Genomic DNA, 370,784 nt, shown 5'->3' with positions numbered 1-370,784 from the left:
GGACTCCATTGAGGGTCGTCATAGACGATGACGTTGATAGGGTGCAGGTGTAAAGACGGTGACGTCAAAGCCGAGCACTACTAATTGCCCGAAATCTTTCGTTTCATGCTGATATTATCAGATGTAATCTAGTATCTGAAACAAACTTCTACGGAGGTTTCTTGTGTCGACAATGTCAATAACCTATATCAGGTGGTTATTGCAGTGGGGTCCCACCTCTTCCCATTCCGAACAGAGAAGTTAAGCCCACCTGCGCCGATGGTACTGCAATGCAATGCGGGAGAGTAGGAAGCCGCCGTCTTTTTATAACGAAGTAGGAATCACTTTCGAGTGGTTCCTATTTTTTTTGTTTTTTTTATTTGGTATTTTACTCGATTTGCACTATCTTTGCACTAATGAATCAAGTGAAAGGCTGTTTGGTTTGGTTTGGGCGTATTCATCGGTGCCGAGGGTTTGGTATCCAGTCGCCTACCGATTACTCGTTTGTTCGCTATGTGATAAACGAGCATTGGCCTTATTATGCCTATAAGCAACTGGTGGGCGATGATTGGCTTACCAGTAAACTGGGGCGCCTGTATTTCCGTCTGGCCAATTGGCGTCGGCCTTCTACGATGATGCCCGACTGTTACCAGCGTTATTGGCAGGCTGGTTGTCATCAAACGGTATTCGTACCTAATATTAATAAGGTAGAACTAGCCAGAATTACGATTGAGGACCAAGATGGATGGGAGGCTTTGCTATCTAAATGCAATCAGGATTCCGTGGTGGTTGTTGAAGGTATCTGGCGTGATTGGGCGCGCTGGCATGAGATAGAGTCAGATACAAGAACATCGGTAACCTTTGATCTCTATTACTGCGGTATTGTTTTCTTTGATAAAACAAGATATAAGCAAAACTATAAAATTAACTTCTAACTGTTTATGAGAATAACTAAAGTCTATACCCGAGGTGGCGATATGGGTAAAACATCGCTTGTAGGCGGTCAGCGTGTTTCAAAGGCCAGCGCACGGCTTGAGGCTTATGGAACCGTGGATGAACTGAGTAGTCATTTAGGTTTGTTGACTTCAATGCTATCCGATGGTGAAGATAAGGAGATGATTATCCGCATCCAGAACTGTTTGTTTAATGTATGTACTAACTTAGCAACCGATCAGGAGCAGACACCCCTATCCACCTCTGCACATCTTCCTGACGGAGAGATTGAAATGGTTGAGCATAAGATAGATGATATTATGAAGTTGCTGCCCGAGAAACAGGGATTTGTTTTGCCTGGAGGAACACAGAAGGCAGCTCAGGCTCATGTGTGTCGTACGGTGTGTCGTCGAGCCGAACGTCGTATCGTTGCGCTGTCAGAAGTGGCAAAAATCAGCCCCGAAATATTGCAATATGTGAACAGATTGAGTGATTATCTCTTCGTTTTGGCAAAAAAAATAAATTTTAACGCAAATCAGAGTGAAATAGTATGGCAAAATGTTGGTAGATAGGAAATAATTGATTACTTTTGCGACCAAAATTAAAAGAATCAGTTAAACTAACAACTTGAATTATGTATTGGACACTTGAATTAGCTTCAAAATTAGAAGATGCGCCTTGGCCAGCAACCAAGGATGAGCTTATAGATTACGCTATCCGTTCTGGAGCTCCACTCGAAGTGTTGGAGAACCTGCAGGAGATTGAGGATGAAGGTGAGATGTACGAAAGCATCGAGGACATCTGGCCCGATTATCCTACCAAGGAAGATTTCCTGTTCAACGAAGATGAATATTAATCTATAGCGATTAGTACTAACCATTTTAAAAAAAACAACAGCGAGATCAGGTTTTGGCCTATCTCGCTGTTTATTTTTTATTTGGTGCGCTCGTTGAAGTATTCCCAGATGAATACCATCGACATGGTGTCGAGTTCGCAGTAGCGCAGCAGGGCTCGTCGTAGAGCGTTGTTCATGCTTTCGCCCTCGCAGAACATCAGTTTGTTGTAGGCTGTCAATGCAGCGCCGCCATTGGCCACTTCAAAGTCTCGCTCGTCAGTGGATAGCTGCTCCATCTGGTCCATATCTTCTTCGCTCATACCAATCAGTTCGCCTACTGAGGGCAACTGGTGGTAGGGGCTGTCTACGTGTCCGTCGGCTTCCAGCTTTATCCATGCCAGGGGTTCTGTCTCTTTGATGTTACAGCTTTTAATCTCTGAGCCATAGATGGGCTGGCTGTACTTGTCTTTCAGATACTGGCTGCTGTTCAGTACTGCTGGCAATACCTGCTTGATACTGTTGCTGCCGTGCATCTCGTCGAGCTGGTAGAAGTAGCGCTTCACAACTTGCAACAGGTCTACCATATCGCGTGGACCATCGTAGAGTTCGCCTTTCTTTTCCTCGTGGTTGTGGGTGATGCTACGGATGAAGGCGATCAGTTCGTCCTTGTCTGGCTCGTTGCTGTCAGCCAACTGAGTGGCTATAGCACGCAGGATACTGTTCTCGTGGGTGGCGTAGCGGAAGATGGTGCCATCGTCATCCTTCAGCTGGTGATACAGTTCGCGAACAAATTCGAAGTTGGGGAACTTCGTCACGGCTTCGTTCAGATACTGACCAGCATGCTTGATATGCCCGTTCTGATCGATGGTGTGATGCGAGAACTGGAAAGCCACCTGTTCGTAGGGCTTCATACCTATATAATATGGTAGGGCGACGGCTGTGGTCTCGAAGTCAATCATGTGGAGCGGATACTTCCATTTGGTCATCTCTTGGCGAAGACCATCTATGTCCAGATAGATGTTGCCGTTCAGATGTTCTTTGAATCGGCTCAGGATGCCTTCGTTCTTTGTTTCCAGACCTATCTGCAGCCATTTGCGCTGGTAATCATCCAAGCCTGGCGCATCAGGTGTCTTCTCGTTATAGGGCTTCAGTTCCGTTTCGGTCAACTGGTCCATGAAGTATTTCCCCTCGCTTACCCATTTGGAGCGATTGGTGCTCAGACTACTACCGTTCAGGGTGGCGATGAGTGGGCGATGATTATAGTCGTCTTCTGTTACCTGCGTCAGCCAGCATTCGCGCTTGCCATCCTTCTTATCGCTATCGGGGGAGCAGTGGAATTCGCACTTCAAGCATTTGCCTGCCAGTTCTATTGGCGCAGGACAACGATGACCATTACAATAGAAATCGGCAGCCCAATGAACGAACGGCACAAAGCCCATCCCCATGCAAGTAGGATTTTTCTCTGTCGTCTGCTCAGTGGTCTCGCCTGCAATGATGGTGTCGCAGAGTTCATCTACGTCGAAAGGCGTTACCACCTGCTGATGGCTCTGGGCTATCCGTTGGCGGGCGTCGGTGGCCATCACGGCTTCTGTGCGACCTTGCTGGTTCTTCTCGATTTTGAATAGTTGGTTCAGACCGTCGATGTCGGCTCGCTTACTCTTGTCGGCCATCATCAGATAGGCCTTCACCTGATAGGCCTTACCAAGGACTTGGCATACCACATATTTTTGGAATGCTACATCATAGACATAGGGACGGATACCGCTGGTAACGGCCCCTTTAGGCCTGGAACTGATAAACTTATCCGTATCGGGGTTCCACGACTTGGCCTTTACCTCTATCAGTTCGATGTCGTTGCCGTTTTTCCTCAGGATATCCACACGCACAAAGAGATTCTCGAAGCAGAAGGCCGCCTCGGCGATGTTCACCTGGTCGCGCTGCATCAATTCCTGCGTACGTTTTAATGACTCCTCATGCCCCAAGATGTCCTTCAGATCGCAATCGTCAGGCACATCGCAGTAGATCTTCGCCAGTTCACCTACCTGAAAACCACCCTCGGCCAGCGACTCTAAGAACTCGTCGTTGGCATTGGCGTTCTCATACTCGTCAGGCCGTCCGTAGTAATACAGCTTATGCGGACAACTCAGCGCAATCTTAAACGCTGATTTGGTCAGAAATCTAAAGTTGGTAGTAGCCATGATAAGGGTCTTTTAGCATTATGAATACGGTCGGGCAGATTACCTATCAGATATCTGATATCGTTATCGCCTAATTCGAACCAGTCATCTTCATTGGTTGGCTCCTCATAGTTGATATGATTGCGATATTTTCCATCTACATCATCTTCAATTCTTTCAATTAGCAGACCTTCTGTAGCTTCCATAATTGCGCCAGCAAGACGTGGATGGTTTCTTTCCAACCAAGGGAAGAAACGAAATTCAAGAGATTCATCGTCTAAATTCCTCAAAAGACCATCTAATGCACAACTATAAGCGTACATGAGGAGTGGAAATATTTCCTGAGGCAGTTCAATGGTTTCATCGTAGTTCACACCATTGATGATGAGACTAACGTCAAGCACTTTGATTTCCTGATAGCCATCATTGATATCCTCACTAACAAAAAACTCCTTCTCGTCGTCTTGCAGCGTGAATTTCAGCATATCCGTTGTGGGCTCTGCAGGTTCTTGATATCCTTTTTCCTCCAGCTCTTTAGCGAAAGGGGCAAAGAAGTTGGTTTTGAGTACACAACTGATGCGATACAGCAGTCCTGTATCCATTCTTTCGCGTTCTTCGATGTTATTCACATTGCTTCTAGTAGTATGGATGAGCCTGCCCATCTTTGTATGGTTTATACCCTGGCGCCTCCTCTCTTCTGCAATGAGTCTTCCAATATTAATTTCAGTATTAATATCCATAAGCGTTGTAATATTTATGAATGCAAAGTTACGCAATTTAAGTCGGAGGTGCAAATTTATTTCCCATTTTTAGGCGCAATTTCTCGCATAATGTCCAGTACACGGTGGATATCTTCGCCATAACTCTCACAATACTTATCATAAAGTATGGCTATTCTTTCTATGCTGGCCAGCAGGTCTTCGGGGTCCTTTATCATCGATTTTATTATTGGTGGTATCGAATCGGGATGACATGAGCGGACAAACTCATCCAGGAAGTAGTAGTAGAACAATAGCCCCCAGTCATTTTTCTCAAGAGCGGGCTTACGTTCTTTCTTTATTTCCTCTCGAAGTAATTCGCGTTGATAATTCTGGGCAAGTTTCTTTGTTTTGTCTTGGGGGGCGTTTTTTACTGATTTAAAATCGAATGCCATAATCTTAATTGTTTTAGAGGTTCAACTTTTATTTTCCGCAGGCAAAGATACAACATTATTTAATACAATCCAAGCAAAAAGTGTCAATCTTTTAGACAGGTATTGAATAGTTTCTCAATGCATAAACCCTCTATACACCATTGCTGTCAGAAAAATAGACACCAAAACCTTTGGCTATTAAAAAATAGTTTGTACATTTGCAGCCGATAACAGAAACGTTTAACTCAAAAACATTATAATTATGGCAAAGAAAAGAATCAATGAGGCAGATATCAAAGAAGCACAAAATGAGCTCATAAAAATGTTTGTCGATTCTCTCAACATAAAAAGCAAAAAAGAGTACAAGCAAGTAGTAAATGCCTTAAATACAGAAGAAATTTATGGACCCAACAAAGGGCGACTTTTTTTGGAGTTATTAGTAAGAATGATACCTTCAAACAATGACAGTATTAAGGTTAACAGACAAAAATGGTCAGAAATTGAGAAAATTGTAGATGCTATGGATAAGCACCTCAGTGAGTTTAGGAACAAAACTCCTGCGGAATATAAAAAAAGTTATAAATCATACTTAAATCGTTTCTTTAAATTTCTGAGGGACAATAAAAATCATAACATCTTGTCAGAATTACAAAAGGGTTTGAAAATGAATGCTGCTGCCACTGCTGCAAAAAATGCTCTCATACAAGGCTTTGATGGTGAAATCTACCTCTATAGCGCTTTGCGGACTAAATTCAAATCTAGACTTAGATGCCAGGACAGGACTTCTGGTGACAAGATATGGCTCCCTTTGCGTTTTATCGCTAAATTATATAGTATAGACAAAAAAAATAAAAAAAAGAAAAACAATCCGTTCTCCCAATGGCTTGACTCATTAGTTAATGGAATCAGTGTTCATTACGATGACACCAACACAGGAAAAGTATCTCATTTGACATTTAATGAGAATTTGTCGTTAGTTTTTACAAACAAAGACAAAGAAGGTTATGATGTGTTTGTTTGGCAGATAAACAATGGCCATAAAGATGAATTCAGGGTACTCACTCCAACAGGCAAAGGCAATCAAAAAACGCCTATGAAGGTTAAAAGCATATCAGAAATTGACATAGACCATGTAAAGTCTATCGATGCTACGTTGAGAGAGAAGGAACAATACTTGACAGAGCTAAAAAAAGTTTCTGATTTCTACAAGGATATGGTGGAAGAGGAAGAGTATGATGAAAACGCCAAAGCAGAAGAACTGTATAAGAAACTCAACTTACCACTTTTACAAAAAGAGCTTATAACTATAGGAAATGATGGACTCTTGCGTCTTATGGATTCAAAATACAATTCTCAAAAAAGTAATGGAGAGACATTTAAAGAAATTCGTAAAATAGCCGACAATAAGTATATTGGCATTATTGAAGAGGGTATTAAAATGGATAATTATCCAAACGGAAATAGCATGACTTTATATCAAGAACTGACAGACGTTCTTAGTCAAACGGGCAACCTCTCTATTGCTTATAGTAATAGTGCAAGTCTTAATGGTCAGGATGTTAATCAGGACCCCAACTTCACATTAAAGGATATTATCGATAAAATATAATATGAAACTCCTCCTTGCAGCACTCACGCTCCTGCTGGTAATAGCGCTGGTATGTAGCCCGTTGTATTTGGTTTACATCGGGTTCGTGGGCTCTGATGTCAGCTTTTGGGCGAGGGTGGGGCTCGTGGTGATAGGGCTGGTGCTTTGTCGGGTGATAAAGCCCATCTCTATCATCACGGGCAAGGATTGGAAGATATTCTAAAATGAGGATGTTGTTAAAATAAAAACCATAAACCTTTTGGCTATTTAAAGAATAGTTTGTATATTTGCAGCAGATTTTTGTGTTTAAGAACGATGAAACGATTACTGGTAATTGTTAATATGCTCATTAGTGTCCTTATTCTGGAGGCTCAAAATATTTCTGTAAGTAGTTTCCGATTACTTGAAACGGACCTGACAGCTAATACCTATGGCACTATTGAGCGTGATCAGAACGGAGAGGTGGCAGCACTTATTAAGGTGGTGACCACGCAGACTGGCTTCACATTTGATGGTGGCGCTTTAGGTATCGTGAAAACGATACAAAAGCCCGCAGAGATATGGGTCTATGTGCCGCGTGGCTTGAAGAAGATGACCATTTCTCATCCCCAGTTAGGCATCCTTCGAAACTATTATCTGCCTGTGACTATAGCTTCTGCCAAGACCTATGAGATGATTTTGGTAACAGGGGCGGTAGAGACTTCTTCCGTCAGAAAGGCGCGCACTTCGCAGTATGTTGTCTTTCAAATGACACCACCTAATGCCTTTGTGGAACTTGACGGCGAAGTTCTTGCAACGAATGATGGCGTAGCTACTAAGCTGATGAAGTTTGGTACCTATAACTATCGTGTACAAGCTCCTAATTATCAGGCTGAAGCAGGCAATGTCACCGTTAATGACCCAAAGAATAATCATGTGGTTAATGTCGCCTTGAAACCTAATTTCTCGAGTGTTACCCTGAACGTGGATGGCAATGCGGAGATATGGGTGAATGGTGAGCTCAAGGGAAATGGTTCATGGACGGGTAATCTTACTGCAGGAACCTACGTCTTTGAGACCAAGAAAGAGAATCATCATGATTCTTATACCACGCGTGATATCACTGTCACTCCAGAGCCACAGACGATCTTCCTGCAAGCTCCAAGCCCCATCCTCGGTGAGGCTGATATCAACAGCTCGCCTATCATGGCTGATATCTACATTGATGGTAAGAAGGTGGGACATACGCCGCAGATGGTATCCGACTTATTTGTCGGTCAGCATCAGGTACGTATCAGCAAGCAAGGTTATAATGACTATAATATGACCTTTACTGTCAGGGAGGACGAGACCTCTAGGATTACTGCCAAGCTCGAAAAGTCGAAAACAGAACAAACAGTAGTGGGCTCTAATTCAGGAACCGCTTCGGTGGGCGACAATCAAGTGTTTACTATTGGCAATGTCTCATTCACCATGGTACGTGTAGATGGTGGAACATTCAAAATGGGATCTGACAACGGGCAGGGAGATGATACAGGCAATAATGAGAAACCAGTGCACCAGGTGACACTTTCGTCTTATTATCTTGGAGAAACAGAGGTGACGCAGGTACTATGGGAAGCCGTAATGGGCAAAAATCCTTCATATTCTAAAGGTAGCAACAGGCCTGTTGAACAAGTCAGTTGGGATGACTGTCAGGTGTTTATCCAAAAACTGAACCTGCTGACTGGGCGAAAGTTCCGACTGCCAACAGAGGCGGAATGGGAGTTTGCTGCTCGTGGTGGAAACAAGGCACATGGATACCCATATAGTGGCAGTTTTCTAGTGAAAGACGTAGCCTGGATTGACGAAAATAGCGGTAGTAAGACGCATGATGTCAAGAAAAAACTGGCTAATGAACTGGGCCTTTATGATATGAGCGGTAATGTATGGGAATGGTGCCAGGATTGGTTCGGAAATTATAACAGCGGTAGACAGTTGAATCCTATGGGGCCAACATCGGGTACTGTTCGTGTGATTCGTGGTGGCAGTTGGTGCAGTAATGCGGAGAGTAGCAGCGTATCGTATAGGAGCAACTCTTCGCCCGTATTCCGATACCATTTCCTCGGATTGCGCCTTGCCCTCCAGTGATTCCCTGCACGTAGAAAGCATTTAAGAATATGATACGCAAGATATTGACAATAGTACTTCTTGCTGTGGGACTTCAGATACAGGCTCAGAGCGTCAGCCAAATCAAGGCAGACGAAAGCTATATCTATGGAGAAGGCTGGGGCACCACGCTGAAGCAGGCCGACCAGTCGGCTTTGCAGGATTTGACCAGTAAGATTTCTGTTACCGTCAATGCTTCCAGCTTTATGGATATGGAAGAGATCTCAAAGGGCGGCAAAATCGATGCTAAGCGGAAATTTGAGAATCTGATCAACACCTATTCTCAGGCGACATTGACCAATACCCAGCGTATTCTGATTAAAAATGAGCCTGATGCCCAAGTTCTTCGATATATCAAGGTGTCAGAGGTGGATCGTATCTTTGATGGGCGTAAGGCCAAAGTGCTCGACATGGTGGAAAGTGCAATCCGAGCAGAGAAGAAAGCCAAGATTGACGATGCCCTGCGCTATTACTATTGGTCGTTTGAACTACTGAAGAGTCTGCAGCATGCCAACGAAGTGCAATTGGTGTGTCCTGACGGAAAAAGACGACTGCTCATCACTTGGATTCCAGAACAGATCAATGAGATATTTTCAAATATTCGCGTGGCAACACTCAGTCAGACCGGCGATGAGGTGGAAATCCAAGTGACATATAAAGACCGTCCAGTGAATAGTTTCGACTATACCTATTTCGACGGAATGGACTGGAGCAATATCTATAGTGCCAAAGACGGGCATGGGGTGATCGACTTACGTCCTGGTCAGATTGCGGAGAATCTGCGCATCAAATGTGAATACCAGTTCGCAGGCGAAGCACATATCGATCGTGAGATTGAGGGTGTCATGAACATCGTGGATGATACACCCTTCCGTGGTGCCTATATCAATGTGAAAGGCCATCCTCGACATGTGCAGCATGAAACATTTACAATAACTCAACAGAATGCTGCTACTGCGATTGCCTCTACTGACAATTATGATGATTATCTCTCCATTCTTAATGTCATTTCGAAAGGAATCCAGCAGAAGAATTACGCCTCTATTCTGAAATATTTTACCATACGTGGTGATGAGCAGTTTCAGAAGCTTATCAATTACGGAAGGGCACAGTTTATTGGAAACACAGATGTACAATTCTCAAGGTTAGGCGATAAAGTAATCTGTCGAGGTTTAACCATGTCGTTCAGATTCCGGAATAATAACCGTAAGTTTGTTGAAAACATTGTATTGATATTCGACAAACAGAAAAGAATCGACGAGGTGAAATTTGGTCTTGGCAAGGAGGCATACAATGATATCATGCTCAAAGGAGCTTGGAGCCAGGATGCTCGTATCATCCTCGCTAATTTCATGGAGGACTATCAGACGGCATATGCTTTGAAAGATATCGATTTCGTTCGCAATGTCTTTGATGATAATGCTGTCATCATTACCGGTCGTGTGACAAACAGACCAAGAAATGCGATGGAGCGTTCTCAGTATATCGACTCTAAAATCATCAAGTACAATCGACAGACTAAGAATGAATATCTGCGTAATCTGGCCCATTGCTTTGCTGGTAACGAATACATTAACATACGCTTTGCCGACAACGATATTATTAAGGCAGGAAAGGGAGGCGAGACCTATGGTATTCAAATCAGACAGGATTATTACTCCAGTACATACGGTGATACAGGCTATCTTTTCTTGATGGTGGATGTGAACAATCCTGATAATCCTGTTATCAAGGTACGAACATGGCAGCCAGAAAAGGATCCTGACTTTGGTGTTTATGGACTCTCGGATTTTTTCTAAGATCGTTCAGAAGATTGGCTTTTAGCAAAAACCAATCTTCCGTATTTTCTTCTCCAAACGCTCTTGGTCACAATGGATGATGAGGGATTGCAGGTTGTCGGCTTCTGTGCCATGAAGGATGCTGTCGATGGCGTGGTGACGGGCGATGTTTTCTATTTGACCTCCGCTGAAGTCGTAACGGGCGGCTAATTGGCTGGCGGCATCCACAGAGAGCGAAGGAATCATGCTCTGCCAGATGTGCTGGCGGGCCTCGACGGAGGGCTTGTTGAACTTGATCTTATACAGAAAGCGGCGCTCGAAGGCCTTATCCATGTTCTGCTCCAGATTGGTGGTGGCGATGAGGATGCCATCAAAGGTCTCCATCTCCTGCAGGATGATGTTCTGGATGCTGTTCTCCATTTTATCCACACCCCGCTCTGCCATCTCCTGACGACGGTTGATGATGGCATCGGCCTCGTTGAACAGCAGGATAGGTGTGCGCTTACAGTCCTTTACCTTCTGACGATAGTCGTCAAACAGCGCCTTGATATTCTTCTCAGAATCGCCCACCCACTTGCTTTTAATCTCGCTGACGTTTACCTGCATGATATCACGACCGGTCTGACGAGCCAGCTGCAGCACAGTCTCTGTCTTACCTGTGCCTGGCGAGCCATAAAACAGACAGGTGAACCCACAGCGGAAGCCCTTGTCCTTCAAGCGCTGACGAATCTGCTGATAATGTTCCTCGTTCAGGAGTGAGGCCAGCTCTTCAACCTGATTCTCCACCTTTTCGTCGTAGAAGAGTTGACGGCAGGTGATATCCTCGTGATGAGTCAATCCCTTGCGCAACACTTCCTCATCGTTGTTCTTGATGTTAAACTCGCTGAAGAGTGTCCGCTTGGCCTGCATCGTCAGGCTATAGGCCTCGCGATTGCCAAAGCCTCCGTCATGGGAAAACTCAATGAGCCCTTTTTCCTGCAGAGGATGCTTGTTGCCAGCCAACTGTTGACGGATGCACGACCATTGCTGACGATTGTTTATCAGCAGAAACATTTGGCGGTTTGAGATGTAATATTCGTTTTCATTGATTAGCTGGTCAGCAAAATACATCAGTAGCATCTGACTCACCTCGTCAAGGTTGTAGGTCTTCAGTTGCTTCACAAGGTGTAGATGGGGATTGCTGGAAAGAAGCGTGTTGAGGCGTCGCATCAAGGCTTCTGTTGACAGCTCATGCTCATCGTACTGGTCGAAAATTGTATTCACCTCGTTCATCAGATCTTCACTCGAAAGGTCTGTTAGTTTGGCTTCTTCGAGAGGTTCGTTTCTGTTGATGGCTTCCAGAACCTCGTAGGGCACACGATATGTGGGACGTCTGCCACTGCGATTGCATATCACATAGCCTCGCTCCTCAAGGGTATCGATATGTTTGAGGTAGGGCAACAGCTGGAGCGACGTACATCGGAGATGCTCTATAAAGTCCGTCATGTCGATGTGTAAATCAGCATAGTGGCCTACCAACAGCGCCAGCATCAATACGGCAGGTTCTTCGAGTTCCAGTCGCTTGCCAAGATATTCAAAAGGCTTCTCCAGATAGTAGAAGATACTATTGTCCAGGTTAGAGTTCCTTGTTTCCTGAATAATGGCTTCAATGGCTTTGAGTAGGGTGGGTTCCTCATTGCCAAAGGAGAACTGGTCTTCCAGTTCCTCGTCATCTTCGTCTGTAGCCGTCAGTTTTTCTACTAGTTCAGTTTCGCCAATCTTCTCAAAGGCTTCAATAATACTGGGGTGAATGTCGAATTTCTTATCCATAAGCATCCTTTCTTTAATTTAACATCTTTGTTTTCGGATGCAAAGGTAATGGAAAAGATTTAGATGGAATCGAAAAAAGTGTCAATCATTTAGACAGTGCTCGAAACTCTCTATTGACCAGACATTTGCCGCATTTCAGTGCCCACTCGGCGATGATAGGAGACGCTTGCCAAAGCTAGAAATTACTGGCACAATAATGGCACAGAGTAGCGTAATTCGCTGATACTTAGTATGTACTTTAATTTTCAATGAGGATGAATATTGATCATTTAATTCGGCTAAGAAACCGCGTAACTAACTTAAAAAAAGCAGCATGGAAAAATCGTCAAGATTTTCCATGCTGCTTTTTCGGTTATTTAAGTTCAAATATGGACTTGCGACAGGAATCAGGGAGGGGGAATTGGTCATGAAAATGTACCTATATAGCAACAAATATGCAAAAAAATACAAAAAAGTTTGGATGAAAATAAAATATGTTGTATGTTTGCAAAATCAATGTTATAAGAATGACATTTAGCGTCAGTGAAAAATAACTGTAATAATTAGGCCTATGAAAAAGAAAAGTATTATTATCTTGTGTTCGGTGGTAGCAATATGCGCCATTGGGTTGATTACCTCTCACTTTGTTGATTGGTCTGTCAATCATGACGAGGCAGATGGCAACATCGGCAAGGCTGCCCGATTCTCTCGTGAGGAAGTTTCCGAGAAACTTACTAATATGGAAGAACTCCTTCAGACCGACTCCGCTTTCAAGGATGGTATTGTGGCAGCCCAGGTGGTGATGCAGACACGTGCCGCCCAGTTCGGCACGCTGGCTGACATGTCAAATGAGGCAGCCGGCAACATCCCTGCATTTGCCGAGGTGCTCAAGGAGATGAATGCCAACCGTGAGTTGGTGAACAACGTTGCCAATTCACTGGCAGAGTCAGCCGCTAACCTGAATGCCGCCCTTAGTGGTGAGGAGTGCCCCGACTTGGCCCAGTCAACCATCAACGCCTCACTGGCTTACACCACGCTGCAGAAGCAGAACAATTTGGCCACCCGTTTCATCGAGACCACCGACAAGTATTTAGAGACTGCTCAGGGCGATGACAAACTGAAGCTTGTCCGCGACCAATGGTTGGAGTACCAGCAGATGACTGCTGCCCTCGAGGGTGACAAGGCAAGTGCTGAGGCATTGGCCAAGAAGGGCAACCTGCTTAGTGCTGAAAAGGCTCTTGCAGCCGTGGAAAATCTTGATCTTAATGCTAAGATTGTCGTGCTGCAAAGCTGCGAGCTGGCCCAGAACATGAATGTTGAAACCAAACTGAGTAATGCTATTCCTCAGCAGACACTCGAGAGAATATGCTCAGTATTCCGTAATGCTGCAGAAGTTACTGTTAAGAGCGTAAACGACGGCCTGGCCCTGAATAATCAGGAGGTTGAGAAGATCTTCAGCAACGCCCTCGATGAGGCCATGAAGAACGCTTCAACTGAAGTTGTTGCCAGCATGCAGAAGTTCGGCTTAAACAATGTCCAGAAAATGGCTAATGCCCGGATAGTGGCTAATGCCCAAACATTGGCTAATGCCCAGATTATGAAGATTGGTAGTGCCAGCAATGTGATGTCTGCTTTCAACGCCGCATTAAATAATGCTGGAAAAATTCAAAACCTGAATCAGAACCAGAACTTCAGCCTCAACCAAACGATTGGTAACGTCATCAGTCAGACAGCAGCTGCAAGTAACAGTGAAAAGCTGAACGGCAAAAAGAAGAAAAGAAAAATTGATTCATGATATCGACGACGTACATGCGTAACAGGATTGCTGTTGTTCTGCTGTCATTGATTCCCTGCATATCCTGGGGGCAGACTCAGACTTATTTCCAATATAAGACGGACGAAGCCACGCTGGTGTTCTTTGACAAGAACCTATCGCGCTACATCCCTCACATGATACGCATGTACCAGAACGGCAAAGCGCTCCATCAGCAGATATGGACCAGTGATTCCATCTATCAGCCAGAAGCGCCCTTGCTGTTATTGACAGACTGGGAAGACGACGGTAACGGCGGAGCAACGCCGTTACCGCGTTCTCTTATACAAATCGGCATGGCTCCATTGAACATGTCGTATTACATCAACCCGTCAAGTGAGCGATACCGTCAGCTGTTCAAGCACGAATATACGCACATCGTCATGACAGACAAGTACAATCGTCGTGACCTCAACTGGCGCCGCTTCTTCGGAACGAAGGTGGGCACCGACAACTCTCAACCCGTCTCTGCCCTATGGAGCTACCTGAGCGTACCCCGTTGGTATGCGCCCCGTTGGTATCACGAGGGTATCGCCTGTTTCATGGAGACCTGGCTCGGTGGTGGCGTCGGACGTGCTTTAGGCGGCTACGACGAGATGTACTTCCGCAGTATCATCGACGGGGGCGACAAGCTCTACTCTGTGGTGGGTCTGGAAACGGAAGGTTCCACGATGGATTTTCAGGTGGGCGCCAACGCCTATCTCTATGGCACCCGCTTCGTGAACTACCTCACCAAGACCTACGGCTACGAGAAGATGATCCAGTTCTATAACAGAACGGCCGACAGTCGCACCTTTTTCGGAAAACAGTTTAAGAAAGTCTATGGACAATCCCTCAGAAAAGTATGGAACGACTGGAAGGAGGACGAGAAGAAACATCAGGAAGAGAACCTTGCCGCCATCCGCCAATATCCTATCACAGAGACCAAGCCGCTAACCCAAGAGCCGCTGGGATCTGTGTCACCATTCGTCTATGACCCTGCTACCCAAAAGGCATACGCCGCCATGAATGCACCTGGCGACTTTGCACACATGACGGAGATCGACCTGCAGACAGGCGAGCAGAAGCGGCTGAACGACATCTACGGCATCCAGCTCTATGACCCTGCTTACGTAGCCCTCGACTGCAAAGGACAGCGACTCATCTATACGTCGAACAACGCGGGGATGCGTGGCTTGGAGATCTATGACATCCAGCAGGAGAAGGTGGTGAAGAAAAAGAAGTTCCAGCGCATCAACAGTATTGTTTATGACAATACCCACGACTGCCTTTACGGCCTTTTCTCCAATGGCGGTACACAGTCGATTGTGCGCATGGACCGCGACTTGGAGAATCCTGAAGTGATCTATGCCTTCCCGTTTGGTGTCAGCGTGTTCGACACGGATCTCAGTCACGACGGCAAATGGCTGTCGTTCACTAGTCAGGGCGACAACGGCGAGCACACACTTCTGCTGTTCAATACCGAAGAACTGGCAAAGGCGATCTTCAAGCCCGTGAAACTGATTACCTGGAAAGACAGCAACTTAGGACAGTTCCGCTTTTCGCTCGATGACAAATACCTGATCGGTAGCTCCTACTATACGGGTGTCTCCAACCTCTGGCAGATCAACATAGAGACACGCGAGATGGAGATGCTTTCCAATACCGACATCGGCCTTTTTGCACCATTGGAGATTACGCCCGGTCAGCTGTTGGCGCTCCAGTTCAAGCGCGACGGACTGCAACCCGTCCTGCTTTCCCGTGAGGTGGTGAAGGATGCCAATGCCGTGAAACTCTACGGTCAACTGGCATACGAGAACAACAAGGAGGCGATGGAACAGGTGGGTCTGCTCAGAGACTCACTGCCCAGGAAGAGCTTCGGCGATGTCTATAACAACATCACGTCCTACAATGTTTTTAAAGAGATGAAGTTCGCAGGGGCCTATCCTATCATCAGCGGTTTTACCGATTCCAAGGCGTGGAATCACATGACCCCCGTGTTGGGCTATCGCTTTAACGTGAACGACCCCGTGGGACTGAGCAGCATGAAACTGTCGGTCGGTCTATCCCCTTGGAGCAACAACGCCTGGAAGAACAGATTTCATGTTGACTTCGACTGGAAATACTATTTCTGGAACCTCAAGGCAGCCTGGAACCATACAGACTTCTACGACCTCTTCGGTCCGATGCGAAAAAGCCGTAAGGGCTATGTGGTGCAACTGGCCTACGACTATTCCAACACGCTGATTTCGCCGTACGACAAATCATGGGGCTTCTCGGTGGCTGCCTACGGCGACATGGATGCACTGCCCTTGTATCAGGAGATTGAGGTGCAGGATGTCAGGTCGATGCAGACGGCATCGGTTTACGGGAAGTGGTCAAAGACCCGCACCACATTGGGCGGTGTGATGAAAGAGCAGGGCTACGAGCTGGGCGTTGAAGGCTACGGCTATCTGGCTGGCGGACGAGTCTATCCCTCTGTAGAGGCTACAGGCAACTTTGGCACACTGGTGCCCTTTGACAGAAACACCTCGTTCTGGCTCCGTACGGCAGCAGGTCATAACTTCGGCGATGAAGAGTCGGTGTTTGGCAATACCTATTTCGGTGGTTTCCGCAATAACTATGTTGATAATAGGAACGCCTTCCAATATCGTACATCCTTGGCGATGCCTGGTGCTGCCATCGATGCTATCTCAGCACACTCCTATGCCAAGGCAACGGCAGAGCTCAACCTGCGCCCGCTCCGCCTCAACAACTTCGGTGCCCTGTTCTGCTATCCGACGTGGATCCAGTGTTCATTCTTCGGGACGGGGCTCTCCGTTTGGAATCCCAACTCATCTCACAAGATGTATTACAGCACAGGTATCCAACTGACTACTGAACTGGTGTTCCTGAATTATCTCAAGACGACGTTATCCATCGGCTACGGTCATTTGTTTGCACCATCGGGATTCGATGGTGGAAGGCATGGAAACAATGAATTCATGATTTCACTCAAATTGTTGTAATGTTATTTGTTGCTGCCATCCTCCCGGTTGTCATCTACATCTTTATAGTCTATAAGATTGACAATTTCTCACTCATCAGCGTAAAGAATCTCTTCATGCAGGTGCTGTGCGGGATGGTGGCGGCATTGGTCTGCTTCGGCCTGTTCCAATTGACAGGGTCGATTCTCTCTGAGAATAAGTCTGAATTCTTCAATCCTGTTCTGGAAGAGATCATCAAGGCCTTCCCACTCCTTTGGTTAGCCACCCGAAAGAAAATCGTATTCTTCATCGACAGTGTCATCTGCGGTGCTGCCGTAGGTGGTGGGTTCTCCATCCTTGAGAACCTGTTCTATCTGTTGTTGGGCGATGGGATGAGCATCGGCACCATACTGTTCAGAGGGTTGGAGGTGGCATTGATTCACATGGGTTGCAGTGCCGTCATTGCTGCCGGACTTATGCTGGCGGTTCGTATCATTGAACGTTCCCATTCTCGATTAAGCATCAAAAAGAGCGATATAGGAATGTCTATATTTCTGTTATTGGAAGCACCTGTGCTGCACGTGTTCCACAATACATTCCTTCTCAATCCCTTCTTACAGTTCATTTTCGTATTCGGCACCATGGGCGGTCTTCTGGTGTGGACTTATTACTACGATGTAGATATGATCCACCGTTGGATTGACAAAGGTCTCGACAAACAGCTCGCTTTGCTTGACTCCATCAAGAGCGGCCAGTTGGACAACACTCAAACAGGCATCTTCTTAGAGTCTATTAAAGAGATATTTCCTCCTGAGGACTTTTTCGATATTATCTGTTATGTGCAATTGCATGTGGAGTTGTCGGTAGCAGCTAAGAGCAGGGTAATGATTAGGGAATCAGGTCTGGTGAAAGATCTTCCTTTGACGAAGGAAAACAAGGCATTAATTCTTTCTCAATACGAAGAATATAAACTTCTTGAGCAGAGGTTAGGTAAGGCTGCTAGAATGACCGTCGCCCCTATTGTGAAATATTATCCTGCTGATTTCAAAGCCCTCGAAGACCTTCGGACAGAATGCCAAATGTCATCAGATTATCCCGAATTGGGATAATCTCTCAACGAGTGCTCTCTGAGTGGCATCTGACCTTTATTTGCGCTGCAAAGTCAGGAATAAGTGGACATAGATGGGCGAAAAATGTGTCAATCTTACTGAAATTATTGTTTTATAACGTTTGAATTGTATAATACAAACGAGGCTTTAACAAGAGTATAAGTGCTTGATTATCAGTGCTTGCTGAAATGTATAAGTGTTAGGTGGCTTATACATTTTATATGTATTATACGTGTGCGGAAGAAATACCCTAACTTTGCACCTGCATTCAGCTAATAAACAAAACAATTTATGACTAAAGATAAATGAAACGGATTTTATGCTTTTTTATGGCGGCTATGTCAGCCATCAACATGCAGGCTGCAATAGAGCCTGGAAAAACGTATCGCATTGTGTCAGCTAATAGAGAGGGTGCATCACTTTTCGTGAAGAATGCCTCCTTGGTCGACAAAGCAGAAGTGGTGATATGGACAAATACGGATGTGCCAGCCCAGCAGTGGACTGTATTGGATGCTGGTAATGGTGAGATGTTGTTTCGTAATGTCTATACAGGCAAGTATCTGGATGCCAGTAATATGTCGCTAACACAGCGTACAGAACCTTGCTCTTGGATGTTGGTGCCTATTGATGAGGCACAGAAGACCTATCAGCTGAAATTGCAGAAGAAATATCTGCGTGTGTTGACTACTACTGATGGCGCACAGCCCCTGACAGGAACTACTGCTCAGGGATGGCGCTTTGAGGAAGTCGAGCCTCAGAATACTTTCGATGTAGCGGCTCGACGCCGAATGATTGATGGATTTCTGGAGCAGTATGTGCAGTTTAAGGGGCAGAACTATCGCACCTTCATGAATGGAAGCTGGGGCGAGGCAGAGACGATGGAAGCTATACTGGACTGTTACGAAGCTACTAAGGAAGCGGAACTGCTGACACTGTATGAACAGTGTTACCGCTATATGCGCTATCATGTGGGAGCGAGCTGGAACGGTGGTACTGTGGTGAGTGGTTACGATTGGTTCGGCTATGATTTTAACGACGATGTGATGTGGCTCATCATTGCTGCTATCCGTGGCTACCAGAATACGGGCAAACAGATGTATCTCGACGATGCAAAACGAAATTTCGACCTGATTTACAGGCGTGCTTACTTAGGTTATGTAGGCATGTTGCGTTGGGCAGAGAACTCTGGCGACCGTAATGGCTCTAACTCTTGTATCAATGGTCCTGCAGAGGTGGCTGCTTGTTATATTGCAGCGGCTTCGGGTGATGAGAGTTATTATGAAAAAGCGCGTGAGTTGTATGAGAACCAGCGACAGTATCTGTTTAATACTGTCACAGGTCATGTTGATGATAGTGTGGTGTTCAATCCTGATAATAGTAAGGTGGTAAGCCGCAATACCTGGGCTTCGACCTACAACCAAGGTACGATGCTGGGGGCTGCAGTTCTGTTGTATCGCCATTATCAGGATAGTCGCTATAAACAGGATGCCGATCGTATTCTGGCTTTTGCAAAGCGTGAGTTATGTAATGAGTTTGGGGTGGTTCATGTATGTCAGAACGCTGATGGTGATTTCCAGGGTTTTAAAGGAATCCTGATGCGCTATGCAGGACTCTACGCCCGTGAGTTTCAGGATATCGATACTCAGAAATGGCTTATTGGCAATGCATTCCATGCTTATAATAACCTGAACTCCCTCTCGTTTGGTCATTCTGCCTGGCAGACAAAAGCTGCCGAGAACCATCAGTATAATGGGGTAGATTATAGTTCGTCGGCCTGTGCCTTTGGTGCATCTACGGCTCTTTCGGCTGCTTGCGCGGTGCCACTCGACCATTATTATGGCGAAGATACAGCGATGCGTGAGTTACCAACTATGGCTGGTAGCAATCAAGTTGGTTGCGATGCGCGATGGTACACGCTACAGGGAACGTCAGTAGAACATCCACAGTCGGGCAGACTTTATATTCATGGTGGGAAGAAACACCTCGTCAGACAATAATAACTAATATTATAGATTCAAATGAAAAGAATAGTTTTCAAACAATCAATCTTAGCAGTCATGTTATTGGCTGCATCGCAGGTTCACGCTTTTGATGCGAACACCTTGAGTTATAAATTATCCTTGAAACAGCCTGGTAACAAAGCTGTTGCATACCAGCTGACAAGAGATGGTAATCGCTTGTCAGCATCTGCTGAACTGCCTGTGACCATTACAGAAATGCAGGTGCCAGAAGGTAAGGATATGCGGCTTGTAGTAACGTTGAAGGCTAAGGGACGTGTATACTTTAACTTGGGTATCAGTGCTTCGACTGATTATCAGACGGATGACTGTGAGTTTTATCTGCCAGGCTTCTGGTATCATAAGAACCTGCGTTCGCCTCGTGAGGCACCTTCATTCCACACTTCGAAGAGTTGGAATTTTCGCGAGGACCGTCTGTCATCGCCTCTTACAGGTGTCTTTGACAGTCGCTCAGGTCGTTCGCTCACTGTACTGCGTCAACTGGAAGATTGTGCAGAAGTACTGACCACTCATCAGGAGGGTGAAATTATCTTAGGTGGACGTACCTCGATAGGCTATCTGGGTTTTGATAATGAGAGTGGACATGCCTCATTGACTTTTGGCTATCCTTGGGTTGAAACCCCAAAACGCTATATCCGCAAGCTTACATTGGTGAATCCTGCTACTACTTTTGCTTGTCTTGAAGCTGGCGAGCAACTGTCGTTAACATGGCTCATCCACGAGCATGAGGCCAAGGACTATGGACAGTTCGTGGCTGACACATGGAGCTATTGTATGGAGCGTATCAATCCGCAGCCTATTGATTCACCCTATTCGTCAGAACAGATGAAGGCGCAGTTGGCTAACTACTTCCGTCAGGCCTATGTGGATAAGTATGCCCTCAAATATCACTCTGGTTCCAATCTGCGTTGCGATGATTGCAAACCTGCCGATCATGTCACTCTGGGGTTCGTTGGCCGTGTCTTATTGAATGCCTTCAATTCATTGGAGTATGGTGAACAGACAGGGGAGAAAGTCTTGGTAGATATGGGGCAGGCCATCTTTGATAGTTGGCTGCAGCATGGAATCACTGCTAAAGGCTATTTTAAGGATGATATGCGCATCAGTCACGGAATTCCTCAGGATCAGGATTTTATTCATAGCATCCGTCAGCAGTCAGAGGCAGTCTATGCCGTACTACACTATCTGACTTATGAGAAGAAACACGGACGTCAGCATAAGGACTGGGAACAAAAGATGCGTACGCTGCTCAATCAAATGCTACTGTTGCAGAAGGCTGATGGCAGTTTCTCTCGCAAATATCGTGATGACCATAGTGACGTTGATGCCTCGGGTGGTTCAACTCCCAGTGCCACTTCGACACTGGTGATGGGTTATAAGTATTTCGGCGATAAGCGTTATCTGAAGGCTGCTAAGCAGACTGTTGACTATTTGGAGAAGAATATCATCTCGAAGAGCGACTATTTTTCTTCTACCCTGGATGCTAATTGTGAGGATAAGGAAGCCGCTATCAGTGCTGTGACTGCCACCTATTATCTGGCCATGGTCACAAAGAAGCAGGAGCGTCAGCATTATATAGAACTCTGTCGCCAGGCTACCTACTTTGCGCTTTCATGGTATTATACGTGGGATGTGCCTTTTGCTAAAGGACAGATGTTGGGCGATCTCGGTTTCAAAAGTCGTGGGTGGAGTAATGTGTCGGTAGAGAATAACCATATCGATGTGTTCGTGTTTGAGTTGCCGCATATTGTCAAGTGGCTTGCTACCGAGACTGGTGAGAAGCGCTTCGCGCAGATGTGTGGTGTTATTGAATCTTCGCTCTGCCAGTTGCTGCCAACTGAAGACCGTTTGTGTGGTATCGCTGTGCCAGGATTCTATCCAGAGGTGGTTCAACATACACATTGGGATTATGGACGGAACGGTAAAGGATTCTATAACGACATTTTTGCTGCAGGATGGACGGTAGCATCTCTCTGGGAGCTATATTCACCCCAGCGAACGGTTAATTTCCTCAAGTAATAGTCCTATATTTCCGTTATACAACCCTATCAAGAGTAAAACTTATAACTATTTGATAATCAATATGTATTATCTGAAAGAGAGTAGATTGTGGGTTATACAAATCGTATTAATTGATGGATAATGAATATAACGAGCTAATTTTGCACCCGAAATCAATCTCAACTAACAAATAAAACAAAAGATGAACAAACAACTATCCAAATTCTGTCACTCCTGGCTACCTGCCGGTTCTGTGATGCTTTGCAGTCTGACAATGTTGATGGCTGCTCCGTTGTTGCCTCAGGCTCCTGTCATGATGGCACAAGGCGTACAGACTAATCAGGTGACTGGTCTTGTTACCGATAAGCAGAAAGAACCGCTTATTGGTGTTACCGTAACATTGGTAGGTACTGAAACCCGTGCCATCACAGATGCTGATGGTATGTTCCGAATCACGGTACCTTTAAAAAACAGCGCTACGCTGGAATTCAATTATATTGGATTTGCCAGTAAGCAAGTCAAGGTGAATGGCTCTCGTCTTATCAATGTGATGTTGGAAGAGGAGACCAATGAGTTTACTGAAGTGGTGGTTACTGGTTATTCCAGTCAGAAGAAAGCATCTATCATCGGTGCTATCGAGACCATCCGTCCCTCTGAATTACAGTTTGGTTCTACGCGCACATTATCTAATAACCTGGCCGGTAAGTTGAGTGGTGTCATCGGTATCCAGCGCTCTGGTGAGCCTGGCTATGACGACTCTAACTTCTGGATCCGTGGTATCTCTACTTTCTCAGGCAGCAACAACCCTCTGATCCTGATTGATGGTGTGGAGCGCGACTTGAACAATGTGGATGTGGCAGAAATCGAATCGTTCTCCATCCTGAAGGATGCTTCGGCCTCAGCCATGTATGGTGTGCGTGGTGCTAATGGTGTGATTGTTATCACCACCAAGCGTGGTAAGATTGGCGCGCCACAGGTGAACTTCCATGTAGAGCATTCTATCAGCGAACCCACAAAGATGCCTAAGTTCATGAACGCGCCAGACTATATGACCTTGCTCAACGGCTTGGCTCAGCAGGATGGCGTGGCTTTGCCTTTCACACAGCTGCAGATCGACCGTACCCGTTCAGGCTACGATCCCGACCTCTATCCTAATGTGAACTGGATCGATGCTATCACAAAGGACTATTCATATGCTACACGTGGTAATCTGGATATCAGTGGTGGTTCTGACTTCTTGCGCTACTCTATTGTCGCTTCTTATTTCAAGGAGTCGGGTATCCTGGAGCAGGATAAGAGTCTGATCTTCGATAACTCAACCAACAACCAGCAGTTTAACCTGCGCACCAACATCGATATGGATGTGACTAAGACAACCATGCTCCGTGTGAACATCGGTGGCTATCTGAACCGTTTCAGAAAGCAGCGTTGTGATACTGATGGCGCTTTTGGTGAGGCTTTCCGCACCCTGCCTTTCGTACATCCAGCACGCTATAGCGATGGCGCTATCCCTGTTATCTCTTATCGTGCCAACCCATGGCGTACAGTAACACAGCAGGGTTACGACTTTATCACCTCAAGTAAGATCCAGACCTTGTTCAGCGTAGAACAGGACCTGAAGATGATCCTGCCTGGACTGAAGGCGAAGGCTTTGTTCAGCTTCGACCGTTGGAACCGTAGCCGTCGTAGCCGTACTGCTAAGCCTGCTACCGTGTTCCCTGCTACAGGTCGTGATGAGGAGGGTAACCTGATCTACTCTCAGCACGAGGCTGGTGACGAGTCTTTAGGCAACGAGCAGGGTAACGAATATGGTAATACACGTGTATACTTTGAGACCGACCTGATGTATAGCCAGCGTTTTGGTAAGACCGACATCGATGCCATGGTGCTCTATAACCAGCAGGCCTACGACGATGGCAGCATTCAGGACTATCGTAAGCAGGGTATTGCTGGACGTCTGTCGGCAACCTATGATAACCGTTATGTGGCTGAGTTCAACTTCGGTTACAATGGCTCAGAGAACTTTGCCAAGGGTAAGCGCTTTGGTTTCTTCCCTTCTGTAGCTATTGGTTGGCTGCTGAGTGAGGAGCACTTCATGGAGAAACTGAAGCCCATCTTCCATAAGATTAAGTTCCGTGCCAGCATTGGACAGGCCGGTGATGATAATATCGGTGGTCGTCGTTTTGCTTATCTGGGTACACTGCTCACTAATGAGCAAGGTTATATCTGGGGAACGAATGGTCAGCGCAACTATAACAGAGATGGTGCCAAAGGTATTACAGAGGGTGAGATTGGTGTTGACAACCTGACTTGGGAAACAGTCACCAAGAAGAACCTAGGTATTGAACTTGGTTTGTGGAACATGCTCGACCTGAACTTCGATATCTTTGGTGAGAAACGTAAGAATATCTTCATGCAGCGTAGCATCATCCCAACACAGACCGGTTTCGTGAGAGCGCCTTGGGCGAACTTCGGTCAGGTGTCTAACCATGGCTTCGAGGCTACCCTCAACTTCCACAAGCAGTGGAATAAGAATCTGTTTACCTCGGCCTATGGTAACTTCACCTATGCCAAGAACCGCGTGGATGAGAAGGATGAGCCCGAGGCACTGAAGGGCACCCACCGTTCTGCTACAGGACGTTCAATGAACGAGCTCTGGGGCTTGAGAGCGGAGCGTCTGTTCACCTACGATGACTTCAACGCCGATGGTACCCTGAAGGAAGGTATTCCTTCACAGGAGGGTGTAGGCGCTGCTGTACTCCATCCTGGTGATATCAAATATGTGGATGTGGATAAAGATGGTGTTATCACTGAGGCTGATGAGGGCTTCATCGGTGGTACAGAGGATCCACGTATCGTCTTCGGTTTTGGTGGTGTGATCAGCTACAAGAATGTGGACTTCAACTTCTTCTTCCAGGGAACAGGTGATATGTATCGTGTCATCGGTAACCAGCCTTACTTCCTGCCTGGTGGTGGTACCACAACCGAGGGTAATGCATACAGCTATAACATCAATGACCGCTGGACAGAGGATAATCAGGATGCTTATGCTTTCTGGCCACGCCTCACCTATGGTCCTAATGTGAACAACTACCGTCGCTCTACATGGTGGAAGAAAGATATGAGCTTCCTGCGTTGTAAGACGATTGAGGTGGGCTATACCTTCCCCAAGTCTTGGCTGCAGAATTTCTATGTGAAGAGTTGCCGTGTGTTTGTCAGCGGTAATAACCTGTTCTGTCTGTCGTCATTCAAACTGTGGGATCCTGAGTTGGGTACCAACGATGGTTTGAAATATCCAATGAACCGTTCTGTAATGTTCGGTCTTGACATTAACTTTTAGTTTATAGTTTATCGTTATGAAGAAGAAACTTCTATATATTTTCTGTGCCATCAGTGCACTTAGTGGCTCGTTAGTGTCATGTTCCGATTATCTTGACAAAGAGCCAGATACCGAGCTCACCACCGATATGGTGTTTGAGAACCGTGAAAAGGTCTATTCTTGGTTGGCCTATGTGTATAATGTAATCCATACGCCTGATAAATGGGCACTGACGACTGACGGTTACGAGGTGTTTGCCGATGACCTCACACCCTCTAAGCGCTGGCAGCAGTGGGACTGGAGTAAGGTCATCCCCAAGATTTTCGGTCAGTGGACGATCAACTCGCAATGGGATGCGAACTACTGGCAGATGATGCCCCGTTATATCCGTCATGGTTATATCTTCAATAATATGGTAAAGGCTATGCCTGACCACGATCTGCCCCAGCAGGAGGTGGACAACATGAAGAATGAGGTAAAATTCCTCACCGCCTATGGTTGGTGGCAGTTGGCTGAGACTTATGGTGGTATCCCCTTTAAGCCCGATTATATCGCACCAACCGATTTCAACCTCTCTGATCTGATGGTTGGTCAGTCTAAGTTTGATGATGTGGTTGACTATTGCGACAAGCAGATGCTGGAGGCAGCAATGGCATTGCCTGCAGTCTATGATGATCCTTCAAAGTATGGTCGTATCAACCGTATTATGGCACTCACTGTACGTTCACGAATGCTGCTCTTCGCTGCCAGTCCGCTGGTTAATGGTAACCCTTGGTATAAGGAGTATGTAAACGATAAGGGCGAGCAGATCTTTAATCCTGATTACGATCCACAGAAGTGGGTACGTGCCGTCGATGCATTGAAACTCTGTATCGGTGAGGCTGAGAAAGCCGGTTATGAGCTCTATACGGAGAAAGGTCCTAATGGTGACGTCGACCCCTTTATGAGTACCTATAATGTGCACATCAAACGTTGGAGTGAGGGTAACCACGAGATTACCTTCCCTGTCACCAAGGATAACAACTATAATTTCTTCCTCACGAAGGTGAGCGTGCGTGAGTACGGTGGCGGTAATGGTCTGGGTGTTTATCAGGGGCTTGTTGATGCCTTCTTCACCAAGAACGGTCTGCCTATCACCGATCCTAACTCTGGTTATGTAGAGGAGGGTATGTCAACGGCTGTTGATGACCGTTCGGATGTGACCAGTTGGGAGTTCGGAACAGGAAAACCTGGTGAGGTGACAGCTCGTGGTACTTATAACATGTACTGTAACCGTGAACCACGTTTCTACAATGCCGTATCCTTCCATGGTGCTTGGCTGGCTGTTGGTAACCGTAAGTACAATTTCTTCTATAATGGTCGTGACAATGTACAGACCTCTTCACCTCATGATGCCCCACAGAATGGTTATCTGGCTCGTAAGAGTTTGAATGTACTCGATAATAATCTGACAGGTGCTATTACCCCACGTCAGGGCTTTACTTATCGTCTGGCTTTCACTTATCTGGACTATGCTGAGGCTGTTAACGAGTGCTATGACAATAGTGCTTCGCGTCAGGAAGCTTTGGAATACTTGAACCGTATTCGTGTACGTGCCGGTGTGCGTCAGTATACCACTGATGATGTGACCGAGATGGATGAGAATTACATCCATGTCGATGATACCCAGGATGAGCTGCGTCGTGTGATCCGTGCTGAGCGTCGTGTAGAGCTCTGCTGTGAGAACAACCGCTGGTATGATATCCGTCGTTGGAAAGAGGCTGAGAACCTGCCTGAGATGTGTGGTGACTGCTATGGTATGAACTTCCAGGGCAGCAATGCCAACGAGTTCTTCAAGCGTACGGTCTTCCAGACACGTATCTGGAAGAAGCAGTACTACTGGATGCCAATCTATATCGACGAGTACGAGAAGAACCCCAACCTTCGTGAGGCACCGTTCTGGCTTAATAATTAATGATTAATAGTTTAAAGGAAAATATTATGAAGAAGTATATATGGACCTTCAGTGCCTTGTGCATGGGCTTGCTGCTGGGGTCATGTAATAAGGATCCAGAGTATTTTAGCCTGGAGACCTATCCCGATGAAATGCATATCAAGAGCTCTGTGGAGGAAATCGTGCTCAATAAGGGCATCGCTGATCAGGCGGCCGTAACCTTTACGTGGGATGCTGCGTCAAGTCCTCTCTCTGCTACAGATGAGGTGACCTATAAGATGTGTCTTTATCCCTCTACTCAGAAGGATAGCAAATCAGACTATATCGATCTGGGTACCAATCTCACGTACTCGATCACACACGACGAGCTGAATACGATGCTCTCTAAGTGGACGCTGCCTGGACAGGCACTGAAGGTGACGGCTCAGCTGCTGTCTGTTGTGCACAATGAGCAGCATTATGTAAAGCCAGAGGTTTCAACTGTAGAGTTCACCGTGACTGGTTATGAGAAATATCCACCCTATATCTATATGCATATGACCACTGATGGCGGACAGAAGGTGTCACAGCGTCTGGAACAGCGTCAGTTAGGTACAGGTATCTATGAGGCTACGCTTGATATGTCGCCTTGTAATTTCCACTTTGCTACAACCATCGATGCGGATTATCCTGCTTATGGTATGGCTGATGGCGGTGATGCAGAACAGATGGAGTACTTCACTGATGGTACGATCCGTGATTTCCGTTTCGATGGCATTGGTAAGCGTACGGTCATCGTGGACACCAATACAGGCTTCAACGACTGCCGTGTATTAGACATCGTACAGTTGCCCACACCAGGTCAAATATGGATCTGCGGTAATGGCTGCTCTGTAGGTTGGAATACCAATACCACCAACGGACGACTGGAGATGGTTGGTACGGCACGTGAGCCCTATTACTACGCATGGACAGGTGACTTCATCGCTGGCGGTGAGCTCAAAATCGGTGTCGGTGGAGGCTGGGGCGACCCCTTCTTCTTCGCACCGGAGATGAATGCCGATCCTTTGACTGATCACCGTTTGTCAACATTCCGTTATCAGGATAATGGCGGTGATGTGAAGTGGGTACCATCTGTGAGTGGTCGATACACTTTCACACTTTGCCTGCTTGCCACAGATATGTGGACCAAGTTTGAACCAGCAAATTAAGTTAATTGCAAATATAGTATGATAATTAAACCGTTTCTTTGCTTGATCCTGGCTGTATGCGCCTTTTCTGGCGCATACGCCGGTGATGGCTCAAAGACTTATCAGAATCCTGTAATCAATTACAGCTTGCCTGATCCTACAGTTATCAAGGCTGCTGATGGTTTCTTCTACCTGTATGCTACCGAGGATACGCATAATGTACCTATCTATCGTTCGAAGGACCTTGTGAATTGGCGTTTTGTCGGCACAGCTTTCAACGATAGGACTCGTCCGATGGACTACTGTCCTGGAGGAGGTATCTGGGCACCGGATATCAATTATGTTGGTGGTCAATACGTGCTCTACTACTCAAAATCGGAATGGGGGAAAACTTGGGAGTGTGGTATTGGTGTGGCAGTCAGTGATCGCCCTAATGGCGGATTTCATGATGCTCATAAACTGTTTATTTCAAGTGAGGTTGGTATAGAAAACTGTATCGATCCTTTCTTTATTCAGGATGATGGTCATAATTACCTCTTCTGGGGATCATTCCACGATATCTATGGCGTGGAATTGACTGAGGACGGACTGGCTGTAAAAGAAGGATGTGTTCCAAAAAAGATTGCAGGCGGTCTGATAGAGGCCACCATGATTGTCAAGCATAATGGTTATTATTATCTGATTGGCTCTGCTGGTTCTTGTTGCGAAGGCGCTAACAGTACCTATCGTATGGTTGTCGCTCGTTCGCGTAACCTCTTTGGACCTTATGTTGACCGTAACGGACGTTCAGCTATCGGTGACAACTTCTCTATGTTGCTTGGCAAGAGTCCAGAAGTATATGGCCCGGGGCATTGCTCTGAGTTTGTGCAGGATGATGCTGGACAGACTTGGGTCCTCTATCATGGTTTTCAAGCCAGTGATGTGGATGCAGGTCGTGTTACTTATCTGGATCGTGTGGAGTGGGGATCTGATGGCTGGCCGTATATTCAGAATCAGGAACCATCTACCGAAGCAGATGTCCCACTCTTTGGTGAAGCTGCTGGCGTAGAGAGTGTTACGGTAGATAATAACTATATCTTTATGCCAACAGAAAATCGTCAGCTGATCCGTGTCGATGCTCCTTTTGATGAAGCATTTAGCTGGCAGCTTATACAAATGAATGGTATGACAATGGGAAGAGGTAGTGCAAGTCGCACTGCTATCATAGATACAAGTCATATTGCAAGTGGTCCTTATTTCGTGAGACTCAGTGGAAAAACTGGTGTCAAGGTTGAGAAACTGATGAAGTTGTGACTCGTGCTGTTAGCATGTCAATAGGCACTTAGTGACTTTGAACAAGTCATTAATTGCCTATTGGTTTATTTCAGAGTTAATAATTGTTATAATTTGAATTGACATAGTGCTTTGTTAGTTTTTTATCTTTAACTTTGGCTGCAATTAACGAAAGTACTGACTAAATGAAAATTAAAAATCGTATACTAATATGTGTATTGGTATTGTTTGTTTTGCCTGTCCATGCCTCATTAGATAAAACGACTGCTGACTGGCTTGATAAACTTGATGCCAGTCTTGCCAAGCGCAGTTATTTTGAAAAACAGCGTATTGATCGTATTCAGAACCTAAAGGATGGTATGGCGAAAGCCCAAGCAGAGGGGCGTGAGTTTGCGCAGACATATGCCTTATTCGATGAATATAAAAGTTATCGCTATGATTCGGCAAGGCACTACGCCTATGTTTGTTTAGACATTGCTACCCGTCAACATCAGGACCAAGAAATAGCCCAGGCAAAGTTAGCTATTGCATTCTCCCTGATTTCGGCCGGAATATTGAGTGAGTCGCTTGATATTATCAAGACCATTGATAAAACACAGTTAAGTAGTGGTTTATTGAAGGACTACTACGAAATTAATAGTCAGTTATGGCGTAGCATGGCTGATTATGTGAAGGAAGATCCCTTCTATACAAAGTATATCACGTGGAGCAATGCCTATCTGGACTCTGTGAAACAGGTGGTCCCTTCAAATTCCTGCATATGGTGGTCTGTTACCGGTTCCCGGCAGATGCGTGACCATGAGTATCAAAAAGCACTCGCATCTTTTGAGAATGTGTTGAATGGTTGTGGCAATGATCTGCATCTGCGTGCTAAGACCATGGCAGAGATGGCATGGGCACATATTTGGCTTGAACATGAGGATAAGGCGATTGTTTATTTTGCTCAGTCTGCTATTGCCGATAATGAAACGGCTACCCGCGAAATTACTGCCCTTTATCATTTGTCGCGTTTGATATTCAAGAAGGGGGAACATGAACGAGCCAGTATCTATGTACATCAGGCCTTGGAAGATGTGAACTTCTATGGTACGAGACTAAGAAAGGTGGAAATCAACGATATCCTTCCCATTATTGAGCAAGATCGTTATGATATGATGCGTGGTCAGCGTAACTGGCTTTTTGTGGTATCGGGCCTGTTTATCATTTTGTTATTGGCTTGTTTGTGGAGTTACAGGACAATTCGTAGGAAGAATCAGAAACTGACTGAAGCCAGAGAGACGATTGCCGGACAGTTGGAACAGTTGAAACGTAGTAATCTGCAACTACAGGAAGACGCAAAAATTAAGAACGCCTATATAGGCCGTTCATTCTATACAAATGCTGAGTTTATCACCAAATTGGAGAAACTCTATATGGCAATTGATCGTAAGATTGCTGCCCGACAGTATGAAGATCTGCGTTCGATGATGAAGTTATCGAATCTCAATAGTGAACGTGAGAATATGTATGAAGCATTTGATCAGACATTCTTAAAGCTATTCCCCGATTTTGTGGAACGCTACAATGCTTTGTTTGAGGAAAGCGAACGCAAAATGCCCCCTAATAAGCATTCTTTGACTTCTGAGATGCGTATTTTTGCACTTATACGTTTGGGTATCAATGAAAGTGAAAGAATTGCCAAGTTCTTGGATTACTCCGTTCATACAGTTAATACTTATAAAACAAGAATAAAAAACCGTTCGTTGATTGATAATGAGCAGTTTGAGAGTGTGATTATGGAAATATAGCGGGTTGTCTGATATATATTTCTATTATACAAACAGACAATCTGGCAAAAAGGAAGTGGTTGATTATCAGCTACTTCCTTTTTGTATAAGATGATATTGATTATACTTTTACTTACTTTCTTCGTTAAATGCGTGATTAACCGTACCTTTGTCCGAGAAAATTTAAGAATAACTATTTTAATATGAAACGTATTTTTGCTTTTTTACTTGTTCTGTTTGGTCTGAACCCGGTGTGGGCTCAGAATCTGAATCCAATGGCGCACCCAGATGCCGTTGTTAGGTCAGGCAAGGCACGCTTTACAGTGTTAACTCCAGAGATGATTCGTATTCAGTATAGCGATCGTGCTCTTTTTGAAGATCGGGCTACCTTCGCAGTTGTTAATCGTCGTCTGCCAGTTCCTGAGTTTACAACTGAAAAGAAGGATGGTTATCTGGAGATTAAAACATCAGCTCTTACTCTTAAATATAAGATAGGTGGTGTCATTGATGGTCGTCATCCTTCTGCTGACGTGCTGAATATTAGTTTCAATCTAAATGGACGTCAGGTGTTGTGGTATCCTGGTAAGGATGACGCACTTAACCTGAAGGGAACAACCCGTACCCTTGACGGACAAATAGGTGACAATAAACGTCAGGAATTGGAGAACGGATTGTTGTCGCGAGCAGGTTGGAGTATCATTGACGAGTCACCATTGACCCGTCGTGGTGATGGATCAACCACTTTCGTTTTTGATAAACAGGTAGATGGTATTGACTGGGTGGCTGAACCTGTGGATAAGCAGGCTATCGATTGGTACTTCTTAGGTTATGGTCATCAGTACAAGAAAGCTTTGGGCGATTATGTGAAGGTGGCTGGACGCCAGCCAATGCCTCCTCTCTTTGTACTTGGTTATTGGTATAGCAAATATCAGCGTTATACTTCTGACGAATTCATGGAGATTGTCAATGATGTAAAACGATTCCATATCCCCATGGATGTGATGATCTTTGATATGGATTGGCATACAGAGGGGTGGACTGGTTGGACTTGGGACCGTACAGCCATACCCGATCCAGAGGGATTGATAGACTGGATGCATCAGAATGGTTTAAAGGTGTCACTGAATCTCCACCCTGCTGATGGTGTGGATGATGATGAGGATTACTTCGATAGTCTTCGTGTAGATATGGGACTGGACAAGCAGACCAAGGTAGTTCCTTGGAATCTAAGTGACGGACGATTCTACCACCATATGTTTAAAAACATCATCCGTGCTCGTGAGCGCCAAGGTGTTGACTTCTGGTGGCTTGACTGGCAACAGAACCTTACTAGCAAGTATGTAGATGGTTTGGGCGAGACTTTCTGGTGCAATCATGTATTCTATAATGATATGCGTTTGAATCGTCCTGATCGTCGTCCACTGATTTTCCATCGCTGGGGTGGATTAGGTAGCCATCGTTATCCTATAGGTTTCTCTGGTGACTCTTTCACAACCTATGGCACACTGGCTTGGCAACCATATTTTACCGCTACTGCATCAAATGTCGGCTTCGGCTATTGGGGGCATGACTTAGGCGGACACCAGCAGACGGGCGGTAATGATCCGGAAATTTATCTGCGTTGGATGCAGTTTGGTGTGTTCACACCAGTTTTCCGTACACATGCCACTAACTGGGAAGGTATTGAGCGCCGTATCTGGAAGTACGAGAATTTTCCTTCACTGCTTGAGACCGTGAAGTTGCGCTATGCATTAATGCCTTATATCTATACTGCAGCCCGTCAGGCTTACGATACTGGTGTCAGCTTGTGTCGTCCTCTGTACTATGAGTGGCCAGAAGCAAACAATGCCTATCTGTTTGAGGATGAGTATATGTTTGGTGACGATATCCTGGTTGCTCCTGTGGTAACTAAGCCAGAGAACGACGGCATGACTCCTCGTCGTATTTGGTTACCTGAGGGACGCTGGTTCGATGTTTGTAGAAATAAGGTGGTGACTGGTAATCGTATTTTTACCGATCGCTATGCTATGGAAGAGATTCCTTACTTCTTCCGTGCAGGTAGCGTCATCGTGAATAATCCTCCTATGATGAATCTAAATACTCGTCCTGACCGTTTGATATTGAAGGTGATTCCTGGTGGTAACGGCCAGACTTCACTTTACGAGGATGAGGGCGATACCGAAGGGTACAAGATGGGGGCTTATACAACTACCACCATCAGCCATGAGGGGAACTCGTTGATTATCCATCCACGTGTAGGCAATTTCCCAGGTATGCCAGAGGCTCGTTCCTATACGGTAGAGTTCCTTTCTGTCAATCGTCCTTCTGCTGTGAGCATTGACGGACGCCAGATAGATAGCGCTTCTTGGAACTATCAGGAGAAGAGTCGTGTGCTGACGGTGAATATACCTCGCACATTGTGCCAGAAGAAAACAACGGTGACAATTAAATAATGATAGCAGTATGAAAAAGATATGCATGATGATTGTGGGTCTGATTACATGTATGAACATGTTTGCCCAGCAGTATCAGGAACTATGGATTACAGGTTCTGCTGTTCCTGGTGGTACTCAGAAGTTAATAAAAGTAAGTGATAACGATTTTAAATATGCTGGACGACTGCAAGCTGGTGAACTACGTATTTCGACTGCAAAGAAGATGCGTAAGGGAGCCTGTTATCTGGCTCCGAATCAGCTTGATGCCAATATCGTTAACAAAGGAATAGGATACAGCGAATCAGTTGATGTGAAGAATGCAACTTGGCAGGTTGTTGTGAGTGAAGATCGTTACCGTTTCCATATTGATACGGAAAAAAAGCAGTTGCGTGGTGAATTGTTCCAACCATGGGGTGAGTTGTTCTTAGCAGGCGGTGCTACTGAGGTGGGCTGGAAGGCTGAAGGACATATGCTGCTGATGAAGCAGAGCATGGACAATCCTTGTGTATGGACCTGGGAGGGAGATTTGAAACAACATCCTGAGGTAGAGGAACCTGGTAGTTTCAAGTTCCAAGGGCAGGATCGTTGGCATCCCAAATCGATTCATCCTTATGTGCAGGGAACCGATATCTTAAAGGATGCGCGTTTCCGTACAGGAGGTCCTGATACGAAATGGACGCTTTCGCATGATGGACGTTATCGTATCAAGGTCGATCTGTTCAATGAAACTATAGAAGCTAAACTGGTGAAATAAAGTATTTGAAACATTATTCGTATTTAGTTAATTATTAGGAAGTATGACTGAAAGAATCAGTTTGTTCTTTGGATGTCTGGCCATTGTATCCACAGCAATGGCTCAGACAGCCTTCATGACCAATGATAGTGTGGCCGTTTTTTACCCGTCTCATTATGATGCCAAGCAGCACCAACCTTCTCCCATCTTCGAGCGTGAACCGGCCACTGTAAATCCACTGACTACCAATTGGCCATTACATGTTGAGTTCAGTGAAAAAGGCGGTCGTAGTCAGGCGACAATCTCTGTGCCTGATGATGTGGATTTCTATGGAACAGGTGAAGTAACAGGTCCATTGCGTCGAAACGGTCGTACTATTGAATTATGGAATATCGATACTCCAGCCTATGGTACCGATGGCGGTTCTCATCTTTATCAGAGTCATCCTTGGGTTATGGGACTCCGAAAGGATGGTACTGCCTTTGGTATTATTGCCGATAATACCTGGCGACAGAAAATAACAACAGCAGACCATTTAGTGACTTTTGATAGCGAAGGCCCTGCTTTTCGTGTATTTGTCATTGAACGTGAAAGTCCGCAGGCGTTGATGCAGGCTTTGGTTAATTTGACTGGCAACATGTCGTTACCTCCTCTTTGGTCACTTGGCTATCATCAGTGTCGACATACTTATTATCCAGATAATAAGGTGATGGAGATAGCCGACCAGCTTCGTCGTCATCGTATCCCCTCAGATGTGATATGGATGGATATAGATTATATGGATGGTTATCGTATCTTTACCTTCGATCCCAATGGTTTTGCCAACCCCAACAGACTGAACGACTATCTTCATCAGAACAACTTCAAGACGGTTTACATGATTGATCCGGGTGTCAAGGTGGAGAAAGGCTATTTCGTGGATGACCAGGGGACTGCCAGTGACTATTGGGTGAAAGACCGTAACGGCAAACCTTTTGAGGGTAATGTGTGGCCTGGTGCTTGTCACTTTCCCGATTTTACCCGTCCGGAAGTCCGTACATGGTGGGCTACACTTTATAAAGACTTTATGGCTAAAGGTGTTGATGGTGTTTGGAACGATATGAACGAACCTGCCGTATTCGATATGCCAGAGAATACGATGCCACGTGATAATCAGCACGACGGGGGCGAGGGGGTGACCGCAGGGGCACATCTGCGTTTCCATAACGTGTTCGGATTGAACATGGTACGTGCCAGTCGTCAGGGGCTGCTGTTGGCTAATCCGCAGAAGCGTCCTTTCATCCTGTCACGTTCAAACTTCTTAGGTGGACATCGTTATGCAGCCACTTGGACAGGAGACAACCTGTCTGCTCCCGACCACATGAAACTAAGCATCCCTATGTCGCTGACGCTTGGCCTTAGTGGACAACCTTTTAATGGACCAGATATTGGTGGATTCTGTGAAAATTCTAATGCAGAGTTAGTGGCACAGTGGACAGCTATAGGCGCCTATTTCCCCTTTGTTCGTAATCATAACACAAAGGGGACGATACCTCAAGAGCCATGGGCCTTTTCCCCAAAAGTACTGGATGTATGTCGCACAGCGATTAACCGTCGCTATATGTTGATGCCCTATATCTATACCTGTTTCCGTGAGGCTAGTATCAATGGTATGCCAGTCATGCGTCCGTTGTTTATGAATGATCCCAAGGATCTGAGTCTTCGCAGGGAGGATCGTGCATTCCTGTTGGGCGCTGACCTGATGGTTCGTCCACAGTGGGCAACAGAGGTGGCACAGCCCGATGGAGGTAGCTGGCAAAAGCTGACGCTTGAGGCAAATACGGATAGCTATCAGGCAGAATTACGTCAGCGTCCGGGGTCAATTATTCCTTTGGCAAATCTGGCTCAGAGCACGGCAGAAATACGTACTGATTCGTTGACTCTCTTGGTATGTGTTGACCGCAATGGCTTTGCAAAAGGACAGCTGTATGAGGATGAAGGCGATGGATTTGGCTATCAGAAAGGACAATATCGCCTTACTGAGATGAAAGCTGTGAAGGAAAAGAATGTCCTGAAGGTTACGCTCCGTCAAAAGGATGGCTTGATGTCACCAATTGATCGAAAAATCAGAATCGGTTATGTGTATGGTGGCAAGGTGAAGTATAGTCCTTGGAAAACAGGTCGTGATATAACTATTTCCCTTTAATATTAACTTAATCTGTTTCTTATGAATAGAATTACTACTTCTTTATTGTTTACAATGCTTTTTTGCCTGACAAGTATCAGTGCATTTGCATTGGGATCTGTTGATGGCGTCTACCAGATTGGTAATGCCGATGAACTCTTGGCGTTTGCCCAAATAGTAAATACTGGGGGAAACGATGCTAAGGCTGTACTTACTGCTGATATTGATATGAGCGGTAAGACATGGACTCCTATAGGTGATGATGATCATCGTTTTGTTGGCACATTCGATGGCCAGTATCATATGATTGATCATCTTGTATTCGAGGGTACTGATAAGGTTGGTATCTTCGGTGTTGTCAGTGGTGGATGTGTTATCAAGAATCTGACAGCTGGTCCAAACAACGTGATTAAAGGTAATAGCATGGTTGGCGGTATTGTAGGATGCTCTGCAGGTAGCGAATGGGTGACACTTGAGAATGTGGGTCATGAAGGCTATGTAGAGGGTACTGGCAATAACTGTTGTGCTTTCTTTGGCGTTGTAATGAATGGCGGCCCTGCTACCAGAATAATTAATTGCTATAATACGGGCAATATTAAGGCTGGAGGTGAAAGCGCTATCATTACCGGCTGGTTTGGTGGACATGGTAGTGTAGAGGTAAAGGGGTTCTGGAATACTGGTGAGATCCTTGCTGGAGGCGACAATGACAATAAGGCTTTGTGGCGAAACAATTCAGGAATCACCAAGGAGCGTATTTTCAATATTAACAACGATAATGGTGCAACCGTTATTGCTGATGGTGACTTGGCTTCTGGTAAGCTGGCTTTCCAGCTGAATGGTAATGCTGATGCCGGTGCATGGCGTCAGAATCTGGAAGGAAGCAACAAGGATGGGCAGCCAACCTTTAATCCAGCTCATGCCTTAGTATATGCCAATGGTGCTCTGCTGTGTGATGCGATTACTCCTAAGGAAGGGACAGAGGTGACATTCTCCAATCATGAAGGAAGTACTATTGATGATCACAACTATGTAGGTGGATTCTGCTCAGTATGTCGTAAGATGCAGGACAATTTCTGCGAAGTGGTTGATGGTTTCTATATCATTAATGATGGTGATCAGCTGAACTGGTTTGCCTATAAAGTGAACCAAGGTGAAGGTGAGGCTAATGGTAAACTCACAGCCGATATTGACATGACAGATAAGGCATGGACACCTATTGGACAGGACGGAAAGGACTTTAAGGGACATTTCGATGGTCAAGGACATCGTATCATGAATCTGGTGACTAATGGCGATAAAAATAATCAGGCCCTTTTTGGTCAGGCTGTAGGTGGTGCTATCATTGAGAATGTGATTATCGACCAATCATGTATCATTCAAGGTAATGCTTTTACTGCAGGTATTTTAGGACATGTTTGGGGCGATGGCGTTATTATACGTAATTGCGGTAACGAGGCAGAAATCAATGGTACGGCACAGAATGCAGCAGGTATCTTGGGCTGCTCAGAGAAGATTGTACACATCTCCAACTGTTATAATACTGGTAATATTAATGGTTTACGAGAGAATGCAGGTATCTGCGCTTGGATGGGTTCGAATAATTCAACCATCAAGAACTGTTACAGCACCGGTATCATTGCTGATGGTCCTGGACTTTGGCGTAATGATGGAGTCAAAGGTGAAAACATGTATCAGATGGATGGTGACCAAGGTACTGCCTTCAGTTCCGAGCAGATGCAGAATGGCGAATTGGCTTACTTGCTCAATGGAAAACAGAGTGCTGAGGTTACATGGTATCAGGCAATCGGAACAGATGATCATCCACTACCTTTTGGAACTGCAGTTGTCTATGCTAATGGTGATTTGAAGTGCGATGGTATCACACCTGTAGCAGGTAGTAGTCTTACCTATAGCAATGCTGAAGGAGGTAATGTTGCAGCGCACTCATGGAATGGTAAAGGTTTCTGTTTAGAATGTCATACTGTTCAACCCGATTACCTGTCGCCGGTAGATGGCTGGTATGAATTGGGGCATGCTGACCATCTGAACTGGTTCGCATATTATGTAACCAAGTATGATCAGCATGTAGATGCTTGTCTGACAGCTGATATCGATATGAACCTCATCGAAGATTTTCCAGGTATTGGTGATGCAACTCATCCTTATGGTGGTACTTTCGATGGACAAGGACATGTTGTAAAGAATCTGATTATTGATATGCCTGACGAGGCGAGCGTGGGATTCTTCCGTGTCATCACTGCTGGAGCTGATATTGCCAACTTTACCATAGATAATAGTTGCTCTATCAGAGGTAAGAACTTTGTTGGTGCCTTTGTTGGTCAGTGTGTTGGTAATGGTGGTGTTATTCTGGAACAGCTGGGTAACGAGGCTGTTGTAACATCAACTGCACAGAATGCAGGTGCACTTATAGGCTGCAATACCTCAGGCGATATTTTACTTAATGTAGTAAACTGTTATAATGCAGGAGATATCACATCTGGCTGGGAAGCTGGCGGATTGTCAGGATGGTTGGGTAACGATGCCGTTGTAACAAATTGCTATAATATGGGAATGGTTACCAATGGTGAGTCGTTTGCGCGTGGTAACAATATACAGATTTCCAACTGTTTTGATCCTGTGACAGACTGGCCAGCTCTGCCAGTAAGTCCTATCGAGGATTTTACGAATGGCGTAATCTATCAGAAGTTGGCTGATGCTGCTCCTGGTATATGGTTCCTGAGCGCTGAAACAGAAGGTCATCCTGTACTATATAATACTGGTATATCTACTGGTATCGAAGCAATTCCTACGATTGATTTGTTGCAGAATGATGCTCCAATCTACGATTTGCAGGGTCATAAGGTATCATCAAAGACCATGCGTAAAGGAATCTATGTAAAGAATGGCAAGAAGTTTGTCGTGAAATAACAACTAATGAAGACATTACTCATTTCTCTGCTTCTGTTTGTCGGCATTCTAAATGGTGCGGCAGCAGAAGCAGATTCAAACCCACAAGCTAATCCCGAGGCAATAGTGACCTCGGGAAAAGCTCGTTTTACGGTGCTAACGCCGCGCATGATTCGAATTCAGTATAGTTCTTCGTCTAAATTCGAAGATCGTGCAACGTTTGCAGTGATTAATCGTAACCTTCCTGTGCCTGTTTTCTCAACCCGGGAGGAAGGTGGCTATCTGTATATTGAGACCGAAGCTCTGATATTGCGTTACAAGAAAAACACCATGATATCTTCTGTTCTTAAATCGCCCAATAACCTTTGTGTTACATTTAAACTCAACGGACGTGAGGTGGTTTGGTATCCGGGTAAGGAAGATGCGTTGAACTTGAAGGGTACACGCCGTACGCTGGATGGTGGCAGTGGCGATAATTATCGTGCTGATATGGAAGATGGTATTATCTCTCGTGCTGGTTGGGCTATCATTGATGAGTCGCCAGCCACAAAACGAGGTGATGGTTCTACTACATTTGCTTTCGACAAACAGGTCGACGGCATCGACTGGTTGGCTCAACCTGTTGATGCAAATGCCCTTGACTGGTATTTCATGGGTTATGGACATGATTATAAGGACGCCATAGGCGACTATATAAAGATAGCGGGGCGTCAACCGCTTCCTCCACTTTATGCGTTAGGTTACTGGTATAGTAAGTATCAGGCGTACACACAACAGGACTTTACCAGTCTGGTGTACGATATGAAAAAGAATGAGATCCCGCTCGATGTGATGATATTCGACATGGACTGGCATCTGAGCGGATGGACAGGCTGGACTTGGAACAAAAGTCTGATACCTAATCCACAAGGGTTGATCTCTTGGATGCATAATCAGGGAGTAAAAGTGAGTTTGAACTTGCATCCAGCCGATGGTGTGGCCAGCTATGAGGAGTATTTTAGTGAGATACAGTCGGATATGAAGATGACGGGCGACCGAGTACCATGGATGCTGGAGGATTCTACGTTTTATCGTTCTATGTTCAAGCACATCATTCGCAAGCGTGAACAACAGGGTGTTGACTTTTGGTGGCTTGACTGGCAGCAGAACCTGACAAGTGAATATACACAAGGTCTGAGTGAGACATTCTGGTGCAATCACGTGTTCTTTAATGATATGCGTGTGAACCGTCCGGAGCGTCGTCCTTTCATCTTCCATCGTTGGGGCGGTCTCGGAAGTCATCGTTACCCGTTAGGCTTTTCGGGTGATACCTATTCTACGTTTGGCTCACTGGCCTTCCAACCTTATTTCACCGCGACAGCATCGAATGTGTGTTTTGGCTATTGGGGGCACGATTTGGGTGGACATATCCAGATTGCTCCAACCAATCCGGAACTAATGCTGCGCTGGGTGCAGTATGGCGTATTCTCGCCCATCTTCCGTACCCATGGCTCCAGTCAGGCAGGTAACGAACGCAGAATATGGAAATATGAGAACTTCCCGTTGATGCTGGATTGTGTGAACCTGCGCTATCAACTCATGCCTTATATCTATACCGCCGCTCGCCAGGCTTATGATACTGGCATAAGTATATGCAGACCGCTCTATTATGAGTGGCCTGAGGAGAACGAAGCTTATCGTCAGGAAGGTGAATATATGTTTGGCGATGATATTCTGGTGTCGCCTGTTGTGACTCCTGTAGATGAGAGCGGAAAGGCTTTCCATAAGACGTGGTTGCCCGCAGGACAATGGTATGATGTATGCCGTCGGAAATTGGTACAAGGCCAGCAGATGGTGAGCGATAATTATACGGAGAGTGAGATACCTTATTTTATCAAAGCAGGTAGTATCATTGTTTGTAATCCGCTGATAGAAAACCTGAAGAAGCCAGTTCAACAGTTGTTGTTAAAGGTGGTTCCTGGTGCTAATGGCGAGACGACACTCTATGAGGATGCTGGTGATACACAGGACTATATCAACGGTGGATTTACCACTACGCATATCATCCAACATCGAACAGATGAGGCTATTGAGCTGACACTGGATCCTCGTCAGGGACAGTATGAAGGCATGCTTGCCGAGCGTGCTTATGAGATAGAACTGCTGCAGGAGGGAGCTCCTCAATCGGTGACAATCAATGGCGTGATGACATCCGATTGGCATGTGGATGAAACCACAGGTAGTCTGATTATCAGTGTTCCAGTAACAGCCTGCGATCAAAAACTCGTTATCAACATTGAGCGTGCCTCTACAGGTATTCACGAGCATAATGGTAAGTCTATTGCAAAGAAGATTTATTATGATCTGCGTGGAAACCAGTTATTGCGTGAACCTCATGGACCATATATCCTGCGTTGTATTTGGAGTGATGGCACGACAACCACACATAAACATATCAAATAAAGAATGATCATGCGTAATTTAGTTATACTATTCAGTCTATTAAGCATATTACTGCCGCAGGTGGCTTCTGCGCAGAACTTTGAAAGTTTGTGGGCCACAGGCAGTGCTGTGCCTGATGGACAGACCATCGAGTTGACCAAACGCCCAGATGGTCAGTACCGTTTTGCTGGTGCGTTGGTGAGTGGTGAACTGAAAGTGATGACCACTGAAACATTCGAGAAGGGAGTTACTCAGTTCCTGAAGCCGCAGCTTGTCGACTCTTATCTGATTAACAAGGGTATTACCTATCAATATACGAAAGATGAGACGCAGCCTGGGTGGGTAGTCTCGTTCTCGGAAGATGCGTATAGTTTTCTGGTTGATCCTGCTAACCGTAAGTTGACGGGCGAGTTGGTGTTCCCTTGGAACGAGATGCTGATAGCAGGTAGTGCCTTTGAAGGAGGCGCTAATGATGTGGAATGGAGTCGTGATGCCATGCTGTCGTTCGAACAGGATCGTGATAATCCTTATGTATTCACTTGGACTGGAGAGCTGGGTGTTTATAATGACGTGATAGAACCTGGTCGTTTTAAACTGGAAGGTCAGATGACGTGGGGACCACGCGAGTTTCATCCCTATCAGCAAGATGAGGACATCTTGCAATCTACGCAGATGCGAAAAGGTGGGGCCGATACCAAGTGGCGTGTCTCTCAGCATGGTGTTTATCGTATTGTGGTCGATGTGTTTCAGGAAACTTTCCATGCAGAACTCCTTTCGGGCACTCGTTCTGTTAATGATGGCTCGACCGAAATAGAGTCTGTAGATGCATTGGACAATACGGTGCCTTCTGTCATATACGATTTGAACGGTCAGATTCATCGCTCGTTAAGAAAGGGATTGAATCTGGTGCGTATGCCAGATGGGCAGGTCCGTAAAGTGATTGTCAGATAATAAATGACATGAATAAACGTTATAAATAAAAACATTCTATGATAAAAAGATTCTTTTTAGGGTTCTTTTTGTTGCAGGTCTGTATTCTGATTCAGGCCTCAACAGAAAGAATATCTTCTCCTGATGGGCATATCCGTCTGGAGGTCTGTACTGACGACACATTGCGTATGAGTGTGTTTTATGGCGAAGAACAAGTTATTGATAATAGTCCGTTGTGCTTGCTGGTACAGCAGGAGTGGTTAGGTGTTCGTCCGAAACTGAAGGGTGTTCGACGTCAGATAATAAACCGTCAGCTGCCGAACGTCATTCCTGTCAAGAATGCTGTAACCCATGATGAGGCTCAGGAGATGACGCTCCGTTTTGCTGGTCAGTATAGTGTGGCGTTCCGTGTCTATAATCATGGCATAGCTTACCGCTTTGTTCTTGATAAGAAAGGAAAGGTGGATGTTATTAGCGAACAGATGACGCTCCGTTTCCCTGCATCAACTATAGCACACCTCTCTAAGACGCGCAGTTTCTGGACTTCGTATGAGGAACCTTATACTCATGTGGCATTAGCTGACTATCAGGCACAGGATCAGATGAGCTATCTGCCGGTATTGCTGGAAACACAGCATGGTACTAAACTGTTATTATCAGAGAGTGATGTGCGCGACTATCCAGCTATGTTTGTCAAGAGTACGGGTAACAATGGATTGACATCTGTATTTCCCAAGGCGCCTGCAACATGGGAGCCCATAGGCGACCGTGGATTCAATGTTACTAAAGAGTCTCCTTTTATAGCTCGTATCGATGGTAAACGCACTCTTCCATGGCGATTCCTGGTGATTGGCGACGATGCCGCCGTTGCTTCCAACGAGATGGAGCGCGTGTTGGGTGGTCAGTGTGAGTTAGCTGATGCCTCTTGGATTAAGCCGGGCAAGGTGAGCTGGGACTGGTGGAATCACTGGACTATCTGGAATGTGGATTTCGAGACAGGCATCAACAATCGTACCTACAAGTATTTTATAGATTTTGCTGCCCAATATGGTATTGAATATATTCTACTGGATGAAGGTTGGAACAAGGATGTCCGAGATCCGTTTACCACTCGCGATGAGATTGATGTCAAGGAGTTGGTTGACTATGGGCGCCAGCGGGGTGTGGGTGTTATCCTTTGGCTGGCCTGGCTCACTGTCGAGAACCACATGGATTTGATTAAGTACTATGCCGACATGGGTGTTCGTGGTTTGAAGATCGACTTCATGGATCATAGCGACCAGTGGATGGTGAACTTCTATGAGCGTGTGGCTCGTGAATGTGCCATAAATCAGCTGATTGTTGACTTCCACGGTTCGTTTAAGCCTGCAGGACTTGAAATACGTTATCCAAACGTTATCTCGTACGAAGGTGTGCGTGGTTTGGAGAATGGCGCAGGGTGTCATCCTGATAATACTATCTGGTTACCGTTCATCCGTAATGCTGTGGGAGCAATGGACTTTACACCTGGTTCAATGGCTTCGGCCCAGCCAGAGGATAACCATGGCAGTGGTTCTCTGCCCATGGGCTCAGGTACGCGCGCTAATCAGATGGCTATGTATGTCTGCTTCGAGAGTGGACTCCAGATGTTGGCTGATAGCCCAACCCGTTATATGCGTGAGGATGAATGTACCCGATATATTGCCTCTGTTCCTACGACATGGGACGAGAGTCGTGTACTTTCTGCCAAGGCTGGCGACCATTACGTGGTGGCCCGTCGCAAAGGCAATAAGTGGTATGTTGGTGCTATGACAGGTGGAAAATCCCAACAGTTCTCTATCAGTCTTGACTTCCTGACTGGAGAAGGAAAACTGACTGGTTTCCGTGATGGACGCAATGCACACCGTATTGCTGTTGATTACCAGCGGTTCCAACAGCAGGTTTCATCTACTGATGTGTTAACGCTCCGTTTGGCTCGAAACGGAGGCTGGTGTTGTGTGATAGAACAATAACTAACTTAATAAACTTATGACAAGGAAATTCTTATCCATGGCTATGGCTGCATTGCTTTCATCAGGTGCAATGGCTCAGCCGGAGAAAAAAGCCTACATGGTAGCCGATGCCCATCTGGATACGCAGTGGAACTGGGATGTGCAGACTACCATCCGTGAGTATGTGAAGCATACCCTCGACCAGAACCTGATGCTGTTGAAGAAGTATCCTCATTACATCTTCAATTTCGAAGGTGCCGTCAAGTACAACTGGATGAAGGAGTACTATCCGCTGCAGTATGCAGAGTTGAAACATTATGTGGCCAATGGTCGTTGGCATCTTACTGGAAGTAGTTGGGATGCTAATGAAACCATCATTTGTTCGCCTGAGTCATGGCTGCGCAACATCCTGCTGGGACAGACCTTCTATCGTCAGGAGTTTAACACTGAGAGCACTGACGTGTTCCTGCCCGACTGCTTCGGCTTCGGTTACACCTTACCTACATTAGCGGCACATTGCGGCTTGATTGGTTTCTCTTCGCAGAAGTTAGTGTGGCGCACTAATCCTTTCTATGAAGGAGGCAAACGTTATCCTTATTCCATAGGCTTGTGGCAGGGTATCGATGGCAGTCGTATCATGATGGCCCATGGTTTTGGTTATGCTGAACGCTATCGTGATGAAGACCTGTCGCACAACCAGCAACTGCTTCGTGAGATAGGTGAAAGTCCGTTGAATCAGGCTTATCGTTATTATGGCACTGGTGATATTGGTGGCTCGCCCACCATCGCTTCTGTTCGTGGTGTCGAAAAGGGAATAGCAGGCAATGGCCCTATCAAGATTGTCAGTGCTACCAGTGATCAGCTTTATAAGGATTATCTGCCATTCGAAAAGCACCCGGAACTGCCGGTGTTCGATGGCGAGCTGCCTATGGATGTGCATGGAAATGGCTGTTATACCTCGCAGGCTGCTATGAAGCTGTATAACCGTCAGAATGAGCACTTAGGCGATGCTGCTGAGCGTTCGGCAGTCATGGCCGACTGGTTAGGTGTTGCCCACTATCCCTCAGTAACGATGACAGAGACATGGCAGCGTTTCATCTGGCACCAGTTCCATGATGACCTGACGGGTACCAGCATTCCACGTGCCTACGAGTTCTCTTGGAACGATGAACTCTTGTCGCTCAAGAAGTTCTCGGATGTGCTGACACATAGTGTATCTGGAGTAGCCCGTCAGTTGGATACCCGTGTAGCAGGACAGCCTGTGGTGGTGTATAATAATGAGACCACACCTGTTCGTTCTGTGGCTCAGGTGATACTGTCTGATGACCGCGATTATCGCGTGACTGATGCCAATGGCCGTCGTGTGGCTTCTCAGGTTGTGGAGCGTGATGGCCAGCGTGTGCTGCTGTTTGATGCTGATGTGCCAGCTACAGGTATGGCTGTCTATGGTATCAAGGCTGCGGGAAAGAAGAAAATGGCTACTGTTACTACAGGTCGTACCATCGAATCGTCGCGTTACAAGCTGACTGTTGATGCATATGGTGATGTGGTGTCGCTGATAGATAAGAACTGCAACCGTGAGATTGTGGCTTCGGGCAAGAGCCTCCGTTTGGTGGTGTTTGATGACTGCCGTTCTGAGGCATGGCCTGCCTGGGAGATTCAGAAGGCAACGCTCGATAAGGCACCTCTGCCCGTACACGAAGGTGTTGAGATATCAGTTGAGCCAGGAACACTGCGCCAGACATTAGTGATAAGAAAGAAATATGGTGAGTCGGATATCGTTCAGCGTATCCATCTTTATGAAGGCGCACTTGCTGACCGTATCGACTTCGAGAATGAGGTGGATTGGCGTTCGCTTAATGCCCTGCTGAAGGCAGAGTTCCCGCTGAGCGTCTCAAATAAGGAGGCTACCTACGATATCGGACTGGGTAGTGTGCGTCGTGGTAACAACCGCGATAACAGCTTTGAGGTGTATGCCCATGAATGGACAGACTTGACAAACCGTATGGGCAATTATGGCGTAACACTATTAAACGATTCGCGTTATGGCTGGGATAAACCCAATGACAATACTCTGCGTCTCTCGCTGTTGTATTCGCCCAAACCTGGTCGTAGCTATACTTATCAGGCCCGTCAGGACTTCGGACACCATGTGTTCACCTATAGCCTCGTTGGACATGAAGGTCCGCTTGATGCTGCCAATGCCGTTCGTCAGGCCGACCGTCTGAACAGTCCGTTGCGTACATTCTTTACCGATCGTCATGCTGGTTCATTGGGACGTCAGTTCTCGTTTGTGACTTCTGACAATGATTGTGTTGTGGTACGTGCCTTGAAACGTGCTGAGGTGAGTGATGAGTATGTGGTACGTGTTTACGAGATGGGTGGTCAGGGTGCCCAGAAGGCACGCCTCACCTTTGCTGCCGACATTGTGAAGGCTGTTGAGGCCGATGGAACAGAGCGCACACTGAAGCAGGCTGCGACTGACGGACGTTCGTTACTGGTCGACATTAAGCCTTATAGTGTTAAGACCTACAAGGTGGTGCTTGCCAAGCAGAAGCAGTCAGAACCAGATGTACTGCCTTTGGCGCTGGATTACGACCGTCATTGCTTCAGCTATAACGGCTTCCGTTCTTCTGGTAATTTCGAAGGGGGCTATAGCTATGCAGCAGAACTGCTGCCTGACGAAGGTATCACCGTGGGCGATATTCCCTTCCGCTTTGGCGAAAAGGATGCTGCCAGTGGCGTGACCTGTAAGGGCCAGACTATCCAGCTGCCTGCTGGTAAGGATTATCGTCATCTGTATCTGTTGGTGGCTTCTGATCGCGACGACCGTCAGGCTGCCTTTACTGTAAATGGAAAACAGCAGACCGTCAGTGTACCTTATTATACTGGTTTTATTGGCCAGTGGGGGCACGATGGACAGACCACAGGCTATTTGAAGGATGCCGAGGTGGCATGGGTGGGTAGTCATCGCCATTCGGCCGAGGCTGACGAGCCCTATGAATTTACCTATATGTTCCGTGCATGTCTGGATATTCCAAAGGGTGTGTGTGAGATTACGCTGCCTGACGATGAGCATGTGGTAGTCTTTGCAGCTACCCTGGCTAACGATGCGGCTGAGGCTGTTGCTGCTGCACCGCTGTTCATGACTTCTATTCTGCCTACAAAGCAGAATGTGGCTTCATCGGTCCAGCCTCAGGTTAATCTGCTACGTGATGCTAAGATCATCGCTATGTCGGGTGAAGTGAACGAAGGCGAGCGTGCGGCTTTGCTGGTTGATGGCAATCCTAATACTAAGTGGTGCGACGCACAGGCTGCGCCAAACTTCGTAACTTTCGACTTTGGTCAGCCAACCACCATCAGCCGTTGGCGCCTGTTGAGTGCTGCTTGCGAGCAGTCGGCTTACATCACACGTACCTGTCTGCTTCAGGGCCGGAACAGCGAGACTGAAGAGTGGCAGACCTTGGATATGTTTGATGGTAATCGCAATAACTATACTGACCGCAACTTCGCACCTGCAACTGTGCGCTATCTGCGCCTTTTTGTCGTAGCACCTACACAGGGTCAGGATGCTGCAGCCCGCATCTATGAGATGGAGGTTTATTAATGATCTAACTGTTAAATAGTTATAATTCCTTGCAAAAACTTGGTACTTTGTAATACAAGGTACTAAGTTTTTGCTTATCTTTGCCGCAGAAATCTTTTAATTAGGCAAAGATATGAACATAGAAAATGCTAAATCACAGATGCGTAAGGGCATGCTTGAGTACTGCGTACTGCTGTTGCTTAAGCATCGTCCTTCGTATGCCAGTGACATCATCCAGCAGCTCAAGAATGCGGAACTGCTGGTGGTAGAGGGGACGCTTTATCCGCTGCTGACCCGATTGAAGAACGACGGCCTGTTGCAATACGAGTGGCAAGAGTCAACCCAGGGGCCTCCCCGAAAGTATTACGCCTTGAGTAAAGAAGGCGAAAAGTTTCTCGAAGGACTTGATACAGCCTGGATGGAACTCTCGAACACCATTAATTATCTGAAGAATGTAACCCCCAAATTATTGGAAGTAAAGGATTGAAGAATTGAAAAATTAAAGTTATGAAAAAGAATATTACCATCAACCTGTGTGGGCGTCTGTTCCAGATAGACGAGGATGCCTACGAACTCTTGCAGCAGTACATCAACTCACTCCGTTCATCGTTTGGTAAGCAGGAGGGCGGCGATGAAATCGTAGACGATATCGAGGCCCGTATTGCTGAACTTTTCGATGAACTGCGCCAGCAGGGCATCGAGGCTATCACCATCGAACATGTGAAGGAAATCATCACCCGTATCGGCAAACCCGAAGAGTTGACTGGCGAGGATGGCGAGAAGCAACAAGAAAGCAACGGCACCAACTGGGAGGAGCAGGCCCGTTCGGCTGGTCAGAAGATTTATGAGGATGTACGCGCACGTACAGCTGGAAAAAAACTGTATCGCAACCCCAAGGATAAGATGTTGGCAGGTGTCATGTCGGGTATTGCCGTATATACCAATACCGACCCTGTTATCTGGCGATTCCTGATGATATTGTTTACCTTCTGCTATGGCGTGGGTATCTTTATCTATCTTGTCTTGGCGCTTGTGATTCCTGAGGCCAGAACACCCGAGCAGCTGTTGCAGATGGAGGGCAAGGATGTTACGCCGCAGAATCTGGCAGATGTAGTAGTTGAAGGCGAAAAGCAGCACGTGCAGCGCCCCGGCTTTCTACGCCTGTTGTTCATCATCTTTATGAAGATGGTTATCGCCTTTGCAGTTATCATCTCAATCGTTGTGTGCATTGCCTTGACGTTCGGATTCTTCGGCGTGCTCATTGCCACGGTTAGTGCGATGTTACTGCCACTAAACAGTACCCTACCGTTCAGCCTCGGAGCTATGGGGCTGGAAGGCGCATGGGTTAGCAATCCCAAGATACTCATCATCTTTGTAATCGCTCTGCTCCTGGTATTGCTCATACCCATCTATGCCATTATCCACATGGTACTCTCACTCACTGGGAAAATCCGTCCTATGGGTGTTGTCCAGCGTATCGTAAACATCGTGCTTTGGGTTATCGCCGTGTGCATCGCAGTGCCCTTAGGTATCAGCATTGCCAATTATCATTATGACTATTACCAGGAGCGTTACCAAATCGATTATACTACCACCTATCAGGGTGTAAAAATGAACGAGGATGATGCCGATTTCCTGCGTCGTGGCAGCTGGAATCTGATAAAGGCTGAGAACTGCGATCATTATACGTATTATGGTATGGATGGCCAAGGGTATGATAACGCGCGTTTTATGGATGTGTTTAACGATAATTGCGAGGAGGTTTTCCAAGCCGAGCGTAAGGAAAAGGTTGAACCAGGCATTTACCAGCTTACATGCTATGCACGCGCCGAGGGTCCTGGCACCTTTATCTATGCCATGGGGAAGGAGAAACACCTACAGTCCATCCCCGTAAACGAAAACTCAGAAGACGAAATGGGATGGAAGCCCATCACCATCGATAGCATAGTAGTTGCTGGCGATTCGGTTGCCTATGGTATGTCATCGGATAAAGCGTTCACTGGCGAACCCTGCCGTGCTAAGTGGTTCTCGGCTATGGACTTTGAACTCACCCGTACAGGCGACCTGCCAAAGGGTAAGAAATAGCTGGATGAGGGTCAAATCTGCAGTTTTTTCGGCTGTGTGTAATAATGTGTAATGGATTTCTTGCAACTTTTGGGGATTTCTTCTACTTTTGCACCGTCCGGACAGACAAACAGATTGTTGAACCATTAACAGAAAACGAAAATGAAGAAAGTATTAGTAATGGCACTGATGGCACTCTTCGGACTCACCACGGTGAGCGCACAGAAGACCGTTGTAGCCAAGAAAAACCAGCAAGTATTCGATGTAGTAGAGCAGATGCCTGAGTATCCAGGCGGTATGGCTGCCATGGTCGAATATCTGAGTAAGAATGTGAAGTATCCAGCCGATGCTGAGAAGAAGAAGGTTGAAGGAAAGGTATTTGTAACCTTCGTGGTTGATACCGATGGCTCGATTACTGATGTGACCTTAATGAAAAAGGTGTTCCCATCGCTCGATGCCGAAGCTATGAGAGTCATCTCGGCTATGCCTAAATGGGTTCCTGGCAAGCAGAGAGGACAGGTAGTCAGAGTCAGATTCACCGTTCCTATTATGTTCCGCTTGAAATGATAACGATAGTTTATCTGATATTCTCTCTCTTTGTTGTGAGCTGCTCGCACGAGCAGTCTCACAACAAGCTACTCACCGAGGCAGAGCAGATAGTGGTGGAACAGCCTGATTCGGTGGTCAGAATGCTGGAGCCGTGTTGGGACGACACGACGCTTTCTGCCCCCGATCGTGCACTCTTTGGTCTGCTCTATACCGAGGCGCTGCATCGCAGCGGATTGTCGACCGAGTCGGACTCGCTGATTCTGACCAGTCGGCGCTATTACGAGCGAGAGAACGATAAACCGCGATTGGCGCGCGCCTTGCTGCACCACGCCATCGTGCTCTATAAACAGCAGCAAACCCACGAGGCGGTGCTCACCATGAAGCGTGCCGAGCAGTTGGCCGAGAAAGTTGACGACCCTATGTACAATTGCTATCTTTACTTTGTGCTGGGCGATATCAACGATAATGTGGGCAACTATCCCCAAACGCTCAAGTACTACAAGCAGGCTCTGAATGCCGCCCGCCAGTGCCATAAGGATGAGTGGATAGTGAGGGCGCTGAACAACATTGCCCAGACCTTCGATATGACAGGACGGATGGATAGTCTGCAATATTATACAGAGCAGGCCGAGCCCTATGCGCCGCATACCGATGGCGAGATACGTGCCACCTATCTCACTAATCAGGCCAGCTACCTGTTGCACATGGACAAGCGCCAGGAAGCCAAACAACTTCTGCTGAGGGCCCAGCAGACATCGCCTACCGACAGAGGTGCGAAACTGCTGGCCGATGTGTATCTGGCTGAAAAGGACACAGCCAGTGCCGCCCAGCAATGGTACTCGTTGCTCAACTCCTTCTCGCCCGATGTTGCCATCAGTTCGTATCGCAAACTGATTGGTTATATGACTATGCGTGGTGAAAACAACCAAGCCGCCTTTTATAGCCTTCGACTCAACGAGGTGTATCACGACCTCTACAGCCGCGACGATACTGCCAGCATCATCGATCTGCAGGCCCAGTTCGACGAGCAGCAGAAGGAGCGCCAGCAGTATCGTATCACCATCATGCTGCTATCGGCCATCCTGTTGCTGATACTTGCTGCCATAGCAGCCATCTGGTACAGCAGGCGAAGGATTGACCGACTGAATGCGCGATTCCTGGAAAGCCAGAAGAAGTATGATCTGACCCGTAGCGAGCTGACCAGGATGCGCAAACAGAAAGAGCGCGAAGAGCGTGAAAACTCGGAAGAACTGAAGGCTGTTGTGGCGCGTATCCATGCTTCGGCCAACAAGGGGCGTGCCATATCCGACGACGATATGAATGAATTGGCACAGCGTGCCTACGCCCTCAATCCCAACCTACAGCTGTTGTTATCTGCGTTGAATGCCAAGGAGCAAGCCGTCTGTCTGCTCATTCGTCATAACTTCCTGCCCACGGAGATAGCCACGTTGACTATCTCAACGCCACAGACCATCACCAATACCCGTGTGAGATTGTTGAAGAAACTCTTTGGCGAGACAGGCGGCGCCAAGGATTTTGATACGAGGCTCAAGGAGTTTGAATAATTATCCTTAAGGACTGCAGGTACAAAAGCCCTACTCTACAGGGGAAAAAGTTACGCTTTTGAAGGGCAAAAGTTACGGTTTTGAAGGGCAAAAGGTACGCTTTTGCTGATTGTTGGCGCCCGCGCGTAATAATAAGCACGCCCGTGCTTATTATTGTGCACGGCCGTGCTTATTGATGTTGGCGGTCGGTCGCAACCGCTTTTTCAACGTTGGTTAGTCTTTGATGCTGTTCAGCAGGTCGAGCTTGCCATCGTTGACCAACTTAATAATCAGTTCACCGAAGAGCGTGTTCTGCCAGGCAAACCAGTCGCGGGTATAGTCGGTGGCATCGTCTTTATTGAAACTCTCGTGGATGAATCCCTTGCCGGCATCGGTCTTCATCAGCATCTCGATGCAGGCTTTAATCTCTGCGTCGTTCTGACTGGTGAAGGCTTTCATCATAATCGACATAGGCCAAGGCATATCGTAGCCGATGTGCGGACCGCCAATGCCCTCGCCAGCCTTGCCGCGGAAGAAGTAGGGATTATCCTCGCTCCATACAAATCGGCGGGTGTTCTGATAGATGGGGTCGTTGATATCGACATCGCCCAGATAAGGCATAGCCAGCAGGCTGGGCACGTTGGCATCGTCCATCAGCACGCGATTGCCAAAACCATCCACCTCGTAGGCATAGATAGGACCATACTTGGGGTGCTGGTAGATGGCGTACTTCTGTAATGCCTCGCTCACCTCAGCAGCCAGCTGACTGCACTGCTTGGCCAGATCGCTACGGTGGTTCACCTTCTCAAGCATCTCTGCTGCCTTGTTGAGAGAGGTGACAGCCATGAAGTTTGATGGAATCAGGAAGAGTAGGGTGGTGGCATCGTCAGACGGACGGAAGGTTGAGGCAATCAGTCCTACGGGTTTCACAGGTGCGCCCCATCCGCCATTGTTCACTGTGTCGAGGGCGCGATCGGTCTTGCGCAGGAACTGGTACGAGCCGCGTCCGTCCTTGCGCTGCTGATCGTGGAAGGTGCGCAGGATGTTCTGGATGGCCTTGATCCACTCATCACCCAGTACGCTGTTGTCGCCTGTGGTCAGCCAGTATTCGTACAGCAGGCGCAGTACGTAGCAGAGTGAGTCGATCTCCCACTTGCGCTCGTGCAGTTCTGGTTTCATGCCAGTGTCGCCCATCCACTCACCATCAGGACGAGGCTCTTTGTTGAAGGCGTTGGCATAAGGGTCGATGTTGATGCACTTGAGTTGGCGCAGAATGACGCCTGCCAGCATCTTCTTAAGTTTAAGATCCTGGTTGGCTAGTTTGACGTATGGCCAAACCTGGGCACCAGAGTCGCGCAGCCACATGGCATGGATATCACCTGTATAGACGAATGTGTCAGGATTCCCCTCTGCATCCTCCTCATAGTGTACGGTTGTATCGAGTGTGTTGGGGAAGCAATTGGTGAACATCCAAGCCAATCGGGCGTTGGTAAGCAGACTGGCTATACGCCTGATCTCATCCTCTACTGCCTCAGAACGGAACAAACGCTCGGCCTCAGCCGGTCGGTTCGAGGGGCGTACGATGGCATCGGTCTTGCAAACCTCCTTCTTGGCTTTTACGGCCTTTATGGCAGGCTTGACCACTTCTGTTGAGAACGAGTAGGGCAGGCTTGATGCCTGAGTGCCTCGCTGGAGATTAGGCTTAGCAGCCATGCGGTAGTCGATACTGCCGCCAGCCAGCAGGTCACTATGTTTGATGTAGTTCTTATCGTAGGGCGCACCGTTTAGGAGCATCTCGCTGACGTAGCAGTTCTCTGCACTGTTGCCATCGGCACGGATCACTAATGTTTTGCCTTCAGGCAGATGCAGGGTTACACGCTTGAAGTATGGCGTACCAAGTGCATACTGACCAGAGCCAGGACATACAGGATAGAAACCAAGTGCCGAGAATACATACCAGGCTGATGTCTGTCCGTTGTCCTCATCGCCGCAATAGCCATCGGGCGTGGCCTGATACAGATGGTCCATCACCTGACGGACCCAATACTGAGCCTTCCAGGGTTCGCCTGCCCAGTCGTATAGGTATATCATGTGTTGGATGGGCTGGTTGCCGTGGGCATAGTTGCCCATGTTCATAATCTGCATCTCGCGTATCTCATGGATGACCGCACCATAATAGCTCTCGTCAAAAACGGGAGGTACGCTGAACACCGAGTCGAGCATAGCCACGAAGTTGTCCTTGCCACCCATCAGGCTCATCAATCCTGCAGGGTCGTGGAATACCGACCAGGTGTAGTGCCAGGCATTACCCTCGGTAAAGGCATCGCCCCACTTCAGCGGGTTGAAGGGACTCTGGAAGGTGCCGTCCTCGTTGCGGCCACGCATCAAACGGGTTTCTTTGTCGAATACCTTCTGGTAGTTCATGGCACGGTCCTTATAGGGCTTGAGCTCCTTCTTGGATTTACCGAGTGCCAATCCCAACTGATAGATACACCAGTCGTCGTAAGCATACTCTAAGGTACGTGCCACGCTCTCGTTGATGCCTACATTATAAGGCACATAGCCCAGGCGGTTATAGTATTCAAACCCCAGTCGGCCAGTGCTCGACACCTGTGGGTGAACGGCATTGGCGCCATGCTTTACAGCCTGCCAGAGCGCCTCTACATCATAGCCGCGCATGCCTTTCAGATAGGCATCGGCCACGATGGATGCAGAGTTGTTGCCCACCATGCAGCCACGATGACCAGGACTGGCCCACTCGGGCAGGAATCCACTTTCCTTGTAGGTGTTTACCAGTCCTTCCTGCATCTGCTGGCTCATCTCCGGATAAACCAGATTGAGCAGTGGGAAGAGCGAACGGAAGGTATCCCAGAAGCCTGTGTCGGTAAACAGTCGGCCTGCGTGTACTTTACCATCGAATGGGCTATAGTGTACAATCTCGCCAGCCTGGTTCACCTCGTGGAACGTGCGTGGGAAAAGTACCGAACGGTAAAGGCAAGAGTAAAAGGTGCGCAAATGATCTGTATTGGCGTCCTCAACCTCTAATCGTCCCAGGATGTTGTTCCAGCGTGTACGTGCCTCGCGGCATACGGTATCGAACGAACGACCAGCTACCTCTTTCAGGTTCTGTCGTGCCTGCTCTGCGCTGATGAATGATGAGGCCACACGCAGGGTTACCATCTCGCCACGTGCTGTCTGGAATCCGATTACGGCGCCGGCATGATTGCCTTCGAACTGGTGCTCGCCTACCTGAATCTTGCCATTGGCAACAGTAGAGATGAAAGTAAAAGGCTTGTCGCTCTCAATCACAAAGTAGTTTTTGAATCCCTCGGGTACGCCGCCGCTGTTCTTGGTGGTGTATCCCTCGATATGGCGATCGTCAATGATGCGAATTCTTGAACCCTTGTCGAAGGCATCTACTACGATACGTGATTTCTTCGAGTCAGGATAGGTGAATCGCATTACAGCTGCACGCTCTGTAGGCGTTACTTCAGCCGTGATATCATAATCGGCCAGATATACCTTATAATAATAGGGACGTGCCGTCTCTGCTTTGTGCGAAAACCAGGAGGCGCGCTTGTTCTCATCAAATACGGTGCCAATGGTGGGCATGATGGCAAACTGGCCGTAGTCATTGATCCAGGGCGAAGGCTGGTGTGTCTGCTTCAGACCACGTATCTTGCCTGCATCGTAAGTGTAGGACCATCCGTCGCCCATCTTGCCTGTCTGTGGCATCCAGAAGTTCATGCCCCAAGGCAGTGCGATAGCTGGGTAGGTGTTGCCAGTTGAGAGAGCGTGGTTGGACTGAGTGCCTACCAGCGTGTTGACGTAATCAACGGGGCTGGTAGCAGCCACAGCACTGCCCCCAAGGAGCAGTGCCACAGCCAAAAGACTCTTTCTGAGATTCTTTTTCATAACAAATTCATTACATCTTTACTTAACTAACAATCTCATCCAATAGCCACCAATGACCGAACGGGCTTTGAATCCTACCATCAGTCCGGTCTTGGTGTCGTGCCAGTCGCTGGTAGGAACACGCGAGCCAGTCTCGTCCATGTATTTGTAGATAGGCTCTACAAACTTCAGGAAGGTATCCTTGTCATTGGCCATAGCTGCACTCCACATAATCCAGTCGGTCTTGGTGTAGTCCTTACGGATGTCGAGTGGCAGACCATAGGTGTTCTGCTGCTTCAGGTAGTAGCTCACCTCGCGCTGCATCACCTCATTGCCAAACAGGTTGGTGTTCCACAGTTTGTCCCATATCATATTGTACTTCTGACTCCAGGTGTTATCGCGGTCGAAGGCCAACTTATAGTGGTCGCCCTCGCGAGCATCGGCCTCCCATTTCTTGGCCATCTGGCGGGCACGGTTCATATAGCGGTCGGCTGTAGCTGCATCGCCCTTCATGCGAGCCATAATAGCATAGCCTGCCACACCCATGATAGCCTTTACAGACAGGTTACAGTTGTGAGGCCAGTGACCGGCAAAGTCGTCGGTACACAATTGGTTCGAGGGATCCTGTCCGTTCTCTACCAGATAATCGGTCCACTGTGTCAGGATGTCCCAGTAGGGTTTTACATAATCGATGTTGCCATCCTGAATACACAGCTGGGCTGCCAGAGTCAGCATGTTTCCTGCCTCCTCGATAGGCATGTCGCCACCATAAACCTGACCGTTTGCGATGGGGTAGGTGCCCAGATCGTGTGCTGCAAAGGGCTTGGTCCAACGACCAGAACGACTATACTCGAAGATACTGGTCATCATGGCCTTCTGTAGTTCAGGATTGTAAGCCAGGAAAAGTGGTGCTGATGGATAGGTCAGGTCAACGGTGTTCACACAGCCGTTAGAGTTGTTCTCTTTTGAGAAGTACAGCAGATGACCCTCGTTGTCCTCGAACAGCTTATGTGCTGCCAATACATGACGATAGGCACCAGAGAGGATTTCTGCATAATGGGCATTACCCACACGGAAGGCATCGTCATAAATCTGCTTGTCCAGGGCACGACAACGCTCCATGATGCTTCGGTAATTGCGGTTCAGCTTGTTGAAAGCATCGAAGATATCAACCTTTCCCCCATGTGCCCAGTAGGCCTTATAGCGGTGGTACATATACTCAATGTCCTCTATCTCATCGTAGCCGATCAGTGAGAATGATGATTGAGGCTGCTGGTCCACCTTGCCGAAATCGTGCACATAAGCCAGTACGGGTATGTCGTTCTGCTTGTAGGCACGGATCAGGTTCTGACCGCAACTGAGCTGTCCCTTGTTGAGGAATCCGTCAATGATGTTATTGTAGGTGTCGAGCGAAACCTTTCCGTTGTAGTCGGCCACATACAGATATCCCCAGTCGATGCCGATGCCATCGCCCTTCTTGGCGAGAATGGGCTGGTCGATAGTACCTGTCTTGAGGTACTTTACGCCATCAACAGAGATTGCTGATGACTCTGTAGGCTGATGAGGCTTGTTGGTTGCGATAAGCGGGCTGGCCAGGAGAGCAAACTGTACATCGTGCTTCTTGCGGTCGAGACTCTTCACCTGATACGACACGTAGGATACGGGTGTAGAGAGCAGATCGAGGTCATCAATCAGCATGGGCGAAGTGAACACTACATCCAGTGCTACAGGACCACAGGTGAAAGCGTAGTAGGTCGAAGTGGCCATCACGTCAACGCTCTTCTGGATAGCTGTCTTCACAGAGTTGGTTTCAACACCCACGTTGGCATAGAGTCCAAAGTCGGCATAGGCACCGCCTGCGTTATTATAAACGTGGAATGTCATCACGTTGCGACCTTCGTGAAGCAGTTGCTTCTGCTGGGCGTTCAGGTGAACAGACTCTCCGAAAATAGCGTCCATGCGTCCCTTGCCGATCAAGGTACCGTTGATATATAGCTCGCAGGCATCATCATGAGAGAACAGGGCATAGAGGTCGCCACGCAGGTCTTCGGCTGTCAGGTTGATTTCGCGACGGATATAGATATCACTGTGCTCTTTCGACCAACCGGTCTTGATGTTGTCGCCGGCATTACCAAAGGCTGCCTGACCAGTGCGCCAGTTGTTGGCGGCAAAGTCGGGTGCCTGCCAACCATCGGCCTGTGGCTCTTCTGTGTATTTTGCCTCCCAGTTGATCTCGTCGCTCATAGGAGCCAATGCCTTAAGCAGTTTGTGCTCCTTGTCGCCCATAAAGCGATAGGTTGTACCATCGACTCTGAGCAGGCCCTCCAATGGCTTCTCGTCGCCTGTCCAGAGACGGGTGCTGCCTTCGGTTAGCTTATCGTAAGGCGACCAAATAGAGAAGTAGGGGTCGTTAACTACGATAGGTACTGCTGGGAGTCGGAGTGATGTGGATTTGTAAGGTGAGAAGAACTCTGACTGGGCAATGGCGCTGGTTACAGCCAGCGCCATGCCTAATAAGGGAATTAATCTTTTATTCATATTTGTTTAATTATGTGTTATGGAATAATCACTTCCATGGGCTCACTATAGTTCCAACGGCGTGTGCCACTGCCTCGTGGAGTATCGTAGTTGATACGAGCGGCTGCACGCACAAACACATGATAGCCTGAGGGGATGGCTTGTCCGCTGGCAGAGCGGATAGTGATAGGCTTGCCCTCGAACTCGTCGAAGCTTTCGCCTGCATAGTTTATCTGATTTGACCAGCGCTGGTCGCGAGCGCGATAGCCTACGCTTGATGATGTTGAAACGAACAACTGGATATCGGTGACGTTGGTAAAGTCATCGCTATACCCGCCCATTGGCTCAACCATACTACGGAACTCGTCCTTGCTGATGGCGCGGGTCACCTTGACCTTGGCGGTAATCTGACCGTTGGATACCGATGGCGTCTCAACGAACTCCACCTTCAGGAAAGGATGGACTTCGAACTTCACTTGAGTGGTGCCAGAGATCTTGCCGTACCAGGTGTCGTCAGAAATGACTGTACCATCGTCGGTATCACGGTACACTGGTATAAACGGACCATCAATGCGAATATTGTACTCGCCGGCAAAAATCTTGGTATTGCGGAAGGTACCGTCAGGACGACAGTAGAAATCAGGGTTGTGATCTACATTGTCGCCATAGCTTAATTCGGTCAGGCGTACACGGATGCCTTCTGAACCCTGATCGGTTAGCACAGGGTCGCCGGTCTTGGCATCAACTACCACGCCTTCGATAGTCTCGCCAGGCTCTTTGTAGTTGTCTATCTCAAAGGCATCGCAGGCAGTCAGTGCGAAAGCCGCAAACAACAGGTAGGAATAATATCTGAATGTTTTCATTGTTTTTCTGTTTTTTATCATGATTAAATGTTATCTGTTAGGCTGCTGATCAATGACAGGACTCTTTGAAACCTCGCCACCAGGGATGGCAAAGTAGTAATCGATGGCATTGAACTCGCACTCGTTCTGTCCCAGATACTGGTAGTGATAGTCGAAGAAGTACTTACCCGACTGGGCCGACATGTAAGGATAAAGACCATGGAAACGATAGCGGCTGTTGTCGCTATATACATCTTTGTCGCGTGTGATACCCCAGAATCCGTCGCGGTTGTCGTAATCCTGTACACGCCAGCGACGCAGGTCGTACTTGGTCTTCTGTTCAAATGCTAACTCCTTACGGCGCTCCTTGCGTACGATGTTACGGCTCTTCTCATTAGAGGTTAAATCGGTAGCCAGAATATTGGCACCTGCACGTTCCTGAATGGCACGGATAACCTCTGTGGCTTCTGCCAGCATGTCAGCACCATCAGGTGAGTTCACACCTTGTAAGGAGAGCTCAACGGCAGCCTCGGCAAAGTTGAGCAGTACCTCGGCATAGCGCATCAGAATGAAATGCTGGTCGCACACTCCTTCGCCGCTACGGGCATCGCTGCCCTGATAGAGCCATTTACGAGAGTACATACCGCTGACGCCACCTTCAGCCCAGCTGTAGAAAGGACCATCGGCACCTGTAGCCTGAGTCTTGACACCTTTTACGTCGACCGTCTCGATGGTACCTTGGTTAGGACACATAAAGAGAGTCTTTGGCTTGTCTGTGTAAGCCTTGAGAGTCTGTGGACCTTTGCTGGCATTGCCGTATGAATAGTCGGCACCAGGGTCGTTAGAGAATAAGGGTTTGATAGGTTCTGAGCCTGTGTAGATACCCTGGCGGATCTCGATAACCTTGCCACGGAATACGTCACCAGGTACGATGACCTGGGCACGCAGACGTGGCTCGGCATTCTTGAAGAAGTCGAATGGACTGTCATAGAGTACGTAGTTACCCTGTGCATCGGTGGTCTTGATGGAACCGTCAGCATTCACAGGGATGCCGTCGAATAATGAGATGAAATCGGCTGTAGGACAGGTGCCACCCGATAGTGGTGCATGGATAGTGCATGGTGTGTTGTATGAGTCGTAAGAGTGTACATAGGTAGGATAGCTGTACTCGCGGGTCTGGATGTTCTCTGGACTGTCTGAGTCGGAGAGCATGTTGACCATCGACTGCATGATAGCATCTTTGTTGCCGGCCTCCCAACCTTTCTTATAAAGTGAGTAGCGCCCACTATTGATAACCTCTTTGGCGGCTAAGTAGGCTTCCTTAAACCACTGGTTAGCCAGTTTGTTAGCCTGACTATCCTCGAAACCCATCACACGGATTCCAGTCTTTTGGCCAACACCAGTGAGATGACCTGTTACGGTCTGGTTGTACTTGGCCACACAAGCAGCATAGAGGGCTGCTTCCGACTTCCACGACAGGGCCACATATTTGTTGGCATAACCATCTTTCAGGCTGATTGGACCCATCAATTCGGCTGCTTTGTCGTAATCTGCCAGGATCTGCTTCCAAGTATCTTCCTCGCTCGAACGTGGCACCTCCAACTCGTCATTATCCGCATCGTAGTCGATAACCTTGGTAACCAGCGGTACACCTCCATAACGACGGGCCAAGGCATAGAATATTGTTGCACGGCAGTAATAAGCATCGCCCAAATACTGGTTGAGTGTAGGCTCAGGCAGACTGCTGGCTGTTGAAGGCAGGTCGCGGATAAGCTGATTGATTTCACGCAATGTTCTGAAGGCCTGACTCCAGTAGGGGTTACTCTCACTACGCCATGCGTTCATAAAACCTTCACGACCTACGCCCTCACCGATACCCTCGGTACCAAAACTGACGAGCCAGCCGTTGTGGGTGAAGCCTTCGCTGAAACGGTATTTGAAGTCCTCGAAGGGCATTTGACTATAAATGTTGGCAAAGTATATGTCGAGACCAGATTCATCGCCGAGTAACTGGTCCTTGGTTACCACATTGTTGGGGGGAACATCAAGGCCTACACATGAGTTAAACAGAAAGGCGATGCCGGCTGCCATGATGAATATTATCTTTTTCATATCTTATTCTTAACTAAATATGTACAACTTAGAATGACAATTGCAGACCAACGGTATAGGTCTTGTTCAGAGGATACAAACGGCCGAGGTCGCTGTCGGGATGCTCTGGATCAACGAACTTCACGCCTGTGAATGTGAGTAGGTTGTAAGCGTTGGCATATACGCGAAGCGACATGCCGTTCAGCGCTTTCAATTTAGGCAGCGTATAGCCCAACTCAACACTCTTCAAACGCAGATAGGCTGTGCTAACGCGATTGAACTCTGAATTGCCGATAGGATTGTGGTTGGTATAGGCATAGTAGCCGGATACCCATTCCTGTGTAGGATCCCATGGGTCGGCTGTTGGATCAACAGGATGCCAGCGATCCCAGAACTGTTCCAAGGTACCACCTGCTGCTGGTTCGTAACCCCAGATGCGATAGAGGGGCTCCTCGTAGCGCATGCTACCCATAGCTGATCCTTGGAAGAGGATGTTGATATCGAAATTACGCCAGTTAGCATCGATGTTGAATGAATAGTTCATCCATGGCGTCTGGTCGTATGCGAAAGGATGTTCATCAAGACCGTTGATTTCGCCGTCACCATTCCAGTCTTCATATTTGTAGTCACCAGGCAGTACGTCGCGTTCGTGATAGATATCATAGTTCCAGATATCCTCCCAACTGGTGAAACGACCTGCTGAAGTATAACCGAACTGTACACCCTGATAACGATTATTCAGGTTATCATGACGCCACTTATCGTAGCTGTTGGCATAAGTTGCATTCTGTACTGCTGTGAGGTATTTGTTACGTGTCAGACTAAAGATGCCCTTCAAGCCATAGCTAACTTCGCCGATATGGTTGCGATGAGTAATCTCAAGTTCAACACCAGCGTGCTGGTCACTATTGGCATTCAGCTGGGGGGCATCTGCACCAATTACTGTTGGGAAATCGCCTGGACGCATGTAAAGTCCTGTTCGCTTACGAATGAAGTAGTCGAAGGTGATACCCAGTTTGCCGTCCCATGCGGTGAAATCGAAACCGATATTAAAGCTCTTTGACTTGTACCAAGAGATAGCTTCGTTTGGCATGGCCTTGGGGGAGGCACCATAGATAAACTGGCCGCCGAACATCCAGCCTGGGGCGTAGCCGTTGTACCAACCTTTATTGCCATCGCCACTGCCACCTGAAGGATAAGAGTAGCCTGCTACCCAGTCGTATGAGGCGCCTGAGTCATCACCCATCTCACCATAGCTGGCACGAACCTTTAAGTTCTGGATGAAGTGTAGGAAGTTGAGGTTCTTGAAGAAAGGCTCCTCGCTGATGCGCCAACCGGCACTGGCTGATGGAAAGAATCCCCAGCGATGACCTGGTGCGAACTGCGAACTGCCGTCGTAACGGAACTGGCCTTCCAAGAGGTAACGATCGGCAAAGTTATAGTTCAGGCGACCGATGAATGAGTTGTAGTTGGCGCTGTGGATATCACCAGCATTGGCATTACCTACTTGGCCCTCATCGATACCATTGAACAGATACGGGCTGTTGAAGGCTAAGTTGCGACGTGCATAAAAACCATCGTACACCTTCTGTTGTGTCTCGAGGCCAATCATGGCGCCTATGGTGTGTGAAGATATGGTGCGATGATAATTCAATGTAAACTGTGACAGTTTCTGTGTGTTATCATAATGCTCTTTACGAAGCTGTGCAGGTGAGCTGCCTGAGTAAACTTGCTGAATGTAACTATCTGTTACAGGGTCATAAGCGTACTGATTGTACTGGCGGCGATAGATGTCATTCTTGTCTATATGCAGATCGTATGAGTACATAGCTCTGGCGGTCAGACCTTTCAGAATGCTTACATACTGACCAAAATCGAAAGTCAAAGAACCTTGAGTGAGCATTTGGTAGCGCTTGTACTTCCTGTATCCGCTGATGTCGCTGGTCATCTCGGCAACGGCATTCTCGCCCAAATCCAGATTCTGATAGTTCAGCATGGTATGTTCTGGATCGGCATAAGCAGCTGCGAGTGGGCCCTGACGCCAGTAGTTACGGATGATGTCGGTGGTCGATGTATAAGGCGTGTTGCGGTTGTCTAACATACCGTTCATCTGGAGTTCAAAACTCAGACCCTTCACTATCTCAGCATTGATCTTAGAGGTGATATTGAACTTGTCGTAGTTCAGGTCGCCGCTCTTCAGGAAACCTTCCTGATAGAGGTATCCCATACTTACGAAATACTGCATCTTTTCAGATCCGCCACTGATGGTCATGTTGTGATTGGTTTCAGGGGCAGTCTCAGCAAAGATGAGCTTGTTCCAGTCTGTGCCCTGCTTGGTGCCGTTGCGATACTCGTCGATGGCTTCCTCGGTAAACATTGGAGAGCCGCCATCGATGTTGTTCTTCTTTAGCTCGTTCATCAAGGTCATGGCACGTACGGGGTCGAGCAGTTTGGGCATGCTCTTGGGCGCTTGGATGGTGAACGAACCATTGTAGCTTACCTGAGTCTTGCCTGCGCCACCTCTCTTGGTGGTTACCAGCAGTACGCCATTGGCTGCACGCAGACCATAGATGGCTGCTGAGGCATCTTTCAGTACAGAGATGTCTTCGATGTCGTTGGCGTTCATGCGTTGGAAATCCTCTACGGTGCGGGGAACACCATCGATAACAATCAGGGGAGCGCCGAGACCACGTACATCAAAGTTGTTTTTGTACGTTCCTGGCTCTGAACTCTGCTGCCAGACACGGACACCTGCGATACGGCCTGTTAACATATTCTGGGTGTTCTCGTTGTTGGTTTTCAGCATGTCCTTACCACGCAGTGCGCTCACGGAACCAGTGATAGATCCACGCTTCTGGGTTCCATAACCTACTACGATGACATCGTTCAGTTCTGAAACGTCTTCTGTCATCTTGATGTTGATGGTTTTACGACCTTGTACATTCTGGCTGACTGCCTTCATACCGATATAGGCAAAATCGAGAGTGCCATTGTCGGCCACAGAAATCGAGTATTTACCATCGAAATCTGTTACTACTGCAGTCTTTGTGCCACGAAGGGTGACGGTTGCACCAATGACGGGTTCACTGTTCTGGTCGGTAACAGTACCCTTGACGGTGATGATACTCTGTGCTTGCAAACCCAACCCAAAGGCTGTCGAGAGCATCAGAAGCACGCATTTTTTAGTTAGGATATTCATATTGTTTTTGTTATATTAGTTATTACTGCAAATTTGATGCCACAAGCATGCCGTATTCCGAAGCGTATGCAAATGCTACGAGTGCGCGTACGTCATTCTGTGCCTGATTACTGCTCCAACCGCCAGTGAGACCACGGGGCAGTGCGTTATTCTTAAGATAGTTGTCCCATGCGTAGTCGAGGTTTGTCTGAAAAGTTCCGACTCCCTCTTTTGCATCAACACCAATCTTTACTGCGTCCATCCAGCCACGCATTAATACATCGTCGAACCAACGGCTAAAGTTGCTGTAGGCATAATCCCAAGTGCCTTTGGAGTTCTTCTGTGGGAAATAGTTGAAAGTTGCTGTGTATAACTGACGTGTGTCGTTCAGATAACGTGCATCCTTGGTAATCCGGTAGAGGTCGGCGCCACCGCTAACCATAGTGCCGCTGTTATAGGTGAACTTTGTTCCACTTGCCCCTGTGCTGGGGTTTGAAATACGGTACTGTACACCGTCAAATTCGTCGTAGCGGATATTGTTATTGGCGCCTACCATATCCAGATATACGCCATCGGAGGCACGAAGATTGTACTGTTGCCATTCGTAGATCTTCTTGGCCATCATCAGATAGTATTCGGATTTGTTGGCTGTGACATCCAACCGTTTTCCTTCGCCGTTAATGGTACGGTATGTCACCTTGTCAGCCTTGTCCTGATAGTATTCTGCCAACCATACGAGAGGTGAGATGAATGGCGCGTTACTGCAGGCGTGTTTTGTGCAATATGAAGGCCCCCATGTAATACCGCCTACCTCGGCACCCCATGTATTCTGCTTGCTATCAAGACACCAGTCCCAACCATCGAGTACATAGGCAGTCAGATATTCGGCCTTATCCAGATATTTTTGGTCGCCAGTGGCTTTCCACGAACGTAGAAGTTCGCGGATAATCCACTGTTGATCATCGTACACATTCTGGTCACCATCAACCTTTGCGCCTCCTTTCATGCCGCCGCGATGTACACCATATACAGTCCATTCGTGGTTGTTGCGGGTAAAAGAGGTGAGTTTGAAGGTACCTGCGTAGTATTCTAACCCGTCATAGAGTTTCTCAAGTTGCGTTTTGTAGGTGCTTGCTGACCCTTGCTCGGCGTTCTTTCCTGCTTTGCTCAGGGCGACATAGCCTTCCAGAATGCTATTGCAAGCTTCGATGGCCGCAGTGTAAGGCCATACGTCGGCTTCACCCGATGCTTTGTCTGTTGATGGGTTGTACATGTCTGCCATTTTCATGTCACCACTGATGTAGTGCTGCATGGCTGCATCGAAGAGGGTCGTAGCCCTGGTGAGATTACGTACACTTACATCGTTAGTGCCGATGGGCAGTGGTCTAACAGGGGGGGTAGGATCGTCAGACTGGAAATCATTGTTGCTGCCGCAACTTGCTGTGGTTGAAAGGGCAATGACCAGACTGACCATAGTTAGAATTTCTTTCTTCATTTTCTTATTCATATCATTTTTTAGTTCAAGTCGATACTATAGATAGTTACCTTATTCTCGTCGCCGTTTTCTTCGCCTTTGTATACAGCCAGAACCAGTGTGACGTTCTTTCCTTTATACTGTGAGAGGTCAAATACGAATTTTCCATAGTTCTCAGGATGACCTGTATCGCCGTTGAAATGACGGAACTTGATGGTGCCGTCAGGGCCTTCGCTCAGTTCTGATACCTGTGATTCGCTGTTGGGTTGCAAATATTTTACGTTCATATCATCGGTGATGGCGATGAGCTTGAAATAGGTAGGATGACTGCCAAAGTTACGGGCTCGTAGGGTCAGCTTCTGGTTATTGTCATTGATGGCAAATTTGCTGTAAAGATAGCTCTCGGCTTTCGAGGTACTTACAATACCGTTGCCGCCTCGTGTCTTGATGGTGTAACCTTCATTTGTGAATACATCACAATCCTTGGTGATTGATGTGAGCCCCCAGAAAGCAGCCACGTGACCGGTCTTATTCCAGTCGCGGTAAGCCCATACGTACTCATCGCGGTCTTTACGTCCGTCGTAGGTGGTGATACCAGTGAACGACTGGCGTTCGTTTGGCATGGTGGCTCGTACCATCTCTTGGGTCATGTGCAACTCTTCGAGTGCATCGTTGATAGGTGAACCAGGCAGCCAAGCTAAACCATTGACGGCTTCAGGAGCAAAGCTGATGCGACGCAATACAAGCTGAACCCATTCGCCAGAATAGTAGGTGCCAATGGCGATGACTACATCTTTGCCGATGTAGGCACTCAGGTCGAATGTGAAGTTCTTATAGCTACCATCTTGGAAAGATATGTTGTCGCCCAGCTTTTTAGCTTGTGGCTTGGCTTCACTCAGGTCCACTACAACTACGTTCCAGATGGCTGGTCCCTGATGAGTGCGCGCGAAAACGGTCAGGATTTTGTTATCCTCGGTGATGTGCTTTCTACCATATATAAAGGTGTTGAGATTGTCGTAATCCACACCATTACTCTTGCTTTCGTCCACGCGCATAGTGGTTCCTTCATTCTGTTCCTCCCAGTTACCCATCATGTCGAGTGTACACATATAGTCCACACTCCAGTCAAATTGTGGATAATTGTCGGCATTACGTCCGCCACGATATTCATTATACATCCATGGGGTACAGGTTTTCAAATCGCCTAGAGTCAGACCTGGCAGAATTTCCTCACCACCTAGATTTATGTCTGGTAGTTGGGCAATACCATCGATGAAATCGTCGATTTTTACTTCCTTGCTCACAGGATTATAGTCGCCATAAGAGATGGTTACTGTATAATTGTCGAGTGGAAGTTGGGTAATGGTGTAGATACCTTCGCTGTTGGTGAGTACTGGATCTCCACCGATGGAAACACTGGCGCCTTCAAGTGGTTGCTTCCCATTCTGCGCATCAAGTACTCTACCGGTAATCTTGGCTGCTGCATAGCGCATACTGGTGCTGACGTTGGCTACACCGTCGTTCCATTGGTTGGGGGCTACCGTGCAACTCACGGTTTGGTAGTCTGTCTTACTGAATGTAATAATGTGTTTACCAATGGGTAAATCTTTCAGCAGATAACTACCTGAAGCATCGGTTGTGCTGCTGATGTCTACATCGTTTACACTGACGGTTACGCCTGATAGTGGGGCGTTTTGATCGTCAGTGATGATGCCACTTACGTCGCCATTGCCCAGGTTTGCACCATTGTTGTTCTCGTCGTTGCTGCAACTGATGTTGCTGAATGCCAAAAAACATACTCCTAAGAGATACGCAGTTAGTTGTTTGGCTTTGGTCTTCTGTTTCATTAATTCTTTAATTTAAATTTTAGTTATTAATAGGAAAAATTCGATGGCAAAAGTAATGGTGAGTAGATTAAATTACCGGTTAATTTGGGGTTAAACGGAGATTAAAAGTGTTAATCACTGGTATTTTTGTTGGTTTTCATATTAAAAATACTAATTTTGCAGTCACAATTTAAATAAGAAGATGTATAAGTTCTATCGATCCCTATTTTGGCTGTTAGCCATCATCCAATTTTCTGCATTGCAAGCTCAAGGCTTGCGATTCCTGAATCCGATTGATTCCATCAACGGTCGAACTTCATATTCGGTGTTTGGCGACGATGAGAAATTGTTTGTTCATCAGCTGACGATCAGATTTGATATGCAGATACCTCGTGTGCCCGAGGTTGGTTATATCCTGCATGTAGTGGATGAGAATCAGGGAGCGAATTATAACTTGTTTTACGATGGTCGCGGTAATGATTGGTTTGAGCTGAACGAAGAAGGTAAAACCACACTTATACGAAGTAATATCAATCGTCAGGCTCTTCTTGATAAAGGATGGGTGCCTTTTATGTTGACGTTCAATTTTGATAAGAAGGAGCTGAAGATGGTCATTGATGGTCATGTGACGCAGGCTAAGATTAATTCTATGCCAGCTTTCTTGTCACCCAAAATTGTGTTTGGAAGGTTTGATTATTTGATTGAAGTACCATCTGTTACCATTAAAAACCTGCAGGTGTTAGGAGCCGAAACGGATTATTTCTTTCCTTTGTCTCAGAGCCGTAGCAATGATGTCTACGATCAGAACCAGCATAAAATAGGTTTTGTGGCTAATCCTTATTGGAGTATCAATGATTGTTATCACTGGAAAAAACTCAACGTGATGCATTTTCAGCATAATGCCGGTGCTACATATGACCCTCAGCGTCATCTGTTCTATGGCTATACTCGTGATACCTTATTAATATATAATAGCGATAGTCAAGCGACCAACTATCATGTATTTCAGACGCCTTGTCCAGTAGATATTAATCTGGGAATGAACTTTCTTGATAAGCGTACGAATAAGCTATATACTTATGAGGTGTTTAAATATGATAATCCTGCTGATCGACCACAGGATGAGGCTTCGATGGCCAGTCTTGATTTGAATACGCTTGAGTGGACGTCAGAATGTTTTACTCAGTTGCCTACACAGATGCACCATCATGGTTGCTTTCTCGATACATTGCGCAATCGGTTTTGTATCTTTGGTGGATTTGGAAGCATGCAGTATTTCCGCAATCTGCATAGCTATGATATAGCTGCTCATGAGTGGCAACCTGGCAAGCCTCTTTATGCATGTACGCCGCGCTATTTTACATCAATGGGTATCGATGCCCGTTCACGCTATGCTTATATCTTTGGTGGTATGGGTAATGAATCTGGAAATCAATCTATCGGGCGCCATTATCTGTATGATCTGTATCGCATCGATCTGCGTAACGACTCGGCACAGAAGTTGTGGACCATTGATTGGGGAAAGCGTCAACATTTGGTTCCTGTACGCAATTTGCTTATCATGGGGGATTATTTCTACACGTTGTGTTATCCAGAGGCGCTCTCTGAGTCTTATCTGCGCCTCTGCCGTTTTTCGTTGAAAGATGGTTGCATGGAGATGCTGGGCGACTCAATTCCTATTCACTCTGATAAGATTGCCACGAATGCCAACCTGTACTATGACCCTGTCGTCGATAAGTTCTTTGTGTGTGTACAAGAGTTTACTGATGATATCTCCTCAACGATATCGCTCTATTCTATCCAATTGCCAGTGCTGTCGGATGCTGAATTTGCTGAGATTTCAGAACTGCCTACTGATGCCCGCTGGTATCTGCTGGGGGGTATTATTATATTGTTAGTGCTGGTTGTGGCGTGGTTGTCCTATCGCCGTCATCGTTTATACCGCAAGCAGATAGAGAATAACGAGATGCACGACGTGGAGATACCGGAACATGTGCCTAACTCCATTTATCTTTTCGGAGCTTTTAGTGCTTTCGACCGTAAGAACCGCGATATTTCTTATCTGTTTACTGATAAGTTGCGTGAACTTACTTGTTTATTGTTGTGGTATCATAAGCAGGGCGGTTTGTCGTCAAAACGTATTGGTACCATTTTGTGGGGTGACAAACCTGCCGATAAGATCAAGAATTCACGGAGTGTTATTATGAATCATCTACGGAAAGTGCTTGAGGAACTGGATGGTATAGAATTAGAATACACAGATGGACTCTACCATTTTGTCATCAAGCAGTCTTTCTATTGCGATTATCTGACATGTTCGCATCTGGTGTTTACAGAGTCGTATACCGAACAGAGTCTATTAGGAATCCTGCGTCGTGGCAAGTTCTTGCAGACGCAGAGCCAACCTTCGCTCGATCAGTTTAAGTCGGAGACCGAGCGCATTCTGACACCTGTTATTCAGCGTATGATGCAACGTACTTACGAGAATAGCGAGTTGAAGCTGACGCTTTATCTGGCTGATGCGATGTTCCATATAGATCCCTATCATATCGAGTCATTCTCCTATAAAATAAAAGCCTTGAATCGATTGGGTAAGGTATATGAAGCGCAGGAAGTCTCTCGTGCGTTCCATGAGGAGTATATCAAAGCCTTCGGTGAAGACTTTACGATATAATAATTTGGAATGTTTTGCGTTATTAGTAATGTGAAACATTTCGGTATACTGATAACATCGCTTTTGTTCGTAGCGACAAGAACTTTTGCGCAATACGATGTGTCCTTCGCTCATTATTGGGCGATGGAACCGTCGTTTAATCCAGCAACGGTGGGTAAGGAGGCTAAACTGAATGTGACTGGCGCCTATGCCTTACAATTGGCTGGTTTTGAACATAATCCCAAGAGCATGTATGCTGCAGCAGACATGCCGTTCTATGCACTGGGGGCATATCACGGCGTAGGTTTGCAATTACTGAACGATGAGCTGGGTTTGTTTTCGCACAAACGTCTGAGTTTGCAGTATGCCTATCAGCGTCGGGTGCTGGGCGGAAAACTGAGTCTGGGCGTGCAGGCTGGCATGTTGAGCGAAACATTTGATGGCAGCAAACTGGAAGTGGAAGATCCTAATGATCCGGCATTCTCTTCTTCGTCGGTTAATGGTACGGGCTTTGATATCTCGGCAGGAGTATATTATCAGGCACGTAACTGGTATGTGGGTATGTCGGCTCTGCATCTCAATTCGCCGGTGGTGGAACTGGGAGAAACCAACGAATTAAGTATCGACGCAACGTATTATTTTACTGCCGGATACAATATTCAGCTGAATCATCCGTTTTTTAAAATACAGACATCCGTATTGGGGCGTACTGATGGCGTGGCTTGGCGTGCCGACATAACAGGTCGACTGAAGTACGAGCACGATAAGAAAATGTTGTATGCGGGTTTAGCGTATAGTCCCACGAATTCGGTGACGGTACTGCTTGGTGGCCGATTTCATGGCATTCATTTGGGATATAGCTATGAGGTGTACACTTCACATATCAGTATCGGAAACGGCAGTCACGAGCTGTTTGTGGGATATCAGACAGAGTTGAATCTGTATAAAAAGGGCAGAAATCTGCATAAGAGTGTGAGATTACTATAGTAAGATAAAAAGGTAGATATGAAGAAATTGATAGGATTATGTACCGTAGCGGCCTTTATGCTGACCAGTTGCTTTGGTAGCAAGATGATGACGGCAAATGGTGGAGAGGTGACAGGTACAGGCGGCAAAGCCTTTACTGAACCGACTCCTTACGGTATGGTATTGGTAAAGCGTGGGCATCTGAAGATGGGTATCGAGCATCAGGATTCTCTATGGGGCAAGAAAACACCTCTTAGAGATATCTCTGTTGATGGATTCTGGATGGATGAGACGGAGGTGACCAATTCGAAGTATCGCCAGTTCGTAAACTATGTACGTGATTCGATTCTGCGAGAGCGTCTTTCAGAAATCGACGAGACCTATAAGACGGTGAAAACGGATAGGGAGGGAAATGAGATCTCGACTGTTCTAAACTGGAAGAAGCCTCTACCGCGTCGTCCCAATGAAGACGAGCAGGAGATTATCGATGGTATGTATGTGACTAATCCCGTGACTGGTGATAAGATGTTGGACTATCGTCAGTTGAACTATCGCTACGAGGTGTATGACTATACTGCTGCAGCTCTACGCCGTAACCGTCTGAATCCTCAGGAACGTAATCTGAATACAGATATCACCATCGACCCTGAGGAACAGGTGATGATATCGAAAGATACAGCCTATGTGGATGATGAGGGGCGTATTGTCCGTGAGAGCATCAACCGTCCGCTGACAGGTCCTTGGGATTTTCTGAATACTTATATTGTGAATGTGTTCCCTGATACCACTTGTTGGGTAAACGATTTCCCCAATGCCGACAACGAGATGTATCTGCGTTACTATTTCTCGAATCCTGCCTATAACGACTATCCCGTGGTGGGTGTTACCTGGGAACAGGCCAATGCCTATTGCGCTTGGCGTACCGATTACTTGCTGAAAGGGTTAGGGGCAGCAGCTCGATATGTGCAACGGTATCGTCTGCCAACAGAGGCTGAGTGGGAGTTCGCTGCACGTGGTAAAGATCAGAACGAGTTTCCTTGGGACAATGAGGCTGTGGCCAGCGGTAAGGGCTGTTTCTATGCTAATTTTAAACCTGACAATGGTAACTACACGAAGGATGGTAATCTGATAACCAGTCGGGTAGGAATCTATTCTGCCAATTCAAACGGACTTTATGATATGGCAGGTAACGTAGCCGAATGGACTAGCACTATCTATACTGAGGCTGGTGTTGAGGCTATGAACGATATCAACCCCACGTTGAAATACAATGCCGCCCAAGAGGACCCCTATCGCTTGAAACGTAAGAGCGTACGTGGCGGTTCGTGGAAGGATCCTGAGTCGTATATCCGTTCGGCATGGCGTACGGCGGAGTACCAGAATCAGCCACGTTCGTATATCGGATTCCGATGCGTGCGTAGTTTGGCCAACTCAACCAGCGAGCGTGCCAAGGCTGCTAAGGTGAAAGGTAAGAGGAAATAAACTAAAAATCAAGATAGTTATGACGATATACAGCAAATATAATATGATCTACCGCTTGCAGAAGTGGATGGACAGTGTGCCAGGTCAGACCTTTCTGAACTATGCCTATAGCTGGGGTGCATCGATTGTAATCTTAGGTACACTCTTTAAGTTGACCCATCTCGATGGTGCCGACTTCTTCCTGTTCCTCGGTATGGGTACAGAGGTGGTGGTGTTCTTCCTTTCTGCCTTTGATCGGCCTTTCGATAAGTCGACCGATGGCATGGAGCTGGATACACATGTTAATGTTAATGGTGAAGTGCCCGTAGTGAGCAAGGGAGGCAGTGCAACTGTTGTTGGCGGTAATGGTGGTACCATCATTATCAATGGAAATGGCGGAAGTTACGGATCATCGACGGATAACCGTAATATATCTGCCTCAAAAGTTACGGATTCCTCATCGATGTCGCCAACTGCGGCTCAGCCCGTTGCTATGTCGGCTCACCCAGAACTCGATGCGGCTACTTCGAGCTATGTTGAAGAGTTAAAGCATCTGACAGAAACGCTGTCAAAAGTGTCTGCCCAGAATGAGAAGCTGGCGCACGATTCAGAGGAGATGGAGAATCTGAACCGTACGCTGACAGGTATCTGCAAGGTTTACGAGATGCAGTTGAAGAGTGCCAGTTCGCAGATTGGTACTATCGATGATATCAACGAGCAGACCAAGAAGATGGCCGGGCAGATACAGGAGTTGAACCGCATTTATGCGCGTATGATCGAAGCCTTGCAGGTTCGCGCCTCAGTGGCCCCCTAAATAAATGGTAAATTGTAAATTGTCAAATTGTAAATAAAAACATGGCAATAAAGAAAAGACCTGTCTCTCCACGCCAGCGGATGATAAATCTGATGTACGTCGTCTTGATGGCTATGTTGGCGCTGAACGTCTCTAACGAGGTGCTCAACGGCTTTTCGATTGTGGAAGAAAGTCTGAACCGCACCACCAGCAACTCGTCGAAGGAGAATCTGGCTATCTATGAGACCTTTGAACAACAGATGAAGGCCAATCCGCAGAAGACCAAGGAGTGGTACGATAAAGCTCAGCTAGTGAAGCAGATGAGCGATTCTCTTTACAACTTTGCTGCCAGCCTGAAGCAGGCCATCGTGGTTGAGGCAGATGGAGAGGATGGCGATGTGAACAATATCCGTAATAAGGAAGATCAGGAGCCTGCCAGCAATGTAATGCTCTCGCCCACTAATGGTCAGGGACAGAAGCTATATCATGCCATAAACTCCTTCCGAGAGCGGATGCTGACAATGGTTACTGATGAAAAGCAGAAGAAGATAATTGCCAGCAACCTTACTACCGAAGTACCTAAGCGCGCTATGGGTAAGAACTGGCAGGAATATATGTTCGAATCAATGCCTGCCGCAGCTGCTGTCACCTTGTTGTCGAAACTGCAGAGTGATGTTCGTTATGCAGAAGGCGAGGTATTACATAAATTGGTGCAGAATATCGATGTGAAAGATATCCGTGTGAACTTGCTCGATGCTTTTGTCATCCCCACTTCGAAGACCATCGTTAGAGGCGATCGTTTCTCGGCTCGTATCGTGATGGCGGCTGTTGACACTACTCAGGTTCCTGATATCTTTATCGGTGGACAGAAGGTAAACTTGCAGAATGGACTCTACGAAACCGTTTGTGGTAAAACAGGCGACTTTACTTTGAAGGGGTATATGGAGATGGTGAATGGTAATGGAGACCGTATCCGTCGTGAGTTTTCACAGGATTATACAGTTGTGGAACCTGGTGCTACAGTTTCGGCCGACCTGATGAATATGCTTTATGCCGGTTATGCCAATCCCATCAGCATCAGTGTACCAGGTGTGCCTTCAAATAAAGTTCAGGCTACTATGAGTAATGGAACATTGCAGGCTGTAGGTCCAGGTAAGTACATTGCCAAACCAACCAAAATAGGTCAGAACGCTGTTATCACAGTGACTTCAACCAATACAGGTCGCCCTCAGCAAATGGGACAGTACACCTTCCGTGTGCGTAAGTTGCCCGATCCAACACCTTATATCTCTATGAGCGATGAGCATGGTAATCCTACTCGCTATAAGGGTGGTGGTTTGGCTAAGGGACAACTTGTGGGTGTTGACCGTCTGGGAGCTGCTATCGATGATGGTATTCTTGATATCGCCTTCCGTGTGCAAAGCTTTGAGACCGTGTTCTTCGACAATATGGGTAACGCTGTGCCGTTGGCATCCGATGGTGCCCAGTTCTCGGCCCGTCAGAAGGATACCTTCCGCAAACTGGCCCGTAATCGCCGCTTCTATGTCTCAAGAGTTACTGTGGTTGGGCCTGATGGAATCACCCGTACGTTGACAAATCCTATGGAAGTGATTGTTAAGTAAGGGTAAAAAAGTAAAAGAGTAAAAAGGTAAATAAATATGTAATATGAAACAGAGTATGTTTAAGAATATCAGTTTAAAGGTTGTGGTAAAAGGTATTTTACTTTTTTACCTTTTTACCCTTTTACCTTTAACAGCTACTGCTCAGCCACCCCAGCGGCGTGCAGAACAGCAGGCTCAACAGCAGAAACAGCAGCGAAACGCTTCGAACGCCATGTCAATGCGCGCTCAGATATCTTTTCCTACAGCTGTTGAAATGCCCGAAGAGGTGGTTTGGCGACGTGATATCTATCGTGAGATATCGCTTGAGGATGATGCTAACGCAGGCCTTTATCATCCAGTAGAACCACAAGGACGTCAACTCAATCTGTTTACTTATATCTTCAAATTGGCGTTGAATGGCTATATTCCAGTTTTCGAGTATCCCACTGATGGCAGCGATGTGTTCTCAGCGACTACCAGAGCAGATATGAAGACTATTCTCGACAACTATCACATCTTCTACGAGGAACAGGATGGTCGTATCAAGGTTGATAACAGCGATATTCCTTCGGCGATGGTCAAGAAATACTATCTGAAGGAGAGCGCCTATTATGATCAAGCAAACTCGTCGTTACATATCAAGGTGCAGGCTTTATGTCCAATCATGATGGATGAGTTTGGCGGTGAAGCAACACAGTATCCGCTCTTCTGGGTTCGTTATAGTGATTTGGAACCTTATCTGAATCGTCAGACAGTGATGGCGAGTAATCTGAACAATGCAGCTCAGGTATCGATGGACGATTTCTTTACCATGAATATGTATCGTGGCAAGATATATAAGACCAACAATGCACAAGGTAAGACATTATTGCAGCTCTGTGATGGTGATACCACGAAGATGAGTGCAGAACAGAAACGTATCGAAGCAGAACTCGCAGCATTTAAAAAGACCGTCTTTGGTGATGCTGCCAAGCGCGACTCATTGGATAGCATTGCTGCCCAGAATGTTAAAGCTGCAGATAAGAAGATGAAGGCTGCTAAGAATAAGCCTGCATCGAACAAAGGTGTGAAAGAGGTTAAACAGAAAACGTCGAAATCAGAAAAAACCAGCAGTAGTAACAGCGGTGCCCGCGTTTCAGTACGACGCCAGAGGCATTAATGGCAGGAAATAGGAAATAATCATCGAAAAAATACGGCTATTTCCTTCTCTATTCCGACTTTTTTCGTAACTTTGCACCCATCGAGAGATTCATTAACAATTTAATCCGAATAAGTTATGAAGAAAATTTTTACTTTGGTAGTGCTGCTGGCAACGATGACCGTTGCTGCCAATGCACAGTTGAAGTTTGGTGTTAAGGGTGGTCTTAACCTGACAACCATGAAGTTTGATAATTCTGTAGCCGATAAGTCAAATCAGGCAGGTTTCTTTATCGGTCCGACTGTTAACTTTACCCTTCCCATCGTAGGTCTTGGTATCGATGCCTCTGCTTTGTATGATCAGCGTTCTGCCAAGTTGGAGAATGAGACCATGAAGCAGCAGTCTATTCAGGTTCCTGTTAATCTCCGTTATGGTTTTGGTTTAGGTAATACTGCCAGCATCTATCTCTTTGCTGGTCCTCAGTTCGGTTTTAATCTCGGCGATAAGAGTAATTCTGTTGAAGCTGTTAATAAGCAAGCCGCAGGCTGGACACTGAGAAGTTCTAACCTGAGTGCTAATGTAGGTCTTGGATTGATGCTGCTGAATCATTTGCAGGTATCAGCTAACTACAATATCGCTCTTGGTAAAACTGGTGATTTTGAAGTCGTAGAGGCTGTTGGCACTACTACATGGAATACTGTTACAGGCAAGACTAAGGCTAATGCTTGGCAGTTGTCTGTAGCTTATTTCTTCTAAGAATAGGATTTATAGCGGGTCTACGTCGAAGTAGATCTGTAATGACGTATAGCGCTTGTCTTGTAGCATCTGTTGCTGGGCAAGCGCTAAATATTTCCGTACATCAGCCATGTTGATGCCCAGTTCCAACTTCAATACAAGCTTTCGTATGGAGAGTGATTTTACTTTGGCAATGGCTGGCTTGTCGGGTCCAAGCACACGGGTAGAGAACCACTTGCGCAATCTACTCCCCATTTCGATGCTTGCAGTCTCGACTACTGCATCAGACCGATGCTTCAGGTAGACGTAGACCAAACGGTAATAAGGCGGATAGTGGAATTGTTGGCGTTCCGCTATCAGTGAGTTATACAAACTTGTATAGTCATTTTGTACTACCTGTTGGATAACTGGGAGTGCTGGTGATTTAGTTTGCAAAATTACCAGACCGCGCTTCCCCTTTCTGCCAGCTCGTCCACTTACTTGTGCCATCATCATATAGGCTTGTTCGTAGGCACGGAAATCAGGATAGTTTAGCAGATTGTCGGCATTGAGAATCCCCACCACCGACACTTTATCGAAGTCGAGTCCTTTAGAAATCATCTGTGTGCCAATCAACAGATTGGTACGCCCTGACGAGAAATCGCTGATAATACGTTCGTAGGCATTACGGGTTCTGGTGGTATCGAGGTCCATGCGAGCGATGCGGGCCTCAGGGAAGATGTCGCGCAACTGATCCTCTATCTTCTCTGTGCCATAGCCTTTTGTCAGGAGTTCCTTGCTGCCACAGGCTGGACACTCGGTGGGAACCTGATAGGTATATCCGCAGTAGTGACAAGTCAACTGGTTCATGTTACGATGTAATGTAAGCGATACATCGCAATGCTGGCAATGAGGAACCCAACCACACTGCTTACACTCTATCATTGGCGCATAGCCACGACGGTTCTGGAAGAGGATGACCTGCTCACCACGTTCCAATGCTTCACGTGTCTTTGTCAATAACAAGGGGGAGAAGGGACCATTCATCATTTTGCGGTGCTGTAGATCCTTGATGTCAACCACCTGAATTTCTGGTAACTCTATACCTTTATATCTTTGGAAGAGTTCTACTAATCCATATTTCCCGCTTTTGGCATTATGATAGGTCTCGAGTGAGGGCGTGGCTGTTCCTAACAACGTCTTGGCACCATACATCTGTGCCAGCATGATAGCAGCTGAACGGGCATGATAACGGGGGGCTGGATCCTGTTGCTTATAAGACGAAACATGCTCCTCATCGATAATCACCAGTCCCAGATTCTGGAAAGGTAACAGTACGGCACTTCGGGCTCCCAGTATCACGTCGTAGGGATGCTGCGATAGCTGTTTCTGCCATATTTCCACGCGCTCGGCATCAGAGTATTTGCTGTGATAGATACCTAAACGATTGCCAAACACCCGTTGCAGTCGTTGCATCATCTGTACGGTGAGGGCAATCTCCGGCAACAGATAGAGCACTTGCTGATGCTTGTTCAAAGCCTGTTGTATCAGATGGATATAGATCTCAGTCTTTCCGCTTGAGGTGACGCCATGTAATAGTGTAACATTCTTCTGCAAAAACGAGAACTGAATCTGGTTATACGCCTCCTGTTGGACTTCGCTTAATGGTTTGATTAGCTCGGGATGTGGTTCGCCGCCGTAATTCAATCTTCCAACCTCTTTGTCGTATGTCTCAAGCAAGCCACGTTGTACCAGCGCATTCACTGATTGAAGTGTATGTCCCTGATTGATTAGCTCTTCGCGTGTAATCTCAAACTGTTCTTCGCCTGCACCTAACTGGTCCCATGCTGATAGTTCGAGATAATTCAGAAACGCCTTCAGTTGCTTGGGAGCTCGTTGTAACATATCAATGGCAACATGCAAGGCTTGTTCATTGCGGAACTTGGACGACAGTTGGATATAGAGTTCTGTCTTGGGGCGGTAGCCGTCTTCGGCTTTCAATCCTGAAGGGAGAGCTGCTTTGTACACCTCGCCAATGGGCGACATGTAGTAGTCGGCAATCCATTGCCAAAGTTTCAGTTGATGGTCGGTGATGATGGGCTCGGCATCCATTACCTGACTGATGACCTTGACTTGATAGTCTTGTGGTTTATCATTGTGCAGACGTGCCACTATGCCAAGGTAGGTCTTGCTGCGTCCGAAAGTAACAAGCACGCGAACGCCCACCTTCAGCACCATGCCCTCTGGCACTGCATAGGTGAACAATCCCGTCAGGGGAACTGGCAATATCACATCTGCATATTTCATCAGTCGGCAAAGGTACACAAAAAAGCCGAATGCTCCAAACATTCGGCTCTATTTTCTTTAGTCTCTTCTGATTCTTAGAAATTCAGTTCGCAGCCAATACCGAGTACGCGGTTGGTACGGGTGAATGAATCACTAACCAATGGCTCGGTAGAGGTAACACGATCGTAGTGACCGTAGTTGGTCTGGAAGTAGGCAGCCTTCAGGGTTACCTTGTCGCTGGCCTTGTAGTTGAAACCAAAACCAATGCTGTAGCTGTTTACCACGAACGACATGTCGTTCATATACTCATCGGTGAGTTGGTAGCGTGTGAGCTGTGTACCACCGCTGATGGTGAGCTTGTTGGTCAGATCCCACTCGGCACCTGCCAGATACTCGTTGGTACCGCCGCCCAGCAGATCCTGCGTGTTGTTATACCATTTTACATCTTTATCATAGAAGTGGTGATAACCTAAGTTCAGACGGAAATCTTTTGAGATGTTCCACATTGCACCCAAAGCTAACTGGGCAGGCGAGTCTTCGTCAATCTTTTCTGCGTCCTTGAATTTATTCACAGCGGGAATCTCGCTGGCTTTGTTAACGGTCGACTCGTTTTTCATGTGGATCTCGGTCTTGGCCTCGTATTTGGCGGCAAAGTTGAACTTGCCTACCCGCCAGTCGATACCAATCACAGGAGCCACACCTACACTCGACTGGTTACAAAGCAGGTTTACACCCTCAGAATACTTCTGCAACTGATTGAGCGACTTGTTGGTGTTGTCGAGTGTCTGGCTGGTAGCCTCTAATTGTGTCTTTTTGGCTGTCAGCTCTGCAGGAACAGGAGCACCCGCTGCCTCATATTGGGCTATACCCGCATTCACAGTTGCAATGCCATTGTTTACAGTTGTGATACCGCCTTCAACCATAGCTGTAGCTGTCTGAAGGAAACTACCGAAGTCAACATACTGATTACCGGTCTTTACCATAATATTACTGATCTTGGCCTTGTAGGTAGCTGTGCCATAGAGCACACGCAGACCTCCATATACAGAGAGGTTAGGGGTAATCTTATAGGCTGCGCCCAGTTGGAAACCAAAATAGTATTGACGTCCTTGCATGTAGCCATCCATGTCATAACCAGAAACTCCAGGAGCAGTCTGACCTAAGGCTGTGGCCAATTGGTCGAGTCCACTGAGTTGCTGTGCAATACCGCCTACTACGCTTTCGAACGAGCCGAGTCCGTCGGCAAACTCACATGCGCCGCCACCGGCAGGTACTGAGAAGTTGAATTGCAAACTCCAGTTGCCTTTGTTGTAAGCGGCTTGGATAGAAGGAATGAATGGCGCGTCAGCGATACCCTCGAAAGTTTTGGTACTCTTACCATCGTTCTTCTTTCCCAAAGCAAAGAGTGGGTTGTTACACTCGATAGTACGAGTCTGGTGGGCATACTGCCAGTTGATACCGAAATAGAATCCTTCGGGCAGAAACGCTACACCAGCAGGGTTGCTATACACACCATCAAGACCAATGGCTGCATCTCGTGCAGGATTGCGCAAGAAATCGATACTCTGGTTGGTGTTGGTTAAGATGCCACCTGCTGTGGCTGTTGTTGTGGCTGCTGTCAGCATCAGGCTGGCAAGCAAGACATTAATCTTTTTCATCTTTTTAAAAAATTTTTTCAAAATCGGCTGCAAAGGTATATGGATTGTTTTAAAATCTTATGTTCCCGCACACAATGTTAACGTAGTTTAACGAAAATTGCACACAAACCTGCACAAATGTGCAAAAGTGTGCATGTTTTTGCACACTTTTGGGTGTAATTGTGCAAGTTTGCCTACTTCTTCAGCTCGGGATAGCTTACGCGGGTATGATAGATGGTCTTCAGTTTCTCTATCAGTACGGTCTTGGCATAGGCAATATCACGGAATGTGATAGGACATTCTTTGAAGTATCCTTCGGCAACTTGGGCGTCAATCAGTCTGTTTACCAGGTCGCGGATTGATTTCTCGGTGTAGTCGGGCAGTGAGCGTGATGCTGCTTCTACAGTATCAGCCATCATCAGGATGGCCTGTTCTTTAGTAAACGGATTGGGACCAGGATAAGTGAACAGTAAGTCGTCGACCTCCTCGTCAGGATGTTCGTTCTTGTATTGTACGTAGAAATACTTCGTTTTGCCTTGTCCATGATGGGTGGTGATAAACTCCTTAATCATGTTGGGCAGGTTGTACTTGTCGGCCAGTTTTGTGCCCTCTGTCACGTGGCTGATAATCATCTGTGCACTATCGATGTAGCTCATCTTCTCATGCGGATTTACACCTGATTGGTTCTCGGTAAAGTAGATAGGATTGCTGATCTTACCGATGTCGTGATAAAGCGCACCCGTACGTACCAATTGGCTTTTTGCACCAATCTTGTTAGCTATCTCGGCGGCGAGGTTACCTACCTGTATAGAGTGCTGGAAGGTGCCTGGGGCTACTTCACTCATCTTCCGGAGCAGCTCCTTGTTCATATCCGACAATTCAATCAGGGTGATGTTTGAAGTAAAGCCGAAAGCCTTCTCAATGACATAAAGCAAGGGGTAGGAGCAGAATAACAGTACGCCGTTGATGATCAGGTAGTTGTACTCGCTATAACTGATCTTGGAGAGGTCGTTGATGTGTATCCAGTCGAGTGCCAGATTTGTGAGTATGCCTGCTGCGGTGACAGAGACTGCAGTCCAGAACAGTTGAGAACGACTGGACAACTCACGCAAAGAGAAAATGGCCACCAGTCCTGATACCATTTCTACTGCAACAAACTCCAGCGGATACTGTAAGAAGCAGGCGCACGTCATAATCATCGTTGTATGTGCCATGAATGCTGTTCTTGAATCCATGAACACACGAATAAAGATAGGTACCATTGCAAAGGGCACGATGTAGACGTGAAGCACACTATGCTTGACCATCATCGATGCGATAATGGTGAAAAGTACAATCTCTGTGTACAGCATAGTGGTGGATCTGACCTTTTCGAAATAGTCTTTTCTGAACAGTGTCAGGAATATCGTGAAGCAGGTGATGAAGATGGTTGTAAACAGAATTTGTCCCATGATATTGAGACGTGTCTTTTCCTGATCTACATTCTGCCGCTCCATCTCTTTTTGGAATGACAATAGTTTGTTGTAGGTTTTCTCATCTACGATATCACCGCGGTCAATGATCTTCTCGCCTCGCTGAACCAGTCCGCTGGCCAGAGGAATGCTGTTGAGAATGTCGTTCAGACTAGCCTCGCTTCGTTCTTTGTCGTAGAGCAGATTGGGAGTTATATAATCGTTGAGATTGCATTTCTGTAGGATGTCTCGGTGCTTAGCCAGAGTCTGATCCTGGAAAATCTGCTCATAGGCCGCTACCACCGAGTATACTCTGCTAATCTGTATGCTGGTGGCATGCTTGCCGTTGACAATACGTACAAACTTCGAGGTGTCTTTACTGATCTTGGCATATTCCGAATTGCTCATGATGCCCTGTTCGTAAAGTCTGCGTAAACGGTTGGAAATGATGCTGATGTAATCGTTGTGCAATCCGGGGATGCCGTTTGAGTAGTCTTTAGAGAATTGGCGTAGTTGTCTGACAACAGTTTCTGGGTTCATGATGTAATACGGTTCGTATTGTTTCATCATGCTGTCGCGTTCAAGCTTTACAGCCTCGTCACTTTTATAGATGGGGAAGTCGAATGGGGCTTTCAGGTCCGTATATATCCAAGGTCGGCCTTTTTCAATCTTGAAATTATTCTGACTGCTATGTGGCATCATCCATACGATGATGACAACGGTTACGAAGATTAGACCCAAACGAATCAAAAAATCGCGCCAAGTAAGGTCGTTTTTGATGTTAAAACTACTCATTTCTACGTATTTTATGCAATTATGGTGCAAAAATACGAAAAAACTCTCAAAATTTTTGTAACTTTGCACACAAATTTTAATTGATTATGTCAGAAAGAAGAGTTAGAGTACGTTTTGCGCCCAGTCCAACGGGTGCTTTGCACATTGGTGGTGTGCGCACAGCATTGTATAACTACCTGTTTGCCAAGCAGCATGGTGGTGATCTGGTTTTCCGTATCGAGGATACCGATAGTAACCGTTTCGTGCCTGGTGCTGAGGAGTATATCATCGAGTCGTTCAAGTGGCTCGGTATCAAGTTTGATGAGGGTGTTAGCTTTGGTGGCGACAAAGGTCCGTATCGCCAGAGCGAACGTCGTGATATTTACAAGAAATACGTTCAGCAGCTGCTGGATGCCGATAAGGCTTATATTGCCTTCGATACCCCAGAGGAATTGGAGGCTAAGCGTGCTGAGATTCAGAACTTCCAGTACGACTGTCATACCCGCGGACAGATGCGTAACTCGCTGACCATGCCTAAGGAAGAGGTTGAGAAACTGATTGCCGAGGGTAAGCAGTATGTGGTTCGCTTCAAGGTTGAGGCAGGTCAGGAGATTCTGGTTAATGACCTGATTCGTGGCGAGGTCCGTGTGAAGAGTGATATCTGTGATGACAAGGTACTTTATAAGAGTGCCGACGAGTTGCCTACTTATCACCTGGCTAACATCGTTGACGACCATCTGATGGAAATCTCGCATGTGATCCGTGGTGAGGAGTGGTTACCTTCAGCTCCATTGCACGTCATGTTGTATCGTGCTTTCGGTTGGGAGGATACCATGCCTCAGTTTGCTCACCTGCCATTGCTGCTGAAGCCCGATGGTAAGGGTAAGTTGTCGAAGCGTGATGGCGACCGTCTGGGATTCCCTGTATTCCCACTGCTGTGGAAGGATCCTAAGAGTGGTGAGACCTCTCGCGGTTATCGTGAGGATGGCTATTTCCCCGAGGCTGTTATCAACTTCCTGGCTCTGCTTGGATGGAATCCTGGTACCGAGCAGGAAATCTTCTCACTCGATGAGCTGGTTCCTCTGTTCGATATCTCTAAGTGTTCAAAGGCTGGTGCCAAGTTCGCCTTCGAGAAGGCTGTTTGGTTCAACCACGAGTATATCCTCAAGAAGAGCAATGAGGAGATTGCTGCGCTCTTCGAGCCTATCGTGAAGGAGCACTGTCCTAACGAGACTTCAGAGCGTATCCTCAAGGTAACTGAGATGATGAAGGATCGTGTGTCGTTTGTTCACGAGATGTGGCCACTCTGCTCGTTCTTCTTCGAGGCTCCTACAGCCTACGATGAGAAGACTGCCAAGAAGCGTTGGAAGGAAGACTCTGCTCAGGTGATGACCGAACTGATCGGCGTACTTGAGGGTATCGACGACTTCTCGCTCGAGAATCAGGAGCAGATTGTTCATGCCTGGGTTGAACAGAAGGAGTATAAGTTGGGTAATGTAATGAACGCATGGCGACTCACGCTCGTTGGCGAGGGTAAGGGTCCTGGCATGTTCGATATCTCTGCCTTCTTAGGTAAGGAAGAGACCATTGCCAGAATGAAACGTGCGATTGAAGTACTGGGCTAATGATTTATAACCTTGTAATATATCTGTATCTTCTTGGAGTGGCTATTTATAGCCGCTTCAATGCGAAGGTACGAAAAATGTGGCGTGGCGAGCGCGAGGCTTTCAAGATTCTACGCGAAAAGGTAGATCCGAATGCCAAGTACGTGTGGTTCCATGCTGCCTCGCTGGGTGAGTTTGAGCAGGGACGCCCCTTGATGGAGCAGTTGCGCAAGGATCATCCTGAGTACAAGATTCTGCTCACGTTCTTCTCGCCCTCAGGCTATGAGGTGCGCAAGAACTACGAGGGTGCTGATATTATCACCTATCTGCCACTCGACACCATCACCAATGCGCGTCGCTTTCTGCGTACTATTCGTCCTGTGATGGCTTTCTTCATCAAGTACGAGTTCTGGTATAACTACCTGCACATTCTGAAGCATCGTGGTGTGCCTGTGTATAGTGTGTCGAGTATCTTCCGTCCTGAGCAGGTGTTCTTTAAGTGGTACGGTCGTCAGTACGGGCGTGTGCTTAATTGCTTCACGCATTTCTTCGTACAGAACGAGATCAGTAAGGAGTTGCTGGCCAAGATTGGTATCACCAACACCTCGGTGGTAGGCGACACCCGTTTCGACCGCGTGTTGCAGATTAAAGAGGCTGCCAAGCAACTGCCTATTGTTGAGGCATTTGTGAAAGATGCGCCACAGGTGTTCGTGGCTGGTTCGTCGTGGCCTCCCGATGAGGAAATCTTCATTAAGTATTTTAATGACCACAAGAACTGGAAACTGATTATCGCCCCTCATGTGATAGGTGAGGAACATCTCAAGCAGATTGAAAAACTTCTCGAAGGTCGCAAGGTCATCCGCTATACCGAGGCAGAGAAAATGGCCAATGGTCAATTGTCAATGGTCAATGATTACGAAGTACTTATTATTAACTGCTTCGGCTTGCTGTCGAGCATCTATCACTATGGCCATGTGGCTTATGTCGGTGGAGGCTTTGGTGTTGGTATTCACAATTTGTTGGAGGCGGCAGTATGGGATGTGCCCGTATTCTTCGGCCCCAACAACCAGAAGTTCCAGGAGGCGCAGGGATTGAAGACCAACGGTGGCTTTGAGATTAGCAGCTACGAGGAGTTTGCGGCCCAGATGGACCGTTTTGCTACCGATGCTGCTTACCTGCAGGAGCAGGGTCAGAAGGCTGGACATTTTGTAAAAGGCCAGTCGGGTGCTACGCAGAAGGTGCTTTCGGCTGTGGCGCTGTAGTTACTTTTTAGCAAAACATGAAAACTATGTGGATGATACTGTTCCTCTTGTTGCCTTTCTTGGCCATTGGTTATCTGGCATGGCACATCTGGGTGATGTTGCCTGTGCATGCATGGCTCAAAGGGCTTGTTATCGCTGTTGGCGTATTGAGTTTTGTGATGTTATTCCTGAATTTCCGTCGCGCCTTTGATAGCATGCCTTTGTCTGTGGCTCGTTGGGCTTACGAGATTGGTACATCCTCATTGTTTGTGTTGCTTTATCTGGTGATGATTTTTCTGGTGCTCGATTTGGGCCGATTGGCCCGTCTGGTACCCAAGTCATGGCTTTATCAAAACGGTTATACCGCTATCGGCATCCTGGTGCTGATGGTGGGCGTGTTTGTGTATGGCAGTCTGAATTATAATAATAAGGTACGCGTAGCCCTCGATTTGAAGTCGGAGAAAGCGCTCGCAAAAGCGTATAAGATTGTGATGGCGAGCGATCTGCATATCGGCTATCACAATCCTCGTAAGGAACTGGCTCGCTGGGTGGATATGATGAATGCTGAGAATCCCGACTTTATCCTGATAGCAGGTGATATCATCGATGGTAGCATGCGCCCTGTGTTAGAGGAGCGTATGGCCCAGGAGTTCCGTCGGCTCAAGGCGCCTGTCTATGCCTGCTTGGGCAATCATGAGTTTTATGCTGGAGTGCCCGAGGCACAGCAGTTTTATAAGGATGCTGGCATCCACTTGTTGGTAGATGAGGCAACCGTCATCGATAGTAGTATTGTGATTATTGGTCGTGATGATCGCACCAATATGCGTCGCAAACCCATCAAGGAATTGGTTAAAGTTCAAAGTCCATACACCATCGTGCTCGACCACCAGCCCTACAATCTCGATAGGGCAGAGGCGGCAGGTGTCGACTTCCAACTGAGTGGCCACACCCATCGTGGACAGGTATGGCCCATTTCTTGGATAACGGATCGTATCTACGAATGTTCGTGGGGTAGTCATCAGCGTGGCAAAACCCAGTATTATGTCTCATCGGGCATCGGTATCTGGGGCGGCAAGTTCCGTATTGGTACCCAGAGTGAATATGTGGTTGCTACATTACAGCAGGAAAAATGACAGCCAGGGAGATCATAGCCTATATGGAGTCGCTTCATGATGAGGCGCAGCGCAAGGTCCTGATGGGATTCTTCAAGACCGCTCCTGGTGAGTATGGCTATGGCGATGAGTTCCTGGGCCTGAAGGTGCCGCAGACCAGAGAGGTGGTGAAGGCTGTTGCGAAGGAGGTCACACTGGATGTGATACCGGAGCTGTTGATGTCTAAGTGGCATGAAGTGCGCCTCTGCGGGCTGTTGATCTTAGTGACAAAGTTCGAGCGATATGCCACCAGGCGACTCGAGACTGATGCAGAGGCTGTTCGTTGTCGTGATGAGATACTCTCCCTGTATCTGCGTTATGCGGAGCAGGCAAACAACTGGGACCTGGTGGACCTGTCAGCGCCTAAGATCCTGGGACATTGGCTGATGTTGCCAACCTTTCTCGGTGGTCAGGAAATGGCTGCTCATCAAACATACAAACGTAAGGTCTTGGATGAGTTGGCTGCAAGCTCTTGCTTATGGGAACAGCGCATGAGTATCGTCTGTTCGTGGAAGACCTCTCAGTTAGGCGATCCGTCATGGTGCTTGCGCTATGCGGAGGTTCATCTGCATCATCCGCACGATCTGATGCATAAGGCAGTAGGCTGGATGCTGCGTGAGATGGGTAAACGGGTGTCGATGGATCTGCTTCGCGATTTCCTCCGACAGCACGTTCATGAGATGCCGCGTACCATGCTTCGCTATGCGATAGAGAAGATGTCTGATCAGGAGCGTAAGTACTGGATTACACTTGAATGAACAATAAAACCTCGCAAATCTGCGGGGTTTTTATTGTTTTATTTGTTGTTTTGTTCCTCTAGGTAGAACTTGGCATATTCAACGTAGTGCTTGGCGTTGTCTGTCTGCCCTGGACGGACGGGCTTGATATACTTGGCAGGTATGCCGCCCCAAATCTCGCCGGCAGGTATCTTGGTGTTCTGCAGCACCAGGGCACCAGCAGCTACGATGGCGCCTTCGCCTATCTCACAACCATCCAGCAGGGTGCTGCCCATACCAATCAAGGCGTTATCATGAATGGTGCAGGCATGCACGGTGACGTTATGCCCAATGGTAACATAGTTGCCGATATGCGTAGGACCAGTCTCATGGGTCACATGCACACAACTGCCATCCTGGATATTGGTGCTGTTGCCAATGGTGATAGGGGCCACATCGCCACGAACCACCGCATTGAACCATACAGAGCAGTTGTCACCCAGCGTGACATCACCCACGATGGTGGCGTTCTCGCTAAAATAGCAATCTCGCCCCCATTTGGGAGCGAGACCGCGATATGTTTTGATAAGAGCCATACCGATTACAGGTTAGCATTGTCCTTTGCCCAATCCTCAACAGCGGGGATGATACCAAGGCTGATGATCTCGTCGCGCATCTTCTGCAGGTGCTCGTAAGAAGCCTGGAGTGAAGCCATCTCCTCAGCTGTGCCCTCAGGCTCAGTGAAGTGAACACCGTCCTTGTCGATAACGGTAGGCATAGCCATCATTACATTCTTGAAACCGAATGCGTTTACATAGCAACCAGCAGGCCACTTGAAAGGCTCACCACCCATAGCACCCTCGATCATCTTAACAGCCTGATATGCGGGGCTCTGGAATGAAGAACGGCCACGGAGCTTAATGATGTTGCTACCACCCTGAGTAGTCATGTGCTTGATCTCAGCCCAACGCTCGTCAGAGAGAGGAAGCTCAGAGAGAGGCTTGCCATCGATGAGAGCTTTGCTGGCGAATACTGCCATCTGCTCACCGTGACCACCGTAGGTGTAAGCGTTTGTAACCTTATCCTGCTGTACACCGAACTCCTGAGCCAGCTGCTGCTGCAGACGGGTTGAGTCGAGAGCTGCCAGAGAGGTCAGCTGGTTAGGCTTCAAACCTGAGTGAATCAGAGCTGTAAGAGCTGTTACGTCAGCGGGGTTGAAGATAACTACCACGTGCTTAACGTCTGGGCAGTACTTCTTGATGTTCTCACCGAAGTCGGCTGCGATCTGGCAGTTGCCCTTCAGCAGGTCCTCACGGGTCATACCCTCCTTACGTGGAGCGCCACCTGAAGAGATGATGTACTTAGCACCTGTGAAAGCCTCCTTAGGATCTACAGTGTAAGAAATGTTTGCACCTGGGAAAGCGCAGTGGCACATCTCATCATATACACCATGAACACCTGGCTCATAGATATCATACAAACAAATGTTGGGAGTCAAGCCCAGCATCAACACACTCTGTACCATGTTAGAGCCAATCATACCACCGGCACCAACAATCACCAATTTCTCGTTAGTTAAAAAAGCCATAATTGTATTTTTATTATTGTTATTTTTAAAGTGCTGCAAAGTTACGAAAAAAGACTCATATATAGTGGATTTTTATTATTAATCTGTGTTAATCGTATGATTTTCTGCCAGTTATTTTGTACCTTTGTAATCTCGAAATTACAAAACACGATGATGATGACTGTAAATGAAAGAATTGAAGCTCTTCGCGAGGTGATGAAACGTGAACACCTTGCTGCGTTTATATTCCCCAGTACCGATCCGCATCAGGGCGAATATGTGCCCGATCATTGGAAGGGGCGCGAGTTTATCAGTGGCTTTAACGGCTCGACTGGTACAGCTGTGGTCACGATGGCTTCAGCAGCCTTGTGGACCGATTCGCGTTATTTCATAGCTGCCGAGGAACAGTTGCATGGCACTGAGTTCCAGCTGATGAAACTCAAGATGCCAGGCACGCCCACCATTGCTGATTGGATAGGTGAGGAGTGTGGTGCTGGTGCTGAGGTGGCTCTGGATGGTATGGTCAACTCGGCTAATGCCGTCAAAGAGCTGATTACCGATCTTCGTCAGCAGGGAGGTATCACGCTGCGTACTAATCTCGATCCTTTGGCGAAGATCTGGACTGATCGTCCTGCTATCCCAGAGAATGCTGTGGAGATTTTTCCTATGCGGTATGCAGGTGAGAGCTGTCATGACAAGATTGTCCGTATCCGCATGGCCTTGCGCGAAAAACATGCCGATGGTATGCTGATGTCGGCGCTCGATGATATTGCCTGGACGCTGAACCTGCGTGGCACCGATGTGCATTGCAATCCCGTGTTCGTAAGTTACTTGCTTATTTCGTCAAAAGAAGTTACCCTATATATAAATAAGGTGAAGCTTACACCTCAGGTTGAGGCTTATCTGCAAGCCGAAGGGGTAGGGGTGGCGCCTTACGAGGATGTGGCCAAAGGCTTGAAGGCATATTTCGAGTATAACATCCTGCTCGATCCTGATGAGGTGAACTATACGCTTTACAAACAGGTTACCCGCGAGATAGTTGAGGCAGAATCGCCTGTCAAGCGGATGAAGACCGTAAAGAATGCTACTGAAATAGCAGGATTTAAATCGGCAATGCTGAAAGATGGCATTGCGATGGTAAAGTTCTTGTGCTGGCTGAAACCTGCTGTTGAGGCTGGCGGACAAACGGAGATTTCGATTGACCAGAAACTCACCTCGCTCCGTGCCGAACAGCCTCTTTATCGCGACATCTCTTTCGATACTATCGCTGGCTATCAGGCACATGGAGCCATTGTACATTATGAGGCTACGCCTGAGACCGATATTCCCTTGAAGCCCGAAGGCTTCCTGCTGTTGGATAGCGGTGCGCAGTATCTGGATGGCACTACCGATATCACCCGCACCATTGCCCTCGGCCCTCTGACTGAGGAGCAGAAGCGTGTTTACACCTTGGTGCTCAAAGGCCATATTCAGATTGAACTCTGTAAATTCCCCAGCGGTGCCAGTGGTACCCAGTTGGATGTGCTGGCTCGCGAGGCCATGTGGCGCGAAGGCTTGAACTATCTTCACGGCACAGGCCACGGTGTGGGCACCTATTTGAATGTACACGAGGGGCCTCACCAATTCCGTATGGAGTGGAAGCCTGCCCCATTAGTAGCAGGTATGACCATCACCGATGAGCCAGGCATTTATCTCGAGAGCAAGTTCGGCGTTCGTGTAGAGAATACCCTGCTTATTACTCCTTATATGGAAACTCAGTTCGGTCAGTTCCTGCAGTTCGAGAGTCTTACCCTCTGCCCCATCGATACCACGCCGATTGTGAAGGAGATGTTGTTAGACGAAGAAATCGCTTGGCTCAACCAGTATCACCAGCGTGTTTACGATACCCTGTCGCCCCATCTGACAGCCGAAGAAGCCGCCTGGCTGAAATCCGCTTGTGCCGCGATATAGTAGATATTGCTTTGTCTGAAAATGGATACGATTCGCCTATACGCGAATGATTGTTTGCGTATAGGCGCACAGTCGTTTGGGTATAGGCGAATAATCGTTTGCGTATAGGCAAACGATAGATGAGTAGGCTTATTGTACCTGTTTAACTTACTGTTTGTACTTGTTAACCTTACTGCTTGTACCTTAAAACCTTAGGTGTGGTAGTATCAAAACATATGTTTTTGACTATCAGGAGGGTACGAAAACGCAAGAAATTACGTTTTATTTGATAAAAAACGTATAAAAACTTGGTAGTTTTGTAAAAAAGCTGTAACTTTGCACCCGCTTTTCGAGGCACTGGGCCCGGAAGCATTAAGTTTAATATAAATAATTTAAAGTAAAACAAATGATTATTGTACCAGTAAAAGAAGGCGAGAACATTGAGAAGGCTCTCAAGAAGTTCAAGAGAAAGTTCGAGAAGACAGGTGTTGTAAAGGAGCTGCGTCGTCGTCAGCAGTTTGACAAACCATCTGTACTGAAGCGCCTTAAGATGGAGCACGCTGTATACGTTCAGCAGCTTCGTACAAACGAGGAATAAAAAAGTTCCCCGAAAATTTGGTAGTTTCGAGAAATTTCCGTAAATTCGTACCCAAATACTAAAGGTTGCGATTTTATGATGATTAACCGGTTTCTGGACTACCTGCGCTACGAGCGGAATGCATCTCCGCAAACAGTGCAGACATACGAGGAAAGCCTGAGGGCATTTGAATCGTATCTGACTTTTAGGGATAATGATCTCTCTCTGGATTCGGCTGATACCGATCTGATCCGTGACTGGATGGAGAGTCTGATGGATAAAGGAAACTCTGCCTCAACGATTAACAAGAACTTGAGTGCACTGCGTTCCTTTTACCGCTTTGCCCTAAAGAGAAATCTGGTTAAGAAGGATCCGGCACATGCTGTGACGGGGCCAAAGAAATCAAAACCACTACCGCAATTCCTTCGCGAAGGAGAGATGGATCGTCTGCTCGACGGTATGGAGTGGGGTAGCTCATTTAATAATGTACGTGCGCGTACCATATTAATTCTATTCTACGAAGCCGGTTTGAGACGTTCTGAACTTGTAGGTCTGGATGATAAAGACGTGGATTTCGATGCGGCGCAATTGAAAGTAACGGGAAAAAGAAACAAGCAGCGTATCGTGCCTTTCGGGGCTGAGCTGGCCTCAGAGCTGCAGCGTTATCAGGCTGCGCGCCAGGAGGTGTTCGGTGAAACTGATGGTGCTTTGTTTCTGAGTGACAAAGGAGAGCGGATCTCGGGCGAACAGGTTTACCAGATTGTGCGCAAGTATCTGTCGATGGTTACCTCGCTGAAGAAGCGTTCGCCACATGTGCTGAGGCACACCTTTGCCACTGCCATGCTGAACAACGGTGCTGGGTTGGAGACGATCAAGAGTCTGCTGGGTCATGCCAGTGTTAGTACGACTGAGATTTATACCCACACTACGTTTGAGCAACTGAAACGAATTTATAAAGAGGCTCATCCGAGAGCCTGAACCCTTTTTATTAACTCTTTAAAAAATAGGAGGTAACTATGGAGATTTTGATTAAGTCGATTCACTTCGACGCTACCGAGAAGTTAGAGGCGTTCATCGAGAAGAAGGTCGCCAAGTTAGAAAAATCGTTTGAGGATATACAGAAAGTTGAGGTGCAGCTTAAAGTAGTCAAGCCCGCCACTGCTCAAAATAAGGAAGCAAGTCTTGAGGTTTTCGTTCCCGGAAACACGCTCTTTGTAGAGAAGACCTGCGACACTTTTGAGGAAGGAATCGACCTTTGTGTGGATTCGATGCGTGCTCAATTGACGAAATTCAAGGAAAAATTGAGAAATAGATAAAAAAAACTCGAAAAAGTTTTGGTAATTCAAAAATAAGTCGTAACTTTGCAGCCGTTTTCCGACAGGTCGTAAATCTGAAACAGAGAACGGCTGCTTAGAAAAGCCTCTTTAGCTCAGTTGGCCAGAGCACGTGATTTGTAATCTCGGGGTCGTTGGTTCGAATCCGACAAGAGGCTCAAAGTGATGAAATCGGGAGGATGGACGTTAGTCAATCCGCGTTCGCTCGGAAGAGCAACGGAACATGGGTGTTTTCCAGAGTGGCCAAATGGGGCAGACTGTAAATCTGCTGTCTTTCGACTTCGGTGGTTCGAATCCATCAGCACCCACTCAAGAGATGTTTGCGGAAATAGCTCAGTTGATAGAGCACTAGCCTTCCAAGCTGGGGGTCGCGGGTTTGAGCCCCGTTTTCCGCTCAAAGAACATGCTGTAATAGCTCAGTGGTAGAGCACTTCCTTGGTAAGGAAGAGGTCCTGAGTTCAACTCTCAGTTACAGCTCTCTTGGTCTAGAAGGAGGAAACTGAAAATTCAGAATTAATAAACATTTAATAGACAAGTAAAATGGCAAAAGAGAATTTTGTGCGCACCAAACCGCACGTAAACATCGGTACTATCGGTCACGTTGACCACGGTAAGACAACTCTGACAGCTGCTATCACAACTGTGCTGGCTAAGGCTGGTCTCTCTGAGGTTAAGTCATTCGATCAGATTGACAACGCTCCCGAGGAGAAGGAGCGTGGTATCACTATTAACACCGCTCACGTTGAGTACGAGACAAAGACTCGTCACTACGCTCACGTTGACTGCCCAGGACACGCTGACTATGTAAAGAACATGGTAACTGGTGCTGCTCAGATGGACGGTGCTATTCTCGTAGTAGCTGCAACTGATGGTCCTATGCCTCAGACTCGTGAGCACGTTCTGCTCGCTCGTCAGGTAAACGTTCCACGTCTGGTTGTATTCCTGAACAAGTGTGATATGGTTGAGGACGAGGAGATGCTGGAGCTCGTTGAGATGGAGGTTCAGGAGATTCTTGCTCAGTATGAGTTCGAGGATGATACTCCAATTATCCGTGGTTCTGCTCTTGGTGCACTGAACGGTGTTGCTAAGTGGGAGGAGAAGGTAATGGAGTTGATGGATACCTGTGACACATGGATCCAGGAGCCACCACGCGCTACTGACAAGCCATTCCTGATGCCTGTTGAGGACGTATTCTCAATCACAGGTCGTGGTACTGTAGCTACTGGTCGTATCGAGACTGGTGTTATCCACGTAGGTGATGAGGTTGAACTGCTCGGTCTTGGTGAGGACAAGAAGTCAGTTGTTACTGGCGTTGAGATGTTCCGCAAGATTCTTGATGAGGGTCAGGCTGGTGATAACGTAGGTCTGCTGCTCCGCGGTATCGACAAGAACGAGATCAAGCGTGGTATGGTACTCTGCCACCCAGGTCAGATCAAGCCATTCAAGAAGTTCAAGGCTTCTATCTACGTTCTGAAGAAGGAAGAGGGTGGTCGTCACACTCCATTCGGAAACAAGTATCGTCCTCAGTTCTACCTCCGCACCATGGACTGCACAGGTGAGATTTCACTGCCCGCAGGTGTTGAGATGGTAATGCCTGGTGATAACGTAGAGATCACTGTAGAGCTGATCTACGCTGTAGCTCTGAACCCAGGTCTGCGTTTCGCTATCCGTGAGGGTGGTCGCACAGTAGGTTCTGGTCAGATCACAGAGGTTTACGAGGACTAATCCTCTGAACCTTCCAGATAACTGGAGTTCTAGTCACACTAGATAAAACCAAGCCCCCGTTTTCGGGCGGGGGCTTACTTACGGGAATAGCTCAGTTGGTAGAGCATCGGTCTCCAAAACCGAGGGTCGTGGGTTCGAGTCCTCCTTCCCGTGCTAAATAAGAAATAATATGTTTAAGAAGTTTATCGATTATTGCAAAGCTTGTTATGACGAGCTCGCACATAAGACAACATGGCCTTCTCGCAAAGAGTTGACTCATAGTGCAGTAGTGGTGCTTTCAGCATCGCTTATTATTGCTTTGGTAGTATGGGCTATGGACTTTGTGTTCAAGTCGGTAATGAGTATGGTTTATCCCGGTTAATATAACGCAAGAGAAATGGCTCAGTCAGGAATGAAATGGTACGTACTTCGCGCTGTTAGCGGTAAAGAGGCTAAGGTAAAAGAATACCTTGAGGCTCTGATGAAGCGTGACTCTTTCCTCCAGTCAAATGTAGGTCAGGTGTTACTGCCTACCGAGAAATATGCTCAGTTGCGTAACGGTAAACGTGTGGTAAAGGAAAAATTGTTCTTGCCTGGTTATGTGTTGGTAGAGGCTAACCTTCAGGGTGAGATGGCACACACGCTGCGCTTTATGCCTAATGTGTTAGGCTTCCTGGGTGGTCTGGATAATCCTACCCCCGTAAAGCAGAGTGATATTAACAGAATCCTTGGTAATGCCGAGGAGACGGAGATTAAGAGTGAAGAGATTGCTGTTCCTTACGCTGTGGATGAGGCAGTGAAGGTAACAGATGGACCTTTCAGCGGATTCAGTGGAATTATCGAAGAGGTGAATGCCGAGAAGCACAAGCTGAAAGTGATGGTTAAGATTTTCGGCCGCAAGACTCCCTTGGAGCTTGGGTATAATCAAGTGGAAAAGGAATAGGGTGGAATGTTACGGTTCGCCCGTTCTTATATACTGTCGATGGAGGCTTCCACTCCTGAGGCTTATATAACAAAATTCAATTAATAACAAACAGAAATGGCTAAAGAAGTTGCTGGATTAATCAAATTACAGATTAAAGGTGGCGCTGCGAATCCCTCACCTCCAGTAGGACCTGCACTGGGTTCTAAGGGAATCAATATTATGGGATTCTGCAAAGAGTTCAACGCCAGAACCCAGGATAAGGCAGGAAAGATTATTCCTGTTGTTATCACCTACTACACTGACAAGTCATTCTCTTTCGAGCTGAAGACTCCTCCCGCAGCTGTACAGCTGAAGGAAGCTGCTAAGCTGAAGAGCGGTTCTGCCGAGCCCAACCGTAAGAAGGTTGCCAAGGTAACTTGGGATCAGGTTCGCGCTATTGCCGAAGACAAGATGAAGGACTTGAACTGCTTTACCATCGAGTCGGCTATGAAGCTGATTGCAGGTACAGCGCGTAGTATGGGTATCACTGTAGAAGGGGAGTTCCCTGGTAAATAATTAATAACTTCAATTAAGACAATGAGTAAACTGACAAAAAATCAAAAGTTGGTCGCTGAGAAGGTTGAAGCAGGGAAAGCATACTCTTTGAAGGAAGCCGCCGCTCTGGTGAAGGAAATTACCACCACCAAGTTCGACGCTTCAGTAGATATCGATGTACGCTTGGGTGTTGATCCACGTAAGGCTAACCAGATGGTTCGTGGCGTTGTTTCGCTGCCTAACGGAACTGGTAAGGTGACACGTGTGCTCGCTCTCTGTACTCCTGATCAGGAGGCTGCTGCTAAGGAAGCAGGTGCCGACTATGTTGGTCTCGATGAATATATCGAAAAGATCAAGGGCGGTTGGACAGATGTTGATGTTATCATCACAATGCCTTCTTGTATGGGTAAGCTCGGTCCTCTCGGCCGTGTGCTCGGTCCTCGTGGCCTGATGCCAAACCCCAAGAGTGGTACTGTTACTATGGATGTTGCTAAGGCAGTTAAGGAAGTTAAGCAGGGTAAGATTGACTTTAAGGTTGATAAGGCCGGTATCGTGCACACATCAATCGGTAAGATCAACTTCAACGCTGATCAGATCTTTGAGAATGCTAAGGAGTTCATCTCTACCATTATCAAGCTGAAGCCCGCCGCTGCTAAGGGTACATACATTAAGAGTATCTTCCTCTCAAGTACAATGAGCATGGGTATCAAGGTAGATCCTAAATCAGTTGAATAACTCGTTAAAAGATTAGACAAATGAAAAAGGAAGTAAAAGATACTATCATTGCAGAACTTGGTGAGAAGCTGAAGGCATATCCTCATTTCTATCTTGTTGACCTTGCCGGTCTCGATGCCGCTAAGACAAGCGAGCTCCGTGAGAAGTGCTTCAAGAATGAGATTAAGTTGCTGATGGTGAAGAATACTCTTCTCCAGAAGGCATTCGAGGCTTCAGAAATCGACTTCTCTCCACTTTATGAGTGCTTGAAGGGTAACACAGCTGTTATGTTCGCACAGACAGCTAACGTTCCTGCTAAGCTGATCAAGGAGTACAAGAAGGAAGGTATCCCCGCCCTGAAGGGTGCATATGCTGAGGAGAGCTTCTTCGTAGGTGCTGACAAGCTTGATGAGCTCGTAGCAATCAAGAGCAAGAACGAACTGATCGCCGAGGTTGTAGCTCTGCTGCAGTCTCCTATCAAGAATGTTGTTTCTGGCTTGAACGCCGGTGGCAAGGTTCACGGTCTGCTTGACGCTATCGCTGAGCGTAACAAATAAGCGAAATAAGTAACATTAACATTAAAAACAATTAAAATTTTAAATAAAATGGCAGATATTAAAGCTATTGCAGAAGAGTTGGTAAATCTTACTGTAAAAGAAGTTAATGAGTTGGCAACTGTCCTGAAGGACGAGTATGGAATTGAGCCCGCCGCTGCAGCTGTTGCTGTTGCTGCTGGTCCTGCTGCAGCTGGTGCTGCTGATGCAGCTGAGGAGAAGACTTCATTCGACGTAGTTCTGAAGTCAGCCGGTGCTGCTAAACTGCAGGTTGTAAAGGCCGTTAAGGAGGCTTGTGGTCTTGGTCTGAAAGAGGCTAAGGATCTCGTAGACGGTGCTCCTGCTACCGTTAAGGAGGGTCTGAGCAAGGAAGAGGCTGAGAACCTGAAGAAGACCATCGAGGCCGCTGGTGCCGAGGTTGAGCTGAAGTAATCAGTTACAAACAAATAGCAATCGGTTAGGGACTCCCCAGTAGGGGGTTCCTAGCCTTTTTATTTAAATTATAATTTATGGCTTCAAAAATAATAGATAACAGAGTAAACTTTGGCAGCGTCAAAAATCCGATGCCATTCCCGGATTTCCTTGATGTGCAATTAAAGTCGTTCAAAGACTTCCTGCAGTTGGATACTCCGCCTGAGGAACGCAAGAATGACGGCTTGTATAAGGTGTTCGCTGAGAACTTCCCTATCACCGACACACGTAATAATTTCGTTCTTGAGTTCTTGGATTACTATATCGACCCGCCCCGTTACAGCATCGATGAGTGTTTGGAGCGCGGTCTGACATATAGCGTGCCCCTGAAGGCTAAGCTGAAACTGTATTGTACTGATCCGGATCATGAGGATTTCGGTACGGTGATTCAGGACGTGTTCCTGGGTCCCATCCCTTACATGACCGCTAATGGTACTTTCGTTATCAATGGAGCCGAGCGCGTAGTCGTTTCACAGTTGCACCGTTCACCTGGCGTGTTCTTCGGACAGAGCGTACATGCTAACGGTACCCTGCTGTATTCGGCACGTGTTATCCCATTCAAGGGTTCATGGATCGAGTTTGCTACCGACATCAATAATGTGATGTATGCATATATCGACCGTAAGAAGAAGTTGCCCGTAACAACACTGCTGCGTGCTATCGGTTTCGAGGCCGATAAGGACATCCTGCAGATCTTCAACCTGGCCGAGGAGGTTAAGGTTAACAAGAAGAGCCTGAAGGCTGTGATTGGCTGCAAGCTGGCTGCCCGCGTACTGAAGAGCTGGAACGAGGACTTCGTTGATGAGGATACTGGCGAGGTAGTTTCAATCGAGCGTAACCAGATGATCATGGAGCGTGAGACTGAGATTACCGAGGAGAACATGATGGAGATTCTTGAGAGTGGCGCACAGACAATTCTGGTGCACAAGGATGCCTCTGTTGCTTCTGACTACAGCATCATCTTCAACACACTGGCCAAAGACCCATCAAACTCTGAGAAGGAGGCTGTGCTCTACATCTATCGTCAGTTGCGTAATGCTGACCCTGCCGATGATGCAAGTGCACGTGAGGTTATCCAGAACCTGTTCTTCTCTGACAAGCGTTACGATCTGGGTGATGTTGGTCGTTATCGTATCAACAAGAAGCTTGGTCTGAACACCGACATGGATGTTCGCGTACTGACCAAGGAGGATATTATTGAGATTATCAAGTATCTGATTCAGCTGGTTAACTCGAAGGCTACCGTCGATGATATCGACCACCTGTCAAACCGTCGCGTACGTACCGTTGGTGAGCAGCTGGCTAATCAGTTCTCTATAGGTCTGGCTCGTATGAGTCGTACCATCCGTGAGCGCATGAACGTTCGTGATAACGAGGTGTTTACACCAACCGATCTGATTAACGCCAAGACTATCTCGAGCGTTATCAACTCGTTCTTCGGTACTAACCCACTGTCGCAGTTCATGGACCAGACCAACCCTCTGGCCGAGGTTACTCACAAGCGTCGTCTCTCTGCCCTGGGTCCTGGTGGTCTGTCTCGTGAGCGTGCCGGATTCGAGGTTCGTGACGTACACTATACACACTATGGTCGTCTGTGTCCTATTGAGAGCCCTGAGGGACCAAACATCGGTCTGATCTCGTCTCTGTGTGTATATGCTAAGATTAATGAGCTCGGATTCATCCAGACTCCTTACCGTAAGGTAGAGAATGGTGTGGCCGATCTGAGCGACAATGGTATTGTTTACCTGACAGCCGAAGAGGAGGCTGAGCACATCATCGGTCAGGGTAATGCACCTCTGAATGATGATGGTACATTTATCCGCTCGGTAGTTAAGTGTCGTCAGGATGCTGACTTCCCTGTTGTTCCACCTTCACAGGTTGACCTGATGGATGTATCGCCACAGCAGATTGCCTCTATCGCCGCTTCGTTGATTCCTTTCTTGGAGCACGACGATGCTCACCGTGCACTGATGGGATCAAACATGATGCGCCAGGCTGTACCTCTGCTTCACAACGAGGCTCCTATCGTAGGAACTGGTATTGAGAAGCAGGTTTGTGAAGATTCACGTACGATGGTTACCGCTGAGGGTGACGGTGTGATTGAGTATGTTGACGCAACCACTATCCGTATCCTCTACGATCGCACCGACGATGAGGAGTTCGTAAGCTTCGAGCCCGCTCTGAAGGAGTATCGTATTGCTAAGTTCCGTCGTACCAACCAGAATATGACCATCGACCTGCGTCCTATCTGTGAGAAGGGACAGCGTGTAAAGGCCGGTGATATCCTGACTGAGGGTTATGCTACTGAGGATGGTGAGTTGGCTCTGGGCCGCAACCTGCTGGTAGCCTATATGCCTTGGAAGGGTTACAACTATGAGGATGCTATCGTACTTAACGAGCGTATTGTTCGTGAGGACGTGCTTACCTCTGTACACGTGGATGAGTACTCACTCGATGTACGCGAGACCAAGCGTGGTGTTGAAGAGTTCACAGCTGATATTCCTAATGTCAGCGAGGAGGCAACCAAGGATCTGGACGACAACGGTGTAATCCGTGTTGGTGCCCGTGTTGAGCCAGGCGATATCCTGATTGGTAAGATTTCACCTAAGGGAGAGAGTGATCCTTCACCTGAGGAGAAGCTGCTCCGTGCTATCTTCGGTGACAAGGCCGGCGATGTGAAGGATTCTTCACTCAAGGCAAATCCATCACTGAGTGGTGTGATTATCGATAAGAAGATGTTCCAGCGCGCCATCAAGGACCGTAAGTCTAAGCAGCAGGATAAGATCGTGCTCGCTAAGATCGACGAGGAGTATGAGGCAAAGGTTGAGGACCTGAAGGATATCCTGATCGACAAGCTCCTCGAGCTGACTAAGGGTAAGACTTCACAGGGTGTGAAGGACTATACCGGTGCTGAGATCATCACCAAGGGTAGCAAGTTCACTGCTACTGCTCTGCGTAATCTGGAGTATGGTGATATCCAGATCAGCAACTGGACCAGCGATGAGCACAAGAATGGCTTGATTGCCAAGCTGATCATCAACTTCATGAAGAAGTACAAGGTGCTCGATGCTGAGATGAAGCGTAAGAAGTTTGCCATCACCATCGGTGACGAGCTGCCCAATGGCGTTCTCCAGATGGCTAAGGTATATGTTGCTAAGAAGCGTAAGATCGGCGTAGGTGATAAGCTTGCCGGACGTCACGGTAACAAGGGTATCGTTTCTAAGGTTGTTCGTCAGGAGGATATGCCATTCCTCGAGGATGGTCGTCCTGTAGACTTGGTACTGAACCCTCTGGGTGTGCCTTCTCGAATGAACCTCGGTCAGATCTTCGAGGCTATTCTGGGTGCTGCCGGTAAGCGTCTGGGTGTTAAGTTTGCTACACCTATCTTCGATGGTGCTAAGCTTGACGACCTGGCAGAGTGGACTGACAAGGCAGGTCTGCCACGTCTCTGCTCTACCCACCTTTATGACGGTGAGACCGGTGAGCGTTTCGACCAGCCTGCTACAGTAGGTATCACCTACTTCCTGAAGCTCGGTCACATGGTTGAGGATAAGATGCACGCCCGTTCAATCGGTCCGTACAGCTTGATTACCCAGCAGCCTCTTGGTGGTAAAGCCCAGTTCGGTGGACAGCGTTTCGGAGAGATGGAGGTTTGGGCCCTTGAGGCCTTCGGTGCTAGCCATGTGCTCCAGGAAATCCTGACTATCAAGTCTGATGATACCGTAGGACGTTCTAAGGCCTACGAAGCAATTGTGAAGGGTGAGCCGATGCCAACACCTGGTATCCCTGAATCTCTGAATGTGCTCTTGCACGAGTTGCGTGGTCTTGGTTTGAGTATCACACTTGATTAAAGGTAAATAAGTACAAACGAAAAAAGTAAAATTGACATATGGCTTTCAAGAAAGATTCAAAAATAAAGAATAATTTCACGAAGATTACCATCGGACTTGCTTCGCCCGAAGAGATCTTGGAGAGCAGCTTCGGTGAGGTTACCAAGCCTGAGACCATCAACTATCGTACCTATAAGCCTGAGCGCGATGGTTTGTTCTGCGAGCGCATCTTCGGTCCTACTAAGGACTATGAGTGTGCCTGCGGTAAGTACAAGCGCATCCGTTATAAAGGTATTGTCTGCGACCGTTGTGGTGTCGAGGTAACTGAGAAGAAGGTTCGTCGTGAGCGTTCTGGTCACATCGAGCTCGTTGTGCCCGTTGCTCATATCTGGTATTTCCGTAGTCTTCCTAATAAGATCGGTTATCTGCTTGGTCTGCCCACTAAGAAGCTCGATGCAGTTATCTACTACGAGCGCTACGTGGTTATCCAGCCAGGTGCGATGGCAGGTAGAAAGGACGCAGAGGGCAACGATGCCCTGGGTGCCAACCAGTACGACCTGCTGTCAGAAGATGAGTACACCGAAATCATTGAGAATCAGCTTTCGCCCGATAACGAATATCTGGATGATAGCGATCCTAATAAGTTCATCGCTAAGATGGGTGCTGAGGCCATCTACGATCTGCTGACTCGTATCGACCTCGATTCACTGTCGTACGAACTGCGTGACCGTGCCAACAGCGATTCATCAGTACAGCGTAAGAACGAGGCTCTGAAGCGTCTGCAGGTTGTTGAGGCCTTCCGCAGCAGTGTGGAGAAGGGTATCAACCGCCCAGAGTGGATGATCATGAAGATTATCCCTGTGACTCCTCCTGAGCTCCGTCCTCTGGTACCACTGGATGGTGGACGTTTCGCTACTTCTGACTTGAACGACCTCTATCGTCGCGTTATCATTCGTAACAACCGTTTGAAGCGTCTGATGGAGATCAAGGCTCCTGAGGTGATTCTCCGCAACGAGAAGCGTATGCTGCAGGAGGCTGTCGACTCACTCTTCGACAACTCTCGTAAGTCGAGCGCTGTGAAGAGCGATAGTAACCGCCCTCTGAAGTCACTCTCAGACTCGCTGAAAGGTAAGCAGGGACGTTTCCGTCAGAACCTGTTGGGTAAGCGTGTTGACTACTCTGCCCGTTCGGTTATCGTTGTAGGTCCTGAGCTGAAGATGGGTGAGTGCGGTCTGCCTAAGTTGATGGCTGCCGAGCTTTACAAGCCATTCATCATCCGTAAGCTCATCGAGCGCGGTATCGTGAAGACCGTAAAGAGCGCTAAGAAGATTGTTGACCGTCGTGAGCCGGTTATCTTTGATATCCTGGAGAATGTGATGAAGGGTCACCCCGTTCTGCTGAACCGTGCACCAACACTGCACCGTCTGGGTATCCAGGCTTTCCAGCCTAAGATGATTGAGGGTAAGGCTATCCAGCTCCACCCACTGGCTTGTACCGCGTTCAACGCCGACTTCGATGGTGACCAGATGGCTGTTCACCTTCCACTGAGTAATGAGGCTATCCTTGAGGCTCAGCTGCTCATGCTGCAGAGCCATAACATCCTGAACCCTGCCAACGGTGCTCCTATCACTGTGCCTTCACAGGATATGGTGCTTGGTCTGTACTACATTACCAAGATTCGTCCAGGTGCTAAGGGTGAGGGTCTGACTTTCTACGGTCCTGAGGAGGCTATCATTGCTTACAACGAAGGTAAGTGTGAGCTGCATGCTCAGGTGAAGGTGGTTGTCGACGATATCGTTGACGGTAAGCCCGAGCGTCATATGGTAGAGACTTCTGTTGGTCGTGTCATTGTAAATGGCATCGTTCCAAAGGAGGTTGGCTATGTTAATAAGATTATCTCTAAGAAGAGTCTGCGCGACATCATCGCTGCTGTTATTAAGAATGTAGGTTTCGCTGAGGCTTGTGAGTTCCTTGATGGTATCAAGAACCTCGGTTACCGCATGGCTTATCTGGCAGGTCTGTCGTTCAACCTCGATGATATCATTATTCCTAAGGAGAAGGCAGAGCTGATTGCCAAGGGTAATGAGGAGGTTCAGCAGATTACTGACAACTATAACATGGGATTCATCACCGACAACGAGCGTTATAACCAGGTTATCGATACCTGGACCCACGTCAATAACGATATCGGTAACATCCTGCTGAAGCAGATGACCGAGGCCGACCAGGGATTCAACGCTGTATTCATGATGCTTGACTCTGGTGCCCGTGGTAGTAAGGACCAGATCAAACAGCTCTCTGGTATCCGTGGTCTGATGGCTAAGCCTCAGAAGGCAGGTGCCGAGGGACACCAGATTATTGAGAACCCAATCCTTTCTAACTTTAAGGAGGGTATGTCAGTGCTCGAGTACTTTATCTCTACTCACGGTGCTCGTAAGGGTCTGGCTGATACGGCCATGAAGACTGCCGACGCCGGATATCTGACACGTCGTCTGGTTGACGTATCTCACGATGTGATTATCACCGAGGAGGACTGTGGAACACTCCGTGGTCTGCAGTGCACCGCTCTGAAGAATGGCGATGAGGTTATCTCAAGTCTGTCTGAGCGTATCCTGGGTCGTGTATCTGTTCACGATGTCATCAATCCTAAGACTGGTGAGGTGATTGTAGAGGCCGGTGAGGAGATCACCGAGAGCATCGCCGACGCTATCGAGGCTTCTGATATCGAGACCGTTGAGATCCGTTCAGTGCTGACCTGTGAGTCGAAGAAGGGTGTCTGCATGAAGTGTTACGGACGTAACCTTGCTACCCGTCGCATGGTTCAGAAGGGTGAGGCTGTTGGTGTGATTGCTGCTCAGGCTATCGGTGAGCCAGGTACACAGCTGACACTTCGTACGTTCCACGCCGGTGGTGTGGCTGCCAACGCCGCTGCCAATGCCAGCATCGTATCTAAATATGAGCGCGCCATGATCGAGTTCGAGGAGGTACGTACCGTACCATTCGACGAGGATGGTCGTGAGTGTCAGATGGTTGTCAGCCGTCTGGGTGAGATGCGCTTTGTTGATCCCAATACCAAGATCGTGCTCTCTACCGTTAACGTTCCTTACGGTTCTTCACTCTACTTCAGTCATGGCGACGAGGTTGCCAAGGGCGACAAGATCGCTCAGTGGGACCCATTCAACGCCGTTATCGTTACCGAGTATGCTGGTACCCTGAAGTTCAATGATGTGATCGAGGGTGTTACCTTCCGTGCTGAGACCGACGAAACAACTGGTCTGACCGAGAAGATCGTTACCGAGTCGCGTGATAAGCTGAAGGTGCCTACCTGTGATGTCATCGGTGCTGACGGTGAGGTCATCGGAACATATAACTTCCCTGTGGGTGGTCACGTAGTTGTTGAGGACGGTCAGACTGTTAAGACTGGTGAGACCCTCGTTAAGATTCCACGTGCAGCTGCTAAGGGTGGTGATATCACCGGAGGTCTGCCTCGTGTAACCGAGCTCTTCGAGGCTCGTAACCCATCTAACCCCGCAGTTGTATCTGAAATCGACGGTGAGGTCACCATGGGTAAGGTTAAGCGTGGTAACCGTGAGATCATTGTCACCTCTAAGACAGGTGAACAGCGTAAGTATCTCGTATCACTGTCTAAGCAGATCCTGGTACAGGAACACGACGCCGTTCGTGCCGGTACTCCTCTGTCTGATGGTGTGATCACTCCTGGCGATATCCTCGCCATCAAGGGCCCCACCGCTGTTCAGGAGTATATCGTGAACGAGGTTCAGGACGTTTATCGTCTGCAGGGTGTAAAGATCAACGACAAGCACTTTGAGATCATCGTTCGTCAGATGATGCGTAAGGTACAGATTAACGAGCCTGGTGATACCTCATTCCTCGAGCAGGAGATTGTTGATAAGCTCGACTTCGCTGAGGAGAACGATCGTATCTGGGGTAAGAAGGTTGTTACCGATGCTGGTGACTCAGAGAACTTGCAGAAGGGTCAGATCGTTACCGCTCGTAAGCTGCGTGACGAGAACTCTATGCTGAAGCGTCGTGACCTCCGTCTGGTTCAGGTTCGTGATGCCGTTCCCGCTACATCTACCCAGATTCTGCAGGGTATCACCCGTGCTGCCCTCCAGACCAAGTCGTTCATGTCGGCTGCATCGTTCCAGGAGACCACTAAGGTGCTCAACGAGGCTGCTATCCGCGGTAAGGTCGACCACTTGGTAGGTATGAAGGAGAACGTAATCTGCGGTCACCTGATTCCTGCTGGTACTGGTCTGCGTGAGTTCGAGAAGATTGTTGTAGGCTCAAAGGAGGAATATGAGCGCATTCAGGCTAACCGCAAGAATGTTCTCGACTTCGCTGAGGAGACAATTCTCGAGGAGAAATAAGGACTTCCTTGTTCAGATATAATGCAAGAGTGCTGTAATCTGTTTACAGCACTCTTTTTTCTGTTTAATGGAAAGTTTTAATCTTAATAATTTCAAAAATAGTTATACTTTGTTAAATAGTGGCGTCTGGTCGACTTTTTAACGATATAAGTTAGGTGGAATCGGAAAATAGTTGTACCTTTGCAGCCCGAAACGCCTATATTGAGCGAGATAGGGCGTATAAAGCGCTGATTATAAACAAAATAACATATATAAATTAAAAAAGTTAAGTATTATGCCTACAATTTCACAATTGGTAAGAAAAGGCAGAAAGGTAATTGTTGACAAGTCGAAGTCACCTGCTTTGGATAACTGTCCTCAGCGTCGTGGCGTCTGCGTACGTGTGTACACAACAACTCCTAAGAAGCCTAATTCGGCTATGCGTAAGGTAGCCCGTGTTCGTCTGACAAATCAGAAGGAAGTTAACTCTTACATCCCTGGAGAGGGACACAACCTGCAGGAGCACTCAATCGTGCTTGTTCGCGGTGGTCGTGTAAAGGACCTGCCAGGTGTACGTTATCACATCGTTCGTGGTACTCTTGATACCGCTGGTGTTGCTAACCGTACACAGCGTCGTTCAAAGTATGGTGCTAAGCGTCCTAAGGCTAAGAAGTAAATGACCGGAGATGGTCAGTCAGGCCAAAAAAGAAAAGAAATTTAATCCGTTTTGCTGGAGACTATGTTATAAGGTTGAGTAAATGTCCGAGCGAAGGACGTTGAAGAACAAGTAAGAACAGCCCTCAAGCAGAATTTTAATTCAAAAACAAAATGAGAAAAGCAAAACCCAAGAAGCGTGTGATCCTTCCCGATCCCGTATTCAACGACCAGAAGGTGTCTAAGTTTGTAAATCACCTGATGTTTGATGGTAAGAAGACCAAGTCGTACGAAATCTTCTACAATGCACTGGAGACAGTGAAGACCAAGATGAGCAATGAGGAGAAGTCTGCCCTTGATATCTGGAAGCAGGCTCTTGATAACATCACTCCACAGGTAGAGGTAAAGAGCCGCCGTATCGGTGGTGCTACTTTCCAGGTACCTACAGAAATCCGTCCTGACCGTAAGGAGAGCATTTCAATGAAGAACATGATTCAGTTCGCTCGCAAGCGTAGCGGTAAGTCAATGGCTGACAAGCTGGCTGCTGAGATTATGGATGCTTTCAACAACCAGGGTGGTGCCTACAAGCGTAAGGAGGATATGCACCGTATGGCTGAGGCTAACCGCGCATTTGCTCACTTCCGTTTCTAATTAATAAGGTAAGAAGTTAAAAGGATACAAAACAATGGCAAACCGCGATTTACATTTAACAAGAAATATCGGTATTATGGCTCACATCGATGCCGGTAAGACAACCACTTCTGAGCGTATCCTGTTCTACACAGGTAAGACTCATAAGATTGGTGAGGTACACGATGGAGCTGCTACCATGGACTGGATGGCTCAGGAGCAGGAGCGTGGTATTACTATCACATCTGCTGCTACCACCTGTAACTGGAACTACAACGGTAAGCAGTATAAGATCAACCTGATCGATACTCCGGGACACGTTGACTTTACCGCTGAGGTAGAGCGTTCACTGCGTGTGCTCGATGGAGCTGTTGCTACTTACTCTGCTGCCGACGGTGTTCAGCCTCAGTCTGAGACTGTATGGCGCCAGGCCGACAAGTACAACGTACCCCGTATCGGTTACGTTAACAAGATGGACCGCTCAGGTGCTGACTTCTTCGAGACTGTTCAGCAGATGAAGGACATTCTGGGTGCTAACCCTGTTGTTATCCAGGTGCCCATCGGTGCTGAGGAGAACTTCAAGGGTCTGGTTGACCTGATCAAGATGAAGGCTATCCTGTGGCACGATGAGACCATGGGTGCTGAGTACGATGTTGAGGATATCCCTGCCGACCTTGAGGCAGAGTGCGACGAGTGGCGTAACAAGCTGCTCGAGGCTGCCGCAGAGTACGACGAGGCTCTGATGGAGAAGTACTTCGACGATCCTAACTCAATCACTGAGGAGGAGATCATCGCAGCTATCCGTAAGGGTACTATCTCAATGGCTTGTACTCCTATGTTGCTCGGTTCTTCATATAAGAACAAGGGTGTACAGCCTCTGCTCGACTACGTATGTGCATTCCTGCCCGCACCTGTTGACGTAGAGGTTATTAAGGGTACTAACCCCGATACCGATGAGGAGGAAGATCGTAAGCCTTCTGAGGACGAGCCTACTTCGGCTCTGGCCTTTAAGATTGCTACCGACCCATACATGGGCCGTCTGGTATTCTTCCGTGTTTACTCTGGTAAGATCACTGCCGGATCATACGTTTACAACCCACGTTCGGGTAAGAAGGAGCGTATCAGCCGTCTGTTCCAGATGAACTCAAACAAGGAAATTCCTATGGAGAGCATCGACGCTGGTGATATCGGCGCAGGTGTAGGTTTCAAGGATATCCGTACTGGTGATACCCTCTGCTCTGAGGATGCACCTATCGTTCTGGAGTCAATGAGCTTCCCAGATACTGTGATCTCTATCGCAGTTGAGCCTAAGTCTCAGGCCGACGTTGCTAAGCTCGACAACGGTCTTGCTAAGCTGGCCGAAGAGGACCCAACATTCACCGTACGTACCGACGAGCAGAGTGGTCAGACCATTATCTCTGGTATGGGTGAGCTTCACCTCGATATCATTATCGACCGTCTGAAGCGTGAGTTCAAGGTTGAGTGTAACCAGGGTAAGCCTCAGGTTAACTACAAGGAGGCCATCACCAAGACTGTTAACCTCCGTGAGGTTTACAAGAAGCAGTCGGGTGGTCGCGGTAAGTTCGCTGATATCATCGTAAACGTTGGTCCTGTTGACGACGATTGGGATATCGCTAAGGACGGCGGTCTGCAGTTCGTTAACGAGGTTAAGGGTGGTAACATTCCTAAGGAGTTCATCCCATCTATCCAGAAGGGATTCGAGAACGCTATGAAGAATGGTATCCTCGGTGGTTACCCAATGGATTCACTGAAGGTTACTGTACTCGACGGTTCGTTCCACCCCGTTGACTCTGACCAGCTCTCATTCGAGATCGCTGCTCTGCAGGCATACAAGAACGCATGTGCTCAGGCTAAGCCCGTACTGATGGAGCCTATCATGAAACTCGAGGTTGTAACACCTGAGGAGAACATGGGTGACGTTATCGGTGACCTGAACAAGCGTCGTGGCCAGGTAGAGGGTATGGAAGAGGCTCGTAGCGGTGCCCGTGTCGTTAAGGCTCAGGTGCCCCTGTCAGAGATGTTCGGTTATGTAACCGCTCTGCGTACCATCACCTCTGGTCGTGCTACCAGCTCAATGGAGTACGATCACCACGCTCCTCTGTCAAGCTCTATCGCTAAGACAGTTCTGGAGGAGGTTAAGGGCCGTGCCGACCTCGTATAAAGAAAACAAATGGGTGCTGCTGAGCAAATGACTCTTTAGCAGCACCTCCTTTTAAATAACAATTAAACAATTAAAACGACAATGAGTCAGAAAATTCGTATCAAGCTGAAGAGCTACGACCACAAACTCGTAGACAAGTCAGCCGAGAAGATTGTGAAGGCTGTTAAGGCCACAGGTGCTATCATCAGCGGTCCTATTCCCCTTCCTACACACAAGCGTATCTACACCGTTAACCGCTCTACCTTCGTTAACAAGAAGGCTCGTGAGCAGTTCCAGCTCTCAGACTACAAGCGTCTGATCGACATCTACAGCTCAACTGCTAAGACTGTTGATGCTCTGATGAAGCTCGAGCTCCCCAGCGGTGTTGAGGTTGAGATCAAGGTATAGTTTTTACTTTATCTGATTATAAAGCAGCGTATCTCTCAAGGATACGCTGCTTTTTTGTTCCTATGCCTGAATAATCGTTAAAACGATAGAGAACTAATTAATTTAGTTTAAAAACTATAGCTTTTAGTTGTATATAACGAAAACTTTTAGTTACTTTGCGCTCAAATTGTGATATCAACGAGTAGATTTATTGTTGAAACTTAAGGTAAACTATAGTGAATATGAAAAAGTTGACTAATAAGGAAAAGGAGATTATGGATCTGTATTGGCAGCATGGTCCGATGTTCGTCAAGGAACTCTTGGAGTACTACGACGAGCCGCGCCCGCATTTCAATACACTATCTACTATGGTTCGCATCCTGGAGAAAGAAGGTTATCTGGATCATAAACAGTTTGGTAATACCTATCAGTACTATCCCCTCATTACCGAGGCTGAGTACGGTCGTAAATCCATTGCCGGTGTGATCAAGAACTATTTCAATAACTCTTACCTGTCGGCTGTCTCAGCTTTCGTTAAGGAAGAGAAGATTTCCGTTGATGAACTTAAAGAACTTATCGATCAAATAGAAAGTAACAATGATTGAATTCCTGACCTACGACCTGAAGGTGGCTGCCCTCTTGGCGGTATTCTATATGTTCTACCGCCTGATGTTGGCTCGTGAAACCTTTCACCGCGTCAACCGCATCGTGCTCTTAGCAACGGCCGTGGCATCGTTTGTACTGCCCGTTTGTGTCATCACGATGCACGAAACAGTGGTTTTACAGTCTAAGCCTACTATCGCGTTCGGCGCTCTCTCCGCTGTTGCGGATGACTTGCCATCCGAGATGCATGGATATACAACTTTACAGTCGGTTGTCGTAACCCTGTTCTTCATAGGCATGGCTGCCACACTTGCCCATACCCTTTGGTCGTTGTTCAGGATTGTTTCTTTGATACGTAAAAGCGAAAAGCATCCGCAGGATGATGGTACTATCATATGTGTGACTGATGCTCCCGATTTGGCACCATTCAGTTGGATGCAGTTTATCGTGATGAACCGTGGTGACTATGAGGAACAGAATGTGGCGATACTTACCCATGAGCGGGGGCATATCCGTCTTCATCACTCGTGGGACCTGCTCTTTGTCGATACCCTCACCGCTCTCCAATGGTTTAATCCTGCCATCTGGATGTTGCGCAGTGATCTGCGTGCCATCCACGAATACGAGGCCGACGGGGCCGTACTCTCTCAAGGGATCAATGCCCGCCAATATCAATACCTGTTAATCGCCAAGGCGGCAAACATCGGTGGCTACTCTCTTGCTAATGGTATCTCGCATAGTACCCTTAAAAACCGCATTAGCATGATGTTGCACACGCAATCTCCCCGTCGTAGTCTGTTGAAGTTGCTCGCTCTCTTGCCAATCATTGGTGCCGTGCTTGCAGTGAATGCGGAGACCGTAACCGATTATGTATATGCCCAGCCGCAGAAGCAGATGCCTATCAAAAAAGGCAGGAAGAATACGGTCATTAATATAGGTGGTAAGAAAGTGCTACAGATAGTGGAGACTGACGAGAAGAAATCAGAGATTGCCGAGCCACCAGCTATAGAGGAAATGGTTGAGCCAACATCTGACAAGACTTACGATGTTGCAGAACAGATGCCGCAATTCCCTGGTGGCGCTTCAAAGCTTTTTGAGTATCTGGCAAGCAACATCCAGTATCCTGCTGAGGCTGAGAATGCTAATATCCAGGGGCGTGTCATCGTTTCCTTTGTAGTAGAGAAGGATGGCAGAGTAACAGAGCCGCAGGTTAAAAAGTCTGTCGCACCCTCTCTCGATGCTGAAGCCCTCCGTGTTGTAGGTTCTATGCCCAAGTGGATACCTGGCAGACAGGATGGTGAAGCGGTTCGTGTGAAATACACCGTTCCCTTGAACTTCCGTCTTGAGTATGGTCCTTCTAAAGATGCTCTCGCAGAGAAGTCGGTTGCCTATGCGGCAGGTTATGAGGCTGGCAGGAAAGGACTCCATGAGCAGCGTTCTGAAAGGCCCTTAATCTATGTCGATGGTAAGGAGATGACGCTTGAGGAAGTGGGTAAGTTGGATCCTAAGTCTATCGACCACATGAATGTGCTGAAGGAGAAAACGGCCATTGAGAAATATGGTGAAAAGGCCAAAAACGGTGTAATCCTTATCAGTATAAAGAAAAAACAATAAAACTCTCTCTTAATCATGAAAATAGTGTTAACTATGATTGCCCTCGCCCTTATGGCGGTAACCCCTGTCAGGGGCGAGGGTTTAGACTCGCTTGCCATTCATTTGCAGGCTGGCGACAGTTGTATGCAGCAGTTCAATACCTTCGAGGCGCTGAAGCATTATCAGAAAGCTTATGATTTGGCAAAGAAAAGAAGTCAGGAGAAGGCAGTAGAACATCTTGATCTTCCCCTGAAACATCTCGAGAAATTGCCTCAGGAAAGGCAGCATGAAATCATCGAGCGGCTTAAACAATCTGCCGAACAGAGCGCGATAGTTGATTGTGCAGTTCAGATGAAGCTGGCCGACTGCTATTACAAGAGAGCAAACTATCGTGAGAGTGCTGAGCTCCTGAAAAAAATACCTGAGGATTCGCTTTCGCATGATTCTTTCCGCCAACTGGCTCTCAGCTATCAGAAGCAGGGCGATGTTGATTCGTATATCTATTGGACATCGGAGTTGGTGAGGCGTTTCCCCATGGATGGTGAGATGGTTGCAGGATTGACCTTGGCTTTCGCGCAGAATGAACAGCCCCAAGTGGGTTTGGAATACGGTTTGGAGTACTTTGCCAAGGACTCTACGAATATCCTGGTGAACCGTGCTGTGGCTGATGCCTATTTCCTCGACCGCCAATTCCCTCAGGCAGCTGCGACTTACGACCGATTGCTGCAGCAAGGCGACTCTACCTTCAATACCCTTTACTCGGCAGGCATGAGCTATTCGCGTATCGACAGTCTTGAACTGGCCTATAAGTACCTCCAGCTGGCTTTTATTGCCAGTGGCATGAAGCATCATGGCTGTGCCTACCGTCTTGGTGTGGTGTGTGTCGACACCCAGCGTTATCCTGAAGGACTGAACTATCTGTCTTTAGCTAAGGAGCTGATGCTTCCCGACACCACCGTTATGAAGGCAATCACCTTGTCGGAGGGCGAGGGGTATTATCTGACGCATAAGTATCCTGAGGCAGTAGCTGCCTGGAAAGAGCATCTGTTGTATAATCCCTCATCGGTAGCCACCTACTATAACATCGCCAATGCATATGCCTATCTGTTGAAGGATGAGGAGCAGGGCAAAGCCTACTATCAGCTGTTTGTTGAGAAAGCCGCCCAAGTTGACAAACCCACCGAAAAGCTAACGGAGATGATAGAGAAAGCCAAGGAGATGCTCCGCATCTATGAACTGCGCGAGAAATTTAAGGCAAAAAGAAAAAAATAACTTAAAAAACGATTTACATATGAGAACTTTTATGATTTCCGCCCTGTTGGCTGTCAGTGTGATGGTGCAGGCACAACAAGTGAGTGGCATGGTGATTGACAAAAGCGTGATGACTGCCGCCAAGAAAATGAGTGGGAAAAGCGATACGTTGACCATAGCTAAGGTGGCTTATCGTATCACTTATCAGTCGAAAGCTATCAATGATACGCTAACTAAGCCCTACAAGTATCGCGACGACGAGATGCGCTTGGACATCAGTGCCGATGGCGTGTCGAAGTTCTACAGCTATTCGGCTGCGGTTCGCATGAAGTTGATGCGTGAGAAGATAGAAAAGGGGGATTTTGACCTGAGAGACCTGCCCAAGGCTGGTATCCTCTCGATGGAGTTCTATAAGAACTATCCAGAGAAAGGTAAGACGTTGATGCTTGATGCGGCGGGTGAGGCTAAGTGCCAGATAGAGGAGAAGATGGAAACACCCGAATGGACCATACTGCCCGATTCAACGGCCGACATCATGGGTTATCCCTGCCAGTTGGCTACCACCCATTTCAAAGGCCGCCAGTGGTATGCCTGGTACACCGAGGATATCCCTTTCGACGAGGGACCATGGAAACTGCGCGGTCTGCCTGGTCTCATTCTCAAGGCCTACGACAGCAGTCGTCAGTTCATCTTCGACGGACAGGGAATGGAACAGCCCGATGGCGAACCGATTACCTTCATCAAGATGAAACGTGAGAAAGTGAGTCAGAAGGACTTCCGTCGTTTGAAGGAGAGCTACGATCCGAATGATGTGCTCAAGCAGATGGCGGGCACTGGGGCTAAGATTGTGATCATGAACTCCGACGGCTCGAAACTCGATAAGATTGATCGACCCAAGTTTAATCTCATTGAGCTGCAGTGAAAAACGGTGTCATTCTGTTGATGCTGTTGCTTATGCAGGCGCTTGGTGCCTCTGCTCAGGTAACGGTGCATGGCGTAGTCGAGGATTCTGCCACCCACGAGCGGTTGGCCAGTGCCAGTGTGATGTATCTGCGTAAGGGTAAGACCGTGAAGTTCACGCGTACCAACGTGAATGGTGAGTTTGCTATTACTGTTGATCAGGTGTTGATGGGCGACCAGCTCCAGGCTACCATGCTCGGCTATGGCAAGCGCCGGCGTGGTGTGCCGATGAAGGCCGACAAGACTGTCACACTTTCGCTTCCCTCGCAGTCGTTTGCTCTGAAGGAGGTGAAGGTGCAGGGTAGTCGTGTTACCGGACGTGACACCATCACCTTCGACTTGACACGCTTCACCAATGAGCGCGACAACTCGCTGAAGGATGTGTTGAAGAAACTGCCTGGTGTGGATGTGGCATCCAATGGTAGGATCTATTATAACAATCAGGTGGTGAAACGCTTTACCGTTGAAGGCCTCGACCTTTCGGGCGGACGCTACAATCAGCTGACGGAGAATATCCGTGCCAAGGATGTGAAGAAAGCCGAGATAGTGGAGCACGACCAGCCTGTGAAGGCCCTGCGCGACAAGGTGTACTCCGATGACGTAGGCATGAACATCACACTGAAGGATGAGGCGCGCGACCGATTGATGGCCACACTTACGCCCTACCTGCTGGTGGGCGATCCAATGCATGTGGGTGGTACGGCTAATGTCCGACAGATAGGTAAGAAAAAGCAGTTGATGTACGACATGGCCTACGACCGTAAGGGTGTCGACCTCAGTGAGTCGTACCTTATCCTGGGCTCAAACTATAACCGTCTTGATGCTGCCGATATCCCTTCATGGTATAGTGTGCCATCCCTTTCTTCACCGCTCGACGAGGATCGTCTGCGCTTTAATACCTCGCAGCGCTATGGGCTGAACAGTATCCGTAAGACCAAGGCCGACAATGAGTTGCGTGTGGCGGCGGCATACGACCGTAGCGTGATTCGCCAGACTACCGCTAACCGAACGGCTTATGATCTCGATGGCGATATGCCTACCGTGACCACCGAGCAGCAGCAGAAAACCATCATCACCGATCATTTCGCCGCAGAGGTGGAGCATAAGGTGAACACCGATAAGTCCTATGGTAACGAACTTCTCCGCATTGGTGCCAGTCAGGATGATGGCTTGTCGGTATTGGGCGGTGATGCGCCTGTGCAGCGCATTCGTGTGCCCCAGCTTAATCTGGAGGGCTCGCTGTATCGTATGTATCCGATGAAGAGTGGGGCACAGCTCACCTGGAAATCTATCCTCGACTACCATCATAGCGTTAGCGATCTCTATCTCGATGCGGAGCGTAACCGGCTGCGTACCAACCTCTGGCATACTGCCCACCTGTTAGGGTGGCAACGTAAGATTGGCTGCATTACGCAGAGCTACAATCTGAGTGTAGAAGGTGAGGATGTACACGTGAATGAGACCGACAACCTCCACCTGACAGTGGATCTCCGTCCCAGCTGGCAGTATCGTACCCAAAAAGTCAATATCTCGTTTACGCCAGTGATGACTTTTGAACGTTTTGTCCGTCAACAGGAGTCGATGCTCTATCTGCATCCTTCGTTTTCGGCCTATTGGGATCCTGATGCCCGTTCTGAGTTCCGCTTCTTTAGCTATTATAGCCAGAGTGCGGCCGGTATGCAGAACTATGCGATTGACACCTACCGTCGCAACTACCGCACGTGGTATAAGGCCAGCGATCTGATACCAGTCAGTCGTCAGCTGGCTGCCACGTTAGGTTATCGGTACAAGCGTCCCATTCGTGAGTTCTTTGCTACAGTCAACCTGTCGGCGCAGCGTAGCTGGAACAATGCTACCAACGACATGCAGATTATCGATGGCTGTTATTATTACACACTCAAGGAACTGCACAGTCAGAGCGACCGCCTGAGCGGAAGTGCTACTGTGTCGAAGGGCTTCTATACCATCAAGACCAAACTGAGCCTTGGTGTGAATGGCTCACTCAGTAAGGGCCGTCAGCTGTCGGCAGATGAGTGGTACGACTATACCACTCAGTCGCTCACGTTCACGCCTGGCATCATCGTGTCGCCCGAGTGGTGTGAGTTCGACTATGAGGGCAACTTCTCGTTGTATGCCAATAAGGCGTCTGGTAGTCAGCGTACTTCGCTCTTCAACTGGCGTCAGCGTCTGTCGCTCACTTCTACCATCGGCAAGGTTGATCTCTCATGGAAGTTCGTCCATCATCGCAACGAGTTGCAGGCGGGCCATACCCTGAATGCCCTGCTCAGCGACGCCTCGGTTGCCTGGCGCCTGAAGAAGGTGCGACTGAAGGTCCTGTTGCGGAATATCTTCAATAAGCAGGCCTACGAGGAGACTACTTACACTGGCATCGCCACCTCAACCACGAGCTATGTTCTCCGCCCCCGTGAACTAGTCCTCTCAGCTCAGTTCTCGCTATAGCCAATACTGATTTTACCCTGACACTAGATACGTGATGGTATGACACTAACCCCGCGATAGTATGACACTAAAGCGGGGTTAGTGTTAGGGTAGAGGGGGCTTGGCCCTCCTGTTGTCGTAGCTACACCCGGTAGAACTTTCTTTGAGTTTTTGAGTGAGGTTTTGAATCGTGTAACTGCTTGGTTAACAGGTGTATAACTGATATGTATTGAGTTTCTGGGTATCTAACTCTATAAAATTAATTTTTTATATATAATAAAATAGAGGTTTTATAGTAAAAAACCTCCAAAAACTCAAAATCAACTCATCGAAACCTAAAAAGTGTTTGATAGTTTGTGGCTGCCCAGTTGCAGGCACAGCAGCGCATAGGTAGTAACAACTATCTTAGTTCGCAGACGGATTTTAAGGGCAGAAAATGAAGATTCGGCTCCTTGATAGTATAAAAAATCTTAAAAGTTACTATTAACAATTAACAAAGTTTGCGTATGTTATATATTATTTGTACCTTTGCACCCGCAAAAGTGAGTATTGCGCTGGCCGTGGAGCTAACAATGCCCTGATAAATAGCGACTTAGCCTTCGAAGACGAAGTAGTTGAAGTTCCTTTTTAAGTGGGTGTTTTATGCGCGCGGAAGATGCGGGAGCCACTTAAAAAGGAACATTTATTATATATTTTATAAACATTATTAATTTTTAAACTGAAATGCCAGGATTAATTGGAAGAAAAATCGGAATGACATCCGTTTTCAGTGCCGACGGTAAGAATGTACCGTGCACTGTTATCGAAGCTGGTCCTTGTGTTGTAACTCAGGTTAAGTCTGTTGAGAAGGATGGCTACAAGGCTGTTCAGCTCGCCTTCGGTGAGAAGAAGGAGAAGAATACCACCAAAGCAATGATGGGTATCTTCAAGAAGGCTAACACTACACCAAAGGCCCACTTGGCCGAGTTCAAGTTTGATGCCGAGTTGAATCTCGGTGACACCGTTACAGTCGACATCTTCGAGGGTGCCGAGTTTGTTGACGTTGTAGGAACTTCAAAAGGTAAAGGTTTTCAGGGCGTTGTGAAGCGTCATGGTTTTGGTGGCGTAGGCCAGGCTACTCACGGTCAGGACGACCGTCTGCGTAAGCCAGGTTCTATCGGTGCCTGTTCTTATCCCGCCAAGGTATTCAAGGGAATGCGCATGGGCGGCCAGATGGGTGGCGACAGAGTTACTACTCAGAACCTCAAAGTGTTAAAGGTGATTCCAGAGCACAACCTGATTCTTGTAAAGGGTAGCTGCGCTGGTTATAATGGTTCAACTGTTTTAATTAACAAGTAAGATGGAAGTTAGCGTATTGAATATCAAAGGTCAGGAGACCGGACGTAAGGTAACTCTGAACGAGGCTATCTTCGGAATTGAACCTAATGATCACGTTATTTATCTGGATGTAAAGCAGTATCTCGCTAACCAGCGTCAGGGTACAGCTAAGTCTAAGGAGAGAAGCGAAATCTCTGGTTCTACTCGTAAGCTTGGACGTCAGAAGGGTGGCGGCGGTGCCCGTCACGGAGATATCAACTCACCTCTGCTGCGTGGTGGTGGTCGTGTATTCGGTCCTACACCTCGTGACTACAGCTTCAAGCTGAATAAGAAGGTGAAGGCTCTTGCTCGTAAGTCAGCTCTGTCATACAAGGCTCAGGAGAATGCAATCGTAGTTGTTGAGGACTTCACTATGGAGGCTCCAAAGACTAAGGAGTTCATCAACATTGCAAAGAACCTGAAGGTTGACGGCAAGAAGACTCTCTTCGTAATGTCAGGTACTAATAACAATGTATATCTGTCGGCTCGCAATCTGCAGGGTGCAGAGGTAATGGAGGCTTCACTCGTTAACACCTACAAGGTGCTGAACGCTGATGTGCTCGTTATCACTGAGAAGTCTCTCCAGACAATCGACGGTATCTTAAACAAGTAAAAGGAGGACTAAGGATATGGCATTTATCATTAAACCCCTGGTCACTGAGAAGATGACCAAGATTACAGACAAGTCTTCTGTAGAGAAAACTTATAAGGTAAAGGGCGAGGAGCGTACCAAGAAGGCTGAGGCCAAGTATGGTTTCATTGTTCGTCCTGAGGCTAATAAGCTCGAGATTAAGAATGAGGTTGAGGCTCTGTACGATGTTACAGTAATCGACGTGAACACTGTTCGTTACGCCGGCAAGCGTAGCTCACGCTACACTAAGGCTGGTCTGATCAAGGGTCAGAAGAACGCGTTCAAGAAGGCAATCGTTACTCTGAAAGAGGGCGATGTAATTGATTTTTATAGCAATATTCAGTAATAAAAATGGCAGTACGTAAATTAAAGCCCGTAACTCCGGGTCAAAGACACAAGATTATTGGCACGTTCGAGGATATTACTGCATCCGTGCCAGAGAAGTCTCTCGTTTACGGTAAGCGTTCAACCGGTGGTCGAAACAACACCGGTAAGATGACTGTTCGCTACATGGGCGGTGGTCACAAGAAGAAGTATCGTCTGATCGACTTCAAGCGAGAGAAAGATGGTGTTCCAGCTGTAGTAAAGACAATCGAGTACGATCCTAACCGTTCAGCTCGCATTGCACTCCTTTTCTACGCTGATGGTGAAAAACGTTATATCATTGCTCCTAATGGACTGCAGGTTGGTGCAACTCTGATGTCAGGTGCAGACGCGGTACCCGAAGTAGGTAATGCGCTTCCATTGGCCAACATCCCTGTTGGTACAGTGATCCACAACATCGAGATGCGTCCCGGTCAGGGTGCCAAGCTCGTTCGTTCGGCAGGTAATTTCGCTCAGTTGACTTCTCGTGAGGGTAGCTATTGTGTTATCAAGCTTCCTTCAGGCGAGACTCGTCAGATTCTCTCAGCTTGTAAGGCTACTGTAGGTAGTGTAGGTAACTCAGACCACGCTCTGGAGGCATCAGGTAAGGCTGGTCGCTCTCGCTGGTTGGGTCAGCGTCCTCACAACCGTGGTGTAGTTATGAACCCACATGATCACCCAATGGGTGGTGGTGAAGGACGTCAGTCTGGAGGTCACCCACGTTCACGTAAGGGCTTGTACGCTAAGGGTCTTAAGACTCGTGCACCTAAGAAGCTTTCAAACAAGTACATTATTGAAAGAGCTAACAAGAAGTAAACAAGTTAATTAGAGTAAATTATGAGTCGTTCATTAAAGAAGGGTCCATACATCAACGTATCACTCGAGAAGAAGATTCTCGCTATGAATGAGAGTGGTAAGAAGAATGTCGTTAAGACATGGGCCAGAGCATCAATGATCTCACCCGATTTCGTGGGACACACTGTTGCAGTTCATAACGGTAACAAATTTATCCCTGTTTACGTTACAGAAAACATGGTTGGTCACAAGCTCGGAGAGTTTGCACCTACCCGTCGTTTCGGTGGTCACGCCGGTAACAAGAAGTAATCCCAGGGAAATTTAGGAATTAAGAATTAAGAATTAAGAATTAAAATGGGAGCAAGAAAACATATTAAGGCTGAAGAAAGAAAAGCAGCACTTAAGACACAGTATTTTGCCAAGCTGAATGGCTGCCCCTCTTCACCCCGCAAGATGCGCTATGTAGTGGACATGATCCGCGGCATGGAGGTGAATCGCGCACTGGGTGTTCTGAGATTCTCAAAGAAGGCAGCTGCAGCAAATGTAGAGAAACTCCTCCGTTCGGCCATCGCCAACTGGGAAGCCAAGAATGAGCGTAAGGCAGAGGACGGTGAGCTTTATGTAACTCGCGTATTCGTTGACGAGGGTGTTACAATGAAGAGAATGAGACCTGCACCACAGGGTCGCGGCTATCGTATCCGCAAGCGTTCTAACCACGTGACTCTGTTTGTTGATGCTAAAACTAATGATGTAAAAGAATAAGTATGGGACAGAAAGTTAATCCAATTAGCAACCGTCTTGGAATCGTAAGAGGTTGGGATTCAAATTGGTTCGGAGGCAAGGACTTCGGAGATAACCTGGTAGAGGATCAGAAAATCCGTAAGTACCTGAACGAGCGCTTGGCTAAGGCTAGCGTTTCAAAGATTGTCATCGAGCGCACATTGAAGCTGGTTACCATTACTATTTGCACAGCCCGTCCAGGTCTCGTCATTGGTAAAGGTGGACAAGATGTCGACAAACTGAAGGAAGAACTGAAGAAGCTCTATGACAAGGAGATTCAGATTAATATCTTCGAGGTAAAGCGCCCTGAGCTCGATGCCACGATTGTTGCCAACAACATCGCTCGCCAGGTAGAGGGCAAGATCGCTTACCGTCGTGCCATCAAGATGGCTATCCAGAACACGATGCGTGCTGGTGCCGAGGGTATCAAGGTTCAGATCTCAGGTCGTCTTAATGGAGCTGAAATCGCACGTAGCGAGATGCTGAAGGAGGGTCGTACTCCTCTGCATACTTATCGTGCTGACATTGACTACTGCCACGCTGAGGCTCTGACCAAGGTTGGTATTCTGGGTATTAAGGTATGGATTTGCCGTGGTGAGATCTATGGTAATGTTGATCTCGCACCTAACTTCACTCAGGAGAAATCAAATGGTCGCTCTAACGGCGGTAATGGTCGTGACAGAAAGTTCCGTAATAAGAAGAAGTAATAACGATTTAAAGTAGAAACTTATTATGTTACAGCCCAAAAGAGTAAGATATAGAAGACCTCAGGATGGACGCGGCAACAAAGGCAACGCCCACAGAGGAACAACACTGGCTTTCGGATCTTTCGGTATCAAGACTATGGATGCCAAGTGGATCGACAGCCGTCAGATTGAGGCAGCTCGTGTTGCTATCAATCGTTACATGAACCGTGAAGGTCAGGTATGGATTCGCATCTTCCCTGATAAGCCAATCACCCGCAAGCCTGCTGATGTGCGAATGGGTAAAGGTAAGGGAGATCCCGCAGGATGGGTTGCACCTGTTACACCAGGCCGTATTCTCTTTGAAGTAGAGGGCGTTCCTTTCGACATCGCTAAAGAGGCTCTGCGCCTCGGTGCTCAGAAGCTGCCCGTAAAGACTAAGTTTGTTGTAAGACGTGATTTCGATAAAAACGCTTAATTGAGTATGAAGATTAAAGAAGTAAGAGAGCTCGAGACCAAGGATCTGGCAGAGCGCATTGAGGCTGAGGTTGCAAAGTACAACCAGATGAAGTTGAACCACGCAATCACCCCACTTGAGAATCCATCTCAGATTAAGGCAGCTCGTCGCGACATCGCACGTATGAAATCAGAACTTCATCAGAGAGAACTTAATAAATAACAATGGTCCAGATGGAAACAAGAAATTTAAGAAAGACAAGACAGGGTGTCGTTATCAGCAACAAGATGGATAAAACCATTGTTATTGCAGCCAAGTTCAAGGAGAAGCACCCTATGTATGGTAAGTTTGTCCAGAAGACAAAGAAGTATCACGCACACGATGAGAATAACGAGTGCAATGTAGGTGATACCGTACTCATTATGGAAACCCGTCCTCTGTCAAAGACAAAGAGATGGAGATTAGTTAACATCGTAGAAAAAGCTAAGTAATTATGATACAGACAGAATCAAGACTTACAGTAGCTGACAACAGCGGTGCACGCGAGGCTCTCTGCATCCGTGTACTGGGCGGCACCAAGCGCCGTTATGCCAGCGTAGGTGATATCATCGTTGTGTCTATCAAGAACGCGATCCCTACAAGTGATGTAAAGAAGGGTGCAGTATCTAAGGCTTTGGTTGTTCGCACTAAGAAGGAAATCCGTCGTGCCGATGGTTCTTACATCCGTTTCGACGACAATGCCTGCGTACTGCTGAACAATGCCGGTGAGCTCCGTGGTAGCCGTATCTTCGGTCCCGTTGCCCGTGAGCTCCGTGCCGTGAATATGAAGGTCGTTTCTTTGGCACCTGAGGTACTTTAATATTTAAATGATTAGAAGAAATGGCAAAGTTCAATATTAAGAAAAACGATACAGTCATCGTTCTGGCCGGTGAGGACAAGGGCAAGACTGGTAAGGTGCTGAAGGTTTTGACCGACAAGCAGCGTGCACTCGTTGAGGGCATCAACATGGTCAACAAGAGTGCTAAGCCAAGTGCCAAGAATCCTCAGGGAGGCTTTGTGAAGATGGAGGCTCCTATTCACATTTCGAATATTAGTTTGATTGACCCAAAGAGTGGCAAGGCTACCCGTGTTGCTATCAAGCGCGAAGGTAAGAATGTCGTTCGTGTCGCTAAAAAGTCAGGAGAGGAGATTAAGTAATGGCAAATACAGCACAGTTAAAGAAAGAGTACAAGGAGAAGATCGCTCCAGCTCTTCAGAAGCAGTTCAACTACACTTCTGCAATGCAGATTCCTGTCCTGAAGAAGATTGTAGTAAACCAGGGTCTTGGTGACGCTACTCAGGATAAGAAGATCATCGAGGTTGCTATCAACGAGATTACCGCTATCTGTGGTCAGAAGGCAGTTGCTACATATTCTAAGAAGGATATCGCTAACTTCAAGCTTCGTAAGAAGATGCCTATCGGTGTGATGGTAACTCTGCGCCGTGAGCGCATGTATGAGTTCCTCGAGAAGCTCGTTCGCATCGCTCTGCCCCGTATCCGTGACTTCAAGGGTATCGAGAGCAAGTTCGATGGCCGTGGTAACTACACACTGGGTATTCAGGAGCAGATTATCTTCCCAGAGATCAATATCGATTCAGTAGACCGTATTCAGGGTATGAACATCACCTTCGTAACTTCAGCTCAGACTGACGAGGAAGGTTTCGCACTGCTGAAGGCTTTCGGTCTCCCATTCAAGAACGCTAAAGATTAAGAGATATGGCAAAAGAATCAATGAAGGCCCGCGAGGTAAAGCGCGCTAAGCTCGTGGCTCGTTTCGCTGAGAAGCGTGCTGCCCTGAAGAAGGTGATCGCAACTACTGAGGATCCCGCAGAGGCTTATGAGGCAGCTCGCAAGCTGCAGAGCATCCCCAAGAACGCTAACCCCATCCGTCTGCACAACCGTTGCAAGATCACTGGTCGTCCAAAGGGATATATGCGTCAGTTCGGTCTCTCTCGTATCCAGTTCCGTGAGATGGCATCAAACGGTCTGATCCCTGGAGTTAAGAAGGCCAGCTGGTAAGCCCAGATTTAAGCAAAAGAGATTTATTAATTTAATATTGTCGGGGTAGTCCCGATTAATTAAAACATTTATTTTATGACAGATCCAATAGCAGATTATCTGACAAGACTCAGAAACGCCATCATGGCACATCACCGTGTCGTTGAGGTTCCTGCGTCAAACTTGAAGAAAGAGATCACTAAGATCCTCTTCGAGAAGGGTTACATCCTGAACTACAAGTTCATCGAGGATGGTCCTCAGGGGACTATCAAGGTTGCCTTGAAGTATGACCCTGCAACTCGTGAAAACGCCATCAAGTGCCTCAAGCGAGTTTCAACACCAGGTCTTCGCCAGTACACTGGTTACAAAGACATGCCGAGAGTAATTAACGGACTTGGAATCGCAATCCTTTCCACGTCTAAAGGTGTAATGACAGACAAAGAGGCTGCTGCCCTGAAAATCGGTGGTGAGGTTCTTTGCTATGTATATTAATTGGAGGATAGAATATGTCAAGAATAGGAAAATTGCCAATTAGTATCCCTGCAGGCGTTACTGTTGCTCAGGACAAGGACGGTGTTGTTACCGTAAAGGGTCCAAAGGGAGAGCTGACACAGAAGGTTGACCCCTCTATCAAGATGACTATCGAGGACGGTCAGATTAAGTTTGAGATCGATGAGAACAGCCCTGTAAACATTAAGCAGAAGCAGGCATTCCATGGTCTTTATCGTGCGCTTGTTAACAATATGGTAGTAGGCGTAAGCGAAGGTTATAAGAAGGAGATGGAGCTCGTAGGTGTTGGTTACCGTGTTTCTAACCAGGGTAACATCATCGAGTTCGCACTCGGTTATACTCACCCCATCTTCATCCAGCTTCCACAGGAGGTTAAGGTTGAGACCAAGTCTGAGCGTAACCAGAACCCTCAGATTATCCTCGAGTCATGCGACAAGGCGCTGCTCGGTCTGATTTGTGCTAAGATTCGTTCTTTCCGTATGCCTGAGCCTTATAAAGGAAAGGGTATTTTGTTCAAGGGTGAGGTTATCCGTCGTAAGTCGGGTAAGTCAGCATCTGCGAAGTAATCTTGAAAATTAAACATTAAAGATTAAAAATTAAAGATTATGACAACAAAGAAAGTAGAAAGACGAATTAAGATCAAATATAGAATTCGTAAGAGCGTGTTCGGCACAGCCGAGCGTCCTCGTCTGAGCGTTTTCCGCAGCAACAAGCAGATCTATGCTCAGGTAATCAATGATTTGGAAGGTAAAACACTTGCTTCTGCATCTTCACTGGGTCTCGAGGCTATGCCTAAGATCCAGCAGGCTGAGAAGGTTGGTGAGCTCGTAGCCCAGAAGGCTCAGGAGGCCGGCGTAACAGCTGTAGTCTTCGACCGTAACGGTTATCTGTATCACGGCCGTGTTAAGTCGCTTGCAGACGCAGCACGTAAAGGTGGACTTAAATTCTAAACGATTATGGCAATGAACAAAGTTAAAGTAAATAGTGACGTAGAGTTGAAAGACAGACTGGTTGCCATCAACCGTGTTACCAAGGTAACAAAGGGAGGTCGCACCTTTACATTCGCAGCTATTGTGGTTGTCGGCGACGGCAACGGTATCATTGGCTGGGGTCTTGGTAAGGCTGGTGAAGTAACAGCAGCTATTGCTAAGGGTGTTGAGGCAGCTAAGAAGAATCTTGTTAAAGTTCCTGTACTCAAGGGCACCATCCCTCATGAGATGGAGGCTCGCTTCGGCGGTGCTCAGGTATTCCTGAAGCCGGCTGCTGCCGGTACCGGTCTTGTGGCCGGTGGTGCTATGCGTGCCGTTCTGGAGAGCGTAGGTATCAAGGATGTGCTCGCTAAGTCAAAGGGCTCATCTAACCCTCACAACCTGGTTAAGGCTACTATCGTAGCTCTGAGCCAGATGCGTGACGCCTACACTGTAGCTGGTACACGTGGAATCAGTATGGATAAAGTATTTAGAGGATAAGGAGAAGTAACTATGGCAACAATTAAGGTAAAGCAGATTAAGAGTAAGATCGGTTATCCTGTTGATCAGAAGCGCACTCTCGAGGCTCTCGGCCTGCGTAAGATCTCTCAGGTTGTTGAGGTAGAGGATACTCCTTCTATCCGTGGTATGATCCGTAAGGTACACCACTTGGTAACCGTCGTTGAGTAATTAACATTTTAAAAGTAGATTAGATTATGAAACTGAATAATTTAAAGCCGGCTGAGGGTTCTACCCACTCAAGTCGTCGTATCGGTCGCGGACCTGGTTCAGGTCTGGGTGGTACTTCTACTCGTGGTCACAAGGGTGCCAAGGCTCGTTCTGGTTATAAGAGAAAGATTGGTTTCGAAGGTGGTCAGATGCCTCTCCAGCGTCGTGTTCCGAAGGCTGGTTTCAAGAACATCAACCACAAGGAGTACTTTGCAGTAAACCTCTCTACACTTCAGAAGCTTGCTGAGGAGAAGAACCTCACCAAGATCGGAATTGCAGAGCTGATCGCTGCCGGTCTTACCAATGGCAAGGAGCTGGTTAAGGTTCTTGGCAACGGTGAACTGAAGGCTAAGGTTGACGTAGAGGCTAACGCTTTCTCAAAGACTGCTGAAGAGGCTATCAAGGCAGTAGGTGGTAACGCAACAAAAATCTGATTTTTAAAATGAAGAAGTTAATAGAGACACTGAAGAACATTTGGAAGATCGAGGATCTGCGTCAGCGCATCCTGATTACTCTCCTGTTTGTAGCGATTTATCGTTTCGGCTCGTTTGTGGTACTTCCCGGTATCAATCCAGCCATGTTAAGCCAATTGCAGTCACAGACTGCCGGTGGTCTTATGTCGCTGCTTGACATGTTCTCCGGTGGTGCATTCTCCAATGCGTCAATCTTCGCACTTGGAATCATGCCTTACATCTCTGCTTCTATCGTAATGCAGCTTCTTGCTGTCGCTGTTCCCTACGTGCAGAAAATGCAGCGTGAGGGAGAGAGCGGCCGCAAGAAGATCAGCATGTATACCCGTTGGCTCACTGTAGCCATCCTGTGCTTCCAGGCTCCGGGTTACTTGATGAATCTGAAGATGACCTCAGGAGCTGCTCTGGCAACAGGCATCTCTTGGTCATACTTCATGATTCCTGCTGTCATCATTCTTGCCGCAGGTAGTATGTTCATCCTGTGGTTGGGTGAGCGCATTACGGATAAGGGTATAGGTAATGGTATCTCACTGATTATTATGATCGGTATCATCGCTCGTCTGCCTCAGGCATTCATCCAGGAGGTCAGCTCGCGTTTCACTGCCATCACCAGTGGTGGACTGGTTATGTTCTTGGTCGAGATCATCATTCTCTATGCAGTTGTTTGCGCATCTATCGTTCTGGTTCAGGGCGTTCGCAAGGTGCCCGTGCAGTATGCAAAGCGCCTCGTAGGTAATAAGCAGGTAGGTGGTGCTCGTCAGTACATCCCACTGAAGCTGTTCGCAGCCAATGTGATGCCTATCATTTTTGCTCAGGCTCTCATGTTCATTCCTCTGAGTATTGCTCAGTGGATGAATCCTGAAAATACCTCATGGATTCTGCGCACTCTGATGGATCACCATAGTTGGGCTTACAACGTGATTTTCGCGTTCCTGATCATCGCATTCACCTATTTCTATACAGCCATTACTCTGAATCCTACTCAGATGGCTGAGGATATGAAGCGTAACAATGGTTTCATTCCTGGCGTTAAGCCTGGCAAGGAAACTGCCGAGTATATCGATACTGTTATGTCACGTATCACACTGCCCGGTTCATTGTTTATTGCTTTCATCGCTGTGATGCCTGCATTTGCAAGCTTGCTGAATGTACAGGATGCGTTCTCTCAGTTCTTCGGTGGAACATCTCTGCTGATTCTTGTCGGTGTTGTTCTCGACACACTGGCACAGATTGAGAGTCACCTGCTGATGCGTCACTATGATGGCCTGCTCAGCTCAGGTCGTATTCATGGACGTGGAATGGCTGCTTATTAATCTTCTATGAAGATATTTCTAAAGACAGAAGATGAAATAGAGCTGATGCGCCAGGCCAACCAACTTGTTGGACGTACGCTTGGTGAATTGGCTAAACATATTAAGCCTGGTATAACGACCCTCCAGTTGGATCAGATAGCGGACGAGTTCATTAGAGATAATGGAGCTATTCCAACATTCAAGGGTTACCCCAATCCATATGGAGGGCCGTTTCCTGCCAGCATCTGTACCTCGGTGAATGACGTAGTGGTTCATGGTGTCCCCAATGCCGAGACTGTTCTCAAAGAGGGTGATATCATTTCCATTGACTGCGGAACACTGTTAAACGGCTTTAATGGCGACTCTTGTTACACATTCTGTGTAGGCGAGGTCTCCGAAGAAGTCAAACAACTGTTGAAGACTACCAAGGAGTCTCTTTACAAAGGCATTGAGAATGCCGTTGCAGGTAAACATCTTGGCGATATCAGCAGTGCGGTACAGGAGCATTGTGAGGCTCAGAAGTACGGCGTCGTTCGTGAACTGGCCGGACATGGTATCGGTCGTGAGATGCACGAGGACCCACAGGTGCCTAACTATGGCCGTCGTGGCAACGGTATTATGCTGAAAGCCGGTATGTGTATTGCGATTGAGCCGATGATTACTATGGGCAAGCGCGACATCTGGATGGATGCTGATCGTTGGACTATCCGCACACGTGACGGAAAACCAGCTGCTCACTTTGAGCATACCATCGCCATCAGAAAGGGCCAGGCCGATATCCTTTCTTCTTTCGAAGAGGTTGAATTATTAGAAGGTAAGTTATATTAAATATTAAGTATGGCAAAGCAATCCGCTATTGAGCAGGACGGAACAATCGTCGAGTCACTGTCGAATGCGATGTTCCGAGTAGAACTTGAAAATGGAGTTCAGATTATTGCGCATATCTCTGGTAAGATGAGAATGCACTATATCAAAATCCTCCCCGGAGATAAGGTAAAGGTGGAAATGAGCCCCTATGACCTGACCAAAGGACGAATTGTATTCAGATACAAATAAACAATTTGAATTAATATGAAGACAAGAGCATCATTGAAGAAGCGTACCCCAGACTGCAAAATCGTACGTCGTAAGGGCCGCCTGTTCGTTATCAACAAGAAGAACCCTAAGTACAAAATGCGTCAGGGTTAATGTTAAATAAGCATAAAATGGCGGAGAATTGAAAAATTCTTCGTAACTTTGCATGCTTTTTAGCAAGAAATGTATTTTTAAAGTAATTTATTTTTATCTTTTAATTAACAATGGCAATAAGAATTGTTGGAGTAGATTTGCCCCAGAATAAGCGTGGCGAAATCGCATTGACCTATATCTATGGTATTGGTCGAAGTAGTTCAGCAAAGATATTGGACAAGGCAGGTGTCAGCCGCGACCTGAAGGTTAGCGAGTGGAATGACGACCAGGCAGCCAAAATCCGTGAAATTATCGGCGCTGAATTCAAAGTTGAAGGTGATCTCCGTTCTGAGATCCAGTTGAATATCAAGCGACTGATGGATATTGGTTGCTATCGTGGCGTCCGTCATCGTAATGGTCTTCCCGTTCGTGGTCAGAGCACCAAGAATAATGCTCGTACTCGTAAGGGTAAGAAGAAGACTGTTGCTAATAAGAAGAAGGCTACGAAGTAATTCCTAAATTAAACATTAAACATTACAGAATTAAAGTTTAAGAATTATGGCAAAGAAAACAGTCACTTCAAAGAAGAGAAACGTGAGAGTAAATGCTATCGGCCAGCTCCACGTACACAGTTCTTTTAATAATATTATTGTATCACTGGCTAACGACGAGGGTCAGATTATTTCTTGGTCTTCAGCTGGTAAGATGGGCTTCCGTGGCTCTAAGAAGAATACTCCTTATGCTGCCCAGATGGCTGCTGAGGATTGCGCTAAGGTTGCTTACGACCTGGGTCTTCGCAAGGTTAAGGCTTATGTTAAGGGTCCTGGTAATGGCCGTGAGTCAGCTATCCGTGCCATCCATGGTGCTGGTATCGAGGTAATGGAGATCATCGATGTTACTCCACTGCCACATAACGGATGTCGTCCTCCAAAGCGTCGTCGCGTATAATTATTAGAAGGATTTTTAAAGAAGAAACATTTTTATTATTATGGCAAGATATTTAGGACCGAAATCAAAAATTGCGCGTCGTTTTGGTGAGCCCATTTTCGGCGCAGACAAAGTTTTGTCTAGGAGAAACTTCCCTCCTGGACAGCATGGCAACAACCGTCGTCGTAAGATGTCTGAGTATGCCGTCATGCTGGCAGAGAAGCAGAAGGCCAAGTATACTTATGGAGTACTTGAGCGCCAGTTCCGTAATATGTTTGAAAAGGCTGCTAAGGCTGAGGGTATTACTGGTGAGGTTCTGCTCCAGAACCTTGAGAGTCGTCTCGACAACGTAGTGTTCCGTCTCGGTATCGCTCCTACCCGCGCTGCTGCTCGTCAGCTCGTTGGTCACAAGCACATTACTGTTGATGGTCAGGTAGTTAATATTCCTTCTTATGCTGTTAAGCCTGGTCAGGTAGTTGCTGTTCGCGAGAAGTCTAAGTCTCTTGAGGTGATTGAGGCTGCTCTGGCAGGTTTCAACCACAGCAAGTATCCTTGGATTGAGTGGGATGAGAATGTGAAGGGCGGTAAGTTCCTGCACAAGCCTGAGCGCGCTGACATCCCCGAGAATATTAAGGAGCAGTTAATCGTTGAGTTGTACTCTAAGAACTAAAATCATTTAAATTAATGGCGATATTAGCATTTCAAAAACCCGATAAAGTCGTAATGTTGGAGGCCAACGACAAGTTCGGCAAGTTCGAATTTCGTCCTTTGGAGCCCGGCTTTGGTGTGACCATTGGTAACGCCCTGCGCCGCATTCTACTTTCATCACTTGAGGGTTATGCTATCAACACTATCCGTATTGCTGGTGTTGAGCATGAGTTCTCTTCAGTTCCCGGTGTAAAGGAAGATGTAACCAACATTATCTTGAATCTGAAGCAAGTTCGATTCAAGCAAGTAGTAGAAGAATTCGAGAACGAGAAAGTCAGTATCACGGTCGAGAATTCTACCGAATTCAAAGCCGCTGACATCGGCAAGTATCTGACTGGATTTGAAGTGTTAAATCCCGATTTGGTGATTTGTCATTTAGATTCCAAAGCATCGATGCAGATTGATCTTACAATCAACAAAGGTCGCGGATATGTACCCGCTGATGAGAATCGCGAGTTCTGCACCGACGTGAATGTAATTGCAATCGATTCTATTTACACTCCGATTCGTAACGTAAAGTTCTCAGTTGAGCCATATCGTGTTGAACAGAAGACCGACTATGACAAGCTGATTCTTGAAGTTACTACGGACGGTTCTATTCACCCAAAGGACGCTCTGAAAGAGGCCGCCAAGATTCTGATTTATCACTTCATGCTGTTTTCTGACGAGAAGATCTCTCTCGAGGCTTCAGAGACTGAGAGCAACCAGGAGTTCGATGAGGAGATTCTGCACATGCGCCAATTGCTCAAGACCCGTCTCATCGACATGAACCTCTCTGTTCGTGCGCTTAACTGTCTGAAGGCAGCTGATGTTGAGACACTTGGTGATTTGGTACAGTACAATAAGACTGACCTCCTGAAGTTCCGTAACTTTGGTAAGAAATCGCTCACTGAGCTTGATGATTTGCTCGAGAGTCTGAATCTGTCGTTTGGAACCGATATTTCAAAATACAAACTGGACAGAGATTAATCTCTTGCCCAATAAAAGAACAAAAGTAAAATGAGACATAATAAGAAATTCAATCATCTCGGTCGTACTGCATCTCACCGCAGTGCCATGCTTGCTAACATGGCTATCTCTCTGATCATGCACAAAAGAATCACTACGACCGTTGCAAAGGCTAAGGCCCTGAAGAAGTATGTAGAGCCCCTGATCACTAAGGCTAAGGAGGATTCTACTAATTCTCGTCGTGTTGTATTCAGCTACCTCCAGAACAAGGAGGCTATCAAGGAACTTTTCTCTACAGTTAGTGAGAAAGTTGGTGATCGTCCCGGTGGTTACACTCGTATCATCAAGTTGGGTACCCGTCAGGGTGACGCCGCTCAGGTTTGCTTCATCGAGTTGGTAGACTTTGATCCTGAAATGGCAAAGGAGACCAAGAAGAAGTCAACACGTCGTTCACGCAAGGCTGCTCCTAAGGCCGAGGCTGCTGTTGAGGCACCTGCTGCTGAGGAGGCAAAGGCTGAGGCTCCTGCTGAAGAGGCTAAGGCTGAGTAATCGTCAGAATTTTAAATTCTTATTATACAGGCAGAGCTCGTATCTTTTAAGGTACGGGCTCTATTTTTCTTAGAATAGGGATTCCCCTACGTGATAGTGGGGGAATTCCTTTGTCCTTTTGTCAGGATATATGTATCTTTGCTGCGTGTATCTTTAAGATTGATGGTTATGAAGAAGTTGTTTGTTTTATCGCTCGGTACTTTACTGCTGTTGAGCAGTTGTGGTACTTATACAGAAGCCGGTGCTACCACTGGTGGTTGGTTCGGCTCTATCATTGGTTCGGCCATCGGTGGTATTGCTGGCGGTCCACGTGGTAGTGATATCGGCACGCTGATTGGGATGGCTGGTGGTGCTGTGGTGGGTGCAGCTGTTGGGCAAGCAGCTGAAGAGGCACACCAAAAGAAGATGGGCGAGTACCAGCAGCGTCGTATGGAGCGTGGTGGTTCTCAACGCCAGGAGGGATATGATTATCCAGATGATCGTATCTATATGGAATGTACATCCGCCCCTTTAGAGATTCGTCGACCAATGCTGATTGATAATAGTCGCGACCAGGTGCTGACGCGTGGTGAAGAGGCTAGAATCGTGTTCGAGGTTTATAATACTACCAATGAGACCATCTACCGTATATGTCCTAACGTAAAAGAAATAACCGGAAATAAGCATTTAGAGGTGTCTGACAACGTTATGATAGAGAGTATAGCTCCAGGTAAGGGCATCAGATATACAGCGCTCGTACGGGCTGATAATGGCTTAAGAGATGGCGAGGCTGTTTTCCGTATAGGAGTTTTTCAAGGTGATAAAGAGATTGCTTCTCAGACTCGGGATTTCAGGATTCAAACAAGTAAGCGATAGGTTGGTTCCTATCGCTTCTTTTTTTCTTTTTGCTCTTGCTGTTTTTTCTTCTTCATCTGCTCGTTCAACTCTACCCAGATAGGGGTGGCAGCATCACCGTCGCTGGTACTTAAGTCCAACTCGGGTTTGCTGAATACCTCGGCAGGTTTGAACGGGATAATAGACTCATTTAACTCCTCGACTATTACGGGGGCTATACCTTGGGCGATAATTCCTAACTCTTTGGCTGCCCTATGGGATAGGTCGATGACACGTCCCTTTACATAAGGGCCACGGTCGATTACCTTTACAATGACATGGTTGCCATTGGCAGGGTTGGTAACTAACAGCAGTGTACCAAAAGGGTAGGTGCGGTGAGCGCATGTCAGACTGTCGTGATGCAGGCGCTCGCCACTGGCCGTACGACGTCCGCTGGAGCTTTTAGAATAAAATGAAGCTTTACCGCTCTCGGTCTGAGCCTGAGCGGTAAAGCATATTATTAGTGTTAGTGTCGTTGCGACTATTCTTTTTATATAGGTCATACAATACCTTGAGCAAGCATAGCTTTCGCTACTTTCATGAAGCCGGCTACGTTGGCACCCTTCACATAGTTGATGTAGTTGCCTTCCTTACCGTACTTCACGCACTGCTCATGAATGCCACTCATAATCTGGTGCAGACGCTGGTCTACCTCTTCTGCGGTCCAGCTCATGCGCATAGAGTTCTGAGTCATCTCCAAGCCCGATGTGGCAACACCACCAGCATTAACAGCCTTGCCAGGAGCGAACAGCTGACCTGCAGCAATGAACTTGTTCACAGCCTCAGCCGTGCAACCCATGTTCGATACCTCGGCTACGCAGAGTGGCTTGTTGGCCAGGATCATGTCGGCGTCGGCACCATTCAACTCGTTCTGGGTAGCGCATGGCAGATAGATGTCGGCCTTCTGCTCCCATGGTTTCTTACCGGCGTAGAACTTCGAACCCTCGAATTCCTCTTCATAAGGCTGACATACGTCATTGCCACTGGCGCGGAGCTCCAGCATGTACTCAATCTTTTCATCATCGAGACCTGCAGGATCGTAGATGTATCCATCAGGACCAGAGATGGTGATAACCTTTGCACCCAGCTCGGTGGCTTTCTTGGCAGCACCCCATGCTACGTTACCGAAACCAGACAGGGCAACGGTCTTTCCTTTGATGTCGAGTCCGTGAGTTTCCATCATGTGGTGTACAAAATAGAGTGCACCATAACCAGTTGCCTCAGGACGCAGGATAGAGCCACCCCATTCCATACCCTTACCAGTGAGGGTGGCGCCATGGAACTGACTGGTGAGCTTCTTGTACATACCAAACAGATAGCCGATCTCGCGACCACCAACGCCGATATCACCTGCAGGTACGTCCATATCGGGACCAATCACCTTGTACAGCTCGGTCATAAAGGCCTGGCAGAAACGCATAATCTCGGCATCGCTCTTGCCACGGGGAGCAAAGTCTGATCCGCCCTTACCTCCACCCATGGGCAGAGTGGTAAGTGCATTCTTGAAGGTCTGCTCGAATCCGAGGAATTTCAGGATGCTGAGGTTTACTGATGGGTGGAAACGCAAACCGCCTTTGTAAGGGCCGATGGCGCTGTTAAACTGCACGCGGTAGCCGATGTTTACCTGTACCTCGCCCTTGTCGTCGACCCAGGGCACACGGAAGGTAGTGATACGCTCAGGTTCTACAATGCGCTCTATGATCTTGGCTTTCTCAAACTCGGGGTGCTGGTTGTATACATCTTTAATACTATCCAACACCTCTCTTACTGCCTGTAAGTACTCCATTTCGCCTGGATGCTTCTGCTCCAAGGCCTGCATAATTTTCTCAACTTCCATTGTCGTTAAAACGTTTTAAGTTTACATTTTGTTACTAATTATGATGCAAAAGTAGGAAAAATATCAATACCTTCCAAGGAAAAACGAGAAAAATTTTGTTGTAAAGTTACATTTTGTTAATTGTGCGCGTTTCCAGGAATTGATGGAAGGCCTCTTGATAGCCATCGGGTACATGAATAATCTCATTGCCGATATAGATGCAGTCGTTGCGGTCTACTTTTCTGATTTTGTCGACTGCTATAATATAGGAACGGTGTACTCGCAGAAATTTCTCGGGGGGTAGCATCTCTTCTACGGCTTTCATGGTCAGGTGTGTAATCAAGGGCTTGGTCTCGCCATCGAGATAGAACATCACGTAATCCTTCATGCCGTTTACATAGACGATGCTTTCGATTGTGATATTGCGTAGTTCGCCTTCGACGCGTACGAAGATGGAGGTCGGGTGCTGGGAGTTGGGCGATGGGCATTTTGTGATAGGTGAAGCTTTGGACGATTCGCTTTTGGCAAACCACTCCTTAGCCTTATCCACTGCTACCATGAACTTATTATAGCGGATGGGCTTCAATAGGAAGTCAAGTGCACTCACTTCGTAACTCTCGAAGGCATATTCCTTGAAGGCCGTCGTAAATATGACACGGGTATCGCTGGAAATCATGTGAGCCAGTTCCATACCATTCAAGTCGGGCATCTGGATGTCGAGAAACAACAGATTGGGTTTTAGCTCTTTGATGGCATTAATGGCTGCTACCGAGTCGGTGAAACTGCCTAACAATTCCAAATCGGGGGTCTTTGCTACATACGATTCCATGAGCTTAACAGCCAGTGGCTCGTCGTCTACGATGATACAAGTTAATGGCATTTCTTTTGTTTAATCTTTAATCCTTAATGTAATTCTCACGTGATAGATATCGTCTTCGATCGACTGCTCCCATTTATATCGGCCGGCGTACATCAGGTCCAGTCGACGACGGGTATTCTCTAGTCCGATACCAGAGCCGCTCCGGTCGGTATCATCTTTAGGAAAATTGGTATTTTCACAGTTGAATATCAGTTCGTTGGCGTTCTGTAACAGGCGGATATCAATCTTCGAAGGACGGTTGCTGCTCACTCCATGCTTGAAGGCGTTCTCTACCAGCGATATGAATAGTAGTGGTGCAATCTCCATGTTCTGCTTAACGTCGAAGGTGGTTGTTATTTTGGTTTTTTCATTGCAACGCAGTTTCATCAGTGAGATATAGTTGCGCATAAACTCCACTTCGCCTTCGATGGGTACCATCTTCTTATTGGTCTCGTACATGGCGTAACGCAATAAGTCGCTCAGTTGGGCGATAGCATCTTGAGCCCCATCGGCATCAATCTGACAGAGACTCGAGATGTTGTTGAGGGTGTTGAATAAGAAATGTGGGTTTATCTGATTCTTCAGCCATGCTAATTCTGCCTCGGTGTTCTTGGCTTTCTCGTCTTTCAGTTGCTGTTTAATCTGTCGGATGCGCATGAAATGTCGGATGCCAATGGCGATGGCTGCCACGAAGCAGTTAATCAGCAGGAACATGAAAAAGCCTATGAAGAAACCTATCCACATGGTCGGTGTCATCTCTGGCAGTTCGGGTATGCGGTCGCGTGCAATCCAGACGTATAGAAACTGATAGTTCAAAGCTAAAGTGAGTAGCAGGTTACATACGGCGAACAGTAAGAATTTGCGCCGGAAGAACAGGTATGGCCCGAAGATGTAGAAGTTGACAAAATACATCGCTAATGGCGAATGCAGAATGGCCCATGTGGCCATGAATGTGGTTTTGGTAGCTTGGAAATCATGTGTACTCACAAGTGTGGCCAGCAGCGGCAATAGCATGATAAATGCCCATACAGCTACTTGTACCAAAAGTATCCAGATATCTTTTCTCTCAATCTTCTTCATAACGCTTGCAAATATAGGAAATATTTTAGAATAAAGCGTTCTTTTTCTGAAAAAGAACGCTTTATGCCATGGATTTGTTAGATATTGCTGCCGATACTATTTAACATTTCACCTTGTGACTGCTGCTCAATGAAGTCATCCTGTACGCGATTGGCACGCTGTTTCTGACTCATCTTTGAATTGCCGAAGGTATAGCTGATGTTGAAAGTCACACTGTAGATAGGTACTTTGATACAGGTGTTGCTGATGAAGTCTTTGCCGCGACTCGAGGTCTCGATGTTCAGGTTGCCGCCCTTGTTCAGACCTACCAGACCGTTGATGCTCAGGTTTAGCTTGTCTTTTAACAGACTCTTCGATACGCTGGCGGTCAACAGGTTGAATCCACCGGTATAACCCTGCAGGGTGTAGCTCTTGGTTGAAGTGATGGCGAAGGCGCTCAACTTAAGATTCCAAGGCAGTGTCTGCTGTACACCGGCCATCACGTTGGCTGTCCAGCCATTGTTTTTCTGGTCGAGGGCTGTGCTGCGCAGGTCGGTATAGTTCAGCCCTCCGTTGAAGAACAGGCGTGTATCCTTGGTCAGCAAGTAGCTAACGTATCCGCTTAGTCCAGTTTGATGACTCTTTACCACGTTGCCGTAAGTGGTATTCAACAGGTTGTCGGTATCGTAGAAACTGTACTGCGAGATGGCGTTATCCACAAAATTGTGATGCAGGTTCAGGTTCACCATCAACTTTGATGTAAAGGCATTGTAAACCAGTGATACGTTATGTGCCTTCTCAACATCCAGGTCGGGATTACCGTAGCTCAGGGCAATGGGGTTGGTCTTATCTACGTATGGATTAAGATATGAGATACCAGGACGACTGATTCGCATATTGTAGGTAAGACCGAGATTTGAACCTTGCGAGATGGTGTACTGCATGCTGGCTGTAGGAACCAGACTACCGTAACTGGTGCTGAAGTCCTGACCGTTACCCAAATGGTACTCTACATCCTGCCATGTGTACTCGTAACGCAAGCCTGCCTTCATACCGAACTTGCCAAAGTTGCCTACATACTCGCCATAGCCAGCCAAGATAGAGTTCTTATACTCGTATTCTGAACTTGAATTCTGATCGTACACACCTTTTAGATAGTACTTGGAGTCAGAAGTAGCATCGTGCAGCTGGAACTTACCACCCAAATTCAGTGTCTGTCCTTTGGCCAATGGCATGGTGTAGTCCAGTTGGAAGATATGGCTGGTGGTCTTGTCTTGATTATCTGAGTAGCGGTTGGTCAGGTCGATGACGGTCGAAGTCGTGGTGAAGTTGTTAGTTATCTTCGTACTGGCTGGACTGTAATCCAATTGGTAGGTCAGGGACAGACTCTTAGTATGGTCTGCATTGAAGAATCGTTGGTAGTCCAGACTTCCGCTGAATGAGGTGCGTGAGTTTTTCATGTCGGTGGTACTACCGTAGCTGAAAGTATTACCTAATGCGGCACCGCTCATAGTGGTGAGGGCGGTACCTGTACTCTTCATATTCATCGAGTTGATGGATGCAGTGGCGTTGATCACGCTCATTGAGTCGAGTTGATAACCCAGTGTCAGGCTTCCCATGGTGAATGGTGTCTTTACATCGTTGTCCGAGGTCATTGTCTGACTCGTACCATTGGCTTGTATCTGTTCCATTTCGGTAGTGGTGTTACCAGGTTTGTTGTAGCTTGTAAACACATTGGCACTGTAACTTAACTTCCCTTGCTGTCCGCTCATGAATACGCTGGCACCCATTTGCTTGTTACCTGCCCCCAGACGGATAGTTCCGTTATAGCCGTTCATACTTTCTGAGGCTTGTGCGCTCTGTTTGTTCAGTACGATGTTCAGTACACCAGCAGCCCCCTCTGCATCGTACTTGGCGCCAGGGTTAGTAATGACCTCTATACTCTTTACTGCTGTGGCAGGCATGCTCTTGAAAACCATCGACGGGTTGCTCGATAACATGGCGTTTGGCATACCATCTACATAGACCTTAAACGATGAACTACCGTTTACGGTGATATTATCCTGTCCGTCAACCGTTACCATGGGCACTTTGCGCAGCATGTCAAGCACGGTGTTCGACTTTGAGTCCTCGTCCTCGGCTACGTTGTAGCTCATCTTGTCAACCTCCATTTTTACCAATGGCTTCTGAGCAACAATCTCCACACCTTTCAGCATGGTTTCATTCTCTTTCATAAAGATCGTACCCAGATCGAGTGGTGTTTCTTTTCCCAGTTCGATGCTCTGTCGCAACTCTTCCTTACCTACGCTGCTAAACACGATGTCGAACTTGCCCTTACCTTTCACCTCCTGCTGGAAGTGACCGTTCTCGTCGGTGATAAACATGGCGATAGGCTTATCGCTTTTGCCAGCCTTAAACACACGAACGGTGGCAAATGGTTCGCCCTCATTCAAGGTTTTGTCCATCAGTACGCCACTAACAGTGGTTTTCTGTGCCATTACTACTGCTGAGAGAGTCAGCATCATTGTTACCAGGAAAAATTTAATCTGTTTCATACCTTTATTATATTTATGTTCTTTTTATCAAAATTGACGTTGCAAAGGTATGAAAAAAGGGGGCAAGCGTGAAATCTCTTTCGACGTTTACCCCCATGTGTTTCGACGTTTCGACGAATCATTCTGTTTTCAGGTGCTAACCACCGCACTTCGGGTTTAAAATTTCTACTATTTGTGATTTTTTGCATTCAAATCAGAAAAAAAAGCGGATAAAACTTGTGCGTATTAAATATTTTTTTGTATTTTTGCAGTAGATAATCTATTGACCGCTATATTTTGAATATTAATCTAATGACAATTTTACGAGAGCTAAAAGATACTAAAATTATAAAAATAATGGCCGATATTCTTGGTCATTCCAATAATTTTGCTACTCTCTCTCTCTCTCTCTCATATATGCGTTAACCGCCAGTCCACCACATTTAATAACATACGCGCCCGCGCGTGTAAATATACGGCTTTGCCTTTGGCGAAGCTGCTCATGCTCGGCAATGTTCAAGCGAGCTTGCATTGCGCTCGCTTACTCGCAGCTTTCCATGCTTTCTGCCATGGGAAGCCTCATTGTTTTTTGTCTATATCTAATCCAATTTTTATTATGATGAAGAAAACAACTTCTATCCTCATGCTGCTGGCGATGCTGGCCGCAGGGGTGCAGACAGCGTTTGCCCAAACCGACAGCCGCGACTACGAGCGTGGCTGGTTCGCAGGGCTCAGCGGCGGCACCTCCTTCGGTCAGGCCACCTTCCGCAGCATCACCGAGAGCAAAACCCATGTCGGTGCTCAGGTCGGTATCTTCGGTGGCTATCAGCTGAGCCGCCTAATTTCCGTAGAGGCCCTCGCCACGATGGGCGGGCAGAAACAGACGTCGCTCGACTGCGACCCGTTCTGGCTCGCTACCGACGGGGCGTTTACCTTCGCCCCCGTCTTGGGCAAGCAGGGCAACTACTATCGTGACCTCGAAGCCAAGACGCGGTGGATGCGCTTCGGGCTGCAGGCCAACTTCGACGTACTGTCGCTTATCACCAAACCGACATGCAAGTGGTCTGTCACGCTGTCGCCGCAACTATCAGCCGTCACCACGCGCACCAAACATCTTGCCACGGGCTACGAACAGGAGTTCGACCGCCAGTGGCACCTCGGTCTGGGCGGTCAGGCTGCCGTGGGCTATCGCGTGGCCCAGTACGTAGGTCTGCAACTCTATGGCGGCATCACCTGCCTGACGGGCGACCGCTTCGACAACATCCCCAAGTACTGCCACAAGAGCAATTTCATCTATGAGGCAGGCCTGAAACTGTCGTATCACTTCGGGAAGAAGGGCAAGGCCGCTCCCATAGTTGAGGAGTCTGCCGCCATCACCGAGCCGAAGCCGCAGCCTGTCGTTGAGCAGAAACCTGTGGTGGAGGAGATGCCCGCTCCTGTTGTGGAGAAGGCACAGCCTGTGGTCGAGACCGCTGCCGTAGAGGAGAAGAAGCCCGAAGTGGTGGAAACCGCTCCTGCTGACCTCCCCGCCATCTCCTTCGCCAACAACAACAGCCGCCTGACACAGAAAGAGGCTGACAAGCTCGATACTGTGTCAGAAATGATGAAGGCACAACCCGATGTAACGCTGAGCATCGTCGGCCACGCCTCCAACACTGGTAGCGAGGACTACAATCTCCGACTGACCCAGCGTCGCGCCAACACGGTGAAGATGCTGCTTGTGCGCCGTGGCATTGACGGCAGCCGTCTGAAGCCTGTCGTTGGCCGTGGCATCGACCGCGATGCTGCCGACAGCAAGCAGGCCCGCCGCGTGGAACTGATTATTAACGACAAGAAATAAGTGATGCGTATGAATAAGAAGATATTTCCCCTGATGGCGGCAGCTGCCATGATGCTGCTCTCCGCCTGCTATCACGACAAGCATGAGCTTATTCCCAATGAGAATGAGGGGCAGCCTGTGGGCTATGTGGCTCCGCAGCTCCTCTGGGAAGACGAGGCCGATGAGCCTGCTATCACATCCATCGATGCACTCTCTTTCTGGATACAAGGCTCAGACGGAGGCAACCGCACCCGTGAGTTTGGCTCTGTTGAGGAGAGTGCCGACTGGCTGCAGCAGTTGCCCGCCGGCGAGTACGACATCCTCGTCACTGCCGATATGGACGATCCCTCCGGTTATGCTACCGCATCCAACCTTACTCGCTCTAGCAGCCTCCTCGCGCCCACTGTCGTTTCGCTGAAAGATGCAGCCTCGTCGCCCCGTCAGTCATGGTATGCCGTGACCCACGTCACCATTCGCGAGGACGAGATTACCGTGGCTGACTTCAAACTCCAGCGCCTGCTGCCCACGCTCACCGTCAACGTGACAGGTGTGCCTGCGGGTACCAAGGTCGCTGTTGCCGTAGAGCAGGTGGCCGAGAGCGTCCTGCTCACCGAACAGGATGCCAACGGCCGCTATGGTGTGCCCATGTCTAAGCAGACCATAGCCGACTTCGGCACCCTCACGCCTACAGCTGAAGACGCCTCTACGCACTGCCTTGACGGCAAGCACCTCATGCCTACCGCCGCCGGCGAGGGCCGCGCCCTGCTGCGCATCACGACCACTGCCCCCGACGGCACCGTGCTGACCAGTATTGCCGACTGCCCCCGCATGGAACTTGGCATGTACTACACGATGGACTTTGAGTATGATGCCCTCGCTCCCTACATGCGTTTCGAGGCCATGACCATCAACGACTGGACGGAGGGCTGGACCATCAGTGGCGAGATTATCAATCCCGACAAATAATTTTTTAAATTCACCCTAATATTAATTTCTAAAACAATCAGTAAGATGAAAGCATTCAGATTCATCCCCTTGGCTGCCCTCGGCCTGCTGGCCGCAGCATGCAGCAGCGATGAGACGACTTCTGCCGATCAGCAAGCCGCAAAGAACATCACCATCGAGGCGAGCATCGGTTCGGTCGGTGCCCTGACCCGTGCCACGACAACGGGCAACACCACAGTGTTCGAGGCTGGTGATGGTGTCAGCATCTACGCCTGGACGGGCTCGGCCACGACGGTTCCCGCCGACAAGGTGGTCAACGGCGTTGTCAACAGCCTCGGTACCGACGGCAAGTGGGCACCCGCCACGCCCATGCTCTGGGCCGACATGGTGACAGCCCACTACTTCCTCGGCATCTACCCGGCACGCACCGTCAGCGACTTCACCGCCGACCCCTACACGCTCGACCCTGCCGACTATGAGGCCAGCGACCTGCTCGTGGCACGCCAGCTGAGCGGACTCATCGCCACGCAGAACCCCGTCTCGCTGACCTTCGACCACGCCATGGCGAAACTCTACGTCAACATGAACTTCCGCAACCAGTGGAGTGAGACGCCCGCCATCGCCTCGTGCGTAGCCACCGCCGCCTCTACGGCCACCATCGACTACCTGGCGCAGACCGTCACCGCCGGCACGCAGGCCAGCGTATCGCTACCTGCCATTGCTGCCCAGACAGGCTATGCCGTCACCCACAGCAGCATCATGGTGCCCCAGTCAGGCTTCCGCACCGTCACTATCACCATCGACGGCCAGCCCTTCACCTACACCCACGACGCTGACATCCCCCTGGAGGCCGGCAAGTACACCACGCTGAACCTCATCGTGGGACGCAACAAGATCGAGCTCGGCGAGGTGAGCATCAACGACTGGACCGAAGGCACCACTATCAGCGGCGGACAGGCCATGTAACAACCTTTTTTACAAACATTATTAATTAAAGAATATTATGAACATCAAGAATATTTTCTTCGCAGCCGCAGCAGCCATGGCGCTGACGGCATGCTCCAGCGACGACGAGCAGACGTTCGTCTCGCAGTTCCCCGAGGACGGCGTGATGCGCTTCACCACCAACCTCGTTGCCCCCACGACCGTAACCACCCGCGCCAGCATCACTGGCAGCGACGTGAACCAGAACGGTCAGCAGTTCCAGGTGAAGATTGTCAACCCCGCATCGGCCACCTACAGCTACTTCAATACCGTACAGTACGACGGCACTGAGTGGACACCCATAAACCGTATGCTCTGGCAGAACGACCAGCAGAGCATCACCGTGACCGCTGCCTACAAGCAGGGTAAGACATTCAGCGACAATGAGTTCGTCAACGGCGTCGGCCTCACCGTGGCTGCCGACCAGAGCACCGAGGCCAAGCTGAAACAGCAGGATCTGCTGACCATGCCGACTAAGACCATCGCCAACCCCTCTATCGAGGAGACGCTGATGCAGAACGGCAAGCTGGTCATCAACTTCTACCACGCCCTGACCAAGCTCGACGTGACGCTCGACCTGGCCAACGAGTTCTACAAGGTTGACCCGAAGCTGAACAATGCCTCAGACATTACCGAGTTCACCATCAAGGGCAGCAATGCCGGCTATAACTTCCAGCCGATGCAGACCGCCAACGAGAACTACGGCACCGTGACCCCCGCTACCACACCTGTTGCTGCTGACATCCTCGCCTCGCAGGCTTCGTTCACTGCAGCCACCGATGCCGACATGCACAGCCATGCCACCTACGAGGCCATCGTAGTGCCACAGCAGATTGCTGCAGGCGCACTGACCGTCAGCTTCAAGATCGGAACCCGCTCGTTCTCATGGACCAACACCGAGGCCATCACCCTGGAGCAGGGCAAGCACTACACGCTGCCCCTCACCGTTGGCTATGACACCGTGACCGCAGGCTCACGCGCCTTCAGCGTCAGCTCATGGGAAGACCAGCCCGGCGACAACCTCGGCACAGAGTAATTAATTACCTTTATTAATACTAAAATAGCATAAGAATATGAAAGCAAAATATCTTTCCTTGGCAGCCCTCGCCCTCATGGGCGCCCTCGCCAGCTGCCAGAGCGACGACGACTTCACCGTCGCCCGTCCCGACAACGCCGTGAGCGTCAACTTCTCCGTAGGCTCGCTCCAGGCCACCACGCGTAGCAATGCCGCTGCCACCGACGACACGCAGCGCCAGTTCAACCAAGGCGACCAAATCAGCGTCAGCACCAACGATCAGGAGGCCGTCATCTTCCAGTGTACGTCAACCGAGAACCAGACTTGGACAGAGACCGTGGCAGGCAAGTTCCTCCTCTGGACACAGCCCATGCTCACCTTCTCGGCTTACTATCCCGTGACCACCGGCACGTCGATGACCGCCTTCACCATGCCCACCGACCAGAGTAGCGTGGAGAAAATCGCCCTCGCCGACTACATGACCCGCCAGCAGGTGATTTCCCGTCCCGAGGGCGGCAGCGACATCCAGATGCAGCTGGAGCGCAAGATGGCCCGCGTCATCGTACGCATCAGCGGCTTCGGCAGTCAGTACAACAATAACCAGAAGACCGTCAGCAACGTCCGCATCTACAGCGAAAGCAGCGGCATCTCCAGCGGCAATCCCACGGGCAGCAGCACCGAAATCCAGCCATACGCACAGGGCACCGGTGGTCAAGGCTCTACCTACACCGCCCTCGTAGTGCCTGGCTATGGTGACAGCGGTGCCGACTTCATCCAGCTGAGCGACGGCGAAAGCAACACCCTCCGCGTGAAGGGCATCCCCGAACTGAATGCAGGCAACAGCTACACCTTCAACCTCAAAGTAGGTAAGGACAGGATTGAGGTGGCAAGCGTCACCGTACAGGACTGGACCACCGGCGAGACACTCACAGGAGGACAGGCAACGGAAGCTCCTTCTTTTACAGAGGTTACAACCTTTAGTGAGTTGAATACCGCACTGAGCGCCGGAAACAATGTAAAACTCATGAACGACATCGATTGCACTGCAGAGATTGAAATTACCAGCAATGTGGTATTGACCATCGACGGCAACGGAAAGAAGCTCAGTACCACTTCAGAAATCAGGGCTTTCAAGGTTAAGTCCTCTGCAACCGTTGCCTTTAAGGATCTCACCCTTACAGGGTTTGTCAGTGGTGGCGGCCCTGCCATCAATAATTTCGGTACAATAGTGCTTGACGGATGTACGATAAGCAACTGCCACGTAAACAACAGCAACGGTGGCGGTGCGATAGAGAACAAAGGTAAACTGTATGCCATCAACACGACATTCAGCGGCAACTATTCCGGTGAAATAGGCGGAGCCATCAATAACTACATGGGCAGTCTCTACATGAGCGGCTGTACGTTCACCGATAATTATACGACCAAGAGCGACGCATACTATGGCGGTGCGATTGGTATCAATCGCGGAAGCGAGGTACGCCTGATAAACTGCTCTTTCTCCGGGAATAAGTATGGCACGACTACCGGGACCAGCGACATTGGTGTATATTATAAAGCCACAAACTATACAATTGCCGGCTGCACAGGGGCGACCATTGCGTCTAATGATGGTGATATTACCACTAATACCACCGGAACCGCAACGCTTAACTACTCAGACCTGAGCAACATCTCATTCACATATACTGCAGAATAAGACGTAAACACTAACAGGAGGGCGGCCCTGAAAGCCACGGCGCGGACGGCGCCGCCCTTTTCATTTACAGAAGGAAAAGTCAGCTTTATTCGAATTGAAAGTAAATTCACTGAATTTACTGTATCATGTGAGTGATAAAAAAGCTCACACGGGGCTGTCCCCCCTGTGAGCTTGAGTTTTAGATTTTGTCAAGTGCCTGCTTGATGTCATCCAGGATATCTTCAACGTCCTCGATACCTACCGAAAGGCGGATCAAATCGGGAGCTACACCAGCCTCGCGCAACTGCTCATCGCTCAGCTGACGGTGAGTGTGACTGGCTGGATGCAACACACAGGTGCGGGCATCGGCTACATGGGTCACGATGTTAATCATCTCTAATGAGTCCATCCACTTAATGGCTGTCTCGCGGTCGCCTTTCAGTCCGAATGCGATGACACCGCAGCTACCATTGGGCAGATACTTCTGTCCCAGATCGTAGTACTTATCTGTAGGCAGTCCGCAGTAGTGTACCCATGCCACCTTATCGTTGGCATTCAGGAATTCGGCCACCTTCTGAGCATTCTTGCAGTGCTGTGCCATACGCAGGTGCAGAGTCTGCAAGCCCATGTTCAGCAGGAACGAATTCTGTGGTGCGGGGATAGAGCCCAGGTCGCGCATCAGCTGAGCCACCAACTTGGTTATGTAGCCCATCTTGCCAAAGGCCTTTACGTAGGTCAGACCGTGGTAGCTTTCATCGGGTGTACACAGACCCGGGAACTTCTCGGCATTAGCCAGCCAGTCAAAGTTGCCGCTATCTACGACACAACCGCCAACCTGTGTGGCCAGTCCGTCCATATACTTGGTAGTGCTGTGGGTTACGATATCAGCCCCCCACTCAAATGGGCGGCAGTTGACAGGTGTGGCAAAGGTGTTATCCACAATCAAGGGGACGCCATTCTTGTGAGCAATCTTAGCGAAACGCTCAATGTCGAACACGGCACAACCAGGATTCGAGATGGTCTCGCCAAACACCGCCTTCGTGTTAGGACGGAAAGCTGCCTGAATCTCTTCGTCGCTGGCCTCGGGCGATACGAAGGTACATTCGATGCCCAGCTTTTTCATGGTGACGCCGAAGAGGTTGTATGTACCACCATAAATCTCATTCGATGTGATGAAGTGGTCGCCAGCCTGACATATATTGAACATAGCATAGAAGTTGGCAGCCTGACCGCTCGATGTGAGCATAGCACCAACACCGCCTTCGAGTGTGCAGATTTTAGCAGCCACGGCATCGTTGGTTGGGTTCTGTAGTCGGGTATAGAAGTAACCCTCTTTCTCCAGATCAAACAACTTTGCCATTTCATCAGAGTCATCGTACTTGAACGTTGTACTCTGAATGATAGGCAGTTCTATTGGTTCTCCGTTTTTGGCCTTGTAGCCAGCCTGTACACAAAGCGTACCTTGTCTCAGTTTCTTATCCATTTGTCTTCCTATTTTAGCATTTTGGGCGCAAAGATACAAAAATATGACTTAATTGCTATCAATTTGCGTAACTTTTTGTGATTTGAACCTCTTTTTTTGAAATCTTTTTCTTATATTTGCACCAGATATGTATATCTATTAACTTTTGCTTTTTAATTATGTCACGACTAACTACTTACATCAAACGCGATCTGCCATTGCGTATCAGCCTGATGATTGTGTTAGCGATGTCACTTCTGCTCACAATCACACTACTCGTCATGCTGTTCTTTTCACGCAAGGCCATGAAGGAGGATGCGTTGAATCGGGCGACAGTTACACTGAACCGAGCGATGACCAATATCGACAATATCATGTTGAGTGTCGAAGAGACGGCGGGTAATACCTATATTAATATGAAGTACGACAATCCAGAGATGATGTACACCTATGCTCGACGGATTGTTGAAGCAAATCCTTATGTGAGCGGGTGCGCCATTGCGTTCAAGCCCGATTATTTCAAAGGACACCAGCTGTACATGGCCTATGTCCATCATGGTGATAGTCTTAAACCTGAGACTGCGGCGCCTCTAATCAGTGAGTCCAGCTTTGGTAACAAACCTTATACTGAACAGGCGTGGTTCACCAAGCCTATGTCAACAGGGATGGCTACCTGGCTCAATCCGTTGGCAGACTTTGATTCAACAGGCATTCAGCCCGTCACCTCGTTCTGTATGCCCATAGCCGGCAGAGACAAGCAGCCGATAGGTGTCATCAGTGTTAACGTCTCGCTCAGTTTGTTATCGGGCGTCATGGCTGCAGCCAAGCCATCACCCAATTCGTATTGCGCATTGTTGGATCGCGATGGCTCGTTTATCGTTCATCCCGTGGGTGAGAATCTGTTCAATTTTTCTGCTTTAAACATGCCTGGCGAATCGGTACATCAGGCTGTTGAGACGATGATGAACGGCGGTTCTGGCTATTTACCATTCAATATCGATGGGCGTAAGTTTTATTTGTTTTATCAACCCTTTGAACTGGTCGATTTTCCTTATCGTGACGTTGGTGATTTAGGGTGGAGTTTAGGTGTGGTTTTTTCTGAAGAGGATATATTCGGCGATTATAATCGTTTGTTTAACTACGTCTTGATCATAGCTGTTGTTGGTATGGTGCTACTGTATTTGCATATTCGCTTGATTATTCGTCATCGCTTGCGACCACTTAGCATGCTGAAGGAACGTACCGAGCGTATTGCTCAGGGACATTATGATGAGCCCATTCCTACTAGTCCGAATATCGACGAGATCGGTAAGTTGCAGTACAACTTCCAGCGTATGCAGCGGTCGGTAGCTGCTAATATCAGTGAACTTAACGAGATTACCTCTTCTATTCAGAAACATAGTACAGAGCTGCAAGAAGCTTATCAACAAGCTCGTAAGGCCGATAATATGAAGACGGTGTTCATGCATAATATGACCAATCAAATGGTGGCACCTGCATGGGCTATCGATGAAGATGTGACGGCCCTGTGTCAATACGATGAGGACAGTCAAAAGAATGAGGTAGGAACGTTAGTCGAGCATATCCAGCAAAACGGTGTAGCCATTACCCGTGTACTTAATAGTCTGATTAATAGTTCAGAGGAGGAACAAATACAGGAGAAAGGAGGTGAGTCATGATTAACATTCGTCAATCGTTCCCAGCCAAAGTTGTTCTGTGGGTATTAGGCTTGGCAATCCCTATCTTCATGGCCTCTGTCGGTGTTCTGTTTTGGCAATCGCGTAAGATGGTACGCGATGAGGCTGTTGATCTTGCAAATGGCGTACTTAATCATGCCATGCACCGTATTCGTCGTTATTTGATTACTGTCGAGACTGCAACCAATACACATGCTCGGGTGGCAGAGCAATCGTTGGTCGCCGATTCGCTGCTTCATTTGTCGAATCGCATTACACAGATGAATCCCTTTGTCGACGGCTGTGCAATCAGCACAGAACCGCATGTGGTCTCGGGCTATCCTGATCGATTCATGGCTTATTCTATCCGTGAAAAGGGTGGTGTCACCACTACGCTCGAGACTGATTACAATTATTTCGGGCGCCGATGGTATAGTGTGCCGCGCGCTCAGCAGAAACCTGGCTGGGTGGTGTATTACGACGAGGATAATACCCTCGACCTTAAAGAGGATGGTATGATGGCTGCCTATAGCCATCCGCTCTACGATGCAAAAAAGCGATTCTTGGGACTTATTACCATCGAGATGTCGCTACTGCATATTTCGCAAGTGCTCGCAGAGGAGAAACCTTATCCTCACTCTTATTTCATCATGATTGATGAGCAGGGACGCTATGTGGGACATCCTGATTCGACACGCTTGTTTAGCAAGACCATTTTTTCCGGTGCCGATCCTCAGCGCCAGTCCGATCTGTTAGCTTTGGGCTACGAGATGACCAAGGGCAATACGGGATGTATGCAGGTGCGACTACAGGACAAACTCTCGTTAGTGAGCTATATGCCAGTCGCTGGTACCAACTGGAGTCTGGCCATCGTGTGTCCCGACAGCGATATTCTCAGTGGCTATTATCGGCTCACCTATATTGTGCTTGTGTTGCTTTTCATTGGATTGGTTATCATTGTTGTCAACTGCTATGAGGCAGTCACTGTGTCGCTTCGTCCACTTGGTGAATTGCTTACTCAAGCAAGGGCTGTTTCTCAAGGGCACCTGGATGTGGATATACCTCATACGAATCGAATAGACGTGATCGGTGGCCTGCAGAATAGTTTTTCAACCATGCTCAAGTCGTTGAATTACTACATCGATAGTGTGCGGGCTGCTACCGATCAGAACAAGCGTTACAACCGTGAACTGGAGCATACCACCCAGTTAGTGGTTGAGGCTGAACGGCGTAAGACTATTTTCATTCAGAATGTTACGCATCAGATACGTACACCGCTCAACATCATCATGGGATTTGCTCAGGTATTGAATAGTCCGGTGGGCAATGGCTCTCTTAACGAGGAGTTGGGTGAGGAGGAGATCAGAGGCATTGCCCTTACCATGGACCACAACTCCAAGTTGCTGGTGCGTATGGTGATGATGCTTTTTGATAGTTCAGATACAGGTAAAGCTGAGACAGAGGGACGTGATACTTGTGAACTGATAGCATGTAATGAGGCGGCACGCGAAGCGGTTGACTTCATCAATGCACATACTCCCGAGGTTACCATCGGTTTCCAGACCGATGTGCCCGATGATTTGTGCTTGTCTACCAATCGCCAGTTGCTTGTATTCAGTCTGCAGGAGCTGTTAAACAATTCTGTGCGCTATTCCGATGGACAGCACATCCTGTTGCAGGTGGTCGGTACAGATACCTCTGTTCGTTTTATAGTGCAGGATACAGGTAAAGGCATTGCTGAGGCCGATCGCGAACATCTCTTTGAGTTCTTTACGAAGGTCGATGATTTCAGTGAAGGCTTAGGATTGGGTTTGCCGCTTACTAAGCGTCATGCGCAGACTCTTGGTGGAAACTTCTATCTCGACACCACCTATCATGAGGGATGCCGATTCGTCTTTGAACTCTACCACAGCCAATCATCTTCATCAGCATCGTAGTTGATGGGCCCTTGCCAACCGTTTCTGCGGCAAACGCTCTCAATCTGCTTTTGCTGATCGGGTGTAATCTGGCGTATACCTTTGCGCATCTCGAAATACTGTTTGCGGCCAAATACCTCAATCAGCTGGTCGCGGATGCGTTTTTCCATGTATCCCGGCATGTCGTGGTACATGTTGGTAAAGCCACGTTTCATCACCACGCGTACGTTTTGACGAAACTCCGGGCAATTATCACTTCCCATTAACGGGTTGTGCGGATTGATAGCAAGGTAGACATTACGACTTGGGTCGGCGTATTGGCCAACCAACCATCGTAGGCAGCACCTGTGGAGTGGGCACTGGTCGATAAAACAGATGGTATAGTGATCTACTTTATCTTTCATGGCGATAAAGGTAATTACTTTTTTCGACATTTTATGTATAATGTGTAATTAATTAAGATTTTTTTGTACCTTTGCCCCATGATGATGAAAAAGATAGCTATAAGTCTCATAAGTATGCTGTTGTTGACAGGTGTGGCAATGGCACAAGAATGTCATGTACCAGTAGTCAGTACTACATGTGGAAAAGTGAGTGGTATTATACAGGAAGGCACGATGGCGTGGTTGGGTATCCCCTATGCAAAGGTGGAGCGACTGATGCCACCTTTGCCTGTGGATAAGTGGAAAGGCGTACGTAAGTGCGACCACTGGGGACCGCAGGTGATGCAGCAGACGTGGGGGCAGCAGCTCTCTGAGGATGAGATGTCGGAGAAGAACTCGTGTGTACTGAATGTGTGGAGTACCGACCTGAAAGCCCGTAAGCCAGTGATGCTGTGGCTGCATGGTGGTGGTTTCGATTCGGGCACGTCTGCCTGGAATCCTGGCATGCAGTTGGCTAAGAAGGATGTGGTAGTGGTAAGCATCAACCACCGTCTGAACATCCTGGGGTTCCTCGACCTCTCGGCAGTATCTAAGAAATACGAATACTCGGGTAATGTAGGTATGCTCGATGTGGTGCAGGCCTTGAAGTGGATTCGCGATAATATCGCTAACTTTGGTGGCGACCCTAAGAACGTAACTGTGTTCGGCGAGTCGGGTGGTGGCGGTAAGGTAGGCACGCTGATGTGTATGCCTCAGGCCAAAGGTTTGTTCCATAAAGCCATTATTATGAGTGGCACCATCCTGAACGTGAACAGCTACGAGATGACACAGACACTCGGTAAAGCTGTGCTGAAGGAGCTTGGCATAGCTGAGGCCGATGTGGATAAGATAAAAGATGTGCCTTACCAGCAGTTGTATGATGCGGGTCAGCGTGCGATGGCTGCCAGTATCGGTACCCGCAAGCCTGGAACGCCCATGATGTGGGGTTTCGGACCTACGCCCGATGGCAAGGTGCTATTACAGCAGCCCTTCCAACCTTCATTCGCCTCGATATCTGATGATATCCCTGTAATGATTGGTACCACTTTCAACGAGTTGCAGCGCCTGCGTTATGATCAGCCTATGACCGAGGATGAGGCTCGTGAGCAGCTGAAGGCCACCTTTGGCGATGATACCGATGCTTATATCGCAGCCTTTGCCAAGGCACATCCCGACTATGTGCCACAGGATTTGCTGTGTATCGACTGGCTGTTCCGTCCTAAAACACTGATCACCGCCGATGCCATGACCAAGAGTCGTAAGGCGCCTACCTATATGTATATGTTCACCTGGCGATCGCCTGTAAACAAGGGCTCGGTACATGGACATGAGTTGAAGTTCTGCTTCAACACTCTGCACCAATCACCTAATGAGTTGCCACAGCCATCGGCTCAGGATCTGCAGTTGGCTGATAAGATGAGCAGTGCTTGGGCGCAGTTTGCCCATACCGGTAACCCCAATATCAAAGACTTACCAGGCTGGCATCCTTATTCGGCAGTAAATGGCGAACTGATGGTGTTCGATCATCGTTGCTATATCCGCAACAATCCCGACCGCCAGTTGCAGCAAATCATCAACCGCCACTGCTTTAAGTAGCTTGATGCGTTTCTACATAATAAAAACAATATAACACAGAAAAACAATGATGAATAACCGACATCTTATTATGAATGCCAACCCCATTGTTGTGGCACTCCAGAAGCCCGCAGCAGAATTTGCAAAGGACGATATTATTGATTATATCGTTAAAAACGACATCCGTATGGTGAACTTTATGTATCCAGGTGGCGATGGTAAGTTGAAAACACTTAACTTCGTAATTAACGATCTGGCTTATCTCGATACCATACTGACATGTGGTGAGCGGGTGGATGGCAGCAGCCTGTTCTCATTTGTCCAGGCTGATTCGAGCGATCTGTATGTACTGCCTCGGTTCCGTACGGCTTTCGTTGATCCGTTTGCAGAGATCCCTACGGTTTCAATGCTCTGTTCGTTCTTCGATAAGGATGGCAATCCGTTGGAGTCGTCGCCCGAGCATACTTTGCACAAAGCAGCAGAAGCATTCCGACAGGTAACAGGGATGGAGTTTCAGGCCATGGGCGAACTAGAGTATTATGTGATTAGCGACAATGAGGGTATGTTTCCTGCCCAGGATCAGCGCGGCTATCATGAGTCGGCCCCATATGCTAAGGCCAATGAGTTCCGTACCCGTTGTATGCAGTATATTGCGCAGGCAGGCGGACAGATTAAGTACGGTCACTCAGAGGTGGGCAACTTCTGTTTGGATGGTAAGAACTACGAGCAGAACGAGATAGAGTTTCTGCCAGTAGATGTGGAGCTGGCTGCTGATCAACTGATGATTGCAAAGTGGGTGATTCGCAACCTTGGCTACCAGCTAGGCTATGATGTGACTTTCGCACCAAAGATTACAACAGGGAAAGCTGGCTCTGGCCTGCATATCCACATGCGTATGATGAAGGATGGCAAGAACCAGATGCTGGAGAATGGTGTGTTGAGTCAGGCAGCCCGCAAGATGATAGCAGGCATGATGGTGCTCGCACCTTCTATTACGGCTTTTGGTAACAAGAATCCTACCAGTTACTTCCGTCTGGTTCCTCACCAGGAAGCGCCTACCAATGTGTGCTGGGGCGACAGAAACCGTTCGGTGCTGGTACGTGTGCCGTTAGGTTGGGCTGCAGATGTGGATATGTGTTATGCCGCAAATCCGTTAGAGTCACAGCATAGTTATGATACAAGTATCAAGCAGACTGTTGAGATGCGCTCGCCAGATGGTTCGGCCGACATCTATCAGTTGTTAGCCGGTCTCTGTGTGGCATGTCGTTATGGCTTCGAGATGGACGGCGCGTTGAAGTTGGCCGAGAAGACCTACGTCAATGTCAACATCCATGCAAGTGAGAATGCTGACCGATTGGCTAATCTGGCACAGTTGCCTGATTCGTGTGTAGCTTCTGCCGATTATCTCAATCGTCAGCGAAGGGTATTCGAGGATTACGGGGTTTTTTCACCAGCAATGATCGATGGTATCATCGCTCAATTGCGAGCCTTCGATGATAGGAACCTTCGTCAGACGATTGAGAATTATCCGGAGGAAATCCAAAAATTAGTAACGCAATACTTCCATTGCGGCTAAAGACATTCGTTTATTGCTTTAATAACTGCTGGGCGGCGAGGACTAGGAACATGTAATGTGACGATCCGCCGCCCAGTACGTATTCTGTCTGTTGCCATAGGAATGGGAACTCCAGAAGTTCTGGGAAGTCAGGACGTATCAGGGCTGTACCTGATACTACACCTCCTGGGATATACGACCAGTCGGCACGGTTCAGTCCATAGGCTACGGTAGCCGATTTCGCACCCACTCCCGATGCGAACGAGGCTCCATTGCTGCCAGGATGACAACCCAATATAAAGTTAAGTGCATTGTAGACTGTAGAGGCTGGGAATATGTCGGGATAAGCCGATGTGAGGAAATAATATTCGAAGCCGAAACGCTGGATATCCCATCCTGCTCCCCAGATATTGGGGCGGTAGGGTACACCATATGGTGTTTCTGCCGACTGCTTATCAAGCAAACCCTTATAGTCAGTCAGGGCAGTACGGAAATTTGCTACGAACTTACGGATGCGCTTGTCCTTGCTGCCAGTAATCTTCTGAACCAGTCGGGCTGTGAACCAGCCTGTGCGTCCGATTCCTTTTATAATCATATCCTGATGGTTGAGTACAAAGTCGAGGTATGGCTTCTCGCCTGTTGTAAGATATAGCTCAACAGCCGCTTGCAGTTTGACGGCCTCCATCCAACCAGTCACGTTGGTCTGGCTGTAAACGTCTGTGGCTATCTGTAAGCACTCCTTGCTTAGTGCATCGTTGAATCCCTTTAAGACACGTGAGGCACCTGCCAATTGGGCTACAGTTGAAAGGGCTCGCATGGGATTGTCTTCAGTGAAAATCCAGCGATCGTCGTCATTACCACTGATACCGTCGGTCATAGCCGAAGCATCGCCCAGAAGTACATATTGGCGTACATTATTGCAGATGATACCCCGATAGAGTCTGCCTAAGGCCTGATAAGAACGGACAACGGTTAGTGCGCCGTTTTCAATCTGTTGTAGCATGTCGTTACGGCCATCAGGCTCGTGAATCTCTACACGGTGTTGTGCCTGATTGATGGCAGTAACATCTATCTCCGGATGGAATGCCTCGTAGGCAAGAGCTAAGATATAAGCTTCACCTGCTTGTGATTCTATGCGCAGGTCAAAGTCGCCAGCATCGTGCCAGCCGCCTACATTCACACCTGGTACAGGTTGCAATGCTTCAAACTTGGAAAGCCCTGGTTTTTGGTCGTAGCCGTCAATATGATTTCCTGCAGGTGCCATCAGCGCATCGTCCATGTGACAAGCATCGTGCCATACACGGTATTTCTCGGCCACGCGCATGTGGCACATCTGGACAGGTAGAAAATACTCAATAACAGGCTGCCAAACTCCCCGGTCGTACACATCGTTGGCAATACGAAATACCGATGAACGACTGTTGCCATAGCTAACCTGATAGAGGCCTGGTTGGGTGATATCGCTGAAGTCGGCTGTGAGATACTGATAGCGTAAGAACTTGCCCCAGCGTTGCGGGGTAATGGTCTTGGCTACATGTTCGCCATCGGCATCTATCAGCAGAAGTCGGGCTTCATTGATGGTCTGCTCTCTGGCATCGGTCTCAATGATAGCGCGTTTGGGCTGGTTGGGATGATAACCTATCTGTGATGTCTGTACGACAGGCGTATAACGCCAATCGGGTACTACTGTCGGGGTAATCAGCCATTTTACAGCGCCTTTGGTGGCATCTTTCGCAATCTCACTTCGCAATACAAACCAACCATTGTTGTGGTTCATACGACCATCGTACAGCTTTAGGTCGCCTGTTAACGATTCGATAGTCAGTCGGCACAGCGGGTCGTCAGGTCTTGATGTGAACTTACGACCTACGGCATAAGGTGAGGCGATGATGTCATCGGCAATCATCGGGCTATACCCTTTCCCGTTCAACTGCTTCAGATTGGTTAGAGGCTTGCCGGCAGGATGGAAGTTGCCTTGATGCCCTTGGTTGGGATGGGTGGTTGTCAGCGGGCCGTTAGGCTGTTGCGGATAGATACCTGTCTGTGTGTCCATCATCCAAGGTTTGCCAAACAAATCGCCAGGGAAGAATTCAAGGTTGAATCCCACCTTTCCTATTAAGAAATCGGGTACGGGACGATCTAAGTCGACGGTTACCAGAATACTACGTCCTTGCGGTTCTACACGAACCTGATAGACTACCTGGTAGTCGGGATAGACCATCGGGTTGAATCCCGTCAGATGTCGCGAAGAGTCAGGATAGCAGAGTGTGGTTATGATATTGCCGTTGGCTACTTCGCGTTTCAGTTGTTTCGGTACGGGTTGCCATTGGCCAGGAGTGGCTTCCATGCGGATATCGCCATTGGTTGCCACTCGGTGTCCGTTCATCAGCACACTGACTCCTCCCTGATGTCCTTCTGGATAGAAGTCGCTGAATGCCATAACGTCCACACCCCCTGATGTGAAGTAACTGTCACTGTTGAGTTTGAATTGTTGGGCAGCCATGGTAGTGGCTGCCAGCAGGCATGTAAATAAGGCTTTTGTTCTCATGTTGATATTGTTAGTTGGTGAATAATAATAGCTATAGAAGTACGACGCCCGATTGTTTTTTGCCGTCCATCATGATTTTCAGCGGGTGGTCGAAGCGCACGTGGCGTACAAACTGCGTCTCTTCAACGGCGGGCATCTGGTCGAGAACCTCTTTTTGGAAAACACCATCCCCGGTAAAGGTGTTGATAGTGAAGTAGCCCACGCCGAAGGAAGTGAGATTCTGGAAGAAATGAGTACCCTGCGAGGGGTCCACACGATAGTTCTTCAGTCCAACTTCTACAATGACACGGGCAGCAGAGATGTGAGGCCACTTCACGGGAATTCCCAGCCAGTAGTCGCTCGACCCCCAGCGTCCCGGACCTATCAGCACGTAGTTCTTGTCACTTTGCAGGAACTTGCGGTTGATCTCCTCGATTTCACAGGCGATGGTAGGATTGTTCACTGCGGTGAAGTCATCATCGGTCTTCACATAAACCACATCCACTACATCTTCTGATATACCATGCCCTAATGAGTTGTTCGATCTGAGCAGGCAATCGCTGTCGGCAATCTGTTGCAAGTCTTCATCGAGCACCTGCTTGGCATCCACAATAGGACGTATCTGTAGCAGGTAGAACTCCCCCGTGCGGTCATCGTTGATATTGCAGGCAAACTCAATCTCTACGGGGCGCTTCATCTCTTCGGCGCCTAACTTCTGCGACATCTGCAATAGTTCGGGCAGCGGGAATACATCGTGCTGTAACACACCACAGAAAGATATAACCTTGCGGCCACCTTCGTAGATACCGTCGCGAATCACCTGATCGATGGGGTCATAGGTCGATGCTAAATAGGTCAGTGCACCGTCTTCGGCAGCCTGTTTTACACGTACCTTTTTGATGTTGAAACCATCGTCTACCTTGAAATCATCGCCCACATGTGCCATGTCGAGAGCGTAGAATCGGGTTTGTGTCTCGCTCAGAGCGGTTTCCATCTCCGATGTCTGGAGTACCTGTTTGGGATGGTATGGAGATACACGAAGTGTCTGTCCGCCATCTACAATGTATTTTCCTAATCCTACAGCCAACGAGGCTATACCCTCTTCGGCAGTCTCGTCGCCGATGGGGTAGTAGTTCAGTGAGCGCAGTACGCCGCTGAAGTTGGGGTAGTACAGATCACCATACTGCTTACCTACTACCTCCTGCAGAATCACTGCCATCTTCTCCTGGTCGATGACGTTCTGTGTGGCCAGCATATAGGCTTTGGAATCCTTATAGTAAACTGATGCATACACGCCCTTGATGGCGCAGGCCAGCATGCGTAGCATCTCGTACTTATCATTCAGATATGGTATCATATAGGTAGAATAGATACCTGCGAAGGGCTGGTAGTGCGAGTCCTCAAGCAGCGAACTGGAGCGTATCGCGATAGGTGACTTCACGGCATCGAAGAACGTGAAGAAGTCGGCTATCAGCGAGTCGGGCAACTGGGCACGCATAAAGTGCTGCAGAATCTCCTCGTCGCTGGCGTCGCTCAGGGCGATGGGGTAGAGGTTATTTTTCTCCATGAATTCGTCGAAGAAGTCGGTACATAGTACAACTGTCTTCGGTATCGATACTTGTGCCTGCTCAAACTGATTCAGTTCGGGATGACGCTTGATAACCTGATCGAGGAATGCCAGACCACGTCCTTTTCCACCTAACGAACCTTCACCAATACGGGCGAAGTGGGCGTAGCGGTCGAACTTCAGTCGGTCGAATACAGCTACCACGCCGATGTTCTTCATTCTGCGGTACTGTACGATGGCATCGAAGATGATCTGTCGGTGGGCATCCACATCCTGTAGCTTGTGCCATGTGACCTGCTTCAGAAAGGCCGATACGGGGAAAATGGCACGGGCTGTCAGCCAGCGACTCATGTGGTTACGACTCACGTGATAAAGCATAGAGTCGTAGGGTATCTTAAAAATGTTGTCCTGCAGCTCTTTCAAAGACGAGACACGGAACACCTCTTCTTTCGTCTTCGGATCACGGAAGATAAAATCGCCGAATCCCATATGTTCCTCCATCAGGTGGTGAAGGTCGACATTCATCTTGGTCGAGTTCTTATCAATGAAGTGGAATCCCTCGGCTTCGGCTTTGGCCTTGTTGCCAATTTCTGATGAATCGAGAATCAAGGGGACATATTCGTCGCGGCGACGAATCTCACGAAGCAGTTTTAATCCTGCCTCTGGGTCGCCTTCCTCTACGTGGCTCAATCTCCCCTCATGTACTTGCATGGGGAATCGGGTATCACTAATCACGCCTAAGGTGTTCTCGTGATACTTCTCGTACAATTGCATGGCCTCCTCATAAGTGGTGGCGAGCACAACCTTGGGTCGCCCGCGCTTACGCTGGGCAGCCGCATGTGGGTTCAGCGCCTCGGTCGAGAATCGCTTACTCTGAGCCAGGATATAGTTGTAAAGGTTAGGAAGCACGCTCGAATAGAATCGGATGTTATCCTCTACCAGCATAATCATCTGTACGCCGGCCTCCTTGATGTCGTGTTCGATGTTCATCTTATCCTCAATCAGCTTGATGATGCTCATAATGAGGTTGGTGTTACCCAACCAGCAGAACACATAGTCGAACACCGACATGTCCTCGTCCTGAATACGTTTAGTGATACCATGTGAGAATGGAGTTAGTACCACACAAGGGATGCTGGGGTGTACGGCCTTGATTTCTCGGGCCACAGTGAAGGCATCGTTGTCGGCATTACCAGGCATACATATCACCAGATCGATGTCGGTGGTATGTAGTACCTTATTGGCCTCTTCGGTAGTCGATACCTGCGTGAACGTGGGTGGGTATCGCAACCCCAGTTCCATATACTCGTCGAAGATCTTTTCGTCCACACGGCCGTCGTCCTCCAGCATGAATGCGTCGTAGGGATTGGCCACAATCAGTACGTTAAAGATGCGTCGTGTCATCAGGTTCACGAACGACACATCTTTCAGATAGAATTTATTCCACTCCTGTGGTATTTTGCTAACTTCTTCCATAATCGAGGGCAAAGATATAAAAAAAATGCAAAGATTGATGCGGTTTCTGAGAAAATTTGTATTTTTGCAGCCAGTATCAACTATAAGAGATAAAATTATGAATACAATGAATTCGACAATGAAACCTTATTTCCGCCCGTTGGCATACGCTGTCAGCGCATTTGTGTTGGTTATGATTCTGTTTGCCACCTGTTGCACGGTGGTCGACTCTGGTGAGGTGGGTATCCGTTTCCACAAATGGTCGCTCAATGAGCAGGACTACGGAGGCGTTGAAGGCACCTGTAAAGGTTGGGTCTTCTATAATCCCATCACCACAAATGTGTTTACCTATCCAACGTTTACCCAGCGTAAGCAGTACGAGACCTTCTCTGTGAATGCCAAGGATGCCTCACTTTTCGAAATGGATCCTACTATTGCCTATCGCATCAACCCTGATAAGGCTTGTGACATCTTTACGAAATATCGTGTAGGTGTGAAAGAACTGGAGGAGGGCTACATTCGTACTTGCATTTATGAAGCCTATCGTACCTGTGCTAATCAGTACACCTCTGATTCACTGATGTCTAACCGTGCCAACTTTGAGCGTGATGTACGTGCCCGCTTGGAGAAGTCGTTGATGTCAGAGGGATTCCTGGTTGAGGAGTTTACCTCGAAGATCACTCCACCATCATCACTGCTTTCAATGATCGATGCCAAGAATACTGCTATCCAGAGTGCCCTGAAGGCCGAAAACGAGGTGAAGGAAGCCGAGGCTAACGCCAAGATAGCTGTAGCCAAAGCCGAGGGAAATGCGCGTGCTATGAAGATTAAGGCCGATGCCGAGGCTTACTACAATCGTACTATCGCAGCATCACTCTCGCCCATGATTGTACAGGAGGATATGATCGAGAAGTGGGATGGCAAGATGCCTCAGATCATGACTGGCAATGGCGGCATGATGATGGATATCTCGAAAGTGATTGGTGGCGCTAAGAAGTAATATGTAGGTCTACTTCATGTGGACGAATCGGTAAGGTGATGAGAAAATAGACGAAAAACTTGTTTTATTCGTCGAAATGTCTTATCTTTGCCCCCAGACAAAGTAAAACTATTAATATTATGAATAAGAATGAGAAGTTTGTCATCACGATTAATCGTGAGTTGGGCAGTGGCGGTCGTACCGTTGGCCGTAAGTTAGCCGAGAAGTTAGGGGTAGAGTATTATGATAAGGCTGTCATTCAGACCTTAACGGATAAATACAATCTCAGCGTCGAAGAGATAGAGCGCTTAAAGGGGCGCAACCATAGTTGGTGGGCCGAGTTAAGACGTGCACTCTTCGAGAGTAATGGTAAGGCAGCCACTGCTAATTATACACTGGCTGTACCTGGCGACAAGCCTTTCGAACCCACCAGTCAGGAAATGTACCAGGTAGAGCGTCAGATTCTGAATGGCATTGCCGAGAATGAGTCGTGTGTTGTAGCTGGTAGGTTAGGCTTCTTTGTGTTCCACACTCATCCCAACCACCTGAACGTTCTCATTCAGGCCTCAATGCCTTTCCGTGTTGAGCGTGTGATGCGCAAGCAGAATGTGACTGAAGAAGAGGCTCGCAAGACAATTGAGAAGGTCGACCAGATGCGTGAGAACTATGTGAAGGAATATGCTAAGACCTCGCGCTACGACACCCGCAACTACGACCTCGTTATCTCTGCCGACGGCAATACAGAGGATCAGATTGTGGATATCATTCTGCAGTATATCAACAACTCAAGCAAGTAGTTATTCGAAATCGATGAGGAAGGAAGCTAAGTCGTCGCCTTCTTTTAGGCCAAGCTTCTTTCTTAGTCGATAACGAGCTCCTTCTACGCCACGGATGGAGATGCCTGTTAGGTTTACAATCTCCTTGGAACTGAGATTGAGTCTCAGATAGGCACAGAACTTCAGGTCGTTGGCAGTTAGATTGGGGAATGCGTCGCGTAGATGGCGGAAGAACTGCTTATGTATTAAGTCGAAATTCTCACGGAATACTTTCCAATACTCGTCATCTCCCATGGCGTCCTTGCTTTTCAGGGCCTCCATGGAGATGGTAGCCAGTTCTCGCCCTTTGTCTTGTAGTTGTTTTTCCAGCAGTAGTTTCTGCTGTTGTTCGATGATTTGTTGCTGTTTGGTCAACTCGAGTTCCTGTCGAATGCGTTCTTCTTCGGCTTTCTTGTGTTGCTTCTCTAATGCTCGGCTGGTCTCCCAACGTGCATAGAGATAGCCGAACAATCCTAATAGTAGGATATAAATCGTAATCATCGGCCATGATAGTAACACGGGCTTGGCATGATTGAAACTGTATTGTGTTTCGGCGTAAACCTTTCCTTCAGAATCCTTTACTTGGCAGGTTACCTCATAATCGCCATACGCCAGGTTGTTGAGATGGATTTCCGGATCGTTACTGGTAATAGTTATCTCTGAGGTGCCATGCTTTAAATGACATACAAAAACCAGTGGCTGGTTATTGTAGTTGGGATAGCTGAAACATAGGGTGACATTCGATTCTGACAGGATGTTATTTCCACTGACAGGCATGGGGTGACGGTTGTTTGCCCAGTCTGTATAGTAGGCTGCTTGCAGTATCAGCTGGTGTTGATGTTTGCTTTGGTAGGTTTCCTGTTTCATGTCGTAGCGTCCCACACCGCCATTCAGACAGAAATAGGCCATACCGTCAAAACAGCGTACCCGATTGTGCCGACCTCCATATTCCAACCCGAAAAGGCTGGTGGGGATATGACGTACCACGTGATAGACCTCGTCCTCGTAGGCAATCAGTGAATACCCCCTCTCTGACGAGAGCCAGAAGTGGTTGTTGTCAACCATGGTTGCCGACATAATAGCCTGTCCCGCCACATGGTTGAGTGCATCGAAAGGTGTGATTTCTCCGTGATCATCTACTGTGTAAAGCTTTTGAAGGTCGGATAATACTATCTTGCCACGTATTTTCATGACGAAGATACGCGATTGGTCTGCATCTTTATGTAGGCGTAGGATATAGTTCTCCTTCTTGACTTGTCTCAGATCGTCTGTCAGCTCCAAGCGGTAGCAGCCCTGATTCATGTTCGACAGCCACAAAGCGCCTGTGGCATCTACTTCCAGTTGGCTCACTGGTGCACTAAAACCTTTGATGACATGACTGAACTCCCAGTGTTCTCCTCGTTTCTTGTAGAGGCTCAGACAGGTATAGCCTGCTTCTATCAGATAGTCCTGTTCGCTGTTTATGTTATAATGTACCAGTGCTGTACTACCAGCCGATGGGGCGTTAGGGATGAGCGAACTGCTGCCGCCTTTCACCAGTCGTAATCCTTGGTTATTACCAACCACCAGATTGTCGTCAATACGCGACAGGTGCCAGTTCTGTCCTTGTGTGCCGGCTATGCTGTTTAATTGTTGGTCTTGTAGGTAATGTGCGCTCTGATTGGTGGCTATATAGAGTTGCTGCCCTGTCATATAGACATCGTGTACGCTACCCAGTTGTCCTGATAATAATGAATAGGGTGATCCCGTATGAACGAGTGCTATGCCGGCATCTAATGCTGCCCATATATTATTGTCATCATCACAATAGAGCCCTAATATGGTATTCTGATGTAACATCGATGCCGTGTTGAAGTGCCATGTCTTCTTGCCTTCGTGCGATAATTCGTATATACCGTTGTGTATCGTTCCTATCACGATATGTCCCTGATGAGTCATGACGGCTCTGTTGAGCTGGTCGGTACGCAGTTGCTCATCGATGTCAGTATGAAAGGTGGTAACCTTTTTGCCGTCATAAAGATACAGACCGTTATACTCTGTAACCAGAAGCAGATGATGCTTATCGTATGCTAATGCTGCCACCACATTGCTTCCGCCAACGTCTGAACGCAGGATGACCGATTTGAAATCGTTTCCACGAAGCAGACTGAAGTCGCCTCCAATGAGTTGCGCATACACGTTCTGTCCTATTCTGAAGATGTTGAGCGGGTTGGCGTTGGCTGCTGCATGTGCCTTTATGTTCTTCCCATCGTATTCAAACCAGGAGTAGAAGGCCTGAAACAGGATACGGCCATCCGGCATCTTGATGATGCTCCATATTTCATCGTTTTGAGGTTTATAGTTCTTCAGCTGATTCCATAGTGAGGTATAATGATATTGTCCGTCCTGCTTACGTTCGAAGTAACCGAACTGCTGATAAGAACCTACATAGATGCGACTGCTATCGGCCATCAGCGATCGGGCCACCAATTGTCCTGGCAACTGCGATAAAGTCCAGTGATACCCGTCAAAGGATAGCATCCCCGAGTTGTTGCCCACATGGATTATGCCGTTTTCGTCTTGTGTTATCGACCAGTTCTGTAATCCGGCATTATAGTCGAATGAGGTGTAGTTGGACAGGATGGGGACGAAGCTTTCTGCACGTACCGTTTGGAACGATGCGACCACAATGGTAATCAGTAGCAGTATGTACGTCACTCGTATGCGATGATTTGAATTCATGAGTTAGAAACTTGGTTTTATGGACTGCAAAATTAACGCTTTTCATCCAATCTTCCAAACAAATAAGTAGAAATCTTGTGAGCATCTTAAAAAAGTCCTTAATTTTGTTGCTGTCTGTAACTGCTTTATTATAAGTGTGTTAAATGAGCCTGTCGTAGTAAAATCGTAGTAGGCTTACTCGCTATCGTAATTGAGTAGTACCATGTAGAGAACGAGGTTTGGAAAAAGTTAGTATCTTTGCAGCCGAAAAAATCATTATCCAATCAAATTATTAACTCATATGAAAAAATTCTTATTTTCAATTCTGCTAACTATTGTAGCTCAGTTTGCCTGGGCTCAATCTAACTCCATCAAAGGAACGGTGCTTGATGCTGTTGGCGAACCTGTAATAGGTGCCACTGTGAAGATAGCTGGCACAACAGTTGCTACAGTGACCGACCTGGATGGCAAATTCTCTCTTAACAATGTACCTAAAGGTGCCAAGCTTGATATCTCATTTATTGGCATGAAGACAAAGACACTGACTGCCAGCGATAATCTGTTGGTTAATATGGAAGACGACTCAACCATGCTTGAAGAGGTGGTGGCTATCGGTTACGGTTCGGCCAAGGCTAAGGACCTGACATCTCCGATTGTTGTTGTACGTGCAGAGGATATCGCTAACATTCCGGCTACGTCGCCCATGGCTGCTATGCAGGGTAAGGTGGCTGGTGTCAATGTGGTGAGCAGTGGTATTCCTGGTGCCGGTCCTACGGTGCGCATTCGTGGTAATGGTTCGTTTAGTAACAGCGATCCTCTCTATGTGGTCGATGGTATGTTCTATGATAATATCAATTTCCTGAATCCCAGTGATATCAAGGACCTGAGTGTGCTGAAGGATGCCTCGGCTGCTGCAATCTATGGTGTACGTGCTGCCAATGGTGTGGTTATAGTCACCACCAAAAAGGGAACACGCAACCAGCAGGCGCAGATCAGATATGAGAGCTATCTGGGTGTTCAGCATGCCACTAATGTTCTGAAGATGGCCAATTCAAGTCAGTATGGACAGATGCTGATGGAGGCTGATTACGATGCATACAGTCCTTATCTCAAGGCCAGCATCGATCGTTATGGTGGCAGCTATGCCAGTGATGATTTCCATAACTGGACTTATGGTAGCGATACCGACTGGTACAGCGAACTGCTTCGCAATGCTATCATGACCAACCATGCAGTATCAGTGAGTGGTGGTAGCGAGAAGGTCAGCTATTCTGTTGGTGCTAACTACCTGTATCAGAATGGTATCATGGATACGGAAAACAGCTATTCACGCATGAACCTGCGTGGCGCCCTCGACTTTGATGCCGCTAACTGGCTAAAGGTTGGCTTCAATGGCGTTTATTCAAAGTCCAATCAGGTTAACCCCAATAATGATGCCTGGCAGCAGGCCTTCAATGCTCCTGGCATCTATCCGGTGTACGACAGTCAGAACACAGTCGCCACTCCCGAAGCGTTCGCAGCTCCATCTTCAGTAGGTTTTACTAACAACTTCTATAATCCTATCGCTACTGCTACCTATTATCATAGTAAGAACAACACAGAGCAGATGCTGAGCAATTTCTATGCTGACTTCACCTTGATTCCCAGCAAACTGCATGTCAAGACATCTGTCAATTACGATCACTCTACTATCGAGGGCTATGTCTTTATTCCTAAGTATTATATCAGCGAGCAACTGCATACCGACAACAGTAGTCTCACTAAGAGCATCACTACTTTCAATAATTATATCTGGGATAACACTTTGAACTATAATGATAGCTGGGGCAATCATAACTTTGGTGCCATGCTGGGTTACTCTATGCGCCAGGAAAAGTATCATCTGCTTTCAGGTACAGCCAAGAATGTGCCAGAAGGTAAGGAAGAATACTGGTATGTAGGTCAGGGCGACGAAGAGAGCCGTAAGTCGAGCGAGGGTGGCTATCGCTATCGTGGACAGAGCTATTTCGGTCGTCTCAGTTATAACTATGCCGAGAAGTACTATCTCATGCTCACATTCCGTGCCGATGGCTCGTCGAAGTATCAGGAACACTGGGGCTATTTCCCATCAGTAGGTGCCTCGTGGGTAATCAGTGAGGAACCATTCTTCAAGAACAACATAAAGACAATTGATTATATGAAGCTGCGTGCCAGCTGGGGTAAGTTGGGTAACGACCATGTAGCTGCCAGCGATGGCTTCGCCTCTATTGCTACTGGCAACTGGAATTCAGGCGTGTTTGGTAATGCCACCTATCCAGGTTTCCAGAATACCACTTATTTCAGTTGGTTGAGTTGGGAAATGGTTGAGGAAACTAATGTAGGTCTGAACTTAGGCGCTTTCCGTAGTCGCCTGAATCTCGATATCGACTATTTCCATCGTATGACCAAGGATGCTGTGCTCAGCACACGCCTGCCTTTCCAGAATGATACACTTGCTGGCAACAATGGTAAGATCCTGAATCAGGGTATTGACGTGAGTGCCAACTGGAACGACCGCATCGGTCACGACTTCAAGTACAATGTAGGTATGAATCTCAGCTTCCTCTGGAACGAGGTGAAGAGCCTGAATGGTGCCAATATGGTGAACAACGGTAAGGTGTATAACATCGTTGGCGAGGAGATGAACTCATTCTATGGTTACAAGGTGGTGGGCGTTTATCAGAATGCCCAGGAGGTGGCCAACGATCCTATCGCTGTAGCTAATGGACTCGAACCGGGCGATTTCAAGTACGAGGACACCAATCACGATGGTGTGCTGACTGGTGACGACCGTCAGGTGTTAGGCTCTTATCTGCCCAACTTTACTTATGGCATCAATCTGGGCTTCGAATGGAAGAACCTTGATTTCTCGCTCTCTACTTACGGACAGATGGGCGCACAGATCTTCAATCGTAAGCGTGCACTGCGCTATGCTCAGAGTAACTATAACTTCGATGAGGCTCAGTTCACCAACCGTTGGACTGGCGAGGGCTCTACTAATACCGATCCTTCGGCCAAGGCTCTCACCAAGGGCTGGAACGTCAGCGACCAGCGCCTGAATTCCTACTTCATCGAGGATGCCGACTTCTTCCGCATTCAGAATATCACGTTAGGCTATTCGCTCAAGAAGTTGAAGATTGGTAACTATACTCTGCCCAGCCTGCGCCTGAGTGTCACTGCCGACCGTCCCTTGACGCTCTTCTCTGCTAACACCTTCACCCCGGAAATCAGCGATCCCGATGGTTGGGATACCAACGTATATCCGCTTACATCTACCTATACTTTTGGTGTTCAAGTCAATTTCTAATCTATCATAATTCGATTATAACATGAAACTTTTATCATATATTTCAGCTTTTACATTGACTGCGCTCACGCTCTGCAGCTGCAGTGATTATCTCGATATCGATCCCGAGAATAAAGTGCCTGAGACTCAGGTTGACTATACTAACGTGGCCGATATGTATGCACCCGTATCAGGTGTCTATGCCAAGGTGCGTACGGGTGGAATGCACTGGGTCATCTGGCCTCTCTCTATCGTGCGCGATGATGATATGTGGTCGGGTCGTACCGACGACCAGCAGCTGTTGGTCGACTTTGGTAATTTCAATTACGATAATGCTTTCTGGGGCTTGAACGAGATGTGGAACCAGTATTATGGCATCATCAAGGTGGCCAATTCCGCGCTCGAGAGTCTTGACCAGTATGCTGCTAATGCCAAGAGCGATGCCGATATGAACAATTATCGTGCCTATTGTGGCGAAGTACGCATTCTGCGTAGTTATGCTTATTACCGACTGATGCAGGCTTTTGGTGATATTACCATCCTGCGTACTACTACTCAGGGCGACTTGACACGCTCTACCAAACAGGCTGTAGAGGCTTATGTGCTCAATGACCTCCAGTATGCTATCGACAATTGCCCCAAACTGCGTCCCAACGAGATGGAGCATGTGGGAGCAGTTACTGCCTATACGGCAGAGTTGCTGGCTGCCAAGATCCGATTGAACCGTGGTGAATACGATAAGGTGGAACAACTCACCGATGATATTATCAACAGCCAGCGTTTCCAGCTCTATGATGATTTCTATCAGCTGTTCAAGATTCCCGGAAAACTGTGCAACGAGTCGCTTTTCGAGGTACAGTGTACCGATTTCGGTCAGAGCTCGGGCGACGTGGTGGATGCCGATCAGTGGTTTGTATTCCAGGGCCCTGGAAGCCTGGGCGGTTGGAACTTTGTGCGCTTCTATCCCGAATTCCAGCAGTGGGCAGCCGATCGTGGCGAAACTGTGCGTAGCACCACCACCTTCATGCAGGGCGATACCACTACGCCAAGTGGTGACTACGTAGGTGGAACAAAGACGGAATTCTATAATGGTAAAACCTATACCCCCACAAGTCAACTGACACCAGGTCGTTCAAAATATGGAGAAAACAATAATATCCGCATATTCCGCTATGCCGATGTGCTGCTGATGAATGCTGAGGCCAAAGTACGTCAGGGAAAGAATGGCGATACGCCTTTCAATCTGGTGCGTAGCCGTGCGCAGATGCCTACATTGACAGGTGTTACTGTCGATCAGATTCTCGACGAGCGTCGTATGGAGTTGGCTGGCGAGTGGGGCGAGCGTTATAACGATCTGGTTCGTACAGGTAAGGCTGCTCAGGTGCTTGGTGCCAAGTGGAGTACAGAGAAGACTTATTATCCTCTTCCGCTCGATCAGTTGAACAATGTGCCTGCACTGAAGAATGAACCCTATAATGAATAACTGCATGAGAAGAAAACGTAGAATCATGATGTTCTGGGTGGTTGCCTTGTTGTTGTCCACCAGTTGTAGTGCAGCTTCAACCGAGAAAAATGGCGATACTCCTCCCTCTCAAGAGGAGTTCGCCAATGACAATCAGCTACTCGACCACATCCAGAAGATTCATCTCAACTATATGTGGGATGGGGCAGAACCCACCTCTGGCCTGGCTTGCGAGCGTATCCATACCGATGGCGACTATCCTGAGAACGATCAGGATGTGGTCACCACAGGCGGTAGTGGCTTTGGTATTGCCGGACTCATTGTGGGTATTGAGCGGGGCTTTATCCCTCGTGCCGAAGGACTGAAGCGATTCCACCAGATCGTGGATTGGCTGTCTCAGGCCGACCGGTTCCATGGTGTATGGCCACATTGGCTCTACGGCAAGACCGGCCGTGTGAAGCCTTTCGGTCAGAAGGACGATGGTGGCGATCTGGTGGAGAGTAGCTTCCTGATGACAGGTCTGCTCTGTGCCCGCCAGTATTTCAGTGGTGACAGCGATGATGAGAAATCGCTGGTTGAGAAGATCAATCAGCTGTGGCATGAAGTGGAGTTCGACTGGTACACCCGTGGTGGGCAGGATGTCATCTACTGGCATTGGTCGCCCAACTACGGATGGGACATGAACTTCCCGCTTGAGGGTTATAACGAAACGTTGATAGTCTATATTCTGGCAGCAGCATCGCCTACCCACAGCGTGTCGGCCGATGCCTACCATAAAGGATGGGCACGTAGTGGCGGGATTAAATCCACTGCAGCTCCTTATAACTATCCTTTGGAGCTGAAACATAACGGTGCTGAGGCTACAGGCGGTCCGCTGTTCTGGGCGCATTATTCCTATATCGGCCTCGATCCACGGAATCTTAAGGACCAGTATGCCAACTACTGGAACGTGGTCAGGAACCATGCTTTAAGCAACTATGCTTACTGTGTGGCTAATCCCAAACAATTCAAAGGCTATGGCAAGGACTGTTGGGGACTCACTGCCAGCTATTCTGTTGATGGCTATAGCGCCCATTCACCAGGCAACGACCTGGGGGTTATCACGCCTACGGCAGCGCTCTCTTCGTTCCCCTATACCCCAGAGCAGTCGATGGCTGCGTTGAAAGGCTTCTGGAAAAAGGGTGGTTGGATTCGTGGGAAATACGGTTTCTACGATGCCTTCAGCGAACAGAAAAGCTGGACGAAGCCTCACTATCTGGCCATCGACCAGTGTACGATTGCCCCGATGATAGAGAATTATCGCAGCGGACTTCTTTGGAAACTCTTTATGAGCTGTCCGGAGGTGAAACAGGGCTTGGATAAACTGGGCTTTACATATTGAGCGTAATAATAACTATATGAAAATGACAATGATGAAATTTAAAAGAATGATGGCTCCTCTGGCGCTTGCACTGATGGCATGGCCTGTGGCTGCTCAAACCGTCGACAACACAAAGATGAATCAGTATATCGACCGCCTGATGAGCCAGATGACGCTTAAGGAGAAAATCGGTCAGCTCAATCTTCCAGTGACGGGCGACATTGTTACTGGCGAGGCTAAGAGCAGCGATCTGGCAGGCAAGATCCGTAAGGGCGAAGTGGGAGGCCTGTTCAACCTCAAAGGTGTCGACAAGATCCGTGAGGTACAGAAGCTGGCCGTCGAGCAGAGTCGCCTGCACATCCCCTTGATATTTGGTATGGATGTTATCCATGGTTATGAGACCGTGTTTCCCATTCCTCTTGCCATCTCGTGCAGTTGGGATATGGCGGCTGTTGAGCGTTCGGCTCGTGTGGCTGCTCAGGAGGCCAGTGCCGATGGCATCTGCTGGACTTTCTCACCGATGGTCGATATCGCCCGCGATCCTCGTTGGGGACGTATGTCGGAGGGTAATGGCGAGGATCCCTATCTGGGTTCTGCCATCGCTCGTGCGATGGTGCATGGCTACCAGGGCGACGACCTGGCACTCAACAATACGGTGATGGCCTGTGTGAAGCATTTCGCCCTTTATGGTGCAGCCGAGGCTGGTCGCGATTACAACACGGTGGATATGAGCCGCTGGCGCATGTTCAATTACTATTTCCCTCCCTACGAGGCTGCTGCCAAGGCGGGGGCGGGTTCGTTCATGACCTCATTCAATGTGGTGGATGGTATTCCAGCTACCGGTAATAAGTGGTTGCTCACCGATGTGCTACGCAAGCTGTGGGGATGGGATGGATTCGTAGTGACCGATTATACGGCCATCGCCGAGATGACTGCTCATGGCATGGGCGACTTGCAGACCGTTTCAGCATTGGCACTCAATGCCGGTACGGATATGGACATGGTGGCCGATGGTTTCATCGGTACCTTGGAGAAGTCGTTGCGCGAGGGTAAGGTGAGCGAGCAGACCATCAATCAGGCCTGTCGTCGCATCCTTGAGGCTAAATACAAGCTCGGTCTCTTCGACGATCCTTATCGTTATCTCAATGCCAAGCGTGCCAAGAAGGAGATTTATACCGCAGCCAATCGTGCTGATGCACGTCGCTTGGCCACAGAGTCGTTTGTGCTGCTTAAGAACGATGCACGCTTGTTGCCGCTCAAGAAGCAGGGGCGGGTGGCTGTCATTGGTCCGCTTGGTCATACACGTGCCAATATGCCCGGCACCTGGAGCGTGGCTGCAGCCTTCGATAAGTATAAGAGTCTCTATGAGGCCATGCAGCAGAAACTTTCCGGTGTGGCTACCGTGACTTATGCCAAGGGCAGCAATGTGTTTGATGATACACAGTTGGAGGCTAATGGCTCTATGTTTGGTCGTGAGATCCGTGACAACCGTAGTGCCGAGGAGATGCTGGACGAGGCTATGAATGTAGCGCGCCATGCTGATGTCATCATCGCAGCTGTTGGTGAAACCAGCGAGATGAGCGGTGAGTGCAGCAGTCGCTCAGATCTCACTATCCCTGAAGCTCAGAAGCGTCTGCTCACTGCGCTAAAATCCTTAGGCAAGCCCGTGGTGCTGGTCAACTTCTCTGGTCGTGCCACTGTCATGAATTGGGAGACGGCGCATTTCAGCACCATTCTGAATGTATGGTTTGGTGGTTCCGAGGCTGCCGATGCCATCTGTGATGTGCTGTTCGGCGATGCTGTGCCCAGTGGTAAACTGTCGTTCTCAATGCCTAAGAGTGTAGGTCAGATTCCTCTGTTCTACAATCATCTTAACACAGGTCGCCCGCTGGAGCAGGGAAAATGGTTCCAGAAGTTCCGTAGCAACTATCTCGATATCGATAATGAGCCACTTTATCCCTTTGGCTATGGTTTGAGCTATACCACCTTCAGCTATGACCATCTGCGCTTGAGTGCCAACAAGATGGATCGCCGTGGTAAGCTTGTAGCCAGTGTAGATGTTACGAACACAGGCGAATACGATGCTGATGAGATAGTGCAGCTCTATATTCGCGATATGGTGGGCAGTGTATCACGTCCGGTGAAGGAGCTGAAGGGCTTCGAGCGTATTCACCTGCAGAAAGGTGAAACCAAGACAGTACACTTTACCATCGACGAAGAGAAACTCAAGTTCTATAATTCTGATTTGCAATATGTCAGTGAGCCTGGTGAGTTCCAATTGATGGTCGGCCCCAACAGTCGTGACGTACAGACCTTATCGTTCGTCCTTGAATAACAACAAGAGGCTTGTTTCAATTTTACCCTAACACTAACCCTGCTTTAGTATGATACTATCGCAGGGTTAGTGTTAGGGTATCGTGTGGTTAGTGTAAACCTATCGTGGAGGTGCCTGAAAACATGCCAGACAGATTCACCTGACCATAGACCGACATCGCTCCAGATAGCAATAATGGTAGTAATAATTTCTGTTTTATATAAAACAGTCATGGTGAAAATGTTGGATCAAAATCTTCACAACTGCCTGATATTCAGGAACAAAAGCTTCCTTTTTGAAACTCGTTGAGGTGACGAAGGTGACGTGATTTACAAAATTTTTTTTTATAATAAAAATCTACCACTTTTTTCTCGCGCGTATGTAGGTTGTGTTTATACGTCACCATCGTCACCTGTAAAACAGTGTAAATCTCTATGAATCAATAAGTTAAATGACATTATTTAAAAACGTCATTTTTCTAAAAAAGAAAAAAATGGAGGAATTTGAAATCAGATTATATTATAAGAGTGAGTTGATTTGTACTTGTTAAGGCAAGCGAGCCGCAGATAGGTCAGTTTAGGGTTGTCCAAGCGTCATCTTCCACTCGTTCCGCAGTCATCTTCGCATCGTTCCTCAGTCAGCTTGGAGGGGGAAAGTGACTGGACTACGACCGCAAGTTGACTTGCCTTCGAGCCATAGTTGCGTCATGCACGACCCATAGTTGCCCCTATCAGCGAGCAAGCCCCAGAAAGAAACCCAGATCAGGGGCCGGTCTCCTGATCATTCTTTGAGAAAGCCTATACTCTATTCATCCCGCCTCTGCTGGGAGAGAAGTAGCGGATTTTGCATTTCTGCAAACTGTCGGTCGATTCTGGCACCATGCCAGACAGATTAATCTGACCATAGACCGATATCGCTCCAGATAGCAATAATGGAAGCAATAATTTCAGTTTCATTGTAATACAAAAAAATCATTCAATCAAGAAACTAACATCTTCCACATATCTCATACCAAATACACCTCTCCTTACAGTAACAATACATTTACTTCCGTTTGGTTGTAACGCCTTTTTCTGGTTGCACCAAAAAGATGTATTTAAGTTTTCTAATCTTATCTTGACATAGTTATTCCATGATGCCGTCCTTGTCATCGCCCATGTTGTTTTATCAACAACAATCCCTTCATATTTGATCTCAGATCCAATGCATATATATCTATTGGGCAAGAATATTAAAGCAGGTACGATAATTAACAGCCAAATACTCTTATATAAAAATCTAAATGATTTAAATTCTCTTTTATGGACTTTATCTGTAAAACTACGGTTTCTTTCGCTAATTAGCTCATAAACCACATATATTATAATTAATAAAAACTGTAAATACATCCAAGGAATGCAAATCGGCAGTAATGTATTCAAACAGGTTTTCTCAACCCATTTAGTTATAGTAACTACGGCGAAAAGAAACAGAATGTTGGGTAAAATGTCCATCAAAAATGAAACATCCTTTTTTTGTTTATTGTTTTTTTTGTACTCTTTTCTCATTTCGAAATTTTTATTTAGAAAAACGTTCAATAAAACTATTTATTATGTTTGCACTATTCTTCCAATAATTATCCACCTTTTCATTATAGTTATCTTTCTGCTTCTGCAATTTCTTGTTCGCTCTCTGCTGTGCAGACCTAGAATAACGTTTCTGACCAGCTCTTTTATGTTTGATTGCGTTTGGTGGGGTTGCTTTTGTATTTTTGAATTTAAAGTCAGTCATTTGCTTCGATTTTAAACCAGCTCCACCACTAATAGCTGCACTAGTAATTGCTTTCTTGCCCACTTCTTTATAGTCAATATCCTTATAAGACTTTGCTCCACCCTTAACCTGATCAGAAACTTCTTTTACTGCAGAAGAAACCGCTGAAACTGCAACTTTTGCACCTATTCCTTTAAGCGCTGATGCTCCACTTGTAAGTGCACCTTCACCTGCAGCAATAGCAACATTTGTCCAGTTAACATTCTGTGATAAATTATCCATTATAGATAAGTCCATATCATAGTTTTCTATGAACTGAGTCCCCAATTCAACTGTTGCACCAATAATAGCGCCAAGTATCGGACCTTTTCCATCAGGATCTGTTGTATTGCAAGGATTGTCCATACAATAATTATATGGCGTAATTTTATAGAAATTCTCTGCCAATGGATCAATTCTACCCCATCTCGCAAGGATGGGATCATATTGTCTTGCGCCATAGTCGTAAGTATTCAGGCCGTGCATCTTATCGAGTTCCTTGCCATTGTATTTGTAGGGTTGGAAGTCGGGATTGATGGCGGCTGAGGTGTCTGCGTATGGGGCGCCGAAGGGGTAGTAGTTCGTTACCTGTTTCACTGCGCCGCTGGCATTCACTACTTCGCGGATATTTCCTAAATGATCCTGGTTGTAATAGTAGAATGCAAAACTATCTGTCGTTGAGCTTGTGGGCGTTTCCTGAGCGTATCCACCCTCGAACAAGTACTTATCGACCTTCCCGTTCTTGAGGGTAAGGCTGCCGCCAAGCAGATAGTCCGTAGAGTCTGCTTGCAATATCTGCGAAGATGTCAGCTCGGCAGGCTTCACACCCCAGGTTCTGGTGATATTCGGCTTGGCGGTATAGTGAACAGCACGTAGTTTCTTGCCTGATGCGCTATATACATACTTCGTCACGCTGCCGTTGGTGAAGTATATCTGCTTCGGATTGTTGTTCCAGTCGTAGGTGATATAAGCAATACCACGGCTCTTATCAGCCACCAGCGAGCCGTTAGCGTTGTAGATGTAGCCTGAGCCGTTGGCTTTCTTGTACTCAAACGTACCGTTGGTGTTGTTATCAGCTACGCTCTCGGAGACGCTCGCCAGCTGGTTGCCGTCGTACGTGATGGTGAGATTATCCATCGCACCATAGCCGGAAACGGTCTTGCCATTACGGATTATCGAGGTGATGTTCCCGTTATCGTCATAATTTACCTGCTCGCTGTACCTGCCGAAATTTGATGTCAGGGCATTGCCCTCGCTATAGGTACCGCTTGTCAGTCTGTTGGCAGCATCAAGCATCGTCTCGGTCTTAACGTAGTTCGCTGTGTAATTTTGGGCCATGCATATCGCTGGCACAAACAGAAACATAATATGTCTTACCTTTTGTCTCATTGACTGCTTGTTAGAAAGTTACATCATTATATAAGAATCACTCCCTATTAGAGCCTAATAACCTTGGTTTTATTACTTTTGTTTTTCCTTCATTCAAATAATTGAATATACAATAGTAACCATGTTTGTCAAAGCAATAAGCCAAAGTAGTATCATTTTTATATAACATTGTATCTTTGCCTTCTATTACCCAGTATTTCTTTTTAAAATAATCAAAAAGCATACAATTATAGTCGTTTAAGATATCTTTATCTATTTTTATATGGTATGACCAATATAATCGCTCTGAAAGATAATTAGAGCTGTTCAAGAAATCGCTTTCGAATTCTTGATAGTTCACATATAACTTATTATATGATTCTAGCGGTGATTCATAAAGATTTGCAAGCACCCAATTCGGAATCATTAATAAAGAGTCTTTTCCATATAAAATAAAAAAATTCTTCAATTCTGAATCATCCGATATTATTGAATCGCTTTCCATATTCTTTTTCTCCTCATAATAACAAGTCAACCTCTTGCTTGAATTGTTGCATGATAATATACAAGAAAATAGTATCACTGATAGTATAAACTTTCCACTCTTCATTTTTACTTATTTTTATAAAAATCTGCTATTGTTTTGAGGGTCGTTGCATGTCAGAGGACAGTCCCGTGCCAGAGATGTCTGTCGATTCTGGCATAATGCCAGACAGATTCACCTGACCATAGACCGGCATCGCTCCAGATAGCAATAATGGTAATAATAATTTCAGTTTCATATGTAATATATCACTAATGAATATAATAATCACTTCCTTCGCCCCTTCAATCCTGCGCTTCCTCTTCCTGATGAATCACCCAAAAGGTATTATCATCTATCTTCCGAATAAGGAAATTTGCCTTCTCACGAGGTATAGCAACAATTGGTAGTCTGTTTCTAAACACGAATACTGACCCCTCTATTTTTTGCCCATAGTTTGGAAAGTACTCTTTATAACAGACTACTTCATTAAGATGCGAATTGTCTTTTACCTTTTGATTTCTATTTAATATTAGAATTCTGCTGCCAACATCTCCGTACAGCTTTCTAATAACGGGTCCTACCCGTTTCTCCATCTCATCTAAATTACAAGCATTGGTGAAATAGTAAACCGTATCCCATTCTTCTGGATACAAATCCGACAGATTTATTATCGTATCGTTAGCGTAATAACACTCCTTTATCCTTTCATCTATGTCCTTACTACAAGATGAGAACAAGATGAGAGTCGCTGCAATCAACATAGCGCTTAGAAACAAACTGATTCTAATGCAAGGAATTTTGTAATGCTTCATATCTGCGTATTTTATCATTCTCTGGTACAGGACGTTCTGATGGATACATTCCATTATTATCCAATTGATTTAATATATTCATTAATTGTTTGCCCTTGGAAGGGTTAAGCTTTACACGCTTAACTTTATATCCTCCTTTTACCTTTTGGGCTTGATACAATCCTTCGTTCATGTAAACACTAAGAACATCTTTAGCATTCTCGTTCATTTTGGCACCCTTGTTGTTTTCCCCAATAGCTCTACCAATAATGTTATTGTGTAAGTCTACAGACTTGTCTGCATCACCTAAGTTTGGGAAAAAAGTCTGGTTCAAGTCAATATTGGGATTATCTTCGTGAGCATCCCCAACCTGTTTTGCAATATCAGAGCCAAATTCGGATGATATTTGAGCTTGCCATAATGTATGTCTGAAAGCTCCGTTTTCACTACCTCGCTCTTCTTGTTCACCAGGTATAGAACCATAAAGGATATCACCTCTTGTTGCGAAACGAGTAGCATTTGTGCTGATATTAGTAACATTATGACCTGTAATCACAGTCCCTATTCTAATAGCAGCAATAGGATGGCATAATCCAAATAAGAATTTTTCAGGCGTCCCTGTCTCTCTCCCGTCAGGGTCAATAAACTTCACTGGACCATTGTGACAATAATGATAAGGTGTTATATCAGGATTCCTTTCTGCTAGTGGATCCATCCTATCCCATCTGGCAAGTATGGGATCATATTGTCTTGCGCCGTAGTCGTAGGTGATATAGGCGATACCGCGGCTCTTATCTGCCACCAGCGAGCCGTTAGCGTTGTAGATATAACCCGAGCCGTTGGCTTTCTTGCACATGCTAGGGGACAGTCTCGTGACAGGCATTGGTAATGTATTCATTTTATAAACAATTCCTTTATTGAAGAAATAGGGGCAGAAAAAGTGATAGGATTCTCCGTCCCTTGATTCATTCTTTTCGAGATTCTTCATCAATATATTCTAAAATTTTCATTACAGCAATACTGTCCTTTGGCGTTTTTAGTCTTCTTTTCTGAATAAGATCCATAAAAGTCAAAGTATCTCTCGTATCTATAGTAACCACATAAGAATTCCTGTAATCTGCCTTACATTCAAAAATAAGATATTCAACGACATCAAGATTTGTTCTCCGCTCAGCAGATAACAATGGAGTATCATAAAAATCATTATTTGCAGAGAAATTTACATCAGCCCCGGCTTTTACCAAAATTTTAGTTTTCTCCAAACTGGTGAATGCTGCCCGTATTAAAGGAGTTTCATTTGTAGGCGCATATGAAAGCGTCTCATCTTTTTTGACATAGTCGTTAGGATTTCCTCCATGTTCCAACAAATAAATGAGGATATCTGAGCGTATAAAATAGTCAGATGCTATTGCAATAGGCGAAGTTCCATCATAAGTATCGTGAGCGTTTGGGTCAGCGCCGTGGCTTACCAGAAATTTGACAGCATCGAGGTTTGCATTCAATACCGCCCAAGATAAGAGTGTCTCTCCGAATTTTTGCTCTCTAAAATCTATATCTATTTTGTTCTTCTTCATGATCGCTTCTGCCTCTTTAAAGTTGTTCTTGGATATATTCTGTGCAAATTCCCAAGCTTCTATTCCTTTCCATAGTCTGATATCATCCCCAAGGTAGTTATTCTTTTCAGAACAACTAAAGGTTGACAACAATACTAATCCAATAATATATTTAATCCGTTTCATTTTCTCTCCTCCTCCAATTTGCTAATTATATTCATTTTTTTGTAATCAATTTCTCCACCCCTTGAATCCCCAAGGTAAGAACCATCTCTGTAAATTCCTCTTATGGTACCAACCTTTTATTACGAAGATTAAACAAAGGAATAATACGATAAGGCCAAGTACATCAATATACATTGTCTCTTTTTTATAGTATTCCATCGGGCTTAAAAGACTATATGCTGAATATTGCGACATTGGACCTGCACTGTAAGTAACTTCTCTATTTGAGAGAGTCATCAGAAAATAGCCTTTTCCACAAATTCCATATATCACATCATCGTCAACAATCATAGAATCGATATCGCATATAATTACTTCATCTTCTTTCAAGTCTAAAATTCCTTTTGCTGTACCACATATTTCCAAAGCAATATCTGGTCTTATATTTACACGATAATATGAGCCAATAAAATCCTCATTTTTTATAAATGTCATTGATACCGAATAAACAACGATTATAAGAAAAGTCGTAAATATACAGAGAATCGCAGGGGTTCTCCTGATCATATTCAGGAGGCCATTTTCTTTGTTATTACTCGATATTTGTTTCATTTGAATTATCGAATTATCATTTACATGTCACATGTCAGGGGACAGTCCCGTGCCAGAGATGTCAGTCGATTCTGGCACCATGCCAGACAGATTCACCTGACCATAGACCGGCATCGCTCCAGATAGCAATAATGGTAGGAATAATTTCAGTTTCATTTGTAATATATTGTTTGTAATAATCACTTTCTCCGCCCCTTGATTTCTCCTCCCTATTCCAGCCATTTTCTATATAATTCATAGGGGACGGAAGAGGACAGCTTGTTTAAGACAATATGAGTAGAATCATTGGAAAGTAATACCCATAACGTGTCTGGATGATGACTTCCTGGGAAAGCTTTTGCTATACCAAATTCAACGCCATATCTCCCGCTAAAGAAAGCTTTGCAATCTTCTATCTGAATGGAATCAGGTCTTCTGCTAATGATTTTCCAATTACCATATTCTTTCACTTCCCGATTAAGACTTTGAATCTTGCTCTTTTTAAAATCGTATACCGAATATGGAAGTTTAACTTTTCTATTTTGGAATTTGAAGTTCCCCAACAAAGCATAAGATATGCTATTTCGCTCAGCTATCGAAAAACTATTATCAACTGTCGACCAACCTATGATTTTAAATTCTATAGATGATTTGAATTGAATACTATTACTCACAATATAAATTGTGAAAACAAGTATTACTGCTATTGCAATAATAATTGTTCTTTTTACGTCTCTTCTGTTTAGAAGTTTAATTGCCGTTTTAATAATAGGCTTAATCATCAGTTATCTCCTTGTTGATACCATAAATTCATGATAGAAGGGCTCACAAAAACAATCTAAACAAGCCTCAATATCGTTTTAATGCTTTTAAATTATTGTGGCTTTTGAGCTGCAAATACTTTATTTAACTCTTTCTCCAATTTACCTTTCTTCTGTAATTTCAGATAGTTCTCCAGTAAATCAACCTTGCCAGTCAACTCACTATTTGGCACATAGAACTGAAGCAGAATGTCGATAGCATAGTTGAAATGCTTCTCGTCAAGTTCCTTCATGTTATCTTCCAGACAATAATAGCTATACGAGGCAAGATAAGCCACAAAGTAAGCCAAGGTCTTTTCTGAGGTGGCTAACGAAGCTGTCTCTTCTCCTACAGGGATGTTCACATCGGCACTGGCTTCTGTCCAGTTAATGATATACTGTGCAGCCTGATTAATCTGAGGGGCACTTATCTTATGAGTAAGATAGTACTGGATACACTTCATGGCATCAGAGTTGTGATCCCTACAAATGGCATCGCTTGTAAATTTGATAGGTTCTGGAAGATCAACGATACCGTCGGCCTTCTCTTTTTTTAGTTTCTCGATTGTTTTTTCTGTTTCTTGAGCTCTTTTCTGGTCATCAATAGCCAAATAGTATTTTTGAAGGAATGGCAGCTCGTCGATGTATTCGTCAGAATGCTTTCCCAGTACATTCCTAATGACATTCAGTGCTCGTAACTCATGTTTCAAGGCTTCCTGATGATCTCCGTTATAATGGCATGATTCTGCCATGCGCATCAGAATAATGGCGAGGTCATAATCGTTTCGGTTCAACTGCTCATAAATGGTCAGTGCCTTCCTGCAGTTTTCTTTTGCCTTGGCATACTCCTCAAATGAAATCTGATAGAGGGAGAGGTTATCAAGATAGAAGGCATACATTGAGTTGCTGTTACTGATATTATCCCCATATAGTTGTATTGCTTTCTCTATGGTGTCTGCTGCTTTTTGTGGTTGTTTGTCCCTAAAATACAGTTTTGCAGAGAATGCCAACTCTTTGATATAAGAAGAGTCTTTCTCGCTGTATAGAGATTTAAGAATAAACAACTCGCGCTCTTTGGCCTTGATGGCGTCTGCGTATCTTTGTTGGTTCATCAGTTTAATGGTGAGTGAGTCTAACTTATCTGCCTGTTGCCTGGTTATTTCGTCATTCTGAGCCCCTGCGGCAAGATAAAACGCCATTGTAATGAGTGTTAACAATAGTCTGTACATCGTTGTAATAATAAAGTTTCTGAAGTATTTGTATATAATAATGTGAATGATTGGTATTTGTTGAGTTATACCACATCCACCACGGTTAAGACATGGCCTGCAACCTTGAAGCGGATGTCGAATCTGAGGAAAGGCATGCCGTAGATGCGGTCGGGATCATCGTGGTAACGGGGACGAGGATCTTGCTCGAGGGTGGCGATGAGCGAGGCTATCTGGTCGGCAGGGATGCGGGCTGCCAGCGTATCGGGAAGCTCTACCTGAAGGGGCTGCCACTCGGTCTGATCGACAAAGCCACTGCGGGCTTCGGGATGGGCATCGGCATAGGCCACATAGGGTTTGATGTCGTAGATAGGTGTGCCATCCATCAGGTCGGCACCACGCACGTAGATGACGGGACCAAGTTTGGGGTCGTTCTCCACACGGTCGAGGCGCACGCACGACAAACCGAGGTTGTTGGGACGGAATGGTGAGCGGGTGGCAAAGACACCCATGCGCTGGTTGCCGCCTAAACGGGGCGGACGAACGGTGAGGCTCTTCTCAGCATCGCGGTTGGCCGAGAACTCCCATACTATCCACAGGTAGTCGAAGGCTTCGATGCCGCGTACAGCATCGATCTGACGGTATGCCGGGGCCAGGATGATACGCCCCGTCAGATCGGGTACTAATCCGCTCTGACGAGGAATACCAAACTTTGTGGGAAATGGCGATTCGAAATGGGCTATGGGTTGTATCTCCATGCTTTAATCCTGGAATTGGAATACAAAGTCTTCGAGTGTACAGATCGACTTGTTCTTGGTCTTTGACTTGAAGACGAAGTAGAGGGCATGCTTGCCGGCGAGGTATTTCTCTTTGGCTTCGTTAGTGATGCCTGCTGCCGCCGCATAGGTTTCGTTCATCATGTCGGCCTTCAGTTCCAGCTGCCCGATCTTCTTACCGCCTTGTGAGGCCCAAGGACGGTCGAGCATAATGTCGATCGTACCGTCGATACCCTCTGGAACGAGGTTGATACAGAGGAATAGATTGGCTTTGTTGGCCAGACGTTTGGCGTCGAAGTTGAAGTACTTATAGCCAACAATAGAACCATCGGTATTGTTAACCACGCGGTTGGTGTTGTTCTTGATGCTATAGGGCTCGTCGAAGTTTGAGTCGGTGCCATAGCCTGCCTCGACATACGAACCCGAGAAGATGTTGTTGGGATACTCGTGAACGACGGGCTTGGGGCCAGTGAGCCAGCAGGCGATACCTGCGGAATGGCGCTCGAAGGGATCGAGGCCGTTCAGTGAGAAACCATTGCTGTTATACTCACCCTCGCTGATCTCTACCTTACCGCCCTTGCCGGGTTCTACTAACACCTGGATTGGGGCCACCATAGCCTGACGGGCATATTCGTTGGTGCCGGTCTGACGGTGGTAGAACACGTACCACTGACCATTGATCTCGCAGATGGAGCCATGGGTGTTGCCGTGGGGAACAGCAGAGGCAATGGTGTCGCCCTTTTCATTCACCTCGCGGCCACGACCGTCGATGATAGTGCCGCCATAGGTCCAGGGACCCAGCGGCTGGTCGCTATAGGCATAGGCCAGGGTGTAATTGGTGGCAGGCAAGCCAAACTCGCCCTCCTCGCTGATACGACTATAGATGAACACGTACTTATCCTGGATCTTGCGGAGGCTCGATGCCTCAAAGAATCTGAATACCCCCTCTTCCTTGCTGCTTGAAATCATGCCGTCGATGATTTGGGTGCCGGGTTTGACGGTGCACATGGTCGAAGGATCGATCTCGGCAGCATAAGAATGCTCGAAGCCCCAATAGCCGTACACACGACCATCGTCGTCGACAAACACTGCGGGGTCGAAACCATAGACGCCCTCAACCTGGTTGGGATTGTTCTCCTTCCAGTTGCATACCTCGAAAGGACCGTCGGGGCGCTTGCTCTTGGCTATCAGCGCATTGCGACCGCCTGTCTGGTCGTTGGGGAAGAGGTAATAGGTGTTCTGACCTGTGGTGTCGGTGGCACAGGCAACATCTGGGGCAAACAGTACGTCGGCAGTGCCGGCAGAATCGAAGGCTTCGCCACGGGCGTTCTTGTTGACCATGAGAATGATACCGTCGTAGCGCCAATGATTGAGATCATCGACCGATGCCGACCATACCACCTGGTCGCGGCCGCAATACATATCCTTCAGATTGTCGTGCGAACCATAGATGTACACACGTTTCTTGCCAGGATTGTCGGGATCGTCGAACACGTAAGGCTCGCCATCGGGGATGTGCTCCCACAGGGGCAGATAGGGGTTGCCTACGGTGCTGAGCGTAGTAACTTCTTGAACAGGCGCAACAGCAGCTTTCTGGTTGCACGATGTGGCGAACAGCGTGCAGCATACTGCGCCAAGGGTCAGTTTCAGTACATTTGTCTTCATCTGTTTAATAATCTTAGGTTGATAACTTGCGTGCAAAAATACAAAAAAAGTTTGAAAGTGTGTATCACATAACAGATTTTTTCGTATATTCGCACCATAGTTACGCTAATTTAAAACATAAACGCTTATGAAAGTAGGAATTCCAAAGGAAATCAAGAACAATGAGAACCGTGTGGGTATGACCCCAGCGGGAGTAGCCGAACTGACACGTCGTGGCCATGAGGTGAGTGTACAACACACGGCAGGCGATGGGAGCGGCTTCAGCGACGACGACTATGTGAAGGCCGGCGCACGCATCCTGCCAACTATCGAGGCGGTGTATCGCGAGTGCGACATGATAGTGAAGGTGAAGGAGCCGATTGAGCCCGAGTATGAGTTGGTAAGGCCCGGTCAGTTGCTGTTTACCTATTTCCACTTTGCCTGTGAAAAGGAATTGACAGAGGCGATGCTGAAGAGCAAGGCGGTATGTCTGGCTTATGAAACGGTGCAGTTGCCTAACGGTTCGCTGCCGTTGCTGCAACCTATGAGTGAGGTGGCAGGACGTATGGCTACGCTGAATGGTGCCTACTATCTGCAGAAGACCAAGGGCGGCAAGGGCAAGCTGATTAGTGGCGTGCCTGGTGTAAGTCCTGCCAAGGTGTTGGTGCTTGGCGGTGGTGTGGTAGGTGAGGCTGCTGCACTGATGGCTGCCGGACTGGGTGCCGACGTGACCATTGCTGACATCTCGTTACCCCGACTGCGCCAGCTCGACATCGAGACGCCCGCCAACGTGCATACCTTGTATTCGTCGGAACATAACATCCGACAGATGTTGCCTACGGTGGATATCGTAGTGGGTAGTGTACTGGTGCCAGGCGACAAGACGCCACACCTGATTACACGCGACATGCTACGCTTGATGGAACCGGGTACCGTTTTGGTGGATGTGGCTATCGACCAAGGTGGCTGCTTTGAGACATCGCACCCCACCACGCATAGTGAGCCGGTATATACCGAAGAAGGTATTGTACACTATTGCGTGGCCAATATCCCGGGCGCTGTGCCTAACACTTCGACACTCGCTCTTACCAACGCCACGCTGCGCTATGCTATAGCTTTGGCCGACAAGGGCTGGCAGCAGGCTTGTAAGGACGATCCTGCACTGGCCAAGGGTCTGAACATCGTTGAAGGCAAGGTGACATTCAAGGCTGTAGCCGATGTGTTCGGTTTGCCGTACGAACCCATAGCATAAAAAATAAAACCTCCGCCAACTGGCGGAGGTTCTTATTTAGAAGTGTCGAATAATCGATTATCCGAGCTTGCCGTCTGAACCGAGTACGTTCACAATCTTGTGGATGTACATCTTCTTCATGTTCTCGCGAGCGGGCTTCAGGTACTGGCGAGGATCGAAGTGATCGGGGTGCTCAGCCAGGTACTGACGGATAGCAGCAGTCATAGCCAGACGAGAGTCAGAGTCGATGTTGATCTTGCAAACAGCGCTCTTAGAAGCCTCGCGGAGCTGCTCCTCGGGGATACCTACAGCGTCGGGCAGGTTACCACCGAACTTGTTGATGGTGTCAACCTCGTCCTGAGGAACTGAAGATGATCCGTGGAGAACGATGGGGAATCCAGGAAGCTTAGCCTCGATCTCGTGCAGAACGTCGAATGCGAGTGGGGGAGGAACGAGCTTACCAGTCTTGGGGTCACGTGTGCACTGCTCGGGCTTGAACTTGTAAGCACCGTGTGAAGTACCGATAGAGATAGCCAGAGAGTCGCAACCTGTGCGTGTAGCGAAGTCGATAACCTCCTCAGGCTTGGTGTAGTGAGACTCCTCAGCTACAACCTCGTCCTCAACACCAGCCAGAACGCCGAGCTCAGCCTCAACAGTTACATCGTACTGGTGAGCGTAGTCAACAACCTTCTTGGTCAGGGCGATGTTCTCCTCGTAGGGCAGTGAAGAACCATCGATCATAACGCTAGAGAAGCCCATGTCGATACAATCCTTGCAGAGCTCGAAGCTATCACCGTGGTCGAGGTGAAGAACAATCTCAGGATGCTCGCATCCCAGCTCCTTAGCATACTCTACAGCACCCTCAGCCATGTAACGCAGAATAGTAGCGTTAGCATAGTTACGAGCACCCTTAGAAACCTGCATGATAACAGGTGACTTGGTCTCAACAGCAGCCTGTACGATAGCCTGCATCTGCTCCATGGTGTTGAAGTTGAAAGCGGGGATAGCGTAGCCACCAGCTACTGCCTTCTTGAACATCTCGCGAGTATTCACGAGTCCTAATTCCTTGTAATTAACCATAATATCTAAAAGTTTAAATGAATAATTGCCACTTTAACGCCTGCAAAGGTACAAAAAAAAGTAAAAAGGTAAAGAAGTAAAAGGGTAAAAGTTACTAATGAGTTCTTATTTTATCACTTTTTTACTTTTCTTCCCTTCTACTTTTTTACCTTTTGTAAAACGCAGTTAGCAATCTTATACCAGCGTATGCTCGTCGAAATACTTCTGAACGTCATCCTTATAGTTGTCAGAAATAGGTATCTGGACACCGTTGAACACAATGTGGAAACGCTCTACAGTAGGCGTTTCGGTCATGTGAACGATGAACGAGCGGTGGGTACGCAGGAACTCGGGCTTGGGCAGATACTCCTCAAGCTTTTTCATCGACATGAGCGACATGACTTTCTCATCGTTTTTCATGTAGAAGCGGACATAGTCCTTCAGACCTTCGATATACAGAATGTCGTCGAGACATACGCGCTGCAGCTTATAGTCGCTCTTGACAAACATGAAGCGGTCGCGGCGATACACGTCCTGCTTGTTAGAGATACTAAACCACTCGAGCGCCTTGTCGGTTGATTTCAGAAAATCGTCGAACGAGATAGGTTTGAGCAGATAGTCGAGTGCCTTAACCTTAAATCCCTCGATGGCGTACTGAGGGAATGCCGTGGTAAAGATTACCTTGGTTTCTCTTGGTAGGATCTTGGCAAACTCAATGCCGCTCAGTTCGGGCATCTGAATGTCGAGAAACAGTAACTGGACTGGGTTTTCACGTAGGTTTTTCATCGCCTCAATGGCGCTGTTGTAAGTACCTTCAAGACTCAGGTAGGGAGTCTTTTTGGCGTAACTCTCCAGCAGACCTGCTGCCAGAGGCTCATCGTCGATAATGGCACATGTAATCATCATAAATAAATATGTATAGTTGAAGTGTAAATTTTCTGATCCTTGGATACGCCTTTCTCCCAGGTATAACATCCGGGATAGGACAGCTCGAGTCGGCGTTGTACCTGACTGAGTCCGATACCGTGACCGCTGCGGTCCTCATGCGTCTTGGGATGGTAAGAGTTCTCTATCTGACACATAATCTCATGCTCAGTAGCTGTGATGCTGATATGTACGAAGCTGGGCTCGGTGGGACTGACACCATGCTTAAATGCATTCTCGATCAGTGAGATGAAGATAAGTGGGGCAACCTTGATGCTGGGCAGTGCTACCTGACGGTGGAACGTTACCTCAACATTCTGTGCTAAGCGAATCTTCATCAAGTTGATGTAATTCTCGATAAATGTCATCTCGTCGGTCAGCGTTACTTCGCGCTCCTGATTATCATAGAGCAGGTGGCGCAGCATTTTCGAGAGCTGTTGGATAGCATCCTGAGCGCGCGATTGGTCAATGGCAGTCAGGGCGTAGATGTTATTCAGTGTATTTAGCAGGAAGTGGGGGTTGATCTGTGAGCGCAGATTCTTCAGCTCGCTTTGGACACGTGCTGTCTCTGATTCCCTCAGCTTCTGTTCGGCTGTAACCCATTTGCGTGCCAAGGCCAGTGCGGTGGAACCACCAGCAAAGATGCAGAAGTTCAGACCCTCGCGCAGGATGTTGGTCACATCGTTAATCGCGTCGTCGAAACGCAGGTGTACACCGAAGATGTCATTGGTAAAGCCGGTCCAATAGTGAAGTGTGATACTAAATACTGTAATCATTGCCACGTTGATGAGAAGGTCGTAGCGATGTTTGCCTGCCACGAAGAGCTTAGGCGCCAGATATAAATAGTTCAGATAGAATACTATCATCAGCATTGCTGGCTGCATGCAATACATCAGGTACTGCAAAAACTTGATTCCTGTGCCTCTCCAGTATGTAAGAGGCGACAGGAACATAAATGCCCAAAGGGCTACATGGCATAAGCCTGCTAAATGTTTATTCATAATTTTTTAGTTATTCATGACGGATGGCTTCTATAGGATCCATATTTGCTGCCTTCTGGGCTGGGATATAGCCAAACAGAACGCCGATAAACACACAAACCAGGAATGATACGTAGATACTCCAGGCTGGTACGCTCGATGGCATGCCGAAAGAGGCTACAAACGTGCTGGCTCCAACCCCCACTATCACACCTATCAGTCCTCCTGTGACGGATATCAGAACCGACTCGATGAGGAACTGCAATGAGATGACAGGACCTGTGGCACCTACTGCCATGCGCAAGCCAATCTCCTTGGTGCGCTCGGTAACCGATACCAGCATGATATTCATGATGCCGATACCTGCTACAAGCAGTGAGAAGGCTGCTGCTACCACCAGAATGATGGTTACGGTGTCCATGGTACTCGACATGGTTTCCATCATCTCGGCTTGTGAACGGATGGTGAAATCATCGTCGGCATCATCTTTCAGTTTGTGATTGCCGCGCAGAATCTGAGTAAGTTCCTCAATAGCTGCATCAGAGAGCTCTTCGGTAACGGCCGAGCAGACAATGCTTGAGAAATAGGTCTGGGCGGCTATGCGCTTCATGACTGTAGTGTAAGGCGCAATAATCACATTATCCTGGTCCATGCCCCACGAGTTGTAACCTTTTGACTTGAGTACACCGATGATACGCATGGGGATTGACTTGAATCGGATTGTCTTTCCAATAGGGTCGACATTATCGCCAAACAGTTCCTTGACGATGGTGGCACCTACCACACAGACCTTAGCGGCCTTCTTGATGTCCTCTTCGGTGAAACATTCGCCTTCCTCGATGGTCCACAGACGGATGTCGAGATAGTCGATAGATTCACCATACATCGAGGCGTTAGTGTTTTTGCTGCCATAGATGGCCTGACCGCTGGCGGTAACCTCGGGCGATACCTTGGTGACAAAGCGCTTCTCGCGAATGATACGCTCATAATCAGCCATCTTCAGAGTCTGCATGCTCGACGGGTCTTGGCGCACACCACCTCGCATATCAGCACCCGGACGGATAGTGAGCAGGTTGGTGCCCATCGTTGATAGTTCGGCTCGGATGCTCTCCTTTGAGCCTTGGCCGATGCTCATCATGATGATGACTGCTGCCACACCGATGATGATACCCAGCATGGATAGGAACGAGCGCATCTTATTGTTCGCTACGGCCTTCAGACTTACTTTAAACAGATTCAGTATATTCATTATTCACTATTCACTAATCACTATTTACTAATCAATCATCCTGTGGAGCTGGCAACTGCGCCAGCGCTTCGGCTGCCGACTTGATATTGGTATTGATGGTGTCCTCGCGAATCTTGCCGTCGCGCAGATTGATGTTACGGCTCGAATACTCGGCGATTTCAGGGTTGTGGGTCACAAAGATAATGGTGTGCCCCTGACGGTAGAGCTCCTGAAAAAGCACCAGCATCTCAAATGAGGTACGTGTGTCGAGGTTACCAGTAGCCTCGTCGGCTAATAGTACAGCAGGGTCGTTAACCAGGGCGCGGGCAATAGCTACACGCTGCATCTGACCACCCGACATCTGGTTCGACTTGTGGTACATACGGTCCTCCAATCCAACAGCCTTCAGGGCTTCCATCGCCTTCTGGCGGCGTTCTGCTGCAGAAATCTCTGAGTTATACATCAGCGGCAACTCTACGTTCTCAAGAGCTGTGGTCTTGGGCAGCAGGTTGTAGTTCTGGAACACGAATCCAATCTTGCGATTACGCAGTTTGGCGCGCTGTATCTTCGACATGGTGCGAACAGCGACACCATCCAGCAGATATTCGCCGCTGGTGGGCGTGTCGAGACAACCCAACTGATTCAAGAGGGTTGACTTTCCTGAGCCCGATGTGCCCTGAATGGTCACGAACTCGCCCTCGTAGATCTTGAACGAGACACCGCGCAAGGCTTTCACCGTCTCACTGCCTACCTGGAAGTAACGCTTCACATTCTGCAGTTCGATGACTACTTTCTTATCTTCTTCCATATTATCTCTTTGGGGCTCCGCCACCATTTTGACCACTCTTGTTGTTATTGTTTCTTGGGCGTGGCATGAATGGGTTACCAGCCTGCTGTTGTTCGGTTTCGGCAGCACCACCACTGATGTTGAAGTCTGATAAAACCTCTGTACCCTCCTTGATGCTACTGATTATCTCGGTCATCATACCATTGGTAGTGCCGATCTCTACTTTGTGGGCTTTAAATACTGTTCCCTCCTTGGTCCATAGCTTGTGGTCGCCCTCGCAGTCCTCGATGGTCTCTCCCTTCTGGAGGAAGGCCTCGTTGGGCTGGAAGCGTAGCGCCTTGGCGGGGACTGCCAGCACATCGTTCTTCTCGAGTGTGAAGATGGTCACATTGGCAGTCAGACCAGGTTTCAGTTTTAAATCTGCATTAGGCGCAGAGATAACAACCTCGTAGGTCACTACATTACTCTCTGTGGTAGCCTGCTGGCGCACCTGAGTGACACGTCCCTCGAACTGATCATCGGGGAAAGCATCGACAGTGAAGCTAACACGCTGACCTTCCTTTACACCACCTATGTCGGCCTCGTCGATATCGGCAATCACACGCATGTCAGTCAGATCCTGAGCGATGACAAACAGCTCTGGTGTATTGAAAGATGCTGCCACGGTCTGGCCCTCTTCAACAGATTTTGAGAGGATGACACCATCGATAGGTGATGTAATGGTGGCATAACCTAAGTTGGTCTGTGCTTTCTGTACATTCTCTTTCGATGAGTTTACCTGCTCCTTGGCCTGCAGATACTGCAGTTTGGCACTCTCGTATTCGTCGGCGCTTACCAATCCCTTTTCGTGCAGTTCCTTATACCTATTATAATTAGCTAACTGGTAATTGAGCGAACTCTGTGCGCTACTCAGGTTGGCCTTGGCGGTATTCAATTCGCTGATCAGATTGGTACGGTCGAGTTCGGCAATCACCTGACCCTTCTTGACAACCGAGTTGTAGTCGACATACAGATGACTGACGATACCACTAACCTGAGTACCTACCGTTACACTTGTCACTGGCTCGATGGTGCCAGTAGCGGTAATACTGGTCTGGATGTTGGTCTTTTCTACCTTGGCGGTGTCGAAGGTAATTTTCTCATCCTTTTTACCTCCTGTGCATTTTACCAATGCTACAATGATGATGGCGGCCACAACGCCAATGCCTATCCATCCTTTTTTACCGATTTTTTTCATATGTCTTATCACTATTCACTTTTCACTATTCACTAATCACTATTCACTATTTTACTTCTCCTGTTTCGTAGAACTTCAACATCTGCTGGTTGTAGATGGTCTGGTACTTAGACTGCAGCTGGTTCTGCTGAGCCGACAGGAGATTGTCCTTCCCAGTCATCAGTTCTACAATATTCTTTAATCCCAGTCGGAACTGTTCCGACAATAGATCATAGCTTTGCTGCTCGCTTTCGACCGTAGCGCTGGCTGCACGATACTTCTGTTGGTTGGTCTGGGCGTTCAGCCAATATTCCTGTATGGTGGAGTAGAGGGTCTTCTGTTGATCCAATAAGTCTAATTGTGCTGACTGCTGCTGGATTTTGGCTTTGTTGACAGAAGTCTTGGTTGAGCGACCATCGAAGATGGGGACACTGACCGATACACCTGCCATGGCATCGAAGTTGGTCTTTATCTGTTTTCCCCAGCCATTGGAACTCAACGAATTGGTGCTGGTGCCGAAACTTCCTGATACACTCAGTGTGGGTAACCATCCGGCTTTGGCGATACTCAGGTTGACGTCGCTGCTCTTGATGGCTAACTTTGAACGTTCTATCTCCGGACGATTGGTTAAAGCCTGTTCATAGACTCTTTGTAGTGAGGGCACCTCTTTCATCACCATGGCATCGGTAATCTCGGGGATGGCCACATCAAACTCTGTCTCGTCGGTTATTTCCAACAGTTGTTTCAGTTGGAGCTTGTAGTTGAGCAGTTGGCTGCGTGTCTCTACGATGTTGTACTCGTCGGTAGCACGCTGGGCGGTTAGCTGGGCCAGATCGGCCTTCGACATCTTACCCACGTTAACCATTTCGCGACCGCGCTCCTCGTTTTTCTTGGCGGTTTCCAGCATTTGCTCGTTTACCTTGACATTCTCGTCGAGATATAGTATCTGGGTATATATCTGTGCGATGCGCTCCTGAATAGAGTTGGCTGTCTCTTGGGTCTGTAGCTCTGCCTGCTCTTCGGCTATCTGATTCAGCTTAACGGTGTTGGTATTGCGCCCGCCATTCCACACTGTCCATTGGGCGTTGATGGCATACGAACCATTATAGTAGGTCTTGTCGACCTTGGTGTTCACCATACCGTTGGTTACGGTAGATACACCCGAATCCTTCCATGGCTGATAACCAATGCTCTGGTTGGTCGAGGCGTTCACAGTAGGCAGTAGCGCACCTTTCGAACCTTTCAGGTCTTCGGTAGCGCTCTGTTTCTGCAGTTTTGATTTCTGCAAGGTGATGTTATTCTCCATTGCGTAGTCAATACATTCCTGCATAGTCCATTTTTTCTGAGCCGATGCTGTGATTGCCAGCAGGGCCAGACCTAATACTATAGCTCTTTTCTTCATCTTAATCATATTTGATTTCGTCGGCAAAGGTACGAAGTTTATCGATAAGTTCCAAATTTTTTATACAAATAATTGACGGTTAGTAGATTATAACCGCCAATTAGTCGATAAAATGATATTTTCTTAATTTTTTGTTAATTATTGAATCATACCCAGATCCTTGATACGCCGTTCGAAGTTCTCACGATTGTCAAGGGCACCGTTCTTGATACGGGCGCGATAGTTGTATATCGTGTTGACCGAATAGTGCAGGAACTCAGCTATTTTTGATGAGTCTTCGATACCGAGTCGTATCAATGCAAAGATTCGGATTTCGGTTGTCAGTCGATTATCCTCCTTGGGCTTTATCTGCATATCTGGCTGTAGAAGGGCGTTAAAGTCATTGACGAAGTTCGGGAACAGATGCAAGAACACCGAGTCGAAGTTCTGGTATAGTTCCTCCAGCTCCTTCTCTTTTAGCTCTGTCGACTTCGACATCAGGAACAGATCTTCCAACTCCTTGTTCTTCATCTTCTTGTTCACCATTTTGCGATAGTTGTCAAGTTTATCGATATACTGTGAGCAGAGACTCATGAACCGTCCGATATACTCCTCCTTTACCCGGTTACTCTCAGAGAGTTGAGAGTTGAGGGTTGAAAGTTGGGCATTCAGGGTTGAGAGTTCTTTTGTCTGTTCGGCCAGTTGACTGTTAGCGGTGGCCAACTCGTCGTTCTTTCCTTTTAAAGCCATTCGTGCCGTATCGAGCTGACGGTTGCGGCGATGCAGGAAGAATAAGACACCTAACAGTAACAACAGCAGCACACTGATTGCTCCCAGCGTTATACGCAACTGGTTGGTAGTGTGTTCGCTTTGCGACTTGTAGTTCTTGGCAATATGTGTGAGTAGAGGTGCTATCTGCCAGTTACGTTGGCGCGAACCATAGCGATTGGCGCAATCACTGGTAAAACTGATGTAGCTGGAGGCCTTGTCGATATAACCGCTAAGCATGAGTTCATTAGCTAATTCCCACATAGAACCTTGGTCCATGGCTGCATTGCGGATGTCGGCCAGTACTGATTCTACCAGCCAGTGTATCATCTGTTCTTTGTCGCCTCTCAACTTGAATTCTATGTAACGGTATAGGGCTACCATTGCGTAAGGATGGCTACCTGGTTCTACGGTTTTCAGCCACTCATCGTTAATGCGCATACCTTCATCTAATTTCCCCTCGCCTTGTGCTTGCTGTTCGCGTCGCAGGAAACAGGTCTCGTAGGTTGGTGGGAGGAATTGGAACATGAGCTGTTTATAGCGGTTGGCTTGGGCTTGGTACCTCTGTTTCATGTGGTCAAGTCGTGTATAGTAGGCCAGCTCGCTATATACATTATTATAAGCTTCGTAGTAGATGCCGAGCGATAACGTGTCTATACCTGTCGGACGGATAGAATCCAGGATGTCGAGTGCTTCATCATACATGCCGATGTTTGCACATCTGATAGCCATCAGCGCACGGCATTTGACCGAACTTGAAGCATCATCCATACCATCAGCCAACTTGATGCACTCTCCCAGAAAATACATGGCGGAATCGCTTACAAATGGTTTGTAAAGTTCATATAACTGGAAATTCCGCTCGTATTTTTCTTTAGCATTTGCTCCTAATGCCAGTGCGTGCCTTACTTCATTGATTTTCTTCTCATGCGCAGCTACATAGTCGGCCGAATGCTCTATTGCTTCGTCTATCTGGCGGCAGTATTCCTCCAGATCTAATTGCTTGTCTGCCAACATGATGCCGGACATCATCAGTAATATGCTAATTAGTAGTCCTTTTTTCATTTCCTATTTTAGTATTTTTCCTTTATGCACTGTCATCATTAGTTGTATTGTTTTGGGTGCAAATATACATATTTTTTAGGAAATAATAAAAAAAAGCCTGGAAATATTTTTATTCCCAGACCTTTTTTGTGTAATCCTGTAACAATCTTTCTTTTTTTTGGAACTACTAATTACTAACTAATATCAACTATGTATGTACCTAAAATTAATACTTATGTATGAGTATGAAATCTATCTTAGCTGGAATGTGCATTTGGTTGGGAGCTGGTTTGAGGCTGTACCGATCAGGGCTTCGAATTGTCCTGGCTCGGTGCGCCAGTTGCTTGTTGTCTCGTCGTAATAACTGAGTGCGTCGGTACCAATGGTGAGGGTTACGTTGCGTGTCTCACCAGGCTGGAGGCTGACTTTCTCAAAAGCCTTGAGCTCCTTGACGGGACGGTCTATTGTACTCCGCTTAGAGGAAATATAGAGTTGTATGGTCTCGCTACCAGCCCGTTTGCCGGTATTAGTGACGGGTACTGTGAAACTGATCTGACCACCTTCAGTGAGCTCTGCTTTATTGGCTGTGGCTTTACCTAACTTGAATGTAGTATAGCTGAGTCCATGTCCGAATGCGAAGAGCGGCTTAATCTTTCTGCTGTCGGTCCAGCGATAGCCTACATAGATACCTTCTTTATATTCCTCGTCAATAATCTTATAATCATCGCGCCATGTTCCGGGATAGCTGCCTGTGGCGTGGGCGCCGCATTGGTCGAGTGATGCATACCAGGTGAATGGCAGTTTGCCTGATGGATTGACATCGCCTGCGAGAACGGATGCGATAGCTTCGCCTGCTTCAGAACCGATGAACCAAGCCTGAACCACTGCGGGAACCTTCTGGATCCACGGTAGGGTAGCACCATTACCAGAGATGTTGACGTAGACCAAGCGGGGATTCACTTTGAGAATAGCCTCAATGACCTCGTTCTGAGCGTATGGCAACTCGTAGTTCTTGCGGTCGTGACCTTCGCAATCCTGATGGTTACTCTTGTTAAGGCCTCCCACGAAGATAACGACATCTGCTTGACGAGCCTTTTCTACTGCCTCGGCGGTGAGCTCTGCCTGCGAGCGGGTTTCGTAGAGTGAACGACCTACAGTCACACCATTGTAACTCTGAACGGTGTCGCCTACGTAACCTCGGACATAGTCAACATCGATACCTGCGAAGCGAGCTTTGATACCGTCGAGGGGGAGAATCTCACGCTGTGCTTTGAGCGATGAGGATCCTCCACCAACGGTCATCATTTTGATGGCGTTTTCGCCAACAACCAGAACCTTCTTGGTCTTTGTCAAATCAAGTGGCAGCAACGTTTCGTTTTTCAATTCTTTCATCTTATCATTCTTCATAAGAACGATGCCCTCCTGGGCGATTCTAAGTGCTGCCTGATAGTGACTCTCAGAGCAAAGAAATCCGTAAGGTTTCTGTCGGTTCATTGTTGTACGATAGAACAAACGAAGCACGCGACGAACTTTTTCATCGAGCTCCTTTGTGCTATATTTGCCCTCTTGAATCAGTTTTTTGTAGGGCAAAGCGAGATAGTAGTTGTCGTAAGCATTGGTGGCACCCATGGTAAGACCATCGGTCCATGATCCAAACTCCAGGTCAAGACCATTATTGATGGCCTCCTCGGTGTTGTGACAACCGCCCCAGTCGCTGATGACTACTCCATCAAAGCCCCAGTCCTTTTTCAGGATTTTGTTGAGCATGATGCTGTTATGGCAGTTGTGCTTACCTTTATATAGATTGTAGGCACCCATGATGCTCCAGGCACCACCCTCCTGAACCGCCGCCTTGAAAGCGGGGAGATAAATTTCGTGGAGCGCACGATCAGAAATGACTACATTAACCTGATGGCGATATTCTTCGTCGTTATTCAACGCATAGTGCTTGACACAGGCTGCAACACCTTTTGACTGGAGTCCCTGTACATAGGGAACAACCATACGTGAGGCCAACCAAGGGTCTTCGCCCATATACTCGAAGTTGCGACCGCCCAGTGGTGTGCGGTAGATGTTTACACCTGGGCCTAACATAACATGTTTATTTCTGTAAAGTGCCTCTTCTGCAAGACTTTCTCCATACAGACGCGCCAACTGGGGATTCCATGTGGCAGCCAAGCAGGTGAGTGCAGGGAATGCAACACATGAATCGTTGGTCTGGCCAGCCTGCTCCCATTCATCCCAAAGTACATCAGGACGAACACCATGAGGGCCATCGTCAGTCCATAAATCAGGAAATCCAAGACGTTTAACACCAGGGCTGGAAAACTTAGATTGCGCATGAATCACGGCAATCTTCTCGTCGAGCGTCATACGGCTGAGAGCATCATCGATGCGCTGCTCAATGGGCTTAGTCTCGTCGAGATAAGCTGGCAGACTCTGAGCCTGCGAAGTGGCTGAAGTCGTCATAAGCAACAAAGTTGAAAACAATAGTTTCATCATTTCTACTTGGGTTTTAAGTTTCCGACTGCAAAATTACAATATTATCAGATACGCACAAGGTTATGTAACAAAACAAGTGGAGAAGTTACGCCTTGTATAAAGCGTAACTTCTTGCATTTTAGATAATTACGATATATTTATACACGGGAAAAAGTGGATGAAATATAGTCGTAAGGTACCTTATTTCTTCTCTACGTTGAGGATTCCATTGGCAATACCGGCGCTCAAATCAATGGTAAACTCGAAGATGTCGCCTTCTGTGAGTGTCACACCGTCCTTCAGGAAGATGTTACCATTGTCGCTATCTGCTGCATTTACACGGAACCAATCGTTGTCAGAGTCGAGGTGGTACTCTCCACCCTTACCATTGAATTCTATACCCCAGGTGGGTTGACCGAAGAACTTGAAGTTGATGTCGCTGGCTTTGAGTTGCTGACCCACGGTAAGGGTGATGCGATATTTCCCCTTGGCGATAGGAGCCATGCACTGATCCCAGTCGGGGTCGGTCCACCAGCTTTTGTTGTTGCCTGAGTTGAGGAAAGGCTTGTTTACGCAATCGCTACCGATAATCCAAACAGAACCGGTTCCATCTGCCTGTAGTGTGGCTGGTTTACCCTCGTCGTTAACAGGATAAACCTGTACGTATTGATAGTCGGCATAAGCTTTAATAGCATACTGACCGTTGATGCAAAGGAATGTATAGGTGCCATCACCATTTGCTTTCAGGAAGTCGGGATCGATGTACCAGTCATTATTTACGATACCATCGAACTGCAAGGTCATTCCTTTCTTGAGTGACATGATTTGTGGGTCTTTGTCAGCCAGTGTCACCAGTTGTGTACCCTCACCAGCTCCTTTTTTGATGGTGAGTGGCGCATTTTGCGTGCCACCTGTCAGATCGATAGTGAAGATATAGGTATCGCCCTCGTTCAGCGTGACACCCTCTTTCAGATAGATGTTACCATTGTCGTGACCATTACCATCACCTACGCCGAATACATCGCTGTTGCAGACTAGTGACTTCTCGCTGCCGTCGCCCTTGAACTCGACACCCCATGCAGGTTGTCCGAAGAACTTGAAGTTTATATCAGTAGCAGAGAGTTGTTTGCCAACAGTGAGGGTGAGCTGGTAAACCTTATCCTTAATCTGAGCCGTTGCCTGATCCCATTCAGTACCTGTCCACCAACCATTGTTGTTGGATGAGTTGAGGTAGGGCTTATTGATGCCGTTGCCGCCAATCACCCAGATAGCACCAGATCCGTCAGCCTGTAGAGTGGCAGGCTCGTCGGCTGTACCGCTATATACTTGCAGGAACTTATATCCATTATATGCAGTCAGTGTATAGGTGCCGTCGATAGCACGGAACACATAGTTGCCGTCGTCGTTCAGTTCAAAGAAGTCGGGGTCGATGAACCAGTCTTCATTAACGATACCACCGATAGTGTACTCGCGTCCTTGTTTCAACTGACGGGTCATCACGTTATCTGACTCTGTGAAGTTCAGAGGCTGAATACTTATTTCTTCATTAGGACCATAGCTATAATCACAGATGTTGAAACTTACGGTTACGTTACCTGTTTCGTTAGTGACGAAGTCTATGTTGCCTTTCTGTCCCAGCTCAATCTCAGAACCATTACTACCAAAGCTCCACTTCTCATCCTTGGTCATGAAGTAACCTTTGAAGGCGTTCTGTTTGGTGTTTATGGTAGCAGTATAAAGGTAGTCGTCGCCCTCAGTCATATCGAATGCAGTACCATCATCGGCTATAAACTGTAGTTCTGCGAGGTGTGGACGCTCTACTGTAAGAGGCACCTCGACAATCGTCTTTGAGGTAGTCACATTCTGTAGCGTGAGACGTACGGTTGCATCGCCGTTGGGAATGTACTGTAGGAAGGGTACGTTGAGATTGACAGTGTAGTCGCCAGCTTCCTTGGTACGAATAACCACTTCGTCAACAGACTCGTTGGTGAACAGCAGTTCGGCTTTGAGCGTAGAAAGACGTTCACCAGTCTTGTCTGTACAGTTGACATCGAAAGAAACCGTCTGTCCCATTTCTACACTACCCAAGGCGCTGATGCCAATCAGGGGATCGCCCTGCTGTACAATATTCTTATAATCTTCGTTGATACACGAAGAGAGCATGCATAGTGCTGCGCCCAAGAGCATGCTACCTATTTGAGATATCTTAGTCTTCATAATTATCTATTATCAATGATTCTTACCATTTGCATGAAACAACCGACTGGGCAGGAACAACGGTACGGAAGTGGTTCTGACCATCGCTGATAACGGCTGTGATGTTCTCATCGGAATTGTTAAGAACAACAGTTGCATAGCTGCCGTCAGGGTTGCGGAAAGCTGAGTAAACCAACCCGTTCTTAGTGAGTGAGCGCTGGGTTACACCGATGCGCTGGGCATCAGGGCGAACGACGCTGGCCATGTGAGAGATAACATAGTAGTGTGAATTGCGGGTGATTGTCTTATAGTCCATTGATATATCAACAGCGCCAAAACATGTCTGACAACCACCATCCAGGTTGGGTCCCATGTTCATATCGAGCATCAGGTTCCATACCAATACGGCCTTACACCACTGGTTTACGGTTCCCAGTGTGACATTCTTCATGTCCTCCATCAGACGCTTTGACAGATTACGGCCATCGTTCCATGTTCCGATACTCGACTCAGAGAAGATGAGTTCCTTGTCGGGTGCCTGAGTGTGGATATCGGTGAGCTCTGTGTTTTTGCCACCGTAGTCGTGATATGCTGAACCTACCACCAGCTCAGAGCCCTCGAACTCGTTGCCAAGTGCATTGTAAACTTTAACAGGATAGTCCTGCTGATCCTCGATATTATCATAGTTGTAGTTATGATCGAAGAGATAAATCTTGGTTGCGATACCATTCTTCTTGAATGCAGAGGCGAGTTCGGCTACGAATGGAGCCTCTTCCTGCCAAGGCATATAAAGCGAAGCGCAGTTGGCCTTATTCAGAGGCTCGTTTTGTGGGCTGACAGCATAAATATTGATGCCCTGCTGCTTCATAGCAGCAATGAACTTTACAAAGTACTGGGCATAGTCCTTACGATAGTCAGGGTTCAGATGTCCGTCTGTCCAAGAGTCGAAAGGCTTCTTGGTGTCGATATCAGCAACCTTCATCCACTTTGGACAAGTCCAAGGCGCAGCAATGATTTTCACATTGGGGTTGATGTCTAGAATCTCCTTCAGAATGGGAATCACATACTGTGTCTCGTCGGTATAGAGTCGGAAGTTCTCCAAACCGGGCTCATCACAGAGTGAGTACTCGGTCGACGAGAAGTCGTTGCAACCAATACTGATACGGGCATAGCTAACGCCATAACCCTCAGTTTCAGAGTATGTCTGCTTCAGGAAAGCGGCACGATCGTCAGCACTCATCTTGAGCAGGTTGTAACAAGTAGAGTAGGTGATGGCGAATCCGAATCCATCCATCGTCTGGAACTGCTGTGTAGGATCAACGATGATGGTTGATGGTGCCATGTTGTTACCATTGAAGATCTCAGCCTTAGTCATATTGAGAAGCTGAGCGCCACTGCCAGTAGTGGTGTAAATCGTGGCAACCTTACCAGCAGGCGTTGGTTCACTACCCTGACCTGCAGGGCGAGGACTATCATCGATAGATGCACTGTTTGTGCAAGCTGTTGTTGAGAGCAACAGTGCGGTGGCTATGCTTAATATTGACATATTTGTTTTCATTGCTTTAATTCTTAACTTCTTTACTACTAAACTTCATAATTCCTTTTAATATCCAGGATTTTGTTCAAGATTAATGTTCTCGTCGAGAGCAGTCTGTGGCAGAGGCAGCAGATAGGAGTTCTCGTCGAAGGTGCGCTTCTGAGCCAGACGGCCAGCGTCCTTGGCATAGACGGCATTCATGTATTTCTCCACCTTGCCGTTACGACAGAGGTCGAACCAGCGCTGTCCTTCGAAAGCGAGCTCCAGACGACGCTCGTGGAGTACTTTCTCAACCATATCACCTGATGTGTCGATAGCCTTCAGACCAACACGGCTGCGAATCTGATTCACCAGTGCGGCTGCTTCCTGTGTCTTGCCCTGATGAGCATAGGCCTCTGCCTCCATCAGCAGGATATCAGCCAGGCGCAGCTTGTAGCGGTTCTGGTATGACGAGCGACACTTGTACATGAAGGGGTAGTGCGAAGCAGGGTAGTAGTTGTTCCAGGTGCACTCATAGTACACTACACTCTCGTTGAAACGCACCTCGTCGCCTTCCTCGGTGAAGTCGCGGATCAGGTCGCGTGAGGGCGTGATCCACTTGGCCCATGTGAAATAGTACTCATAGTCGTCGAGCTGGCGACCGTACATCCAGGTCTCCCAGTTGCCATTACCTGTAGAGTAGTGCACCTCGAGGATACCCTCGCTGGTGTTACGCTTCACACAGTCCTTCTTGTCCGCATCGTAGCCAAAGAGGGTGGCATAGTCAGCCTCGAGTGTCAGGCCGGCTGTCGCCTTCACCTTCTCTGCATATTCAATCACCTTGTTATAGTCCTGCACAGGGCGCTCAGCATACACCTTGGCCAGCAGAGCCTGAGCCACGGTCTTGGTGAGCAGCGTACGGTCTGTATTCGAGAAGTCGGGTGCATCAGGCAGTGCCTCCTCCAGGTCTTTGATCACCTGCTGGTAGCACTCCTCCGTGCTCTTCTTGGGCGGGTAGTAGGTGGGATAGACATCCTCTACGTTCTCGTTGGTGATAGTCTTGGCAATGCTTGTGATTACAGGGAACGAACCCCACAGACGTGCCATATCAAACATCACAAGGGCACGGAAGATTTTACCTTCGGCTTGCCATTGGCGACATTCTGCATCGCTTACCTGATTCTTGGCACGCAACTCGTCGAGTCCGTTAATCAGTACATTAGCCTGTGCGATATCTGCCAGGTAGCGGGTCCAGTCGCGGCTCAATACAGAGTTTGACGCATCGATAGAGTTGGTCTCGTAAGGCACCACCTCGGCACCTGTCGTTCCTGCATAGGCATTGTCAGAGTGTGCCTCGGCAATGAGCAGCATGTCGAGCGACCAGTGCTCCTGACGGTTGCGCAACAGCTCATAGAGGTTCTTGCGCTGGTCGATGGCTGCCTGTTTGTCTTTCAGTACGGCTGCCACGGTATCGGTGAGCACACCCTCAGTCAATTCTGTAGGATCAGAGATGGGGTCCTGGTCGAGTGAGCATGAGATCATCACGCCGCTGACAGCACAGCCCAGGATACCTGCACGGATATATTGATAGATATTGTTGTTCATAATTCTGTATGCTTAATTAAAATTCAACTTTCAAACCAATTGAGAACGACTTGCAGAGTGGGTAGGTACCCCAGTCGAGACCTTGTACGGCACCGCTGTTACCATTCTGGTTCACCTCTGGGTCCATACCTTTGTACTTGGTCAGGGTGAGCAGGTTGGTGGCCGACATATATGGCTGCAGCTTGGTCAGTCCAATACGCTTAATGATATGGCGGGGTACATCGTATGAGAGCGATACGTCCTTCAGGCGCACGTATGAGCCATCCTCGAGGAAGTAGGTGGAGTTATGCATCTCGAAGCCAGCCTTGGGCACGTCGGTGATCTGTCCGGGCACGCGCCAGCGCTCCAGCACACGGGTGGTCTGGTTCTTGCCATCGTACATTCCCTCTGTCTCCATGCGACCTACGTTATACACATCGTTACCATAGCTGCCCTGGATGAGTACGCTCAGGTTCAGACCTTTATAAGAGAAGGTGTTTGTGAGACCAAAAGTGAAGTCGGGGTTAGGATCGCCAATATAAGTGCGGTCAGATGCAGAAATCATGCCGTCGCCATTCACGTCGCGGTACATCAGTTCGCCAGTCTCAGGATCTACACCATCGCTAATATACCCCCAGAAACTACCCAATGGGCGACCTGGCGTGTTGCGTACCACAGCCTCTTTGATAAAGTCGGTGGTGGTGGCGGCGTAGTAAATCTGTGTCAGCTTTAGACTCTTCAGCTCGTTGCGGTTGAACGATATGTTAAAGTCGGTATTCCAATTGAAGTTCTTGCCAACAATGTTCTTTGAACTCAGGGTAAACTCGAAACCCTTGTTCACAATCTCGCCGCCGTTGTAAGGCAGTGAGTTAGCAGCTGCCGAACCTGTAGGCAGTGTAATCCACATCAGCATATCGCTGGTCTTTTTGTAATAGTAGTCGGCATACAGTGTCAAGCGGTTTTTCAACACAGTAATGTCAATACCAAGGTCGGTCTGTGTGGTTGTCTCCCAAGTAAGCTCGGGATTAGAGAGTGAACTCTGGCTGCGGGTTGGTGTGGCATTCTCATCGTTGCCTTCGCCAAACCACTGAATGCGGTTGATGTTGTATGAGGCCAGATAGCTGTTGTTGCCCAGTCCGCTCTGGTTACCGGTCTGTCCCCAACCGCCACGAATTTTCAGGTCGTCAATCCAAGAGATGTTCTTCATAAACTTCTCTTGAGTAACGCGCCATGCTGCTGAGAATGAAGGGAAGTAACCCCAACGATGACCAGGAGCCAGTTTCGATGAACCATCGGCACGCATATTGGCGGTGAAGAGATAGGTGTCGTTGAGATTATACGACAGACGTGCAAAGTATGACTGCATAGCCCAATGGCCTGCCCACGAACCAGTGCCTGTCCACGAAATCTTGTTGGCGCCGTTCAGTGTCTTGATATCTGCATTGGCGTAGTTCGAACCGTTAATCCAGTTGTTAGAGCTCTTGTCGCTTGTGCCTGATGAACCCAGCATTACATCGAAACCGTGAGCACCGATATTCTTCTTGAAGTTCAGGATATTATCAAAAGTAAGTGTGGTACGGATGCTACGTGCATCGTAACCTGTACCGTTTGTATTGCGTCCATAGAGTGTCTCGAATGGATCGAGGAAGTTCATGGTTGTCCCCTGCGTGCGTTCCATCGACAAACTTGATGAAAATGTGAGCTCAGGCATGAAGTAAACTGTTGCCTTACCTGTGGCAATCAGCTTGTTGTAGTTTGAACGGTTGTCCTTGGTACGGGCAATGTTATTCAGTGGACTGGTGATGTTTACGCCATAGAAATTATCGTTGTACTGACCTGGATTCTCAGGATCCCAGATGGGAGCATAGGTGGGCGTGTTGATAACCGACATCAGCACACCACCACGGTTAGCACCATTACCAGAGATAATACTACCACGATACGTATAGTCGGAATAAGTTACGCTGGCGTTCAAACGCAACCACTTGCGCAGATCATTTTCTACAGCAGCACGGAAGTTATAACGCTCAAAGTCGGTTTCCTTGATGACACCGTTCTCACGTGTGTAACCGCCCGACAAGTAGTAACGTAGTTTGTCGGTACCATTGGTAATCTGCAACTGGTAATTCTGGACAGCACCTGTACGGAAGGTCTCCTTTTTCCAATCGGTCTGGTCTTCCAGACCTTCAGGCAGTTTTACCAGACCGATTTCGTCCATCAGTTCCTTATACTCCCAGGCGTTAAGTACTTTGGGCGTATGGTTTACCTGTGAAAAAGAATAGTGTGCGTTCAAGCTCACCTTTGCTACACCCTGTTTTCCCTGTTTGGTGCTGATAATAATCACACCATTGGCAGCGCGGCTACCATAGATGGCTGCACTTGATGCATCCTTCAGAATCTGGATGTCGTCGATATCATCTGCTGCCAAGAAGTCGATATCCTCGAAAGGCACACCGTCAACTACATACAGAGGGTTGTTGCTTCCATTCAGTGAAGTAGTACCGCGCACACGTACGGTAGGGGCACTACCAGGTTGACCATTAGCCTGTGAAATCTGCAGTCCGGCGGCCTTTCCCTGCATACCCTGAGCGGCTGATACAATCGGACGGTTCTCGAGGTCTTTGGTTGATACACTGCTTACGGCTGTAGTGACATCCTTTCGCTTTACTGAACCATAACCGATGGCAACCACCTCTTCCAGTAGATTGCTGTCGTCGGCAAGTGTCACCTTCATTCCGTTGGCGGCTTTAACCTCTTTGGTCTGATAACCAATAAATGATACGCGCAAGCGTGAACCTGCTTTCACGTTGAGCGAGAACTTTCCATCGAGATCGGTAGCCACACCATTCGATGTGCCAATCTCAATAACCGAAGCACCAATCACAGGTTCTCCCTGTGAGTCAAATACCGTACCCTCAATCTTCTGCACTTGTGAGAAGGCAGGGAGGGTAACCAGTAGCATCAGAATCATGAGCCAGCTGAATTTGCCAGACTTAAGAATTCTTCTTTCTTCTTTTTGTACCATAATTAATTTGTTAGTTACTTAAGATTTTTTGGAGTTATTCGTCTCTGGGTGCAAAATTAAGCATAAAAATAATATGCATGTGGGTAATCAAGGCGATAATATAGATATGTTTGTTGTGGTATAAAATATAAGTGTTTGATAATCAGATGATAAGTGTTGCTGTGGATATTCTGGAAATATAGATAATTTTAGAGGTTTTTATATGAAATATCAGGATATAAATTTGGTCGTTTCACAGAAAATTTGTATTTTTGCATCATCAATAATTCTAAAACAATAATGAGAAGACTGTTTTTTTTGTGTTTAATGATAATTGTAAACGTTTCTGTATGTTGGTCTGCTGAGATCAATCTTGCGATGCTTTATCGTCAACTTGATGCTGCAATCGATTCTTCAGCTTATTACCAAAAACAGAAATCTGACGTCATCCGCACTTTGAACCGTCAGTATGATTCGGCTCGAAATGATCAGGAACAGTATCAGTTTGCTTTCAGTCTATATCGTGAGTATGCCACCTTTGTCAATGATTCTGCTATCCACTACCTGCAGGTCTGTATGGATTGTGCTGATCGTTTAGGACGACAGGATTTAAAGACTCAGAGTCAATTGGCTATGGCCTGCCAATTGGCGGATACAGGTTTCTATCCAGAAGCTGAGTATCATTTCAAGGCTATAGATATGAGCCAACTCACACAGGAAATGATGATTACTTATCTGAGTGGGCGTAAGGACTTGTATGGCGAGATGGGCTATTACTCTCACGAGAAACGTTTAAGTAGTCAGTTCTTTAAACGGGCAGATGTGATTCGCGATTCACTGTTCAATCTTCTCCCTCCAGAGTCAGCTGAGTATGTGGGGTTACGCTCACAGGTACTCAATAATCAGAATCAGCTCGATGAGGCTCTGGCTTATAGCGACAAGTGGCTACAATTGGTAAAACCCAACACCCGTCAGTACGCTATTATGGCGTTTTATCGCTCGGAAATATATAAGAAGAAGGCGGTGAACTCAGGTCTTCAAAGCGATGTGGAATTGCAGCAGTACTGGCTTATCCGCTCGGCACTCACTGATATCCGTTTGGCCATCATGGACCAGGGGGCTCTTTGGAGTCTGGCCAACTCGTTGATTGAGTACGATGGTGATTTGGATCGTGCATATAGGTATATGGATTTTTCGTGGAACTGTATCTCTCAGTTTAGTACCCATATGCGTTCATGGCAAGTGTCACCCATCCTTACCCGCATCAACGACCAGTATAAAAACAGTTTGCATCAGGCCAATACTAACCTTCGTTTTACAGTCGTTGCCATCAGTCTGTTATTGATTGGCTTGTTGATACTTTTACTCTATGTTCAGAAAAAACGTAAACAGTTAGCAATTGCTCGTAACGAACTGAAAACTGCTAACGATGAGCTTGCCTTGCTGAATGCCCAGCTATCAGAACGCAATACAGACCTCTCTGAGGCCAACCGCCAACTCAATGATTCAAATCGCGTGAAGGATGTGTATATCGGCAAATTCCTCAGCATCTGTTCGGAGTATATTGATAAACTCGACAACTACCGTATCAAGATTAATCGTAAGTTGAAAGCCGGTCAACAGAACGATTTGTTGCGTATGACTAATAGCAATCAGCTGAAAGAAGACGAGTTGAAGGAACTCTTCGATAATTTCGATGACGTGTTTCTGCGCCTCTTCCCAACGTTCATACGTGATTTCAATGCTCTGCTACGCCCAGGAGAGGAAATCTATCCTACAGGTAATAATCGCTTGAATACCGATTTGCGTATCTTTGCGTTAATCCGCTTAGGTATTGATGAGAGTTCGCGTATTGCTGAGTTTTTACGCTATTCGCCCAATTCTATTTATTCCTATCGTACTCGTATCAAGAATAAAGCCGCCGGAAATCGCGATGACTTCGAGCGGCTCGTTAAAGAGATCGGAATTGAAGGATAATCCTATACTAATATGGGTTTTTAAGGGTTGAAAAATGGTTAAATGATTGATTTGTAGTAAGTTGTATCAATCGGTTTTCCTGTTTTAATATAGATCGTTTTGGGGTATCAACGCAGATAGACTGTGTTCGTATATTTTGTATTTAAAATAATGTAAGTAGTTGTATTTCAGGTTGTTGTAATTTGTTTGCTGGCATATTTTCTATATGGTGTGAATTTATGTTTTTTTATTTCAATTAATTATCATAATTTTGTAGCATATTTCAATTAATCATTTACCATATAATATAAAATTATGAGAATTAAAAATCAAATTTTAGCATTGTTAGGCAGCCTGCTCTTTTATAGCATGATGCCCTTGTCAAATTATGCCCAAGCAACCAATACAACTTCGAAAAAGGTGGTTGCCTATGTCACTTCATGGTCATCAATATCGGTTGATCCTCACGTGATGACTCATATCAACTATGCCTTTGGTGGTATAGGCAACGACTACAAAGTGTATGTAGATAATTCCAGTAGGTTTTCGAAGATTGTAGCCCTGAAAAAGAAAAATCCCGAGTTGAAGATACTGCTTAGTATTGGCGGTTGGGGACGTGGTAATTTTACGCCTGTAGCAAAGGATGCGTATAAGCGAAAGATATTTTCCCTGTCGTGCCGTGCATTCTGCGAAAAGTGGGGTATTGATGGAGTCGACATTGATTGGGAGTTCCCTGGTAGTAACTCTTCGGGTGAGTCCTCACCTGTCAACGAGAGGCAGAACTATACCTATTTGTTGCGTGATCTGAGAGAGACACTCGGTGATGACCTGTTGCTAACGATGGCCTCATCGGCAAGTCCTGATTATTATAATTTTGTGGAATGTATTCAATATCTCGATTTTGTGAATGTGATGACCTATGACATGGCATCACCACCTTATCATCACTCGGCTCTGTATCGTGGAGGTACTGTTGGTAATGGCTGGTGTGTAGGCCATGAGTCAATTCAGAACCACTTGGAAGCAGGTATACCTAAAGAAAAATTGGTTATGGGCTTAGCTTTCTATGGTAATGGCAATGCAGATGGTAGTGGTTCTGCCAACCAAATTACTCTTCAGGAGATTAAGAATGGCATTGCCAAGGGTAAGTGGATAGACCATTGGGATGATGTAGCTAAGGTGCCATATATCACCAACACCAAAGGGCGATTTGTATTTGGCTATGATGATGAGCGTTCGCTTACAATCAAATGCCAGTACATTCATGACAACGATTTGGCAGGGGGAATGTACTGGGAATATGCTAACGATGACAATGTCGGAACAGAACGTACAACCGTCTACAATTGTTTGATAGGAAATAGTACTACGGCCATCAGTGATACGAAAGTTGTCAATCCTAACTATCTTTCATCAAAAACATACAATCTTCAAGGACTGCGTGTGATGGACGAAAGGTTAAAGCCTGGTTTTTATATTCGTGACGGTAGAAAAATCTTGGTTAAGTAATGTATAGTATATATTAGAAAGAAGCCGCTGAGAACCACTTCGATTCTCAGCGGCTTGCTGTTTAATATGTTCTCAACTTATTACTTGCCACCCATCGAAAAGCATTTGTGAAGAGCAGGTTCTGGGTAGCATCAATGAACCCCTCATCGCCATGTCCCATGTTCAGATAGACCATACGGTATTTTTTGTTAGTCCATACGATGGGAAAATCACCGTGGGTGACGATATCCTTTATGCCGAAGGGATAGTTCTTTGGCGAGATGCTGATGAGAACCTCTACGTCCTTATTGACACGGGGAGAAGGTGAGAATTGGTAGAACTCGCTTGCTGGGGCAACAAACTCATTGGGGAGCGTACGGGTGACAGGATGGTGCCGCGTCTCGACATCCAACAAGGCTGATTGTGGTGGCCAGTTATTGCTGAGAAATGAACCACAGCCTAAGAATTTGTTCAGCCACGGCCAATGGGTGTTGGCATCATTATAGCCTGTGGCATGGAAACCAATCCACCCACCTCCTTGCTCCATATACTGCTCGAAGGCTTTACGCCCCTTTTTTTCATGGGGCAGACTATTCAGCATAACCACTACATCATACTGCTTGAGTGTATCAAGACTGGTAGGGCATGAGGTCCTGACATCGTATGTGAAGCCCTCTCCATACGATAACTTATGGAAAAAGCGGATGGCTTGCTTGTCGAATTCTACATGGGCAGGTTCGGCAGAAGGATCCCAGATGAGCAAAGTGCGGAAGCGGATTCTATTGCCTGCATAGTTGGCTGTATATGGTCCGTTCTCTCCATGCATAAGAATCCTGCAGATTGTATTTCGCAACTTTTCTTGATGATCATCGCCGTATTCCCAGTACATGGCACCACGTAGACGATGGTCGGTGATGTATTGGCACTTGATGCCGATAGAACGCTCATTCTCAAACCCTATTACCAGCTCGCCTTTGTCATCCACAAAATATGGAACCATCGACTGCTCGTGCCAGTGTTCTGTTACTTTTTGGGTGCTGTCGGGCTCTGTAGTGTATCCTCGCTTACCGCGACCATAGAGCGGGATGCCCATCACCAGCTTGTCTTGTGGCACACCTGATTTCAGATGCGCTTCGATGGCAGCTGAAGTAGTCATCCAATTTGTGATTTCCGAAGGATAAAGAGCGGAATGATGATAGGGTGGATTCCCCATGTCGTACGACATTACGTTTACCATATCTAAATACTGGATGCAATTGCGAAAGTCGATATACTCGCCGCTGGCAATTGTGGCACAGGTCAGCAGCTTGTCGCCTAACTGTTGTCTCAGGTCACGCATTAGCAGGGTGAAGTTGCTTGTATCATGAGGAGATGAGGAGATACCTGCCGACGACTGAGTGGGATATTCCCAGTCGATATCGATACCATCAATGCTAAACTCTTCTATAACCCTTCTACAACTTTTGGCAAACGAAAGTCGTGTCACGTCTGTTTTCGCCATCTCGCTGAAACGTCCGCTACCCCAGCCTCCGATGGAGAGAAGAACCTTCAGCTTTGGATTCTTCTTTTTAAGTGTCACTATCTTGCGCAGACGGTCAGGGTTATCTATGCGTACGCCATCGGACATCTCGTTAACATGTCCGAAAGCATAGTTGATATGTGTCATCACCGTTGGGTCGGGGATGGTTTCCGTCCACGATGTCACATAGGCAACCACGACCTTCTCAGCAGCCTTTACTTGTCCGATGCTGTAAAGTAGCATCAATACTAACCAGATACCTTTTCTAATCTGTTCTCTTTTCATATTGTTTATCATTATTGTTTGCAAAGATACAATTTATTATTCGTATTATAAATATTTTTATAATTTATATTCTACAAATGCTTCCATAGCCTCGTAGCAGGCCAGCCCAAGTGCATCGTAAATGTTGGCGGTAGCCCGATTGCGATCTTCGGCACGTTGCCAAAACAGGCGCTCGTCGTTGCCAAGGAACGGTGCACTGTCCATTTGACTCTGGTGGCGTAAGATGGCATTCCGTTTCTCGCGGAGCTCCTCAGGACTCATCGGTACACACATGTCGATATCTGCTACGTCCCACTCTGCCCAGGCTCCGCGATACATCCATACCCGACAGCCCTTTAGCCATGTAGCTTCCTTCTTCCGTTCCTCATCAATAGCTGCCAGTACGGCATCTGTGCATTTTTTATGGGTACCATGAGGATCGGCTAAGTCAGCAGCTATATAGATTTGATGAGGCTTTATTTTAGAGAGTAATGCTTGGATGGGGAGGACGTCTTGTTCGGTCATTGGCAGTTTCTCTATCTTCCCGCTTTCATAGAATGGCAGGTCAAGAAAGTGGATATGGTCGCTGTTAATACCATCGTAGGCACAGGCCAGACGTGCTTCACCGCGCCTGATCAGTCCTTTTAGTTTCAATATGGTTTCGTTGTCAGGCTCATCTTCTGTCTTGTTCTTCAGAAATGCCTTTATACTTAGGTAATTATGCTTGATAACATCATTACTGTCATTGGTAAAGATTTTGTTGAAACCATTGACAAAATGCATAAAACGTATCACTTCCTCATCGCCTACGGCTATATTCCCACTGGTTTCGTAGGCGATATGTACGTCGTGACATTGTTGTATCAGACGTCGGATAGTGCCGCCCATGGAGATGACGTCGTCATCGGGGTGAGGAGAGAAAACTATAACTCGTTTGGGGTAGGGCATGGCACGTTCTGGTCGGGTTGTGTCATCAACGTAAGGCTTACCACCAGGCCAACCTGTAATGGTGTGTTGTAATTCATTAAATACCTCAATATTTGCCAATCCTACTTGTCCGTTGTACTCTCTGACAAGATGCTCAAGTCCGTTGTCCACATAATCTTTTGTGGAAAGTTTCAGTAGTGGCTTGCCAACCTTCTGGCATAATTCGACTACTGCACGGCGTAGCGAATGGTTGGGCTTTTGAATTCTGTTTGTGAGATTTAAATCCATAGTTTATAATATTGCTTTGTTTAAAAAAATCCGTTGAGAAACTTTTGTTCTCTAACGGACTTTTCATGTTTACAAATGTCAGTCTATGACGTCTTTTCAGAGTCTAGTCTGTTTTTATCTGAATCTTTGTGATGGTGATGTCGCCGCCGATAATGAGAGCGGTTTCCGTTCCGCTGTTCATTGTTGTCGCCATCCCCTCTGAAATTTCGAATTCCAAGAAGTCTTCACCTGCAGCAAGTGTAATGTTGTTGTCGCTTTCACCGCCGTCGCGGATGTAAGGCGCTCCCCACCAACCATCGCACAAACAGAATGTCTGAGGGGCATCGTGGTGGGTAAACGTGAACCTGATGATCTGACCAGCCTCTGGCGTGATGGCTGAGAGATTGAGCTCGGATGCTGGGAGATACCACCACCAGCCTGTGGTATATTCACCCAACCAGAGTGTTGGATATTCGCGGAATAACTCTATCTTCTTTAGGGTGTAGTTGCCTCCACCGATAATGATGCCCCCACCTGCTTTCAGAGTCTCTACCATACCTTGAGAGATTGGGAACTCGAGTTCGGTGGTACCTGCTCCAACCCATACTGTGTTATTGCCATTGCCGTCGACATCAGGCGTACCCCAATTGGCATCACATACACATACACTGGCGCCATCGGGATTGTCGAAGGTAAGTCGCATCATAAGGCCTTCGCGAATCTGAATACCATCAAGATTCAGTTGGTCTGATGTCAGATATTGCCAGTTGGCCCAATCATAAATATACACTTCATCCTCCCAAATGGGAACGTATCTTTCACCGCTCGCTGCTTCATCTCCACCAGCAATCTCGTCAGATAGTGTTACCTCTGGCAACGTGTACTTCTGGCCGCTGCAATCTTCGAGGATTATCTGACTTGGTCCGGCTTTAATACCCATTGGGGAATAGACGTGAAGTGAACCTGTTGCCTTACGCTTGAAATCGCTTGCTTCTACTACCACGTCATTGCCGTCTTTACCAGGGAAATATGCCTTTGTGATGAATTCAAGGTCATCGCCATACACCTCAATACACTCGTTAATCTTGATCTCCTGGTCAAGTGGTGCTACGCGTGTGGGGGTGGGCTTGCCGACAGTTATGGGCATGGGAGCCTCTGTCGTTTCTCCATGAGCTTCAATAGTGACGATTCCGCCTGCTGCTGCGATGCCTGCGGGTGTGGTAACTGTAATATATCCGTTGCCAACTTTGGCAATGTTGTTTACTACGATATTTCTAGGGAACACCACTGAAGTGGCTTCGCTAAGGCCTGTACCAGTGATGGTGATAACTTGACCTTCCATAACTTTGGTTGGGAGGACAGACTTTACCTCAAAAAGCTGGTTTGTGTCTGCCGTATTGTTATCGCTGCATGAGGTTGTCGTTATGATGGATAGCAATGCAAGACTTGTGGCCAGATGGTCTATAATATGTTTTTTCATCATCTTTCTTGTTTGATATTTGATTGAATGTTTTTACCAATTGGGGTTCTGTTTCAGATGACTGTTTTTCTGAATTTCAGATTGTGGAATGGGGTAGAAATAGTATTTTTCGTCCCACTGGCGGGCTTTGGTTACTCTGTTGAGAATTAGGTGCCCGTTTTCATTGATCCAGAAATCTGCTACAGCTACATTTTTGAAGAAATCATTACCTTTCTTCCAGCGACGTACATCCCAAAAACGCTGGCCTTCAAAGGCAAGTTCAACCATACGTTCACGCATATAACGCTCTTCAAACCCTTTACTGCCTTGGAACTCTGGCATCATGATGTCTGGACGGTTACGGAGCACGTTGATGGCCTCGTTTGCTGACATACCAAATTCACCTTGTTCATCGGCATTACCGTAATAGTTGTACATGGCCTCTGCATAGTTGAGATAAACCTCGGCCAGACGCATCACAATCCAATTGTGACGTGTGGAGGTTGGGTTGTTGGTTGTGGTGATACAGTTGCCATCAACAAACTTCTTCAGGTAATAGCCCGTTGGCGTTGCACCATATTTGGGTGCACCATTGAAACCATTCTGATAAGTCTCGATGAAAATCTGCTGAGCAGTATTGGCAGGCCAGAGATCGCCGTTCTTGACAACTGTAAGTTCAAAACGAGGGTCAAGACCATCGTAGGGGTTCTCGGTGGTTACATCTATATCATTAGGATATCTCTCTTTGAATGTCATGCCATCAGACTGATATTCGTATGCGTCTACCAGTGCCTGTGTAGGACAGTTACCCGAGTTGCCGTTCTCTACGCCTACAGGGTAGTTGTTGCGTTCGAAGGTGTTGCTTGCCTGAGTGCCGAGGACGAAGATGAATTCTGGGTTGGTGAATGTGTCATGGCCCCATAGGTTGGCATAGTTGCTGAGTTTATAGCCCCATCGCTGTGCGTTGTCAATGATGACTTTGCTGGCAGCCGCCGCCTTTTTCCATAGTTGCTTGTCACCATTTGTATTAAACAATGGTGACGCTTGGTAAAGAAGTGCGCGTGCTTTCAAAGCGAGTGCGGCACCACGGGTGGCACGACCGATTTCCTGACCGGGAATGTCGTTATACGATACAGGTAGATATTCGGCTACGGCATCCAATTCGTCAATGATAAACTTGAAAATATCGTTGGCTGGGGTACGTTCCACATTGTTCGCCTGCTCGTTGGTAAGGGTAGTGGTAACCAGAGGTACATCGCCGTAGGCACGTACCAGTTCAAAATAGAAATAGGCACGGAGGAAACGAAGCTCATAAGGGAATATCTCAAACTGTTGCACCATGTTCTGATAATCGGGAGCATATTCATAATCCGACAAGTCAATCTTATGGATGCGTTCCAGGTACATATGTATCTGGGTAATGGCACGATATGACCTGTTCCATGTGTCGCTGAAAGGATTCGAAGGATTCCATCCACCATTGTAATAATTGTGGATGGGCGAGATGGAGAGTGAGAACTCTGCCTCATCTGTTGCACTGGCTATCATGGCGCCATTACCGTAGAGGTCATCTTTGAATTCACTTGGGATTTGTGCATAGACATCGTAGACAAGGGCCTTGACGCCATTGATAGGGCTGTTGAAGGTCCATTTTTCATCGCGACTCGATGCTTCGTTATAATCTAAGTCGGCACAGCTGGCAAGGACTACTGCCGCTATACCTATAAAAGCATTTTTTATATTGTTCATAGATTCTTATATTAGAAAGTTAATGTGATACCTATGTTGACACCTTTGAACATGGGGTATGCTGTAGAGAGTATCTCTGCATCCATAGTGCTGATGTTGTCGAAGGAGAGAAGGTTTTCGCCTTGAACATAGAACTTTGCTTCAGAAAGTGATAGGTGTGAGAGTAGCCTTGTAGGAATTTTGTAGTAAAGTTCAATGTTACGCATCTTCAGAAAATGTACGGGTTTGATCCAAATATCGCTTGACTGGTTGTTGTTACTGCTGTTCTGAGTTGTCAATCTAGGATAAAGGGCATTGTCGCCAGCCATGTCCCAGCAGTTGTTGTAATAGTCTACTGATAGATTGCCGTTGTTAGCCATGCCGCCCCAGATTGCCGACGGAAGAGCTTTCATGCAGTTGCCTGTTCCCTGGAACCATGCGTTCAGACCAATTCCTTTATATTCTATGCCAAGATTGAATGCATAGTTAATTTCTGGTATATCGGTAGCGCCATCAAGACTTGTCATGTCGAATGCATTGATGACCTTGTCGTCATTGAGGTCTTGATACTTGATGTCACCTGGAGTTACGATAGAAAATTCCTGACGATAGCTGGCATCAACGTCAGCTTGGTTCTTAAAAAAACCTGCCGACTTGAGTCCCCATGCTTCGTTTACACGATGCCTTACAGGGTCGAGTAGCGGATAAGTGGGCGTTCCGATATATCTGGTTACCTCATTGCGTGCCCACGCGAATGTGGCGCCAATGTTGAGATGGAGGTCGGAAATGATCTGTTTTGCATATTTCATACTGGTCTCAAATCCGTAACTTCTCACTTCGCCCACATCATTGTACGACGATTGAATACCGACCACCGATGAATTTTCATTGCTTGCAGAGAGCATGATGTGACTGCGAAGTTGGTAAAATGCATCAATCGTGAGGTCAAGGACATTTGCCAGTCGAAGATCGGTTCCAAGATTAAAACTTGTTGATGTCTCCTGTGAGAAATCTGTCGTTGGGAATGAGCCAAGCGATGCACCCCATGTGGCATTATAGTTATTGCCAATAATGACATAACCATGCGTAGCATCCCATGTGGGCAGCCACATACCATAGGTTGGCATATAGTCAGTATGCTGAATACCTGCTGATGCACGTAGTTTTCCGTAGTTAATCAGGGCTTCATTAGTATTGGCGTAGATCCAGCCGAGCGACAAGGTGGGTGAGAATGCCCACTTGGACGGGTAAGTGCGGTTGGAGCCATTGCCAGCAAGGATAAGGTCGGCAATGTAACGATTCTGATAATCGTAGTGGAATGCTCCCATAATATTCTGGCGATAGATGGTGTTACCTCGACCATCTATGTTAGAACCACTATTTGTGAAAATGGCAGAAGCGCTGAAGTGGTCATCACTGAAGAACGAATGCTGGTAGTTGATGCCTATATTTGATTTGGCTTTCCACCATTGACTGTCATTCCAATTACTGAAGGTGAGGTTGGTCTCCTTATTGCCGAATTTGGTCAGGGCTACGTTATTGATGTCACCAATGGTACCTGTGTACCGTTCGTATCCATATTCGTGAGCTTTATGCATGTTTTCTGCGTATATCGAAGAGTTGGCATAGCCGGCACTGACAAATAAACTCAGACCCTTGAGTAAGAAGTCGAGTTTTTGAGTTAGCTTGGCATCAACCCACAGCTGACGCTGATGGGTCTTGTAGAAACCCGATTCCTGAATTTTTGCTATAGGGTTCGAATCGCCATAAGTCTCATTACCTCCCCAAATGCCGGTTGTAGTTTTGAAGGGGATGGCACTTGCTGGCAGACTGTATATGGCATATGTCGCATCATCGGCGCCGATGTCAGAAGGTCGCTTGGTCTCTTGGAATAGTCCAAAGAGGTTTACCGACATGAGTGTCGTGCTGGTGAGGTTGAAGTCGAGATTGGTACGAATGTTAGCCTTCGATTGACGTAACTGCGCATTGTAGTCGGTCTGTTTGGTGTCCTTGAGGGCGCCACGGGCATCACTGTAATCGATGTTGGTATAGTATTTTACTTTGTCTGTTCCTCCATATATTGACAGATATGCATGATCTTCCTCGGCCTTATTTCTGAAAGCAAGGTCGCGCCAATTGACGTTTGGATAGAAACAGGGATCAGTGCCGTTTTTGAAGAGACTAAGTTCCTGCTCGGTATATGCAGCAGTGAGTCCATCGTTGAGTCGGGCTTGGTTGAGAGCATTTGCATATTGATAGCCATCTGCCATATTTGCAAATTCCGGGTTGAATAGGAACTTATGACTATAGTTGGCCTTGATGTGTGTCTTGCTTTTAGTACCACGCTTTGTCTTCACCAGTATGGCTCCATTGATGCCTTCGTGGCCAAGAAGAGCTGTAGCAGCGGCATCTTTGAGCACGGTGACGCTCTCTACCTCCTCTATGCTGAGACGGTCGATGGGGCGCTCGTAACCATCAACGAGTATGAGTATACTTTTGTCGTTGAGAGTGTGATAGCCTCTGATATTAAATGAGGCTCCCTTGTTCTCATCGCCCGAGAAACCGCCTGTTGAAAGAGCTGTTAGTCCAGGAAGCCGTCCATAGAGGGCTTGGGCAAGAGTTGTTGCCGAAGTCTGCTGCAATTCCTCGCCACTGATAGTTGTTGATGAGGCTGTGCTGAGAAAGTGACTAATCTCCACACCATACCCCAGATCATAGGCATTTGTGTTTTTATCGTTGAGTTTTACCTGCGCATTTGCCGTGAGAGCAAAGACCGCCGCTGTAATAATCAACATTCTATTTGTTTTCATATTCTGCAAGTCTTATTTAAATGTTTAATTTGAATTACCAACCTGGGTTTTGGTTCAGGCCATAGCCTTTGTTGATCTCATCGCGTGATATAGGCGAAAGATACCATTTATCGTTCCACTTGCTGGTTTGATTATCTGTATTCCACCATATGCGGATATTATTGGTACAAGGTATCTTCTCGTAGATGCAGTTAGGCCAAGGTTCACCGGGCTGGAGGCTTGTATCTCCATTGTAGTCGGCGGGATCCATCTTGTTGCCATTGGCATCTTTGCGCCATACGCGCAATTGATGTACTTGTTTCTTGAAGATATCCGACCTTTTATAGCGTATGAGGTCATACCAACGAGAGTCTTCATAACCGAATTCACAGGCGCGCTCCTTGAGTAGTTGTTCTATGAAGTTGTCTTTGTTGGTGGTGAGGTTCAACTCAGGGTTCATCACCTCTACTTTTCCAAGTCCCACACGAGCGCGAACCTTATTCATTTCATCGCAAGCTTTCTGCAGGTTACCTGTCTGTGCAAGTGCTTCTGCATAGCAAAGGTGTATGTCTGCCATACGCAAATAGGCATAGTTGGTAGGATAGTATGCAGCATAGCCGTTATCACGTAGATATTTGAATAGTTTCATGCGGGTTGACCATGGGTTATCGGTGACCTGCGGGTTGAAATTCTGATCTACATTACCTCCTTGCCATATCTCGGTACTTGAGAGGCCGTTATATTGCTCAACAAGATTGTTGCGATTTACAACCATTGTCTCGTAGAGTCGTGGATCTCGGTTGGCAAAGATGTCAACGTTATTGGGATTGTTGGTATTGAATATGTTGTCGTAGGGGAAGTTGCGCCCGTCTGCCATACCAAACATCTCCATATATTCAAGAGTGAAGAGTGCCATACCGAACTCATCCATGCCTTCAACGTTCCAGTCGCCATTCCATGCGTTTGTGCCTGAGCCGGCATGAACTTCAATTACCTTTTCGCTGTTGCCGCGGAACCAGTAGGCGGCACGGTAAGCATTGCAGTAGTCTTGTTCGCTATTACCTTCGGGCTGTACAAGGGCGAAGTAGTTGCCGTTGGCGTTGTTTGCCTGAAAGAAGTCCTCACAGGTCTTTAGGGCCTTCTGCCATAATTCTACTTGGTAACCGCCTGTCCATATCTGGTTCAGGTCTTGATTCTCCTCGTTGCGCGTGAATTGTAAATATGGCTGATCACTATTGAATAAAGGTGATGCCACGAAATTCCATAGTTTCACTCGCAGGCCATAGGCTGAGCCTTTGCTAAGTCGTCCGGAGTTGGAAGCCTGGTCTTGTACATAGAAAGGAAGTCCAGGCTCATTAATAGCGGCCTGAAGAAGTTCGTCGATGAATTCTGCGGTTTCCATGACGCTCATTCGTTTGCCATCTACAATATCAGCAGCCTGGAGTGAGTGGTCAACTTTAGGCAGACCGCCGAAGTTACGAAAAGCATCATAGTAGCGTGATGCCATGATGATATATACTTCACCACGGAGTTGGCTTTTCTCTGATTCATTCAAATCGGGAACACGATCGATGTTCTCAATGAATGTCCAACCTTCACGGATTGTACGCCAGATACCTGCACGGCTGTTGCCGTCTCCATTGGCGATGAAAGGAAACTTGACAAAACCGCCGTTGTCTTGGTCGGTTTCTGTGAGGTCACCACCATAGTACTTGCCCAAATTGTGCCATCCGCAGTATGACTGACAGATGTCCGTAAGGGCATCGGGGTGGGAATACCAGACTGCACCTGTATAGGTAAAGGGGTTGTGCATGGCACCGTACATGTGCCAAAGGAATCGTTTGGCACTCTCTCCCTTGACAAAGATGGAGTCTAAAGTCACATCGACACCTGGCTGTTTATCAAGGAATCCATTGCCGACGTTTATATCATCGACACAGGAACTTAGCGCCCCCATGGTTAATGTGGCTGCTGCACAAAACATGGCAACAGTTTTTATTCCGAGTTTTTTGATATGATTCATTGTCTTGAATGTTAGAAATTAAAGTTGATACCGAAGTTATAGACACGGGTCATGGGATAACGTGTGCTGCCATAACCAGCCTGTGCCTCTGGGTCATTGGCTTTGAAACTGGTAAACGTAAGAAGGTTGTAGCCGTTAGCATAGATGCGGATGCTGTTGATGGGAACACCGGGTATGTGGAACGAATATCCAATCTCCATGTTTTTCAAACGAATATACGATGCATCGACCATCCATGGCGACGAAAGGGCGCCATTATGCTCACGTGCCGATTTCTCAAGAGATATACGTGGAAGAATAGCATCTGGATTGTTCTCGGTCCAGGAATTGTCGTAGACCCATTTGTTAAGCATCGACTGGTTGCCGGTACCAAAGGCGGGTGTATAGAATGAACTGAGTTGGCGGTTGACGTGAGTGGCACCTACCCAGGTCATAGAAAAGTCAAGACCTTTCCAGTTGATTGTAGCATTCACGCTACCTGTGTACTCAGGAATATCGCTATAGCCGATGGCATGTACATCGTTGGCATCCACTTTGCCATCGCCCGTAAGATCTACGAATACACTGTCGCCTGGACGAAGTGTGATTTGTTGGTCTGGCATGTCGGCACCATATTTGTCCTTGTAGTGTTGTTCGGTTTGGCCAGGTACATAAAACTCGAAGAATTCATAGCCGAAAGGCTGGCCTACAGGCTGGCCTGTCTGGTACATATGTGGGAATTCCTTCTTTACTTCTGCCATTTCCACAATCTTGTTGCGGGCGAAGGCAAAGGTTGGAGCGATAGAATAACTTACTTCACCTATCTTGTCGGCCCAGCGAATGGTCATCTCGTAACCATGGTTCTTGACGCGACCGAAATTAATAGAACTTGGCTTGAGTGCGGAAATTCCGGCAATAGTTGTCTCGTTGGAGACGAGAATGTTCTTACGGTCTTCCCAGAAGAAGTCTAATCCAAAACTCAAACGGTCTCCAAAGAAATGTATATCGAAGCCATAGTTCTGTTTAGTGGCTGTTTCCCAAGTAACATCGGGATTACCATTGGTAGACTCACGTGCACCTGACATGAATGAAGGGTTGTTGATACCAAAGTTTCCTGTTCGGTCGTTGGTCCACCACGCGCCGCCATTATTTGTATAGAACTGCCATGTGCCAGGTAGGTAAAGAAAACGGCCAATGCCTTGGTCATTACCTACTTTTCCGATAGAGCCACGAATCTTGAAATAAGATACAATACTGCGGAAGGGTTCCCAGAATTTCTCGGAAGAGGCTATCCAGCCAAGAGAGGCGGATGGGAATAGACCAAAGCGCTTTCCTCTGGCAAAGTTCTCTGATCCATTGTAACCCATGTTAAGATCTATCATATACTTGGTTTGGTAGTCGTAAGTGATACGTCCAACCATTCCAACATAGCCACGAGGGATAGAATTATACACACCCCCAGGATAGTAGTTTTTTGATTCATTATAGAGGATGAGTCCACCAAAATTATGCTCTCCAAACTTGCGGGCATAGTTGAGGCTTGCCTCTGCATACCAGTTTCTTCCACCCCATTTTGACTCACTATAGCCGAGAGGCCACGAGTCGCCCTGACGGACATAAACAATCTTTGGAGAACCATCTTCGTTGAATTCGCCCTTAGCAATGGTCGCCTTGTAGTTAATACCGCCTCCTGTGGTACGTGCCTTTTGTTGCGTATAGTCAGAGTTGTAGGAACCCTTGATGCGGAAATCAAGACCTTGGGTAATAAAGTCGAGCTTGAGTTTGTATTGCAAGTCGAGATTCACTACACTCTGTCGTTGAGTTGTAAAACCATGCTCGTAGATAAGACCGAGTCCGTCAGATCCTACAGAGCTAACCAAATCGGGATCGCTGACAATACGACGTCCGTTGTTATCAAGACCGTAGCCTGACATAGGTGTACCATTGTTGAGAAGACCTTCAACGCCAAAGACGCCCGACTGACCATTATACTCACCATTACCGATGGAGTTACGACGGCCAACACGTCCGCCGATACCAATCGAGATAGTGCTCAGTTTGGATAGGTCGACATCCAGATTGGCACGAAAGTTATAACGGCGGTATTTGAAGTTTGCGTCTTCTCCTTGGTTGAAAGTCTTGAATAGCCCGTTTTGATTGAGCATACCAGCAGAAACGAAATAACGGGCACGCTCTGTACCGCCTGATACGTTAATATTGTATTGCTCTTGCCAGGCATGATTGTTCATTAGGTATTTAAACCAGTTGGTGCTTGGATAGACTGTAGACATATCCATAGCTTTCCAGTGCAGGATGGCCTCTTTCGAGAATTTCCAACCATCTTCGGCCACTCCTTCCACTTCCTGTGCATGATTGTATGCTGTCGCGTACTCATAGGAGTTTGCAGGTTCAAGGAATCTGGAAATCTGTTGCAGTCCAGCTGAGGCCGTCAAAGTGATGGTGGGTTTGCCAATTTCACCACGACGGGTCGTGACGAGAATAACACCATTGGCCCCGCGCACACCGAAAACGGCTGTGGCAGAAGCATCTTTGAGAATAGAAATGTCTTGTACCTCGTTGGGATCTATCTGGCTGAATTCGCGCTCTACGCCATCGACCAGCACAAGAGGCTCTGCACTATTGAAAGAACCAATGCCACGGATGCGAATGACTGGGTCGTCACCGCCAGGCACACCAGTGTACTGCACCGACTGCAGACCAGGAAGTTTACCTGTGAGAGCATTTCCAAGAGAGGCTGCTGGCGACTTCAGAAGTTCCTTTCCGCTTACATTAGATACAGAACCTGTTAGAGTGACCTTGCGCTGCTGACCATAGCCGATGACAACCAGCTCGTTCAGCATCTCATTGTTTGCTACTAAGACAACATTCATTGGACTCGATGTTGCCTCCATTTCCACAGACTTGCAGCCTACATACGAGAATACCAGGGTCGTACCTTTAGTAACTCCTGGCAAGAGGTAATTGCCGCCGACATCGGTTACTGTACCTTTCGATTTGTCTTTGATTTGCACAGTGGCTCCGATAATCGGTTCGTTCTGCTCGTCAGTAACACAACCTCGCACGTTGATAATGTTTTGTGCGAGGCACACTCCTCGTAGCGTCAAAGCCAACAAGAGGAGACTTAGTTTGCATAACTTTCCCATCAGTAATTTAAAGAATTAATAATAACATTAGCGTTAATAAGTTTTCGGTATTTATAATTGTTGCGGTTGCAAAATTGACGATTATCCACAAAAAAAAGGTTTAAAAAATAACATTTATCATCTAAAAAAGTTCATTTAGACGATAAATGTCATTTTACAAACCTCGAAGATTAATCTTTCTGCCTTTGGTAAATGGTTGAAATATTTATTCTGCAGTCTGATGGACGCGCGAACCTACTCGTGCATAGAGTAGCATGACTAACTCTCCAAAAAGGACAATGCTCCACGACCAGCGCCAGTTTCCCATCCAGTCTGCTAAAAAACCTTGTATGAGTGGTAGAATGGCACCACCCACTACACCGATCATGAATACACCAGAGGCTGCTGACGTGTATTTTCCTAACTGGGCTACAGACAAAGTAAATATGGCGCCCCACATGATGCTATGAAACAGGCCTACGGTCACCAATATCCAGGGGTTGTTGATAATCATCGCGAATACTACTAGTAAGCTTGCCATCATAGTAGCGAAAGTTAATTGTGTACGCGGATGTATCGAACAGAGTGTACTGCCAAACAGACGCCCCACCAACAGACCGCCCCAGTAGAGTGTTGCCATCAGTGTCACAGTTGATATCTGCATTCCAAAATCCTCAGTAACATAGAGATTGATGTTAGTGCCAATACACACCTCACAACCTACATAGAAGAAAATTGAAACGACTCCGTATACCAGATGAGGGAACGACCATACGCTCTTTTCTAGTTTATCACCGACCTTGTTATGGGTTTCTTCAATGTCGGGTAGTGATAGATGGAGTAGCACTATGACGATAAGGAGGACTATAGCTGCCAGCATCAGGAATGGTATCATTAGTTGGCAAGCTTGAATATCCTCCAATGCTAGTCCGCCAAATACGATGCCCGACACGAAATAAGGAGCTGTCGTTGTTCCTACGGAGTTGGCTGTTCCACCGATTGCCAGGCGTTGTACGGCCTGGGTTCCTTTCACACTGCAGGCGGTGAGGTAGGGGTTGATTACCACTTGGAGTATAGTTGCCGACGCACCTGCAACAAACGATCCTAACAGGAAGACGAAAAACATGGAAAGCTTTGCAGAGAGGAAAAATAGCAGAAGACCAGTAATCATCACCAACAGTCCGCGGATAAGCGTACCCTTATAGCCGTAGTTGACAATCCATTTTGAGCCCAGACTGCCACATACAGGATAGGCTAGGAACCACGAGAACGTGATGAGTGTGGCTAAAGTATTCTTCAGATTCCCAGTTTCAGAAAGGAGCGCAGCTTTGAGCGGCCCTTGGAACTGTCCATTGGCGGTGGTCAGGAATCCTACAATCAAGAATAGAAAGACCATGGTCAGAAAAGGCCCCAGATAGTTGGCCTGTGATTGATTCTTGGATGTCATATTATTCAGTATAATGGTTTTACATATTTTGCGGCAGCATCATCCAAAAGGAACTCACAATTAGGATGAAGCTGCAAAATAGAGGCGGGAACGTCTGTCGTGACAGGACCATATAACATCTGGTGTGCTATCTCTGCCTTGTTGATGCCTTTAGCTACAAGTACAATTCTACGGGCGTGCATAATATCCCTGATACCTAATGTCACTCCACCTAATGTTTTGTTAGTAGGAGTTTGTGTTTCTTGTCTGATGCGTGCCTCAAGTTCCTTATTCATCAGAGTCGTCCATGCAACACTATCGAAAGGCGTACCAGGCTGGTTAAAGCCCAAATGGCCGTTTTCTCCCAGTCCAAGCACCAAAAGGTCGATGCCACCACGTTGCTCCAGTTGACTGACAAAAGTCTGACAATCAGCATCCCAGTCATGACTCTCTGTGGGTAGCATCAGGAAATGAGCATCGTCAATACCCAAACCATCCACTATCTCAGTTTTGAGCATGGTATAACAGGCACCGGCATAGGTGTGTGGCACATTCATCACTTCGTCAAGACCGAAGAAGGTTACTCGACTGACGTCGAACGGTTTTCTGCGATACGCTTCTACGACCAAGCGGTGCATATTGCCAGTTGTCCTGCCTGTTGAAAGTCCGATGACACTTTCAGGCTTTTCAATAATCTGATTAATAATACGCAATGAGGCTGTGTAATCGAATGCAGCCTCATTACCAACAATGCTAAGTTTAAACATATAGTCGGAGTTATTTTGAATTCATGGAAATAGCCGCTGCACCTAACAATCCAACGAACTGCGGATCGAGTTGGGTTAGTACAACGCCGTTCGATACAAAACGCATGGTAACAGGATGTAGATAATGCTCGATATGCTCCAGCATGAAGCCATCGGCTACTACTCCGCCACCCAAGACTACTGTGTCTGGGTCTGTCATCCTGACAAGGTTCATAATCAAGTTGGCCAAAGCTTCTGCCGCATTATCTACCAGAACCTTGCATAATGGATCATCCTGTCCGTAAAGCTCAAAGATATCTTTCACGGCAACCCGCTCACCATTTACTGATGGAATATGGAGCGACGTGTCATATTGCCCCAGAAGCAGACGTGCACAACGGTCGAATCCCATACCAGAGGCAATAGCCTCCACACAGTCGATACGTCCACAGGGACATTTTACGCCCACGGGAACCCCTACTTTTACATGTCCCACTTCGCCTGCATTAAAGTGACTACCACGTATCTGCTGACCATTGATGACCATACCAGCGGCGATACCAGTACCTACATTGATATACAGGAAATTGTCAGATACCTTTCCATATCCCCATATCATCTCTGCCCGTGTGGCACTCTTTACGTCGTTGTCGATGAAGCAGGGAATACCATACGTCTCAGACAACTGCTGTGCTAGTGGCATCGGGTAGGTGCGGTCTGGATCAATCTGCTGCCAGATGCCCTGCTCATAATCTACACGCCCTATTAGTCCTACACCCATGGCCACAGGCTTCTCCTTGTACCATCCTACCTGTTCAATGTAGTCGTCCAAAGAACGTCGGATAATGTCGAAAGCCACATGCTGATTGAAATACCCCGAGTCATAACGCTTGTGGTTGTAAATTACGCCTTGTTTATCAACTTCTCCTATTAAGAGTTTCGTTCCACCCAAGTCTAAGCCCAAATAAGTTTCCATATTTTGCTAATAATTTTATTGATTATTTGATGATTTTACTAGGAGAATATCCAAACTGTTTTTTAAAACAGGTACTAAAATATTTCGGATCATTATATCCCACTTTGATAGCCACTTCTGCTATTGTCCACAATTTTGCCTCTAATAGTCTCTTCGATTCGTTGAGTCGATATATTCTCAAATAGTCGTTTGGACTATGTCCTGTCACTGCCTTAACCTTGTTAAACATAGCTGTCCTGCTCATGCCCATCTCCTTACAGATGTCATTTATCTGCAAATAGCTGTTAGATAGATGTACTCTGATGACTTTGTCCAGTCTTTGCAGGAACTCCAGGTCCTGTAGATTGTTTACAGACTGCGGCTCATCAGCATGCATGTTACCATCATGATGTTCGCTGAGTACTATGTCTATTCTTGCCTTCAGTATGGTGATGTCGTAAGGTTTGGTGATATAGTCTCTGGCACCAGCCTCCAGTCCATACACAATATCGGCGCTGTGGGACAATGATGATAAGAATACCACTGGTATCGTGCATGTACCAGTGTTTGCCCTGATGGCATGGCAAAGTTCGTCGCCGCTCATCTCTTGCATCAGATATTCCGAGATGATCAGGTCAATTTTAATGTCTTCTATCATACTGATGGCTTGCTGGCCATTTTTTATAAAGATCAGGTCATAATCCATCTGTAGGTTGGCCTTCAGGTCTGTCTCCGTTTCCTCATCCATTCCAATTAGTAGAATCTTTTTTTTGGTGTTGGAAGGTATCTCCTTAACAGCCTCTGCCGTCATAGGTACAATGGATAACAACTGCCGGTTCTTAATATGGAATCTGGCAATGGCTATCACAAGCACGACGTTGAGTAATATACTAAACCAAAGTATCATGGGGTCAAAAAGTCTGCAATAAGAGATAACCACTTGCCTGCCGATGTCAGCCATACCTCCTTGTAGCAGGCATTATTTGTCATTGGGAAATAGGGAACGTCGTGATCTCCTATAGAGCGTATTCCAACAGGCATCTCACCCACTAATTCGCCTGATGAGAAACTGTCCTGTCGGGGATAACGATGGCCTTCTCCATAGATGAGCGATTGACAGAAAGGGTTCTTGCCCACTGTCCAATAGAGTTGCTCACGGGCAATATCAAATAGGGCTTTGTCGTTTAGGTATTTCCCGCAGAGAGCTGCTGCCTTGCCTGTAGAGAGTATAATGGCCTCGTTGCCATTAAAGATACTGAACCAGATGGGAAATCTGCGGATGAAATGACTGTCGTCCACTTTGATGCCTTCTTGCAACTGGAAGTTGAAACGTTGTTGAGCATTCTTTGGTGCCCAAAGGTGCAGACGGTCAAAGCCGTCATGGTCTGAATATTCTTCTTTTTGGTAGATACCACTGGGAGCCATTCCATAGGGCTGTGTCACCGTTGCTGTGTGTTTTAGATATTGTCCGTAAAGCGTTATGGCTTTTTTCCATCGGCCAAAGTCGGTATGAGTGGGCTGATCCTCGCAAAGAGCAACAAGAGCCTGTATGGGTAACTGCTCTCGTGACTGATGGATATAGTGTACGATAGCTTTTCTTGTTTTGTCGCGATAGAAGTAACCTGTGTAGTGGCCTGTCTGTTCCTGGCAGTCCAATGTGTATTGGATGTAACGTGCTGCTTTTTCTGCGTATACTGTCTCACCTGTTAGTCTGTATAGCATCGATGCCGACCATGATGCTGCCGCCATCCATGTGGCTTTCGAAGTGTTGTAGTTGTGTTCCATCATGATATTAAAGGTGTCAATGCCTTTACGCTGGAACTGTTCATCTGCATAACGAAAGTCCTCAATGGCCACCTGTTTCAGTTGACTGTCGTTCATGATGATGGCAGCAAATGCTTCATAGGCTGCGTAGAGATAGTTGTCGAACGACAGATGCTGTTTGCGCACGGTGTGGATATCATCTGCCGTACCTGCAATACCGTCAGTCCAATGTAATAGGCCGATGCTACTGGCTCGCCATCCATTGCCAAGCCGTGTGCCGACTATTTGATGGAGCCCATGTTTGGCCTCGCGGAGTAGCAGTGTTGCTAATTGGGGGCTGTTTTGCCTGCATGCTTGGTAGGCTTCCAACAGCGCGTAGGTCACATCGCCTGTCTGTAGTGTCTGCTGCGAGAGGTCACCAGCGTCATGCCACCCTCCGCCATAGCTATGACTTTTCCCCTCATGGTCGCAGAAAACATCGATGTGACATCGGCCATGAATACCAGCAACAGTGTCGCCACAACGTTGACAACGGATAAAGTTTAATACTTTCCACATCGTTCCGTCCAACGCATGCTGGCTGATGGGGAAAGGTTTCGTATGTAAGGTTCCGATAGCCAGACTATAGATACCTTCCTGACAAAAATTACTGAAGTCTATCACAGACAAAGGACAATCGAGTGTCGTATCAGGTTTTATCGTTGTTCCCTCATACACCACCTGATGATTCAGTTCATTGATGAGACGGAATGTGCCGCCTGTTCCATTGACGATGGCTGTCTTGCGTCCTGTTGTCAGATAGCCCGACATGGAATAGGCAATATGCCCAGTAGCCACTTGCCATCCGCTCACCTTCTCTGGAACTTTCACCCGCTCCAGCCGCAGGTTCCGTATTTCATAATGTATGGTATCCTGTTTCGATAGATTCCTGCCTTTGATGTCTGTATATATGCGTATGCCAGTCACTTGATTCCTAGGCAGCTCTTCTATCTGATAGACTACATGTTGCCAATCATTTCCCTTCACATTCACTAGATGTGCGCCTAAATCACTCGGCTGTTTTGTCTCCAAGGCTATATTGACGTTGGCCACACCGGCATTTAGGTCAGAACGGATATCAAAGGAGAGTCTGTTCCATTTCTTCAGATTATGCTCCTTCAAGGCTAATGTTTTGCTGCAGGTTCCATAGACGGCATAGTCCGGGTCATCGGCCGTACCAATTGCTCGCTTGCCCGTATTCGTTGGTACTGCCAACATCATCCTGCCTAGAATCGGCTTCGTTGCCAGTATAGTCTGCGTCTTCAATAATGTTTCTAACGAGGCTTCATCATAACACCTCATTGGTAGGTTCAGTCCCCAGAGAATGGCATTGGTAAACATCCTTACAAAGTCGGGGTTCTTAAAGAGTGAGGCACTATGTCCTATCTGGAAATATACATTGCGTGCCGCCTTCTTTGGATTGGTCCAGATAACGGGATGGTCATTCATCGTGACGTTTGAGACGGGCTGGTAAGTACTCTCATCAACACTTGCTAGTACGTGTACATTTTGTCGTGGACTTTTATCATATGTGTACCATTCGTCTTCTTTGATGATGAATCTCGGATTGACGCCACTCATTATGGGATGACCAGGATCCTCTACCGTTACCTCTCCGTCTGCAGTCTCTGCGATATAGTTTTGGAAGCGTATGCCGCCAAGAAAGTCGCTGAACCACTCCCACATGCTATTGCCATCAAACTCTCCAAGTAATGAGGCGTGATGGAATCCAACCCACGCTACTGTGCCATTATCTATTGCTTGCTCAAACTCTTTGGCAGAGGCCTCACTCCATGTGTAAGGAGGATAGTTCAGTTGTATTATTAGGTCATAGTTCGCAATGTCTCCTGTCTTTAATTTCTTACAGTCTTCGAGTGCCGTTATATCGAAGTTCATGACTTCTGCTTGCTGATGCAGCCAACGCAGCCCAGTTTGAGTGAATGCCTCATGTTGTCCACCCGGTTCTGCCAGTACCAGTACTTTTTGAGTTCGTGCCTCTGTGTTTATAGTACAGCAAAATAACAATAGAGCTGTGGTTATCCATTTGCTCAATAGTTTTTTATTCATCTTCATGATTGTCCTTGGTTTCTATTGTGTGCAAAAGTAAAATGTTCAAATAGATTAGAGGTTTAATATATGACAAAATGGGTGGATAAATTATCATCACTCATTGATTTGTCAAATATTAAACCTCCTTGTTGGCTATCGTGCTCAATACAGACTTGTAGGATTGCAATTTATGGCTGCTTCTGCAGCCCCATGCTTTCGATATACTCTTTTTGTGGGGTGCAGTTGCTGATGTTGCAGTTCTTGGCAAACTGCTTGAGCAACTGTCGGAACCGGGCCTGGTTGGGGCGTGCCTCGCGCCACTCCTGGTAGGTGTTGCGTGATGTTTCTGAGTATTTTACCACGATGCTGTCCCAGCCCTCTGGGCGCTTGATGGCCATCATACACGAGTTATCAACCTTCTTATATGGCCAGAAGGTGTAGCCGATATTATTGTCCTTCAGTACCCTCACAAAGTCGCGTTGCCACTCCATCGTATTGTGACCGAACTCGCCCATATACATGGGGCGGTTGATGGAGTCGCGGAAGTTGATGTAGTGCGTGATGGCCTCCTTGGTGGCAGGACCGCCGTAGCGGTGGCAGGTGTACATCAGTTTGTCGTCGTAGCTGGCATCATCCAGCATCCAGAAGAAGCTGTTCCAATGGGCACCACCTAACAAGATGATATGGTTTTTGTCTACCTGTCGGATAGCCTGTACCGCCTTTTTGTAAAGAGGTTGCAGCAGGGTATAGAGTGAATCGCGATTGGTGAAATAGTGAGCAATGGGCTCGTTCATCAGTTCGTAGCCTAAGATGGTGGTCTCCTTGCTGTACCGGTATGCTATCTGCTGCCATATCTTACAGAACAGTTCTTGGCTCTTTTCACTTTCAAACAACCATGGGTATCCGTGTCCGTCGTCGATGTTGTCGCCCGTCTGTCCACCTGGACAGTCGTGCATATCAAGTATCAGATAAAGGTTGTTGGCTTTGCACCAGTTCACTACAGAGTCGATGCGTTGGTAGCCGTCCTTTTGTCCAGTCTGTCCCATATAGTCTTCATCGGTAAAGAGCTTGTAGTTGAAAGGCAGACGGATGGTGTTTGCCCCTTGCTTGGCAATGAAGTCGATATCGTCCTTGGTCACATAGTTGTCTTTGAATTGTTGCCAGAACTCAGCCGTAAAATCAGGTCCTACGGCTTCTTTCATCATCAGGTCGATCATCCATGGCGAGTTAGTACGTCCGAAACCGAACATATATCCCTCAGGATTCAGCCAGTTGCCGAGATTCGTTCCTTGTATCAGCAGTTTCTCGCCGTTTGGTTTGATCAGGTCATGGCCCTGAATGGTTACAAAACCGTTTGCGTCTTTATCTCCACCTCTCGTGGTACAGGCTGCGCATAACAACACGGCCAGATAAACGATTGCTTTTTTCATAGTGATGCTATAATAATGATGTTTTCTTATTACTGGATGCCTCTCTTATTGTTTTTGGAATACGCGTACATAGTCAACCTTCATGGTAAGGGGCAGAGCGCTTTCGTCAACACCGTTCATGGCGCCCCAAGAGCCACCCCATGCCAGATTTAGAATAATGTGGAAGGGCTTGTCGTATGGGTAATTGCGTATAGTGTGGTCGCTGGCGTACGAGAGCAGGAGGGCACCATCGACATAGGTTTTGATGTAGTCGGCTGTCCACTCGATGGCATAGGTGTGGAACTCAGTCTCGGCAGTGCCGATGTTGCGTGCTTTTGTGATCTGGGTGTTGTTGGCATGGTAGTGTCCCTCAGCGTGCAAGCTCGATGACACCTCGTTGGGCACGCATCCTACTTCCTCCATGATGTCAATCTCGCCGCACTTAGGCCATCCCTCATTTGTCCAATCTACACTGATAGGCATCATCCAGAAGGCAGGCCAAGTGCCTTTGCCTTGAGGAAGCATCATGCGGGCTTCTATATAACCATACTTCCAACCTTGGCCGCCGTTCTTGGCATTGATACGACCAGAATATACTTTGCCATCTTCACCCTTAAAACAATTGATGTTAAGGAATCCGTCAGCTAACTCGGTTGTATGTTTACCACTGATGGTGCTGGTGCCTGGGCGATAGTATTGCAGCTCGTTATTTACCCAACCTGCATTCTGATTCTCCCATTCCCAGTTAGCGCTATTGAGCTGATCCCCCTCGTTAAACTCGTCGTGCCATACTAAAGTGTAGCCTTCAGGCGTGTTGATATCGGCGTCTTCTGCCGAATTCTGTATAACTCTGATTTCCGCTTGTTCGTTGTCATTTTTTACGGTTACTTTGCCTTGACGTGACTGTTTTGATTCGTTTTTGGCAGCGGTAATAGTCAGTTGGTTACCGTTCTTAGTGGTTGTAATCCAATTGTCACTGGCTATAGCCGTCCATTCGGTGGGGCAATCTACATTAACAGTGATGCTTTCACCTCTTGAAGACATGCGGATTTCACTTTTTGAAACCTGTAATGGTGCTTGTTGACTAATGCTGACAGCCTGCCGCGCCGTGCCACTTTTGATGTTTACAACGGCCTGTCGTGCGGTGCCTTTATTGGCAGCTACTGTGATTGTGGCTGTTCCTTTTGTAGAAGCCGACCCCATGGTAGATACTTTTACCCAATCGTTGTTTTCGGTATATGCAGTCCATTCTCCACTGGCTGTTACATTCACTGTAAATGTACCACCGACTGCGGGTGCCTCAATGGATGTTGGTGTACATGAAACCTCTGATGGCTTTACTACTTCAGGCCCATTCTCGCTGCCGCCGCATGAACAAAGGGTTAATACACACGACAAGATGCTCATGGCTATCATATTCTTCATCTTTTTTCTTATTTTTATAAAGGTATAAAGGAGGTTGTATCTAAGTTGTTACAATAGATACAACCTCCAATTTAAAACATCTAATTATTTCTTGAAGATAGTGATGTTACTGATTGTAATCTCTGTGCCTTCCTCAGCACCAGCAAAGTCGAAGACAAACTTGATGTTTGCAGCAGCTTGTTCCTTTTTCAAAGGTACATTCTCATAACGAACCACCCATTCGCCTTTCTTGATTTCTATACGATCGGCAAAGAAGAAGTTGTTGTCATCGTCTGCCTGTGTTAACTTGAATGTGGCACCAGGCAACTTGGCTGATGTGGTGATGTGACAAGAGAAATCAATCTTGTCGGTACCTTCAAATGGTAATTCGATGCCCTTGGTCAGATTCAGTGAGTACTGGGCGTGCCACTGCTCATTGACCGTTGTTGCAGGGATGGTGATGGTGTGCTTGGCGCCCTGGTGAACCGACTTCAGGTCAGCAGGTGTGAAGCCCATGTCGCCCCAACCGGCATCTCCATACCAGCAACCTTCTTCGAAGGCCTGTTCGTCATCAATCTGTTTCCACAGGTTTTTAGGATCGTTGTAGTTGAACTCTGCAGCCAGTTCCTGTGGAGCCTCAATTTCATTCAGCTCATGGTCAACGATTACCAGATTCTCGATAAGAAATTCTGTGTCGGGCTGGCCACCACCAAAGTCGAACACGATCTTGGCGTTGCTGGCATCAATACCATCCAGCTCTGTGGCATAGAAGCACTTGGGCTCGCCAGCCTCGCTGATCTTGAAGTCTTTGTCCATCAGGAGGTTGTCATCGTTGTCCTGCTGACAGATCTTGATCTTGAAGCCACCATGTGTCTTGGTTGAGGTGATGATGCATGAGAAGTCGTACTTCTTGTCTTTCGACAGGGTGATACCCATGTTGTTCAGGGCAAACTGACCCTGCCAGCGGTCTGGACCTACTTCATTCCAGTGGATAGAAATCTCACCATTGTTGTATTTGGGTGAGGGCTGTACATCGTAGGGGGCCCAACCGGAATTTGCAAACCATGTTGAGAAATCACTAAGATTAGCATCTTTCAGGATGTTGTTGTTCTCAGTATCAAATCCACCGAAACCGTTCATCTTGGTCTTCTCGATGGTGAAAGTTTTGGTGATTGCACCATCGCTCATGCCATTCTTGCCCAGTACGCGGCACTCTACCTTATGGTCACCTTTCTTACGCCAGTATTTAGTGAAGCTGAAGGCACCCGAACGAGTTGCGTTTTCAGTGTCGCCATCTACAACCCAATAAGGTGTTACACCCTGGGCACCTGTGAATGTGAAAGTGGCGATATTGGTTGCCTGGTCTACTGTTACGTTGAAGTTGTCAGCGTAGTCGTTGATGGAAGGCAGACTGCCGTTGGCACCATCGAAACTCTCCGGTGAGCACGATGTCATCGTCAGGCCCATCAGCAGAACACCAGCCATGTATTTTGCTATATTTTTCATAATTTCTGTTTTTACTTATTATCAGTTATCTATTACTTATAGTCATTCTGCACGAGTGCTGGATCAGAGTCGAGCTCACCCTGTGCAATGGGGATGTACTTCTTCTTCTCAGTCCAAGAGTTGGTACGATAGTTATACTGGTCTGGAACCAATACGGTGGCAGCCTTGCCAGAGCGAACCAGATCCCAGTAACGCTTACCCTCACCCATGAACTCGAGGTCGCGCTCGTTGAGAATGTCGTCGATAGTGACGCTGGCCAGTGTGCTTATACCTGCACGTGAACGTACCTGGTTGACATACTGTGTAGCAGTAGCAGCATTGCCTCCTGTCTGCAGAATAAGCTCAGCAGCATTGAGCAGTGCCTCGCTGTAGCGATAGTAGCGGTAGTTGTTGTTGAAGTTCAGGTTATTGTCGAACGATGCACCTGCACATGTTCCTGTCACTTTGCTGTACTTCTTCAACCAGAGACCGGTATCCTGATAACGGCGGTGGTACGACTCAGCCTCGTCCTTGCCGTTGAGGGCACGGAAGTCGAGAATGGTTGCATCACGACGAACATCATCGGCAGTAAACTTATCGTAAGCCTCTATGCGTGCAGGGAGGAATCCCCATCCATCGCCACTCATATTATCCCAATCGGGTTCGCCTGTAGCAACAAAGTTGTTAGGTGAAATCAGGGTAGGAAGTACGGTGCCACCTACTGCCAGAGGACTGCTCCAGCCACGTTCATTACCGCCATCCTCGTAGTTGATCTCCCAGATAGATTCCTTGGTCCACTCGCCTTCTACATACCAGATGTTGGCGAAGTTGGGATTGAGCTCATAGTCTGTTGACTTGATAATCTCATCCATGTACTCGAGGGCTTTGCTGTAACGGCTGTTATCCTTCTGGTACATCACCATCTCTGCATACATCATGTAGCAGAATGCCTGTGAGGCACGTCCGGCATTGGCGTTGTCCCAGCGTAGGGGGAGTACCTTTGAGTTGATGACTTCCTCCAGTTCCTGGATTAGTTCAGCATAAACTTCGTCAGCCTTCAGCTGTGGGGCAGTGTATGGAGCGCTCAGGTTTACCAAGTAGAAAGGAATGTTTCCGAAGTAGTGCCACAACATGTTATAGTAGAATACACGCATGGCACGAGCCTGCATCTCATAGCTCTTCTTAGCTGATTCGGTCACACTCTCGTCGGCCCAGTCCAGGTAGTGCAGCAGGTCGTTGCAGCGTTTGATACCAGAGTAGTCAACAGTCCAAAGTGAAGAGAGCGTATTGTTCTCGTTGCCTTCGAAGTTAGAGAGCATATGCCAGTTCTGCATGTCGTTCTTGGTCTCTCCACCAACCCAGAAGTTGTCGCCCATAATCTCAGCGTCAATGTTCAGGGCGTTATACTGTCCCAGTCCCCAGTCAGGCCAGTGAATAGGGTCGTAGGCTGCTATCAGTGCCTCCTGCAGGTGGGCATCTGTCTTATAATAGTCCTCAAGGAAATCACCATTTGGGTTGGTCACCTCCAGAAAGTCATCGCCACAGCTTGAGGTCAGAACGGCACCTGCTGTGAGCAGACTCATGGTTATATATTTGAATGTTTTCATATATTTTCTTGCTTTATTGATTCTACGAATAGTTGTCTTAGAATGCTACGTTTACACCGATGGTATAAGTACGTGCCTGAGGGTAAACACCCTTGTCGATACCTAATGAAGTACCACCAGAAGAGATCTCGGGGTCGAATCCCCAGTACTTGGTGAATGTGAGCAGGTTCTCTGCCATCACGAATACACGGAGACGCTCAATGAATGCCTTACGAGTAAACTTCTGTGGCACGGTGTAACCCAAAGAGATGTTCTTCAGACGCAGGTAGCTGCCATCGCAGATGTAGAGGTCGCTTACCTGCCAGTTGGTGTTGTCACCCGCACGGAGGATAGGGTATTTATTAGAGGTACCCTCACCAGTCCAGCGATTCAGCATATAGGTTGGATAGTTACCTGCAGTTACGTCGGTACGGTAGGTGGCGTCGAATACATCAGCACCAGCAACCCCCTGGAAGAAGGCGTTGAAATCAAAGCCGCGCCATTCTGCATTGAAGTTCAGACCGAAGTTCCAGTCAGGTGTACCTTTACCAATCATGGTTCGGTCGTCTGATGTGATCTGTCCGTCACCATTAACGTCAACAAAGCGGGTGTCACCAGGCTGTGCGTTAGGCATGATCAGCCCTCCATCAGCGTTGGTGTAGGCATTAACCTCTGCCTGATTCTGGAATACACCAGCTGTCTTGTAACCATAGAAATATGGGAAAGGCATGCCATTAGAACCACGCGAGAGTGAACCGCCAGTGAAGCCCTGAACACCATCGTAGTCAATGAATCCTGACTCGTTACCTAAGTTCTTCAGGGTTGTCTTGGTATAGGTGGCGTTAGCTTTTACTGAGAAACGTGCATCAGCAATGTTCCACTTGTAGCCTAATTCGAACTCAACACCCTTGTTCTCCATGTCACCAACGTTGCCAATAGGCTTGCTCTCACCTACGTAACTTGGGATAGGCATTTCGATGAGCATACCGTTGGTCTTTTTGATATAGTAGTCAGCAGTGAAAGTCAGGGCATTGTTGAAGAAACCGAAATCGAGTCCGAGGTCAGTCTGCTCTGACTCCTCCCACTTGATGCTTGGATTAGCTGTTGTAGAAGCCTTTGAACCAATCTGCTTCACTACGGGGTTTCCGAAGTAAACATTGTTACCCATGGCATTAGATACAGTGTAACGGAAGTCACCGATGTTGTCATTACCATTCTTACCCCAGCTGGCGCGGAATTTCAGGTTTGTGAGCCAATTGCGGGTCTGTTCCATAAACTTCTCGTTCATGATGTTCCAACCTACAGATACTGATGGGAATGTACCATACTTGTTGTTGGCGCCGAAGCGGCTTGAACCGTCGCGACGGATAGTTCCTTGGAACATGTACTTCTCGTCGTAGTTGTAGCTGATACGTCCGAAGAGCGAACTGATACGGTGCTCAACATTTGGACCACCCCAGCCGCTGAATTCTGCGTAAGGAGTGCCAATGAGTTTGCCGTTCTCATCAACCTTGTAGATGACGTTAGAGTTGGTATAGCTCATGTAAGGCTTGTCGAGGTTGATAATATTCCAGCGCTCAGCACCTACATAGTCGCCCTTATTCTTCATGGCACTCTGACCCAGTACTACGCCGATAGAGTGCTTGCCGAACTGTTTGTCGTAAGTCAGTGTGTTCTCTACCTGCCAGTTAGTACCTTTGTTCCATTGAGTGCTGGCTGAGGTATGCTCTCCTTTGGCATTACCAGAGTGGTAGTATTTTGACAAGGTGGCAGCATCATATCCCCAGAACGACATGTCGACAGAATAGTTGAAATGATACTTCAGATTATCCCACAGCTGCAGATCGATGGTGAACTTGGGAACGAACTTGTGGCTCCAGTTCTTGGTAGGATTCATGTTTAGCAGTGCCAGTGGGTTGTTCATCTCAGCGTATGAGCCGAACATTCCGGGAACAGTGTAATAGTTTCCGTTTGCGTCGCGCTGCAGCTCGTAGGCTGTTTTGCCTTCCTTCTCTACTTCGTAGTTCTGATGCATCTGGTTAGCGATGTCCTGATTGGTAACAGTAGGAGCGATGGTGGGTGACAGGTATAGGGCAGAACCCAGAATTGAACCCCACTCAGAGTTTTCGCTCACGCCAGTACTCTTGATGCGTGTATAAGCTACGTTGACAGAAATGTCCAATTTGTTGAGGAAGTTACGCTCCTTAGTAGCGTCGAGTACGTTGTAGAAATTGTTTGAACGCAGGCTCAAACGCTCATAGTTAGACTGACCATAATTACCACCTACAATACCTTCCTGATTGTAGTAGCCCAGTGACAGGTAGTAGTTCAACTTTTCTGAGGCACCGCTAATGCTTACTTCGTGGTTCTGTACAGGTGCGTTGTCATTGAATACCAAGTCCTGCCAGTCGGTACCGAAACCATTGATAGGATTGCCGTTGGTGTCGGTCAGGTTATAAGGATCGGCGTAGAGGGGAGCTTGTCCACCGTTTACGCGCAACTCATTCTGCAGAATGGCATAGTCTGTGGCGCTGGTAACATCTCTGCGTTTCCAAGCACTCTGCCATCCCATAGAGAAGTTATAGTTGATGCTGGCCTTGCCAATCTTACCTTTCTTGGTAGTGACAAGTACGACACCGTTGGCAGCACGTGCACCATAGATGGCACCCGAAGCGGCATCCTTCAGTACTTCGATTGACTCGATATCTGATGGGTTCACAAAGTCGATACCACCTTCAATAGGCATGCCATCAACGATATAAAGAGGGTTACTGTTATTAATAGTACCTGTACCGCGGATGCGTACGCGAGGTGAAGCACCAGGCTGACCAGAAGATGATGTTACGTTCACACCAGCGGCCAGACCTTTCAGTGCGTTGTCGATACGCACGGGTGTCTTTCCTTCCAGATCCTCGGCGCTTACCTTGGCGATAGAGGCTGTCACTACGCTCTTCTTCTGAACGCCGTAACCAATCACCACCACGTCCTGCAGTGTCTTAGCGTCTTCCTTCAGCACCACTTTCATGTTGTTGGTGGCTTTTACCTCTTGTTTCAGGTAGCCAATATAAGAAATAATGATAGGTGTCCCCCCCTTCACGTTGATGGTGAACTGACCATTAAAATCGCTAATGGATCCGTTCTTGGGGTTGCCTTTTTCGACGATGGAGGCGCCGATAACGGGTTCGCCCTGATCGTCAACCACAGTACCCAGGATGCCCTGGGCCCAAGATGTCATGGTCACCATAAGTGCCAACAACATCGTCATTAACCTGCTTTGTTTCATACTTTGGTTTTATTAAATGTTAATTATAAGTTAGAATTTACCCACTTAGGTTTTTCCGATGCAAATTTAATGGTTTTTTTGATATGCACATTTGCTTTTAGCAGGAAAAGTGGATGTTTGTAGATTTGAAAATTGGCTAAACGGTTATGTTTCAACCGTTTAGCCAATTTTACATTCTTTAAAAGAGTGGATGAAATATAGAGGTGTATTTCTTACATTTTAGCGTTGGAAGGTACTTTTCTCTATGCGATGGATAGTCAAACCGAAACCATAGAGGCCTACCGTGATATAACAAAGTAGGGGGATGATGAAGGGAACGACCATGTCGGTAGCATCAGCGATGAGGCCCACCAGCAGGAAACCACAACCACCCACTGGGGTCATCATAAGTATCGACGATGCGCTCTTAGTGAGTGAGCCCAGTCCACGAACTGCCAATGAGAAGATGGTGGGGAACATGATGGCCTCGAACAGATAGATGCCCAGCAGACCGATTAACGACACGCGACCGAAGTTCATGAGTACCAGCATGGTACAGGCTACGCAGCCACAACCGCAAATCATCAGCATCCGTTCTGCGGGAATCCAGCGCATGATGAAACTGCCACCGAAGCGACCTACCATAAAGAATGCCAGTGCACCAGTGAGTACCATCGAGGCGGTACGGTCGTCCATCCACCCCATACCCGTCACATAGTTAATGAAATAGCTATTGATGGAAATTTCAGCTATCTCATAACATAGCAGGGCAATGAGGCCATAGACGAAGTATTTGTGTCGCCAGATGCGTTTGAGTGGCTCTCGACCGTACTTGGCTTTTTCTTCCAAGCCGTCGTTGTGTCTGATTTCGGGCAGATCGACGCGTGAAAAAATGACTGCTATTACCAGTACTACAAACCCTAAAATGACGTAGGGTATCTCCACATTACCACCGTTGCTAAACAGGAACTGGCCCACGGCAAAGGTGGCAAACAAGCATCCCAGGCCGTTGAACGACTGCGATAGATTGAGGCGACTCGACGCCGTCTCCTTACCGCCTAGTTCGGTCACATAGGGGTTGGCTGCTGTTTCCAGAAATACCAATCCTACGCTGATGATGAACAGTGCAAACAGGTAGGCATCAAGTGTGCCAGCCTCAGTGCACGGCACAAATAACCACGACCCGAGGGCAAAGAGCAGCAGGCCAAACACGACGCCACGACGATAGCCGAAACGATTAATAAACAGTCCTGCGGGTATTGCCATCAGGAAATAGCCCATATAGGTGGTAACCTGAATTAGGCTCGATTGTGTGATGGAGATGTGCATCTCATTCTGGAAGTGCTTGTTGAGCACATCAAGAATGGCACGGGCAAAGCCCCACAAGAAGAAGAGTGTTGTAATCAATACGAACGGCACCATATAGTTGGTGCCGTTTGCTTTAAAAAGTCCGTTGTTTTGTTTCACTGTAGTTTTCTTTCCTTTTTATTTATTTGTATCTATCATTTTCCAGATTCCAGCAGCGCAGGCACCGCCAATCAGCGGACCAACAATGAATATCCATAGATTGGCCAGAGCTGTACCACCCTCAAAGATAGCTGGTGCAATAGAGCGTGCAGGGTTGACTGATGTGCCGGTATAACGGATGCATACTAAGTGAACCAGTACCAGCGACAGACCTATGGCCAGGCCAGCAAAGTTGTTAGTGGCACCATTGGTCTTGGCGGTAGCTCCCAACACTACGAGTACGAATACGCAGGTGAAGATGATCTCAGCCAACAAACCGCCCAAAACGCTGACATTGGCTTGTAAATCGTTGGCACCAGTACCCTCCAGACCGGGAACGTTTTCAGTGAGAATATATAGCAGTAGCGAACCGATAAAGGCACCAATCACCTGAAACACAATGTACATACCACAGTCCTTACCGCTCATTCGACCGCTCAGGAAGCAGCCCAGAGTGATGGCAGGGTTGATGTGGCAGCCGCTGATGCCGCCTATGGTATAGGCCATCGCCACCACAGCCAGGCCAAAAGCCAGAGCCGTTCCCACCACAGCGGGAATATTGTTTACAGGATCACAACCCAGGCTAACGGCCACGCCGCACCCCATCAGTACCAGCACCATTGTGCCTACCATTTCTGCTAAATACTTTTTCATAATCTCTACGGTTTAACGTTATTCAATATATAGTTTTTTGCTTGCAAAGATACAAATAAATTCGTTTCGAGCAAACAAATTCGCAATTATTTTGTATTTTTGCACCATGATGGAATTATTTAAGGACAAAAAAGTATTATATGTGCATGGCTTTGCCTCGTCAGGACAGTCGGGCACAGTTACACGTATCCGCGAGGTGTTGACTCAGGCTAATGTGATAGCTCCCGACCTGCCAATACACCCAGAGGAGGCCTTGAGTCTATTATATAAGATATGTGAAACCGAGAATCCTGACCTGATTATCGGCACATCGATGGGCGGCATGTATGCCGAGATGCTGCATGGCTACGATCGTATACTGGTGAACCCTGCGCTGAGGATGGGCGACACCATGAAGGAACATGGTATGATAGGGGCACAACACTATCAGAATCCCCGACAGGATGGTGTGCAGGATTTTATCGTCACCAAGGCCCTTGTCAAGGAATATAAGGATATTACCGAACGTTGCTTTGCCCAGGCTGATGATGCCGACGAACAAAAGCATGTTTGGGGCTTGTTTGGCGACGAAGACACTACGGTAGATACATACGACCTGTTTCGCGAACACTACCATCAGGCTGTACGTTTCCACGGCGAGCATCGCATGAACGACAATTCGTTTATGCACTCTGTGGTGCCTGTCATTCGTTGGGTAAGTGATCGACAGGAGGGTAGGGAACGTCCTATCGTATACATCAGCACAAATGCGCTGATAGATCAGTACGGCAAACCTCGCAGCTCGTCGCAAAAGGCTATCCGCCAGTTGATTGAGACTTATCAGCTATACTTTGTTGCCCCTGCTACGATAGATACAAGTAGCTATGCAGAGGTGAACGACTGGCTGTATGAGTACATAAATGTGCCAGCCTACGGTCATACCATTTTTACCAACCAACCGCAACTTCTCTATGGCGACTATCTAATTGATACACAGAAGGTTGACGGCATGGCTACGTTGATACAATTCGGCTCTGATACCTTCAAGACGTGGGACGACATAATTCCCTACTTCGAGAGGTTGGGCGGACAATGAAAGATTTTAGTAAAATTTAGAGGAAATAGTTTGGCGGTTACATAAAATCTTCATATTTTTGCAGAAGTTTTAACGACTTTGCTTTACGTATGAAATATATCGCCTTGCCTACTAACGAAAACCGTCAACTGTCGTTCTATCTGGCGATGGAGGAATATGTGGCCCGCCATATTAGCGAGCCCGATTGCTTTTTTATGTGGCAGGTGGCACCGACTGTTATCTTCGGGCGGAATCAGGTAGTAGAAAACGAAGTTAATCTGGAGTATTGTCGCGAGCATGATATACGTGTAGTTCGAAGGAAGAGTGGCGGTGGCTGCGTCTATGCCGATATGGACAACCTGATGTTATCGATGGTTACCGATGGCGACAACGTTGGCTTTACCTTTAATCGCTTTGTTACTATGATACAGCTGGCCTTGCACAAGATAGGTGTTACTGCCACAAGCACCGCTCATAACGACATTATGATTGGCGACCGGAAGGTTTGCGGAACGGCTTTCTATCAGTTGCCTGGGCGTAGCATTGTTCATAGCACCATGCTCTACGACACGAATATGCAACACATGCTGAACGCTATCACTCCGAGTGCCGAGAAACTTGAAAAGAAAGGTATACAAAGTGTTAGGCAACGCATAACCTTGCTTAAAGATCACACCCCGCTCTCGCTCAAAGAGATAAAACAGAAGATACGCGATACACTATGCGACGGCAATCTGGTGCTTACCGAGGAACAGGTGGCCGGGATTGAAGAAATTGAGCAGACTTATCTTAAACAAGACTTTATTCACTTAATACAATAAAAATAAAACAACAATAATCTATGGCAATAAAACAAGAAATATTCGTGAAAACCAAGCGTACTTGTCTTTATGACAAGCATATTTCGCTTGGTGCAATGATGGTGGAGTTTGGCGGCTTTGATATGCCCTTACTGTACCAGAGTGCCGGCATCGCACCCGAGCATACGGCTGTGCGCGAACATGTAGGCCTCTTCGATGTGAGTCACATGGGTGAGGTGACGGTGAAAGGACCCGATGCCGAGCGCTACGTACAGCATATCTTTACGAACGACATCGCTGGCGCACCCATAGGCAAGATATACTATGGTATGATGTGCTACGAGGATGGCGGCACGGTGGACGACCTGCTGGTATATAAGATGGGCGAGAACGACTTCTTCCTGGTGATCAATGCCGCCAATATCGATAAGGACTGGGCGTGGATGCAGGAGAAGGCCGAAGGATTCGATATCGACTTGCAGAACCGTAGCGACTACTATGGGCAGATAGCCGTTCAGGGGCCTGAGGCAGAACATACAGTTGAGACTGTTCTTGGTATCCCATGCGCAGAGATGACATTCTACACCTGCAAGACGATTGGTGATGTCATCATTTCGCGTACTGGATATACAGGAGAGGATGGATTTGAGATATACGGCTCGCATGAGTACATCAACGAGTGTTGGGATAAACTGATTGCTGCAGGTGTTCAGGCTTGTGGACTTGGTTGTCGCGATACACTGCGCTTTGAGGTCGGTCTGCCTCTTTATGGCGATGAGCTCTCTGCTGACATCACTCCGATTATGGCAGGCCTTGGTATGTTCGTTAAACTCGATAAGGCTGAGTTTATCGGTAAGGAGGCTCTCGCCAAGCAGAAGGCTGAGGGACCAGCAAAGAAACTTGTTGGTATAGAGCTCTTTGACAAGGCTATCCCACGTCATGGTTATACCGTACTTAACATGGAAGGTGAGCCTATCGGTGAGGTAACCACTGGCTACCACACCCTGTCGTCAGATAAGAGCGTGTGCATGGCGCTGGTAGATGCTGCTTATTCTAAACTCGATACCGAGTTGCAGATTCAGATTCGCAAGAAAGTGTTCCCAGGTAAGGTGGTTAAGAAACAATTCTATAACAAGAGCTACAAGAAAAATTAAAGAATTGAAAAGTGTAATAATTAAAAAATAGAACTATATGGCTAAAGTAATTGAAGGACTCTACTACTCAGAGTCGCACGAATTTGTAAGAGTAGAAGGTGATTTTGGTTTCATCGGTATCACAGACTATGCACAGAACGCCTTGGGTAATGTGGTATATGTGGATATGCCCGACGTGGATGATGAGGTGACAGCCGGTGAGGAGTTTGGCGCCGTGGAGAGCGTGAAGGCTGCCAGCGATCTGTTCTCGCCTGTGAGCGGCACGGTGGTTGAGGTGAACGAAGCCCTCGACGACCAGCCCGAGCTGATCAATCAGGATGCTTTCGAGAACTGGATTATCAAAGTGGAACTGAGCGACAAGGCAGAGCTCGACAACCTCATGGATGCCCAGGCCTACGCTGCCTTCTGTGAGAAGTAATTAGATTATGAATTATAAGTATTTTCCGCATACTCAGGAAGATCTGAAGGCGATGATGGAGAAGGCGGGGGTTAAAGACCTCGACGGACTCTACGCCCAGATTCCCGACAGCATCCGCTTCAAGGGCGACTACCAGCTGCCGTTGGAGATGAGCGAACTGGAGGTGCGCGACACCTTCGAGAAGTTGGCGTCGCAGAACCGGCAGCTCACCTGCTTTGCCGGCTATGGGGTTTACGATCACTACACACCATCGGTAATACCAAGTCTGCTGCAACGCTCAGAGTTCCTGACGTCCTATACGCCGTATCAGGCAGAGATCTCTCAGGGCACATTGCACTATATCTTTGAGTATCAGAGCATGATGGCCGAACTGACAGGTATGGACATCAGCAATGCCTCAATGTACGATGGCACCACCGCCTGTGCCGAGGCGATGATGATGGCAGTCGCAGCTGGTAAGAAAGTGAATAAAGTACTGGTCTCTGAGGGGTTGAATCCCAAGACACGCAAGGTTCTTGATACCTATGCCCTCCATCAGGACATCGAACTGGTTACGATACCTCTCAAAGATGGTGTTACCGACCTCTCATCAGCCAACTTCGATGGTGTTGCTGGTGTCATAGTTCAGCAGCCAAATGTGTATGGCATCGTTGAGGACTTTACTGGTTTTGCTGAGGCATGCCATGAGCATAAGGCGCTATTCATCATGGACAGTGTGGCTGCTGATCTGGCTGTGCTCAAGACTCCTGGTGAGTGGGGTGCTGATATCGCTGTTGGCGATGGTCAGTCGTTAGGTATTCCTATGTTGTTTGGTGGTCCTTATGTGGGCTATATGTGTTGCACAGAGAAGCTGATTCGTAAGATGCCTGGTCGTATCGTTGGTATGACAAAGGATAACCGAGGGAGCAGCGAGAGCAATGACGAGCTTGCTCAGGCATTGCCGAGTCGTGACGGAGGTCGACCGGAGGTCAGCCGCGACCAGCGTGCTTTCGTGCTTACCCTTCAGGCTCGCGAGCAACATATCCGTCGCCAGAAGGCAACATCAAATATCTGCTCGAATCAGAGTCTGATGGCGCTTTTTGTTACCATCTATCTCTCGTTGATGGGTAAGCAGGGTGTGAAAGAGGCTGCCGAACTCTCGTATGCAGGAGCTCACTATCTCTACGATAAACTTGTTGAAACAGGTAAGTACCATCTGGTTTACAATCAACCTTTCTTCAATGAGTTCTATGTAAAGTACGACGGCGATGTTGATGCATTGCAGAAGCGTTTCGTCGATGCAGGATTCCTTGGTGGTGTTAAGTTGGCCGATGGCATCCTCTTCGCTGTTACTGAGAAGCGTACTAAGGAAGAAATTGATAACCTCGTAAAGATAGCAGCCCTATGAACAACCGACTCTATGGAAATTTGATCTTTGAACTCTCAAAGGAGGGTCGCAAAGGATACAGTCTGCCAAAGAATAACTATGGTAGTTACGAGATACCTGCTTCGATGAAGCGTGCTGAGGATGCTGAACTTCCTGAGTGCGACGAGCTCACGGTGGTGCGTCATTATACCAATCTGTCGAATAATAACTTTGGTGTAGATACCGGCTTCTATCCGTTGGGCTCTTGTACCATGAAGTACAATCCCAAAATCAACGAGGAGATGGCCGCTCTGCCTCAGTTCCAGAATCTGCATCCAGAGCAGCCTCAGAAGACGGTGATGGGTGCCTTGGCTTTGGTGTCACTTTTGGAGAAATCGCTCTGCGAACTTACTGGTTTGGCTCACTTCACCTTTAAACCATACGCTGGTGCTCATGGTGAGCTGACGGGATTGATGACTATCGATAACTATCATCGCCAGCGTGGTGACCTGCTGCGTAAAAAGGTAATTGTACCTGATAGCGCACATGGCACTAATCCAGCCTCGGCAGCAGTATGCGGATTGGAGATTGTTGAGGTGAAATCACTGGCCAACGGTCAGGTTGACTTCGAGGATCTGCAGCATATCGTGGCTGAACAAGGTCAGGAGATTGCTGCCATGATGATGACTAATCCTAATACCCTCGGACTTTTCGAGACCCGTATCCCCGAGATTGCAGAACTCATACATGACTGCGGTGGATTGATGTATTACGATGGTGCTAACCTGAATCCAATGCTTGGTGCTTGTCGCCCTGGCGATATGGGGTTCGACGTGATGCATATCAACCTGCATAAGACATTCTCAACGCCTCATGGTGGCGGCGGTCCTGGCTCAGGTCCTGTAGGTGTTCGCGAGGGATTGCAGGATTGCTTCCCCTTCGTGTCGCCCTATCAAGGCAACTATGCTGTGATGATGCGTGCCTATGCGTATATCCTTTCGTTGGGCCGTGAGCATGTCAAGGAGGTTGGTCCGTTGGCAGTACTCAATGCCAACTATATCAAGGAGAGTCTGAAGGATGTCTACGAACTGCCTATTGATGGTTTGTGCTGTCATGAGTTTGTGTTCGACGGACTGAAGGATAAGAGTACAGGAGTAACCACGATGGATGTGGCCAAGCGACTGCTCGACTACGGTTATCATGCACCCACCATCTACTTCCCTCTGCTGTTCCACGAGAGCCTGATGATCGAGCCCACGGAGAACGAGTCGAAGGAGACGCTTGATGGATTCATTGATGTGATGCGAAAGATTGCCGAGGAGGCTAAGACCGATCCTGAGATGGTGAAGAGTGCACCACACACGACACCTATCGGACGTGTCGACGATGTCCTCGCCGCTAAGCATCCTGTAACAACCTATCGCCAGCTTAAGGCAGAGTTGTAAAGTTCAATGCTCAATGGTCAATGTTCAATGGAAAAAGTTGATTTGATTATCATCGGCGCGGGCCCAGGTGGTTACCGCGCCGCTGAATATGCTGCTAAACAAGGCCTGAAGGTTGTCATCTTCGAAGGTTCTGAGGTGGGCGGCACCTGCTTGAATGTGGGGTGTATACCCACTAAGACCTACGTGCATAGCGCCACCTTTGCCGAGGCCCGTGAGCGTATGGCTACCGTTGTAGCCCAACTTCGTCAGGGTGTGGAGGGCATCCTCTCACATCCAAACATCACGTTGGTGCGCGAGAAGGGCGTGTTTGCAGATGCTCATACCGTTGGCGATTACACCGCTGATAACATTATCATTGCTACTGGCTCCGAAACCAAATGGCTCCCCATCAAGGGGATGGATGATCCGCGTGTGGTAGATTCTACAGGTTTGTTGAACCTTGAAACCCAGCCCAAACGCTTGGCTATTATTGGTGCCGGTGTGATAGGTATGGAGTTCGCCTCAGTGTTCAATCGCTTTGGCTCTGAGGTAACAGTCATTGAGTATCTGAAGGAATGTTTGCCTGCCCTTGATAGCGATATCGCCAAGCGTCTGCGTAAATATCTTGAAAAGCAGGGTATCACCTTCAAGATGAAGACGGCTGTAGAAGACATCGCTGCTATCGATGCCGATGTCGTCCTGATGGCTACAGGACGCAAGCCCCGTACCGAGGGCTTGGGCCTCGAGGCCTTAGGCGTTGCTCTCGCCCCCAATGGTGCCATCCCCGTAGACGAAAATTTCAAAGTTCAAAGCTCAAAGTTCAAAGCTCAAAGTTCTGCGTTCAATGTCTTCGCCATTGGCGATGTAAATGGCAAGCAGATGCTGGCTCATGCCGCTGAGATGCAGGCCATACATGCTGTGAACCAGATTATTGGCAAGAAAGATGGTATCGACTTCAGCATCATGCCAGCTGCGATATTCACCCAACCAGAGGCAGCCTGCGTAGGTCCTACTGAGGATCAGCTTAAAGAGCAAGGTATTGCTTACGAGTGCAAGAAGTCGTTCTGGCGCGCCAATGGAAAGGCTATGGCCATGAATGAAACAGAGGGATTGTTAAAGTTGTTTGTCTCACCCGATGGTCTCATCCTTGGCTGTCATGCCTATGGCGCTCATTCTGCTGATATCATCCAAGAGGTCAGTGTCCTGATGTGCAAACACACCACTATGGCCGAACTCGCCGATATGGTCCACATCCATCCTACACTGTCAGAAATATTAAAGTCCGCTGTTGATTAGCAGCGGACTTTAGTTTAAATGCTCTTTAATACTTCCTCGACGACTTTGGGGAAGTATTTCATTTCTAATTGGTGCTCTTTCTCGGCGATATCGTCAACAGTATCATCGGGCGAGAGCGCCACTTTGTATTGGGCGATTATCTCGCCGGCATCGCAGACGGGCGTCACCCAGTGTACGGTCATTCCCGTCTCTGTCTCCCCAGCTTCCTTCACGGCCTCGTGTACATGATGTCCCCACATGCCTTTTCCACCGTACTTTGGCAAAAGAGCGGGGTGGATGTTGATAATGCGGTGTGGGTAGGCCTCGATAAGGAAGTTGGGAATCAGAGGCAGGAAACCTGCCAATACAATAAAGTCGATGCCATATTGCCTGAGTAACGGCATCATTACGTCAGGATTGTTCAGCTCTGCTTTGGGGGCTACGGCTGTGGGCACTCCTAAACGTTCAGCTCGTACTAATGCGTAGGCATCAAACTTATTGCTGACTACGAGCGCGCAATGCACACGCTCGGAGCCAGCAAAATATTTAATCAGGTTTTCGCAGTTGGTACCGCTTCCTGATACGAAAATCGCTATGTTCACAGCTTCACATTTTCATCTTTATACCAGATGTTCAACGAGATCGGCACGATCGCCGGGGAGCATATCGATTACGGGAATCTCAATCATTGTGTAGCAGCCTGGCTGCAGACGCATAGAAGCACGAGCTACGTTAACCAGAACCTGACCGGTGAGGGCAGGGTTGTTGATGCTCATGTTGAACTCCAGACGCTGGTTCTGAGTTTTACCACTTACACCCTTGCGAACCAGATTTACACCGTGACCCATGTCGCGAACGTCGTCTACGCTCTCTACCTGGAACACGTGAGTCTCATCGCTGGCGAAGTAAGGATCGGCCTTGATAGCCTTGGTTACCTCTTCGAGCTTAGCGCCCTCTTCCAGCTCTACATATACCATACGGCGGTGGATACCCTCGCCCAAGGGGATTGTCATGCTGAGTGCATTCTTAACACCCTCCTTAGAGCGTACACATACGCTGTGGCCCATCGACATACCAGGACCGAAGTTGGTGTAGCTCAGACCCTTTGGAGCCAAGCTCTGCATCAGGGTGCGTACGATAGAGTCAGAACCTGGATCCCAACCAGCGGCAATCACGCTGACGGTGTTAGTCTCCTTGTTCAGTTTCATCAGACGCTCACGATAGCCACGAATCTGTGTGTGGATATCGAAAGAGTCTACAGTGTTGATGCCCAGAGGCAGAATCTGGTTGGCATACTCCTCGCAGCTGCGGGTTGGGGTGGCCAGAATGGCTACATCTACATCCTTCAGCTCGCGAATGTCCTTTACAACGTCATACTGAGCCAGTTCTGCAGGCTTGTTCTCTGCACCATTACGACGCACGATACCAGCTACCTCAAAGTCGGGAGCGGTCTCGAGAGCCTCAAGTGCATACTTACCGATGTTGCCGTAACCTACTACGGCTGCTCTGATCTTTTTCATATTATAAAACTTCTTTTCTTGATTATTTCCTAATTTGCGGTTGCAAAAGTAATGCTTTTCTTGTAAATTGCGTAACAATCTGCCAGAAAAATAATCTAAAATCTTTCACTTTGTGACAAATTGAAACTTTATGGGCCAAATATGCAATAAAATGAAAGGTTTCCTCGTTTAAATAGGTGTATATATACAAAATAGTAAGTTATGATTGAATACATCAAGGGTGAACTGACCGAGTTAACCCCCGCATTGGCAACCATCGAGGCGGCAGGAGTCGGTTACGGTTTAAACATATCACTGAACACATTCAGTGCGATACAAGGAAAAAAGGAGGTGAAACTCTACGTTTACGAGGCTATTCGCGAAGACGCTCATTTATTATATGGCTTTGTGAATAAAAAGGAACGCGAGATGTTCCTCCTGTTGATTACTGTGAGTGGTGTTGGTGCCAACACGGCTCGTATGATGCTTTCGGGCATGAGTGTGGCAGAGCTATGTAATGCTATTTCTACGGGTAATGCCAAGATGATACAGAATATCAAGGGTATTGGTAAGATGACCGCCCAGCGTATCATTGTCGATCTGAGAGATAAGATTGTGACATTGGGTATCTCGGATGAGATTCCTGCTGGCGGACAGATTACGGCACCTGTCAACAGTCAGGTGAAGGATGAGGCCATAGCCGCGTTGACCATGCTTGGCTTCTCGCCTGCGCCTACCCAGAAGGTGGTCCTCCAGATTCTGCAGGAACAGCCCGATGCGCCTGTTGAGCAAGTGGTGAAACTTGCCCTCAAACAAATCAAATAACATCTCCTTTGAAGCGGCGTTTAGGGATTATAGTGCTTGTTTTTTTCTACGCGTGCGTGTGTACGTATGCGCAGAAACAGCTGCCATTGCCTCCTAATGTCCGCGAGACGGTAGAGTACAATGATTCGCTCAACGTGTACTATATCGGTCAGAAGATGGGCGACACGTACCTCCATGCTCCCACGCTGATGACGCCTGAGGAATATCGTCAGTGGGTGGAGAAGCGTGCCCTCCACGATTTCTTCTACAAGAAGAATACCGAGAACACAGAGAATGCAGGTAAGGATAAGTTCGACCTGATGGATATGCACTTCGACCTGGGACCTGCCGAGAAGATATTCGGTCCTGGTGGTGTGCGTATCAAAACCCAGGGAACTGCCGAACTGAAGATCGGTGGTAACATCAAGAAGATTGACAACCCTTCGCTGCCCATCCGTAACCGTAAGACCACCTCGTTTGATTTCGATGAGAAGGTGAACCTGAACCTCAACGGAAAGGTGGGCGACAAGGTGAACATGAACCTGAACTACAACACCGATGCCACGTTTGATTTCGATGCCCAGAACCTCAAACTGAAATACGAAGGTAAGGAGGATGAGATTATCAAACTGGTTGAGGCTGGTAATATCTCGTTCCCGTCGAACAACTCATTGGTGAAAGGCGCCAGCAGTCTGTTTGGTGTGCGTACTGATATGCAGTTCGGACACCTGAAATTGCAGGCCGTGGTGTCACAGAAGAAATCCTCGTCGAAGAGTGTCTCGTCGAAAGGTGGCACACAGACAACAGCCTTCGAGATGGATGTGGCCGACTATGAGGAGAACCGTCACTTCTTCCTCTCGCACTATTTCCGTAACCGCTACGATCAGGCCATGAGTACCCTGCCCAATCTCACTACTGGCGTTGAGATTACCCGTGTGGAAATCTGGGTGACCAACAAGACGGGCACCACCTCGAACACCCGTAATATCGTGGCTGTGGCCAATTTGGGCGAGGGCTCACAGCGCGTTCCCGACAACCAGGCTAACAACCTGTACAACCTGTTGACCACACAATATGCCGATGCGCGCGATATCGACCAGACCAATACGGTGCTGGCTGGTATGCCCGACTTTGAGAACGGCCGCGACTACGAGAAACTCTCCAGTGCCCGTCTGCTCACCTCGTCGGAGTTTACTGTCAACAAGGCGTTGGGCTATGTCTCGTTGAAGGCTGGTCTGCAGACTGATCAGGTGTTGGCGGTAGCCTATGAGTTCACATCAGGTGGCGTGACCTACAAGGTAGGTGAGTTTGCTGCCGACATCACAGAGACTTCGAAGGCACTCTATGTGAAGGCGCTGAAGAATACATCGAACAACCCTCTGCAGCCCAACTGGCAGCTGATGATGAAAAACGTGTACTACCTTGCCTCGAAAGTGGAAAAGACCAAGTTCCGTCTCGACATCAAGTTCCAGAGCGATACGGCTGGTGTCTATCTCACCTATATCCCCGATCAGCGTGTGAAGAGTCAGACGCTCCTGAAGATGCTGGGATGCGACCGCTTGGATAATAACAACAAACTGCACTCTAACGGCTACTTCGATTTCGTAGAGGGCTATACCGTGAGCGATGGTCGTGTGTTCCTGCCTTCGGCCGAGCCTTTTGGTGCCTACCTGCGCCAACAGCTGCAGAAGAACGGCTTGCCTGCAGGGGAGGCTGAGAAATACGTGTTCAGCGAACTCTACGATTCGACCAAGACGGTGGCTAAGCTGATAGCCGAGAAGGATAAGTATATACTGGTAGGCCAGTACAAGGGCTCATCGGCCAATGTCATCTCGTTGGGGGCTATGAACGTGCCTCACGGTTCGGTGGTGGTAACGGCTGGCGGCGTTATACTGAAAGAGGGCTCCGACTACTCGGTCGACTATTCGGCAGGCGAGGTGACCATTCTCAATCAGAGCATCATCGATGCGGGTACCAACGTGAATGTGTCGCTCGAATCAGATACCGAATACGGCATGCAGCGTAAGACCATGTTGGGCGTCAACTGGGAATACGAGCTCTCCAAGAGCCTGACCATTGGCGGTACGTTGATGCATCTCCACGAGCAGGCACTCACCTCGAAGGTGGCGATGGGCGAGGAGCCTCTGAGCAACACCCTCTGGGGCTTGAACATCAACTGGAAGCAGGAGTCGCAGTGGCTCACCTCGATGCTCAACAAGATTCCGTTCCTGCACGTCAAGCAGCCCTCGCACATCTCGTTCACGGGTGAGTTTGCCCAGCTGATAGCCGGACGTGCCCGTGGCACACAGGATAACGCCTCGTATGTTGACGATTTCGAGAATACCAAGAGCTACCTCGATATGAGCAACCCCAAGGAGTGGATCCTGTCGAGCGTGCCCTCGATGTTCCAGGAGAGTGCTGATAAGACTGGTGTCTCGAGTGGCTATAACCGTGCCTTGCTGGCCTGGTATAATGTTGATCCCATCTTCACCCGTCGCAGTTCCACGCTCACGCCTGCGCATATCAAGAGCGATCTGGAACAGTTGTCCAACCACTATGTGCGTGAGGTGTATGTGAAGGAGCTCTATCCTAACCGCGACCAGAGTACCTACAATGGCGCTACCTCTACACTGCCCATCCTCAACCTGGCTTACTACCCACAGGAGCGTGGTCCTTACAACCTCTCACTGAGTCTGAACAGCGATGGCACCTTGCAGCAGCCGCAGACCAAATGGGGTGGTATGATGCGTAAGATTGATACCAACGACTTCGAGCAGGCCAACATCGAGTATATCGAGTTCTGGTTGCTCGATCCCTTCATCTACACCCGTGAGCAGGGCACTGCCGCTGACTATGCGGGCGACCTGTACTTCAACCTGGGTGAGGTGAGCGAGGATATCCTGCGCGATGGCAAGAAGTTCTACGAGAGCGGCATGCCAGTGGATGGCAGTCAGAACTATACCACCACCCAATGGGGTAGGATACCCGTACAGGCCACCCAGACCTATGCCTTCGCCACCACTACTGGCTCGCGCAAGAAACAGGATGTGGGCTACAACGGACTGACTGATGAGGAGGAACAGCAGTTCGGCGCCTATAACGAGTGGCTGAATGCTGCCAGTGCCATCGTGACCAACGACAGTACCATGAATGCCTGGCGCCAGGACCCTGCCGGCGACGACTACCACTACTATCGTGGTTCTGATTTCGATAGCGAGCGCAAGAGTATTCTCGAGCGCTATAAGCGTATCAACAACCCTCAGGGTAACTCGCCTGAAACGGAGGATCAGACAGAGAGCTATGATACCAGCTACAAGAGCGGACCCGATGTGGAGGATATCAATCAGGACTACACGCTGAACGAGTACGAGCGCTACTACCAGTACAAGGTGCGCATCAGCCCTGAGATACTCGATGCCTATCGCAATGGGGCGGCTCCTGCCGATTGCTTTATCACTGATATGCGTACCAGCAGTGTGAAACTCCGTAACGGCGACACCACCAGCGTGAACTGGTTCCAGTTCCGTATCCCGCTGACTGAATACGAACGCAAGGTGGGCAGTATCAGCGACTTCACCAGCGTGCGCTTCATGCGTATGTTTATGACGGGCTTCCAGAAGCCTATCGTCCTGCGCTTTGGTTCGCTCGACCTGGTGCGTGGCGAGTGGCGTGTGTATAAGCAGAGCTTAGGCACAGGTGCCGAAGGTGGAACCATCGAGGTGAGTGCCGTGAACATCGAGGAAAACAACGATAAGACGCCCGTCAACTACGTGTTGCCGCCAGGTATCAGTCGTGTGACTGATCCCTCACAGCCGCAGTTGGTTGAGAACAACGAGCAGTCGCTCGATATGGTGGTAAAGGACCTGCAGCGTGGCGAGTCGAAGGCGGTGTATCGCAACATGAACCTCGACCTGCGCCAGTACAAGCACATGCAGATGTTTGTGCATGCCAACCACTTAATGCCCGATGCCACCCAGTTGCGTGATGGCCAGTTGGCTGTGTTTGTGCGCATGGGTAGCGACTATAAGAACAACTATTACGAATACGAGATCCCCCTCTCGCTCACCCCCGATCGCAGCGACTATAGCAAGTATGCCACTGCCGATCGTCGTGCGGTATGGCCCGAGGATAATATGCTGGATATCAACCTCGACGTGTTCACTAAGCTTAAGAAGGCCCGCAATCGGGCCAAGGCACAGGGCATAGGCAGCTTCAACCAGTTGTATAGCGAGCCCGACCCCCGAAAGCCCCAGAACACAGTGCGTGTGCAGGGTAACCCCACCTTAGGCGAGGTGAAGGTGATGATGATAGGTGTGCGTAACATCTCCGACCAGGTGAAGTCGGGCGAGGTGTGGGTGAACGAACTCCGCCTGATGGATGCCAACAATAATGGTGGTTGGGCAGCATCGGGCACCATGAACGTACAGCTGTCTGATTTTGGAACAGTCAACCTCTCCGGCCGTTATGTCGGCGATGGTTTCGGCGGCTTGGAGGAGAGTGTGATGGAGCGCTCTACCGATACGCAGAAGGAGTACTCGTTTACTGCCCAGTTAGAGCTGGGTAAGTTCTTCCCCGACAAGGCCAAGGTGAGTGCGCCGCTCTATTACTCTGTCAGTCATGAAGAGGTGCGCCCACGCTATAATCCGCTCGATTCGGATATGCGCCTGAGCGATGCCCTGGAAAGTGCTGCCAACCAGCACGAGCGCGACAGTATTGAGAGTGTTGCCATCACCAAGACCCGTAACACCAACTTCTCGCTGTCGAACCTGCGCTGGGGCCTGAAGACCAAGCGCCATCCCATGCCTTACGACCCTGCCAACTTCTCGCTGTCGTACAGTCATGCCCATCGTAACACCTCGGGTAAGACTACCGTCTATGAGAAGGAAGACCAGTGGCGTGGCGCCTTCAACTACAGCTACTCGCCTGTCTATAAGACGTGGGAGCCGTTTAAGAAGCTGAAAGGCAAGTCGAAGTGGCTCAACTTCCCCAAGGCGTTGGGCTTCAACTATCTGCCTCAGAGCGTGACGTTCAATACGGAGATGACGCGCAACTACTACGAACTGCAGGAGCGCGACCTCGAGAGTCTGGAGAACCAGAACCTGCCGCTCACCTTCTCGGAGCAGTTCCTCTGGAACCGCGACTTCTCTTTGCGCTGGGATTTCACCAAAAACCTGCATTTTTCCTTCCAGTCGGCCACCCGTGCTGAGATTGAGGAACCCTATACGCCGATTAACAAGGACCTCTATCCCGAGCAGTATGTGGCTTGGAAGGACTCTGTGAAGCAGAGCATCCGCAACTGGGGAACGCCGCTCGACTACCAACAGCAGGTAACCGCCTCGTACCAGTTGCCGCTCAACAAGCTGCCCATCTTCGACTGGTTGACAGCCGATGCCTCATACACAGGCCGTTACACCTGGGAGCGTGGTACCGAAATGGAGGATGGCACCAGTCTGGGTAATACCATCACCAGCAACCGTCAGCTCAATATCAACAGCGCCCTGAACCTCGAAACACTCTATAACCACATCCCGTTCCTGAAGAAAGTCAACGACCGTTTCAAGCGCACTCAGCGGGCGACGGCTAAGAACGCGAGGACTGCTGTCAAGCGGCCTGCCGCAACACAGAAGCCTGGCGTCAAGGACTCTGTCAAGGTGAAGCGCGACATCGAACAGTCGTGGTGGTACAAGCCTGCTCAGAGTGTGGCACGGCTCCTGATGATGGTGCGCAGTGTGAACATCAGCTATCGCACCCAGTACTCGCTGCTGCTGCCAGGCTTCATGCCGAATGTGGGCGATATGCTGGGACAGAACAAGTCGGGTGGCGCCCTGGCACCAGGCCTCGACTTCGCCTTCGGACTGATGGGCGATGGCTATATCGACAAGGCGATGGAACACGACTGGCTGTTGTGTAACGACAGTGTGTCGACACCGGCTAATATCAATATCAGCAAGGATCTGCAGATCAAGGCGGTGGTCGAGCCTATCCGTGATCTGAAGATAGATCTCGCGGCCTCGCGTACCGATAATCGTGCTAAGAGTGTGCAGTATATGTATGCCGGCATGCCCACCACCCTGAGTGGCACTTTTAATATGACCACCATCTCGCTGCGGGGGGCTTTGGCAGGTATGGGCAATGCCAACAACGGCTACCACTCGGCAGCCTTCGACCATTTCCGTGAGCTGATACCTGAGTTCCAGCAGCGGGTAGGGCAGGAGTATTCGGCCGAGGTGCTCATCCCCGCCTTCCTGTCGGCCTACACCTCAGGGGCTGGCAAGTCGCTCAGCATCTTCCCCGCACTCACACGTCTGTTGCCCAACTGGAGCATGCGTTATGGCGGTTTGTCCAAGTTGCCTTGGGTGAAGGATCATCTGAAGAGCCTGAACCTCAACCATGGTTATAAGAGCGTGTACAGTGTGGGTAGCTATGTCAATACCAGCTACTCTACGGTGAGTATCAACGAGGCGTTCTCGCCGCTGCTGGGTGTCGATGCCACCTTCCAGAACGATCTGACGGCTAAATTGGAGTATCGTACCACTCGTGTGCTCAACCTCTCGATGACCAGCATCCAGCTCAACGAGTCGCTCAGCAAGGACTGGGTGGTAGGTCTGGCCTATAAGCTACGTGATTTCAATCTCTTTGGCGCTAAGGGCAACCGCAAGGTGGCTAAAGCCCAGAATCCCCGTAAGAAGTCTGCAGGCGACAGCAATGTTCAAAGTTCAAGGTCTAATGCTCAAAGCCGCAGAACCGGTGTCAACCACGACCTGAATCTCCGTCTCGATGTATCGCTGCGCAAGCAGGCTGCCATCACCCGCGATATCGCCACAGGCGTGTCGTCAGCTTCGAGTGGCAACTCTGCCTTCAAGTTCTCGTTCATGGCCGATTACACCCTCTCACGCCTGCTCACGCTGACGGCCTATTTCGACAGTCAGACCAACACCCCGTTGCTCTCCAGCAACAGCTATCCCACCACCACTTACGATTTCGGACTCTCCATGAAGTTCTCACTGACCCGATAACCCCCAGAATAACCACCATCAGCCCTTATACACACGTTATACATTCGAATGCCTTTGCGAAAATGCTATGGTTGACTAACTGTTTGAATGTTAGTGCAATAGCAGTCTGTCGGTATGCGTATTTGTATGAAATACCATGATACAAACCATATATGTCTTGTGTAGTTAAGCCGATTGCCATATCTTTGCACCGTCATAACTTAAATGGCTAAATTATGAATATAAACTATCTAAAATAGACAAATGATGAGAAAACTACAGTGTGTTTTAATCATGCTCGCCTGGCTTCTGGGAATTCAGGCGTTTGCTAAATCCGGAAATCTCAGGTTCGAGGATTTCTTGCTGAGAGATACCTCCCAGATTATTCATGGTACGCTCAACAATGGCTTTCAGTATTACATCGTCAAGCGGGCCGACGATTGTTTTCAGATGAGTCTGCTGCAGAAGACTGGGTGTCATGATGATGGCGAAACAATAGAGATTTCGCATCTATTGGAACACATGTTGTCAACTGCGAATCGACCGATTGCTAGAGGAGACACCCTCATCCAATATCTGAAAAAGCTCGGTAAGGATTACGGTACAGGTTTCAACGCTTTCACTTGGGCAAATTTTATGAAATACGAATTGTATCGACTCAAGCCCGAACGGGCCTATGCCGATTCGTGTATGGAGATATTAGCTGAAATTGCCGGTGGTTCCAACATCTATTCCGCTGATTTGGAAAGGCAGAGAGAAAGATTGTTGAACGAGGTTGCTAATCGGAAATACGTATTGAACCGAAGAGTGCTGGATGCCGGCATGGCAGTTTATTGGTCCGGGCATGATCCCGACGAATGGCGTGAAATGCGATTAAACAGTGCCAGGAAGATCACGCAGTCGCAGCTTGAGGCATTCTATCGGAAATGGTACCAACCTCAGAATCAGTGCCTCCTGGTTACAGGTAAAATCCCTGATGGCATTGAGGAGATGATAAAACGCAAATTCGGCAATCGCCCCCGTGTTCCTACTCCTTCGCCCACCATCTTGGATTTCGGTAAGAGGGATATGCTTGTCGAGAGATGCGGAAACGCATCCTGTACGTTAACGCTGACTTTTGCGCTGCCACATCTGACACAGGCGGAAAAGGAGAACCCTCAGTTCATCAGAGATTATTATGCATTGAAAAAAATCAATCACGCCCTCTACGAGAAGATGAAGGAACGTAAATTTGCAAGCAACTGTTTTACACGTTATCAGGTTGAAAACCGCATGATGCTGACTACAACCTTTGCTTACAACCTTAATGAAGAACTACCCGGTGGAGGCTTGCCGGCTTTCGTGGATAGTGTGGCTGCTTTACTGGATGATGTCAGGAACAACGGTGTTCAGATACAAATGCCTAAGGACACGCTCAAAAGGAATGTGATTGAACAGCATCGCGCTCTGGCAATGAAAAAACTGCAGGAGGGCGACGGTAAGGGCAATACTATCGACCCATTTATGCAACCCGATGTATGTTTCACTTATGCTCTACCGTTATTTAAGCAGGAGGATTCTGATGCCTATTGGTCGTTCGTGCTTAGTGGCAAGGATCTCTCGAATTTCTGTAAGGAGCTTGTCCGCAAGTCTGTGCTCAAGATCGACTGCATCCTCCCGTATGGCTATCCTGAGAATGAAATAACTGAAAAACTGAACGCCCTTCTGCGGCACTAATATTGATATAATGATGAAAACAAAACTCTTATTATTTACGATGGCTTGTGCTTTCGCCGTCCAGACATCGGCACAGTCGGAGACTGTTAAGTACGAGGATTTCCTCGTTACCCCTTCAAATATCTCTCAAGGCGTTCTTGACAATGGTTTCCGCTATTATCTGTGCGACAACGGTTTTACAGGTAATGGGCTGGAAATGCGACTCATCCAGAAATCTGGCACTGGAGACGATGAGGGTACCCCTGGCATCGCGCTCTTATTAAGAAGGATGCTTTTCTCCGAGAATCTCACTGTAGGATCAGCTGGCGTGGTAAAGGATCATCTCGATGCCCTGAATATGCAGCGCATCCCCAGTTTCCGTGCCCTTAATGGCCTTATACCCGATATTCCCGCCTACTGTTCAGAGATGGACAACGGGTGTACGGAGTTCAATCTGTTTCGTTTGAAGAAAGAGCGTGCCTATGCGGCGTCGTGTGTAGAGCTGCTATCCCAGATAGCAGGTCATGCCCGTTTCTCGGATTCTGAGTTGGAGCGCCAGAAGACGTTTCTGGTCAACGAGATCACTAACAGCAGATACGACCTTGCAAAATCCGGAGAAAACAGCCTAAAGGCCACATTTGTGGATGGATGTACCCTCGATGAGTTGATTAACAAACAAATCAACAGTATCCGCAGCATTACGCTCCAGCAGATTGAGGCGTACTACCAGCGTTGGTATGTGCCACAGAATCAGTGTCTGTATGTGTTTGGCAAAGCGCCAGACGATATCGTTGATATCATCAAGCAGCAATTCGGCAGTTGTCCCAATATGTCCGCTCCCGAAAGGGGCGTGAATAAACTGAACCACCAGAAGCTGCTGATGTTAAAGCACGACGTTCCGGCATTTTATCTTCAGTTCTGTTTCGTGCAACCTTGTGTAGCGGCATCGGCGACCAAGAATCTGGACTATCTTCGAAAAAAGGCGGTTTACGGCCGACTTGGCGAGATTCTTGGTACTTCTAAGGATGCGCAAGTAACGGTGTCGATGGATGAAGACGCTCCGTTTTTCCGATGCCCCGTTTTTGAATTGAGAATGATGACGGCATTAGACCTCTATGCCGACGAGCGTCAGTTGAGTGACTTTGTCGATGATGTCACGAAGAAGCTGGATGACATCATACACAACGGGGTGCAGGCTCATATAGAACAACTAACGATAGAAAAGCAAAAGGAACTCCAGCAGCAAGCGTTGACCAATATCCGTGACTATAAGGTGCTGGATACCCATTCCTGTATCAAGGCTAATTTTATTCATTCCAAGCCACTCGTCAAGGAGGAACCGACGTACCAGTATTTCAAGCACGAAGTCAGCGAACAGGATATTCAGGATTGCTGCAAAGAACTATTCAATAATTACGATTTGCGAATCGTGTGTACAACGCCGTATGGCTATCCCGATGCCGACATCAAGGCAAAGTTGGAATCAATGATCTACCATCTATCTACACCCCCGAATTAATAAATCTATCTGGAGCGATGTCGGTCTATGGTCAGGTAAATCTGTCTGGCATGATGCCAGAATCGACCGACAGCCTGCAGAAATGCAGTATCCGCAACTTCAAGTTCCAACCTAACAAGGGTAGCATCATGATAGACGAACCTAATGAAGATGACTACCATTTCCACATAAAATAGAGCAGCATGCCTTTCAAAAATCAGCGAAAATCAAGAAATATTTCCCTTTTTCGCTGATTTTTAGACAAAGAATGGTGGGGTTCAAAATAAAATTTGTATTCTAAGAAGTCTGAGTTTGTGGCCATCTATGGACGCAGACGCATAGGCAAGTCATATCTGGTTAGTGAAGTGTCCATCCAACTGGTTATGGTTACGACAATGGGAATAGCAAGAGGCGAACATGCCAGTATCGTTAACCAATCAATTACATTGGATGACCTGTTTATGGAACGTTGATTCATCTTTACCAGTCTGCACAGAAAATAATCGACCTCTTCAACGAGGTGGGGATTCTCACATCTATTGCCAATAACCGCACGACCATCCACACCATTCATTGTCTGGCGTTCTGGTTCGTGGACGGGCAGGATGCTCCCATCAAGAATCCGAATTATCAACGCAATCCAATCGTTCAAAATCCGGCTGTCCATGATAATGCCAATCCAATGTCTGCTGGTGATTCAAATTATCTTCATAATAGTCCTATTAAAAGACATACGTCAGGATGACAAGAAGAATCATTACAACTGAAAGGGCGAATAGAATTATCTTCATCCATTTGTCTGCACTGCGTCGGAAGGCTATCGAAGAGAGGCTCTGTCGCTTGAAGCGCGAGCCATAGTCTTCTTTATGATGATGGTGATGATGCGAATGATTATCAGACATACTCATTATTTTAAGATGTTAAACAATAATGATGCCACAGAAACCAGTATGCTTGTTGATGTAAGCCATAGTGTGGTAGTCTGCCCCACGCTGGAGTTGCGTGCTTTCACCTTGTTGGGCTCTACGTAAACGATGTCGTTCGAAGATGTTGATTTTCTCATTGTTCACGGTGAACATGCCGGGACGTGCCACCTCGCCCAATACGGATATTTTATAGTTTGCCATGCGTACTGTCACCACGGGGTCTTCCTTGCCATTCAAGTAGCGTATGATACAGTCGTGGATGAGTTTCTCACATTCTGCCTTCGACAGTCCTCCGACTTTCAGCGTACCCAGTACAGGAAAAGATATGGTGCCATTGTTGCTCACCAAGTAGGTTTGCAGGGCACGGGTGGAACTCACAGTCTGACTGCCGGTCGATGCATTTCCCAACGTTGGAGATATCACCTGATACTTGTTGCGAGGGTCGCCCACATAATCGCGCAGATAGTCGATAAGTCGGATCTGGGCATCGGCTTCCGACAAGCGAGCAGAAAACTGGTTGCTCAACTGTACGGCCTGTGTGGCATCCATTGAAAGGCCGGTCATGGAATGGCGGCGTTTATAGTCGGCGAGTTCATCTTCAGTAAGTCCTAACTCTTCGTTGATTTTCTTCACGCGTTCGTTGATAAACTCCTCGGTGCGCAGTGCCACCTCGTTTTTGTCGGCATTGGCCCTGCGGTTATAGCATACGGCCAACCGGCGCAGGAAGTCCATGCCACGTTGCGGGTTTTTGTTGGTAAGGGTCACCATGGCAATGAGTGTAATGAGTGTAGCAATATTTTCTAACTTTCTCTATATAAATATATTCACCTCGAACCAAATGTATTTCTACAACAGAAGTTTGATATTCTCATTACACTCGTTACACTAACATTATTATGGTTTTAAAAAAAAACAAGTTAGTTTCACCTCGTCATCAAGTTACTTTTCATGCAGAATCAACTTACTTTTCAACCACAATCAATATGGTAAATATCTACAATAAGCATCTGTTCATCAGCAAGTCAAAGCTGGCCGTACTGGCTGGTGTTTCGTATCGTACCTTCAGCCGCTATCTTGCCACACGACAACCGATACTCAGTGCCATGGGGATATGTTACATTTTACAGCAAATCAAAATTACCAGTCACAAGTGTTTTGGTAAGTGGTTCGCCAAGAACGTGGTTGAGGAGACTATCGACCTGGACGCTCTGGCAGAACACATGAGTACTCACAACTCGCCCTACTCCAAGGGCGTCATCAAGGGACTCTTAACCGACATGATCGGCTGTATCAAGGAGCTCCTGCTGGAGGGCAAGAACGTGAAGATCGACGACCTGGCCATCTTCAGCCTTGGCATTAAGAACAAGGAGATGGCACTGAAGGAGGAAGACTTCACCGTGAGTAAGAACATCGAGGGAGTGAAGCTGAAGGCCCGCGCCACTGGCGACCTGATGAGTAAGAGCCTCAACCTGGAGGCTACTATGAAGAAGGCCACCTTTGTAAACGGTAAGCTGACCACTGTTCCATCCAACTCGGGTAACACCAGCGGTGGCAGTTCTACCACACCAAGCAACGGTGGTAACACCGGTGGCGGTGACAATACCGGTGGTGGTGGCGACAATACGCCAGGCGGATCTGTTGAGGATTAAGTAACCATTAAAAAATCAAACGAATTATGACAAAAGTTAACTGGACCAATGTTGCTAAAGTCCTTAAATTTATCGCAACAGTGATTACTGCAGTTCTCGGAACCATAGCCGTGCAGTCATGCGTACAGTGAATACCATTACAAATCCCTCAGCTTGAGCTGAGGGATTTGTATTAACTTTGTCTGACACAAACTTACGATTTATTTTGGGGCATACTTTTATTATATACCTCAGCAGTTTGTATGGCTATGATGTTCCAGGCATAGAGACTCATGTCATAGTGTATCTTCTGTGAACGGGAAATCATCCCCTCTAATCTGTCAGCAAGTTTTTCTATGTCCCCACAAGGAAAATAGTGGCTTTCATCAAGTCTGATTTCCATATTAGCAGGTATATCGCTTGCCACAACGGGAATGTTGTATGCCATAGCTTCAAGTAGCGCAATAGGCAGTCCTTCATGGCTGCTTGGCAGACAGAAACACGAGGCATGGGTTAGTAGCGAGTGAAGTTTCCTGTCCTTGACGAATCCTGTCAGGACGACATGATTCTCTTTTGCCTTCTTCTTGAGAGACATTGAATAATCATCTTCGAAGTCTGCGTCACCTGCCAGCACAAGCCTCATGTCATTGGGGATACGTTTCGATTTCTTGAGTAACAGGAAAGCATCAATGAGGTGGTGCAGGTTCTTTTCTGGAACAAAGCGGCACATGCCTAAGATGTATTTGCCCTCCTCAATACCAAGTTCACAGAAATATTCAGGATAGGAGCATGTTTCGGGGTGTTTCACGCCATTTGGGATAAGTGTGACATTTTTCGTCCTACCGCATTTTTCTTCAATCAACGTCTTGACGGTGTTGGAGATAACTATCACCTGATTGGCAAACATACAACCGAGTCTTTCTCCAAGTTTCAGCATCATTTTGGCAACCTTTCCCCATTTGTCACGGTTATAGTCGGGGCCATGGTGTGTCATCACCACTTTCATCCCTAACAGTCGTGCGTAAGGTGATAACAGGTTTGGGCCGATAGCATGGATATGAACAAGGTCTGCTCCGAGTGCTTTTGCCTTGTTAATAGCTCTAAAAGTATGGATGATTGCTTCGAAGTTCTTTGACTTGGGGGCATCAATATCAATGATCTTCACGCCTTCCCATTCGGTGAGAGGCTTGTCTTCCCTGACATAACTACTCCTTCTAATGATTGTAATGTCATACCCTAATTGGACCAATCGGGGCAGCAGCTCCTCGCAGTGTGTCTCTATCCCACCCATTATATTAGGTATGCCACGTGTGCCTGTTACTACCACTTTCATAATTAATTGATTTAATTGATTTCTTTGATTATTTGCAGATACCTGTCACGGAAAGTCCCTGTTGAGTATTTCTCAATTAACAGACATTTACTGTATCTGCCGTATTTTTGTCGTTTTACTTTGTCTGATACAAGATTACAGATTGCTTTCGCAAGAGCATCTACATCCTTTCTCTCCGTAAGATGACCATTCTTGCCTTCCTCTACGAGATATGCATTATCACCTACATCAGTGGCAATGATTGGTAGGTCTGCATTCAGTCCTTCCATAATGCTGTTGCTGGTTCCTTCAAACAGCGAGGTGGAGAGATAGATATCGGCATTGCTAAGATAATTGGATATGTTATCTGGGTTGATGATAATATTGGTAATATCAACAATACCTTCTTCCTTCACCCACCTTCTTATTTCCTGTTCAAGTTTTCCGAAGCCAATGATGATGAAACGTATGTCCTTGTGGGTTCTATATACCAGAGATACAGTTTTGATGGCAGTCATGTAGTCCTTCTGTTCCACGAAACGACCTACTGTAATAATGCATGTCGTATCTTTCTCGTTTTTTAAAGAAAAGGGAGAAATGTTGTCAAAGCAATTGGGTATGACATGTATTTTCTTCTCTTTGAAGCCATGAGAAACAAAGTATCTTTTTCCAGAAAAGCAATTTGCGATGGTAATGGCAGACATGTGGTTGGTTAGGAACCTGTCAACGATTAGCTTTCTTGTCGGCAGTTCTGCATTGCGCAGTCCTGTTATAACTTTTGCTCCTGTGATAGAACCTGCAAGACAAGCATAGAGATTTGCAGCCGTCAGGTATGAGAAAATCAATTCAATATTGTTTTCCTTGATGTACGAAAGGAGTTTACGAAACCTACTCAAATGTCCTCCGTTTAAGAGAGCCAAATGAACCTTTGGTGCCTCATATATCATATCAAGGTATTTCTGATGCGTCTTTGCTGCATTAAAGACAACGAAATGAACATCATAATCAGTCGATAGGACCTTGGAAAGCAATACGGCCTGCTTCTCTGCACCACCACTGGTGAGGTTCTTGACGAATACCGCAATTGATTTAGGTATTACTCTTTGTTTACTTATATTGGTGATAAACATCTACTTTTCTTTATCCATATCCAAATATACTCTATATATCTGAACCTTTCCTATATAGAACTCTTGGGTTTCATAAGGGGTTTCTGTACGAATCTGTCGTCTGGTAAGGATAGCAGGAATCTTTTCTTTTCATCATCATTCAGATTCTTAGACTGTAAATCCATCTCTTTTACTTTATGATACCAATCTTCTGTATAGCCCACATGTTTACATGGATTGCCTGCCACCATCCAGCCATCGGGGATGCTTTTGGTGACAATACTGCCGGCACCGACAATAACATTATTTCCGATTTTCACACCTGGCAATATCTTACAATCCTCTTCTATTGAAACATAATCTCCAATTTCAATCTTTCCAAAATAATCCACATTGGGATCATTGTATAAGTGTCGCAAACTATATAGCCCGCCATGAGTGAAAAAGACGGTATCTCTGGCTATACGACAATAATTCCCTATTTTTATCAGATAGCCTTCTTTGGCAGAAAGTCGGCATGCGGAAATATTACATCCCACGCCTATTTCCACGCCCTTGCTTCTCAAATAATTCTCCGGGGTCATATAACAACCCGTCATAAGAAATTGTAAGAATTTAGTCTTGTTGATAAACATGATTATATTTCTACTTTTTTATAGTTACTATTACTTTTTGCAGGTGTCTATATAAATCTGGTAATACCTTTTTGCACATGTTTCCATGGAATAATGATTTTCATAATAACTCTTTATTGCCACAGACGTAATATGTCCTTTTTCCACGATAGCCTGTTTTACCTTTCGATAAAACCTGTCATCGTCAAAGTTTTCAGACAGGTATCCTGTTATGCCATCTTCTATGACATCAACTACACCTCCGGCAGGTGTCGATATGGGAACAACCCCCATAGACATAGCTTCCAATAAGGTCATAGGGAGCCCTTCGAAATCGCTGGACAACACGAAGAAATCTGCCTGAGCCATATAGTCTCCGACATTATTTTTCGGACCCAACAGGAAGATGTTTTTGCTGTTTTTCAATGTCACATTCCATGAATCATATTCATCACCCAATACAATAAGAATGAAATTGACACCCTCAGCCTCAAGACGGGAAAAAACGTTGAAGAGTCTGCCATGGTTCTTGACCGGATGATTGCGTCCTACATGAATAAAAACCGTGGTCTCTAAATTCTTCTTTAATGCGTCTATCTTCTTTTTTGCCTCTTCCAATTTCTCTGTGGTTTTCAATGGTTCACTTCCATTTGTGACACATATATCATAATGGTTTCTGTATGTTTTAAAATAAGACTTATGACATGTTTCGGAGATAGTTATTGGCTTGACTTTGTTGCATCCGAACAAATAATGTGTCAGCATCTTCTTGATGATTCCCGCATTAGCATTATGCCGCTCTGCTAATGTGTGAATGGTATTAAAATATTGAATATCTCCAAAAAAGATAACAGGCAAAAGCAGTGATGTTGCAGAAACATGACAATGAACAATATCGGGGCGTTCACTTCCTATAATTCTGAATAGTCTCCAAATAGCTTTTGGTTCCAGTCCTGTTTTCCCGTGCAAGTTGATATGGTGTACTTGAGGAGACAAATCGTTCTTGTAAAGAACATTTCCTGGAACAGAATCGTCCAGGATGGAGACAAGAACGATCTCGTCATTTTTATTTGCTGCAAATCTGTTGCATAGACTTATGGCAATTCTCTCAGCGCCACCTCCTCCAAGTGAAGATGTCAATAGTAATATTTTCATAACACTTTCTATTATATCCTGGCTTCATAACACTTCAGATAATCATTAGCGATAGGCTCCCAACTCATGTTCCTCATCCATTCTTCCTTGATATTATTTCTCATCGCATTCAGTTTTTTCTTGTCGGAATGCAATTCCATGATTCCATTAGCCAGATCATTCACATCACAGGTCTCTACTACAATTCCTGTCTTATTATGTTGAATGGCATCAGCAAGAGCCCCCACATTGGTAACAACCATCGGCACCTCTAAAGTGAAGGCTGTTTGAACAACGCCGCTTTGCGTTGCATCCTTATAAGGACATACTACAAATTCACAAGCCCGAAGCATGCCTGCTAATTCCCTGGTACCTATATAGTGATTGATGATTTTAACATAGTCCAGTCTCTTGTAGGACTCAATGTCAAAATAATATTTCCCGCCACCGGCTATCACCAGCATTAATTCGGGATAATGGCTGTGTGCAATCTTCATAGCTTCCAAAAGAAACTCAACTCCTTTGTATTCCACTATTTGCCCGAAAAAGAGAATGAAAGGTCTGTCAATCTGCAGCGGTATTGGATCTACATACAGAATACTACTATACATACCCAATTTGTTAATAAATATATGGTTATTAGGTATATGATAATAGGATGCAAATGATGAAGACTGCCTATTGTTGAGTAAAACCAATTTGGGAATCTTCTTGAAAGCCATTCTTCTATCCCTCTCTGCCCTTTTATTTGTATAACCTGTATGTTGGAAAGTATCATGAACAGTCAATACCAGTTTCTTTTTTACCAGATATAACAATTTCTGTGTCAAGTAAGGCGGCTTGGTTAAATGAATGATGTCAGGCTTTTGCTTAAGAAAACGCACGAATAGTCTTATCATCAATAACAGGTTGGCAGGATGAAATTTCTGCTTGTGCTTTTGATTGACGACATATACATGCGAAAGATCGAGAATATTACGGAAGTCATCAAACTCCTTATAAATTTCCGTCGCAGGATAAATACCTGTATGCGGATACAATTCTTTTAAGTCAATGAGTGTTGACCTCATGCTAAAAGATGCTATAGTGATGTAATATCTCACATCATGGCCTTTACGCTGCAACTCTCCTATCAAAGGAAAATCGCAGTCTGCAAAAAAAGGGGTACTAAAATATATAATCTTCATCTTTTACTTTTCAAATTCTCCATACAGCCAATAAAATCTTTTCCTGATTCGGTAGTAGATTCCGTCAACAAGAAAGGCAAACAAATATATCAGCGGCCAATCCCCTTTACGTCCATGCACTGCAAAGAAAGATGTAAATGCTTTCTTGATACTTTCCTTGCTGACAAATCTTCTGTTACGATGTATCAAAAGGATAAAGAATGCCCTGTTTGTGGCGTAGATGTCAGGTTCCTTTGCAAAATACCGAAAAGCCCAGTTCAGAAATGCCAACTCAGCCCTCAATTTACGTTCAGCAATCTGGCATGAATAATCGGGTGTAATATTCTGTGAACTTTGTCGCCATCTCACCCTTGCACCAGGCACCGTGCATATTCCCTTTCTACCAGAGAACACGACCCATGTAGCCACATCGCTACCCCATGCCAAATCATATTTCATGAAGCCCCCATATTGTTCATAAACTTTTCGCGAGAATACAGTCTCCACGACAAAAGCAGAAAATCTTCCCGAGCTCTTACCCCGATAGAAGCAATATGCTGGAAGCACTGCCGGATAATCAGGTTTCCGTCTTTCAAATGCTCCACATTCGTTTATTATATCCACATTGAAATGATAAACATCATAAGATCTGTCCGTATTCTCTATCTGATAGAACAGTTCCTTCACACAATTCGGATCCATCACATCGTCATCGCTAAATAGCCATATGTAAGGCTCATCCTGGCTCATGGCAATACACCGTTCCCACTGCGCAACTAAATCTTTTCCGCCCAAATTGGTGTCGAACCGCTGATAAACTATATCTATCTTATCTCTGTATTGCTCAACGATATCAGTTATTGGTTCTGGGCTGCAATCATCACCCACGTACAAGGTGAAGTCCTTGCACGTCTGCATGGCAATAGAGTCAAGCGCAGCGGGCAGGAATGTAGCCTTGTAGGCAGGGATGACGATGGCAAGTCGGTGTGTCATGATGGTGAAACGCTTCTTATTTGTTTCAATCTTATAAGCAACCTATACAGTTTCTTGAGTCTTCGATATTCGATAGCCTTGATGACAAAGCCAAGTAATAACATCGTTGGATAAACAGACCCTAACTCTCCTGTACCAATAGAGAATACTAGGTACAAAGTAAGGATAGACGCTCCCAAGCCGGTTAAAGACTTATTTTTTTTGCGTTTTCTCCCAAAGTAGAGGAAAATGATTGTATAAAAAGTCGCCCATATAACCAGACCGATGATACCCCGTTCAAGCAAATATACAAGTATAACACTTTCTACACCATTGAGATTACGGATTGACCTTGGATCGTTATCCAAAAAATATGCCCAATATCCACTCCCCAATCCTAACCATTCATGTCCTTCTACATACATAAGAACATACGCATATTGCGACATACGCAATGAGATAGAACTCCCTTTTGTTTCACTGTCTTCAACGAAAACATCAGTCACACTATTGACTTTTTCTTCAACCGCAGGAATGGTGTTATATGATATTATCATTAGAATCGCTGCAAAAATGCCGAGCATAACATTTCTGCCTAATTTGAATGACCACATATTGTAGCAAGCAATTGACAATATAGCACCTACCCATACTATGCGGCATCCGCACGTTATTATTCCGAAAAAACAACATACGATGGCAAGAAAAAAAGTTTTTTTGCTTTCTAAGTGCCGATACCATCCATGTAAATGAAGCAATAATATGGCAACACATATATAGCCATAATCAAAAGCAGAATTATACATTGACTGTACTCTGAAACGGCTGCTTTCCGTATAACGGTCACCAATAGCAACATCTCCATACATACTTGTTCTGCCTTCTGTCATAGCATTGACAAACATTGAACTCTTTTCCATGTAATTGAGAACACCAAAGAAAGACAGCACAATCAGACAATACAGGGAAACCTTCAATATGGGTTTTAATGATTTTTCATTTTTGACAGCCCAGAAGGCATATGCGAGGGAAAAATAGCCGAACAAAAGATTGTTCTCAATCATTTCCTTTATTCCTGTGTAGGGGCTTGTCAATGCGGCTAACAGTGCAGATCCACTAACCAGAAGAAACAGATTCCTCAGCCAAGGCACACGCCGCAAATACCTGATATGCTGTTGCAAATATTCCCTTTCTGATAACAGGAAAGCCACTTGTAGTAAGAGGTTTGCCTTGCGTAAAGGAATACCACTTATACTCACCGCCGACAGTGTCATAGCACCCATGACGAGCATGGCCGCCTTCCATTCCCGCTTCACGCAGAACATCAGACAACAACACACCAAGGTGACTATGATGGCAACAATCTTCATTAATTGTTCAATCGATTGATTCTATCCTTTAATCTTTCACTCTTCAGCTTGATGTAAGCCACTGGCAGCAATAGAGGTGCGAGCTTACTGGCGCTCAATGTATCCTTTTTTAGTTGACGGTCTTTCTTCTTCAGTGCCCTTATAAGGATAAGCGTCGTGAGATTAATGCGTTGACCGAATGACAACGGCTTGCATTGCCCATTCATCACCAATCCTGCATAGTAGCGATAGATATCGTGTAGCCAGTTTTCTCCCCGCCGCTGCGAAGTTCTTGTTATTCCACTCTCCAATATACGGTAGCAACCCGTCTGCTCCGGCAACCAGATGAAGTCGCCCATCAGGGCGGCACTCAATGTAAGGGCAAAATCCATCTTTATGGAACAGTTGGCGAAGGATTCAGATTTCCACACCTTATAGCGGTACATGCTTGTGAGCACCATGATGTAGTTGCCGTAACGGAGCAGCGTAGGCAGATTGTCACCGGAATGGGAACGGCCAGGATAATCTTTTATAAATGGTCTGCTTATCGGATTCCCTTCACCATCAATGGCCTGAAAGTTGGTATAGACTAATGTAGCCTGGGGATTGGCGTCTAAGGCATCCGCCTGCTTTTGCAGTTTATGCGCGTCGGTCCAATAGTCGTCACCCTCACATAGGGCGACATAGTCTATCTCATCTGTCAATTCCCGATAATATTTCAGTCTTGGTTTCTTGATGCTGTAGTGATTGTATTTCAGCAGATAAACCGCAAAGTAGCAGTTTTTGTTCTCCTGATGGCGAACCAGCGTGAGGTGGTAGTCTTCGGTTTCCTTTGTCCACTCTGTGTCAAAGTGGTCGTTCAGGTATTGTTTGATGATCTCTGGCTCCCCGTCCGTGCTGGCATCGTCCATGATGAGACAGACGAACGGAAAGCTCGTCTGCTGCATGCAAAAGCCATCCATGGTATCCTTGATATAGAATGCCTGGTTGTAAGTGTTGCACCACACAGACACCTTAAAGTGACTTATAGTTTGAACTTGTGCCATTATACTATTTTCTTTTTTTCAGAATATCTATAATCTCTTTATATTCGTTCATCTTGAACAGCTTGCAGCAGGCGAAAATTATATATTACTGCCGCATATAGTATCTTTTAATCGGTGATAACAGTAAGTCCAAAGAACGGGTATACTTACGCCAACACATAAATACAGAATCCACCAGCCTTGATGAGCGTACTTTTCTATGACAGGGAATTCAGAAAGTTGCTTGATTGGCAATCCGTAGATGGCTATCAACAGCAATGAAACTAATTTCATCGACAGAAAATGCCATGTGAGTACATTGAAAGTGTAGCCACCTACGTATATCAAGAATTTCGTGCCGACATTTGCTGTATATTGAGACAGCTGGTAGCTGATATTGAAAATGACCAGCGTGCCAAGTAGGGCGCAAAGGGCGTATGGCACAACCTGCCACCATTTGTATGAGAGCATCGAAGCAGGGGAATAGACACATCCAATGCCTACTGCGATAATAGCAAAGAAGCAGAACCATAGGTTCTTATGCCAACTTAACTGATAACTCTTGTATAGATGTCCCGCATAAATGAAGCAGGATGCAAGGAATTCCCTTGAAGATATACGGAAATATGGCATTTTCCATTCAAAGTATGACAGAAGGATTGCAATTATCAGAAGTGATGCAATGCCCCAAAACCTACTAACCACTTTTCTCGTGGCAAAGAAGAGAATAGATCCGACAAAGAGTGACTTCAGAAACCAGAATCCCCCCAGTAATTGTTCATGTCCAGCCATCTTTGTCACAATGTCCTTTCCATGTTCAAGAAAATCTGCTGTAGAATATAGCATAGAGGTTTTTCCCAGGAAACCATACTCATCGCTATAGATGTTTACAGAGAAACAGATGTTGTGAATGAACAGGAAAAAAAGAGACCATTTCAGGTATGGCCAATAGATGCCAGTTACCCTTCGCTTCATATAGGTTGCAGCATCGGACAGATACTTTTCTTTAAAGCAATAGCCGCTCATGAAAAAGAACAGTGGCATACGCATCATCCCCAAGCAACTATTCACTGTATCAGGACATCCGGCATGCCCCATCACCATCAGGATGATAGCGATTCCCTTAGCTATTGATACGCTCAAATCTCTCATCTCTTTATCTTAAGTCTAATAAATGCAGACGGCAGAGGCCGTCGAGCGTGTATGGATGCTCTGTCACTTGTTTTTCCTCCTTTTTAGTATATTCAAGATTTCACTGTATTCGTTTATCTTGGTCACCTTACATACAGCTAGAAATGTGAACGCGCCAACAAGGACTTGCATGGGAAGCACAATCCAGTAGCTCAGGGGCAGAAACTTCAGGAACCAGACCGGCAGGGCGATGGCTATAGCCAAAGCGTAGGAGGGGGCAATGTCGCGCAACTGTATCCAAGAGCTATACCCCAACAGGCGACCTGAGTAATGTGAGTTGAGGAAGTAGGCTATGATGCCCACGGCGAGGTTCGCCCACAACATGGGCATGATGCCTACGAAAGCACCGATGCACAGGGGCAGCAAGATGATGATTTTCTTAATGACCTCAAGTCCGAGGAACAGGTCGCTGCGTCCCTGCACCTGCAGCATGTTCAGGTTGATGGCATGCAGTGGAAAGAGGGTGTAATTGATGCAGATGAGCGGCAGGTAGGTGGAGGCCTCATGCCATTTGGGTCCTATCATGCAGTAGATAAGCGGTTCGCTGACAGCACCGAGAGAGAACAAGGCTACGGTGGTGATGAACATACTGGTGCGGATGATGCGGCGATAGGCCGAGAACATACGCTTCTTATCGTCCTGAATACTACTCAGCACAGGGTAGGTGACTCGTTCCACCACCATTGTCAGGTTAGTCGAGCACAGCCCGGCATAGTGCCGTGCCCGAGTATATTGCCCTAACGTCGCTGGGCTGTAGAACTTTCCCACCATCACCTGGTGTAGCTCTTCCCAAACAGCGTCCAAGAGTACACTCACCATCATCTTCCAGCCGAATCCGAACAAGTCGTGAAAACTTTCCTTGCAGAAACATAATCGGGGCACCCACCTATTATATATATATAGGAGAACAGTGCTGATGATTTGCGACATGAGTTGCTGGGCTACCAGTGCCCATACGCCAAAGCCCGTCAGTGCCATGCCGATGCCTACAATGCCGCTCAACGCAGTGGCAGCAATCGTAATCTTTGTCTGTGTCTTGAAGTCGATGCGTTTAGTAAGGCGTGTCTGCTGAACCATCCCCAATGCCCCGACAATCAGTCCTAACGATGATACTCGTACCAACGCTGTCAATTCCTGGCGTTCAAAGAAGTTGGCTATCAGCGGTGCACAGAGGAAAGTCACAGCATAAAGCAGCAGACTCATGCCGAGGTTGCAGATGAAAACGGTGTTGTAGTCATCGTCGGTGGCATCCTTCTTTCGTATCAAGGCCGTGGTGAAGCCACCATTGACAAGGGCTGTGCAGACCACCGTGACGATGCCCACCAGTCCCAGCAAGCCATAGTCGTCGGGCGACAGCAGTCGGGCCAGCACAATGCCCACCGCGAACTGCATGCCATAGCGGGCGGCATTATCCAGTGCCGACCAGCCTAAGCCTTTCACCGTTTTATTCTTCAAAGACTCTTCCACTTTCTTTTTTATTTACGCGCAAATTGGATGTTCTCGAATCTTGAAGGATATAAGTCCTGCCACCAGTACTGCTTAGTGGGTTTATAGCCGACGAACTGTTCAAATTCCCATCGCTCTCCCCTATGGTAGACAAACTGGGAGAGTATTTCAGCGTTCTCATTACCCTCCATCACTACCCATTCCTTGTCCTTATCATAGACAAAATCCCAGCCGATAAAGCGTAGGGTAGGTAGGCGCTCTGCCAGCTCAAAGGCTTTGTTGCAGAGTTGCCGCCACCGGGGTATCTTGATGCCCTTGATGGTTATATGGGTGTCGGGATGTACTTCTGTAATCCTTCCAAACTCGTCAACACCTGGGGTTTCTGTTATACCTGTACACATATTGATACCTGCCACCAAGCTACCTGCAGCCCCCGAGCTAATGAAATTTCCACCGACCCCGATGCGAATTACGGGATACCACATACGAACATCTCCATCACCCAGGAAAACCGTTGTTATTCGTACGCTATTAGCACTTGCCGGGTGAAGGACTGCCATATCCTCGCCCTGCTCAATCACTTCCTCGACCAGCAATCCACCCCTGATGGCACTGTTATAATGGCTGTTGATTGCCTCAGTTTCGGCAAACAGTTGGTTGAAGAGCTTATGGAGCTCCGTATTCCCAACCTCCACCTTGCGGATGCCGATTGATTGCCCAAGTCCAATGGGCTTAAGCACGAATGAGGAATGACGATGGCAGAAGGCCTCGAATGCAGGGTAGTCCTTTTCGCTTTCGAGCAGCAGCACCTCGCGCCTATAGGCATCCTTCAGCAACTGATATGCATGCCACTTGTTACGGAGCAGGTGCATGTCCTTCTTTTTATTCAGGTAATCGATGTAGTTGAAACGCCCCCTGAAGGTGAGATACTGACACTTCTTGTCGTGGGAAGCGCATAACAATTGGTTGTAAAATTCTTCAGTTGGACCGATACCATATTGCCAATAGTCGTAGGTGGCGATGGCAAAGATATCCTCTATGCTCCTGCCGCCCGCTATGTCAGGTCTGATTTTGGCACATGTTTCCAACTTCTGCTTGATATCCTGAATAGTCCAGGCATTGTAGAGTTCAGGATAAGCCGCCACGATTTCATGGCCTGTACGGATCTGATAGGCCTCGTCTTCACTTGCATATAGTATCATACTCACGAACCTTTTCAATAATGAACTCCAAATCGTTATCAGTTAGGGACTGGTGCATAGGAATATTCAATGTGTGGTCTGCGGCGTAGTCTGCGTTGGGGAACTCGCCGGTCACGCCATAGCCAGGCACACGATGAAGAGGGAAATACCTATATGTGGTATAAATGCCATTCTCGCGCAAGAATCTTGCAAACTCATCACGCTTGCCGTTCTTAATCTGAATGTGATAGAAATAGTAAGATGTCTCTACATAATCAGGCAAGACAGGTGGTAACGCTATCCATGAGAATTGCCTCAGATGCTCATTGTAGTACTGATGTATCTCGGCACGTCTTTTCATATATGCAGGTAGTTTCTTCAGTTGTTCCAATGCCATAGCCGCTGTTATGTCATTCATAATAGCACGATGACCAAAACTGGAAATGTCGAACTCCCACCATTTCTGAGCCACGCTGTTTGTATAGCCGCTCTTGGTTTCAAGGCCAAAATAGAGCCAGCGGTCTGCCTTCTTGCGAAGTTCCGGTGTATTGAAATGCAGCATGGCACCATCTCCGCAAACCAAAATCTTCATAGCATCAAACGACCACATACCCATGTCGCCGAAAGTACCGACGGCTTTCCCCTTATAGAAAGAACATACGCCTGCATTGGCATCCTCGATGACTTTTATATCATGTTTCCTGCAAAGTGCCATGATCTCATCCATTTCACAAGGTATGCCTCCATAATGCAGAAGCAAAAGCGCTTTTGTCTTTGGTGTGATCACCTTTTCTATATCCTCGGCACGGGCATTCAACGTGTGAGGATCCACATCGCAAAGCACCATCTTGGCACCATGAGCACAAATGGCATTGCCGGCTCCGATAAAACTGATGGTAGGAAGAATCACTTCATCACCAGGCTGTAAATCTAAAAGGTGCATGGAGGAGAATAATCCCTCGCTACAGCAAGTGGTCGTTAACACTAAGTCCTTTGAAGATTTGATATGCTTGGCATACTTCTCTTCAAACTCCACTACCTTTTTGCCTCTCCCAATCCAATTGGACTCAAAGACTTGCTGAAGAGCATCAAGCTCTTCTTTTCCTAATGAAGGCTGAAAAACATTAATCATTGTTATTCTTGTTTAGTTGTTTTATACAAAATGGTAACGGTCCAACATATCATGTATCTCATCGCGCGAGCAGTACATCATCGTATCGATGATGCTCAGGTCGGGGACAAATTCGTCAGAGCGTTGCTTGTAACGGATATCGTCGTTGCGCCGGATGAAATGGAGGTCGATGCCCATCTCACCGAAAGCATCCTTGGCATAGAATTTCGTTCCGGTGATGGAGTTGATATAGTCCGTACAACCGCAATGCAAGCAAGTGCGACGGATAACTTCCGGGGCCTTGCAATCCCATCGGGCTGACACTTCCGAGAGCAACCTGATTTCTGTCGTGATGCCCAGATATTCGGCCACGGTCCTCAGTTGCCTTACGAGATAACGAGTCAAATCTGTTTCTTCGTCCATGATGATAGGCCTGATGATTTCCATCGCCTCGTTGTAATATGGCGCTTTGCTGTAGTAGTACTCCAACAACCGGCACATTTTGTCTGCCCGTTTAAGGTTGACCACACGTTTCGTTTCACAGATGTAACGATCTACGGAAGCATGGCTGACTTCGATGCCGAAGTCCAGCGGTTGGCATCCTTGACCTAAGATCCGGTTGTGGTGTATCCAGCCGTTTTTGATATAGTGAGCATTGTCGCCAACAAAAAACAAATCAGCGGCATGGATGACTTGCCAATAGCCGATGTACGGAAAGAAGTACGGTTGCCAAATGGCAATACATTTTTTTCCTTCAATCATAACACATAACAGATTTTTTTTAATTCCTCATCGTCACTATGGATGACGCACATCTTGCGGTCATCCACCTTGTTAGTCACAGGAGCGCTGCTGGTGCGGAATACACCGCTGTCGAAATAGCGGTCATCCATACACATCATCATACCACAGACATACTCATTGTAATGCTTGCCTTCCCACTCGCAGGGATAGGTGCGTTGTTTCACAAATGGCTGTAATACATTGGACATTGAACGCAAGGCGTGCCGCCAAGTTTCCTCATCAGTCATCACACCGGCATACAGACCTACACTCTTGCCTAAGTCATATGGCTTGATGATGTAGTCATCTTTGTTTATCAGAGCATCCTCCCAAATCTCCTTGTTCCTATTATTATATAAATAGGTGGGGATAGTGTGCTGGCGGAGGAACCTCGTTTCTTCTTCCGTAAGACACTGGCGAGTGAAGTCATCCACGAAGATGAGATGTAGGAAGCGTTTGTCATGAGCTAGGAAAATGGTCCTGAAGTCGTTCTGCATCCGTGCATCAATCATCGCCTGCAGGGTCTCCATCTTGAAAGAAAGCAGGTCTTCCTGATTGAGCGCACTGATCACTACGGCATCATGGCTCCACTTGTCGATATTCGCTTCTACTTCAGCGGCCTCATAGACGGTCACCTCGTGTCCGTAATACTCATAGAACTTCGTGTAGAAAACACTCTCACTACCCCGGTCGCTGCTCTTTAGGACGTAGATAGGCCAGTCTGCAGGGATGATGTCACGCATGTAGGTCAACAACTCATTGTAGCTGCTCCCCCAAGTTGCTTCCGGATGAGCTGCCATGAACTGCTCAGCCTTGACCTCAGAGGGATAGTTGGCCCAGATACCGTGTCCGAAGAATCGGCATGTAATCTCAACCAGTAACAGTCGGCCATCATCGCTGATGAGATAGTCTGGCCGGTAAGCTCCAACCCGGAATGGATAGCGGCTCTGGCGTTCCAGAATATCCATCACCTTATCGTCTAAGGGCATATAATCCGGCACCCACTCGCGGTAGTGCACCGCCATATAGGCAATGCACTTATAGAGCAGCGCCTGCATGCGCCGCAGTTCGTCGCGCCGCTCCGATGTAATCAACATCGGGCGGGCGTGATACCACTGGTGGTAGTAGGCTGTCTTGTCAGCAAACAGCTGAAAGCAAACTTCCTGGCAATTCATTTTTCACTTTTAAAGAGTTTCGACTGGTAGCCCAAGCACTGGAAGCCGTTGCGGTTGATGATGGGGATGATGCTGGTGGGCACCTTCAACTGGTTGCGCACCCAGAAGCAGATGCTGGTGGACATGCCGATGGTCTCGGTATATTTCATCAGTCGCTGTATGTTCTCAATGGAGAGCGCACGGTTTGGAGCCGTACGTCCGCGTTGCTTGCGGTGGTCAGCATTCTTCGGACTGATATAGTCCATGTAGAGGTCGCGCTCCATTGTCTTGTCGAAATGGCCGAGCCACTGGCCCAACTGAGCCAGGTTCTCCATGCAGGCTGTGAGGAACTCCGGCTTGTAGTTCACGATACCGGCATCATGGAGCATGTCGAAGAACTCCTTGACGTGTTCGTCGGTGAGGTAGGGCACGAAGATGGGCTGTACCAGAGCCGAGTTGGCCTGTATGCCGCGCTCCTGACACATCTTCACGGCGGCCATGCGTTCTTCTATAGGGGCGGCGTAAGGCTCCAGCAAGTCGCGGAAGGCTTTGGGCATGATGCTCACCGAAGTGTTGAACTGCATCTTATCCTTCAGCTGCTCGAAGAGGTCGAGGATGGTCTCGCCCTCGTTCTCCACCAACAGGTGCTTGGTGCCGGCTTTCGATGCGATGAAGAGACGGGCGTTGCTGTTGGGGTACTTCTTGAAGTGGGCAATGAACTCACGCAGAATGCGGTGGGCGATGCCGGTGTAGAGTGTCGGTTCCTGCAGAGCCTCGGTCTTGGGCGTGAAGTAGTAGTAGTGGTTCCAGTTCTTACCACGGCTCAGTTCCACAATCTGCCGCTCTATCTCCTTCTTCTTCTCAGGTGCTTCAACAATGGCTTTTGCTAGTTCCTGCAACAGACGGCTACGCTCCTGAATATCTTCCTTGGTCACTGCTTTGGGGTCCTCGCTGCAGGCACCATTCATTTCCTCCAGGAGTTTGCGCACATAGAGGTGGTAGTTCTCGTAGGCCACCAGCTTCTGTTCGTGAACGCCGTCAGTAACCAAACAGTACTGACAGCCCACGTGACAGCCCTTGATGGGGTTCACCTCGAAGGTCAGCGTCGGGCAGCGGCCCGTATAGTTGTGGATTTCAGTCTCCACCGCTTCTGGGTCGCAGTCCTCCAAGTAGAGCACCGACTTGGGGATGACAGTGTGTTCCTCCAGACGTTTCATGAACAGTTTCGATCCTCGGATGAGTCCTTGAAGGGTTTCGTCGGAGGGCTCAATGGTTACGCCAAGCTGTTTCAGATACTCGGCATCGACAATCTGGGGCTTGAAGCCTTCCAGATTGTAAGCGTCAGTCTCGTGCTCGTAGAGATTGCGCATTTCAATGGGTTGTTTCATCATGTTACTAATATAATTATTGAGCTTTTGTTTAATATGCTAATACGCCTTCTCGTCTCTCTTGAAAACACTCTTCACTGTCATCCAGATGATGCGCAGGTCGAGCCAGAAGCTCCAGTGCTGGATGTACCATATATCACGCTCCACACGCCCTTCCATTTGCCAGAGCTCCGGGGTCTCACCACGGAAACCAGTTACCTGTGCCCAGCCGGTGATGCCGGGCTTGACGAAGTGGCGCACCATGTACTTGTCTATCAACTGCTTGTATTGGTCGGTATGAGCCAGCATGTGTGGTCGTGGCCCCACAATGCTCATGTTGCCTAAAAGTACGTTCCAGAACTGAGGCAGTTCGTCGATGTTGGTCTTGCGCATGAAATCGCCAAAGGGGAACTTGCGCGGGTCGTCCTTGGTTGCCTGCTGGCTGTCGGCGGTGCTATTCACGTGCATAGAACGGAACTTCCAACACCAGAACTTGCGCCCGTCGAGCCCCGTGCGCCGCTGGCGGAAGAAGATGGGACCAGGGCTCTGACGCTTGATGATGATGGCGATGAATGGCAGCAACAAGACTGTGGGTGCCAGGAAAATGGCAGACAGCAGGATGTCGGCCAGACGCTTAAATAGTCTGTTCAGCGGGTCCTCCAACGGACTGGAGTAGGTGCCCATCACTTCCAGGTCATCCATCTGCACAGGTTGCATGTTGAGTTTTTCTTCTGCCGTAGTCACATAGTAGAATTTTATCATCCGGTGCCGGCACAGACTTACTGTCCGCTCTATGAGCTGGCGCTCTCGTCGCGGGGCACACAGATAGACCTCATCGCCCAGGCGCAGGTCCTCGGGGTGACCCAGCAACGCGAGAAATTCGGCGGTGGAGGCATAACTGCTACGCAACTTATAGCCGTAGGATGGGATGCTGAGAATACGCTGGTGCAGTCGCTGCAGCTCCTCGTCGGACCCGACGAAAGTGACTGTACGCGTGTTGAAGCCCTGTCTGCGGAGTCGCTTCAGCGCCTCGCGTTCAACGAAACGCAGCAGCATGATGACAGTCCAAAGAGCCAGCCCCATGAAGAGCAACTGCCATCCTATGCGATACATGAACCCGACGGAACGCAGCAGCAGGTATGACACCACAACCTGTGTTGCCACTAATAGGGTGCCGCGCCGCAGGATGTCGCCAGCCCCCACCATCCGCTGATGGATGGTAGAGTAGAACCAATACTCAGCCAGCACCATGCTCATGGTGCATATTCCCCAGAATAGGCGATGCTTGTCGTCAGTCCATTCCTCAGCATCGGGAATAAAGTCTGTCACAACAGGCAGTAGCAGCCACAGTGCCACAAAATCAAACGCAATGACTGTCCACTTGATGAGGCGATTGGTCTGGTTATGATTTTTTATTCCCTTCATTTTACTCTCAGAAAGGCGGTTGGTATATAAGCCGTAGAAATGAGTCCGACGTTTGACAAAGAGAGGACTACCCTCTGTTGTCCTGATACCCGGGCGACCCTTCCCTCTGTCCCTTTGAAGGGACCGTCGATGACAATGACCGTATCACCGCCCTTGAAATGGCATTGCGATTCGGTGACAAGCTTCAGATGCTCACTCTGGTTGCAGGTGGCAATGATGAAGTTCTCCATTTCCTCATTGGAAATGGTTAGCGGTGGGTTCTTCTGATTTTCGTCTAACCTAAAATGGTTATAATAATAGGATAGAAAGGAAGTGGGGGGGGTGTTTTTGATATACTCACTGGCCTTGGCATCAGTGGTATATACGAACAGAAGGTTCGGAATCAACGCCTCCAGAACCTTCTTTTGTTTGCCGTTCACAAACTTGCGAGTGTAGCGTTTGGCTATGTAGGCAAACGTGCCGTCGGCTACGATATAATCAAATGCTTTGTTTTCTCTGCCGTATGAAGCTCGGAACACATACCAGCGCTTGTCTGGTGCAGGCACATATTCTACCGACACCCCGGTAAGTGCACTTACTGCTTCGGGGATGGTATCAGGAGCAACCCTGACACTCGGAGGATTTGCCTGGCCTCGTCCAGTTTCCACATTAGACAATGTGCTCATATCGGACCTTTTTTGCATTTCATCGGCTGAGCTATCGATCGTTCATCGGTTCGATGCCATTTTCCGCTTTCCACCTCTGGCGGAATCGCCTTGCGGCTTTTCCGATGCAGCCCGCCTCGTTCGACTCCGTCCGAAGACTTCGCCTCTCTCAGCACGGCGTGAGCTGTTTTGTTTTCAAATAGTCGCTTAAAACGACAGTCATCCAACAGAGAATGCGGAAAATCGTTGTAAAGGTAGCAAAAAAATCAAATAAAAAGCAAAAAACTTTCAATTTCCGTCGATTTTAACAATTATTTAGCTGGAAGATTGCTCAAATGTTCCTCCAGCGCATCAAAGGCATCAAACCAGTCGGCATACTTTGGTACAGTCTTTAAACCTACATACGCGCGAGAAAAAAGTGGTAGATTTTTATTCTATAAAAAGTTTGTAATACACGTCACCATCACCACCTCAAAGAGTATCAAAACGGTGGCTTTTATTTCTGAATATCAGGCTGTTATGAAGGTTTGAACCTGTATTTTCACCATGACTGTTTTATATGAAACAGAAATCCAATTAACATCGGGGGAATATATACAGAAATATGTGAAAAAAATACCTAAATCACTCAATCGTCAATACAAGTGATTTAGGTGTTTTTTAATATATATGGAAACCTATTATAAGTTTCTCGACTCATCGAACGCTCTCGGATTCAGAATGGAGGGCCTTATACCATGGATCTGGTATATAGAATGCCATGAAATCGGGATTGTGGGTATGCGGAAATCGCCGTACCTTTGCACCCAGAAACAGTAAAGTTAGAAAGCATATGAAAAAGTTAGCATTAGCAATAGCAGTATTACTGAGTATCAACGTCGGCCAGGTTTGGGCTGAAGGTAACTCAACCAATGCCAGCACCGTGCGCTATGTCAAGGCACCACGCTTCGCCCGTCCGTTGGTAGAGAAATGGATAGCAGAATACACCAAGACACAGCCAGGTGTACAGTTCCAGATAGCCAAGGGCGCTCAGGCCAACATCGACTTGAATGTAGTATTCGACAATCAAGAATCAAAAGCGAAAGACTTTTGCCACGTTGTTTATTTCGGAGAGTTCGCCGTGCTGCCTATCACAGCCAGCGGCAGCGAGGCCGCCAAAGTGCTGGAAGGCAAGCACCTGAACTCGAAGAAGCTGAAACAGCTATACTTCCTGAACGATGAGTTCGACGAGGACACCAAGAAAATCAAACAGTTCGACAAGCTCGTCATCTACAGCGGCAGCAACGCCTCATCGGTAGCCTCATCGTTTGCCCACAACTTTGGCGAGGAGAGCAGCAACTTCCGCGGCAAGCGTATATCAGGCGACGACCTTTTCCTGAATACCGCCCTCACCAAGGATCCCTTAGGCGTATCCTTCAATGCCCTGCCCAACATCTTCGACCTGCAGAGCCGCCACATCAAGGAGAGCCTCACCATCATCGGTGATTTCAACAATACCACCCTCGACGAGCTGCTTACCACCCTCGAGAGCGGCAAGGTGAAAGAAGTGGTCATCGAAAAGGTGGGCATCAGCGCCCCCCATGCCGATGAAGAAGTGAACAAGTTCCTCGACTGGGTAGTGGCCCAAGGCACTAAGTACAACCACGAATTCGGATTATTGAATCTTAAATAAAAAACACAGCATCAACTTATGGTAAAGAGATTGTTTATTGCAACACTCGTTGCAATCGGGCCCTTAGTGGCCTTTGCGCAGAATGTGATAACAGGTCACATTACTGATGTTCGCACCGGCGAATCGCTCATCGGTGCATCAGTTATCGTCAAGAGTGAAAAAGGACAAGGCGTAGTAACCGATATAGATGGAAACTTCTCTCTGACGACCAAGAAGGAAGCGCCCCTCACCCTCCGTGTGGAATACGTAGGCTACCGCCCCCTCGACGTAGATGTCTATGATTTCGAGGAGCCTGTAGAGATAGCCTTAGCAGAGAATTCAAATGCACTTAGTGAAATCGTTGTAGTAGGCTATGGAACCCAGAGCCGCAAAGAGTTTACAGGCTCTATCTCCAGCATTCTTGGTTCTGACGTAAATGAACGCCCAATACAAAGCTTCGAACAAGCATTAGCAGGTAAAGCCGCAGGAGTAAGTCTCGCTGCTTCAAGTGGTCAATTGAATGCACAGTCAGTGATTAGAATACGTGGTGTAAATTCTATCTCTCTTAGTTCACTTCCTCTGTTTGTCATTGATGGTGTCCCTCTATACAGTGACGACATTTCGACAAACAGCGCTTCTAATAACCCTTTAAGTGATATTAATCCAAGTGACATTGAGAGTATAGATATTCTAAAGGATGCTGCTTCAACTGCCATTTATGGTTCACGTGCCGCAGGAGGTGTTATTCTTGTAACAACAAAGAAAGGGCACGCAGGTAGAGTGTCAACACATTATAATGGATGGATTAGTTTCACCAATGCTGTTCGTCTACCTAAGATGCTAAATGCCCAACAGTATACAGATCTTAAGAATGAAGCTATAACCAATGCCAACCTTATTGATGGTGGAAATCGTGCACTAACATACCAAATACAAAAGTTATCTGATGGTTCTATAGTTGATACCAATTGGAAAGACTATGTGTATCGTACTGGCATCTCACATAATCATACAATTGACATTTCTGGAGGAAATGATCGACTTAGTTATTATTTTTCTGCAAACTATTCAAATCAAGAAGGTCTATTTAAAGGCAACAATTTCGAGCGAAAAGGCATTCGTTTCAATGCAGAAGACAAAGTTACTAATTGGTTAACACTAACATTGAATAGCAACTATAGTACAAGCTTCAACGAATCGCCAGACACAGGTAGTCGTCCTGGCTCATCAATGAGCTCGTATGGTGTAACACGTCTGGCATTAGTACTACCACCAAATGTATCTGCTTATAATGAAGATGGAACATACAATGTTAATCCTATCAGCGGAACATTGGGATCTGGTGAGAATAAAACCAGCTTTCCTCTATACAACCCTGCAGCCCGCCTTGATTTAACAAATAGTATTTCCAAAAATAGTCACTTTATTGGTGATATCAAGTTCCAAATAAAACCCATCCGGCAAATTACATGGACTGGGCAGTATTCACTTGACCGCATCAATAATCAAAGTTATTCGTTCTCAAGTATCCAACTTGGTTCAGGTGCAACATCATCAGGTGGTTCCGTATCAAATATTTCAAGGGAATATCAGAACGAGGATTTTAATACAACACTTAAGTTTGAAGACCTATTTGGTAAAATTCATAATATAGGTGTGCTTATAGGTTTTGACTATCAACACAACGTTACAAATTTCTGGGGTGCACGTGCTACAAATGAAAGTGATGAATTCTTCCGTAACTACCAAGGAGGTTGGGCAAATATCTCAGCTACAGGCAACCAGATTGGTGAGCGTAATTATGTATCTTATTTCGTACGCGGGAACTATACTCTAAAGGACAGGTATTACCTTACTGCTAATTTCCGACGTGATGGTAACTCTGCTTTAGCTAAAGGACACAAATTTGGTAGTTTTGGCGGAATTTCAGCAGGTTGGATGATATCTGAGGAATCTTTCTTTAAAAAAGCTATATCAAAGAATACCATTAATCATCTAAAGTTAAATGCTAGTTGGGGAAGAGTTGGCAATGGAAACATTACAAACGACTTTAGTTCTTATAGTCTTTATACATCTTCACTCTATGGTGATGCTAGCACATGGATTAATTCTCAGCAAGGTAACGACAACCTGAGTTGGGAGACAAGCAGTCAAACAAATATTGGCATTAGTATTGATGCGCTTAACAACAAACTTCATATTGAAGCCGCTTATTTCAATAATAACGTAGACAATTTGATCTTAAGTGTTCCACAATCACCATCAAAAGGTATTGTAGGAAATTCTATTCTAGCAAATGTCGGTAGTATGTATAACCGAGGTATTGAGGTAAGTATAGGCTATGACGTTCTTTCCAAAAAAGATTGGAATTGGTATGTATCAGGCAACTTCACATATTTGAAGAATAAGGTCACTTCCTTATCAGGCAATGAAGATGCAATTATCTCAAGCACAGGCTCTGGCACAACCAACATTACAAAAGTTGGATATTCCGTTGGTAGTTTGTATGGTCTGAAGACACTCCGCGTTAATCCAGAAAACGGACAACGTGTATTTCTGAATGGTGCAGGCGAAGAAGTGCAATATAATGGTCTAGGAAAATGGACATATCTTGACGGAAGCCCTGCTGCCGCATTAGGAGGTAGTGACTATTACTTATTAGGCAATGCTCTGCCTCGTTGGTATGGCGGTATTGTTTCTAATCTGAGTTGGAAAGGTGTAGAACTGAACCTTAACTTCACCTATGCAGGAGGGAATAAAATCATGAACAGATCTAAGTCTACAATCACAGACCAGATATTCTTCAACAACTCAACAGAGATACTCAATCGTTGGACAGAGCCTGGTCAGGAAACTAACATTCCACGACTTGTTACAGGTGACCGCTACTCTTTTGGAGGATCCGTACCCATTTCAGAGCATGTTGAGAAAGGAGACTTTCTGCGTTTGCAAGATATCACATTAGCGTATAGTCTTCCTAAAAACATTCTTGCCAAAATAAAATCTATTAATAATGTGCGTATATATGGTCAGATTACCAATGCATTCATTATAACAGGGTACTCAGGTGTTGATCCTGAGCTCTCAGCAAACGGAAATTCAAACACCACTCCAGGAGTTGATTATAACACTGGAGGATATGGCCGCACTTTCACATTTGGTATTAACATTGCACTTTAGTAAATTAAAAATCAGAAGTATATGAAACGTTATAATTTAATAACTATCCTGAATAGGATTCCCATTTTATTCCTTGTTATATTCGTTACACTACAATCTTGCGATAACAAGCTGGATACATCCTCTGAAACATCACTTAGTTCTGCAACAGTTTTCGATACAGAGGCTCGTATCGAGGGATTAACCAATGGCTTATATAAGTCGATGAAAGCTGGGAATCTATATAGTGGCTATCTTCTTCTATACGGTGACTTACGTGCAGAGGACTTTGTTTGCCGTACTGAAAATGCTCTTACAGGCGGCTACGTATGGTCTAATACTTTCGCTAATACAACAGGTGATATCACTAACACCTGGGAACAATTATACTCTGTAATCAACAATGTGAACAACTACATTACTGGCCTAGAGTCATCAGAAGTTATTAGCGCTACTCAAAAGAACCATTACTTAGGTGAAGCTTACTTCCTAAGAGGTCTTGCCTATTTCCATCTCGTTACACTCTATGCGCAACCATATACCAAAGATCAAGGTACTTCTAAGGGAATTCCTCTTAGATTGATTGCTGAGAACTCTTCAGAACATAATGATTTGGCCCGTAGTACAGTGGCAGAAGTTTATGCACAGATTGTCGACGATCTGAACAAAGCAGAACAGCTCCTGCCTGAAAGTTACGAGTCAAAACTGAAGAATACTACAAGAGCCCACAAAAATACGGCTATTGCTCTCAAGACACGTGTATTTCTAAGTAAAGGAGAATATGCTTCAGTTGTATCCGAAGCTATAAAAATAGTTCCTCAGACCATACGACCATTTAGTGCTACTACAGGAGTGAAGGCAACTTTACAAGATGACGTTACATCTATATTCTACTCTGACTATACTTCTACAGAGTCCATTCTTTCATTCCCAATGACCGCATCTGACACTCCTTCTGGTGTTTCTTTGTCTGAGGCTTTTTATGCTAATCGTATAGACTATGTATTGAACAACTCCTCAACTGGAATCATTTCTGATACAGAGTGGCGTGAGACAGACAAGCGTCGCACTTTTGTAACTTTCAACACCACTATTGGAGAATATACCTTGGCAAAGTTTAAGCATGTCAGTCCATCAATAGACTATGTTCCAGCTATTCGCTATGCTGAAGTACTGCTAAATTATGCTGAGGCTGCTGCAAAGACCGGCAATTTATCTCTCGCTGTAGAATTATTGAAAGCTGTCCGTCTCCGTTCTGACAACAGTTATGAATTCAGCGAGTCTGCACTCTCAGCAAACAATATAGAAGCGACGATAGCTAAGGAAAAACGCATCGAACTGCTAGGCGAAGGTCTTAGGGCTACAGATATCCTGCGCAAACTAGACATTTTCCCTGTAAAGCCAACACTTAGCAGTATGAATCCTGTTGCTGTTGGACCAAATGACAAGAATTATATCTTCCCTATTCCAAATTCAGAAATTCTCACTAACAAGTTGATTAATCAATAAACACTATGATAAAAAAAATAATAGCAAATGCGCTAATTACCATGATTGGTATAACAGCAGTCTCTGCACAAGAGATACATCTTTCTGGTTATGTATCAAACCCCAATGGAGGATATGTATATCTGCAGAAATATATTAATAAGTCTTTTTTCACTATTGACTCTGTAGAGATTAAGGATGGTCAGTTTGATTTTCAGAAACGTTCAGACTTAAAGTTACCAGAGATTTATGGTTTGTCATACACCTCATCAACGGCCAATCCATTTGATTCTTACATCATATTCCTCGATCAAGGCGATATTAGAGTTAAGCTAGATTCTATAGCTCAATATAAACATACTACTGTTAGCGGGTCAAAAGAGCACGACCACTTTCTCCAATTACAGCGTCAGCATAAAGATATCGTGACACTCATTCAGGAGAATCCAAAGTCATTAGCAGCTCTTTATATTTTATACCGCTATCACTCTTTCCGTATTACCCCCGAAAGACTACGTAAGGCTCTTGATTATGTAGACAGCCAGTTTAAGGGTACTGAGTATGTAACTGTACTTGAGAAATTGGCTACTACATTACAGAAGGTGAATATTGGCGAGAGTTTCCCTAACTTTACAGCCTTTGACAAAGAACTCAAAGAAGTCAAAGCATCCTCACTGATTGGGAAAGGTTATGTACTCTTTGATTTCTGGGCTTCTTGGTGTCCACCTTGCCGTGCAGAAAATCCAAATTTGGTAAAGGCTTATACTAAATACAAAGATAAAGGGTTCAGCATAGTCAGTATATCGCTTGACAACGACCTACAAAGATGGGAAAAAGCTTATACCAAAGATCATCTAAAATGGTTACAGTTAGTTGATCAAAAAGCATGGGCTGGCGACGGAGTTGTACAACTAGGTATTCGTCTGATTCCTGCAAATTTTTTAATTTCTCCAGAGGGTAAAATAATTGCCCACAATTTGAAAGGCAATGATTTGGACTTATTTCTTAATGAGTTGTTTAAATAATATTATTCTTTGAACATTCAGTTTAATAGATAATGGGATTAGCCGTTAAGCTAATCCCATTTATGACATATGTTTGGTACACGAATACCCTAAACGGGCGATTGCACATGTCTTTGAAACACCGTACCTTTGCACCCAGATATTAATCAATAACAAAGCATGATGAATAAGAAAGTTTTTCTATTACAGCTCCTCTTTTTAGGAGCTTCGGTAGGCGCTGTACAGGCTCAGGAGACGATTGATCCTGACGATGCGGTGAGCACCCAGCACCAGGCAGTATTCAACGGCCATACGGTGGCCTATACAGCCACCATCGGGCATCAGCCTGTATGGGATAAGGATGGCAATATCATTGCCGGTCTTAACTACACCTACTATGAGAAGAATGGTGTGAAGGATAAAGCTCACCGTCCGTTGCTCATCTCGTTCAACGGCGGTCCCGGTTCCGGTTCGCTGTGGATGGAGATTGGCTACACCGGTCCAGTGTTGCTCAACCTCGATGATGAGGGTCAGGTCACCCAGCCTTATGGCATCCACGACAACCCCTACTCTGTGCTCGATGTGGCTGATATCGTGTATATCTGTCCTGTGAACACGGGTTTCTCCAGAGTCATCAAGGTCAATAAAGAGAAGAAGGAAGGTGGCGAGCCTTCTCAGGGTGCCAGTCGTGGCAGTCGTCAGGGTGCCGGTTCTAAGAGCGCTTCGCCTTTCTTCGGTGTGAATGAGGACATCGATTATATCAGCGACTGGGTGAAGAACTTCATCAACCGCCACAACCGTTGGGAGTCGCCCAAGTTTATCATTGGCGAGAGCTATGGCACCACCCGTGCCTCAGGCCTCGTGTACAGTCTGCAACAGAAGCACTGGATCTATGTGAATGGCGTGATCCTGCTGTCGCCTACCGAGTTGGGTGTCGACTCCCGCAGTGTCAACCGCAAGGCGCTCACCCTGCCTTATATGGCTGCCACCTCGTGGTATCACAAGGCATTAGGTGCCGACCTGCAGAACAAGGACCTGGACGATATCCTGCCAGAGGTGGAGAAGTTCACCGTCGAGGAGTATATCCCAGCCTTAGCCTGGGGTGGCAGTCTGCCCGAGGCTCGTAGAAACGCTATTGCCGCCAAGGTGGCGCGCTACTCAGGCATCAGCGTTCAGGAGGTGCTGCACCATAATCTGGTGATCCCCACCCGCTATTACTGGAAAGAGCTGTTGCGTAACCGCGACCTGCATATCGGTCGTCTCGACTCGCGTTATACCGGTCGTGACATCCAGACAGCAGGCGAATATCCCGACTACAGTGCCGAATTCTCTACCTGGAACCGCGCCTTCTCTACCGCCTACAACCTGTATGTGCGCAACCAGCTCAACTACAAGACCGATGTGGAGTATCTGCTCTTTGGCAATGTGTATCCCTGGAATCGCGACAACGACCATACCGGCGACGACTTAGGCAAGGCCCTGTCGCAGAATCCCGACCTGAAGGTGCTCGTACAGTCGGGCTATTATGATGGCGGCTGCGACTATTTCAATGCCAAGTACAACTTCTGGCAGATTGATCGTGGCGGCAAGTTCCAAGACCGTTTCATCTTCAAAGGCTATCGCAGTGGTCATATGATTTATGTGCGTCAGGAAGACCTGAAGCAAGGCAATGAGGATATCCGTCAGTTCATCATCAGTCAAACCCCAAAGGATGGCGTTGCCATCAAGTATTAAAACAACAGCGGTAAGGCAAAGGTAGCGTCAACCAAAGCTACCGTTGCACGGCCTTCTCCCTCTATTGATCAGTTAAATTTTTTATCTCTGATGCTTGTAAAAACTTTTTATTAGAGTTTCTGGCTTAAGTAAATTCGGTCGATTTTTATGCTGAGTTAATTCGATTGATGATTTGAGCCGGCTCGATTGATCGTTTGAATTAACTCACGGTTTTTAGGCACTCCAATTAACATCGGGGGAATATATACAGAAATATGTAAAAAAATACCTAAATCACTCAGTCGTCAATACAAGTGATTTAGGTATCTAATTTTAATATATGGAAAACTATTTATCGTAAGCGTGAACGGGATAGTCGGTAGTGTAGTGCAATCCGCGGCACTCCTTACGCTCCAATGCCCAGCGGGTGATGAGATAACCCACGTTGATCATGTTGCGCAGCTCGCAGATGTCGCGGGTGGCGCGTACACGTTTGAAGAGGCGCTCGGTCTCCTCGTAGAGCATATCCAGACGGTCCCAGGCACGATGCAAGCGCAGGTCGGAACGGACGATGCCTACATAGTTCGACATGATGAGGTTGACCTCCTTGACGCTCTGGGTGATGAGTACCTTCTCCTCGTTGGTCATCGTACCCTCGTCGTTCCATTCGGGTACCTTCTCGTTGAACTCGTAGTAATCTACATGCTCCAGCGAATTCTTGGCGGCTGTCTCGGCATAGACCACTGCCTCGATGAGGGAGTTAGAGGCCAGACGGTTACCACCATGCAGACCTGTGCAAGAGCACTCGCCCAGGGCGTAGAGGCGCTCGATGCTGGTCTGGCCATTCAGATCGACCTTGATGCCGCCGCACATATAGTGGGCTGCAGGGCGAACGGGGATATAGTCGGTGGTGATGTCGATACCCATCGACAGACACTTCTGGTAGATGTTTGGGAAGTGTTTGCGGGTCTCGGCAGGGTCCTTATGGGTGACGTCGAGGCAGACGTGATCCAGTCCGTGGATCTTCATCTCCTTATCGATGGCACGCGCCACGATATCACGTGGTGCTAACGACAGACGGTCGTCGTACTTCTCCATGAAGGTCTCGCCATTGGGCAGCTTCAGGATGCCGCCGTAGCCACGCATGGCCTCGGTGATGAGGTAGGCGGGGTGGGTCTCCTTGGGATTATGGAGCACGGTGGGGTGGAACTGCACAAACTCCATGTCGGCCACTGTTCCTTTGGCACGATATACCATGGCGATACCATCGCCAGTAGCGATGACGGGGTTTGAGGTGGTGACATAGACGGCACCGCAACCGCCGGTACACATCACGGTCATCTTGGCCAGATAGGTATCCACCTTCTGCGTCTCGGGGTTCAGTACGTAGGCACCGTAGCACTGGATGTTGGGCGAGCGGCGTGTGACGCGTACGCCCAGGTGGTGCTGGGTGATAATCTCTACGGCAAAGTGATCTTCTTTGATGTCGATATTAGGATTGCTGCGTACAGCCTCCATCAGCCCGCGCTGAATCTCAGCGCCCGTATCATCCTTGTGGTGCAGGATGCGGAACTCTGAGTGTCCGCCCTCGCGATGCAGGTCGAACTTGCCCTCGTTGGTCTTATCGAAGTTAACACCCCAGTTCACCAGTTCCTTAATCTGTTCTGGTGCCATTCTTACCACTTGTTCTACGGCTTTCGGGTCGCTGATGTAATCGCCAGCAATCATCGTGTCTTCAATGTGTTTCTCGAAGTTATCCAGTTCGAGATTGGTGACCGATGCCACGCCGCCCTGAGCAAACGAGGTGTTGGCCTCGTCGAGCGATGTCTTACAGATCATACATACTCTGCCTTTGTTGGCGCGAGCCACCTTCAGTGCGTAGCTCATGCCTGCTACGCCGGCTCCTATCACTAGGAAATCATACTTGTATACCATACTACTGATAATGTAATTGTCACAAATCTGCTGCAAAATTACTTAAAATTTCGAATATTCTTTGCATCTTGACGTTTTTTTTGTATCTTTGCCATCGTAAAACCCTCAATAAATACCACAATGAAACGACTAGTGCTTATATTCATGCTGATGGTCCCGATGGTGGTGCTGGCACAGCAGACAACCATTGGCGGAACCGTTTTAGACGAGAAGACGGGGAGGCCTTTGCCTCAAGTTAGTGTTTCCGTGGGCAGAGTTTCTGTCGTCACCAACGAGGATGGCGCCTTCCTCCTGAAACTGGCTGGCGCGCCGCAGAGTGTCACGGTATCGCATCTGGGCTACAAAACCAGAAAGGTGGCTCTACAGGCAGGGCAGACAGAAGGGCTGAAAATCAAGTTGCAGCCCACTGTCATCCAGTTGCGCGAGGTGGTGATACATACGGGCGACCCGCGTGAAATCGTTGAGATAGCCATTCGCAAGATTCCTGAGAACTACAGCCGACAGCCTGAGTTGCTGAAGGCGTTCTATCGCGAAACGGCCATGAAGCGTAAGCACTTCATCTATGTGGCAGAAGGTGTGGAGGATATGTATAAGACGCCTTATACGCGTGGCATACTCCGCGACAAGGTGGCTATCGTGAAGGGTAGGCGCCTGCTCAGTCAGAAGCAGGGCGACACCTTAGGACTGAAGGTGATGGGTGGACCTGTGCTACCTGTGCAGCTCGACGTGGTGAAGAACAGCGACCTGCTGCTGAACAAGGAGGATATGGATGCCTACAGCTACAGCTGGGGCACACCGGAATATATCAACGACCGCCTGCAGATGGTGGTGCTGATGGAACCGCAGTTCCCGAAGCCCTATGCGCTCTATCATGGAAAGCTATATATCGACAACGAACGTCTGGCGTTCACCCGTATCGAGCTGGATCTTGATATGAGCGACAAGGAGAAGGCCACCCGCACCATGCTGGTGCGTAAGCCGATGGGCGTGAGGTTCAAGCCGCGTGAGCTGTCGTGCGTGGTCGACTATCGCTATGCCGATGGCGTCACCCGTATCAGCTACCTGCGCAACACGTTCAGGTTTAACTGCGACTGGAAGAAGCGCCTGTTCAGTACCTCGTTTACCGCTACCTGCGAGATGGCCGTCACTGATAGCCAGTCGGAAGGTGTGACACCCATCCAGAGCCGCAACTCGTTCGACTCGCGTGAGGCCTATTACGACAAAGTGGAGTACTTCCTGGATCCCGAATACTGGGAGCATTATAATATCATAGAACCCTCTGAATCGCTCGATAAGGCGATACGTAAGCTGGTTTCAACGTACCAGCGCAATTGATTAGGAAACAAAACATGAAGTTGAAATACAGATATTGGATAATAACACTCTTATGGATATGTTCGCTGGCCACGCTGCAGGCGCAGACCGATAGCATCAAAGCGCGTATCGACTCGCTGCTGTGCGACCCGCTACTGAACAGTACACAGTTAGGACTGGTGGTGTACGACCTGACGACCGACTCGACGCTCTATGCCTACAATGCGCGTCAGACCATGAGGCCCGCTTCGACCATGAAGCTGCTCACGTCGGTTGCTGCCCTCGATGCATTGGGCGCTAAATACCAGTTCCGCACCTCTTTGTATTACACAGGCACGGTGAAGGACAGTGTACTCACAGGCAATCTGTATTGCGTGGGCGGCATGGACCCTCTGTTTGATATCGCCGATATGCAGGCCTTTGCCGCCAGCGTGAAGGCGCTGGGGCTCCATACCATTCGTGGCAAACTGGTGGAGGTGAGAAACTTCAAGGATAGCGACCTGCTGGGCGAAGGCTGGTGCTGGGACGATGATAACCCCACGCTCAGTCCGCTGCTCATCGATAAGAAGGATGTGTTCATCAGCAGACTGGTGCAGCAGCTCGATGCCTTGGGCATCTTTGTAGATGCGCCTGCCGACTATGGTACGCTGCCCAAGCAGGCCAAGCAGCTCTGCGTGCGCACCCATCCGTTGACGGATGTGCTTGGCCCGATGATGAAGAACAGCGATAACCTCTTTGCCGAGGCAATGTTCTACCAGTTGGGTGCCTCGACAGGAGCTCAGCCTGCCAAGGCTTCGCACTGTAGGCAGGTGATGCTGAAAACACTCCAGAAGGCGGGTGTCAGAGGCCAGTATAAGATAGCCGACGGCAGTGGATTGTCGCTCTATAACTACGTGACGCCCGACCTGCTCACCCGACTGCTCGTCTATGCCTATCGCCAGTCGGGCATCATCCGGCATCTCTACTCGTCGTTGCCCGTATCCGGCGAGGACGGCACGTTGAAGAGTCGCATGAAGGACACGCCTGCCTATCTCAATATCCGCGCCAAGACAGGTACTGTTACAGGTATATCGTCGTTGGCTGGTTATGCCTTGTCGGCCGATTGCCATATTCTGGCGTTCAGCATCATCAATCAGGGTGTGATGAAGAGTGACGATGGGCGCAATTTTCAGGATAAAGTATGTACAGCTTTGTGTAAGTGAATAGTGATTAGTTAGAAATATGAAACAAGAACAGATATTAGTTAGAATTACAGGTCAGGATCGCCCAGGACTCACGGCATCGGTGATGGGTATCCTTGCAAAATACGATGCACAGATCCTGGATATCGGTCAGGCTGATATCCACTCTACATTGTCGTTGGGTATCCTTATCCGTATGGACGAGACCAACTCAGGTCAGGTGATGAAGGAACTGCTCTTCAAGGCCACCGAATTGGGGGTACAGATAGGTTTCTCGCCCATTGGCGACGATGAGTATGAAGACTGGGTGGACCATCAGGGTAAGAACCGTTATATCCTCACCGTGATGGGACGCCAACTGGAGGCCCGCCAGATAGAGGCCGCCACCTCGGTTATTGCCGAGCAGGGATTGAATATCGACTCGATTATCCGTCTTACAGGTCGTAAGAGCATCAAGAATCCAGCCAAGCACACCCGTGCCTGCATCGAGTTCTCGCTGCGTGGCGAGCCCAAGGACCGTCAGGATATGCAGTCGAAACTGATGAAGCTATCGAGCGATATGGAGATCGACTTCTCGTTCCAGAAGGATGATATGTTCCGTCGTATGCGTCGCCTCATCTGTTTCGATATGGACTCAACGCTCATCCAGACCGAGTGTATCGACGAGCTGGCAGAACGTAATGGGGTGGGCGATCAGGTGCGTGCCATCACCGAGAGTGCTATGCGTGGCGAGATCGACTTCAAGGAGAGTTTTACACGTCGTGTGAGTCTGCTCAAGGGCCTCGACGTGAGTGTGATGCAGGAGATAGCCGAGAAACTGCCTATCACCGAGGGTGTTGATCGACTGATGACCACCCTGAAGCGTTATGGTTATAAAATTGCCATCCTCTCTGGAGGTTTTACCTATTTCGGCGAATACCTGCAGCGCCGCTATGGCATCGATTATGTATATGCCAATGAGCTTGAGATTGGCGATGATGGCAAGTTGACAGGTCGCTATGTAGGCGAGATTGTGGATGGTCATCGCAAAGCCGAGCTGCTGAAGCTCATTGCTCAGGTTGAGAAGGTGAACCTGGCACAGACTATTGCCGTGGGCGATGGTGCCAACGATCTGCCTATGATTAGTGAGGCGGGACTGGGTATCGCCTTCCACGCTAAGCCTCGTGTAGTGGCCAATGCCGAACAGAGCATCAATACCATCGGACTTGATGGTGTGCTCTACTTCCTTGGCTTCAAGGACTCATATCTCGGCGATCAAGGCGTGATGTAATGGCGTTCGCATCTACTTTATTAGCATGGTATAAGGAATATGGTCGCGATCTGCCCTGGCGACAGACGCGCGACCCATATCCTATTTGGCTCTCAGAGATTATCCTCCAGCAGACCCAGGTGAAGCAGGGGTGGGACTACTGGGAGCGCTTCATGCATCGCTGGCCCACCGTTGAGGCACTCGCTGCTGCTACTGAGGACGAGGTGCTCCGCGAGTGGCAGGGACTGGGCTATTACAGTCGCGCCCGTAACCTCCATTTCGCTGCCAAGCAGATTGTATCGATGGGACAATTCCCTGATACCTTAGAGGATATCAAGCAGCTGAAAGGTGTTGGCGATTACACTGCCGCTGCCATTGCCAGTTTTGCCTTCGATATCCCTGCCGCTGTGGTCGATGGTAACGTGTATCGTGTGCTTGCCCGCCATTTCGGTATCGATACCCCCATCAACACCACCGAGGGCAAGAAGGTGTTTGCGGCTCTCGCTCAAGAGCTGTTGCCCCAAGGGCAGGCAGCTGCCTATAATCAGGCCATCATGGACTTCGGGGCCATCCAGTGTACACCCGCCTCGCCCAATTGCATGTTCTGTCCTTTGGTCGAGTCGTGTGTTGCCTTTCGTTCAGGCACGGTGGCCCACCTCCCCGTCAAACTCAAGACGCTCAAAGTTACCGAGCGCCACTTGTCTTACGTGTATATCAGATGTAACGGCGAGACCGCCATCCATCGTCGTGGACCAGGCGATATCTGGCAAGGACTTTGGGAACCCTTGTTGCTCAACGATGAGCTCTATTCACTATTCACTCATCGCTTTTCACTACGGCTTGTGAAAAAAGGCGTCCGCCACGTGCTTACCCATCGGGTACTCTATGCCGACTTCTACCTGTTAGAAATCGGAGAGAAGCCTGCGCTTCCCCCCGATTATATCTGGATAGCCGAGGCCGACATTGAACAATATGCCCTGCCTCGATTGGTTGAGAACCTACTGCTTGCTCTTTAGGTAGTTGGCAAAGATGCGGGCGGCACTCTCTACCTTCGCGGCACAAGGGCGCGACTTGTAGTATTCCGCCGTGCGTTCCGAGGCTACATAGCTGGCGTGTGCCTTTTCATAACCTTTCAGGCCTAGGATCTCTGCACAGATCACACTACCGTTCTCTGCTTTCGACTGTGCCAGCAGATCCTGTACCACCTTGTAGCAGGCCGACTTTCCTTCGCGGTCGCTGCCTTCGGTCTGTCCGCAGTCCAGTCCTACCAGCATCACGATGCCCGATACGGCGCCGCACATCATGCGCAGGCGTCCCACACCGCCGCCAAAGCCAGCGGCTATCTTCTTAGCCAAAGTATCGTCCAATCCATACAGGTCGGCAAACGCCGCCACCACACTCTGGCAACAGCCATAGCCCTGCATGAAGTTGTCCACCGCACGATTTACGCGCTCGTCTAATTCTTTATCTGTCATCATCTTTACCTTTTTTGCCTGCAAAGATATATGTTTTTTGTTCAAAAAAGCGTATTATATGATTTTTTTTTTGTATTCGACCTGGTACCATAATATCATTTCCCCATTTGGTAGATTTGACAGCCTGCTAAGAGGAAGGCGCCAACGCCATAGACCTCGGTCATGTCGCGTGTCACTTTACGTGGGTCGGCTCCGATAGGTTGAACATATCCTAACTTGCCTGAGGGGTCAACGGCTTTAAGCATCCCCTGCCACCCCTTGATGACTACGGGCAGGAACTTGGTCTGATCAAGCAATCCGGCATTGATACCATAAGCTAAAGCATAAGTGATGAGGCCTGTGGCGCTGGTTTCTGGCGATGGATAGGATTCTGGATCCAGCAAACTGGCGTGCCAGTATCCATCTGCACATTGTAAAGCAGCTAAACGTGTACAGTTCTCGATAAAGAACTCTTCATAGAATTTGCGGTTCTTGTCTTTTACAGGAAGGATGCGTAGCAGGTTAGCCGTACCTGCTGCAACCCATCCTGCTCCACGTCCCCAGAATATTTTCTTGCCATTGGTCTCGCGTTTGCCTAAATACCGTGTATCCCGATAGAAGAGATGTTCATTTTTATCGTACAGAAGTTTGTAAGTGGTGAGCCATTCCTGGTTCATGAAATCGATGTATTTCTTGTCGCCTGTCAGGGTGTACATGTGTGCAAATACCTGTGGAGCCATGAAGAGAGCATCGCACCATGACCAACGGTCGCAGGTATGGGGAAGGCTCTCGTCGAGTTGCATGCTGTAGTGAGACGGGTGAGTGATAATCCAGTTGAGGCGTGCTTGGATATGCCACAGCATCTCAGGAACCTGATACTTTTCATAGAGTGCCATATAGGTCTGCCCCACAGCCATATAGTCGGCATGATAGATTTTGCGTCCCAGCTGGTAGTCATTGCGACGCCCAATGCTGTCAAGCCACTGGTAATAAACTTCGTACTGATCAACTTTGTCACTGAGTTGCGCCCAATCAGCCATGCCAATATAAAGAGCTGCATTAGCCCAGTTAACATCGTCGTGACGCTGATTCGTATTAAAATCCGCAATTTGCCAATCGGCAACCTGCCGCATCTTATTGTAAGTAGCTTGTTTACTAAAAGGCACCTGAGCCCAAACTGATGTGCTTACAGAGAGCACCATCATGAAAAATAAAACTGATATTCTTTTCATCTCTTTTTTATTAAAGAGTTGCAGAGAGAAAATCTCTCCGCAACTCAGCAACTAACTTTTAATAACCAACATTCTGAGGGAACTCAGTACTTGTATTTGAATCAATAACTTCCTGTGGAATAGGCCATAGTACATGATAATCCTGAATCAGCGGACCAGCCTCGGTGTTATATTTACGGCAACGTTCAAGGAGCTTTCCTGTGCGGCAGAGAGTGAATCGGCGTGACTCTTCTCCAACCAGTTCTCGGATGCGCTCATCGAGAATAACGTCCATCGTTATCTGTTCTGAAGATATTTCAGAAGCGTGAGCACGTCGCCGTACAACATTCAGTGCTTCTGATGCGCCGGTTTTGTCGCCTTTATTCAATCGCGCTTCGGCAAGAAGCAGATAGGTTTCTGCAAGACGGAACTTCATGCGATCGCGGTTGGTTCCCGTATAAGTAAGATTGTCTGCTTTGCCATAGAAAAATTTTACGAGAGCAGGATAGAGACGATAGGTTGTAAACCAGGTTTCATCAGTTATTTCACATCGTTTACCCAGTAGATTTGGTGTTTTCGGATTATTATAATACCAGTTGCGTTTGATGTTGTATTCTGAGTTTCGGATGTCGTTGGCATCGAAGAAACCTGTGTTGTCACCAATCCACCACTTCAGAGGAACCAACTGGCAAAGACCACGACCGCCAAGAGTATCTGCAAGTGTGAAACCTTGAATTTCGAAGTATTTTGGTTCCCAAGCACGTCGTGTCCAATCGTCGTAAGCATCTCCACCTCCTTTGGTCTGGTATTCGAACTGCATAACCCATATACTCTCCATATTGCCAGAGGTGCGGTTCTGGTTATATTCTTTGAAAAGGTCAGAAAAAACATCACCGGGCTTATTCTTTTCAACACCAAATCGATTACTCATAAGACGGAAATAGCCACAATTGATGACGTTGAGCGCGGATTTCTCAGCATTGGCATTATCACCGTTCATAAGATAAACCTCGCTGAGCAGATGTTCCGCTGCCCATTTGGTAAGCTTACCTACTTTAGAAACATTGTCAGGATCAATAGGGAGGTTTTCTGATGCATATTTCAGATCGTCTATCATGTGTTGAATGACTTCTGTCTTAGGCGTTCTTGTAAAATCTGTGTGGATTTTTTCCTGAATCTTATCAACATAAGGAACATCACCATAGAGATAAACCAAAGTGCGATATGCATATGCACGGAAAAAACGTGCTTCTGCCATATAGTTTGCCTGATCGGTTGGCTTATCCCAGTTTGTACATTTCTCTGCATAGGCAAGGATTTCATTCGCAGCTGCAATTAGACTGTATGCCCATTTCCATGTAGAAGTAACAATACCCGTATTGGATGTTAATGTGCAATAGCCGAAAGGCTGAATAGAACCATCCTTGGTCCCCATGACAGCTAAGTCAGTAGCTATCTGTTGTGATTCGTATGGACAGGCTGCACTGTGCATAAAGGCGGTCGATCCCCATGTGTTATACTCTGCACGCGCAATAGCATACATACCAGCAGAGCCTGTCTCAAACCCATAGGAACTGGTATATGTGTTGTCTGGTGCAAGTTCGCTCTTTAATTTCTCATCGAGATAGTCAGAACAACTGGTAGCCATGATGGAGAGCGATACAAATAATGCTGATATAATATTTTTCTTTTCCATTGTTTTCAATATTTGTGGTTTTTAGAAAGTCAAATTGATACCTAATACATATGAACGAGCTGTTGGATATGAAGCGAACCAGCTGTTGTCGTAATTGAGCATGGAGCGGATGTCGCAGAATGTCCATGCATTATTCACGCTGAGGTTGACGGATGCTCCTTGGAGATGCATGCGCTTAACGAGGCTGTGATCAAGGTTATAACCAACAGTGATGTTCTTTATCTGGATATAGGTAAAGTCGTGATAGAAGGTATGTCCATCAAAATTGCTGTATACAGGAGAACAATATTTGGCATTCGGATTCTCTGGAGTCCAGTAGTCGGCATCTTCCAGATAGTTATAGAGATTGTAAGCCCAAGAACCGATATTGGCTTCGTTCAGTTCACGTGTAACCTTAAAGGTACCGCTAATCAGACTTGAGAAATAGAAGTTTCGCCATGTGAGTTCGTTGGTCATCGCCATACGGAAACTTGGTTTCTTTGAGCCGATAATGACTTTATCGTTAGAGTTGATGATACCATCGCCATTGGTGTCTTGGAGTTTGGCAGAGCCAGGTTTGGCACCTTTCTGGATTTGTACGGTATTTCCATTGGCATCGGTAGTGGTATAGGTATCACCCTCTTGCCAGATACCTACAACTTTGTAATCGTAGTACACTTGTATAGGCTGTCCGATAAACCATTTGTTGGTGATGTCGTCTTTCTTATCGCCACGAACGTCAATAATCTTATCGCGGTTGAGTGAGAAGTTTATACCTGTACGCCACTCTAAATCGTTTTGCTTGATGTTCACTGTATTTAAGCTGATTTCTATGCCTTTGTTTCGTGTACGGCCGATATTGTCCATGATGGTGCTATAACCGTTCATAATAGGTACGGTACGCTTCATGAGCAAGTCCTTTGTATTGGAAACATAGGTATCAATACTACCATAGATACGTCCATTGAGGAATGAGAAATCGATACCAAGATTGAAGGTGTGAGTTGTCTCCCATTTGAGGTTCGGGTTTCCTGCACCATCGTTAGGCAGGTAGACAGCGTTGGCAGTAGAGCCATTGTCGCCCCATACATAAGTACCAATGTGAAGACGGTCGAGTGTTTGATAGGGGTTGATGGCCTGATTACCATTGGAACCATAGGAGACACGGATCTTCAACTGATCGAGCCAGTCATGTGTATTAGCCAAGAATGCCTCCTGATGGATGTTCCAACCTACTGCTACAGAAGGGAAAAATGCATATTTGTTGTTCTTTCCAAAAGCAGAATAGCCATCTGTACGGCCAGTAAGTGTGAGCAGATAACGGTTTGCATAATTATAGTTGGCGCGGAACATGTATGACAACATCTGGGTTTCGCGGAGACTTGAGGTCACAGTCTTGTTCTTCTCGCCAGCACTCAGGTTATGGAAACTGGAGTCATCGTTGATAAAACTCTCAGCCGAGCCACCAGCCTTGTTGCTGCATGTCTTCTGCAAAGAGAATAAACCTGTAAGGTCGATGGTATGTTTCCTAAACGTACGATTATACTTCAGGATATTTTCCCAAGTGTAATCATAATAGTGTGTGTTGTTGATAGAGGCTTTACCGCCTACGCTTTTACCGGTGAAGGTGTCGCGACCGTAATAAGTTCCTGTAAAAATAGTACGGTTGTTATATCCGAAATTGGTTCGGAAAGAGAGCCCTTTGACGGGGAATACAATATTGGCATAGGAGTTGATGATGAGGTTGCGGCTGGTGTTGTCCTGATCGGCATTAACATCCACCATGGGATTGCGGATGAGCGACTGGTCCATAGGCTCCTCATAATAGTTACCATTCTCCTCTTTGAAGATGCCATAAGGACTCTGCTTGACGGCATGCTCGATATTTGGGGTGATGCCACCAGACTGTTTCTGGATATACTTGGTATTGATACCAATGGTGAGCCACTTGTTGAGTACTTGAGTTACACCAAGGTCGAGGTTATAGCGCTCCATGCGAGAATTAAAGACTACCCCCTGCTGATTGAGGTAGGCAAGAGCGGCATTGTAAGTAGTTTGTTCGGTACCACCCGAAAGACTGATCTGGTGGTCGTGAGAAAAGGCTGTGCGGAAAATGATGTCCTGCCAGTCGTTAGTAATACCCTGATAATAGTTGCTGAGCTCGCTGGCACTGAGGATGTTCTCTGGTCTGAGTTGCTCACCTTCCCATCCATCCTGAAGGCGGGCAATATCTTGTTTGAATTTTAAGTATTTTTCCGGACTCATGACGTTAACACGATGCTGTGGCTCTGAGATGCTGAACTCACCCCTGTAGGAAACATGCGGTGCACCAATACGCCCTTTCTTTGACTGGATAAGGATAATACCATTAGAACCGCGTGAACCATAGATGGCAGCTGCTGATGCATCTTTCAGCACACTCATACTCTCTATGGTATTTGGATCAAGGTCGGCTAAAGAACCATTATAGGGAATGCCATCAAGAACCACGAGAGGAGCATTGTCTGCCGTAAGAGAGTTCTGACCACGGATGAGGATGGACTGGTCTACACCTGGAGCAGCATTGCCAGTTGTGATATTTAATCCAGGTATCTGGCTTGCTACTTTATCCATCAGGTTAAAACTTGCCACACGATTCAGGTCCTTTTCACCAACGTTGACAACGCCACCGGTTAAATCGGCTTTCTTCATGGTACCATAACCTACAACCACCACTTCATCAAGTGCTTTGGTGTCTTCTTTCATCGTGATATTATAGCTGTTTCCTCTGCTGATTTTCTGGAAGAAAGGATTGAAACCAATGTAGGTCAATTTGAGCGTTTCACCCTCTGTTGCCTTGATAGAATAGTTACCATCCATATCGGTTGTTGACATGCGATTAGTGCCTTCAATCGATATGGCTACGCCTACAAGGGGTTCACCGTTAGCATCAAGGACACGTCCTTTAATCGTCTTGGTGTCACCCTTTTGCTGAGTACTGGTAGCAGTTCGTCCTTCATTCTCCAGTTTTAACGCAATGTGATTGCCACATAATGCGTAGCTGATGTTCGTTCCTTCAAATAGTTTGTCTAATAAACTACTGGTAGGTTGCTGCAATGATGACACATTGACGAGGCGATTGACATTAATGTCTTTGCCATAAATAAACAGATAGTTCGTTTGCGATTCGATGTCGTTTAGAACTGTTTTTACAGTAACATTGTTTCGGTTTACTGTTACCTTTGCATTCTGTCCATGTGTTTGAGCTGGAAGCATGCTCAAAGTGAACATAGACGAGAATAGAGATACTTTTAAATAAGTTTTCATAAATAAACTAGGTTTGGTTATTTGATAAATAATGTATTGTTGTCGCTGCTACGGTGATAACTGAAATGAACTTCAGATTTCAAAACGTCCAAAGCATAGTTCAAGCCTTCGGCTATACGGAATTTTCCAGATAGAACGACCTTTTTAAGGTTTTCTTCTTGAACTACGATTTTTATACCATAGTATTTCTCGAAATCGTGCATAATGTCAACGATAGTTTTGTTATTGAAGCAATAGAGTCCATCACGCCACCGATAAACCTCCGGGTCGGTTATGTCACTTATAACTACCTGATTTTCTGTTAACGATAACTTTCTGCCAGGTTGCAATATGTATTGGGGAGATACGCCATCCTGTTTAGGAAGTGTTATCTGTACTTTGCCTTCTATGAGTGAGGTCTCTGTGAGTGGCTTGTCAGAATAGGCTTCTACATTAAACTTCGTGCCAAGAACCTTCACATCCATATGCGGGGTATGAACAATGAAAGGCCATTTATCATGATGCTTCACCTCGAAAAAGGCCTCTCCTTCAATGGACACCTCGCGTATTCCTTTGGTAAAGGACAGAGGATAAGTCATGCGAGTATTGGCGTTGAGCCATACATGTGAACTGTCTGGCAGGATCAGGTCAACACTCTGCCCCGAAGGTACATGAATAGTTTGCATGGCAAGTTGTGTGTCGGAGTGCCCTATGAAAATGGTAATGATGCTAATGCAACAAATGGCTGCTATGCAGGCTGCCATACCGACTATCCGTAGCCATATCCTATTAGTTGGCCGATATGTCTTATCATTGTTGATAGGCATAGGCTTCTTAACAGACCCAGCCATGATCATTGCGTTAAACAGTTTCCTTTCACGACGAAGCAGATTTTGATTCTCATCTGACTCGTCGCTCCATGTTCTGACTTGATGTATTTCGTTGGCAGAAGCATGGCCAATAAAGTAACGATATAATAGATTTTTGTCCATCATTGCTTAAGTTCATAAAGTTAACGTTACTATGAAACTAAACTCATAGTAAAGTCTTGATTATTTAACAAAAATAAACAAATAGCACCATGGCTGGTAAATAATCCTTTAGTGATTGTCTTAACGCATCCTTGGCTTTATACAAGTGGTATTCTACGCCTCGAAGGGTGAGGTTGGTTATAGTTGCTATTTCTTGATGAGTTTTATTCTCATAGGTAGATAAAATGAATATTTGTTTCGCCTGTGGAGGTAAGGCATCGAGGGTACTGTCGATGATATTGCGTATCTCTTGGGTGAAAATCTCATGAGGGTCGAAATCCTCAAGAGCAGTAATACGTTCATCAAGTTCCCAGATAGAATCGTTATAGTCGTTAGAACTTTGTAGTCTTCTTTCCTTTCTTAAATAATCAATGCACTTGTGCTTAAGTATAGTAAGAACCCATGCAAGTATATTGGTATTGTCGGGAAGCCTTTGTCGTCGTTCCCAAAATTCCATCATTGTTTCTATGACGCAGTCTTCTGCAACCATGTTGTCTCGTACATAGACCGAAGCAAAATGAATGAGTCGTTGCTGATTTTCAATGAAGAAACTATTATACTGAGATAAGTCTATGATCATGATGAAGTGGACGACTTCTGGAGAACAGAAAAAAGGAGTCAGCCTTATAGAGTATAAAGCTGGCTCCATGAATAACAATATATTACAGGTTTATAGTGCCTTTTAATGGCAGATTGTCTGATGAACCGCCTACCATAATATTGAAAAGACCTGGTTCGAGTACGAACTGGTGAGTATCGATATCGTAGAATTTAAAGGCGTCGGATGGTAGAGAAATGGTGATATGTTTCTGCTCGCCTTTCTTGAGCATCACTTTCTCAAAACCTTTGAGTTCTTTCTGGGGGCGGGCTACTGACGACTCTATATCGCTGACGTAAACCTCTGTAACTTCGGCTGCATCGCATTTTCCAGTATTCTTGATGTCGAACGATACTTCAACCCCATCGGCAACTGGCTTCAGAGCAAGATTGGAGTAAGCAAAAGAAGAATAGGACAGACCAAAACCGAATGGGAATAACGGCTTGGTATCCGACTCATCGTAGCCGCGATAACCAGTAAAGATGCCTTCGGAATAGGTGATTGATGTTGACTCATGATTCTTGTCGTTGGCATAATAGCTATCATGACAAGGGTTGTCTTCCCATCGACGCTCAATGGAAATGGGCAGTTTGCCGCTGGGCGAGAGTTTGCCTGTGAGAATTTCTGCCAGTGCGGTACCGCCTTCCTGACCTGGATACCAAGCCATCAGGACAGCCTTAGCAGATGAGAGCCAGCGATTCATGTCGACACCACCGCCTGCATTGAGAACAACAACCAGATTCTTATGGATGCGCCCCAGACGCTGAATCATACTTTCCTGATACTCGGTGAGCGCAAAGCGACGGTCGAACCCTTCGCCTTCGATGTTTGAATTGAAACCAGTAGCATAGACCACATGATTGGCTTTCTTAAGTCCAGCCATCAGGCGTTGCTCGTTGAGCAGGCGTATGTTACAATTGATATAGGCATCGCTGATATTATCGAAATATTCCAGTCGGAAGCAGTATTTTACACCTTTTTTTACCTTGATAGTCTTCTCACGGCTTGAATAGGAGTGGTTGCCCCAATCGCCGGTCAGCAGACTGTCATTAACAAAGATACGGTAGCCATCGTCGCCTCCTAAGGATACACGCAGCAAACCATCAGCTTGGGGTTGATAGTAACAAGTCCAGCGGGCGGAGAAGTGGTCGGCAGGGAAACCTGCACCAATGGCAGCAGCACGCCAGGTATGGTTGATCTGCTGTTCGATTCCGGTAGAGTCAGGTCTTCCCTCCAGTTTCTGATTCTTGAAATACTGAGCCTGATAACCATGTTGTGTCATGGCTTCGTCGGCATACACCTGAGTAGAGATATCATCAAAGATGACATTGTCGGTCAGTTGGATGATCTTTCTTCCAGTTGCCTTCAGACCATCTGCGAGGGTGGTTGAACGGAATGGGCTGACATTTCCACTGCCGCCACCTGTGGTTATCTGATCGGCATTCTCGCCTATGATGGCAATGCTACCACGGAGTGGCAGCACATGGTCTTCGTTTTTTAACATCACGATACCTCCACGTGCAATGTCGAGCGCCATTTGTCGAGTGGCTGGATTATCGAGTGGTAGTGTGGTGTCCTTCTGCTCGCGGTCGAGCAGTCCAAAGGCAATGAGCGACTGCAGGATATGCTGGACTTTCAGGTCTATGGTCTTTTCGGTGACGAGACCTTTCCTGATGGCTGGCATCAGATTGTCGTAGTTCATATAACGGCCTTTAGGCATCTCGAGGTCGAGTCCGTGATTGGCTGTGTTGACTACGCTATAGACAGAGGTCCAGTCGGACATGAGTAGTCCGTCGAATCCCCAGGTATTGCGTAGCACATGGACGTTGAGCCATTCGTTTTCTGTGGCGTGAACCCCATTGAGTAGATTATAGCTGTTCATGACTGCGCCTACATGTGCCTCCTGGATAGCTTTGCGGAACGCAGGGAAATAAATTTCAAAAAGGGTACGCTCGTCGATATTTGAACTGGCGTGATGACGATTCCATTCCTGATTATTTGCTGCAAAGTGTTTGATGGTAGCCATGACACCCTTCGATTGTACACCCTGAATGTACTGACTGGCAATCTCTGAGGTCAGGTACGGGTCTTCGCCAAAATACTCGAAATTTCGACCGCACACTGGTGCACGATAGATGTTGACACCAGGGCCAAGGAGAATTCCAACGCCACGGGCTCGTGCATCAAGGCCAAGTCCTTCGCCCACTTTGCGTGCCAGTGTACGATCCCATGTGGCGGCTGTGAGTATGCCTGAAGGATAGAGTGTACTGTGTGGGGCATGATTACGGATGCCTTGCGGACCATCGGCAAGGAGAATACGTGGTATGTTCAGTCGTGGAATGGCACGTAAGGAGAACGAGGTCTCACCGCCGAGATAGTCGATTTTCTCGCGGAGTGTCATCTGGCTGACTAATTGTTTGGCCCGTTGCTTGGCTGACTCATCAATGATTTGAGCCTTAGCAGGGCTGAACGCTGAGAAGCATAAAAGTAAATACAATAATTTTTTCATATTCTGTCAATGTTATTTTGTTATCAGTGTGAATGTACAGGGGGCTATGCCATCTGCTTGGGCGGTAAATCTGATGATTCCCTTACGGCCCAGGGCTGAAACGGTAGCCATCAGCTGACCATGGAAAAGTGGCATCTGGGGCAGGTGATACTGGTGGAGATCGGTAGGGTCTCCATTGGCAGCTGCCACATATCTGCCTACACCTGAAACAGAGAAACTGACCAAGCGGTTATCATCTGGACAGAGCTGCCCCTCCTTGTCAACCACTGACACCCGGAGGAAGGCCAGGCTTCCATCGCTTTGGCTGATTGTATCGTTGATGGTCTCAACAACAAGATGATGAGGTGCACCTGCGGTCTTGATAGTTTTGTTCAAGGTGGCACGTCCCATAGAGTCATAAGCAACAACCTGAATCTGCCCTGGCTCGTATTTGACGTTGTCCCAGATGAGCCGGTAACGGCGTAGCAATGCCAGTGAGTCATGCAGCGAAGTGGCAACTTCTGTCGCCGACAGTTTACGCTGTCGTCCCATGCTGCGGCCATTGACAAAGAGTTCGGCTTCAGGATAGTCGGTATAGACCATGACTGGTGTGATGAGGCCTTCGCGTCCTGGCCATGTCCAGTGGGGGAGTACATGAAGTGTATGCGCCTGACGATTCCATTTGCTGCGATAGAGATAATAGCGGTCCTTAGGGATATTTGCCAGATCGATGATGCCGAAAACAGAACTATGACTGGGCCAACTGTCATTATTATAAGGTGTCGGCTCACCAAGATAGTCGAATCCCGTCCAAACAAATTGTCCGGCATACCATGGGTTATCATCTGCAAGCGCGAAGTCGGTATCAGGTGTGTTGCTCCAGCTACAGTACTCTACATCGTAGCTTGATGATTGGTGATCATCATACATAGCCATTTCCCGTAGTTGTACTGGAAATTTATATACACCACGTGAACTGACTGTTGAGGCAGTTTCTGACCCTAAGATGATATGTTGCCGCCATTGGGCATAGGCTTGGGGGTAGTTCTGGGTGTTGTAGTTGATGCCAGGAATATCAATCTCGCGCTCGAATCCGTTTTTCAGTACATAGGGAATCTGGTCCATACATACTGTAACGGAACGGCTGGCATCCTCTTCGTGGCATATCTGCTGGAAATGCTGAACAAGTTTCCAACCGTTTTCATCGCGCTGGTTGGGTACTTCGTTGCCGATGCCCCATAGTACTACGCTGGGGTGATTGCGAAAATGGCGTACCATCTGGCGGACGAGGTCATCGGCATACTTGTCGAAGTATCGATGAAATCCATTCTCGCATTTGGGCGTATCCCATTCATCAAACGGCTCGATCATAAGCATGAATCCTAACTCATCGCAGAGCTGAGCCAGAAGCGATGATGGGAGGTTATGCGATGTGCGAATGGCGTCGCATCCCATATCCTTGAGTAACTGCAGACGGTAGCGAAGAGCCGACTCGTTGACTGCCGTTCCAAGCATGCCGTAGTCGTGGTGGAGGCATACGCCTTGAATACTGTGTCGCTGACCATTGAGAAAAAATCCTTCGTATGGGCGAAACGCTACCGAACGGATACCGATAGACTGTACTTGTTTGTCAACGACCTTGCCTCGCCATATAACCTGTTGCACCAACCGATAGAGATAAGGACTTTCCGGGCTCCATAACTGCGGCTTGTCAATAACGATCCTCTGATGGCATAGGGATGAGTCCTGTTCTTTCAGCTTGTTTATGGTCTGAGCGACAACATGACCTTGCGCATCTAAAAGCTGACTCTGAAGCATGACCTCCTGATTACCTCCGCAAATACGGGTGGTCAGATTGATAATGCCTTGTTCGCCTTGCAAGAGGGGAATGGCATGAGTCCCCCATAAGGGGATGTAATGACTGGCAGTATGTAGTAGTTCAACCTTGCGGAAAAGACCTGCGCCAGGATACCAGCGCGAAGAGTGTGCTTTGGCATCCAGTTGGATAGCTAATATGTTGTTCCCCTGATGTACATGAGGAGTGACATCTATTTCAAAGGCTGCATAGCCATTTGGCTGAAACGCCACCTTGGTGCCGTTGACAAAGATGGTAGCTTCGCTCATGGCGCCGTCGAAATAGATGAACCAACGGCCTTTGCCTTTTACCGTGAATGAGCGACGATACCAGGCTTTTCCATAGTAGGGCAGACCACCAGTGCGCCCAGTCTTGCGGTTTACTTGTGTCTCACCATTCTGAATGTTACGTACGTCCTGAAGATCGTTGTCGCGACTGAATGGTCCAAGGATGGCATAGTCATGAGGAACGCGTACTTCCTGCCATGCTTTATCGTCATAGTATGTGGCTTCGGCTCCTGCCCTTTCGCCTAAAGCAAAGCGCCATCCTGTACTGAGTTCGGTTACTGTGCGCTGAGCAAAAAGAGTGGCTATGCTAAAGCAGCTGCATAGTAGAAGAAAAAGCCTGATATGTTGAAAGAATAACTGCATTATTTGATTGTGAACTTAAGTTTCTTATCACCAACAAGAATCATGATGTCGCCCGGCTCAACAAAACGTTTCCCCTCGCTATCAACATAACCGAAGTCGCGATTGACATTCACATGGAATACGAAATCAACGGTCTCGCCTTTCTTGATCAGTTTCTTTTCAAAATGTTTCAACTCCTGTGCAGGACGTGTAATCTTTCCATAGGGGTCAGAGACATACCAGAAGACGGTCTCCAAACCATCACGCTGACCAGTATTGGTTACTGGTATGATGACATCGAACTTATCGCCAGCTTTTACTTCATGTGAATTCGTATGGGGCTCACCGTAAGCGAATGTGGTGTAGCTGAGACCATAGCCAAACGGATAGAGTGGTTCGCTGGTCTGATCTTTATAGAACCCCTGATGTGGACGGGCACTATGACGGCGTCCATAGTAGATGGGAATCTGTCCTTGAGAATAGGGAAAAGTCATAGCCAGACGACCTGAAGGGTTTATGCGACCAGACAGAATACCTGCCACTGCCGAACCTCCATAAAGGCCAGGTTGCCACATCTCAATAACGGCATCGGCCATGGCAACTTCATCTGTAATAATCATAGGCCGACCATTGGCAAGTACCAGTACCAGCTGTTTGGCCGAAGCTTTGACACATTGGATGAGATGACGCTGGATTGTAGGGAGCGCAATGTCTGCATGCGAATTATTCTCACCACTCCATGAACCTTTTTCGCCCACACACGTGATAACAATATCTGCCCAACGAGAGAGTTTCTCTACCTGTTTGAACTGACGCTCATCAGTGCCATCGAAATCGCACCCTTTGATATAACGAACCTCTGCCTGCGACCCAAACTCTTTCTGTATACTCTCGTTGAGTTTTTCGATGTCGCCATCCTCACCATGTCCCCACCAACAACCCAGTAGATCGTGAGTCGCATCGGCAACAGGACCTGTTACAAGAATCTTCAATCCCTGCTTCAAAGGTAGTACTTGGTGCTCATTCTTCAAGAGGACCATCGACTCGGCTGCCATCTGGCGGGCTGCCGCTACACTCTGTGGACGCAGAAAACGATTTTCTGGTTTTGATACAGGCGTGTAAGGATGTTCAAATAATCCCAATTGGAATTTAACTCGTAGTGTACGGCGAACAGCCTCATCAAGTGTGCTTGTTGAAATCTTTCCCTCATCGACGAGCGTCTCAAGATAGGTGTCGTAGGCATGCGACATCATGTCCATATCCACACCGGCATTGAGTGCGAGCTGACCAGCTTCCTTCAGGTCGCGAGCCATGTTCTGATGGACGAGCTGTTCAACAGCGCCCCAGTCGGATACCATGAGCCCACGGAATCCCCATTTTTTGCGTAGCACTTCAGTCAGTGTGTAGTGATTGGCCGAAGAAGGAATGCCGCTGATATTATTGAACGAACTCATCAGCGTAGCTGCACCTGCCTGTACGCACTTTTCAAAGGGAGGAAGATAAGTATCCCAAAGTGACTGTCTGGAAATCTCGGTATAGACGTAATCACGACCAGCCTCGGAAGCACCATAGCCCACATAGTGTTTCAGACATGCTGCTATTGACAGACTATCTGACATGTTCCGGCCCTGATAGCCACGCACGGCAGCACTGCCAAAGGTGGCGTTGGCATAAGGATCTTCGCCAAAGCTTTCTGCTACACGTCCCCATCGAGGATCGCGACTGACATCAATCATGGGCGAGAACGTCCAGTCGACACCACTCATGCGACATTCCTGTGCAGCTACGCGGCAGCCCTTTTCAAATAAGGGCACATTCCAGCTACAAGCCTGGGCTAATGGAATAGGGAAGATGGTACGGAATCCGTGAATACAATCATATCCGAAAAGAATGGGAATCCCCAACCTTGAATCGTTCATGGCATGACGCTGCATACGGTTGCGTAGCTCTGGGTCTGTGGGGAAGTAGATGAGCGACCCGATCTCGGCAGGAATCTGCTTCACCTCAACACCTTTGTTGTTCTCAATATTGTTGGTACCAAGGGTGTATTGGTTGATTTGCATGATCTTTTCTTTCAGGGTCATGCGAGAGAGAAGGTCGTTGACACGGATATCTATCGGTATGGATGGATTCTTGTATAATACATCGTTTGGTTTCATGTTGCTGAGAATGGTCACCTCGAATGGCTTAAGCACTGCAGCATGTGCAGCCTGCTGACACACATTCACAATGTCGGGATGCATACCCTGAGGCGCGAATCTGTTGCCAACTACGTTTTTATGGAAGATGGCTTCATACCATGTGCAAGCTGCGGTATAACGGCCATAGGACAGATTCAGATGGTAACCATCACGGTTCATGTTGTCGCCCAAAAACGTGGTGCGTGCATTCTGAATCGCAGTACCCGAGGGAATAACCATGTAAAGACCATTTTCCTTAATGGCGCGTTGCGAGCAGTCCATGATTGCCTGATACATACGCATCTGCTGATGTCCATAATCCTTGAATGCACCGTGTGACGAATCGATGGAGTAGGCCCATGTCTGGTGCCAGATAATCTTGCACCCCTTTGGTGCTAACGATTTTACATAAGTCAGCAACTCTGGGAAGTAGGGGGCATAGGTTTCATAACGTCCAGACAAACCACTGGCTTGTTGAAGAGAGATGTAATCCCATTTCTCATCTGTTAATGCATGCTGGAGGGTCATGTGGTCTGACTGTTTGCGAATACCGTCTGTCCCGATCTTTCGATAGCGATAGTCAGGGGTGTTGTTTCGTGCGTTATTCAGATGGCGTTCCAAAGAACAGCCTCCAATATACAGGTTGGCTATAATGGTCTGATGACCGTCGGAAGCAGCCAACTCATGAAGGTTCTGCTCGACGGCATCCTCAGAGAAACTGTTACCGATGGCCAGGATGCGGACAATGCCGTCTTTTGCACTGACTGAGGTTGCTAAAGTCAGGATAACGATGAGCAGTAGCTGTTTGATTCTTATCATAGGATTGTGTATCATTGAAAAGTGGTTTAAAATTCGTATTTCATTTTCATCTGGTTGTAGAAATCATGCATGATATACCATGCTTTCTTTCTCTGTCCCTGATCGGAGACAAGTCCTTTGCGGTTCCAGCCTTCCTGATTGCGAGGATGGAAACGGGTGGGGGAACGGAAGTCGAACAGAACCCATGGTGAAATACCAACGAGGTTAGGAATGCCCTTGAACATGGTGAGATTGTCGTGATAGAGCTTGGCTTGATAGTCTTCGCTCCATGAAGAGGCTACTGTTTCATCGCCCGACTGTCCATATAAGGCCTCGCCTCCAAATTCTGAGATGAAGAGTGGTTTGTTCTCGGCTACTTGCCAGATGCATTTCTCAGGAGATAGTGGCCAGGCTGCGTACCAGCCCATATATTTGTTTACACCAATCATGTCGAGTTGGTTGATAAACGCGTCGTGCATCTCGAAGTGTTGTGATGACTGCTGGAAATACACGTTGTCAAAAGCTCCCACAAAGAGTCGGGTGGTATCTATGTCTTTGCCAGTCTCAAGCAGTGTCGTGAGGAATGCATGGCGTGCTTCTGAAGGGCGGGTTTCGTTGGCAATGCCCCAGAAACAATCGGCACAACGGTTGCGATCCCGTTTGATGGTCTCAAGAAGCATCTGCTGAGCCTTGGCAAGAGTTTCCTTGTTGGTGAAATCGATGGCTTGCCATACAGGAATCTCCTGCCAAAGCATGATACCCATCTCTTCGGCACGACGCACAATATACTCATTTTGTTGATAATGTGCCAAACGTACCATGTTTACTCCTAAAGCCTTGGCCTCGCTAAGCAGAAACTCGGCATCGCCAGGCGTGCAGGCACGTCCCATGCGCTGAGGAATCTCTTCGTGGAAAGAGACACTTCGCAGGAAAACCTCTTTCCCGTTCAGCATGATTTTTGTACCTGCCGTTTCAATGTTTCGGAATCCGATGCGCTCGCTGACTTGATCCGTATTTGTTTCTATCTCTACATCATAGAGCTTAGGAAGTGTTGGTGACCAGCGTTGTAATTTGTTTATCCTGAAGGTTTTCTTTGCTTTCCCAGATTTGTCGGTTTTCATCTTGATGCTCGTTGATAAATCAGGTATGCGTAGCGTTATCGTCTCGTCAGCTTTCTCGTCAGAGAGACTGACTTCTGCATGAATCACGTTCGGCAGATGTTTGTCTAATTGAATAAAGTAATCGCTGATATAGGTCTGAGGAAGGGTAACGAGCATCACATCGCGTGTAATTCCACCATAGTTCCACCAATCAAACGACAATGCGGGGATGGCATCTTGCTGGCGACGGTTGTTCACCTCAACTATGAGATTATTATCACCATCCTTCAGTTTATCGGTGACTTCAAACTGAAAAGGCGTAAATGAACCTTCGTGTGAACCGATGAGCGCACCATTGAGGTAGATATTGCAGCGGTAGCTTACCCCGCAGAAATAGAGAAAACGTCGTTCTGTACCAACTTTTCGGACATTGAAATGGCGTGAATACCAAATCGTCCCTTCGTAATACTTCAGCTCTGTGTTTTGGGAGTTCCAGTCGCCAGGAACATTCAGGCGCATGCCATTTTCAAAGGCATATTCATAAAAGTCGCTTTTCCCTGTGGGCTTCTGATTTAAGAAAATCCTGGCTCCACGTCCTGCATCGTAGGGATCAACAATCGCATCCCATTTGCCATTGAGTAGTTGGTAGCTCCTACCATAGACATTGGAGATGTACGTATCGGCCGCCATGACAGCCATTGTTGATAGGGATAAAAGTAATAAAGATATGATCTTCTTCATTTTATAATCGTGTATTTATAGATTGCAAACTGATTCTTCTGAGGGAGTTTGAACAGGAGTCTGCCCTCGTCATCTGTATGTGCATTAAACGAACTACCTCGTCCGGCAATAAGTTCTAAGCCAATGGTGGCGCCCTTCGTGAGATATGTTGACAGTTCGGCTTGGGGACGCTGATTGTCTTCGCGATAGACGATGAAATAGCCTGTCGTTTCTGACGCCATTGACTGAAATCCCGTCCAGGCACGTCCTGAAGGTTCTTCACCAATGGGTAAAATGATACCTTGATGAAAGGCATGCTGGATAGTCTTGTATTGACTCATGAGTGTTGCTAATGCAAATGCCTCTTGGGGTAGATTGGCGGCCTCCATCCATGCCAGCGGCTGGGCTGCCATGGTGATGGCAAACAGGTAGTCAAAATCATAGTGCGCAGGGGCGAAACTATCATTGGCAGGATATTTCTCAGCATGACGCCATTTGTTAAGAAACTCCACTTGCAGTTTTTCTGCAGGCACATAGCGGCTGAGTTGCCATAGGTTACGGAGTGTGCGGTACGGATAGTAGTTCCCCCAATCGGTGTAGCGATTCTCGAGGAAGATGTTACCATACTCGTTGAACAGATGGTAGCCGCCACGACGACCAGCCGTCGCATCGAGGTTGAAGATCACCTGATGATTGGTTTCGGTAGAGACGCGGTCGAAAAGCTTCCGTAGGTTTGTCTCTGCCGTTTTGTTCGGTATCTGTAAACCGTCAATCTTGAAACACTCAATACCATATTGCTGATGGAGCTTAATGATGACATCTGCATCTTTCTGCCAATCGGCAAAGTCATGCTGTATGCTCGGATTAAACCAGAGACCTATGCGGATGCCGAGTTTTTTGCCTTTCTTCACGATAGGTTCAAGACCATGAGGAAATTTGCTTTTATTGGGTGTCCAGTAAAGATTGTCTTTCCAGATGTCATTAAACGAACCGCCTGAAGTTTTGGAATTTGGGCTCTTTCCCGTTTGCCAGCCATCATCGAGCTGAAATACGGTGATACCCAGACGTTTGGCACGGTCAAGCTCTGCCAGACAAAATGCCTCGTTAATCTTGGCGTCCTGACTCCGGTCGCCCCATGTGTTAAGCATAATCATCTCGTCTCGCTGGGATGTGGCGCTCCGTAACTGTTTCTGATAAGAGCGAAGGGCAATAAGAGCATCCACTTCTCGATCATTCCATACGCCTATCACACAACCATAGATACGGGTCCATGTGTCAGGACTGATATCCTGATGAGTAAAACCAGGACTCACAACCATGAAATCATTGAAATCTGTGATGAAGTCAGAGCCGGTGTAATGTAACTGTGTACTTGAACTTGGTGCCTCTTTCAGAAAGAAAAAGCCCTTTCCTGTTAGTTCGTCTTTCGAAAAGAGAAGGTTCCCTCGATGACCTGTACGACGATATGGGATGAATTGGCGTTCTACTACAAGATTATCGTTCCAGTCGGTATAATCAAGAAACTCTACTACACGTGTCTGCCAATGGTTTCCATCAAGCTGAATCCTGTCAATTGTCGGTGTTTTCAGTTGTATACCCATATCGGCGGTCGACTCGATGTTCTTGCGGTCGGCATGATTGACCACCGTACTTTGATGCAGCGGATTGATACGTCCTTTGAGATAATAGTCACAGGCAATTGCTGGACAATCATCGTAAACACGGAACTGACGTAAGCACTCAAGTGTACCCTGACGTGACCATACACTGACTCTTAGATACGCTGGATGAACCCCATTAGCGGATAGCCATTCGGTTTTTATCCAGGCACTGTCAACCTCAGCCTTGACCATAGCGAAATCAGGCATAGTTCCTTTCGCAAGGATGGCTGTTTTATGTTGCTTATTAACCAAGCGTACAGTCTTCAGAGCGCCACCATTCCAAAGGAAGGTGCGCTCCACAAGACTGTTACCTAATTTTAGTGTATCTCCGTGCATGACGGCATAACTCTGTCTCTCCGCATGAGCGGGTGACAGAGCCATGGTGCTTAACATGATGAGGTGTATGAAAAATCTATTCATAAAGGTTTCTTGTCATGAAAGCCCTGGGAACCGATAGTAACTGATTCGGGCCGTTAAAACGTTGATTGTCTGGCGCGTCATTGCGTCCAACTCCTTGCTGCATGAGTGCTTGCAACTCAGGGAGATAGTGATGATATACATCACGTGGCAGTGCTTGGTGTTTGTTGCATATGGCTGCTGCCATGCCAACCACTTCGCCCATCATGCCTGTTGTACGCATCACACGGACGGTACCAAGTGCGATGTGTGTGCAACTGATATTTCTTCCAGCCATAAACAGATTGTTTACATTGCGGGAGTAGAGACATCGGTAGGGAACACCATATGGGTAAATCCAACGATGTACAGTCCGGCTTTTAAACTCATTGCCAGGGAAATGGATGTGATTCATAGAATCTACGGAATGGACGTCGATGGCCCATGTCGTAGTGAATGAGGCATCCTCGTGGAATACATTTTTATTGATATCCTCCTCTGACAGGATGTAGTCGCCCAACAAACGTCGTGACTCGCGCTTGCCTAAGACATAAGCAACCCAAGACAGTTGGTTGTTGGCGTAATTCTTTTTGGTACGATCGTGATTTTTCAGCCAACTCCAGTTGGAATAGATAACCATCATGCCGTAGTCACGAATACGTTCTGCTTCGGTTATCTGGTTGCGGTTCATACCTGTTTCCCATTTCCACTCGCCTTTGTCCACTCGCTCACAATTGTTAGCATTGAAATCTACACCATATGAGAATTCCGGGAATGTGGATGGATGAGAACGCTTCTCTGAATACCATTGGCATGATGCACCCTGAACAATCGAGTCGGCTGTTTCAGGTGCTAAACTCTCACCATATTCGGCTTTGGCCTCGCGACCCATGCGGTAATGGGCATTGGCCAGAAAACCCAGAGTACCATCACCTGTACAGTCGCTGAACAGGTGTGCTTCAAGTTCATATTGCTGGCCATCGTATATGTTCTGTATGGTTACGGATTCTATGTTGCTGTTAGCCTTCTTGACACCTACCAGATGATAAGAAGGATAGAGTGTAAGGTTTGGTTCAGCTTCAAGGAATGCTTTCTTTTTGTCATCCTCGTAGGTTTCTGCGGGGCCTGCATTCCCTTTGTTTGAATGACCAAACTCTCGGATGAGGCGACCAAGACCTTTATATTGACCGACCTCAATGATACCGCTTAGGTGGACACGTACCTCTGATGAGTTGTTGCCACCCCATAGTGGACGGTCGTTGATCAATGCTACCTTGCTGCCTAATCGGGCTGCACTAACGGCTGCGCACATGCCTGCAATGCCACCACCGACAACCACTAAGTCAAATCGGCCAGCATGGGTCACCTTGTTGGGATTTAAACGTTGACGTAGTTGTTGGGTTGTTGTCATGTCTGACAATGAGTCTGTCAATACAGGTGAGGTGGTTATATACACAGCATCGCATCGCCCGTCAAAACCTGTCAGGTCATGTAGGGCTATGGCGTTGATACCTTTTCGTAGTCTGGCTTTGCCGGCAAATTGCCATTGCCATCGTGAGCCTGTGTCGCCAAGTCTTTCGGACAGGTATTTACCATTGACCTTCAGTTGGAAACTGCCAGGACCACGGCGTGAGGTCCAAGGCGATGTCCAATTGTAGGTGCGTACATAAATATAATAGGTGTCGGATACAGATACTTCAAAATCCGTGGTTGCATCTGCTACAGGAACTCCCATACCATGAGCCATGATATAAGGTGAGCCCATTTGATCCATGAACTGTTGATCGACAACCCAGCCACCGTGGCGGCTGAAGCTCTCGGTCTCTAAAAAGATTTCCGAGGCTTCTGCCGTCAGGCAACCAATTACAACTATCAACAACGTGATGAGTCTTTCTATCATAGCTCAATGAAAATTATTTAATGGTCACATCAGAGAGTTTAACCCATCCTTCTGGCGTCAGATCATCGTCGCGTACGGAGAGGTTCAAACCAATCACATCATTACCTTTTGATGAGTCGATAATACCTACAGCCCACGTGTAGCTACCTGCTGATACACTCTGTAATGAGAAATCGGAGGTGTATGTCTGTGGGTTACCATGCAACCAATCCGAAATCTTTGGTGTCTCGTCAACAAATGTCTGGACAGGTTTCTGAGTATTCTTGTCGAGTAAGGCAAATGCTACTTTATACTTATAGTTCCACTGTGGAATGTTATTGGGACAATAGCCCCAACCAAGGTTTGACCAACGGTGTGTAATCTGTACCTTGGAACCGATGTTGGCCGACTGTGGAATGGATACCTTGTCGGGATATAGACGGTAGCCGCCTTCCGAGATAAACTCGTTGAGGTAGGTGAAACCATCGTTGAACCATGAATGCGTCTCTCCTGTCTTAACTGAACTTGAGTAACGAAGATCCATCATATTAACATGGGCTACTTTGCCTTCGTCGAATTCGCCTTTGCGGACTTCGGCGAAGTTTGCATAGCCATCTCCTTTGATAGAATTACCATGTGAAGACTCTACCCAGCCGCCTTCTTCGATGATGGGGCGAATACCGTAGAACTTAGCGGCGATGCCACGTTCCCACGTGCTATAGTAGGTCTTCATACCAAATGCGTCGTGACGCAGAGAGAATCCCTTGTTGACAGCCTCAGTGATGAGACGCTTAGAATCATCACTTGGCGAACTCTGATACTCCTTGGTAGAAAGAAGGCAACGGTGGTAGTTAATGAAGATAGGCACTTTGGTGAAGAGGCTCGACATCAGGTCGGTAATCCAGTCGAAAACAGCTTGTTTAGGACTCTCGTCGCCAGTAGAGTAGATCAGTGAATGGGTCTCTCCCCACTTGCCTAAGCCGAAACCGCTGACATAGGCTGTGACGTCGGGGTCGTTGTATTTGGCAGCGAATGCTCTGAGAAACTTCTCATACTTCTGCTGGAAAATAGGATCGTCAGGGTAGGGCGACCATACTTTCATTGTACCAGTAACTGTTTCATAGCATTTGGCGCCTGCATCCTTAACAAACTGGGGGGTAAAGAACTCATGTTTGTCACGGCTGTCAACGACAAATGTAAATGCCAACTTCAGGTTGCGCTGTTTGGCACCTTCTGCAAGCATACGGAAGCGTTGTGCATAGATGTCGTTGTTATTTTCGTCCCAGATATACTTATCCTCCTCTGGATTAAAGTAACTCCATGCACCGCGGATGTAGAGTGTAGTTCCATAATCGGAAACTTTTACCTGACCGATGCGTGACTCGAAATGATCATACTTCTCCCAGAAATCACTAATGAGTCCATCGCCAAGACCTGTATAGATGTTCCAGCCCTGAAGTGGATTGCGAAGTAGCTTGTTGTATTCTGGCTTGATATTTACAATAGTGTTACCAGATATATTCCAATTGTTTGTTGAGGTCTCGGCTACCTTATCACTGGAACACGAGGTTCCAATGATGGGCAGTGAGGTTAAAAGGACCATTGACCATGTTGTCAACTTGCTTTTGAAATTATTATGCATTGTTCTTTTCTATGATTTAAAGATGATTATTTCTGATCAAATACGACGGTGAGTTTGTCGATGTTCACTTCTACATAGTTGCAACCCTCAGGAATGACGAAGTAGGCATAACGGTTGTCGCCCTGACCTGCAACAAGTGTTTCTGATTTGCCTAACTGTGCCTCTACATATCCGTTGTGGTCGTTACGTTTGGCGCTTGCGGTCGAACCGTAGGCATAGATGTTGTTGTTCTGATTATCGGTACAGAACTTCACGGCAGCCTTTACGTCATTACTACGTTCGTCCTTGGCTGTCTCACGTGGCAGTGGATCGCCTTTGTAAACGAATACGTATGGATTGGCAGCGCTCTGGATGAGGTTGTATTTTGATTGGAAACCAGTAAACACGCCTTCATCATGGGCAAAACTGTTGAAAGTACCATACATATAGAGAACGTTGACCTTCTGTACATAAGGATTGATTTTGAGTGTTGTGTTATTCCAGCTAACTTGCTTGGGTTGCATGTCGGTGGCTGCCGAATAGATGGCAATCGTCTTCTCATTGGTGTTGACAACTATGCGGTAAGTTCCGGCAGCGGGAATAGTCCAGTAACGCTTTGACAGCGCTGTTGATGTGGCAGCTTGTCCGAATGCGGTAGGTTCGCCATCTTGGATGTCGTGACTATTAGCGTCCTGAGGTACAATCGACACTTCCTGTGCACCGTCAAATGACAGTGGAATATAGAGATTTCCTGCAGCCAGCTCACCACGCCAGGCATATACGTTTTCGTTTTCAAGGGTCTGGGCCAGTTCAATTTGGCCTGCTCCAACAGCCGAACCAGCCATATACATCTGATCGACTTCTACTACGGCGCCTTCTTCAACAATCTTTACCTTGTGGGTATTCATGTTAACTGTAACACGGTAGTTTCCCGCCTTGCTTACGACCCAAGAATTAGTTGTTGCCTCATCGCTGATGATGGCTTCCATGTCGGACGTCGTAACGGGCTCATCCGCTGTTGCTGGACCAATAGCGTTTTGCTCATCAGCATTAGTAACAGGGAAGAATACCTTACCAGGGTTCAGAGCTCCGTTCCATACATAGAGCTCTGGCGAGGTCTCGTTGGCAGTCAGTTCCAATTTATCTTCGCCAACGGCGCTACCTGCGATGTACAGTTTGTCTGCCTTGAACTGTTTGGGACCATAGGTCTTGATCTTCAGATAGACGGTTGAGATATCCGGTACGATCAGTTTCGGTCCCTCGAATGTGGCTGTAACTGTGACAAGCACATTACCCACCGTAGAGGTCGTTAATCCGAAATGATTCACCAGGATATCCTGAAGTTCCTTATTGGTATAAGTACGCTGGAATTTACCGTCGTCCTCATATTCCTTGAGCTCGTCAGCTTTTGAACCTATCAGCTGGAATTCGTATTTGTAGGTAGTGATATAATCCTCACCGAAATTGTGAGCTGCGTCCCAGTCAATGGTTAATGCCGTTGCGTCGGGATTACTTTCATCAAGTTTGATGTAGTCGCTCGAGATATTCAACTGTATTTCCGATTTATTCTTCGAGTACAGGTTGTCAATAGTGTCACTGCAAGAGGTTGACAGCATGGTCATAGAGACCATGGCTGTAACCGTAAGTGTTTTGATAATATTCTTAGTTTTCATAATGATTCATCAGTTGCTAAATGAAATTAATACCCTGTTTAATAACCTTCATTATTGGTGAGGTTTGGATTCAGTTCCATGTCGTGCGTTGGGATGGGCCATAGGTATTCACGATCAGGGAAGATGCGTTTGGCCCCGGTAGTGCAATAACCGCCATTAAGGAGCGCAGAGAAATCTGCCAGTCCGTCTTCATCAATCTGTGGTGTAATTGCCCAGAACCAGAGACCTTTATTCACTACATCGTTCAATAAATCCTGTGGTTGAAGCATGATGTAGTTATAGCCGTTCAGCGCTTTTGAGGCTAACTTCCAACGCATCAGGTCCTGCAGACGCTGATTCTCCATGGCAAACTCCATACGGCGTTCGATACGGACTGCCTTACGCAAGGCTGCTTGGCTTGTTGCAGTTACAGCTGGATAGGCGTCGGTTTGGTTATAGCTAACACCATAGGCACGTGAGCGCACCATGTTGATGGCCTTCAGCACACTGTCGTCAATCTTATTCTGTTCAATCATGGCCTCTGCATAGATGAGCAATACATCTGCATAACGCATGATGATATAGTCCTGTTCAACTTTCAGACCGTTTTCCATCCAGGTGGCATCAATGCCTTTCTTCCATAGTAAGCCTGTGTATGAAGCATACTGGTTGACGATACGTGAGTCGTTGTTCGACTGCATCTTACCAGTTGTATAGTTCATAACCTGTTTCGCTGCTGGACTTGGATCATATTCGAAACCGCAATGTTCGGTATTGAACTCCACGATAGTCATGGCGCAGCGTGGGTCACGATTCTCGAAAGGCTTCTGAGGATTGAATAGGGGAGATTCGTCGATGGGCAGACCGTCGGTACAGAGATAGGCTGCAAGCAGATCCCATGAAGGGTTGTACGAACCATAGCCATTGGCATTGCGTGGTAATCCGTTCTTGACAATCCAACTGTCAAGTATCACATTGTTCTCTATAGAGCGTGGTATGACGAATACCTTCTCTGGATTAACCTTGGTACTCTGTTTGAAGAGTTTTGCAAAGTCGGGTTCCAGTGAGTAAATGCCCAGGTCCATACATGCTTTGGCAGCTTGTGCGGCAATGTCGTAATCGCCCATGTAGAGCGCAAAACGGGCTTTCATAGCCATGGCTGCACCACGGGTGGCATGGATGGCTTGATTAAGACCATACTCAACAGGAAGATATTCGATGGCTTTATCGAAATCGGCGTATGTCTTTTCTTTCACTTCAGCCTTGGGCATGCGTCCTTGACTTTCTGCCTCAGAAATGGTCTCTGTCCTTTCGAGATATGGTATATCGCCATAGAAGAATAGCAGATCGGCGTACTTGCATGCACGACAGAAATAAGCTTCACCAGCATAGCGGTTCTTGACTTGTGCGTTCACCTTACCTTCGGCCTTGTGGATGTTCTCTAACATGGTGTTGCAACGGGCAATCAACTTATAGCTCTGCTGCCAGAGTGAATAAACTTCCCATTGCTGACCGTTCATGGTGCCGTCGAGGATAGTTCCGTTACTACCTGGGTTACGGTTCTGAAGACGATAGGTTGTATTGTCGCTCCACTGCTCTGATGAGCTGAGTGGCTCCTGCCAGTAGCCAAGGATGTAGAACTCATTCGCTGCCAACTGCAGTTCGGTCTCTGAGGTATACCATGAGGCGGTATTACCCTGATAGTCTGGCACCAGGTCCATGCTCTCACAAGATGCCATTGCAAGGCAGATGCCTGCTAAAAATATCTTTGTTTTCATTGTTTGTCGTATTTAGAAGTTTACTTGTACACCTAAGATCAAAGAAGTTGTGATAGGATAATCCGTTGCACCCATCTCTGGATCCCATCCTTTGGGGAAGTTGCTGATGCAGAAGATATCCGATCCGCTGACGTAGAAACGTGTCTTGTTGATACCGATAGCGTTTGTCCACTGCTGTGGAAGTGTATAACCTATAGTAAGATTCTTCAAACGGAAGTAAGAGCCATTGAACATCCAGAATGATGATGTGGCGTAGTTGTTGTTCTTTGATACGTTTGATAAGCGTGGGTAGCTGGCTGCTGCGTTCTCTGCATCGGTGTTGAATGCACTCCAGTATTTCCCCTCAATGATGGCAGGTATATTTCCATAGTTGTCACGTAGTGGCTGAACCTGAACTGTTGACAGATATGCGTTCTGCTTGCCAATGCCCTGGAAGGCAATATTGAAGTCGAATCCTCTCCAGGAACCATTGATGTTGCCACCATATTGATAGCGTGGCAGTGAATTGCCCAGAGGTACACGGTCGTACTCTGGCGAGATCTTTCCATCAGGAACGCCGTCAGGACCGCTGATATCGCGATACTTCAAATCGCCTACGGTGACAGTAGTACTGGTGGTGGCAGAATTGTTCACCTCTTCCTGTGTCTGGTAGATACCATCGCAGATATAGCCATAGTATTCGTTATAGAGAATGCCTGCACGCTTGATAGTGCTGCCGCTAATGATATCGGCGTTGTTCAGATAGTCGATTCTTGACAGATAGTCAGAGAAGTTCAGGCTGATGCTGTAGCGGAATTCGCCAATCTTGTCCTGCCAGGTTACGTCGATATCGTAACCATGTGTCGACATCTTTCCTGCGTTGGTGCTTGGATTGCTGTAGCCCATAGAGTAGGGTATCTCAATAGCCAACAGCATGTCGGTGGTCTTCTTCCAATAATAGTCGAAATTGAAGTGCAGACGATTGTTGAAGAAGTTTGCATCAAAGCCTAAATCAGTGCTGGTGGTTGTTTCCCATGAGATGTCTTCAACGGCTAATACGCCAGGACGGGCTGTCTTGCTTGATGTAACTGTTCCATCAGCATTGTAGAACAGACTGTTTCCGAATGACATCAAGGCGATGTATGGATAGTAGTTGCTACCGATACGCTCATTACCTAACTTACCCCATGAAGCACGAAGCTTCAGGAATGATAGCCAGTTGATGTTAGCCTTCTGCATGAAAGGCTCTTCAGAGATGACCCAGCCGGCAGAGAATGAAGGGAAGGTTCCCCAGCGGTAATTCTTGGCGAATCGCGAACTGCCATCATGGCGGACATTGGCCTGAAGGAGATAGCGGTTGGCGTAAGAGTAGAGCAGACGACCAAAGAATGAGTTCGAGGTATATTTGGAACCAGAGCCGCTGTTGGTCTGGAAATCCTCAGAACCGATATTCAGGTATGGATAGTTGGTCAGTTCATACTGGTCGCGAGCAGCAGTGAGGCTTTCGCTCTTCATATAGTAATTCTCAAAACCTCCCATGAGAGTGATATCATGTTTGCCGAAACTGCGTATATAGTTGGCCAGCAGCTGACTGGTTACATGCCAGTTGTCATTACGTCCTTCGGTCAGCTTATTGGTTGCATAGAGTGAACCGCCATCCAGATAGCCGCCTATGGTTTCTGGATCATCCATCAGGGTGTACCATGATGCTAAGCGGAATGCCTTTGACTTCTGATAGTTGATAAACGGAGAGACAATGGCAGAAAGACTCAACCCCTTGAAAGGGTTATAAGTGAGTTGGCCTTTACCAGCTATCTGGGTGCTGTGAGAAATTGAACTGCCTGTTGTGGTCAGCAGTCCATATGGATTAGCGCCACTCTTACCTGATGCTATGCGACCATCATCCCACAGGGCAGGGTAGATGGCTGGCATCTTACGCATGTCGCTGAATGGGGTGTAGTTTGTTCCTTTGCTCTTGGCATGACGGATGTTTACATCGAGTTGGGCACTCAGCTTCTCATTGATTTTGAAGTCGTTGTTTGAGCGGAACATATAACGCTGGAAACCACGTCCTTGATATAGTCCGCCAACCTCATCGTACGACAGTGTTGCGATTGATTTTACAGCTTTATTGCCGCCCGATACGCTCAGAGTGTGGGTCATTCGTGAGGCGCTGTTCTTCAGCATCATCCCCTGCCAGTCGGTGATAGGATAGTTGTTGGGATCGGTAGCGTTGTATTTTACCCAGTTTTTGACCTGGTCGGCAGTATAAACTTGGAAGAAACCTCCTGAAGGATTGTCGTTATACATCAACTCGTTATTCATCTCTAAGTAACGGGTGACACCTACCATACTTGGCTGGCGGGTCGGTATCTCCCATCCGAACTCTGCGGTGTATTTCAAGTCAAGTTTGCCTGTATCATTTCCACGTTTGGTGGTGACAAGGATAACGCCGGCAGCAGCTTTCGAACCATAGATACTGGCTGCTGCAGCATCCTTCAATACAGAGATGCTCTCTACATCGTTGGCGTTTACATAATCAAGGGTGCCCTCGACACCATCAACAATAATCAAAGGACTGCTCTCGCCAATGGTCGTGATACCACGTACACGGATGCTGCTGGCACCTGAGCCAGGTGAACCGTTTGTGCGGTTGACGGTGACACCCGAGAGGGTTCCCTGTAAAGCACTCGAAAGCATGGTGGTGCGTTTGTTTACCAGTTCATCTCCTTTAACGGCGGCAACAGCACCAGTCAGGTCCTTTTTCTTAACGGAACCATAACCAATCACAACGAGCTCTTCCAGATTGTTGGCACTCTCTTCGAGTATGATATTGTAGGTTGCTTTGTTGCTTACGTGTATGTGCTGGTCGATGAATCCGATGTAGCTGATTTCAAGATCAGCTCCCAGAGGAACGTCAATGCTGTAGTTGCCATCGAAATCGGTAACAGTTGCTTGATTAGTACCCTTTATTTTGATGGTTGCACCGATGAGTGGTTCGCCGTTTGCGTCTTTGATGGTTCCGCTGACTTTGGTCGTTCCTTTCTTCGGCTGCGCTTGGTTGCTGGCAGTTTTCGCCCCTGCCGTGATAGAGACCTGTCGGTTGTTGATGCGATAAGATAGGCCTACCTGGCTACACACATCAGCAAGAATTGCCTCAATACTTCTTCCCTTGGTTTCAACGCTCACTTTACTTCCAAGGAGACTTTTTACCTGTTTGTCGTAAACGAATACATACTTGCTATTGCGTTCAATGTAATCGAATACTTGTTTAACTGTTGATTGATCAACTTTAAGGACATAAAAACCATTCTTCTCTGTCATTGAAATGTCAGAGGCTTGAATAGAAAAAGAGGGAATGGTCATCAGTCCAGCCAGCAAGATGGTTTTTGTAGATCTTCTGGTGATAACTGAAAATGATGTTAGGTTCATAAACTAATATTTTGTTAAATGGATAATATTCTATTTGATTGTCACTGTTCCAGCTTTCAGCCAGCCGTTAAATTGTTTGTCGGCTGCAACCGCCATCTGTAGGCCTGGCTGATTGCCCTTGGTCGTATCAACCAGTCCGATGAGCCAGATGTATTTGCCTTTTTCTACCCCGGCAAGCGATACGGAGGTTGTATATGTAGTGTCATTGCCTTTCAGCCATGTCGAGAGGTCGGAATCGGTTACAACAATGGTTTTTACAATTCGGTCATTGGGGGCCTTTAATGCTATTCCCACCTTGTATTTCTGATGCCATTGCGGAATATTGGTTGGACAATAGCCCCAGCCGATGTTTCGCCAAGTGTGTTGGATGAGTACTGTCTCATTGCGCTTGGCCTGATCAGGCATTGTCAGTGTACAGGGATATAGTCTGTATCCACCTTCATGAACAAACTTTTTCACAAGGTCGAAGGCTGTGTTAAACCAGGAATGCGTCTCGTCGCCCACACGGAGGTCCATCATGTTCACATGCGCCTCGCCACTTAAGGTGTATTCGCCTCTTCGCACGTCTTCTGAATGGCCCTGCCGGTAGGCATTGCTGGGATCTATCCAGTAGCGATGATGAGCCCCTGTAATCCATCCGCCTTCCATGATGATAGGGCGCTTGAAGTTCCATTTTTTTGCAAACTCTTTTTCCCAATCCTGATAATAGCCTGTCATCCCAAAGGCATCGTGGCGAAGACTGTATCCCTTCTGGATAGCTTCTTCCAGCATGCGACGGCTATTGGGGTTTGGTGCAGCCCAACTCACGGTGTCGGCAACCAGACGATGGTAGTTGATGATTAATGGAATACGTGTGAACGTACGTGCGTACAAATCTGTGATCCACTTGTAGACTTTTCCCTTGTTCTGGTAGTCTTCATAAATCAGACCATGTGCTTCGCCCCATTTGCCCAATCCGAAGGCATCAATGAAATCCACCTTGTCAGGATCGTTGAATTCAGTAGCGAAAGCTTTCAGAAACTTGGCATATTTCTCTTGGAAAACAGCATCGTCGGGGTAGGGGCTCCAGTTCTGAGGGTTGTTGGGGTCCTGGAACCCTCTGGCACCAGCCTCTTTTACATAAAGAGGTGTGTTCTGACCTTGGTCGCGGCTGTCAACCACAATGCGGAATGCTAATTTCATGTGGCGGTCAAGACAACTACGTAGCAGCTTCATCAGTCGGGAATGAGGATTCTTCCAGATATATTGTCCCTCTTCCGGTTCAAACGAACGCCAGCTGGTGCGTATGTAGCAGGTGTTAGCATAGTCCGATACTTTTACTGTGGTTTTGTGATGGTCTGCTGGCATGGCATCATAGCCTTGGTTGGTCCAGAACTGCTCATCCCAGTTGCGCCCCAGATACATCACCCATCCGTTCAGTGGATTGCGGAGCACAGATACCGTATCGGGCATGATGCTTACCGTCACATCCTTTGCCTTGATGGATGTGGAAGCAACAGCAAGCAAAATGCTACTTAAGAGTGTTGTTTTGTTTAGAGTCATATTATAATAATTGAATATAAGGTCCCCTTACCCATTGAAGGGATGTACCAGATGTTAATGTAAAATCAGATATGTTAGTTCTTTGAAACGAGATGTATTACGTGATCTTTTTCTACCGTCTTAACGCCGGCCATGTTGTTGATCACATTGAGGATATCAGTAAGTGCGCCTTGGATGGATAACTTTCCATAGAGCGGCGTGTCGCCACCTGCATCGCAAACAATCTTCACACCATAGTGCTGACTGAGCCGTTGGGTTATTTGTCTTACTGTTTCTCCGTGTAGGTTGATAACGCCATTCATCCAACTGATATAATCATCAGGATCAACCTGTGTTTTCTGAGTGATGGCACCATCGCTGATATCCACCTTATCTGAGGGCTTCATGCGTACCACGTCTGTATTCAGTGTCGTCAGTTCAACAGAACCTTGTACTAATACCACGTTCGATGTCGTGGCATCGTAACTTGAGATGTTGAATCGGGTGCCCAGTACCTTGACATTGAACTTGTTGGCCTTCACTATAAACGGATGTTCTGTGTCGTGAGCTACTTCAAAATAGGCCTCGCCATGAACGGTCACCTCGCGCGTGTCACCTTTGAAGTTCTTAGGGTAGAGCAGTTCTGTGCGCGAGTTGGCTACCACCTTGGTGCCATCAGCCAGAATAATGGTTGCTTTCTCGCCTACGGGTACCTTTATCATCTGCATCACCTCTGTCTCGGTTTTCTTGGAAAGAGCAGCTAGCTGGCGGTTCAGCTCATGGTCGGCAGTTGTCAGGCGACCAATACCAAAACCAACAATCAGCAACAGACTCGCTGCTGCGGCAACGATGGTCGTCATGCGGCGGCGCTTGTTTCTACGCTCTTCCTCATGAATCTTCTGAAACGTCTTCTGCTTGATGGCTGCTATATCCATATGCTGTTTGGGTTTGGAGTCTTCCACGAACGACTTGATTTTACAGTCCTCCAGGCTTTCTCCGTATTGATATGTTTTTAAATCTTCTTCCATGTTTATACAGGGTTCTATATTGTAAGACGCAATTTATTGGGATATATATAGGTCGTACCTCGTTTTTTTTTCTATCCTGACGACATTTTCTTTCTCAAGGCTGTCATGGCAGCACTTATGTGGTAGTTTACCGTTGCCAGTGAAAGGTCGAGTACTTTGGCAATCTGTGCATAGGGCAACTGCTCAATCTTAGCGAGGAAAAAAACATGCTTACACTTGGGAGGCAATTCTTCTATGGCTGCATGTAGGGCTTTAACCTCTTCATTATTAATAATGCCATCAACAGGCGTTTCAGTTTCAGGGAAGTTAAAGTTGTTCAGGCTGTCGATCGAGACAACTTTTGTGCTGTTCTTTTCTTTCCTTAAGTAAGATACAGCCTTGCGAAAAGCAATTGTGTTGAGCCACGTCTTCATGTTGTCTATCTCGGATAGTATCTTGCGATTGCGCCAGGCTTCCAGAAAGACATCGCTCACCACCTCTTCTGCCATCTCCTTATTCGACAAAATACCGAATGCATGGTAGTATAATCCTTCCATGTATCGGTTCATGAATTCGTTAAAAGCAAGCTCATTACCATTTGCAATTAGTAACAGCTCTCGAGATAGGTCTTCCATTATTCTGGTCATTTAGATGTGGGCAAATCAAAGTTTTTCCTTACATAGGAGATTTCTCCTCATTACCTTCTACAGATAATGTCGCAAATATATAAAAATACTATAGGTTAAACAAGTAATTTTTTGTTTTTTTAGTATTATGGGCGTGCTTTTCTTCAGAATGAGCCCATTAAAACGCCTCTAAGTAGGGTTTCATGGCGTTAAACCATACCTCTGCCATACGTTCGCGCCCCAATTGGTTAGGATGCACCTTGTCTTCTATTGTCATGGTTCGCCAATCGTGCGTGGCATTCTGGTCAACCAGTATAACCTGTTTGTTGTTGAGTGCTTTGACAAACCTTTTAATCTCTGTGTTAAGCTTGGGGATATAACCATATTTGGGCAGTTTCCCGCTCTCTGTTACGGTGGCGAGGAAGATATGTGCTTGAGGGTTGATAGTCAGAATCTTCTGGATGATAGAGCGGTAACTCTGTATGATTCCCTTGACGGGATTCTGGTCGATGTGATGATTATGTCCTGCATGTATCAATACGAAGTCGGCAGGATATTCCCTGTAGATACTATCGGTTATCTGGTCCAGATATTCTACTGGTTTTCCTCTGAAACCACTATTGGCAAGCTTACCTATCTCACATTCGCTTTTGTTAGGACCGATGAAGTCGAACTCATAGCCAGCTGCAATGAGTCTTTCCCATAAAGGATAGAGGTAGGAAGAGAAGTTCTCACCGCCTTCGGTAATGGAATCGCCGAATCCCATGACGGTGAAACGTTTCTGCTGCCCGGCATAAGTGAACATGCCAGTCAGCAGAAGCAGCATCAATATATAAAGTCGTTTTTGCATGATTATACAATACTCTTTTTTATAAGAGTCGCAAATAAAAAAGAAACCAATAGGTCGTATATTTACTTTTTAATTGTTTTATCGCAGTTTTTTATGAGAAATTGCGAAAAAAATCGATGAAATCTGCTGAAATTAACAAAAAAGTTGTATTTTTGTCGCCGTTATTATTAACCAGAATACGGTTTTTTAGTCCGATATGAACGCGTTGGATAATGCTAATATCAAGGATAAAAATAGCTTAGGACTTACCTCCTATGCCCTCCCCGAAGTCATAAACTCAAAAACCGGGGTGTCGGTAGGATATATCCCTGATGATAACAAAAAATGGTTTGTTCTCCGTATCAAGTATGGTCAAGCTCAGGCAGTAGCCGATGCTATGATCGAAGACGGCACCTATGTCTATTTGGCCAAAGTTTGGAAAGATGTCATAAACAGGGAGACGGGCAAAAAGCAGCGAAAGCTCTTTCCTTTCATGAATCTTCTTTTTGCCTATATGACGGCGGAAGAGGCAGAAAAGTATGTCAAGAGTTCCGTCATGTCGAAGTTCATTACATATTATTATAATCATTTCGTTACTGACGCAAACGGCTATAATCCACCGTTGACCGTCAGCAGCAGAGATATGGAGCCTTTAATTAAGGCCACTGCCCTGCTCGACGAGCATGTGATGGAAGTAGATTTGAAAACCTGCCATTTCGTGTCAGACGAGCTGGTACGTGTCACCGACGGTCCTTTCGAGGGTATCATAGGTCGTGTCGCCCGTGTAGCCCGCCAAAAGCGAGTGGTCATTCACATCCAAGGCCTACAATCAGGCCTCACCACCGCCTATATCCCCCCACACTTCCTTGAAAAGGTCGAGGGAGATTAATTTATAAAACATGAAAGCTAAAAGACTTATCCATTCCATCGCCCTGTTATTCCTGCGAAGTGGCAGGAAGCGGGCCAACTATCTCAAGAAACACCATATATTGGGTGGGGTGGAAAATGATTGTTACTTTGGGCCAACCCTTTTACCGCTCTATCCTGAACTTATCAAGTTGCACAACAACGTAGTTATTCACGGCAAGGTACGCATTGTACCGCACGATATGGTCAATACCTTTCTGAAAAGAGCGGTTCCGGGAGAAGACTTCGGACCCCATGAGCGTATTGGCTGCATTGAAATCATGGACAATGTCTATATTGCGTCAGGTTCGAGGATAATGCCAAACGTGAGGATTAACAAGAATTGCATCATTTCTGCGGACAGTGTCGTGACGCAGGATATTCCCGAGAACTCCGTCGTGGCGGGCAACCCCGCCAAGGTCATCGGACGCTTTGACATGTTAGTCGCCTCACGCCTGATGAGCAAGGCTCACTCCTATCACTTCAAGAACCAGGTGCTTCCGCCAGAGATTGCCGCAGCAGAATGGGACTTCTTCGAGAAGAGCAGGCAAGCCGCAGCCGTTCCAGAACAGGTTGATGTTGCAGGTGCTGGCATCGATTCTGGGGTAAGCATGGCTGTCAGAGAAAAAATCATCAAGGTTCTGTCGGCTGACATTAGCGGCATAGATTTTGAGAAAGAAAAACAACTCATAACTAAAGGAGACCTCGACTCTCTGTCGCTCATCACCGTGGTCAGTCTTTTGGAGGAGGCATTCTCCTGTAAGATTCCCTTTGAGGCGGTCAATGCCGACCACTTCGACAGCGTTGACCGCATGGCCCTTTTGATGCAGGGATTGCAAACACAGCCCCAGGCCGCACAGCCCCATGAAAATGCGGAAGCCACTACTCCATTTAAGGGACTGGGGAACCCGATTCCCTTTGATGAGGCAGAAACATGGAAACCTATCGTACAGCGGATATTAGAGCATGCGCTGAATGCCCCTAATGACATTGCCATCATAGCCAACGACCATGAGACCACTTACCAAGAGCTGGCCGACATGATTTATTCCATCTCTGTATGGCTGAAAGCAAAGGGTGTCAAGCAGGGCGATCATATAGTTGTGCAGGCTTCACATGAAGTGACATGTCCGGCATGTTGGTATGCTATCCACCTTGTCGGAGCTGCCGCCGTGCCTGTGGAGAAAACGGCACCAGAGTCACGCATCCTAGAAATCGCTACTGCAACAGACTCATGTTTTGTCATTGCGAAGTTCACCTCTACCAAACAACCAAACGACCATTCTCCCAAACGACCAACATGGTCAACCTACGACGATATTTATGCCATTGAACACAAATACGAGTTCACGGCAGATACAGCGATTAAGTATCCTGATGTCAACCTGGTTTGCGATATTGTCTTTACCACAGGCACTACAGGAAAATCGAAGGGTGTTATGCTGACACATCGTCAACAGAGCCTTTATACTTCAGCTACTGCTGATAATTATGGACTTAAGATAAACACCAGGTTTTTAGTGGCTGCGCCATTGAATCATGTAGGGGGAATAAGAGGCACGCATTTCCCACTTGCCAATGGTTGTTGCGTCGTATATATAGAGGGTATGGGCGACTTGGTAAAGTTTTTTGCCGTCATAGAGAAACATCATGTCACCTCGATGTTCCTGCCACCTGCCTCCATTCGGGTCATCATCAACAGGACTGGCGACAGATTTTCCATGTTTAAGCATCAGATAGATTTTGTTGTCTCAAGCTCCTCACCGCTGTTTGCCAGCGACAGCGATGGCCTCAAGAAACTCTTGCCCTATTCCAGGCTCTATAACTCTTATCAATCTACTGAGATTCCTGGAGGTACTACATATAATTATGCCAAGGAGGATTTCCGCCCCAATTGTATCGGCAAGCCTATCAGGACGATGGATATAGCCATCCTGACTGAAGACGGACATTTCACCAAGGAGGCTGGTATAGAAGGGCAGATTTGCGCCAAGGGCGAACTAGTGATGAAAGGGTATTACAACGAGCCGGAGCTGACTCAATCGGTGTTCAAGGACGGTTGGTTCGTATCTAGTGATATCGGAACATTCGACACAGAAGGCTACCTTTATTACATTGGGCGCAAGGATGATGTCATCAATATTGGAGGCTATAAGATAGCACCAACTGATGTAGAGAACCTTGCGCTACAGTCAGGATTAGTCCTAGAGTGTCTCTGCATTGAGGACCATGACGAATTCGGCGTTCCCTATCTTAAACTTCTTGTTGTAGTAGAGGACAAGAACAAGTTCAACCCTGTGGCACTCAATGCTTTCCTCTCCGATAAACTGGAAAAGTACAAGATTCCCCGGGTTATAGATGTCGTCGATGCGCTCATTAAAACCTTTAACGGAAAAACTGACAGGAAGGCTTACAGATGAAGGATAGTGTAGTAAACAATCGGCGTATCGTTAAGAATACCAGCTTCCTTTATATAAGAATGCTGGTGGTGATGGTTGTGCGTCTCTTTACGGTGCGTGTGACCCTCGACCTTTTGGGAGCGGAAAACTATGGTATTTATAATGTCGTAGGTGGCGTGGTGGCCATGCTCTCGTTTGTGGAGAGTACACTGACCACTTCTTCTCAGCGCTATTTCTCCATCGAACTGGCCAAGGGCGACTTTAAGCGGTTAGGCCAATGGATGTGTACAAATATTACAGCCTTCTCGCTGCTCATTCTCTGCGCTGTGGTACTGGCCGAGACCGTGGGGTTGTGGTTCGTCAATACTCAGATGACCATTCCAGCGGAACGCATGACGGCGGCCAACGTAGTCTATCAGTTCTCCATTATGGCCTTCTGTGTCAAGTTTCTCTCTATCCCCTACAATGCGCTGATTGTGGCTCATGAGAAGATGAGTGCCTTTGCCTACATTAGTATCGTCGAGGCTATGCTCGGTCTTGCTGTGGTCTATCTTCTGAGCCTCGCAACATGGGATCGATTGATTGTTTATAGCATGCTGACGTTCTTTGTCTCATTATGCATTGCCTCTGCCTACGTGATTTATGACCGGCGACATTTCGCAGAGTCTCGGTTCCGTTTTTATTGGAACATCAAGGACATCAGAGAACTTCTTGGCTTCTCCGGTTGGCATTTCTACGGAACCCTTGCCATGGCAGTGCGCAGCCACGGCATCAACATCTTGCTCAACCTGTTCTTCAACCCGATGGTTAATGCAGCCCGTGCCGTAGCTTTCCAGATTTATCACGCTGTGTCGCATTTCTCAGGCAACTTCTTCACAGCCGTAAAGCCTCAGATATACAAAAGTTATGCGGCAGGCGAGCTTGAGTCCATGCAGCAGCTCGTGTTGCGCAGCACGGTGATGTCATCGCTGCTCACATCGATACTGGTGTTCCCCATCCTGGCCAACACGCCTTACCTCTTGGGCGTATGGCTGAAAGAGGTGCCAAACTACACCGTTGTATTCACCCAATTGGTGTTAATTAACGGACTGATTGACTGCACCAACGGCCCCACCATCGCTGCCGCGCTGGCCACGGGCAAGATACGCCGATACCAACTAATTGTTGGCACGCTTATCATGCTGAATCTGCCGATTTCCTATACAGCCCTGTTGATGGGAGCCGAGCCACAGGTTACAATGATGATATCCATCATGCTCTCCATCGTGACAGCCTTGGTGCGCGCCTGGCTGCTGCGCTCCATGCTTGGATTTTCCTTTATGCGCTATCTGCTGATGTTTGCACGCCTTGTCGCGGCCTCACTACTGATAGCCGCTATTATATATAAAACAATGTATAACTGGGCCGACAGCCTGTTGGCCTTCTTCGTCTACTCTGCTCTTGCTGCCATGTTGGTCGTGGTGATCTATCTGATTGTGGCATTCAGTAGGAGCGATGTGAAGGCAATCATAAAATTAATAAGTAGAAAGAAACAATGAGTAAATTTTTCCGTAACAAGATGATTATGATGAGGACTTTTCTGTTCTCCATTCCCTTCTGCCTGCGCCACTTGCCATTGCGCCAGGCAGTGAAGTTACCCATATGGGTGTATAAACCAAAATATCGGAGTCAAAAGGGACAGTTTGTTATTGACTGCCCTAACATTCGTTATGGCATGATACGCTTGGGATTCCCACGCTGTGCACTCTATCCCAACACGGGCATTTCTTTCAAGAATGATGGGAAAATCGTGTTCAAAGGTACCTGTCTCATTGGCAACGACTCATATATTGTCTGTGGCAAACAAGGTAAAATAGTCTTTGGAGATGATTTCAAAAATACAGGGTGTTTGCGGATCACATCGCAGTGTGGCATTAGTTTTGGCAAGAGCGCACGCGTTGGCTGGGAGACACTTATCATGGACACCAATTACCATCCACTATGGGACATGGAGAAGAAAAAATTCAAACGTGCCTTTTCTCCCATCAGCATTGGTGACTACAACTGGATTGCAACGCAGTGTTATGTCATGCAAGGGGTTGTAACACCTGAACGCTGTATATTTGGTGCTCGCAGCGTTATTACTCACAGTGGCCCATTTGAGCCATACTGTGTACACAGTGGCAGTCCACTGAAGATAATCACTCGTAACGTGATGCGTGATTATGAACACGATCACATATATGATTATAGTTTATGAAGATTGGCATACTAACATTCCATAACGCGCTGAACTATGGTGCTGTGCTCCAATGCTATGCGTTGCAACATTACTTGCAAGAGAAAGGTCATGACGTGGAGGTTATCGACTACAGGATTCGGTTCATTGAAGAGCAGAAAAAACTTCTCAGCAAAACGGAGTTGCGTCGCCGGGGCTTTGTTCCCTTTTTGAAATATTTCTTTGCCAGGCTGTTGGCGTGGCCAGCCTGGCGAGAGACCATAAACGTGTTCCATCATTTTATGGTCAGTCAGTTACATCTCTCGCCACGGGCTGCTACTGCAGCTGACATTCCTACAGGATATGACTGCATTCTCTTTGGCAGCGACCAGATATGGAGTCCGAAACTGTGCCGAGGCTTCAACCCAGTGTTCTGGGGAGAGTTTGAGAAGCATGGCGCACGCTTCGTATCCTACGCTGCCAGTATAGGCGAGATAAGCGAGTTGGACAAGTCAGGCTGGTTGGCAGTGGAACAGCGAATCAAGGTTTTCGATGCTGTATCTGTACGCGAAAAGAGTCTATGTCTGGCACTTCAGGAACATTGTGGGGTATCTGCTACGGTCTGCCTCGACCCCACGTTGTTGGTGGATGCCACTGTTTTTGATAGAATTGCCATCCGACCGGAAGAGCAGGATTACGTGTTCCTGTTTAACGTCTTAGACGACCCGGCAGCCAGCCAGTTTGCCCACCGACTGGCCAACCGGTTAGGCACCTCTGTTGTCATTAAGGGGCAGGCCAAGCCGCAGCTGAAGAGCCGCCGCGATAAACTGGTCACCCTTAGGGAATCCATGTCACCTGAAGAATTTTTAGGTTATATCAAGTATGCCCGCTGCATCGTGGGAAACTCGTTCCATGTCATCGCACTGTCAATAGTATTCCAGAAAGAATGCTATGCGCTCAAGTCACGTCGTTCGGGGAGGGTTGAAGGTTTGTTAGGTTCACTCGGACTGGCCGACCGTATCGTTGCCGCCACAGAGCCTGTGGATATGATCAGCAGCATCAACTACAAGGCGGTGGGTGAGCGCCTCGCCGTGATGCGGCTGAGCTCTACGCAATTCATAACTAATCAGACTGTATAGTCACACAGATCTCACAAATTACACAGAAATCAAGATAATGGTGAAAAAGGGAGCCGACATATTGGTATGGGCTTTTGTCTTTATGGCTATATATACGCTTATAGCCAATTTCTACATACCCAAGAATGGAGTTTCTTACGCTCTTTTATTCCTCCTGTTTTTGATCATTTACTTCATAACCCCTGACAAGGGGAGGCTGACAAACAAAATGAGGACAGAATCCTCCATCTTTTTGGTGGGAATACTGGTCATCTACTCCATTACCACTTTTTTCAATCTCAGTCCACCCTTACCTATAGAATTCTTCTGCTTGATATATGCCGTATTATTCCTCAGAATCAGTTATGAGTTGCAAGTTCGCGTTGTCAAGTGCTTTGTCTGGATATTGTCTATACTGCTGATATGTTCTGTAGTGGAATTTGCCATTTACGAGACAACAGGTTGGGGTGTTGTGCTGGGACAAGCGACGCGTGTGACGGTGGTCAGGGAAACACATTTTGTCAATCTCGTTTTCAACCTGATAGGTACAGACTATGGAGAGGCACGCTTCCGGAGTATCGCCGATGAGCCGGGGCGCATAGGAACATTGTGCGGTATGCTGATTTTTCTTGCATGGAGGGTACGGTCGTTGCATATTCCTTTCATTGTATTCGTTATCAGTGGCATCATCTCTTTCTCCCTCGCTTTCTTCGTTCTGCTTGGCATATTCCTAATCACGCATGTTCGTGTCAGCCTAAAAAGAATGATCATCGGAATAGCGATTATCGGGGCAACAATCTATGTGGTATTCGACCGCTTTGAAGAAAAGGTAGTTTTGAGAATTATGGCTGATGATGGTGAAATGGAAGACATAGATGCTATTGACAACAGAACGACAGCGGCTTTTGATAAATACTTTAACCAAGCCCTTGAAAACGGACAATTGTGGCTTGGTGTCGGAGTAAACAATCTGCCAGAACAAATCAACGCTGAAAGCCGTGGTGGCAATGCAGGAGGTAAGAAATGGATCTTCCAGTATGGATTTGTTGCACTGGCATTCTTGTTCATTACTTTCAACAAGGTTTTTCTGTGCAGACGGAGGAGAAAACCAGACATCAAAGATTATGGTTTCCTGATAGCCTACTGGCTGTCTTTCTATCAGCGCAGTGATGTCATGCCACCTTATTTTATAATAACGTTTATGGCTATACCTATCATAGACATTATAGCAGCATACGATAACCAAATAACAATATGGGGAACAAAGAGAAAATAGATTTCGTGGTCACATGGCTCGACAGCAACGACCCTGAGTGGCAACAACAATACAGGCAGCTGCGCCCTGGGCCTCATGCCGAGGATAAGGGACGATTCCGCAACTGGGACTTGTTCCGCTACTGGTTCAGGGCTGTGGAGCTGTATGCCCCGTGGGTACACAAGGTGTTTCTGGTAACCAACGGTAAGTTTCCTGACTGGATAAACGCTTTCCATCCCAAGCTGGTGTTGGTAAGCCATGCCGATTTCATGCCAAAGGACTATCTGCCGACTTTCAACTCGTGCGCCATAGAGATGTGCCTGGGGCGCATTCCCGGACTGTCGGAGCATTTCGTTTATTTTAATGACGATTTCTATATCAACCAGCCTACAGAGCCGACGTGGTATTTCCGTAACGGTCTGCCCTGTGACTGCAACGCTGAGAAATATGAGACACCCACGTATAATCCACGAGGCCTCTTCAGCAACAAGATTCAGGTCTTTTGCAATGTGGGCGTGTTGAATTATCACTTCAATCGCCAGCGTACCGTTAGGCAGGCACCGTTGAAATGGTACGGTACACATCTCTGGGGGAAGTTTTTTGTCCCGTCGCTGTTGTTTTTCGGAAAACAGCAGTTCGTTGCTTTTGCCCTGCGCCATATAGAACAGCCCATGCTGCGGTCTGTATTCGACGAGATATGGGAGCATGAGCCTGATATGTGCAAGCGCACCTGCTCTCAATTCCGGCAGGATGTGAGCCTCAACCCCTACATTGTCCGTTACTGGCAGTTTGCTACCAATAGGTTTCATCCTGTGCGCAACAATTTTGGCAGGTATATGACCATCAACGTCAAGTCGTTAAAACAGATAGGCGCGGCCCTTCGTTCAAAGAAGATTCACTCCCTCTGCCTGAACGACACAACGCAAGTGCAAGACGAGGACTTCGAAGAGTGCCGAACTTTCCTGCATCGTGCGTTTGAAGCGAAGTTCCCACATAAATCAACATTTGAGCTATGAACCAAGCATTGAAAACTTTTCTTGACAGTTCCCATATTGAATATGAGACGGATGTGGCTCTCTCACAAAAGACATGGATCAAAACCGGTGGCACATGCGGCTGCTGGATAATCCCTCACGACGTTACCCAGTTGACGGAGGTGTGCCGCTGGCTGTACAGGGAAAAACAGCAGTTTGAGATTGTTGGACAGACATCCAACATCTTCTTCCACTCCACTAGTAATCCCGCAGTTGTGATATGTACCACACGGGTGAACGACTACAGTCAAGAGGGAGACATCGTGACCTGTGGTTGCGGTGTCAACGTGATGCGGCTGTCCAAGGACTTGATGGAGCAGGGCTATGCCGGCGTTTGCGGACTGACCTCCCTACCAGGAACGGTGGCATCCGCAGTGGTAGGCAATGCCGGGTGTTTCAAATGCAGCATCACTGCTCTGCTGCAGAGCCTTAACTGCCTGTTGCCCGACGGCACTGTCAAAACCTACAGCCGAGAGGAACTGCGGTTCAGTCAGCGCTCATCGGCCTTCAAACGTGGCGAACTGAAAGGCATTATACTCAGCGTCCGCCTGCATCTGGAAAATGCCGCCGACGTGGAAGAGGAGAAGCGCAAGGCCGCACGCTCAACCCAGTGGCGCAAACGCAACCAGGAAGGCCCAGCGAAGAATCTCGGCAGTACCTTTGCCTTGCTGAAAATGCGGAAAAATCTGCGTAACATCACCGCAGTCTGCATTGCACACATCGGCAGCAAACTGAAGATCGCCTCCTATCGCTGCCTGCTGAAGCAAAGCTTGCTGCGCCTCTATGGCTACCACAGGATAGACGCATACGTCTCCGACAAGAATGTGAACACCTTCGTCTGGCGTGATGAGCAAGCCGAACGGATGTTTCCCATTTACAAGGAGATGATGAACAAGATATACAACCACGCCACACTAGAAATAGAGGAAAAAATATGAGAATAGGCATACTGACATATCACCGCGCAGAAAACTATGGCGCTCTCCTGCAGGCATACGCCTTGAGGACTTACCTTGTAGGGTTGGGGCATAATGTGGATTTTGTAGACTATTGGCCCGACTATCATCGTCGCTACTTCGAATTGTTCTCGTGGAGAAAATTCCGCGAGAGCAGCCTGAGGGGTAAAATGGTGCTGCTCTACTACACCATTTTCTGGCATCAAGCCCGAAAACGGCGCCAACAGAACCTGCAGACCTTCATGCACGAAGAGTTGGGGCTACCTTTGGAGGCCCGATACCACAACGACCATGATGTTGTCAAGGAATTCGACGTCGTGTTCTATGGCAGCGACCAGATATGGCGCCGCCAGCGCATGCCATCGCACCCGGGTTTCGATTTTTGGTATTTCGGCTCTGACAACGTGCATGCCCGGAAAATAGCTTACGCTGCGAGCATGGGTAGCATTGATGTGAAAGAGAATGAGAAGGAAATCCTGAGACGGCATCTGCTGAAGTTCGAGGCTATCAGTGTCAGGGAAGACTCGCTGAAAGAATGGCTTACTTCGCTGGGCATACAGTCACAGATTGTCTGCGACCCCGTGTTCCTGCTGGAGAAGGAGGTTTGGCTGTCGTTGGCTAACAAAGCATCAGAACAGCCAGCCTACCAGCACTATATCTTGGTTTATAACCTGTTAGGGCAGGCTTCGACCGTGAACTTTGCTGAGCGACTCAGCAAAGAGAAGAACTTGCCCATAGTAGAAGTGAACAAAAAGTATGTCCCCTTCACTAGTGGTCGGCGCTACTGTCGCACAGCACGGGTGGAACACTTCCTCTCGCTTCTCGCTCATGCTGACTATGTGGTGAGCAATTCTTTCCACGGTGTGGCCCTGTCACTCATTTTCCAGAAGCAGTTTTTCGCCGTGGGCATGGGGCAGAGAGCCGGGCGTGTCACATCACTGCTAAATTGCCTTCACATCCCTGAGAGCTACACTGATACATGGCAGCATGTTCCACCCATCGACTATGCCTTTGTTACCCCCCTTCTGTCTGACATGGCCAGAAGTTCAGGCGTATTCATCCAAGATTCCATCTCCAATCATCTGACATCGAATGAAAAATAGATTTTTCCATGTTTCCCTGCTCTTAGTTTCGTTGCTGTTGTTTTGCTGTGTTGATACTGCATCCCCACAGGCAACAGAACTGACTATAGCCACCATTAATATTCGCGTGGACTCAAAGAAGGACAGTCTGAATAGATGGGGGCAACGCAAGCTGCACCTGTTTGATTTCATCAAACAACAACATTTAGATGTGATTGGCCTGCAAGAAGTCTATCCACGGGCCATGAAGGACATTCACAAAGGTCTGTCCGGATATGCCATCGTCAGGCGGGAGAACAAAGAAAAGCGTGCCGATGCTCCCATATTTTACAGGAGGTCGGTGTACACGAAGATATCACAAGGTACGTTTTGGCTCTCTGAATTTCCCGACAGCGCAGGGTTTATCGGATGGGATGGTCGCCATCCACGCTTTGTCAATTGGGCTGTACTCAGAAACAGGGCTACGGGCAAAACGTTCTGCGTGGCTAACACCCATCTTGATAATACGGGTAAACAGGCACGTGAAGAAGGTATCAAATTGTTGAAAGAGCGTCTGGCATCGCTCGCCACCCAGTATCCCATCATCCTTATGGGCGATATGAATAGCAGCGAGGCTGACAGTGCAGTGTACCAGCCTGCGTTGCACAACAATTTCGAATTGCATGACACCTACTATATGGCCAAGCAGCGCGAAGGCGTGGACTATAGTTTCCATGGTTTTGGGAAAAGAGCGATGGCCAAACGCAAGCGAGTAGATTTTATCTTTGTCAGCGACAGTATAGACGTGAACACGTTCAATATACCCCAGGAAACAAAGCAGCAGGGTGTCTATCTTTCCGACCACTGTCCTGTTATTTCCAACATAACAATCAAATAAGCATGCACGTATTGATTATTTCACACGGTTATCCGACCGTCAAGGACCCACAATGGGGATGCTTCGAAAAAGACCAAGCCGAAGCGTTGGTGGGTATGGGGCATCGTGTGACGGTGGCCGTGTTGGACATGCGCTTCCGCCCTTCAAATCAGACTTTTGGCATCAGCCACATCAGCGATGGCCCCATCAGTGCCTACATCTATTTTTTGTTATCGGGCAAGCTGATACCAAGTCGGATGAAACGTTTTGTGTTTGAACGGATGATGCTGCGTCTCTGCCGTAAGATTTTCCGTGCAGAGGGAATACCCGATGTCATTTATGCCCACTATATGTTTTGCATGGCCAGACTCCGCCTGGTCAAACAGAAGTATGCAATCCCTATTGTAGGCATAGAGCATTGGAGCGAGTTGAACAAGACCACATTACCATCCAGGCTCATGCAAATGGGTCGGACGGCATACACACTTGCCGACCGTCTGCTGGCTGTGTCGCCCAGTCTGCAGGCACAGATGAAGAGGCATTTCGGTGTGGAAGCCGAAGTGGTTTTTGACATGGTCAGCGACGCTTTTTTACAACCTGTTATCCCGAAAAAAAACGCGAAGCCTTTTGTGTGGCTGGCCGTGGGAAGTCTGATTCAGAGAAAGGGCTACGACGTGCTGATAGAGGCATTCGCCCAACTTGACCGATCGGCTTTGCCGCTTGGCTCGTCCAAGAACGAGGAACAGCTCATTATCATAGGTAGTGGAACAGAAAACGAACGTCTGCATGCTCAGGCAGAACAGTTAGGCATAGCCGACCGTGTTCGGTTCACGGGTATGCTTGACAAGCAAGCCATCGTCAGCCTGATGAACGAGAGCAATGCCTTTGTGCTGCCCTCACGAGGAGAGACCTTCGGAGTGGCTTATATTGAGGCCATGGCCATGGGACTGCCTGTTATTGCCACACCCTGTGGCGGACCAGAGCATTTTGTCAACTCTGATAATGGCTTGTTGGTCGACATTGACAACGTGGAGCTACTGACGAAAGCCATGAGGCAAATGGAAACGACGATTGACAAGTATCAACCTGAGACCATTAGGGCATACATACAGGAACGCTTCTCTGCCAAGGCAATTGTTGGACAACTGGAAGAAATCTTTGGAAAAGTAATCAAGCAAAAAAGCAACAATAAATGAAAAATCTAATAATTATCGGAGCAGGCGGTATGGGCCGCACGGTGTATAGTAATGCACTGGAGAGTGTCGGCTATGGAGAGAATTTTGTGGTCAAAGGGTTTATTGACGATAACCTTAAAGCACTGGACGGATTCCCCAATTATCCGCCTGTGATTGATACCATCCGTGACTATCAGCCTCAGCCTGACGATGTGTTCGTCTCGTCTATCGGTGGGGCTGCTCGGCGGCCATGCATGGAGGAGATTATCTGCCGTGGCGGTGAGTTCATGGAACTCATTCACCAGACGGCGCGCATCCTTACGAACGCGAAACTGGGAAAGGGTAACTTCGTCGGGGCTTATACGGTCATCGGCAATGACGCCGTTGTAGGTGACTACAACATGATACAGGCTTATACCGTTATAGGACATGATGCAAGGATAGGCAGTTGGAACCGCATCGATACGCATGTGACCTGCGTCGGAGGCACAGTGGTGGAAGACGACGTTAATATTCACACCTCGGCAGTGATTAGCCATAAGGTAGTGGTGGAGACCGGAGCGCATGTCGGTGCTCTGAGCTTTGTATTCAAGAAAGTAAAGGCAGGTACGACCGTCATGGGAAATCCAGCGAAGAAACTGATGTGAGTCCACACAGAAATAGTTAAACAATTATATAATAATTATGGAAATCAAAGAGTTTATTGAGAACTTTGCAGAACAGTTCGATGACACCGATCTGAGTGAACTTAAACCGGATACGGTATTTCACGAACTGGACGAGTACACGTCGCTGATTGCACTGAGCATCATTGCCATGGTCGATGAGGAATACGGTGTGACGCTGAACGCCAACGACATGTCGTCGGCAGTCACCATCGAGGACTTGTTTAATACGGTGAAGTCTAAGGCAGAATAAATGGCGCAGTACAATCCGTTTTCTTTAGACGGCAAGACCATCTTGATTACAGGCGGAGCCGGTGGAATCGGCTCTGCTGTGGCAAACACTTGTATAAAACTCGGAGCAAGAGTAATTCTGACGGATATTCGTGAGGAGGCACTTGCTGCCACACTGCAATCATTGCCGGAGTCCCGGTCGGCAGAACCCAATCTCTGCTTTACGGCAGATTTGACAGAGGCAGACCAGTTGGCTGCATTGGTTGACTTTTGCCCGGTATTAGATGGTGTGGTCTGCAATGCAGGAGTGATGAAGCTGACCCTTACTCAGTTTATCACAGAGGAGGAACTAACACGTATCCAGAAAATCAACCTGAATGCGCCCATCCTTCTGACCCGTTCCCTCTTGAAGAAAAAGAAGGTCAAGAAAGGTGGCTCCATTGTGTTTACTGCTTCAGCTGCAGGTGTCTATCGGGTGTCACCTGGTAATGGAATCTATGCCACGACCAAATGCGGTATTGATGCCTTCATGCGCACAGTGGCACTTGAGTTCGGACCTAAGGGGATTCGTTGCAACAGTGTGAACCCTGGAATGGTTGAGACTGCACTCATAGGTTCATTTACAGAAGAACAAAAGGAAAAAGAGAAACAAAACTATCCACTACGAAGATTTGCACAACCAGAAGATATTGCTAATGGCATCGTGTACTTGTTGTCAGATGCTTCCTCGTTTGTAACAGGTGCTGCTCTGAAGATTGACGGAGGAATGACGCTTGGCTAATTCACAGTTCATAGTTACGAAGAGACTTCTTTTTATGGCTAATAAGAGAATACAATACTTAGATTTGGCTAAAGGCTTATCCATCATATTGGTGGTGCTGTATCATATTTGCATACATCAACATGATAGGCCATACGCTGTCAAGTTGTTACCCGTGTTTTTGATGCCCCTGTATTTCTTTTTGTCGGGGCTGTTCTTCAAAGAGTATGAGAGTTTTGGGGGCTTTCTTCTCCGCAAAGTGAACAAGGTGCTTATACCCTTTGCATTTTTCTATTTGACGACGTCCTTCGTTTTGCCTAACATTCTGAACCTCTTTGGTTTTACTGTTGCTGCTACTCAGTCGCTTGGTATCAGTGGCCTCTGGGCTTTTATCACCGATGAGAAATTTGCCAACAACCCTATCTGGTTCCTGTGGGCGCTTTTTCTGATAAATATCTATTTCTATGTCATACTTGTGCTCACGAAACACTTGACTTCAAATCCCACATACGAGGCAGTCACGTTGACCGTTGTTTCTTTTGCAATAGGCTTCTTAGGTGTGGTGTATTTCAGTAACCATTACAACCTTCCTGGTTTTGCAGACACAGCCATGTCGGCTCTGCCTTTTTTTGCCATGGGCTATCTGTCCAATAAGTACACCGATATATTCACATCGAACCGGTGGGACAAATATCTTCCTGTCATTATCGTATTGTGTTTCGCCCTAACCTTCTATGTAGGTGGGCACAGCGGTTGGATGTCAAACCGCTTTCAGCTTCATCCCATTTTGGTGTATGTGTGTGGCATAACGGGCACTATGGGGAGTATCTTTACGGCCAAGTTGTTGAAGGATTTGCCTTTTATTACTTATTGGGGACGATACTCCCTGATTATATTGTGTACTCACGGTCTCCTTCTTCAGGTATTCATGCCTCTGTCGCGAAAGGTGGATTTGCCCAAACCTATCATGGCCTTTATCGTATTAGGGGTGGTCATGTTCAGCTATCAGCTCATTATTCCGCTGATGAAGAAATACCTGCCACACGTTACTGGCCAAAAGGATGTGATAGATGTTTCGAAAAATGTAAATAGCAAATAAAGATGATGGAAAGAAGTCTTTCAAATAAGGTATGTATCATCACTGGTGCAGCCCAGGGAATCGGAAAAGGTATTGCCGAGCGTTTTGCCACTGATGGGGCCATTGTCTATGCCTGTGATTTGCGTGAAGGCAGCATGGATGAATGGGCAAAAGAATGCTCAGAGCGAAATAGCACACACATTATTCCAATGTATTTTGATGTATCGGATGCTGCGGCTGTGAAGAATGCCTTCATGGCTATTTTCAAAGCTGAGAAGCGTATTGATGCATTGGTGAATAACGCCGGAGTCGTATTCAACAAGAAGATAGGCATGATAGTCAGACAAGAAACAGAACTGATGTTCCGCATCAACGTGATAGCTGTCATTGAGATGGTGCAGCTTTGTTCGCGCTTGATGGCGCGCAATGGAGGTGGTTCCATCGTGAATATAGCCTCAGTGACAGCTGTTCTTGGCTCTCCTGGACAGTCAGCCTATTCTGCTACGAAAGGAGCCATCATCTCGTTCACTAAGTCTGCAGCCAAGGAGTTGGCTCCGCAGGGCATCCGCGTAAATGCCGTTGCTCCTGGCATTGTAAAGACGGAACGTTTTGCTGAGCTCTATGAGAGTGATGGGGCAAAGATTGATCAGCGTATCTCACGAATAGGACTGGGACGTTTGGGAACTCCGGAAGATGTCGCGAATGCTTGTGCATTCTTGGCTTCCGACAGGGCAAGTTATATCTCAGGCGAGATACTTGGGGTAAATGGATGTGCATCAATCTAATTGACAATTGACAATTGATAATTGAAAATTGAAGATGATTCTGAATCTGGACAGATGGAAGAAGGAGGCAGTTGCGGCGATTGACTCGCAGGGGGAACAATTGACATATGGTGAGTTGCGGAACTTTGCGGAACAGGCAGAGCATCTGATGCCTTCGCGGTCGCTGGTATTTCTACTCGTGGAGAATAATGTCGGTGGAATAGCTTGGACGATTGGGAATATCTGTGCAGGGAATGTGCCGTTGATACTGAATGCACATCTGGATGAAGGACTATATAAGAGCCTATATGAGCTCTATCAACCGCCATTTGTTTGTGTACCAGAAGGGATGGCAGAGAAATTCCGTTATGATACAATTGCTACATGTTATGGCTATACATTGATGAAGACAGGGCATGAGACTTGTCCGATGAACGACGAGTTGTCGCATTTGTTGCCGACATCAGGCAGTACGGGCAGTCCGAAGTTAGTACGCCACAAATTTGATAATATTGAAGCGGCAGCCCTGAATATCTCCACGTTCTTTGAACTGACGGAGAAAGACCGCCCGCTGATGGTGCTACCGCTATACTATACGATGGGCCTCTCGATGGTGTTCAGCCACTTCTATGTGGGAGCCACGGTGCTGATTACGAATCTGAGCATGACAGACCGTAACTTCTGGAATTTTATGAAGGAGGAGCGTGCTACGAGCTTCACGGGTGTGCCTTATAGCTTCGAGATACTGAACTTGATGCGCATCTTCCGCATGGACCTGCCCGACCTGAAGCTGCTGACGCAGGGCGGGGGACGGATGCCGCGCGAACTGAACCTGAAGTTTGCGGAGTGGTGCCGTGATACCGGCCGCCAGTGGATCGCCACCTACGGCCAGTCGGAGTGTACGGCCCGCATGGCGTGGCTGCCGGCCAAGTGGGCGATAGAGAAAGTGGGCAGCATCGGTATCGCCGTACCCAACGGAGAACTGTCGCTGATAGACATGGACGGTCATCTCATTGCTACTCCGAATACGGAGGGCGAGATGTGCTATCGTGGCAAGAACGTGACGATGGGCTATGCCCGCAAGCGTGAGGACTTGCTCCTTGGTGATGAGCGTCATGGGTTCATCCGCACAGGTGACCTGGCCTATTTCGATGAGGATGGCTGCTTCTATATCGTAGGCCGCATGGGCAGATTCCTGAAGCTCTTCGGCATGCGTGTCGGACTGGACGAGTGCGAGCGTATCGTCAAAGGCAAGTTCACCGGGCTGGAATGCGCCTGTGTGGGCACAGACGAGAAGATGATTGTTTATCTCACCGACGAGAATAATAAAGATAATGTGAAAGAGGAACTGGTTGCGCGGCTCAAACTTGTCGCTTCGTCGTTCGAGATACGTGTCATCCCGGAGATACCTAAGAATGAAGCTGGCAAAATATTATATGCAAAACTAAATGAAAAGTAAAAGAGTAAAAAGGTAAAAATATGGAGAATATAGAAAAGTACAACAACGCTTTTGTAGAGGTGTTCGGCGCAAAGGCTGAAGACCTAAATGACAACTATGGTAAGGAAACGGTAGGTGAGTGGGACTCTGTGCATCAATTGAGCCTGATAGCCCAGTTTGAGGAGGCCTTCGACATCATGTTCGATCCTGAGGACATCATGGAGATGACCTCATACGCAAAAGGCAAGGAGTTGTTGAAGAAATACGACGTTGAGCTATAATGGCACGCTGGGAAATAAAGAACGTAAACATCGCCGGAGTGGCGATGGCGGTGCCAGAGCACACGGTGAAGACGGCCGAGATAGACCTGTTTACACAGGAGGAGGCCGATGTCTTTGACAAGACCGTCGGCATCAAGAGCCGTCATATCGCACCGGACACGATGTGCGCCTCAGACATGTGTCAGGCGGCAGGTGAGAAACTGTTGGAAGAGTTGGGATGGGAGAAGGAGAGCATCAACGCACTCATCTTCGAGTCGGTGACAGGTGACTATCGCACGCCTCCGACATCCTGCCTGCTTCAGTATCGCATGGGGCTGAGTGAGGACTGCTTCTGTGTGGATATCCCGATGGGATGCTGCGGGTGCATGTATGCCATTACCGTTGCTGGCAACCTGATGACGACAGGGCAGATCAAACGTGCCTTGGTGTTGGTGGGTGACACCGCCTTAAGGATGGGCTCGATGAAGGACAAGAGCCGCGTGCCCCTCTTCGGCGACGGCGGAACAGCACTCGCCTTAGAATATGATGAGACAGCCAACGACATCGTCATCGACTTCCATACACTGGGTAAAGGGTATGAAGCACTGATGACACCTCACGGCGGCTTCCGCCATCCGGCCACGCCGGAGAGTTTTGAGTATGAGGACTTCGGCAACGGCATCGTACGCGCCCCTATACATACGATGATCAATGGCATGAACGTGTTTTCGTTTGCCATTAGCCGTCCGCCTAAGTCGGTAGAGCAGTTCATGGCAGATTACAACATCAACCGCAATACGGACATCGACTACTTCCTGATTCACCAGGCGAACAAGATGATTGTCGATCGTGTGGTGAAGAAGCTGAAGCTGCCTATAGAGAAGTGCCCCTACAATCTCGAGGAGTTCGGCAACCTTGGTGGTGCCAGCATCCCTTCGCTGATGGTGACGCGCATCGCTGACAAACTGCGCAAGGAACCTGCCACCATCCTTGGTTCAAGCTTCGGCCTCGGTCTCAGCTGGGGCACGATGCTGCTGAAGACGAAGCCGATGGTGATCCCCGATATGGTCGTCCTCGGCTAGATTGCTATAATCCGTTCAGTCTATAGAAATAGATGCTTCTACGATTGAAGAATTACGCCAAGTTTAGGAAATAGTACGATTATGGAAAAATTGAGTGTTACTTATAGGATGTTAAGGAAAATTGGGCTAAATTATTCTGAAGAAGAGTATGGGCAGGTTTCGTTATGGCAAGTATTTAAACGGGTTTGTAAGACCTATCGCGATGATTTCTTGCTTAAATTTATGATGAATTCATGGTTGCTGGCACCATTGGAGCCTCGCAAGATCAGACCCTGGGTGTTGAAGAAGATAGGCTGTCATGTTGGCAAGGACATATTTGTCGGCGATAACGTGAGAATTGATGCCGGACATGCGGACTTAATCTATATTGATGACCATGCGCACATCGCCGGAGGTACAAGGCTTTTGTGCCATCAGCGTGATTTGAGTCATTATTGTGTTGGTGACGATTATGCCAAATTAGGGTATAAGCTGAAACCAATACATCTGTGCAAAGGCTCACTTGTCGGAATGGAATCTTTCGTTATGCCAGGTGTGACTATTGGAGAAGGAGCCATTATAGGTGCCGGATCGTTAGTGACAAAAGACATTCCGGCATGGACTATTGCAACAGGTCGTCCGGCCAAAGTTGTCAAAGAGATACCAGAAAGGTCTGCTCCTGAAAGCCCGGATGCGAGCAAAGAATAGAAGAAGTATATATTTTTCGAAGTAACAGAAATATGAACAGAAATAAAAGACTCTTATTTAGTGCGGTTCTGTCTGCAACTCCAAGTCTCAGCATTAGGATGACGGTAATAAAACTGTTTCGTCTCTTCGGACATGTGGGGAGAAATTGTATTGTAAACATTAAAAAGGTTCCATTGTATTCAAACCTTATTTTTATACACGACAATGTGATTATTGCCACGGATGTTCATTTTACTACCCATGATGCAATCCATTTATTGCTCAATAACCAAAACGGGGGGCGTAAATTCATGGAGAAGGTTGGTTGCATTGAAATCATGAACAATGTGTTTGTCGGTGCGGGTACACGGATATTGTATAATACACGCATTGGCAATAATGTCATCATCGGTGCTGGCAGTCTGGTCAACAAAGACATTCCCGACAATTCGGTTTATGCAGGCGTTCCCGCAAGACGTATCTGCAGCTTCGACGAATATGTGGAGAAGCACAGGGCCCATTCAGATGCTTTCCGCAAGAAGTTCGGAATCGAAAAGATTTGTGGGGTTGATGACAAATTAGCAGCAAGGTTGTATGGAGATTTTCAAAAATCGAGAGACAAGTGAATATACTGACATTTGATGTAGAGGAGTGGTATTTGGAGAAGATACTGCACGACGGCAGGGCTTTCAGATACCAACAGTTCGACGAGGCCTTTGCAAAGGTCTTAGACGAACTTGACAGATTAAATATTAAGGCAACGTGTTTCTGCTTAGGTAAGCTGGCAACAGACTTCCCGCAAGTGGTTCGTGAGATAGCAAGGCGCGGACATGAGGTGGGCTGCCACTCCAACGAGCACGTCTGGCTGGACAAGATGAATGAAGAGCAACTGCTGAAAGATACCCAAGAGGCACTGAAAGCTCTGGAGAACGTAATAGGAAAGAAAGTGGTGAGCTATCGTGCACCTGCCTTTTCCATTACTCATCAGAACAAGTGGGCTGTCAATGTGCTGGCTGACTGTGGCATAGAGAGTGATGCCTCCATCTTCCCAACTTCGCGGGATTTCGGAGGCTATAAGGCCTTCCCTCAGGACACGCCCTGCATCATCAAGCACGAGGGTGCTACATTAAAAGAATATCCCATTAGCCTGACGTCAATTCTGGGAAAAAATATGGCTTATTCAGGTGGCGGTTTTTTCAGGCTGTTGCCTTATTGGCTGGTGTCGAAGACCATGAAGCAGCGTGACTATAATATCTGCTATTTCCACCTAAACGACTTGATTCATCACAGATTCGAATTCAAGAGTAAGGCTGAGTATGAGGAGAATTTCAAAGAACCGGGCACACTGAAGAACAGAATTGTTCGCTATGTGAAGATGAATATAGGAAAAGGAGATGCTTACGGCAAGCTGCAGCAACTGCTGACGGAACATGAGTTTGTGAGTGTCGGAGAGGCGGATAGGTTGATAGATTGGGGAAAAGTGAATGTGGTGAATCTATAAATAAAATATGTATAAACATTTCTTTAAGCGAGTGCTGGACTTTTGTATCTCGCTTATTGCTTTAGTCTGCATTTCCCCGATTCTGTTGGTTGTAACCATCTGGTTACATTTTGCCAATAAGGGGGCTGGAGCGTTTTTCTTTCAAGAACGACCGGGTAAAGATGCGAAGATATTCAAGGTTGTCAAGTTTAAGACTATGACGGATGAACGTGACGCGAATGGTAATTTGCTACCAGATGCACAGCGCTTGACAAAGGTGGGTAAATTTGTAAGATCAACATCGATTGACGAATTGCCACAGTTGATAAACGTGCTGAAAGGCGATATGGCTCTGATAGGACCGAGACCTTTGTTGGTGAAATATCTGCCATTATATAGTGCAGAGCAGATGCGCCGCCATGAGGTGCGTCCTGGCATCAGTGGCTGGGCACAGTGCCATGGAAGGAATAATATTAGTTGGGAAGAGAAGTTTAAGTTGGATGTGTGGTATGTGGATCATTGCACATTATTGACTGATTTAAAGGTAATATGGATAACTATAATGAAGGTTGTTAAACGAGCTGATATCAACAACGAATCAGGAGAATCAGCTACTATAGAAGCATTTAATGGACATAATTAATATATCAATCATCATACCTGTGTATGGCGTTTCTGCCTATATTGGACGTTGTATCAGGTCTGTGATGAACCAGACTTATTCAAACATCGAGTGTATTATTGTGGATGATGCCACCCCCGATGATAGTATTGAGAAATGTGAGCGTCTCATTGCCGATTATCAAGGACCTATTCGGTTTTCTGTTCTTCATCACGAGAAGAACCGAGGGCTGTCTGCAGCCAGGAATACCGGATTACAAGCGGCTACAGGTGATTATTTATTCTTCTTTGACAGTGACGATGAATTGACTGCAGATTGCATTGAGAAACTGGTAAGACCAGTCTTGAAGGATACATCTATTGAGATGGTAATGGGAGGCTATGTTCGTTGTACGGAGGGCTCTCCTACACCCCCGAACCTATCACCATGCAAAAAAGGAACGGATATTGAACTGTCTTCCTTGGAGGCCGTCAGAGATTATTGGTTTAGAAAGAAGGGTATAAATGTTTATATGTGGAATAAGCTTATAAAGAAAGACTTCCTGCATCAAAACCAGTTGTATTTTAAGGAAGGACTTTTGTATGAAGACATTTTGTGGTTTTTCTATGCCGTGAAATATCTTCGACATTTTTATGCCATTCCTGACATGACCTATATCTATTATAGGCGCCCTCGCTCTATTACAACAGGTCTGGACAAGGCAGAGAAGGCTCGACACTTTAGTGTCATATATGAAGAAATTGCGAATCATTTCACAGAAAATGATAGTCGAAGGGAGGCAAAATGTTATACGCGCAGTATCTGTTACCACTATATCAACAATCCGAAGATTCCTTCTTTTGCACAAAGTACCAAAAAGTTCAAAAAGGAGTTTTCTGCAAGAAAAGATCTAAACGGGATATTGCTCCTTACAGCCACGAGAACTCTGTTGAGGTATCGTGTGGGGGAGAGTTTTCTTCACTCCCTTATTAGCCTGTATTTAAAAGTAAATAGGACTAAAAGAAATCTGAAATATAATGGAAAGAAAAAGAATATATCTTTGTCTGGCGCATATGTCGGATGAAGGACTTGAACAGAAGTATATCAAAGAGGCTTTTGATACAAACTGGGTGGTGCCTCTTGGACCTAATGTGGATGGGTTTGAGAAGGACCTCGAGACATTTGTATCGGATGTAAGAGAGGTGAAGGAAGAAGGAAGATACGAGTCCTTCTCTAAGAGAGTAGTGGCGCTTTCGTCAGGAACTGCTGCTGTCCACCTTGCGCTGTTGAACTGTGGGGTAGGGCCGGGTGATGAGGTGATTACTCAGAGCTTTACTTTTTGTGCTTCAGCGCACCCAGTGACGTATCTTGGAGCAACGCCTGTATTCATCGATTCGGAACCCGATACATGGAATATGGATCCGGAACTGATGGAAGAGACCATCAAAGACCGCATCGCCAAGACGGGCAAGAAACCGAAGGCCATCGTGCCTGTGGCCTTGTATGGTATGCCATATCGGATTGACGAAATTATGGAAATTGCGGATAGATACGGCATACCAGTTGTGGAGGATGCTGCTGAGGGATTCGGCTCACGATATAAGGGTCGGGTGCTTGGGACCTTCGGAAAGTATGGTGTGCTGAGTTTCAATGGTAATAAGATGATTACGACCTCTGGTGGTGGTGCGCTGATTACTGCCAACGATGCTGAGTGGCGAGAGATTATGATGTATGCCACACAGTACCGCGAAAGCTATCCTTACTACCAGCACGAGAAGATAGGGTACAACTATCGTATGAGCAATATCTGTGCGGGCATCGGGCGTGGTCAGATGACAGTAGCTGAGGATCATTTGACTCATCACAAGCATGTTCAGAAGATGTACGAGGAGTTGTTGGCTGACGTGAACGGCATTCACGTCCACGCTCAACCAAACACAGGGGAATATGACAGTAACTATTGGCTGTGTACAATTACGCTTGATCCGGAGTTAAGAATAAAAGGGCAAGAAAATGCTTACAAGACTATTGTGACAGGTGCTGTCGGCGGAGCAGCAGGTGTGATTCATGCAGCATCTTCGCCTACGACTGATTGTCAGCCAAATGATAATGTAGAGGCACTGCGAGAATTTATGAATCAAGCCAATATCGAGGCACGTCCATTGTGGAAACCTATGCATAAGCAGCCAGTTTATGCATCGGCACCTGCGTATGTTAACGGCGTATCAGAAGCTTTGTTTAAGATAGGTATGTGTCTACCTTCTGGCCCGTGTGTCAGTGAAGATGACGTAAAGTATATTGTCGAGACGATTAAGAGTGCGCTTGAGTAGGTGCCTGATTATAGGCAGTTACGATAAACCAAATATAAAATGAGCATCCTTTTTCGGGATGCTCATTTTTTTGTTATATGGGGATTGCTTACTCTGCAACCTCTTCTTCAGCGGCGCGGAAATTAGCAAGATCCTCAACCTGGAAGGCCTTGATGTATGCGCTCTTACCGAGAACATCCTCTTCGGCCATGCGAACGTATACGTTAGCGCTCTTCTCGAAGAGCTCTGGGGCCTTGGTTGCGTCGCGCAGGATGAGCAGGCTCATTACCAGCTCGGCTGTCATGTCGTAGAGACGGCGAGCCAGGAAGTCGTGAGCATCCTGATTGTCGAGAGCCTTAACAGCAGCGAGAGCCTCCTCGTAAACGGGGATGAGCTTTTCGACACGGGCCTTGAGAGCAGCGTTAGCCTCAGCAGGCAGTGCAGCCAGCATGTCCTTGATGTTGTTGAGCATAGTGCCGTTGGTGATGTAGCGGATAGCAGCTACAACCTGCAACTGAGTGGTACCCTCGTAGATAGAGAAGATACGGGCGTCGCGGAACAGGCGCTGGCTCTTGTACTCCATGATGAAACCTGAACCACCGTGGATGCTGATGGCATCGTAAGCGTTCTGGTTGGCGTACTCAGAGTTCATACCCTTGGCCAGTGGTGTGAAGGCATCGGCCAGGCGCTGGTACTTCTTCAGTTCCTGCTTCTCCTCGGGAGTGAGCTTGCGGTCGCGCTCGATATCCTCGAGGCACTTGTAGATATCCACATACGCGGCTGTCTCGTACAGCAGTGAACGACCAGCATCGAGCTTGGCCTTCATGCGAGAGAGCATATCGTAAACAGCGGGGAAGTTGATGATCTTATCACCGAACTGCTGACGCTCCTTAGCGTAAGCCAGACCCTCGTTGTAAGCCTCCTGCTCAACACCTACACTCTGTGCGGCGATACCCAGACGGGCACCATTCATCAGAGCCATCACATACTTGATCAGACCCAGACGTGTGCTACCGCAGAGCTCTGCCTTAGCGTTCTTATAGGTGAGCTCACAGGTAGGTGAGCCGTGGATACCCAGCTTGTGCTCGATGTGACGTACGTCAACACCGCCCTGGCGCTTGTCGTAGATGAACATAGACAGACCACGTCCATCCTTCGTGCCTTCCTCAGAACGAGCCAGCACAAGGTGGATGTCGCTGTCACCATTGGTGATGAAACGCTTCACACCGTTCAGACGCCAGCAGTTCTCCTTCTCGTCGAAGGTAGCCTTCAGCATCACGCGCTGCAGGTCAGAACCGGCATCAGGCTCAGTCAGGTCCATACTCATACCCTCACCGGCGCAAACGCGGGGGATGTACTTCTGGCGCTGCTCCTCAGAACCGAATTCATAGAGGGTATCGATACAGCTCTGCAGGCTCCAGATGTTCTGGAAACCGGCATCAGCAGCAGAAATCATCTCAGAGAGCATCGAGAATACTGCGTTAGGCAGGTTCAGACCGCCATAACGGCGAGGCATTGATACACCCCACAGACCAGCCTTACGGGTGGCGTCGAGGTTCTCGTAAGTCTTAGAGGCGTAGATCATACGACCGTTCTCAAGGTGTGGACCTTCGAGGTCAACGCTCTCAGAGTTTGGCTCGATGATATTGGCAGCCACGTCGCCAGTGATGTCGAGAATCTGCTTGTAGTTCTCGATGGCATCGCCCAGGTCAACGGGGGCATAGTCATATTCCTTTGCATCAGCAAAGCCTTTTTCCTTCAGCTCAACGATACGAGCCATCAGGGGGTGGTTCAAGTAGAACCCGATCTCAGGATGATCGCTATAATAGTTTGCCATAATTATTTGCTATTCTGCTTATAGTACTTAATTAACTTTGGAACAACCTCCTCAACGGTGCCAACGATGACGTAGTCGGCAATCTTGTTGATAGGTGCATCGGGATCGCTGTTGACAGAGATGATGATACCAGAATCCTGCATACCAGCGATGTGCTGAATCTGTCCAGAGATACCACAGGCGATGTACACCTTGGGGTGAACGGTAACACCAGTCTGACCAATCTGACGGTCGTGATCCAACCAGCCAGCATCAACAGCGGCACGAGAACCACCAACCTCACCATGCAGAACCTTTGCGAGCTCGAACAGCTGGTCGAAGTTCTCCTTGCAGCCCATACCGTAACCACCGGCTACAACGATAGGCGCACCCTTCAGGTTGTGCTTAGCAGCTTCTACGTGGTGGTCGAGCACCTTTACTACGAAAGCCTCGGGGCTTACATACTTGCTTACCTCAGGATAAACAACCTCCTTGCGGCACTCACCATCGTACAGAGCCTTCTGCATCACGCCAGAGCGTACTGTAGCCATCTGTGGACGGTGGTCGGGGTTAACGATGGTAGCTACGATGTTACCACCGAAGGCAGGACGAATCTGATAAAGCAGGTTCTCGTATGTCTTGTTGTTCTTCTTATCCTCGAAAGGACCAATCTCCAGTTCTGTGCAGTCGGCAGTCAGACCAGAGGTCAGTGATGACGATACACGTGGACCGAGGTCGCGACCGATAACGGTAGCACCCATCAGACAGATCTGTGGCTGCTCCTCTTTGAAGAGGTTAACCAGAATATCAGTGTGAGGAGCTGAGGTGTAAGGGAACAGGTCCTTAGCGTCGAAAACAAACAGCTTATCGACACCGTAAGGCAGAATCTGATCCTCAACCTTACCCTTGATGCCAGTACCGGCAACAATGGCGTGGAGCTCAACCTTGAGTTCATTGGCGAGCTTGCGACCCTTGGTCAACAGCTCCTGAGATACTTCCTGTACCTGAGTACCTTCAATTTCGCAATATACAAATACGTTGTTCATAATTCTTCGAATTATAGATTTCTGTCGCGACTCAGCCATTCAAGCAAGCTTGATGGCATTCGCTGCTCCAGAAATTCATATCAGCCAATGATTTTTTCGTCCAACAATTCTTTGATCATTCCCTCGATATCAGCATCAGAAGCCGTCAAAGTCTTCGACTCCTTAGCCTGGAACACGATGTTCTTGATGGCCTTAACCTTGGTAGGTGAGCCATTCAGACCACACTGGTTTACATCGCCATCCACGTCGGCCACGCTCCACTGGTTCAGTGTGAGCTCAGGGCGCTCGTCGTACAGATAGTCGTATGGTGTGCCCTCGGCAGGACGCTCCATAGGACAAGTAGCGCGCTTGTACTTCATCACCAGCTTAGCATTCTGGGGGCGACAAGGAGCAGCGCTTCCGTTAACGGTGATAACAACAGGCAGAGGAGCCTCTACAGTCTCCACACCACCGTCGATGACACGCTTGATGGTAGCCTTGCCATCCTTTACTGAGAGAACCTCCTCAGCATAAGTAACCTGGTTGAGACCCAGCTTCTGAGCCACCTGAGGACCTACCTGAGCGGTATCACCGTCGATAGCCTGGCGACCACCGATTACGATGTCGACATCGCCAATCTTCTTGATGGCAGTAGCCAACGCATAAGATGTAGCGAGGGTATCAGCACCAGCGAAGAGACGGTCGGTAAGCAACCAACCAGTATCAGCGCCACGATATAATCCCTGACGGATGATTTCACCTGCACGTGGAGGACCCATCGTGAGGATTCCTACTGTTGAGCCTGGGTTCTGCTCCTTCAGACGAAGGGCCTGCTCCAGGGCGTTCAAATCTTCTGGATTGAAGATGGCGGGCAGGGCTGCACGGTTTACGGTGCCTTCGGCAGTCATGGCGTCCTTACCCACGTTTCGGGTGTCTGGCACTTGCTTGGCCAGCACAACAATCTTTAAAGCCATATTTTTAATAATGTGAATGAAATTTCAAAATCGGCTGCAAAAATACACTTTTTTATGCATACAGCCAAATAAAATGCACAAAAATACACCGAATGTGCACAAATCGAGTGTTTTGTGCAATAAAAACCCGATGCTTGTTATAGCACCGGGCCGTTAACACTCTCTCTATGATACGTTTTTAAAGTGGATAATCTTCAAAGGCATAGAGCACTGTACTCAGATAGCGTTCACCTGTGTCAGGCAGTAATACCACAATTTTCTTACCTTTGTTCTCTGGGCGTTTGGCCACCTGGATGGCTGCGTAGAGGGCAGCACCTGCGCTGATACCTACCAGCAGACCTTCGCTCTGGGCAATCTCACGACCTGTGCGGATCGCGTCGTCGTTCTCTACATCAAACACCTCGTCGATCACATTGGCATCGTAGGTCTTGGGCACAAAGCCTGCACCGATACCCTGAATCTTGTGAGGGCCGCTCTGACCACCATTGAGTACTGGGCTCGACTTGGGCTCGACAGCGATAATCTTCACGTTGGGATTCTGTTCCTTCAGGAATTTTCCTGTACCGCTGATGGTTCCACCTGTACCTACACCGCCGATGAAAATATCTACCTGACCATCGGTGTCGCGCCAGATCTCAGGACCTGTGGTGGCATAGTGCTTAGCTGGGTTGGCTGCATTTTCAAACTGTTGCAGAATCACTGCGCCTGGGATAGAGTCGCGCAGTTCCTCGGCAGCGCGGATGGCACCTGGCATACCGTCTTTACCAGAGGTGAGGCGAACCTCGGCACCGTAGGCCTTCACCAGGTTGCGACGCTCTACACTCATGGTCTCAGGCATGGTAAGGATCAGATGGTAGCCTTTGACGGCTGATACCAGTGCCAGTCCTACGCCCGTGTTTCCAGATGTTGGTTCGATGATGGTGGCGCCTGGCTTCAAGATGCCTTTTGCTTCGGCATCCTCAATCATGGCCAGTGCGATACGGTCTTTTACACTGCCGCCAGGGTTAAAGAACTCTACTTTGGCAATGACGGGAGTCTCGAGTCCCTTTGCCTGTGAATACTTGTTGAGCTCAAGCAGTGGGGTGTTGCCCACGAGCTCTGTCAGTTGTTTAGCAATCTTTGTCATAATCCTTACCTTATTTTTTTATTAATAACTCATCTTTGTTTTATTGTGAACTAATCACGGTGCAAAGTTACAACTTTTTTCGCATACCCACAATCATCTTACTGTGGTATTTTACATACCATAAATAGGGTATAATGCTTAAATCTGGTCGAGAGCCTGCTTCAAATCGTCGATAATGTCGTCGATATGCTCTGTTCCGATGCTCAGACGGACGGTCGATGGGGTGATGTGCTGCTCGGCCAGTTCCTCAGGCGAAAGCTGTGAGTGCGTGGTGGTGTAGGGGTGGATCACCAGGCTCTTCACGTCGGCCACGTTAGCCAACAGCGAGAAGATCTGCAGGGCATCGATAAACTTCCATGCTTCTTCCTGTCCGCCTTTGATCTCGAAGGTGAAGATAGAACCGCCACCATTGGGGAAATACTTCTGATACAGTTTATGGTCGTGATGGCTCTCGAGGGCAGGGTGGTTCACCTTGGCAATCTTGGGATGGTTGGCAAGGAAGTCTACAACCTTCAGGGCATTCTCTACGTGGCGCTCTACGCGCAGACTCAGTGTCTCAACTCCCTGTAGCAGGATGAAGGCATTGAAGGGCGAGATGGCAGCACCGGTATCACGCAGGATGACGGCACGGATGCGGGTGACATAGGCGGCTGCACCTACTGCATCGGCAAACACGATGCCGTGATAGCTGGGATCGGGCTTGGCGAGGGTGGGGAACTTGTCGGGGTTCGCTTTCCAGTCGAACTTGCCACCATCAACAATCACACCTCCTAATGAAGAGCCATGACCACCTAAGAACTTGGTTGCCGAGTGAACCACGATATCAGCACCATGCTCCAGCGGACGGATAAGGTATGGGGTGCCGAAGGTGTTGTCAACGATGAACGGAATACCATGCTTGTGGGCTACGGCTGCTACACCTTCCAGATCGAGCACGTCGCTGTTGGGGTTGCCGAAGGTCTCTGCATAAACCACTTTGGTGTTAGGCTGGATGGCTGCCTCAAGAGCCTCAAGGTCGTTCACGTTGACAATCGTATTGCTGATGCCCTGTGTGGCTAAGGTATGGGTAATGAGGTTATAAGAACCACCGTAGAGGTTATCGGCTGCTACGATATGGTCACCATTCTGTACAATATTCTGCAGGGCGTAAGTGATAGCGGCAGCACCACTGGCAACGGCCAGACCGGCTACACCACCTTCGAGAGCTGCTACACGATCCTCGAATACACCTTGGGTAGAGTTGGTCAGACGACCGTAGATGTTACCTGCGTCGCGGAGACCGAAACGGTCGGCGGCGTGCTGACTATTATGGAATACGTACGATGTGGTCTGATAGATGGGCACGGCGCGTGCGTCGGTAGCGGGGTCAGCCTGCTCTTGGCCTACGTGGAGTTGCAATGTCTCAAAACGATAATTCTTTGTACTCATAATCTAATCCTTTCTATTTTTTATTTGTTATACATTCTTTTTATTAAAACTTTCTGGGTGCAAAGGTAAGTGGTTTAGAAAAATCTACCAAATTTCTTGTTTATTTCAGAAAATATACCTAAATTTGCGGTCGATAAAGAATAAGTTTCCAATTCGGGCTGTCTGATTGCCCACAAACAGAATAAAATTCCAAATTATGGCAGAAATCTTAGACGAAACTGACCTGCAGATACTGAAAACGCTGCAAAAAAACGCTAAATTGACCACAAAAGAGCTGGCTGATGCGGTACATTTAACCCCAACACCCGTGTTTGAACGCCAAAAACGTCTCGAACGTCAGGGGTACATCAAGAAGTATGTGGCCATTCTTGACCCTGAGAAACTGAACCAGGGACTGCTGGTGTTCTGTAAGGTGAAGTTGCAGATGATTAATCATGAGATGGCCGACTCGTTCACACGTCGTATCATGCGTATTCCTGAGGTTACGGAGTGTTATAATACCTCGGGTGCTTACGATTATTTACTAAAGGTACGCGCGCGAGACATGAAACAGTATCAGGAGTTTGTGCTCAATAAATTAGGTGATATCAGCAATATCAGCGCCATTGAGAGCACCTTCGTCATGAGCGAGATTAAACAGAATTATGGACTTAATATTTAAGTAAAAAGTGTGTTTTTTGACTGAAATGTTGTAACTTTGCACCGGTATTAATATTGAGATCATGAAGAAATTTGTGTTTTTTGTTCTTGCATGGCTTGCCGGAACTATTGTTGTTGAAGCACAGGAACAAGTTGAGGCTTCTGTCGAGGCTGATGTAGTGAGCCAGTATGTTTGGCGTGGTATGGATATGGGACATGTATCGATACAGCCTACACTGGGTGTAGGTTATAAAGGCCTTTCACTGAGTGCTTGGGGGAGTGTTGGTTTGACTGATTCGAATGATCCTCGTGAGATCGACCTGACGCTGAGTTATACCACAGGCCGATTCAATATTGGCATTACTGATTACTGGATGACGGAGGGACTTGATCCACAGAATCGTTACTTGCGTTATAACGCACACTCAACCAACCATGTGTTCGAGGCTAATGTGGGTTACGATTTCGGATTGTTATCGCTGCAGTGGTACACCAACTTTGCTGGTAATGATGGTAAGACCTGTTGTGACCATCGTGCCTACAGTAGTTATGTGGAGGCTGGCGTTCCTTTTAAGTTAGGGGGCTGTGATTGGCAGGCAACGGTGGGAGCCGTACCTTTCTATACCGACTACTATAATGCTGATGGCTTTATTGTCAACAATGTGTCGTTGCGTGCTGAGCGTGATATCAAGATGACTGATTCGTTCTCTCTGCCAGTGTTTGCACAGATAGCTGTCAATCCCAGTACAGAACATACTTATTTCGTATTCGGTTTTACTCTGAAAGCATTTTAAACAACAGATAATCATATGGCAAACGGAATATATACCATCCTGCTACTCATTATGAGTAATGTGTTCATGACCTTTGCCTGGTATGGACACTTACGATTGCAGCAATCGGGCGTGTCGTCTAACTGGCCGCTATATCTCGTTATCGCTTTCTCGTGGATGATAGCCTTCTTCGAGTACTGTTGTCAGGTTCCAGCTAACCGCATTGGTTTTGTGGATAATGGTGGTCCTTTCAATCTGGTACAGCTGAAGGTCATTCAGGAGTGCATCTCGTTAGTGGTGTTTGCTGTCATTGCCAACCTCATCTTCCAGCACGAGCAGTTACACTGGAATCATGCTGCCGCTGCACTTTGCCTGGTAATGGCTGTGTACTTTGTGTTCATGAAACCATAGTGTATGATTGACAGAGAAACGATTGACAAGATACTCGATGCTACCAATATCGTAGATGTGGTCAGCGAGTTTGTGACGCTAAAAAAGGCGGGCGTAAACTATAAGGGTTTATGTCCGTTCCACGATGATAAGACGCCATCATTCATGGTGTCGCCCACCAAGCAGATCTGTAAGTGCTTCTCATGCGGCGAGGGTGGTACGGCTATCAACTTCCTCATGAAGCATGAACAGATCACCTATCCAGAGGCGCTGCGTTGGTTGGCTAAGAAATACAACATCGAGATTCAGGAAAAGGAACTGACTGACGAGGAGAAACGGGAACAGAGTGACCGTGAGTCAATGTTCATTGTCAACGAGTGGGCGATGAACTACTTCAGTGACGTCCTGCATAACGATCCTGATGGCGTAGCCATCGGGCGTCAGTATTTCCGTAGTCGTGGCATCCGCGATGATATTGTCGAGAAGTTCAACTTGGGTTTCTCGCTCCCTAAGCGTGATGCGCTGGCCCTTGCCGCCAAGAAGGCAGGCTATCAGGAGGAGTACCTGCTCAAGACCGGTCTTTGCATCAAAGGCGAGAAGGGCGTGTACGACCGTTATGCAGGTCGTGTCATCTTCCCTTGGTTCAATGTCAGTGGTAAGGTGGTGGCCTTTGGTGGTCGACTGCTTGATGCGCGTACTAAGGGTGTGCAACAGAAATACGTGAACTCGCCCGACTCAGAGATCTATCATAAGGAGCGTGAGCTTTATGGACTCTATCAAGGCAAGAAGGCTATTGCTAAGGAGGACTGTGTGTATATGGTGGAGGGCTATACCGATGTGATTGCCATGCATCAGTGCGGACTGGAGAATGTGGTGGCTAACAGTGGTACGGCGCTCTCTAAACATCAGATTAAATTGTTGCGCCGTTTCACGCCTAACATCATCCTGCTCTACGATGGCGATGAGGCTGGAATCCATGCCGCGATGCGAGGAACAGATATGCTGCTGGCCGAGGGCATGAAGGTCAGGGTGTTGCTGTTGCCTGACGGCGACGATCCGGATTCTTTCTCTCGCAAACACACGGCTACGGAGTTCAAGGCTTATATCGAGGAACATGCTGAGGACTTTATCTCGTTTAAGACTAAACTGACGGTTGAGAACGTGACCGACCCCGTGAAGCTTTCCGAGGCTATCGGTGGTATTGTAAAGAGCATCTCGGTGGTCGATGATAACCTGTTGCGCGATCAGTATCTCACCCAGTTGTCGCGACGTCTGGGCATCAAGGAGGATACACTGCTCAACTCGATGAACGGTATGATTATCCGCGACCGCGAGGAGAAGGAAAAGGAATACAATCGTGAACAGGCCCAGAACGCTCAGCAGTTGGAGCGTGAGGCACAAGGTAAGCCGATGGCCATCGGTCTGCACACCATTAACGACCAGATGAAGCAGGTGGAGGATTTGCTGATGATAGCTATTGTGCGCGATGGCGAGAAGGTGATATACGAAAACGTGCCGACAGAAGACGGACAGACCGTTAACTTCACTGTGGCGCAGTTTATCAGTTATGATATGGAATCAGACAGGCTCAGCTTCCGCAGTAACCCTATTTATAACCAGATGCTGCATGAGGTGGTAGCACATTGTGGTGAAGAAGGCTTTAAGGCGGAGGAATACCTGACGCGACACCCTGATTATGAAATCAGCTCGATAGCTGCACACATGGCCGTTGACCGCTATCAGCTCGGAAAAGGTTTCCAGTTGAAAGAGCGCGAGGACGGCTTGCGCCAGCGTGTGGAGCACTTGGTGCTCGACTTCCGCTACTATTGTCTGGGTGCCAAGGTGAAGGAATTGAAAGAGGCAGTGGATACGTGTAAGGGTGACTTCAGGGCTGTCCTGAGGGAATTTCAGGAAGTTGACGCAATATATAAAGAGGTGGCAAAGAAACTGGGACGATGAGTTGGTTTAATATCATATGGCTCGTGTACTATGTGGTGGTGACTATCGCCATCGTACACGTCGTGATGGACAACCGTCAACCCGCCAAGACGATGGCCTGGGCCATGGTGATTTACTTTATCCCGGTCGTAGGCATTGTCTTCTATCTCTTCTTTGGTATCAACCACCGCAAGGAGCGCTATATCAGTGAGCGTTCCATGAACCAGCTCACCAAGCGTTCCATGCTGGAGTTTGTCGAGCAACAGAATCTGCGACTTCCTGATAAGCACAAACCGCTGATTGACCTTTTTGTCAATCAGAATCTGGCCCTGCCGTTCAAGGATAATCTCGTGGATATCTGTACGGATGGCTACCAGTTCATTGCCGAGCTGATGGAGGACATTGGACGTGCCCAGGATCATATCCATATCGGCATGTATATCTTTGCCGATGACCCGTTGGGTATGATGGTGGCCGATGCGTTGATCGACAAGCGTAATGAGGGTGTTGAGGTGCGTCTGGTTTACGATGATGTGGGCTGCTGGAATGTCAGTCACCGTTTCTTCGAGCGTATGCGTGAGGCAGGAATCGAGGTGCGCTCGTTTATGCCTGTACATTTCCCTTCATTCACCAGTAAGGTGAACTATCGCAACCATCGTAAGATTATCGTCATCGATGGTAAGGTGGGGTATATCGGTGGTATGAATATTGCCCAGCGTTATGTGAAAGGCACCAAAAATCTGGCTTGGCGTGATACGATGCTGCGCATCAGCGGCGGTGCTGTACATGCGCTACAGCGCGCTTTTCTGGTCGACTGGTATTTTGTGGATCGTACGCTGCTTTCCGATCGCAGATATTATCCGCGTTGCGAGGATATCACGAATAACTGCCTGGCTCAGGTGGTGACCAGTGGTCCAACCACGCCTTATCCAGAGATCATGCAGGGATATGTGCGTATCATTCTGGGTGCCAAGCGCTATCTGTATCTCGAAACACCTTATTTTCTACCCAATAATCCAGTACTGTTTGCCCTCAAGACGGCCGCTTTAGGGGGCGTCGATGTCAGGGTTGTTTGTCCCCGTCATAGCGATGCTAAATTCGTAGAGTGGGCCAGTTGTAGCTATTTGCGCGAGGTGATGGAGGCTGGTGTGAAGGTGTATCTGTATGAAGCCGGATTCCTGCACTCAAAACTGCTGGTATGCGACGATGCCATCACCACCTGTGGCTCTACCAATCTCGACTTCCGTAGCTTTGAAAATAATTTCGAGGCAAATATCTTCTTCTTCGACGAAGGGATGGCACTACGCATGAAAAACATCTTCTTGCGCGATATGGAGCATACCATATCGCTTGAGGAAGCCAAAGACCGTATGCACAACGGTTTCTTTGTGAGACTGTGGGAAAGTGTTACAAGGATGCTTTCGCCTCTTTTCTGAATATCGAAAAGTTGACACTACCGTAACAGCGATGCTCAACAAAGTAGGGGGCATCAGAAAAGTCGTGCTCCTTACCATGCTCAAACACCAAGATGCCATCATCCTTCAGCAGATCTTTCTCAAATATCAAACCAGGTATGGTGGGCAGCTCCTTCAGAGCGTATGGGGGGTCGGCAAAGATAAAGTCGAACTGCTGCTTGCATGATTTGATATAACGGAAAACATCACCACGCAACGGTAGGCAGACGTTGGTATCCAACTTCTTCAGACAGTCTGTGATAAAACGGTGGTGATCGCGGTCCATCTCAACACTCACCACGTGCTCGCAACCGCGCGATACCAGCTCGAGCGAGATGCTACCAGTGCCTGAGAACAGGTCGAGGGCATTGATACCTTCGAAATCGATATATCTGGTGAGCACGTTAAAGATGTTTTCCTTAGCAAAGTCGGTCGTAGGACGTGCCTTGAACGTACGGGGTATATCGAAATGACGCCCCTTATAGATACCTGTGATGATTCTCATGATTTGCTGTTTTTTTTATCGTCCTTTGGTGATGAGCGTCATCAGATCATAGGGCATACCTTTAATCTTGGTTGCGGGGGCCTCCTGGAATTCTGCCGAGGCATTGATGACGTAGGCATTCTGCAGATAGCGCTTCAGCTCCTCCAATA

281 protein-coding genes, 5 tRNA genes, 2 rRNA genes and 5 pseudogenes (1 of these 293 running past the window's edge) are annotated in these 370,784 nt (G+C 47.3%); 171 read left to right on the top strand and 122 right to left on the bottom strand.

Features of this window, described 5'->3' with window-relative positions; translation table 11 throughout:
* From T495_RS16065 to T495_RS0109330, 5 genes are all read left to right on the top strand, one after another.
* Positions 1-105: ribosomal RNA gene (locus T495_RS16065) — 23S ribosomal RNA — on the top strand; the annotation flags it as partial.
* A gap of 83 nt (positions 106-188) precedes the next feature.
* A 5S ribosomal RNA gene (gene rrf / locus T495_RS0109345) occupies positions 189-301 on the top strand.
* A gap of 94 nt (positions 302-395) precedes the next feature.
* Positions 396-914, top strand: a complete 519-nt coding sequence (locus tag T495_RS0109340) for a hypothetical protein (protein WP_033148390.1) — start codon at positions 396-398, stop codon at positions 912-914.
* Between the two features lie 6 nt (positions 915-920).
* Positions 921-1,484 carry a cob(I)yrinic acid a,c-diamide adenosyltransferase gene (locus T495_RS0109335; RefSeq protein ID WP_033148389.1) on the top strand — a complete coding sequence of 188 codons (564 nt, stop codon included), beginning with the start codon at positions 921-923 and terminating at the stop codon, positions 1,482-1,484.
* A gap of 62 nt (positions 1,485-1,546) precedes the next feature.
* Entirely contained in the window at positions 1,547-1,768 is a 222-nt protein-coding gene (locus tag T495_RS0109330) for a DUF2795 domain-containing protein (RefSeq protein ID WP_028902443.1), read from the top strand.
* A 77-nt stretch (positions 1,769-1,845) separates the two neighbouring features.
* Here T495_RS0109330 and T495_RS0109325 read toward each other — a convergent pair whose 3' ends face one another.
* The 3 genes from T495_RS0109325 to T495_RS0109315 are packed head-to-tail and all read right to left on the bottom strand — an operon-like array spanning position 1,846 to position 5,077.
* The gene (locus T495_RS0109325) at positions 1,846-3,945 is read right to left on the bottom strand and encodes a DUF2779 domain-containing protein (RefSeq protein ID WP_033148388.1); all 2,100 of its coding nucleotides are present in this window, start codon (positions 3,943-3,945) and stop codon (positions 1,846-1,848) included.
* The gene (locus T495_RS0109320; RefSeq protein WP_033148387.1) at positions 3,918-4,664 is read right to left on the bottom strand and encodes a hypothetical protein; all 747 of its coding nucleotides are present in this window, start codon (positions 4,662-4,664) and stop codon (positions 3,918-3,920) included. The genes T495_RS0109325 and T495_RS0109320 overlap by 28 nt, the downstream gene beginning before the upstream one ends.
* A gap of 56 nt (positions 4,665-4,720) precedes the next feature.
* A complete protein-coding gene (locus tag T495_RS0109315; protein ID WP_033148386.1) occupies positions 4,721-5,077 on the bottom strand; it encodes a hypothetical protein in 357 nt (118 codons plus the stop codon).
* A 241-nt stretch (positions 5,078-5,318) separates the two neighbouring features.
* On the opposite strand from T495_RS0109315, the gene T495_RS0109310 reads away from it, so the two are divergent.
* The 4 genes from T495_RS0109310 to T495_RS0109295 all read left to right on the top strand — a co-directional run bounded on the left by T495_RS0109310 (position 5,319) and on the right by T495_RS0109295 (position 10,570).
* Positions 5,319-6,665 carry a hypothetical protein gene (locus tag T495_RS0109310; RefSeq protein WP_033148385.1) on the top strand — a complete coding sequence of 449 codons (1,347 nt, stop codon included), beginning with the start codon at positions 5,319-5,321 and terminating at the stop codon, positions 6,663-6,665.
* A 1-nt stretch (position 6,666) separates the two neighbouring features.
* Positions 6,667-6,867, top strand: a complete 201-nt coding sequence (locus tag T495_RS0109305; RefSeq protein ID WP_033148384.1) for a hypothetical protein — start codon at positions 6,667-6,669, stop codon at positions 6,865-6,867.
* A 92-nt stretch (positions 6,868-6,959) separates the two neighbouring features.
* Positions 6,960-8,753, top strand: coding sequence for an SUMF1/EgtB/PvdO family nonheme iron enzyme (locus T495_RS16170; RefSeq protein WP_051651965.1), 1,794 nt, complete (start codon positions 6,960-6,962; stop codon positions 8,751-8,753).
* A 29-nt stretch (positions 8,754-8,782) separates the two neighbouring features.
* The gene (locus T495_RS0109295) at positions 8,783-10,570 is read left to right on the top strand and encodes an LPP20 family lipoprotein (RefSeq protein ID WP_051651964.1); all 1,788 of its coding nucleotides are present in this window, start codon (positions 8,783-8,785) and stop codon (positions 10,568-10,570) included.
* A gap of 21 nt (positions 10,571-10,591) precedes the next feature.
* Here the strand turns inward: T495_RS0109295 and T495_RS15230 are convergent, their stop codons facing one another.
* Entirely contained in the window at positions 10,592-12,358 is a 1,767-nt protein-coding gene (locus T495_RS15230; RefSeq protein WP_197020375.1) for an ATP-binding protein, read from the bottom strand.
* A 550-nt stretch (positions 12,359-12,908) separates the two neighbouring features.
* On the opposite strand from T495_RS15230, the gene T495_RS0109280 reads away from it, so the two are divergent.
* The 22 genes from T495_RS0109280 to T495_RS0109175 all read left to right on the top strand — a co-directional run bounded on the left by T495_RS0109280 (position 12,909) and on the right by T495_RS0109175 (position 53,006).
* Entirely contained in the window at positions 12,909-14,132 is a 1,224-nt protein-coding gene (locus T495_RS0109280; protein ID WP_033148382.1) for a hypothetical protein, read from the top strand.
* Positions 14,129-17,137: a hypothetical protein gene (locus T495_RS0109275; RefSeq protein WP_155993558.1), complete on the top strand. Its 3,009-nt coding sequence runs from the start codon at positions 14,129-14,131 to the stop codon at positions 17,135-17,137. The genes T495_RS0109280 and T495_RS0109275 overlap by 4 nt, the downstream gene beginning before the upstream one ends.
* Positions 17,137-18,204 carry a PrsW family glutamic-type intramembrane protease gene (locus T495_RS0109270; protein WP_033148380.1) on the top strand — a complete coding sequence of 356 codons (1,068 nt, stop codon included), beginning with the start codon at positions 17,137-17,139 and terminating at the stop codon, positions 18,202-18,204. Before T495_RS0109275 ends, T495_RS0109270 begins: the two co-directional genes overlap by 1 nt.
* A 305-nt stretch (positions 18,205-18,509) precedes the next feature.
* Positions 18,510-20,201 (top strand): glycoside hydrolase family 76 protein, encoded by a 1,692-nt coding sequence (locus T495_RS0109265; protein ID WP_081832069.1) that lies wholly within the window; start codon positions 18,510-18,512, stop codon positions 20,199-20,201.
* A 21-nt stretch (positions 20,202-20,222) separates the two neighbouring features.
* Positions 20,223-22,241, top strand: a complete 2,019-nt coding sequence (locus T495_RS0109260; protein WP_033148379.1) for a hypothetical protein — start codon at positions 20,223-20,225, stop codon at positions 22,239-22,241.
* Between the two features lie 262 nt (positions 22,242-22,503).
* Positions 22,504-25,563 carry a TonB-dependent receptor gene (locus T495_RS0109255; protein WP_033148476.1) on the top strand — a complete coding sequence of 1,020 codons (3,060 nt, stop codon included), beginning with the start codon at positions 22,504-22,506 and terminating at the stop codon, positions 25,561-25,563.
* A 16-nt stretch (positions 25,564-25,579) separates the two neighbouring features.
* The gene (locus T495_RS0109250; protein ID WP_033148378.1) at positions 25,580-27,496 is read left to right on the top strand and encodes a RagB/SusD family nutrient uptake outer membrane protein; all 1,917 of its coding nucleotides are present in this window, start codon (positions 25,580-25,582) and stop codon (positions 27,494-27,496) included.
* Between the two features lie 26 nt (positions 27,497-27,522).
* Positions 27,523-28,665, top strand: a complete 1,143-nt coding sequence (locus tag T495_RS0109245) for a SusE domain-containing protein (RefSeq protein ID WP_033148475.1) — start codon at positions 27,523-27,525, stop codon at positions 28,663-28,665.
* A gap of 18 nt (positions 28,666-28,683) precedes the next feature.
* The gene (locus T495_RS0109240; RefSeq protein ID WP_028902429.1) at positions 28,684-29,937 is read left to right on the top strand and encodes a family 43 glycosylhydrolase; all 1,254 of its coding nucleotides are present in this window, start codon (positions 28,684-28,686) and stop codon (positions 29,935-29,937) included.
* A gap of 164 nt (positions 29,938-30,101) precedes the next feature.
* Positions 30,102-31,703, top strand: coding sequence for a DUF6377 domain-containing protein (locus T495_RS0109235; protein ID WP_033148377.1), 1,602 nt, complete (start codon positions 30,102-30,104; stop codon positions 31,701-31,703).
* A 182-nt stretch (positions 31,704-31,885) separates the two neighbouring features.
* Positions 31,886-34,135 carry a glycoside hydrolase family 31 protein gene (locus T495_RS0109230; RefSeq protein ID WP_028902427.1) on the top strand — a complete coding sequence of 750 codons (2,250 nt, stop codon included), beginning with the start codon at positions 31,886-31,888 and terminating at the stop codon, positions 34,133-34,135.
* A gap of 10 nt (positions 34,136-34,145) precedes the next feature.
* Entirely contained in the window at positions 34,146-34,871 is a 726-nt protein-coding gene (locus tag T495_RS0109225; RefSeq protein ID WP_081773198.1) for a SusF/SusE family outer membrane protein, read from the top strand.
* A gap of 43 nt (positions 34,872-34,914) precedes the next feature.
* Positions 34,915-37,035: a TIM-barrel domain-containing protein gene (locus T495_RS0109220; RefSeq protein ID WP_033148375.1), complete on the top strand. Its 2,121-nt coding sequence runs from the start codon at positions 34,915-34,917 to the stop codon at positions 37,033-37,035.
* Between the two features lie 21 nt (positions 37,036-37,056).
* Positions 37,057-39,942: a hypothetical protein gene (locus T495_RS0109215; RefSeq protein WP_155993556.1), complete on the top strand. Its 2,886-nt coding sequence runs from the start codon at positions 37,057-37,059 to the stop codon at positions 39,940-39,942.
* 6 nt (positions 39,943-39,948) lie between these two features.
* Complete coding sequence (locus tag T495_RS0109210) at positions 39,949-42,363, top strand: glycoside hydrolase family 31 protein (RefSeq protein WP_081832067.1); 2,415 nt, start codon at positions 39,949-39,951, stop codon at positions 42,361-42,363.
* Between the two features lie 9 nt (positions 42,364-42,372).
* Positions 42,373-43,293: a SusF/SusE family outer membrane protein gene (locus T495_RS0109205; protein ID WP_197018775.1), complete on the top strand. Its 921-nt coding sequence runs from the start codon at positions 42,373-42,375 to the stop codon at positions 43,291-43,293.
* A gap of 38 nt (positions 43,294-43,331) precedes the next feature.
* Positions 43,332-45,263, top strand: a complete 1,932-nt coding sequence (locus tag T495_RS0109200) for a glycoside hydrolase family 97 protein (protein WP_051651960.1) — start codon at positions 43,332-43,334, stop codon at positions 45,261-45,263.
* Positions 45,264-45,279: 16 nt separating this feature from the next.
* Positions 45,280-48,849, top strand: a complete 3,570-nt coding sequence (locus T495_RS0109195; RefSeq protein WP_033148373.1) for a glycoside hydrolase family 38 C-terminal domain-containing protein — start codon at positions 45,280-45,282, stop codon at positions 48,847-48,849.
* Between the two features lie 112 nt (positions 48,850-48,961).
* Positions 48,962-49,315: a PadR family transcriptional regulator gene (locus tag T495_RS0109190; protein ID WP_028902420.1), complete on the top strand. Its 354-nt coding sequence runs from the start codon at positions 48,962-48,964 to the stop codon at positions 49,313-49,315.
* Between the two features lie 20 nt (positions 49,316-49,335).
* On the top strand, positions 49,336-50,913 hold the full coding sequence (locus T495_RS15225; RefSeq protein ID WP_051651959.1) for a PspC domain-containing protein: 1,578 nt from the start codon (positions 49,336-49,338) through the stop codon (positions 50,911-50,913).
* Between the two features lie 141 nt (positions 50,914-51,054).
* Complete coding sequence (locus T495_RS0109180) at positions 51,055-51,459, top strand: energy transducer TonB (protein WP_028902418.1); 405 nt, start codon at positions 51,055-51,057, stop codon at positions 51,457-51,459.
* Positions 51,456-53,006: a lipopolysaccharide assembly protein LapB gene (locus T495_RS0109175; RefSeq protein ID WP_155993554.1), complete on the top strand. Its 1,551-nt coding sequence runs from the start codon at positions 51,456-51,458 to the stop codon at positions 53,004-53,006. The genes T495_RS0109180 and T495_RS0109175 overlap by 4 nt, the downstream gene beginning before the upstream one ends.
* Before the next feature lie 213 nt (positions 53,007-53,219).
* On the opposite strand, the gene T495_RS16165 is transcribed toward T495_RS0109175, so the two are convergent.
* From T495_RS16165 to T495_RS0109140, 8 genes and pseudogenes are all read right to left on the bottom strand, one after another.
* Entirely contained in the window at positions 53,220-54,629 is a 1,410-nt protein-coding gene (locus tag T495_RS16165) for a glycoside hydrolase family 125 protein (RefSeq protein WP_369793243.1), read from the bottom strand.
* Positions 54,627-56,900, bottom strand: a pseudogene (locus T495_RS16160) (GH92 family glycosyl hydrolase); the annotation flags it as partial. The gene T495_RS16165 and the pseudogene T495_RS16160, both read right to left, overlap by 3 nt.
* Positions 56,901-56,918: 18 nt before the next feature.
* Positions 56,919-59,417 carry a glutaminase family protein gene (locus tag T495_RS0109165; RefSeq protein WP_051651958.1) on the bottom strand — a complete coding sequence of 833 codons (2,499 nt, stop codon included), beginning with the start codon at positions 59,415-59,417 and terminating at the stop codon, positions 56,919-56,921.
* A 17-nt stretch (positions 59,418-59,434) separates the two neighbouring features.
* Positions 59,435-60,259, bottom strand: a complete 825-nt coding sequence (locus T495_RS0109160; protein ID WP_028902415.1) for a DUF3823 domain-containing protein — start codon at positions 60,257-60,259, stop codon at positions 59,435-59,437.
* 30 nt (positions 60,260-60,289) lie between these two features.
* On the bottom strand, positions 60,290-62,350 hold the full coding sequence (locus T495_RS0109155) for a RagB/SusD family nutrient uptake outer membrane protein (protein ID WP_051651957.1): 2,061 nt from the start codon (positions 62,348-62,350) through the stop codon (positions 60,290-60,292).
* Positions 62,351-62,378: 28 nt separating this feature from the next.
* Positions 62,379-65,528: a TonB-dependent receptor gene (locus T495_RS0109150; protein WP_028902413.1), complete on the bottom strand. Its 3,150-nt coding sequence runs from the start codon at positions 65,526-65,528 to the stop codon at positions 62,379-62,381.
* A gap of 22 nt (positions 65,529-65,550) precedes the next feature.
* The gene (locus T495_RS0109145; protein WP_197020373.1) at positions 65,551-67,002 is read right to left on the bottom strand and encodes a glycoside hydrolase family 76 protein; all 1,452 of its coding nucleotides are present in this window, start codon (positions 67,000-67,002) and stop codon (positions 65,551-65,553) included.
* Between the two features lie 20 nt (positions 67,003-67,022).
* Positions 67,023-68,828, bottom strand: coding sequence for a carboxypeptidase regulatory-like domain-containing protein (locus T495_RS0109140; RefSeq protein WP_033148369.1), 1,806 nt, complete (start codon positions 68,826-68,828; stop codon positions 67,023-67,025).
* A gap of 181 nt (positions 68,829-69,009) precedes the next feature.
* On the opposite strand from T495_RS0109140, the gene T495_RS0109135 reads away from it, so the two are divergent.
* From T495_RS0109135 to T495_RS0109105, 7 genes are all read left to right on the top strand, one after another.
* Positions 69,010-71,481: a hypothetical protein gene (locus T495_RS0109135; protein WP_033148368.1), complete on the top strand. Its 2,472-nt coding sequence runs from the start codon at positions 69,010-69,012 to the stop codon at positions 71,479-71,481.
* 9 nt (positions 71,482-71,490) lie between these two features.
* A complete protein-coding gene (locus tag T495_RS0109130) occupies positions 71,491-72,447 on the top strand; it encodes a type IX secretion system membrane protein PorP/SprF (RefSeq protein ID WP_051651956.1) in 957 nt (318 codons plus the stop codon).
* Between the two features lie 18 nt (positions 72,448-72,465).
* A complete protein-coding gene (locus T495_RS0109125; protein WP_028902408.1) occupies positions 72,466-73,908 on the top strand; it encodes an SUMF1/EgtB/PvdO family nonheme iron enzyme in 1,443 nt (480 codons plus the stop codon).
* A gap of 19 nt (positions 73,909-73,927) precedes the next feature.
* Positions 73,928-74,701 (top strand): gliding motility protein GldL, encoded by a 774-nt coding sequence (gldL, locus tag T495_RS0109120; protein WP_033148366.1) that lies wholly within the window; start codon positions 73,928-73,930, stop codon positions 74,699-74,701.
* Positions 74,702-74,742: 41 nt separating this feature from the next.
* A complete protein-coding gene (gldM, locus tag T495_RS0109115) occupies positions 74,743-76,302 on the top strand; it encodes a gliding motility protein GldM (RefSeq protein WP_033148365.1) in 1,560 nt (519 codons plus the stop codon).
* Between the two features lie 43 nt (positions 76,303-76,345).
* Entirely contained in the window at positions 76,346-77,440 is a 1,095-nt protein-coding gene (gldN, locus tag T495_RS0109110) for a gliding motility protein GldN (RefSeq protein WP_231495077.1), read from the top strand.
* A 117-nt stretch (positions 77,441-77,557) separates the two neighbouring features.
* Positions 77,558-78,175 (top strand): porin family protein, encoded by a 618-nt coding sequence (locus T495_RS0109105; protein ID WP_028902404.1) that lies wholly within the window; start codon positions 77,558-77,560, stop codon positions 78,173-78,175.
* Between the two features lie 9 nt (positions 78,176-78,184).
* Here T495_RS0109105 and priA read toward each other — a convergent pair whose 3' ends face one another.
* The 3 genes from priA to T495_RS0109090 all read right to left on the bottom strand — a co-directional run bounded on the left by priA (position 78,185) and on the right by T495_RS0109090 (position 84,302).
* Complete coding sequence (gene priA / locus T495_RS0109100) at positions 78,185-80,440, bottom strand: primosomal protein N' (protein WP_033148364.1); 2,256 nt, start codon at positions 80,438-80,440, stop codon at positions 78,185-78,187.
* A gap of 74 nt (positions 80,441-80,514) precedes the next feature.
* The gene (locus tag T495_RS0109095; protein WP_033148363.1) at positions 80,515-82,077 is read right to left on the bottom strand and encodes an OmpP1/FadL family transporter; all 1,563 of its coding nucleotides are present in this window, start codon (positions 82,075-82,077) and stop codon (positions 80,515-80,517) included.
* A 173-nt stretch (positions 82,078-82,250) separates the two neighbouring features.
* Positions 82,251-84,302, bottom strand: a complete 2,052-nt coding sequence (locus T495_RS0109090; protein WP_028902401.1) for an HD family phosphohydrolase — start codon at positions 84,300-84,302, stop codon at positions 82,251-82,253.
* Positions 84,303-84,388: 86 nt separating this feature from the next.
* Between T495_RS0109090 and gltX the strand changes: the two genes are divergently transcribed.
* From gltX to T495_RS0109070, 4 genes are read left to right on the top strand one after another with little or no spacing between them, the layout of a single operon-like run.
* Entirely contained in the window at positions 84,389-85,906 is a 1,518-nt protein-coding gene (gltX, locus tag T495_RS0109085) for a glutamate--tRNA ligase (RefSeq protein ID WP_033148362.1), read from the top strand.
* A 2-nt stretch (positions 85,907-85,908) separates the two neighbouring features.
* Positions 85,909-87,147 carry a 3-deoxy-D-manno-octulosonic acid transferase gene (locus T495_RS0109080; protein WP_028902399.1) on the top strand — a complete coding sequence of 413 codons (1,239 nt, stop codon included), beginning with the start codon at positions 85,909-85,911 and terminating at the stop codon, positions 87,145-87,147.
* A 17-nt stretch (positions 87,148-87,164) separates the two neighbouring features.
* Complete coding sequence (locus T495_RS0109075; RefSeq protein WP_033148361.1) at positions 87,165-88,259, top strand: metallophosphoesterase; 1,095 nt, start codon at positions 87,165-87,167, stop codon at positions 88,257-88,259.
* Complete coding sequence (locus tag T495_RS0109070; protein WP_033148360.1) at positions 88,256-89,035, top strand: DNA alkylation repair protein; 780 nt, start codon at positions 88,256-88,258, stop codon at positions 89,033-89,035. The genes T495_RS0109075 and T495_RS0109070 overlap by 4 nt, the downstream gene beginning before the upstream one ends.
* A gap of 38 nt (positions 89,036-89,073) precedes the next feature.
* Here the strand turns inward: T495_RS0109070 and T495_RS0109065 are convergent, their stop codons facing one another.
* Positions 89,074-89,589 carry a gamma carbonic anhydrase family protein gene (locus T495_RS0109065; RefSeq protein WP_033148359.1) on the bottom strand — a complete coding sequence of 172 codons (516 nt, stop codon included), beginning with the start codon at positions 89,587-89,589 and terminating at the stop codon, positions 89,074-89,076.
* A gap of 5 nt (positions 89,590-89,594) precedes the next feature.
* The gene (locus T495_RS0109060) at positions 89,595-90,581 is read right to left on the bottom strand and encodes a malate dehydrogenase (protein ID WP_033148358.1); all 987 of its coding nucleotides are present in this window, start codon (positions 90,579-90,581) and stop codon (positions 89,595-89,597) included.
* 156 nt (positions 90,582-90,737) lie between these two features.
* Here T495_RS0109060 and T495_RS0109055 point away from each other — a divergent pair, with 156 nt between their 5' ends.
* The 57 genes from T495_RS0109055 (at position 90,738) to T495_RS0108775 (ending at position 134,406) form a co-directional block, all read left to right on the top strand.
* A complete protein-coding gene (locus T495_RS0109055) occupies positions 90,738-92,510 on the top strand; it encodes an aminopeptidase P family protein (RefSeq protein ID WP_033148468.1) in 1,773 nt (590 codons plus the stop codon).
* A gap of 385 nt (positions 92,511-92,895) precedes the next feature.
* The gene (rpsU, locus tag T495_RS0109050) at positions 92,896-93,087 is read left to right on the top strand and encodes a 30S ribosomal protein S21 (RefSeq protein WP_028902393.1); all 192 of its coding nucleotides are present in this window, start codon (positions 92,896-92,898) and stop codon (positions 93,085-93,087) included.
* Positions 93,088-93,162: 75 nt separating this feature from the next.
* The gene (gene xerA, locus T495_RS0109045; RefSeq protein ID WP_028902392.1) at positions 93,163-94,044 is read left to right on the top strand and encodes a site-specific tyrosine recombinase/integron integrase; all 882 of its coding nucleotides are present in this window, start codon (positions 93,163-93,165) and stop codon (positions 94,042-94,044) included.
* A gap of 38 nt (positions 94,045-94,082) precedes the next feature.
* Positions 94,083-94,382, top strand: a complete 300-nt coding sequence (gene hpf / locus T495_RS0109040; protein ID WP_028902391.1) for a ribosome hibernation-promoting factor, HPF/YfiA family — start codon at positions 94,083-94,085, stop codon at positions 94,380-94,382.
* Positions 94,383-94,484: 102 nt separating this feature from the next.
* Positions 94,485-94,558, top strand: a tRNA-Thr gene (locus tag T495_RS0109035).
* A gap of 67 nt (positions 94,559-94,625) precedes the next feature.
* Positions 94,626-94,708 (top strand) — tRNA-Tyr (locus T495_RS0109030).
* A 14-nt stretch (positions 94,709-94,722) separates the two neighbouring features.
* A tRNA-Gly gene (locus T495_RS0109025) sits at positions 94,723-94,795 on the top strand.
* Between the two features lie 10 nt (positions 94,796-94,805).
* Positions 94,806-94,877: transfer RNA gene (locus T495_RS0109020), tRNA-Thr, on the top strand.
* Positions 94,878-94,940: 63 nt separating this feature from the next.
* Positions 94,941-96,125, top strand: a complete 1,185-nt coding sequence (tuf, locus tag T495_RS0109015) for an elongation factor Tu (protein WP_028902390.1) — start codon at positions 94,941-94,943, stop codon at positions 96,123-96,125.
* Between the two features lie 80 nt (positions 96,126-96,205).
* Positions 96,206-96,278, top strand: a tRNA-Trp gene (locus tag T495_RS0109010).
* Positions 96,279-96,294: 16 nt separating this feature from the next.
* Positions 96,295-96,486, top strand: coding sequence for a preprotein translocase subunit SecE (gene secE, locus T495_RS0109005; protein ID WP_013063860.1), 192 nt, complete (start codon positions 96,295-96,297; stop codon positions 96,484-96,486).
* 15 nt (positions 96,487-96,501) lie between these two features.
* Positions 96,502-97,047 carry a transcription termination/antitermination protein NusG gene (gene nusG, locus T495_RS0109000; RefSeq protein ID WP_028902389.1) on the top strand — a complete coding sequence of 182 codons (546 nt, stop codon included), beginning with the start codon at positions 96,502-96,504 and terminating at the stop codon, positions 97,045-97,047.
* Positions 97,048-97,143: 96 nt separating this feature from the next.
* The gene (rplK, locus tag T495_RS0108995) at positions 97,144-97,584 is read left to right on the top strand and encodes a 50S ribosomal protein L11 (protein WP_028902388.1); all 441 of its coding nucleotides are present in this window, start codon (positions 97,144-97,146) and stop codon (positions 97,582-97,584) included.
* A gap of 21 nt (positions 97,585-97,605) precedes the next feature.
* Positions 97,606-98,298, top strand: a complete 693-nt coding sequence (rplA, locus tag T495_RS0108990) for a 50S ribosomal protein L1 (protein ID WP_028902387.1) — start codon at positions 97,606-97,608, stop codon at positions 98,296-98,298.
* 20 nt (positions 98,299-98,318) lie between these two features.
* Entirely contained in the window at positions 98,319-98,834 is a 516-nt protein-coding gene (gene rplJ, locus T495_RS0108985) for a 50S ribosomal protein L10 (protein ID WP_033148357.1), read from the top strand.
* Between the two features lie 48 nt (positions 98,835-98,882).
* Positions 98,883-99,263, top strand: a complete 381-nt coding sequence (gene rplL / locus T495_RS0108980) for a 50S ribosomal protein L7/L12 (protein ID WP_013063286.1) — start codon at positions 98,883-98,885, stop codon at positions 99,261-99,263.
* 77 nt (positions 99,264-99,340) lie between these two features.
* The gene (gene rpoB / locus T495_RS0108975) at positions 99,341-103,153 is read left to right on the top strand and encodes a DNA-directed RNA polymerase subunit beta (RefSeq protein ID WP_028902385.1); all 3,813 of its coding nucleotides are present in this window, start codon (positions 99,341-99,343) and stop codon (positions 103,151-103,153) included.
* 38 nt (positions 103,154-103,191) lie between these two features.
* On the top strand, positions 103,192-107,523 hold the full coding sequence (rpoC, locus tag T495_RS0108970) for a DNA-directed RNA polymerase subunit beta' (protein WP_033148356.1): 4,332 nt from the start codon (positions 103,192-103,194) through the stop codon (positions 107,521-107,523).
* 274 nt (positions 107,524-107,797) lie between these two features.
* Positions 107,798-108,178 carry a 30S ribosomal protein S12 gene (rpsL, locus tag T495_RS0108965; RefSeq protein WP_013063973.1) on the top strand — a complete coding sequence of 127 codons (381 nt, stop codon included), beginning with the start codon at positions 107,798-107,800 and terminating at the stop codon, positions 108,176-108,178.
* Positions 108,179-108,330: 152 nt separating this feature from the next.
* Positions 108,331-108,807 carry a 30S ribosomal protein S7 gene (gene rpsG / locus T495_RS0108960; RefSeq protein ID WP_028902383.1) on the top strand — a complete coding sequence of 159 codons (477 nt, stop codon included), beginning with the start codon at positions 108,331-108,333 and terminating at the stop codon, positions 108,805-108,807.
* 34 nt (positions 108,808-108,841) lie between these two features.
* A complete protein-coding gene (gene fusA / locus T495_RS0108955; protein ID WP_028902382.1) occupies positions 108,842-110,968 on the top strand; it encodes an elongation factor G in 2,127 nt (708 codons plus the stop codon).
* Between the two features lie 81 nt (positions 110,969-111,049).
* Complete coding sequence (gene rpsJ / locus T495_RS0108950; RefSeq protein ID WP_013064715.1) at positions 111,050-111,355, top strand: 30S ribosomal protein S10; 306 nt, start codon at positions 111,050-111,052, stop codon at positions 111,353-111,355.
* 221 nt (positions 111,356-111,576) lie between these two features.
* Complete coding sequence (locus T495_RS0108945) at positions 111,577-111,939, top strand: BlaI/MecI/CopY family transcriptional regulator (RefSeq protein WP_028902381.1); 363 nt, start codon at positions 111,577-111,579, stop codon at positions 111,937-111,939.
* Complete coding sequence (locus T495_RS0108940) at positions 111,932-113,551, top strand: M56 family metallopeptidase (protein ID WP_033148355.1); 1,620 nt, start codon at positions 111,932-111,934, stop codon at positions 113,549-113,551. The genes T495_RS0108945 and T495_RS0108940 overlap by 8 nt, the downstream gene beginning before the upstream one ends.
* 15 nt (positions 113,552-113,566) lie before the next feature.
* Complete coding sequence (locus T495_RS14925; protein WP_155993552.1) at positions 113,567-114,802, top strand: hypothetical protein; 1,236 nt, start codon at positions 113,567-113,569, stop codon at positions 114,800-114,802.
* A 19-nt stretch (positions 114,803-114,821) separates the two neighbouring features.
* Positions 114,822-115,703 (top strand): GLPGLI family protein, encoded by an 882-nt coding sequence (locus T495_RS0108930; protein WP_197020372.1) that lies wholly within the window; start codon positions 114,822-114,824, stop codon positions 115,701-115,703.
* The gene (locus T495_RS0108925; protein ID WP_051651954.1) at positions 115,700-118,201 is read left to right on the top strand and encodes a hypothetical protein; all 2,502 of its coding nucleotides are present in this window, start codon (positions 115,700-115,702) and stop codon (positions 118,199-118,201) included. The genes T495_RS0108930 and T495_RS0108925 overlap by 4 nt, the downstream gene beginning before the upstream one ends.
* Before the next feature lie 702 nt (positions 118,202-118,903).
* Positions 118,904-119,518, top strand: a complete 615-nt coding sequence (gene rplC / locus T495_RS0108920; protein WP_028902378.1) for a 50S ribosomal protein L3 — start codon at positions 118,904-118,906, stop codon at positions 119,516-119,518.
* A 1-nt stretch (position 119,519) separates the two neighbouring features.
* Entirely contained in the window at positions 119,520-120,149 is a 630-nt protein-coding gene (rplD, locus tag T495_RS0108915) for a 50S ribosomal protein L4 (RefSeq protein ID WP_028902377.1), read from the top strand.
* 16 nt (positions 120,150-120,165) lie between these two features.
* A complete protein-coding gene (gene rplW, locus T495_RS0108910) occupies positions 120,166-120,513 on the top strand; it encodes a 50S ribosomal protein L23 (protein ID WP_028902376.1) in 348 nt (115 codons plus the stop codon).
* A gap of 5 nt (positions 120,514-120,518) precedes the next feature.
* The gene (gene rplB / locus T495_RS0108905; protein ID WP_013064908.1) at positions 120,519-121,346 is read left to right on the top strand and encodes a 50S ribosomal protein L2; all 828 of its coding nucleotides are present in this window, start codon (positions 120,519-120,521) and stop codon (positions 121,344-121,346) included.
* Between the two features lie 21 nt (positions 121,347-121,367).
* Positions 121,368-121,634: a 30S ribosomal protein S19 gene (gene rpsS, locus T495_RS0108900; protein ID WP_013065476.1), complete on the top strand. Its 267-nt coding sequence runs from the start codon at positions 121,368-121,370 to the stop codon at positions 121,632-121,634.
* 45 nt (positions 121,635-121,679) lie between these two features.
* On the top strand, positions 121,680-122,087 hold the full coding sequence (gene rplV / locus T495_RS0108895) for a 50S ribosomal protein L22 (RefSeq protein ID WP_028902375.1): 408 nt from the start codon (positions 121,680-121,682) through the stop codon (positions 122,085-122,087).
* A gap of 2 nt (positions 122,088-122,089) precedes the next feature.
* Positions 122,090-122,812, top strand: a complete 723-nt coding sequence (gene rpsC, locus T495_RS0108890) for a 30S ribosomal protein S3 (protein WP_013064542.1) — start codon at positions 122,090-122,092, stop codon at positions 122,810-122,812.
* A gap of 25 nt (positions 122,813-122,837) precedes the next feature.
* Positions 122,838-123,266 carry a 50S ribosomal protein L16 gene (gene rplP / locus T495_RS0108885; RefSeq protein ID WP_028902374.1) on the top strand — a complete coding sequence of 143 codons (429 nt, stop codon included), beginning with the start codon at positions 122,838-122,840 and terminating at the stop codon, positions 123,264-123,266.
* A 6-nt stretch (positions 123,267-123,272) separates the two neighbouring features.
* Positions 123,273-123,467 (top strand): 50S ribosomal protein L29, encoded by a 195-nt coding sequence (rpmC, locus tag T495_RS0108880; RefSeq protein WP_013065209.1) that lies wholly within the window; start codon positions 123,273-123,275, stop codon positions 123,465-123,467.
* A 2-nt stretch (positions 123,468-123,469) separates the two neighbouring features.
* The gene (gene rpsQ, locus T495_RS0108875; protein ID WP_013063072.1) at positions 123,470-123,736 is read left to right on the top strand and encodes a 30S ribosomal protein S17; all 267 of its coding nucleotides are present in this window, start codon (positions 123,470-123,472) and stop codon (positions 123,734-123,736) included.
* Between the two features lie 2 nt (positions 123,737-123,738).
* Positions 123,739-124,104, top strand: a complete 366-nt coding sequence (gene rplN, locus T495_RS0108870) for a 50S ribosomal protein L14 (RefSeq protein WP_013065032.1) — start codon at positions 123,739-123,741, stop codon at positions 124,102-124,104.
* Between the two features lie 20 nt (positions 124,105-124,124).
* Positions 124,125-124,442 (top strand): 50S ribosomal protein L24, encoded by a 318-nt coding sequence (gene rplX / locus T495_RS0108865; protein ID WP_028902372.1) that lies wholly within the window; start codon positions 124,125-124,127, stop codon positions 124,440-124,442.
* Positions 124,442-124,996 (top strand): 50S ribosomal protein L5, encoded by a 555-nt coding sequence (rplE, locus tag T495_RS0108860; protein ID WP_028902371.1) that lies wholly within the window; start codon positions 124,442-124,444, stop codon positions 124,994-124,996. Before rplX ends, rplE begins: the two co-directional genes overlap by 1 nt.
* 5 nt (positions 124,997-125,001) lie before the next feature.
* The gene (gene rpsN, locus T495_RS0108855; RefSeq protein ID WP_028902370.1) at positions 125,002-125,304 is read left to right on the top strand and encodes a 30S ribosomal protein S14; all 303 of its coding nucleotides are present in this window, start codon (positions 125,002-125,004) and stop codon (positions 125,302-125,304) included.
* Between the two features lie 75 nt (positions 125,305-125,379).
* Positions 125,380-125,775, top strand: a complete 396-nt coding sequence (rpsH, locus tag T495_RS0108850; protein ID WP_028902369.1) for a 30S ribosomal protein S8 — start codon at positions 125,380-125,382, stop codon at positions 125,773-125,775.
* A 14-nt stretch (positions 125,776-125,789) separates the two neighbouring features.
* Positions 125,790-126,359, top strand: coding sequence for a 50S ribosomal protein L6 (gene rplF, locus T495_RS0108845; protein ID WP_028902368.1), 570 nt, complete (start codon positions 125,790-125,792; stop codon positions 126,357-126,359).
* Between the two features lie 39 nt (positions 126,360-126,398).
* Complete coding sequence (gene rplR, locus T495_RS0108840; protein ID WP_028902367.1) at positions 126,399-126,743, top strand: 50S ribosomal protein L18; 345 nt, start codon at positions 126,399-126,401, stop codon at positions 126,741-126,743.
* Between the two features lie 6 nt (positions 126,744-126,749).
* Entirely contained in the window at positions 126,750-127,262 is a 513-nt protein-coding gene (rpsE, locus tag T495_RS0108835; protein WP_028902366.1) for a 30S ribosomal protein S5, read from the top strand.
* A 12-nt stretch (positions 127,263-127,274) separates the two neighbouring features.
* Entirely contained in the window at positions 127,275-127,451 is a 177-nt protein-coding gene (gene rpmD, locus T495_RS0108830; RefSeq protein ID WP_013063208.1) for a 50S ribosomal protein L30, read from the top strand.
* Positions 127,452-127,477: 26 nt separating this feature from the next.
* The gene (rplO, locus tag T495_RS0108825; protein ID WP_028902365.1) at positions 127,478-127,924 is read left to right on the top strand and encodes a 50S ribosomal protein L15; all 447 of its coding nucleotides are present in this window, start codon (positions 127,478-127,480) and stop codon (positions 127,922-127,924) included.
* A gap of 8 nt (positions 127,925-127,932) precedes the next feature.
* Positions 127,933-129,273, top strand: coding sequence for a preprotein translocase subunit SecY (gene secY, locus T495_RS0108820; RefSeq protein ID WP_028902364.1), 1,341 nt, complete (start codon positions 127,933-127,935; stop codon positions 129,271-129,273).
* A gap of 6 nt (positions 129,274-129,279) precedes the next feature.
* Positions 129,280-130,080, top strand: a complete 801-nt coding sequence (gene map, locus T495_RS0108815; RefSeq protein WP_028902363.1) for a type I methionyl aminopeptidase — start codon at positions 129,280-129,282, stop codon at positions 130,078-130,080.
* 9 nt (positions 130,081-130,089) lie between these two features.
* Positions 130,090-130,308 carry a translation initiation factor IF-1 gene (infA, locus tag T495_RS0108810; RefSeq protein WP_004341775.1) on the top strand — a complete coding sequence of 73 codons (219 nt, stop codon included), beginning with the start codon at positions 130,090-130,092 and terminating at the stop codon, positions 130,306-130,308.
* A 15-nt stretch (positions 130,309-130,323) separates the two neighbouring features.
* Entirely contained in the window at positions 130,324-130,440 is a 117-nt protein-coding gene (gene rpmJ / locus T495_RS0108805; protein WP_009160995.1) for a 50S ribosomal protein L36, read from the top strand.
* Positions 130,441-130,550: 110 nt separating this feature from the next.
* Positions 130,551-130,931, top strand: coding sequence for a 30S ribosomal protein S13 (gene rpsM, locus T495_RS0108800; RefSeq protein ID WP_027448994.1), 381 nt, complete (start codon positions 130,551-130,553; stop codon positions 130,929-130,931).
* Positions 130,932-130,977: 46 nt separating this feature from the next.
* Positions 130,978-131,367, top strand: a complete 390-nt coding sequence (gene rpsK, locus T495_RS0108795) for a 30S ribosomal protein S11 (RefSeq protein WP_013063216.1) — start codon at positions 130,978-130,980, stop codon at positions 131,365-131,367.
* Positions 131,368-131,407: 40 nt separating this feature from the next.
* A complete protein-coding gene (gene rpsD, locus T495_RS0108790; protein ID WP_013064747.1) occupies positions 131,408-132,016 on the top strand; it encodes a 30S ribosomal protein S4 in 609 nt (202 codons plus the stop codon).
* Between the two features lie 14 nt (positions 132,017-132,030).
* Positions 132,031-133,023, top strand: a complete 993-nt coding sequence (locus tag T495_RS0108785; RefSeq protein WP_028902362.1) for a DNA-directed RNA polymerase subunit alpha — start codon at positions 132,031-132,033, stop codon at positions 133,021-133,023.
* A 30-nt stretch (positions 133,024-133,053) separates the two neighbouring features.
* A complete protein-coding gene (gene rplQ / locus T495_RS0108780) occupies positions 133,054-133,551 on the top strand; it encodes a 50S ribosomal protein L17 (protein WP_028902361.1) in 498 nt (165 codons plus the stop codon).
* Positions 133,552-133,719: 168 nt separating this feature from the next.
* Positions 133,720-134,406 carry a hypothetical protein gene (locus tag T495_RS0108775; RefSeq protein ID WP_028902360.1) on the top strand — a complete coding sequence of 229 codons (687 nt, stop codon included), beginning with the start codon at positions 133,720-133,722 and terminating at the stop codon, positions 134,404-134,406.
* Between the two features lie 8 nt (positions 134,407-134,414).
* Here the strand turns inward: T495_RS0108775 and T495_RS0108770 are convergent, their stop codons facing one another.
* The 5 genes from T495_RS0108770 to T495_RS0108750 form a co-directional block, all read right to left on the bottom strand.
* The gene (locus tag T495_RS0108770) at positions 134,415-134,927 is read right to left on the bottom strand and encodes a septal ring lytic transglycosylase RlpA family protein (protein ID WP_028902359.1); all 513 of its coding nucleotides are present in this window, start codon (positions 134,925-134,927) and stop codon (positions 134,415-134,417) included.
* Positions 134,924-136,261 (bottom strand): NADP-specific glutamate dehydrogenase, encoded by a 1,338-nt coding sequence (gene gdhA, locus T495_RS0108765; RefSeq protein WP_028902358.1) that lies wholly within the window; start codon positions 136,259-136,261, stop codon positions 134,924-134,926. The genes T495_RS0108770 and gdhA overlap by 4 nt, the downstream gene beginning before the upstream one ends.
* Positions 136,262-136,367: 106 nt before the next feature.
* Entirely contained in the window at positions 136,368-137,120 is a 753-nt protein-coding gene (locus T495_RS0108760) for a LytTR family DNA-binding domain-containing protein (RefSeq protein ID WP_033148354.1), read from the bottom strand.
* A 9-nt stretch (positions 137,121-137,129) separates the two neighbouring features.
* Entirely contained in the window at positions 137,130-138,179 is a 1,050-nt protein-coding gene (locus tag T495_RS0108755) for a sensor histidine kinase (protein WP_033148353.1), read from the bottom strand.
* 77 nt (positions 138,180-138,256) lie between these two features.
* Positions 138,257-140,713 (bottom strand): outer membrane beta-barrel family protein, encoded by a 2,457-nt coding sequence (locus T495_RS0108750; protein WP_033148352.1) that lies wholly within the window; start codon positions 140,711-140,713, stop codon positions 138,257-138,259.
* A 925-nt stretch (positions 140,714-141,638) separates the two neighbouring features.
* Here T495_RS0108750 and T495_RS0108745 point away from each other — a divergent pair.
* The 5 genes from T495_RS0108745 to T495_RS0108715 are packed head-to-tail and all read left to right on the top strand — an operon-like array spanning position 141,639 to position 147,154.
* On the top strand, positions 141,639-142,532 hold the full coding sequence (locus tag T495_RS0108745; protein WP_197020371.1) for an OmpA family protein: 894 nt from the start codon (positions 141,639-141,641) through the stop codon (positions 142,530-142,532).
* Positions 142,533-142,541: 9 nt separating this feature from the next.
* Entirely contained in the window at positions 142,542-143,477 is a 936-nt protein-coding gene (locus T495_RS0108740) for a FimB/Mfa2 family fimbrial subunit (RefSeq protein ID WP_197020370.1), read from the top strand.
* Between the two features lie 45 nt (positions 143,478-143,522).
* The gene (locus tag T495_RS0108735) at positions 143,523-144,422 is read left to right on the top strand and encodes a fimbrillin family protein (protein WP_033148349.1); all 900 of its coding nucleotides are present in this window, start codon (positions 143,523-143,525) and stop codon (positions 144,420-144,422) included.
* 37 nt (positions 144,423-144,459) lie between these two features.
* Complete coding sequence (locus T495_RS0108730) at positions 144,460-145,476, top strand: fimbrillin family protein (RefSeq protein ID WP_033148348.1); 1,017 nt, start codon at positions 144,460-144,462, stop codon at positions 145,474-145,476.
* A 37-nt stretch (positions 145,477-145,513) separates the two neighbouring features.
* Entirely contained in the window at positions 145,514-147,154 is a 1,641-nt protein-coding gene (locus tag T495_RS0108715; RefSeq protein ID WP_081832064.1) for a fimbrillin family protein, read from the top strand.
* A 178-nt stretch (positions 147,155-147,332) separates the two neighbouring features.
* On the opposite strand, the gene T495_RS0108710 is transcribed toward T495_RS0108715, so the two are convergent.
* Positions 147,333-148,616, bottom strand: coding sequence for an O-acetylhomoserine aminocarboxypropyltransferase/cysteine synthase family protein (locus T495_RS0108710; protein ID WP_033148344.1), 1,284 nt, complete (start codon positions 148,614-148,616; stop codon positions 147,333-147,335).
* Between the two features lie 158 nt (positions 148,617-148,774).
* On the opposite strand from T495_RS0108710, the gene T495_RS0108705 reads away from it, so the two are divergent.
* Both T495_RS0108705 and T495_RS0108700 read left to right on the top strand, forming a co-directional pair.
* Positions 148,775-150,274 carry a cache domain-containing protein gene (locus tag T495_RS0108705; RefSeq protein WP_033148343.1) on the top strand — a complete coding sequence of 500 codons (1,500 nt, stop codon included), beginning with the start codon at positions 148,775-148,777 and terminating at the stop codon, positions 150,272-150,274.
* Positions 150,271-152,208, top strand: a complete 1,938-nt coding sequence (locus tag T495_RS0108700) for an ATP-binding protein (RefSeq protein ID WP_028902352.1) — start codon at positions 150,271-150,273, stop codon at positions 152,206-152,208. Before T495_RS0108705 ends, T495_RS0108700 begins: the two co-directional genes overlap by 4 nt.
* Here T495_RS0108700 and T495_RS15905 read toward each other — a convergent pair.
* Positions 152,175-152,621 (bottom strand): DUF6078 family protein, encoded by a 447-nt coding sequence (locus T495_RS15905; protein WP_197020369.1) that lies wholly within the window; start codon positions 152,619-152,621, stop codon positions 152,175-152,177. The genes T495_RS0108700 and T495_RS15905 overlap by 34 nt on opposite strands.
* Positions 152,622-152,705: 84 nt before the next feature.
* Here T495_RS15905 and T495_RS0108690 point away from each other — a divergent pair, with 84 nt between their 5' ends.
* Together T495_RS0108690 and T495_RS0108685 are read left to right on the top strand one after the other, a co-directional pair.
* Positions 152,706-154,205 (top strand): carboxylesterase/lipase family protein, encoded by a 1,500-nt coding sequence (locus T495_RS0108690; RefSeq protein WP_197020368.1) that lies wholly within the window; start codon positions 152,706-152,708, stop codon positions 154,203-154,205.
* Positions 154,206-154,254: 49 nt separating this feature from the next.
* The gene (locus tag T495_RS0108685; RefSeq protein ID WP_033148464.1) at positions 154,255-155,760 is read left to right on the top strand and encodes a glutamine synthetase family protein; all 1,506 of its coding nucleotides are present in this window, start codon (positions 154,255-154,257) and stop codon (positions 155,758-155,760) included.
* A 10-nt stretch (positions 155,761-155,770) separates the two neighbouring features.
* Here the strand turns inward: T495_RS0108685 and T495_RS0108680 are convergent, their stop codons facing one another.
* On the bottom strand, positions 155,771-158,287 hold the full coding sequence (locus tag T495_RS0108680; protein WP_033148342.1) for a glycoside hydrolase family 9 protein: 2,517 nt from the start codon (positions 158,285-158,287) through the stop codon (positions 155,771-155,773).
* A gap of 31 nt (positions 158,288-158,318) precedes the next feature.
* On the bottom strand, positions 158,319-161,309 hold the full coding sequence (locus T495_RS0108675; RefSeq protein ID WP_028902348.1) for a PEP/pyruvate-binding domain-containing protein: 2,991 nt from the start codon (positions 161,307-161,309) through the stop codon (positions 158,319-158,321).
* A 97-nt stretch (positions 161,310-161,406) separates the two neighbouring features.
* Here T495_RS0108675 and T495_RS0108670 point away from each other — a divergent pair, with 97 nt between their 5' ends.
* Entirely contained in the window at positions 161,407-162,288 is an 882-nt protein-coding gene (locus T495_RS0108670; RefSeq protein WP_231480157.1) for a prohibitin family protein, read from the top strand.
* Between the two features lie 119 nt (positions 162,289-162,407).
* Positions 162,408-163,064, top strand: a complete 657-nt coding sequence (locus T495_RS0108665; protein WP_028902346.1) for an AAA family ATPase — start codon at positions 162,408-162,410, stop codon at positions 163,062-163,064.
* Here T495_RS0108665 and T495_RS0108660 read toward each other — a convergent pair whose 3' ends face one another.
* Positions 163,065-165,803 (bottom strand): hypothetical protein, encoded by a 2,739-nt coding sequence (locus tag T495_RS0108660; protein WP_051651951.1) that lies wholly within the window; start codon positions 165,801-165,803, stop codon positions 163,065-163,067.
* Between the two features lie 280 nt (positions 165,804-166,083).
* Here T495_RS0108660 and T495_RS0108655 point away from each other — a divergent pair, with 280 nt between their 5' ends.
* Genes T495_RS0108655 through bglX form a run of 4 tightly spaced genes read left to right on the top strand, consistent with a single transcriptional unit; the run spans position 166,084 to position 174,243 of the window.
* Entirely contained in the window at positions 166,084-169,107 is a 3,024-nt protein-coding gene (locus tag T495_RS0108655; RefSeq protein WP_033148341.1) for a TonB-dependent receptor, read from the top strand.
* Positions 169,108-169,129: 22 nt separating this feature from the next.
* The gene (locus T495_RS0108650; protein ID WP_033148340.1) at positions 169,130-170,569 is read left to right on the top strand and encodes a RagB/SusD family nutrient uptake outer membrane protein; all 1,440 of its coding nucleotides are present in this window, start codon (positions 169,130-169,132) and stop codon (positions 170,567-170,569) included.
* A 4-nt stretch (positions 170,570-170,573) separates the two neighbouring features.
* The gene (locus T495_RS0108645; RefSeq protein WP_369793238.1) at positions 170,574-171,929 is read left to right on the top strand and encodes a glucoamylase family protein; all 1,356 of its coding nucleotides are present in this window, start codon (positions 170,574-170,576) and stop codon (positions 171,927-171,929) included.
* A gap of 28 nt (positions 171,930-171,957) precedes the next feature.
* The gene (gene bglX, locus T495_RS0108640; protein WP_033148461.1) at positions 171,958-174,243 is read left to right on the top strand and encodes a beta-glucosidase BglX; all 2,286 of its coding nucleotides are present in this window, start codon (positions 171,958-171,960) and stop codon (positions 174,241-174,243) included.
* A gap of 950 nt (positions 174,244-175,193) precedes the next feature.
* Here bglX and T495_RS0108635 read toward each other — a convergent pair.
* From T495_RS0108635 to T495_RS14920, 12 genes are all read right to left on the bottom strand, one after another.
* A complete protein-coding gene (locus T495_RS0108635; protein ID WP_033148339.1) occupies positions 175,194-175,769 on the bottom strand; it encodes a hypothetical protein in 576 nt (191 codons plus the stop codon).
* Between the two features lie 10 nt (positions 175,770-175,779).
* On the bottom strand, positions 175,780-177,348 hold the full coding sequence (locus T495_RS15220; protein ID WP_051651950.1) for an RHS repeat domain-containing protein: 1,569 nt from the start codon (positions 177,346-177,348) through the stop codon (positions 175,780-175,782).
* An 88-nt stretch (positions 177,349-177,436) separates the two neighbouring features.
* Complete coding sequence (locus T495_RS0108625) at positions 177,437-177,883, bottom strand: hypothetical protein (RefSeq protein WP_155993549.1); 447 nt, start codon at positions 177,881-177,883, stop codon at positions 177,437-177,439.
* A gap of 323 nt (positions 177,884-178,206) precedes the next feature.
* On the bottom strand, positions 178,207-178,716 hold the full coding sequence (locus T495_RS0108620; protein WP_155993548.1) for a hypothetical protein: 510 nt from the start codon (positions 178,714-178,716) through the stop codon (positions 178,207-178,209).
* The gene (locus T495_RS0108615) at positions 178,688-179,683 is read right to left on the bottom strand and encodes an RHS repeat domain-containing protein (protein ID WP_033148336.1); all 996 of its coding nucleotides are present in this window, start codon (positions 179,681-179,683) and stop codon (positions 178,688-178,690) included. The genes T495_RS0108620 and T495_RS0108615 overlap by 29 nt, the downstream gene beginning before the upstream one ends.
* Positions 179,661-180,434 (bottom strand): ankyrin repeat domain-containing protein, encoded by a 774-nt coding sequence (locus tag T495_RS0108610; protein WP_033148335.1) that lies wholly within the window; start codon positions 180,432-180,434, stop codon positions 179,661-179,663. The genes T495_RS0108615 and T495_RS0108610 overlap by 23 nt, the downstream gene beginning before the upstream one ends.
* A gap of 45 nt (positions 180,435-180,479) precedes the next feature.
* Positions 180,480-181,025 carry a hypothetical protein gene (locus tag T495_RS0108605; protein WP_155993546.1) on the bottom strand — a complete coding sequence of 182 codons (546 nt, stop codon included), beginning with the start codon at positions 181,023-181,025 and terminating at the stop codon, positions 180,480-180,482.
* Between the two features lie 61 nt (positions 181,026-181,086).
* Positions 181,087-181,263, bottom strand: a complete 177-nt coding sequence (locus tag T495_RS0108600; protein ID WP_155993544.1) for a hypothetical protein — start codon at positions 181,261-181,263, stop codon at positions 181,087-181,089.
* Positions 181,235-181,786 (bottom strand): hypothetical protein, encoded by a 552-nt coding sequence (locus T495_RS0108595; protein WP_033148332.1) that lies wholly within the window; start codon positions 181,784-181,786, stop codon positions 181,235-181,237. Before T495_RS0108595 ends, T495_RS0108600 begins: the two co-directional genes overlap by 29 nt.
* 92 nt (positions 181,787-181,878) lie before the next feature.
* Entirely contained in the window at positions 181,879-183,033 is a 1,155-nt protein-coding gene (locus tag T495_RS0108590) for a tetratricopeptide repeat protein (protein WP_197020367.1), read from the bottom strand.
* A 65-nt stretch (positions 183,034-183,098) separates the two neighbouring features.
* Positions 183,099-183,770, bottom strand: coding sequence for a tRNA (N6-threonylcarbamoyladenosine(37)-N6)-methyltransferase TrmO (tsaA, locus tag T495_RS0108585; RefSeq protein WP_033148330.1), 672 nt, complete (start codon positions 183,768-183,770; stop codon positions 183,099-183,101).
* 3 nt (positions 183,771-183,773) lie between these two features.
* Positions 183,774-185,453, bottom strand: a complete 1,680-nt coding sequence (locus tag T495_RS14920) for a family 43 glycosylhydrolase (RefSeq protein WP_155949968.1) — start codon at positions 185,451-185,453, stop codon at positions 183,774-183,776.
* 127 nt (positions 185,454-185,580) lie between these two features.
* Between T495_RS14920 and ald the strand changes: the two genes are divergently transcribed.
* Positions 185,581-186,684: an alanine dehydrogenase gene (ald, locus tag T495_RS0108575; RefSeq protein ID WP_028902050.1), complete on the top strand. Its 1,104-nt coding sequence runs from the start codon at positions 185,581-185,583 to the stop codon at positions 186,682-186,684.
* A 57-nt stretch (positions 186,685-186,741) separates the two neighbouring features.
* On the opposite strand, the gene T495_RS0108570 is transcribed toward ald, so the two are convergent.
* From T495_RS0108570 to T495_RS0108505, 13 genes are all read right to left on the bottom strand, one after another.
* The gene (locus T495_RS0108570; RefSeq protein WP_028902051.1) at positions 186,742-187,743 is read right to left on the bottom strand and encodes a class II fructose-bisphosphate aldolase; all 1,002 of its coding nucleotides are present in this window, start codon (positions 187,741-187,743) and stop codon (positions 186,742-186,744) included.
* Positions 187,744-187,917: 174 nt separating this feature from the next.
* Positions 187,918-188,628, bottom strand: coding sequence for a LytTR family DNA-binding domain-containing protein (locus T495_RS0108565; RefSeq protein WP_028902052.1), 711 nt, complete (start codon positions 188,626-188,628; stop codon positions 187,918-187,920).
* Positions 188,625-189,647: a sensor histidine kinase gene (locus T495_RS0108560; protein WP_033148329.1), complete on the bottom strand. Its 1,023-nt coding sequence runs from the start codon at positions 189,645-189,647 to the stop codon at positions 188,625-188,627. The genes T495_RS0108565 and T495_RS0108560 overlap by 4 nt, the downstream gene beginning before the upstream one ends.
* 10 nt (positions 189,648-189,657) lie before the next feature.
* Positions 189,658-190,875 (bottom strand): ABC transporter permease, encoded by a 1,218-nt coding sequence (locus tag T495_RS0108555; protein WP_028902054.1) that lies wholly within the window; start codon positions 190,873-190,875, stop codon positions 189,658-189,660.
* Between the two features lie 31 nt (positions 190,876-190,906).
* Positions 190,907-191,662, bottom strand: coding sequence for an ABC transporter ATP-binding protein (locus T495_RS0108550; RefSeq protein ID WP_028902055.1), 756 nt, complete (start codon positions 191,660-191,662; stop codon positions 190,907-190,909).
* A gap of 1 nt (position 191,663) precedes the next feature.
* The gene (locus T495_RS0108545) at positions 191,664-192,878 is read right to left on the bottom strand and encodes an efflux RND transporter periplasmic adaptor subunit (protein WP_033148328.1); all 1,215 of its coding nucleotides are present in this window, start codon (positions 192,876-192,878) and stop codon (positions 191,664-191,666) included.
* A gap of 46 nt (positions 192,879-192,924) precedes the next feature.
* Positions 192,925-194,259, bottom strand: coding sequence for a TolC family protein (locus T495_RS0108540; protein ID WP_028902057.1), 1,335 nt, complete (start codon positions 194,257-194,259; stop codon positions 192,925-192,927).
* A gap of 138 nt (positions 194,260-194,397) precedes the next feature.
* On the bottom strand, positions 194,398-196,071 hold the full coding sequence (locus T495_RS0108535; protein WP_033148327.1) for a DUF6377 domain-containing protein: 1,674 nt from the start codon (positions 196,069-196,071) through the stop codon (positions 194,398-194,400).
* A 231-nt stretch (positions 196,072-196,302) separates the two neighbouring features.
* Positions 196,303-198,552, bottom strand: a complete 2,250-nt coding sequence (locus T495_RS0108530; RefSeq protein WP_033148326.1) for a glycoside hydrolase family 3 C-terminal domain-containing protein — start codon at positions 198,550-198,552, stop codon at positions 196,303-196,305.
* Between the two features lie 180 nt (positions 198,553-198,732).
* Positions 198,733-200,748, bottom strand: coding sequence for a DUF5121 domain-containing protein (locus T495_RS0108520; protein ID WP_081832062.1), 2,016 nt, complete (start codon positions 200,746-200,748; stop codon positions 198,733-198,735).
* A 22-nt stretch (positions 200,749-200,770) separates the two neighbouring features.
* Positions 200,771-202,273, bottom strand: a complete 1,503-nt coding sequence (locus T495_RS0108515) for a glycoside hydrolase family 30 beta sandwich domain-containing protein (protein ID WP_231495076.1) — start codon at positions 202,271-202,273, stop codon at positions 200,771-200,773.
* A gap of 57 nt (positions 202,274-202,330) precedes the next feature.
* On the bottom strand, positions 202,331-203,848 hold the full coding sequence (locus tag T495_RS0108510) for a RagB/SusD family nutrient uptake outer membrane protein (protein ID WP_033148324.1): 1,518 nt from the start codon (positions 203,846-203,848) through the stop codon (positions 202,331-202,333).
* 16 nt (positions 203,849-203,864) lie between these two features.
* On the bottom strand, positions 203,865-206,852 hold the full coding sequence (locus T495_RS0108505; RefSeq protein ID WP_051651948.1) for a TonB-dependent receptor: 2,988 nt from the start codon (positions 206,850-206,852) through the stop codon (positions 203,865-203,867).
* Between the two features lie 279 nt (positions 206,853-207,131).
* Here T495_RS0108505 and T495_RS0108500 point away from each other — a divergent pair, with 279 nt between their 5' ends.
* Together T495_RS0108500 and T495_RS0108495 are read left to right on the top strand one after the other, a co-directional pair.
* Positions 207,132-208,808 carry a DUF6377 domain-containing protein gene (locus T495_RS0108500; RefSeq protein WP_033148323.1) on the top strand — a complete coding sequence of 559 codons (1,677 nt, stop codon included), beginning with the start codon at positions 207,132-207,134 and terminating at the stop codon, positions 208,806-208,808.
* 294 nt (positions 208,809-209,102) lie between these two features.
* Positions 209,103-210,296: a glycoside hydrolase family 18 protein gene (locus T495_RS0108495; RefSeq protein ID WP_081832061.1), complete on the top strand. Its 1,194-nt coding sequence runs from the start codon at positions 209,103-209,105 to the stop codon at positions 210,294-210,296.
* A 61-nt stretch (positions 210,297-210,357) separates the two neighbouring features.
* Here the strand turns inward: T495_RS0108495 and T495_RS16055 are convergent, their stop codons facing one another.
* The 19 genes and pseudogenes from T495_RS16055 to T495_RS0108400 all read right to left on the bottom strand — a co-directional run bounded on the left by T495_RS16055 (position 210,358) and on the right by T495_RS0108400 (position 242,658).
* Complete coding sequence (locus T495_RS16055) at positions 210,358-212,079, bottom strand: glycosyl hydrolase family 18 protein (protein ID WP_033148455.1); 1,722 nt, start codon at positions 212,077-212,079, stop codon at positions 210,358-210,360.
* Positions 212,080-212,136: 57 nt separating this feature from the next.
* Positions 212,137-213,261: pseudogene (locus T495_RS0108485) on the bottom strand (PIG-L family deacetylase); the annotation flags it as partial.
* A 115-nt stretch (positions 213,262-213,376) separates the two neighbouring features.
* Entirely contained in the window at positions 213,377-214,735 is a 1,359-nt protein-coding gene (locus T495_RS0108480) for a hypothetical protein (RefSeq protein ID WP_231495075.1), read from the bottom strand.
* 30 nt (positions 214,736-214,765) lie between these two features.
* Positions 214,766-216,460 (bottom strand): RagB/SusD family nutrient uptake outer membrane protein, encoded by a 1,695-nt coding sequence (locus tag T495_RS0108475; protein WP_033148322.1) that lies wholly within the window; start codon positions 216,458-216,460, stop codon positions 214,766-214,768.
* A gap of 11 nt (positions 216,461-216,471) precedes the next feature.
* A complete protein-coding gene (locus T495_RS0108470; protein ID WP_033148321.1) occupies positions 216,472-219,249 on the bottom strand; it encodes a SusC/RagA family TonB-linked outer membrane protein in 2,778 nt (925 codons plus the stop codon).
* Between the two features lie 34 nt (positions 219,250-219,283).
* Positions 219,284-221,251, bottom strand: a complete 1,968-nt coding sequence (locus tag T495_RS0108465; RefSeq protein WP_033148320.1) for a RagB/SusD family nutrient uptake outer membrane protein — start codon at positions 221,249-221,251, stop codon at positions 219,284-219,286.
* A gap of 11 nt (positions 221,252-221,262) precedes the next feature.
* On the bottom strand, positions 221,263-224,394 hold the full coding sequence (locus T495_RS0108460; protein ID WP_033148319.1) for a TonB-dependent receptor: 3,132 nt from the start codon (positions 224,392-224,394) through the stop codon (positions 221,263-221,265).
* 205 nt (positions 224,395-224,599) lie between these two features.
* A complete protein-coding gene (locus T495_RS0108455) occupies positions 224,600-225,820 on the bottom strand; it encodes an MFS transporter (RefSeq protein ID WP_033148318.1) in 1,221 nt (406 codons plus the stop codon).
* A gap of 5 nt (positions 225,821-225,825) precedes the next feature.
* Entirely contained in the window at positions 225,826-226,566 is a 741-nt protein-coding gene (locus T495_RS0108450; protein WP_033148317.1) for a 6-phosphogluconolactonase, read from the bottom strand.
* A gap of 10 nt (positions 226,567-226,576) precedes the next feature.
* The gene (locus T495_RS0108445) at positions 226,577-227,521 is read right to left on the bottom strand and encodes an ROK family protein (protein ID WP_033148316.1); all 945 of its coding nucleotides are present in this window, start codon (positions 227,519-227,521) and stop codon (positions 226,577-226,579) included.
* 22 nt (positions 227,522-227,543) lie between these two features.
* On the bottom strand, positions 227,544-228,407 hold the full coding sequence (locus T495_RS0108440; protein WP_033148315.1) for a DNA-binding response regulator: 864 nt from the start codon (positions 228,405-228,407) through the stop codon (positions 227,544-227,546).
* On the bottom strand, positions 228,404-231,370 hold the full coding sequence (locus T495_RS0108435; protein ID WP_231495074.1) for a ThuA domain-containing protein: 2,967 nt from the start codon (positions 231,368-231,370) through the stop codon (positions 228,404-228,406). Before T495_RS0108435 ends, T495_RS0108440 begins: the two co-directional genes overlap by 4 nt.
* A gap of 170 nt (positions 231,371-231,540) precedes the next feature.
* Positions 231,541-232,782, bottom strand: coding sequence for a glycoside hydrolase family 5 protein (locus T495_RS0108430; protein WP_033148314.1), 1,242 nt, complete (start codon positions 232,780-232,782; stop codon positions 231,541-231,543).
* 45 nt (positions 232,783-232,827) lie between these two features.
* Positions 232,828-234,186 (bottom strand): family 16 glycosylhydrolase, encoded by a 1,359-nt coding sequence (locus T495_RS0108425; RefSeq protein WP_028902065.1) that lies wholly within the window; start codon positions 234,184-234,186, stop codon positions 232,828-232,830.
* A gap of 84 nt (positions 234,187-234,270) precedes the next feature.
* Positions 234,271-235,671, bottom strand: a complete 1,401-nt coding sequence (locus T495_RS0108420; protein ID WP_155993542.1) for a hypothetical protein — start codon at positions 235,669-235,671, stop codon at positions 234,271-234,273.
* Between the two features lie 32 nt (positions 235,672-235,703).
* On the bottom strand, positions 235,704-237,257 hold the full coding sequence (locus T495_RS0108415; protein WP_028902067.1) for a RagB/SusD family nutrient uptake outer membrane protein: 1,554 nt from the start codon (positions 237,255-237,257) through the stop codon (positions 235,704-235,706).
* 37 nt (positions 237,258-237,294) lie between these two features.
* On the bottom strand, positions 237,295-240,519 hold the full coding sequence (locus T495_RS0108410; RefSeq protein WP_033148312.1) for a TonB-dependent receptor: 3,225 nt from the start codon (positions 240,517-240,519) through the stop codon (positions 237,295-237,297).
* 219 nt (positions 240,520-240,738) lie between these two features.
* Positions 240,739-241,920: a sugar MFS transporter gene (locus T495_RS0108405; protein ID WP_028902069.1), complete on the bottom strand. Its 1,182-nt coding sequence runs from the start codon at positions 241,918-241,920 to the stop codon at positions 240,739-240,741.
* Positions 241,921-241,983: 63 nt separating this feature from the next.
* On the bottom strand, positions 241,984-242,658 hold the full coding sequence (locus T495_RS0108400; RefSeq protein WP_033148310.1) for an MIP/aquaporin family protein: 675 nt from the start codon (positions 242,656-242,658) through the stop codon (positions 241,984-241,986).
* 106 nt (positions 242,659-242,764) lie between these two features.
* On the opposite strand from T495_RS0108400, the gene T495_RS0108395 reads away from it, so the two are divergent.
* From T495_RS0108395 to T495_RS0108365, 7 genes are all read left to right on the top strand, one after another.
* The gene (locus tag T495_RS0108395) at positions 242,765-243,733 is read left to right on the top strand and encodes a YqiA/YcfP family alpha/beta fold hydrolase (protein ID WP_033148309.1); all 969 of its coding nucleotides are present in this window, start codon (positions 242,765-242,767) and stop codon (positions 243,731-243,733) included.
* Between the two features lie 89 nt (positions 243,734-243,822).
* A complete protein-coding gene (locus T495_RS0108390) occupies positions 243,823-244,533 on the top strand; it encodes a lipoate--protein ligase family protein (protein WP_033148308.1) in 711 nt (236 codons plus the stop codon).
* Between the two features lie 44 nt (positions 244,534-244,577).
* On the top strand, positions 244,578-245,666 hold the full coding sequence (gene gcvT, locus T495_RS0108385) for a glycine cleavage system aminomethyltransferase GcvT (RefSeq protein ID WP_033148307.1): 1,089 nt from the start codon (positions 244,578-244,580) through the stop codon (positions 245,664-245,666).
* A gap of 37 nt (positions 245,667-245,703) precedes the next feature.
* Positions 245,704-246,084 carry a glycine cleavage system protein GcvH gene (gcvH, locus tag T495_RS0108380; RefSeq protein WP_028902074.1) on the top strand — a complete coding sequence of 127 codons (381 nt, stop codon included), beginning with the start codon at positions 245,704-245,706 and terminating at the stop codon, positions 246,082-246,084.
* Positions 246,085-246,091: 7 nt separating this feature from the next.
* Positions 246,092-247,471 carry an aminomethyl-transferring glycine dehydrogenase subunit GcvPA gene (gene gcvPA / locus T495_RS0108375; RefSeq protein WP_033148306.1) on the top strand — a complete coding sequence of 460 codons (1,380 nt, stop codon included), beginning with the start codon at positions 246,092-246,094 and terminating at the stop codon, positions 247,469-247,471.
* Complete coding sequence (gcvPB, locus tag T495_RS0108370) at positions 247,468-248,874, top strand: aminomethyl-transferring glycine dehydrogenase subunit GcvPB (protein WP_033148305.1); 1,407 nt, start codon at positions 247,468-247,470, stop codon at positions 248,872-248,874. Before gcvPA ends, gcvPB begins: the two co-directional genes overlap by 4 nt.
* A 27-nt stretch (positions 248,875-248,901) precedes the next feature.
* Positions 248,902-250,149: an NAD(P)/FAD-dependent oxidoreductase gene (locus T495_RS0108365; RefSeq protein ID WP_033148304.1), complete on the top strand. Its 1,248-nt coding sequence runs from the start codon at positions 248,902-248,904 to the stop codon at positions 250,147-250,149.
* A gap of 14 nt (positions 250,150-250,163) precedes the next feature.
* On the opposite strand, the gene T495_RS0108360 is transcribed toward T495_RS0108365, so the two are convergent.
* Both T495_RS0108360 and T495_RS0108355 read right to left on the bottom strand, forming a co-directional pair.
* Complete coding sequence (locus T495_RS0108360) at positions 250,164-250,730, bottom strand: phosphoribosylglycinamide formyltransferase (RefSeq protein ID WP_033148303.1); 567 nt, start codon at positions 250,728-250,730, stop codon at positions 250,164-250,166.
* 18 nt (positions 250,731-250,748) lie between these two features.
* Positions 250,749-251,648, bottom strand: coding sequence for a diaminopimelate dehydrogenase (locus tag T495_RS0108355; protein WP_028902079.1), 900 nt, complete (start codon positions 251,646-251,648; stop codon positions 250,749-250,751).
* A 201-nt stretch (positions 251,649-251,849) separates the two neighbouring features.
* Between T495_RS0108355 and ruvA the strand changes: the two genes are divergently transcribed.
* Both ruvA and sprA read left to right on the top strand, forming a co-directional pair.
* On the top strand, positions 251,850-252,452 hold the full coding sequence (gene ruvA, locus T495_RS0108350) for a Holliday junction branch migration protein RuvA (RefSeq protein WP_033148302.1): 603 nt from the start codon (positions 251,850-251,852) through the stop codon (positions 252,450-252,452).
* 32 nt (positions 252,453-252,484) lie between these two features.
* On the top strand, positions 252,485-259,447 hold the full coding sequence (sprA, locus tag T495_RS0108345; RefSeq protein WP_231495073.1) for a cell surface protein SprA: 6,963 nt from the start codon (positions 252,485-252,487) through the stop codon (positions 259,445-259,447).
* Positions 259,448-259,714: 267 nt separating this feature from the next.
* On the opposite strand, the gene T495_RS16050 is transcribed toward sprA, so the two are convergent.
* On the bottom strand, positions 259,715-259,936 hold the full coding sequence (locus T495_RS16050) for a hypothetical protein (protein WP_197020377.1): 222 nt from the start codon (positions 259,934-259,936) through the stop codon (positions 259,715-259,717).
* On the opposite strand from T495_RS16050, the gene T495_RS0108340 reads away from it, so the two are divergent.
* From T495_RS0108340 to T495_RS15890, 3 genes are read left to right on the top strand one after another with little or no spacing between them, the layout of a single operon-like run.
* A complete protein-coding gene (locus T495_RS0108340; protein ID WP_197020366.1) occupies positions 259,877-261,142 on the top strand; it encodes an insulinase family protein in 1,266 nt (421 codons plus the stop codon). The genes T495_RS16050 and T495_RS0108340 overlap by 60 nt on opposite strands.
* 10 nt (positions 261,143-261,152) lie before the next feature.
* Positions 261,153-262,640: an insulinase family protein gene (locus T495_RS0108335; RefSeq protein WP_033148300.1), complete on the top strand. Its 1,488-nt coding sequence runs from the start codon at positions 261,153-261,155 to the stop codon at positions 262,638-262,640.
* A gap of 17 nt (positions 262,641-262,657) precedes the next feature.
* Positions 262,658-262,816 carry a hypothetical protein gene (locus tag T495_RS15890; RefSeq protein ID WP_155993540.1) on the top strand — a complete coding sequence of 53 codons (159 nt, stop codon included), beginning with the start codon at positions 262,658-262,660 and terminating at the stop codon, positions 262,814-262,816.
* Positions 262,817-263,341: 525 nt separating this feature from the next.
* On the opposite strand, the gene T495_RS15885 is transcribed toward T495_RS15890, so the two are convergent.
* A complete protein-coding gene (locus tag T495_RS15885; RefSeq protein WP_155993538.1) occupies positions 263,342-263,521 on the bottom strand; it encodes a hypothetical protein in 180 nt (59 codons plus the stop codon).
* Between the two features lie 5 nt (positions 263,522-263,526).
* Positions 263,527-263,920 (bottom strand): annotated as a pseudogene (locus T495_RS0108330) (polysaccharide biosynthesis/export family protein); the annotation flags it as partial.
* Between the two features lie 728 nt (positions 263,921-264,648).
* Between T495_RS0108330 and T495_RS0108325 the strand changes: the two are divergent.
* Together T495_RS0108325 and T495_RS16370 are read left to right on the top strand one after the other, a co-directional pair.
* On the top strand, positions 264,649-265,194 hold the full coding sequence (locus tag T495_RS0108325) for a DNA-binding protein (RefSeq protein WP_051651969.1): 546 nt from the start codon (positions 264,649-264,651) through the stop codon (positions 265,192-265,194).
* A gap of 26 nt (positions 265,195-265,220) precedes the next feature.
* Positions 265,221-265,325, top strand: coding sequence for a smalltalk protein (locus T495_RS16370; protein ID WP_155949980.1), 105 nt, complete (start codon positions 265,221-265,223; stop codon positions 265,323-265,325).
* Positions 265,326-265,387: 62 nt separating this feature from the next.
* On the opposite strand, the gene T495_RS0108320 is transcribed toward T495_RS16370, so the two are convergent.
* From T495_RS0108320 to T495_RS0108240, 17 genes are all read right to left on the bottom strand, one after another.
* On the bottom strand, positions 265,388-266,506 hold the full coding sequence (locus tag T495_RS0108320) for a glycosyltransferase family 4 protein (protein WP_197020365.1): 1,119 nt from the start codon (positions 266,504-266,506) through the stop codon (positions 265,388-265,390).
* Positions 266,507-266,517: 11 nt separating this feature from the next.
* On the bottom strand, positions 266,518-267,615 hold the full coding sequence (locus tag T495_RS0108315) for a glycosyltransferase (RefSeq protein WP_051651944.1): 1,098 nt from the start codon (positions 267,613-267,615) through the stop codon (positions 266,518-266,520).
* A gap of 50 nt (positions 267,616-267,665) precedes the next feature.
* Positions 267,666-268,229 (bottom strand): acyltransferase, encoded by a 564-nt coding sequence (locus tag T495_RS0108310; protein ID WP_051651943.1) that lies wholly within the window; start codon positions 268,227-268,229, stop codon positions 267,666-267,668.
* Positions 268,230-268,259: 30 nt separating this feature from the next.
* On the bottom strand, positions 268,260-269,363 hold the full coding sequence (locus T495_RS0108305; RefSeq protein ID WP_033148297.1) for a glycosyltransferase: 1,104 nt from the start codon (positions 269,361-269,363) through the stop codon (positions 268,260-268,262).
* 11 nt (positions 269,364-269,374) lie between these two features.
* Entirely contained in the window at positions 269,375-270,529 is a 1,155-nt protein-coding gene (locus tag T495_RS0108300) for a glycosyltransferase family 4 protein (RefSeq protein ID WP_033148296.1), read from the bottom strand.
* Between the two features lie 3 nt (positions 270,530-270,532).
* Complete coding sequence (locus tag T495_RS0108295; RefSeq protein WP_051651942.1) at positions 270,533-271,501, bottom strand: glycosyltransferase family 2 protein; 969 nt, start codon at positions 271,499-271,501, stop codon at positions 270,533-270,535.
* On the bottom strand, positions 271,498-272,850 hold the full coding sequence (locus T495_RS0108290) for an O-antigen ligase (RefSeq protein ID WP_033148295.1): 1,353 nt from the start codon (positions 272,848-272,850) through the stop codon (positions 271,498-271,500). The genes T495_RS0108295 and T495_RS0108290 overlap by 4 nt, the downstream gene beginning before the upstream one ends.
* Entirely contained in the window at positions 272,850-273,875 is a 1,026-nt protein-coding gene (locus tag T495_RS15205) for a glycosyltransferase (protein WP_081832058.1), read from the bottom strand. The genes T495_RS0108290 and T495_RS15205 overlap by 1 nt, the downstream gene beginning before the upstream one ends.
* 78 nt (positions 273,876-273,953) lie before the next feature.
* Complete coding sequence (locus T495_RS0108280) at positions 273,954-275,006, bottom strand: acyltransferase family protein (protein WP_033148294.1); 1,053 nt, start codon at positions 275,004-275,006, stop codon at positions 273,954-273,956.
* 63 nt (positions 275,007-275,069) lie between these two features.
* Positions 275,070-276,512 carry a lipopolysaccharide biosynthesis protein gene (locus T495_RS0108275; RefSeq protein WP_033148293.1) on the bottom strand — a complete coding sequence of 481 codons (1,443 nt, stop codon included), beginning with the start codon at positions 276,510-276,512 and terminating at the stop codon, positions 275,070-275,072.
* An 8-nt stretch (positions 276,513-276,520) separates the two neighbouring features.
* Positions 276,521-277,693, bottom strand: a complete 1,173-nt coding sequence (locus T495_RS0108270) for a sugar-transfer associated ATP-grasp domain-containing protein (protein WP_033148292.1) — start codon at positions 277,691-277,693, stop codon at positions 276,521-276,523.
* Entirely contained in the window at positions 277,674-278,804 is a 1,131-nt protein-coding gene (locus tag T495_RS0108265) for a DegT/DnrJ/EryC1/StrS aminotransferase family protein (protein ID WP_033148291.1), read from the bottom strand. The genes T495_RS0108270 and T495_RS0108265 overlap by 20 nt, the downstream gene beginning before the upstream one ends.
* A gap of 21 nt (positions 278,805-278,825) precedes the next feature.
* On the bottom strand, positions 278,826-279,545 hold the full coding sequence (locus T495_RS0108260; RefSeq protein WP_033148290.1) for a WbqC family protein: 720 nt from the start codon (positions 279,543-279,545) through the stop codon (positions 278,826-278,828).
* Complete coding sequence (locus T495_RS0108255; RefSeq protein ID WP_033148289.1) at positions 279,542-280,741, bottom strand: hypothetical protein; 1,200 nt, start codon at positions 280,739-280,741, stop codon at positions 279,542-279,544. Before T495_RS0108255 ends, T495_RS0108260 begins: the two co-directional genes overlap by 4 nt.
* Entirely contained in the window at positions 280,738-282,111 is a 1,374-nt protein-coding gene (locus T495_RS0108250; protein WP_155993536.1) for a hypothetical protein, read from the bottom strand. Before T495_RS0108250 ends, T495_RS0108255 begins: the two co-directional genes overlap by 4 nt.
* A gap of 36 nt (positions 282,112-282,147) precedes the next feature.
* Positions 282,148-283,512 carry an exopolysaccharide biosynthesis polyprenyl glycosylphosphotransferase gene (locus T495_RS0108245; protein WP_051651939.1) on the bottom strand — a complete coding sequence of 455 codons (1,365 nt, stop codon included), beginning with the start codon at positions 283,510-283,512 and terminating at the stop codon, positions 282,148-282,150.
* Positions 283,509-284,177: a UpxY family transcription antiterminator gene (locus tag T495_RS0108240; RefSeq protein WP_033148287.1), complete on the bottom strand. Its 669-nt coding sequence runs from the start codon at positions 284,175-284,177 to the stop codon at positions 283,509-283,511. Before T495_RS0108240 ends, T495_RS0108245 begins: the two co-directional genes overlap by 4 nt.
* Before the next feature lie 811 nt (positions 284,178-284,988).
* On the opposite strand from T495_RS0108240, the gene T495_RS0108230 reads away from it, so the two are divergent.
* The 5 genes from T495_RS0108230 (at position 284,989) to T495_RS0108210 (ending at position 293,192) form a co-directional block, all read left to right on the top strand.
* Positions 284,989-285,828 (top strand): hypothetical protein, encoded by an 840-nt coding sequence (locus tag T495_RS0108230; protein ID WP_033148285.1) that lies wholly within the window; start codon positions 284,989-284,991, stop codon positions 285,826-285,828.
* 18 nt (positions 285,829-285,846) lie between these two features.
* Complete coding sequence (locus T495_RS0108225) at positions 285,847-288,987, top strand: TonB-dependent receptor (protein ID WP_033148284.1); 3,141 nt, start codon at positions 285,847-285,849, stop codon at positions 288,985-288,987.
* Between the two features lie 21 nt (positions 288,988-289,008).
* Positions 289,009-290,475, top strand: a complete 1,467-nt coding sequence (locus T495_RS0108220; RefSeq protein ID WP_033148283.1) for a RagB/SusD family nutrient uptake outer membrane protein — start codon at positions 289,009-289,011, stop codon at positions 290,473-290,475.
* A gap of 5 nt (positions 290,476-290,480) precedes the next feature.
* Positions 290,481-291,479: a TlpA disulfide reductase family protein gene (locus T495_RS0108215; protein WP_051651937.1), complete on the top strand. Its 999-nt coding sequence runs from the start codon at positions 290,481-290,483 to the stop codon at positions 291,477-291,479.
* A gap of 159 nt (positions 291,480-291,638) precedes the next feature.
* The gene (locus T495_RS0108210) at positions 291,639-293,192 is read left to right on the top strand and encodes a S10 family peptidase (protein ID WP_197020364.1); all 1,554 of its coding nucleotides are present in this window, start codon (positions 291,639-291,641) and stop codon (positions 293,190-293,192) included.
* 327 nt (positions 293,193-293,519) lie between these two features.
* On the opposite strand, the gene nadB is transcribed toward T495_RS0108210, so the two are convergent.
* The gene (nadB, locus tag T495_RS0108205) at positions 293,520-295,106 is read right to left on the bottom strand and encodes an L-aspartate oxidase (protein WP_028902084.1); all 1,587 of its coding nucleotides are present in this window, start codon (positions 295,104-295,106) and stop codon (positions 293,520-293,522) included.
* A 120-nt stretch (positions 295,107-295,226) separates the two neighbouring features.
* Here nadB and T495_RS0108200 point away from each other — a divergent pair, with 120 nt between their 5' ends.
* The 4 genes from T495_RS0108200 to mutY are packed head-to-tail and all read left to right on the top strand — an operon-like array spanning position 295,227 to position 299,866.
* Positions 295,227-296,441: a carboxypeptidase-like regulatory domain-containing protein gene (locus tag T495_RS0108200; RefSeq protein ID WP_033148282.1), complete on the top strand. Its 1,215-nt coding sequence runs from the start codon at positions 295,227-295,229 to the stop codon at positions 296,439-296,441.
* 14 nt (positions 296,442-296,455) lie between these two features.
* Positions 296,456-297,622 carry a D-alanyl-D-alanine carboxypeptidase/D-alanyl-D-alanine-endopeptidase gene (gene dacB / locus T495_RS0108195; protein WP_033148281.1) on the top strand — a complete coding sequence of 389 codons (1,167 nt, stop codon included), beginning with the start codon at positions 296,456-296,458 and terminating at the stop codon, positions 297,620-297,622.
* 19 nt (positions 297,623-297,641) lie between these two features.
* Entirely contained in the window at positions 297,642-298,871 is a 1,230-nt protein-coding gene (gene serB, locus T495_RS0108190) for a phosphoserine phosphatase SerB (protein WP_028902087.1), read from the top strand.
* The gene (gene mutY, locus T495_RS0108185; protein WP_033148280.1) at positions 298,871-299,866 is read left to right on the top strand and encodes an A/G-specific adenine glycosylase; all 996 of its coding nucleotides are present in this window, start codon (positions 298,871-298,873) and stop codon (positions 299,864-299,866) included. The genes serB and mutY overlap by 1 nt, the downstream gene beginning before the upstream one ends.
* Here the strand turns inward: mutY and T495_RS0108180 are convergent.
* From T495_RS0108180 to T495_RS0108085, 21 genes and pseudogenes are all read right to left on the bottom strand, one after another.
* Positions 299,849-300,325 carry a C-GCAxxG-C-C family protein gene (locus T495_RS0108180; protein ID WP_033148442.1) on the bottom strand — a complete coding sequence of 159 codons (477 nt, stop codon included), beginning with the start codon at positions 300,323-300,325 and terminating at the stop codon, positions 299,849-299,851. The genes mutY and T495_RS0108180 overlap by 18 nt on opposite strands.
* Before the next feature lie 95 nt (positions 300,326-300,420).
* Positions 300,421-301,536 (bottom strand): glycoside hydrolase family 105 protein, encoded by a 1,116-nt coding sequence (locus T495_RS0108175; protein ID WP_033148279.1) that lies wholly within the window; start codon positions 301,534-301,536, stop codon positions 300,421-300,423.
* A gap of 58 nt (positions 301,537-301,594) precedes the next feature.
* On the bottom strand, positions 301,595-303,211 hold the full coding sequence (locus T495_RS0108170) for a RagB/SusD family nutrient uptake outer membrane protein (RefSeq protein ID WP_033148278.1): 1,617 nt from the start codon (positions 303,209-303,211) through the stop codon (positions 301,595-301,597).
* A gap of 21 nt (positions 303,212-303,232) precedes the next feature.
* Positions 303,233-306,496 carry a TonB-dependent receptor gene (locus T495_RS0108165; protein WP_231495070.1) on the bottom strand — a complete coding sequence of 1,088 codons (3,264 nt, stop codon included), beginning with the start codon at positions 306,494-306,496 and terminating at the stop codon, positions 303,233-303,235.
* Between the two features lie 17 nt (positions 306,497-306,513).
* Entirely contained in the window at positions 306,514-307,470 is a 957-nt protein-coding gene (locus tag T495_RS0108160; protein WP_051522875.1) for a FecR family protein, read from the bottom strand.
* Positions 307,471-307,531: 61 nt separating this feature from the next.
* Positions 307,532-308,086 carry an RNA polymerase sigma-70 factor gene (locus T495_RS0108155; protein ID WP_033148277.1) on the bottom strand — a complete coding sequence of 185 codons (555 nt, stop codon included), beginning with the start codon at positions 308,084-308,086 and terminating at the stop codon, positions 307,532-307,534.
* 82 nt (positions 308,087-308,168) lie between these two features.
* Positions 308,169-310,613, bottom strand: coding sequence for a glycoside hydrolase family 3 protein (locus tag T495_RS0108150; protein ID WP_033148276.1), 2,445 nt, complete (start codon positions 310,611-310,613; stop codon positions 308,169-308,171).
* Positions 310,614-310,625: 12 nt separating this feature from the next.
* Positions 310,626-313,097 carry a glycoside hydrolase family 2 TIM barrel-domain containing protein gene (locus T495_RS0108145; RefSeq protein ID WP_197020363.1) on the bottom strand — a complete coding sequence of 824 codons (2,472 nt, stop codon included), beginning with the start codon at positions 313,095-313,097 and terminating at the stop codon, positions 310,626-310,628.
* The gene (locus T495_RS0108140; protein ID WP_369793242.1) at positions 313,097-315,235 is read right to left on the bottom strand and encodes a glycoside hydrolase family 3 N-terminal domain-containing protein; all 2,139 of its coding nucleotides are present in this window, start codon (positions 315,233-315,235) and stop codon (positions 313,097-313,099) included. Before T495_RS0108140 ends, T495_RS0108145 begins: the two co-directional genes overlap by 1 nt.
* Positions 315,236-315,283: 48 nt before the next feature.
* A pseudogene (locus T495_RS16365) lies at positions 315,284-316,075 on the bottom strand (DUF4886 domain-containing protein); the annotation flags it as partial.
* Between the two features lie 26 nt (positions 316,076-316,101).
* Complete coding sequence (locus T495_RS0108135; protein WP_033148275.1) at positions 316,102-317,895, bottom strand: glycoside hydrolase family 2 protein; 1,794 nt, start codon at positions 317,893-317,895, stop codon at positions 316,102-316,104.
* Positions 317,892-319,955 carry an alpha-galactosidase gene (locus T495_RS0108130; protein ID WP_033148274.1) on the bottom strand — a complete coding sequence of 688 codons (2,064 nt, stop codon included), beginning with the start codon at positions 319,953-319,955 and terminating at the stop codon, positions 317,892-317,894. The genes T495_RS0108135 and T495_RS0108130 overlap by 4 nt, the downstream gene beginning before the upstream one ends.
* Positions 319,948-321,828 (bottom strand): FAD-dependent oxidoreductase, encoded by a 1,881-nt coding sequence (locus T495_RS0108125; protein WP_033148438.1) that lies wholly within the window; start codon positions 321,826-321,828, stop codon positions 319,948-319,950. Before T495_RS0108125 ends, T495_RS0108130 begins: the two co-directional genes overlap by 8 nt.
* Before the next feature lie 16 nt (positions 321,829-321,844).
* Positions 321,845-323,452 (bottom strand): hypothetical protein, encoded by a 1,608-nt coding sequence (locus tag T495_RS0108120; protein ID WP_028902101.1) that lies wholly within the window; start codon positions 323,450-323,452, stop codon positions 321,845-321,847.
* Positions 323,453-323,478: 26 nt separating this feature from the next.
* Positions 323,479-325,104, bottom strand: a complete 1,626-nt coding sequence (locus T495_RS0108115; RefSeq protein ID WP_033148273.1) for a SusE domain-containing protein — start codon at positions 325,102-325,104, stop codon at positions 323,479-323,481.
* Between the two features lie 38 nt (positions 325,105-325,142).
* Positions 325,143-326,861 (bottom strand): RagB/SusD family nutrient uptake outer membrane protein, encoded by a 1,719-nt coding sequence (locus T495_RS0108110; RefSeq protein WP_033148272.1) that lies wholly within the window; start codon positions 326,859-326,861, stop codon positions 325,143-325,145.
* A 12-nt stretch (positions 326,862-326,873) separates the two neighbouring features.
* Positions 326,874-330,272, bottom strand: coding sequence for a TonB-dependent receptor (locus tag T495_RS0108105; RefSeq protein ID WP_051651936.1), 3,399 nt, complete (start codon positions 330,270-330,272; stop codon positions 326,874-326,876).
* Positions 330,273-330,302: 30 nt separating this feature from the next.
* Positions 330,303-331,814: a DUF4832 domain-containing protein gene (locus T495_RS0108100; protein ID WP_051651935.1), complete on the bottom strand. Its 1,512-nt coding sequence runs from the start codon at positions 331,812-331,814 to the stop codon at positions 330,303-330,305.
* Positions 331,815-331,888: 74 nt separating this feature from the next.
* Positions 331,889-332,821: a FecR family protein gene (locus T495_RS0108095; protein WP_051651934.1), complete on the bottom strand. Its 933-nt coding sequence runs from the start codon at positions 332,819-332,821 to the stop codon at positions 331,889-331,891.
* A gap of 71 nt (positions 332,822-332,892) precedes the next feature.
* Positions 332,893-333,435, bottom strand: coding sequence for an RNA polymerase sigma factor (locus T495_RS0108090; RefSeq protein WP_028902105.1), 543 nt, complete (start codon positions 333,433-333,435; stop codon positions 332,893-332,895).
* A 169-nt stretch (positions 333,436-333,604) separates the two neighbouring features.
* The gene (locus T495_RS0108085; RefSeq protein ID WP_051651933.1) at positions 333,605-334,276 is read right to left on the bottom strand and encodes a GDSL-type esterase/lipase family protein; all 672 of its coding nucleotides are present in this window, start codon (positions 334,274-334,276) and stop codon (positions 333,605-333,607) included.
* A 196-nt stretch (positions 334,277-334,472) separates the two neighbouring features.
* Between T495_RS0108085 and T495_RS0108080 the strand changes: the two genes are divergently transcribed.
* From T495_RS0108080 to T495_RS0107960, 26 genes and pseudogenes are all read left to right on the top strand, one after another.
* Entirely contained in the window at positions 334,473-335,144 is a 672-nt protein-coding gene (locus T495_RS0108080) for a transcription termination/antitermination NusG family protein (protein WP_033148271.1), read from the top strand.
* Positions 335,145-335,154: 10 nt separating this feature from the next.
* Positions 335,155-335,523 (top strand): annotated as a pseudogene (locus T495_RS16360) (hypothetical protein); the annotation flags it as partial.
* A gap of 6 nt (positions 335,524-335,529) precedes the next feature.
* Positions 335,530-337,581, top strand: coding sequence for an AMP-binding protein (locus T495_RS0108075; RefSeq protein ID WP_231495069.1), 2,052 nt, complete (start codon positions 335,530-335,532; stop codon positions 337,579-337,581).
* Complete coding sequence (locus T495_RS0108070) at positions 337,578-339,098, top strand: lipopolysaccharide biosynthesis protein (protein ID WP_033148269.1); 1,521 nt, start codon at positions 337,578-337,580, stop codon at positions 339,096-339,098. Before T495_RS0108075 ends, T495_RS0108070 begins: the two co-directional genes overlap by 4 nt.
* Complete coding sequence (locus T495_RS0108065; RefSeq protein ID WP_033148268.1) at positions 339,095-339,799, top strand: hypothetical protein; 705 nt, start codon at positions 339,095-339,097, stop codon at positions 339,797-339,799. The genes T495_RS0108070 and T495_RS0108065 overlap by 4 nt, the downstream gene beginning before the upstream one ends.
* Positions 339,796-340,896, top strand: coding sequence for a polysaccharide pyruvyl transferase family protein (locus tag T495_RS0108060; RefSeq protein ID WP_033148267.1), 1,101 nt, complete (start codon positions 339,796-339,798; stop codon positions 340,894-340,896). The genes T495_RS0108065 and T495_RS0108060 overlap by 4 nt, the downstream gene beginning before the upstream one ends.
* Positions 340,897-341,104: 208 nt before the next feature.
* Positions 341,105-342,151, top strand: a complete 1,047-nt coding sequence (locus T495_RS0108055) for a hypothetical protein (protein ID WP_155993529.1) — start codon at positions 341,105-341,107, stop codon at positions 342,149-342,151.
* Positions 342,130-343,146, top strand: coding sequence for a Stealth CR1 domain-containing protein (locus T495_RS0108050; RefSeq protein ID WP_033148265.1), 1,017 nt, complete (start codon positions 342,130-342,132; stop codon positions 343,144-343,146). Before T495_RS0108055 ends, T495_RS0108050 begins: the two co-directional genes overlap by 22 nt.
* Positions 343,143-344,102: an FAD-binding protein gene (locus T495_RS0108045; RefSeq protein ID WP_033148264.1), complete on the top strand. Its 960-nt coding sequence runs from the start codon at positions 343,143-343,145 to the stop codon at positions 344,100-344,102. The genes T495_RS0108050 and T495_RS0108045 overlap by 4 nt, the downstream gene beginning before the upstream one ends.
* Entirely contained in the window at positions 344,099-345,223 is a 1,125-nt protein-coding gene (locus T495_RS0108040) for a polysaccharide pyruvyl transferase family protein (RefSeq protein ID WP_033148263.1), read from the top strand. Before T495_RS0108045 ends, T495_RS0108040 begins: the two co-directional genes overlap by 4 nt.
* Positions 345,213-346,079, top strand: coding sequence for an endonuclease/exonuclease/phosphatase family protein (locus T495_RS0108035; RefSeq protein WP_033148262.1), 867 nt, complete (start codon positions 345,213-345,215; stop codon positions 346,077-346,079). The genes T495_RS0108040 and T495_RS0108035 overlap by 11 nt, the downstream gene beginning before the upstream one ends.
* Positions 346,080-346,081: 2 nt before the next feature.
* Positions 346,082-347,254 (top strand): glycosyltransferase, encoded by a 1,173-nt coding sequence (locus T495_RS0108030; RefSeq protein ID WP_033148261.1) that lies wholly within the window; start codon positions 346,082-346,084, stop codon positions 347,252-347,254.
* Positions 347,251-347,880, top strand: a complete 630-nt coding sequence (locus T495_RS0108025; RefSeq protein ID WP_033148260.1) for a sialic acid O-acetyltransferase — start codon at positions 347,251-347,253, stop codon at positions 347,878-347,880. Before T495_RS0108030 ends, T495_RS0108025 begins: the two co-directional genes overlap by 4 nt.
* A 37-nt stretch (positions 347,881-347,917) precedes the next feature.
* A complete protein-coding gene (locus T495_RS0108020; RefSeq protein WP_033148259.1) occupies positions 347,918-348,151 on the top strand; it encodes an acyl carrier protein in 234 nt (77 codons plus the stop codon).
* On the top strand, positions 348,152-348,910 hold the full coding sequence (locus tag T495_RS0108015) for an SDR family NAD(P)-dependent oxidoreductase (protein WP_033148258.1): 759 nt from the start codon (positions 348,152-348,154) through the stop codon (positions 348,908-348,910).
* A 34-nt stretch (positions 348,911-348,944) separates the two neighbouring features.
* The gene (locus T495_RS0108010; RefSeq protein WP_033148257.1) at positions 348,945-349,988 is read left to right on the top strand and encodes an acyltransferase family protein; all 1,044 of its coding nucleotides are present in this window, start codon (positions 348,945-348,947) and stop codon (positions 349,986-349,988) included.
* Between the two features lie 5 nt (positions 349,989-349,993).
* A complete protein-coding gene (locus T495_RS0108005) occupies positions 349,994-350,752 on the top strand; it encodes an SDR family NAD(P)-dependent oxidoreductase (protein ID WP_033148433.1) in 759 nt (252 codons plus the stop codon).
* Positions 350,753-350,786: 34 nt separating this feature from the next.
* Complete coding sequence (locus tag T495_RS0108000) at positions 350,787-352,190, top strand: AMP-binding protein (protein ID WP_033148256.1); 1,404 nt, start codon at positions 350,787-350,789, stop codon at positions 352,188-352,190.
* A 20-nt stretch (positions 352,191-352,210) separates the two neighbouring features.
* A complete protein-coding gene (locus T495_RS0107995; RefSeq protein ID WP_033148255.1) occupies positions 352,211-352,450 on the top strand; it encodes a phosphopantetheine-binding protein in 240 nt (79 codons plus the stop codon).
* Positions 352,450-353,511: a ketoacyl-ACP synthase III gene (locus T495_RS0107990; RefSeq protein ID WP_033148254.1), complete on the top strand. Its 1,062-nt coding sequence runs from the start codon at positions 352,450-352,452 to the stop codon at positions 353,509-353,511. The genes T495_RS0107995 and T495_RS0107990 overlap by 1 nt, the downstream gene beginning before the upstream one ends.
* An 81-nt stretch (positions 353,512-353,592) precedes the next feature.
* On the top strand, positions 353,593-354,198 hold the full coding sequence (locus T495_RS0107985) for a DapH/DapD/GlmU-related protein (protein WP_033148253.1): 606 nt from the start codon (positions 353,593-353,595) through the stop codon (positions 354,196-354,198).
* Between the two features lie 32 nt (positions 354,199-354,230).
* Entirely contained in the window at positions 354,231-354,803 is a 573-nt protein-coding gene (locus T495_RS0107980) for an acyltransferase (RefSeq protein WP_051651930.1), read from the top strand.
* The gene (locus T495_RS0107975; RefSeq protein WP_033148252.1) at positions 354,800-355,678 is read left to right on the top strand and encodes a polysaccharide deacetylase family protein; all 879 of its coding nucleotides are present in this window, start codon (positions 354,800-354,802) and stop codon (positions 355,676-355,678) included. The genes T495_RS0107980 and T495_RS0107975 overlap by 4 nt, the downstream gene beginning before the upstream one ends.
* 7 nt (positions 355,679-355,685) lie before the next feature.
* Positions 355,686-356,300, top strand: a complete 615-nt coding sequence (locus T495_RS0107970) for a sugar transferase (RefSeq protein ID WP_033148251.1) — start codon at positions 355,686-355,688, stop codon at positions 356,298-356,300.
* A complete protein-coding gene (locus T495_RS15200) occupies positions 356,287-357,342 on the top strand; it encodes a glycosyltransferase (protein WP_081832055.1) in 1,056 nt (351 codons plus the stop codon). Before T495_RS0107970 ends, T495_RS15200 begins: the two co-directional genes overlap by 14 nt.
* Positions 357,296-358,588, top strand: coding sequence for a DegT/DnrJ/EryC1/StrS aminotransferase family protein (locus T495_RS0107960; RefSeq protein ID WP_033148250.1), 1,293 nt, complete (start codon positions 357,296-357,298; stop codon positions 358,586-358,588). Before T495_RS15200 ends, T495_RS0107960 begins: the two co-directional genes overlap by 47 nt.
* 88 nt (positions 358,589-358,676) lie before the next feature.
* Here the strand turns inward: T495_RS0107960 and T495_RS0107955 are convergent, their stop codons facing one another.
* The 5 genes from T495_RS0107955 to T495_RS0107935 form a co-directional block, all read right to left on the bottom strand.
* A complete protein-coding gene (locus T495_RS0107955) occupies positions 358,677-360,404 on the bottom strand; it encodes an acyl-CoA dehydrogenase family protein (protein WP_033148249.1) in 1,728 nt (575 codons plus the stop codon).
* Between the two features lie 2 nt (positions 360,405-360,406).
* Positions 360,407-361,429, bottom strand: coding sequence for an electron transfer flavoprotein subunit alpha/FixB family protein (locus T495_RS0107950; protein ID WP_028902128.1), 1,023 nt, complete (start codon positions 361,427-361,429; stop codon positions 360,407-360,409).
* Positions 361,430-361,509: 80 nt separating this feature from the next.
* A complete protein-coding gene (locus tag T495_RS0107945; RefSeq protein WP_028902129.1) occupies positions 361,510-362,382 on the bottom strand; it encodes an electron transfer flavoprotein subunit beta/FixA family protein in 873 nt (290 codons plus the stop codon).
* 178 nt (positions 362,383-362,560) lie between these two features.
* Positions 362,561-363,508 carry a cysteine synthase A gene (gene cysK, locus T495_RS0107940; RefSeq protein ID WP_028902130.1) on the bottom strand — a complete coding sequence of 316 codons (948 nt, stop codon included), beginning with the start codon at positions 363,506-363,508 and terminating at the stop codon, positions 362,561-362,563.
* 138 nt (positions 363,509-363,646) lie between these two features.
* On the bottom strand, positions 363,647-364,936 hold the full coding sequence (locus T495_RS0107935; protein ID WP_028902131.1) for an O-acetylhomoserine aminocarboxypropyltransferase/cysteine synthase family protein: 1,290 nt from the start codon (positions 364,934-364,936) through the stop codon (positions 363,647-363,649).
* A gap of 196 nt (positions 364,937-365,132) precedes the next feature.
* On the opposite strand from T495_RS0107935, the gene T495_RS0107930 reads away from it, so the two are divergent.
* From T495_RS0107930 to cls, 5 genes are all read left to right on the top strand, one after another.
* A complete protein-coding gene (locus T495_RS0107930) occupies positions 365,133-365,597 on the top strand; it encodes an Lrp/AsnC family transcriptional regulator (protein ID WP_028902132.1) in 465 nt (154 codons plus the stop codon).
* A 61-nt stretch (positions 365,598-365,658) separates the two neighbouring features.
* Positions 365,659-366,369 (top strand): TorF family putative porin, encoded by a 711-nt coding sequence (locus T495_RS0107925; RefSeq protein WP_033148248.1) that lies wholly within the window; start codon positions 365,659-365,661, stop codon positions 366,367-366,369.
* Positions 366,370-366,384: 15 nt separating this feature from the next.
* Positions 366,385-366,759, top strand: a complete 375-nt coding sequence (locus T495_RS0107920) for a DMT family protein (protein ID WP_028902134.1) — start codon at positions 366,385-366,387, stop codon at positions 366,757-366,759.
* Positions 366,760-366,762: 3 nt separating this feature from the next.
* Complete coding sequence (dnaG, locus tag T495_RS0107915; RefSeq protein ID WP_028902135.1) at positions 366,763-368,697, top strand: DNA primase; 1,935 nt, start codon at positions 366,763-366,765, stop codon at positions 368,695-368,697.
* Positions 368,694-370,112: a cardiolipin synthase gene (gene cls, locus T495_RS0107910; protein WP_028902136.1), complete on the top strand. Its 1,419-nt coding sequence runs from the start codon at positions 368,694-368,696 to the stop codon at positions 370,110-370,112. Before dnaG ends, cls begins: the two co-directional genes overlap by 4 nt.
* Here cls and T495_RS0107905 read toward each other — a convergent pair.
* A complete protein-coding gene (locus tag T495_RS0107905; RefSeq protein WP_028902137.1) occupies positions 370,084-370,635 on the bottom strand; it encodes an RsmD family RNA methyltransferase in 552 nt (183 codons plus the stop codon). The two genes, cls and T495_RS0107905, sit on opposite strands and share 29 nt — an antisense overlap.
* A gap of 15 nt (positions 370,636-370,650) precedes the next feature.
* A protein-coding gene (locus T495_RS0107900) for a DUF3822 family protein (protein WP_028902138.1) crosses the window boundary here: on the bottom strand, positions 370,651-370,784 show its 3' portion. 667 nt of this gene lie beyond the right edge of the window; the window shows 134 of its 801 coding nt (coding positions 668-801); its start codon lies beyond the right edge, outside the window; the stop codon is at positions 370,651-370,653.

Origin of the sequence: Prevotella sp. P6B1 (assembly GCF_000702825.1) — a bacterium.
GTDB lineage: Bacteria > Bacteroidota > Bacteroidia > Bacteroidales > Bacteroidaceae > Prevotella.
This window is presented reverse-complemented; position numbering and strand designations above follow the sequence as displayed.

What these genes read in the sequence shown, in the direction of transcription:
- T495_RS0109340 (WP_033148390.1), top strand. Translation starts at nt 396, where the DNA reads ATGAATCAAGTGAAAGGCTGTTTGGTTTGGTTTGGGCGTATTCATCGG.
- T495_RS0109335 (WP_033148389.1), top strand. Translation starts at nt 921, where the DNA reads ATGAGAATAACTAAAGTCTATACCCGAGGTGGCGATATGGGTAAAACA.
- T495_RS0109330 (WP_028902443.1), top strand. Translation starts at nt 1,547, where the DNA reads ATGTATTGGACACTTGAATTAGCTTCAAAATTAGAAGATGCGCCTTGG.
- T495_RS0109325 (WP_033148388.1), bottom strand. Translation starts at nt 3,945, where the DNA reads ATGGCTACTACCAACTTTAGATTTCTGACCAAATCAGCGTTTAAGATT.
- T495_RS0109320 (WP_033148387.1), bottom strand. Translation starts at nt 4,664, where the DNA reads ATGGATATTAATACTGAAATTAATATTGGAAGACTCATTGCAGAAGAG.
- T495_RS0109315 (WP_033148386.1), bottom strand. Translation starts at nt 5,077, where the DNA reads ATGGCATTCGATTTTAAATCAGTAAAAAACGCCCCCCAAGACAAAACA.
- T495_RS0109310 (WP_033148385.1), top strand. Translation starts at nt 5,319, where the DNA reads ATGGCAAAGAAAAGAATCAATGAGGCAGATATCAAAGAAGCACAAAAT.
- T495_RS0109305 (WP_033148384.1), top strand. Translation starts at nt 6,667, where the DNA reads ATGAAACTCCTCCTTGCAGCACTCACGCTCCTGCTGGTAATAGCGCTG.
- T495_RS16170 (WP_051651965.1), top strand. Translation starts at nt 6,960, where the DNA reads ATGAAACGATTACTGGTAATTGTTAATATGCTCATTAGTGTCCTTATT.
- T495_RS0109295 (WP_051651964.1), top strand. Translation starts at nt 8,783, where the DNA reads ATGATACGCAAGATATTGACAATAGTACTTCTTGCTGTGGGACTTCAG.
- T495_RS15230 (WP_197020375.1), bottom strand. Translation starts at nt 12,358, where the DNA reads ATGGATAAGAAATTCGACATTCACCCCAGTATTATTGAAGCCTTTGAG.
- T495_RS0109280 (WP_033148382.1), top strand. Translation starts at nt 12,909, where the DNA reads ATGAAAAAGAAAAGTATTATTATCTTGTGTTCGGTGGTAGCAATATGC.
- T495_RS0109275 (WP_155993558.1), top strand. Translation starts at nt 14,129, where the DNA reads ATGATATCGACGACGTACATGCGTAACAGGATTGCTGTTGTTCTGCTG.
- T495_RS0109270 (WP_033148380.1), top strand. Translation starts at nt 17,137, where the DNA reads ATGTTATTTGTTGCTGCCATCCTCCCGGTTGTCATCTACATCTTTATA.
- T495_RS0109265 (WP_081832069.1), top strand. Translation starts at nt 18,510, where the DNA reads ATGAAACGGATTTTATGCTTTTTTATGGCGGCTATGTCAGCCATCAAC.
- T495_RS0109260 (WP_033148379.1), top strand. Translation starts at nt 20,223, where the DNA reads ATGAAAAGAATAGTTTTCAAACAATCAATCTTAGCAGTCATGTTATTG.
- T495_RS0109255 (WP_033148476.1), top strand. Translation starts at nt 22,504, where the DNA reads ATGGCTGCTCCGTTGTTGCCTCAGGCTCCTGTCATGATGGCACAAGGC.
- T495_RS0109250 (WP_033148378.1), top strand. Translation starts at nt 25,580, where the DNA reads ATGAAGAAGAAACTTCTATATATTTTCTGTGCCATCAGTGCACTTAGT.
- T495_RS0109245 (WP_033148475.1), top strand. Translation starts at nt 27,523, where the DNA reads ATGAAGAAGTATATATGGACCTTCAGTGCCTTGTGCATGGGCTTGCTG.
- T495_RS0109240 (WP_028902429.1), top strand. Translation starts at nt 28,684, where the DNA reads ATGATAATTAAACCGTTTCTTTGCTTGATCCTGGCTGTATGCGCCTTT.
- T495_RS0109235 (WP_033148377.1), top strand. Translation starts at nt 30,102, where the DNA reads ATGAAAATTAAAAATCGTATACTAATATGTGTATTGGTATTGTTTGTT.
- T495_RS0109230 (WP_028902427.1), top strand. Translation starts at nt 31,886, where the DNA reads ATGAAACGTATTTTTGCTTTTTTACTTGTTCTGTTTGGTCTGAACCCG.
- T495_RS0109225 (WP_081773198.1), top strand. Translation starts at nt 34,146, where the DNA reads ATGAAAAAGATATGCATGATGATTGTGGGTCTGATTACATGTATGAAC.
- T495_RS0109220 (WP_033148375.1), top strand. Translation starts at nt 34,915, where the DNA reads ATGACTGAAAGAATCAGTTTGTTCTTTGGATGTCTGGCCATTGTATCC.
- T495_RS0109215 (WP_155993556.1), top strand. Translation starts at nt 37,057, where the DNA reads ATGAATAGAATTACTACTTCTTTATTGTTTACAATGCTTTTTTGCCTG.
- T495_RS0109210 (WP_081832067.1), top strand. Translation starts at nt 39,949, where the DNA reads ATGAAGACATTACTCATTTCTCTGCTTCTGTTTGTCGGCATTCTAAAT.
- T495_RS0109205 (WP_197018775.1), top strand. Translation starts at nt 42,373, where the DNA reads ATGCGTAATTTAGTTATACTATTCAGTCTATTAAGCATATTACTGCCG.
- T495_RS0109200 (WP_051651960.1), top strand. Translation starts at nt 43,332, where the DNA reads ATGATAAAAAGATTCTTTTTAGGGTTCTTTTTGTTGCAGGTCTGTATT.
- T495_RS0109195 (WP_033148373.1), top strand. Translation starts at nt 45,280, where the DNA reads ATGACAAGGAAATTCTTATCCATGGCTATGGCTGCATTGCTTTCATCA.
- T495_RS0109190 (WP_028902420.1), top strand. Translation starts at nt 48,962, where the DNA reads ATGAACATAGAAAATGCTAAATCACAGATGCGTAAGGGCATGCTTGAG.
- T495_RS15225 (WP_051651959.1), top strand. Translation starts at nt 49,336, where the DNA reads ATGAAAAAGAATATTACCATCAACCTGTGTGGGCGTCTGTTCCAGATA.
- T495_RS0109180 (WP_028902418.1), top strand. Translation starts at nt 51,055, where the DNA reads ATGAAGAAAGTATTAGTAATGGCACTGATGGCACTCTTCGGACTCACC.
- T495_RS0109175 (WP_155993554.1), top strand. Translation starts at nt 51,456, where the DNA reads ATGATAACGATAGTTTATCTGATATTCTCTCTCTTTGTTGTGAGCTGC.
- T495_RS0109165 (WP_051651958.1), bottom strand. Translation starts at nt 59,417, where the DNA reads ATGAATAAAAGATTAATTCCCTTATTAGGCATGGCGCTGGCTGTAACC.
- T495_RS0109160 (WP_028902415.1), bottom strand. Translation starts at nt 60,259, where the DNA reads ATGAAAACATTCAGATATTATTCCTACCTGTTGTTTGCGGCTTTCGCA.
- T495_RS0109155 (WP_051651957.1), bottom strand. Translation starts at nt 62,350, where the DNA reads ATGAAAAAGATAATATTCATCATGGCAGCCGGCATCGCCTTTCTGTTT.
- T495_RS0109150 (WP_028902413.1), bottom strand. Translation starts at nt 65,528, where the DNA reads ATGAATATCCTAACTAAAAAATGCGTGCTTCTGATGCTCTCGACAGCC.
- T495_RS0109145 (WP_197020373.1), bottom strand. Translation starts at nt 67,002, where the DNA reads ATGAAGAAAGAAATTCTAACTATGGTCAGTCTGGTCATTGCCCTTTCA.
- T495_RS0109140 (WP_033148369.1), bottom strand. Translation starts at nt 68,828, where the DNA reads ATGAAACAGAAGACCAAAGCCAAACAACTAACTGCGTATCTCTTAGGA.
- T495_RS0109135 (WP_033148368.1), top strand. Translation starts at nt 69,010, where the DNA reads ATGTATAAGTTCTATCGATCCCTATTTTGGCTGTTAGCCATCATCCAA.
- T495_RS0109130 (WP_051651956.1), top strand. Translation starts at nt 71,491, where the DNA reads ATGTTTTGCGTTATTAGTAATGTGAAACATTTCGGTATACTGATAACA.
- T495_RS0109125 (WP_028902408.1), top strand. Translation starts at nt 72,466, where the DNA reads ATGAAGAAATTGATAGGATTATGTACCGTAGCGGCCTTTATGCTGACC.
- gldL (WP_033148366.1), top strand. Translation starts at nt 73,928, where the DNA reads ATGACGATATACAGCAAATATAATATGATCTACCGCTTGCAGAAGTGG.
- gldM (WP_033148365.1), top strand. Translation starts at nt 74,743, where the DNA reads ATGGCAATAAAGAAAAGACCTGTCTCTCCACGCCAGCGGATGATAAAT.
- gldN (WP_231495077.1), top strand. Translation starts at nt 76,346, where the DNA reads ATGAAACAGAGTATGTTTAAGAATATCAGTTTAAAGGTTGTGGTAAAA.
- T495_RS0109105 (WP_028902404.1), top strand. Translation starts at nt 77,558, where the DNA reads ATGAAGAAAATTTTTACTTTGGTAGTGCTGCTGGCAACGATGACCGTT.
- priA (WP_033148364.1), bottom strand. Translation starts at nt 80,440, where the DNA reads ATGAAATATGCAGATGTGATATTGCCAGTTCCCCTGACGGGATTGTTC.
- T495_RS0109095 (WP_033148363.1), bottom strand. Translation starts at nt 82,077, where the DNA reads ATGAAAAAGATTAATGTCTTGCTTGCCAGCCTGATGCTGACAGCAGCC.
- T495_RS0109090 (WP_028902401.1), bottom strand. Translation starts at nt 84,302, where the DNA reads ATGAGTAGTTTTAACATCAAAAACGACCTTACTTGGCGCGATTTTTTG.
- gltX (WP_033148362.1), top strand. Translation starts at nt 84,389, where the DNA reads ATGTCAGAAAGAAGAGTTAGAGTACGTTTTGCGCCCAGTCCAACGGGT.
- T495_RS0109075 (WP_033148361.1), top strand. Translation starts at nt 87,165, where the DNA reads ATGAAAACTATGTGGATGATACTGTTCCTCTTGTTGCCTTTCTTGGCC.
- T495_RS0109070 (WP_033148360.1), top strand. Translation starts at nt 88,256, where the DNA reads ATGACAGCCAGGGAGATCATAGCCTATATGGAGTCGCTTCATGATGAG.
- T495_RS0109065 (WP_033148359.1), bottom strand. Translation starts at nt 89,589, where the DNA reads ATGGCTCTTATCAAAACATATCGCGGTCTCGCTCCCAAATGGGGGCGA.
- T495_RS0109060 (WP_033148358.1), bottom strand. Translation starts at nt 90,581, where the DNA reads ATGGCTTTTTTAACTAACGAGAAATTGGTGATTGTTGGTGCCGGTGGT.
- T495_RS0109055 (WP_033148468.1), top strand. Translation starts at nt 90,738, where the DNA reads ATGACTGTAAATGAAAGAATTGAAGCTCTTCGCGAGGTGATGAAACGT.
- rpsU (WP_028902393.1), top strand. Translation starts at nt 92,896, where the DNA reads ATGATTATTGTACCAGTAAAAGAAGGCGAGAACATTGAGAAGGCTCTC.
- xerA (WP_028902392.1), top strand. Translation starts at nt 93,163, where the DNA reads ATGATGATTAACCGGTTTCTGGACTACCTGCGCTACGAGCGGAATGCA.
- hpf (WP_028902391.1), top strand. Translation starts at nt 94,083, where the DNA reads ATGGAGATTTTGATTAAGTCGATTCACTTCGACGCTACCGAGAAGTTA.
- tuf (WP_028902390.1), top strand. Translation starts at nt 94,941, where the DNA reads ATGGCAAAAGAGAATTTTGTGCGCACCAAACCGCACGTAAACATCGGT.
- secE (WP_013063860.1), top strand. Translation starts at nt 96,295, where the DNA reads ATGTTTAAGAAGTTTATCGATTATTGCAAAGCTTGTTATGACGAGCTC.
- nusG (WP_028902389.1), top strand. Translation starts at nt 96,502, where the DNA reads ATGGCTCAGTCAGGAATGAAATGGTACGTACTTCGCGCTGTTAGCGGT.
- rplK (WP_028902388.1), top strand. Translation starts at nt 97,144, where the DNA reads ATGGCTAAAGAAGTTGCTGGATTAATCAAATTACAGATTAAAGGTGGC.
- rplA (WP_028902387.1), top strand. Translation starts at nt 97,606, where the DNA reads ATGAGTAAACTGACAAAAAATCAAAAGTTGGTCGCTGAGAAGGTTGAA.
- rplJ (WP_033148357.1), top strand. Translation starts at nt 98,319, where the DNA reads ATGAAAAAGGAAGTAAAAGATACTATCATTGCAGAACTTGGTGAGAAG.
- rplL (WP_013063286.1), top strand. Translation starts at nt 98,883, where the DNA reads ATGGCAGATATTAAAGCTATTGCAGAAGAGTTGGTAAATCTTACTGTA.
- rpoB (WP_028902385.1), top strand. Translation starts at nt 99,341, where the DNA reads ATGGCTTCAAAAATAATAGATAACAGAGTAAACTTTGGCAGCGTCAAA.
- rpoC (WP_033148356.1), top strand. Translation starts at nt 103,192, where the DNA reads ATGGCTTTCAAGAAAGATTCAAAAATAAAGAATAATTTCACGAAGATT.
- rpsL (WP_013063973.1), top strand. Translation starts at nt 107,798, where the DNA reads ATGCCTACAATTTCACAATTGGTAAGAAAAGGCAGAAAGGTAATTGTT.
- rpsG (WP_028902383.1), top strand. Translation starts at nt 108,331, where the DNA reads ATGAGAAAAGCAAAACCCAAGAAGCGTGTGATCCTTCCCGATCCCGTA.
- fusA (WP_028902382.1), top strand. Translation starts at nt 108,842, where the DNA reads ATGGCAAACCGCGATTTACATTTAACAAGAAATATCGGTATTATGGCT.
- rpsJ (WP_013064715.1), top strand. Translation starts at nt 111,050, where the DNA reads ATGAGTCAGAAAATTCGTATCAAGCTGAAGAGCTACGACCACAAACTC.
- T495_RS0108945 (WP_028902381.1), top strand. Translation starts at nt 111,577, where the DNA reads ATGAAAAAGTTGACTAATAAGGAAAAGGAGATTATGGATCTGTATTGG.
- T495_RS0108940 (WP_033148355.1), top strand. Translation starts at nt 111,932, where the DNA reads ATGATTGAATTCCTGACCTACGACCTGAAGGTGGCTGCCCTCTTGGCG.
- T495_RS14925 (WP_155993552.1), top strand. Translation starts at nt 113,567, where the DNA reads ATGAAAATAGTGTTAACTATGATTGCCCTCGCCCTTATGGCGGTAACC.
- T495_RS0108930 (WP_197020372.1), top strand. Translation starts at nt 114,822, where the DNA reads ATGAGAACTTTTATGATTTCCGCCCTGTTGGCTGTCAGTGTGATGGTG.
- rplC (WP_028902378.1), top strand. Translation starts at nt 118,904, where the DNA reads ATGCCAGGATTAATTGGAAGAAAAATCGGAATGACATCCGTTTTCAGT.
- rplD (WP_028902377.1), top strand. Translation starts at nt 119,520, where the DNA reads ATGGAAGTTAGCGTATTGAATATCAAAGGTCAGGAGACCGGACGTAAG.
- rplW (WP_028902376.1), top strand. Translation starts at nt 120,166, where the DNA reads ATGGCATTTATCATTAAACCCCTGGTCACTGAGAAGATGACCAAGATT.
- rplB (WP_013064908.1), top strand. Translation starts at nt 120,519, where the DNA reads ATGGCAGTACGTAAATTAAAGCCCGTAACTCCGGGTCAAAGACACAAG.
- rpsS (WP_013065476.1), top strand. Translation starts at nt 121,368, where the DNA reads ATGAGTCGTTCATTAAAGAAGGGTCCATACATCAACGTATCACTCGAG.
- rplV (WP_028902375.1), top strand. Translation starts at nt 121,680, where the DNA reads ATGGGAGCAAGAAAACATATTAAGGCTGAAGAAAGAAAAGCAGCACTT.
- rpsC (WP_013064542.1), top strand. Translation starts at nt 122,090, where the DNA reads ATGGGACAGAAAGTTAATCCAATTAGCAACCGTCTTGGAATCGTAAGA.
- rplP (WP_028902374.1), top strand. Translation starts at nt 122,838, where the DNA reads ATGTTACAGCCCAAAAGAGTAAGATATAGAAGACCTCAGGATGGACGC.
- rpmC (WP_013065209.1), top strand. Translation starts at nt 123,273, where the DNA reads ATGAAGATTAAAGAAGTAAGAGAGCTCGAGACCAAGGATCTGGCAGAG.
- rpsQ (WP_013063072.1), top strand. Translation starts at nt 123,470, where the DNA reads ATGGTCCAGATGGAAACAAGAAATTTAAGAAAGACAAGACAGGGTGTC.
- rplN (WP_013065032.1), top strand. Translation starts at nt 123,739, where the DNA reads ATGATACAGACAGAATCAAGACTTACAGTAGCTGACAACAGCGGTGCA.
- rplX (WP_028902372.1), top strand. Translation starts at nt 124,125, where the DNA reads ATGGCAAAGTTCAATATTAAGAAAAACGATACAGTCATCGTTCTGGCC.
- rplE (WP_028902371.1), top strand. Translation starts at nt 124,442, where the DNA reads ATGGCAAATACAGCACAGTTAAAGAAAGAGTACAAGGAGAAGATCGCT.
- rpsN (WP_028902370.1), top strand. Translation starts at nt 125,002, where the DNA reads ATGGCAAAAGAATCAATGAAGGCCCGCGAGGTAAAGCGCGCTAAGCTC.
- rpsH (WP_028902369.1), top strand. Translation starts at nt 125,380, where the DNA reads ATGACAGATCCAATAGCAGATTATCTGACAAGACTCAGAAACGCCATC.
- rplF (WP_028902368.1), top strand. Translation starts at nt 125,790, where the DNA reads ATGTCAAGAATAGGAAAATTGCCAATTAGTATCCCTGCAGGCGTTACT.
- rplR (WP_028902367.1), top strand. Translation starts at nt 126,399, where the DNA reads ATGACAACAAAGAAAGTAGAAAGACGAATTAAGATCAAATATAGAATT.
- rpsE (WP_028902366.1), top strand. Translation starts at nt 126,750, where the DNA reads ATGGCAATGAACAAAGTTAAAGTAAATAGTGACGTAGAGTTGAAAGAC.
- rpmD (WP_013063208.1), top strand. Translation starts at nt 127,275, where the DNA reads ATGGCAACAATTAAGGTAAAGCAGATTAAGAGTAAGATCGGTTATCCT.
- rplO (WP_028902365.1), top strand. Translation starts at nt 127,478, where the DNA reads ATGAAACTGAATAATTTAAAGCCGGCTGAGGGTTCTACCCACTCAAGT.
- secY (WP_028902364.1), top strand. Translation starts at nt 127,933, where the DNA reads ATGAAGAAGTTAATAGAGACACTGAAGAACATTTGGAAGATCGAGGAT.
- map (WP_028902363.1), top strand. Translation starts at nt 129,280, where the DNA reads ATGAAGATATTTCTAAAGACAGAAGATGAAATAGAGCTGATGCGCCAG.
- infA (WP_004341775.1), top strand. Translation starts at nt 130,090, where the DNA reads ATGGCAAAGCAATCCGCTATTGAGCAGGACGGAACAATCGTCGAGTCA.
- rpmJ (WP_009160995.1), top strand. Translation starts at nt 130,324, where the DNA reads ATGAAGACAAGAGCATCATTGAAGAAGCGTACCCCAGACTGCAAAATC.
- rpsM (WP_027448994.1), top strand. Translation starts at nt 130,551, where the DNA reads ATGGCAATAAGAATTGTTGGAGTAGATTTGCCCCAGAATAAGCGTGGC.
- rpsK (WP_013063216.1), top strand. Translation starts at nt 130,978, where the DNA reads ATGGCAAAGAAAACAGTCACTTCAAAGAAGAGAAACGTGAGAGTAAAT.
- rpsD (WP_013064747.1), top strand. Translation starts at nt 131,408, where the DNA reads ATGGCAAGATATTTAGGACCGAAATCAAAAATTGCGCGTCGTTTTGGT.
- T495_RS0108785 (WP_028902362.1), top strand. Translation starts at nt 132,031, where the DNA reads ATGGCGATATTAGCATTTCAAAAACCCGATAAAGTCGTAATGTTGGAG.
- rplQ (WP_028902361.1), top strand. Translation starts at nt 133,054, where the DNA reads ATGAGACATAATAAGAAATTCAATCATCTCGGTCGTACTGCATCTCAC.
- T495_RS0108775 (WP_028902360.1), top strand. Translation starts at nt 133,720, where the DNA reads ATGAAGAAGTTGTTTGTTTTATCGCTCGGTACTTTACTGCTGTTGAGC.
- T495_RS0108770 (WP_028902359.1), bottom strand. Translation starts at nt 134,927, where the DNA reads ATGACCTATATAAAAAGAATAGTCGCAACGACACTAACACTAATAATA.
- gdhA (WP_028902358.1), bottom strand. Translation starts at nt 136,261, where the DNA reads ATGGAAGTTGAGAAAATTATGCAGGCCTTGGAGCAGAAGCATCCAGGC.
- T495_RS0108760 (WP_033148354.1), bottom strand. Translation starts at nt 137,120, where the DNA reads ATGCCATTAACTTGTATCATCGTAGACGACGAGCCACTGGCTGTTAAG.
- T495_RS0108755 (WP_033148353.1), bottom strand. Translation starts at nt 138,179, where the DNA reads ATGAAGAAGATTGAGAGAAAAGATATCTGGATACTTTTGGTACAAGTA.
- T495_RS0108750 (WP_033148352.1), bottom strand. Translation starts at nt 140,713, where the DNA reads ATGAAACAGATTAAATTTTTCCTGGTAACAATGATGCTGACTCTCTCA.
- T495_RS0108740 (WP_197020370.1), top strand. Translation starts at nt 142,542, where the DNA reads ATGAATAAGAAGATATTTCCCCTGATGGCGGCAGCTGCCATGATGCTG.
- T495_RS0108735 (WP_033148349.1), top strand. Translation starts at nt 143,523, where the DNA reads ATGAAAGCATTCAGATTCATCCCCTTGGCTGCCCTCGGCCTGCTGGCC.
- T495_RS0108730 (WP_033148348.1), top strand. Translation starts at nt 144,460, where the DNA reads ATGAACATCAAGAATATTTTCTTCGCAGCCGCAGCAGCCATGGCGCTG.
- T495_RS0108715 (WP_081832064.1), top strand. Translation starts at nt 145,514, where the DNA reads ATGAAAGCAAAATATCTTTCCTTGGCAGCCCTCGCCCTCATGGGCGCC.
- T495_RS0108710 (WP_033148344.1), bottom strand. Translation starts at nt 148,616, where the DNA reads ATGGATAAGAAACTGAGACAAGGTACGCTTTGTGTACAGGCTGGCTAC.
- T495_RS0108705 (WP_033148343.1), top strand. Translation starts at nt 148,775, where the DNA reads ATGTCACGACTAACTACTTACATCAAACGCGATCTGCCATTGCGTATC.
- T495_RS0108700 (WP_028902352.1), top strand. Translation starts at nt 150,271, where the DNA reads ATGATTAACATTCGTCAATCGTTCCCAGCCAAAGTTGTTCTGTGGGTA.
- T495_RS15905 (WP_197020369.1), bottom strand. Translation starts at nt 152,621, where the DNA reads ATGTCGAAAAAAGTAATTACCTTTATCGCCATGAAAGATAAAGTAGAT.
- T495_RS0108690 (WP_197020368.1), top strand. Translation starts at nt 152,706, where the DNA reads ATGCTGTTGTTGACAGGTGTGGCAATGGCACAAGAATGTCATGTACCA.
- T495_RS0108685 (WP_033148464.1), top strand. Translation starts at nt 154,255, where the DNA reads ATGAATAACCGACATCTTATTATGAATGCCAACCCCATTGTTGTGGCA.
- T495_RS0108680 (WP_033148342.1), bottom strand. Translation starts at nt 158,287, where the DNA reads ATGAGAACAAAAGCCTTATTTACATGCCTGCTGGCAGCCACTACCATG.
- T495_RS0108675 (WP_028902348.1), bottom strand. Translation starts at nt 161,309, where the DNA reads ATGGAAGAAGTTAGCAAAATACCACAGGAGTGGAATAAATTCTATCTG.
- T495_RS0108670 (WP_231480157.1), top strand. Translation starts at nt 161,407, where the DNA reads ATGAATACAATGAATTCGACAATGAAACCTTATTTCCGCCCGTTGGCA.
- T495_RS0108665 (WP_028902346.1), top strand. Translation starts at nt 162,408, where the DNA reads ATGAATAAGAATGAGAAGTTTGTCATCACGATTAATCGTGAGTTGGGC.
- T495_RS0108660 (WP_051651951.1), bottom strand. Translation starts at nt 165,803, where the DNA reads ATGAATTCAAATCATCGCATACGAGTGACGTACATACTGCTACTGATT.
- T495_RS0108655 (WP_033148341.1), top strand. Translation starts at nt 166,084, where the DNA reads ATGAAAAAATTCTTATTTTCAATTCTGCTAACTATTGTAGCTCAGTTT.
- T495_RS0108650 (WP_033148340.1), top strand. Translation starts at nt 169,130, where the DNA reads ATGAAACTTTTATCATATATTTCAGCTTTTACATTGACTGCGCTCACG.
- T495_RS0108645 (WP_369793238.1), top strand. Translation starts at nt 170,574, where the DNA reads ATGAGAAGAAAACGTAGAATCATGATGTTCTGGGTGGTTGCCTTGTTG.
- bglX (WP_033148461.1), top strand. Translation starts at nt 171,958, where the DNA reads ATGATGAAATTTAAAAGAATGATGGCTCCTCTGGCGCTTGCACTGATG.
- T495_RS0108635 (WP_033148339.1), bottom strand. Translation starts at nt 175,769, where the DNA reads ATGAGAAAAGAGTACAAAAAAAACAATAAACAAAAAAAGGATGTTTCA.
- T495_RS15220 (WP_051651950.1), bottom strand. Translation starts at nt 177,348, where the DNA reads ATGGCCCAAAATTACACAGCGAACTACGTTAAGACCGAGACGATGCTT.
- T495_RS0108625 (WP_155993549.1), bottom strand. Translation starts at nt 177,883, where the DNA reads ATGGAAAGCGATTCAATAATATCGGATGATTCAGAATTGAAGAATTTT.
- T495_RS0108620 (WP_155993548.1), bottom strand. Translation starts at nt 178,716, where the DNA reads ATGAAGCATTACAAAATTCCTTGCATTAGAATCAGTTTGTTTCTAAGC.
- T495_RS0108615 (WP_033148336.1), bottom strand. Translation starts at nt 179,683, where the DNA reads ATGAAGAATCTCGAAAAGAATGAATCAAGGGACGGAGAATCCTATCAC.
- T495_RS0108610 (WP_033148335.1), bottom strand. Translation starts at nt 180,434, where the DNA reads ATGAAACGGATTAAATATATTATTGGATTAGTATTGTTGTCAACCTTT.
- T495_RS0108605 (WP_155993546.1), bottom strand. Translation starts at nt 181,025, where the DNA reads ATGAAACAAATATCGAGTAATAACAAAGAAAATGGCCTCCTGAATATG.
- T495_RS0108600 (WP_155993544.1), bottom strand. Translation starts at nt 181,263, where the DNA reads ATGAATTATATAGAAAATGGCTGGAATAGGGAGGAGAAATCAAGGGGC.
- T495_RS0108595 (WP_033148332.1), bottom strand. Translation starts at nt 181,786, where the DNA reads ATGATTAAGCCTATTATTAAAACGGCAATTAAACTTCTAAACAGAAGA.
- T495_RS0108590 (WP_197020367.1), bottom strand. Translation starts at nt 183,033, where the DNA reads ATGTACAGACTATTGTTAACACTCATTACAATGGCGTTTTATCTTGCC.
- tsaA (WP_033148330.1), bottom strand. Translation starts at nt 183,770, where the DNA reads ATGGAGATACAACCCATAGCCCATTTCGAATCGCCATTTCCCACAAAG.
- T495_RS14920 (WP_155949968.1), bottom strand. Translation starts at nt 185,453, where the DNA reads ATGAAGACAAATGTACTGAAACTGACCCTTGGCGCAGTATGCTGCACG.
- ald (WP_028902050.1), top strand. Translation starts at nt 185,581, where the DNA reads ATGAAAGTAGGAATTCCAAAGGAAATCAAGAACAATGAGAACCGTGTG.
- T495_RS0108570 (WP_028902051.1), bottom strand. Translation starts at nt 187,743, where the DNA reads ATGGTTAATTACAAGGAATTAGGACTCGTGAATACTCGCGAGATGTTC.
- T495_RS0108565 (WP_028902052.1), bottom strand. Translation starts at nt 188,628, where the DNA reads ATGATGATTACATGTGCCATTATCGACGATGAGCCTCTGGCAGCAGGT.
- T495_RS0108560 (WP_033148329.1), bottom strand. Translation starts at nt 189,647, where the DNA reads ATGAATAAACATTTAGCAGGCTTATGCCATGTAGCCCTTTGGGCATTT.
- T495_RS0108555 (WP_028902054.1), bottom strand. Translation starts at nt 190,875, where the DNA reads ATGAATATACTGAATCTGTTTAAAGTAAGTCTGAAGGCCGTAGCGAAC.
- T495_RS0108550 (WP_028902055.1), bottom strand. Translation starts at nt 191,662, where the DNA reads ATGGAAGAAGATAAGAAAGTAGTCATCGAACTGCAGAATGTGAAGCGT.
- T495_RS0108545 (WP_033148328.1), bottom strand. Translation starts at nt 192,878, where the DNA reads ATGAAAAAAATCGGTAAAAAAGGATGGATAGGCATTGGCGTTGTGGCC.
- T495_RS0108540 (WP_028902057.1), bottom strand. Translation starts at nt 194,259, where the DNA reads ATGAAGAAAAGAGCTATAGTATTAGGTCTGGCCCTGCTGGCAATCACA.
- T495_RS0108535 (WP_033148327.1), bottom strand. Translation starts at nt 196,071, where the DNA reads ATGAAAAAAGGACTACTAATTAGCATATTACTGATGATGTCCGGCATC.
- T495_RS0108530 (WP_033148326.1), bottom strand. Translation starts at nt 198,552, where the DNA reads ATGATGAAACTATTGTTTTCAACTTTGTTGCTTATGACGACTTCAGCC.
- T495_RS0108520 (WP_081832062.1), bottom strand. Translation starts at nt 200,748, where the DNA reads ATGAAGACTAAGATATCTCAAATAGGTAGCATGCTCTTGGGCGCAGCA.
- T495_RS0108515 (WP_231495076.1), bottom strand. Translation starts at nt 202,273, where the DNA reads ATGTCAATATTAAGCATAGCCACCGCACTGTTGCTCTCAACAACAGCT.
- T495_RS0108510 (WP_033148324.1), bottom strand. Translation starts at nt 203,848, where the DNA reads ATGAACAACAATATCTATCAATATATCCGTGCAGGTATCCTGGGCTGT.
- T495_RS0108505 (WP_051651948.1), bottom strand. Translation starts at nt 206,852, where the DNA reads ATGGTACAAAAAGAAGAAAGAAGAATTCTTAAGTCTGGCAAATTCAGC.
- T495_RS0108500 (WP_033148323.1), top strand. Translation starts at nt 207,132, where the DNA reads ATGAGAAGACTGTTTTTTTTGTGTTTAATGATAATTGTAAACGTTTCT.
- T495_RS0108495 (WP_081832061.1), top strand. Translation starts at nt 209,103, where the DNA reads ATGAGAATTAAAAATCAAATTTTAGCATTGTTAGGCAGCCTGCTCTTT.
- T495_RS16055 (WP_033148455.1), bottom strand. Translation starts at nt 212,079, where the DNA reads ATGAAAAGAGAACAGATTAGAAAAGGTATCTGGTTAGTATTGATGCTA.
- T495_RS0108480 (WP_231495075.1), bottom strand. Translation starts at nt 214,735, where the DNA reads ATGATGAAAAAACATATTATAGACCATCTGGCCACAAGTCTTGCATTG.
- T495_RS0108475 (WP_033148322.1), bottom strand. Translation starts at nt 216,460, where the DNA reads ATGAACAATATAAAAAATGCTTTTATAGGTATAGCGGCAGTAGTCCTT.
- T495_RS0108470 (WP_033148321.1), bottom strand. Translation starts at nt 219,249, where the DNA reads ATGAAAACAAATAGAATGTTGATTATTACAGCGGCGGTCTTTGCTCTC.
- T495_RS0108465 (WP_033148320.1), bottom strand. Translation starts at nt 221,251, where the DNA reads ATGAATCATATCAAAAAACTCGGAATAAAAACTGTTGCCATGTTTTGT.
- T495_RS0108460 (WP_033148319.1), bottom strand. Translation starts at nt 224,394, where the DNA reads ATGGGAAAGTTATGCAAACTAAGTCTCCTCTTGTTGGCTTTGACGCTA.
- T495_RS0108455 (WP_033148318.1), bottom strand. Translation starts at nt 225,820, where the DNA reads ATGACATCCAAGAATCAATCACAGGCCAACTATCTGGGGCCTTTTCTG.
- T495_RS0108450 (WP_033148317.1), bottom strand. Translation starts at nt 226,566, where the DNA reads ATGTTTAAACTTAGCATTGTTGGTAATGAGGCTGCATTCGATTACACA.
- T495_RS0108445 (WP_033148316.1), bottom strand. Translation starts at nt 227,521, where the DNA reads ATGGAAACTTATTTGGGCTTAGACTTGGGTGGAACGAAACTCTTAATA.
- T495_RS0108440 (WP_033148315.1), bottom strand. Translation starts at nt 228,407, where the DNA reads ATGATACTTTGGTTTAGTATATTACTCAACGTCGTGCTTGTGATAGCC.
- T495_RS0108435 (WP_231495074.1), bottom strand. Translation starts at nt 231,370, where the DNA reads ATGAATAAAAAACTATTGAGCAAATGGATAACCACAGCTCTATTGTTA.
- T495_RS0108430 (WP_033148314.1), bottom strand. Translation starts at nt 232,782, where the DNA reads ATGAAAAAAGCAATCGTTTATCTGGCCGTGTTGTTATGCGCAGCCTGT.
- T495_RS0108425 (WP_028902065.1), bottom strand. Translation starts at nt 234,186, where the DNA reads ATGAAGAATATGATAGCCATGAGCATCTTGTCGTGTGTATTAACCCTT.
- T495_RS0108420 (WP_155993542.1), bottom strand. Translation starts at nt 235,671, where the DNA reads ATGAAAAATATAGCAAAATACATGGCTGGTGTTCTGCTGATGGGCCTG.
- T495_RS0108415 (WP_028902067.1), bottom strand. Translation starts at nt 237,257, where the DNA reads ATGAAAACATTCAAATATATAACCATGAGTCTGCTCACAGCAGGTGCC.
- T495_RS0108410 (WP_033148312.1), bottom strand. Translation starts at nt 240,519, where the DNA reads ATGAAACAAAGCAGGTTAATGACGATGTTGTTGGCACTTATGGTGACC.
- T495_RS0108405 (WP_028902069.1), bottom strand. Translation starts at nt 241,920, where the DNA reads ATGGTGCCGTTCGTATTGATTACAACACTCTTCTTCTTGTGGGGCTTT.
- T495_RS0108400 (WP_033148310.1), bottom strand. Translation starts at nt 242,658, where the DNA reads ATGAAAAAGTATTTAGCAGAAATGGTAGGCACAATGGTGCTGGTACTG.
- T495_RS0108395 (WP_033148309.1), top strand. Translation starts at nt 242,765, where the DNA reads ATGATGGAATTATTTAAGGACAAAAAAGTATTATATGTGCATGGCTTT.
- T495_RS0108390 (WP_033148308.1), top strand. Translation starts at nt 243,823, where the DNA reads ATGAAATATATCGCCTTGCCTACTAACGAAAACCGTCAACTGTCGTTC.
- gcvH (WP_028902074.1), top strand. Translation starts at nt 245,704, where the DNA reads ATGGCTAAAGTAATTGAAGGACTCTACTACTCAGAGTCGCACGAATTT.
- gcvPA (WP_033148306.1), top strand. Translation starts at nt 246,092, where the DNA reads ATGAATTATAAGTATTTTCCGCATACTCAGGAAGATCTGAAGGCGATG.
- gcvPB (WP_033148305.1), top strand. Translation starts at nt 247,468, where the DNA reads ATGAACAACCGACTCTATGGAAATTTGATCTTTGAACTCTCAAAGGAG.
- T495_RS0108365 (WP_033148304.1), top strand. Translation starts at nt 248,902, where the DNA reads ATGGAAAAAGTTGATTTGATTATCATCGGCGCGGGCCCAGGTGGTTAC.
- T495_RS0108355 (WP_028902079.1), bottom strand. Translation starts at nt 251,648, where the DNA reads ATGAAAAAGATCAGAGCAGCCGTAGTAGGTTACGGCAACATCGGTAAG.
- ruvA (WP_033148302.1), top strand. Translation starts at nt 251,850, where the DNA reads ATGATTGAATACATCAAGGGTGAACTGACCGAGTTAACCCCCGCATTG.
- T495_RS0108340 (WP_197020366.1), top strand. Translation starts at nt 259,877, where the DNA reads ATGAGTCTGCTGCAGAAGACTGGGTGTCATGATGATGGCGAAACAATA.
- T495_RS16050 (WP_197020377.1), bottom strand. Translation starts at nt 259,936, where the DNA reads ATGCGAAATCTCTATTGTTTCGCCATCATCATGACACCCAGTCTTCTG.
- T495_RS0108335 (WP_033148300.1), top strand. Translation starts at nt 261,153, where the DNA reads ATGATGAAAACAAAACTCTTATTATTTACGATGGCTTGTGCTTTCGCC.
- T495_RS15890 (WP_155993540.1), top strand. Translation starts at nt 262,658, where the DNA reads ATGTCGGTCTATGGTCAGGTAAATCTGTCTGGCATGATGCCAGAATCG.
- T495_RS15885 (WP_155993538.1), bottom strand. Translation starts at nt 263,521, where the DNA reads ATGTCTGATAATCATTCGCATCATCACCATCATCATAAAGAAGACTAT.
- T495_RS0108325 (WP_051651969.1), top strand. Translation starts at nt 264,649, where the DNA reads ATGGGGATATGTTACATTTTACAGCAAATCAAAATTACCAGTCACAAG.
- T495_RS16370 (WP_155949980.1), top strand. Translation starts at nt 265,221, where the DNA reads ATGACAAAAGTTAACTGGACCAATGTTGCTAAAGTCCTTAAATTTATC.
- T495_RS0108320 (WP_197020365.1), bottom strand. Translation starts at nt 266,506, where the DNA reads ATGAAAGTGGTAGTAACAGGCACACGTGGCATACCTAATATAATGGGT.
- T495_RS0108315 (WP_051651944.1), bottom strand. Translation starts at nt 267,615, where the DNA reads ATGTTTATCACCAATATAAGTAAACAAAGAGTAATACCTAAATCAATT.
- T495_RS0108310 (WP_051651943.1), bottom strand. Translation starts at nt 268,229, where the DNA reads ATGTTTATCAACAAGACTAAATTCTTACAATTTCTTATGACGGGTTGT.
- T495_RS0108305 (WP_033148297.1), bottom strand. Translation starts at nt 269,363, where the DNA reads ATGAAAATATTACTATTGACATCTTCACTTGGAGGAGGTGGCGCTGAG.
- T495_RS0108300 (WP_033148296.1), bottom strand. Translation starts at nt 270,529, where the DNA reads ATGAAGATTATATATTTTAGTACCCCTTTTTTTGCAGACTGCGATTTT.
- T495_RS0108295 (WP_051651942.1), bottom strand. Translation starts at nt 271,501, where the DNA reads ATGACACACCGACTTGCCATCGTCATCCCTGCCTACAAGGCTACATTC.
- T495_RS0108290 (WP_033148295.1), bottom strand. Translation starts at nt 272,850, where the DNA reads ATGAAGATTGTTGCCATCATAGTCACCTTGGTGTGTTGTTGTCTGATG.
- T495_RS15205 (WP_081832058.1), bottom strand. Translation starts at nt 273,875, where the DNA reads ATGGCACAAGTTCAAACTATAAGTCACTTTAAGGTGTCTGTGTGGTGC.
- T495_RS0108280 (WP_033148294.1), bottom strand. Translation starts at nt 275,006, where the DNA reads ATGAGAGATTTGAGCGTATCAATAGCTAAGGGAATCGCTATCATCCTG.
- T495_RS0108270 (WP_033148292.1), bottom strand. Translation starts at nt 277,693, where the DNA reads ATGATACTATATGCAAGTGAAGACGAGGCCTATCAGATCCGTACAGGC.
- T495_RS0108265 (WP_033148291.1), bottom strand. Translation starts at nt 278,804, where the DNA reads ATGATTAATGTTTTTCAGCCTTCATTAGGAAAAGAAGAGCTTGATGCT.
- T495_RS0108260 (WP_033148290.1), bottom strand. Translation starts at nt 279,545, where the DNA reads ATGATTGAAGGAAAAAAATGTATTGCCATTTGGCAACCGTACTTCTTT.
- T495_RS0108255 (WP_033148289.1), bottom strand. Translation starts at nt 280,741, where the DNA reads ATGAATTGCCAGGAAGTTTGCTTTCAGCTGTTTGCTGACAAGACAGCC.
- T495_RS0108250 (WP_155993536.1), bottom strand. Translation starts at nt 282,111, where the DNA reads ATGATGAAACAACCCATTGAAATGCGCAATCTCTACGAGCACGAGACT.
- T495_RS0108245 (WP_051651939.1), bottom strand. Translation starts at nt 283,512, where the DNA reads ATGAAGGGAATAAAAAATCATAACCAGACCAATCGCCTCATCAAGTGG.
- T495_RS0108240 (WP_033148287.1), bottom strand. Translation starts at nt 284,177, where the DNA reads ATGAGCACATTGTCTAATGTGGAAACTGGACGAGGCCAGGCAAATCCT.
- T495_RS0108230 (WP_033148285.1), top strand. Translation starts at nt 284,989, where the DNA reads ATGAAAAAGTTAGCATTAGCAATAGCAGTATTACTGAGTATCAACGTC.
- T495_RS0108225 (WP_033148284.1), top strand. Translation starts at nt 285,847, where the DNA reads ATGGTAAAGAGATTGTTTATTGCAACACTCGTTGCAATCGGGCCCTTA.
- T495_RS0108220 (WP_033148283.1), top strand. Translation starts at nt 289,009, where the DNA reads ATGAAACGTTATAATTTAATAACTATCCTGAATAGGATTCCCATTTTA.
- T495_RS0108215 (WP_051651937.1), top strand. Translation starts at nt 290,481, where the DNA reads ATGATAAAAAAAATAATAGCAAATGCGCTAATTACCATGATTGGTATA.
- T495_RS0108210 (WP_197020364.1), top strand. Translation starts at nt 291,639, where the DNA reads ATGATGAATAAGAAAGTTTTTCTATTACAGCTCCTCTTTTTAGGAGCT.
- nadB (WP_028902084.1), bottom strand. Translation starts at nt 295,106, where the DNA reads ATGGTATACAAGTATGATTTCCTAGTGATAGGAGCCGGCGTAGCAGGC.
- T495_RS0108200 (WP_033148282.1), top strand. Translation starts at nt 295,227, where the DNA reads ATGAAACGACTAGTGCTTATATTCATGCTGATGGTCCCGATGGTGGTG.
- dacB (WP_033148281.1), top strand. Translation starts at nt 296,456, where the DNA reads ATGAAGTTGAAATACAGATATTGGATAATAACACTCTTATGGATATGT.
- serB (WP_028902087.1), top strand. Translation starts at nt 297,642, where the DNA reads ATGAAACAAGAACAGATATTAGTTAGAATTACAGGTCAGGATCGCCCA.
- mutY (WP_033148280.1), top strand. Translation starts at nt 298,871, where the DNA reads ATGGCGTTCGCATCTACTTTATTAGCATGGTATAAGGAATATGGTCGC.
- T495_RS0108180 (WP_033148442.1), bottom strand. Translation starts at nt 300,325, where the DNA reads ATGACAGATAAAGAATTAGACGAGCGCGTAAATCGTGCGGTGGACAAC.
- T495_RS0108175 (WP_033148279.1), bottom strand. Translation starts at nt 301,536, where the DNA reads ATGAAAAGAATATCAGTTTTATTTTTCATGATGGTGCTCTCTGTAAGC.
- T495_RS0108170 (WP_033148278.1), bottom strand. Translation starts at nt 303,211, where the DNA reads ATGGAAAAGAAAAATATTATATCAGCATTATTTGTATCGCTCTCCATC.
- T495_RS0108165 (WP_231495070.1), bottom strand. Translation starts at nt 306,496, where the DNA reads ATGAAAACTTATTTAAAAGTATCTCTATTCTCGTCTATGTTCACTTTG.
- T495_RS0108160 (WP_051522875.1), bottom strand. Translation starts at nt 307,470, where the DNA reads ATGATGGACAAAAATCTATTATATCGTTACTTTATTGGCCATGCTTCT.
- T495_RS0108155 (WP_033148277.1), bottom strand. Translation starts at nt 308,086, where the DNA reads ATGATCATAGACTTATCTCAGTATAATAGTTTCTTCATTGAAAATCAG.
- T495_RS0108150 (WP_033148276.1), bottom strand. Translation starts at nt 310,613, where the DNA reads ATGAAAAAATTATTGTATTTACTTTTATGCTTCTCAGCGTTCAGCCCT.
- T495_RS0108145 (WP_197020363.1), bottom strand. Translation starts at nt 313,097, where the DNA reads ATGCAGTTATTCTTTCAACATATCAGGCTTTTTCTTCTACTATGCAGC.
- T495_RS0108140 (WP_369793242.1), bottom strand. Translation starts at nt 315,235, where the DNA reads ATGAAACCAAACGATGTATTATACAAGAATCCATCCATACCGATAGAT.
- T495_RS0108135 (WP_033148275.1), bottom strand. Translation starts at nt 317,895, where the DNA reads ATGAAGAAGATCATATCTTTATTACTTTTATCCCTATCAACAATGGCT.
- T495_RS0108130 (WP_033148274.1), bottom strand. Translation starts at nt 319,955, where the DNA reads ATGAATAGATTTTTCATACACCTCATCATGTTAAGCACCATGGCTCTG.
- T495_RS0108120 (WP_028902101.1), bottom strand. Translation starts at nt 323,452, where the DNA reads ATGCATAATAATTTCAAAAGCAAGTTGACAACATGGTCAATGGTCCTT.
- T495_RS0108115 (WP_033148273.1), bottom strand. Translation starts at nt 325,104, where the DNA reads ATGAAAACTAAGAATATTATCAAAACACTTACGGTTACAGCCATGGTC.
- T495_RS0108110 (WP_033148272.1), bottom strand. Translation starts at nt 326,861, where the DNA reads ATGAAAACAAAGATATTTTTAGCAGGCATCTGCCTTGCAATGGCATCT.
- T495_RS0108105 (WP_051651936.1), bottom strand. Translation starts at nt 330,272, where the DNA reads ATGAACCTAACATCATTTTCAGTTATCACCAGAAGATCTACAAAAACC.
- T495_RS0108100 (WP_051651935.1), bottom strand. Translation starts at nt 331,814, where the DNA reads ATGACTCTAAACAAAACAACACTCTTAAGTAGCATTTTGCTTGCTGTT.
- T495_RS0108095 (WP_051651934.1), bottom strand. Translation starts at nt 332,821, where the DNA reads ATGGAAGAAGATTTAAAAACATATCAATACGGAGAAAGCCTGGAGGAC.
- T495_RS0108090 (WP_028902105.1), bottom strand. Translation starts at nt 333,435, where the DNA reads ATGGAAGACCTATCTCGAGAGCTGTTACTAATTGCAAATGGTAATGAG.
- T495_RS0108085 (WP_051651933.1), bottom strand. Translation starts at nt 334,276, where the DNA reads ATGCAAAAACGACTTTATATATTGATGCTGCTTCTGCTGACTGGCATG.
- T495_RS0108080 (WP_033148271.1), top strand. Translation starts at nt 334,473, where the DNA reads ATGAACGCGTTGGATAATGCTAATATCAAGGATAAAAATAGCTTAGGA.
- T495_RS0108070 (WP_033148269.1), top strand. Translation starts at nt 337,578, where the DNA reads ATGAAGGATAGTGTAGTAAACAATCGGCGTATCGTTAAGAATACCAGC.
- T495_RS0108065 (WP_033148268.1), top strand. Translation starts at nt 339,095, where the DNA reads ATGAGTAAATTTTTCCGTAACAAGATGATTATGATGAGGACTTTTCTG.
- T495_RS0108060 (WP_033148267.1), top strand. Translation starts at nt 339,796, where the DNA reads ATGAAGATTGGCATACTAACATTCCATAACGCGCTGAACTATGGTGCT.
- T495_RS0108055 (WP_155993529.1), top strand. Translation starts at nt 341,105, where the DNA reads ATGAGGACAGAATCCTCCATCTTTTTGGTGGGAATACTGGTCATCTAC.
- T495_RS0108050 (WP_033148265.1), top strand. Translation starts at nt 342,130, where the DNA reads ATGGGGAACAAAGAGAAAATAGATTTCGTGGTCACATGGCTCGACAGC.
- T495_RS0108045 (WP_033148264.1), top strand. Translation starts at nt 343,143, where the DNA reads ATGAACCAAGCATTGAAAACTTTTCTTGACAGTTCCCATATTGAATAT.
- T495_RS0108040 (WP_033148263.1), top strand. Translation starts at nt 344,099, where the DNA reads ATGAGAATAGGCATACTGACATATCACCGCGCAGAAAACTATGGCGCT.
- T495_RS0108035 (WP_033148262.1), top strand. Translation starts at nt 345,213, where the DNA reads ATGAAAAATAGATTTTTCCATGTTTCCCTGCTCTTAGTTTCGTTGCTG.
- T495_RS0108030 (WP_033148261.1), top strand. Translation starts at nt 346,082, where the DNA reads ATGCACGTATTGATTATTTCACACGGTTATCCGACCGTCAAGGACCCA.
- T495_RS0108025 (WP_033148260.1), top strand. Translation starts at nt 347,251, where the DNA reads ATGAAAAATCTAATAATTATCGGAGCAGGCGGTATGGGCCGCACGGTG.
- T495_RS0108020 (WP_033148259.1), top strand. Translation starts at nt 347,918, where the DNA reads ATGGAAATCAAAGAGTTTATTGAGAACTTTGCAGAACAGTTCGATGAC.
- T495_RS0108015 (WP_033148258.1), top strand. Translation starts at nt 348,152, where the DNA reads ATGGCGCAGTACAATCCGTTTTCTTTAGACGGCAAGACCATCTTGATT.
- T495_RS0108010 (WP_033148257.1), top strand. Translation starts at nt 348,945, where the DNA reads ATGGCTAATAAGAGAATACAATACTTAGATTTGGCTAAAGGCTTATCC.
- T495_RS0108005 (WP_033148433.1), top strand. Translation starts at nt 349,994, where the DNA reads ATGGAAAGAAGTCTTTCAAATAAGGTATGTATCATCACTGGTGCAGCC.
- T495_RS0108000 (WP_033148256.1), top strand. Translation starts at nt 350,787, where the DNA reads ATGATTCTGAATCTGGACAGATGGAAGAAGGAGGCAGTTGCGGCGATT.
- T495_RS0107995 (WP_033148255.1), top strand. Translation starts at nt 352,211, where the DNA reads ATGGAGAATATAGAAAAGTACAACAACGCTTTTGTAGAGGTGTTCGGC.
- T495_RS0107990 (WP_033148254.1), top strand. Translation starts at nt 352,450, where the DNA reads ATGGCACGCTGGGAAATAAAGAACGTAAACATCGCCGGAGTGGCGATG.
- T495_RS0107985 (WP_033148253.1), top strand. Translation starts at nt 353,593, where the DNA reads ATGGAAAAATTGAGTGTTACTTATAGGATGTTAAGGAAAATTGGGCTA.
- T495_RS0107980 (WP_051651930.1), top strand. Translation starts at nt 354,231, where the DNA reads ATGAACAGAAATAAAAGACTCTTATTTAGTGCGGTTCTGTCTGCAACT.
- T495_RS0107970 (WP_033148251.1), top strand. Translation starts at nt 355,686, where the DNA reads ATGTATAAACATTTCTTTAAGCGAGTGCTGGACTTTTGTATCTCGCTT.
- T495_RS15200 (WP_081832055.1), top strand. Translation starts at nt 356,287, where the DNA reads ATGGACATAATTAATATATCAATCATCATACCTGTGTATGGCGTTTCT.
- T495_RS0107960 (WP_033148250.1), top strand. Translation starts at nt 357,296, where the DNA reads ATGGAAAGAAAAAGAATATATCTTTGTCTGGCGCATATGTCGGATGAA.
- T495_RS0107955 (WP_033148249.1), bottom strand. Translation starts at nt 360,404, where the DNA reads ATGGCAAACTATTATAGCGATCATCCTGAGATCGGGTTCTACTTGAAC.
- T495_RS0107950 (WP_028902128.1), bottom strand. Translation starts at nt 361,429, where the DNA reads ATGAACAACGTATTTGTATATTGCGAAATTGAAGGTACTCAGGTACAG.
- T495_RS0107945 (WP_028902129.1), bottom strand. Translation starts at nt 362,382, where the DNA reads ATGGCTTTAAAGATTGTTGTGCTGGCCAAGCAAGTGCCAGACACCCGA.
- cysK (WP_028902130.1), bottom strand. Translation starts at nt 363,508, where the DNA reads ATGACAAAGATTGCTAAACAACTGACAGAGCTCGTGGGCAACACCCCA.
- T495_RS0107935 (WP_028902131.1), bottom strand. Translation starts at nt 364,936, where the DNA reads ATGAGTACAAAGAATTATCGTTTTGAGACATTGCAACTCCACGTAGGC.
- T495_RS0107930 (WP_028902132.1), top strand. Translation starts at nt 365,133, where the DNA reads ATGGCAGAAATCTTAGACGAAACTGACCTGCAGATACTGAAAACGCTG.
- T495_RS0107925 (WP_033148248.1), top strand. Translation starts at nt 365,659, where the DNA reads ATGAAGAAATTTGTGTTTTTTGTTCTTGCATGGCTTGCCGGAACTATT.
- T495_RS0107920 (WP_028902134.1), top strand. Translation starts at nt 366,385, where the DNA reads ATGGCAAACGGAATATATACCATCCTGCTACTCATTATGAGTAATGTG.
- dnaG (WP_028902135.1), top strand. Translation starts at nt 366,763, where the DNA reads ATGATTGACAGAGAAACGATTGACAAGATACTCGATGCTACCAATATC.
- cls (WP_028902136.1), top strand. Translation starts at nt 368,694, where the DNA reads ATGAGTTGGTTTAATATCATATGGCTCGTGTACTATGTGGTGGTGACT.
- T495_RS0107905 (WP_028902137.1), bottom strand. Translation starts at nt 370,635, where the DNA reads ATGAGAATCATCACAGGTATCTATAAGGGGCGTCATTTCGATATACCC.